The 461,373-nt window shown below is 33.3% G+C and carries 362 protein-coding genes, 13 tRNA genes, 3 rRNA genes and 4 pseudogenes (2 of these 382 only partly in view); 192 read left to right on the forward strand and 190 right to left on the reverse strand.

Translation table 11 applies throughout. The features are described 5' to 3' along the window. Window positions 1–483, reverse strand: partial view of an App1 family protein gene (locus tag CLU81_RS17495; protein ID WP_099710986.1) — the 5' portion only. The gene continues 477 nt to the left of window position 1, outside the view; the window shows 483 of its 960 coding nt (coding positions 1–483); its start codon is at window positions 481–483; its stop codon lies off the left edge, out of view. A 65-nt stretch (window positions 484–548) separates the two neighbouring features. Between CLU81_RS17495 and CLU81_RS17500 the strand changes: the two genes are divergently transcribed. Next, window positions 549–1,418, forward strand: coding sequence for a diacylglycerol kinase family protein (locus CLU81_RS17500; protein WP_099710987.1), 870 nt, complete (start codon window positions 549–551; stop codon window positions 1,416–1,418). Window positions 1,419–1,656: 238 nt separating this feature from the next. Here CLU81_RS17500 and CLU81_RS17505 read toward each other — a convergent pair whose 3' ends face one another. Together CLU81_RS17505 and CLU81_RS17510 are read right to left on the reverse strand one after the other, a co-directional pair. Continuing rightward, a complete protein-coding gene (locus CLU81_RS17505; RefSeq protein WP_099710988.1) occupies window positions 1,657–2,802 on the reverse strand; it encodes a GNAT family N-acetyltransferase in 1,146 nt (381 codons plus the stop codon). Window positions 2,803–2,919: 117 nt separating this feature from the next. Beyond that, window positions 2,920–3,408, reverse strand: a complete 489-nt coding sequence (locus CLU81_RS17510; protein WP_099710989.1) for a DUF1761 domain-containing protein — start codon at window positions 3,406–3,408, stop codon at window positions 2,920–2,922. A gap of 180 nt (window positions 3,409–3,588) precedes the next feature. Here CLU81_RS17510 and CLU81_RS17515 point away from each other — a divergent pair, with 180 nt between their 5' ends. The 4 genes from CLU81_RS17515 to CLU81_RS17530 all read left to right on the forward strand — a co-directional run bounded on the left by CLU81_RS17515 (window position 3,589) and on the right by CLU81_RS17530 (window position 6,329). Continuing rightward, window positions 3,589–4,446: a Two component regulator three Y domain protein gene (locus CLU81_RS17515; RefSeq protein ID WP_099710990.1), complete on the forward strand. Its 858-nt coding sequence runs from the start codon at window positions 3,589–3,591 to the stop codon at window positions 4,444–4,446. A gap of 238 nt (window positions 4,447–4,684) precedes the next feature. Further along, window positions 4,685–5,302, forward strand: coding sequence for an isochorismatase family cysteine hydrolase (locus CLU81_RS17520; protein ID WP_099710991.1), 618 nt, complete (start codon window positions 4,685–4,687; stop codon window positions 5,300–5,302). Between the two features lie 2 nt (window positions 5,303–5,304). Next, on the forward strand, window positions 5,305–5,835 hold the full coding sequence (locus CLU81_RS17525) for a hypothetical protein (protein WP_099710992.1): 531 nt from the start codon (window positions 5,305–5,307) through the stop codon (window positions 5,833–5,835). Between the two features lie 188 nt (window positions 5,836–6,023). Then, window positions 6,024–6,329, forward strand: a complete 306-nt coding sequence (locus tag CLU81_RS17530) for a hypothetical protein (RefSeq protein WP_099710993.1) — start codon at window positions 6,024–6,026, stop codon at window positions 6,327–6,329. Window positions 6,330–6,428: 99 nt separating this feature from the next. On the opposite strand, the gene CLU81_RS17535 is transcribed toward CLU81_RS17530, so the two are convergent. Further along, window positions 6,429–7,415 carry a GlxA family transcriptional regulator gene (locus CLU81_RS17535; RefSeq protein WP_099710994.1) on the reverse strand — a complete coding sequence of 329 codons (987 nt, stop codon included), beginning with the start codon at window positions 7,413–7,415 and terminating at the stop codon, window positions 6,429–6,431. Between the two features lie 160 nt (window positions 7,416–7,575). Here CLU81_RS17535 and CLU81_RS17540 point away from each other — a divergent pair, with 160 nt between their 5' ends. From CLU81_RS17540 to CLU81_RS17570, 7 genes are all read left to right on the forward strand, one after another. Beyond that, window positions 7,576–7,887, forward strand: coding sequence for an EthD family reductase (locus CLU81_RS17540; RefSeq protein ID WP_099710995.1), 312 nt, complete (start codon window positions 7,576–7,578; stop codon window positions 7,885–7,887). A 48-nt stretch (window positions 7,888–7,935) separates the two neighbouring features. Continuing rightward, the gene (locus CLU81_RS17545) at window positions 7,936–8,430 is read left to right on the forward strand and encodes a DinB family protein (RefSeq protein WP_099710996.1); all 495 of its coding nucleotides are present in this window, start codon (window positions 7,936–7,938) and stop codon (window positions 8,428–8,430) included. A 17-nt stretch (window positions 8,431–8,447) separates the two neighbouring features. Further along, window positions 8,448–8,891 carry an SRPBCC domain-containing protein gene (locus CLU81_RS17550; RefSeq protein WP_099710997.1) on the forward strand — a complete coding sequence of 148 codons (444 nt, stop codon included), beginning with the start codon at window positions 8,448–8,450 and terminating at the stop codon, window positions 8,889–8,891. A 165-nt stretch (window positions 8,892–9,056) separates the two neighbouring features. Continuing rightward, window positions 9,057–9,635, forward strand: a complete 579-nt coding sequence (locus tag CLU81_RS17555) for a Crp/Fnr family transcriptional regulator (protein ID WP_144444517.1) — start codon at window positions 9,057–9,059, stop codon at window positions 9,633–9,635. A gap of 88 nt (window positions 9,636–9,723) precedes the next feature. Then, window positions 9,724–10,194: a DUF4440 domain-containing protein gene (locus tag CLU81_RS17560; protein ID WP_099710999.1), complete on the forward strand. Its 471-nt coding sequence runs from the start codon at window positions 9,724–9,726 to the stop codon at window positions 10,192–10,194. Between the two features lie 38 nt (window positions 10,195–10,232). Continuing rightward, on the forward strand, window positions 10,233–11,258 hold the full coding sequence (locus tag CLU81_RS17565; RefSeq protein WP_099711000.1) for a trans-acting enoyl reductase family protein: 1,026 nt from the start codon (window positions 10,233–10,235) through the stop codon (window positions 11,256–11,258). 47 nt (window positions 11,259–11,305) lie between these two features. Next, complete coding sequence (locus CLU81_RS17570) at window positions 11,306–12,079, forward strand: isocitrate lyase/phosphoenolpyruvate mutase family protein (RefSeq protein WP_099711001.1); 774 nt, start codon at window positions 11,306–11,308, stop codon at window positions 12,077–12,079. Window positions 12,080–12,433: 354 nt separating this feature from the next. Here the strand turns inward: CLU81_RS17570 and CLU81_RS17575 are convergent, their stop codons facing one another. The 3 genes from CLU81_RS17575 to CLU81_RS17585 form a co-directional block, all read right to left on the reverse strand. Next, window positions 12,434–14,449: a hypothetical protein gene (locus tag CLU81_RS17575; protein ID WP_099711002.1), complete on the reverse strand. Its 2,016-nt coding sequence runs from the start codon at window positions 14,447–14,449 to the stop codon at window positions 12,434–12,436. Between the two features lie 364 nt (window positions 14,450–14,813). After that, the gene (locus tag CLU81_RS17580) at window positions 14,814–16,514 is read right to left on the reverse strand and encodes a RagB/SusD family nutrient uptake outer membrane protein (protein WP_158235346.1); all 1,701 of its coding nucleotides are present in this window, start codon (window positions 16,512–16,514) and stop codon (window positions 14,814–14,816) included. 26 nt (window positions 16,515–16,540) lie between these two features. Beyond that, complete coding sequence (locus CLU81_RS17585) at window positions 16,541–19,786, reverse strand: TonB-dependent receptor (protein ID WP_099711004.1); 3,246 nt, start codon at window positions 19,784–19,786, stop codon at window positions 16,541–16,543. 962 nt (window positions 19,787–20,748) lie between these two features. Between CLU81_RS17585 and CLU81_RS17590 the strand changes: the two genes are divergently transcribed. Beyond that, entirely contained in the window at window positions 20,749–22,947 is a 2,199-nt protein-coding gene (locus CLU81_RS17590; protein ID WP_099711005.1) for an alpha-galactosidase, read from the forward strand. A gap of 142 nt (window positions 22,948–23,089) precedes the next feature. On the opposite strand, the gene CLU81_RS17595 is transcribed toward CLU81_RS17590, so the two are convergent. Both CLU81_RS17595 and CLU81_RS17600 read right to left on the reverse strand, forming a co-directional pair. Continuing rightward, on the reverse strand, window positions 23,090–23,659 hold the full coding sequence (locus CLU81_RS17595) for a hypothetical protein (RefSeq protein ID WP_099711006.1): 570 nt from the start codon (window positions 23,657–23,659) through the stop codon (window positions 23,090–23,092). A 75-nt stretch (window positions 23,660–23,734) separates the two neighbouring features. Next, entirely contained in the window at window positions 23,735–24,151 is a 417-nt protein-coding gene (locus CLU81_RS17600; RefSeq protein WP_099711007.1) for a hypothetical protein, read from the reverse strand. Window positions 24,152–25,591: 1,440 nt separating this feature from the next. On the opposite strand from CLU81_RS17600, the gene CLU81_RS17615 reads away from it, so the two are divergent. From CLU81_RS17615 to CLU81_RS17640, 5 genes are all read left to right on the forward strand, one after another. Continuing rightward, window positions 25,592–27,262, forward strand: a complete 1,671-nt coding sequence (locus CLU81_RS17615; RefSeq protein ID WP_099712797.1) for a T9SS type A sorting domain-containing protein — start codon at window positions 25,592–25,594, stop codon at window positions 27,260–27,262. A 71-nt stretch (window positions 27,263–27,333) separates the two neighbouring features. After that, entirely contained in the window at window positions 27,334–35,286 is a 7,953-nt protein-coding gene (locus CLU81_RS17620; RefSeq protein WP_099711010.1) for an S-layer family protein, read from the forward strand. 34 nt (window positions 35,287–35,320) lie between these two features. After that, on the forward strand, window positions 35,321–38,839 hold the full coding sequence (locus CLU81_RS17625) for a DUF6443 domain-containing protein (protein ID WP_099712798.1): 3,519 nt from the start codon (window positions 35,321–35,323) through the stop codon (window positions 38,837–38,839). An 853-nt stretch (window positions 38,840–39,692) separates the two neighbouring features. After that, the gene (locus CLU81_RS17635; protein ID WP_144444518.1) at window positions 39,693–40,127 is read left to right on the forward strand and encodes a hypothetical protein; all 435 of its coding nucleotides are present in this window, start codon (window positions 39,693–39,695) and stop codon (window positions 40,125–40,127) included. A gap of 151 nt (window positions 40,128–40,278) precedes the next feature. Further along, window positions 40,279–40,611, forward strand: coding sequence for a hypothetical protein (locus CLU81_RS17640; RefSeq protein WP_099711013.1), 333 nt, complete (start codon window positions 40,279–40,281; stop codon window positions 40,609–40,611). Between the two features lie 126 nt (window positions 40,612–40,737). Here CLU81_RS17640 and CLU81_RS17645 read toward each other — a convergent pair whose 3' ends face one another. Next, window positions 40,738–41,292, reverse strand: coding sequence for a porin family protein (locus tag CLU81_RS17645; protein ID WP_099711014.1), 555 nt, complete (start codon window positions 41,290–41,292; stop codon window positions 40,738–40,740). 88 nt (window positions 41,293–41,380) lie between these two features. Beyond that, window positions 41,381–42,535 carry an AraC family transcriptional regulator gene (locus CLU81_RS17650; RefSeq protein ID WP_099711015.1) on the reverse strand — a complete coding sequence of 385 codons (1,155 nt, stop codon included), beginning with the start codon at window positions 42,533–42,535 and terminating at the stop codon, window positions 41,381–41,383. A gap of 333 nt (window positions 42,536–42,868) precedes the next feature. Between CLU81_RS17650 and CLU81_RS17655 the strand changes: the two genes are divergently transcribed. Further along, on the forward strand, window positions 42,869–43,258 hold the full coding sequence (locus tag CLU81_RS17655; RefSeq protein ID WP_099711016.1) for a hypothetical protein: 390 nt from the start codon (window positions 42,869–42,871) through the stop codon (window positions 43,256–43,258). Between the two features lie 185 nt (window positions 43,259–43,443). Here CLU81_RS17655 and CLU81_RS17660 read toward each other — a convergent pair whose 3' ends face one another. Genes CLU81_RS17660 through CLU81_RS17670 form a run of 3 tightly spaced genes read right to left on the reverse strand, consistent with a single transcriptional unit; the run spans window position 43,444 to window position 46,733 of the window. Next, window positions 43,444–44,436, reverse strand: a complete 993-nt coding sequence (locus CLU81_RS17660) for an energy transducer TonB (protein ID WP_099711017.1) — start codon at window positions 44,434–44,436, stop codon at window positions 43,444–43,446. A 53-nt stretch (window positions 44,437–44,489) separates the two neighbouring features. Further along, on the reverse strand, window positions 44,490–45,209 hold the full coding sequence (locus CLU81_RS17665; protein WP_099711018.1) for a hypothetical protein: 720 nt from the start codon (window positions 45,207–45,209) through the stop codon (window positions 44,490–44,492). A gap of 12 nt (window positions 45,210–45,221) precedes the next feature. Continuing rightward, a complete protein-coding gene (locus CLU81_RS17670) occupies window positions 45,222–46,733 on the reverse strand; it encodes a hypothetical protein (RefSeq protein WP_099711019.1) in 1,512 nt (503 codons plus the stop codon). 318 nt (window positions 46,734–47,051) lie between these two features. Between CLU81_RS17670 and CLU81_RS17675 the strand changes: the two genes are divergently transcribed. Then, window positions 47,052–47,510, forward strand: a complete 459-nt coding sequence (locus CLU81_RS17675) for a hypothetical protein (RefSeq protein WP_099711020.1) — start codon at window positions 47,052–47,054, stop codon at window positions 47,508–47,510. 43 nt (window positions 47,511–47,553) lie between these two features. Continuing rightward, the gene (locus CLU81_RS17680; protein WP_099711021.1) at window positions 47,554–48,048 is read left to right on the forward strand and encodes a hypothetical protein; all 495 of its coding nucleotides are present in this window, start codon (window positions 47,554–47,556) and stop codon (window positions 48,046–48,048) included. A 209-nt stretch (window positions 48,049–48,257) separates the two neighbouring features. Here the strand turns inward: CLU81_RS17680 and CLU81_RS17685 are convergent, their stop codons facing one another. The 6 genes from CLU81_RS17685 to CLU81_RS26665 all read right to left on the reverse strand — a co-directional run bounded on the left by CLU81_RS17685 (window position 48,258) and on the right by CLU81_RS26665 (window position 52,508). Next, complete coding sequence (locus CLU81_RS17685; protein ID WP_099711022.1) at window positions 48,258–48,662, reverse strand: helix-turn-helix domain-containing protein; 405 nt, start codon at window positions 48,660–48,662, stop codon at window positions 48,258–48,260. A 296-nt stretch (window positions 48,663–48,958) separates the two neighbouring features. After that, a tRNA-Met gene (locus tag CLU81_RS17690) sits at window positions 48,959–49,031 on the reverse strand. 127 nt (window positions 49,032–49,158) lie between these two features. Then, the gene (locus tag CLU81_RS17695) at window positions 49,159–49,683 is read right to left on the reverse strand and encodes a DUF4269 domain-containing protein (RefSeq protein ID WP_099711023.1); all 525 of its coding nucleotides are present in this window, start codon (window positions 49,681–49,683) and stop codon (window positions 49,159–49,161) included. A 2-nt stretch (window positions 49,684–49,685) separates the two neighbouring features. Continuing rightward, a complete protein-coding gene (locus tag CLU81_RS17700; RefSeq protein WP_099711024.1) occupies window positions 49,686–51,212 on the reverse strand; it encodes a glycosyltransferase family 39 protein in 1,527 nt (508 codons plus the stop codon). Between the two features lie 187 nt (window positions 51,213–51,399). Then, a complete protein-coding gene (locus CLU81_RS17705; RefSeq protein WP_099711025.1) occupies window positions 51,400–51,948 on the reverse strand; it encodes a DUF4494 domain-containing protein in 549 nt (182 codons plus the stop codon). Between the two features lie 158 nt (window positions 51,949–52,106). Beyond that, the gene (locus CLU81_RS26665) at window positions 52,107–52,508 is read right to left on the reverse strand and encodes a hypothetical protein (protein ID WP_144444519.1); all 402 of its coding nucleotides are present in this window, start codon (window positions 52,506–52,508) and stop codon (window positions 52,107–52,109) included. Window positions 52,509–52,750: 242 nt separating this feature from the next. On the opposite strand from CLU81_RS26665, the gene CLU81_RS17715 reads away from it, so the two are divergent. From CLU81_RS17715 to CLU81_RS17795, 16 genes are all read left to right on the forward strand, one after another. Next, window positions 52,751–54,850 (forward strand): glycoside hydrolase family 97 protein, encoded by a 2,100-nt coding sequence (locus tag CLU81_RS17715; RefSeq protein ID WP_099711027.1) that lies wholly within the window; start codon window positions 52,751–52,753, stop codon window positions 54,848–54,850. Between the two features lie 234 nt (window positions 54,851–55,084). Continuing rightward, a complete protein-coding gene (locus CLU81_RS17720; protein WP_099712799.1) occupies window positions 55,085–56,053 on the forward strand; it encodes a type I phosphomannose isomerase catalytic subunit in 969 nt (322 codons plus the stop codon). A 405-nt stretch (window positions 56,054–56,458) separates the two neighbouring features. Next, window positions 56,459–57,469 carry a LacI family DNA-binding transcriptional regulator gene (locus CLU81_RS17725; protein ID WP_099711028.1) on the forward strand — a complete coding sequence of 337 codons (1,011 nt, stop codon included), beginning with the start codon at window positions 56,459–56,461 and terminating at the stop codon, window positions 57,467–57,469. Window positions 57,470–57,772: 303 nt separating this feature from the next. Then, window positions 57,773–60,862 carry a SusC/RagA family TonB-linked outer membrane protein gene (locus CLU81_RS17730; RefSeq protein WP_233209730.1) on the forward strand — a complete coding sequence of 1,030 codons (3,090 nt, stop codon included), beginning with the start codon at window positions 57,773–57,775 and terminating at the stop codon, window positions 60,860–60,862. Between the two features lie 15 nt (window positions 60,863–60,877). Next, on the forward strand, window positions 60,878–62,395 hold the full coding sequence (locus tag CLU81_RS17735; protein WP_099711030.1) for a SusD/RagB family nutrient-binding outer membrane lipoprotein: 1,518 nt from the start codon (window positions 60,878–60,880) through the stop codon (window positions 62,393–62,395). A gap of 436 nt (window positions 62,396–62,831) precedes the next feature. Beyond that, window positions 62,832–64,820, forward strand: a complete 1,989-nt coding sequence (locus CLU81_RS17740) for a glycoside hydrolase family 2 protein (protein ID WP_199174575.1) — start codon at window positions 62,832–62,834, stop codon at window positions 64,818–64,820. A gap of 199 nt (window positions 64,821–65,019) precedes the next feature. Then, window positions 65,020–67,284 (forward strand): GH92 family glycosyl hydrolase, encoded by a 2,265-nt coding sequence (locus CLU81_RS17745; protein WP_099711031.1) that lies wholly within the window; start codon window positions 65,020–65,022, stop codon window positions 67,282–67,284. Between the two features lie 106 nt (window positions 67,285–67,390). Beyond that, window positions 67,391–69,676 (forward strand): GH92 family glycosyl hydrolase, encoded by a 2,286-nt coding sequence (locus tag CLU81_RS17750; RefSeq protein ID WP_099711032.1) that lies wholly within the window; start codon window positions 67,391–67,393, stop codon window positions 69,674–69,676. Window positions 69,677–69,680: 4 nt separating this feature from the next. Further along, window positions 69,681–71,141, forward strand: a complete 1,461-nt coding sequence (locus CLU81_RS17755; RefSeq protein WP_099711033.1) for a glycoside hydrolase family 125 protein — start codon at window positions 69,681–69,683, stop codon at window positions 71,139–71,141. Window positions 71,142–71,238: 97 nt separating this feature from the next. Further along, window positions 71,239–72,141: an ROK family protein gene (locus tag CLU81_RS17760; RefSeq protein WP_099711034.1), complete on the forward strand. Its 903-nt coding sequence runs from the start codon at window positions 71,239–71,241 to the stop codon at window positions 72,139–72,141. 147 nt (window positions 72,142–72,288) lie between these two features. Next, window positions 72,289–73,293, forward strand: coding sequence for an isoaspartyl peptidase/L-asparaginase family protein (locus tag CLU81_RS17765; protein WP_099711035.1), 1,005 nt, complete (start codon window positions 72,289–72,291; stop codon window positions 73,291–73,293). A 141-nt stretch (window positions 73,294–73,434) separates the two neighbouring features. Beyond that, window positions 73,435–73,983, forward strand: a complete 549-nt coding sequence (locus tag CLU81_RS17770; protein ID WP_099711036.1) for a zinc ribbon domain-containing protein — start codon at window positions 73,435–73,437, stop codon at window positions 73,981–73,983. Between the two features lie 966 nt (window positions 73,984–74,949). Continuing rightward, window positions 74,950–76,620: a T9SS type A sorting domain-containing protein gene (locus CLU81_RS17780; protein ID WP_099712801.1), complete on the forward strand. Its 1,671-nt coding sequence runs from the start codon at window positions 74,950–74,952 to the stop codon at window positions 76,618–76,620. Between the two features lie 68 nt (window positions 76,621–76,688). Continuing rightward, entirely contained in the window at window positions 76,689–84,905 is an 8,217-nt protein-coding gene (locus CLU81_RS17785) for a DUF5977 domain-containing protein (RefSeq protein WP_099711038.1), read from the forward strand. A 62-nt stretch (window positions 84,906–84,967) separates the two neighbouring features. Next, window positions 84,968–88,468, forward strand: a complete 3,501-nt coding sequence (locus CLU81_RS17790) for a DUF6443 domain-containing protein (RefSeq protein ID WP_099711039.1) — start codon at window positions 84,968–84,970, stop codon at window positions 88,466–88,468. A gap of 1 nt (window position 88,469) precedes the next feature. Further along, window positions 88,470–89,024 (forward strand): hypothetical protein, encoded by a 555-nt coding sequence (locus CLU81_RS17795; protein ID WP_099711040.1) that lies wholly within the window; start codon window positions 88,470–88,472, stop codon window positions 89,022–89,024. Between the two features lie 323 nt (window positions 89,025–89,347). On the opposite strand, the gene CLU81_RS17800 is transcribed toward CLU81_RS17795, so the two are convergent. Both CLU81_RS17800 and CLU81_RS17805 read right to left on the reverse strand, forming a co-directional pair. After that, on the reverse strand, window positions 89,348–89,854 hold the full coding sequence (locus tag CLU81_RS17800) for a GNAT family N-acetyltransferase (protein WP_099711041.1): 507 nt from the start codon (window positions 89,852–89,854) through the stop codon (window positions 89,348–89,350). Window positions 89,855–90,032: 178 nt separating this feature from the next. Then, window positions 90,033–91,127 (reverse strand): exopolyphosphatase, encoded by a 1,095-nt coding sequence (locus tag CLU81_RS17805; protein WP_099711042.1) that lies wholly within the window; start codon window positions 91,125–91,127, stop codon window positions 90,033–90,035. A gap of 658 nt (window positions 91,128–91,785) precedes the next feature. On the opposite strand from CLU81_RS17805, the gene CLU81_RS26855 reads away from it, so the two are divergent. From CLU81_RS26855 to CLU81_RS17885, 17 genes are all read left to right on the forward strand, one after another. After that, window positions 91,786–91,962, forward strand: a complete 177-nt coding sequence (locus tag CLU81_RS26855) for a hypothetical protein (RefSeq protein WP_158235347.1) — start codon at window positions 91,786–91,788, stop codon at window positions 91,960–91,962. A 168-nt stretch (window positions 91,963–92,130) separates the two neighbouring features. Continuing rightward, complete coding sequence (locus CLU81_RS17810) at window positions 92,131–92,832, forward strand: hypothetical protein (protein ID WP_099711043.1); 702 nt, start codon at window positions 92,131–92,133, stop codon at window positions 92,830–92,832. 172 nt (window positions 92,833–93,004) lie between these two features. Then, a complete protein-coding gene (locus CLU81_RS17815) occupies window positions 93,005–93,523 on the forward strand; it encodes a hypothetical protein (protein ID WP_144444520.1) in 519 nt (172 codons plus the stop codon). A gap of 103 nt (window positions 93,524–93,626) precedes the next feature. Beyond that, window positions 93,627–94,571 carry a homocysteine S-methyltransferase family protein gene (locus CLU81_RS17820; protein ID WP_099711045.1) on the forward strand — a complete coding sequence of 315 codons (945 nt, stop codon included), beginning with the start codon at window positions 93,627–93,629 and terminating at the stop codon, window positions 94,569–94,571. A 143-nt stretch (window positions 94,572–94,714) separates the two neighbouring features. Further along, the gene (locus tag CLU81_RS17825) at window positions 94,715–95,110 is read left to right on the forward strand and encodes a hypothetical protein (RefSeq protein WP_144444521.1); all 396 of its coding nucleotides are present in this window, start codon (window positions 94,715–94,717) and stop codon (window positions 95,108–95,110) included. Window positions 95,111–95,418: 308 nt separating this feature from the next. Further along, window positions 95,419–96,696, forward strand: a complete 1,278-nt coding sequence (locus CLU81_RS17830) for a RidA family protein (RefSeq protein ID WP_099711047.1) — start codon at window positions 95,419–95,421, stop codon at window positions 96,694–96,696. A gap of 241 nt (window positions 96,697–96,937) precedes the next feature. Further along, on the forward strand, window positions 96,938–97,333 hold the full coding sequence (locus CLU81_RS17835; protein ID WP_099711048.1) for a hypothetical protein: 396 nt from the start codon (window positions 96,938–96,940) through the stop codon (window positions 97,331–97,333). A 193-nt stretch (window positions 97,334–97,526) separates the two neighbouring features. Next, window positions 97,527–97,829, forward strand: coding sequence for an urease subunit gamma (gene ureA / locus CLU81_RS17840; RefSeq protein ID WP_099711049.1), 303 nt, complete (start codon window positions 97,527–97,529; stop codon window positions 97,827–97,829). Window positions 97,830–97,847: 18 nt separating this feature from the next. Continuing rightward, complete coding sequence (ureB, locus tag CLU81_RS17845) at window positions 97,848–98,216, forward strand: urease subunit beta (RefSeq protein WP_099711050.1); 369 nt, start codon at window positions 97,848–97,850, stop codon at window positions 98,214–98,216. A 2-nt stretch (window positions 98,217–98,218) separates the two neighbouring features. Further along, window positions 98,219–99,940 carry an urease subunit alpha gene (gene ureC, locus CLU81_RS17850; protein WP_099711051.1) on the forward strand — a complete coding sequence of 574 codons (1,722 nt, stop codon included), beginning with the start codon at window positions 98,219–98,221 and terminating at the stop codon, window positions 99,938–99,940. A gap of 138 nt (window positions 99,941–100,078) precedes the next feature. Beyond that, window positions 100,079–100,579, forward strand: coding sequence for an urease accessory protein UreE (gene ureE, locus CLU81_RS17855; RefSeq protein ID WP_099711052.1), 501 nt, complete (start codon window positions 100,079–100,081; stop codon window positions 100,577–100,579). 30 nt (window positions 100,580–100,609) lie between these two features. After that, on the forward strand, window positions 100,610–101,299 hold the full coding sequence (locus CLU81_RS17860) for an urease accessory protein UreF (protein ID WP_099711053.1): 690 nt from the start codon (window positions 100,610–100,612) through the stop codon (window positions 101,297–101,299). A 60-nt stretch (window positions 101,300–101,359) separates the two neighbouring features. Next, window positions 101,360–101,998, forward strand: coding sequence for an urease accessory protein UreG (gene ureG, locus CLU81_RS17865; RefSeq protein ID WP_099711054.1), 639 nt, complete (start codon window positions 101,360–101,362; stop codon window positions 101,996–101,998). A gap of 33 nt (window positions 101,999–102,031) precedes the next feature. Further along, the gene (locus CLU81_RS17870) at window positions 102,032–102,865 is read left to right on the forward strand and encodes an urease accessory protein UreD (protein WP_099711055.1); all 834 of its coding nucleotides are present in this window, start codon (window positions 102,032–102,034) and stop codon (window positions 102,863–102,865) included. Next, the gene (locus tag CLU81_RS17875; protein WP_099711056.1) at window positions 102,865–103,566 is read left to right on the forward strand and encodes a sulfite exporter TauE/SafE family protein; all 702 of its coding nucleotides are present in this window, start codon (window positions 102,865–102,867) and stop codon (window positions 103,564–103,566) included. The genes CLU81_RS17870 and CLU81_RS17875 overlap by 1 nt, the downstream gene beginning before the upstream one ends. Before the next feature lie 13 nt (window positions 103,567–103,579). Then, window positions 103,580–104,437, forward strand: coding sequence for an urea transporter (locus tag CLU81_RS17880; RefSeq protein ID WP_099711057.1), 858 nt, complete (start codon window positions 103,580–103,582; stop codon window positions 104,435–104,437). A gap of 38 nt (window positions 104,438–104,475) precedes the next feature. After that, a complete protein-coding gene (locus CLU81_RS17885; protein ID WP_099711058.1) occupies window positions 104,476–105,741 on the forward strand; it encodes a hypothetical protein in 1,266 nt (421 codons plus the stop codon). Between the two features lie 90 nt (window positions 105,742–105,831). Here the strand turns inward: CLU81_RS17885 and CLU81_RS17890 are convergent, their stop codons facing one another. Next, window positions 105,832–106,713 (reverse strand): AraC family transcriptional regulator, encoded by an 882-nt coding sequence (locus tag CLU81_RS17890; RefSeq protein ID WP_099711059.1) that lies wholly within the window; start codon window positions 106,711–106,713, stop codon window positions 105,832–105,834. Window positions 106,714–107,431: 718 nt separating this feature from the next. Next, a tRNA-Glu gene (locus CLU81_RS17895) sits at window positions 107,432–107,503 on the reverse strand. 545 nt (window positions 107,504–108,048) lie between these two features. Between CLU81_RS17895 and CLU81_RS17905 the strand changes: the two genes are divergently transcribed. The 7 genes from CLU81_RS17905 (at window position 108,049) to CLU81_RS26860 (ending at window position 113,822) form a co-directional block, all read left to right on the forward strand. Then, the gene (locus CLU81_RS17905) at window positions 108,049–108,783 is read left to right on the forward strand and encodes a bifunctional 2-polyprenyl-6-hydroxyphenol methylase/3-demethylubiquinol 3-O-methyltransferase UbiG (protein ID WP_099711061.1); all 735 of its coding nucleotides are present in this window, start codon (window positions 108,049–108,051) and stop codon (window positions 108,781–108,783) included. Between the two features lie 184 nt (window positions 108,784–108,967). Then, window positions 108,968–109,342, forward strand: coding sequence for a hypothetical protein (locus CLU81_RS17910; RefSeq protein ID WP_158235348.1), 375 nt, complete (start codon window positions 108,968–108,970; stop codon window positions 109,340–109,342). Between the two features lie 161 nt (window positions 109,343–109,503). Continuing rightward, a complete protein-coding gene (locus tag CLU81_RS17915; RefSeq protein WP_144444522.1) occupies window positions 109,504–110,799 on the forward strand; it encodes a hypothetical protein in 1,296 nt (431 codons plus the stop codon). Window positions 110,800–111,036: 237 nt separating this feature from the next. After that, window positions 111,037–111,684 carry a hypothetical protein gene (locus CLU81_RS17920; protein WP_099711064.1) on the forward strand — a complete coding sequence of 216 codons (648 nt, stop codon included), beginning with the start codon at window positions 111,037–111,039 and terminating at the stop codon, window positions 111,682–111,684. 386 nt (window positions 111,685–112,070) lie between these two features. After that, the gene (locus CLU81_RS17925) at window positions 112,071–112,886 is read left to right on the forward strand and encodes a DUF5694 domain-containing protein (RefSeq protein WP_099711065.1); all 816 of its coding nucleotides are present in this window, start codon (window positions 112,071–112,073) and stop codon (window positions 112,884–112,886) included. Window positions 112,887–112,926: 40 nt separating this feature from the next. Beyond that, window positions 112,927–113,634, forward strand: a complete 708-nt coding sequence (locus tag CLU81_RS17930; protein ID WP_099711066.1) for a DUF6090 family protein — start codon at window positions 112,927–112,929, stop codon at window positions 113,632–113,634. A gap of 29 nt (window positions 113,635–113,663) precedes the next feature. Further along, entirely contained in the window at window positions 113,664–113,822 is a 159-nt protein-coding gene (locus CLU81_RS26860; RefSeq protein WP_158235349.1) for a hypothetical protein, read from the forward strand. On the opposite strand, the gene CLU81_RS17935 is transcribed toward CLU81_RS26860, so the two are convergent. Further along, window positions 113,794–114,489: a pseudouridine synthase gene (locus CLU81_RS17935; protein WP_099711067.1), complete on the reverse strand. Its 696-nt coding sequence runs from the start codon at window positions 114,487–114,489 to the stop codon at window positions 113,794–113,796. The two genes, CLU81_RS26860 and CLU81_RS17935, sit on opposite strands and share 29 nt — an antisense overlap. Window positions 114,490–114,792: 303 nt before the next feature. On the opposite strand from CLU81_RS17935, the gene CLU81_RS17940 reads away from it, so the two are divergent. Beyond that, window positions 114,793–116,805, forward strand: coding sequence for a M13 family metallopeptidase (locus CLU81_RS17940; RefSeq protein ID WP_099711068.1), 2,013 nt, complete (start codon window positions 114,793–114,795; stop codon window positions 116,803–116,805). A 140-nt stretch (window positions 116,806–116,945) separates the two neighbouring features. Here CLU81_RS17940 and CLU81_RS17945 read toward each other — a convergent pair whose 3' ends face one another. Together CLU81_RS17945 and CLU81_RS17950 are read right to left on the reverse strand one after the other, a co-directional pair. Then, on the reverse strand, window positions 116,946–117,425 hold the full coding sequence (locus CLU81_RS17945) for a hypothetical protein (RefSeq protein ID WP_099711069.1): 480 nt from the start codon (window positions 117,423–117,425) through the stop codon (window positions 116,946–116,948). Between the two features lie 232 nt (window positions 117,426–117,657). Then, a complete protein-coding gene (locus CLU81_RS17950) occupies window positions 117,658–118,065 on the reverse strand; it encodes a helix-turn-helix domain-containing protein (RefSeq protein WP_099711070.1) in 408 nt (135 codons plus the stop codon). Between the two features lie 166 nt (window positions 118,066–118,231). Here CLU81_RS17950 and CLU81_RS17955 point away from each other — a divergent pair, with 166 nt between their 5' ends. The 4 genes from CLU81_RS17955 to CLU81_RS17970 all read left to right on the forward strand — a co-directional run bounded on the left by CLU81_RS17955 (window position 118,232) and on the right by CLU81_RS17970 (window position 119,993). Further along, on the forward strand, window positions 118,232–118,522 hold the full coding sequence (locus CLU81_RS17955; RefSeq protein WP_099711071.1) for a DUF4844 domain-containing protein: 291 nt from the start codon (window positions 118,232–118,234) through the stop codon (window positions 118,520–118,522). Continuing rightward, window positions 118,489–118,905 (forward strand): hypothetical protein, encoded by a 417-nt coding sequence (locus tag CLU81_RS17960; protein WP_099711072.1) that lies wholly within the window; start codon window positions 118,489–118,491, stop codon window positions 118,903–118,905. The genes CLU81_RS17955 and CLU81_RS17960 overlap by 34 nt, the downstream gene beginning before the upstream one ends. A gap of 156 nt (window positions 118,906–119,061) precedes the next feature. Beyond that, window positions 119,062–119,601, forward strand: a complete 540-nt coding sequence (locus CLU81_RS17965; protein ID WP_099711073.1) for a helix-turn-helix domain-containing protein — start codon at window positions 119,062–119,064, stop codon at window positions 119,599–119,601. Between the two features lie 89 nt (window positions 119,602–119,690). Beyond that, window positions 119,691–119,993 (forward strand): hypothetical protein, encoded by a 303-nt coding sequence (locus CLU81_RS17970; protein ID WP_199174616.1) that lies wholly within the window; start codon window positions 119,691–119,693, stop codon window positions 119,991–119,993. Here the strand turns inward: CLU81_RS17970 and cas2 are convergent. Continuing rightward, window positions 119,937–120,098: pseudogene (gene cas2 / locus CLU81_RS17975) on the reverse strand (CRISPR-associated endonuclease Cas2); the annotation flags it as partial. The gene CLU81_RS17970 and the pseudogene cas2 overlap by 57 nt on opposite strands. Then, on the reverse strand, window positions 120,074–120,988 hold the full coding sequence (gene cas1 / locus CLU81_RS17980; protein WP_099711074.1) for a type II CRISPR-associated endonuclease Cas1: 915 nt from the start codon (window positions 120,986–120,988) through the stop codon (window positions 120,074–120,076). The pseudogene cas2 and the gene cas1, both read right to left, overlap by 25 nt. A 212-nt stretch (window positions 120,989–121,200) precedes the next feature. On the opposite strand from cas1, the gene CLU81_RS17985 reads away from it, so the two are divergent. The 17 genes from CLU81_RS17985 to CLU81_RS18070 all read left to right on the forward strand — a co-directional run bounded on the left by CLU81_RS17985 (window position 121,201) and on the right by CLU81_RS18070 (window position 144,616). Further along, the gene (locus tag CLU81_RS17985) at window positions 121,201–121,821 is read left to right on the forward strand and encodes a zeta toxin family protein (RefSeq protein ID WP_199174577.1); all 621 of its coding nucleotides are present in this window, start codon (window positions 121,201–121,203) and stop codon (window positions 121,819–121,821) included. A gap of 278 nt (window positions 121,822–122,099) precedes the next feature. Beyond that, window positions 122,100–123,035 carry an RHS repeat-associated core domain-containing protein gene (locus CLU81_RS27140; RefSeq protein ID WP_255410541.1) on the forward strand — a complete coding sequence of 312 codons (936 nt, stop codon included), beginning with the start codon at window positions 122,100–122,102 and terminating at the stop codon, window positions 123,033–123,035. Window position 123,036: 1 nt separating this feature from the next. After that, window positions 123,037–123,543 carry a hypothetical protein gene (locus CLU81_RS17995; RefSeq protein WP_099711076.1) on the forward strand — a complete coding sequence of 169 codons (507 nt, stop codon included), beginning with the start codon at window positions 123,037–123,039 and terminating at the stop codon, window positions 123,541–123,543. A 40-nt stretch (window positions 123,544–123,583) separates the two neighbouring features. Continuing rightward, complete coding sequence (locus tag CLU81_RS18000) at window positions 123,584–123,886, forward strand: transposase (RefSeq protein WP_099707978.1); 303 nt, start codon at window positions 123,584–123,586, stop codon at window positions 123,884–123,886. Next, window positions 123,883–124,749, forward strand: a complete 867-nt coding sequence (locus tag CLU81_RS18005) for an IS3 family transposase (RefSeq protein ID WP_233209776.1) — start codon at window positions 123,883–123,885, stop codon at window positions 124,747–124,749. The genes CLU81_RS18000 and CLU81_RS18005 overlap by 4 nt, the downstream gene beginning before the upstream one ends. Window positions 124,750–124,829: 80 nt before the next feature. Next, on the forward strand, window positions 124,830–128,219 hold the full coding sequence (locus CLU81_RS18010; protein ID WP_099711077.1) for a T9SS type A sorting domain-containing protein: 3,390 nt from the start codon (window positions 124,830–124,832) through the stop codon (window positions 128,217–128,219). Between the two features lie 180 nt (window positions 128,220–128,399). After that, complete coding sequence (locus CLU81_RS18015) at window positions 128,400–129,098, forward strand: IS1 family transposase (protein WP_099711078.1); 699 nt, start codon at window positions 128,400–128,402, stop codon at window positions 129,096–129,098. Between the two features lie 421 nt (window positions 129,099–129,519). Then, a complete protein-coding gene (locus CLU81_RS18020) occupies window positions 129,520–130,521 on the forward strand; it encodes a hypothetical protein (protein ID WP_099711079.1) in 1,002 nt (333 codons plus the stop codon). Between the two features lie 672 nt (window positions 130,522–131,193). Further along, a complete protein-coding gene (locus CLU81_RS18025) occupies window positions 131,194–132,867 on the forward strand; it encodes a T9SS type A sorting domain-containing protein (protein ID WP_099711080.1) in 1,674 nt (557 codons plus the stop codon). Between the two features lie 20 nt (window positions 132,868–132,887). Continuing rightward, a complete protein-coding gene (locus CLU81_RS18030) occupies window positions 132,888–136,346 on the forward strand; it encodes a hypothetical protein (RefSeq protein WP_144444524.1) in 3,459 nt (1,152 codons plus the stop codon). Window positions 136,347–136,431: 85 nt separating this feature from the next. Continuing rightward, window positions 136,432–139,950 (forward strand): DUF6443 domain-containing protein, encoded by a 3,519-nt coding sequence (locus CLU81_RS18035; RefSeq protein ID WP_158235350.1) that lies wholly within the window; start codon window positions 136,432–136,434, stop codon window positions 139,948–139,950. Between the two features lie 8 nt (window positions 139,951–139,958). Then, window positions 139,959–140,441 (forward strand): hypothetical protein, encoded by a 483-nt coding sequence (locus CLU81_RS18040; RefSeq protein ID WP_099711082.1) that lies wholly within the window; start codon window positions 139,959–139,961, stop codon window positions 140,439–140,441. A gap of 206 nt (window positions 140,442–140,647) precedes the next feature. Next, the gene (locus CLU81_RS18045; RefSeq protein WP_099711083.1) at window positions 140,648–141,478 is read left to right on the forward strand and encodes a hypothetical protein; all 831 of its coding nucleotides are present in this window, start codon (window positions 140,648–140,650) and stop codon (window positions 141,476–141,478) included. Window positions 141,479–141,937: 459 nt separating this feature from the next. Continuing rightward, window positions 141,938–142,372, forward strand: a complete 435-nt coding sequence (locus CLU81_RS18055; protein WP_099711084.1) for a hypothetical protein — start codon at window positions 141,938–141,940, stop codon at window positions 142,370–142,372. Window positions 142,373–142,545: 173 nt separating this feature from the next. After that, window positions 142,546–143,199, forward strand: coding sequence for a protein kinase (locus tag CLU81_RS18060; RefSeq protein ID WP_099711085.1), 654 nt, complete (start codon window positions 142,546–142,548; stop codon window positions 143,197–143,199). A gap of 251 nt (window positions 143,200–143,450) precedes the next feature. Further along, window positions 143,451–143,753 (forward strand): transposase, encoded by a 303-nt coding sequence (locus CLU81_RS18065; protein WP_099707978.1) that lies wholly within the window; start codon window positions 143,451–143,453, stop codon window positions 143,751–143,753. Continuing rightward, the gene (locus CLU81_RS18070; protein ID WP_233209776.1) at window positions 143,750–144,616 is read left to right on the forward strand and encodes an IS3 family transposase; all 867 of its coding nucleotides are present in this window, start codon (window positions 143,750–143,752) and stop codon (window positions 144,614–144,616) included. Before CLU81_RS18065 ends, CLU81_RS18070 begins: the two co-directional genes overlap by 4 nt. Before the next feature lie 627 nt (window positions 144,617–145,243). On the opposite strand, the gene CLU81_RS18075 is transcribed toward CLU81_RS18070, so the two are convergent. Then, a tRNA-Met gene (locus tag CLU81_RS18075) sits at window positions 145,244–145,316 on the reverse strand. A 116-nt stretch (window positions 145,317–145,432) separates the two neighbouring features. Here CLU81_RS18075 and era point away from each other — a divergent pair. Beyond that, a complete protein-coding gene (gene era / locus CLU81_RS18080; RefSeq protein ID WP_099712802.1) occupies window positions 145,433–146,314 on the forward strand; it encodes a GTPase Era in 882 nt (293 codons plus the stop codon). A gap of 373 nt (window positions 146,315–146,687) precedes the next feature. After that, window positions 146,688–147,998: a ribosome biogenesis GTPase Der gene (der, locus tag CLU81_RS18085; protein WP_041517422.1), complete on the forward strand. Its 1,311-nt coding sequence runs from the start codon at window positions 146,688–146,690 to the stop codon at window positions 147,996–147,998. 83 nt (window positions 147,999–148,081) lie between these two features. On the opposite strand, the gene CLU81_RS18090 is transcribed toward der, so the two are convergent. Continuing rightward, window positions 148,082–149,944, reverse strand: a complete 1,863-nt coding sequence (locus tag CLU81_RS18090; RefSeq protein WP_099711086.1) for a hypothetical protein — start codon at window positions 149,942–149,944, stop codon at window positions 148,082–148,084. Window positions 149,945–150,324: 380 nt separating this feature from the next. Here CLU81_RS18090 and CLU81_RS18095 point away from each other — a divergent pair, with 380 nt between their 5' ends. Continuing rightward, entirely contained in the window at window positions 150,325–153,078 is a 2,754-nt protein-coding gene (locus CLU81_RS18095) for an outer membrane beta-barrel protein (RefSeq protein ID WP_099711087.1), read from the forward strand. Between the two features lie 579 nt (window positions 153,079–153,657). On the opposite strand, the gene CLU81_RS18100 is transcribed toward CLU81_RS18095, so the two are convergent. From CLU81_RS18100 to CLU81_RS18135, 8 genes are all read right to left on the reverse strand, one after another. After that, entirely contained in the window at window positions 153,658–156,219 is a 2,562-nt protein-coding gene (locus CLU81_RS18100; protein WP_099711088.1) for a TonB-dependent receptor, read from the reverse strand. Window positions 156,220–156,467: 248 nt separating this feature from the next. Continuing rightward, window positions 156,468–156,881 (reverse strand): Rrf2 family transcriptional regulator, encoded by a 414-nt coding sequence (locus CLU81_RS18105; RefSeq protein WP_099711089.1) that lies wholly within the window; start codon window positions 156,879–156,881, stop codon window positions 156,468–156,470. Window positions 156,882–156,890: 9 nt separating this feature from the next. Beyond that, the gene (locus CLU81_RS18110; protein ID WP_099711090.1) at window positions 156,891–157,670 is read right to left on the reverse strand and encodes a tetratricopeptide repeat protein; all 780 of its coding nucleotides are present in this window, start codon (window positions 157,668–157,670) and stop codon (window positions 156,891–156,893) included. A gap of 57 nt (window positions 157,671–157,727) precedes the next feature. Beyond that, window positions 157,728–158,564, reverse strand: coding sequence for a YgcG family protein (locus CLU81_RS18115; protein WP_099711091.1), 837 nt, complete (start codon window positions 158,562–158,564; stop codon window positions 157,728–157,730). 5 nt (window positions 158,565–158,569) lie between these two features. Then, window positions 158,570–159,007, reverse strand: a complete 438-nt coding sequence (locus CLU81_RS18120) for a TPM domain-containing protein (protein ID WP_099711092.1) — start codon at window positions 159,005–159,007, stop codon at window positions 158,570–158,572. Window positions 159,008–159,082: 75 nt separating this feature from the next. Continuing rightward, window positions 159,083–159,664 (reverse strand): LemA family protein, encoded by a 582-nt coding sequence (locus CLU81_RS18125; RefSeq protein WP_099711093.1) that lies wholly within the window; start codon window positions 159,662–159,664, stop codon window positions 159,083–159,085. Between the two features lie 44 nt (window positions 159,665–159,708). Further along, complete coding sequence (locus CLU81_RS18130; RefSeq protein ID WP_089352044.1) at window positions 159,709–160,041, reverse strand: MerR family transcriptional regulator; 333 nt, start codon at window positions 160,039–160,041, stop codon at window positions 159,709–159,711. 46 nt (window positions 160,042–160,087) lie between these two features. Next, entirely contained in the window at window positions 160,088–161,065 is a 978-nt protein-coding gene (locus tag CLU81_RS18135; protein ID WP_099711094.1) for a peptidoglycan DD-metalloendopeptidase family protein, read from the reverse strand. A 248-nt stretch (window positions 161,066–161,313) separates the two neighbouring features. On the opposite strand from CLU81_RS18135, the gene alaS reads away from it, so the two are divergent. Next, the gene (gene alaS / locus CLU81_RS18140; protein ID WP_099711095.1) at window positions 161,314–163,950 is read left to right on the forward strand and encodes an alanine--tRNA ligase; all 2,637 of its coding nucleotides are present in this window, start codon (window positions 161,314–161,316) and stop codon (window positions 163,948–163,950) included. A 439-nt stretch (window positions 163,951–164,389) separates the two neighbouring features. Here alaS and CLU81_RS18145 read toward each other — a convergent pair whose 3' ends face one another. Further along, a complete protein-coding gene (locus CLU81_RS18145; protein ID WP_099711096.1) occupies window positions 164,390–166,135 on the reverse strand; it encodes an ABC transporter ATP-binding protein in 1,746 nt (581 codons plus the stop codon). 376 nt (window positions 166,136–166,511) lie between these two features. Here CLU81_RS18145 and CLU81_RS18150 point away from each other — a divergent pair, with 376 nt between their 5' ends. From CLU81_RS18150 to CLU81_RS18180, 7 genes are all read left to right on the forward strand, one after another. Then, window positions 166,512–167,297: a hypothetical protein gene (locus tag CLU81_RS18150; protein ID WP_099711097.1), complete on the forward strand. Its 786-nt coding sequence runs from the start codon at window positions 166,512–166,514 to the stop codon at window positions 167,295–167,297. A 174-nt stretch (window positions 167,298–167,471) separates the two neighbouring features. Next, window positions 167,472–168,263 (forward strand): hypothetical protein, encoded by a 792-nt coding sequence (locus tag CLU81_RS18155; protein WP_099711098.1) that lies wholly within the window; start codon window positions 167,472–167,474, stop codon window positions 168,261–168,263. A 97-nt stretch (window positions 168,264–168,360) separates the two neighbouring features. After that, window positions 168,361–169,317, forward strand: a complete 957-nt coding sequence (locus CLU81_RS18160) for a GSCFA domain-containing protein (protein ID WP_099712803.1) — start codon at window positions 168,361–168,363, stop codon at window positions 169,315–169,317. A gap of 299 nt (window positions 169,318–169,616) precedes the next feature. Then, a complete protein-coding gene (locus tag CLU81_RS18165) occupies window positions 169,617–174,707 on the forward strand; it encodes a translocation/assembly module TamB (protein WP_099711099.1) in 5,091 nt (1,696 codons plus the stop codon). Then, complete coding sequence (locus CLU81_RS18170) at window positions 174,691–177,009, forward strand: BamA/TamA family outer membrane protein (RefSeq protein WP_099711100.1); 2,319 nt, start codon at window positions 174,691–174,693, stop codon at window positions 177,007–177,009. Before CLU81_RS18165 ends, CLU81_RS18170 begins: the two co-directional genes overlap by 17 nt. A 67-nt stretch (window positions 177,010–177,076) precedes the next feature. Continuing rightward, window positions 177,077–177,706, forward strand: coding sequence for a DUF4230 domain-containing protein (locus CLU81_RS18175; protein WP_099711101.1), 630 nt, complete (start codon window positions 177,077–177,079; stop codon window positions 177,704–177,706). A 158-nt stretch (window positions 177,707–177,864) separates the two neighbouring features. Further along, window positions 177,865–178,395, forward strand: a complete 531-nt coding sequence (locus CLU81_RS18180; RefSeq protein WP_099711102.1) for a hypothetical protein — start codon at window positions 177,865–177,867, stop codon at window positions 178,393–178,395. A gap of 210 nt (window positions 178,396–178,605) precedes the next feature. Here CLU81_RS18180 and CLU81_RS18185 read toward each other — a convergent pair whose 3' ends face one another. The 3 genes from CLU81_RS18185 to CLU81_RS18195 form a co-directional block, all read right to left on the reverse strand. Then, window positions 178,606–180,363 (reverse strand): aromatic amino acid hydroxylase, encoded by a 1,758-nt coding sequence (locus CLU81_RS18185; protein WP_099711103.1) that lies wholly within the window; start codon window positions 180,361–180,363, stop codon window positions 178,606–178,608. A gap of 280 nt (window positions 180,364–180,643) precedes the next feature. Further along, window positions 180,644–181,084: a hypothetical protein gene (locus CLU81_RS18190; protein WP_099711104.1), complete on the reverse strand. Its 441-nt coding sequence runs from the start codon at window positions 181,082–181,084 to the stop codon at window positions 180,644–180,646. 87 nt (window positions 181,085–181,171) lie between these two features. Beyond that, window positions 181,172–181,558 carry a group III truncated hemoglobin gene (locus CLU81_RS18195; protein WP_099711105.1) on the reverse strand — a complete coding sequence of 129 codons (387 nt, stop codon included), beginning with the start codon at window positions 181,556–181,558 and terminating at the stop codon, window positions 181,172–181,174. Between the two features lie 397 nt (window positions 181,559–181,955). On the opposite strand from CLU81_RS18195, the gene CLU81_RS18200 reads away from it, so the two are divergent. Next, the gene (locus CLU81_RS18200; RefSeq protein WP_099711106.1) at window positions 181,956–184,361 is read left to right on the forward strand and encodes an RICIN domain-containing protein; all 2,406 of its coding nucleotides are present in this window, start codon (window positions 181,956–181,958) and stop codon (window positions 184,359–184,361) included. An 82-nt stretch (window positions 184,362–184,443) separates the two neighbouring features. Here the strand turns inward: CLU81_RS18200 and ilvA are convergent, their stop codons facing one another. The 5 genes from ilvA to CLU81_RS18225 all read right to left on the reverse strand — a co-directional run bounded on the left by ilvA (window position 184,444) and on the right by CLU81_RS18225 (window position 189,803). Next, window positions 184,444–185,688, reverse strand: a complete 1,245-nt coding sequence (gene ilvA, locus CLU81_RS18205) for a threonine ammonia-lyase IlvA (RefSeq protein ID WP_099711107.1) — start codon at window positions 185,686–185,688, stop codon at window positions 184,444–184,446. Between the two features lie 253 nt (window positions 185,689–185,941). Further along, a complete protein-coding gene (locus CLU81_RS18210; protein ID WP_099711108.1) occupies window positions 185,942–186,484 on the reverse strand; it encodes a DUF4136 domain-containing protein in 543 nt (180 codons plus the stop codon). Window positions 186,485–186,535: 51 nt separating this feature from the next. Beyond that, a complete protein-coding gene (locus tag CLU81_RS18215) occupies window positions 186,536–188,512 on the reverse strand; it encodes a urocanate hydratase (protein WP_099711109.1) in 1,977 nt (658 codons plus the stop codon). Between the two features lie 445 nt (window positions 188,513–188,957). Next, window positions 188,958–189,581 (reverse strand): hypothetical protein, encoded by a 624-nt coding sequence (locus tag CLU81_RS18220; protein ID WP_099711110.1) that lies wholly within the window; start codon window positions 189,579–189,581, stop codon window positions 188,958–188,960. 36 nt (window positions 189,582–189,617) lie between these two features. Next, window positions 189,618–189,803: a DUF5522 domain-containing protein gene (locus tag CLU81_RS18225; RefSeq protein ID WP_071636586.1), complete on the reverse strand. Its 186-nt coding sequence runs from the start codon at window positions 189,801–189,803 to the stop codon at window positions 189,618–189,620. A gap of 112 nt (window positions 189,804–189,915) precedes the next feature. Between CLU81_RS18225 and CLU81_RS18230 the strand changes: the two genes are divergently transcribed. From CLU81_RS18230 to CLU81_RS18250, 5 genes are all read left to right on the forward strand, one after another. Beyond that, window positions 189,916–190,257, forward strand: coding sequence for a hypothetical protein (locus CLU81_RS18230; protein WP_099711111.1), 342 nt, complete (start codon window positions 189,916–189,918; stop codon window positions 190,255–190,257). A 3-nt stretch (window positions 190,258–190,260) separates the two neighbouring features. Continuing rightward, window positions 190,261–191,157, forward strand: a complete 897-nt coding sequence (locus tag CLU81_RS18235; RefSeq protein WP_099711112.1) for a 1-aminocyclopropane-1-carboxylate deaminase/D-cysteine desulfhydrase — start codon at window positions 190,261–190,263, stop codon at window positions 191,155–191,157. Further along, entirely contained in the window at window positions 191,150–192,040 is an 891-nt protein-coding gene (locus CLU81_RS18240) for a glucosaminidase domain-containing protein (RefSeq protein ID WP_099711113.1), read from the forward strand. The genes CLU81_RS18235 and CLU81_RS18240 overlap by 8 nt, the downstream gene beginning before the upstream one ends. 78 nt (window positions 192,041–192,118) lie before the next feature. Next, window positions 192,119–193,405, forward strand: coding sequence for a glutamate-1-semialdehyde 2,1-aminomutase (gene hemL, locus CLU81_RS18245; protein WP_089352068.1), 1,287 nt, complete (start codon window positions 192,119–192,121; stop codon window positions 193,403–193,405). A gap of 180 nt (window positions 193,406–193,585) precedes the next feature. Further along, window positions 193,586–196,060, forward strand: coding sequence for a zinc-dependent metalloprotease (locus CLU81_RS18250; RefSeq protein ID WP_099711114.1), 2,475 nt, complete (start codon window positions 193,586–193,588; stop codon window positions 196,058–196,060). A gap of 54 nt (window positions 196,061–196,114) precedes the next feature. On the opposite strand, the gene CLU81_RS27145 is transcribed toward CLU81_RS18250, so the two are convergent. Then, window positions 196,115–196,849 carry a hypothetical protein gene (locus CLU81_RS27145; protein ID WP_233209732.1) on the reverse strand — a complete coding sequence of 245 codons (735 nt, stop codon included), beginning with the start codon at window positions 196,847–196,849 and terminating at the stop codon, window positions 196,115–196,117. A 164-nt stretch (window positions 196,850–197,013) separates the two neighbouring features. Further along, complete coding sequence (locus CLU81_RS18260) at window positions 197,014–197,454, reverse strand: hypothetical protein (protein WP_099711115.1); 441 nt, start codon at window positions 197,452–197,454, stop codon at window positions 197,014–197,016. A 217-nt stretch (window positions 197,455–197,671) separates the two neighbouring features. Between CLU81_RS18260 and CLU81_RS18265 the strand changes: the two genes are divergently transcribed. From CLU81_RS18265 to CLU81_RS18280, 4 genes are all read left to right on the forward strand, one after another. Further along, entirely contained in the window at window positions 197,672–198,595 is a 924-nt protein-coding gene (locus CLU81_RS18265) for a DUF4274 domain-containing protein (protein ID WP_099711116.1), read from the forward strand. Window positions 198,596–198,601: 6 nt separating this feature from the next. Next, window positions 198,602–199,018, forward strand: a complete 417-nt coding sequence (locus CLU81_RS18270) for a hypothetical protein (RefSeq protein WP_099711117.1) — start codon at window positions 198,602–198,604, stop codon at window positions 199,016–199,018. Between the two features lie 86 nt (window positions 199,019–199,104). Further along, window positions 199,105–200,130, forward strand: a complete 1,026-nt coding sequence (locus CLU81_RS18275) for a 2-hydroxyacid dehydrogenase (RefSeq protein ID WP_099711118.1) — start codon at window positions 199,105–199,107, stop codon at window positions 200,128–200,130. A gap of 33 nt (window positions 200,131–200,163) precedes the next feature. Continuing rightward, window positions 200,164–200,766 (forward strand): hypothetical protein, encoded by a 603-nt coding sequence (locus tag CLU81_RS18280; RefSeq protein ID WP_099711119.1) that lies wholly within the window; start codon window positions 200,164–200,166, stop codon window positions 200,764–200,766. 34 nt (window positions 200,767–200,800) lie between these two features. Here the strand turns inward: CLU81_RS18280 and CLU81_RS18285 are convergent, their stop codons facing one another. The 7 genes from CLU81_RS18285 to lysS form a co-directional block, all read right to left on the reverse strand. After that, entirely contained in the window at window positions 200,801–201,226 is a 426-nt protein-coding gene (locus CLU81_RS18285) for an STM3941 family protein (RefSeq protein WP_144444525.1), read from the reverse strand. Window positions 201,227–201,316: 90 nt separating this feature from the next. Continuing rightward, window positions 201,317–204,112, reverse strand: coding sequence for a VIT domain-containing protein (locus tag CLU81_RS18290; RefSeq protein WP_099711121.1), 2,796 nt, complete (start codon window positions 204,110–204,112; stop codon window positions 201,317–201,319). Window positions 204,113–204,140: 28 nt separating this feature from the next. Next, entirely contained in the window at window positions 204,141–204,611 is a 471-nt protein-coding gene (locus CLU81_RS27150) for a transposase (protein ID WP_233209640.1), read from the reverse strand. A 517-nt stretch (window positions 204,612–205,128) separates the two neighbouring features. Then, complete coding sequence (locus CLU81_RS18300) at window positions 205,129–206,277, reverse strand: serine protease (protein WP_099711122.1); 1,149 nt, start codon at window positions 206,275–206,277, stop codon at window positions 205,129–205,131. A 345-nt stretch (window positions 206,278–206,622) separates the two neighbouring features. Then, entirely contained in the window at window positions 206,623–207,117 is a 495-nt protein-coding gene (locus CLU81_RS18305; RefSeq protein WP_099711123.1) for a hypothetical protein, read from the reverse strand. Continuing rightward, a complete protein-coding gene (locus CLU81_RS18310) occupies window positions 207,114–208,451 on the reverse strand; it encodes an AAA family ATPase (protein WP_099711124.1) in 1,338 nt (445 codons plus the stop codon). The genes CLU81_RS18305 and CLU81_RS18310 overlap by 4 nt, the downstream gene beginning before the upstream one ends. 87 nt (window positions 208,452–208,538) lie before the next feature. Next, entirely contained in the window at window positions 208,539–210,242 is a 1,704-nt protein-coding gene (gene lysS, locus CLU81_RS18315) for a lysine--tRNA ligase (protein WP_099711125.1), read from the reverse strand. Window positions 210,243–210,677: 435 nt separating this feature from the next. Between lysS and CLU81_RS18325 the strand changes: the two genes are divergently transcribed. The 9 genes from CLU81_RS18325 to CLU81_RS18365 all read left to right on the forward strand — a co-directional run bounded on the left by CLU81_RS18325 (window position 210,678) and on the right by CLU81_RS18365 (window position 218,746). Then, window positions 210,678–211,412: a hypothetical protein gene (locus CLU81_RS18325; RefSeq protein ID WP_099711127.1), complete on the forward strand. Its 735-nt coding sequence runs from the start codon at window positions 210,678–210,680 to the stop codon at window positions 211,410–211,412. A 224-nt stretch (window positions 211,413–211,636) separates the two neighbouring features. Continuing rightward, complete coding sequence (locus tag CLU81_RS18330; protein ID WP_099711128.1) at window positions 211,637–212,392, forward strand: hypothetical protein; 756 nt, start codon at window positions 211,637–211,639, stop codon at window positions 212,390–212,392. A gap of 5 nt (window positions 212,393–212,397) precedes the next feature. After that, window positions 212,398–213,099 carry a lipoyl(octanoyl) transferase LipB gene (gene lipB / locus CLU81_RS18335; RefSeq protein WP_099711129.1) on the forward strand — a complete coding sequence of 234 codons (702 nt, stop codon included), beginning with the start codon at window positions 212,398–212,400 and terminating at the stop codon, window positions 213,097–213,099. A 224-nt stretch (window positions 213,100–213,323) separates the two neighbouring features. Then, the gene (locus CLU81_RS18340) at window positions 213,324–214,145 is read left to right on the forward strand and encodes an AraC family transcriptional regulator (protein ID WP_099711130.1); all 822 of its coding nucleotides are present in this window, start codon (window positions 213,324–213,326) and stop codon (window positions 214,143–214,145) included. A gap of 27 nt (window positions 214,146–214,172) precedes the next feature. Further along, on the forward strand, window positions 214,173–215,072 hold the full coding sequence (locus CLU81_RS18345) for an AraC family transcriptional regulator (RefSeq protein ID WP_099711131.1): 900 nt from the start codon (window positions 214,173–214,175) through the stop codon (window positions 215,070–215,072). Between the two features lie 83 nt (window positions 215,073–215,155). Further along, a complete protein-coding gene (locus CLU81_RS18350) occupies window positions 215,156–215,995 on the forward strand; it encodes an oxidoreductase (RefSeq protein WP_099711132.1) in 840 nt (279 codons plus the stop codon). A 14-nt stretch (window positions 215,996–216,009) separates the two neighbouring features. Next, a complete protein-coding gene (locus tag CLU81_RS18355) occupies window positions 216,010–216,849 on the forward strand; it encodes an SDR family NAD(P)-dependent oxidoreductase (protein WP_099712804.1) in 840 nt (279 codons plus the stop codon). 361 nt (window positions 216,850–217,210) lie between these two features. Continuing rightward, window positions 217,211–217,804 carry an NAD(P)H-dependent oxidoreductase gene (locus CLU81_RS18360; RefSeq protein WP_099711133.1) on the forward strand — a complete coding sequence of 198 codons (594 nt, stop codon included), beginning with the start codon at window positions 217,211–217,213 and terminating at the stop codon, window positions 217,802–217,804. A 90-nt stretch (window positions 217,805–217,894) separates the two neighbouring features. Beyond that, a complete protein-coding gene (locus CLU81_RS18365; RefSeq protein WP_144444526.1) occupies window positions 217,895–218,746 on the forward strand; it encodes a nuclear transport factor 2 family protein in 852 nt (283 codons plus the stop codon). A gap of 82 nt (window positions 218,747–218,828) precedes the next feature. Here CLU81_RS18365 and CLU81_RS18370 read toward each other — a convergent pair whose 3' ends face one another. Further along, the gene (locus CLU81_RS18370; protein WP_099711135.1) at window positions 218,829–219,488 is read right to left on the reverse strand and encodes a ribonuclease HII; all 660 of its coding nucleotides are present in this window, start codon (window positions 219,486–219,488) and stop codon (window positions 218,829–218,831) included. A gap of 301 nt (window positions 219,489–219,789) precedes the next feature. Here CLU81_RS18370 and CLU81_RS18375 point away from each other — a divergent pair, with 301 nt between their 5' ends. The 8 genes from CLU81_RS18375 (at window position 219,790) to CLU81_RS18410 (ending at window position 230,219) form a co-directional block, all read left to right on the forward strand. After that, a complete protein-coding gene (locus CLU81_RS18375) occupies window positions 219,790–222,513 on the forward strand; it encodes a SusC/RagA family TonB-linked outer membrane protein (RefSeq protein ID WP_099711136.1) in 2,724 nt (907 codons plus the stop codon). After that, on the forward strand, window positions 222,491–222,958 hold the full coding sequence (locus CLU81_RS18380; RefSeq protein WP_099711137.1) for a hypothetical protein: 468 nt from the start codon (window positions 222,491–222,493) through the stop codon (window positions 222,956–222,958). The genes CLU81_RS18375 and CLU81_RS18380 overlap by 23 nt, the downstream gene beginning before the upstream one ends. Window positions 222,959–222,962: 4 nt before the next feature. Continuing rightward, window positions 222,963–224,435 (forward strand): RagB/SusD family nutrient uptake outer membrane protein, encoded by a 1,473-nt coding sequence (locus tag CLU81_RS18385; protein ID WP_099711138.1) that lies wholly within the window; start codon window positions 222,963–222,965, stop codon window positions 224,433–224,435. Between the two features lie 158 nt (window positions 224,436–224,593). Then, window positions 224,594–226,561: a putative porin gene (locus tag CLU81_RS18390; protein ID WP_099711139.1), complete on the forward strand. Its 1,968-nt coding sequence runs from the start codon at window positions 224,594–224,596 to the stop codon at window positions 226,559–226,561. Between the two features lie 48 nt (window positions 226,562–226,609). Then, on the forward strand, window positions 226,610–227,971 hold the full coding sequence (locus CLU81_RS18395; protein WP_099711140.1) for a pyridoxal-phosphate dependent enzyme: 1,362 nt from the start codon (window positions 226,610–226,612) through the stop codon (window positions 227,969–227,971). Between the two features lie 84 nt (window positions 227,972–228,055). After that, a complete protein-coding gene (locus CLU81_RS18400) occupies window positions 228,056–228,538 on the forward strand; it encodes a 3'-5' exonuclease (protein ID WP_099711141.1) in 483 nt (160 codons plus the stop codon). A 76-nt stretch (window positions 228,539–228,614) separates the two neighbouring features. Beyond that, on the forward strand, window positions 228,615–229,886 hold the full coding sequence (locus tag CLU81_RS18405) for a DUF2851 family protein (RefSeq protein ID WP_099711142.1): 1,272 nt from the start codon (window positions 228,615–228,617) through the stop codon (window positions 229,884–229,886). Window positions 229,887–229,991: 105 nt separating this feature from the next. Further along, window positions 229,992–230,219, forward strand: coding sequence for a PspC family transcriptional regulator (locus CLU81_RS18410; protein ID WP_099711143.1), 228 nt, complete (start codon window positions 229,992–229,994; stop codon window positions 230,217–230,219). Window positions 230,220–230,282: 63 nt separating this feature from the next. Here the strand turns inward: CLU81_RS18410 and CLU81_RS18415 are convergent, their stop codons facing one another. Continuing rightward, a complete protein-coding gene (locus CLU81_RS18415) occupies window positions 230,283–231,758 on the reverse strand; it encodes an APC family permease (protein WP_099711144.1) in 1,476 nt (491 codons plus the stop codon). A 272-nt stretch (window positions 231,759–232,030) separates the two neighbouring features. Between CLU81_RS18415 and CLU81_RS18420 the strand changes: the two genes are divergently transcribed. The 19 genes from CLU81_RS18420 (at window position 232,031) to CLU81_RS18510 (ending at window position 249,851) form a co-directional block, all read left to right on the forward strand. Beyond that, window positions 232,031–232,918, forward strand: coding sequence for a helix-hairpin-helix domain-containing protein (locus CLU81_RS18420; protein ID WP_099711145.1), 888 nt, complete (start codon window positions 232,031–232,033; stop codon window positions 232,916–232,918). 12 nt (window positions 232,919–232,930) lie between these two features. Further along, a complete protein-coding gene (locus tag CLU81_RS18425; RefSeq protein WP_099711146.1) occupies window positions 232,931–234,073 on the forward strand; it encodes an acyl-CoA dehydrogenase family protein in 1,143 nt (380 codons plus the stop codon). Window positions 234,074–234,484: 411 nt separating this feature from the next. Continuing rightward, complete coding sequence (rpsU, locus tag CLU81_RS18430; RefSeq protein WP_035684969.1) at window positions 234,485–234,679, forward strand: 30S ribosomal protein S21; 195 nt, start codon at window positions 234,485–234,487, stop codon at window positions 234,677–234,679. Window positions 234,680–234,819: 140 nt separating this feature from the next. Further along, complete coding sequence (locus tag CLU81_RS18435) at window positions 234,820–235,713, forward strand: tyrosine-type recombinase/integrase (RefSeq protein ID WP_099711147.1); 894 nt, start codon at window positions 234,820–234,822, stop codon at window positions 235,711–235,713. 34 nt (window positions 235,714–235,747) lie between these two features. Beyond that, complete coding sequence (gene hpf / locus CLU81_RS18440) at window positions 235,748–236,050, forward strand: ribosome hibernation-promoting factor, HPF/YfiA family (protein WP_017496722.1); 303 nt, start codon at window positions 235,748–235,750, stop codon at window positions 236,048–236,050. A gap of 91 nt (window positions 236,051–236,141) precedes the next feature. Next, window positions 236,142–236,215: transfer RNA gene (locus tag CLU81_RS18445), tRNA-Thr, on the forward strand. A 55-nt stretch (window positions 236,216–236,270) separates the two neighbouring features. Then, window positions 236,271–236,351: transfer RNA gene (locus CLU81_RS18450), tRNA-Tyr, on the forward strand. A 97-nt stretch (window positions 236,352–236,448) separates the two neighbouring features. Next, window positions 236,449–236,520, forward strand: a tRNA-Thr gene (locus tag CLU81_RS18455). A 55-nt stretch (window positions 236,521–236,575) separates the two neighbouring features. Beyond that, on the forward strand, window positions 236,576–237,763 hold the full coding sequence (gene tuf, locus CLU81_RS18460) for an elongation factor Tu (protein WP_031456758.1): 1,188 nt from the start codon (window positions 236,576–236,578) through the stop codon (window positions 237,761–237,763). A 58-nt stretch (window positions 237,764–237,821) separates the two neighbouring features. Beyond that, a tRNA-Trp gene (locus tag CLU81_RS18465) sits at window positions 237,822–237,892 on the forward strand. Between the two features lie 18 nt (window positions 237,893–237,910). Beyond that, on the forward strand, window positions 237,911–238,108 hold the full coding sequence (secE, locus tag CLU81_RS18470; protein ID WP_041517377.1) for a preprotein translocase subunit SecE: 198 nt from the start codon (window positions 237,911–237,913) through the stop codon (window positions 238,106–238,108). A gap of 10 nt (window positions 238,109–238,118) precedes the next feature. Next, window positions 238,119–238,670: a transcription termination/antitermination protein NusG gene (gene nusG / locus CLU81_RS18475; RefSeq protein WP_059116013.1), complete on the forward strand. Its 552-nt coding sequence runs from the start codon at window positions 238,119–238,121 to the stop codon at window positions 238,668–238,670. 67 nt (window positions 238,671–238,737) lie between these two features. Next, window positions 238,738–239,175, forward strand: a complete 438-nt coding sequence (gene rplK / locus CLU81_RS18480) for a 50S ribosomal protein L11 (RefSeq protein ID WP_007807442.1) — start codon at window positions 238,738–238,740, stop codon at window positions 239,173–239,175. Window positions 239,176–239,188: 13 nt separating this feature from the next. Then, window positions 239,189–239,878, forward strand: coding sequence for a 50S ribosomal protein L1 (gene rplA / locus CLU81_RS18485; protein WP_089053851.1), 690 nt, complete (start codon window positions 239,189–239,191; stop codon window positions 239,876–239,878). Window positions 239,879–239,900: 22 nt separating this feature from the next. Then, window positions 239,901–240,404 carry a 50S ribosomal protein L10 gene (gene rplJ / locus CLU81_RS18490; RefSeq protein ID WP_026985794.1) on the forward strand — a complete coding sequence of 168 codons (504 nt, stop codon included), beginning with the start codon at window positions 239,901–239,903 and terminating at the stop codon, window positions 240,402–240,404. Between the two features lie 91 nt (window positions 240,405–240,495). Beyond that, window positions 240,496–240,867 (forward strand): 50S ribosomal protein L7/L12, encoded by a 372-nt coding sequence (gene rplL / locus CLU81_RS18495; RefSeq protein WP_007807437.1) that lies wholly within the window; start codon window positions 240,496–240,498, stop codon window positions 240,865–240,867. Between the two features lie 264 nt (window positions 240,868–241,131). Continuing rightward, window positions 241,132–244,944: a DNA-directed RNA polymerase subunit beta gene (gene rpoB / locus CLU81_RS18500; RefSeq protein ID WP_099711148.1), complete on the forward strand. Its 3,813-nt coding sequence runs from the start codon at window positions 241,132–241,134 to the stop codon at window positions 244,942–244,944. Between the two features lie 274 nt (window positions 244,945–245,218). Further along, complete coding sequence (gene rpoC / locus CLU81_RS18505) at window positions 245,219–249,529, forward strand: DNA-directed RNA polymerase subunit beta' (protein WP_099711149.1); 4,311 nt, start codon at window positions 245,219–245,221, stop codon at window positions 249,527–249,529. A gap of 10 nt (window positions 249,530–249,539) precedes the next feature. Next, window positions 249,540–249,851, forward strand: a complete 312-nt coding sequence (locus CLU81_RS18510; RefSeq protein ID WP_099711150.1) for a DUF3467 domain-containing protein — start codon at window positions 249,540–249,542, stop codon at window positions 249,849–249,851. A gap of 251 nt (window positions 249,852–250,102) precedes the next feature. On the opposite strand, the gene CLU81_RS18515 is transcribed toward CLU81_RS18510, so the two are convergent. Both CLU81_RS18515 and CLU81_RS18520 read right to left on the reverse strand, forming a co-directional pair. Further along, window positions 250,103–251,695 (reverse strand): peptide chain release factor 3, encoded by a 1,593-nt coding sequence (locus CLU81_RS18515; RefSeq protein WP_099711151.1) that lies wholly within the window; start codon window positions 251,693–251,695, stop codon window positions 250,103–250,105. 157 nt (window positions 251,696–251,852) lie between these two features. After that, the gene (locus CLU81_RS18520; RefSeq protein ID WP_099711152.1) at window positions 251,853–253,295 is read right to left on the reverse strand and encodes an alpha-amylase; all 1,443 of its coding nucleotides are present in this window, start codon (window positions 253,293–253,295) and stop codon (window positions 251,853–251,855) included. Window positions 253,296–253,834: 539 nt separating this feature from the next. Here CLU81_RS18520 and CLU81_RS18525 point away from each other — a divergent pair. Then, a complete protein-coding gene (locus CLU81_RS18525; RefSeq protein WP_099711153.1) occupies window positions 253,835–255,265 on the forward strand; it encodes a peptidylprolyl isomerase in 1,431 nt (476 codons plus the stop codon). Between the two features lie 78 nt (window positions 255,266–255,343). Continuing rightward, a complete protein-coding gene (locus CLU81_RS18530) occupies window positions 255,344–256,297 on the forward strand; it encodes a MoxR family ATPase (protein ID WP_099711154.1) in 954 nt (317 codons plus the stop codon). A 58-nt stretch (window positions 256,298–256,355) separates the two neighbouring features. On the opposite strand, the gene xrtN is transcribed toward CLU81_RS18530, so the two are convergent. Both xrtN and CLU81_RS18540 read right to left on the reverse strand, forming a co-directional pair. Then, window positions 256,356–257,669, reverse strand: a complete 1,314-nt coding sequence (xrtN, locus tag CLU81_RS18535) for an exosortase N (protein WP_099711155.1) — start codon at window positions 257,667–257,669, stop codon at window positions 256,356–256,358. Then, a complete protein-coding gene (locus tag CLU81_RS18540; RefSeq protein WP_099711156.1) occupies window positions 257,597–260,092 on the reverse strand; it encodes an XrtN system VIT domain-containing protein in 2,496 nt (831 codons plus the stop codon). The genes xrtN and CLU81_RS18540 overlap by 73 nt, the downstream gene beginning before the upstream one ends. 434 nt (window positions 260,093–260,526) lie before the next feature. On the opposite strand from CLU81_RS18540, the gene CLU81_RS18545 reads away from it, so the two are divergent. The 3 genes from CLU81_RS18545 to CLU81_RS18555 all read left to right on the forward strand — a co-directional run bounded on the left by CLU81_RS18545 (window position 260,527) and on the right by CLU81_RS18555 (window position 267,628). Further along, window positions 260,527–263,298: a bifunctional aconitate hydratase 2/2-methylisocitrate dehydratase gene (locus tag CLU81_RS18545; RefSeq protein WP_099711157.1), complete on the forward strand. Its 2,772-nt coding sequence runs from the start codon at window positions 260,527–260,529 to the stop codon at window positions 263,296–263,298. A 130-nt stretch (window positions 263,299–263,428) separates the two neighbouring features. Continuing rightward, window positions 263,429–265,693 carry an aconitate hydratase gene (locus tag CLU81_RS18550; protein WP_099712805.1) on the forward strand — a complete coding sequence of 755 codons (2,265 nt, stop codon included), beginning with the start codon at window positions 263,429–263,431 and terminating at the stop codon, window positions 265,691–265,693. A 498-nt stretch (window positions 265,694–266,191) separates the two neighbouring features. Beyond that, a complete protein-coding gene (locus tag CLU81_RS18555) occupies window positions 266,192–267,628 on the forward strand; it encodes a LysM peptidoglycan-binding domain-containing protein (RefSeq protein WP_099711158.1) in 1,437 nt (478 codons plus the stop codon). Between the two features lie 3 nt (window positions 267,629–267,631). Here the strand turns inward: CLU81_RS18555 and CLU81_RS18560 are convergent, their stop codons facing one another. Then, complete coding sequence (locus CLU81_RS18560; RefSeq protein WP_099711159.1) at window positions 267,632–268,024, reverse strand: response regulator; 393 nt, start codon at window positions 268,022–268,024, stop codon at window positions 267,632–267,634. Then, window positions 268,014–269,438, reverse strand: a complete 1,425-nt coding sequence (locus CLU81_RS18565) for a HAMP domain-containing sensor histidine kinase (protein ID WP_099711160.1) — start codon at window positions 269,436–269,438, stop codon at window positions 268,014–268,016. The genes CLU81_RS18560 and CLU81_RS18565 overlap by 11 nt, the downstream gene beginning before the upstream one ends. A 725-nt stretch (window positions 269,439–270,163) precedes the next feature. Between CLU81_RS18565 and CLU81_RS18570 the strand changes: the two genes are divergently transcribed. Beyond that, window positions 270,164–271,576: an APC family permease gene (locus CLU81_RS18570; RefSeq protein ID WP_099711161.1), complete on the forward strand. Its 1,413-nt coding sequence runs from the start codon at window positions 270,164–270,166 to the stop codon at window positions 271,574–271,576. A 312-nt stretch (window positions 271,577–271,888) separates the two neighbouring features. Here the strand turns inward: CLU81_RS18570 and CLU81_RS18575 are convergent, their stop codons facing one another. From CLU81_RS18575 to dinB, 5 genes are all read right to left on the reverse strand, one after another. Next, window positions 271,889–272,350, reverse strand: a complete 462-nt coding sequence (locus CLU81_RS18575; protein ID WP_099711162.1) for a DUF1810 domain-containing protein — start codon at window positions 272,348–272,350, stop codon at window positions 271,889–271,891. 157 nt (window positions 272,351–272,507) lie between these two features. After that, window positions 272,508–273,137, reverse strand: coding sequence for an alpha-ketoglutarate-dependent dioxygenase AlkB (locus CLU81_RS18580; protein ID WP_099711163.1), 630 nt, complete (start codon window positions 273,135–273,137; stop codon window positions 272,508–272,510). Between the two features lie 48 nt (window positions 273,138–273,185). Beyond that, on the reverse strand, window positions 273,186–274,574 hold the full coding sequence (locus CLU81_RS18585; RefSeq protein ID WP_099711164.1) for an exonuclease domain-containing protein: 1,389 nt from the start codon (window positions 274,572–274,574) through the stop codon (window positions 273,186–273,188). A gap of 56 nt (window positions 274,575–274,630) precedes the next feature. After that, complete coding sequence (locus tag CLU81_RS18590) at window positions 274,631–277,693, reverse strand: DNA polymerase III subunit alpha (RefSeq protein WP_099711165.1); 3,063 nt, start codon at window positions 277,691–277,693, stop codon at window positions 274,631–274,633. After that, window positions 277,694–278,875 carry a DNA polymerase IV gene (dinB, locus tag CLU81_RS18595; RefSeq protein ID WP_099711166.1) on the reverse strand — a complete coding sequence of 394 codons (1,182 nt, stop codon included), beginning with the start codon at window positions 278,873–278,875 and terminating at the stop codon, window positions 277,694–277,696. A gap of 85 nt (window positions 278,876–278,960) precedes the next feature. On the opposite strand from dinB, the gene CLU81_RS18600 reads away from it, so the two are divergent. After that, the gene (locus CLU81_RS18600) at window positions 278,961–279,734 is read left to right on the forward strand and encodes a LexA family transcriptional regulator (protein ID WP_099711167.1); all 774 of its coding nucleotides are present in this window, start codon (window positions 278,961–278,963) and stop codon (window positions 279,732–279,734) included. Between the two features lie 122 nt (window positions 279,735–279,856). On the opposite strand, the gene CLU81_RS18605 is transcribed toward CLU81_RS18600, so the two are convergent. The 12 genes from CLU81_RS18605 to CLU81_RS18660 all read right to left on the reverse strand — a co-directional run bounded on the left by CLU81_RS18605 (window position 279,857) and on the right by CLU81_RS18660 (window position 294,987). Further along, window positions 279,857–280,618 (reverse strand): phosphatase PAP2 family protein, encoded by a 762-nt coding sequence (locus tag CLU81_RS18605; RefSeq protein WP_099711168.1) that lies wholly within the window; start codon window positions 280,616–280,618, stop codon window positions 279,857–279,859. A 112-nt stretch (window positions 280,619–280,730) separates the two neighbouring features. Then, complete coding sequence (locus CLU81_RS18610) at window positions 280,731–281,216, reverse strand: hypothetical protein (protein ID WP_099711169.1); 486 nt, start codon at window positions 281,214–281,216, stop codon at window positions 280,731–280,733. 51 nt (window positions 281,217–281,267) lie between these two features. Further along, window positions 281,268–282,989: an ATP-binding protein gene (locus tag CLU81_RS18615; RefSeq protein ID WP_099711170.1), complete on the reverse strand. Its 1,722-nt coding sequence runs from the start codon at window positions 282,987–282,989 to the stop codon at window positions 281,268–281,270. A gap of 200 nt (window positions 282,990–283,189) precedes the next feature. Next, complete coding sequence (locus CLU81_RS18620; protein ID WP_099711171.1) at window positions 283,190–284,317, reverse strand: sensor protein KdpD; 1,128 nt, start codon at window positions 284,315–284,317, stop codon at window positions 283,190–283,192. 82 nt (window positions 284,318–284,399) lie between these two features. Next, window positions 284,400–285,476 (reverse strand): porin, encoded by a 1,077-nt coding sequence (locus CLU81_RS18625; protein ID WP_099711172.1) that lies wholly within the window; start codon window positions 285,474–285,476, stop codon window positions 284,400–284,402. Window positions 285,477–285,830: 354 nt separating this feature from the next. Then, window positions 285,831–286,394, reverse strand: coding sequence for a K(+)-transporting ATPase subunit C (locus tag CLU81_RS18630; protein ID WP_099711173.1), 564 nt, complete (start codon window positions 286,392–286,394; stop codon window positions 285,831–285,833). Window positions 286,395–286,491: 97 nt separating this feature from the next. After that, a complete protein-coding gene (gene kdpB / locus CLU81_RS18635) occupies window positions 286,492–288,525 on the reverse strand; it encodes a potassium-transporting ATPase subunit KdpB (protein ID WP_099711174.1) in 2,034 nt (677 codons plus the stop codon). A gap of 13 nt (window positions 288,526–288,538) precedes the next feature. Beyond that, the gene (gene kdpA / locus CLU81_RS18640) at window positions 288,539–290,260 is read right to left on the reverse strand and encodes a potassium-transporting ATPase subunit KdpA (RefSeq protein ID WP_099711175.1); all 1,722 of its coding nucleotides are present in this window, start codon (window positions 290,258–290,260) and stop codon (window positions 288,539–288,541) included. Window positions 290,261–290,352: 92 nt separating this feature from the next. Further along, window positions 290,353–290,430, reverse strand: a complete 78-nt coding sequence (gene kdpF, locus CLU81_RS18645) for a K(+)-transporting ATPase subunit F (protein ID WP_073075461.1) — start codon at window positions 290,428–290,430, stop codon at window positions 290,353–290,355. Window positions 290,431–290,599: 169 nt separating this feature from the next. Then, the gene (locus CLU81_RS18650) at window positions 290,600–290,881 is read right to left on the reverse strand and encodes a hypothetical protein (RefSeq protein ID WP_099711176.1); all 282 of its coding nucleotides are present in this window, start codon (window positions 290,879–290,881) and stop codon (window positions 290,600–290,602) included. A 269-nt stretch (window positions 290,882–291,150) separates the two neighbouring features. Beyond that, window positions 291,151–292,494, reverse strand: coding sequence for a sigma-54 dependent transcriptional regulator (locus CLU81_RS18655; protein WP_099711177.1), 1,344 nt, complete (start codon window positions 292,492–292,494; stop codon window positions 291,151–291,153). 60 nt (window positions 292,495–292,554) lie between these two features. Beyond that, the gene (locus CLU81_RS18660; RefSeq protein WP_099711178.1) at window positions 292,555–294,987 is read right to left on the reverse strand and encodes a sensor histidine kinase; all 2,433 of its coding nucleotides are present in this window, start codon (window positions 294,985–294,987) and stop codon (window positions 292,555–292,557) included. Between the two features lie 206 nt (window positions 294,988–295,193). Between CLU81_RS18660 and CLU81_RS18665 the strand changes: the two genes are divergently transcribed. Next, window positions 295,194–297,176 carry a sigma 54-interacting response regulator gene (locus tag CLU81_RS18665; RefSeq protein WP_099711179.1) on the forward strand — a complete coding sequence of 661 codons (1,983 nt, stop codon included), beginning with the start codon at window positions 295,194–295,196 and terminating at the stop codon, window positions 297,174–297,176. Here the strand turns inward: CLU81_RS18665 and CLU81_RS18670 are convergent. Then, complete coding sequence (locus tag CLU81_RS18670) at window positions 297,168–297,962, reverse strand: alpha/beta hydrolase (protein ID WP_099711180.1); 795 nt, start codon at window positions 297,960–297,962, stop codon at window positions 297,168–297,170. The genes CLU81_RS18665 and CLU81_RS18670 overlap by 9 nt on opposite strands. 213 nt (window positions 297,963–298,175) lie before the next feature. On the opposite strand from CLU81_RS18670, the gene CLU81_RS18675 reads away from it, so the two are divergent. Continuing rightward, entirely contained in the window at window positions 298,176–299,411 is a 1,236-nt protein-coding gene (locus tag CLU81_RS18675) for a polysaccharide deacetylase family protein (RefSeq protein ID WP_099711181.1), read from the forward strand. 123 nt (window positions 299,412–299,534) lie between these two features. On the opposite strand, the gene CLU81_RS18680 is transcribed toward CLU81_RS18675, so the two are convergent. The 4 genes from CLU81_RS18680 to CLU81_RS18695 form a co-directional block, all read right to left on the reverse strand. After that, window positions 299,535–303,074, reverse strand: a complete 3,540-nt coding sequence (locus CLU81_RS18680) for a M1 family aminopeptidase (RefSeq protein WP_099711182.1) — start codon at window positions 303,072–303,074, stop codon at window positions 299,535–299,537. A gap of 4 nt (window positions 303,075–303,078) precedes the next feature. Then, the gene (locus CLU81_RS18685) at window positions 303,079–303,963 is read right to left on the reverse strand and encodes an ABC transporter ATP-binding protein (protein ID WP_099711183.1); all 885 of its coding nucleotides are present in this window, start codon (window positions 303,961–303,963) and stop codon (window positions 303,079–303,081) included. 110 nt (window positions 303,964–304,073) lie between these two features. After that, a complete protein-coding gene (locus CLU81_RS18690) occupies window positions 304,074–304,280 on the reverse strand; it encodes a helix-turn-helix transcriptional regulator (RefSeq protein WP_042564041.1) in 207 nt (68 codons plus the stop codon). 2 nt (window positions 304,281–304,282) lie between these two features. Continuing rightward, entirely contained in the window at window positions 304,283–304,798 is a 516-nt protein-coding gene (locus CLU81_RS18695) for a DUF2975 domain-containing protein (RefSeq protein ID WP_099711184.1), read from the reverse strand. A 184-nt stretch (window positions 304,799–304,982) separates the two neighbouring features. Between CLU81_RS18695 and CLU81_RS18700 the strand changes: the two genes are divergently transcribed. From CLU81_RS18700 to CLU81_RS18745, 8 genes are all read left to right on the forward strand, one after another. After that, on the forward strand, window positions 304,983–305,984 hold the full coding sequence (locus tag CLU81_RS18700) for an LLM class flavin-dependent oxidoreductase (protein WP_099711185.1): 1,002 nt from the start codon (window positions 304,983–304,985) through the stop codon (window positions 305,982–305,984). A gap of 1,018 nt (window positions 305,985–307,002) precedes the next feature. Then, a 16S ribosomal RNA gene (locus tag CLU81_RS18715) occupies window positions 307,003–308,516 on the forward strand. A gap of 124 nt (window positions 308,517–308,640) precedes the next feature. Continuing rightward, a tRNA-Ile gene (locus CLU81_RS18720) sits at window positions 308,641–308,714 on the forward strand. A gap of 159 nt (window positions 308,715–308,873) precedes the next feature. Continuing rightward, a tRNA-Ala gene (locus CLU81_RS18725) sits at window positions 308,874–308,947 on the forward strand. Between the two features lie 136 nt (window positions 308,948–309,083). Continuing rightward, a 23S ribosomal RNA gene (locus CLU81_RS18730) occupies window positions 309,084–311,965 on the forward strand. 153 nt (window positions 311,966–312,118) lie between these two features. After that, a 5S ribosomal RNA gene (gene rrf / locus CLU81_RS18735) occupies window positions 312,119–312,228 on the forward strand. The 16S, 23S and 5S rRNA genes sit together here with 4 tRNA genes alongside, the layout of an rRNA operon. Window positions 312,229–312,294: 66 nt before the next feature. Then, a tRNA-Phe gene (locus CLU81_RS18740) sits at window positions 312,295–312,367 on the forward strand. An 8-nt stretch (window positions 312,368–312,375) separates the two neighbouring features. After that, a tRNA-Leu gene (locus CLU81_RS18745) sits at window positions 312,376–312,461 on the forward strand. A 201-nt stretch (window positions 312,462–312,662) separates the two neighbouring features. Here CLU81_RS18745 and CLU81_RS27155 read toward each other — a convergent pair. Further along, window positions 312,663–313,022: an OmpA family protein gene (locus tag CLU81_RS27155; RefSeq protein ID WP_233209733.1), complete on the reverse strand. Its 360-nt coding sequence runs from the start codon at window positions 313,020–313,022 to the stop codon at window positions 312,663–312,665. Window positions 313,023–313,079: 57 nt separating this feature from the next. Continuing rightward, window positions 313,080–313,469 (reverse strand): annotated as a pseudogene (locus tag CLU81_RS27320) (carboxypeptidase-like regulatory domain-containing protein); the annotation flags it as partial. Between the two features lie 84 nt (window positions 313,470–313,553). On the opposite strand from CLU81_RS27320, the gene CLU81_RS18755 reads away from it, so the two are divergent. Both CLU81_RS18755 and CLU81_RS18760 read left to right on the forward strand, forming a co-directional pair. Then, entirely contained in the window at window positions 313,554–313,856 is a 303-nt protein-coding gene (locus CLU81_RS18755; protein WP_099707978.1) for a transposase, read from the forward strand. After that, the gene (locus CLU81_RS18760; protein WP_233209776.1) at window positions 313,853–314,719 is read left to right on the forward strand and encodes an IS3 family transposase; all 867 of its coding nucleotides are present in this window, start codon (window positions 313,853–313,855) and stop codon (window positions 314,717–314,719) included. The genes CLU81_RS18755 and CLU81_RS18760 overlap by 4 nt, the downstream gene beginning before the upstream one ends. Here the strand turns inward: CLU81_RS18760 and CLU81_RS18765 are convergent. The 3 genes from CLU81_RS18765 to CLU81_RS18775 form a co-directional block, all read right to left on the reverse strand. Next, the gene (locus CLU81_RS18765) at window positions 314,673–314,990 is read right to left on the reverse strand and encodes a hypothetical protein (protein ID WP_099711186.1); all 318 of its coding nucleotides are present in this window, start codon (window positions 314,988–314,990) and stop codon (window positions 314,673–314,675) included. The two genes, CLU81_RS18760 and CLU81_RS18765, sit on opposite strands and share 47 nt — an antisense overlap. A 465-nt stretch (window positions 314,991–315,455) precedes the next feature. After that, a complete protein-coding gene (locus CLU81_RS18770; RefSeq protein ID WP_099711187.1) occupies window positions 315,456–316,475 on the reverse strand; it encodes a proline-specific peptidase family protein in 1,020 nt (339 codons plus the stop codon). A 253-nt stretch (window positions 316,476–316,728) separates the two neighbouring features. Continuing rightward, window positions 316,729–319,443, reverse strand: coding sequence for a S8 family serine peptidase (locus tag CLU81_RS18775; RefSeq protein WP_099711188.1), 2,715 nt, complete (start codon window positions 319,441–319,443; stop codon window positions 316,729–316,731). 575 nt (window positions 319,444–320,018) lie between these two features. On the opposite strand from CLU81_RS18775, the gene CLU81_RS18780 reads away from it, so the two are divergent. Next, the gene (locus CLU81_RS18780; protein WP_099711189.1) at window positions 320,019–320,849 is read left to right on the forward strand and encodes a M57 family metalloprotease; all 831 of its coding nucleotides are present in this window, start codon (window positions 320,019–320,021) and stop codon (window positions 320,847–320,849) included. Between the two features lie 198 nt (window positions 320,850–321,047). On the opposite strand, the gene CLU81_RS18785 is transcribed toward CLU81_RS18780, so the two are convergent. The 23 genes from CLU81_RS18785 to CLU81_RS18895 all read right to left on the reverse strand — a co-directional run bounded on the left by CLU81_RS18785 (window position 321,048) and on the right by CLU81_RS18895 (window position 346,171). Beyond that, window positions 321,048–321,135, reverse strand: a tRNA-Ser gene (locus CLU81_RS18785). Between the two features lie 139 nt (window positions 321,136–321,274). Next, window positions 321,275–321,362: transfer RNA gene (locus CLU81_RS18790), tRNA-Ser, on the reverse strand. 149 nt (window positions 321,363–321,511) lie between these two features. Then, on the reverse strand, window positions 321,512–321,901 hold the full coding sequence (locus CLU81_RS18795; RefSeq protein WP_099711190.1) for an acyl-CoA thioesterase: 390 nt from the start codon (window positions 321,899–321,901) through the stop codon (window positions 321,512–321,514). Window position 321,902: 1 nt separating this feature from the next. Beyond that, window positions 321,903–323,036 (reverse strand): 3,4-dihydroxy-2-butanone-4-phosphate synthase, encoded by a 1,134-nt coding sequence (gene ribB, locus CLU81_RS18800; RefSeq protein ID WP_199174578.1) that lies wholly within the window; start codon window positions 323,034–323,036, stop codon window positions 321,903–321,905. A 2-nt stretch (window positions 323,037–323,038) separates the two neighbouring features. Further along, window positions 323,039–324,499, reverse strand: a complete 1,461-nt coding sequence (locus tag CLU81_RS18805; RefSeq protein ID WP_099711192.1) for an LptF/LptG family permease — start codon at window positions 324,497–324,499, stop codon at window positions 323,039–323,041. Window positions 324,500–324,506: 7 nt separating this feature from the next. Next, window positions 324,507–325,199: an outer membrane lipoprotein carrier protein LolA gene (locus tag CLU81_RS18810; RefSeq protein WP_099712806.1), complete on the reverse strand. Its 693-nt coding sequence runs from the start codon at window positions 325,197–325,199 to the stop codon at window positions 324,507–324,509. Window positions 325,200–325,206: 7 nt separating this feature from the next. After that, window positions 325,207–327,654, reverse strand: coding sequence for a DNA translocase FtsK (locus tag CLU81_RS18815; RefSeq protein WP_099711193.1), 2,448 nt, complete (start codon window positions 327,652–327,654; stop codon window positions 325,207–325,209). Window positions 327,655–327,672: 18 nt separating this feature from the next. Beyond that, entirely contained in the window at window positions 327,673–328,047 is a 375-nt protein-coding gene (locus CLU81_RS18820) for a diacylglycerol kinase (protein ID WP_099711194.1), read from the reverse strand. 9 nt (window positions 328,048–328,056) lie between these two features. Then, window positions 328,057–328,554, reverse strand: coding sequence for a thiol peroxidase (tpx, locus tag CLU81_RS18825; protein ID WP_099711195.1), 498 nt, complete (start codon window positions 328,552–328,554; stop codon window positions 328,057–328,059). A 341-nt stretch (window positions 328,555–328,895) separates the two neighbouring features. Beyond that, window positions 328,896–329,153: a hypothetical protein gene (locus CLU81_RS18830; RefSeq protein ID WP_017495510.1), complete on the reverse strand. Its 258-nt coding sequence runs from the start codon at window positions 329,151–329,153 to the stop codon at window positions 328,896–328,898. Window positions 329,154–329,256: 103 nt separating this feature from the next. Beyond that, window positions 329,257–329,565, reverse strand: coding sequence for a co-chaperone YbbN (locus CLU81_RS18835; protein ID WP_007805605.1), 309 nt, complete (start codon window positions 329,563–329,565; stop codon window positions 329,257–329,259). Between the two features lie 173 nt (window positions 329,566–329,738). Beyond that, a complete protein-coding gene (locus CLU81_RS18840; RefSeq protein ID WP_065450690.1) occupies window positions 329,739–330,377 on the reverse strand; it encodes a peroxiredoxin in 639 nt (212 codons plus the stop codon). Window positions 330,378–330,502: 125 nt separating this feature from the next. Then, window positions 330,503–332,110, reverse strand: coding sequence for a glycoside hydrolase family 3 protein (locus CLU81_RS18845; RefSeq protein ID WP_369804800.1), 1,608 nt, complete (start codon window positions 332,108–332,110; stop codon window positions 330,503–330,505). An 8-nt stretch (window positions 332,111–332,118) separates the two neighbouring features. Beyond that, window positions 332,119–332,568, reverse strand: a complete 450-nt coding sequence (locus CLU81_RS18850; RefSeq protein WP_099711197.1) for a GNAT family N-acetyltransferase — start codon at window positions 332,566–332,568, stop codon at window positions 332,119–332,121. 134 nt (window positions 332,569–332,702) lie between these two features. Further along, on the reverse strand, window positions 332,703–333,044 hold the full coding sequence (locus tag CLU81_RS18855; protein ID WP_099711198.1) for a hypothetical protein: 342 nt from the start codon (window positions 333,042–333,044) through the stop codon (window positions 332,703–332,705). 23 nt (window positions 333,045–333,067) lie between these two features. Next, window positions 333,068–334,390 (reverse strand): MFS transporter, encoded by a 1,323-nt coding sequence (locus tag CLU81_RS18860; RefSeq protein WP_099711199.1) that lies wholly within the window; start codon window positions 334,388–334,390, stop codon window positions 333,068–333,070. Beyond that, a complete protein-coding gene (locus CLU81_RS18865) occupies window positions 334,377–335,951 on the reverse strand; it encodes a glycoside hydrolase family 10 protein (RefSeq protein ID WP_099711200.1) in 1,575 nt (524 codons plus the stop codon). The genes CLU81_RS18860 and CLU81_RS18865 overlap by 14 nt, the downstream gene beginning before the upstream one ends. 94 nt (window positions 335,952–336,045) lie before the next feature. Then, on the reverse strand, window positions 336,046–337,314 hold the full coding sequence (locus CLU81_RS18870) for an acyltransferase family protein (RefSeq protein ID WP_099711201.1): 1,269 nt from the start codon (window positions 337,312–337,314) through the stop codon (window positions 336,046–336,048). 334 nt (window positions 337,315–337,648) lie between these two features. Next, window positions 337,649–338,857: an anhydro-N-acetylmuramic acid kinase gene (locus tag CLU81_RS18875; protein ID WP_099711202.1), complete on the reverse strand. Its 1,209-nt coding sequence runs from the start codon at window positions 338,855–338,857 to the stop codon at window positions 337,649–337,651. Window positions 338,858–338,925: 68 nt separating this feature from the next. Then, window positions 338,926–340,431, reverse strand: a complete 1,506-nt coding sequence (locus CLU81_RS18880; protein ID WP_099711203.1) for a sodium:solute symporter — start codon at window positions 340,429–340,431, stop codon at window positions 338,926–338,928. Window positions 340,432–340,757: 326 nt separating this feature from the next. Then, complete coding sequence (gene murQ / locus CLU81_RS18885) at window positions 340,758–341,579, reverse strand: N-acetylmuramic acid 6-phosphate etherase (RefSeq protein WP_099711204.1); 822 nt, start codon at window positions 341,577–341,579, stop codon at window positions 340,758–340,760. Between the two features lie 236 nt (window positions 341,580–341,815). Beyond that, entirely contained in the window at window positions 341,816–343,093 is a 1,278-nt protein-coding gene (locus CLU81_RS18890; RefSeq protein ID WP_099711205.1) for a RagB/SusD family nutrient uptake outer membrane protein, read from the reverse strand. Window positions 343,094–343,108: 15 nt separating this feature from the next. Beyond that, a complete protein-coding gene (locus CLU81_RS18895) occupies window positions 343,109–346,171 on the reverse strand; it encodes a SusC/RagA family TonB-linked outer membrane protein (RefSeq protein ID WP_099711206.1) in 3,063 nt (1,020 codons plus the stop codon). A 220-nt stretch (window positions 346,172–346,391) separates the two neighbouring features. Here CLU81_RS18895 and CLU81_RS18900 point away from each other — a divergent pair, with 220 nt between their 5' ends. Both CLU81_RS18900 and CLU81_RS18905 read left to right on the forward strand, forming a co-directional pair. Beyond that, a complete protein-coding gene (locus tag CLU81_RS18900; protein WP_099711207.1) occupies window positions 346,392–347,141 on the forward strand; it encodes a DeoR/GlpR family DNA-binding transcription regulator in 750 nt (249 codons plus the stop codon). A gap of 266 nt (window positions 347,142–347,407) precedes the next feature. Beyond that, window positions 347,408–347,938: a hypothetical protein gene (locus CLU81_RS18905; protein ID WP_099711208.1), complete on the forward strand. Its 531-nt coding sequence runs from the start codon at window positions 347,408–347,410 to the stop codon at window positions 347,936–347,938. Between the two features lie 309 nt (window positions 347,939–348,247). On the opposite strand, the gene CLU81_RS18910 is transcribed toward CLU81_RS18905, so the two are convergent. The 3 genes from CLU81_RS18910 to CLU81_RS18920 are packed head-to-tail and all read right to left on the reverse strand — an operon-like array spanning window position 348,248 to window position 350,974. Beyond that, window positions 348,248–348,808, reverse strand: a complete 561-nt coding sequence (locus CLU81_RS18910; RefSeq protein ID WP_099711209.1) for a hypothetical protein — start codon at window positions 348,806–348,808, stop codon at window positions 348,248–348,250. An 11-nt stretch (window positions 348,809–348,819) separates the two neighbouring features. Beyond that, window positions 348,820–349,416, reverse strand: a complete 597-nt coding sequence (locus CLU81_RS18915) for a hypothetical protein (RefSeq protein ID WP_099711210.1) — start codon at window positions 349,414–349,416, stop codon at window positions 348,820–348,822. After that, window positions 349,364–350,974: a hypothetical protein gene (locus CLU81_RS18920; RefSeq protein WP_099711211.1), complete on the reverse strand. Its 1,611-nt coding sequence runs from the start codon at window positions 350,972–350,974 to the stop codon at window positions 349,364–349,366. Before CLU81_RS18920 ends, CLU81_RS18915 begins: the two co-directional genes overlap by 53 nt. A 122-nt stretch (window positions 350,975–351,096) precedes the next feature. Here CLU81_RS18920 and CLU81_RS18925 point away from each other — a divergent pair, with 122 nt between their 5' ends. Then, entirely contained in the window at window positions 351,097–351,459 is a 363-nt protein-coding gene (locus tag CLU81_RS18925) for a helix-turn-helix domain-containing protein (protein WP_099711212.1), read from the forward strand. Between the two features lie 353 nt (window positions 351,460–351,812). Here CLU81_RS18925 and CLU81_RS18930 read toward each other — a convergent pair whose 3' ends face one another. After that, window positions 351,813–352,046 carry a hypothetical protein gene (locus tag CLU81_RS18930; RefSeq protein WP_099711213.1) on the reverse strand — a complete coding sequence of 78 codons (234 nt, stop codon included), beginning with the start codon at window positions 352,044–352,046 and terminating at the stop codon, window positions 351,813–351,815. A 368-nt stretch (window positions 352,047–352,414) separates the two neighbouring features. On the opposite strand from CLU81_RS18930, the gene CLU81_RS18935 reads away from it, so the two are divergent. From CLU81_RS18935 to CLU81_RS18950, 4 genes are all read left to right on the forward strand, one after another. Further along, window positions 352,415–352,741: a hypothetical protein gene (locus CLU81_RS18935; protein ID WP_144444527.1), complete on the forward strand. Its 327-nt coding sequence runs from the start codon at window positions 352,415–352,417 to the stop codon at window positions 352,739–352,741. Window positions 352,742–353,086: 345 nt separating this feature from the next. After that, window positions 353,087–355,993, forward strand: coding sequence for an FAD-binding and (Fe-S)-binding domain-containing protein (locus CLU81_RS18940; RefSeq protein ID WP_099711215.1), 2,907 nt, complete (start codon window positions 353,087–353,089; stop codon window positions 355,991–355,993). Between the two features lie 371 nt (window positions 355,994–356,364). Next, a complete protein-coding gene (locus CLU81_RS18945; protein WP_099711216.1) occupies window positions 356,365–358,299 on the forward strand; it encodes an amino acid permease in 1,935 nt (644 codons plus the stop codon). Window positions 358,300–358,964: 665 nt separating this feature from the next. Continuing rightward, a complete protein-coding gene (locus CLU81_RS18950; RefSeq protein WP_099711217.1) occupies window positions 358,965–360,059 on the forward strand; it encodes a DUF695 domain-containing protein in 1,095 nt (364 codons plus the stop codon). A 72-nt stretch (window positions 360,060–360,131) separates the two neighbouring features. On the opposite strand, the gene CLU81_RS18955 is transcribed toward CLU81_RS18950, so the two are convergent. Next, entirely contained in the window at window positions 360,132–364,055 is a 3,924-nt protein-coding gene (locus CLU81_RS18955) for a starch-binding protein (protein ID WP_099711218.1), read from the reverse strand. 721 nt (window positions 364,056–364,776) lie between these two features. After that, window positions 364,777–365,979, reverse strand: coding sequence for an aminotransferase class I/II-fold pyridoxal phosphate-dependent enzyme (locus CLU81_RS18960; protein ID WP_099711219.1), 1,203 nt, complete (start codon window positions 365,977–365,979; stop codon window positions 364,777–364,779). Between the two features lie 339 nt (window positions 365,980–366,318). On the opposite strand from CLU81_RS18960, the gene CLU81_RS18965 reads away from it, so the two are divergent. The 5 genes from CLU81_RS18965 to lpdA all read left to right on the forward strand — a co-directional run bounded on the left by CLU81_RS18965 (window position 366,319) and on the right by lpdA (window position 370,107). Beyond that, entirely contained in the window at window positions 366,319–366,774 is a 456-nt protein-coding gene (locus CLU81_RS18965; RefSeq protein ID WP_099711220.1) for an Lrp/AsnC family transcriptional regulator, read from the forward strand. 414 nt (window positions 366,775–367,188) lie between these two features. Continuing rightward, window positions 367,189–367,560 carry a hypothetical protein gene (locus CLU81_RS26990; protein ID WP_199174579.1) on the forward strand — a complete coding sequence of 124 codons (372 nt, stop codon included), beginning with the start codon at window positions 367,189–367,191 and terminating at the stop codon, window positions 367,558–367,560. A gap of 69 nt (window positions 367,561–367,629) precedes the next feature. Beyond that, on the forward strand, window positions 367,630–367,875 hold the full coding sequence (locus tag CLU81_RS18975) for a hypothetical protein (protein WP_099711221.1): 246 nt from the start codon (window positions 367,630–367,632) through the stop codon (window positions 367,873–367,875). Next, entirely contained in the window at window positions 367,856–368,155 is a 300-nt protein-coding gene (locus CLU81_RS18980; protein ID WP_233209734.1) for a type II toxin-antitoxin system RelE/ParE family toxin, read from the forward strand. The genes CLU81_RS18975 and CLU81_RS18980 overlap by 20 nt, the downstream gene beginning before the upstream one ends. A 548-nt stretch (window positions 368,156–368,703) precedes the next feature. Further along, window positions 368,704–370,107: a dihydrolipoyl dehydrogenase gene (gene lpdA, locus CLU81_RS18985; RefSeq protein WP_099711223.1), complete on the forward strand. Its 1,404-nt coding sequence runs from the start codon at window positions 368,704–368,706 to the stop codon at window positions 370,105–370,107. A 56-nt stretch (window positions 370,108–370,163) separates the two neighbouring features. Here the strand turns inward: lpdA and CLU81_RS18990 are convergent, their stop codons facing one another. Further along, window positions 370,164–370,817 (reverse strand): hypothetical protein, encoded by a 654-nt coding sequence (locus CLU81_RS18990; protein WP_099711224.1) that lies wholly within the window; start codon window positions 370,815–370,817, stop codon window positions 370,164–370,166. A 165-nt stretch (window positions 370,818–370,982) separates the two neighbouring features. On the opposite strand from CLU81_RS18990, the gene CLU81_RS18995 reads away from it, so the two are divergent. After that, entirely contained in the window at window positions 370,983–371,525 is a 543-nt protein-coding gene (locus CLU81_RS18995; protein ID WP_099711225.1) for a lipocalin family protein, read from the forward strand. 58 nt (window positions 371,526–371,583) lie between these two features. On the opposite strand, the gene CLU81_RS19000 is transcribed toward CLU81_RS18995, so the two are convergent. Further along, entirely contained in the window at window positions 371,584–371,958 is a 375-nt protein-coding gene (locus CLU81_RS19000; RefSeq protein WP_099711226.1) for a DoxX family membrane protein, read from the reverse strand. Between the two features lie 320 nt (window positions 371,959–372,278). Between CLU81_RS19000 and CLU81_RS19005 the strand changes: the two genes are divergently transcribed. The 3 genes from CLU81_RS19005 (at window position 372,279) to CLU81_RS19015 (ending at window position 377,128) form a co-directional block, all read left to right on the forward strand. Continuing rightward, a complete protein-coding gene (locus CLU81_RS19005; RefSeq protein ID WP_099711227.1) occupies window positions 372,279–373,565 on the forward strand; it encodes an anthranilate synthase component I family protein in 1,287 nt (428 codons plus the stop codon). Between the two features lie 153 nt (window positions 373,566–373,718). Further along, window positions 373,719–375,032, forward strand: coding sequence for a tRNA lysidine(34) synthetase TilS (gene tilS, locus CLU81_RS19010; RefSeq protein WP_099711228.1), 1,314 nt, complete (start codon window positions 373,719–373,721; stop codon window positions 375,030–375,032). Further along, window positions 375,029–377,128 (forward strand): cytochrome c biogenesis protein CcdA, encoded by a 2,100-nt coding sequence (locus CLU81_RS19015; RefSeq protein WP_099711229.1) that lies wholly within the window; start codon window positions 375,029–375,031, stop codon window positions 377,126–377,128. The genes tilS and CLU81_RS19015 overlap by 4 nt, the downstream gene beginning before the upstream one ends. 301 nt (window positions 377,129–377,429) lie before the next feature. Here the strand turns inward: CLU81_RS19015 and CLU81_RS19020 are convergent, their stop codons facing one another. The 3 genes from CLU81_RS19020 to CLU81_RS19030 form a co-directional block, all read right to left on the reverse strand. Beyond that, window positions 377,430–378,746, reverse strand: coding sequence for an ammonium transporter (locus CLU81_RS19020; RefSeq protein WP_099711230.1), 1,317 nt, complete (start codon window positions 378,744–378,746; stop codon window positions 377,430–377,432). A gap of 338 nt (window positions 378,747–379,084) precedes the next feature. Next, entirely contained in the window at window positions 379,085–380,392 is a 1,308-nt protein-coding gene (locus tag CLU81_RS19025; protein ID WP_099711231.1) for an amidohydrolase family protein, read from the reverse strand. A 41-nt stretch (window positions 380,393–380,433) separates the two neighbouring features. Then, entirely contained in the window at window positions 380,434–383,424 is a 2,991-nt protein-coding gene (locus CLU81_RS19030) for an amidohydrolase family protein (protein ID WP_099711232.1), read from the reverse strand. 129 nt (window positions 383,425–383,553) lie between these two features. On the opposite strand from CLU81_RS19030, the gene CLU81_RS19035 reads away from it, so the two are divergent. Together CLU81_RS19035 and CLU81_RS19040 are read left to right on the forward strand one after the other, a co-directional pair. Beyond that, window positions 383,554–384,528, forward strand: a complete 975-nt coding sequence (locus tag CLU81_RS19035) for a Gfo/Idh/MocA family protein (RefSeq protein ID WP_099712807.1) — start codon at window positions 383,554–383,556, stop codon at window positions 384,526–384,528. Window positions 384,529–384,580: 52 nt separating this feature from the next. Then, window positions 384,581–384,973 carry a hypothetical protein gene (locus CLU81_RS19040; RefSeq protein ID WP_099711233.1) on the forward strand — a complete coding sequence of 131 codons (393 nt, stop codon included), beginning with the start codon at window positions 384,581–384,583 and terminating at the stop codon, window positions 384,971–384,973. A gap of 99 nt (window positions 384,974–385,072) precedes the next feature. Here CLU81_RS19040 and CLU81_RS19045 read toward each other — a convergent pair whose 3' ends face one another. Further along, window positions 385,073–386,308 (reverse strand): ankyrin repeat domain-containing protein, encoded by a 1,236-nt coding sequence (locus CLU81_RS19045; RefSeq protein WP_099711234.1) that lies wholly within the window; start codon window positions 386,306–386,308, stop codon window positions 385,073–385,075. A 204-nt stretch (window positions 386,309–386,512) separates the two neighbouring features. Here CLU81_RS19045 and CLU81_RS19050 point away from each other — a divergent pair, with 204 nt between their 5' ends. Beyond that, window positions 386,513–388,048, forward strand: coding sequence for a YifB family Mg chelatase-like AAA ATPase (locus CLU81_RS19050; protein WP_099711235.1), 1,536 nt, complete (start codon window positions 386,513–386,515; stop codon window positions 388,046–388,048). 243 nt (window positions 388,049–388,291) lie between these two features. Here the strand turns inward: CLU81_RS19050 and CLU81_RS19055 are convergent, their stop codons facing one another. From CLU81_RS19055 to gltB, 36 genes and pseudogenes are all read right to left on the reverse strand, one after another. Further along, window positions 388,292–388,660: a nuclear transport factor 2 family protein gene (locus CLU81_RS19055; protein ID WP_099711236.1), complete on the reverse strand. Its 369-nt coding sequence runs from the start codon at window positions 388,658–388,660 to the stop codon at window positions 388,292–388,294. A 51-nt stretch (window positions 388,661–388,711) separates the two neighbouring features. Beyond that, window positions 388,712–389,080 (reverse strand): hypothetical protein, encoded by a 369-nt coding sequence (locus CLU81_RS19060; protein ID WP_144444528.1) that lies wholly within the window; start codon window positions 389,078–389,080, stop codon window positions 388,712–388,714. 50 nt (window positions 389,081–389,130) lie between these two features. Next, window positions 389,131–389,817, reverse strand: a complete 687-nt coding sequence (locus CLU81_RS19065; RefSeq protein WP_099711238.1) for a GNAT family N-acetyltransferase — start codon at window positions 389,815–389,817, stop codon at window positions 389,131–389,133. A gap of 36 nt (window positions 389,818–389,853) precedes the next feature. After that, window positions 389,854–390,720 (reverse strand): alpha/beta hydrolase, encoded by an 867-nt coding sequence (locus CLU81_RS19070; RefSeq protein ID WP_099711239.1) that lies wholly within the window; start codon window positions 390,718–390,720, stop codon window positions 389,854–389,856. 164 nt (window positions 390,721–390,884) lie between these two features. Next, window positions 390,885–391,387, reverse strand: a pseudogene (locus tag CLU81_RS19075) (SRPBCC domain-containing protein). After that, entirely contained in the window at window positions 391,377–391,703 is a 327-nt protein-coding gene (locus CLU81_RS19080; RefSeq protein ID WP_099711240.1) for a helix-turn-helix transcriptional regulator, read from the reverse strand. The pseudogene CLU81_RS19075 and the gene CLU81_RS19080 overlap by 11 nt, the downstream one beginning before the upstream one ends. Window positions 391,704–391,930: 227 nt before the next feature. Beyond that, window positions 391,931–392,398, reverse strand: coding sequence for a DUF1572 domain-containing protein (locus CLU81_RS19085; RefSeq protein ID WP_099711241.1), 468 nt, complete (start codon window positions 392,396–392,398; stop codon window positions 391,931–391,933). 201 nt (window positions 392,399–392,599) lie between these two features. After that, window positions 392,600–393,787 carry a hypothetical protein gene (locus CLU81_RS19090; RefSeq protein ID WP_099711242.1) on the reverse strand — a complete coding sequence of 396 codons (1,188 nt, stop codon included), beginning with the start codon at window positions 393,785–393,787 and terminating at the stop codon, window positions 392,600–392,602. 265 nt (window positions 393,788–394,052) lie between these two features. Then, window positions 394,053–394,448, reverse strand: coding sequence for a VOC family protein (locus CLU81_RS19095; protein ID WP_099711243.1), 396 nt, complete (start codon window positions 394,446–394,448; stop codon window positions 394,053–394,055). A gap of 73 nt (window positions 394,449–394,521) precedes the next feature. Continuing rightward, on the reverse strand, window positions 394,522–395,424 hold the full coding sequence (locus CLU81_RS19100; protein ID WP_099711244.1) for a PhzF family isomerase: 903 nt from the start codon (window positions 395,422–395,424) through the stop codon (window positions 394,522–394,524). 83 nt (window positions 395,425–395,507) lie between these two features. Next, entirely contained in the window at window positions 395,508–395,921 is a 414-nt protein-coding gene (locus CLU81_RS19105; protein WP_099711245.1) for a hypothetical protein, read from the reverse strand. A 21-nt stretch (window positions 395,922–395,942) separates the two neighbouring features. After that, window positions 395,943–396,302, reverse strand: coding sequence for a hypothetical protein (locus CLU81_RS19110; RefSeq protein ID WP_099711246.1), 360 nt, complete (start codon window positions 396,300–396,302; stop codon window positions 395,943–395,945). Window positions 396,303–396,396: 94 nt separating this feature from the next. Continuing rightward, window positions 396,397–397,326, reverse strand: coding sequence for a hypothetical protein (locus tag CLU81_RS19115; protein WP_099711247.1), 930 nt, complete (start codon window positions 397,324–397,326; stop codon window positions 396,397–396,399). Then, complete coding sequence (locus tag CLU81_RS19120) at window positions 397,323–397,682, reverse strand: hypothetical protein (protein ID WP_099711248.1); 360 nt, start codon at window positions 397,680–397,682, stop codon at window positions 397,323–397,325. The genes CLU81_RS19115 and CLU81_RS19120 overlap by 4 nt, the downstream gene beginning before the upstream one ends. A gap of 116 nt (window positions 397,683–397,798) precedes the next feature. Continuing rightward, complete coding sequence (locus CLU81_RS19125; RefSeq protein WP_099711249.1) at window positions 397,799–398,272, reverse strand: DinB family protein; 474 nt, start codon at window positions 398,270–398,272, stop codon at window positions 397,799–397,801. 97 nt (window positions 398,273–398,369) lie between these two features. Next, window positions 398,370–399,317, reverse strand: coding sequence for a tetratricopeptide repeat protein (locus CLU81_RS19130; protein ID WP_099711250.1), 948 nt, complete (start codon window positions 399,315–399,317; stop codon window positions 398,370–398,372). Between the two features lie 53 nt (window positions 399,318–399,370). After that, window positions 399,371–399,721 carry a hypothetical protein gene (locus tag CLU81_RS19135; protein WP_144444529.1) on the reverse strand — a complete coding sequence of 117 codons (351 nt, stop codon included), beginning with the start codon at window positions 399,719–399,721 and terminating at the stop codon, window positions 399,371–399,373. A gap of 81 nt (window positions 399,722–399,802) precedes the next feature. Next, a complete protein-coding gene (locus CLU81_RS19140) occupies window positions 399,803–400,252 on the reverse strand; it encodes a hypothetical protein (RefSeq protein ID WP_099711252.1) in 450 nt (149 codons plus the stop codon). Window positions 400,253–400,600: 348 nt separating this feature from the next. Next, window positions 400,601–401,503 (reverse strand): pentapeptide repeat-containing protein, encoded by a 903-nt coding sequence (locus tag CLU81_RS19145; RefSeq protein WP_233209735.1) that lies wholly within the window; start codon window positions 401,501–401,503, stop codon window positions 400,601–400,603. Between the two features lie 203 nt (window positions 401,504–401,706). After that, window positions 401,707–402,237, reverse strand: a complete 531-nt coding sequence (locus CLU81_RS19150) for a hypothetical protein (RefSeq protein WP_099711253.1) — start codon at window positions 402,235–402,237, stop codon at window positions 401,707–401,709. Window positions 402,238–402,719: 482 nt separating this feature from the next. Continuing rightward, a complete protein-coding gene (locus CLU81_RS19155; RefSeq protein WP_099711254.1) occupies window positions 402,720–403,511 on the reverse strand; it encodes a hypothetical protein in 792 nt (263 codons plus the stop codon). Window positions 403,512–403,824: 313 nt separating this feature from the next. After that, window positions 403,825–404,227, reverse strand: a pseudogene (locus CLU81_RS19160) (helix-turn-helix domain-containing protein). A gap of 175 nt (window positions 404,228–404,402) precedes the next feature. Continuing rightward, the gene (locus CLU81_RS19165; protein WP_099711255.1) at window positions 404,403–404,879 is read right to left on the reverse strand and encodes a hypothetical protein; all 477 of its coding nucleotides are present in this window, start codon (window positions 404,877–404,879) and stop codon (window positions 404,403–404,405) included. 32 nt (window positions 404,880–404,911) lie between these two features. Then, complete coding sequence (locus CLU81_RS19170; RefSeq protein WP_099711256.1) at window positions 404,912–405,343, reverse strand: hypothetical protein; 432 nt, start codon at window positions 405,341–405,343, stop codon at window positions 404,912–404,914. An 89-nt stretch (window positions 405,344–405,432) separates the two neighbouring features. After that, complete coding sequence (locus CLU81_RS19175; protein ID WP_158235352.1) at window positions 405,433–406,503, reverse strand: PQQ-binding-like beta-propeller repeat protein; 1,071 nt, start codon at window positions 406,501–406,503, stop codon at window positions 405,433–405,435. A 126-nt stretch (window positions 406,504–406,629) separates the two neighbouring features. Further along, window positions 406,630–407,550: a S9 family peptidase gene (locus CLU81_RS19180; protein ID WP_099711258.1), complete on the reverse strand. Its 921-nt coding sequence runs from the start codon at window positions 407,548–407,550 to the stop codon at window positions 406,630–406,632. 26 nt (window positions 407,551–407,576) lie between these two features. Continuing rightward, window positions 407,577–408,047, reverse strand: a complete 471-nt coding sequence (locus CLU81_RS19185) for a hypothetical protein (RefSeq protein ID WP_099711259.1) — start codon at window positions 408,045–408,047, stop codon at window positions 407,577–407,579. A gap of 349 nt (window positions 408,048–408,396) precedes the next feature. Then, a complete protein-coding gene (locus CLU81_RS19195; protein WP_099711261.1) occupies window positions 408,397–409,521 on the reverse strand; it encodes a T9SS type A sorting domain-containing protein in 1,125 nt (374 codons plus the stop codon). Between the two features lie 162 nt (window positions 409,522–409,683). Next, window positions 409,684–410,082: a lipocalin family protein gene (locus tag CLU81_RS19200; RefSeq protein WP_099711262.1), complete on the reverse strand. Its 399-nt coding sequence runs from the start codon at window positions 410,080–410,082 to the stop codon at window positions 409,684–409,686. Between the two features lie 96 nt (window positions 410,083–410,178). Beyond that, the gene (locus tag CLU81_RS19205; RefSeq protein ID WP_099711263.1) at window positions 410,179–410,973 is read right to left on the reverse strand and encodes an alpha-ketoglutarate-dependent dioxygenase AlkB; all 795 of its coding nucleotides are present in this window, start codon (window positions 410,971–410,973) and stop codon (window positions 410,179–410,181) included. A gap of 205 nt (window positions 410,974–411,178) precedes the next feature. After that, window positions 411,179–412,438: a hypothetical protein gene (locus tag CLU81_RS19210; protein ID WP_099711264.1), complete on the reverse strand. Its 1,260-nt coding sequence runs from the start codon at window positions 412,436–412,438 to the stop codon at window positions 411,179–411,181. A gap of 595 nt (window positions 412,439–413,033) precedes the next feature. Then, window positions 413,034–413,189, reverse strand: a complete 156-nt coding sequence (locus CLU81_RS26865) for a hypothetical protein (RefSeq protein WP_158235353.1) — start codon at window positions 413,187–413,189, stop codon at window positions 413,034–413,036. Further along, window positions 413,186–413,659, reverse strand: coding sequence for a hypothetical protein (locus tag CLU81_RS19215; RefSeq protein WP_099711265.1), 474 nt, complete (start codon window positions 413,657–413,659; stop codon window positions 413,186–413,188). Before CLU81_RS19215 ends, CLU81_RS26865 begins: the two co-directional genes overlap by 4 nt. Window positions 413,660–413,840: 181 nt before the next feature. Next, the gene (gene lysA, locus CLU81_RS19220) at window positions 413,841–415,064 is read right to left on the reverse strand and encodes a diaminopimelate decarboxylase (protein WP_099711266.1); all 1,224 of its coding nucleotides are present in this window, start codon (window positions 415,062–415,064) and stop codon (window positions 413,841–413,843) included. A 672-nt stretch (window positions 415,065–415,736) separates the two neighbouring features. Beyond that, window positions 415,737–417,191: a glutamate synthase subunit beta gene (locus CLU81_RS19225; protein ID WP_099711267.1), complete on the reverse strand. Its 1,455-nt coding sequence runs from the start codon at window positions 417,189–417,191 to the stop codon at window positions 415,737–415,739. A 96-nt stretch (window positions 417,192–417,287) separates the two neighbouring features. Further along, window positions 417,288–421,805 carry a glutamate synthase large subunit gene (gltB, locus tag CLU81_RS19230; RefSeq protein ID WP_099711268.1) on the reverse strand — a complete coding sequence of 1,506 codons (4,518 nt, stop codon included), beginning with the start codon at window positions 421,803–421,805 and terminating at the stop codon, window positions 417,288–417,290. Between the two features lie 415 nt (window positions 421,806–422,220). Here gltB and sucC point away from each other — a divergent pair, with 415 nt between their 5' ends. Next, complete coding sequence (gene sucC, locus CLU81_RS19235; protein WP_099712809.1) at window positions 422,221–423,414, forward strand: ADP-forming succinate--CoA ligase subunit beta; 1,194 nt, start codon at window positions 422,221–422,223, stop codon at window positions 423,412–423,414. 465 nt (window positions 423,415–423,879) lie between these two features. On the opposite strand, the gene CLU81_RS19240 is transcribed toward sucC, so the two are convergent. The 4 genes from CLU81_RS19240 to CLU81_RS19255 all read right to left on the reverse strand — a co-directional run bounded on the left by CLU81_RS19240 (window position 423,880) and on the right by CLU81_RS19255 (window position 427,591). Beyond that, on the reverse strand, window positions 423,880–424,344 hold the full coding sequence (locus tag CLU81_RS19240) for a DUF1456 family protein (protein ID WP_099711269.1): 465 nt from the start codon (window positions 424,342–424,344) through the stop codon (window positions 423,880–423,882). A gap of 378 nt (window positions 424,345–424,722) precedes the next feature. Further along, window positions 424,723–425,751 carry an aminotransferase class I/II-fold pyridoxal phosphate-dependent enzyme gene (locus tag CLU81_RS19245; protein ID WP_099711270.1) on the reverse strand — a complete coding sequence of 343 codons (1,029 nt, stop codon included), beginning with the start codon at window positions 425,749–425,751 and terminating at the stop codon, window positions 424,723–424,725. 5 nt (window positions 425,752–425,756) lie between these two features. Beyond that, window positions 425,757–426,767: a dipeptide epimerase gene (locus tag CLU81_RS19250; protein WP_099711271.1), complete on the reverse strand. Its 1,011-nt coding sequence runs from the start codon at window positions 426,765–426,767 to the stop codon at window positions 425,757–425,759. A gap of 20 nt (window positions 426,768–426,787) precedes the next feature. Next, window positions 426,788–427,591: an alpha/beta hydrolase gene (locus CLU81_RS19255; protein ID WP_099711272.1), complete on the reverse strand. Its 804-nt coding sequence runs from the start codon at window positions 427,589–427,591 to the stop codon at window positions 426,788–426,790. Between the two features lie 56 nt (window positions 427,592–427,647). Here CLU81_RS19255 and CLU81_RS19260 point away from each other — a divergent pair, with 56 nt between their 5' ends. Beyond that, window positions 427,648–428,049 carry an excinuclease ABC subunit B gene (locus tag CLU81_RS19260; RefSeq protein ID WP_099711273.1) on the forward strand — a complete coding sequence of 134 codons (402 nt, stop codon included), beginning with the start codon at window positions 427,648–427,650 and terminating at the stop codon, window positions 428,047–428,049. On the opposite strand, the gene uvrB is transcribed toward CLU81_RS19260, so the two are convergent. The 12 genes from uvrB to CLU81_RS19325 all read right to left on the reverse strand — a co-directional run bounded on the left by uvrB (window position 428,046) and on the right by CLU81_RS19325 (window position 441,730). Then, the gene (uvrB, locus tag CLU81_RS19265) at window positions 428,046–430,037 is read right to left on the reverse strand and encodes an excinuclease ABC subunit UvrB (RefSeq protein ID WP_099711274.1); all 1,992 of its coding nucleotides are present in this window, start codon (window positions 430,035–430,037) and stop codon (window positions 428,046–428,048) included. The genes CLU81_RS19260 and uvrB overlap by 4 nt on opposite strands. A gap of 264 nt (window positions 430,038–430,301) precedes the next feature. Next, window positions 430,302–431,246, reverse strand: a complete 945-nt coding sequence (locus CLU81_RS19270; protein ID WP_099711275.1) for an alpha/beta fold hydrolase — start codon at window positions 431,244–431,246, stop codon at window positions 430,302–430,304. A 95-nt stretch (window positions 431,247–431,341) separates the two neighbouring features. Then, window positions 431,342–432,004, reverse strand: coding sequence for a DUF3800 domain-containing protein (locus CLU81_RS19275; protein ID WP_099711276.1), 663 nt, complete (start codon window positions 432,002–432,004; stop codon window positions 431,342–431,344). 207 nt (window positions 432,005–432,211) lie between these two features. Continuing rightward, window positions 432,212–432,451, reverse strand: coding sequence for a uroporphyrinogen decarboxylase (locus CLU81_RS19280; protein WP_099711277.1), 240 nt, complete (start codon window positions 432,449–432,451; stop codon window positions 432,212–432,214). A gap of 77 nt (window positions 432,452–432,528) precedes the next feature. After that, window positions 432,529–433,479, reverse strand: a complete 951-nt coding sequence (gene rlmF / locus CLU81_RS19285) for a 23S rRNA (adenine(1618)-N(6))-methyltransferase RlmF (protein ID WP_099711278.1) — start codon at window positions 433,477–433,479, stop codon at window positions 432,529–432,531. 191 nt (window positions 433,480–433,670) lie between these two features. Continuing rightward, window positions 433,671–434,333: a thiamine diphosphokinase gene (locus tag CLU81_RS19295; RefSeq protein WP_099711280.1), complete on the reverse strand. Its 663-nt coding sequence runs from the start codon at window positions 434,331–434,333 to the stop codon at window positions 433,671–433,673. A gap of 146 nt (window positions 434,334–434,479) precedes the next feature. Continuing rightward, window positions 434,480–434,938 (reverse strand): RidA family protein, encoded by a 459-nt coding sequence (locus CLU81_RS19300; protein ID WP_099711281.1) that lies wholly within the window; start codon window positions 434,936–434,938, stop codon window positions 434,480–434,482. A gap of 126 nt (window positions 434,939–435,064) precedes the next feature. Further along, window positions 435,065–435,508: a DinB family protein gene (locus tag CLU81_RS19305; RefSeq protein ID WP_099711282.1), complete on the reverse strand. Its 444-nt coding sequence runs from the start codon at window positions 435,506–435,508 to the stop codon at window positions 435,065–435,067. A 7-nt stretch (window positions 435,509–435,515) separates the two neighbouring features. Next, window positions 435,516–435,998 (reverse strand): GyrI-like domain-containing protein, encoded by a 483-nt coding sequence (locus CLU81_RS19310; RefSeq protein WP_099711283.1) that lies wholly within the window; start codon window positions 435,996–435,998, stop codon window positions 435,516–435,518. Window positions 435,999–436,009: 11 nt separating this feature from the next. Continuing rightward, on the reverse strand, window positions 436,010–436,831 hold the full coding sequence (locus tag CLU81_RS19315) for a DUF4249 domain-containing protein (protein ID WP_099711284.1): 822 nt from the start codon (window positions 436,829–436,831) through the stop codon (window positions 436,010–436,012). Window positions 436,832–436,868: 37 nt separating this feature from the next. After that, window positions 436,869–439,250, reverse strand: a complete 2,382-nt coding sequence (locus CLU81_RS19320; protein WP_099711285.1) for a TonB-dependent receptor — start codon at window positions 439,248–439,250, stop codon at window positions 436,869–436,871. Window positions 439,251–439,507: 257 nt separating this feature from the next. Then, window positions 439,508–441,730 carry an NADP-dependent isocitrate dehydrogenase gene (locus tag CLU81_RS19325; RefSeq protein ID WP_099711286.1) on the reverse strand — a complete coding sequence of 741 codons (2,223 nt, stop codon included), beginning with the start codon at window positions 441,728–441,730 and terminating at the stop codon, window positions 439,508–439,510. A 400-nt stretch (window positions 441,731–442,130) separates the two neighbouring features. Here CLU81_RS19325 and CLU81_RS19330 point away from each other — a divergent pair, with 400 nt between their 5' ends. Continuing rightward, entirely contained in the window at window positions 442,131–442,544 is a 414-nt protein-coding gene (locus CLU81_RS19330; RefSeq protein ID WP_099711287.1) for a helix-turn-helix domain-containing protein, read from the forward strand. A 1,189-nt stretch (window positions 442,545–443,733) separates the two neighbouring features. On the opposite strand, the gene rplS is transcribed toward CLU81_RS19330, so the two are convergent. The 4 genes from rplS to trmD form a co-directional block, all read right to left on the reverse strand. Next, window positions 443,734–444,084, reverse strand: a complete 351-nt coding sequence (gene rplS, locus CLU81_RS19335) for a 50S ribosomal protein L19 (RefSeq protein WP_007804248.1) — start codon at window positions 444,082–444,084, stop codon at window positions 443,734–443,736. A gap of 245 nt (window positions 444,085–444,329) precedes the next feature. Further along, window positions 444,330–445,451, reverse strand: a complete 1,122-nt coding sequence (locus CLU81_RS19340) for an agmatine/peptidylarginine deiminase (RefSeq protein WP_099711288.1) — start codon at window positions 445,449–445,451, stop codon at window positions 444,330–444,332. Window positions 445,452–445,555: 104 nt separating this feature from the next. Then, window positions 445,556–446,380, reverse strand: a complete 825-nt coding sequence (locus CLU81_RS19345; RefSeq protein ID WP_099711289.1) for a GyrI-like domain-containing protein — start codon at window positions 446,378–446,380, stop codon at window positions 445,556–445,558. A gap of 93 nt (window positions 446,381–446,473) precedes the next feature. Continuing rightward, complete coding sequence (gene trmD / locus CLU81_RS19350; protein ID WP_099711290.1) at window positions 446,474–447,154, reverse strand: tRNA (guanosine(37)-N1)-methyltransferase TrmD; 681 nt, start codon at window positions 447,152–447,154, stop codon at window positions 446,474–446,476. Between the two features lie 223 nt (window positions 447,155–447,377). Between trmD and CLU81_RS19355 the strand changes: the two genes are divergently transcribed. From CLU81_RS19355 to CLU81_RS19390, 8 genes are all read left to right on the forward strand, one after another. Next, window positions 447,378–447,839 carry a nuclear transport factor 2 family protein gene (locus CLU81_RS19355; protein ID WP_099711291.1) on the forward strand — a complete coding sequence of 154 codons (462 nt, stop codon included), beginning with the start codon at window positions 447,378–447,380 and terminating at the stop codon, window positions 447,837–447,839. A gap of 92 nt (window positions 447,840–447,931) precedes the next feature. Beyond that, entirely contained in the window at window positions 447,932–448,837 is a 906-nt protein-coding gene (locus CLU81_RS19360; RefSeq protein WP_099711292.1) for a Zn-dependent protease, read from the forward strand. A gap of 6 nt (window positions 448,838–448,843) precedes the next feature. Continuing rightward, window positions 448,844–449,371 carry an NADPH-dependent FMN reductase gene (locus tag CLU81_RS19365; RefSeq protein WP_099711293.1) on the forward strand — a complete coding sequence of 176 codons (528 nt, stop codon included), beginning with the start codon at window positions 448,844–448,846 and terminating at the stop codon, window positions 449,369–449,371. A 44-nt stretch (window positions 449,372–449,415) separates the two neighbouring features. Next, window positions 449,416–450,288, forward strand: a complete 873-nt coding sequence (locus CLU81_RS19370; protein WP_099711294.1) for a sugar phosphate isomerase/epimerase — start codon at window positions 449,416–449,418, stop codon at window positions 450,286–450,288. 46 nt (window positions 450,289–450,334) lie between these two features. Further along, complete coding sequence (locus CLU81_RS19375; protein ID WP_099712810.1) at window positions 450,335–450,682, forward strand: cupin domain-containing protein; 348 nt, start codon at window positions 450,335–450,337, stop codon at window positions 450,680–450,682. A 237-nt stretch (window positions 450,683–450,919) separates the two neighbouring features. Beyond that, complete coding sequence (locus CLU81_RS19380) at window positions 450,920–452,068, forward strand: MFS transporter (protein WP_233209736.1); 1,149 nt, start codon at window positions 450,920–450,922, stop codon at window positions 452,066–452,068. Between the two features lie 60 nt (window positions 452,069–452,128). Further along, complete coding sequence (locus tag CLU81_RS19385) at window positions 452,129–453,061, forward strand: peptidylprolyl isomerase (protein WP_099711296.1); 933 nt, start codon at window positions 452,129–452,131, stop codon at window positions 453,059–453,061. 96 nt (window positions 453,062–453,157) lie between these two features. Then, on the forward strand, window positions 453,158–453,469 hold the full coding sequence (locus tag CLU81_RS19390; RefSeq protein WP_099711297.1) for a cytochrome C: 312 nt from the start codon (window positions 453,158–453,160) through the stop codon (window positions 453,467–453,469). 115 nt (window positions 453,470–453,584) lie between these two features. On the opposite strand, the gene CLU81_RS19395 is transcribed toward CLU81_RS19390, so the two are convergent. The 3 genes from CLU81_RS19395 to CLU81_RS19405 all read right to left on the reverse strand — a co-directional run bounded on the left by CLU81_RS19395 (window position 453,585) and on the right by CLU81_RS19405 (window position 456,039). Beyond that, window positions 453,585–453,980 (reverse strand): GreA/GreB family elongation factor, encoded by a 396-nt coding sequence (locus CLU81_RS19395; protein ID WP_099711298.1) that lies wholly within the window; start codon window positions 453,978–453,980, stop codon window positions 453,585–453,587. 429 nt (window positions 453,981–454,409) lie between these two features. Then, window positions 454,410–454,964, reverse strand: a complete 555-nt coding sequence (locus tag CLU81_RS19400) for a thioredoxin family protein (protein ID WP_099711299.1) — start codon at window positions 454,962–454,964, stop codon at window positions 454,410–454,412. 181 nt (window positions 454,965–455,145) lie between these two features. Then, window positions 455,146–456,039 carry an alpha/beta fold hydrolase gene (locus tag CLU81_RS19405; protein WP_099711300.1) on the reverse strand — a complete coding sequence of 298 codons (894 nt, stop codon included), beginning with the start codon at window positions 456,037–456,039 and terminating at the stop codon, window positions 455,146–455,148. Between the two features lie 134 nt (window positions 456,040–456,173). Here CLU81_RS19405 and CLU81_RS19410 point away from each other — a divergent pair, with 134 nt between their 5' ends. Beyond that, a complete protein-coding gene (locus CLU81_RS19410; protein WP_099711301.1) occupies window positions 456,174–456,509 on the forward strand; it encodes a tRNA-binding protein in 336 nt (111 codons plus the stop codon). A gap of 178 nt (window positions 456,510–456,687) precedes the next feature. Here CLU81_RS19410 and CLU81_RS19415 read toward each other — a convergent pair whose 3' ends face one another. The 4 genes from CLU81_RS19415 to CLU81_RS19430 form a co-directional block, all read right to left on the reverse strand. Further along, entirely contained in the window at window positions 456,688–457,233 is a 546-nt protein-coding gene (locus CLU81_RS19415) for an alpha/beta hydrolase (protein ID WP_099711302.1), read from the reverse strand. A gap of 22 nt (window positions 457,234–457,255) precedes the next feature. Then, the gene (locus tag CLU81_RS19420; RefSeq protein ID WP_099711303.1) at window positions 457,256–458,080 is read right to left on the reverse strand and encodes an alpha/beta hydrolase; all 825 of its coding nucleotides are present in this window, start codon (window positions 458,078–458,080) and stop codon (window positions 457,256–457,258) included. Between the two features lie 161 nt (window positions 458,081–458,241). Then, window positions 458,242–458,610, reverse strand: coding sequence for a PUR family DNA/RNA-binding protein (locus CLU81_RS19425; protein WP_055098480.1), 369 nt, complete (start codon window positions 458,608–458,610; stop codon window positions 458,242–458,244). Between the two features lie 69 nt (window positions 458,611–458,679). Then, window positions 458,680–460,458, reverse strand: coding sequence for an ABC transporter ATP-binding protein (locus CLU81_RS19430; protein ID WP_099711304.1), 1,779 nt, complete (start codon window positions 460,456–460,458; stop codon window positions 458,680–458,682). A 203-nt stretch (window positions 460,459–460,661) separates the two neighbouring features. Between CLU81_RS19430 and CLU81_RS19435 the strand changes: the two genes are divergently transcribed. Beyond that, window positions 460,662–461,373: the 5' portion of a Glu/Leu/Phe/Val dehydrogenase gene (locus CLU81_RS19435; protein ID WP_099711305.1), read on the forward strand. 395 nt of this gene lie beyond the right edge of the window; 712 of the gene's 1,107 nt are visible here — the first part of the coding sequence; its start codon is at window positions 460,662–460,664; its stop codon lies beyond the right edge, outside the window.

Here is a 461,373-nt window from a genome sequence, read left to right on the forward strand (position 1 = left end):
ATAATGTGGTACAACATCCGTAAAGACTTTGCGGTCATTTACATTTTTAAATAAAAGAATGTATATTTTTTTGAAGAAATTCTGAGTATGCGAAATCAAAAAAGTGTCGTCAATATCAGATATAATCCCTAGTTTGCCTTTGTGAGGTCTTATGAAACTTCCTTTTTCGGTTATCGTTTTATCACCATCTTTGATACTTACTTCATATTCCATCCATCCAAAATGAGTTTCTTTTTCCAGAGGAATACAAAACTTAAAATAACCGTCATCAAGTGTTTTAGTGTGAATTTCCTGACTGCCGTATTTTAAATAAATATCAAAATTTTCAAGTGTTTTTATCCTAAATTGATTGATAATCGAAGTAGCATTTTTAAAACTTTTCTTTTGAAAATCATAATCATACGTTCTTTTAAAAACGTGTCCCATTACAATTAATTCCTCTTCGTTGGCATAACCTCGATATAATTGTAAAATTGGTTTCATTAATTGCGTATATTTATAGATGACGATGTAAATTAATTATTTTAATTGGTTTTAAAAATAAAATTTTGAAAAAGAATATCATATTTGTTGTAAACCCTATTTCCGGAGATCTTGATAAATCAGATTTAATTGAAGCTGTTCAAGAGTTTGCAACTACAAATAATTTTGATCTGGAAGTTTATGAAACTACCGGAAAACAGGACCAAAAAAGAATACAAGCACTTTATAATCAGTATTCACCGGAACGCATTGTTGTGGCTGGAGGCGACGGAACTATAAAAATGGTTGCCGAAGCAATGGAGCAATACGATGTAATTATTGGTATTTTGCCCGCAGGTTCAGCCAATGGATTGTCTGTTGATTTGAATTTACCAGCAACAATCGAAGAGAACCTCAAAATAGCCTTTTTGCACCATTATATCGAAATGGATATGATTTGTATTAACGGCAAAAAAAGTATCCATTTAAGCGATATTGGAGTCAATGCAAACCTGGTTAAGAACTATGAAGAAAGTAATTTACGTGGTTTTTGGGGTTATGCATTACAAGCTTATTCTGCATTAAAAGAATCCGAAGAACCTTTTGTGGCTACAATTTCGGCAAATAATGAAACGGTCGAACATATGGCACGAATGATTGTAATTGCCAATTCTCAAAAATATGGAACAGGCGTAATCATTAATCCAAATGGTGCTATGAACGACGGGAAGTTCGAATTGGTAATTTTAAAAAGCCTTGATTTGTTGTTAATCGGAAAAATAATTACTGGAAACATGCCAATTGATTCTGATGATATAGTGATTATCTCAACAGATCAAGCGACAATAAAAACAGATTATCCGGTAAACTTTCAGATTGATGGCGAATATTGCGGGGCACAAACGGATTTGGAAATTCATATTCTGCACAAGCAAATGAAAATTGCAATTCCTTAATTATTCTCATTTTAATTATTTAATATTTCGCCCCGATGGGGCTGAAACCCTTAAAATTTTCTATTTCTATAAATATTACACTCTTACAGAGTTCTTTGCGCAACGAATTTCAAAAGGAAATATGCTTAAAGGAATATAAAATAAGCCCTAGAAGGGCTTAATATTTATAGAAAATGGATAAGAATATGCGCAATAGCTCCATAGGAGCGATATTGAATTTAATTATTTGTCAAAGCTTTTATTTAAACGGATTCCTTTCCTGCCAATCGGTTTTAGGCTCAAGATAATTAAATAATTTAGCAATGTTATGATTGATCAAAGTATTGCTGTGCGTAATAAGTCCGTACATTTTTAAAGGTTTTGCACCAACAGAACTTTTAATTTCAAGTGCAGTTCTGGCAAAAACAATTTCAGAGAACCCCTGATTTATAGAATACGCGATCATATCGTATAACATGTTTAAATACAGCATTTTTTCGCGCTGAATTGTTTCGTCATATCCTAAAAAGTAAGTGTCCATTACATTTCCGTTTTTGATCAATGTATTGAAACCTATTAATTTCTCATCTAGAAAATAGCCGTAGAATAAGAAATCATCTTTCATAATTTCTTTAAAGAAACTAAAGTGATTTCGCGCTAAGAAAAAAGTATTAAAAGGCGCATTTTTGGCAACATGAAAATACAAATCATAAATAACATCTTCGTATTTTTTAATCTCCGCCAGACTCATTTTTTGCTTAACTATTCCGTCTGCTTTTTTGCGGGCGCGTTTGTATTGATCCCTGTATTTCTTGGATAAAGCATCGATATAATCTTGCTCAGAAGTCCAGTTTTTATTGATTTCGAAAACCATATTTGGCTGAGTCGAAAACGTATAATTGTTTTTAAATTCGGCTTGTAAAGGTTCAATTTCTTTTGCAGTAAAATCTTTTATACTCGTAATATGAACTTTTTTTCCACTCGCTTTCAAGTCTTTCTTAAGCTGATTAATTGCTTTATGCAAGGTCTTTATCAGTTTGGACTCGCTTGCTTCTTTATTAAAAGCAAAAGCATTTTGGCCTGTAAGCATATTATTGCCAACGAATAAAACGTGTGAAGCAAAATTTTTGAAAGCAAAATTACGCACAGAAGTTTTTAAACACTGATCTCGTTCTCCAAACGATTCCAGTTTTTCGGCAAATAAAAATTGAGTTAAAGCAATTCCGACTAGTTTATCGTCGTTAAAAATTCCAATAAAATGACAAATCATATTTACAGGACAAGAATTTTCCAATACTTCAAGATATTCTCTGGTCAAAAAAATATTATCTACAGCCAGCGAATTCCATTCTAAAGGCAGTAATGACGTGCTGTTGTAAATCCGGAAAGAAAAAGTTGTAGTCAAAAGAGTGTGCTAATTTCTTCAAAATTAGGTAATATTTATAATAACTTGGTTGGTTTAAGTTATTATTAAGAAAAACCCGTTTGATTTTGATTTCAAACGGGTTTTTGTTTTTATTATTTAAGCAAATCCACAAATAATTCCTCCCATTAAAGTAAGAGAAACAATCCAGAATCCGGCGTGAATAAAGATGTATTTCCATGATTTTCTTTCGAATAAACCATTAATGCCAATTACAGGAAAAGCAAAAAACAAGCCCGCCATAAATCCGTGAAGCGATCCGTGTTTGAATGTGCGATAAGCCGATCCATAATCTGCCATAAACGCTGCAAATGAAGGTTTTGCACTATCCAGTAAAGGTGGTCCGCCTACCATTCCTACCGCACCAGTTTGATGGATGGTCACTGCCATCAGAATTACGGTAATCATTAAAGAAAAAACATACGTTAATCCGAAGATTTTAAGCATATTTCCTGTTCGAAGTTGTTCTTCGGTGAGATTATTTTCTCTCATCCAGATTGTTCCGAAGACTTTTGGGTTGTACCAAATAAAACCAACGACAAGTGTTACAACAGCTGCCAGAAGCAATGCAATAGGGTTAATTTCCATAATATGAGGTTTTTAGAATTAGTTGATCAAATTTAATCAAAAAAATAGAATATCATAATTTTTATAAAAAGTAAATAAATTCATATTAATTAATTACTTATTAACACTTTATCGACATTAGACGCTTTATATCTATGAAATGCATAATTTTATCACAGATAACAAAACCCTAAATCTGTTATGAAATGCCTAATAACTCTTTTGCTAATATTCGGCTTTAGCCTGAATATTTTTGCAGATACTGTATCTGATAAAGAAAAAGACGCTCTGATAAAATTATATTACGCAACAAATGGATCACAATGGAAAATTAAATGGGATTTATCATTGTCAGTATCAACGTGGTATGGTGTTCAGGTCAAAAATGGAAAGGTAACGGCGCTTAATTTAGGCGACAATAATCTGGAAGGACAATTGCCTTCTGAGTTTTTTGATTTAGTGAATTTGACTTCTGTTGATTTACATAAAAATAAATTGCAAGGTCAATTACCAAAAGCAATTAATAATTTCAAGGAGCTTGAAGTTTTAGATATTTCGCTTAATCAGCTTTCGGGAGCAATACCGGAAACTATTTGCGATTTGCAAAAGCTAAGAGATTTAGAACTTTCTAAGAATAAAATTTCGGGAGAGTTGCCTGTAGAAATTGGAAAATTAAACCAATTAGAAGTGCTGTCTTTATTTGATAATGAGATTGAAGGGCAACTGCCAAATTCGATTTATAAGATTCCTGCGTTAAAGGTTTTACTTTTAAACAGTAATAAATTCTCAGGAAGTTTGAGCGGAGAAATAGTAAATTTCAATGCTTTGCAAAATCTTAGTTTGTTTAATAATGGTTTTGAAGGTGAGATTCCTAAAGGACTTGAGAAGTTGCATAATTTATCTGAGATGAATCTTTCGTACAATAAATTTGCGGGAGGCGTATCAAAAAACTTAGCATTATTAGATGCTTTAAATATGACGATGTTCGACGAAAACGGAAATATGTTTTTGTTAGAACTAAATGCAGAAAAAGATAATACCGTAATAATAGAAAATTAATCGTGCTTATGAATGAATTTTACAATCGTTAAAAAAGTTGATTAAATATATTTAGTTAATTGTGAAAACCGTAATTCGTTACGGTTTTTTTATGTCGTGATATTTCGATGAAAATCAGAGTATTAGCGATATATCAAATGATTTTAATTTGTAATCTGCTGATAATTAAGTACTTGATTTAGGGTTTGGATTTTGAAGTGAAAAGTAAAAGCATTTTAATCACTAAATTGTTTAAATCATGAGTACTTATCAAAACAACAGAACTGCGTTAGTATTAATTGATCCTTTTAATGATTTTCTTTCGGATAAAGGGAAACTTTGGCCTTTTGTAAAAGAAACGGTCGAAGGAGGAAATGTCGTTCAAAACATGAAAAAGGTTTTGGAAGCAGCCAGAAAAAGTAATATCCAGATTGTATATGCGCCACACAGGCATACACAAAAAGGAGATTATTTGAATTGGAAGTTTTTTTCGCCTTCTCATAACGGAAGTAAAAATTTGACTCTTTTTGAGAAAGGAAGTTGGGGAGCAGAGTTTCATCCGGAACTTTTGCCTGTTGAAGGAGATTTGATCGCTCAAAACCATTGGACAGCGAGTGGTTTTGCTAATACTGATTTGGATTTTCTTCTAAAAATGCACGACATCGATCATATTATTATCGCCGGAATGCGTGCCAATACTTGTGTCGATTCGACTGCGAGATATGGTGTAGAACTGGGTTATCACGTCACGTTAATCAAGGACGGAATTGGCGCTTTTAATCAGGAAGAAATTAGAGCAACGGTAGAAACGAATTTTCCTAATTACGGGCATTCACTTTTGTCTGCCGATGAATTTGTAAAATCCCTGGAATCGTAAAAATGGAATTACTTGCCGAATGTACTGCAAAGGCAATGATTCATTGTGTTGCAGAAAAAATAGATCTCGCAGATTGGCTTTTTACACTAAAAGATCAGGAATATCAATCTTGTTCTGTAAATCATATTGCGGGTGGAATTTCTAGTTCAATAGACGGAAAAAGAATGTCTATAAATGTCGAAAAAGTAGCTGATAATCTATTGGTTCAACATTATATTGAAGAAATAGGAAATAAAGATCATTGCAGAGTAAATTCGATTTCAGATTCTTTTTCTGGTTTAGGTAATACTAAATTAGGAATTACGTGGGAACTTAGAATCAATGTTTTAACCGCAAATACCTGTGAACTGGAAAATAGCGTAAAAGTATCTTCAACTGATCATTTTTTGACTTTATTAAAATCTGTGAATATTACAGATTTAGCTCTTGTAAAAAGCCAAATGCTTCAAAACGTAGAAGAACATAGTGCCGAGGAAACGCCTTTGTTTGCTGCCGATATTTACAATAAAGTTTTGGCGGGAAGATGGGATTAAATCTAATTTTTAAGAAGAAAATAAATAGGTTTCGAAAGTAGAATTTGTACTAACTTTGTATTGATTTAATAATTTAAGGTAAGTTTATATATGAACTTACTTTTTTTTCATAACTTTAATTTTGAATTCAACTTATAAGCATGTTGAAGTTCTAAAAATAATAATTTAACCTTTTTAATAATAAGATTATGGTAGTACAGTATCAAGGTGAACAATACGGCAAAAAGACAACTTTTAAATTAAGAATAATAGGAAACAATTTATCAAAAAGCAGCTCAAATTATCAAATTGATTTGCTGGTAGGAGACAAGCAGTTGCCTACTTTTACGACATCAATTCATCAGAGTTTGTCAAATTGTTTGAAAGAAATCTACTTATTCAGAAAACACAATGGTATCAAATTCGAAGCTTCTTCAGAGAAAGTTGCTACGCCTTTAGTGCCTTATGATCAGGTTTTATACAACTACAATAAATATGCATTATTTATGGCGTAAGCTTTAATGTGCTTTAAGATAAAAAAGACTGTTCAGATTGTTGAACAGTCTTTTTTTTTATGAATATTTCGAAAAAGAAATTACCGTTGTAAATAAATTTTAGGCAACCAAAACGACATCTTTATGGTATTTTCTTTTGTATTCTAACGGAGACATTCCGGTAATTTTTCGGAATACTTCACGGAATGCTTTTACATCAGAATAACCGACTTCATACATCACTTCGTTTATTGTTTTTCGGTTGGTTTCAAAGGCTTTTTTTGCCGCTTCAATTTTCACTCTTTGCGAATATTCTACAGGAGTATTTCCAGTGGCTTTTATAAATCTTCGGTCAAAATTTCTTCTTCCAACATTTAGTTTTGAGGATAATTCGCCAATAGATATTTTTTCGTCTAAGTTCTTTTCGATGTAGGATTGTGCCAATTGAACCATTTCGTCATCGTGCTTTTTTTGACCTGTGAAAATGGCAAATTGCGATTGCGTATTTCGGTTCATTTCGATCTGAAAAACTTTCGAACAATAAATTGCAGTATTTCTATCGTAATATTTCTCAATCAGATAAATCATCAAATTAAGAAACGAATAAGCGCCGCCATTAGTGTAGATTCCTTTTTCATCGGTAATTAATTCGTCGACTTGTAAATTTACTTTAGGAAACATTGACCTGAAATTTTCGGTTACGGACCAATGTGTAGAACAGCTTTTTCCGTCTAATAATCCAGACGCTGCAAGTACAAATGCGCCGGTACAAATCGTGGCAATTTCGGCACCGTTTGCGTATTGTTTTTCTAACCACGGCAATAATTGCTCATTATCTTTTAGCGCAAGATTATAATTATGGTTTAAAGAAGGTATAATGATAAGATCAGTTTTTGTAATTGCTGAGATATTAAGATGCGGTTTTACGGTAAATAATCCCCCATTGAATTCTATTTTTTCAGAAATACCGGCCAATTGTATATTAAACAGTTCTTTTTTGCTGCTTATCTTATTATAGGCATTTGCTCGGGTAAAGATTTCATAAGCACCTGTAATACTGGGAAGATTATTATCTCCATTTGGAACTATAATGGTAAGATGTTTCATCGTTTTTGATTTTTTTTGACAAGTAAAGGTACTAAATGTTTTTGTCCAAAACTACCCATTACAATGTCTGAATTACACCTTAATGATTTGATTATTAGAGAGTAATTTTACAATTCGAAACTCAAAAAAACGACTTAGAACAATTTAAACAAAACCGATTATGGCAAAAATGACTGTGATTTACACCACTCCAAAGGATAAGGAATTTTTCGAAAAACATTATTTCGAAGTACACGTTCCGTTGGCAAAACAATTGCCGGGATTACTGAAATATGAAATCAATAATGGTCCAATTATTTCGCTTACAGGACATAATGATGTTTATCGTGTAGCCAATTTATATTTTAATTCACTTGATGAAATGATGGAATCTTTTAAGTCAGATATTGGGCAGCAATGTGCGGTTGACCGAATGATTTTTGCCAGCGATGACGAAGTTCAGATTTATGTGTATGATTCAATAAATACCTGATAAATAACGAAACGATTATAAATTTTACAACTATTAAAACCTAAAAAAATGACAACAACAGTAACACCAACAACGACATTATTCGTTAAAATGATCTTAGACAGATGGTACGCTTCTATACTAAATTGCGATACATTACTTAATGCTGTAAGCGACGAAACTTTGCAAAAAGAAATTGCTCCGGGAAAAAATCGAGGCATTTATTTGCTTGGACATCTTATTGCAGTTCACGACGATTTATTGGTTCTATTGGATATGGGACCAAAATTATATCCTGAACTGAATGAACCTTTTATTAAATCTCCGGATAAAACGGTAAAAGAACTTCCAACTGCACAAGAATTGAGAAGTTTCTGGACAAAGCAATCTGAAGCGATAAAACAAAAATTTGACAATTTGAAACCCGAAGAATGGTTCGAAAAACATACGGCTGTAAGCACAGAAGATTTCGAAAGAGAACCTCATCGCAATAAATTGAATATTGTGGTAACAAGAACATCACATTTGCAATACCATTTAGGTCAGTTGCAATTACTTAAATAACATTAAAAAACAACAAAATGGCAACATCAAATTATAGTACAACGATTTTAGTTGACAATTCAAAAGAAGAAGTTTTTAATGCCATCAACAATGTTCGCGGTTGGTGGCAAGGAGAAATTGACGGAAACACAGAAAACCTCAACGATGAATTTGGTTATAGCGTGCCGGGAATTCATTTTTCGAAACAAAAAATAGTTGAGATTATTCCGAATCAAAAAATTGTTTGGCTTATTACAGACAGTAAATTAAGTTTTGTAAAAGATCAAAGCGAATGGACGGGAACAAAAATTGTATTCGAAATCTCTGAAGTAAACCATAAAACACAAGTCCGTTTTAGTCATTTGGGATTAGTTCCTGAATTTGAATGTTATGGAGATTGCTCAAATGCCTGGAGTCAGCTTATCGAAAAGAGCTTATTCAGCTTAATAACTACGGGAAAAGGAGTGAACGTTTTTGGATAAAAAAAGGTGTATATTTTACACTAATATAATTGTATAAGTAATTGATTTATTTAAAGTTAAGGTTTGTATTTATAAGATTTGGCTAATCCGAAAAATGCACTTATTTTAGTGCTAAATTTCCTGTACAGAACAATCAGAATAGCTAAGAATATAAACTATACAAAGTTGAACGAGACGTCTGAATTTTACCTCTTTTATAAACATATTGCAAAGTTTTCTTCTATAACAGAAGGAGAATTTGATGATATAATGTCTTATTTTTCAAAAATTACCTTCAAAAAAGGAGATAATCTTGCAAAACTAGGCGAAAAAGTAAACCACACTTATTGGATTTCTAAAGGTCTTGCGGTGTCTAATTATATAGATAATTTGGGCAAAGAACACATTATGCAATTTGCCAATGAAGGTTGTTGGATTACAGATCAACAAGCTTTTTACAACCAGACAATTGCCATTTTTGATATTGTTTGTCTGGAACAAACTGAGGCGATTTCGATTTCATTCGAGAACAGAGAAAAATTATGTGCAGCCATTCCTAAGATGGAAAATTTTTTTCGGCGAAAAGCCAACGATAGTTTTGTAAAACAGCAAAAAAGACTTCTTACTTATATGACCAACGATGCTACTGAGCGTTTTAACCTCTTATTGAAAGAATACCCGGATTTGATACAAAGAATTTCAAAACGAAAATTAGCCGCTTATTTAGGTGTATCAAGGGAAACATTAAGCCGTTTGAAAAGATAAATTTTCCTCTTTTAAAAAAGTGACTTACATCACCATTTCTTTATCTGCATAATCTGAATTTTGTCCTGTAACATTAACAATAATTATCATGCACAACAAGTTATTTATCTCAGTAGTTGTTCTTGCAATGCTATTGTCTTGCAAGGATCAAAAAAAGGAAATTCAGAATACAGGTTTAGAAGAAGCTAAAAAAGCAATCGCAGAAAGTAATGCGATTTATTTTGAATCATTCGTAAAAAATGATTCTTCGATTTTCATCAATCGTTATGCAAAAGATGCCTGTATTATGGCGCCAAATTCAGTACAAATGTGTGGTCATGACGCTGCCGCAAAATTCTTTAGAGCGGCTTATGACAGCTACGGAATGAGAAATGGCAAATTTATTACAACGGCGGTATATGGCGACGGAATCGAATATGTAACCGAAGAAGGTTTGTGGCAATCTTTTAATGCCAAAGGCGAATTGTTTGACGATGGTAAATTTCTGGTACTTTGGAAAAAAACTCCTGAAGGCTGGAAAATGTTCCGCGATTCTTTTAGCAGTAACCGCAAATTATAAAATACAATAACTAAACCTAAAATACCAAAACCCCTTTTATGGAAAATAAAATAGTAATATACGGCGCTTACGGTCACACAGGAAAATTTTTAGTTGCTCAGCTTTATCAACAAGGTTTCAAACCTGTTCTTAGCGGACGCGATGCTGATAAGTTGAATGCTTTAAGCAAAGATTATCCGGATTTAATCACAAAAGTGGCTGACATCAATCAACCTGAATCTTTAGATAAGGCTTTTGCCGATGCCGAAATAATCGTAAACTGCGCAGGTCCATTTTTAGACACAGCAGAACCTATTATTCAATCTGCGCTACGATTAGGGAAACATTATCTTGATGTAAGTGCGGAGCAAAAAGCGGTTTTGGACATCTTTGAGCAATTCTCTGAACAGGCAAAAACTGCCAATGTAACTATAATTCCAGCCGCAGCATTTTATGGTGGTTTAGGAGATTTATTGAGCACAACACTTACTAAAGACTGGGATCAGGTCGATGAAATCTCAAGTTATATAGGCTTGGATTCCTGGCATCCTACAAAAGGAACTCGATTGACTGGAGAACGCAATCATTATCAAAGATTTATGTATGCAAACAATAGTCTACAACCAGTTTTGGAGGTGAAATCTAAAGTTTGGGATTTTCCAGAACCAATAGAAACACAAGAAGTAGTAACGGTTCCGCTTTCGGAAATAATTACGATTTCGAGACATATAAACGTCAATACAATTAATACTTATTTGAGTCAAAATTCGTTGACTGATATTAGAAATGATAAAACGCCGGAACCTAAAGCTGCGGATGAAAAAAACAGATCTAATCAAATTTTTTGTATGGAAGTTGTCGCTACAAAAGGCAATAAAAGCAGAAGTATTACAGCTCAGGGAATTGATATTTATGCTGTAACAGCGCCTTTGATTGTTGAAGCTTTGAAAAGAATTCTGACCGGAAAAATAGAAAAACAAGGTGTTACAACATTGGGAGAAGCATTTGATGCTACAGATTTTTTAAATGCTCTTGATGCTGATGATATCGTGATTTCGGAGATTAAAGAAACTGAAATTAATTAAATAAAAAACAGAAATTAGAATTGCCCTTTTTTATAAAATTATACAATATGACGAATCATTTTCAAAAGTTTAAAGAATTACACGATCAGCAAGAACCTTTGTTGATTGGTAATGTTTGGAATGTACAAAGTGCGAAAAAAATGGAAGATTTAGGTTTCAAAGCCTTAGGAACTTCAAGCTACGCAATTGCAGAAACACTTGGATATGCTGATGGCGAAGAAATAAGTTTTGAGGAATATCTGTTTATTACAAAACGTATTGCAGCGTCAGTATCTACGCCACTTTCTGTAGATTTGGAAGCCGGTTATGGAAAAACAGTTGCAGAAATTGTGTCAAATATTAAAGAACTGAATAAGATTGGCGTTTCGGGAATTAATATAGAAGATTCTGTAGTCGAACAAGGAGTAAGAACTATTGTTGATGCAGAATCATTTGCTCAAAAAATTAAGGCTGTCGCCGAAGAACTTTCGAAAGAAAATATCAAGATTTTTATCAATCTTAGATCTGATGTTTTTTTATTGGGATTACCGGATAGTCTAAACGAAGCTCTGAAAAGAATAAGGACTTATGAAACCATAGGAGTTCACGGATTGTTTTTTCCTTGTGTTACAAAAGGCGAAGATATAGAAGCGCTTACAAAAGCAACAAAATTGCCAATAAATGTAATGTGTATGCCTGATTTACCAGATTTTAATACGTTGCAAAATGCGGGTGTAAAACGAATTAGCATGGGGAATTTTTTAAACAATAAAATATATCAATACTTAGGTTCTGAAGTCGAAGCGGTTTTGAAAAACCAGAATTTTAACAGCGTGTTTTAAAACTAAACAAATAAGCTCATTGAGCTTTCAATTTAAGACAGATATTTGCAGAACCATTTTTGTTCCATCGGAACATTTCATCGGTAGAAAAAAGGGTTACGGTTCAATATCGTCCCGTAGGGATGTTTGGCAAAATTTCATGCGTTTATATTTTTATAACGTTAGTAGCCAAACGTTCCTCTGGAACGAAAAAAAACGTGTCTTTATTGGGGTTACCGATGAAATGTTCCGATGGAACAAATTGTTGATGGTGATATCTTAATTATTAATGATTTGATATTTGTTTGTAGGGACTACACCATTTTCATATTAAAATCGATTATTCATTTTCCAAATATTTAAAAAATACAAAACCTATTGAAGACTAATATTTACCGTATCTCCGTCTTTAATAACTTTATTTACAATTACTTTTTTGCCCTCGGATATTGTTATTTTTAGTTTCTTATCGGTTCTTTCTACGGTAATGTCGAAATCTCGTTCGAATGCATTTATATGACGCATTTTCATTGACGACCAGGATTTAGGAAGTCGTGGCGTGAAATCAAAACTGTGCAAGGCCGTTGGACGTATTCCGAATAATCCTTCTGTAAAAATTCGGCAATACAAACCGCTTTCTGCCGAAAGGTGACGTTGATCGCCTTCAGGATATGCTTCTACAGGATAAGGAACGTGATCGCCCAATAAACGACGGTTCGAGTAATAATGTAAAAAATCTAATGCTTTGTCAGTTTCTCCGGCTGCCAATACGCCTCTTAAAGCATACAGCGTAGAGCGATCCCAAAATATTTTGTCGCCTGCAACACTGGCAAGACCATCTTTTGTCCACAATCTTGGAGAGAATAAGGCGTCAATAGTTCCGTCTTTTCGATCGTAAATTCCCATAGTAAGCGGCGTACAAATCCAGGCTCTTAAAACGTCATTTCCTTTGTAGTATTTGTAGGTTTCAAAACCTTCTATTTTAGCACCAAAATACTTTTCAATGGCAATTTTCAATTTTTCTGCTTCAGCTTTATAGGCTTTAAGTTGTGTTTGGTTTTCGCCTAAAGCTTCACCTAAATAAACAGCCGAGTTGAGCGCATCATAATATAAAGACGAAGTATTAAGATTGGCTTTTCCTGCAGGAAGACGCCCTTCGAGTTCATCAGAATCTGAAGTTACAACGCCATCAGAATTTAATTTTCTATGACAATATTCCAGACACCATTCTATCAATGGCCATAATTGTTTGGCCTCATTTACGTTTCCTCTCGAAAGTGCGTAACGCGAAGCTCCATAAGCAATCATCGCTCCGTCACCGCGATCTCCGGCTCCGGCCCAAATATCAGTTCCTTCGGCAACGATCGAACTTGGAATAGGTTTGTATTCTTTGTTCATGAATTTTGCAAATTGCAAATACGCATTTAAAGATGCCTGATTGCCATATTCATATCCTAAATAAGGGAAGAAAGGACCAATATATTCGGCTTGATCATTTGCCCAGATTGCAGCATAATAAGATTCTCCGCCGGGACCATGCATTGGACCGCCTTTGGTTTCAAAAATACTTTCGGCAGCTCTGATTTTGGCGAAAGCAAATTCGGTATTCAAAACCTCATCAGGCGTTTCTAATATAAGTTTGTCCCAGATTTCATGGATTAATTTTAGACGATTGTTTTTTTCTTCCTCAACATTTACAACAGGAACTTGTTCGTTTGCTTTAACACCAGAGTAAAAAACCGAAAAACTAATAGTTTCATTTGGCTTCAGATTAAAGCTTCCCGAATTAAAAAGATCTACATGCAAAGCATAACTGCCTTCTGTTCCTTTTGCGGAATCTGTGTTATAAACAGCATTTGATTTTGGAATTTCAATTGCGCAGGTTTTTTCAGAAATATTCTTAAGCGTATAAATTTCGCAATAACCAGCCAATGTTGTCGACGGAAAAAATTGTCTTGTTAATTCAAGTGTATTTCCTGCTTTACTTTTTACAAGTAATGTTCCGTTTAGGTTAAGCGAAATCACTTTTTCTGCCGCAATAGGTTTATAATTTACGGCTACCAAATCAAATGCGTCTTGCGCAAATTGGCGTGTTAAACTTGCGTGAGTATTATTTGGGATTGTTCTGAGCATTGGCCAAACCAAACTTCGGGTAGCATGAAAAGAACCATCTGTTCCAACACCATATCTTAGAACGCAAGAGATTTTTTTGCCGCTCATTTCGATATGATCGTCATGCGCAATGTTGTTGTTTATTTGCCAGGAAATAGAACCATCTTTATCCATTTGCCAACGGCGATCTTCTTGCGAAAATGTTTTATTTGTCATGAAGCAAAAAGCAACAAAGACAAATAGAATGTGTTTTCGTTTTTTCTGAAATGATCTCTTCATTAAATTTATTTTTTAAATGTGTTAAATAATTACCGCCAACTCTTTCTTATCCATTGTTTGTAGTGTTTGAACGTGTTGTTTTTTTTGGATAAGTTTTTATTACTAATTTACTAATTCAGTTAATATTTGAAAAATGTACTTGTTTTTTGTCCTGAAATTATCTGGACATCAACAAATGTATTAGAATTCTCGTTGTCATCTTTCTTGTGGCTGGCGGTAATTTTTTTGATCTAAGATTATTTTACCGCTATAAATTTTAAAAGTAAACCCACACAATTGATAGAGTGGGTTTGCGGAATTATCAGTTTTGTTGATCGACTATTACCATGACACTGATAATTAATTTAAAGTATAAAAGAAAATTCTAATTATAACCCGGATTCTGAACTAAACTGGTTCTGTTGGTTTCATCCCTTGGAATTGGTAATAAATAATGTTGAGGTTTGAAAATTCTGTCCTGAACTTTTGTATAAGTATAGGTTTTTGAACCGTCGCCATTTTTGGTAATAATTACGCCCATCAAAGGTTTGTTTTCGGTTTCTTCGGCAATTTTCCAACGGCGAACATCATAATAACGGAATCCTTCCAGACACAATTCAACTTGTCTTTCGTTGCGAATTTTATTTTCTAAGGCTGTTCCCGTCAAACCTGCCAACGGACCTGTTATTCCTGCACGTTGTCTGATTGCGTTTAGATATTGAATTGCTGTACCTTCATTACCAAGTTTAAATTGCGCTTCGGCATAATTCAGATAAATTTCGCCTAAGCGAGAAATAATCCAGGCTTTGTTGGTTTGTGTTTCGTTATTGTAATTGTATGTTGTATCACAATATTTGCGGAAAGTGTAACGTGTTTTACTCGCATTCCAGGTATCCCATCCTTGCGGAGAATCTAAACCGCCTTCGTAAAACTCAGCTTTATTTGAACTGCCGGCATCGTAACGATCTTGACAAAATTCTGGTTTTCCATAAGCGCGTCCATCATATACAATATTTTTGTAAAAACGCGGATCTCTGTTTACATAAGGTTTCTGAGGATTATAACCAGATGTAGGATCTGTAATGTCTTTTCCGTCAGCAGTTCCATAAGCATCAATATGACTTTGGCTTGGAGCGAAATTTGCCCAACCGTGAAAACCACTCGGAGAATTAAACATTTCTACACCATTAAAAGCACTCCATTGTGGATCTTTACTAGACAAACGAGAACAAATAATTTCTGAATTATTGGTCGTAAAAAGATCTTCATACTTTTTATCATAAAGCTGATAAATATTCAAATCGATAACAGCTTTTGCAGCATCAGACGCTTTTTTCCATTTAGCAATATCATTTGTTGTATTCCATTGCGGACTTGCGGCATAAAGTAATGCTCTTGATTTGATGGCAAGTGCAGCGCCTTTAGTGATTCTGCCAAGACTAGAAGTCGTTAAAGGCAATAACTCAGCAGATTTGTCTAATTCTGTCACAATAAAATCAACACATTGGTCATAAGTACTGCGATCAACTTTAAAATTACTGTTTAGATCAAAAGGAACTGTAATAAGTGGAACTCCTCCGTAATCGCTCGTAAGTTTAAAATAAGCGTAAGCTCTTAAGAAAATTACTTCTCCTTTTAATCTCTTGCGAGTTTCTTCGTCACCTGGAACGTTATCAATTCTAGATAAAAAGATGTTACAATTTTGAATCGTAGCATATGTAGGTTTCCAGATATCAAAATCACTTGCGTTATCTGGTGTTAATGCTCCTGAATTTACGGTCCAAATGTCATAATCATTAAAATTATTAAAAGCTTCGTCACAAGCTGTAGATAAAATCCAGCTGCGATTTGTTTTATTGTTCCAATTGTGTTGCGTGCTTGGCAAAACATTATAGAGATTGTTTGCAAAAGCTTCGGCAAGTTTCAAATCACTCCAAACCGTTGCATCTGTATAAGAATCCAAAGGAATTTTGTCTAAAGGATCTTCGCTGCAGGATATAAAAGAGGTGATTGCGATAAAAAAAGAGGCAAGGATAAACACCTTCTTTTTTATATTGATTCGGTTATTATTTATATAATTTTTCATGTCTGGATATTTTTTTTGTGGCAACATTATAATTCAATAGTTACACCCAATCTGTAGATACGGGTTTGCGGATAATTAACTCCTGTTGTATTATTTGTTTCAGGATCTAAGTTGTATTGTTTCATATGGTCGATAGAAAACAAATTTGTTCCTCCGGCGTAAACTCTCATATTCAATACTCCAAATCTCGAAAGCGCTTTATTTGGTAATACATAAGATACTTCTAATGATTTTAATCGAAAGAAAGACGCATCTCTCAGCCAAAAATCAGCCGGAATATTATTTCTATTATCAGAATCGTTGAATGCTACAGGATATTTAGAATTAGGATTATCAGCTGTATATCTGTCGTTGTACAACCATGTTGGCGGCGCTACGATTGCTCCTTGCGCTTGCGGCAATATCATTTGTTTTGCTTTTGCTTGTCCGGTCCAAAGTAAGTCGATAGAAAAACCTTTATATTCTGCTCTCATCGGAATACCGTAAGCGATTTTTGGCGTTGCCGATTGCGGAATTCTAACTTTATCATTAGACGTTATGTTACCATCGCCATCTGTATCTTTTACCCAAAGATCTCCGGGTTTTGCACCTTCAAAATGAGCCGAATTATCAACATCAGCCTGCGTACGATAAATACCATTTGTTTGGAAAACTAACCAGGAATCGATCGCTTTTCCAGTTGATTTTTGCCATTCCGGAATGTTCGCAGCTTCGTCACGAAACAGGACTTCACTTTGTGCATAAGTAAGATTAAAACCTAAACTGTATTTAAAATTATGCGTGTTATCAGCATAATTTAAAGACCAGTCAACACCTCTGTTAACCGTTTCTCCAATATTTTCTTTAGGAAGCGCCAATCCTGTATATAAAGGAACAGATGCATTTCTAGCCGTTAAAATATCAGATCTTTTGTTATTGAAATAGTCAAAAGTTGCGGTTAATTTGTTATTTAAGAATCCAAAATCAAATCCAATATTTGTAGAATATTGTACTTCCCAAGTAATATTTGGGTTAGGCGTAGACGAAAGATAGATACTATTGTTTAAGATATAATCGGAGCCAAAATAGCTGTAATTCTGCTGATTTGTAGTTAACTGATATCTTGTTAAGAAAAGATATTGGTTTGGATAAAACACGCCATTGATCCATTCTCCCAAATCATCATTACCCATTTTTCCCCAGGAAGCTCTTATTTTAAGTTGATCAATTGCTTTAATATTGTTTTTGAAAAATGGTTCTTCAGATATTTTCCAACCTGCAGAAACTGATGGAAACAATCCCCAACGAGTCGAAGACGGGAAGTTGAATGATCCGTTATAGCGGGCAGTAACTTCGGCGAAATATTTATTGTCAAAGTTGTAAGCAAGACGACCTAAGAAACTTTCTCTTCCGTCCTGATAAGCGCCGCCGGTTGCATTTTGTCCTTTAGTTCCTCCTGTAAAAATCTGATCTAATTGATCACTCAATAAATCTCTTCTGTAAGCATATGTTTCGGTTTTGTCAGTTGTAGTTTGTTCATATCCCACAAAAGCATTAAAACCATGTTTGTTGAATTTACGATCGTAAGCTAATTTTGCGAAATAAGTATTCTGATTCGTAATTTGCTCATCTTGCATAACACTGGTTATTGCCGTACTATTTTTTACGTTATTGTAACTATCATTCGTTTTGTCGTAAGAATAAGCATCCCAAGGTTTAGTAAATTTTTTCTCGCTGCGAACATTGTAGTCAAATGCAGCATATCCGCTTAGCGAAAGTCCCTCCGTAATTTTTGGTAATTTTAAGTCAAAACCTATTTTTGGATTTACGATTAAGTTCAAAACTTTGTCATAACCAGCAGCCGAAGAAGACATTAAAATAGGATTTCTACCATTTGCAATTCCCGAAGATGGAAGGCCGTTTTTCCAATACGCCGGAATAAAAGGATACATACTAACGGTTTCATGCATAATACTTCCAATGCTTACCGCAGGATATGTTCTGTCTTCTCGACGAGTTGAAATATCAAGATTAACCTTTAAATTTTTAGAGATATTAACATCAATATTCGACCTTAAGTTAAACTGTCTGTATCTTTCGTCGCTATTTCTAAGATTACTTTCCTGATTCAAATATTGGCCTGAAAAGAAGTACTTAACCTGATCGTTACCGCCATTTACAGAAAGAGAAACATTAGACTGAGGCGCATCTTTTCTATACACTTCTTTAAGCCAGTTTGTACTGGTATAATTTGGGTCATTTCCTGCTTTGTACTTATCGATTTCCGCGGGAGTATAAGGAAGTGTAGTTCCTTTATGTGCATTCAGTTCGTTATAATACGTCATATATTGCCACGAATTAACCCTTTCGTCCATTCTCGTTAATTGCTGAATTCCATACGAGCCATCGATTTTGATTGTTGGAGCTCCAACTTTACCTCTTTTGGTTGTAACCAAAATAACTCCGTTTGCAGATCGAACTCCATAAATTGCAGCCGATGCATCTTTCAAAACCGTAACCGATTCGATATCATCAGGATTAATTCTGTTCAAATCCCGATCCGGAATACCATCTACAACTACAAGTGGACTTGTACCGCCTCCAAACGAGTTAAATCCTCTAATCAAAAGGCTTGAGCTGTCATCGCCAGGTCTTCCGGAACGGTTATTGGCAATTACTCCAGACATACGTCCGGCAATTGCGTTTGAAACGTTTGCAGAAGCATTTGTTGTTAATACAGTACCTTTTACAGATGCAATTGCACCCGTTGTAGAACCTTTTTTCTGAGTCCCGTATCCTACAACAACAACCTCATTTAAAGTTTGGTTTTGTTCTTCAAGTTGAATATTCGAAGCATTAGAAGCCAAAACTTCCTTCGTTACAAAACCCGTAAACGAAATAACAAGAATGGTATTGGAGTCTGGAACATCAATGACGAAATTACCATCAAAATCAGTAGAAACACCAATTTGAGTTCCTTTAATAACAATGTTCACTCCCGGAAGTGGCTCACCTTTAGGACCTGTTACTTTTCCTTTAATTGTTTTTTGCTCTTTGAATGAGATGATTGATTTTTTTGTCAATTCAGAAAGAGACGAATTTTTAGCTGTTACATTGCTCTTAGTGAGTTTGGAGTTATTAAACTTCAGGAAAAATTTAGTCTCTTTAGTTTCTGTCGCAGCAGAAACTTGTAATGTCATGGCTAATAAAAATCCGGAGGTTAGTTTGGTAACCTTCCAGATTTCTGCAGAAAGCCAATCGGTTGTTGGTTTGTCTTTGGTTAGTAATTTCATGATTTTCTAATAATGGTTTTTGGTTAGTAATGAATTCTCTAATTTGTCAGATTTGTTCCGTTTCTTTTTTTCAGAACCAAACAAGATGCGTGGAGTACTTGCAGATCGTTTGCGAAAAAGAGACAAATGTGAGATCCAAAAGTATATATGTTTCAATATCTGTCTATACCAGTACCTACCAGTTTTTTTGAGATATGTTTAAAAAACAAGTATTAAATAAAAGAATATGAAAAATAAAGTGGATAATATATGAATATAATCTACAAAATAGAGAAAAGGACATATTGGTAGAATTTTCTGATTTTTTATAATAGCAGAACATGATTCTATCGCTACTAAGAGAGAAGAAAGGATGAGATTTTTACTTCGGAAAAAAGCAAAAAGTGTTAAAATCACATTATTTGAAAAACTCCCGAAAATAATGCTCTTTTGTGAGTTTTATGATTTGGGAAATTTACTATTGTAAAACACTCTTTTTTTCTTCGCTGATTATAAAATCATGAGTCGTTGAATTTTTCCTTTAATACTTAAAATTCTCTTTTCAATTATCAAAAGTGGATAATATAGTATCAGAATAAAATTTCTTAAAAATTGAGTATTGTTTCAGAAAAAAAAGCTTTTTGCAATGCTCGAAAATAAACTGGTAGGTACAGGTATGAATGAAGGTTCTGTTGTTATATTTTTGAATTTCAATTTTTCTTAAATTAATAAAATAAAGAAAGAATAGAGCATGCTACATTATGAATTCAATAATATAATTGGTTAGATTTAAGTAAAATAATATTGAAGCTCATTTTTGTAAATTGATTTTTAATGCCGTTTAAGAGCTGTTTTAGGTATAAAATTTAGTGTTGTTTTAAAACAAATCAGCAATGTTTTTGATTTAGAAAAGAATGCCAATTCCAAAGAATTTTACCAACTATAAATAAGAAATAACCACAGAATATTATCAAATAAATTTTATGAAAAGAATACTATTTCTATTAGCATTTACAACTCTGTTTTGTAAAGTTAATGCACAAGAAAGCCAAATTCAGATCGAAACTCAAAATACAGCTCTGATTCTAAAAGCGGCAAAAAATGGCATACTTTATCAATCGTATTTAGGAACGAAACTCAAAGATAATTTGGCTTATAATACACTTTCGAAAGAAAATACAAAGTCATTTGTCATAAACGATGGAAATCCTTTGGTAAATCTTAGACATCAGACATATCCAACCTATGGAACAGAAAATTTGTTTGAATCGGCAATTCGAATGACTCATAATGATGGAAATCCTTCTTTGGAATTAAATTATGTAAGTCATCGTACCGATAAAATTGATGCAAATACTACCGAAACTATTATAAAACTAAAAGATCCGGTATATCCTGTAGAAGTTACGCTTCATTACAAAGCTTTTTATAATGAGAATATTATTGAGCAATGGACAGAAATTGTGCATCACGAAAAAAAGCCAGTTATGTTATACAATTATGCATCGTCGATGTTGCATTTTGATGCCGATCATTATTGGTTAACACAATTTCACGGAGATTGGGCAAAAGAAGTTCGCATGCAGGAAAGCGAATTAACCAGCGGTACAAAAGTAATCGACTCAAAATTGGGAGTTCGCACAGATATGTACCAAACGCCGGTTTTCTTTTTATCGCTTAACGAAAAAGCCAACGAAACTTCGGGAGAACTTATTGCAGGAACAATTGCCTGGTCCGGAAACTTTAAGTTTGCTTTTGAATTAGACAATAAAAATTCCCTTCGAATAAGTTCCGGAATCAATCCGTTTGCTTCAGAATACAGCCTGGAATCTGGAAAAGCATTTACAACGCCATCTTTTATTTATACTTTTTCGAATAAAGGAAAAGGGCAGGCGAGTAGAAACTTACATACTTGGGCAAGAAAATACGGAGTTAAAGATGGAGAAAAACCTCGCTTGACTTTACTAAACAATTGGGAAACTACATTTTTTAATTTTGACGAAAAGAAACTAACAGACATGTTTGCCGATTCAAAAACATTGGGCGTTGATATGTTCTTGTTAGACGATGGCTGGTTTGGGAATAAATATCCAAGAAGTGGCGATAAATCTGGTCTTGGAGATTGGCAGGCAACAAAAACAAAATTGCCAAACGGTTTAGGTTTCCTGATGCAGGAAGCAGAAAAAACAGGAGTAAAATTCGGAATCTGGATTGAGCCTGAAATGGTAAATCCTAAAAGTGAATTGTATGAAAAACATCCGGATTGGGTTTTGAAATTACCAAACAGACCAGAAAGTTATTATCGTACCCAATTGGTTTTGGATTTATGCAATCCGCAAGTGCAGGATTTTGTATTCAAAACAGTAGACGATATTATGCAAACCAATTCGGGTGTAGCCTTTTTTAAATGGGATTGCAACCGAATGATGACAAACGCATATTCGACATATTTAAAGAATCAGCAATCGCATTTATTTATCGAATATACCAAAGGTTTGTACAAAGTCTTAGACCGAATTAAGACCAAATATCCAAATTTGCCAATGATGCTTTGCGCCGGTGGAGGAGGCAGAACGGATTACGGATTCCTGAAATATTTTACCGAATTCTGGGCAAGTGATAATACAGATCCGTTCAACAGAGTATTTATTCAATGGGGATATTCGCAATTTTTTCCTGCCTTTGCGATTTGTAATCACGTAACTTCATGGGGAAATCAATCCATTAAATTCAAAACCGATGTCGCGATGATGGGCAAGTTAGGTTTTGATATTAATATAAAGGAACTTAAAGAAAAAGAACTAAAATATTGTCAGGATGCAGTTGCCAATTACAAGCGATTAAGTCCCGTAATCTGGCACGGAGACATGTATCGAATTGTCTCGCCTTATGACGAAAGCCGCGCCGTATTAATGTATGTAAATGAAGCAAAAAGCAAGGCAGTATTGTTCTCTTACACGCTTCATCCGCTTTATGATCCACAATATAATTTGGTTCGTTTTCAAGGTTTAGATCCAAATAAAACCTACAAAGTCGATGAAATAAACCTAATGCCCGAAGCAAAGAAAACTCTCGAAGAATCCGGCGAATCCTTTACAGGAGATTATCTAATGAATGTTGGTTTAAGAGTTTCTTCGTCTAAAGTCGAATCCAGCGTAGTCCTGGAAATTACAGAAGTTTAATTAATTAGTTTTATTGTTAAAAAAGCCTTTCTATGAAGAGATTCATTTGAAAGGCTTTTTTTGTTGGTTGAAATTTTAGAAAGTCAGAGAAGTTTGCGTAGTATTTTGTCAGAAAAACTTTGGAGAGGGAAGGATTTATAATTTAAAGATAGTTTTCCCAAATTTTATATAAATCATACAATCTTTTGCCATCATATTTTTTTCTAGCCAATCCCCAAGCGGTGCCCATTATTACCAATATAGGATTTAGTTCTAATTTTCCAAATTTTGGTACTACCATATGGCCATTATTCATGTCTTTTTTACTTTTAGAAAAATATTGTTTCCATATTAATTCTTTATGTGTATAAATAAAAACCTCTCCAAAATAAAGCCCTATATCTACAATTAGAGAACGAGTTTTAATTGATAGATCCCAATCTTCTATTTCTATATAATTTGGTATTTGGGACCTTTTATTAAAGTATTGTTCTTCTGTAAGTTTCACGGTTTCTAAATTTTGATAAAACCATCTTCCTAGCTCATTTAAGGAATTTGGTGTAAAATCTACATTCCAATCTTCAAAGCTTGGTGTTGTTTTTACTATTTCTATTAAATGATTTATTCTGTCATCTTTGTTTTCTTTAAACCAAATTCCATATAGTTTTAGTTCCTCTTTAGTTTTATTATCAAACTGATAGTCTATAGGTAAATTCTGTATTGTTTGATACATTTTTTTAATTTTTAGGTATAATAAATATGATTTGTGGCGTTAAGAAAAGGATCTAAGTCTAATTAAAAGTAAGGATTAGTTATAGGTTATTTTACCTAATAATGGAATTGAGTAAATCCAATAAAAAAATAGAATTAAAATAATTACTACCCAGACTATGATACCGCCAATTCTATTTTGTTTTTTTGACAATTTATCAAAGTTAATTACAATAGCTTTCCATTTATTTTGATAGACAAATAAAAACCAATTGAGAGCACTAATAGCAAAAGCAAATACTAAAGTTGAAATGTCTATAATTGAATTTGATGATTTAAGTGGAATATTGAAAAGATAATGATATGATATTTCTATTGCCGAATAACTCCAGATGCTTAATGCCAGCATTGTTACATAAGCTTTCCATTCGCTCCACCATTTTGAATATATTGATGCTTCATAGAATCGATACAATTTATAAAAGAAGTACTGATAGGCTTTTAATAAAATCATAATTTTAATTGCTTTTGTTCAATTTTACAAGTGGAAGTTAATACTTATATAAACACTGATATTAAGAAAACAAACAAACTGAAAATCATAAATCTAATCATGTATCGTCCATTATTTGCCCTATAAGTAGCGAGCAATTTTTCATATCTTTTGTTATAGAGTATTAAAAAATAATTTATGATTATAGAGGGAATAAAATAGAGTACAATAACTTCTAATTTGTGATCTAAGCTTTTCATGGTATAGTTTTCAGGATATATTGAAAAAGTAATATAGTCAGGTAAAATTTTTTTAATGAAGATACTTAAGGATATAAGTATCAAACCTAAAAATCCGGATAAGAACATTATAGTGTTAAACTTCCAGTCTTCTTTGTTTATGTTTTGAGATTTAAAAATAGTGTCAACACATATTTTATAATAAATTTTCAGCATTTCTTATTTTTTATAATGACAATATGATAAGCAAAAGGATTCTATTCCAGGCATTAGTATGGCTCAAGAATAAGTCTTCTGAAAAAAACAAAAGCCTATAAATTAAGGGTTTTGTTGTATTCTTGTAAATTGTAATTTTTATGAAAATTTGATAAGCAATTAATACCTTTTTTAAAAATAAGTCCCGTTAGCAAGATAGACGGCGGTCATATAAAAAATAAGAAATGTAGTCAAAGAATATAAAACCCCAATTAACGCCATTCTTTTGTTTTTTCCTTTATACAAGCTTTCATAAAAAGATAATATTCGTTTGTAGTTTTCTCTCTTTAAAAAATAATAGCTACATATAAAATACCAAATTAAAAAAACTGATCCAATCAGGTATTTTAATAAGAGATTATAAGGGAATAAACTAAAATAACCTTTTGGAGAAATATATCGTAGTAGAAACAAAATCATTAAAGAATGAGTTGATAATAAAACAGAAAAAAATATCGCTGCCAAATTCTCATCTTTTTCTCCCACTCTTTTTATTGATGCAAACATCCTGAATAAACAATAATATAAATAATCAAATATTCTCATAATTTTCTTTCAATGTTTTCCTGTAAAAATATACGAATTTAATTTTCCTCTCTCTGAAGTCTTCTTTTGAAAAGCTGCGCTAATGTTTCTGACTTTTCACAATTATTTTATTTGAACTTATAAATCTAATAAAGTCTCCTGACTTTTTTCTGCTTGATTAAATAATAATACAAAAAAAGTTTTACGAAATCTGAAGCTTTGTCATAATTAGTCTTAAATGAGACATTCTCGAGCCATTCTATAAGTTTAATTCAAAAAAAGTAACTAGGTTGATAACTTTTATCAGCCTTAAAGTGGCGTCTTTGCTCATGTTTTTTTGAGGGTTAAGGAAATTATTTTCAAAATGTGGAAACCCGTAAAATTTTAACATACTCATCGTCTAGATTTGCAGCCAAAAAACAGTTTGAAATCTAAAATGCGTATGAAAAAACTTTACCTACTCCTTCCTCTTTTATTGCCATTAATTACTTATTCTCAAGATATTCTTTGGGAAAAATCATATGGAGGACAACATGCTGATTATCTTTTTGACGCACAGCCAACAGCCGACTATGGTTTTATTTTGGCAGGAAGTTCATTATCTAATAAAACAGGAAATAAATCAGATGATAATCATGGAGATCTTGATTATTGGGTGTGGAAAATGACTGAAAAGGGAGAACTTGACTGGCAGAAAAGTTTTGGAGGAAGTGGATTTGATTTACTTCAAAGTATCAAAAACACAAAAGATGGTGGATTTATTCTGGCAGGAACTTCAAGTTCAGGAACAGGTTTTCAAAAAGCAGAAGATTGTAAAGGACTTACTGATTTTTGGGTTATAAAATTAGATGCTTCCGGAGCTGAGCAGTGGCAAAGAACAATTGGCGGCAATGGCTCAGATGAATTGTTATGCGCTTTTCAGACCAGAGACGGAGGTTATATTTTAGGAGGATCTTCAAGCTCCAGCCCTGTCTCTATTTCAGATATTAAACCTGATGCAAAGTCCCTGACAACTACCAAAGCAGATTTGTACAGTAAATCAGAAAAAAGTCGAGGCAACATGGATTACTGGGTTGTAAAATTGGACAAACAAGGTGTTATTGAGTGGCAAAAAACTTACGGAGGAGAATATGCAGACTTACTAAGAAGTATGGAGCAAACAACAGACAATGGTTTTATTCTGGCGGGATATTCCACTTCATCACGATCTGGTGATAAAACGGAAAGCAATAAAGGAGTTGGAGATGTCTGGGTTTTAAAAATAAATGATGTTGGAGAAATAGAATGGCAAAATTCTTATGGAGCAGAAGGTGATGACCAGCCTTATGTAATTCACCAGACAATTGATGGCGGATATATTATTGGAGCAAATTCAAACAGTACAAACCCACTTACTTCATTGGGAGGAATAGTTGGAAGCGGCACTGATTATTGGGTTTTGAAACTAGATGAAGAAGGAGGAGTTGTATGGAGTAAAACCTATGATTTTGGAAAAGTGGATATTTTGACCTCATTGGTAGAAAACAAAGATCATACGTATTTAATTGGCGGATATGCCCAAAGTGAAAGAAGAGTTCCAAGAGAGGGAATCGTTGGAAAATTAACCAATGTGGCTGTCAAAGAAAAAGACGGAATCAATGATTATATCGCCTTAAAGATTGATGAAAAAGGAGAGGAATTGTGGAATAAAACCGTTGGAAGTGCAGGCGAGGATATTCTTAGAAAATTGATAGAAACCCGCGATGGAGGATATTTGATGGCAGGAACGTCTAATTCAGGCGCTTCAAAAGATAAAAACTCCAATATTGGGGGTAGTGATTTTTGGGTTGTAAAGTTGAAAGACAAAACAAAAATCGAAAAAGTTAAATCAAGTATAGAAGCCATTCCAAATCCGGTATCGACATATACAAATGTTATTATAGGTTACGATTTTACTTCAGGAACAGCCAGTGTTGTGGATATGACAGGTAGAACGCTTCAAAATTTCAGTATTTCAAGCAGGACAGTACCGGTTGATTTAAGTGCCTATGCAGAGGGAATTTACATCATCAATATTAAAACAGATGTAAAAACAGAATCTGTAAAAGTGATAAAAAGAATAACAAGTAAATAAGATATAATAGAATTACAAAAATGTATATAACAACTATAAAAAGTCAAATTAAAATCTTTTATTTTTTAATAATGATTTTACTGACTTCTATAAAAATTGTAGCACAAACTACACCAGGTGACGGATTCAAAGCTCCAGATTTTACGCCAAAGTCTCCTGAAGCATCAGCTTTTTTAAAATATGGAGAATACCCTGTTGATCTTTCTACGGGAGTACCTGGTATATCTTTGCCCGTCTATAGTATTAAAGTTGATGATCTTGAAATTCCAATATCTTTAAGTTATCATGCTTCAGGAATTAAAGTCAGTCAGGAAGCGACTTGGGTAGGTTTGGGATGGAACTTAAATGCAGGCGCTCAAATTATTTTAAATTCCAGAGACAGCGTTGATGAAAGTGATGCAGAAATTGATAACACACAAAGAGATCCGGCATTTATAAAACAGTTTATGCTTGATCATCCTTATGGGTTTACGAACACTCTCTTAAAAGAATACGAAAAATCGAGAGTAAAGGATGTTTATTCTCTTTCATCACCTACCGTAAATGGGAGTTTTTATATAGATAAAGGTAGTCCAGTAATTTTTCCACCAGATGCTTTTAAGGTTGAAATAGGCGGTGATGGAATTCATATTGCAAATTTTACAATTACAGATAAATTAGGAAATAAATATCTTTTTACAGGTACTGTCGAGAAATCAGTAAGAGCTTTAACTCATCATGATGAGTATACAAGTGCGTGGTATGTTGATCAAATTATAACTTCAAAAAATAATAAAATAAAATTTACCTATCAGGATGATGGTGAAATAATTGACTACAGTGAATCTGAAAGTATCGGAGTAATCGAAGAAGGGAAAAATTGTGGATGCAGCCTGGGCGCAACTCAGACACAACTTATTGGACAAATTAGAAAAAGTAATGAAAATACAACTACAACTACAAAAAAGATAAAAGAAATTACATTTAACAATGATCAGACTAAAGTAGAATTTGAACTCAAGAAAGGAAGGTTGGATTTGGTAAATCAAAATGGATATCTTGATAATATAAAAATTAGCCAAAATACTACTGATGGGTTTAATCTAGTAAAAAAGGTATTTTTTGAGTATTCTTATTTTAATGCAGATCAAACAGGTACGGATGCTTACAAATATAAAAGATTAAAACTTGATAGAATGTATGAATTAGATCCTTTAGCCGGGCATGAGTTTATATATTCAGATATAAAGCTGCCCATAAAAGATTCGAAATCACAGGATTTTTTTGGATATTATAATGGAGTTTACAATTTTAGTCTAATTCCTGAACATATTATCACTGATCCGGAAAAAAAAACAGTTGGTTCTGCCAGAAGGGAAGTCAATCCGGCAACTATAGAGGCTGGGATTTTAAAAGAGATTCATTATCCTACCAAAGGGTTAACACGTTTTAATTATGAAACAAATATGTTTTATGGTATTGATCAATTAAATAAATACGTAATACAAAAAAGAGAATCATCACTTACCGGTGTAAGTGATGCAGACAATCCAGCTCCACCACAATTACCGGATGCAGATGGAGAACATGATTATGAAGGACAAAATTGTATTGCCGGCGATTGTTTGAAATATAAAGCTATTTTTTTCAGAATAATAAATCCAAAAAGTAATTTTTTAACCTATACGGTAACAAATAACGGGAGTACTGATACTAAAGATATAAAATATAAATACTGCAGGATTTATGTTTATTATGATGGTTTACTCTATGATTCAGGAAAAATAAATGAAAAAAGAACAACAACATTGTCTTTGGCGTTAAGAGGTGGAGATTATAGTATAGTCTTAGAATCTTATGGTGCTGATATGAGAATTGATGCATCCTTAAATTACACTGACGAAGATTTAACTCCTAAAAACATAATATCTTCAGGTTTAAGAATCCAAAGCATCGAAAGTTATGATTCAAACAATACGCTTCTTTTGAAAAAAGCATACGAATATAATGATAAAGATAATAATACAATAAGTAGTGGAAATCTTGTTAATAATTTAGGGGTTGATTTTATTTCTAATTCATTTGCAAATTTCACACAAGGAGTATGCGGAACAGAAGATAGTGATCCTAACTTTCCTAAAATTATTCCTAAGGTAGATTATACAAAAGGTTATTACATAAATTCCAGATCTAAGCAGGGATTTGAATCTAATTCTGTGGTTTACAGATATGTCAAAGAAATTTCTACAAATACTGCTACATCTGAAAAAATGTATACTGATTATGAATTTACTACTGATGCGGATTGGTTTCGATCTGATATTGGAATACAAGCAAATTTAGGATTCCGAAGAGGTAAAATTTTAGAAAAAAAGGATTTCAGAACAGTTGGAAGCAAAACCTATGTTGTTAGAAAAGAAAAAAACACTTATTTCGATGATAATTCAAAAATAGCTTATATAAAAGGTTATAAATTAACGCGAAGATCATTTATTGATGTGAATGAGAATGCAAACCCACAGCAGCAACCGGAAATTTTGTCAACATTATGGGATTGTCAAGTTCCTCAGTCATTATCAAGTTCTTATGTTTTAGCAGATTATAATATTCCAATTCCGTGGTTTTATCAAAAGACTTCAGAAGTGTCAAATTATTTTTATAATGATTCAAATAGTTTAACAGGAACACTAGTAAGTACAATAAATTATAATTACAGTAATCCGGCTCACTTGCAGTTAACATCGCAAACTACTGTAAATTCAAATGGACAGACATTAGAAACAAAATATAGTTATGCATCAGATTTAGAAATGGTAGGTAAACCATTTATAAATGAATTAAAAGCAGCAAATATGATTGGTATTCCTTTAGATGTACAAACTTCTAAGGGAGGAACCAAAGTATCTGAGCAATTAACCATCTATAATAAGGATGCTTCTACGAGTAATATACTACTTCCTAAAGAGGTTTATTCGGCTAAATTTCCTAATGTTTTGCCTTTAGTTCCCAATATAGGAAACCTTGAAAAAAAAATCACATATGATCAATATGATGATCGAGGTAATATTTTACAATATACTCTTGAAAGCGGAACGCCGGTTTCTATTATATGGGGTTATAATAAGACACAACCTATTGCTAAACTTGAAAATGTAATATATAGTACAATTCCCCCGGAAACAATAACAAGTTTACAGACACTCTCAAATGCTGACAATGATAATTGTTTGTCTGGAAATTGTACAGAACAATTATTACGTAATGGGTTAAAAACATTTAGAGCATCACTTCCGGATGTTTTTATGTCTACGTATACTTATAATCCACTTGTTGGAGTGACAAGCATTACAGATCCCAAAGAAATAACTTCTTACTATGAATATGATTATTTTGGTCGATTAAAGTTTGTTAAGGATAAAGATTTGAATGTTCTTGAAAAATATTGTTACAACTATAAAGGGCAGCAGATTGATTGTAGTGACAATAGTTCTACAAGTGTGATTTTATATAAAAGTATCGCCAAAAGCGGATCGTTTACTAAGAACAATTGTGGAGGTGGCGTGGGATCAAGTGTTGCCTTCAGTCAGGCTGTAGGTGCTCAGACTTCTACAATTTCTCAGGCCGATGCTGATAGTAAAGGACTTACTTTGTTTAATACCAACGGACAGGCTAATGCTAATAGTAATGGTACTTGTACTTTTAGCAGTATTGCCAGAAGTGGATCTTTTACCAAGAATAATTGCGTTGCGGGAGGTGTGGGATCAAGCGTAGCTTTTAGCCAGGTTGTTGGTGCTCAGACCTCGATAATTTCTCAGGCTGATGCTGATGCTAAAGGGCTTACTTTATTTAATACTAACGGACAGGCTAATGCCAATACTAATGGTACTTGTACTTTTAGCAGTATTGCTAGAAGCGGTTCATTTACCAAGAATAATTGTGCTGCAGGCGGAGTTGGTTCAAGTGTAGCTTTTAGTCAGGCTGTTGGTGCTCAGACTTCAATAATTTCTCAGGCTGATGCTGATGCCAAAGGACTTACTTTGTTTAATACTAATGGACAAACCAATGCGAATGCAAATGGAACTTGTACATTTAGTAGTATTGTCAAAAGCGGTTCGTTTACCAAGAATAATTGTCCTTCAGGCGGAGTTGGTTCTGCAGTGGTGTATACTGTTCCGGCAGGTCAATATACTTCAACAACTTCACAAGCTGCTGCAGATGCACTTGCTCAAACTGATGTTACCAATAATGGGCAAACCTATGCAAACACAAACGGAACGTGTACGTTTAGCAGTATTGTCAAAAGTGGTTCATTTACCAAGAATAATTGCGCTTCTGGCGGAGTAGGTTCGGCAGTTGTTTATACGGTTCCTGCAGGAAGATATACGTCAACAACGTCACAAGCTGCTGCAGATGCATTAGCTCAAACAGATGTCACTACTAACGGACAGACTAATGCTAACACGAATGGAACTTGTACATTTACAAGTATTGTAAAAAGCGGTTCATTTACTAAAAATAATTGCGCTTCTGGCGGAGTAGGTTCATTAGTTGTTTATACCGTTCCCGCGGGAAGATATACTTCAACAACTTCACAAGCTGCTGCAGATGCACTGGCCCAAACTGATGTTACCACTAACGGACAAACCAATGCTAATACAAATGGAACTTGTACATTTAGTAGTATTGTCAAAAGTGGTTCGTTTACCAAGAATAATTGTGCTTCAGGCGGAGTTGGTTCGACAGTTGTTTATACGGTTCCTGCAGGTCAATATACTTCAACAACTTCACAAGCTGCTGCAGATGCATTAGCTCAAACTGATGTTACCAATAACGGACAAACTTATGCTAACACAAATGGGACTTGTACGTTTACGAGTATTGCCAAAAGTGGTTCATTCACAAAGAATAATTGTGCTGTGGGCGGAGTTGGTTCAGTAGTGGTGTATACCGTTCCGGCAGGTCAATATACTTCAACAACTTCACAAGCCGCGGCAGATGCACTTGCGCAAACAGATGTTACGACTAACGGACAGACTAATGCTAACACAAATGGAACTTGTACATTTATAAGTATTGTCAAAAGTGGTTCATTTACTAAAAATAATTGCGCTTCTGGCGGAGTAGGTTCATTAGTTGTTTATACCGTTCCCGCCGGAAGATATACTTCAACAACGTCACAAGCTGCTGCAGATGCACTGGCCCAAACGGATGTTACCACTAACGGACAAACCAATGCTAATACAAATGGAACTTGTACCTTTAGTAGTATTGTCAAAAGTGGTTCGTTTACCAAGAATAATTGTGCCGTAGGCGGAGCAGGTTCAGTAGTGGTGTATACTGTTCTGGCAGGTCAATATACTTCAACAACTTCACAAGCCGCTGCAGATGCATTGGCTCAAACAGATGTTACCAATAACGGACAAACTTTTGCTAATACAAACGGAACTTGTACGTTTACGAGTATTGCCAAAAGTGGTTCATTCACAAAGAATAATTGTGCTGCTGGTGGAGTTGGTTCGGTAGTTGTTTATACGGTTCCTGCTGGAAGATACACTTCAACAACATCACAAGTTGCTGCAGATGCATTAGCTCAAACAGATGTAAACAATAATGGACAAACTAATGCTAACACAAATGGGACATGTACGTTTAGCAGTATTGTAAAAAGTGGTTCATTCACTAAAAATAATTGTGCTGCGGGCGGAGTTGGTTCGGCAGTTGTTTATACGGTTCCGGCAGGTACTTACACATCAACAACTTCACAAGCTGCTGCAGATGCATTAGCTCAAACAGATGTTAACAATAACGGACAAGCCAATGCGAATACAAATGGAACTTGTACTTTTAGCAGTATTGCCAGAAGCGGTTCATTTACCAAGAATAATTGCGCTTCAGGCGGAGTTGGTTCAAGTGTAGTCTTTAACCAAGCTGTTGGTGCTCAGACATCAATTGTTTCTCAGGCAGATGCAGATGCTAAAGGGCTTACTTTGTTTAATACAAACGGGCAAGCCAATGCTAATGCCAATGGAACCTGTACTTTTAGTAGTATTGCCAGAAGCGGATCGTTTACCAAGAATAATTGTGCATCAGGCGGAGTTGGTTCTACTGTAGCCTTTAGTCAGGTAGCAGGCGCTCAAACCTCATTGATTTCGCAAGCAGATGCAGATTCCAAAGGACTTACTTTATTCAATACTAACGGACAAACCAATGCTAATACAAATGGAACTTGTACTTTTAGTAGTGTTGTCAAAAGTGGTTCATATACAAAAAATAATTGTGCTGTGGGCGGAGTAGGTTCAGTAGTGGTGTATACCGTTCCGGCAGGCCAATATACTTCAGCAACTTCACAGGCTGCTGCAGATGCACTGGCTCAAACAGATGTTACTACTAACGGGCAAACTTATGCGAACACAAATGGTACTTGTACGTTTACAAGTATTGTTAAGAGCGGTTCATACACAAAGAATAATTGCGCTGCAGGCGGAGTTGGTTCAGTAGTTGTTTATACGGTTCCTGCGGGAAGATATACTTCAACAACTTCACAGGCTGCCGCAGATGCATTAGCTCAAACAGATGTTACTAATAATGGACAGGCGAATGCTAATACAAATGGTACCTGTACCTTTAGCAGTATTGCCAGAAGTGGTTCATTTGCCAAGAATAATTGTGCTGCTGGCGGAGTTGGTTCTAGTGTAGCCTTTAGTCAGGCTGTTGGCGCTCAGACATCAATAATTTCTCAGGCAGATGCAGATTCTAAAGGTCTTACTTTATTTAATACCAACGGACAAGCTAACGCGAATACAAATGGTACTTGTACTTTTAGCAGTATTGCCAGAAGCGGATCGTTTACAAAGAACAATTGTGCCGCAGGCGGAGTTGGTTCAAGTGTAGCTTTCAGCCAAATAGTAGGCGCTCAGACATCAATAATTTCGCAAGCTGATGCAGATTCCAAAGGGCTTACTCTATTTAATACCAATGGACAAGCTAATGCAAATACTAATGGTATTTGCACTTTTAGTAGTATTGCGAGAAGTGGATCTTTTACCAAAAATAATTGTGTTGCGCCAGCAATTGGTTCAAGTGTAACTTTTAGCCAGGCAGTAGGAGCTCAGATTTCAACAATTTCTCAAGCCGATGCGGATGCTAAAGGGCTTACTTTGTTTAATACCAATGGGCAGACGAATGCGAATACAAATGGTAGTTGTACTTATTATAATGTTGCTATTAGCAAGACCTTTACCAGAAACGATTGCTCGGTTAATGGTACTCCGGGCACATATGTTTACAACGTTCCTGCCGCTAAATATAGTTCTGGTGGTTCACAATCAATTGCAGATGGATTGGCTCAAAAAGAGATAGATGCAAATGGACAAAATTTTGCAAATAATATTGCAGAGTGTACTTTTTATAGTGCAGCTAAATCAGGAGTATTTGTTAAAAATAATTGTACAGGTGGTTTAACAGGAAGTTCTGTTACCTACTCAGTTCCAAGTAGAAAATATAGTGCGATTGGTTCTCAGGCTGATGCTGATGCTTTAGCACAATCAGATGTAGATAGTAATGGACAAGCATATGCTAATACAAACGGAATATGCCTTTTCAAAAGTATTGCCAGAAGCGGATCGTTTACCAAGGATAACTGCGGAGCAAGCGGAACTGGGACAACTGTAGTTTATAATCAAGTAGTTGGCGCTGCTACTTCAGCAGTTTCTCAGGCAGATGCTGATGCCCTGGGGCTTACCAAATTTAATACAGATGGGCAAGCCAATGCTAATGCCAACGGAACTTGTACAGTATCTTTTACATATGAAACTGAATTTGCAGTGCCAACCAAAGAGCTTTCTATCTTTGTTTTTGCCTCTTCTTCAAATCATCTTGGAGCAACATTTAATTTTAATGTTAATTATATACGTATAAACGGGCAGCCTGCAACTCAAGCAGTAAGTGTGGTATTGGCTGCTGGTCAAACTGAAAATACTGTTATACCTGCGTTAGCAGCTAAAAGTTTAGTAAGTGTTGATTTAGTATCATTAATTAAAAATTAAATTGACTTATAAAGAAAATACAAAAGAGAACTTAATGAAAAAATATATACCAATAATAATTTTGTTTTTGGCTGCAATTCCGGGTATAAATGCTCAGACTTTCAGTGATGATAATTTTGTTTACAAAGTAACACCTAAAAAGGCAGTTCAATCGGGTAACTTCAATACGCTGACCAAAGATTCGATTGTTCAAAGTATAACTTATTTTGATGGATTAGGCCGCCCTGTGCAGCCTATAGCAATAGGTCAGGGAGTTGGAGGTACAGATATTGTTACTCCAATTCAATATGATGGTTTTGGGAGGCAAGTAAAAGAATACTTGCCTTATCCAGTAACCAATAGCGGGACAAATTATCCGAGAATTGATACAAATACAGCAATAGCTGATTTAGCCGGAATCTACAGCTCAAAATTTAACGATGCTTCAAACCCATTTTCTGAAAAACAACTTGAAAGTTCCCCATTAAACAGAGTATTGAAGCAAGCTGCTCCAGGCGATGCGTGGGCTATGAATAGTGGTCACGAAATCAAATTGGATTATCAGACTAATACCGGTACTACTGAGGTTAAGTTATACAAAGCAACGGCTACTTGGGATGCGGGATTAGGATTGTATGATATTAGTTTTTCGGATGCTACGGGTTATTATAACACTAATGAATTGTACAAAACGATTACTTATGATGAGAATACAACTCCGGGAACCAAAGTAGGAACCGAAGAATTTAAAAACAAAGAAGGACAGGTAGTGCTAAAGCGCACTTATAATGGTGCAGATCAATTTGACACCTATTATGTATATGATGATAAGTATGGAAATCTGACTTATGTAATTCCGCCAAAAGCAGATGGAACCATAACTCTTGATATTTTAAATGATTTATGTTATCAATATAAATATGATTATAGAAACCGTTTGGTTGAGAAAAAATTACCAGGGAAAGCTTGGGAGTTTATTGTTTATGATAAGTTAGACAGACCGGTGGCAACAGGACCGGCAGCTTCGCCCTTTAAAGGCGATGCTACAATAGGCTGGATGATTACGAAATATGATGTTCTTGGACGACCAATTTATACCGGATGGAACGCTCAGACTGTAAGTCCATCTACTAGAAAAACATTGCAGGACGCACAAAATTCAGCAACCACTTTGTTTGAAACCAAGGCTTTACTGGATATTGATGAAATTGCTACGGGTTATAATAATAGTATAGAACCAACAAATTTCAAACTCTTAACGGTTAATTATTATGATGATTATTCCTTTCCGGATGCTCAGACAAGACCTACAAAAATTATAGGACAAAAAACACTAACCAATGTAAAAGGACTGCCAACAGGAAGCTGGACCAGAGTAGTAACAACCCTTACTTCTAAAGCTGGAGAAACGTCTACAATTTTTTATGATGAAAAAGGAAGAGCTATAAGTACTTATCTTAAAAATTATCTGGGAGGTAAAAACCATACAGATAGTGAACTTGATTTTTCAGGAAAAACCCTAAGCAGCGTTACGGTACATCAACGTCTGGACGGAGGTGATCAAATTGTTATAGATGAAAAATTCACATATTCGGCTCAGGATCGTTTATTAACGCATACGCATCAAATTAATGGAGGAACCATACAACTCATGGCTTCTAATGAATATGATAATCTGGGGCAATTAAAGAACAAAATTGTAGGGAATACTACCGGGAGTCCTCTACAGAAAGTTGATTTTGCTTATAACATTAGAGGCTGGCTTACTGATATTAATGATACAAAGGACTTAAAGCAAGGCACAGAACCTAGAGATTTATTTGCCTTTAGAATTAATTACAATAAAATTGAAGGAAGTACGAGCTATTCAAAAGAACTTTATAACGGAAATATTGCAGAAACCTTTTGGAGTTCAGGTCTTGATGGATCTGGAATTAAGCATGGTTATGGTTATCAATACGATCAATTAAATCGATTAAAAGACGCCTGGTATCAAGAGCCAAAATCAGCGGATTATAAAAATTATTTTGGAGAGAATAACATAGAGTACGATAAGAACGGAAATATTACAAAGTTACTGCGTGAGCGTAAATTAGGGACAAATAATCCTTATATGGATCCTATGGATAATCTGGATTATTTCTATAAAGCAAACACGAACTTATTAATGAAAGTTACGGATAAGTCTAATGTACCGGAAGGCTTTAAAGATGATAGTGATGGTTCTAATGACACCGTAGACGACTACGATTATGACGTAAACGGAAATTTGATAAAAGACGACAATAAAGGTATTACTGTGATTGATTACAATCATCTAAATTTACCTAAGAAAATAACATTTGGCACAAAAGGCAGCATTGAGTATATTTACAACGCAGCAGGGCAAAAAGTACAAAAAACTGTAACAGAAACAGGAAAAACAGCAATAGTTACAGATTATTTAGGAGGCTTTCAGTACAAAGACAATGTTTTGGAGTTTTTCCCAACCGCAGAAGGGTATGTTAAAAATACTGCCAATGTTTTTTCGTATGTATTTCAATACAAAGATCATTTAGGAAACGTACGAGTGAGTTATATTAAAAATAGTAGCAATGTTCTTGAAGTTATTGACGAAAACAACTATTATCCTTTTGGATTGATCCATGTTAGTAACAGCATTTTGCCAGGTACTAATAATAAGTATAAGTATAATGGAAAAGAGCTCCAAGATGATGATATTGGAGGTTCTAAGCTTAATTTGTATGATTATGGAGCGCGTAATTATGACCCTGCACTTGGTCGATGGATGAATATTGACCCTAAAGCTCATGAATATTTTGGAATTAGTCCATATGTTTATGTAGCTAATCGCCCCATAGTTGCAATTGACCCTGATGGTAAAAGAATATATTTTGTTGGTGGCGCAGGTAATGATTCCGATGGATGGGAGTATATAAAAAGATGGGGACAAGCTTTTGAAAAAGTTGGAGTTGATTTTTACAGGGTAAATGCTAGTCATGGGAAAGGCGGTGATGTTTTATTCACAAGTAGATATAGAAACAATGGATACCAACAAGTTACTAGACCTACTAATATGAATAATTATGTTTCAGGACTGTCCCCCTCTCCAGTAGAGTATACTAATGAAACCAGACCAGTCACTGAAAAAACACTTGATGCTACAGTTGCTTTATATAGAAAGCAATTAAAAGATAATCCTCTTGAAGAAGGTGAACAGTTTAATTTAGCTGGATATTCATACGGAAGTGTTTTACAAGCTCAGGCTGCCTTGAAATTGGCAAACGGTGGTCAAGTGATTGATAACTTAGTTTTAATAGGTAGTCCAATTTCGGACAAATCATCATTATGGAAACAACTGAAATCAAATAAAAATATTAAAAATGTAATTCGATATGATATTCAAGGAGATATGTTAAGTAATCCTCAAGATATGTATGATTACATTGAAGGAGGCTATCAAAATAGTGGTGATAAAGGTCATCATTTTGATGCTGCAAGACCAGGTGCAAAAGCAAATTCATTAATTCAAACAATAGTTCAATGGTTACAACAGCAAGGAGTAAAAAATTAGAAAAAAGTATTTTTTTTATAATTTATTTTGTGATAATTTATAGTACATTAGCTGTGATATTACCTTTTTTTATAATGTCATGGTCATGGGGTGAAAAGCTTAATATATTTCAAAATTCAATTATTTATTTTTTTTCAAAACCATTTAACCCGACAAAAAGTTTGTTTTTTATTCTGCTTAATGGTTTTTTTTGGGGAATTATTTTTAGTTTATGTTTATTTATTATTTATCTATTTAAAAATAAAAGCAAATTGACATAGCAATTGGTAATATAGGTAATGTACCAGATGTGCTGGTGGTTAATTATTATTACAGAAAATTAGATATTAATATCGAATAAAAATTAAAACAACCTTCGGGTTGACAAAATCAAAAAAAAGCCACTTCGCAACGGAGTGGCTTTTGCTTTTATAGCACTTTAAAATGTACCAAACTGTTAAAATAGAATTCAAATTAGCCTGTATCTTCTAGGGAATCTCACTAGAATAGAAAAATAGTATTCAGAGTATCTCCCTCCCTGTATCGGCTATTTTACTACCAAATACCCCGCTCTGCAAAGAATTCCTTATAAAAAGCTGCGCAAATGTCTCTGACTTTGCGCAATTTTTTTATGTTATTGTAAATGGTATATTTTTTAAAAGCTTCGATTATAAAACCTAAAACATTTAGCTTATATGATTTATACTAAATTTTAGATACAGTCAGAGACTTTATAATGTTTTCGTTTTTTAGATTAGATTTGTTTTAAGAAGTGGCGCAAAGTCAGAGACATTTGCGCAGCGTTCACGAGAACACATCGGAGAGCTGGGAGAATGGTTAAAAAAGTTAAGGAACAAAAAAAAAAAAAATCATTATGAAACGAATATTATACAGTATGTTGATTGTCTTCTTTTCGATGTGTAAAACTCCCATAATAGAATTTGATAATTCAAAAGATATAAATTTAGCTCCACAAGAAATACTTTTAAAAGATTTAAAGGCAACAGAAGCTAAATATTCTGTATTAATTTTTAGTACGGGATTTGAAAGTGAAAATTTAATTGTAAATAATTGTGATAGTCTAATTTATAAAGGATTAATGGAGACAAATAAAATACAACCCTTTGCTAAGTTGCTTAGAATTGAAAATACATGCAGTACTAAAGTAGAGGATTTAGATATTCACATTTCTTTTGAAATTAAAAAATCTCTTATAAATAAATATAAATTTGTATATGTTCGAAAAGATTATAATAAAAACAAAAGATATACTATAACTTACAGTAATAAATTAAAACGCATCTTATAGACTTATTTATCTCGCGCCCCAAAGTGATACTTATAAAAAGCTGTGAAAATTTCTCTAATCTTAAGTGAAATTGTTTATAAACGGTCATATACGTTCCTCTTTTATCGTAAAAATTTGCAGAACTATGCAATTAAAATAATTAGGATAGTATATGGAAGTTAATGAAACTAAAAAATTAGAGAATCTTAAAAATATAATTGAGAAGTATTTCAATAATTCAAAGTCAGAAAGTAAATCAGAATTTTACACCGCTCAAATCAAGGTTAATTATTATGAACTTGGTTGTGTGATTACAAATATGCTAAAAATGTGCATTTTGGCATTAGAAAATGAAGGACATATAATGTCAAGCACAAACAAAAATCCTGTAAATGTTTCCCTCATTTTAGAAATGGTACTTGAAATGTTTCCTGCAAATGAATTTGATATGTTAGCCGAAATTAATGAGATGGTTTTTGGCTATTCTCAGCTTGTGGAGAAATAAAGATAAAATAATTTATGAGGAAGAATCTCTTATAAAAAAACTGCGCAAAGTCAGAAACATTTGCGCAGGATTAATAATAATAATACCTCTAAAAGCAGGTTATAAAAATGTTGAAATTATTAAGTTTTAGAAAAAGAAATATCCAACAGATACTTGAAATACTCCGTTTTTATTTTTAATAGAAGAATTATCTACATTATTAATATCCGTTAATCCCAGATTATATCTTACACCAAAATTAAGTCCGTTGTCGAGTTTGTAACCTAAGCCAAAATTAACACCAAAATCAACAGTATTAAACGAATCTTTTACGTTTATCTTTTCATTTTTGGCAGCAAGTAAAAAACCTATTTGCGGTCCGGCTTCAACACTAAATCCTTTTGTTAAATAATATTTCCCCATTAAAGGAACGTTCAAATAACTTAAGGCAACTGTATTATCATTGAAACTATATCCCTGACCGGAATACATTAACTCAGGTTGAAAAGAAAATTTTTCTGAAATGGGAATTTCCGATAAAACACCAAAATTAAATGATGTTACGGCATCAATACCTTTAGTATTATCTCCGCTGATATTTGCAAAGTTTAAACCTCCTTTAGCACCAAATTTAATTTTTTGGGCATTAACATTTGTAAAACCTAAAACTGTAAGAACAGCTAGTAATAGCATTTTTTTCATAAAAATTGATTTGAATTATTTGAAGCCAAAATTCACATAAGAAAAACTATAAAAGGTTTCAAAACCTCAAAAATGGATAAATTGGCACCTATTTACAGGTGTTTTTATATTCATTTGGTGTTTGACCGGTAACTTTTTTAAAAGCTTTATAAAAAGTTGTCTTAGAAGTAAACCCGGATTCTAATCCCATTGTCAACAAATTATAATTTTCATATTCAGAATTTGAGATCATTTCCTTGACAGCTTCAACCCGATATTGATTAATGTAATTGGCAAAGTTGTCTCCTGTTATCGTGTTTACAATTAGTGAAACATATCCGGCACTTATGCCTAGTTTTTCGGCGACTTTTTCTCGGTTTAATGTACTGTCAGTATAAATGTGCTGCTCTTTGCAAAGAAGTTCCAGTTTTTGAAAATAAAGATTATCTGCCGTGATAGATTCCTTATATTCTTCCAGAGTACTATTTTCTTCTGTTAGGCTGTTTTCTATAATTTGAATACTGGCAGAGGAAAGAGCTAAATCATTATTTAGAAAATTATAGATGGCATCTTTATTCTTGGCAAGCTTGTATTTGTAAATACCTATATAAGCTGTCCAATGCATTATGAATGTTGCCGATAAAGCCACAACACTCATAATCGAGGAAATGTCCGAATGAAAAAACAGGCCAACCAAATAAGTCGTTAACCAGACAAATAATAGCAAATACATGCTGGTTAATAAGGTAATAACCCATTTTTTCTCTTGAGGATCTTTTAAATGTTTTATCATAAAATAAGAGTAAAGAGGTAGAAACAGGACGATAATAACAGCCATTAAAAGCTGAATCAGCTGAAGTATATTGATTAGGTACATGCAGGACTCAGGAATTTTATAAATTCCTGCTACACTATCAAGAGAGATTGCAAGATTAAGAATACTATTATAGACAAATGGAATATAACACAAATAAGTTTTTTGTCTGTTTTTTACCGCATCATCAATTCGGTTTATAATAAACAGAAATGTGAAAACAGGTAATAGAAATACCCAATCGATAGCGTCTAGAAAACGCACTAAGGGATAGGATGTAAACACATTTTCAATTTCAAAAACATAATTTAGTAAAACGATTGAAAGTGCAAATAATAAGCCTGCCAGATATCTATTTGATTTACTATTGAATAAGGAAGACTTTAAAATAATTAAGCCTAAGACTATTCCCTGAAAAATCGCAATATTTAAAAGTGTGGTATATATCAATTTCTTAAGATAAAAAGTTGTTTTTAAGATTTGTTTTTGGAATATCGTGGTAATTAGTCCTTCTTTAAAACATAGCCTATTTCATACGGATTGATAAGACGAATTTATATTAATACTAATGACTTTCTTAACGGATTAAGAAATGATTAACTAAAAAGCTATATTAGATTTGAGGTAAAATCTGAGACTTTATGAAGTTTTGGTTTTTTAGATTAGATTTGTTTTTAAGGAGTGACGCAAAGTCAGAGACATTTGTGCAGCGCTCGCGAGAACACCTTGAAGAGTTGTGGGAAGTTGTGTTTAATATAGATATTCTAGAAAATTTTGTGAACAATGAGAAAATATTTAATCTTTATAACTGTCATAACTATAGGTTGTGCCAATAATTTAGAAAAAGATCGTCTGTATTTGAAAGAAATAAAAGTAAATAATAAGATTATAGAGTGGTTTTATTATTCGAACGTTGCTTCAACGAGCGCTGATTATGTATTATTATATGATTCAATAAATGATAAAAACGATACTATTGTTAAATCTACGAATATAAAAGATGTTCGTTTCGTAAATGATACAATTGCTTTATATTTTTATGGTAAACCTGAAATTTATGATGATTCTATAATTATAAAAAAACAGATAAATCAATTCAAAATAATAGTTGATACTAATGCTATGCCTACAGGACCTATCCCAAGCAGGAAATCTTATTTAAAAGAAGACTGATAATTTTCTTAGTGGAATAATTATCACTAGTTACTCGAAGAGTTTATTATGAAAAGCTGTACAAATGTCTGTGAATTTGTATAATATCATTTAAACAAAAAAGCTCCAGATTTCTCTGAAGCTTTGTCTTATTAGCGCTTACACAACAATTCTCAAACCATTTTGCAGATGATTTGAAAAGAATATTAATGATCTAGTGATGAATTTATCCTATAAGGTATCGAATAAAGGCATCTTACCTTTTGTCCATTTTGAAGGCCGGGTTTCCATTTAGGCGATAATTTTAAAACTCTGATTAGTTCTTTTCCGCTTCCATAACCAAGATCCCTAAGGATTTTTATATCAGATAAGCTTCCGTCTTTTTCAACTATAAATGTTGAGTAAATTTTTCCGCTAAGATCTTTTTCGTCTATTTTGAATTTTTTATCTATAAAATCCTGAAACTTACTTATTCCGCCTGGAAATTCTGGTTTAACATCTATACCGGCAGCGTTATATACAGTCTCTTCTACTTCATTTTCTACTTTTTCTTTTTGATAAACGACATCCCATTTGTGGTTGTATGTTTTTCCTAAAAAATTATAAGATACCACATCAGAAAGTTTAACAATCCAATATCCTTTAATGTTTTTGAACAGATAATAATTTACGTATGTATAACTGCTATTGCTATTATTAGTGGTATTTTTTGCGGGAATAGCTTCTTTATAGCTTATATAATCTGATACAATTTTTAGGCCTTGTCTTTCAATTACTTTTGAAGTTCTAATGTATAAGTAATTTTTATCGGCTATAAAAGAACTAAAAGTTTCAGTTGAAGCCGCATCGATGCCTGGAATTCTTTGTAACCCGAGTTCTCTGGTGTAATAATATACATTGTCATTGTTTTTGTAATAATTAAACCAAAGCGAACGAAATTTATCACCATTAATATCTGTCAATTTCCCCTGGCAATAAACCTGATTTCCCTTTTTATAAAATCCATAAGCATAATTCTCTGCATCTGGAACATAGGTGTAATCATCTGTACCACAAATCAAATAGGGTTCTGACGATTTTTGCTTAGTGTAACCTTTCGGAATTTTTAAAGTACGATCTCTAATTGCCGTATTAGCTTTTTTGTTTTGACAATTTGCGATAGAACAAATACTTAAGAATATTAAAATTATTGCTTTCATGAATTACTGTTGAAGTTAAATTGGAATGTTTGAAACCTAAGTTTTATGTTCTTTTAGTCTATAGTTCGTACAATTATTTTAACTGTAATTGTATCATTATTATGCCATTTTATCCAGCCTATTATGTTTTTACAATTTTCATTTCCAACAATATTCCTGGCAGGTTCAATTTTTGCCCATTCATTTTTAACATCTGTTACTTTTAAATAACAATGATTATCGACTGTATTAATTTTTGATCCATCTGGCTCATCATATAGAGCTGTTTTATTATTAATATTTATCATTTGGACACTTTGCAGATAATCTTTCCAAGTCTTATAATTGTATTGCTTTTCAGTATTTTCTTCAACTTTAATATATCCAATTTCTTTTGTGGTTTCATTTAAGATTACTTTAAAATATTTAGGATTAGATTCAATCACAGTAAATTTTAAAGTCGTTCCGTAACCGCCTAAGCCTTGATTGACAAGTGCGTCACTTTCGGCTGTGCCTGAACTTGCAGAAAGTGCATAAGGTTTCAGTTTTGTTTTTAAAACATCGGAATTAATTTCAACGCTTCCGCTGTTATTTCCAAAATAAATCTGGTCAAATGTTATAGTGTCGAATACTTCATCAAGATTTTTAGATAAATATATATTTAAGGATTGATGGGAATTAATTTCTAATATTCCGATTCCAATTGGATTTTCTTTTTCAATTTCGAGAGGTTTATTTTGTGACGTACAAGAAATAAATAGCAACGAAAATAATAACGGAAATAGTTTTGTCATGGTTAATTGTGTTTAATTATCTAAGTATTCGTTTCCTTTTAAATCCAGCCATCCTTTTTGTCCGTTTGGCAATTCAAATCGGGCAAAATTCTCTTTGAAATCCTCAAGCTTTTTATATTTTATTTCTTTCCTTATCGGATAATAAGTAAATAATCCGTCTTTTTCAATTAAGTACTTTTGATCCCTAATAGTTTTAATCGAATCTAAGTTTTTAGGCAGTTTATTATTAAATGCTATAATTCTTTCGTCTGGATTTTCCGCAATTAAGTATTCAATTGTTGTTAGATTAAATTTTCCGTTTTTGAGTTTTACATAGATCATAATTGGATCTTTAATACTAAAAGCCCCTATTTCAGATTGTGTTGTTATTGATGCCATTTCGTCTAAAAATTCAACAGTTTCAAATTCATTAGAATTCAAAAGCTGCAATTCTTTTCGAAATTTCCGAACATCAGGAACAATTGAACTGATTGAAATAGAGTAAGGTTCTAAAAAGAACATTCCATTTTTCTGAATGATCTTAAAATCTGCCGTTTGATCGTCAAAATAATCAGAAAAACTAACACTAAAAGGCGTTCCTTCCATGTTATAATCACTCATTTTTGAATCTTTCCCGATTAGATTTATAGTTTTCAAAGAATTTCCTTCGATAATCTGCATTAAAGGAAAATGTTTGATCAGACTAACAGCTTTTAGATTTTGAATATTTAAATTTTGAAAAGCATAATTATAAAGATTTATTTTTCCCTTTTGATAACCAACGATGAAGAAATTATCAAAAGCAATTGAGTCAAATGATTTAGATATAACACTTTCATTATAAATATCCTTAATTTTTAATTTCTTATTCCATAAAGTGTCAGTTTTATAGAAACCATTATTAATTTGCAATTTGCTTTCATTCCCAAAATATACTTCTGCAGTAGTAAAGCTTTTAAGGTTTTCTGTTTCATAATTTTTAAAAGCATCATTTAAACCCTTGTCTTTAAACGAAAATTTGACTTTCTCTTTTGTCGAAACTATAAAGCCTTCATTGTGGAAAATAATTTTGTTATTATTTCCAAAATCCAGAATACAGTAATTCAGTAAAAACTTTTTGACCGGTTTATGAGATGAATCCTTAAGAAAATCTATAGCGAAGAAATTTCTATTGTATTTATAGAATTGATAATTATTCTGATGGCTGCTGTTTTTAGTTATAACCTTTTTTGTCTCTAAATTTTCAAAATCAAATTTTATAATGTCTAAAGCAGAAATAGTTGCAGAATCCTTTTTAAGGTTATTTATTTCTTCCGGAGTTACATTGTCCAGTTCATATTTAACTCCTTCAGATAAATCTTCATAATCATTTATGCGAGGTAATTTTAGATGATAATATGAATTTCCTTTTTTTATAAAAACACCTTCATTAGCATTTATAAATTTTAATTGACCTTCTTTGATTTTAAAAACTTTTTGTCCAAAACAAACCTGAGCCAGAAGAACAAAAACGAAAAGTAATTTTTTAGAGTATTTTATAATCATCAGACAATTCAATTTAAATTAGAGAAAGATAGTATTTTTATCGAAAAAGGAATCATTGTTTTGTTTCTGGTTTCTATCTCTATAGATGATTATTTGATGCAAAAGGTTGGGAGCAATAACGAAAATAAATTGTTCAATCAATATGCTTTTACATTAGTTTTTAAAGTTGAAGTTTTGGTTTTTTAGATTAGATTTGTTTTGAGAAGTGGCTCAAAGTCCGAGATATTTGCGTAGCACTTGCAGGAACAAGTTGAAGAGCAGGGGAAAAGCCATCTATGAATATTCATCAGAAAGCGCATTATTTATAAAACCAAAATTATGAAGTACTATTACTATATTTTATATAGAATTTTTAACTCTTTAAGCGATCAAAAAAAACATAATAATGCTGGAACGATAAGTATTTTATTAACAAATACCAGTACACTAATAGTCTGGTTTGGTATTTATACAATGCTATTATATATTGACTATTATTGTTTTAATATTTCAAATATTTTAATTCCAAATCAATTTTTTGTGCTTATTTATGTGATAATTTTAGCATTATTAAACTATTATTTTTTCATAAAAGATAAGAGGTTTTTAAATTATGGTTTTGAAGCAGATAAAAAAGGTGGTTATTTCATTGTTGGATTTATTATATTAATGGCTGTAAGCTTTGTTTTTATTGCTAATAAAAATCGTGAAAAGATTTCTAATGAGCGAGAAAAAGTCAGAATAGAGAATAGAGATGCTTTTAGCTATGATACTTTTATAAAAAATGGGTTCTTATAAGAAACTGATTTTTATATTAAAGAATTAAAGAAAAATTTAAATTATGAAATATTACTCAAATAATGAATTGGTAACTTGGTTTAAAAGATCTGAAAGACAAAATCTAAAAATTACCATACTTTTAATAATTTTCGCATGTTTAGCAGGAGCTGGCTTTTTCTTTGATGCACAAAAGGAAATCGATAACAAATTTATTTTTGGCGTTGGAGGATTGGTTTTAATAATTGTTTTCTTTTTATACGCTTATTTAAATTCTGGTTCTCTAACAAATAAAACAATCAGAGAGATATCATTTACAGATTCTGAGATTACTTTTTGTACTTTTTCTTATAAATTGTTTGCATTATATACAATTGAGGAAAAGGAAATTATTGTAGATTCGTTGGCTTTTAAGTTTATAAAGAGTGAATATCCCGTTAATAATAAAAAAATTAAACTTCAAAAAGAATGTTTTATAATAACAAATAATGGCATTGAGTTTTTTTTATTGTTTAAGTATTTTAATGATGATCTTTTAAATCAAATAAAAAATGAATAAAATGAAAATTTAACTCCAGTTCTCCGGAGTGTGTTTCTTAATAAAAAAAGCGCAAATGTCTCTGACTTTGCTTTTTTTTTCTTTGTTGTACATCGTAAAATGTATAAAAAAATATCAGCTTTTTGTAAATTATTCTAAAACGAAAAAAGCCCCAGATTTCTCCGAAGCTTTTATTTTGATATTTTTTATAAATAAAAATTATTCCGAAATTATTTATTGATTAATTTTTCAAGTCTTTCCATCATTTCGTCTTTTTCTTTAAGCATACGCTCAAACAAAGCAATTTTTTCTTCGTGAAGTTTTTTTAATTCTTCAACAGAATTGAAATTGAAGTTAGAATTAGGATTTCCAACACAAGCATTATCTCCAAAAGTATTCGAAATAACATTTATCGCCTGTTCCTCATCAAAATTCTGAAAAGCTTCAACTGGAATTTTTAATACTGCCGAAATTTGTTTCAACAGATTTTCTTCAATTACATCTTTTTGTTCGAGTACAGAAATTTTTTTCTGATTCCAGTCATTTCCCAGATCATAAGCTAATGCTTCCTGCTTTATGTTAAGCATTTCTCTAAAACGTTTTAAGTTTCTTCCCTGATGTATTTTCTGTTCCATAATGATTATCAATTTCTAAAGACTCAAAGATAAAGCCATTTCGATTAAAAGATGTGAGTTTCAAAGATAAAAAAAATATCCTCTAGTTTATTTGAAGAGTTCTTCTGGAAAAGCTGCGCAAATGTCTCTGACTTTGTGCAATCTTGTTTAAACGAAAAAAGCTCCGGATTTCTCTGAAACTTTGTTTTAGTAGCGGGAACAGGACTCGAACCTGTGTCCACCGCGGCGGATATGATTCCGACAGCTAGATTTTAAAATAAAAAAACACCAGCTTTTTCAAGTGGTGTTTTATTTAGTAGCGGGAACAGGACTCGAACCTGTGACCTTCGGGTTATGAGCCCGACGAGCTGCCTACTGCTCTATCCCGCGATGTTTCGGGTGCAAAGATACACAGGATATACGGTTATACAAAGGTTTTTTTGAATTATTTTTTAAATAACTTTTTTTAATTGTAATCAATTAATTAGTAGTTGTTTATGATGTTGTTATGTAAGCGTTAAATCTGATATTTCAATAATTCCGAATAGGGATCTCCATTTAAACCTAATAAATAAGCAAAAGCAGGTTCAGTTTTGTAGCCGTTTTGTTTGAGTTTGATGATTTCTAATCGAAAGTTTTCGTCTTTTGCTTTCAGAATTTCATATTCGATAATCATATGTTTATAGCCATTTTGACTTTTGGTTGGAATGTTTTGACCAAAAATTTCAATTTCAAAAGCGTTTATTTTAAAGTTGGCAATAGCAATTTCCTGATTATCAATACTTGTTTCTCTAATTTCGAAATCAGATTCATTCCCAAAAAGAATATTCAGTTTTGTTATAAAAGCGAGTTTGTTTTTCCAATAACAGATAATGTCAAGATCACTGTTTTCGATATCAATATTAATTGGAATTGTGCCAACGAGAATTGGATCGAATTCGGCTAAATTGATTAAAACCTTATTTTGAGACAAAACCTCAAAAGCATGAATCTGTTTTTGGTTTCCGGTTTTTAAATATTCGATAGAAGTAAAGTCGATCATTTTTATTTACTATAGTCTTTTGTCGATTTTATTTCGCTTTCAAGCCTTTTTTTGATATTGACTTTTGCATCAGTAAAAACAAAGATTGTGGTTCCGTATTCACGCGCATATTGGTTGGTGATTTCGCCGGAGATTTTTGCAGTATTAAAATAAGGACTTGTTTCTTTTAATTCGTCACTTTCTTCCTCGTAATCCTTAACTCTGATGAGATTTTTGTACGTAATATTGAGATTAAACCAATTCACATAATCGGCATTAAAAGAAACTGCTTTGATTCCTTTTTTGGTATAATAATTAATCGCTCCGGCTTGTCCGTAATTGTCGCACAAAACGAGTGTTTTGTCTTTATTAGGAAGCGTCGCATAAACAGAATCGGTTTTGCGGGCAAGTTCTTTCCATCCCAACATATCAGCAAAATCTTGTGGCAAAGCATGATCTTTTCCATCTTCCCAACGAAGCATATCTAGTTTTTTGTATTTCTCAGGATGTTTTACAATATATTCCGGGCTTTTATTTGGGAACGCCAAATTGTACATCGGAATAAAAAACAAAAGCGGAATGATGATAAATACAGGTTGCAGAAATCTTTTCCAGCCCGTTTTTAAAATATCGGATAGAAAAACCGCTCCAAAAGCAATATAAATAGGATAGAGTCCAATTGCATAATAAGCTTTGGCTTTGAAATAAATAAAGATTAGAAGCGTGAAAATGATACTCGTAAAAAAGAATTTAAATTTATCGAAAGCTTTATAAAATAATAAGGCATATAATCCGGCAAGAATAACAAAAAAGGCGCCAATAAAAAACAGTAATTGATCTTTTAAGAATCCAATGCGATCAACATTTACAAGTTGTGTTTCTGCCAATTCCTTCATATGATGTACAATTGGAAACTGATTGTTGTATTGCCACAGAAGATTCGGAAGAATCATTAATAATCCTAAAAGTAATGCCAGATAAACGTCTTTTTTGGCTAAAACTTGTCTTTGTTTAGAAAGTAAAAGCGCAGGCAAAAGTCCAAGTAAGAGAAAAAGAATATTGTATTTATTCAAAAAGCCAAAAGCAAAGACTATTGCTCCTATATAAAGCCATTTTGTTTTTTCGGTAATAAAATATTGAATGATAACATAATAAAATCCTGTCCAGCACAAAATATCCAATGAATTGGGCTGATAAAGTGTGTTAATTCGCAATAGCGACGAAAACAAAATGCAAGTTGCTCCCAAAATCAGCGCATAGAGATTTCCTTTAAGAACTTCAATAGTTTTCCAGACAATAAAAAGTGTCAATGCACCAAAAAGAGCAGGAAAGAATTTTACCCAAAAAACCGAATTTCCAAGTTGATATATAAGGTAAGAAAACCAGGATGTCACCGGAGGAACTGACAAATAACCCCAAGCCAAATGATGTGCCTGATCAAGATGAAGATATTCATCGCGCTGCAAATCATATTCAGGACTTATGAGAATGCATTGCAAGACGAATTTTAAAATAATAAACCCAATTAAAATTAAAGATTTCTTAGTCATCGAGATTTGGTTTGGTGAGTTTTGGTTGTATTTTTTTTAGTCTAAATGATTTTGTATCAGTGCTAAAAATGTATAGCTAATATATAATTTATTTTGGTTTTGTAAGAAATGAAAGTTTTAAGAAATGATGTAAAATAAAAAAGCTCCAGATTTCTCTGAAGCTCATTATTCTTTATGATAGAAATTATTATTCCTCCATAGCAGTTTCAAATTCCATGTGATCGATCGTTTCTACCGCAGGTTGTGCAGGTTTTGAAGCTTTCAACGCATTGAATCTTTCTAATTGTTCTGTTTCTCCTTCTTCACCACTGAAATAAGGGAAAACATCCATAATTGGAGATTCAGAAACAGCAGGAATTGAATATTCTCCCATTGTAGTTTGCATCACATGAAGCGTATTGTCATAAGCTTCTCTCACATCATTTGCCTGAACCAAAAGATACATATTCGATTTTCTTTCTTTACCGCTTTCTTCGTCGTAAGCCATCAAAGTTACTTTTGATTTAAACCAACGATCTGCATTTTCAAAAGGATGAATTTCGGCATAATTAGCCACTTTTATATTCGTGATTTTAAATTCTTCACTGATATAAGCCGCCATCTCTTCATTAATTCTTTTTTCGGCTTCGGTATAAGACAAAGCATCTACCAAATAAGGTTCTGTTAGAACTTTTTGTCCTCCGGTTTCGTCTGTCTTTCTATATTTTACTTTGCATTCGTACCAAGTTGCGCTCATCTTCTTTAATTTTTAAGGATGCCAAAGATAGATTTTACAGGAAAAAAAACTCTTAAATATTGAAATAGATATTCACAAATTTGGGTTGAATTTAATAATGTTCTGAATATCTGTTAGTTGAAAATAGTTAAAGAAATTTCCACAAGTTTGGATATAAACTACTTTTCTGATTCATTTTTATTGAATGTAAAAAACTCAAAAAATCCAAGAAGTATAACCCAGATTGAAAAACCATATATAATAATCTGCCAATAATCAAATTGATATTTTTCTAATCCCCAAGAAGCTTTTGGCTGTATGAATTTTAAATAGGCAAAATAAAAACCAATAATAATGGTGAGAGTTCCAATACTATATTTCAAGATTTTAGATGGCGTTGATTTGGTAATTTCTTTGTAGAAAATCACAAAAAATGAAATTACATATATAAAAAGGAAGACATGGAAAAGCGATATTTTATCAATAAAAACGACTCTTAAGAGTTCTACAAAGCCAAGAAGTATAAAAGCTATTCTTGATATGATCCAAAAATTGTAAGTGCTTGAGTAGAATTTCTTCATTATATATAAGGTTTAATTTTAAGGACTAATATAGAAATTTATAATTGTATTTGGATGGAGTTTTAATTAGGAAAATAGACTAAAATATATTGTGTATTTGAGTTTGTTTAAAATGATAATCACAATGGATATTAAGTGTTAATTTCAAAAAAGTATATTTTTTCTTCTGTTGGGAAATCTGTTTCATAAAATTTATTATGTTTGCTAAATCGATTTAGCAATTCTTGAAACCACCTTCATTTATGAAAAATATATTCCTTATCTGTTTTTTTGTTATTTCTAATGCTTTCCTAAATGCTCAGGAATTAAAATCTCCGGATGGAAATCTGGTTTTGACATTCAAATTAAATGAAGCCGGAACGCCAATTTATACTTTAAGTTTTAAGAATAAAGAAGTGATCAAAGAAAGTAAATTAGGTTTTATTCTAAAATCGGATATTATATTCAATAAAGATTTCCAGATTACAGATACAAAATTTCAATCCGAAAATAGTACCTGGAAACCGGTTTTAGGAGAACAAAAAAAAATTAGAAATCAATACAATGAATTGAAAGCTGATCTTGTTCAGAATAAAAGCAAGCGAAAGATTTCGATTTATTTCCGATTGTTTAATGATGGTTTAGGATTTAGATACGAGTTTCCAATACAGGATAATTTGCGTCATTTTATAATTCAGGAAGAAAAAACGGAATTTAATTTAACGGGAGATCATAAACTTTTCTGGATTCCGGGAGATTATGATACCAACGAATATAGTTATACGACGTCTAAAATATCTGAGATGCAATCTCTCGTTTATAACGCAACTCACGTTTCGCTTGCGGCACAAACTACGATCAAAAATTTGGCAACACAAACGCCTTTGATGATGAAGACAAACGAAGGACTTTATATCAATATTCATGAAGCGGCTTTGAAAAATTATCCGGCAATGTGTCTGAATGTTGATGATAAAACTTTTTCGTTGAGTTCACACCTTGTTCCTGATGCCGTTGGAAATAAAGGATATATTCAAACGGGAAGTTTTACGCCTTGGCGAACGATTGTTGTAAGCGATGATGCGAGAAATATTCTGGCTTCAAAAATGATTTTAAACCTGAATGAGCCTTGTAATTTTGAAGATACTTCATGGATTAAACCTGTTAAATATATTGGCGTTTGGTGGGAATATTTTACTGGCGGAGGTTCGACTTGGGCATATTCAGATAATCAGGACGTTGTTATTGGAGCAACAGATTTCTCTAAATTAAAGCCCAATAATACACACGGAGCAAATACCAAACATGTAAAAGAATATATAGATTTTGCAGCTACAAATGGTTTTAATGCTGTTTTGGTTGAAGGATGGAATGAAGGTTGGGAGGATAATACGGCTTTTAAGAAAGAACGTATTTATAGTTTTACCAAAGCATATCCGGATTTTGATGTAAAAGATTTAAGTGATTATGCTGCAAAAAAGAACGTAAAAATCATCATGCATCACGAAACGACATCTTCAACTTCGGAGTATGAACGACAATTAAATGATGCTTTAAATTTTATGGTTGAGAACAATTATAATGCTGTAAAAACAGGTTATGTTGGGCCAATTATTCCAAGAGGCGAACATCATGACGGACAGCAAATGGTGAATCATTATACATATGTAGCCAAAGAAGCGGCAAAACATAAAATCATGGTAGATTCGCATGAAGCCGTTCGTCCAACTGGTTTACATCGCACGTATCCAAACTGGTTTGCTCAGGAATCGGCGCGAGGAACTGAGTTTGAATCTATGGAAGGAATTCATCCAGATCATACTACAATTTTACCTTTTACCCGATTAATGGGCGGTCCGATGGATTATACGCCGGGAATTTTTCAAGGAGATTTATCGGTTTACGGATCAAAAAAGAATAAGCTGAGTACAACGCTTGTCAAACAATTGGCGCTTTATGTTACGATGTATAGTCCGCTGCAAATGGCTGCCGATTTACCGGAAAATTATATCCGTTTCAATGATGCATTTCAGTTTATAAAAGATGTTGCGCTGGATTGGGATGAAACCTATATTCTTGAAGCAGAACCAGGAGATTATATTACAATCGCCAGAAAAACAAAAGGGAAAGAAGAATGGTTTGTTGGCGGAATAACTGATGAAAACGCGCGTATTGCTACAATTGATTTTAGTTTTCTTCCAAAAGGAAAATCTTATACGGCAATAATTTATGAAGATGGAAAAACTGCCGATTATAAAACTAATCCGCAATCGTATACTATTCGAAAAATAAGCGTAAATAGCAAAACTAAGCTGAAACAAAAACTTGCGTCAAGCGGAGGAGTTGCTATTTCTGTAAAGTAAAATGTGAAATGGTACGCGGATGACACGGATTCGCTATCGCGAAAACACGGATTTGCACGGATCTTTTCTTTCTGATTATTAGAAAAAAAATCCGTTTTTATCAGCGTCTTTCCGAAAGGAAATCCGTGTCATCCGCGTGCCATCTTTTTGCGTAATTTTAACACTAGATTTACTAGAATGAATTATTGCAGTTCGCGACAAAACAATTTAGATATTAATTTTAAAAACATAAAAATGAGCATAAAGAATTATCCTTTACAATTTGAACCAATTTTGAAAGAAAGAATTTGGGGCGGAGAAAAATTAAATACAGTTCTTAATAAACCAATCGTTTCGAAAATTACGGGGGAAAGTTGGGAATTATCTACTGTAGAAGGAGATGTAAGCGTTGTTTCTAATGGTAAATTAAAAGGAAAATCATTAACAGAATTAATTGAAAAATCTCCAAAAGCAATTTTAGGAACGAAAGTTTACGAACGATTTGGTAATCAATTTCCGTTATTGTTTAAATATCTTGATGCTCGTGAAGATTTATCGATACAAGTTCATCCAAATGATAAATTGGCAAAAGAACGTCATAATTCTTTTGGTAAAACTGAAATGTGGTATGTAATGCAAGCCGATGATGATGCAAGAATTATTGTAGGTTTTAAAGAGGATTCAAGCAAAGAAGAATATCTGGAAAATCTAAATAATAATACATTGGTTTCTATTTTAGACGATGTAAAAGCCAAAGCCGGAGATTTGTTTTTTCTGGAAACAGGAACAGTTCATGCGATAGGAGCGGGATTGGTTGTTGCCGAGATTCAGCAGACATCGGATATTACGTATCGTTTGTATGATTTTGACAGAACAGATGCTCAGGGAAATAAAAGAGAATTGCATGTAGATTTAGCACTTGATGCAATTAACTATAATAAAGTAGATACACATAAAAAGTACGAAATGATTCAAAATCAATCAAATGTTGTGGTTGATTGTCCTTATTTTACAACGAATTTTATTCCGCTTGACGGAACAATTGATGTGAGTAGAAACGGAGAAACATTTACGGTTTATATGTGTATTGAAGGTTCTTTTGGGATTAGATACGAGAATGAAATTTATAAATATAAAAAAGGAGATACTGTTTTATTGCCTGCAGATATAAGTGATTATATGTTAGATGGTTATGCTTCTGTTTTAGAAGTGTACATTTCATAAAAGATAATGTAAGATAGAGAAAAATAGTTCTTTAAGGTTTTGGATGCTTTCTCGAAATCTTAACGTTATGAAAAAATAAATTGTAGAAATTTTACCGAAAATTCTGTATTTTAATGTGCTTTTCTGTTCCTTTTTCGAATTTTTATTGATTTTAAGCTTTTGTCTGTTCTCAGTTGAAAATACTTTATCAGAAGGCTGGTTATATCCTGTAAAAGTTCGAAATCATTAAAATGGGAATAAATGATTAATAAAGAAAAACTTATAATTACTGAGGATTCTACTTGTAATTAACTCTAAAAAAATGATTTATTTAAAAAAATAATTACAAAATCGTTTTAGTAACTATTTTTATATATATATTTGTGATTCAATTAACAACAACTTAATAAAAAATTAATTCGCTAAATGAAAAAGATTACTATTAAGGATATTGCCACAGAGGCGCAAGTGTCTATATCTACTGTATCTTTTGTCATTAATGATAAAGGCGAGAAAATGGGAATCAGTCCTGCAGTAATAAAAAAGGTGCAGGAAGTTGCTGAAAAGCTTAACTACAGACCCAGCATGATTGCAACCAGTCTAAGAACTGGAAAAACAAGATCGATTGGACTTATTGTTGAAGATATTTCGAATCAATTCTTTGCAGATCTTGCGAGAGTCATAGAAGATGAAGCGAAGAGCATTGATTACAGGGTTTTTTATTGTAGTACTGGTGGAGATGATGAACGTTCTGAAGAGTTGATACATAGTCTTTTGCAGGCAAATGTGGATGGTTTTATTATTACGCCGACACAAAATCTTGAAGAGAAAATAGATCTTCTTATAAAATTAAGAAAACCCGTAGTATTAGTCGACAGGTATTTTCCAGGTCAAAGAGTAAGTCATGTTGTAATGGATAATTATGAAGCCTCTAATACGGCTACAAAATTTTTGATCAATAAAGGCTGTAAAAAGATTGCTGTTGTAAATAATACATCTGAAATGGTTCAGATGAAATTACGAGAAGATGGTTATCGCGATGCTTTGAAAGAAGAAGGGAACTATGATGAAACACTTGTGCTTCACCTGGATTATAATAGTACTGAAGAAAATAAGGTAGCCGATATATTAAGTTTTTTTGAAAAAAACAAAGACATAGATGCTGTTTTATTTTTAACCAATTATATGGGACTTGCGGGACTTCAGGCTTTTAGAAAGATGGGAATTAGTATTCCTGACGATATCTCGGTGATTAGTTTTGATGATCATGATAGTTTTAAATTGCATACACCAACAATTACTGTAATTGCGCAGCCTATTGAGGATATCGCAGTTAAATCGATACAGTTGTTAATGAGTCAGATGACTGACATGGAGAAGTTTGAAGTAGAAAAAAGCCTTAAAAAAGGCAGGTTAATAATCCGGGAATCTGTTTGATTCTAAAGGATAATATTTAAAAAAATTAAAAAAAAACGGTTCGTTTTTTTTTAGTCATTTTACTAAATCGTTTTAGTAAGTTTTAGAAGACTAAACTGTGTTTATCAGTTGTTTTTTTTAACGTGTTCACTATATCGATTTCTTAAGATTAGGAAAGTATTTATGTTGCTGTTAAGTCATAGTATTTAGAGGTGAAGATCTTTAGATACCATATTAAACTGAGTTCAAATTTTATTACTAATTATTAAAAACAATCACGTTAAAATCAACAAAAATCAAAACAAATAACCAAAAAAAATGCTTATGAAACGAATATTGGCAGTGTTAGGAATGGTATTGTTAAGCAGCTTAGGAGCTGTTGCACAAAACCGATTAATAACAGGCATAGTGACTGATGCAGAGAACAAGGGAATTGTTGCTGCATCCATAGAGGTTCAAGGAAAACCGTTTAGCGCAGTTACAGACGCTGAAGGTAGATTCAAGATGAATGTTCCGGAAGGGAAGGTAACTTTAAATGTATCTTCTATAGGTTTTGCTTCAAAACAAGTAGTACTTCAGGAAAAAGAAAACCGTGTTGCGGTTGTATTAGGAGAAAATTTACAAGAATTAAAAGATGTTGTAGTAACTTCATTTGGAGTTAAGAAACAAAAGAAAGCTTTAGGTTACGCAGTTGGAGAAATTAAAGGCGACGACCTGACAAAAAATAAAGAGATTAACTTAGGAAATGCCCTTCAGGGAAAAATTGCCGGAGTTAACGTTTCTGCACCTGTTACAGGACCTTCAGGTTCAAGCCGTGTAGTAATTCGTGGAGCAACATCTGCTTCTGGATTAAACCAGCCTTTGTATGTGGTAGACGGAATTCCGATTGATAACAGTCAACAAGGAAATGCAAATATGTGGGGTGGAGCTGATAAAGGAGATGGTATGTCTTCTTTCAATCCAGATGATATTGCTTCTATGTCTGTATTAAAAGGTAGTGCTGCTTCTGCTCTTTACGGGTACAGAGGATCAAATGGTGTTATCTTGATTACAACTAAAAAAGGTAAAAACGGAACTGGAATTGGAGTAGATTTTAATACAAATTCTACTTTTAATACACCTGCAAGTCTTTTGCACTGGCAAGATCAATACGGAGCCGGAGCGCCTGTAAATGGTGTTGCAACAAGATTTTCAGACTTACAGGAACTTAGGGATTCTTACTATTTTGCATGGGGAGATAAATACGACGGAACACCTTCTCTTTCGCTTGACGGAAAAACAAGACCATACCAAGCTTACGGAAAAGACAATGTTGAGAATTTCTACAGAACAGGATATTCTTTCAGTAATACTTTAGCTATTTCTGGTGGAAATGAAACTACTAATTTCAGATTATCTTTTGGAAACACTAAAGATGAGTCTATTTTACCGGGAACAAATTTCGCAAGAAATAACGTGGCTTTGAGTTTGAATTCGGCACCAAACAAAAAAATTAGTGTAGAAACTAACGCACAATATATTACAGAGAAAAGTAATAATAGACCTTATTTGAATGATTCGCCTAGAAATCCTTCTTTCCCAACGACATTCCTAACTCCGGGAACAGACATTAGATGGATCAATAACGGATACGATGAAAACGGTGGTGAAGCAGATTATTTTGGTGCAAACACTTACCATACAAATCCTTATTTTGCTACACAAGAGCCTTTGAATGAAGACTTAAGAAAGCGTTTTATTGGTTCTGCAAAAGTAAATTATAACATTACTGAGAAAATTTATGCTAAAGGTGTTATTGGTATTGATGATATTAATTATGAATACACTGAAATCGAGCCTACAGGAATCAACTACAATCCTGGAGGATCTTATGAAAACAGAGTTGAAGGCCGTTCTGAATATAACGCTTCTGCTTTTTTAGGATATAAAGGTGATATCGCCAAGAATCTTTCTTTGGATGCTTTCATTGGAGCTAACCGTCAACACAACAGATACAGCGGTATTAAAATGAAAGGAAACAATTTTATCGTTCCGTTCAAATATTTCTACGGAAATACACAACCGGACAAAACAGAGAAATTGTTTTCAGAAAGCGAAGTAAATTCACTTTTCTATTCAGCTGATTTAGGTTACAAAGATTTCTTATACTTAAGTTTAACAGGTCGTGAAGATTGGTTCTCTACTTTAGATCCATCAAACAACAGTACTTTTTACCCATCTGTAAGTTCAAGTTTCATTTATTCTCAAATTATCGATTTACCAGAATGGATGTCTTACGGAAAATTAAGAGCAGGTTGGGGTAACGTAGGAGGAGCTTTGCCAGACGCTTATGCTTTGTCATTGACTTATACTTCGCCAGACGGACAAACAGATTCTCAAGGACAGCCAATTTTGGGTGTTAATGGAGAAACGGTTCCAAATAAATATTTGAAACCTTATAATGTAAGTACAATCGAATTTGGTTTCGAGAATACATTTTTCAATAACAGAGTAAGTACAGATTTGACTTTTTACCAAAAAAGAACAACAAACGATATTGCTGATGCTGATATTTCTCAAGCTTCTGGTTACAGAACTACAAAAATCAACGTGGGAGAAATCCTGAATAAAGGGATAGAATTTGCTGTGAATGTAAAAGCAGTTAAAACAAAAAATTTCTCTTGGAGCGTTGGATATAATTTTGCTTACAATGATAGTAAAGTAGTAAGTCTTTCAGACAAAATTACAACCAAATCATTAGAAGGAAACAGAGATTCAAGAGCTTCTGTAGTTTTAGAAAAAGGACAGCCTTTTGGAGTAATCAAAGCTTATGATTATTTAAGAGATTCACAAGGAAATATTGTACTTGATACAAACGGTAAATTCATGAGAGGAAATTTAATCATTGCAGGACAAGGTGTAGCGCCAACTTCAATGGGACTTTCGAATGATTTTCAATATAAAAATTTCACACTTTCAGTTTTTGTAGATGCTAAATTTGGAGGAGAAATCTACTCGGCTACAAATCAATTAGGAACTCGTTACGGATTATCAGAGCAAACACTTCCGGGACGTGAAGGCGGAGTTCAGGTATCAGGAAAAGATGTTAACGGAAATCCTGTAAACACAACAGTTTCTGCATACGATTACTGGAGAAGTTATAGTGATATAACATCAAACTTTGTTTACGATGCTGATTTCGTAAAATTAAGAGCAATCTCTTTTGCTTATAATTTCCCAAAATCGACTTTGTCTAAAACACCATTTCAAGCGGTTAGCTTAGCGTTTTCTGCTCATAATTTATGGACAATTTATGACAAAGTTCCAAACATCGATCCAGAATCAAACTATTCTAATAGTAATGCACAAGGACTTGAAAGAGCATCTATGCCTTTGACAAGAAACTATGGTGTAAGCCTTAATGTCAAATTTTAATAATAAAATTGAAAGATGAAAAATAAATTTATAAAAATATTCTGTATCGCAATTGTTGGTGCAATGACATTAACATCATGCGATAAAGGATTCGAGGAAATGAATACGAATCCAAATGCATTGACAGATCCAGCGATAAAATCTATGTTTACACTTGCTGAGATTTATGTAGACGGACAAGATTATTCTAACACAAGAGGAAACAATGCATATGCGGCTCAAATCGTTCAGCAATTTTCTTCTTTAGGCGGACCAGGTTCAAAATATACTTATTCTTCTGAATATTCAGGATCTCTTTTTGGAGAATCATACGGTAAAGGATTGAATCAAATTTTTCAATTATTATCTGTAGTACCAAACTCTCCTGAAAATAGTAATATGATTCAGGCTTGCAGAATCATGAAAGTATTCATGTTTCAAAAATTGACAGATACTTACGGTGAAATTCCTTACTTCGAAGCAGGAAAGGGATATAATGGAAATGTTTTTGCCCCAAAATATGACACACAGGAAGCTATCTACAATGACCTTTTAAAAGAATTAGATGAAGCTGGTACTGCATTGGATGCTAATAAAGCATTTGTAGGTAGCGCCGATTTGTATTACCAAAGTGATGTTGCCAAATGGAAAAAACTGGCAAACTCATTAATGTTGAGAGTTGCAATGCGTTTGTCTAAAGTGAACCCTGCAAAAGCACAACAATATGTTGAGAAAGCTGCAGCTAAAGGTGTTTTTACTTCAAATGATGACAGCCTTGTTTTAAAACATGATGCAGGACCACAAGGAGTTAAAACAAATCCTATTACTTCATCTTGGGTTAGAAATGACCTTAACGGAGGAGATGCTAATACAAAATACAGCAAAACGTTTATCGATATGTTGAAAAACAATAACGATCCACGTTTAAGAATTTACGCTAAATTGGAAGCTTCAGGAGACAACAATCCTGCAAACCAACAAGGACTTGCAAATGATGCAAAAGAATTTCCGGGAGGAAACAAAAAATTATTCTCAGATCCTAACACTTCTACCGTATTACGTTTAGATGCACCAACTTTGATTATGTCTTATGCTGAGGTACAATTTATATTGGCAGAAGCAGCAGTAAAAGGCTGGAACGTTGGAGGAACAGCACAAAAATATTACGAAGACGGAGTAAGAGCTGCGATGGAAGTTCTGGTTATTTTTGGAGATAAAGTACCAGCAGTTTCGCTTGCAGAATACAACACTTATATTGCTGCTCATCCTTTTAAAGCTACTGGAACAGAAGCTCAAAAAATTGAACAAATTATAACTCAAAAATGGATTGTATTGTTATTCAATGGTTTTGAAGCATTTTCAGAATACAGAAGAACAGGATATCCGGTTTTAGTTCCGGTTAATGATCCTACAGGAGAAACAAAAGGAACTGTACCAAGAAGATTAATTTATGATCAGTCAGAATTGATAACAAATGAGGCTAATTATAAAGCTGCAATAGCTCGCCAAGGGTTGGATTTAATGACAACCAGAATCTGGTGGGATAAACAATAGTTAATAATTTTGGTTAGTTAGTTGAATTAAGCCGGGTAGGAATACCTGTACCACCCGGCTTATTTTTAATTTCTATTTTGATTTTCATTAAATTAGAGGAGTTATATCAGAAACCCGTTCCTGTTTAAAACCTTTTTTTTCGCAAAGACAAGTTGCTTCTGCTGAAAAAGATGGAATTATCATCAAAAGAACATAAAGTGAATGATTGAGTTTTCGATTTTTTTAATTCAAAAGAATTAACAATTTAAAATCAATAATTAATAATTAAAATAAAGCTTGGCAGCCGTAAAAAAGGAAATGATTTCTGGATATTTTGTTAGTTACCTTTTATTCTGATTAAAAACCTAAAGAGAAGGAATAATTGAAAAATCAATTATCCTTCTCAAACTGCCAACGATTGAATTGCAATGTATATATAATATAGTACTCAGTAAGAATGGAATGTAAAAAAAGCTTTTATTGGTTTGTCGGAATTTGTCTTGCCAGTTTTTCATTGGCAGCAAATGCTCAAAACATAGATATAAAAACGGGTTGGCAATATCGGGAAACAAAAACTGAAAAATGGAATCCTGCAACAGTTCCGGGAGAAATCCATACTGATTTATTGAATAATAAAGCAATTCCGGATCCATTTTACAGAGACAATGAGAAAAAATTAGAATGGATCGAAAAGAAAGATTGGGAATATAAAACCACTTTTAAAGTAACTCCCGAAACTTTAAAAAAGAAAAATACAGAACTCGTTTTTGACGGATTAGATACTTATGCGACCGTTTACCTGAACAACCAATTGGTTTTGAAAGCTGATAATATGTTCCTGCAATGGCGTGTAGATGTAAAAAAGATATTGAAATCAGGAAATAACGATTTGGTAATTGTATTTAAATCGGCACAAAATGTAGTTGATTCACTTGCAAAAAAAGATTTACCATTTGTAATTCCGGATAATCCACGTGCTTATGTTCGTAAAGCGCAATATCATTTTGGATGGGATTGGGGACCAAAATTCACCACTTGCGGAATTTGGAAAACGCCAAGATTAGAAGCCTACGACAATAAAAATCCAGAGAAACCATATGTATTAGATCGCAAAATCGAATTGGTACAAGAACCTGATAATGTTGGTAAAACATTCTATTTTAAAATAGATGGAAAGCCAGTTTATATGAAAGGCGCCAATTATATTCCGTCAGATGCTTTTCTATCCAGAGTAACCAAAAAAGAATACGAAAAAGTTATTGGTATGGCCAAAGATGCCAATATGAATATGCTTCGTGTTTGGGGCGGCGGAATTTATGAAGATGATTATTTTTACGATTTATGTGATAAAAACGGAATCTATGTTTGGCAGGATTTTATGTTTGCCGGAACAATGATACCGGGAGATGATGCTTTTTTTGCCAATGTAAAAAAAGAAGTTCAGTATCAGGTTAAGCGTTTACGTCATCATAAAAGTATCGTTTTATGGTGCGGAAATAATGAAATCGACGAAGCCTTTAAAGATTGGGGATGGCAAAAAAGCATGAAAATGCCAAAACAAGATTCGATTCGTTTATGGAAAGATTACGTTCGTTTGTTTCAGGACAGTATTCCAAAATGGGTAAAAGAAGTCGATAATAAACGTCCATATATTAGTTCTTCGCCATCATTTCATTGGTCAAAAGCAAAAAGTTTAACTGAAGGTGATAGCCATTATTGGGGAACCTGGTGGGGATTAGAAGATGTTGAAGCGGTACAAAATAAAACAGGACGTTTTGTGAGCGAATACGGAATGCAGGCAATGCCAAATTATTCTTCTATCGAAAGATTTACGCAGGCTGAAGACCGATATTTATATTCGGATATTTTGCAGGCGCATCAAAAAGCCGGAAAAGGATTTATGAAATTAGATTCGTATTTGAGTCGTTATTTTATTGATTCTGCTAAAATAAGTAAAATGAATGTTGAGGATTATACGTATCTGACACAATGTTTACAGTATTATTCTCTTAAAAATATTATCGGAATCCACCGTTCAAAAGCGCCTTATAATATGGGAACTTTGGTTTGGCAGCTTAACGATTGCTGGCCAGTAGCAAGTTGGAGTGTAACTGATTATTATGACAGACAACCAAAAGCGGCTTGGTATGCAATGAAAGAAGCGTATCGAGATGATAAAACTCCGGAAATTGATTTAACTCGTCCGATAAGTTTAAAACTAGATGATCCAAAAATTACCTGGAAACTAAAAGGAAACAAGCTGACGCTGAAAGCCTTAAAAGATGCAAAATACGTCAATGTTTCGATAAAAGGATACACCGGAAAATGGAGCGATAATTATTTCAGCCTAAAAGCAGGAGAAGAAAAAACAATCACATTTGAAGGAAAAATAGCAAAGCCAGAAGTTAGAGTTTATTCTCTATATGATGTTCTTAAAAGGTACTAAGGTTCTGAGGTGCAAAGGGACAAAGGTTTTCCGTAGAGGCGCACAGCAGTGCGTCTACTTTGCGATCTTTGCGTAAATCATTGCGTACTTTGCGGTTAAATTTTTAGGTTCAAAAATTAAAAAAATATCTGTGTAAATCAGTTTAACCCGTATCATCCGTGGCCCATCATTTAAGCAAGTCAAAATAAAAAACAATAATATGATTACAAAATACAAACAAATTGTTTTCGCTATAATTATGTTAGTCAATTTATCTGCAATTTCGCAGGAAAAGAAAGCAAAACAAGCTAGTTTAGATTACACCCAATATGTAAATCCGTTTATAGGATCTGCAGGTCACGGACACGTATTTGTGGGCGCCAATGTTCCTTTTGGAGCCGTACAATTAGGTCCCGTAAATGTGTTTGAAGGTTGGGATTGGTGCAGCGGATACAACTATGCAAGTAACACAATTCTAGGATTCACGCACACGCATTTAAGCGGAACCGGAATTGGAGATTTAAACGATATTTTGCTACTTCCTGTTTCAGGAAAAGTGCCACTTACCAAAGGAACAAAAGAAGATATGGCAACTGGTTACGGTTCTTATTTCTCTCATAAAAACGAAGTAAGCAAAGCCGGATATTACAGCGTTTTATTAGATAAATACAAAATCAAAGCCGAGTTAACCGCCAGCGAAAGAGTCGGTTTTCATAAATATACTTTTAATTCTACTACAGATAATCACGTTTTACTTGATCTTGCAGACGGAATAGGTTGGGATAAACCAGTAAAAACGTTTATCAAAAAAATCAATGAAACTACTCTTGCAGGATACAGATATTCTGCGGGTTGGGCGGCTGATCAACGTATTTTCTTTACGATCGAATTTTCAGAACCAATTTCAAATATTACACTTTACGACAATACAACGGCTGTTTCCGGAAACGAAGGAGAAGGTTTAAAAATGAAAGCCGTTTTGGATTTCAAGACTTTAAAAAACAAACAAGTTTTAGTAAAAGTAGGGATTTCTCCGGTAAGTTATGAGAACGCTTCTGCGAATATTAAAGCGGAGATTCCGGGTTGGGATTTTAATGCTGTAGCAAAAGAAGCGACTTCAAAATGGAACAAAGAATTAAATAAAATTCAGATCAAAGGAGATGATAAAACCATGAAAGTTTTTTACACTGCTTTGTATCACACCATGTTTGCGCCGTCTATTTTCAACGATGTAAACGGAGATTATAGAGGAACAGACAAGAAAGTTTACGAAAAAGCAAATTTCACAAACTACACGACTTTCTCACTTTGGGATACATATCGTGGTTTACATCCTTTATACACGATTACACAACCGGATAAAATCAACGATATCGTTAAGTCATTTTTGGCAATCTACGAACAGCAAGGCAGATTACCGGTTTGGCATTTAATGGGCAATGAAACCAATACGATGAACGGAAATCACTCGATTGCTGTTATTGTTGATGCTTATATGAAAGGTTACAGAGATTACGATACCGCATTGGCATACGAAGCCATCAAAAAAACGGCGATGCAAACGCGTGACGGAATGGATTATGTTCAAAAATTAGAATATATTCCTGCTGATAAAATGTTAGAATCCGTTGGGAATGCTTTAGAATATGCAATTGATGATTATTGTGTGGCACAAATGGCAAAATCTTTAGGCAAAACAGATGATTATAATTATTTCACTAAAAGAGCTAATTTGTACAAACTTTATTTCGATAAAGAAACTACTTTCATGAGAGGGAAATTGACTGATGGAAATTGGAGAACACCATTTAACCCGCTTTCGTCAGCACATCGTAAAGACGATTATGTTGAGGGAAATGCGTGGCAATACACTTGGTTGGTTCCTCAGGATCCTTACGGTTTAATTGAATTATTTGGAAATGATGATAAGTTTTTAGCTAAATTAGATTCACTTTTCTTAATCACAGATAAAGTAGAAGGAGAAGAAATTTCACCGGATATTAGTGGATTAATTGGTCAATATGCACAAGGAAATGAGCCAAATCACCATATTCCATATTTATATGCTTATGCAGGACAACCTTGGAAAACAGCAAAATTAATTCGTGAAATTGATGATAAATTCTACTCGACAAAACCGGACGGATTATGCGGAAATGAAGATTTAGGACAAATGTCGGCTTGGTATGTTTTCTCTTCAATGGGATTTTATTCGGTTAATCCGGCAAACGGAATTTATGTTTTAGGAAGTCCGTTGGTAAATACAGCGACAATTCATCATAAAGAAGGAATTTCGTTTACTTTGAATGCAATCGATAATAGCAAAACAAATATCTATATTCAAAAAGCAGAATATAACGGAAAGCCTTATACAAAATCATACATTACACATGATATGATCGTAAAAGGAGGAGAATTAAAATTGTTTATGGGAAGTAAACCATCGACAACTTTTGGAGTAAAAAAGGAAGATAGACCTATTTAGAATTTAGAATATAGAATATAGAATATAGAATATAGATTTTAGAGGTGTTTTTTAGTCACAGTTTTTAGTTTTCAGATCACATTTTACAACACACAATTCACACAAAATGAAAATAAAGAGTTTAATTTTTTTAGGGGTAATGCAGTGCTTTTTTGCAGCAAACGCGCAAGTTAAAACTTTAGATCCTGTAGAATATGTAAATCCTTTAATGGGAACACAATCTTTGCATAGTCTTTCGAACGGAAATACTTATCCTGCAATTTGTCGACCTTGGGGAATGAATTTCTGGACGCCACAAACCGGAAAAATGGGCGACGGATGGGCGTATATTTATACCGCAGAAAAGATTAGAGGATTCAAGCAAACGCATCAGCCATCGCCTTGGATAAACGATTACGGACAGTTTTCGATCATGCCGGTAACCGGAAAATTGACTTTTGAAGAAAACGAAAGAGCGAGCTGGTTCAGCCATAAAGCTGAGGTTTCAAAGCCATATTATTACAGCGTATACCTTGCTGATTATGATGTAACGACCGAAATTACTGCAACAGAAAGAGCAGCACATTTTCAGATTACCTTTCCTGAAAATGAGCATTCTTCTATTGTAATCGATGCTTTTGATAAAGGATCTTATATCAAAATAATTCCGTCAGAAAATAAAATTATAGGATATACAACACGCAATAGTGGTGGCGTTCCGGAGAACTTTAAGAACTATTTTGTACTACAATTCGATAAACCATTTGCTACTAATTATACGTGGCATGATAAAATTTTAGAAAAAGACAAATTAGAATTAAAAGAAAATCATGTTGGTGCAATTGTCGGTTTCAAAACTAAAAAAGGAGAAATCGTAAACGTAAAAGTTTCCTCTTCATTTATCAGTCAGGAACAAGCTGAGTTGAATTTAAAGAATGAATTAGGAACTTCTTCATTTAATGAAACTGTAGCGCAATCAAAACAAGAATGGAATAAAGTTTTAGGAAAATTATCTGCTGAAGGTGGAAGCGAAGAACAACTAAAAACGTTTTACTCCAGTTTATACCGTACCGCTTGTTTTCCGCAAAAGCAATATGAAGTAAATGCAAAAGGAGAAATCGTGCATTACAGCCCGTATAATGGACAAGTTTTACCGGGTTATATGTTTGCAGGAACAGGATTTTGGGATACTTTCAGAGCTTTATACCCTTTGTTAAATTTAGTTTATCCTTCTATCAATACAGAAATGCAGCAAGGATTAATCAACGATTATAAAGAAGGTGGTTTCTTGCCGGAATGGTCAAGTCCGGGATTCAGAGATGTAATGGTTGGGAATAACTCCGCTTCTGTAGTTGCTGATGCTTATATCAAAGGATTACGAGGATACGATATCAATAAATTGTATGAAGCTTTATTACATGGCGCCAATAACGAAGGTCCATTAGAAGCTGTAGGAAGAAAAGGAGTGGAGTATTACAACACTTTAGGTTATGTTCCTTATGATGTGAAAATCAATGAAAATGCAGCCAGAACATTAGAATATGCTTACGATGATTTCTCGATTTGGAAATTGGCTAAAGCCTTAAATCGTCCTAAAAAAGAAATTAATTTATACGAAAAACGAATGATGAATTATAAGAATCTTTATAATCCGTCAATTGGTTTAATGAGCGGTAGAAATAAAGACGGAAGCTTCCCAAAAGATTTCAATCCGTTTAAATGGGGAGATGCTTTTACCGAAGGAAATGCGTGGCATTACAGCTGGAGTGTTTTTCATGACGTAAATGGTTTGATTAATTTAATGGGCGGTGAGAAAAAATTCACCGCAAAATTAGATGCAGTTTTCTCAACTCCGCCAATTTTTGATGATAGTTATTATGGTGCAGTTATTCATGAAATCCGTGAAATGCAAATCATGAATATGGGACAATATGCTCACGGAAATCAACCTATTCAGCACATGATTTATTTGTACAATTATGCGGGTGAACCTTGGAAAACTCAATATTGGTCTCGTGAAGTGATGAACCGTTTATACAAACCAACTCCTGACGGATATTGCGGAGATGAAGATAACGGACAAACTTCTGCCTGGTATGTTTTCTCTGCAATGGGATTCTATCCAGTTTGTCCGGGAACAGACGAATATGTTCTTGGAGCACCATTATTTAAGAAATTAACCTTGCAATTAGAAAACGGAAAACAATTAGTAATCAATGCACCAAACAATTCTGAAACCAATAAATATGTTCAGGATTTAAAATGGAACAATGCAACTCATACCAAAAATTTCATCAATCATTTTGATGTATTAAAAGGCGGAGAGTTAAATTTTGACATGAGCAGTAAACCTAATTTACAAAGAGGAACTTCGGCAAGTTCTTATCCATATTCTTATTCAACTTCAAAATAATACTATGCAATCACGTAGAAAATTTATAAAAAACACAGGGATTTTTTCAGCAGGATTATTGGCACTTCAAACCGATGTTTTCGGAATGAATTCAGATGCTTTCAATTTTGCTTTGAAAGATTTTATTACGAAAAGACCACCTTTAGGCGAAAGAAAATTTACGAGTAAAGCCGTTGAAGCCGCAATCGTAAGAATCAAAAAGCAAATCGCAAATCCGGAATTGGCTTGGTTGTTCGAAAACTGTTTTCCAAACACTTTAGATACAACTGTAGATTTTGAAATCATCGATGGAAAACCTGATACATATGTGATTACAGGAGATATCGATGCAATGTGGCTGCGTGATAGTACAGCGCAGATTTGGCCGTATATTCCGTTTGTAAAAGAAGATAAAAAACTGGCAGAATTGGTAAAAGGAGTAATCAATCGCCAGACTAAATGTATTTTATTAGATCCTTACGCGAATGCTTTTTACAAAGATTTTAATCAGGTAAGCGAATGGAAAAATGACATGACTAAAATGCAGCCTGGTATTCACGAACGCAAATGGGAAATTGACAGTTTGTGTTATCCAATAAGACTTGCGCATGGATATTGGAAAGAAACGGGAGACATCAGTTTGTTTGACAGCAAGTGGAAAGAAGCGATGCTTTTGGTTATTCAAACTTTCAAAGAACAACAACGCTGGACAGATAAAGGACCATACAATTTTCAGAGAGTTACAGCTTGGGCTACAGATGGCGTGCCGTTAAGCGGTTACGGATATCCGGTAAAACCTTGCGGATTAATTGTTTCGACTTTTAGACCAAGTGACGATAGTACTTTATTTGGGTATTTAATTCCGAGTAATATGTTTGCGATCGAAGTACTTGGATATCTTCAGGAAATTTTCTCTTTGCCAGCATTAAAAGATGATAATTTAGTAGCTAAAGCCAAAGAATTACAAGGTCAAGTTCAGAAAGGGTTAGAAGAAAACGGAATTATCGATCATCCAAAATTCGGAAAAATCATTGCTTTTGAAGTAAACGGTTACGGAAGTTTCCATATGATGGATGATGCCAATGTTCCGTCTTTATTATCATTACCTTATTTAGGCGCAATTGAACCGGACAATCAATTGTATTTGAACACAAGAAAAGTCGTGCTTTCAGAAAACAATCCGTTTTTCTATAAAGGAAAAGCAGGCGAAGGTGTTGGCGGGCCACATACCGGAACAGATACTATTTGGCCAATGAGTATTGTTTTAAGAGCGATTACAAGTGTTGATGAAAATGAAATAAAACATTGTATTAGCAACTTGATCAAAACAAACGCCGATACAGGATTTATGCACGAATCTTTCCATAAAGACGATGTAACAAAGTTTACCCGAAAATGGTTTGCTTGGGCGAATACATTATTTGGCGAAATGATTGTTCATACGAGTATTCATTATCCGCAAATTTTAAAAGACAAAAACATTTAAAAAACTAAAATATAGCATTAAGAGATTAAGTGTGAATTGAAAATTATATTTAGTTTTCTCTTGATTTCTTAGTGATTCAAATCCAAAATACAAAAGAATGAATAAAGAATATGCCGTTGGATTAGACATTGGAGGTACACATATTACCGCAGCGATTATAGATATTGTAGGTATGAAAGTCATTGATTTTTCGTTGCATAAAGAGTCGTTTGATTCTAATTTGCCAGTAGAAGAAGTAATGACAATTTGGGAAAAAGCGATCAGAACTTCTATCGAAAATTCTAAAGTAGAAACCACAACTGGATTGGCAGTTTGCATGCCTGGGCCATTTGATTATGAAAATGGAGTTTGCTGGATAAAAGGGCAATCAAAATACGAGCATTTTTATGGATTAAATGTTCGGGATTTGTTTCAGAATAAATTGAATCTGTCAAATGATTTTCCGATCCTTTTTGAAAATGATGCGGTTTGTTTTGGTAAAGGCGAAGTTTTTAAAGATGCTGATAATCTTTCTAAAAAAGTAATGGCAATCACACTTGGAACAGGACTTGGCGCTTGTTTTATTGACAAAGGAGAATCTATAAATACAGGTGATTTAGTACCAAAAGACGGAGAAATATATGATCAGCCTTACAGACACGGAATTGCCGAAGATTATGTTTCTGCGCGTGGACTTATTGCTGGTTATTTCGCTTTAAGCGGAAAAAAAATAAGCAACGGATTGGAGCTTTTTAATTTGGCTAAAGCCGAAGATAAAGTAGCAATAAAGGCGTTTGAAAAAATGGGAGAAGATTTAGCTGCGATTGTTATTCCGTGGTTAGAAAAATTCTCGGCAGATAGTTTTATTATTGGAGGAAAAATTGCAAATGCGAGTGAGTTTTTCTTACCGACTTTCAACAAGAAATTAGAAGAATCAGGAAGTAAAGTCAATGTTTCGGTTTCTACAGATAATGAAATTGCAGCATTATTAGGAGCGACAAGTTTGCTTTATACAGCTTAGATTAGTTAAACCATATAAGTTATGTAAGTTCATGTAAAAAACAATTTTACTGTGCTTATATAACTTATATGATTTAATTTTGAGTAGCTATAAACAGCCAGCTTAAATGATCTTACATAACTTATATGGTTTAAAATTTTATTTATTATGACAAATTCAAATCGTAGAAATTTTATAAAAACGGCAGCAATAGCTTCAGTTGCTGTGGCGTTGCAATCTTTTAATTCAAATTCTGAAGAAGAAGAAAAAATCATAGTTTCGAAGAAAGTAAAAAAGCCAATTGTACTTTCGACCTGGCGATTTGGAATTCCTGCAAACGAAGCTGCCTGGGAAGTTCTAAAAAAGAACGGAACGGCTTTGGACGCTGTTGAAGCCGGAGTGAAAATTCCTGAAGCCGATCCAAAAGAAAGAAGCGTAGGTTATGGCGGACGTCCGGATAGAGATGGCCGTGTAACGTTGGACGCTTGCATTATGGATGAAAACGCTAATATAGGATCTGTAGCTTGTTTAGAATATATAAAGCATCCAATATCAGTTGCGAGAGCAGTGATGGAAAAAACGCCTCACGTAATGTTAGTTGGTGACGGAGCATTGCAATTTGCATTATCTCAAGGTTTCAAAAAAGAAAACCTGCTAACAGAAGAATCCGAAAAAGAATGGAAAGAATGGCTAAAAGACAGTAAATACAAACCAATTGCGAATATCGAAAATCACGATACAATTGGAATGATTGCTTTGGATGCCAACGGAAATCTTTCGGGAGCATGCACCACAAGCGGAATGGCTTTTAAGATGCACGGTCGGGTAGGAGATTCTCCAATTATTGGCGCAGGTTTATATGTAGATAATGAAATTGGAGCAGCAACGGCAACAGGTCACGGCGAAGAAGTAATCAGAATTTCCGGCTGTCATTTAGTCGTTGAATTAATGCGACAAGGAAAATCGCCTCAAAAAGCTTGTGAAGAAGCTGTCGCAAGAATTATAAAACTCACCAAGAATAGAAACAAAGAATTAAAGGATATTCAGGTAGGTTTTATTGCCCTGAATAAAGAAGGAGAATATGGTTCGTATTGTGTTCAGAGTGGTTTTAACTATGCAGTTTATGATGATACAGGAAACAAATTAATCGATGCCGATTATTTCCTGAAGTAAGATTTTTTTAGTTGACTCTGTCGATAGAGTTAATTGTTTTTTAAATGCGTAATAGTCTTTGGCTTTACGCATTTTTTAGTTTTAAACGTTGAGATACATGTATAAAAAAACTATATTAGTATCCAAAAAAAGCCAAAGCTTATGAAGACTATTTGTTCAAAATGTGAAGCAGAAAATGATTCAAATTCAAAATATTGCTCCAATTGTGGTTATGAATTGTCGAGAAACGAAAGCGAGAATATAACTCCTGAAATCAAAAAAGAAACTGCTGGTAAGCCAGAAAAGAAATTTAACCTTAAAACATTTTTAGGATTTGTAGTGGGTTTTGTAATTGTATTTTTTGCAACACAAACCTTGTTTAACCCATCGATTGATAAGCAACTTACCGAGACAGCAAACGAAATGAATAAAAGCTGTCCGATGAGAGTTGATGAATATACAACTTTGAAAAACGTTGTTGCTTTACCGGATAAAACGATTCAGTATAATTATATTTTAGGATTAACGAAAGCTGAGGTTAAATTGGATACCGTAAAGAAATATATTTTCCCGGGAGTTTTAGAAAATATAAAAAGCAATCCTCAGATGAAATCGTTCAGAGATAATAAAGTTACTTTGAACTACCATTACACAGATAAGAACGGAGAATTCGTAACAGAATATATCGTAAAACCTGAAATGTATGAATAAGGTATTCTATAATAATTTCAAATGAAAAACTGTGCAAATGTCTCTGACTTTGTGCATTTTTTTATGCTGTAATAAATTGCAGATTCAAAAAACAAATTATAGAAATGATATTAAATAAAAAACGTTTTACATACTTAGAATTAATTCAGTTTTTACTGGTTCCTTTTTTTTCTTCTTTAAAGACTGCTGATTTGAAACTTTACTACATCAATTTTGTATTTGTCTTGATATTTATAGTTCTATTGCTCTACAATACTTATACAATTATTTCAAAACAGAAGATATCAAATTTTACATTTTACGATTTATCAGCTATTCTTTTATTAAATATATGTATTGTGTACAAATTTGTATCGGCTTCTTTAAATATGATTTTTCTTGTAATTCTATTACTTGTTATTGGCTTAAAGATATTTTTAATTTTAAAGAGCTATTTTTTGAAAACTAAAAATTAATTTAAGTAATGTATTAAGCGTTAATGATTAACGAACAAATATGTTGCTGATTCGGGATTGTTAGAAATCGAAAAAGGCGATAATTGAGTTGTAAATGTTTTGGATGCTAAATCTTTTAATCAATATGATTTACATTAAATTTTAGATAAAGTTAAATACTCCATCCCTGCTCTGCAAAGAGTTCCTTATAAAAAGCTGCGCAAATGTCTCTGACTTTGCGCTTTTTTTATTTAATAGAAATTATGGATTTGTGACTTGCAGAAAGCCATGTTTCAAATTTTAAGAATAACAATTTATTCATAGTCTCGATGAGGTAATTATAAGAATAATTTTAGGATAATTTTAAAAAATAAATGAAGTTGATAAGTTTTATTAACTCTAAAGTGGCGTCTTTGCTCATGTTTTTTTAATGGCTTATAAAAAGAATTTCAAAATGAGGAAACCCGTAAAGTTTTGACAGAATCACCATTTAGATTTGCAGGCAAAAAATAGTTTGAAATCTAAAATGCGTATGAAAAAACTTTACCTACTCCTTCCTTTTTTATTGCCATTAATTACTTATTCTCAAGATATTCTTTGGGAAAAATCATATGGAGGACAACATGCTGATTACCTTTTTGACGCACAGCCAACAGCCGACTATGGTTTTATTTTGGCAGGAAGTTCATTATCTAATAAAACAGGAAATAAATCAGACGATAATCATGGAGATCTTGATTATTGGGTGTGGAAAATGACTGAAAAGGGAGAACTTGACTGGCAGAAAAGTTTTGGAGGAAGTGGATTTGATTTACTTCAAAGTATCAAAAACACAAAAGATGGTGGATTTATTCTGGCAGGAACTTCAAGTTCAGGAACAGGTTTTCAAAAAGCAGAAGATTGTAAAGGACTTACTGATTTTTGGGTTATAAAATTAGATGCTTCCGGAGCTGAGCAGTGGCAACGAACAATTGGCGGCAATGGTTCAGATGAATTGTTATGCGCTTTTCAGACCAGAGACGGAGGTTATATTTTAGGAGGATCTTCAAGCCCCAGCCCTGTCTCTATTTTAGATATTAAACCTGATGCAAAGTCCCTGACAACTACCAAAGCAGATTTGTACAGTAAATCAGAAAAAAGTCGAGGCAACATGGATTACTGGGTTGTAAAATTGGACAAACAAGGTGTTATTGAGTGGCAAAAAACTTACGGAGGAGAATATGCAGACTTACTAAGAAGTATGGAGCAAACAACAGACAATGGTTTTATTCTGGCGGGATATTCCACTTCATCACGATCTGGTGATAAAACGGAAAGCAATAAAGGAATTGGAGATGTTTGGGTTTTAAAAATAAATGATGTTGGAGAAATAGAGTGGCAAAATTCTTATGGGGCAGAAGGTGATGACCAGCCTTATGTAATTCATCAGACAAATGATGGCGGATATATTATAGGAGCAAATTCAAACAGTACAAACCCACTTACTTTATTGGGAGGAATAGTTGGAAACGGAACCGATTATTGGGTTTTGAAACTAGATGAAGAAGGAGGAGTTGTATGGAGTAAAACCTATGATTTTGGAAAAGTGGATATTTTGACCTCATTGGTAGAAAACAAAGATCATACGTATTTAATTGGCGGATATGCCCAAAGTGAAAGAAGAGTTCCAAGAGAGGGAATCGTTGGAAAATTAACCAATGTGGCTGTCAAAGAAAAAGACGGAATCAATGATTATATCGCCTTAAAGATTGATGAAAAAGGAGAGGAATTGTGGAATAAAACCGTTGGAAGTGCAGGCGAGGATATTCTTAGAAAATTGATAGAAACCCGCGATGGAGGATATTTGATGGCAGGAACGTCTAATTCAGGCGCTTCAAAAGATAAAAACTCCAATATTGGGGGTAGTGATTTTTGGGTTGTAAAGTTGAAAGACAAAACAAAAATCGAAAAAGTTAAATCAAGTATAGAAGCCATTCCAAATCCGGTATCGACATATACAAATGTTATTATAGGTTACGATTTTACTTCAGGAACAGCCAGTGTTGTGGATATGACAGGTAGAACGCTGCAAAATTTCAGTATCTCGAGTAGAACTGTACCAGTTGATTTAAGTGCTTATGCAGAGGGAATTTACATCATCAATATTAAAACAGATGTAAAAACAGAATCTGTAAAAGTGATCAAAAGAATAACAAGTAAATAAGATATAATAGAATTACAAAAATGTATATAGTAACTATAAAAAATCACGTTAAAATCTTTTGTTGTTTGATGATCATTTTGATCACTTCAACAAAAGCAATAGCACAAAATGACTTTGTTCCTAAAATTGTTCCTCCTTCACCGGAGGCAGCTTCACTGGGAAAGTTTGTCGAAGTACCTGTTTCACATTATACAGGATTACCGAATATATCAGTACCGCTTTACACGATTGAATCGGGAGAAATAAAACTGCCAATTCAGGTTTCTTATCATGCCCGAGGAATTCAGGTAAGTGAAATGGCACCTCAGGTTGGTACTGGTTGGGCTTTAAATGCCGGAGGAGTTATTACCAGACAGCAAAGAGGAGCAGCCGATGAAAGTTATAACGGTTATTTAAAGGAAAATTTTTACGATACCTTTTATACATCGCAGGAAACAAGAGCGAGAGTTATGGCTGGAAGTACAGCCGGTATAGAGTCAGATCGTCTGATGGATATGGAGCCGGATGTGTATTTCTTTAATTTTTTAAATTTTTCTGGTAAATTTATTTTTGATCAAAAGACAAAAAAGCCTGTAATTCAAAAATATAGTGATTTTAAAATTGAACCTAAATTTGAAGATGGTTATTATATTACGGGTTGGGTTATAACGGATAAAGATGGTATAAAATATTATTTTGGTACGTCTAAAGATGGCTTGAGGAAAGCGATAGACAAACCAGAAGGTAGCTCTTCTTCTCAATTTATGGCTGTTGGAGGGCTTCAAAATTCGTCGGTCAATATCACATATAATAATGCGTGGCAGTTAATGGATATTGTTACTCCTAGCAATAAAGTGATTAAGTTTGACTATATAAAAGAGCGACCGGATTATTTTTCGAGAAGTTTTGATGATGGGCAGGGATTTTATCTTACGAGTCATTTTTCCAAAATTTTTATGAATCAATATCATATCAAGACTATTACGTTTGATAAAGGAAAAGTGGTGTTTACCAAATTTGCAACGCAAAGAGAAGATTTACGAAATAGTTATGCTTTACAAAAAGTAGAAGTTTTTGGCAGTGATGGTCTTCTAAAAGTCAAACATTCTTTTAATTATACTTATACTAACAGTGAAGACACTAATTCATTACTTTATTTAAGAAGTAGTGAGCCGCAGGCTAAAAAAAGACTGTTTCTGGAATCAATAGTTAGTGAGGGATCAAAAGCAACAAGCAAAGGCAAGAAATACTCTTTTGTATATGACCCTCAAGTTTTACCCAACAGATTTTCAACAGCACAAGATAACTGGGGATATTATAATGGTAAAAATAATGGGGAGTATTCTTCATTTTTCGAAGGCGATAATAGACAGGTAGATACTATTAAATCTGAGGCAGGAATGCTTAAGAAAATTATTTATCCTACCGGAGGAAGCGCCACTTTTGAGTATGAACATAACACAGTAATTCCGCCACCCTTTTACCAAGAATTGCTTATAAATCCTACTACTCCCACTGAACATAAAGTAGGTAATATATTTAAAGATCCTAGTCTATATGATAGTACTAGGGGCGTATTTGTCTCGAAACCTTTTACAGTCACTTTGGGACAAGAAACTAGTACTGTTAATGCAATATCATTTTCATCTTTTGCGGGTGATACTTCTACGTGTAGTTCTACAATGACCAATTATGGCTGCCCCTTTGAAGTATCGGTTTATAAATTGAACCCAAAAACCAGTGTGGGAAGCTTATTTATTGGTAGAGGATCTATTAATCTAGATTCAGGAGAGTATGTTATAGAGGTTAGACCTAAAACTCCTGAGGGACGCGATCTTACTGATTATGAAAAGGGAGCTTTTTCTGTTTCGTTAAGTTGGGAACAGCCTTCGAGCAATCCAAAAGAAATATTATTTGCAGCAGGTAAAAGAATTAAACGTATTATTTGGGATGATAATTTGGGCGGTGTAACTTCTAAAAGCTATAAATACTTAGATAGTTCAGGAAAATCTTCAGGGAAAACATTCTCAATACCCAATATGTATTATATCATGGGTATGTATAATAATACTCCAATTGTAAATCAGATTGGTGCAACAGCAGGAAGTCCTTTGACTAATTTTCAAGGAAATGCATTGGGCTATTCTGTCGTTACAGAAATTAATGGAGAAGCAGGGAATAATATAGGTAAAACTGAATATAATTTTACAATACCAGAAGATTCAGGTGATTTTTATAAGTTTCCTTATCATTCTCCTACAGATAATGAATGGCTAAGAGGAATGCCTTTAAGCATTAAATATTATTCGAATAATGCGGGGAGTTACTCATTGGTTAAGGAGGTTAAAAACAAATATATTTATGGAGATGAAGCTTTTGGGCCACTTTATTTTACAGAAATGATTGATCCTGATTTGCCTTATTTGTATTTAAATCATAGAAGAAAATTTAGTTTGCCGCTTGCGATTTTTATTAAAGATGAAACTTTAACAGGCAATGCGGCTTATGAAAATCCTAATTCATACAAAATTTTCTATACTACAGGAGGAACAGTTGATTTGTATAGCAGTGTAGAGACAGAGATTTTAAAAAACGCAAAAGAATATAAAAAGACTACGAATTATTTTTATAATTACGATTCGAATTATCAGTTAAAACGTTCACAAACTCAAACTTCGAGTCAGGAAACGTTAGAAACAAAATATTTTTACGCGCCTGATCCTGAAATGGCAAGTGAACCGTTTAGGAGTGACCTGATTGCGAACAATATGATAGGTATACCTCTGGATACACAGACTTTTAACAATAGCGTCAAGTTATCCGAGCAAAAAACGGTTTATGATAATAGTGCTGCCACAAGTAACTTATTATTACCAAGATATATTTATTCAAATAAAGGAACAGATAATATTATCACTACTAAAGATGAAAAAATCGCTTTTGATAAATATGATGATCAAGGAAATGTTTTACAATATACACCTAAAGGTGGAGTGCCAGTATCAATTATTTGGGGATATAACAAAACACAGCCTATTGCTAAAATTGAGAATATTACGTATGACAAGATTGTAAATTATGTTGACAATCTTCAAAATAAATCTAATGGGGATAATGACAATTGCATAGCAACAAGCTGTGCAGAACAGTTATTACGCAAGGACTTGAATGCTCTAAGAACAGCGTTTTCGGGCAATATGATTACTACCTATACTTATGATCCATCAATTGGAGTAACAAGTATTACAGATCCTAAAGAGAAGACTATTTATTATGAGTATGATTCTTTTGGCAGATTAAAATTTGTTAAGGATAATGAATTTAATGTACTTGAAAAATACTGTTACAATTATAAAGGAGAACAAACGGATTGTTCTGATGATAGTGATTCAGCTGGGGTTCTTTATAGAAGTGCAGCTTTAAACGGATCTTTTACCAGAAACGATTGTGGTGTAGGAGCTGTAGGATCTACCATGAGTTTTTCTTTGCCGGCAGAAGCAATTACTTCGTTAATTTCTCAAGCTGATGCCGATGCTCAGGCTCAAATGCAATTTAATAGTGAAGGACAAGCTTACGCTAATACAAATGGTACCTGTACGTTTACAAGTATCGCTAAAAGTGGTTCATTTACAAAAAATAATTGTAGTGGAGGAGCAGTTGGTTCGGCAGTTGTTTATAACGTTCCTGCGGGAAGATATACTTCAACAACTTCTCAAGCTGCTGCAGATGCATTGGCTCAGACAGATGTTAATAATAATGGTCAGGCTTATGCCAATACAAATGGTACTTGTACTTACAGCAGTATTGTAAAGAGTGGTTCATTCACTAAAAATAATTGTGCTTCAGGTGGAGTTGGTTCTGTAGTAGTATATACAGTTCCTGCTGGAAGATATACTTCAACAACCTCACAAGCTGCTGCAGATGCATTAGCTCAAACAGATGTTAACACTAATGGACAAACGAATGCTAATACCAATGGAATCTGTACTTTTAGCAGTATTGCCAGAAGTGGTTCATTTACCAAGAATAATTGTGCTGTAGGCGGAGTCGGTTCTAGTGTAGCCTTTAACCAGGCTGTTGGCGCTCAGACATCAACTGTTTCTCAGGCAGATGCTGACGCAAAAGGACTTACTTTGTTCAATACAAACGGACAAGCCAATGCGAATACAAATGGAGCTTGTACTTTTAGTAATATTGTCAAAAGTGGCTCATTCACTAAGAATAATTGTGCAGTAGGCGGAGCTGGTTCAGTAGTAATATATACAGTTCTTGCTGGTACTTATACTTCAACAACTTCACAAGCTGCTGCAGATGCATTAGCCCAAACAGATGTTAATAATAACGGACAGGCTAATGCTAATACAAACGGGATTTGTACTTTTAGTAATATTGTTAAGAGCGGTACGTTTACCAGAAACAATTGTACAATTTCAGGTACGGTTGGATCTGTTGAAACCTATACGGTTGCGGCGGGAAGTTATACTTCTACAGTTTCGCAAGCTGCAGCAGATGCATTAGCTCAAACCGCAGTAAATAATAATGGACAAAACTATGCCAATTCTAATGGAAAATGTTTGTTTAAAAGTGTTGCAAAAAGTAAAACCCTTACTAGAAATGATTGTACAGGAGGAAGCACAGGTTCAGTAGAAACTTATGCACTTCCAGCTGGAGCATATTCTTCAGAAATATCTCAGGCCGATGCTGATAAAAAAGCACAGGATGTTATAGATGCACTTGCGCAATCATATGTTAATGATATTGGAACTTGTTTATTTTACAGCGTAGTGAAAAGTGGTTCATTTACTAAAAATAATTGTGCTGCAGGCGGAGTTGGTTCAGTAGTTGTTTACACAGTTCCTGCAAAACAATACAGCTCAGCAGTATCTCAGGCAGCAGCAGATGCATTGGCTCAGACAGATGTTAATAATAATGGTCAGGCTTATGCAAATACAAATGGTACTTGTACTTTTAGCAGTATTGTCAAAAGTGGTTCATTTACCAAGAATAATTGTGCTTCAGGCGGAGTTGGTTCTGTAGTCGTATATACAGTTCCTGCTGGAAGATATACTTCAACAACCTCACAAGCTGCTGCAGATGCATTAGCTCAAACAGATTTTAATAATAACGGACAAACTAATGCCAATACAAACGGTACTTGTACCTTTAGCAGTATTGCCAGAAGTAGTTCATTTACCAAGAATAATTGTGCTGCTGGCGGAGTTGGCTCAAGTGTCGCTTTTAGTCAGGCTGTTGGTGCTCAGACATCAATAATTTCTCAGGCAGATGCTGACGCTAAAGGACTTACTTTGTTCAATACAAACGGACAAGCCAATGCGAATACAAATGGAACTTGTACTTTTAGCAATATTGCCAAAAGTGGTTCATTCACTAAGAATAATTGTGTTGTAGGCGGAGCTGGTTCAGTAGTAATATATACAGTTCCTGCTGGTACTTATACTTCAACAACTTCACAAGCTGCTGCAGATGCATTGGCCCAAACTGATGTTAATAATAACGGGCAGGCTAATGCTAATACAAACGGGATATGTACTTTTAGTAATATTGTTAAGAGCGGCAATTTTACCAGAAACAATTGTGCAATAGCAGGTACAGTTGGATCTGTTGAAACTTATATAGTTGCTGCTGGAAGTTATACTTCTACGGTTTCACAAGCAGCGGCAGATAATCTGGCACAAACTGCTGTAAATAATAATGGACAAAACTATGCCAATACTAATGGAAAATGTTTGTTTAAAAGTGTTGCAAAAAGTAAAACCCTTACTAAAAATGATTGTACAGGAGGAAGTACTGGTTCGGTAGAAACTTATGCACTTCCAGCTGGAGCATATTCTTCAGAAATATCTCAGGCCGATGCTGATAAAAAAGCACAGGATGTTATAGATGCACTTGCGCAATCATATGTTAATGATATTGGAACTTGTTTATTTTACAGCGTAGTGAAAAGTGGTTCATTTACTAAAAATAATTGTGCTGCAGGAGGGGTCGGTTCAGTAGTTGTTTATACAGTTCCTGTAAAACAGTACAGTTCAGCAGTATCTCAGGCAGCAGCAGATGCATTAGCTCAGACAGATGTTAATAATAATGGACAAGCTTATGCCAATACAAATGGTACCTGTACTTTTACGAGTGTTGTAAAAAGCGGTTCATTTACCAAGAATAATTGTGCTTCAGGTGGAGTTGGTTCTGTAGTAGTATATACAGTTCCTGCCGGAAGATATGCTTCAACAACCTCACAAGCTGCTGCAGATGCATTAGCTCAAACTGATGTTACCAATAATGGGCAAACCTATGCAAACACAAACGGTACTTGTACTTTTAGTAGTATTGCCAGAAGTAGTTCATTTACCAAGAATAATTGTGCTGCTGGCGGAGTTGGTTCTAGTGTCGCTTTTAGTCAGGCTGTTGGTGCTCAGACATCAATAATTTCTCAGGCAGATGCTGACGCTAAGGGACTTACTTTGTTCAATACAAACGGACAAGCCAATGCGAATACAAACGGTACTTGTACATTTACGAGTGTTGTCAAAAGTGGTTCATTCACTAAGAATAATTGTGCTGCAGGCGGAGCTGGTTCAGCGGTAGTATATACAGTTCCTGCTGGTACTTATACTTCAACAACATCACAAGCTGCTGCAGATGCATTAGCTCAAACTGATGTTAACAATAACGGACAAGCCAATGCGAATACAAATGGGACTTGTACTTTTAGCAGTATTGCCAGAAGCAGTTCATTTACCAAGAATAATTGTGCTGCTGGCGGAGTTCCTTCAAGTGTAGCCTTTAGTCAGATTGTTGGTGCTCAAACATCACTAATTTCTCAAGCAGATGCAGATTCAAAAGGACTTACTTTGTTTAATACAAACGGTCAAGCCAATGCTAATGCTAATGGAACCTGTACTTTTAGCAGTATTGCAAGAAGTGGCAATTTTACCAAAAACAATTGTGCTTCAGGCGGAGTTGGTTCAAGCGTCGCTTTTAGTCAGGTTGTTGGAGCGCAAACGTCAATAATTTCTCAGGCAGATGCGGATTCTAAAGGGCTTACTTTGTTTAATACAAATGGACAAGCCAATGCCAATACAAATGGAACATGTACTTTTAGTAGTGTTGTTAAAAGTGGGGCATTTACTAAGAATAATTGTGCTGCAGGCGGAGTTGGTTCGGCAGTTGTTTATACAGTTCCTGCTGGTACTTATACTTCAACAACTTCACAAGCTGCTGCAGATGCATTAGCCCAAACAGATGTTAGTAATAACGGACAGGCCAATGCTAATACAAACGGGATATGTACTTTTAGCAGTATTGCAAAAAGCGGTACGTTTACGAGAAACAATTGTACCGGAGGTACCGTTGGGTCAGTAGAAAATTATACAGTTGCGGCGGGAAGTTATACTTCTACAGTTTCGCAAGCTGCAGCAGATGCATTAGCCCAAACTGCAGTAAATAATAATGGACAAAGTTATGCTAATAGCGTTGGTAGATGTCTATTTAAAAGTGTTGCTAAAAGTAAAACACTTACTAAAAACGATTGTACAGGAGGAAGTACAGGTTCTATAGAAACTTTCTCTCTTCCGGCTGGAGCATATTCTTCAGAAATATCTCAGGCAGATGCCGACAAAAAAGCACAGGATGTTATTGATGCAACTGCTCAATCTTATGTTAATGATATTGGAACGTGTTTATTTTACAGCGTAGCAAAAAGTGGTTCTTTTACTAAAAATAATTGTTCAGGAGGAACAGCATCAACTGTAGTTTATACAGTTCCTGCCAGACAATACAAATCAGCAGTATCTCAGGCAGCAGCTGATGCTCTGGCGCAAACAGATGTTAATAATAATGGTCAGGCGTATGCTAATGCGAACGGGACATGTACATTTTATAATGTTCTGAAAAGTGGCACTTATACTAGAAATAATTGCGGTGCAACGGCTGTTTCTTCAGGTTCTGTTGTTTACACAGTTGCAGCCGGTAAATACAGTTCTGTTGTATCACAAGCTGCGGCAGACAATCTGGCTCAGGATGAACTAAATGCCAATGGTCAAAATACAGCCAACACTCAGGGAATTTGCACATTTAAAAATGTACTTATGAGCAAAGTCTTTACAAAAGCCGGTTGCCCTGTTGGTTATGATGGTACAATGGTATCTTATTCTGTTGCTGCGGGACTTTTTACATCCACCATTTCACAAGCAGATGCAGATGCTAAAGCACTTGCAGAGTTAAATAGTAAAGGACAAGCTAATGCTAATGCAAAAGGTTCTTGTTTGCTAAGACCAGATGAAAATTAAAAATGACTTTTAATTTTATAAAACAGCAATAAGACATAACCTTTTTAAAAGATAAAAAACGTATGAAAAAATATATAGCAATAATAATCTTGTTATTACTTGCAATTCCGAGTATAAATGCTCAGACTTTCAGTGATGATAATTTTGTTTACAAAATAACACCTAAAAAGAAAGTTCAGGCGAGTGATTTTAGTACACTGACCAAAGATTCGATTGTTCAAAGTATAACTTATTTTGATGGATTAGGCCGTCCTGTACAAACTATGGCAATAGGTCAGGGAGTTGGTGGGGCAGATATTGTTACTCCAATTCAATATGATGGTTTTGGGAGGCAAGTAAAAGAATATTTGCCTTATCCAGTAACCAATAGCGGGACAAATTATCCCAGAATTGATACAAATACAGCAATAGCTGCTTTAACCGGAATCTACAGTTCAAAATTTGTCGATGCTTCAAACCCATTTTCTGAAAAACAACTTGAGAATTCGCCATTAGGCAGAGTATTAAAGCAAGCTGCTCCAGGCGATGCGTGGGCTATGAATAGTGGTCACGAAATCAAATTTGATTATCAAACCAATACCGGTACAACTGAGGTAAAGTTATACAAAGCCACAGCCACTTGGGATTCGGGATTAGGATTATACGATATTGGTTTTTCGGATGCTACGGGTTATTATGGTACTAATGAATTGTACAAAACGATTACTTATGACGAGAATACAACTCCTGGAACCAAAGTAGGAACTGAAGAATTTAAAAACAAAGAAGGACAAGTAGTTCTAAAACGTAATTATAATGGTACAGATCAATTTGATACTTATTATGTATATGATATTTACGGAAATCTGACTTATGTAATTCCGCCAAAAGCAGACGGAGTTGTAGATCGCGAAGTTCTGGATGGTTTATGTTACCAATATAAATATGATTACAGAAACCGCTTGGTTGAGAAAAAATTACCGGGCAAACAATGGGAGTTTATTGTTTACGATAAATTAGACAGACCGGTGGCAACAGGACCAGCAGCTTCGCCCTTTAAAGACGATGCTACAATAGGCTGGATTATTACGAAATACGATGTTCTTGGACGACCTATTTATACCGGTTGGAGTAGTGATGCTTCAAATTCTACGATGAGAAAAACATTGCAAGATGCGCAAAATTTAGCTATTACTTTGTTCGAAACCAAGACTGCATTAAATATTGATAAAATCGCTACAGGTTATAATAATAGTATAGAACCAACAAATTTCAAACTCTTAACGGTTAATTATTATGATGATTATTCATTTCCGGATGCTCAAGCAGTGCCTACAACGATTATGGGGCAAAAAGTGCTAACTAATGTAAAAGGATTGCCAACAGGAGGCTGGACCAGAGTATTAACAACACTTTCTTCTATTGCAGGAGAGACAGCTACAATTTTTTACGATGATAGAGGAAGAATTATAAGTACTTATCTTAAGAATTATCTAGGAGGTAAAAAACATATAGATAAAGAACTTGATTTTTCAGGAAAAACCTTAAGTAGTGTAACAGAGCATCAGCGTTTGGACAGCGGAGCTACAATCCTTATAAATGAAAAATTCACTTATTCGGCTCAGGATCGTTTATTGACCCATACTCACCAAATAGGGAATGGAGGTACAGAAGAACTTATGGTTTCTAATGAATATGACGAGTTAGGGCAGTTGAAGAGTAAAAGTGTAGGTAATAGTGCTTTAAGTCCTCTTCAGAAAGTTGATTTTGCTTATAATATTAGAGGCTGGCTTACCGATATTAATGATACAAAGGACTTAAATCAAGGTTTAGATGCTAGAGATTTATTTGCTTTTAGAATTAATTACAATAAAGTTGAAGGAAGTACGAGCTATACAAAAGAGCTTTATAACGGAAATATTGCAGAGACTTTTTGGAGTTCAGGTCTTGATGCATCTGGAATTAAACATGGTTATGGTTATCAATACGATCAATTAAATCGTTTAAAAGATGCTTCGTATCAAGAGCCAAAATTGGCGAATAGTGATAATTACTTTGGAGAGAACAACATAGAGTACGATAAGAACGGGAATATTACAAAATTACTACGTGAACGTAAATTAAGTACAGCTAATCCATATGCTGATCCTATGGATAATCTGGATTATTTCTATAAAGCAAACACAAACCGACTTATGAAAGTAACGGATAAATCTAATGCACCGGAAGGCTTTAAAGATGATAGTAATGGTTCTAATGATAGCGTAGACGACTACGATTATGACTTAAACGGAAATTTGATAAAAGACGATAATAAAGGCATAACTAAAATTGAGTATAATCATCTTAATTTACCTAAGAAAATTACATTTGGCACAATAGGCAACATTGAGTATATTTACAACTCAACAGGGCAAAAAGTACAGAAAATTGTCACTGAAACAGGAAAACCTACAATAACAACAGATTATTTGGGAGGCTTTCAGTACAAAAACAATGATCTGGAGTTTTTCTCAACCGCAGAAGGATATGTTAAAAATACAAATGGCAATCTTTCGTATGTGTTTCAGTATAAAGATCACTTAGGAAATGTACGTGTTAGTTATACTAAAAATAGTAGTAATGTTCCTGAAGTTATTGACGAAAATAATTATTATCCTTTTGGACTAACCCATACTAGTGACAAAATTCTACCTGGAACTAATAACAAGTATAAGTTCAGCGGAAAAGAGCTCCAAGACGAGAATATTGGTGGAAATCAATTGAATTTGTATGACTATGGAGCTAGAAATTATGACCCTGCACTTGGACGTTGGATGAATGTCGATAATATGTCTGAGAAATTCCATTTCAGTAGTCCGTATGTTTATGTCAATAATAATCCTATCATTAATGTGGATTTGGATGGTAATGAATGGTTTTATCATTCAGTTAATGGAGGTGCACCTACATGGAATTGGCATGATGGTAGTAAGTATAAAACTGGCGTTAAAGATACTAAAGGAAAAGAAGTAGTTTTAGATGGTGTAGAAGCTGTTGTAGTTTTTACAGGTTCTAGAGATGAAAAATTAGGTTCAAAAAATGGAAAGAAAGGTTATATTAATGGTAAGAATGCTGAGACTGCAACGGTAACGGTATATGGACCAGGTGGAAAAGATGATGTTCATTCTTTTTCTGGCTTTACTATGGGGTCAAATTCTAAAAAATTTGGTGCGATTGATGAAGGAACTTACAATGCAAATTTTGATGAAAAGGGAAAAAGTGGAGCACTTAAATCAAACTGGGCAGTAGAAAACAGAGGAAGAGTTAGAATGTTAGATGGTATGATCAATCCTTATGCGCCGGATCAGAAAGATGAAAATGGAGATGGTTACAAAACAGGAATATTTATTCATACATCAAATCAAAGTGGTTTTGCGGGTGAAATACACGACGGGAAAAGTGGTATTTCTGTAGGTTGCTTATTAATTGTGCCTACTGATTGGAAAGAGTTTAATAACGTTATGAGTGGTGTTAAAAATTTTAAAGTTCAAGTACAAAGAACAGTGACTACAAGTGAGTCATCAACGTTAAAAAAGGATTAAAATGAAAAATAAAATGTTAATTATATTATTATTGATCACAGGATTTTGTGAAAGTCAATCAGTAATTAATTCTTCAAAATTGGAGTATCAAAAGGCAATTAAAAGTAATAATTTTGTAAAGGACAAAAATGTAAAAGTTTATAAAGATAGATTAGTCTTAGGAAAAAATTATGCTCTAAAAAATAATTATTCTGATGAAGATTTTTTTGAATATAAGTATTTGGGGAGTTTTGGAGATTCTTATAAGTATATTGTAATTGAAAAGGAAGATTATAATGGATCTGTTTTTTTTGTAATAAACAGAGATAAAAATTTTTTGAAATATGAAATTCCGGGGAAACCTTATTTATTTGAAGACTTTGTAGTAACTGTTAACATTGAATCGACAACTGATAATAAAAACATTTTATGTTTTTTTAAAACAAATGAAGCTCAGAAGGTTTTTAAAAAGATAAATTTACCAGAAGGCATTATTGTACAAGAAATTAGATTACTAGATTGTAATATTTATATTAATGATATAAATAATAAGTTTTGGAAAATTAAAATTAAATGATAATGTATAGATCCGCGCTCTGCAAAGATCTCCTTATAAAAAGCTGCGCAAATGTCTCTGACTTTGCGCATTTTTTTGCTTTTAATCAATTGTGAATCTTATTAAAGATTTAATAGTTTAAATATAAATCCCTAAGCAATAATCTAAAAACAAAAAAGCTCTAGATTTCTCTGAAGCTTTATTTATTAATGTTGTAAAGTTGATAGCTTAAAAATTAGTATTTACTTTTTTAGAACGATTTGCAATGTATGATAAGCCAGATTACTTGTCCGTCCTTAGCAAAGTATACTTTCTTTATTTCTAAATTTGGAATGCTTTCCTGTTTAAACTAATGGTCTTTCTATCTTAAAATAAGCTATTTCTTCTTCATTTCTTATTAAATTATTCAATCGTTCAAATCCGGCTTTTTGCAGCACGTTTTGTGATCCCGTGTTATCAAGATCGGTTATAGCGACAACTTCTTTCGTAGCTGTGTTTGCAAAACTATATTGAGTTATAGCCTTGCATACTTCCGTAGCAACGCCTTTTCCCCAATATGCTCTACTAAGTACATAACCTATTTCTATTTGGTTTGTATTGTGTACAAAAACACGGGCAACACACATTCCTATAAAATTATTATTTGTAGTATCGAATATAGCCCATCGACTAAGATTTTTCTTTTCATAATTTTCAAGCAATTCATTAAACATCTCCAAATATCTTTCTGGTGAAGCATAAGGAAGGTATTGTGTAACTTGATTATCTTCAAAAAGACCTAAAAATGTTTGTTGTTCCTGAGGTAAAAATTCACGAATAATTATTCGTGGGCTTTGATAAAGAGTAGACATTGATTACAGTAATATTAAGGTAAATAATTTAGAAGTTTTTGCTAAAATTAATAACCGAATTTACTGAAAATAAACGGAACAAACCTCCGACACTTCGCTCTGAATGAAAAAAAGTATAAACAAAAAAGCTCCAGATTTCTCTGAAGCTTTATTTAGTAATGTTGCAAAAGTTGATACCTTAAAAATTAGTATTTACTTTTTTAGAACGATCAGCAATGTATGACATAAGCCAAGTTACTTGTCCGTCTTTAACAAAGAATACTTTCTTTGTTTCTAAATTTGGAATGCTTTCCAAAAAGTTCTGTAGAATGTTGTTTGCCGAAATAAGGTATTTCTGGTCATATGTACTCAAAACTCTAGCCATCTCTTTATTAGTTTTAGCAAGGTTTGTAAACTTCACAAAGTTATTTTTCAGGATTGCATCATAATTGATAACATCTTCAAGCGTTAATGTAATGTAGTGATTTTTAACGTTTTCATCATAATATAACGTTGCAAATGCCCAAACAGCTCCACCAGATAAATAGATTTTTTCCTTTTTTAATAGAAGAGGATTTGCATCCAGCATTTCCTTAATCTTCTTGCGTAACACTGGGTTATAATCAAAAGATTTTTCCTGAAAAGTTGACATATCATTCGCCTGATTTGGATTTACAACCGTCTTTTTTACGGCATCTGTAAGTGTCATTGTACCAAAATCAAGCTCCAAAGGTACAAACTCCAATTTGTTATCTTCAAGTTCGTCAATGTATCCGCCTTTAGTAGTTTGAGCGCCAATATCAAGTAGTGAAGCGTTAGAATAATCAACCGGTGGTATAGCACCTTTAACTAACATTTTAGCCTCTTCGTTGACATTAATAATATCAAAACTTTTAGTGGTTAGCGAAGTAATTTTATTTTTTAAAACATCGATGTTACGAGCAGATGAGAAAACAGGTGCAGCTACAATAAAGATATTTTCTTCGCGAAGCTTAAATTCCTCTTTGATTTTCTTCAATTGATCAACAATTATCATAGTAACTTTATTGATGTCTTCTTGAGGAAGCTCTCCAAAAGAAGCAATATGATCAGCAAGACTAATTCTCTCATTTGCAAAATAAAGAATATCATAGTCAGCTTTTTTGATATTATTTACTTCCAGAACAGAAACTTTTATTGCTCTACGTCCGATTTCGATTCCGGCATAAACATTCTTTTGAGAAAATGCATTGATAGAAAAGAATAAATTTAAAAGAATAAAAAATAGAATTTGGGATTTGTGTTTTTTAAGCATTGGATTTAATTGTAGTTAGGGGTATTATTTATTTTTGAATAAAGACTTCAAAGTAGTTGGTTGAGGTATTTATGTGAAAGTCATAATTTTAAATTGAAAATAACGGGTTTCGGTATAAGATTGCAAATTTATAAAAACATTTACTAACATAAACGCAGATAATGAGAAAACATATATTAAATTATCATGATGTTTTTTCTAAGTAAATGATAAACGATTTTAGATTTATAACTAGCTAAAAATGAACAAGTAAAGAAATATAGTTGGGAAAAAATCAGTAATGAGTTACTTCTTTCAGGGACTTTTTTGCACAAAACTGAAAGAAAATTTTTGAACTTTTTCTAATTGTATTCAATAACAAGAACTACTGAAAAATCTAGATCAGAGCAATATAATCGTCTTATTATGAGTTTAAAAGGAATCGCTGTAATTTATATGTAGAAAATAAAAAGGTATTATTTGTAAGAAAAAATTCTATATCTTTGGGTGAGTTCCTACAGAATAATCCTTAAATGATTTTTTGAAAAAAAACAATAACATTAAAAAATAGTTTAATCTAATTATAAAAATATATAAAGAATTCTTGCGCAAGGATAGACAAAAGCCCCAAGTGTCTTTAATTGATTGAGGTATTAATTAATTTTTCAAACTTTATATTATGATCAAAAACATTTTAAACCTAAAAGGAGTTACAGAATTAACTAAAAACGAAAAAAGAAGCATCGCAGGCGGTTTAGCATGTGTTGACGGTGTTTGCCCAAAACCTGGAAATTACTGTTGTTATGCAGGAGGAGGCGATGGAATTTGTAGATTGCCAACTCAGGGTTGCTTTTAATTAATATTTTAAATTCTCTGTTCTTCGGATTTGGAGAGTTACAATAAAAAGTTGCGCAAATGTCTTTTGACTTTGCGCATTTTTTTTGCTTTTATGAATCGTAATTATAATTATTAGAGTGTTTCTATTTTATTAAAATCATTTAAAATCAATTTATTAAAAAAAAATATGAATAATTCAGCCCAACAAAATTCAGAAAACATACAAGTATTAGAAATCCGTAATTATCTTTTAAAACCAAATTTAACGGATAAGTTTGGCGATTATTTTCATTCGAAATTTGTTTCTCCAATGAATGAACTTGGCGGATATACATTAGGAGAATTTAAAATTAATAACGTAAACGATCGATTTGTTTGGTTTCGCGGTTTTGCTAATATGAAAACGAGATTCCAATTTTTGAATGATTTTTATCTAAACAGCACAACTTGGAAAGAGCATGGAAAAGGGGCAAATGAGATGATGATAAATTCGGATAATGTCTATTTATTGCGACCTTTAAAAGGAGAAATTAATAGCAAATTATTAAAGACAGATAAAACATTTACGGTCGTAGATTTTTATATCTGTAATAGTACACTCGAAAAGGTTATCGACTTATTTGATACTACATATATTCCTTTTCTTAAAAATTCAGAAATAGAAGATATCACGCTTTGGGTGAGTGAAATGACTGAAAATGATTTTCCAAGATTACCTGTTTTTCAGGATAAAAATCTTTTAGTGAGTATTACACATTACAAAGACGAAAATGAGTTTTATACCAAACAAAAAGAAATTGATAATATGCCAGACGATCTAAAAAAATCAATGCTAGAATTGGTAACTATTCACAATAAATTAGTGCTTTTAAATTTGAGAAAAGGTTAGAAGTCAATGTCATTAAGTTAAGCTTTTTAACTATATTTTTTTTTAAACGCAAAGATTAAACGTAATATTGTCATTTCGATTTCGTGACTTTGCGTGAAATTTATTCGATAGAATATTAAAGGTATTTTACAGAGCGGTTTCTGTAGTTTATTATGCAATTTTTAAATAACTTATGAAGAGAATTTTATTAATTATAATTGTCCTATTTTCAACTTCTTGCCGATTAACACAACACTACACAAAATATATTGATAAAAATCAATACGGCAGATTGCATTTGAAAAACATGAAGTTTGAAAAATCTTTCACAAAAGAAATGATGAACAAGATCGAAGCGGATGCTATTTATGTTAATTATTACGAAAATAATAGTATAAACTTAATAGGCTATTCTTATTTGAGATTTTTTAAGTTTGGTCAATTTGCAACTTTTCATAGTAAAACTGAAAATGCTAATATAAATGACATACAAAAGGCAAGTGTTGTTGGTTATTATAATATTAAAAACGGTATCCTTTTACTAGAGCTCCCAAATACTTCATTTAGTAAAGCAGGAAAAAGATCCATTAGGAAATTTGTTATCGCAGGAGATACTTTAAAATTAAAAGAGAAAATAAAGTCTAATGAAACAGAAACAATTTTCACTAAAGTTAAAATCAAAGAAATAGCACCGGTATTACCGGATTGGTAATATTGCTTTTAGAAGTTTTTTGATTGATATTTTTTGAATTTGAAATTTTGTAAATTTACAAGGTTATTTATTTGATTTTTAATTACTTGTAAATTTAAGGCAAATGGAAAAGACTAAAAATATTCTGCCAAATGAATCCGAAGAAATATTTTTAACTGATGGAGGACTTGAGACAACATTAGTTTTTCTGGAAGGATTTGATCTCCCTTATTTTGCAGCTTTTGATTTATTAAAGAATAAAGAAGGATACAAAGCGCTTAAAAATTATTACACCAGATACTTGAAAATTGCAAAAGAGTATAAAACCAATTTTATTTTAGAAAGCCCAACTTGGCGAATAAATCCGGATTGGATTGAAAAAATTGGTTACTCCAGAAATTCTTTAGCTGAATTAAATGAAAAAGCCGTTGCACTTCTGGCAGATTTAAAAGCAGAATTTTCAAATGATATAAATTCTATTCTCATAAGTGGTTGCGTAGGTCCGCGAGGCGATGGTTATGTACCCGGAGATTGTATGAATATTGATGAAGCACAACAATATCATTCGGAACAAATAAAAGCTTTAAGTCATACTTCTGTTGATTTTATTTCGGCTCTTACGATGAATTATCCCGAAGAAGTAATAGGTATTGTTCGCGCGGCAGAATCTTTTAGTTTGCCCGTGGTTATTTCGTTTACGGTAGAGACAAATGGAAAACTTCCCACAGGAATGAGTTTAAAAGAAGCAATCGAAAAAACAGATCAAAGTGTTGCCGTTCCGCCTTTGTATTTTATGATTAATTGTGCACATCCAACACATTTTTTCAATGAATTAAAAGAGAATAAAAACGAAAAATGGGTAAAACGTATCAAAGGTATTCGGGCAAATGCATCTTGTAAAAGCCACGCCGAATTAGACGAAGCTACAGAATTAGATCGGGGAACTCCGGAGGAACTGGCTAAAGAATATAAAGGATTGAAGGATTTTTTTCCTCATTTAAACGTATTTGGCGGTTGCTGTGGCACCGATGAAGAACATATTGTAGAAATTCTGAAGACTTTGTCTTAGTGTCATCCATTGACTTTTTGTTTAGCATTGCATGACTATTATAAAAAGCGGAAAAAGAATACAAAAGGCGTGATTTGTGAAACCTGCAAATCTACATTGTTTCTAATTTTGTCTAGTGTTCTAAAAATAAGAATACCCAGATAATGAAGCATTTTTTGTTTGTGTTGATTTGTTCTTTAACATTGATGTTTTCTACAAAAGTAGAAAGTAAGCAATTTGTTAATGATATAGATTGCAATCAAAATTCATTCGGGCAAAAAAATGTTGCAAAGGATTTATCTCAATTGCAAAATAATGTTTTAGCATCTTTTGCTACTGCTAATAAATTATATTCAGAAGATCTCGACAAAGCTGATTTTGATGAACGCTCTGATGATTATTTTGTTTTTCTGAGCATTGATAAGATAACAGCGTTTTATTCAAATTATAAATTCCCAAAAGCAGAACGATATAGGGAACATTCTAGTTGTTTGTATTCCAGGACAACTATTCCTTTTTATATTTTATTTTGTTCTATGCTGATTCCTTCTTTTAATTAAGTCGAAAGAAATTTACTCCTTAACAGATAACTTCCGGGACTTATAATAATTCCTTTCGGATTATTCTTTTTTACAATTTTAGATTTAGACTTAAATCACCATTTTTCTGCCTCTGCTAATGCAAATTAGTATTTGGTACGGACATTTTTTATCCTGATTTAAATTCTAAAGTTGCAGATCTAACATCATGAGAAAATGAGAAATTTCCTTGAAAATTAGAAGTAAAAAGAAAGATAGACGGTTTTAAACATACTTATTCAGATTAAAAAAATAATTCAAATTATTAACTCAGAAAATAATATACAACAATGACTTCAAAGAAATTAAATTCGGTATTAGCAAGAAATACTGAAAATGCGCCACAAAGTATTGGAAAGTATTCACAAACGGTAGCTTTTTCTCATTATAACAATCTTTCAGCTCAATTACCGATTGATCCAAAGTCTGGAAAATTAGTAACTGGCGGTGTAAAAGAACAGGCAGAACAGTGCTTTAAAAACATTAAAGTAATTCTGGAAAGTATCAATCATGTCATGAACGATGTTGTTAAAATCACTGTATTTGTTAAGGATATCAAAGATATTGATGCTGTAGACCAAGTTTATGCAGCATTTTTCTCAACTTATGTTCCTGCAAGAACAGTAGTTGCAGTTGCAGATTTACCTAAAGATGCTTTGGTACAAATTGAAGCACTTGTTTCAAACGGCGAAGGCACAATTCCAAATGCTCCACAAGCGGGTGATCTTATCAAGCTTGCAAATAATACAGCACGTGCGCCTTTAAGTACATTGTCTGCACAAACGGTGGCTTTTTCTCATTATAATAATCTTTCGGCTCAATTGCCAATCGATCCCAAAACGGGCAGATTGATAACTGGCGGTGTAAAAGAACAAGCTGGACAATGTTTAAAAAATATTAAGGCAATTTTAGAAAGTATTGATGTTCCTTTTGATGATATTGTCAAAGTTAATATCTTCCTTAAAAACCTTTCAGATAGTGAAGCGGTAAATGAAGTTTATGCAACTTTTTTCCCGGATTCTGCTATTGCCAGAGCTGTTGCTTATGTTCCTGCACGCACAACAGTTGCAGCTTCAGCACTACTTATGGATGCTTTGGTGCAAATTGAAGCAGTAGTTTCTCATGGAGATGGTACGCCTCCGCAAGCTATTGAAGACCGACATGGAATCGTAATAAAAGCAACTAACTCTGAAAATGCTCCAAAATGTTCTTTGTCTACACAAAGTGTTGCGTTTTCTCATTATAATCATATTTCGGCTCAATTACCTTTGGATCCAAAAACTGGTGAAAAGATCGTTGGTGGAGTAAAAGAGCAAACGGAACAATGTCTAAAAAATATCGAGGCGATTTTAGAAAATATAGATCATGGTATGGAAGATGTAATAAAAGTAAATATCTTCCTTAAAAACGTGTCAGATATTGATGCTGTAGACGAAGTTTACAAAACATTTTTCCCTAAAGGAATCCCTGCACGAAGAATAGTTGGTGTGACGAATATACTTAAAGATGCTTTAGTGCAAATTGATGTTGTAGTCGCAAATGCAGAGGGAACTCCTCCAAATAGATAACACATTTTTATCTAAATCACATATTCTAATTTTAAAAAAGAGCTGTCTCAATCTTTATTTGAGACAGCTCTTTTGTTTTGATTACTTCCTTAAAAATATAATGAATTCTTTATTTAAAAACGTATAATTAATATTAAAAAACAACAGAAAAAGAATACAAAAGTCGTGATTTGTGAAACCAAAGAAGTAGCGTTTGTAACTAACTTTGTTCTCAGTCCTAATGATATAGGACGCCTGAAAAATGAAACACTTATTGTATATATTAACTTGTTTTTTGACACTGGTGCTTTTTACGAAAGTAGAAAGTAAACCATTAGTTAAGGATATACATTATACTCAAAATTCATTTGAACAAAAACTTGTAAAAAAGGATTTGTCTAAACTTCAAAATGATATTTCGGCATCATTTGATATTGACGATAAATTATATGTAGAAAGTTTTGACGAGGCTGATCTTGGTGAACGTGCCGATGATAATTTTGCTTTCATCACTTTCGATGCTATAATTGCGTTTTATTCAAATTATAAGTTCCCAAGATCTGTTCTTTACACAGAATCTTCTCATCATGTGGGAACTAGCAAAACTATTCCCTTTTATATCTTATTTGGTTCCATAATGATTCCTTCTGCGAATTAAATTGTAATACTTGTCTCTTGCTTTTTAAGTTGTTTTTTTAATAAGCCAAGCAGCACATCTTTCTATCAGTTCTCTTTTTTGAGAACTCCAAATTACTTTTTAAACAGTCCTTTTTTTATCTGCCATTAATGCAAATTAATCGCGGTAGGGGCTTTTATTTTCTAAAATTCACTAACATTTTAAAATTACACTTATGCATCTTACACCAAGAGAAAGCGAAAAGTTGCTATTGCACCTTGCCGGAGAATTAGCCGCAAAAAGAAAGGCCAGAGGTCTTAAACTTAATTACCCTGAATCGATTGCTTACATCAGTGGTCATTTACTTGAAGCAGCCCGCGATGGAAAATCTGTTGCCGAATTAATGCAATACGGTGCCACATTACTTACCAGAGAAGATGTTATGGATGGTATTGCTGAGATGATACATGATGTACAAATCGAAGCAACTTTTCCTGACGGAACAAAATTAGTTACCGTTCATAGTCCAATTCGTTAATCCTAAAAAGTTTCAATTATGATTCCTGGAGAATATATTATCAGCAAAGGCGACATTGAGTGTAATGTTGGCCGAAAAACAGTTAAAGTAAAAGTTACAAATACAGCAGATCGTCCTGTACAGGTTGGATCGCACTGTCATTTTTTTGAAATCAACCGAATGATGAGTTTAGACAGAAGCAAGGCTTTTGGAATGCGTCTTAACATTGCGGCAGGTACAGCGGTGCGTTTTGAACCGGGAGAAGAAAAAGAAGTAGAATTAGTTGCATTAGGTGGCGCTAAACGTGCATTTGGTATTAATAATCTAGTAAACGGAGATACTACTCTTGAGGTTAATAAACAACATGGTTTAGAAAAGCTGAAAGCAGAAAACTTTAAAAACAAATAACAATGAGCTTGAAAATAAATAAACTGAAGTATGCCAGCATGTATGGCCCTACAACAGGCGACAAAGTTCGTTTAGGCGATACTGATATAATTATTGAAGTAGAAAAAGATTTTACCGTTTACGGAGACGAAAGCAAATTTGGAGGAGGAAAAACCATTCGTGATGGTATGTCTCAATCAAGTACGGCTACTCGTGATCAGGGAGTTTTGGATCTTGTAATTACTAATGCTACAATTATTGACCATTGGGGTATTGTAAAAGCAGATATTGGTATAAAAGACGGTAAAATTGTTGGAATTGGAAAAGCCGGAAATCCAGATACAATGGATGGTGTTGATTCAAATATGATTATTGGCGCAAGCACAGAAGCTCACGGAGGAGAAAACCTGATTGTAACTGCCGGAGGAATTGATACACATATTCACTTTATCAGTCCGCAACAAATTGAAACAGCGCTTTACAGCGGAATCACCACAATGATTGGCGGCGGAACAGGTCCGGCAGATGGTACAAATGCTACGACGATTACTCCGGGGAAATGGTATATGGAGAAAATGTTGCAGGCAGCAGAAGCATTTCCGATGAATCTTGGATTTTTTGGTAAAGGAAATTGTTCTACAGAAGCTCCTTTGGCAGAGCAGATTGAAGCTGGTGCTTTAGGTCTTAAAATCCACGAAGACTGGGGAGCATCACCTGCAGTAATTGATGCTGCATTGACAGTGGCAGATAAATACGATGTTCAGGTGGCAATCCATACCGATACATTGAATGAAGCAGGTTTCCTTGAAGATACTATGAATGCGATAAATGGTCGTGTAATTCATACTTTCCATACAGAAGGCGCCGGTGGAGGACATGCTCCTGATATTATAAAAGCAGCGATGTATCCAAATGTTTTACCAGCATCAACAAATCCTACACGTCCGTATACTGTTAATACAATTGACGAACATCTTGATATGTTGATGGTATGCCATCACTTGAGTAAAAATATTCCCGAAGATGTCGCTTTTGCAGATTCTCGTATTCGTCCGGAAACAATTGCTGCCGAAGATATTTTGCATGATATGGGAGTATTCAGCATCATGAGTTCAGATTCTCAGGCAATGGGTCGTGTTGGCGAAGTAGTTACCCGTACTTGGCAAACAGCCGATAAAATGAGAAAACAACGCGGAGATTTAGAAGAAGATAAAGGAAGTGGGAATGACAACTTCCGCGCTAAGCGTTATATCGCTAAATATACGATTAACCCTGCTATTGCTCACGGTATTTCTCAATATGTAGGATCAATAGAACCAGGTAAAATGGCTGATTTAGTATTATGGAAGCCAATGTTATTTGGTGTAAAACCAGAAATCATCATTAAAGGAGGTATGATTATCGCTGCTCGTATGGGAGATCCAAATGCTTCTATTCCAACGCCACAGCCGGTTATTTACCGCAATATGTTTGGTGCTTTTGGTAAAGCATTGTCAAAAACATGTGCAACATTTGTTTCTCAGGCATCTTTAAAAAATAATATTGTAGAAGAATACGGATTGCAAAAAATGATATTACCGGTGGTTGGTTGTAGAAATATTTCTAAAAAAGATTTAATCCATAATGACAAAACACCTGAAATCACTGTAAACTCAGAGAACTACGAAGTGCGTGTTGATGGTGAACTTATTACTTGTGAACCAGCGCATGATTTGCCATTAGCACAGCGTTATTTTTTATTCTAAAAGATTAAATGAAGAAAAGTTGCAGGTTCGCCCTGCAACATTTTCTACAGACTTTTTTAGTGTCTAAATCTGCAAGACAAACAGAGAAAAATATTCGATAAACAAAAGCATCTAAATAGTGCGATAAAAAAAGTAGATATGATTATAAATGAGGTAACAGGCAATCTTAAAGAATTTGATTTAGGAAATCGCATTATTGATCTTCTGGAAATAGAATGGTTTGAATCGACTAAGCGTATACAGCGAAAAAAAACAAAAAGGGGAGACGATATCGCTATTAAATTTTTAAAAGAAGGGCAACGCCTAAGACAAGATGATATTTTATATGCAGATGATCAAAAGGTAATTGTAGTTGCTATTCTTCCTTGTGATGCGATTGCTGTAAAACCAACAACATTACTGGAGATGGGAAGTGTGTGTTATGAAATAGGAAATAAACACCTTCCAATGTTTATTCAAAATGACGAAGTATTAGTTCCTTTTGAAGAGCCAATTTTTAAATGGTTATCAGCAAGTGGTTATAAAACCGAAAAAATTCATACACAGTTAACCAATCTGCTTAACTCAACAGTACAGCCACATGGCAGTCATAATGAAAGCAGCTCACTCTTCTTTAAAATTATGAATATTGGAAAGTAACAATGTTCAGTATTAATAAATACAACTAAAATAATGAAAAATTTTCTAGGCAGTTTGTTGCATTTAAGTGATCCTACATTGCCAATTGGCGGTTATAGCCACTCTAATGGTTTAGAAACTTACATACAGCTGAGGTTAGTAAATGATACACCATCAACAGCATTGTTTGTTCGTAATATGCTTTTAAATAATCTTCAATACAACGATGCCGCTTTTGTAAAACTGGCTTACGAAGTAACAAAAAACAATGATATTAAGGCATTGCTGCAATTGGATGATGAATGTGGAGCATTAAAAACAGCGCGTGAAATACGAGAAGCCAGCCAAAAATTAAGTTTAAGGCTTATAAAAATATTTAAAAGGCAAACGGTAGAAGGTATCATTAATGAATATGAAAAAGCAATTGTCGAAAAAAGAGCAGAAGGGCATTATTGTATTGTATTTGGAGTGTATGCTGCTTTGTTGAATATTCCGCTTCATGAAGCACTTTATGCATTCTTTTATAACGCCACTGTAGGTATGGTAACCAATGCTGTAAAGCTTGTTCCTCTGGGGCAACTTGACGGACAGGATATTTTGCACGATATGCAGGAACTAATAGAAACACTTACTGATAATGTAATTTCTCTTGATCGAAATCACGTCGGATTGTGCAATATAGGTTTAGATGTAAGATGCATGCAGCACGAACGCTTGTATTCACGATTGTACATGTCCTAAAAAAAATAATTAAAAGTAGTCACTATAGAGGACTAAAACATTCTAAAAAAATCAAATAAAATGAAAGAAAGAAAATATATCAAAATTGGAGTTGCTGGTCCTGTAGGTTCAGGTAAAACGGCATTAATAGAACGTTTATCACGTACATTAATGAACGAGTACAGCATTGGTGTTATCACGAATGATATTTATACTAAAGAAGATGCCGAGTTTTTGACTAAAAACAGCATGCTTCCTAAAGAGCGTATTATTGGTGTTGAAACTGGTGGATGTCCTCATACTGCAATTCGTGAAGATGCGAGTATGAATCTTGAAGCTGTTGAAGAAATGGCGTCTCGCTTTCCGGATATTGAACTTATTTTAATCGAAAGTGGTGGCGATAATTTATCGGCGACTTTTAGTCCTGATTTGGCAGATGTGAGCATTTTTGTTATTGATGTTGCTGAGGGAGATAAAATACCTCGCAAAGGCGGACCTGGTATTACGAGATCTGATTTGCTTATAATTAATAAAATTGACCTTGCTCCTTATGTAAATGCAGATTTGGGTGTTATGGAACATGATGCAAGAAAAATGCGCAATGGTCAACCATTTGTATTTACAAATCTTATGAGTCTTCAAGGACTTGATTCAGTTATTGGCTGGATTAAAAAATACGCTTTACTTGAAAATGCCGAAGAGCCGGAATTGGTTAGATAGTCTAATCGATTACACAACATTCAATTATTATAAATGATCAATAGATTAAATATTGTCAGCGGATATAAAGATGGACGTTCTTATCTAAAAGACGCATTCTTTACCAGACCCTTTCGTCTAGCCAATATTGGGCAAGACAGATCTGATCCTTCTTTGTACCTGATGCTTATGAGTTCTTCTCCGGGCATACTCGACAAAGACCATTATGATATAAACATTCAAATAGAGTCGGGAAGTCGTTTGCTTCTTGAATCTCAATCGTATCAGCGTTTGTTTAATATGGAAAATGGAGCGCAGCAGGAAATGAAAGTTTCCCTTGTCTCTGGTAGTACTTTTAGTTATGTACAGCATCCGATAGTACCACATGAACATTCTATTTTCAAGGCACATAACGTAATAAATCTGGAAGATAATTGCAGTCTGACATTAGGAGAAATAATTACTTGTGGACGAAAGCATTCGGGAGAAATATTTCGCTATTCAAAATTTCAGAATCTAACAGAAGTATTCCATAATGGGAAACTTGTTTTAAAAGACAATGTATTATTACAGCCTCTTTTAGCAGACATTCAAACCATAGGACAAATGGAAGGTTACACGCATCAGGGGACATTAATTTATATTAACACTGGTGCACAGAACTTAGAAGCGATTTTTGAAGATACTTTTAGTTATTTGGAATCACAAGAAGAAATAGCATTTGGACTTTCACAGCCATTTGATAACGCTATAATTGTACGTGTTTTGGGCAATGGCGGAGAACAATTGTATAATGTATTTCGCGATATACAACAAAAACTTTGGAAGAGCGAAGAACAAACAAATGTAACCAGTCAGGTAATCGAGCCTGCCGTATATAGTGAATAATGGATACAACATTAACAACACTTGTATTATCAGCTATAACTATTAGCTGTTTGCATACTGCTTCAGGACCAGATCATTACTTGCCTTTTATTGTTTTGTCACGATCCAGAAAGTGGTCTCTCGCCAAAACAATTTGGTGGACAACAATTTGTGGGCTCGGTCATATTTTAAGTTCGGTATTACTAGGATTGATAGGAGTTTTGGTAGGATGGCAATTGTCAAAACTATCTATGTTTCAGGATATCAGAGGGAATGTTTCGGGTTGGTGCCTGCTTTTGTTTGGAGCCGTATATCTTGTTTGGGGATTGCGCAGTGCTTACTTAAACAAACCACATAAGCATTTCGAAGTATATAATGACGAAGATATTTATGTCTACGAACATAAACACGGAGAAGTTGTGGCACCTCAAAGCCGTGTCAAAATTACGCCTTGGATCTTGTTTGTCATTTTTGTAATGGGTCCGAGTGAACCTCTTGTGCCATTATTATTTTATTCAGGAGTACGAAGATCTCCATTAGAAATCATTGTGCTAATTGCCGTTTTTGCCATTTTCACAGTTCTTACCATGCTTGTTATGGTATTGCTGGGGCGTTATGGTTATTCATTTTTCAAAACAGACAAACTAGAACGTTATGTCCATGCCATTGGCGGTGCAGTTGTCACCATATGTGGTATTGGAATGGTGTTTTTAGGTTGGTAAAACTTTAAAATTTATGGAAAAAATTAATCTTTATATAAAAACGGTTTTGACCAGTATTGGTCAAATCATGCTTCAGGAAAATCCTTGGACAGGGCTGTTGTTTCTTATCGGAATATTTTATGGTTCACCTGTAATGGGTATTGCAGCTATTTTATCAGCTTCAGTTGGGTTGATTACGGCTCAATTATTAAAATATGACAAAACAGAAATAGAACATGGACTTTATGGATTTAGCGCAACACTTGTTGGAGTAGCATTAACTTTCTTTTTTAAACGAGAACTAATTATTTGGATAACCATTATTCTAGGATCTGCGTTGGCTGCAATAGTCCAAAATGTTTTTATTCGACGCAAAATACCCGCATTTACACTTCCGTTTATTCTTATTACCTGGGTTTGTCTTTATGTTTTTCATAATCTGGATATTATTGGAGCTCCAGTAATGCCTGCTGAGTCTCTTGTAGACGAAAATGGATTGGCGACAGTTGCACGTGGTTTTGGAGAAGTGATTTTTCAGGGAAGTATGATAGCCGGAATTTTATTTATTCTTGCAGTGTTTATTAATAGTCCAATTGCTGCTTTGTATGCAATTGCCGCAGGACTTATTAGCGCATATCTATCTTATCAGTTTGCTGAGCCTAATGCGGATATTCATATGGGTTTATTTAGTTTTAACGCCGTACTTTGCGCCATTACTTTCTCTGGTATTCGCGTAAGAGACGGAATCTATGTCCTTTTTTCAATCATTCTATCGACCTTGATAGATGTATATATGCTAAAAATGGGTTGCAGTGTACTTACTTTCCCATTTGTTGCAGCGAGCTGGATTACACTTCTTGTTAAAAAGTTTTTACCGGCTGAATATAGATAAACAGCAATTCCTTCTAATCATAAAAAATTAAAATTGTAATGAAAACAAAATCATTATTAGGCTTGCTATTGCTTATTGCGAGCTACACATCACAGGCACAAATCTCTTTTGATTCAAAATCGCAAACTTCAGACGGCAAACCAATGTACGAAATGGAGTTTTCGCCACGTCTGAAATTGAATGGCTATATAAATTTGGGTGGAAATGATATTAATACCTCGCAATCACTCAACTTAAATTCAGCAGATCCTTATAATCGGTTGAAAGATAAAAATGCAGATGCAAATATGTATCAAACTCAAATGGCTTGGAAAACTACTTATAATGGGTTTGAAAAAGGACCATTAACTACTTATATAGAAGCACAATGGTGGGGAGGACCTGGCGCAGGAGGAAATCTTCAGCTAAGAGTTGCTTATGTCGATTATAACCACTGGCATGTGGGACAAGACTGGAGTTTTTTTGGGGGCGGTACTTCTACGTGGTATAATACATTAGAATGGGAAGGTCCAAATTCAGGAACTTGGGCAAGACATTTACAAGTAAAGTATTACGACAACTTTGGGAAAGATAAATTATGGAAGTTTGAAGTAGGTGCAGAAACTAGTGCACAATACCTTAAGATAGCCGGAGGAAGTACACCGGGGCAATTTTCTGTAGATCCAATAGCGGCATTTACAAAATATTCGCAAGACGGAAGTTTTGTTCGTTTAGCCTTTCTGGGGCGAAGCATTCGTTACACAAAAGAAGATGCTTCTAATGCTCTTGAAATGGGCTGGGGAATTAATGCAAACTTCAAAAGCAAACTAAATGAAAAAAGCTATTTTATGGCGCAAGGACTTGTAGGATCTGGTATTGCGGGTTCTTATACATTGTCAGGCGCTTTGTTTGGTAATGGAGGAGCCACTAATATGTATGATGGAATTTATGATCAAAATGGTAATTTCAAAACCGTTCCTGTTTATGGAGGTTCGGCTGGAATTGAGTATTTCTTTGGATCAAAAAAGAATTTACACTCCAACCTTGTGTTAGGATATACAAATATGGCCTATCATGCAGCACCTTTTTCATTAGTAGAAAGCAAAGTAATTAATGATAATGCCTCAGGTGATTTTGTAACTAATAATGATGATAAAACTACTCATGTAGCCTTGACTTTTGCTACTGTAAATATGTTGTATGATATCACTAAAAATTTTACAATGGGCATTGAATATAGTGGAGGTTCAAAACAAATTATTAATTCAACAACCCAAAATTCTGCAGTAAACAGAGTAGCTTTTGGGGTAACAGTAGGATTCTAATAAAAATTAAAATTTATGAAAATTACCTAACCCAGTAATTAAAAAAGAGGTTAGGTTTTTTTATAAATCTAAAAAAAAAAATACAATCAATTATTTATTTACTTCCAAACGAAATGCAGAAGGTGATTGATGCGTTACCTTTTTAAAAACTCTGGAAAAATGAGAAAGAGATTGAAAATTTAGCTCATAAGCTACATCAGCAATTTCGCGTCCTAAATCACGAAGCAATATTTGACTGTGTTGTACACAAATTTCATTAATCCATTGTTTGGGCGGTTTTCCGGTTGCTTTCTTTATGCATTTATTCAGATATGTTTCAGAAATATTTAATTCCTGTGCATAAAAGCAAACATTTTTATGCTCAACATGTTCTTGCTGAAGTTTTTCCCTGAATTTATAAGTAATGTCAAGTTCCCGAGCCATTCCCAATGGTTTAGAAATCGCATGTTTAATGATTTTTAGCATAATAGCGCGAAAAAAAGTAATGCAGATATCTTGATGTATACATTCTGATTGCAGTTCTTTTTCTAGTAATTCTAGTGCTGTAGCCATGAATTCATAAGCATTTTCATGAATTTTTATGACAGGATCCGAAGTAAGAAATATAGTGTCTTGTCTGCTTAAAGCGATAGAAGTTATAATGTCATTTTCATACATTACATAAAATCCTTTGACATTTTCAGATAATTCAATTGTTCTGGTAATACTTCCCTGTTTAATGTTTAATATTTGTCCAGGACCTATTAGATAGTTTTCTGTTTCTATCTGCTGACTCATAAAACCTTCTGTTACAAACAAAAGAAAATTAAAAGTTGTTCTGTATGGAGGTACCGGTATTACTATTTCTTTTAAATAATTTTCTATTCGATATATTTGAAGCAGTGATTGGTCAAATAATACATGGGGATTTACTTTTGGCAAAAACTGAAGTTTGTACTCATAAGTGTTAAGAATTCGAATAGATTCTTTCATTTATTTTTTATTTTTTTTGATATTCAATAATTTGAATGATAGTGCTCATGAGAATCTATCGCTTTGCATAAAGCTAAAACTTAGATAGTTCACTATATATTGTTACTCTCCAGTTTTTTCAATTCAGGACTTATAATGATTTTGGAAATATTAAATGAAGTGTTTCAATTTTAAGTATGCATGTAGCTTAATTTTTGAAGAGATAATTATCAATTAGCGATTAAAAGAAACAATCCTAAAAGCTGAGAAAATTCAAAATCTGACGGATTAATTTACAATGTAAAAATCATAAAAGATGCGCTGGATTTGGTTGCTCACAGGTCTTTTTAATATTAAATTAGGACAATTGTAGATTTAAGAAATGATGTATCGTAGGTTTGATATATCTTAATTTTTCGGATCCGGAAAAACCTGTGGAGAAACATAAAATGTTTTGTATTGACTAATTATTTTAACCGCAAAGGGCGCAAAGGTTTTTTATTCGTAAGGTTTTATATAAACGCAAAGTTCGCAAAGCTTTATCAATATAGCTTTGCGAACTTTGCGTTTAATGAGCGTAATCTATAACAAAAAAACTTTGCGAATTTTGCGGTTAAATTCATCCCTAATTTTTATAGCTCCACAAGTTTTTGCATTGATCCGAAAACAAATATCTAATCCAAGAGAAAATGTTATAAAAACAAAAAAGCTCCAGATTTCTCTGAAGCTTTGTAGTAAGTAGCCCGTAGCGGAATCGAACCGCTCTTACATGGATGAAAACCATGCGTCCTAACCGATAGACGAACGGGCCTGCTTTTGTATTGCGGGTGCAAAATTATAACTAATTTCAAGATACACAAAAAAAACTTTGAAAAATTTCGCCTAAATTATTCTGAAAATATCACATTTAGAAATAATCAATCGCAAGGGAATTTGGTTAATGAAGATGTATTTGTTTGATTAATAAATGGTTGTTTTTACGTTAATAAATGGATAAAGATGATTTTTCTCTTCTTTTGTAAAAATGATAATTTTGAATAAAAATTGAAAATAATTTATTTTGAAAGAATATTCTTTATATTTTTGAAAGGTATTTTGAGAGCTTTTCGAACTATTCTCATGAAAAGTTGCATAAATGTCTCTGAATTGGGGCATTTTTTTCGGCTAGTTCTTAGTATTCTAATTGATTTTTTTATTTCCGAAGAAAGGATTTCAGAAATTTAGTTTTAAGATCATCGACTTTATGAAGTTTCCGTTTTTCAATTATATTTGTCTAAATTGGGTGCAAAGTAAGAGATATTTGCCAGCGTTACCGAGGAACATTTTACGGAACGAGGTTTAATAAATAAGCAAGAGATGAAACAAAATATTTACGACGATATAGATTTTTTTGAAAACTACGGTAAAATGCCACGTTCTGTAGACGGATTAAATTCAGCAGGAGAATGGCATGTTTTGAAAAATATGTTGCCAGATTTTCAAGATAAAAATGTTCTTGATCTTGGTTGCGGTTATGGCTGGCATTGTATTTATGCCAAAGAACAAGGTGCAAAAAATGTGATTGGAGTTGACTTGTCAAAGAAAATGATTGATAAAGCAAAGGAAAATTCAAAAGAACTATCAATAGAATATTATCAAATGCCTGTTGAAGATATTGAATTTGAAAATGAGCAGTTTGATATTATTTTTAGTTCGCTTACTTTTCATTACATCCAAAATTTGGACGTTGTTTTTCGTAAAATTAATAAGTTCCTGAAAAAAGGAGGAAGCTTTGTTTTCTCTATGGAACATCCTGTTTTTACTTCAAAACCAGAACAAGATTGGTTTAAGGACGAAAAAGGAAATTTGTTACATTGGCCAGTAGACAATTATCAAGACGAAGGAGTAAGACAAACGAATTTTTTAGGTCACAAAGTAATTAAATACCATCGAACTGTGGCAAGTATTCTAAATACTGTAATTGAGTCAGGTTTTGCTGTTAAACAAATATCGGAACCTAAACCATCAGAAGAAATTATTGAAAAATATTCGGCGATGAAAGACGAATTAAGAAGACCGATTTTTATTATGGTTTCTGCTGGAAAATTATAAGCAAATTAATTTTAGAATGAAAAATATAAAAGTAAGTTAGCTTTCGAATATGTTTAAAATTTATTTATTGATCTAAAATTACTAAAGATTATTAACCGAGAATAAGTATCAAATGACTATAAGATTTATTTTATTTTTTGTTTTATTGTTGCCAAGTTGTTATGCGCAGAATATTACTGATCCGTTGCCAACACTTGAAAAAGAAGTTAATCAATGTATTAAAGAAAATAGTGCGGAAGAATTGAATTGTAGAAAAGAATACTATCATGAACTTCAATTCTGGGAAACAGAGGTTTTTAATACTGTTTTGGAAATTGCGTTTGAAAATAAAACTGAAGATGAAAAAAATGTTTTTATCAAAAAACAGACGGAGTGGAAAGATTCAACATATTGGTATGTTGCAAAGACAATGAAGGAGTTTAAAGATAAACATCCTGGTAAATTTGTATGGGATAAAGGGGCTGAATTACTACCGGATGCAAGGATTTTTTACCAGAAAAATGCCAAATTTTACACGGACAGGATTTCTTATTTGTTAAGTTTGGTAAAAAAGAAATAAAAGTGATCGATGCTAAAATAGTATCATATATTTTCAGGATTCTTTTAATAGTTATTTCGAATATTCGTAATCTAAAAATAGTATTGCTGTCAGCTAATAATAACTAAATTAAACTTCAAAAGCGTATAAAAATCAGTATGATAAATTTTAAATTTCTTTTCGTGACAGTTAGCTTACTGTGTTTTTGTAATACATTAGTCGCTCAAAACACAAAAAAATATACAGCAATTCCTGATGTTAATTTCGAAATCGCTTTGCAGGATACAGGTTGTGATCCAGGTGAACCCGATGGAAAAGTACTGACTTCAGAAATTGCCAAAATAAAGGAATTACATATTAAAAATAGAGATATAGTTGATTTAACAGGAATAGAGGACTTTACTGCATTAACTAAACTTATTTGCTTTAAAAATAAACTTACCACACTTGATTTATCCCATAACACCGCACTCACTTATCTATCTTGTGAAGAAAATCAATTGACGAATTTGAATGTAAGCAAAAACACGGCTTTGACCTTTTTAAATTGTAGCAAAAACAGATTAAACTCTTTAGATGTAAATAATAATATCGATTTGGTTACTTTATTTTGCGAAGAAAATAAATTGTTATCTTTAGATGTAAGGCAAAATAAACATTTAACAGCTTTGAAATGCAGTCGAAATCAATTAGATGATCTCGATGTTTCTAAAAATGTGGCTTTGAATTATTTGGATTGTTTTATCAATAAAATAACTGCTTTAGATTTATGTGAAAATGATGTTTTGATTGGTTTTGATTGCTCCAAAAATAAACTTTCAACATTAGATTTATCACAAAATACTAAGTTAGAATATGTGTTTTGTGGTGAAGATCAAGTAACAACTTTAGATCTATCTCAAAATACCAGTCTTAGGAATTTTGATTGTAGGAATAGTCCATTGACGAGTTTAAATTTAACTAAAAATCTTTCTTTAATGTATTTGAACTGTTCAGGTACTGCATTAACCAATTTAGACATTAGTAAAAATATAGCCTTAACCAAAGTGTCTTTAGATGAAAATAAGCTGACCTCTTTGGATGTTACACAAAATATCAATTTAACTTATTTGAGTTGTTCTAGAAACCAATTGACTTCATTGAATGTTTCTAACGCTCCTTTGACGGAGTTAAGTTGTTATAAAAATCGTTTGGCTACTCTCGATGTAAGTCAAAATCCATTATTGCTTAGTTTGTCGTGTTCTGATAATCAATTGGTAAGCTTGGATATTTCTAAAAATCCTAAAATTTATTCTCTTTCTTGTAAATCTAATTCACTTGTAAGTTTGAACCTTAAGAACGGGAATAATCAAAGTTTGGTAAATTTATATGCATTCTTTAATCCTAATCTAAAATGTATTCAAACAGATAAAGATATGATTCCATTTTCTAATTGGAGAAAGGATGGCATTACGACATATAATTCCAATTGCAATTAGTCTTTGCTTTGACAATAGTTTCTTATAAAAAGCTGCGCAAATGTCTCTGACTTTGCGCAATTTTTTTTCTCTAAACTTTATTCTGGATCTCTTTGTGCTGCATTCAAAAACAACATAGATATAAAATTATTTAGCACAAAAAAGCTTATAAAATACAAGTAGTTCATATGGATATTTTTCATGAAAAATTATATATTTGGAAATAAATATTGCTCTATACTTACCAAACCAATCTCCATGAAATATTTAAGCTTAACCGTTTTGATTTTAATAATGTCTTGTGCAAAGAAAAATGAATCAGAAAATTTAAAAACAGAAGTTAAGACTTTAAAAGTCGAAACTCCAATAAAATTAACGGATAAATCTGTAAAATTTTTATGGAGAGAAGATGCATATGACAAAGAATTAAAGGACACGGTTAATACAATTTTTATAAATAAAGAATATTCCAAAAACATTTCTGAACCCGAAAAAGCAGCTCTTGGATTTGTAGCAAGTTTTATTGGAAGTGAGTGCGATTGGGATGGAGAACCAAATGCAAAATATGATAATTTAAGTTGTAAAATTAATACAGCGCTTAATATTGGTTATCAATGTTCAGAAGAGCATTTAAATTTTTTAAGAAAGTGGTTTAAAAATGATAAAAAACAGTTAGAGCGTTTGAAAGACTGTTCTGCAGTTCCTTTTACTGCAAGCGTTCAGAACACATTTGATTACATAAATGTTGTAACTAAAGGTGATACAATCAAAATTACCTTTAAAGCAAATGGTATAAATATGCGTTCTGAGAAATCCTGGAGCTATAAAGAAGAAGATACATTTGTTTTAAAGAAAGATAATTTAGTGTTAGTAAAATCTAAAGAATCAGAAAGTGAAAGTCATTAATTTAAAAGTGATGATTAACCAGAACAAGAAAGATAAAAGTTATCGTGAAAACACGTCTATAGCCATTTGCAAATTCAGTGAAATGAATTACTTCTCGGGCTTGGTTTATTGTTAAAGCAAAGATGAAAATCAATATTAGTAAGTTTCTCATTTTATAGTTTCGTTTCAAAAATTATAAAGCCATATTTAATTCATTATTACGGTTTTCCGTAATGTATCCTAACATTTTATTTACCAAAAACATCCAGTAAAATAAAAGTTCTTACGATGATTTACAGTGGAAAAATTATATATTTGAAAATAAATAATGTGTAATACTTATCACATATATAAATGAGGTGATCGCAATTAAGAGGAACGACAATAATAAAAAATTAAACTAAAAAATGACTTTCATTAAAACAATTTCTACATTTTTAATTGCGCTTTTAACTGTAACAACAACTTCCGGACAAGAATCTAAACATAAAACTAAAATTTTATTAATTGGGACAATTCACTTCGAGACGCCTCACACAGATAGTTTTGAACTAAAAGTAGATGATTTTTTAAGTACTAAACGACAAAATGAATTAGAAGATTTAACTAATGCTTTATCTCAAACAAAAGCGACTAAAGTGATGATCGAAAAGCCATTCGATAGTCAACGTTCTACCGATAGTTTGTATAATTTATATTTAACAGGCCATTATAAGCTTACAGTTTCAGAAAGAGAACAAATTGGCTTTAGGTTAGGTAAAAAATTAAAATTAAATCAAATAAACTGTGTAGACAAATTCTATGCAATGCACGATAGTTTAATGGCTGCAACCGCAAAAGAAAACAATCAGCTTTATTTACTAAAAGATTTAGGGACTCAGGCAAATGCAATGATAAGTGATTTTGATAATCAATTGAAAAAAGGTACAATAACCGAAGTTTTAAAGTACATAAATAGACCTGATCAATTAGAAAGAAATTTATCAATTTATTTAAAATTTATAGCAAAGATTGGAGCAGGTAAAAATTTTGCAGGAGCAGAATCGGTTTCTGTTTGGTATTTAAGAAATCTTGCTATTTACGCTAATATAATGACTCAAATAAATGCAAACGACAAATATGTTATACTAATATTTGGACAAGGACATATTCCTATATTAAAACACCTGCTACAAAACAATGACGATTTCGAAGTCGTTGAAGTAAATAGCGTACTAAAATAAACTGCCAACAATAACCAGAGTTAAATTAGAAAACCAAATCATGCAAGAAGAAATAACGAAACATTCAGAAAGAATTTATAAAACTGTGAAAAATACAGAACATACATTGGGAGAGAAAGTGAAAGAAATCATTATCGAAATTTTTATAATCGTTTTTGCAGTAACGCTTTCAATAGGATTACATAGTTGGAGTGAACACAAACACCAGCAAGAAGAAGTTTCTATTTTTCTTAATAACTTAAAGAATGATTTAAAAGATGATGTAAAAAGCCTGAACGTTGAAAAGGGCGGATACCAAGAGTCAAACATAGGTTATGAAAAAATTTTAGCACTAACGACTCTTCAACTTGATAGTATTTATAAGTCAAAAGGTAAAGTTAATTTCCCAATTTATTCACATGGACAAGTAATAAATATTGGCAATTACGAAGGATTTAAATCTAGTGGTAAAATTGGCTATATTGAAGATGAAAAATTAAAACAGAAAATTTTAAATTACTACCAAATACTTGCACCATCAATTAACGAAGTCGATAAAATTTATAATGATTTTCTCTTTAAGTGTTTTGACAAAATGATAGAAAATGCAGATAAATCTGAAGAACAATTATATGCAGATCCAAAATTTAAAAAGACAATCGAATTTCTTGTCAGACTAGGTAAGAATAATATAAGGGTTTATGATGAAAATGTAAAACCGGAAGCAGTTGAACTTATTAAAGAAATTGAAAAAGAGTTAAATAAATAAATAAAACAGCTTATAAACACCACTTGTGAATGCAACGAGACGTTGACAAGGAAGGTTCTAAAGATAGTAAAATGACAAAAGCTTCAGAGAAAGCTGAAGCTTTTGTCATTTTAGTGGGAAGCATTAAAATATCTAATCCGTTTTTTGAGGATTACTATTCTATTGATATTTACTTAAATCCAGATTAAGAATAGTACCAACTCTGCTAAATTCTTCATTAATTTTAGCATTCAGAATTAGTTGTTCATTTTTTATTGGATGATCAAAAATTAACTGATGTGCATGAAGCATCATTCCTTTTAGATCATAATTCTCAAGCCATAATTTATTTTGTTTATTACAGCCATGTGGACGACTTCCTAAAATGGGATGAAAAATATGTTTGAAATGTTTTCGTAATTGATGCATACGTCCAGTTTCTGGAATCGCTTCTACCAAGCAATATCGTGATGTTGGTTTATTGTTAAATTCTAACTCAACTTCGGCATTTTGCAAACGATGAAAGTATGTTATTGCATTTTGTTTAATGTCATCATCATTGATTAAATCATAATCAATTGTTAGTTCTTCGGGCGACCAACCACGTAAAATTGCTAAATATTTTTTTTCGACTTCGCGTGTGGCGAAACGATCATTCATAATTTTTAGAACCTCTTTATCCAATGCAAATAACAAGACGCCAGATGTTTTTCGGTCTAGCCGATGAATAGGATAAACGTGTTGACCTATTTGATTTCTCAATTCCTGAATAGCATAAACTTTTGCATCGCGCGCATAAAATGATTTATGAACCAACAATCCGCTTGGTTTATTAATTGCGATAATATATTCGTCTTGGTAAAGAATTTCTAACATTCGGCAAAAGTAGAAGAGATTTCGATTAAAATCGTTTTTAGGACTTATTTGTTTCTATATTTTTCTTCGCAGCTGGAACGAGCGTCTCACTTGTGAACATAACAAGATGTTGAAAAAGAAAAAGAGTTCTGTATTTCTCCGAAGTTTTTTACTTAGTAGCGGGAAGCATTCTAACAAAAATTTTAGTATTAAAAACTGAATTTGTATATTGTTCTGCTAAAATTAACTATACCAAGTATATACATTTTAAAATATTTGCCTTCAAATATTTTTCAGTTCATTTTAATAGAAATAGACCAGATTATGAAAAATTCATTAATGCTCTTCGTTGCATTCTTAACTCTTACAGCGTGCTCAAAACATCAGGAAAAGAAAAATATCGCGATCACTGGAATAGATTCCACATTGCGACCTGGTGATGATTTTTTTAAATATGTAAATGGCAAATGGTACGATTCTGTACAAATACCTGCATCTCAAGCTGGAGTTGGTGTTTATATGTTTATGAATTACCCACAACGAATGCGCCTGCAAGGAATATTAGACAGTATTTCGAAAAGTAAGAATGAGGCAGGAAGTATAGCGCAAAAGGTAGGAGATTTTTATGCATCAGGTATGGATACGGTAACCATTGACAAACGCGGTTATACGCCTATCAAACCATTACTTGCCAAAATTGACGCAATTAACGATTTACCTTCCTTAATGAACTTTGTGGCTAATGAAGTAAAAGTGAACAATTCTTCTATTATAGGTTTTGGAGTCTCGCCCGATGAAAAAAATAGTAGTATGAACATTGCACAAATTTATCAAACGGGTATTGGTTTGCCTGACAGAGATTACTATTTCAAATTAGATTCATCAACTGTTGCCATACAGAAATCGTACAAAAAATATCTTGCTACATTATTTCAGCAAATAGGCAGCGACGCCACAGAGGCTGAAAAGAATGCTAATTTGGTTTACGATATTGATAAACAACTCGCTGTTTCGCATAAAACAAAAGTTGAACTTAGAGATGTACAGGCAAATTATAATAAAATTGCTGTGGCAGCTCTTGCAAAAAGAAATCCGAATATAAACTGGACTGCTTTTTTAAATAATTTAGGTGCTAAAACCGATTCTATTAATGTAGGTCAACCTGCTTATTATGATGCGCTTAATAAACTTTTAAAAACCATTCCTATTAATAATTGGAAAATTTATTTGAAAGCAAATTCTCTGGAAAGATATGCAGATGATTTAAGTAAGCCTTTTGCAGATGCTTCATTTGAGTATACCAAAGTGCTTTCTGGTCAGGCTGTTCAAAAAACACGTGGCGAAAAAATGGCTAATGTCCTTGATACTTATTTAGGTGATGCGTTGGGGGAATTGTATGTAAAAAAATACTTTTCGGAAGATGCTAAAAAACGTATGTTAACTCTCGTGAATAATCTGCAAAAAGCATATGCCAAAAGAATTGACAAATTGGAATGGATGAGTCCTATTACAAAACAAAAAGCGAAAGAAAAATTGGCAGCCATGACTAAGAAAATAGGATATCCGGATAAATGGAGAGACTATAGTAATGTACATGTAGCCAGAAATACCTATTTTGAGAATATGGTTTCGGCTTCAAAAGATGCATATCAATTTGAATTGGCAAAATTGGACAAACCAGTCGATAAATCAGAATGGTTTACTACAGTTCCAACAGTTACGGCATATAATAATCCTACGGCAAATGAAATTGTTTTTCCTGCAGGTATTTTGCAACCACCATATTTTGATAATAATGCAGATGATGCGCTTAATTACGGAGGTATCGGAATGGTTATAGGTCACGAAATAACCCATACTTTTGACGATCAAGGTGCTCAATATGACAAAGATGGTAACTTGAAAAACTGGTGGACAAAAGAAGATTATGCACAGTTTAAATCAAGAATACAACAGGTTATCAATTTGTACAGTACATATACCGTTTTAGGCGATTTGCACATTAATGGCGCAATGACAGTTGGCGAAAACACGGCAGATATTGCTGGATTAGCAGTTGCATATGATGCTTTTAAAATGACCGAACAAGGAAAAGGGAATACAAAAATTGACGGTTTTACTCCAGATCAACGCTTCTTTATTTCTTTAGCCAAAATATGGCGAGTAAAAATGAAAGACGAATTCCTGCGTTTGTGGATTAACAATAATCCGCATTCTCCACCAAACTGGCGTGTTAATGGTCCTCTAATGAATACGACACCTTTTTACGATGCATTTAATGTAAAAGCTGGAGATAAAATGTTTTTACCGAAGAAAGACAGAATAACAATTTGGTAATTTTACTCTTCGAAGTGTGACCAAAAAAACTGCGCAAATGTCTCTGACTTTGCGCAGTTTTTTTTGGTTTCGTATATCGTAAAAAAGTATGCAAGTTTTTACATTTTAGCTTGAACTAAACAAATCCTTGTTAAACAGAATCAGTCTTCAGGTTTGATTTTTCCATTTGAAAAATCCTCAAGAAACTTCATAGGATCTGTAACAAATTTTAAAGCATTGCTATTTTCGATACTCTCTCTGAAATTATTTATTTGAGGCTCAAATAAATTGTCATTTTGATCTAAAATTAAAAAATCCAATTCTCTGCAAATAGCTAGAAATGGTATCAGAAAAGAATGAATATCTCCTCTTAAATCGAGTCGGAACCTAATATGTACAATTACATTTTTGTCTAAGTTGTAAGTAACACCAATATCCGATTTATCGCTCGGACCCCAACTTTGAAATTGATTCATACCCCATGATCTTTCAATAAAAGTGTCAAGTTTATCAAAGAAGAAGTCTTTATCAATACAAAAAATGTTCGACCAGTCATGCGGATAAAGGTCTACTTGATTGCTTTTTGAGTATTCGTAAAAACTCCTTGGAATTGCATTATAATCTGCTTGCCAAATTGCCATATAATTTATTTGAAATTTCGTGATTTAGAACGCTAGCGGAAATTTAATGAAAAAATTAAAAGAAAAAACAAACTATCAACCAAACTGATTTGCCTTATTATTTTAATTGCAATATTAAAGTGATCTAAAACAAAAAAGCTTCAGATTTCTCCGAAGCTTTATTTTGATATTTTTTATAAATGATTATTTCTTAATTTAATATTTCCACATATAAATAAGAATTATGCCGAAATTATTTGGTGATTAGTTTTTCAAGCCTTGTCATCATTTCATCTTTCTCTTTTAACATTCTTTCATACAAGGCAATTTTCTCTTCATGAAGTTTTAAAACCTCTTGGATAGGGTTAAATACTGGATGTAAATTAATAGCTGAAGCTCCATCTTTAAAATCTGAAAATGTATTCGAAATAATATTTATTGCCTGCTCTTCATCAAAACTCTGAAAAGCTTCAACAGGAATTTTTAGAACAGCTGAGATTTGTTTAAGCAGACTCTCTTCAATTACATCTTTTTGCTCCAGCACTGAAATTTTCTTCTGATTCCAGTCTTCTCCCAGATCACAAGCCAATGCCTCTTGCTTTATATTAAGCATTTCTCTGAAGCGTTTTACGTTTCTTCCCTGATGTATTTTCTGTTCCATAATGAATATCAATTTTCTGTATGATCAAAGATAAAGCCATTTGGCTTAAAAACTTTGACTTTCAAAGATAAAAAAATATAATGCTTTATCATATAAAGCTGCCCAAATTTGGATAGATTTGTCTAGTTTGTTACACATATAAACAAGTTGCCTTAAAGAAAAAATCGTGAAGAATAAGATTTTAGCATTGGAAAAAATAAAAAACAAGAAAAAATTCTCAAGAGAGGAATGGGAAAATCGTGGATTGAATCCATCAGAAAAAAGTCTATGTATTAACCTTGAAAATTCTTTAAATGACTTACTTACGAATCTAATTTCTGCAAATAATACAAAAAAATCGGATAAAGAAATTGAGAAAATATTTGAACGCTATTTCAAGGAAATTAAATCTGACGAATTAGATACAGAAGAAGAGAATTTGTTGTGGATTATTTTGCTGAGATTGCGACAATTTTAAACATTAGGAGTATTAATGAAAAATTAAACTTCTGGACATACGGAATTGAAGCTTATGATCATGAAGAAGCCGAAAGAAAAGCTTCGGAAAAAACATTAGCAGAAGAAAAGGAAAGACATGAAATCTTTTCTATAGTATGTCAAAAATGTAAAGTTCAATTGGAAACTTTTATATTGGAACGAGATAATGAAATTCCTAGTTTTGAGTTTGACATAATTAAATGTGTAAAATGTTCTGAACTCAATATTCTCGATAAAGGCTGTGGAATAAAAAGATATAGATTCCTAAATTATGAACTAATAGAAGAGTTGTCAAAAGAGGAATATGATTTACCGAAAGCTTTACAAAGATTAGAACAATTAAAAAACGAGAATATAAGGTAACTGATTAAAAGCTACTACAATGGATTTAGATAATTGGCTTAATAGAAAATTAGATTGTATTTGGGATGATTTGGTAAATCCGAATAATGGACTTAATTTAGTTTCAGACTTGTTGTAGTACCAGAACGTTATGCGACATGTAATAAAAAAAACAAAATGAAATCAATAGTTCAACATTTAAGAGAGGGAAAAAACTTAACCCAGACTGAACTTGCCGAAAAAAGTGGACTTTCGCTAAGAACAATTCAAAGGATTGAAGCTGGAAATATCCCAAAAGGATTTACATTGAAAGCACTTGCAAATGTGTTTGAAACTGAGCCTGAAAAACTAATACCTTTCAAAGAAATTACAAAACTTGACAGAGCAAAATTGATTAATTTTTCTAGTTTATTTGGACTTATAATACCTTTTGGAGGAGTTATATTGCCATTAATCCTGACCTACAAAACAAACGATCCAAAAAATAAAGAACTTGGAAAAAGTATTGTAAGTGTTCAAATTCTAATTGCAGTTGCACTTGCTGTTTCTCAAATCATAAGCCCATTCATTCAAAAAGGGTTATCACTACATTTTCCGCTTTTTATAGTTCCATTATTATTAATTATGTGTCTTAAATTATCAGTAGTTATTGTAAACGGTATAAGTTTAAATAATACAAACGATTTGCATAAAAATTTAAAAATCAATTATTTATAACTGCTGTCGGTTAATTTACGTAAAAATGGCGTATTGTTTTTGCAAAGAAATTGTTTTCTAAAACAGAAATTTGCAGAAAAAATAATCTAATGAAAGTTTTAAAGAAAATTGTTTTTGCTTTTTTGGTCGTTTTGGTTTTAGCTGTACTTGGTGGCTATATTTATTTTGACCAAAAATTTACTCCCGAAAAAAATTATTTGACAGTAGACAATGAAAGTGGTTTTATATCATTTAAGTGGTTGGGTTCTGAAAAAAATGTGTTGTTACTTCCTATACATTTTTCGAATGACACAATAGCTTATTATTTGCAATTTGACACCGGTTCGCCTTATACCGCTTGCGCAATGTCTTACATATACAGAATATTGCATCATCGAAAAGCCATCTTTTAATAGATTGTTTCTAAATCCAGATGCATTTCGTCTATCTTTTTTTGTTTCCGTGGGCAGATCAAAAAAAACAAATAGCCACATTATTCTATATCCGTTAAGCTCCATAAGGCAGGATATTTAATTTTTTTTCGATTTCCTGTGAAGCATTGTTGGAGTGAACTTGCAGTTTTTTGCAAACCTATCATTAAAGGGCTTTTCTCATCTTTAAAATAAACTGTCCTAGTTAGTATTTGTAATAATTCCGCCTTAATAGCAGTGTTTAGTTCTTGCTCTTTAAAATTTTGCATAATTTCAAAGACTTTTTCATCCACAATGGGACGAAATGGTTCCATGATGTCATCAGCAAGTGCAAAAGCATTGTATTTACTTTTATGATGAATTCCCAATGTATTAAGTAAGCCACTTCCGGAAAGAGCTCTTGCAGTTGCAGCTCTTAAAATTGCATATCCATAATTCAGGAAATTATTAGGATAGTTTCCATAACGTTCTCTTTTAATTCCATCAAATTCTAAATTAGGTTGTGGAAAATATTTCCAATATTGCTGTGCAGCTACTCCTTCCATATTAGATGAATCTCCGCTTAACACTTTGCTGGCTAGAAATGTAAAACTATTTTTAGAGTCTGTTATTTTTTCAAGCAATTGTCCTTGGTTTTTAATTTTTTCAATGATTGTTTGTTGCCATAGTTGTTTTTTTAATGGTATAGAGGCTTCGATTTGATTTTTGAATATTTCCTGCTGGATATGATGACTATTAAGGTTTAACAGCATTCCGTTGGGTAGATGATTCTTTCCACAGATAATAATTGAGATGTTGTTTTCAACGAGTAAATTCATAGCAGGGATGCTTAGGTAGATTTCATTATGATCGAGAACAAGAAAACCGATATCTTCAATTGGGACACTACTATCTTTCATTTCTGATTTTAGTACTAGCTGATTATTTTTTGTCGTTATTGAAATTTTGTTTTCAATTAAAATAGTTCGTTTTAGCATAAGATTAATTTAAAATTACTAATAGCTGTAGACTGTACATAAGGATGGTAAATTTCGGCTTTAAAGTAATGTTGCTTTTACGGTTTTCCATAATTTAGGAATAAAGCAAGATGAAAGTTTATTAATATTATACCTTACTTGTTTGCCAACATTTAATAAACTAAAAGTGTAAATAATGTACACTAAAACTGTAATTTATTATCTTTGTAGTGATGAATAAAAATCTTTACATAATTGCAGGCTGTAATGGTGCTGGCAAGACTACAGCCTCATTTACAATACTTCCCGAAATACTAAACTGTAAGGAGTTTGTAAATGCGGACGAAATTGCCAAAGGACTTTCTCCTTTCCAGCCTGAAAAAGCTGCCTTTGAATCGGGAAGGATAATGCTTCACCGAATCAATGAATTATTAGCCAACAATGAAGTCTTTGCTTTCGAAACGACTTTGGCCACAAAAAGCTATAAGCAGAAAGTGATTTCGGCTCAGGAAAAAGGCTATAAAGTGGTTCTTTTATTTTTTTGGCTCGACAGTGTTGATCTGGCAATCGAGAGGGTCAAGACGAGGGTTCAGGAAGGCGGACACAATATTGAAACCGATGTTATTAAACGCAGATATAAAAACGGAATAGCTAACTTATTTGATATATATTTGCCTATAGTTAATGAGGCATTGATTTTTGACAATACAGCTGTAAAAGCTGAATTATTAGCTCAAAAAACTTTGGGCAATGACATTGAAATTATAAATGAAATCAAGTTCGATAAACTCAAAAATGACCAATCATGGGAGAACACAAAACAACAACGACACCGACTCAGAAGAAGATTATAGAGGCAATGGATAAAGTTTCTGAAAAATTAATTGAGTTTAAAAAGAAAAATAACAGCGATCTCGTTGTTATGCAGGACGGTAAAATCGTAAGAATAAAAGCCAGCTCTTTGTAAAATATTATTTCAATAAAAGCGCAAAGCTCTCAGAAATGAGAGCTTTTTTTATTTGCAGACTAAAAAATTATTAGGAAAATAATTAAACTAAATCTACTTTCGCATAAGCTGGGAAATGTTTGAAGGACGTTCTTTTATATAGAGATTTTTTGCAAGTGGTCATTCATTGTAAGGAAAAATTTTACAGACCCTTATAAGTATAAGTACAATGGTAAGGAGTTTCAAGACGAGCTAGGACTTAACATGTATGACTATGGAGGGCGAAATTATATGCCAGATATAGGAAGAACAACCACTATCGACCCACACGCTTATAATTATACTTGGGCATCACCATATAATTATGCTTTCAATAATCCTACATTAGTAATTGATCCTGATGGTAAAGATGGAATTGTTACAGGTTCGGGTACTAAGGATGATCCTTTTAGAGTGAAAGCAAATTACTATTACTATGGTTTAAGTGGTAAACAAACAAAAGGGTTAAATGATGCAATTAGTTCATATAACAACAATGGAGAAGCACGTTCTTTTAAAGATGCAGATGGAAATAGCACTTATGTTGTAATGGAATTAACGGCAACCGAAGTTGCAGATAAAGATGCCGCTTACGATAAAGCTTATTCAGATGTTGTTGAAGTAGGAGAAACAACAGCTCGATTTGGAAATGTTATAACAACTGGTGGAGCAAGCAAGGATAATCATTTTGGGCAAGCATCTGCATCTAGCATAACCCTAAATCAAGATAAAATAACATCAACTCTAGCAAGTTTACCAGGAGGTAATGAAGATAGTTTGATTAAAGGAACATTTATTCACGAGATCGGACATAATCTTGGAGCTAGCCACGGAGATCCGGGTAATATTATGGACAATATATCAATGAATGAACAAGGAAATAGTAGCCAAATTGGAGGCGGTGGAACTGGTATTTATAATTATAGTTATCCATCCATAAATAATAGTGGAGTTAGGGCATTTATGGGTAGAGTTAATTCTCCAGGATCTATAACTTCATACTACTTGACACCAAAAGAAAACAAAAAAGTAGAGGCTCATCCAGATAGTGGTGCTCCAGGTGTAATTAGAAAAGGAAATTAATATGAAGACATACTTATTCAGCATACTTTTTGTTTTTAATTTTTCTGTTTATTCACAGGAAACAAAAGCAAGTGAGTTAGATACCATAAGACAGCAAGGGTATTTGATAATGGAGACAAATGGCACAAACAAATTAAATGATATACCTTTAAAGTTTCTATTTATTCCTACAGTAAATATTGAAAAAAATTTAGGCACATCATACATGGAAAACAGTCAATCTAATTATAAAGATTTATACATTCCAACTCCATATGTTTTTAATTCTAACAATTTATTAGAACTTAATATTTTTAGAAATAAATTTACAAAAGAGAAAAAAGAAATTAAACTTAATCAACAAATTGTTCCTACAATAGATTTACTTAATAAATGTAATAGTTATTATAGATTTAAAGAAAATTTAGGACAATCTATAAAAACTTTTAAAGTAATATATTTAGATGGTCTTTGGGTTAAACTAAAAGTGCCTAAAAAAAGTGGAGTTGCTACATTTACTGGGACATAAATTTTAAGACTGTTTAAATAAAAATAAATATCTTAGAATTATGAAAAAACGAGTTTACAGTGCTGAGTTTAAATCATCAGCAGTACGATTAAGTTACGAGCGAGAAAACATCAAAGAATTAGCAGATGAACTAGGCGTCCAGGTAGAGCGTATTTATAAATGGAGGTCTTCTCAAAAAACATTTACTAATCTACAACCAATTATTTCTAAAAAGACAGAGATAGATTCTTTAGAAGTAAAACAATTACGAAAAGCCCTTAAAGAAAAAGAATTAGAGCTTGAGATATTAAAAAAGGCCGTTCACATCTTTTCCAAGAGCGATGGGAAATCTACCAATTTATAGTCAGCTATAAACATTTATATCCTATTGAAAAGATGTGCAGCGTTTTAAAAGTAAGCCGAAGTAGTTATTATAGATGGTTCAGTGGCGGTCCTTCTAATAGATTTATAGAAAATAGTCTATTTACAGATTTAATAAAAGAAGTTTTTGATCTAAGCAGTCAAACTTACGGAAGTCCCAGAATAGCGGAACAGCTAAAAAGAAAAGGATATAAAATATCCAAAAGGAAAGTTGCTAAATTGATGCTTCTTAATGGCTGGAGAAGTAAACTTAAAAGACGCTTTAAAGTAACCACAGATTCTAATCATCGATATCCAGTGTGCAGTAATCATCTCAATAGAAATTTTACACCAAAATCACTTAATGAGGTTTGGGTGTCTGATATAACCTATATAAGAACAGCTGCCGGCTGGTTATATCTTACTACTATTATTGATTTATATGACAGGCAGGTTATAGGATGGTCATTAAGCACACGAATGTATACCGATCAAACGATTATTCCAGCTTGGAAAATGGCAGTATCAAAAAGAGAAATAACAGAATCTTTACTTTTTCATTCAGATAGAGGAATACAATATGCTTCGATAGAATTCAGAAAATTGATTAATAAAAATACTTTAATCACTCAAAGTATGAGTAGAAAAGCTAATTGTTGGGATAATGCTGTAGCTGAAAGTTTTTTCAAGACCCTTAAAGCAGAACTTATCTATCAGCATAAATTCACAACCATTGAAGAAGCTAAATTAGCAGTCTTTGAATATATAGAAGTATGGTATAATAGAAAACGTCTGCATTCTTCTTTGGGATATAAAACACCTAAAGAAATGGAACTAGAATTTTATAAAATAGAAAGTGTAGCATAGGTCTTAGAAAATTTGTCCGACTTTTTGTTGCAAGTCCAATCCGTCAGGGAATTGATTCCGGCACACCGGATGGTAAAGTTTTGACTTCAAAAATAAACACCCTGACTACTTTAAATGTTAGAGGAGTAGGTTTGATTGAAGATTTAACAGGGATTCAGGATTTTACTGCTTTGAAATCTTTGCTTTGTGATACGAATCGATTAACGGCTTTAGATGTTTCCCAGAATACTTCGTTAACATATTTAAGTTTTGGAGATAATTATTTAATGGCGATAGATGTGTCCAAAAATACTGCTTTAATAGAGTTACGTTGTTATCATAATCAATTAATAGCTTTAGATGTTTCCAAAAATACTGCTTTAACAATTTTACATTGTTATGACAATCAATTAAAGTTTTTAGATTTTTCCAAGAATACTGCTTTAACATACTTAGATTGTTCTTCCAATCAATTAGCGGAACTGAATTTGAAGAATGGGAACAATTCTAAGTTATCGACGAATAGTTCCTTTAATGGCAATAACTTAAGCTGTATTCAGGTAGATAATGTGGCTTATGCTAATACAAATTGGAAAACCAAAGATGCAACGGCAAATTATAGTTTAGATTGCTCAGCTGTTGTTCAATATACACTTATTCCTGATGTGAATTTTGAGAAGAAGTTGATCTATTTAGGAATTGATTCTGGAACAGTTGATGGAAAAGTGCCGACAGCTAAGGTTGCTGTGGTAACTACTATGGATATTTCCAGTAGTTCTATTGCTAATTTAACAGGAATTCAAGATTTTTCGGCTTTACAGGTATTAAATTGTAGTGGTAATCAATTAACGACTTTAGATTTTTCCAAGAATACTGCTTTAAAGAATTTAGTTTGTTATTCTAATAAACTAACGGCTTTAGATGTTTCTAAGAATACTGTTTTAGAACAATTAACGTGTTATTCTAATCAATTAACAAGTTTAGATGTTTCCAAGAATGCTGCTCTGACCTATTTAAGTTGTTATGAGAATCAATTAACAAGTTTAGATGCTTCTAAGAATACTGCTTTAACGTATTTAGATTGTTATAATAATCAATTAGTGAGTTTAGATGTTTCTAACAATCCTGCTTTGACAGAATTAAAATGCTATTCTAATAAATTAATAAGTTTTGATGTTTCTAAGAGTACTGTTTTAAAAAAAATAAATTGTTATTCTAATCAGCTGACAGCTTTAGATGTTTCTAAGAATAAAGCCTTAATCGAACTATATTGTTATTCTAATCAATTAACGGCTTTAGATGTTTCTAAGAATACTGTTTTAAGATATATAGACTGTCATTCAAATCAATTAACGAGTTTAAATCTGCAAAATGGAAATAATGAGTATTTCATCAGCTTCGACTTTAAAGGCAACCCTAATTTAAGTTGTATTCAGGTAGATAATGATTATTCTTCTAATAAGAGTTGGAAGTCGTATAAAGACGATACGGCAAGTTATAATAAAGACTGCCTATCTTTCACCCTTATTCCTGATGTGAATTTTGAAAATAAGTTAATCGCTTTAGGAATTGACTCTGGAACAGCTGATGGGAAAGTGCCAACTTATAAAATCAACACCGTAACCGATTTGGACGTATCCAATAGTTCTATTGCCGATTTGACCGGTATTGAAGGCTTTTTGGGTTTGTATACATTAAATTGCAGCGGTAATCAATTAACGGCTTTAGATGTTTCTAACAACAAGTCTATATATTCTTTAAACTGCAGTTCAAATCAATTAACGAGTTTAAATTTGAAGACTGGAACTAATAATTATTTAAGCAACAGAAACTTTAAAAATAACCCTAATTTAAGTTGTATTCAGGTAGATGACTTTTCTTATTCTAATAAAAACTGGGCTAAAGACAGAGATGCTACGGCAAGTTATAGTACAGATTGTTCAGTTGCTGTTCAATTCACCCTTATTCCTGATGTGAATTTTGAAAGAGAACTAATCCGTCAGGGGATTGATTTCGATGGTGAAAACGGAAAAGTGTTAACAGCTAGTATTTCTTCATTGACTTTTTTTGATACTCATAGTAATGACATTGCTGATTTAACCGGAATTCAAGATTTTGTGGCTTTACAGACATTATATTGTTCCGGTAATAAATTGACGACTATAGATCTTTCTAAAAATACTGCTTTAAGAGCTTTGCTTTGTGATTCTAACAAATTAACAAGTTTAGATCTTTCTAAAAATATTGCTTTAAAATTCTTATTATGTAATCCTAATGAATTAACAACTTTAGATGTTTCTAAAAATATTGCTTTAGAAACCTTAAATTGTTCTGCAAATAAATTAACAAGTTTAGATGTTTCTAAAAATACTGCTTTGACATATTTAGGTTGTTTTAATAATCAATTAACTAGTTTAAATTTGAAGAATGGAAAGAATGTTAAATTAAGTGGCAGTGATTTTAAAAACAACCCTAATTTAAGTTGTATTCAGGTAGATGATGTTGCTTATTCTAATGCAAATTGGGCTACAGCCAAAGATGCTGCGGCAAGTTATAGTACAGATTGTCCTCCTTCCGTTGTTGTCGTTAGCAGTACGTTTGAAGATCAATTAATTGATTTAGGAGTCGATACTGATGGCAAAAACAGTTCTGTTTTGTTTGCAAGTATAATAAATGTAACCAGTTTAGATGTGTCCAATTCGGGTATCACCAGCTTAACAGGAATTGAATATTTTTCAAACCTGGAAACCTTAAACTGTAAAGGAAATTTATTGACTTCAATAGATGTGTCTTCTAATCTGGCACTGAAATATTTAGATTGTTCAAAGAATCCATTATCGGCTTTGGATGTTTCTAAAAATACCCAACTTACAGAACTCTATTGTGATGGAATTGTTACAGTAACTAATAAAATTAATGCCAAAAACAGTGCTTCCAATCAGCTGACCGCTTTAGATGTTTCTAAGAATTTATCTTTGATTAAATTGAGTTGCTCTAACAATCAGATAGTAAGTTTAGATCTTTCTAAGAATGCTCTTCTTACTGATGTAAACTGTTCCAACAATAAATTGACTTCTTTGAATTTAAGCAATGGAAACAATAGCAAACTGGCGAATGTCAATTTCAAAACGAATGCTTCACTATCCTGTATTGTGGTAGATAATGTTGCTTATGCTAATGCCAATTGGTCAACAGCCAAAGATGCAGCAGCAATTTATTCGAAAACAACTTGTACTTTAGGAATCGAAGATGTGGTTTTTCACAAAATTGCCGTTTACCCTAATCCTACTAAAGGCGAATTACACATTGAGAACATTGTGCTAGAAAAAGCAAGTGTATACGATACATTAGGAAAGTTGGTAAAAGCCACAAAATTTACTAATGGTTCAAACATTAATAGCATCAATTTATCAGGATTCCCAAAAGGGATTTATTATGTGTATTTAGAAAGTGAAGGATCGACTATTAGTAGAAAAATAATAGTCGAATAAATAAAAAAGCATATATAAGTTAAAAACCACATTCTCATTCGTTTGAAAATGTGGTTTTTTATTTTTGGTAGTGTTTCAAAGTTAGTGATATGAGATTTAACATTTGTAACGTATTGAAATAGAATAAATATCAGCAAAAAATAATCTTTTTTGTTTTAATATTGCCTTAAATGAGCTAAAATGAGTAAAAATTCGACATGGTGTTCCAAAGTTAGTGATGATGTAAATTGTCCAAAATGTAACGAGAAAAAGGCTATTAAAAACGGGAGGACTAAAAATTATAAACAGCAGTACTACTGTAAAATGTGCTGTCACCGTTTTATAGAAAGTTATACAAATCAAGCTTACAAATTAAATATCAATCAAAATATCATTCAATTAACCAAAGAGGGTTTGGGAATAAGAAGCACAGCAAGGATATTAAATATTTCTACTACAACATTATTGAAAAGGATTGTTTCTATTGCAAGAAGTATTTCCAAGCCAATTATCAGCAGAGGCAAAACTTATGAAGTTGATGAGCTGTGCACGTATATCAGACACAAGAAAAATTATATATGGTTGGTTTATGCTCTGGAAAAGAACTCTAAAAATGTGGTGAGTTTTAATGTTGGGAAACGAACTAATAAAACGCTGAATAGTGTTTTGGAAACTCTCAAATTATCTGACGCTAAGAAGATATTTACGGACAGATTAAAAAACTACAGGTATCTGATTGATGAGAAAATGCATTCGGTAAAGCGGTTCGGTACAAACCATATTGAAAGAAAGAATTTGACACTCAGAACTCATCTTAAAAGATTAAACAGACGGACAATCTGTTTCAGTAAAAGTTTAGTTGTTTTTTCTGCTGTTTTAAAGATTTATTTTTGGACTTGATTTTTTGCATAGTTAAATATTTTGTTGAATAATTTATCCTAACGAGACTCGAACCATTTTTCCTTGAAAATACAGGGCGTTTAGATTTTTTAAGAAATTCAAATAAAATTTATCAAACGACAAAAAAGCCTGAAAAATCTTGATTTTTCAGGCTTTTGCTTTAACCTTGTAGCCCTAATGGGACAATTCTCGAACCATTTTCAGGATGACTTAAATAAAATAAATATGCTACATCTATGAGAATCAATATAGGTTTTAAGTAATTTTTTAAATTAGAGGACGAATTCAACAATCATTTAAACATAAAATACCTTAAGACGTTTGTTTTTAATTATAAAATATAAATTTGTTGAAAAGGTATTTTCATAAAACAACAGAAATTTAATCCGTCTTAGTGTAAATTAATAAACCTTAAATGAGGATGAAATACAATTTATTAAAAAAAATAATTGGTCTTGACAATTTTGAAACTCAAAATGACAATTTGTTATATATATGTACGAGTAAGAATTTGATTTTAAATAATGAAATAATTTACGACCAAAATAATCTTGTAAGTTTTGTTAAGGATTTTAATGGGAATATTGTTTTTTCAACCTCAGATAATAACATTTATTTTTATGATTCTAGTACAACATTATTGGTAGAAGATTATAGTTTAAGTGAGAAAAAGTATAATAATGAAAAAATATACATTAGTAAAAGAATCTCAAGAGGAGTATTTGAAACATTTTTATTTTCGATTAAGGAAAATAAAAAAACATTAATAACTGAAATCCCATGGTTTGTAGAAAATGAATATAATATATTTTGCAATGGTTCAGTTCTAAAAAAGGAAAACATCTTAAATAATATAATTGATTGGGAAATTAATTTAGGAGATTGCGGAGTACTAAGGAAGATATTAGGAGTAATCAATAAGAAATTATGGGTCTCAATGTATCGCGGAGGGATTGATAAAAATAAAAACACGCTGATTGCTTTAGACATTGATTCTGGACAAATTAATTATCAAATTCCAAATAACTACGACATATCAGATTGGTTCGTAGAATTAATTCCGGAGCAAAGTAGCATTTTAAGCATTCACGGAAAAATAAGCACACATCCTGCAGACAGTCCATTGATAGAAATTAATGCAAACACGGGAGAAATAATCCGGAATCAAAGAATTGAGAGCTTGTACAGTGAAAACCTAAAAATAGGTTTTTGGAAAGTTCTAAACGATAAGATTTACTTCACAGCAAATAAAGATGTTCTAAATGGCACACATATCGGTGTTTTGGATTATCATACTTTAGAAATCCTTTGGGCATCAAAGGTTGATGAAATGAGAGGGGGCTTTATAGATTTGCAAGTTACTGAAAATAAAATCTATGCCTTAGATACAGGCAATCAATTGCATGTTTTTGAAAGGGTATAATCGAAACATCAAATTTGGCTTTATAATTTATTAGGTCATATAAAATCGAAAACGATCGGAAAGAAGTTTTTTTTGTTTTATTCCTATCAAGACACACATATTTTAATAACGTATGTTTAAAGGACGCTAATAAAAACTTCGATATCCAGTTTGACTTAACAGGACTCGAACCAATTTTCATAGCAATTACAGGCTTTAATATTTCAATACAAAATAGTGATGTATTTGTCGAACCTAAAAAAAGCCTGAGAAATATATAATTCTCAGGCTTTGCATTTTTTTCGTAGCCTAACGGGACAATTCTCGAACCGTTTTACAGATGATCTGAAAAGATTAAATTGTATTCAAGATTGATTTTTTTCGATTCACAATAAAATAGAAACAGACATTTACCATTACTTTTCAAAATTAGAGTAGTTACAACTTCCTAAAAAAAAATCAACAACTTACATGAATGATGCCATTAAATCCAAATTCATGGATGATAGCTTGAGTTTACTTTAATTCTTGATTGCTTTGACTAGTTTATTTTTTTTCAGCGGTTTGCAGTTGAGTTTTTTTATCCATAAATTAAACAGCTGAAACTACAGAAAGAATGTGGAAAACCGTAAAAATATAACTCATGAATAATTTAGATTTGCAGCCAAAAACAGTTTAAAATCTAAAAAGCGTATGAAAAAACTTTACCTACTCCTTCCTCTTTTATTGCCATTAATTACTTATTCTCAGGACATTCTTTGGGAAAAATCATACGGAGGACAACATGCCGATTATCTTTTTGACGCCCAGCCAACAGCCGACTATGGTTTTATTTTGGCAGGAAGCTCTGCATCTAATAAAACAGGAAATAAATCAGACGATAATCATGGAGATCTTGATTATTGGGTTTGGAAAATGACTGAAAAAGGAGAACTTGACTGGCAGAAAAGTTTTGGAGGAAGTGGTTTTGACTTACTTCAAAGCATTAAAAACACAAAAGATGGCGGATTTATTCTGGCAGGAACTTCAAGTTCGGGAAGTGGTTTTCAAAAAGGTGAAGACTGTAAAGGGCTAACTGATTTTTGGGTTATAAAACTAGACGCTTCAGGAGCTGAGCAATGGCAAAGAACAATTGGTGGCAATAGTTCAGATGAATTGTTATGCGCTTTTGAGACCAGAGACGGAGGTTATATATTGGGAGGTTCTTCAAGCTCCAGTCCCGTTTCTATGTCAGATATTAAACCGGATGCAAAGTCAGTAACAACTACAAAAGCGGATTTGTACAGTAAATCAGAAAAAAGCCGTGGAAACATGGATTATTGGATTGTGAAACTGGATAAACAAGGTGTTATTGTATGGCAAAAAACATACGGAGGTCAATATGCAGACTTACTCAGAAGTATGGAACAAACTACAGACAACGGTTATATTCTGGCAGGATATTCAAACTCTTCTATGTCTGGAGAAAAAACAGATAATAATAAAGGAATTGGAGATGTTTGGGTTTTAAAAATAAATGATGCTGGAGAAATAGAGTGGCAAAATTCCTATGGAGCAGAAGGCGATGACCAACCTTATGTAATTCATCAGACAAGTGATGGAGGATATATTGTAGGGGCCAACTCAAACAGTACAAACCCACTTACTTCATTGGGCGGTATCGTTGGTAATGGAACAGATTATTGGGTTTTAAAATTAGATGAAGAAGGAGGAGTTATCTGGAGTAAAACCTATGATTTTGGAAAAACAGACGTTTTGACTTCTTTGGTAGAAAACAAGGATGATCATACTTACCTCATTGGCGGATATGCTCAAAGTGAAAACAGAATTCCAAGAGAAGGTATTATTGGAAAAGTAACCAACATGGTAGCTAAAGAAAAAGACGGAATCAACGATTATATCGCCTTAAAGATTGATGAAAAAGGAGAGGAATTGTGGAAGAAAACAGTTGGAAGTGCAGGCGAAGATATTCTTAGAAAATTGATAGAAACCCGAGATGGCGGATATTTAATGGCAGGAACCTCTAATTCAGGCGCTTCAAAAGATAGAAACTCCAATATTGGGGGTAATGATTTTTGGGTTGTAAAACTAAAAGACAAAACAAAGATCGAAAAAGTTAAATCTAGTATAGAAGCCGTACCCAATCCGGTATCGACTTATACCAACATCATTATAGGTTACGATTTTAGCTCAGGCACAGCCAGTGTTGTGGATATGACAGGAAGAACACTGCAAAATTTCAGTATTTCCAGCAGAACTGTTCCGGTTGATTTAAGTCCATATGCAGAAGGAATTTACATCATCAATGTTAAAACAGATATAAAAACTGAGTCTGTAAAAGTGATAAAAAGAATAACAAGTAAATAAGTATCTAATAGAATTATAAAATGTATATAAAAACTATAAAAAATCACATTAAAATCTTTTGTTTTTTAATAGTGATTTTACTGACTTCGATAAAAATTGTCGCACAAACCACACCAGTCGACGGATTTAAAGCTCCTGATTTTACGCCAAAGTCTCCTGAAGCGTCAGCTTTTTTGAGATATGGAGAATACCCTGTTGATCTTTCTACAGGGGTACCTGGTATATCTTTGCCCATATATACTATTAAAGTTGATGATTTTGAAATTCCAATATCTTTAAGTTATCATGCTTCAGGAATTAAAGTCGGTCAGGAAGCAACTTGGGTAGGTTTGGGATGGAATTTGAATGCAGGTGCTCAAATAATTTTAAATTCCAGAGATGATGTTGATGAAAATGATGCTGAGATTGATAATCCTCAAAGAGATGCTGCATTTGTAAAACAGTATATGATTGATCATCCGTACGCATTCAATAATAATTTAATAAAAGAATATGAAAAATCAAAAGTAAAGGATGTTTACTCCTTTTCGTCACCAACAGTAAATGGAAATTTTTATATAAATAACGGTACTCCGGTAATTTTCCCACCAGATGCTTTTGTAGTTCAATTGGGTGGAAAATTAGATGATGGTACAAATGTTACCTATTTTATAATTACAGACAAATTTGGTAATAAATATTTGTTTAAAAATACTATTGAGAAATCAGTAAGAGCTTTAACTCATAATGATGATTATATTAGTGCATGGTTTGTTGATGAAATAAGAACAGCAAAAAACAATAAAATAAAATTTACCTATCAGGATGATGGTAATGTAATTGAGTACAGCGAATCTGAAAGTATTGGAGTGACTGAACAAGGAAAAAATTGTGCATGCCCCCAAGGTGCGACTCAGACACAAGTTATTGGACAAATTAGAAATAGTAATGAAAATACGACTACAAGTACAAAAAAGATAAAAGAAATTACATTTAACGATGATCAGACTAAGGTCGAATTTGAACTCAGAAAAGGAAGGCTGGATCTGGTAAATCAAAATGGATATCTTGATAATATAAAAATTAGTCAAAATACTACTTCTGGAGTTAATCTGGTAAAAAAGGTGTTTTTTGAGTATTCTTATTTTAATGCAGATCAAACAGGTACAGATGCTTATAAATATAAGAGATTAAAACTTAATCGCATCTTTGACTTAAATGATGCAAACGAACATAGCTTCATTTATTCAGACATAAACTTGCCTATTAAAAATTCGAAATCACAGGATTTTTTTGGATATTATAATGGAGCTTCAAATTTTAGTCTGATTCCTGAGCATATTATTATTGTTCCTCAAATAAAAACAGTTGGTTCTGCTAAAAGGGAAATCAATTCGACAACAATAGAGGCCGGGATTTTAAAAGAGATTCATTATCCTACCAAAGGACTAACACGGTTTAATTATGAAGCAAATAAATTTTATGGTATCGACAAATTAAATAAATATCTAATACAAAAAAAAGAGACTTCACTAACAGGTGTAAGTTCTGCGAGTAATCCTGCTCCGCCACAATTAGAGGATCCAGGTGGGGAGGGAGGGCAAAACTGTGTTTCAGGTAATTGTTTGAAATATAAAACCATTAATTTCAGTATGACCAATCCTCAAGATAATTTTTTAACTTACACAGTAACAAATAATGGAAGTACTGCTGCTAATGTTATAAAATATAAATATTGCAGAATTTTCGTCTATTTAAATGACTTATTGCATGACTCAGGAAAAATAAATGTAAATAGGACAGTAACATTACCTTTACCATTAGTTGGCGGAAATTGTACTATTGTCTTAGAATCGTATGGTGCTGATATGAGAATTGATGCATCTTTAAATTATATTGACGAAAATTTAACTCCTAAAAACGTAATATCTTCGGGTTTAAGAGTTCAAAGCGTCGAAAGTTATGATTCAAATAATACGCTTCTTTTGAAGAAAGCCTACGAATACAATGATAAGGACAACAATGAAATAAGCAGCGGAAAGCTGATTAATGATCTGGGAGTTGATTTTATTTCTGGTTCATTTGCAAATTTTATACAAGGGGTATGTCCACTTTCAGGTATTCCTTCAGATCCTACTATTCCTATTCCTAAGGTTGATTATACAAAAGGTTATTATATAAATTCAAGATCCAAGCAAGGAATTGAATCTAATTCTGTGATTTACAGATATGTCAAAGAGATTTCTACAAATGTTACTACAGCTGAAAAAATGTATACTGATTATGAATTTACTACTGATCAGGATTGGTTTAGATCTGATATTGGAATACAGGCAAACTTAGGGTTTAGAAGAGGCAAAGTTTTAGAAAAAAAGGATTTTAAAACTGTTGGAAGTAGCACTTTTATTGTTAGAAAAGAAAAAAACACCTATTTTGATGACAATTCAAAAATTGCATATGTTAAAGGCTACAAATTGATAAGAAAAAGCTCTATTGATGTAAATGAAGGTTCAAATCCACAGCAACAACCGGCTATTTTATCTATATTATCAGATTGTCAAGTTCCTCAGTCATTGGCAGATTGTTATGTCTTAGGAGATTATAATATTCCAATTCCTTGGTTTTATCAAAAGACATCAGAGATATCAAATTATTTTTATAATGCTTCAAATAGTCTGACAGGAACGTTATTAACTACAACAAACTATAATTACAGTAATCCGGCTCATTTACAATTAACATCGCAGACTACAACCAATTCAAATGGAGAAATACTAGAAACAAAATTTTTCTATGCGTCTGATCCTGCAATGGTAGGAAAGCCTTTTGTAAATGAATTAAAAGCGGCAAATATGATTGGTATTCCGTTGGATACTCAGACACTGAAAGCTGGAACTAAAACGTCTGAGCGATTAACTATTTATGATAAGAGTGCTTCAACAGGAAATTTGCTGCTGCCAAAAACGATTTATGCAGCTCAATTTCCAAACAGCTTAACGACAATTACAAATATTGGAACCCTTGAAAAAAAGCTAACCTATGATCTATATGATGATAAAGGAAATGTTTTGCAATATACACCTGATGGAGGAATGCCGGTATCTATTATATGGGGGTATAACAAAACACAGCCTATCGCTAAAATAGAAAACGCTGCTTATGCGCAGGTTACAAGTTATGTTGCAGATCTTCAAACGAAATCAGATGCAGATAATGACAATTGCATCACAAGCACCTGTAAAGAGCAGATTTTGCGAGAGGCATTAAAAACTTTTAGTACATCATTTACTCAGGGTATGGTGAGTACTTATACCTATAATCCGCTTGTTGGAGTAACGAGTATTACAGACCCAAAAGGAATCTCGACTTATTATGAATATGATATTTTTGGCAGATTAAAATTTGTTAAGGATAAAGATCAAAATGTACTTCAGAAGTATTGTTATAATTACAAAGGACAGCAAACGGATTGTACAGATAATACTGCTCAGACATTTTAATTGCAAATCAAAGCAGCGAAAGTGCAGATCTTGATAGATCAGTTTGAGTAACTGACATAAATTAAAAAATATAAAAGAGAACTTGATGAAAAAATATATAGCAATAATAATTTTGTTTTTGGCGGCAGTTCCGGGTATAAAAGCCCAGACTTTCAGCGATGACAATTATATTTACACCGCTGCACCTAAGAAGAAAGTACAGGTGTCTAATTACAATACGTTGACAAAAGACGATATTACTCAAAGTGTGACTTATTTTGACGGATTAGGGCGTCCAGTCCAAACTACGGCAATAAATCAGGGAGATACCAATGGAGTGGCTATTGATATGGATATTATAACTCCAGTTGAATATGATGGTTTTGGCAGACAAATAAAAGAATATTTACCTTATCCTTTAACCAATAGCACGACAAGTTATTCAAAAATTGCTGCAGCTTCATCAATAACGACTTTAAATGGAGTTTACAATACCGCAAAATACGAAAATACCACAAATCCATTTTCTGAAAAGAGGCTCGAATTGTCTCCTCTTAACCGTGTATTGGAACAAGCTGCTCCTGGAAATGATTGGGCGCTGAGCAACACTAAAAAAAACACTATAAAATTGGATTACCAGACCAATATTTCTAGCGATGCAGTAAGATTATACAAAGCCACTGTAACCTGGCAGGCTGCTCAGGGTTTGTATGATATTGCTTTTTCAGACGCAGGAACTTATGCCCAATATGAATTATACAAAACTATAACTTACGACGAGAACTCCGGTGTAAATCCAGATGAAACAGCAGGTTCGACAGTAGAATTCAAAAATAAAGAAGGACAGGTAATCCTTAAGCGAACCTATGATGCAGCAGTTAAACATGATACCTATTATGTTTATGATATGCGCGGAAATCTAACTTATGTCCTTCCTCCAAAAGCTGACGCAAGCATAACTCAGGCAGTTTTAGATGGTTTATGTTACCAATATAAATATGACTACCGCAATCGTTTAGTTGAGAAGAAGTTACCGGGGAAACAATGGGAGTTTATTGTTTATGACAGATTAGACAGACCTGTGGCAACAGGCCCGGCATTTTCGCCTTTTAGTAATGATGCTTCAGTAGGTTGGATTATTACAAAATATGATGTTTTTGGCAGACCTATTTATACTGGTTGGTACACTCAGGCAGCGGTAAGTCCATCTACTAGAAAAACATTGCAGGATGCACAAAATCTAGCCACTACTTTGTTCGAAACTAAAACGGCACTTCCTATTGATGGTATTGCTACTAATTATAACAATAGTATAGCGCCAAAGAGTTTTAAACTTTTAACGGTTAATTATTATGATGATTATTCATTTCCAGGTGCTCAAGCAGTACCAGCAACAATTATATCACAAACAGTTTTAACAAATGCAAAAGGATTGCCAACCGGAAGCTGGACCAGAACACTAACAACTCCTTCTTCTGTGGCAGGAGAAACATCCACAATTTTTTACGATGAATATGGAAGGGCTATAAGTACTTATACCAAAAATCATTTAACAGGTATCAGCCATACGGATAACGAACTTGATTTTTCAGGAAAAACCCTAAGCAGTATAACAGAACATCAGCGTCTGTTGGGAGATCCTAAAACCATTATAAATGAAAAATTTACCTATTCGGCTCAGGATCGTTTAGTGACACATACACATCAAATAGGCAATGCAGGTATAGTACAGCTTATGGCTTATAATACCTATGACAATTTAGGGCAATTGATGAGTAAGAAAGTAGGTAATACCACAGGAAGTCCTTTGCAAGTTGTTGATTATAATTACAATATCAGAGGCTGGCTCACAGAGATTAATAAAACAGCTAATCTGCAACAAGGGGGTGATCCAAGAGATTTATTTGCTTTTAAAATCAACTATAATAAAGTAGAAGGAAATTCGGGTTTTGCGAAGGCGCTGTATAACGGAAATATTGCTGAAACTTTTTGGAGTTCAGGTCTTGACGGACCAAATATCAGCCGAGGTTATGGATATCAATATGATCAATTGAACCGCCTGAAAAATGCTTCTTACCAAGCTCCGTTATTAGCAGATAATAAAAATTATTTTGGTGAGAGTATGGAGTATGATAAGAACGGAAATATTATCAAGTTGCAACGTAAATATATGGCAGGGACATCGCTTAATCCTTATGCCGACGATTTGGATAATTTGGGGTATTTTTATAAGATAAATTCTAATCAGCTTATGAAAGTAACTGATGCTTCCAATATAGCCGGAGGGTTTAAGGATGATAGCAATGGGGCTAATGATACTGCTGATGATTACGATTATGATTTTAATGGAAATTTGATAAAAGATGATAATAAAGGTATTACAATAATTGACTATAACCATCTTAATTTACCCAAGAAAATAACATTTGGTACAAAAGGCAGCATTGAGTATATTTACAACGCAGCAGGGCAAAAAGTACAAAAAATTGTAAGCGAAACAAGCAAACCTACACTATCTACAGATTATTTAGGAGGATTTCAGTATAAAGGCAATGTTTTGGAGTTTTTTCCAACAGCAGAGGGGTATGTTAAAAATACGGGTGGACTTTCGTATGTATTTCAGTACAAAGATCATTTAGGAAACGTAAGGGCTAATTATACTAAGAATCCTGCAACACAAGTTCTTGAAATTATTGATGAAAATAATTATTATCCTTTTGGTTTAACGCATGTTAGTTTCATGAATGTACCACAAAGCAATAATAAATATAAGTACAACGGAAAAGAGTTGCAAGACGAGAGTATTGGCGGGAATCAGCTGAATTTGTACGACTATGGAGCACGTAATTATGACCCTGCACTTGGTCGCTGGATGAACATTGACCCGTTGGCGGAGAAATATTTCCACGCTTCTACTTATGCTTATGTTTGCAATGATCCTGTAAATTTTATCGACCCTGATGGTATGGATAGATACTATATGAATGGTGAAGGAAAAACTGTTTTAGCATTAAAAGAAGATAAAGAAGATATGTTATTCATTGGAGATAAGAACAATGAAAATATAGTTGATGTAAATAAAGATGGGAAACAGGACAGTAACGATGGTCTTAAGGTAAAATCTAAAGGTTTGTTAAGTCAATTAACTAATTATCGTTCAGGTTCAGAAAAAAGTGGAACAAAATACGTCTCATCGATAGGAGAACAGAGTAAGCAACATGAGGAAGATTATTTGAATATTTTTAAATTTGCATCGGACAATACTAGTGGTGCAGAGTTCTCTCTTACATTCTATCAGGATAGAGGGAAAGAATGGATTGAATTTGCAACATACAATAACGAGAAGCGTTCTCCTTCTCCAGATGGTTTAGGTACGGGTATTGATTATTCAAAAGTAAGATGGCATGCACATAATCATCCTTCTGGATATGCTAGTGAAATGAGTTCAATGGGATATATTAATGAAAATGAAATGTACAATCCATCTGATGCGCGTAACGCTGTAGAACATAAAAGGAATTATCCAAATTATGTTTATTTTCCAGAATCAAAAAAACTTTATAATGTTTCTATGTATGGCATCCAATTTATCAAAAAAATTAACAAATCCAAGGATTTAAAATAATCTAGAATATGAAAAAAAATATTATTGCAGTTATATTCTTACTGCTTTTAACTTGCTGTAAAAATTACAATAATAATTTAGATAAAAATTTATATGACGCTATTTTAAAGTATCAAAAAGATTATCCAATTCCTAAACTAAATCATAGTGAAATGGGGCAAACGATTTATCTTTATAAAGTGTATTTCTTTAAAGAAAAAAAAGACACAATAATATTATTACAGAGGTCTCCTGCGGGGTTATCCAAATTAGATAAAGGGTATGGGATTTATAAAGATGATATTTTATATCCGACATTTATTTATGATGACAATAATTTAGGCGCTAAATTCATTAAAAATAAAATCAATGATACGGAAAATAATAAAAAATTTTATTGGTTAATTGGCGCAACACCTTCCGAACGTTTTCCACCAGTATATAAATATAAAGTTGAAAACAAAGAATTGAAACTAGTTAAAATAGATACTGTTTGGAGAACATGGGACTAAAATAGTTACGCATTAGAATAAATAGCCATTCCGCAGAGGAATGGCTTTTTTTCGGTAGTGTATCAAATTCTTTTAAACTAAAACATATTGATAAGTAGATAATTATGTCTAAAAATAAAGCTAAATTAAAGGTGTATTTTTATACCTTTAATTTTTTTGATTATTACAGAAATATGATTTTAACTTTAGCAAAATTTTAGATTCTAATGACAGCAATTTTATCTTGGTTCAATAAAGAAAGGGGAACAGAACCATATTTTATGACAATTGGCGATACAAAGATTTCTAATAGTGAAACCACTTTATTATTGCAAGGTGCTAAAATTTTGGAACTGCCAATTAAGGTAAGAGATATGTCATCGCCTTCATCACAACTATATTTCATATCAACAATAAGTTACTCTTATGCAGGAAGTACTCTAGTAGGATTAAATATTTATTGTATACTTCAAACTATTTTTTCGAATATTGGCGGTTTACAATCAAACCAAACTTTACCAGATTATATTAGTCTATCGGAAAAAGCAAAGTCAATTCTTAAATATTTTACAGTAGATAGCACTAAAGTAGTCGAAATAATATTATCTGGATTTTGTCCAAAATCAAAAGTTCCTTTTATTACCATTATTTCACCAACTTTAGTAGATGGACTCTTTGACTACGAAATTAAATATAAAACTAATTTCTTAGATGAAGTTGATGTAGTGATAATTGGTGACAAAAAAGAAGACATTCATAAAATGTTAGAGTTAGATTTATCGGAACAGACTCCAGATGATTCTTCTGAGTATTGGCGTACGCCTGTAAGAGTTCTCAATAAAATTATTGAAGAAAAGATGTTTAATACAATTGGTGGTGGAATACAGATGACTGCTGTCACAAAGTATCATTTCAAAACATATTCTATCGTATACGGTAATACAGGTGAAGTCGCTACTTTAAGATATCGTAATATGGACATTTTTGAGGACATAGGTCTTCAAATAGGTGAATGTTATGTTACAATTCCAGGTATGCAAATTGATCTAGCTAACTAAAGAAGGTTTGGGAATAAGAAGTACGGCAAGAATATTGAAAATATCAACGATAAAATTATTAAAAAGAATCGTTTTTATTTCCCTAAATATTACTAAACGAATTATCCGCAAAGGCAAAACTTAAGAAATCGAAGAGCTGTGCACTTATATCAGACACAAGAAAAATTATATTTGGCTGGTTTATGCATTGGAAAAGAATTCTAAAACAGTTTTGAGTTTTAATGTTGGGAATTGAACCAAAAACGCTTAACCATGTTCTGGAAACTTTAAAATTATCTGACGCTAAAATGATATTTACGGACAGATTAAAAAACTACAAATATTTGATGTTAATTCGAAAACAAGTATAAATACGTATTGCTTATGGTATTTTAAATCTTTTATTTGTTATGGTTTTCCGTAATCAACTATTAAAATTTTAATGTTTATTTGTTTTCAGGAAATATTATAAATAAAAAAATGATAACAATCGACATAACACTTTTACAAACTTTATTAATCACCTTAATTTCTGCTTTTGTTGGAGGTTATATTTCTTTCTATTTTACTTCTAAATCAAAAAAGGACGATGCAATTCTAAAATTTAGGGAAGAAAAATATTCAAATTTGCTAATACTATTAAAAGGTTTTGTTGGCAACACTGCAAATACCGAAATTAAACGACAATTTTTTGACGAACAATATAAATCATGGATATATTCTTCCGACGAAGTAGTTTTAGCAATTAATAATTTAGTTGAATTGATAAAAGCGAATGAGCATAAAGATCCAGATGCACTGGAAGGAAGAAGAGCAATAGGAAATGTTGTATTAGCAATGCGTAAGGATTTATTAAGAAATACAAAGTTAGAATATAAGCATTTTAATTATACAAACGTGCGAGATAATGATTAATATTAATGGTTGATGACTAATTAGGGAACTGTTTTTTATCTTATTTGTACTTTGGATTTATTAATTATAAAATACTTATTAATATGATGAAATAGGACAATCTAAGCTAAAAGCCCATTTGTAATTTAACCTTACTTTTGTATACTTTAATTCATTTTATAATTGATTATCGCATGGATAAATTAAAACACATAGCTTTAAAAGGAAAAGGATATTTTTGTATAGTGAAACAATATGCTGATGATTCGGGAAATGAGTTTGCTCTAAAAGAATTAAAGAAAGAGCATTTTCCCAATGACAATTATAGATATAGACTAAACCGTGAGATAAGTCTCTTACGTGATTTGCAAGGATGTGACAATATTATAGAACTTCTTGACTCAGGACAAGATATTCCAAATGAAAAATTATGGTATCTCATGCCATTTGCAAAGCAAAATCTCTATGACTATATAAAGAGACATAATACAGCTATATGTAAAGAGCTGAGATATGAATTAGTCCAACAGATTATCAATGCAATTAAATTTGCACATCAAAAGGGTGTTCTACACAGGGACATTTCTCCTAACAATGTTTTGGTCTTTGAAAAAGACGGAATTATAACTTTAAAGGTTTCTGATTTTGGATTAGGGAAAGACACAGAATCGCTGTCGTTCTATTCCGGTTCAAGTGCATCAGGATATGGGCAAATTTTATATGTCTCACCTGAACAGCGTGTAAGATTAAAAGATTCTACTGTCCAAAGCGACATTTATTCATTAGGTAAATTAGTATACTTTATTTTTACTGGAAAAGATCCTGATAATTTAAAACAATTTGGGTAATGTTACAGATTAGGTGTTTTTACATATTAGCAATTTAACTGCCTGAAAGAGAATATAAATTTGTAATTTTTGAATAGTAAAAGAGACGACCTGATGGTCGTCTCTTCTGGTTTTAATATTTTAAAAAGCCTTAAAATGCTTTTGTTGTACCTTAGTGTATCAAATTAGGTCATGAAAATAAAATGGAGTTGCTACATTTACTGGGACATAAATTTTAAGACTGTTTAAATAAAAATAAATATCTTAGAATTATGAAAAAACGAGTTTACAGTGCTGAGTTTAAATCATCAGCAGTACGATTAAGTTACGAGCGAGAAAACATCAAAGAATTAGCAGATGAACTAGGCGTCCAGGTAGAGCGTATTTATAAATGGAGGTCTTCTCAAAAAACATTTACTAATCTACAACCAATTATTTCTAAAAAGACAGAGATAGATTCTTTAGAAGTAAAACAATTACGAAAAGCCCTTAAAGAAAAAGAATTAGAGCTTGAGATATTAAAAAAGGCCGTTCACATCTTTTCCAAGAGCGATGGGAAATCTACCAATTTATAGTCAGCTATAAACATTTATATCCTATTGAAAAGATGTGCAGCGTTTTAAAAGTAAGCCGAAGTAGTTATTATAGATGGTTCAGTGGCGGTCCTTCTAATAGATTTATAGAAAATAGTCTATTTACAGATTTAATAAAAGAAGTTTTTGATCTAAGCAGTCAAACTTACGGAAGTCCCAGAATAGCGGAACAGCTAAAAAGAAAAGGATATAAAATATCCAAAAGGAAAGTTGCTAAATTGATGCTTCTTAATGGCTGGAGAAGTAAACTTAAAAGACGCTTTAAAGTAACCACAGATTCTAATCATCGATATCCAGTGTGCAGTAATCATCTCAATAGAAATTTTACACCAAAATCACTTAATGAGGTTTGGGTGTCTGATATAACCTATATAAGAACAGCTGCCGGCTGGTTATATCTTACTACTATTATTGATTTATATGACAGGCAGGTTATAGGATGGTCATTAAGCACACGAATGTATACCGATCAAACGATTATTCCAGCTTGGAAAATGGCAGTATCAAAAAGAGAAATAACAGAATCTTTACTTTTTCATTCAGATAGAGGAATACAATATGCTTCGATAGAATTCAGAAAATTGATTAATAAAAATACTTTAATCACTCAAAGTATGAGTAGAAAAGCTAATTGTTGGGATAATGCTGTAGCTGAAAGTTTTTTCAAGACCCTTAAAGCAGAACTTATCTATCAGCATAAATTCACAACCATTGAAGAAGCTAAATTAGCAGTCTTTGAATATATAGAAGTATGGTATAATAGAAAACGTCTGCATTCTTCTTTGGGATATAAAACACCTAAAGAAATGGAACTAGAATTTTATAAAATAGAAAGTGTAGCATAGGTCTTAGAAAATTTGTCCGACTTTTTGTTGCAAGTCCATACCACTGCAGTGCAGGATGCAGATACAGGATAAATTCGGAAACAGCCAATGAGATATTTATACAGAACCTGAAAAAGTATATACCGATTCCTGAAATCAAAAATATCTATGCCAATGTCATAGGCGATTGTTATAAAGAACAGATTAAGGATGTCTTGGAAGAAAAAACTAAAATCATAAGCCAGATCAAAGATTATGAAACCAGAATCTCAAATGCAAGAGATCTTCTTGCAACAAAACAGATAGATGCTTCGGATTACCGAGATATGAAATCAGATTATGGAGAGATGGTACGAAGACTTGAGCTTAAATTATCTGGTATCGATGATGAAAATAAAGATATTCAAGAGCTTTTAAAAGCGGGAGTAGACAACCTGATGAAGCTTAACGAATATTATGAAAATGGCAACTGGATTGAATCGAGAGATTTATTAGGTTCGATTTTTCCTGAGAATTTTACGATCTCAGAAAACGGGTTTCGAACCACTAGAGTAAACGAAGTAGTGCATCTCATCTACAGTATTAACAGGCTTATAGGGATAAATAAAAAAGGGACAAAGAAGAAATTTTCTTCTTTGTCCCAATTAGTAGCGGGAACAGGACTCGAACCTGTGACCTTCGGGTTATGAGCCCGACGAGCTGCCTACTGCTCTATCCCGCGATGTTTCGGGTGCAAAGATACGCCGTTTTTTGAGAAATCCAACGAAAAGATTAAAAAATGTTTTATTTTCTGTATTGAGTTGATATGACTACCTTTGCAAAATAAATAATATGCAAATGTCACATAAAGCAGGTTTTGTAAACATCATCGGGAATCCAAACGTTGGAAAATCAACATTGATGAACGCCTTTGTTGGAGAAAGATTATCGATTATTACATCAAAAGCACAAACAACTCGTCACCGTATTCTTGGAATCGTGAATGGCGAGGATTTTCAACTTATATTATCGGATACTCCAGGAATCATCAAACCGGCTTATGAAATGCAGGAATCGATGATGAACTTTGTAAAATCGGCTTTTGAAGATGCTGATATTCTGGTTTATATGGTCGAAATAGGAGAGCAGGACTTAAAAGACGAAGCTTTCTTTAATAAAATTATCCACGCTAAAATTCCGGTTTTGTTATTGTTGAATAAAATCGACAATTCAAATCAGGAACAATTAGAGGAACAAGTTGCATTCTGGACTGCAAAAGTACCAAATGCTGAAATTTTCCCAATCTCGGCTTTACAGAATTTTAATGTACCGGAAGTTTTTGGCAGAATCATAGAATTACTTCCAGAATCTCCTGCATATTATCCAAAAGATCAATTAACAGACAAACCGGAACGTTTTTTCGTAAACGAAACTATTCGTGAGAAAATCTTGTTGAATTATAGCAAAGAGATTCCGTATGCAGTTGAAATCGTTACTGAAGAGTTTTTTGAAGACGAAGCTATTATCAGAATCCGTTCGATTATTATGGTGGAACGCGAAACTCAAAAAGGAATTATCATTGGACATAAAGGTGCAGCTTTGAAAAAAGTAGGTACTGAAGCGCGTGCTGATCTGGAGAAATTTTTCGGAAAACAAATACATATTGAACTTGTTGTTAAGGTGAATAAAAACTGGAGAAGCAATGCTAATATGTTGAAACGTTTTGGTTATAATCAGTAGGTTTTATTTGTTTCAGGTTTCAGGTTTGAAATGCGAAATAGGAACGGCTAATCTGTTTTTGTTGTGAGATTTGAAAGATTTAATATAAAACTTAAAGCTGATACTGAAAACTGAAGCCCTAGCCCTGATAGAAGTGGAAATCCTTTTTCTGGCTTCTTTAGCCAGGAAAAGATTGAAACGTCCCGAGGCTTCGGGAGCAGGAAATAGCTCCAAAAAAATATAAAAACTTAGGTACTTAGAAACTTAGCGACTTAGTCACTTTTTTAACTACCTTTGCAAAAAATTAAAATAAAGCATTTTGGATTACAAGTGGTTAGGTTTTTAGGGAACTAAAAATTTGAAATTTGGAATTTGAAATCTAAAATTCAAAAAAATGAATAACATTGTTGCGATAGTAGGAAGACCTAATGTGGGGAAATCAACCCTTTTTAATAGGCTGATACAAAGAAGAGAAGCTATTGTAGATTCGGTTTCTGGAGTTACCAGAGATAGAAACTACGGTAAAAGCGAGTGGAACGGAAAAGAGTTTTCTGTGATTGATACCGGCGGATATGTTCGTGGATCTGATGACGTATTTGAAGGTGAAATCCGTAAACAAGTGGAGCTTGCTATCGATGAAGCAGATGTTATTATTTTTGTTGTTGATGTAGAAGAAGGTATTACACCAATGGATGATGTTGTTGCGCGTTTATTGCGTAAGGTAACAAAACCAGTTTTATTGGCTGTTAATAAAGTAGATAACGCAATGCGTGAAAAAGATGCTTTGGAGTTTTATAATCTTGGTTTAGGAGATTATTTTACGTTTGCAAGTATCTCAGGAAGTGGAACTGGAGATTTATTGGATGCTTTGATCGAATCTTTTCCAGAGAAACCAGAACCAGTTCAGGAAGAAGTGGTTTTACCTCGTTTTGCTGTTGTAGGACGTCCAAATGCTGGTAAATCTAGTTTTATCAATGCATTAATTGGTAAAGAACGTTTTATGGTTACGGATATTGCAGGAACTACACGTGATGCAATTGATACAAAATTTGACCGTTTTGGTTTTGAATTTAATTTGGTTGATACTGCAGGAATCCGTCGTAAGGCTAAAGTTAAGGAAGATTTAGAGTTTTACTCAGTAATGCGTTCTGTTCGTGCGATTGAGCATGCAGATATTTGTATCTTGGTTATCGATGCAACTCGTGGATTTGAAGGTCAGGATCAAAGTATTTTTTGGTTGGCTGAGAAAAACCGTAAAGGTGTTGTAATCTTGGTAAACAAATGGGATTTGGTTGAAAAAGATACCATGTCGACTCGTGATTACGAAGAGAAAATCAAGAAAGAATTAATGCCTTTTACTGATGTGCCAATTTTGTTCGTTTCGGCTTTAACGAAACAACGTTTATTGAAAGCACTTGAAGCTACGGTTCAGGTTTTCGAAAACAGAAAACAAAGAATTGCTACTTCAAAATTCAACGAATATATGTTGAAAGTTATTGAAGCTTATCCGCCGCCAGCAACAAAAGGTAAATATGTAAAAATTAAATATTGTATGCAATTGCCAACATTAACACCTCAGTTTGTGTTTTTTGCAAATATGCCACAATACGTTAAGGAGCCATATAAGAGATATTTGGAGAATAAAATTAGAGAAAATTGGGATTTCGCAGGAGTGCCAATCGATATTTATATCAGAGAGAAATAAAATTCTCTTTTGTAGTATTAAAAAAGCAACATTTCGAATTTTGAAATGTTGCTTTTTTTTTGTGGTTTATTTAGAAATGGTTGTTAAACATCATAAAAGAAAAGTTGTTCTAGTGGCGTACCTCCATCAGAATCGTCAGTGTCGCCATTGTGTTTTCGGGTAGACGAATATAGTTTTAATATATAAGTGCAACGTGTCATATCTGATGGCGGGTTATTTAGTTTCGAATTGTCGTTTATTCTCTTAATCAACGTTGTATCGATTATAGTATCTGAAATGTCTCTGTTTACACTGAGACTATTATTGTTTAGGTGTAAACTTCCGGAAGCTAAATATGGATGATACAAACTGTATTTAGCATGTATTGTTCCGTTTATTGGAGTACATAGTGTGCTTTCTTCCAGTTCTTTAATAACCAATCTTCGATGTATCGGATTATTATTCATAACCGCAGAATTCAGTGTTTTTCCATTTCCTGGCACAACTGCAAAATTATTAGAAGGCTTGTCTATAACTTCTCTAATTTCAAAACGAATTGCAAATTTTTCAAGTGGAATTTCATTTGCCGGCGGAATTGGCTGTCCAGCGCTCAAGCCAGCTGGAACATCCGGTGCAGATGTTAATGCTGCTGTATTTAGAGAAATTAGTGTATCTTCTTCGATAATATTATATAGCGGTAAATCTGCAAGAGTAAAACCATTGGTTACCAAAGCTCTCTCAATGGCATGGTTTACATCAAACCAGCCTTCAGCATCAAAATCACTTTGAGCGCTGTCTACATAAATAATATCATGGTCAAGAATGGGAATTTTTCGGGATAATTTAGAAACAGTACTTGTAGCAAATAAGCCGCTGTCAACGCCAATAATTTTGGTGAAATTTGCTTCAGCTAAAGGAGCTGAATTATTGGGTGCAGTTGTATCGCTGATTCTAAAACGATATTCAATTGGGTTTCCGCCAGCTGATTTTAAAGCTGCTTGCCCTGTTAAACGAACAGTACTGTATAATACATGTTTGCCTAAGCCTGCAAAACCATCGGCATCAAAATCGTGAATGCCTAATCCGAAAGAAGAACTAAAAGCGGTTCCAATTCCTGTCCATGCACTTGGAAAACCCGGTCCGTCGGGGTCAAAAACATTTATTTCAGAACATAGATTAACGCACAAACAATAGCCTACATTTTTGCGTGCATCTGCTTTGGTTTCATTGATTAAATTTGTTCCGCTCAATTCGGCTTTGAAATAAACATCCGGACCACTTTGAAAGGAAAGGAAATTAGGATCTGTTTCTACATTTATCCATGGCGATAGAAATGTTTTTTTGAAATCTGCTGAGCTATAATCGATTCTAAAATGCCCCGAAGCATCCGTTGTATCAGATCCTAAATTGTCATCTGTTAGAAAATCGGCATCCATTGCTGTGACTTTTGCATTGGCAATAGGTTTTCCGGTTTTGCAATTTCTTAAATGTCCGCAAATAACCCACGCATCAAAATAATGGCCTCTGATGTAGCACCACCATTTATAAGCAATATTACATTGCCATACGGAGTTTATGTCTTTTGTCTGTTGTTCAAGTTCAGAATGTATTGATAATGTCGTAATATGAAATTGTACAATTTCGTCTCTTTTTGGTTTTGGAAATTTTGGAGGAACAGTTCCGCAGATAAAATCGATATCTAAATCAGAACCCACATGTCTGTCGTCAATTTCAAATTCAAAATTCCCTTTGGGATCTGTTTTGGCTTTGCCAATATATAGCTCTTGTCTTAGTTTTGCTTCCTCTTTCGATACATAATGAAATGTTTCTTTAGCATTCGTAACCTGATCAGTTGGGCGGGTTTCTTTTCTGTATGGAAGATAAAATAAAACTTCAACTCCCGATATCGCCTCAATACAATCCTCACACACATATCCTCGTAAGGTGCCTTTAAAAATATTTTTCATGATTAATTGGTTTAAATTGTCTGTACTAGTTTTTTTTGATGTTTCTGAAGCACTATTTCAGAATCTTTAAAATGGTCTTGTCTTTTAAATTCTACATCACAAAGGTTTTGTATTTTTAGAAGATAGAAGCAAGGTGAATTACTGTTTTTATAAGGGTTAATTCCCCCTTTTTGCAAGCCTTTTTTGAAGGTGGAAATCAAAATAAAAGAGAAGTTTGAGAATTGAGAATTAGTAGTTTTCTTTCGAAAAATAAAATTAAAAATCCTTTGTAAATAGAAGTGATTTGAGATATTTGCGATAAAAAACCTAATAAAACTTTCAATACGCCGTTAAACCTTTGATTTCTTTGTTAGTCTTACTAACATAACTAACACTTTCTTATGACCAAATCTCTCGCTTATTTATTGTTTTTCTTTCTTATTTGTTCTGTCTCGAATGCGCAAAGCAATGATATTGTGATCAAAGGAACCATTGTTGATATCAATACACAATTGCCGCTGGAAATGGCGACGGTTTATTTTTCGACCGTTAAAGATTCTACGGTTATCGAATATGCAACTACGGATAAAAATGGAGTTTTTAGAATCAATACTAAAAAAATAGATAAACCTGTTTTCCTGAAAGTAAATTATATGGGATATCAGCCTTTGGTCGAAGAACAGAAAGGAATTTTGGAAAGCAAAGATTTTGGTAAATTATATTTATTAGAAAGTGTAAATGCGCTGAATAATGTAGTAATCAAAACCGAAGCGCCGCCAATTACAATCAAAAAAGATACTCTGGAGTTTAATGCGTCTTCGTATAAAGTTCGTCCGGATGCCAATGTCGAAGCTTTATTGAAACAATTACCCGGCGTTGATGTTGATAATACCGGAAAAGTTACTGTAAACGGGCGAGAAGTAACGCAGTTTTTAGTCAACGGAAAGACCTTTTTTGATAAAGACGGAGCTTTGATTCTTAAAAATTTACCTGCCGATATTATCAAGAAAGTTCAGGTTTCGGATTTTAAAACCAAGAAAGAAGAATTCGCAAAACAAGAATCTACTTCAGATTATTCGAGTATAAATTTGACGATTGACGAAAAGAAAAATAAAGGTTTCTTTGGGAAAATGCTTGGTGGTTATGGTTCTGATGATCGTTATGAAAGTAGTTTAATGTTGAATTTTTTCAAAGATCAACAAAAAATAAGTGTTTTGGCTTCTTCCAATAATATTAATTCGACAGGTTTTTCTATGGATGATGTTTTTGATAGTATGGGCGGAGGACGAAATAGTAAAAATATGAACCAAAGTTCCGGTGGCGGAAAAGGAATTACACAATCTAATCTGGCAGGAATTAATTATTCTGACGCATGGTCTAAAAAGTTAGATGTTACAAATAGCTATAATTTTTCGAATTCGATTAATAATAATGATAGTAAATCAAATCAAATTAATTTTTTGCCAACGGGAAATATTCTTACGGCATCTGATTCGAAAGCAAGAAATGAAAATACCGGAAATAAGGTTAATTTGGAGTTAGATTACAGAATTAATCCAACGACTCATATTTATATTTCGCCATCTTTTAATCAAACCAGAGCAAATAGTGATTCAAAATCAAGTATAGCATCTGAAGATGAAAACGGGGCTGCATTGAACGAAAGTAAATCAGAATCTAAAAGCGAAAGCACGAATAATAATTTCATAAATACGATTAATTTCAATAAAACTTTTGAAAAAGAATCGCGCAATCTAAGTTTCGTTTTTAATAATAATAACACAAGAAATGATTCAAATACAATGAATCTTTCTGAAACTATTTTTTATCAGGACGGAAAACCAAATGATGAACGAAATCAAAACAGTAAAAACAATACAAGTTCTGATTCTTATTCTTTGGATTTGGAATATACAGAACCTATTACAGATTCGTTGAAAATTAGATTTGGGTCTGATTTTGACTGGCAAAAAACAGTAAACGATCAAAAGACTTTTGATTTTGACGCTGCGACAGAATCGTATTCTGATTTAAATTTATCGTTGACAAATTACATTACTTCAAGACAAAGTTCAGTTAGTCCTAAATTTGGAATTACTTTGAAAAAAAGTAAATTCATCGTTAATCTAAGCACCAAAACTTCTATTATCGATTATGACAATCATTCTCTTTACTTAGGAAATTCAACTGATTTGAATAAAACATATGCTTTACCATTTGCAAATGCGTTGATAAGATATAAGTTTAGCCGTTCTAAAAATCTGACTTTAAAATATGATTATTCGAATTCATTGCCGAGTGCGACACAATTATTGCCAGTTTTAAATTTGATGAATCCATTGAATACCGTAATCGGAAATCCAAATTTGAATCCGATAGAAAAGAGCAGCGCAGGAATTGATTTTAAGAATTTTGATTTTAGAACACGTTCAGGTTATAGCATGTTTATCAAAGCAGATTATTATAATAATGATGTAGTTTCGATTTCAATTTATGACGATAGCGGAAAAAGAACAACTACTTATGCCAATATATCAGGAACTTATATTGCGTCTATTGGCGGAAATTGGAATCAATCGGTTAAAAGAGATGCGCATGTTTTGAGATATGGTTTAGGAATCAACGGAAGTTATTCTTTTGATAAAGGTTTTACAAATGCTGTTTTATACAACGCAAAAGCAACGGCAATTACACCAAGAGTTTATCTGACGTATGAATATGGAGAATTATTGTCTATTTCGCCATCGTACAGTTTGACGTATAATGAAACTAATTATGAGAATTATACACGTGATGCAACTTCAAATGTGGTACACAGAATCAATTTGCAAACGACGAATTACTGGCCGCTAAATTTCATTTTCGGAAATGATTTTGGATATACTTATAATTCTAATATTTCAAGCGACTTCAAGAAAGATTTCTTCCTTTGGAATACAAGTTTGTCTTATGGATTTTTTGATAAAAAACTATATGCAAAAATTAAAGTTTATGATGTGTTAAATCAAAATCAAAGCGCGACAAGAACTATTTCGGCAACCTCAATTCGCGATGAAGAAAATACGGTTCTAAAACGTTATGTAATGTTTTCTCTGGCTTATAAAATAGGGAATTTTGCAGGTGCAGAAAAAGGAGGGAAGAGAAGAAGGGATTAAAGGTTCTAAGATACTAAGGTTTTTTTAGAGACAAAGGATCAAAAAGACAAAGGTTTTATCGTAGAGGCGCACAGCAGTGCGTCTGAAGAAAGTTTCTAAGTTACTGAGGTTCTGAGTTGCTAAGGTTTTTTTAGAGACAAAGGATCAAAAAGACAAAGGTTTTATTGTAGAGGCGCACAGCAGTGCATCTGACGAAAGGTTCTAAGTTGCTATCCCGAAGTCTCGGGACTGAGCCGCTAAGTTTTTTTGAAAGGGAAAGTTTTATTGTAGAGGCGCACAGCAGTGCGTCTTTTTTATGCCCACAGATTTTACGGATTGAACAGATTTTACACAGATTTTTATTTGTTTTAATCTGTTGCTAAAATATTAGAATATTTTTATTTGAATTGCAAAAATTGGATAGACTCCAGCTTTAGCTGGGGAATAAAATAAATTGATGCAGAAAGGCTTTAGCCAAATTTTCAGAATCAATAATTAACAATCAACAATTAATAATTATTTTAAATATTCTAAAATAAAAAAGCGAGGTAAGTTTAAAAACCTACCTCGCTTTGTGTATATAAAAAATTAACTAACTGACTACAATTTGTATTTCAAAGTGATTCCGTATGTTCTTTGATCTCCAATTACACCCGCATATTGTCCTGTGTTTCCACCAGCTGGCAATAATTGTTCGTAGTAATCTTTGTTCAAAAGGTTGCGTCCCCAAAAGTGAATAGATAAACCTTCGGAAGCACGGAAACCTAAACGAGCATTAAAGATCGCATAACCCGGAACTACTAAGTATTTTGAAGCCGAAGGGCTTGAAGAAAATTCAGAACGTGCATAAGAATCAAGTGCAAGGAATATTTTTCCTGCGTTTCCAAAGAATTTAGCATCATCAGAAAGTTCACCTCCTAGAGATCCTGCCCATCTTGATACACCAGGTAAATCTGTTCCTGAAACATCTTTATAAGCTACCTGAACTCCTCCAACAGTAGTTCCGGTTTCTTCTAATGGAAGCGGTGCATTTGTGAATTTCACATAAGTTCCTTCCGTATAAGTTGCAGCTCCATTTATCGTTAGATTTCTGTTAACTACAAAACTAGCGTCTAATTCTGCACCTCTTACACGTACTTTATCTGCATTGGCAAGATATCCACGGTTTACACCCAATTCAGCTGCCTGAACGTTTGTTTGAAAATCTTTAATCTCAGTATTAAAGAATGCTAAGTTGAATACTGAATTTCTGAAAGGAGAAGTTTTTACTCCAACTTCATAGTGACTTACTTTCTCTGGTTTAATTACCGCAAGATCTAATAAAGGCTGACCTTTTGAATCTGTAGGAAGTCCGGCTACGTTTACACCAACTGGTTTGTAACTTTTTGCATAAGTCGCATAAGCATTGATTTTGTCAGACGCTTTATAAGTCAAAGTTAAATTTCCTGAGAAGTCAGTTTTATCAGTATCTGATGTAAATGACTGATCTGAGTAAACTGATTTTTGCAAAGCAATTAATGCTGGATCAGTTGTTTGAAGACCACCGTATGTTTTACGAGCATAATCGGCTTCTTTTTTATCAAAGTTATATCTTAGACCTGGTAAAATATGAAAACGTTCTGTAATTGCCCAGTCCAATTGTCCAAATACTGCAGCACTTGATGATCTGATACTAGCGTCAGTTTTGATTCCGTATCCTTCAAAAAGACCTGGAGTTTTCCATAACGGACTAGTTGAGCTTTGTGCAAATCTCCATTGTGCATTACCAGATTCTTCTGTACCATTTGTTTTTGATGTTTGGTCGATGAAAAATACACCTACAACACCACTTATTTTAGAAGTAAGTTGACCAGCATAACGAACTTCCTGAGTAAATTGAGTTTGTCTTGTTGGGTTTTGAGATTTAGCTAAAACTTGTAATCCTGTAAAATCCCTGTCATTTGATGGATCCCAGTTCCAGAATCTCCAAGCTGTAGTCGAAGTAAGAGTTCCGCCTCCAATTTTTGTATCAATATTCAAAGATATACCTCCCATATCCTGATTTGAACGCCATGGAGTATCGTGGTCAATTTTACGATCAAAAGCATTCAAACTTGGTAATTGATAATTCAAGTCTTTAATAATAGCATCAAACTGACGGTAAGCAGCTCTTTTTGTTGGAGCAACTCCGGCAACTACTTGCGCATATCCATCAGGACGTTGCGTTGTAATATCTGCCGCTAATATAATGTTTGTGTTTTCTGAAGGAGTATAAAGTAATTGACCTCTAATACCTTGATTGTTTAATGTGTTTGTAGGTCTTCCTGTAGCAACATTATCGATTAAACCATCACGTTGTGTACCTGAAAAAGATATACGACCAGCCAATTTTGAAGTCAAACCTCCTGTAATCGAAGCTTTGGCTTGCAAAAAGTTATAATTTCCGTAGCTCACTTCAAAGTCAGCACCAGAAGTAAAACTTGGTTTGCGAGTAGTAATGTTAAACGCTCCAGAAGTCGTGTTTTTACCAAACAAAGATCCTTGTGGTCCACGTAAAACCTCGATTTGTTCTACATCAATAAAGTCTAAAGTTGTAGCAGCAGGACGAGCATAATAAACACCGTCTACATAGAAACCAACTCCAGGATCGATTCCGTCATTTGTAAGTCCAAATGGAGAACCAAGACTACGGATATTGATACCAGTATTTCTAGGGTTAGAAGAATAAAGTTGTACAGAAGGCACAAGTTCTTTGATACGGTTTACGTTAAAAGCTCCGGTTTGTTCTGCTTGTTTACCTGTAATAACCGAAATTGCGATTGGCACATCCTGAACTTTTTCGATACGACGTCTTGAAGAAACGACAACTTCAACAAGCGCATTCTCTTCTGTAAGAGTTGTTATAATTGGAGCCGTTGGCAAAGCAGTAAACTCTAATTCAGTAGTTTTATATCCTACGTATTGAATCAGAATTGTAAAAGGAAGTTTTCCTCTTGTATCAATTGTAAATTTTCCGTTTTGATCTGAAGTAGTATTTGAAGTTGTTCCTTTAATAACAATGTTTGCTGCTTCAAGAGGAATATTTTCACTTGTAGAAACTACACCTTCAACAGTTTGTGCAAACGAAACAGAGAAGGTTAAAAATAATAATATTGCTAAAGTGTTTTTTATAGAATTTTTCATTTTTATATTAAGTATATGTGATTAGTAGAATTTAAAATAAATTTTTTTTACCAACACATACATATCATAAATGAATTGTTTTTCACAGTTGTGAATTGACTTAGTTTTCTTTGCAAAAGATTTTTGGTTACACCTGATGGACTGAAATGTACTTTCATAGGTTAAAATTTTGTAAATGGTTTGTTAATTATTTTCTGCAAATATAAATATTAATTCTATCGATTTACTAGGAATTAGAAAATATTTTTTTATTTTTTTATCAGAGAGGCTATAGTAATGCCTTGCATCGCTTTAAGAGTTTCGTCTCGAATAAGCATTAAACCATGTCTCAGACTGCATTCTTCCTCGGTTTTACAGTCAGAACAAGGCTCGTAAAAGTTTAAAGAAGCACAAGGTAAAAGCGCAATTGCACCGTCAAATAATCGGTGAATTTCTGCAAGAGTAATTTCATTTTTGGACTTTATCAGATAATATCCACCAAATTTTCCTTGTTTACTGCTCACAAAACGTCCACGTTTTAGATCTAATAAAATTTGTTCTAAAAACTTTTTAGGAATGTTGGCTCCATCAGCAATTTCTATAGTTTTAGAAATGTGATTTTCGTCTTGTTCTGCTAAATAAAGTAAGGCCTTAAGGGCGTATTTTGCTTTATGTGATAACATCTTTAGGTATTAAATTTTACAAAGTTCTATTATTATTTCTTGTGCCGGTAAATAGCCAAAATTAAAAGCTTTTTTTAAATCTGAGCAATAATCTCCTTTTATTTTGAAATTAATAAAATAAAGTGCTCTATTAAAGTATACTTCTGCATTTTCCGGTGCCAATTTTACCGCTGCATTAAAATCAAGTAAGGCATCTTTTGAATTAAGCATTGCTTTTGAAATCGCTCTATTCTGAAATGCATCAACTGATTTTGGGTCAATTGCGATAACTTTATCAAAGTCTGCTATTGCTTCCTTATGTAAATTTAGTTCTTTTTTTAATAATCCCCTATTTTGATAGGCTGATATATTATCTGGCTTTAATGCAATACTTTTCGAATAATCGTCTATTGCACCTGTTCGATTGTATATTTTTCTCTCGGCAAATGCTCTGTTAAAATAAGACTTTTGAGAGTTTTTATCTAATGAAATACATTTTGAAAAATCAGCAATGGCACCTTCATAATCCTTTAGTTTTATGTTTAGATTCCCTCTGCTAAAATAAATATTAAAATCATTTGGCGTCAACGAAAGCGCTTTATTATAATCAGATAATGCTTCCGGATAATTTTCACTTATATAATTATTATAACCTCTGTAATAATAATTCTCAGCACTTGGATCCTGAAGGATTATAGTATTTAGTTCTTCAATTTGTTTCCCGCTTTCTATTTTGTCAGTGTCAAAAAACTCTTGTGAATAAGAGGTGAAATAAGAACAAAAAATAAAGAAATAAAAACTAATTCTCATAAATGGATTTTAAACTTGAAATTAAATAAACCTGAAACCTGAAACAAAAAACCTGTTTTACCAGCCTCCGCTAGAACCTCCACCAGAGAATCCGCCGCCGCCAAAACCTCCTCCGAAGCCTCCGCCACCGCCAAAACCTCCACCGGATGATCCGCCTCCAAAACCTCCGCCAAATCCGCTTCCGCTACTTCTTCCAAGACTGCTTAAAAGAATAACATCGAGAAGGCTAGGACCTCCACCGCCATTATTGCCTGAATTTCCTCCACCACCTTTATTTCGGGAAAGTAGAATTAATACAATTACAACAATTACAATAAAAGGGAATATCGGAAAATCTTTTCCTTTGGTTTGTTTGCGTTCGCCTTTAAATTTTCCTTTAAAGACATCAATTATAGCGTCTGTACCTTTGTCAAGGCCATTATAGAAACTTCCTGCTTTGAATTCCGGGATAATAATATTTCGGATAATTGTTCCGCCAATTCCTGCTGTTAAGCGATCTTCAACTCCATATCCGGGATTAATGGCAATTTTCTTTTCGTTTTTGGCTAATAGAATAATTACACCATTATCATCTTGTTTTGTTCCTCCAATTCCCCAGGTTTGTCCCCATTTTGTTGCTAGTTGACTAACATCTTCGCCTTTTAAACTTTCGATGGTAATAACTACAATTTGAGTCGTAGTAGAATCTGAATAACGTATTAGTTTTTCTTCAAGCTGAGCTTTTTCAGAAGCACTTAAAATATTAGCGTAATCGTAAACAGAAGTTTGTTTTTCGGGTATTTTTGGAATCTCAAACTGTGCAAAAATACAATTAGAGGTAAAAAACGCTACTAATAAAAAGGTAAACTGAAAAATTCTTTTAGAACCTGAGATTTTATTTTTAAAAATTTTCATTTTTTTTATCCTTTTGATATTTCGTTTGATAATTCGTTAGTGTCACCTTCAGACCACGGAAAGTATTTCTTTAATTGCTCACCGGCGTTCAAAATTCCGTCAACAATACCTTGTTTAAAGTTTCCTGATTTAAATTGTGTTACCATTGCGTCTTTGGTACAATCCCAAAAATCTGATGCTACAACATCATTTATTCCTTTGTCTCCGCAAATAGCAAAAGTTTTATCTGCTACAGCAAAGTAAAATAAAACACCATTTTGAAGTTGGGTTTCATTCATTTTTAAATCATAAAAAACTTCTAAAGCCCTATCAAAAGGAACTTTAGAAGTTGTTTGTTCTATATGTACTCTAATTTCGCCAGAAGTATTTTGTTCTGCTACGCGAATAGCTTCAACAATTGCTTGTTCATCTTCTTTGGATAAAAAATCTTCTACTTTTGACATCGAAATAATTTTAGAGTTTAGTCCCGAAGCCTCGGGATTGATTTTAGAATATTGTCTAAAAAATTAAAATCTTTTTTAGAATTTTACTTCAACTGGTTTTTCAGCACCTGCAACAGCTTCAAAGTATGGTTTTTCTTTATAATCCAGGAACCATTTGTTCGGGATAGAAAGGATGTAACCGTTGTAATCTTGTACAGCTTCGTTAAAACGAGTTCTTGCCGTTAAAATTTGGTTTTCAGTACTAGCCAATTCATCTTGCAATTTCAAGAAATTTTCATTTGCTTTTAATGTTGGATATTGTTCAACAGAAACTAATAATCTTGACAAAGAAGAAGATACTCCACTTTGAGCCTGGTTAAATTGAGACAATTGTTCCGGAGTTACATTGCTTGGATCAATTGTTACAGAAGTTGCTTTTGCACGAGCTTCAATTACAGCTGTCAATGTTGATTTTTCGAAATCTGCAGCACCTTTTACTGTGTTTACTAAATTTCCAATAAGGTCATTTCTTCTTTGATAAGTGGTACTCACATTTCCCCATTCTTTGTTAACTGCCTGACTTTTTTGCAAACCAGTATTTTTAATTCCAATTGACCAAAAAGCAATAATAGCAATTAGTACAACAATAATTCCTACGGGGATTAACCATTTTTTCATATCAGTTTTGATTTAAGTTTATTTCTAGTTTTTGATTATTAATGCTATAATTCGTTTTTAATTTCGTTTAATTGTGTTTTTATGGTCTCTAATTTACGTATTATTTCGAATTTATCTAATGTTTTCTTTTGTCCCTCTTTCAAATGTGTTTTGGCGCCTTCGAGTGTAAAACCTCTTTCTTTGACCAAATGATAGATCAATTGCAGGTTTGTAATATCGTCCGGCGTAAACATTCTGTTGCCTTTGGCGTTCTTTTTAGGTTTCAAAATGTCGAATTCGCTATCCCAAAAACGAATCAATGATGCATTGACATTAAAAGCTTTGGCAACTTCGCCAATGCTATAATATCTTTTATCTTTTGAAAGCTCAATATGCATGTTGTTTAATTTTCTATTTTATCCAAAAATACTACTTTTTGCAGTATTAATCTAATGACTGATTTTCCTGATTTGCCATTTGCGAAATTGCGACATATTCGACAGCTGACATATTTCCGTAATAAAAGTTCAACGGATTTACGACTTTTCCGTCCTTGTGAACCTCATAATGGCAGTGCGGACCTTCAGATCTTCCGGTACTTCCCACGTATCCAATCACATCGCCACGTTTGACATGTTGTCCGGCGTGACAGTTGTATTTGCTCAAATGGGCGTATAAACTTTCGTATCCAAAACCATGCCTGATCACCACATGATTTCCAAATCCTGACGCTGCGGCATCAGCTCTTTCTACAACGCCATCGCCTGTGGCATATACAGGAGAACCTGTGTTGGCGGTAAAATCCATTCCGTTATGCATTTTTCGCACTTTCGTGAAAGGGTCAGTTCTGTATCCAAAACCCGAAGCCATTCGCTTTAAGTTTTCATTTCGAACAGGCTGAATCGCCGGAATTGCCAATAATAAATTACCTTTTGTACTCGCCAATTTCAAAATTTCATCCAGTGATTTCGACTGAATCGCCAATTCTTTGGACAATCTGTCAATTCGTTTTGTTGTATTCAAAACCAATTGAGAGTTGTTGTAACCTTCTAAAATTTTATAACGTTCAGGATCTCTAAAGCCTGCCTTTCGAATAGAATCCGGAATTTCAGTTTTATTAAAATAAACCCTGTATATATTGTTGTCTCTATTTTCTAATGCCTCGGTTACATCATCAATTTCATCCATTTTTTTGTTTAAAATGGCGTATTGCAATTTCAAATTTTCAATTTCACGTGCCTGCAAACGATCTTTTGGCGTTTCGAAGTAAGGCGTGTTAATTAAAAGTACAAAAACTAAAAAGCCAAAGAGTGCAGAGGCCAGCAAAAACAGCAAACCATAACCAATTTTGATCCTTTTTCTGGTTTTTATTTTCGTATAAGCCAGATTTTCTGAGTCGTAATAATATTTTACTTTCGCCATATTTTAAAATACCCTATTTTTGCAGCTTGTAAAATAAGTTAGTCGAACAAATTTAATAAATGTTTCAGTTGTTCGAAGCTTTTTTTCAAGAATAAAATAATTAGATAATTGAGTCAATTAGATAATTAGATAATGTATAAGAAGATGATTTATTGCTTAGAACTGTAAGTTTTTTAGTTTGAAATCATCTAATTATCACAGTATCAAATTGGCACATTAATAAACAGATACATTTTCTTAATTTAAATATGAAATCACAAGACGTACGTAAACAATTTCTAGACTTTTTTAAAAGCAACGGGCACTTAATCGTTCCGTCGGCTCCTATTGTTCTTAAGGATGATCCAACTTTAATGTTCAACAACTCGGGAATGGCCCAGTTTAAAGAATATTTTTTAGGAAATTCAACTCCCAAAAGTAAGAGAATAGCCGATACGCAAAAATGTCTTCGTGTGGCCGGTAAGCAAAATGATCTTGAGGAGGTAGGAATTGATACGTATCACCATACCATGTTTGAAATGTTGGGGAACTGGTCATTTGGTGATTATTTTAAAAGAGAAGCGATTAATTTTTCATGGAAATTATTGACTGAGGTTTATAAAATTCCAAAAGAGAATATTTATGTTTCTGTTTTTGAAGGAAACAATGAGGAAAATGTTCCTTTTGATCAGGAAGCTTGGGATATCTGGAAAGAATTAGTTGATGAAGACAGAATTATCCTTGGAAACAAAAAAGATAATTTCTGGGAAATGGGAGATCAGGGACCATGCGGACCTTGTTCTGAAATTCACGTTGATTTACGTTCAGAAGAAGAAAAAGCATTAGTTTCTGGTAAAAGTTTAGTGAACAATGATCATCCGCAAGTAGTTGAAATTTGGAATAATGTATTCATGGAATTCAACCGTAAAGCAGATGGATCTCTAGAAAAACTTCCTGCACAACACGTAGATACCGGAATGGGATTTGAGCGTTTGTGTATGGCTTTGCAAGGAAAAACATCAAATTATGATACTGATGTTTTTACTCCGCTTATCGAAAAACTAGAGCAAATTACAGGTTTTACGTATACGTCTAATGAAATTAAAAATATTAGCGAAGAACAAAATAAAACAAACATTGCGATTCGTGTAGTAGTAGATCACGTGCGTGCGGTTGCGTTTGCAATTGCTGACGGGCAATTACCATCAAACACGGGAGCTGGTTATGTAATTCGTAGAATTTTGCGTCGTGCAATTCGTTACGGATTTACTTTCTTAGGTACTAAAGAGCCTTTTATCAATAAATTGGTAGAAGTTCTAGCGAATCAAATGGGAGAATTTTTCCCGGAAATCAAATCGCAACAACAATTGGTTACGAATGTAATTCGCGAAGAAGAAGCTTCTTTCTTAAGAACTCTTGATCAAGGATTACAATTGTTAGACAATGTAATTGCACAAACTAAAGGAGAAGAAGTTTCTGGTGCAAAAGCATTCGAATTATACGATACTTTCGGTTTCCCGAAAGATTTAACAGCTTTGATTTTAAAAGAAAAAGGAATGTCTTTTAACGAAGCTGAATTTGATGCATCAATGCAGGAACAAAAAAATCGTTCACGTGCAGCATCAGAAGTTTCAACAGAAGACTGGACAGTTTTGATTCCTGGAAATGTAGAAACTTTCGTTGGTTATGATCAGGTAGAAAACGAAGTAAAAATTACAAGAATCCGTAAAGTTGATTCTAAGAAAGACGGAATTTTATACCAAATCGTTTTAGATAATACACCATTTTATCCAGAAGGAGGAGGACAAGTTGGAGATAAAGGGACTTTAGTTTCAGCAAACGAAACAATCGAAATCATTGATACGAAGAAAGAGAACAATTTGATTTTGCATTTCGCAAAACAATTGCCGGAAAATATTGAAGCTGGTTTTGTAGCAAAAGTAAATGCTGATTTAAGAGGTTCAACTTCAAAAAATCACTCTGCTACGCACTTAATGCATTTGGCTTTGAGAAACCTTCTTGGAACTCACGTAGAACAAAAAGGTTCATTGGTAAATCCGAACTATTTGCGTTTTGACTTTTCGCATTTTTCTAAAGTTTCAGATGATGAATTACGTCAGGTTGAAGCAAGTGTAAATGCACAAATTGAAGCACAATTACAATTAGTAGAACACAGAAATATTCCAATTAAAGAAGCATTAGATAAAGGTGCAATGGCTTTATTTGGAGAGAAGTACGGAGATAATGTCCGTATGATTGAATTTGGTGACAGTAAAGAACTTTGCGGTGGAATTCACGTAAAAAACACGGCAGAAATCTGGCATTTCAAAATCATTTCTGAAGGTGCAGTAGCGGCTGGTATTCGTCGTATTGAAGCGATTACAGGCGATGCTGTAAAAGATTTCTATAAAAATCAAGAGAATACTTTATCTGAAATAAAAGAAACATTAAAAAATCCGCAAGATATTTTAAAATCTGTAGCTTCTTTACAAGATGATAATGCTAAATTGAAAAAACAAATCGAGCAATTGCTAAAAGAAAAAGTAGGCGCTTTAAAATCTGAATTAGAGAAAGATTTCCAAGAAGTAAATGGAGTAAATTTCCTTGCAAAACAAGTAGATTTAAGCATGGCTTCGACGAAAGAATTAGCTTCGGCTTTAGGAAGTTCAAAACCAGACTCGTTTGTGTTTTTAGCTTCTATAGAAGATGGTTTGCCAAATATTCACTGTTATATCTCTAAAGAATTGGTAGCAAGCAAAAGCTTAAACGCAAATGCAGTTATTAAAGAATTAGGAAAATATATTGATGGAAATGGAGGAGGACAACCTTTCTTCGCATCCGGAAAAGGAAAAAACACAGCTGGAATTGCTGAGGCTTTGGCTCACGCAATTGATTTTTTGAAGTAGGTTTTTTTAAGGTTCTGAGAATCTGAGTTACTAAGGTTCTAAGGTTTTAAAATTATAGATAAAGTAAACCCGACAGGTTCTAAAACCTGTCGGGTTTTTATTTTTTTTGCCACAGATTATAAGGATTAAAATGATTTTTTGCACATTTTATGTCATTTCGACAAAGGAGAAATCACATTATCCCGAAGCTTCGGGACGCAATCAAAATCGCCAATCTTTGTCGAATCCCGAGTGTGATTTCTCCTTCGTCGAAATGACAAATAGTGCGTTAAACGAGATTATTTAAAAAAAAAACTAACATTTTAGAAGGGATTAAAAAAAGGCTTTAGCCAAACGTAACAGTTTGGCTAAAGCCTTTTAAAATTATTTCTTTCATCCAGCTAAAGCTGGACGCTATTGAAAAAACTTAGTAACTCAGTACCTTAGAATCTTAGTACCTTTATTTACGTTCCCCAATTTGCTGACGCCACATTGCGTAATACAAACCTTTCTCAGCAATTAAATCTTCGTGTTTACCTTGCTCGATAATTTTACCTTGTTCAAGTACAAATATTTTATCGGCGTGCATTACTGTTGATAATCTATGGGCAATTAAAACTGTGATTCTGTTTTTGTCAGATATGTTTCTAATTGTAGTATTGATTTCTTCTTCAGTAATAGAATCTAATGCGGAAGTAGCTTCATCAAAAATCAATAAATTTGGATTTCTTAGAATCGCACGAGCGATTGATAAACGTTGTTTTTCACCACCCGAAACTTTAATTCCGCCTTCACCAATTGTAGTGTTTAAGCCATCTTCGGCACGTTGTAATAATTTTTCACAACTCGCTCTTTTTAAAGCATCATATAAATCTTCGTCGGTTGCATTTGGTTTTACGAACAATAAATTCTCGCGGATTGTTCCGGAGAATAATTGTGCATCCTGAGTTACAAAACCTAATTGTTTTCTTAAATCCAGCAAATCAATTTCGGTGGAATCAATTTTATTATAAAGTACTTTTCCTTCGGCAGGCGTGTATAAACCAACTAATAATTTTACCAAAGTTGTTTTTCCGGAACCGGACGGACCAACAAAAGCAACGGTTTCACCTTGTTTGATGTCGAAATTAATATTTTCTACAGCTTTGAATTTTGCCGTTTTATGCTGAAAACTTACATCATTAAAAAGCAAAGACTGAATCGCTCCAACATGTTTTGGATTCTTAGGACGGAATTCTTTTGGAGCACTTAATAGAGTTTTAAAGTTTTCCATTGAAACTTTGGTTTCATTCAAAGCAATAATGAAATTCCCTAATTCCTGCAGAGGTCCAAAAATGAAGAAAGTAAAGAATACCATTGTCAATAAATCACCAACAATAATTTTATTTCCAAACAAGAAATAATACAACGTAAAAACAACACAAGTTCTTAAAAAGTGAACGGTAGTTCCTTGAATAAAACTCAAACTTCTGATAAAACGGATTTTCTCCAGTTCAAGATGTAGAATTTTAAAGGTGTTTAAATTAAGACGTTTTTCTTCCTGATACGTTAATCCAAGGCTTTTTACAAGTTCGATATTTCTTAAACTTTCGGTTGTAGAACCCGCCAAAGCATTCGTTTGATTGACAATTTTTCGAGAGACAATTTTGATCTTTTTTCCCAAATACGAACTAATCAAAGCAATAATTGGAGCAGTAATCAAAAAGATAATCGAAATACGATAATCAATACGAGCCACATAAACGATCACGAATATGAACCCGATAATGGTTTGAAAAATTAAAGAAATTGAAAGTGTAATTAGTTTTTCAGAATCAGAACGTACTTTAGTCAGTTTGCTTAAAGTTTCACCGCTTCGCTGATCTTCAAATTCTGCAAAGGGTAAATCAAGTGATTTTTTAATTCCGTCAGTATACATTTGTGCACCAGTTCGCTGAATAACGACATTGGTAAAATAATCCTGAAAATTTTTGGTAATTCTGGAAATCATCGCAGCACCAAGCGAAAGACCCAACCAGAATGATAAAGATTTGATAAAACCCATTTCGTTTCCAGCATATTTATGCAAACCAACACCGCAATCCTGCATTAATTTACCGGTAATTACAGAGTCTGATAAGCTGAAACAAATGTTGATAGAGGCCATAATCAACGCAAAAAACAAAAGCATTTTGTGTTTGATTATATAAGAATATAGTAATTTCATAAGTAGATTTAAATTTATAGCAGATGCAAAAGTAGTGAATAGTTTGACGCTATAAAGTGGCTTTTAGTTATTAAAAATGTAAATTTTTCTACAGCTGAAATTATGAGTGTTTTTTTTCTAAGACTTGAATGTTTTAATTTTTTGGAAACATATTTTCTAATATTGGACGAATAAAAAACAGGAAAAAGCTAATTGGTTACATGATAATTTCCTTTTGATTATTTTTTTTTTCTAAAATTTTTACTTGTCTATGTCGTTTGTAATTAGTGTATTAAAAATGATTGTGATTATAATATATGTCTTGCTGAGGAATCCCGTAAGGTTTTGATTTTGGGTTGTACTACGTTTGCACCAATAACAAATTTAACAAAACAAAATGAAAAAAATTTTATGCCTTTTTAGTGCTTTAGCATTAGTGTTAACTTCTTGTTCAAGTGATGATTCTTCTTCAGATACTGGATCTGCTGCATTGTTACCTACAAAAATTGTTGAAACAAGTGTTGAAAACGGAAAATCTGGAAGTGTTACTTATACTGCTACTTATGATGGAAATAAGTTAAAAGAAATTAAAGTTTCTGATGCTTCAAGATCTGTGTTTACTTATACAGGAGATCTTATCACAAAAGTTGAATTGTACTATTCAAGTGAATTACAATCTACAGATGTTTATGCTTATGAAAACGGAAAACTAATATCAAAAATTACAACTAAAGCTTTTGGTAGCGGTCCTAAACAAAAATTGACTTTTGTTTATAATGCAAACGGAACAGTTAATGCAAATCAATCTCAAATAGACGACAACGGAGAAACTAAGTTTGACACTACTACGCTTTATACTTTTGCAAATGGAAATATGATTTCTTCTGAAATTATCGATGGAGTTTTAAGAGAAAAAATAACAAGTACATTTGATGATAAGAAAAGTCCATTTGTTAATGTAACAGGATTGAAGCTTTTATTAGACTTGGATAATAATTTAGAATTTGATTTTTATTCAGCGAATAATAACGTAAAAAGCGTTACTCAAACTTATGATAACGACGGAGTTCTTGAACAAACAGCAACAGTAGCAACTACAAATAAATACAACAAAAGCAATTTCTTAACAGAAGCATTTGTTGGAGACGCTACAGATTCTTATAAAATAGAGGTTACTTATTAATTCTCTTTATAGTAATGATACAATCCCCAATTATCAATTAATATTGATGTTGGGGATTTTTTTAATTAATAAAGACTAGTTTGATTTTAGAACTTTTTTCTGGTGTTAATTTCTGATTTTCTTATTCGAAATAATTTCAATTATATTTGTCCAACCAAAAACAAATACCAAAAAATGAAAAACCTTTTATTACTTTTCTGTGCTTTTACTTTAGTGCTTACATCATGTTCAAATGATGATAATAATTCTTCAGAAGATACATCTATCTTGCCTAAAACAATTACTTACAGCTATCCTTCGCCAGATTTGGGTACAAATACTAAAAACACTATAACTTATGATGGAAATAAAATTGTAAGCAGTATATCATCAGGGGGAAAAATACTTTTTACATATACAGGAAATGTTATTACCAAGCAACAGCTATTTGATGTTGATTCTAAAGGTGTAGAAACTAAAGATATGGAAGCTCAATATACTTATGAAAATGGAAAATTAAAAACCAGAATTACAAGAGAATATTTCACGACTCAATATCCTAACGGAACATATATTGGCAAAACAATTTATACTCATGTTTCTAATAATTTGATTTCATACATAGATTACACAGTTGACGCAGATACTCAAATTGAAACAAAAATTAGCGAAGGAACCTTTACTTATAAAGACGGTAATCTTGTTGAAGACAAAAATGTTAGAGGAACTTCTACATCGACAAGAACTTATGAATATGACACTAAAAATAATCCTCTAAAAAATATTTTAGGCTTAGATCTGTTATTAAAAGAAACAGAAATCTCACGTAACAACATAGTGAAAATTAAAAGAGTAGATAGTGATTTGCCTAATCCATCTGTTTATTTAACAAACTATATTTACAACGATAAAGATTTCCCAACGAAACAAACATCATTTGCAGGTGACGGAAAAACAGTAGAATACGAAATGGAATATACTTATTAAATAATCGAAATTCGAAATTATATCAAAAACCAAATACTTCTGTATTTGGTTTTTTTATTGGTGAAAATTGGTGAAATTCGTGTCTAAAATAAACGATATGCAATTCAGGACCCAAATACCAATTTCAAAAGCCAATAATCCTATTGATTATAACTCAAAAGTGTTGTCATTTGGTTCTTGCTTTGCCGAAAATATGGCGGAGAAATTTGACTATTTTAAATTTCAAAATACCACAAATCCGTTTGGGATTATTTTTAATCCGGTTTCGATCGAGAAAATTATTAGCCGGATAATTAAAGAGGAATTCTATACAGAGAAAGATGTTTTCTTTTATAACGAACGTTGGCACAGTTATGAAGTTCATTCAGATTTAAGTAATTCTGATCGAGAAGAATTACTCGAAACTTTAAATAAAGCCATTACAGAAACCAGCAAACAACTAAAAGAAGCTTCACATATTATTATAACCTATGGAACTTCCTGGATTTATAGAAATATCGAAAGCGATCAAATTGTAGCTAATTGCCATAAAGTTCCACAAAAGCAATTTATAAAAGAGTTATTACCAGTTGAAGTAATTCAGAAAAGCATTCAGAATACAATTGATTTAATTCAGGTTTTAAACCCGAATGTCAATTTCGTTTTTACCGTTTCTCCAGTCCGACATATAAAAGATGGTTTTGCAGAAAATCAATTGAGCAAATCACATCTATTTGCAGGACTTCATCATAATCTGCAATCTAAAATCAACAATCTAAAATTAGAATATTTCCCGTCTTACGAAATTATGATGGACGAACTTCGTGATTATCGTTTTTATGCCGAAGATATGCTGCATCCAAACCAAGTAGCAATAGATTATATCTGGCATAAATTCAGCGAAAACTATATTTCTGAAAATAGTATTTTGACAATGCAGGAAGTCGAAGAAATTCAAAAAAGTCTGCGTCATCGAAGCTTCAATCCGGAATCAGAACAGCATCAGAAATTCTTAGCTAAACTTCAGCAAAAGATTAAGATTATAGAAGATAAATGGTCTCATATTAAATTTTAAATAATATTCTCTGCGACTTCGCGCCTTTGCGAGATTATTTTTAAGCTTTTTTATGTAACGGCGAAAATTGCGCGCAAAGTCGCGAAGTCGCAAAGTCTTATAGATTTGCATCCTTTTTCTTCGAGTCTTAGCGACTTCATCGCAAAATAAAAGTAAGAAAATAATTATTTGTACCTGAAATTTTAGAATAATTGCGTGTAATTGTGTAAATTGTTAAAGTTTAATTTTTTCAATTTTGTAAACTGTAGAAATACAGCTTTATAATAACGCAACTTTAATCTAATGTGTTTTATTGACGTATGAATAAGAAACCAATTCATTTTCTTAAAAAAACACTACGTGTACTTCTTTGGTGCGTGGCTTCTGTTATTGCACTTTTATTGCTTCTGATTATTTTAATTCAGGTTCCATCCATTCAAAATTATGTAAAGGATAAAGCGATTACTTATTTACAAGGTAAGATTAAAACCAAAGTTTCCTTAGATCATATTTCGATAGAATTTCCTAAAGATGTAGTTCTCGAAGGTTTCTATTTCGAAGATCAAAAAAAAGATACTTTACTGGCAGGGAAACGTTTACAACTCGATGTCGACTTGTTTAAATTGGTAAGCAGTGAATTAGAAATTAATTCGGTTTCGTTGGAAAATGTCAAAGCCAATATTTCCAGAAATAAAAATGGTGTTTTCAACTTCGATTATATCATAAAAGCTTTCGAATCAAAAGAACCAAAAGTTGAAGATCCAGATAGTAAGCCATTCAAAATATCAGTTGTTAAGGTTAATCTTGATAATGTAAAGTTCAATTTCAAAGACGATTTTTCAAAGAATGATATCAAAGTAAATCTTACTCATTTTGATACAAAATTCAAAGAATTCGATTTGGATAAAATGAATTTTGATATTCCGAATATTGACCTAAACGGACTAAAAGTAGTTTTGAATCAAGATGTTGTAGAGAAAATTGCTGAAGTTTCGGTGAAAACTGTTGATACAATTTCGAAAAGAACCGACTTCAATTTAAAATTAGGCAAAATCAGTTTGTCAAAAATTGATATTGCTTACGATAATAAAGATTCCAAATTAGATTCCGGAATAAAGCTGGACAATCTGGATTTGTCAGTAAACAAAATAGACTTAAACAATCAGCTTTTGGATTTTGATTCTTTCGAATTAAAAAATCTAACAGGAAATTTACGTTTAGGAGCAAAAGACAAACTAATTCAAGCGCCAAATTTAGATACAACTGCCATAAAACAAACAGGCTGGAAAGTGAAATTGGCCGATGTTAATTTAGAAAATATCGCTTTCAAATTTGATGATATGCAATCGAAACCAGTTTCAAAAGGAATTGATTACAGTCATATGGATTTGGATAAATTCAACTTTAAAGCAGAGAAATTGTATTACGGAAACGATACTATTTCAGGAAATATAAAAACATTAACGGTAAATGATAAAAGTGGATTACAAATTCAGTCTTTAAAAACAGATTTCTTTTACGGACCTAAAAATGCGTACCTGAATGATTTATATTTAAAAACGCCGCAAACATTACTTCAGGATAAAGCCAAAGTTTCTTATTCTTCGATTGCATCGATTTCTAAAGATTTAGGAAACCTTACTTTAGATGCAAATCTAAAACAATCAAAAATTGGGTTTAAAGATATTTTACTTTTTGTTCCTGATTTACAAAAAACAAATCCGTTTAAGAGTAATCCAAATGCAATTCTATATTTAAATACACGCTTGAGCGGAAAAATAAAAGATTTGACTATTCCGCAATTCGAAATGAGCGGAATTGGAACTACAAAAGTTGCCCTTTCGGGGAAAATAAAAGGCTTGCCGGATGCACAAAAAGCGTATTACGATTTAGATATTAAAAAGCTTTCAAGTACTTCAAAAGACATTTATTCGTTTGTACCAACCGGAACAATTCCGAAGAATATTCAATTGCCTTCTCAACTTAATTTAAAAGGAAAATTTAAAGGTTCAGTTCAGAATTTCAAAACTAATTTGGCTTTAAACAGCAGTTTTGGAAATGCAAAAATAGATGCTTTATTTGATCAGCGTATCAAGAAAAAAGAGAAATACGACGCGACAGTTTATTTATTGGATTTTGATTTAGGACGATTAATCAAAAATGATTCGATTGGAAAAATTACGCTTAAAGCGAAAGTAAAAGGCAAAGGTTTAGATCCAAAAACGGCTCAGGCACAATTTGACGGTTTGGTTCAGAAAGCGGTTTTCAATAAATATACTTATAAAGATTTGGCTTTAAAAGGGAATATCGCAAATGGATCTTTTGCTGTAAAATCAGGAATGCAAGATCCAAACTTAAATTTTGACTTAGTTGCGAGCGGAAATACACAAGAAAAATACCCTTCAATAAAATTAAAATTAAACCTTGATATTGCCGATTTAGAAAAGCTGAATCTTCACGCCGGACCAATGAAATTGCGCGGAAATGTTGATGCAGATATTGCCAATAGTAATCCGGATTTTCTGAACGGAAAAGTATTTCTTTCGAATATTCAGATTTTGCAGGAAGCAGAACCAATTGTTTTGGATTCTATGCGAATAATTGCTTTCGCAGATAATAATCGAAATAATATTAAAATATCGTCGCAGTTTTTAAAGGCAGAAGTTGACGGAAAATACAAATTGACCACATTAACGGCGGCAATAAAAAAGTCACTTTCGAAATATATTGATTTAAAAAATCCGAAGGTAAATGGAGAATCAGACGAACAACGTTTGGCTTTTACATTAAAGATAGATAATGATCCGATACTTTTTAAATTGGTTCCGAAATTGACAGGTTTAGAACCAATTAATATTACAGGAAAGTACAATAATGTAGCAGATTCTTTAGAAATAAAAGGAACGATTCCGAGAATTGTATATGCTGATAATACTATTTCTGATGGGAAAATAAATATTGAAGCCAAGGAAAATGCTTTAGAATACGGAATTTCTGTGGCAACAATTGAAAGCGGTTCTTTGAAGATTCCGTTTACTAGTTTATCCGGAAAAGTTGAGAATAATCTTTTGACTTATGCACTTGAAGTGAAAGATGCAAAAGACAAACAACTATATTTTATTGCGGGAAATTTTAAAGCAGAAGATTCTAAAAACATATTCAAAATTGATGCAGAAAACTTTGTTCTGAATTATGATAAATGGAATGTTGATCCTGAAAACGCAATTGAATTTGGAGGGAAACGACTTTATATCAATAAATTTTTCCTAGAAAATTCAGGAAACGAACTTAGAATTCAATCGCAGGGAAATCAGGATAATGCACCTCTTAGAGTTGATTTTGTAAACTTCAAAATTGAGACGATTATGAACATCGTCAAAAAAGATCAGCTATTAATGCAAGGTTTGATTAATGGAAATGCTGTGGTTGAAAACGTAATGACGAAACCAACTTTTACATCGGATATTAAAATCGATCAATTTGCTTTTAAAGGTGAACCTGTTGGAGATATTGTGGTAAAAGTTGATAATAAAACCGATAATTTATTGGCTGCAAATGTTACGTTAAGCGGAGAAGGAAATGATGTAAATCTGACAGGAAACTATAAAATAGATGACGGAAATCTTGATTTTAATTTAGATTTAAACAAATTGAATATCAAAAGTATTCAGGGTTTCAGCATGGGAAATCTTACGGAAGGAACAGGATTTTTGACAGGAAATTTTAAAATCACCGGAAACGCTTCTGCACCAAAAGTAAATGGTGAATTAGATTTTAAAAATACAGGTTTCAGAGTCACTAAATTCAATTCGTATTTTAAAACGGAAGATGAAAAAATTACACTTCAAAACGATGTAATTACATTTGACAGTTTTACTTTCAAGGATGAAAATGATAATGAATTAACGATAAACGGAACTATAAAATCAGCGGATTATAGCAATTTTGATTTTGGTTTAACCGTTGTTGCAGACGATTTTAGAGCAATACATTCTAAAGAAAAAGACAATGATTTGTTTTATGGAGATTTGATTCTGGATAGTAAATTAAATATCAAAGGAACGCTGGAAAATCCGATTATTGGAGGAAATATCAAAATAAATAAAGACACGAAATTCACCGTTGTTTTACCACAATCAGATCCTTCAATTGCTGATCGTGAAGGAATTGTAGAATTTGTAGATGAAGATAATCAGTATTTGAAACAAACTGCCGCGATGGAACAAAAACTAAATCAATCGCAGTTAATTGGTATGGATGTGAGCGTTGCTATTTCGATTGATAAAGAGGCAGAATTGACATTGGTTATAGACAAAGGAAATGGTGATTATTTGAATCTAAAAGGGGAAGCAGAACTTATTGGCGGAATCGATCCTTCGGGAAAAACAACTTTGACTGGTAAATATGAGTTTTCTGATGGTGCATATGAAATGAATTTCAACATGATCCGACGAAAATTTAATATTCAAAAAGGAAGTTCGATTACCTGGAATGGCGAACCAACAATGGCAACTTTGAATATTACTGCGATTTATAAAGTCGATGCAGCGCCAATCGATTTACTTGGAAATCAATTGCCAACGGATAATCCGACAGTTAGAAATACGTACAAACAGAAAATTCCATTTCAGACTTTATTGAAAATGAATGGAGAACTTTTGAAACCTGAAATTACTTTTGATATTGTACTTCCGGATGGAAATTATGATGTTTCTACAGATGTTGTGTCTCTTACACAAACGAAATTACAACAGTTAAGACAAGAACCAGCTGAGTTAAATAAACAGGTTTTTGCACTTTTATTATTGAACAGATTTATTGGAGAAAATCCGTTTGCGAGTGAAAGCGGCGGAACAAGTGCAGAATCTTTGGCAAGACAAAGTGTGAGCAAAATACTTTCGCAGCAATTAAATGATTTGGCGGGAGAATTAATTACCGGAGTTCAGTTAGAATTTGACCTTGAATCGACAGATGATTATACATCAGGAAGCAGAGAAAACAGAACAGATTTGAATGTTGGTGTTTCTAAAAAACTCCTTGATGATCGATTAAAAGTTACCGTAGGAAGCAGTTTTGCCGTTGAAGGACAAGAACGTGCGAACGAACAAAGTACGAATATTGCGGGAGACGTAGCGCTGGATTATCAACTGACAAAAGACGGACGATATATGGTTCGTGCTTATCGAAAAAATGAATATCAGGTTGCGGTAGAAGGGCAGGTTATTGAGACTGGAGTTGCATTTATTATCACGATGAGTTACAACAAATTCAGAGAGCTTTTTCATCGTACAGCGGCAGAAAAAGAAATGATAAAAGAAGAGAGAATTCGCAAGGAAAAAGCCAAAAAGAAAGAGAAGGAAGATAAGGAAAAAGAAGAAAATCAAATTGAAGGAAATGAGCAAAAAACATAGCAATATAAAAACAGCATACATCAGATATTTTATTGCGCTATCCTTATTTTTTGTTTTTGGATGCAGCAATACAAAGTATTTGCCTGATGGAGAATTGTTGTATACAGGAGGTTCTGTGACCGTAAAAGATACTATTACAAAAAAGAAAGAACGTAAAGAACTGGAGACGGAACTTGAAAATTTATTACGTCCAAAACCCAATAAACAATTCTTGGGATTACGTCCTAAATTATGGATTTATAATATTGCAGGACAGCCTAAAAAAGATAAGGGAATTCGATATTGGCTGCGAAATAAAGTTGGTGAACCGCCAGTACTTTTTAGTAAAGTTGACTTGGATTATAACGCTGCTGTTCTTCGAAATTTTACTGAAAATCGTGGTTATTTTAAAACTCGCGTAAGTGCAGATTCTACTGTAAGCAACAAAAGAGTAACCGCAGAATATACTGTTGAACCCAAAAAACGATATATAATAAAAAGTGTGACTTTTCCGGATGATTCATTGGCAATGTCAAGATTAATAGCGAGATCAAGCCGAAGAAGTTTATTAAAAGTAGGTAAACCTTATGATTTGGATGTTATAAAAGCCGAGCGTGAACGTATAGATGCAAGGCTTAAAGAAAAGGGATATTATTATTTTAATCCGGATTATATTTTAGCGCAAGTTGATAGTAGTAAAGGTGATCATGAAGTGAAAATTAGGCTGGTAATAAAAGCAGATACGCCGCCAAAAGCGCTTACATCGTATAAGATTAATAAAATTATTGTTTACCCGAATTTCGCCATTTCAAAAGATAGCGTTAAATACAAACCGGAAGATGTTGTTCAGTACAAATATTTTACGATTATAGACACGGCAAATACTTTTAAACCAAGAGTTTTTGACAGAGCAATCTATTTCAAAAAAGGAGATTTATACAATAGAAAAGATCATAATTTGACGCTGAATCGTTTTGTGAATCTGGGAACTTTTAGCTTTGTAAAAAACGAATTTAAACCTTCGGATAGTTTACCAAATACGCTGGATTCTTATTATTATCTAACGCTTTTACCAAAGAAATTTATTAGAGTTGAGGTTTTAGGAAAAACAAATTCGGCGAGTTATACCGGAACAGAAATCAATGTAAACTGGAACAACAGAAACTTATTTCGAGGAGCGGAATTGCTTACGGTTTCTGTTTTTGGTGGTGCCGATTTTCAGCTTTCGGGAGATAATAACGGGAAGAATATTTATAAACTTGGAACAGAAACCAGTTTGACGTGGCCAAGATTTATCGTTCCGTTTTTTCATGTTGAAGGTAATAGCGAATATGTGCCGCGAACCAAAGCGACGGTGCGATATGAATACCAAAACAGAACACAATTGTATGCTTTAAATTCGTTTAAAACATCTTTTGGATATCAATGGAAAGAGAATATTCGAAAAGAACATCAGTTGAATGTTATTGATGTTACATATGTGAGTCCAAATCATGTAACGGCAGAATATTTAGAAGATATAAAAGAAGATGAATCACTGGGAAAGGTAATTGAAAAGCAGTTAATTTTTGGTCCAACTTATACCTATACATATACCAACACAATGCAGAAACGTAGAAAGAATACGTTCTATTTTAGTGGAGATTTGGATTTGGCAGGAAACATTACAGGATTAGTAAGTGGAGCAAATGTTAAAAATGGGAATCAGAAAAGTATTTTTGATGTTCCGTTTAGCCAATATGTAAAAATGAGAGCCGATTTCAGACATTATTTAAAACTCGGAAAAGAAAGCGAATTGGCTAGCCGAATTATTGTTGGAGCAGGACTTCCGTATGGAAATTCAAGCGCTTTGCCAACATCCAAACAATTTGTGGTGGGAGGAACCAATAGTATTCGTGCTTTTAGAGCAAGATCTTTGGGACCGGGAAGTTACTTGAATATTAAAACGACTAATGATTATTTACCGGATCAATCAGGAGATTTAAAATTGGAATTTAGTACAGAATACAGGGCAAAACTTTTTAGTATTGTTCGCGGAGCTTTGTTTATTGATGCAGGAAATGTTTGGCTTTTAAATGCTGATCCGGATAAACCCGGCGGAGAAATCACCAAAGATTTCATGAAAGATATTGCTGTTGGAGCCGGAGCAGGTCTACGTTTTGATTTGTCTTTCCTGGTTTTACGAACCGATTTGGCATTTCCGCTTAGAAAACCATATTTGCCTGAAGGCGAAAGATGGGTAATTAAAGATATTGATTTCGGAAGCGGTCCATGGCGAAAAGACAATCTGATATTGAATATCGCAATTGGATATCCATTTTAAAAACTTCATGACGAAAAACTTTTAACCTCTTGAAAAAAGAAGTAAATTGGTCTAATAAAATAATGGAATGCAAAATTTAATAAAAAGAATAATAGTTTTAGGTTCGGCGATACTTTTGATCGTTTTGGCTTTCAAATATTGTCAGTTCAAAAAAGAAGATGATTCTACCATCGATTATAACACCAATTTAATTCAGCAGCAAATCCTTAATGTTGGTAAATTGGTTGTCACCGAAGGACATTTTTCAGAAGTAATCACGTATAAAAATCAGCAGAAATACTTGATGGACATGGTTTCTTTTGAGAAGAAAGCACTTGTTGTAGTCAATGCAAATGTTACGGTAGCTTACGATTTGCATAAAATGAAATACGATATCGACGAAAAGAATAAAACAATTACAATTCTTAATATTCCAAAAGAAGAAATCACGATCAATCCTGATATTCAGTTTTATGATGTTGAACAAAGCAAACTGAATCCGTTTACGGGAGACGATTACAATAAAATCAACAAATCTGTAAAAGCAAATCTGGCTAAGAAAATCGAAGCTTCGACTTTAAAAACAAACGCTCAAAATCGTTTAATCAGTGAATTGTCTAAAATTCTAATCTTGACAAATTCAATGGGTTGGAAACTTCAATACAACGGAAAAACCATCGAATCAGAGAAAGAGTTGAATCAGGATTTGAAGTTGTAGGTTGAGGAAGGTTCAATCCCGAAGCTTCGGGACAGAGTAGCAAAGGTTCAAAGGTTTCGCAATCTTGTCATTTCTCCTCCGTCGAAATGGCATAAAAACTTTTCGAGATTAAAAAATCTGCAAAAAAAAAGAATTTCAATATAATTACAACAAAATTAATGGCAATAACTTTACAGAAACGAATAGGATATTTTTGGCTTTTATTAGCAATTGTTAATCTTATTAATTCAGTTTATCAAACAATCCGAGGTTGGGGCACTTGGGGAATTTTAGGTAATGGTAATGTTTTTGTCAGACCTTATTTTGATCTTATTTTTCCGCAGTTATTATTCAAAAAGATTATCTTAGAATCAAATGAAGCTTATGCCGAATTTAGAACACTTCAATTGGGCTATTTTATTGTTTTTAGTCTTCTTTCAGTATTAATTCCGATATGTTTGATTCTTAATGTGAAGTATTCCAGAGTAATAGCAAAAGTCTTTTTGATTTTATTTATAATATTAAATGCGTTTGCAATATTTGTAAAAATAACTCAATTTTTACCGGTTAGAGATAAATTTTCTGAATATGAAATCTTTAATAATAAATATGTAATGAACCATATTTATTATTTTTCGATAATATCATTGATTGCAATTTTAATATATGTTGGATTATTTTATTGTAAAATAAAAAAAGAAGAAGTTTAAAATTTAGATATTTCTACAATCTTGTCATTTCGAAGAACGAGAAATCTTCGCAAGTAACTCCGCGACAAGAATTAAATCTTTGTAGAGTTTCTCGCGAAGATTTCTCCTTCGTCGAAATGACATAAAATGACATAAAAACTTAGCGTCTTTGCGAGATCAAAAAAAATCCGCTCATATCCGCTTAAATCCGTAAAATCTGCGTGCAATTTATTAAACCGCTTCTTTATCAAAAATCAAATCCAATCCGCCAGCAATTAAATGTGCAACTTCTGGACGTTTAACTTTCAATTGATCAAGATGAACCAATACTTCTTGCAAAAGCTGATCTTCATTTGAATTCTTCAAAAGCTCAGCAATTTCAACAGAAAGCAACCAATCATTAGCATGATTTTCTTTCAGTTTAGTGAAGACAGATTTTAGTTCAGATTTCGAATCTTTATTTTCTCTCGTCAAGCGAACAGTTTGATAAAGAACTTCAAGATCATCGCGTTCGTCTGTATGTTTTGCTTTGATAGTAGTCGTTTTTGGAACAGTATTTATAAGATCAAAACTATTCACATCGGCTGGACCGGAAAAAGCAGAAACCACTTTTTTACCAATTGCCATATCATAATTTCCCCAATCAGGCTGAAACAAAATCGTCTCGCCGTGAGTAACGGTACAATTTCTAAAACTAATCAGAATAATTTCTCCGTGTAAGTTTCTTGAACCCGTAATAATTTCACCTTCAACAATAATATTGCCTTCAAACTCAAGTTTTACTGTTTCATTTTCAACAATAGAATACGCTTGTAAATCCTTTGGACTCATGTCTTCAATCGCTAAATTAAAGCCTTTTAGTTTCCCAATCGGACTTCCAAATCCATGAGGATGCGTTAAAGTTCCATGTCCAACCAATTCTTTTTCGCGATACGATAAAGCGGTTTTTCCAGTAGTCTGAATGTAAACTGGTTTTCCTTCATCTTCCAAAACATTAGTAAAAACACCCGAAACTTGCAAACCTGTACTCAATTCAATAGTTCCTAAAGCATTCGAATGAATTAGTTTTTGAATTCCCGAAAGTCCTCCGGTTCTTAAAGCCATTTTATTCGCAAACTCTTCAAGAATCAAACTCAAATAAGAAAAATTTGGTGTAACATAAAGCTGAGGTTGCAACTGCGTAATATCAAAATTTTGATTCGCAGCCGAGATGTCATAAGGGATTTTCTTTACATTATCCGTCATACACCAAGCACTTTCGCCTATCGAAGAAAGTAATCCGGCGCCATATATTTTTGGATTTTCAACAGTTCCTATTAAACCATATTCAACGGTCCACCAATGCAGATTTCGAATCTGAGCCATTTCAGACAATTCGCCCATATTATTCTGTAAATCGGCAACTGCTTTTTCAGCTTCGTCTATTTTTTCTTGCGGAGTATCTTCGGCTTCTTTCAAAATCGAAAGCAATCGGATCGCCTCATACATCTGATAATCTTTGTGTGATGAAATTGCTTTACAGCCAATTTCGCCAAAACGACGCAAATATTCAGCATATTCAGGATTCGCAATAATAGGAGCGTGACCGGCACCTTCGTGAATAATATCCGGTGCAGGCGTATATTCAATATGTTCTAATTGACGAATATCCGAAGCAATAACAAGCACATTATAAGCCTGAAATTCCATAAAAGCATTGGGCGGAATAAACCCGTCAACGGCAACAGCAGCCCAGCCAATTTCGGTCAGAATTCTGTTCATTCCGTACATACTTGGAATAGAATCAACTTCGATTCCTGTTTTGCGCAAACCTTCTAAATACGAACTATGAGCAACTTTTGATAAATAATCTACATTTTTACGCATTACGTAGCGCCAAACGGCCTGATTTATTGGCGTATAATCGCTATAATCCTGCGGTTTAATAAATTGCTTTAAATGTTTAGGCAATCGCTCTAATAATGGGTTTGTTTCAATACTTGCATTCATTTCGAAAACGTTGTAGATTAGAATGTAAAATTACGAATTTACGACGCTATTTTTTGCTATTCATCACAATTTTTTTGTTCGAAATGATTTTTTATTGCAGTTTCGTTAGGTATTTGCTTGTTGTTATTTTGGTTTTCAGGAGCTGTTTCCTGCTCCCGAAGCCTCGGGACACTTGTATCTTTTTCTGTCTAAAGAAGCCAGAAAAAGGATACCGCTTCTATCAGGGCTAGGGCTTTAGTTTTCAAAAGAACTTTTTAATTATAATAATAGAAGTAGAGTTTTAGCAATCATTATTTTCATAATTTACTTTCTCCATTTTATCTTCATAGAATTGAATGTCTTTTGCTGTCATGGGGACTTTCTTCAACTCCGTTTTCAGTTGTTTTTTGCTATCCGGACTTATCCACAATCCGTTAAGAGTAGTGTCATCTTTCTTTAAAATCATAACACCGGAAAATCCTTGTTCCACAAATATAAATTCGTGCTCATTCTTTTTATTTTGAGTAGCATCTAACTGAATCCAATTTCCGGATTTGTCGTAACGATACATTGAAGTATACATAAGATCGCCATTGCAAGGATGATTTTCTGCTTTTATATAAAAAGTTACCGCCGTTTTTCCGTCAATAGTTCCTTTGTATAAAATAGATTTAACTGTTTGTGCCTGAGCACCATTAAAAATAAAAAGAGAAAAAAGAAAAGATAGTAGAGCTTTTAGCATATTTCGAATATTGGTTTGGTCAAATTTAACTATTTAAAAATTTGTAATCCAAAACTATATAGAGAAATATCCGACAATTTTTTCTGATTAATGATTGTCTGCGTTTCTAAAATATTCAATTTTATGATTGAACATAAAAGCCATATTTGTGGCGCGCATTTTTGCCTCTTCTGTAATTGGTCCTGAAAATTGAGTGTCAATTGTAGTATTAAAAATTTCAATCCAACGATCAAAATGAGTTTTGTCTACCGGCAATTGTTTGTGCGGAGGAAAAGGACTTCCTGAATAAGCACGGACATCAAATAAAATAGTTTGCCAAAAGCCGTACATTTTTTCTAAATGCACAGGCCAGCGATCTTGTAATTTATCATTGAAAATTGGACCAAGAAGATCATCCTTTCTAATATTATCATAAAAAGTATTGACCATTATTTTTATATCCTCGAGGTTCGAAATATCTTTAAGAGTTGCCATGTTTTATGCTATAATGTGAAGTGCAAAAATACGATATAAGATCGCTTCCGTTTTCTGATATTTATCATTTTAAGATTATTTTATCTAAAGTAAATTAATCTCCAAATACTCCCATTTTCAGGCTAGATCTTGCATTTATGAGGCTAAAATATAAGATGTCTTGTATTTGTATAGTTTTAAAGTAAGATTTTAATTATTTATTAATTATAAACAATTGAAAGACAATAGTTTAAAAAATGGTTAGATAAGTTTTTGTAGAGGAAAATTCTTAGTTTGATGTGTATTTGTAAAGTTGAATAAATGTCATTTTAATTAAAATTAACATAATATTGTTGTGAATTATTAAAATTAGTCTTAAAAAATGAGAAAAATTAAATTATCAAAAAACTGAAAAACTATGCACAAAACTACCCAAAAACCTAAAAACCGAATAAAAGCTACGATAATGATAAAGGTCATTATGATGCTTTTGTTTATTACTAGTGTAAATGCTCAAACAGTTACTCCTTGGATAACTTCAGGAGATCAAACGAAATTATTACAACAACAAGCTACCGTTAGCTTCGGGACAAATTCAGGATCTAATCCTTCGACGGTAACCGTTAATGCCGGAACAACTTACCAGACAATGGACGGATTTGGTTATACACTAACCGAAGGAAGTTGCGAAGTAATTAGCGGAATGGCCGCAACTCAGCAAAATCAATTATTGAATGATTTGTATAATCCAACTACAGGTTTAAACGCAAATGTAATTCGTATTAGTATTGGAGCTTCAGATTTAAGCAGTTCTTCTTATAGTTATAATGAAATTTCGGGAGATGTTAACATGAATAATTTTAGCCTAAACGGACCAGATTTAACCTATTTGATTCCGATTATAAAAAAGATTCAGTTAATTAATCCAAACATAAAAATATTAGCAACGCCATGGTCAGCTCCACGTTGGATGAAAACCAATAATTCATGGGTTGGCGGAAGTTTGCAAACGCAATATTATGCGGCTTACGCTAAGTATTTTGTAAAATATTTTGCAGCAATGCAGGCACAGGGAATTTCTATTTGGGGAATCACACCTCAAAATGAACCTGAAAATCCAAATAATGAGCCAAGTATGCTGATGAATTCTACAGAACAAAAGAATTTTATCAATCAACAACTTGGACCACAAATGGCTGCAGCCGGGTATGGCGGAGTAAAAATCATTGCTTTTGATCACAATTGCGATAATACAGCTTATCCTATTGATGTTTTGAATAATAGCAGTTATGTTGACGGAGCAGCATTTCACTTGTATTTAGGAAATATTTCGGCGATGTCAACTGTACGAAATGCAACCAACAAAAATGTTTATTTTACAGAACAATATACTGGTTCGGGCGGAAGCTTTAGCGGTGATTTTGGCTGGCACATGCAAAACGTCGTTATCGGAAGTACCAATAACTGGGCAAAAACGGTATTAGAATGGAATGCAGCAAATAATTCCAGCCTTGGACCACGTACTCCGGGAGGATGCAACACTTGTTTAGGAGCTATTACGGTTAACAATAGTACAAGTTATACTAAAAATGTAGCGTATTATATTATTGGGCAAATCTCAAAATTTGTAAAACCGGGTGCTTTAAGAATCAGTTCTTCGAGTACAAGCGGTACAATATTTTCTGCCGGATTTAAAAACCCTGATGGATCTATTGCGCTTGTAGTTTATAATTCAGGATCTGCAAATACAATCAAAGTAGTATCAGGATCTTCGGCATTTAATTATGCTGTTCCTGCATCTTCTGCTGTGACGTTTAATTGGGGAGCTTCAAATCCGGTTGCAGTTACAGGAGTGAGTGTTAGTCCAGGTTCTGCAACAATTACAGCAGGGCAAACACAGCAATTAACAGCAACAATTTCGCCAAGTAATGCAACAAATACAGCTGTAAATTGGAGTTCAAGTAATACTTCTGTAGCAACTGTAAATTCAAACGGATTGGTTTCTGGAGTTTCTGCTGGAAATGCTACAATCACAGTTACTACGGTAGACGGTTCTAAAACCGCAACGAGCGCCATAACAGTAAATGCCGGAACAACAGGATTTCCGGGATATTATAATATTATTTCAAGAAACAGTAATAAAGGTTTAGATGTTGCAGATAATTCAACTACAAGCGGAGGAAGAATTCAGCAATATGATGTAACTGGCGGTGGAGGAAACAATCAACGCTGGAAATTTGTTTCTACAGGAAGTGGCAGCTATTACATTATCGTAAAATCTACAGGAATGTATTTGGCAGTTGAAAATAATGGTACGGCAAATGGATTGAAAGTGCAGCAAAAAACGTTCTCTAGTTCTAATGAATTTAAATGGACTGTTAATAGTCTTGGAGGTGGATATTACAGTATTATCAACGTAAACAGTAATAAATCGCTGGATGTTGAAAATGTTTCTACAGCAAATGGAGCAAATATCCAGGTTTGGGATTATACAAGCGGATTAAACCAACAATGGCAATTTGTTCAGGTAGAATCAACAGCAAAAAGAGCTTTAGCAGAAATTGCGACAACTGGAGAAACTTCAGCTGATATGACAATTTTTATTAATCCGACAAATGATTATTTAAAAATTGATACTAATCATGAAGGAAGTGCAACTGTAGAGGTATTCAATATTGGAGGACAAAACATAATCAAGAAAAATGTAGATTTTGTAAAAGGAAATCCATCTGAAATTGAGGTTTCAAGACTTCCAAAAGGAGTTTATATCGTGAGAGTAAATGATAAGACCGGTTCTTACTCTAAAAAAGTCCTGAAACAATAATTACAAATTTAGAATTCAATTAGTAATTTTATATTTGAATTTAAAGGCTGTCTGATTCTGATATCAGACAGCCTTTTGCTTTTTATCCTATTAATTGTGTAAACAAATCCTGATTGTCATTTAAGTATTGAAATTCAAAACCATTTTTTGTCATATTCATTTTAATGGCCATAATATCGTTTTTGTTTTTCAATTCTAATCCCACAACTACAGAACCTACTTCACGACTATTTTTCTTAGCAAATTGAAAGTAAGTAATATCATCATCAGGACCTAAAATATTGTTTACAAACTCCTTTAAAGCTCCGGGACGTTGTGGAAACTGAATCATAAAATAATGCATTAAGCCTTCATATAATAAGGAGCGTTCTTTTATTTCGGCCGTTCTTTCGATATCATTATTACTTCCGCTTACGACGCAAACGACAGTTTTACCTTTTATTTTATCCTTATAAAAGTCTAAAGCTGCAATAGTCAATGCGCCCGCAGGTTCTACAACCATTGCTTCTTCATTGTATAAACGTAAAATTGTGGTACAGACTTTTCCTTCGGGAACCAAGACGATATCTTCTAAATTGTAGCGACAGATTTCAAAAGTTTTATCGCCAACTTGTTTTACTGCTGCGCCATCTACAAATTTATCGATTGTGGTTAAAGCCGTATTTTTATTTTCTTCAATCGAAGTTTTCATCGAAGGAGCGCCTTTTGGCTCCACGCCAATAATTTTAGTATTTGGGCTTAGATGTTTAAAAACTTCAGATAGTCCGGAAGCTAATCCGCCGCCGCCAATCGGGACAAAAACGTAATCAATAGGCTCTTTGTAATTTTCGAGAATTTCTAATCCAACAGTTCCCTGACCTGCAATGACTTTTTCGTCATCAAAAGGATGAATAAAGATTTTATGATTTTTGATAGCATCGGCTGTAGCCGAAGCATAAGCATCATCAAAAGTATCTCCGGTAAGAACAATTTCTACAAATGATTTTCCAAACAATTGCACTTGTTTTACTTTTTGTTTTGGAGTTGTTTTAGGCATATAAATTTTGCCTTGTATTTGCAAAAGATGACAAGAATAAGCAACACCTTGAGCATGGTTTCCAGCACTTGCGCAAACAATTCCGGTTGCTTTTTCGACATCATTTAACGAAGAAATTTTGTTGTAAGCGCCTCTAATTTTGTACGACCGCACAATTTGTAAATCTTCTCTTTTTAATAAAATAGTAGATTCAAATTCTTCTGAAAGATTCAGATTTTGCGTGAGTGGAGTAGCGGCGACTACATTTTCAAGCTGTTTTTTGGCAGCAAGTACTTCGTTAAATAAATTCATGTTGTTTGTTGTTTTTTTGCCACAGATTAAATGATTTAAAAAGATTTTTAATCTGTGAAATCTGTGGCAAAATGTTTTTGTAATATTTTTTAAAATAAAAAAACCTCCCGATTTGGGAGGTTTTTATAAATTGTATTTTGTTTACTTATTTATATAATACCTCGCCATTATTGCTGAATTGCAATAATAGTAATAGAGATAATAATGTTATTTAAGTTTTTCATTTCAAATAATTGAATGGCAAATGTATTAATTATTTTTTAACCGGAGGATATTGAGCTAAAATTTTAGTCACAAATTCAGCAACTTTTTCATCTTTTTTATCCACATTTTTGGTTAAAGTTCCAATACCTTCACCTTGCCAGATCATTTCTTTCTTTTTTGCATCAATTAAATCAATGTATAAAGTTCCTTGTGTAGAAGTTGAAACAGTGGTTTGTCCTCCGTATCCATACATCATGTAAGGATTCCACCCGTATCCCCAACCGTAACCCCATCCGGCATTAAATTGGTTAACATCAACTTGTTCTCTTGATTTAGTAAAAATGTTTACTAATAAATCTGGGTTTTCACTTTTGGTAAAACCTTTGGCTTGCATTTGATCATCAATGGCACGTAGAATACGTCTTTTATCCAAATCAGATATTTCGACCTTATCAATTCCCGGCTTAAAAAAAGCATAAGTTTTATAAGGCGCAAAATCTACGTTTTTATCATAATCAGAATAAACACTAACCGTACTGCATGAAGCTAGTATTAAGAGCAAAAAAACGGGTACTAATTTGAATGTTTTCATATGTTTGGAAATTTTAAATGTTCTCATTTTAAATCAAATACGAAACTTTGTCTAAAATAGATTTTCATCTACGATATTAGGCAGCGTTACTTTTAACAATGGCTGAACTTCCATCGCTCTTTTTATAGCAAAAATTGCTTCGTCATTTCTAGCCCAGCTTCTTCTTGAAATTCCGTTGTTAACATCCCAAAAAAGCATTGATGCTAAACGTTTTGAAGCCTCTTTAGAACCATCAAGAACCATACCAAATCCACCATTTATAACCTCTCCCCAGCCAACTCCGCCGCCGTTATGAATCGATACCCAGGTTGCACCTCTAAAGCTGTCTCCAATCACGTTTTGAATCGCCATATCTGCCGTAAAACGGGAACCGTCATAGATGTTAGAAGTCTCTCTGTAAGGAGAATCCGTTCCGGAAACGTCATGATGATCGCGACCTAAAACAACAGTTCCAATTTCGCCTTTTGCAATCGCCTGGTTAAAAGCTTCAGCAATTTTAATTCTACCTTCGGCATCAGCGTATAAAATACGTGCTTGAGAACCTACAACTAATTTATTTTCCTGTGCGCCTTTGATCCATTTAATGTTATCCTGCATTTGTTGCTGAATTTCATTTGGAGAAGTTTTCGCTAATTCTTCTAAAACCTGACTTGCAATAGTATCGGTTTTTTGTAAATCTTCTGGTTTTCCTGAAGTACAAACCCATCTAAAAGGACCAAAACCGTAATCAAAACACATTGGTCCCATAATATCCTGAACGTAACTTGGATATTTGAAATCGATATTATTTTCTGCCATTACATCAGCGCCAGCACGTGAAGCTTCTAGTAAAAAGGCATTTCCGTAATCAAAAAAGTAAGTTCCTTTTGCAGTATGTTTGTTTATTGCTTTCGCTTGACGACGCAAAGATTCCTGCACTTTCTCTTTGAATAATTCAGGATTGTTTGCCATCATTTCGTTTGCTTCTTCAAAAGAAATTCCAACTGGATAATAACCTCCCGCCCAAGGATTATGAAGCGAAGTTTGGTCAGAACCCAAATCAATTTTGATGTTTTCTTTGTCGAAACATTCCCAAACATCAACTACATTTCCTAAATAAGCAATTGAAACCACTTCTTTATTGGCTTTCGCCAAAGCGACTCTTTTTACCAATTCTTCTGTCGAAGTTACGATTTCATTAATCCATCCTTGTTCGTGACGAATCTTTGTAATTTTAGGATTTACTTCGGCGCAGACCGTAATACAACCTGCAATATTTCCGGCTTTTGGTTGAGCACCGGACATTCCGCCAAGTCCTGATGTTACAAATAGATTTCCTTCAGGATTTAGTTTTATTTTTCTAAAACCATTCAAAACCGTAATCGTAGTTCCGTGTACAATTCCTTGTGGACCAATATACATATAACTTCCAGCTGTCATTTGTCCGTATTGTGAAACTCCCAAAGCATTCATTTTTTCCCAATCGTCCGGTTTAGAATAGTTTGGAATCACCATTCCGTTTGTAACCACAACTCTCGGCGCTTCTGAATGTGAAGGAAATAATCCCATCGGATGTCCTGAATACATCGTTAAAGTTTGCTCATCTGTCATTTCAGACAAATATTGCATCGTTAATAAATATTGTGCCCAGTTTTGGAAAACTGCTCCATTACCACCATAAGTAATTAATTCGTGGGGATGTTGCGCCACAGCATAATCCAGATTGTTTTGGATCATATGCATAATTGCTTTTGCCTGCAATGATTTTCCAGGATATTCGTCAATTGGTCTAGCGTACATTCTGTAATCAGGACGCAGACGATACATATATATACGTCCGTATTTTTCTAATTCTTCAGAGAATTCGACAATTAATTCAGCGTGATGTTTAGCTTCAAAATAACGTAATGCATTTTTAAGAGCCAGCTTTTTTTCTTCTACCGAAAGGATTTCTTTTCTTTTTGGCGCGTGATTAATTGCTAAATCGTACTCTTTTTTTGGAGGTAATATACTTGGTATTCCTTGTTTTATTTCTTCTTGAAAAGTCATTTTTTCTTTAAGGTACTGAGTTGCTAAGATTCTAAGACGCTAAGGTATTTTAGTTAGATTAACAACAGATTAATTTTTTGTTTTTTAAATTATTTCGCCCTGCTGGGGCTGAAATTCTGATCGCTAAATTCTTTTTCTATAAATATTGCAATCCTAACGGATTTATTCTCAGCCTTGGAAAGGCGCCATATTTATAGAAAACAATACGATCAGCTGGTAAAAGCTCCAGAGGAGCGAAATAACGATGAATGTAAATTCAATTTGAAATAATTATCTCATTATCAAATTGGCACATTTTCTAATTAAAAAAAGCTAGGGATAACGAATATCCGACCTGTGATAGGATTTGTGGATCGTAATCCTAAATTTTCGCAAGAGAATATCCATATAAATATTTTAGATTGGTGATTTTTTTATAAGTCTTTGTTTGTGATAACCTTTTTTATTAATAGCTCAAACTTAACCAACTTTTGTTAGGTTCGTATTTGTCAACAAAGTTTTCTTTAAACATTTTTATTCTTTGTTCTACGTCATCCTGAGTGTCTGAATCCCAGTAGAAATCTACACATTTGAAAGCATGTTCAAAATCTTCTTTTTTTGTAAAATTGTGTATATCATCAGAACTAAATCTTGTCCAAAAAAGATTATTCATGCCTTTTCGCTGTTCTCCAATTTCCTCAAAATAGAAGCCAGTTTGTTTTTTCATTCTAAAAATATAAAAACCTGTCCATTCAGATGTTTCCCAGCTATGAAGTAAATTACCGCTTAATTGATTCTTAGAAATAAAATTTTGTAGACTTTTTTCAATGTTTTCTTTATCTTTTTCAAATAGAAAATGTTTGACGTGACTTAAAAATTTCTTTATTTCTTCTATTTCGTTTTCTTTTTTTGGAAAAATAATAGTTTCCAAAATTTCTGGTGCATCAATATTCTGAATGCAATTATGAAAATAGTCAAGACCGACATCAAATCCTTCAAATTCACTTTCTAATATATAATTTGTATGAGAAGGCGTTAATTTTTCAGGTTTTTTTAAAGTCGATTTGCGGTGTGTTATGTCTAGCCCCATGTTTTAAATTATCTCATTTTCAAATTGACACATTTTCTAATTCGTTTTCTTCCTTATTTCGCCAGTTCGTTTATCAAATCCGTACGGACAATGACGGCAACCACTTTTGCAGCAATAACCGCGTTTGAGATGGTGTTTTTCAGTAAAGCATTTATAACCTTCGGGCGTATAGTAAAAATCTTCGCCTTCGATTAGTTTATTTTCATTACTTTGCTCTTTCATAAATCTGCTTTGGATGCTTGTTCTTATTTATTAAAATCAAAATTAGTAAGATGATTATGATTTTAGTGAAATCGAACAATTTTTATCTACAAATTTATAAATTTTACAGCTAATGTTTCTGATTGTTGCTAAATATTTAATTCCGAAAGGATATCGAGGAATGGCTGTGTTACCGTTTGTGTTTTTAAAATACAATCAGGACAAAGAAAATTTTGTTTTCGTCAATCACGAAAAAATCCATCTCAGACAACAATTAGAATTGCTAATTCTTCCTTTTTATATCTTTTATGTTTTAGAATATATAATAAGGTTGATTCAATATAAAAACAAAGATCTGGCGTACCGAAATATAAGTTTTGAAAGAGAAGCTTATACTAATGAAAATGATTTTGATTATTTGAAAAACCGATCCTTTTTCGGGTTTTTGAATTACATAACTTTAAAAGAAAAATAAATTTTGAACCAGGAAATTCAAACTACTTTCCAGAACGATATTTCTCTGACCATTAAACGGGAAGATTTGATTCATCCTTTTGTTTCAGGGAATAAATTCAGAAAACTCAAATATAATTTACTTCAGGCTAAAGCCGAAAATAAAACTACTTTATTGACTTTTGGCGGAGCTTTTTCGAATCATATTGCAGCGGTTGCATATGCAGGAAAAGAGCAGGGTTTTAAAACAATAGGAATTATTCGCGGAGAAGAAATTCTTGATAAAATAGAAGATAATCCAACCTTGAAATTTGCTCAGGAAAACGGAATGCAATTTGAGTTTGTAACTCGCGAAGATTACAGACATAAAAGTGAAGCTTCGTTTATAGAAAAATTAAAAGAGAAGTTTGGAGATTTTTATTTAGTGCCTGAAGGCGGAACAAATGAGTTGGCGGTAAAAGGCTGCGAGGAAATTTTAACTGAGGAAGATGCTGTTTTTGATTACGTTTGCTGCGCTGTTGGAACTGGCGGAACCATATCAGGATTGATCAATAGCGCGTTGTCACATCAGAAAGTTTTAGGGTTTCCGGCGTTAAAAGGTGACTTTTTAACAGATGAAATTCGTATTTTTGCAAAAAAAGATAACTGGAATTTAATTTCTGACTATCATTTTGGAGGTTATGGGAAGATAAATTTAGAATTAATTGAATTTATCAATGCTTTTTTTGAAGAAAATAAAGTGCCTTTAGATCCAATTTATACAGGAAAGATGGTTTTTGGCGTTATAGATTTAATACATAAAAACTATTTTCCTGCAGGTTCAAAAATTTTACTCATTCATACCGGTGGATTACAAGGAATTGATGGAATGAATATGAAATTGAAGCAGAAAAAATTACCAATACTTATAAGCAATGGTTAAAAAAATAATAACATTCTTAATTCTGGCTACTTTAGTAAGTTGTTCGTCGAGTAAACCTACTATTGCAACGACTAAAAAAGCGGCTGCGGTTCAGAGGCCAAGAGTGGCAACTACCAAAAAACAAGCTCCAGTAAAGCCAATAGGCAAAAATTATCCTTCTACAAATAATACAACTGAGGTTATTCAATCTACTTCTAAAACAGTTGTTACCAGCGATTTAATCAATAATTATATTTTGCAATTTAAAGATATTGCAATGGGAAATATGCAGAAATACGGTATTCCTGCAAGTATTATTTTGGCGCAGGGAATTCTGGAATCTGGTGCAGGAAAAGGAGATTTAGCTTTAGATGCAAACAATCACTTCGGAATAAAATGTCATAATGATTGGTTGGGCGAGAGCGTTCGTCACGATGATGATTCGGCTCAGGAATGTTTTAGAAAATATACTGAAGCGTCAGAATCCTATAGAGATCACGCCTTATTTTTGGTTGGAAAAAAAAGATACGCAAGCTTATTTACCTATGAAAAAGACGATTATAAAGCTTGGGCAAAAGGATTAAGAGCTTGTGGTTATGCTACAGATCCTAATTATCCGGACAAATTAATTAGTTATATTGAAAGGTATAATCTGCATCAATATGATTGTCAGGTAACGGGAAGAAATTATAAGCCATTTGAGAAATCAACTCCGCCGGCAAAAAGTCCTTCAAATTCAAATTCGAATGTAAATCCTAACGATCCTAATTTATATGAAGTTCAAAAAGGAGATACTTTATATTCGATTTCCAAGAAATTCAACGTCTTGGTTGATGACTTAAAACAGAAAAATAATCTTTCGGATAATGCGCTTTCTATTGGACAGAAACTTAAAGTGAAGTAATTTTTTTTCTCCGTTTTCAGTGAAAGTTATCAGTCTTGAAATCAATCTAAAATCAGAATTCAAAAATCTAAAATCATAATGATATATAAAAGAAGTAGTCAGCTTTTTGCTGAAGCAGAAAAAGTAATTCCGGGAGGAGTAAATTCACCAGTAAGAGCCTTTAAAGCGGTTGGAGGAACTCCTATTTTTGTAAAAAGTGCCAAAGGTGCTTATTTGTATGACGAAGACGGAAATAAATTAATTGATTATATTAATTCTTGGGGACCAATGGTTTTGGGTCATGCGTATCAGCCAGTTGTTGATGCCGTGATTGAAAAAGCAAAATTGGGAACTTCATTTGGAATGCCAACAGAATTAGAAACTGAAATTGCTGCTTTGGCGGTTTCTATGGTTCCAAATATTGATAAAATACGTTTTGTAAATTCAGGTACAGAAGCTTGTATGAGTGCGATTCGTTTAGCTCGCGGATTTACAAAAAGAGATAAAATTATAAAATTCGCAGGTTGTTACCACGGACATTCTGATTCGTTTTTGATTCAGGCTGGAAGTGGAGCTGTAACTTTTGGATCTCCAAATAGTCCGGGAGTTACAGAAGGAACTGCAAAAGATACTTTGTTGGCAAAATACAATGATTTAGAGAATGTAAAAACTTTAATTGAAGCTAACAAAAACGAAATCGCTGCTATAATTATCGAGCCAGTTGCAGGAAATATGGGATGTATTCCGCCTCAAAAAGGTTTCTTGCAAGGTTTAAGAGATTTGTGTACTGCAAACGGAATTTTACTAATTTTTGATGAGGTAATGACAGGTTTCCGTTTGGCTCGCGGTGGAGTTCAGGAATTGTTTAATATCAACGCTGATATTGTTACTTTCGGAAAAGTGATTGGTGGAGGTTTGCCGGTTGGAGCTTTTGCTGCACGTGCCGAAATCATGAATTATTTAGCACCACTGGGACCAGTTTATCAAGCAGGAACATTATCTGGAAATCCTCTTGCAATGGCGGCAGGATTAGCAATGTTGCAATCTCTTGATAATGATCGTGCAATTTTTGATCGTTTAGACGAAAAAACAGCTTATCTGGAAGCAGGAATTGATAGAGTTTTAAAAGCAAATAATGTTGTTTTTACAATCAATAGAGTAGGTTCGATGATTTCTGTTCATTTTGATGCAAATCCGGTTGTTGATTTTCAAACAGCGGCAAAAGGAGATAATGAAACGTTCAAGAAATTCTTTCACGGTTTGTTAAACGAAGGAGTTTATATTGCGCCATCGGCATATGAAACATGGTTTATTACGGATGCATTAACATATGAAGATTTAGATTTTACAATTAATGCAATTGATAAGGTTTCAAAGACATTTTAAATCTTAAAACATATACTATTTTTCAATTTAAGGTTCAGTTTTTTCATAAAAGCTGAACCTTTTTTTATGATTTTACTTTCGATTATACTTGTTAATAATATGTTAAGAAGAAGGTTTACTTTCTTATAAGTAGAATAAAAATTATTTTTGCCATCAAATAACCACTAAACCTACCAATGAATGAATAAATTTTTCATTTTTATTACAATGGCATTTTTTATGCTGTTTTCTAATAATCAATTTGCCCAATCAAACAAAAAGACATCCAAAAAAGACGAACCTGTAGTTGCACCGCCAGAAAAAAAATCAGAATCAACAATTAAAGAATACAGTAAAGTAATTACTAAAGACGCTGTTTCTGATGACGGACTTTTTAAAGTGCACAAGGTGGATAAAAAATACTACTTTGAAATCCCGAATAAGTATTTAAATAAAGATATGCTTTTGGTAAGCAGACTTTCAAAATTGCCTGCTAATTTAGGCGGAGGATATGTAAATGCTGGTTCTGAAACTAATGAACAATTGATTGTTTGGCAGCGTTTTCAAGATAAAATCCTTATCAAATCAAAATCATATAATGCGGTTGCAAATGATACTTTGCCCATTAGTATTTCGGTAAAATCAAATAATTATGAGCCTACATTATTTGCATTTGATATTGTAGCTTTCAGCAAAGATTCAGCAAATACGGTTATCGATGTAACGAAATTTTACAGCACAGATGTTAAGGCAATCAGCGGAATATCAGCAGAAATGCGAGATACGTACAAAGTAAAAGGACTTGACGATTCACGTAGCTTTATCAATAAGATTAAAAGTTTTCCGATGAATATCGAAGTAATTCAGGATATGACTTATAATGCTTCGAAACCGTCAACGCTGGAAGAAACAGAATCGATAAGTGTTCAAATGAATCAATCTATGATTTTGTTGCCGGAAGTACCAATGAAACCAAGATTGGCAGATTCGCGCGTGGGTTGGTTTACGGTAAGTCAATACGATTACGGAAGCAACGAATTAAAATCGGACCTTAAAACATATATCAGACGTTGGAGATTGGAACCAAAAGATCCTGAAGCTTATAATAGAGGAGAATTGGTTGAGCCAATAAAACCAATCGTATATTATTTAGATCCTGCAACGCCTGAAAAGTTGAAAAAATACATAAAACAAGGAATAGAAGAGTGGCAAAAACCGTTTGAAACTGCCGGTTTTAAAAATGCGATTATTGCTAAAGATGCTCCAACAAAAGAAGAAGATCCTGATTTTAGCCCTGAAGATATACGTTATTCAGTTATTCGTTATGTAGCAAGTACGACCCGAAATGCAGTTGGACCAAGTGTTTCAGATCCAAGAACAGGAGAAATTATCGAAAGCGATGTGATTTGGTATCACAATCATTTGCGTTCTTACAGAAACAGATATTTGTTAGAAACCGGTGCAGCAAATCCGTCGGCGAGAACATTACAAACTAGTGACGAAGAAATGGGCGAAATGATGCGAATGGTTATTGCGCACGAAGTTGGTCATGCTTTAGGTTTTCCGCATAATATGGGCGCAAGTTGTGCGTATGATGTTGAGAGTTACAGAAATGGCGATTTTACACAACAAAACGGAATCTCAGCAAGTATAATGGATTATGCCCGTTTTAATTATATTGCACAACCCGGAGATAAAAATATTCGTTTTATTCGTAAAATGGGAGCTTATGATCATTATGCCTTAAATTGGGGATACAGAGTGATTCCAAATGCAAAATCTCCTGAAGCTGAAGCGGTAACTTTAGACAAATGGATTTTGGAGAAAGCAGGAAATCCAATCTATAAATTTGGGGATCAGGGCAGTTCTTTTGATCCAACTTCTCAAACAGAAGATATTGGGAATAATTCGATGAAAGCAAGTTCATATGGACTTAAAAATCTGGAATATGTTGCAGGACATTTAAGCGAATGGACTAGTAATGTGACCAATGATTATGAAGATTTAGATGAATTGTATAAAGAAATGTTAGACGTGTGGAGCAGATATGTAGGTCATGTTGTAACCAATGTTGGTGGTGTTTATGAAAATACTAAAAAGCCAAATCAAGCCGGAAATGTTTATGAAGTGGTACCAAAAGCAAAGCAAATCGAAGCGATGAATTGGCTTCAGGCAAATGCTTTTGCTTCGCCAACCTGGATTGTAAATGTAAATACTTTAAAAAACACAAATTCTGCAGGTTATTCAGAAAAGTTTAGAAGTTTGCAAGTACGTCACTTAAATAATTTATTGAGTATCTCAAGAATTGGCAGATTGATGGATAATGAAATTCTGGGTGCTGATACTTACAAAGCTTTAGATTTATTGAAAGATACCAGAAAAGGAATCTGGAAAGAAGCAGCTACGCCAGCGAATGTAACAATATATCGAAGAAATTTACAACGCGGATATATTGACAGAATGGGAGCTTTGATGATTGAGGAAATTAAGCCAACAGATAAATCAACAACCTATTATAATGTGGCACAATCTGATCTTAGAGCTTTAGTTCGTGGTGAATTAACGGTATTGCGAAGCACACTTTTAGCCGCAAAAGCAAGACCGACAAACACAGAAACAAAATACCATTATGAAGATTGTATTAAAAGAATTGACTTAATTCTTAATCCGAAATAGGGAAATGTATAAAAACAAAAAAGAGGCTTACGGGCCTCTTTTTTTTGAACTCAATTACATTTTTTCTTTTCTGTGATCTTTCATTTTATCTTTATGCTCTTTTTGAATTGCTGTCCATTTTTTATATTGATCGGCATTCAAAATAGATTTCATTTTAGCATCTGTTGCTTTGTGATCTTCTTCCATTTGTTTTTTCATGGCTTTTTTCTCTGCAGCAGTTGGTGGTGTAGGGTTGTCTCTTCGGCTTTTTTTAAGCATCGCCATTTTGGTACTTCTGTCTGACAAAAGCTCGCTAACTTGTTTTTGCTGATCTGCATTTAAATTTAGATCTGTAGTCAATTTTTGCAAATGTGCCTGATCGCGTTCTTGTGGAGATTTCATATCTCTTCTATGATCGCCTTTGCCTTCGTGTTCTTTTTTAAGAGCAGTCCATTTTGTGTACTGATCGGCGTTTAAAATTGATTTCATTTTAGCATCGTTTGCTGCTCTTTCAGTTTCCATTTGTTTTTTAAAAGCTTCTCTTTCTGCGTCAGTAGGTTTTGTTTTGCTGTCTTTTTTAGCATCTCTAAACTTTTCGGCTTTAGCACTTCTTTCTGCCAGTAACTGTTTTACTTGCTCTTGTTGCTTTTTATCTAAATTCAATTCAGAAGTTAACTTTTGTAAATGTTTTTCATTACGTTGTTCAGGAGTTAATTTTTCTCGTTGATCACGTGTAGCTTTCTGATTGATGTCTTGTGCAAAACTTACTATTCCAACGAATAATAAAGCTGCAATAAATAATTTTTTCATAATTCGTTTTTTTAAAAGGTTTATAGCAATTAGACTGCCATGATTTTATTAAGTTTAATCGAATTATCGGATTTATCTTTTAATTAACAGAAAGTAATAAGGAAACCATAATACTTTTCAAAAATAAAAAAGAGGCTATCAAAGCCTCTTTTTGTAAACTATAATTAGTTATTCTCTTTTTTGTATTCTTTCATTTTTTCTCTTGCTTTGTCTTTATTCTCTTCCTGAATTGCTTTCCATTTTGTGTATTGATCAGCATTTAAGATAGATTTCATTTTAGCATCATTTGCATCTCTTTCGGCCATTACTTCTTTTTTGAAAGCTTCTCTTTCAGCAGCAGTAGGTTTTACATCGCTGTCTTTTTTTGCTTTACGTGCTTCTTTAAATTTTTCAGCTTTAGCATTTCTGTCTGCTAGAAGTTGTTTTACTTGTGCTTGTTGATTTGCATCTAAGTTTAATTCAGAAGTAAGTTTTTTTAATTGTTTGTCACTACGTTGTTCCGGAGTCAATCTTTCTTTTTGTTCGCGAGTTGGCTTTTGATCCGCTTCTTGTGCAAAACTTGCTACTCCAATGAATAACAAAGCTGCGATGAATAATTTTTTCATGATGTAAGTTTTTTAATTGTTATAACATTTAGACTTTATCAAATTCAATAGGTTTAATCTGATAATCAGAATTGTAGATTATTTAACAAATTTAAAATATTAAAAAGAACGATTTGCCTGACATTGAGATTCTTAGAAAGTGTTTTTATTTAATGATGTATTTATGCAAATAGGTTTTTAAATTTGTAGGAAGATATAGGATTTGTAAAATATAGAAATGGAAGAATTATTTAATAAGAAAAGTAAAAACCGAGTTCTTAAAGCAGTAAATAACGAGATGTCTTATCAAAAATTAACGGCTCCGGAATTGCATCAATTTGTGCAAAATTGGAATTATGATGATGGAATAGAACCTTTTGAATGGATCATCAAACAAAAACATCTTGATAAAGGAACCGCTCTTTGTTTGTATTGGATGTTACAACCAGATTATTTTTGCAGGTTTGAAAGCGAAGACGAAATAAAAGAAGATATAAATTATGAAACCTATCAATTAGTTAAGGAAATTGAAGAAAGATATGTTTCCGGTTTTTATACTGAGGAAAATTTCTCTTTTGATCCCAAAGAAGAGTTTCTTAACGAATATTCTAATGCAAAATGTATTCCTGAAGAAATGTTGGTGAAATCACCAGGAATTGTTTTTGAACGACAAGACATTGAATTTGCTTTTTTAAGAAACCCCAACGAAAAGGAATTAAAAACAATTAATACCAAAATCGCCGATGCAATAAAAATCATTAAGATTTCGAATCCGGATTTTCTTTATAATCAGCCGGATGCTGCAATAAAAGCTATAATCGAAAGTGTTGAATATTGGAAAGAAAAAGAATTAGGAAAAGTAAAAATCAACAATCTTTCTTATTTATGGCTGGATGCTGTTCATAAAAAACACAAATGGGATTGGATTATTTGGGATTGGGAAACAGGAAATAATATTGGAATTACAAATATCACAAAAGAACTAACTTGTTTGGCAGATACTATTATAAAACACACAATCGATGGATTTCAGGAATCTTCTATTATGGATGATCTGTATCAGGATTTGGCGGGAGTAAATGATTTTTATGATTTAAAAAGAGATCCTTACAGTGGTATTGGTCTACTTTTTAGTACAGATCATTTAAAATTTAGGGAATAATAACTCATGAAATTAAGAAAAATTACTGTTTTAGATAAGATCTATTTATATAAAATCGTTACCGGATTTGGAATTAACACCGAGATAGCGACACTTGAGATTACAATATATTTAGAGAATTATAAACAAACTCCATTGAAAATTAATTTCATTACATGGGAAGATTTGTATGCCGGAAATCCTCTAAATACTGGAATAAGTTTGACAAAATTATCTACTAAAACAGAAGAGTTTGTCAATTTAAACGGACCTAAATATATTAGAGAATTTATTTTATATGGTTTAAAAGTTGGTTGGAATGGTCAAAATGCAGTAGAATGTATCGATGGTTTTAAAGTACTTATTAGCTTAGATTTTGATGTTTCCGGGTTGTATCCAAAAGATGGATTTATTATAGCAAATGCTAAAGAATATCTAAAATGAGCTGATTTTTTATAATCAGAAATTTACTTCAGATTTAATTACTTAACTTAGTAAAACCATAATTTAAGAATCAAAAAATAGAGATCATGAGTTTAACGACTACATCAAATAGTAATAAAATCGCCTTTTTTTCGACCCAGCCTTATGACAAAGCTTTTTTTAATAAATACAATACTGACTTTGGTTTTGAGTTAGCTTTTTTTGAAACTCAATTAAATCCTCAAACCGTTATTTTGATCGAAAACGCATCGATTGTATGTGTTTTTGTAAATGATATCGTTAATGAAGCTGTTATAAAACAATTGGCAGAAAAAGGAGTGAAAATTATCGCATTACGTTGTGCAGGTTTTAACAATGTTGATTTAGAAGCTGCAAAAAAGTACAATTTAAAAGTTTGTCGCGTTCCCGCATATTCTCCTCAGGCAGTTGCAGAACACGCAATTGCAATGATTTTAACTTTAAATAGAAAAACACATAAAGCTTACAATAGAGTTAGAGAACAAAATTTCTCTTTGAACGGATTATTAGGCTTTGATTTATTCGGGAAAACAATTGGAATAATTGGAACGGGAAATATTGGAAAAGCTTTTGCGAAAATCGCTTTAGGTTTTGGATGCAAAGTCTTGGCGTATGATATTGTTACAAATGCGGAAATGGAAAAGGACGGAGTGAAATTTGTTTCTCTTGAAGAGATATTCAAATTGAGTGATATTATTTCGCTTCATTGCCCTTTAAACGAACAAACCAAACATATCATAAATAGTAAATCTATCGATGAAATGAAAGACAGCGTTATGATTATCAATACAAGTCGCGGCGGATTAATAGAGACAGCTTCGGTTATTGAAGGTCTTAAAGAAGGTAAAATTGGTTATCTGGGAATTGATGTTTACGAACAGGAAGAGAAACTGTTTTTCAGAGATCTTTCGGCAGATATTATTCAGGACGATGCGATTCAGCGTTTAATGAGTTTTCCAAATGTTTTGGTTACAGCACATCAGGCGTTTTTTACTAATGAAGCTTTGACGCAAATTGCTTTAGTAACTTTTAATAATATAAAGTCTTTATTGGCTCAAAATGATATTGAGAATAAAGCCGCTTTGCTGGTTTAGAAACGTAATCGTAAGAATTAAAAAAGAGAAATTATGAAAAGAAAAATTTTATTGGCATTTTTAATTTTAGGAATGATTTCATGTCAGAATAAAGAAAAAACAGAAAAAGAAAGTGTTGTTGAAGCAATTGCAACCGACACAATAACAAAAACAGCAGCCGGAACTGCAGATGTAAGCGACGCTCCTGTAAAAGATGATAAAGTTGTAGAATTAATTAGAAAGCAGCTTTTGGTTTTGCTAAAAGCGGATTTACCAGCTTTGACTAAAGACGATCGTTTCTTTTATTACAGTGCTTTCGATTTAAACAATGACAAAAAAGACGAGTATTTTGTAGGTTTCTCGAATGCTTATTTTTGCGGAAGCGGTGGTTGCTCAGGATTTATTCTGAATAATGACGGAAGTTTAATCAATAAATTTTCGGTAACTGATTTTCCTATTTATGTAACCACTTCAGTAACTGAAAAATTTTATGATCTAATAGCGGTAAGTGGAGGGAAATTTCATCTTCTAAAACTTAAAAACGGAAAATATCCGTCAAATCCATCTGTTCAGGAAGTAGTCAAAGAAGAAACTTCAAGAGATAGCGCAAAGGTTTTAGATATTGATGGGAAAAAGTTGGAAAAGTATTCGTTTTAAAAACACAAAACCCAACAGATTTTGACAAATTTTATTAATTTGTCTTAGAGAAATTTTTTATTAATCTATAAATTGACATAAGTAAGCCAGCTCCGAAAAATAATATTCCACTATAGCCAATAATCATTTTGATTAATTTAGGGCCTTTTTTAAATTCTTCAGGATGTAGAACCAGAAACACAGAATTTAAGACAAATATTAAACATCCAAAAAGCATAGCAATATTCGTTTTAAACGTACTCTGATTTGTGTCAATTTTCCTTTCTTTTATGAGATAATAGATATAGCCTAATCCACCAAAGAAAAGAATGGCATTGATATATTTAATTCTGTTTTTGACTACAACATCCTCAGAAAACTCTAACTGTGGATTTATAAATGAATCGATTAGTAGATAAATACCAAATACTGTAAATAAAATAAATATGGTATAAAGAAAGTAATTTTTAGTTTTTGACATAAATTGTTTTTCAGTCATTAAATTTAAATAAAAACCCGACAAGTTTTAAAAACCTGTCGGGTTTGCTATATAAATTAATTTTAGAATTTTCTAAAATTCAAATTCTCCAATGAGAATTTTACTGTCACTTTCACGTTTGTTTTCTTTCTGACTTTGGAAAACTGCAATTTTTCGCTCTTGTCTTCCATCAGAATAATACAAGTATACTTCTGCCATTACTGTTGTTGGGCCGGAAAGAATATTCTGTCTCTCGCCAAAGAAATTAGTTTTAATTTTATATTTCCCTTTGATTGCTTTTTTCAGTAAAAACTGTTCAGGACCAAAACCCTGAGTGAAATCGTTGCTTAATCTTCCTCCAATTTCTGTAGATCGGTGTGAGTAGGAGCAGTCTTCTCCTCTTGGATCAGTAACCCAAAGATCAATATCTGTATTGTCTTTATTCCAATTAATAACAATGCGGATGTCTACTGGCAGATTTGCTTTTAGACGATCATCTACTTTGCTTGCATCAACATTTTTGTTTTGGCTCAAAATATTATTGATTTCCATAATCAAAATCTCTTCAATACCGTTATCTCTAACCGAAATTTCATCGGTATATTCCTGATAAAGCATAGATTTATAGACATTAAGAGCTTCTTGAGGTTTTTTATTGTCAACCAAAGCAAGTGCATAATCTCTATGGCTTTGAGCATCGAATGGTCTCCATTCTAGAATCTTTTGAGTAATCCACAATTCTTTTTCATAATTACCTCTCTGTTTCAATAGATAAGATATCGTTTTGTATAATTCTTCATTTTCCAAATCAAGCTCAGCTAATGTGCTTAAAACCTTTAGAGAAAGTACTTTATCACCTTTTTTGAAAAGTAATTTAGAAACATCAAAATAATAGGTTACTTGTTTTTCATATTTAGGACGATTTTCAAGATATTTTTGGTAAATCAATTCCGGTGACTGTAAAGTCTGAAAATCTTTCATATACTCTTGATTACTCTCTACATCTACCAACGTTATTTTACCTGTTGATTTTGCTTTATCAGCTGTAGAGTAGCTTTCTTCTGCATTTGAAGCACTTGAAACTGGTGATGATTCACTTTTCAATTGCTTGGATATTGTTGGATACTGTTTTTTTTCTGAAGGCTTGAATTCGCTATTCCACCATGTTGTCAGTTCACGTGTTTTATCAAAAGCTTTAGATAGAAGAGTTTTTCTTTGCTCTAAAATTTGTCTTTTATTTTGCGAAACAATTTTGTTGTATTCTGGTAATAATTCCTGCGGAGGAGTAATCCCAAAACGTACATAATCATTAACATCATCCAATACTATAAGGCTGGTGTTTTTACTTACCACTCCAAACTGTTCACTCAGATTTCTGATTTCATCGCTATTTTGGGTTGAATTAAGTTCAAGATCATTAATTTTTCGTTGTGCCCAAAATTGTGCAATTGGCCAATTGTCTACTTTTACTGCGTTAGTAAAATCTACTGGAACTTCAAATTTCTTATTCCCTACAGAAAAAACAGCAGTAAGTTTGCCCAAATTTGGAGATGAAATTCCAAATATATTTACAGGTTCATTTACGGCAGTTCCAATATTAGGAAACAACTCCTGAATCGTATTACTTTCTTTAAAACCTAAAAACATAATAGGAAGTCTATTCAAAGTTTTTAGAGCAGATTGAGTGTCTAATTCGTTAAGATTGATGAAATTTCCTCCTGATTGTAAAGCCAAAAGCTTAAGCATATTAAAATCTGAAGTTGGCGTGCTTGTTATACTATTGAGCGGTTTTTTGAATTTTAAAGTTAAATCACCAAAATTTGAAATTCCGTCAGAAAATAAAAGATATTCGTCTATTTGCGGAATTTCTTTTAAAGCACTAAAATCAGTTCCTCCATCATATTTCAGATTAAGAATTCTGTCTTTTAATGCACTCCAGTTTCCTCCGGATATAGTAAATTCTTCTGTTTTTTCGAGAGTATTATTTAAAAGAACAAAAGACACTCCGATATTCTTATTCTCTAAAAAATAAGCATTAAGAAAGTCAAGCTCTTTTTGATGATCTCTTTTTGATCCGCTGAATGAGTTGTCCCAAATAATAGCAATTTTTTGAGATTTTGCTTTTTCTTTTACGGGAAAATTCATCGAAACACTTGCAGCAAAATAAGACTTATCGTCAGAAGCTTTTTGAATAAGTACGCTTGAAGATTCGCTTACTTTTGGAATACTTATTTTAAGACTTTCATTAGGCCTAAAATTCGCTTTATTTATTTCAGCAATCCATTGATTTCCTTGTTTCTGAAAAGCAAAACTTCCGTCTGGATTTTCCGTTATTTTAGGAGTTGTCAGACTTTCATTAACCAAAACTTTAAGATTAAATTTTGGAATATTAACTGCATTAGCAAAACTTAAAAAATACAGATAATCCGTTGCCGAATTTTTTAATTCCTGATTGTATGTAATCCTAATAGACCTGATGCCTCTGGCCGTAATTGGATAAATCCTGGTTTTAAAATTATTTCCGGCTACTTTTTCAATAATACCCGGATCTATATTTCTTTTTTCAATGCTTTCAAATACTTCTTTAGCTCGTTCTTTTGGAACTGGAACGGCCTCTCTTAAGCTTCCGTTGATATCTAAAGCATAACCGCTTATAGTTACTCCTTCCGGTAAAGGAAGTGTAAAATTTCCTTCTAAAATTCTGTCACCAGGATTGTCAAATATATAAGTTGCTGTAGTTGATGCAAGATTTCCTAAAATTTTGGTTTCAATTTTTACTTCCTGCAGTATTACTGAATTTTTTTTCTGATTTTCGACATCCAGAGTTGGAATCTGTGAAAAAACGGCACTAAAGAATAATAGTGCACAGATATTAAAAATTTTATTCATAATTAATTCAAGTTGCTAGTTGATTGCTTTATTTAATTGGAGTCCAAATACAAACAATGTCAGTTTTATCAAAAAAACCTTCTAATGTTACTGCATGTATAGTTCTTGGAAACATTTTTTTTATATCGCTTATTGTTGTTTCTACTCTTTTTCTCATTTTTAACTTTTCATTTTTTTGCTCTATTGTATCTGTTCGTTTAGCATTTGACTTTCCTTGAATTTTTAATAAAACACATTTTTTCATTAGGGCAAAATCTTCTAAACCGTAATCAGTATAAGCACTATCTCCATAAATCGATGCTTCAGCAGGCAGCTTATCCATCATTTTTCCTAAAGCTTTTATGTCAGCTGTTTTACCTGGCGTGAAATGAAACGCTATCGGTATTCCATTTTTAGTTGTCAATAACTGAACTTTTACCCCATAAAAATAGTTTCTCATACTTGCTGTATAACCTCTGTACTTTTTGCCTTTAAGAATCTTAGAGTTTGTAATCCTCATGTTTTTACAAACTGCTACGGGAAATGAATCTATAATGTATTACATCTCACAACAGAAATCTTTAAAATAGGAACTTATGATCTCAAATAATTCATATAGAAGTCTGCCAACTTTATGTAAACGCCTGTTGAATCTGCTCTTATCAAGCATCTTTGGAATAAATCCATATTCTTTCATAAACTTAATGGCTGAGCAGTGATTGCCATAAAAGCTTGTTGAAGAAACAATTGCCGTCAGGATAATTTCGCTGTCACTTACATGTCTTCTTACATCTTCGGGATGATTAATTCCTTGTAAAATATCATCTATTAAACAAAAAATTGATATAATTTTGTCTTTACAAAGCATGGGTAAGGTTTATTGGTTCGCAAAACAAATTTACTGAACCTGTGCTTTGTTTTTTTATTACCTCTAAACTAGCAACTTGAATTAATTAATAAGTGTGATTTTTTATTTGATTTGAAATGTGAAAAACCGATTAGTTTTAAAAGTTTTTATTTTTTTGGACCTTTTCAAATTAAAGAGCGTGAACATGCTTCGCTACTATTCCAAAATTTATACCCTGAACCTGATCGACTCCACTGAAATTAATTGCAATCAATTGACCACATTCATTAAAAACCGGTGCGCCACTGGCGCCATGTGTAGAAGTTATGCTGTATTGAATTTTATTACCGTCTGATTCTTTACTTATTTGACCATTATAAAGCTGCACTTTTATCCCTGAATTTGTCTGTGCCAAATCCATTCCTAACGGATATCCTACCATTATTGCTTTTTGGCCTGGAACTAATGATTTATCATCGTCGATTGCATTATCAAGATCGATTACAGTTACAACGCTTGATGGAGTTTTATGATCGGCTAGCTGTAAAATACCTAAATCAATATCAGCTTCTTCTGAAACTTTTTTAATCTCACAATTAAGCCATTCATTATCAGAATCATGAAGAGCTACTTGAACGTCTATGGTTTTTACGTATACCTCAATTTCATCTATAGAAACATATTCTTTTACCGGAATAGATGCTGCAATATCAGTTGATACCGTTGATGTATCTGCTGTTGTTTCATTAGAACTAACAAATTCTTCACCCGCTGGTTCGCTGGTTTCTTCGCTTGATTCTTCATAATCTCCTTCTTCTCCTTCACCTTCGTCATACGACACTGATGCATGTGTCCAGTTGTTGTCGATAAAACTTTCATATTGATCTTCAGTAACATCTTTAGTAAGAATAGAACCAATCTTCATTCTTAGATTTCGTATCGTAGTATTTGTTTTATCGCTCTCTTCCTCTGATGAATTCCAAGGCTGTAAAACATGTTTGTTGGTTACCATGTCTCCGTTTGTATCTACGAAAAAGCCAGTTCCGAAAATTGTTACTTCTTTAGCGTCCTCAACAGAAAGTTGAAATTCTTTTCCATTAATTTTAGCAAAATAACCATATCTATGTTTTACAAGCACAACTGCGTCTTTGTAGGCATCATAGATTTTGGTGTCTGTGCCTAAACAAATAGTCTTACTTTCAGTTTTGAAATATTTAAATCCCAAAAATGATGCAGCCGAGAGAACAATAATAGCAATGAAAGCAAATTTGTAGCGATTTCTTTTGTTGTCGTTTGTTGAAGTTAGGTCTCCGTTAGGTTCTATTTTTCTAATTTTCATTTAAAGTATTGGTTGAAAAATGTTAGTTAAATGGGTTTTGGATAAAAAAAAAATAGACTTTATATAAAGTCTATTTTTTTTCAAATGTAGTAATTTGTTTGCTAAAAAAAATGCGAAAATTGAACCAATTCTATATTCAATATTAACCCAATATTATTTTATTTGTTTGCACTATATCAGTAATTGTCAATATATTTTACTGTAAAATAACTTTTATGAATTAAGTCGTTGTATTTGAGTTATTTAGTTAAAGAGTCTGATTCTGGTCTTAATTTTTTCAATCAAGATAAGTATTTTTTAAAAATAAGAAACCCGACAGATTTTTAAAACCTGTCGGGTTTGAAATTATTCGAAAGAAATATAGTTTCCTTCAATAAGATTTAATTTATATGAATCTTTGAATTCTTTTCTTTTTGTTGAAGCACTTGCTTTTACGATTCTTCTTCTACTCGGAAAGCAAACTACAGCATTCAAGCTGTAAGGTTTAAAATTTATTAATTTTGAATAATGTTTAAATGTATTTTCCAACTGCAAATATGCATCTTTTCTATGATTTGCTTGATTTCCTTTGGCAACTTTGACTTCAGTGAAGAACACTTCCTGATTATTACAAATAACATAATCACATTGACCACCTTTTACTGTTTTCATAACGCAATTGTCATTCTGTATGAAATAGAAATCAGTATTTAATTTGTTTTCAATGTGTAAATGCCAAGATTCTTTTGATGATACAAGTAAAACGTTTTCAGCTTCAAAAACAAATGTATGTTTGTCAGAAATTGTTTTCAAACAGTTTGATTCGATTCCAGGAAATGCTTCTTTAAGATGTAAAATCATAAATCAAGCAATTTATCAAATTCATTTGCAAAAGCATCAGAAACACCATCAATCATATTTTCCGAAATTTGTCCTAATTTATCATTCATTATTTTCTTTGCTTTCCCGTTTTTCAATTCGTATGCAATGAAGTTTTTAGGATTTAGCCAAGACTCTTTCTTTATGATTTTGTTTACTTCTTTTGGATTTTTTTTGCCTTTATCATAAGCTAATAGTAAATTATTTAAAGAAGCTAAAATAAAAGGACTATGAGTAGTGAGAATTAAATTTTTCCTATCAAACAAACAATTTTTAACCAAATATTTAATTAATTCATGTTGAGCTTTTGGATATAAGTTTAATTCAGGTTCTTCAACTACAAAATTGAAATTATATTTTTCTTTCAATGATTTTGAATATTCTACTAAAAGTAAAATTGGAATTATCGATTGTAGTCCTGATGCAGATTCTAATAAATCCACTTTTTCTGTTTCGTTATGATATATGTAAGAAGATTTTCCTTCTCTTTTGTATTTTATTTTTTTGTCAATTATATTTAATGGTAATTCTTTTATTGTTTGAATAGCTTTTTCATATTCTTGACCACTATTTAATAAATACTTTGGAATTTGAATATTATTATTGATTAATCCTAAGACATTTGTAGAGATAATGTCTAAGATATTTCTTTCTGTGGGAATATATATCGAATCATATATGAATATATTTGAAAAAGAATTCACTAAAGCTTCGTAAAGTTGTAAATAATTCTCGAACTTTTTTTCTTTACATAATATATCTAAAATTTCATCTGTTAAATGTTCTTCAAAGAATTGTTCATTTTCGGGATTAAAATAATAGTTTATAAATTTAGTTTTCTGTTTTTTTTCTGGAAAAAGATTAAGAATTTTTGTTTCAAAATTAACATCATAAAATTGAGAGTGTTTAATACTTCCTTCTATTAAAAATTTGAAGTTTTCAATTGTCTTATCTTTAATTATATCATGATCTTCATTTTTAATACCTTTAAAAAGCTCTATTATATTTGTGATAGTTTGTTTTTCAAATTTATTAGATGAAAACCTTAATGTAAAAGGGTAAACACTTTCACTATTCTTATATTGAATAAATGTGTTTTCATTTAAGTACGAATAAATATTGTATTTGCGTAATTCTGCTTCAAAAGTTGCTTCTGAAATCCTTCTAAAATCATCATCTTCAAATATAGAAATCAATTTTGCCAAAGTACTTTTTCCTGAAGCCTGAGCTCCAATAAAAGTAACCATTTCTCTAATTTCGATATCAATATCTTTTAGAGGCCCGAAATTTTTAACAATAAGTTTTGCTCTTTCCATGTTTTCAAAATTAAGGAAAATATTTATATAAGAAAAAGGAGCTTCAATAAAAGCTCCTTTTTAAGTTTAGTATTATTTCTAAGGAATTTACTCTACTAATTCCACAAATTTAAACTCACCTTCAACGGCAACTTTAGTCAAACCGTGTTTAGATAGATTTTTCATAGACGCATCCCATTTTTTACCGCTTAAATTTGCAGTAATTTTCAATTGCTGAAGATCCATTTTATTTTCATTTCCTTTCAATAAATCCAGGATAAATTTCTCTTCGTCAGACAATTCAATTTGAGCTTGTTTTTTCTCCGGACGCATTTGTGGGAACAATAAAACTTCCTGAATCGATGCATTGTTTGTTAAGTACATAATCAAACGGTCCATACCAATTCCCATTCCAGAAGTTGGAGGCATACCATATTCAAGTGCTCTTAAGAAATCTTCATCGATGATTCCGTTAGCTTCATCATCACCTTTTTCAGAAAGACGCATTTGATCTTCAAAACGCTCACGTTGATCAATTGGATCGTTTAATTCAGAATAAGCATTTGCGATTTCTTTACCACAAACCATTAATTCAAAACGCTCTGTAAGATCTGGATTATCGCGGTGTTCTTTACATAAAGGAGACATTTCTTTTGGATAATCAGTAATGAAAGTTGGCTGAATATAGTTTCCTTCGCATTTAGCGCCAAAAATCTCATCAATCAATTTTCCTTTCCCCATTGTTTTATCAACGTCGATTCCCATTCCTCTTGCTGCTTCAAACAATTCTTCTTCAGTTTTACCTGAGATATCAAAACCAGTAAAATGTTTGATAGAATCCGTCATTGTAACACGAGCATAAGGCGCTTTAAAATTAATTTGGTGTTCACCAAAAGTAACTTTACTAGTTCCGTTTACAGCAATTGCACAATGCTCAAGCAAACCTTCAGCAAATTCCATCATCCAGTTGTAGTCTTTGTAGGCTACATATATTTCCATTGCGGTAAATTCAGGATTATGTGTTCTGTCCATACCTTCATTTCTAAAGTTTTTCGAGAATTCATAAACACCTTCAAAACCACCAACAATTAATCTTTTCAAATACAATTCGTTTGCAATACGCATGTAAAGCGGAATGTCAAGTGAATTATGGTGCGTGATAAAAGGTCTTGCCGAAGCTCCACCAGCAATTGATTGTAAAACCGGAGTTTCAACTTCAAGATAACCAGCATCATTAAAATAGTTACGCATAGCCGTAAACAATTTTGTACGCTTAATGAAGTTTTCTTTCACATGCGGATTAACCGTTAAATCTACATAACGCATTCTGTAACGCAATTCAGCATCTGTAAAAGCGTCGTGAACGTTTCCGTCTGTATCAACTCTTGGTAAAGGAAGCGGACGAAGTGTTTTACTCAAGAAAGTAAAACCGCTAACACGAATACATTTCGCGCCAACTTGCGTCGTGAATAATTCACCTTCAATACCAACAAAGTCACCTAAATCAGTTAATTTTTTAAAAACCGTGTTGTACAAAGTTTTATCATCACCTTCACACAAAACATCGCGATTCACGTACAATTGTATACGCCCTTCGCTATCCTGCAATTCAGCAAAACAAGCTTTTCCTTGATCTCTGATACTCATCAAACGTCCGGCAACAATAACCTTCTTACCTTCTTCAAAAGATTCCTTAATCTGCTTCGAAGTGTGATTTACAGGAAAAAGATTAGCTGGGTAAGGATTGATTCCTAAGTTGCGTAAGTTTTGAAGTTTCTCTCTTCTAATGATTTCTTGTTCTGATAATGCCATTTTGTGCTCTTTTTTAAGTGTGCAAAGATAAAGAAAAGAATGTAGATTTCAGAATGCAGTTTTTAGATTTTTTGAAGCACAAATTTCAGGCTTTCAATACCCTTTTGTCCCGCTATCCACTTGTATCTTTTTTGCCGAAAAAAGCAAAAAAGGATACCGCTTCTATCGGGGCTATTCGTGAAGTTTTAGTTTTTAAAAGACCTTTTAGTTGGTGTGTTTAGATCGTTTTGTAAAGCATTGTCAGGCTGAGCGAAGTCGAAGCCACACGAGTAGCTCGACAAAGATTGGCGATTTTTATTGCGGAATTTCAGGTGTGGCTTCGACTTCGCTCAGCCTGACAATAATGCGTTAAAAATGCACGAAACTAAATAAAAACCTCAGTATCTTAGCTTCTCAGAACCTTAGAACCTTATAAAAAGAACCTTCTCAAAAAAAATGAAATCCATATCAGCCTTAATAATTCTTCTTATCCTGACAAGTTGCCAAATTACCGAAACCATCCAAATCAATCCAGACGGAACCGGAATTGTTGAAGTTGTTCAGCTTCGAAATGAAAATAGTTATATGCAATTGGCAGGAGATCAATACGCGCACGAAGATGTTTTTAAAGATACAACCTATGTTTTTCAGGATTATATCAAGAAGTACAACGAGACATTTGTGAAATATACGCCTGTTGAACAGCAATTATTTCAAAAATATTCGAATGTAAAAGTGCATATAAAAAATAGCTCTTTCGAAAAAGAATTCAGAACCGTAATGTCCTTTAACTTTAATAAAGTTTCGGAAATTCCGGATTTGTATAAGACCGAAGATTATGTAAATGACATTAAAAACAATTATGCATTAACTGCCGAAAATCATTATTATAAAATAGAATATCATTTTGACGGAACAGTTTTTAAGCGATCGGTTTCTGTCACAAATGAAGAGGAACTTCAAAAAACAAAAAATCAATTTGCAAATGCAGATCCTAAATATGCTTCTTTAAAACTGACGCAATCTTATGTTTTACGATATCATTTCCCCAAGAAAATAAAATCAGTTTCAAACCAAAAGGCAATTATTAGTCCCGATAAAAAATCATTAACCTTAGAATTTCAACTTTCAGACTGTTTACAAAATCCGGAAATGACAAGTTTAGAAGTGGTTTTGGAGGAAATTTATTAGCCACGGATCTGACGGATTTAAACGGATTGAACGCAGATTATTTCATGATAATCTTTGTCAAAGTTTTAAACTTTGACAAAGATCAGTCAATTCAAAAATAAAAAATCAGTGCAAATCTGTTTAAATCCGTCAAATCCGTGGTTAATTTTCACATAAACAATTAAACAAATCCACGACTAAATAAATAAAAATAGTCTTCGTATCTTTGATGAAAAATTAACCATATGAAATTATATAAATTACTTAGTTTTTGTTTTTTATTAGCAACATTAACAAGTTGCACCTTAACCGAAAATATTTATGTAAACGATAACGGAACCGGAAAGTTTTCTATAGACATGGACGGTTCGTCACTAATGGCAATGGCTGGTGATCAGTTAGGCGATCAAATGGGAGCCGACGCTAAAAAAAATATAGATTCTACTTTTACCTTCAAACAATTATTTGAACAGAAAAAAGATAGTATTGCAAAATTATCTCCCGAAGCTCAAAAGGAACTTAAAAAACTGGAGAATTTTGTAGTAAATACCAAAATGAACGCTGAGAAAAAAGAGTTTTTAATGACGCTTTCGACTGATTTTAAAAATGTAAATGAGTTACAAGATGCATTGCAAGCTATGAGCGCGCTTCAAAAATTAGAAGGCGGAGCAAATAGTGCAACACCTCTGGCAAAAGGATTAGGAGATAATAACAGTAAATTAAGCTATACATACGACGGAAAGAAATTTACGCGTAAAGCAGTAATCGATAAAGAAAAATTGGCTGCAAAAGCAAAAGATTCTGCGGCAGATATGTCCAAGATGATTTTTGCTTCGTCAAACTACATTATAAAATATCATTTTCCTAAGCGAATCAAAAAGGTATCAAACCCAAATGCTTTGTTTAGCGATGATCGAAAATCAATTACAATTCAATACCCTTTCACGGATTATATGGAGAATCCTGACAAGCTCAACTTCGAAGTTGAGTTTGAAAAATAATTAAAATGAACAAAAAAATTCAACTTCAGGATTTAGGAAGTAAAGATTATAAATCGACCTGGGAATATCAGGAAGAACTTTTTAAAGATATAGTCGACTTAAAAATCAAAAACAGAAGAGAAGAACTTGATTTGCCAACGCCAAATTATTTACTATTTGTAGAACACCCACATGTTTATACTTTGGGTAAAAGTGGCGATTTTGAGAACTTATTATTAAACGAAAAGCAGCTTGAAGCAAAAGGTGCTACTTTCTATAAAATCAATCGTGGCGGAGATATTACGTATCACGGACCCGGACAAATTGTAGGCTATCCGATTTTAGATTTAGAAAATTTCTTTACAGATATTCATAAGTATTTGCGTTTTCTTGAAGAAGCTATTATTCTGACTTTAGAAGAATATGGCTTAAAATGCGGACGTAGTGATGGCGAAACTGGCGTTTGGCTGGATGTTGGAACTCCGTTTGCACGTAAAATTTGTGCGCTTGGCGTACGTGCTTCAAGATGGGTAACCATGCACGGATTTGCATTGAATGTAAACGTAGATTTAGGATACTTTGATAATATTATTCCGTGTGGAATTCGCGGAAAAGGTGTTACATCTTTGCAAGTAGAACTTGGTGTAGAAAAAGTTGACGAAGAAGAGGTAAAGGCCAAAATCGTAAAACATTTGACTCAATTGTTTGAAGCAGAATTTATTTCATAAAGCTTCTAAAATATAAAAAGTATACCAATTCGTGTGGTCACGAAAAAAACATTTAACACATAGAAACATAGATTTTTCTTTATCTAAAAGAAGATGAAAAGAAACAGGTTTCTAACACATAGCGCACTATGTGAATTTTAAAAAAGTGAAACGCCTACTTTTTAAGTTCTCAAAAGCTATGTTTCTATGTGTTAATATAAATTATACTCAACGAATTTAATAGTATGAAAAATGCTGAAGAAAATAACAATTTTAGAATTGCTGTTCCTTCAGCATTTGAAACTGTTTTTTCTCATTTTTATTTTGCCGAAAATAAAACGGCATTTCCGGTAACGAAAACTTTATTACCCAGTTTTCAAACGATTCTTGTTTTTAATTTCGGAACAAAATCATCTTTAAGATCAGAGAAAAATAGGACTCTCGAAGTTGAAAAATGCATTGTTTTAGGACCTATAAAACAAGCGTTCGATTATACTTTAGAACCTAATTCAGAGATATTAGTTGCCAATTTTAAAGAAGATGCTTTTTATAGATTCTTCGGGAATGCGCTTCTAACGCATGCATTGCCAATTCATCCGGATGCTCTACTTGCAGAGAATTGCTTTTCGGTTTTATGGGAAGAACTTAATCTTTTATCAGATACAAAAGAACGTGTCGATTATATCCTGGAATTTTGCAAACCTTACTTGAAAGAGCAAAATGCTTTGACAACGCTTTTGGCGGATTTTAGAGAAGAGAATTTAAATCCGATAAAAGCAATTGCTTCGCAAACTAATCAATCAGAACGGAATATTCAATTGAATCAAAAGAAGTTTTTTGGATATACGATTAAAGAAATCAATCGCTACGAAAGGTTTTTAAAAGCTGTAGAAGTTATTCAGAAAGATATTATGAATGATTCTAAAACAGATTGGCTTTCCGTTGTAGAGCAATGTGGTTATTATGATCAAAGCCAATTGATTCATGATTTTAAATATTACATGAATATTTCTCCAACCAAATTCCTAAAATTCCAAAACGATATTTGCAGTTCTAAATCAGAATAGATTGTTTGAATTTTGTAACTTTGCAAAATGGACAAACTAGAAACTATAGAAGATTTTTATCGTAAAAAACTCCTTTTTATGCCCGATAATCTCAAAAAAGAAATCGGACATTTTAATGTTTTTGTATTGGATGATTTTGTGGGTTGCAGCGCAAAACCTATTCCATATAGCCGAAGAGATTATTTTAAGATAAGTTTGATCGTCGGGAAGAACAAAGTGCATTATGCTGACAAAGTTGTAGAGATTGAAAAACAGGCGCTTTTCTTCGCCAATCCGCAAATACCTTATAATTGGGAACAATTAGACGAACAGCAATCGGGATTTTTTTGTGTGTTTACCGAAGCTTTTTTTCATCAATTTGGAAATTTAAAGGAATATCCGGTTTTTAAACCAAACGGATCTCCTGTTTTTGCTATTGATGATGAACAAGTAGAAAGAATCAAAGGTATTTTTAAGCAAATGATGACAGAAATTAATTCTGATTATACTTATAAATATGATGTATTGCGCAATTTAGTTTTTGACTTGATTCATAGTGCAATGAAAATGCAGCCGGCTAATATTTCTGTTACTCAGCATTCTAATGCTTCAAGTAGAATATCTTCTTTGTTTCTGGAATTACTGGAAAGACAATTTCCTATTGAAAATTCAAGACAACGTTTCGGATTACGTTCTGCGGCAGATTTTGCAGATCAATTGACTATTCATGTCAATCATCTTAATAGAGCTCTGAAAGAAACGACTCAAAAAACAACTTCGGAGATTATTGCTGAACGCATTTTGCAGGAAGCAAAAATTCTTTTAAAACACACCGATTGGAATATCTCTGAAATCGCATATAGTTTGGGATTTGAAGAGCCAACACATTTCAATAACTTCTTTAAGAAAAACATTCAAATTACGCCACGACAATTTAGAACTGTTTGATTTTTGTAATTTATGGTTTGAATCTCGTTAGCGCAAGCAGCCGTTAGCGTCATACTTTTGTATCCTAATTAAAACACTATAATATGGATACTAAAAAAGTATGGTTTATAACCGGAGCTTCAAAAGGTTTGGGCTTGAGTTTAGTAAATCAATTATTAAAAGCGGGTCAATATGTGGTTGCAACATCAAGAAATATTGATGATCTTATTAAAGTAACCAATTCTGATTCGGAAAACTTCCTTCCGTTGGCTGTTGATCTTAAAGATGATAAAGACGTTGAAAAAGCGATCTCTCAGGCCGTGAAAAAATTCAACAGAATTGATGTTGTCATAAATAACGCAGGATATGGCATTGGCGGAAGCATCGAAGAATTAAATGACGACGAAACACGTGCAAGTTTTGATGTAAATATTTTTGGAACCTTAAATGTTATTAGAAATGTGATGCCTTATTTGCGATTGCAAAAATCAGGTCATATCATCAATATTTCTTCGATTGCAGGATTTACCGGAGCAACAGGATGGGCAGTTTATTCAGCATCAAAAGCTGCGGTGATTGGCTTATCTGAAGTATTGGCAGAAGATGTAAAATCTTTTGGAATCAAAGTTACGGTTGTTGCACCGGGCGCATTCCGAACTAATTTTCTTAAGCCTGATTCACTTACATTACCTCAAAACACAATCTCAGAATATGAAGAGGTTAGAAATTCTCATGCCAGATATTTAAAAATGGATGGAGAACAAATTGGCGATCCTGAAAAAGCCGCTTCTGCAATGATTGCAATTGTCGCATTGCCGGAACCTCCATTACATCTTTTACTGGGAAATGACGCTTATCAACGTGCCAATGCTAAAATTCAATATTTAGAAAAAGAATTTAAGCAATGGGAAACGATTACAAATTCAACAAGTTTTACAAACTAATTAAAAGCAAAAAAATGGATACAAATAAAGTATGGTTCGTGACTGGAGCCTCAAAAGGGTTGGGATTAACTTTGGTTAAAAAATTATTGGCAAACGGATATAAAGTTGCTGCAACTTCAAGAGATGTAAACGCATTAATTACTGAAATTGGCACAACATCAGATCAGTTTTTGCCTATTACAATGGATATTGTGACTGAAAGCAGTGTTCAGGAAGCAGTTCAAAATACGATCAATCATTTTAAAACGATTGATGTGGTGGTAAATAATGCCGGTTACGGACAAATTGGAACTTTGGAAGAACTTTCAGACGAAGAATCAAGACGTAATTTTGATGTAAATGTATTTGGTTTATTGAATGTGATTCGAAATACAATGCCTCATTTCAGAACAAACAGATCAGGACATTTCTTTAATATTTCGTCAATTGGCGGATATCACGGTGGTTTTCCGGGTTGGGGAATTTATTGTTCGACAAAATTTGCCGTTTCTGGTTTGACTGAAGGTTTGCAGGCAGAAGCTAAGGCTTTTGGCGTAAATGTGACTTTGGTTTATCCTGGATATTTCAGAACGAGCTTTTTATCTGAAGGTTCTATGGGATTGCCTAAAAATCCAATTGCGGATTATGAAGAAGCTCGTCAGTCTGTATTGGCACATCAAAATGAAATTAACGGAAATCAACCCGGAGATCCTGAAAAAGCGGTCGATGCTTTGATTCAGATTAGCAATGAAAAAAATCCGCCGCTTCATTTATTTTTAGGACAAGATGCCTACGATATGGCAAATAGTAAAATAGAAATTGTGAAAACAGATTTGGCAAACTGGAAAGATTTGACAACCTCTACTTCTTATTAATCACTATTAAACCTGACAGGTTTTTAATTCCGAGGCTTCGGGCAATGTCATTAAAGTTAAAAGGAATCTATAAAATCACTGAATTTTAATCAAGAAAATAATTAGAAAATCCGTTTTTATCAGCGTTTTCGCTTTAGCGAATCAGTAAAATCAGCGTCTAATTTTGACGCGGATAAAACAGATTTACTTCGTAAAAACGCGGATAAAAACGGATTTGATTTGTAATAATTTTATTTTTAAAAGCTTAATTTAATGACATTGGGCTTCGGGACTGCTGTTTACTACAGATTTCGTTTTCTTACAATTCTTCTCGAAGCTTGCATTCTACATTTGTCATGTTCAATCTTTAAAAATAGAAAACATGAAAAATTTAATTATTTATGCGCATCCAAATTCAGCAAGTTTAAATCATTTCTTCAAACAAACTGTTGTTGAAAGTTTAGAAAAAAAAGGAGAAGAAGTTATCGTTCGTGATTTGAATGAAATCAATTTTAATCCGGTTTTATCTCTGGAAGATATGCAGGGACAAAGAATGGGAAAAGTCGCAGACGAGATAAAAACAGAACAGGATTTTATTACTTGGGCAGATCAGGTTATTTTTATTTATCCGATTTGGTGGACGGGAATGCCGGCGATTATGAAAGGTTTTATTGATCGTGTTTTTAGTTATGGATTTGCTTATCGATACGATCAGGGCGTTCAAAAAGGATTGTTAACAGGAAAGAAAGCAATCATCATCAATTCGCATGGAAAAGCGAATGCAGAATATGAAGCAATGGGAATGGATAAAGCACTGGCATTAACGTCTGATACCGGAATCTTTACTTACTGCGGATTGGAAATTCAAAAGCATTTTTATTTTGATAAAGCAGACAGAGCTTCTGCAGAAAGTATTGAAGTTTGGGAAAACCAGATTAAAATGACTTTTAAATTCACAGGCGAAATTTTGAATTGATAGTAATTACGGTAGTTTTTCTGATGTTTTTGTGCTAAATTTGGTTTTATACTTTAATAAAAGCTTTAACCAATTCTAATTTCAATACTTATGAGAAAAATCTACTTTCTATGCTTCCTTTTTATGCTTAATAGTCTTTTTGCTCAAAAGAAAGATAAATTAAATCCAATTGCAGTTTATGAAAAAGTATGGCAGGAGCGCAATAGCGATGCCCGATTAAAATTAATAAAAACAATTTGGCTGGACGACAGTACTTTTGAGGATCCATCGGCATCTATCAAAGGTTCGGTTGCACTAAATAATGTTATAAATGAGTTTTACAAAAAATATCCGGATGCAGTATTAACTTCAGATAAAAAAGTTGTAAAAGACAATTATGTAAGTTGGGGCTGGAAGATTCTGGACTCAAAAAACAAACTTATAATGGGCGGTCGTGATTTTGCGAGATTAAACGGGAAAGGCCAAGTGAGTAAAATTATAAGTTTTTGGGATTCAGAAGTTACATTGACTGAGGCGGAAATTTTAAAAAATCTGGAAACAGATAATTTTAAAGTTGTAGCACAATATTTTGAAGGTCTTTTTAAAACCAGAAATCTAACTGCAATTTCTGCTTTAGTCGAAGAAGGTGCAGTTTACAGTCAAGCCGAAGGATTGCCTTATGGCGGAACTTATACAGGTTTTACTGAATGGACTAAAATGTATGCAAAATCAAGTGAGTTTTTTGATTTGGAAATAGAAAAAGAACCCGTTTATTTTAGTGATGCTACTAAAAATGAAGTAATTATTTATTTCACCATAAAATGCAAAGCAAAGAAATCCGGTAAATTCCTTTCAATGCCAATTTCGGAACATTTCGATTTAAAAAACGGAAAAATTACGGCAATCAGACCGTTTTATTTTGACACAAAACAATTTGCTGAATTCTTAAAAAGTAAAAAATAAAGTTTTAATCCAACCGATTTTGGATAATAGAATATAAAAAGAGAAAGGCTTATCAGATTTGATAAGCCTTTCTCTTTTTTGTTTAAAACTCAAACTCTAATTGATCTGGCAAAAGCCTGAAACTCATTCGGTGGTATTTTGTTGGACCATATTTTTTAATAGCTTCACGATGTTCTTTAGTGGGATAACCTTTGTTTTTTTTCCAGTTATACATCGGGAATTCTTCGTGGATTTGATCCATATATTCGTCACGATATGTCTTTGCGAGAACAGATGCAGCCGCAATACTCAAAAACTTGGCGTCACCTTTTATAATGCTTTGGTTAGGAATAGATTTCAATAGTTCTATTTCGGCTTTCGAAAATTGTTTACCTGTCGTATTCTTTAAACCCAATTTTGCGTTTAAAGAACGATTTCCATCGACAATAATATATTCAGGAACCTGATTTAATTTTAAAATGCATTCCTGCATTCCTTTCATCGAAGCATTTAGAATGTTTATTTCGTCAATTTCGGCAGGAAATAAATGTGTTACAGCAAAGGAAACGGCGTGTTCTTCAAGAATTGGTTTTAAAGATGCTCTTGTTTTCTCGGACAATTGCTTACTGTCATTTAAAATTTCATGCTCAAAATCTGCCGGTAGAATTATTGCGGCAGCAGTTACCGGTCCGGCCAAACAACCACGACCAGCTTCATCAGTTCCAGTTTCTAAAACAAATCCAGAGAAATTTTTTGCAAGCATTTTTCAAATTTTAAAAGGCAAATATTAGATTTTTTTTTCTAAAAAACAGAAATAGAAGTCAATCAAATAATGATAATGGGATGTATTTCTACTCTTTTAAAAAAAAATCATACTATTTTTTTAAACGTAAGTAAATTCTATAAACTTCAGACTTACTGTGTTTTAGAATTTGTTTTTGTAGACTATTGCCTATTTTTAATTCAAAAAGTAAGAAAAATTATAATATTTAACACCTGTATAATTGTTATTGTAAGAAATTAATTTCATTTTTGTTAACTAATTAACCAAAAAATAACTTAAGATGAGATTGAAATTTACATGTCTTTTAACATTCTTGGCCTTGATTATGATGCAATTTTCTTTTGCACAGGAAAGAATGATTTCTGGAATTGTTTCAGATAATAGTGGACCAATTCCAGGCGCGAACGTTACTGTAAAAGGCACAAAAAGTAGTGCTCAAACAGATTTAGATGGTAAATATGCCGTGAAAGCAAAAACGGGCGATATCTTAGTATTCTCTTATATGGGAATGCAGGATGCTGTTGTCACAATTGGCGCTTCATCTACAGTAAATACTAAGCTAAAAGAGGATGGAAAAGAATTGGATGAAGTTGTTGTTGTGGCTTATGGTAAAGCTAAAAAATCTTCATACACAGGTTCTGCTACTCAAATTAAATCTGAGCAACTTGAAAATAGACCTTTAACAAATGCGCTTTCAGTTTTAGAAGGAAGTACTTCAGGAGTTCAGGTTCAAAGTTCTGCAGGTCAGCCAGGATCAGCGCCAGAAGTAAGAATACGTGGATTTAGTTCTGTGAATGGTTCAAATACGCCATTATATGTTGTGGATGGAGTACCATTTGCAGGAGATATCAGTAATATAAATTCAAATGATATTGAGAGTTTGACAGTTTTAAAAGACGCTTCTTCGACATCACTTTATGGTTCAAAAGCGGCAAATGGCGTAATTATTATTACTACAAAAACAGGAAAATCGAACAAGGATAAATTTTCGTTGAATGTAAGTACGGGCATGACTTCAAGATCGATAAAAGATTATAAAAGGGTCGATGCGTATCAATACTATCCTTTAGAATGGGAAGCCATAAGAAATAGCCGACCTATGGCTACACAAGCACAAATTGATGCAGCTAATATTTATGCATCTGGCAGAGTGGGAACAGTATTGGTTACAAATCCGTTTAATGTTCCAATTGGTAGTGTTGTAGGTACTGACGGAAAATTAAATCCTAATGCACAATTATTGTATCCCCAAGATTTAGACTGGGAAAAACAATTAGAACGTGCCGGTGTTCGTCAGAATGTAGATTTTTCTTATCAGGGTAAATCAGAGAAATCTAATTATTTTGCTTCTTTAGGACATCTGAATGAAGAGGGATATATTCGAAATACTGGTTTTGAAAGAACAACAGGACGTTTGAATTTGAATACAAGTCTAAATAACTGGTTTAAAACCGGAGTAAACATTTCGGGGACTTTAACGAATTCTAAATTAGGAACAGATGGAGTAGCTAATACAAATTCTTTCAATAATCCCTTTAGAACGATAAGATATATGGGGCCAATTTACCCTGTTTTTGATCATACAGAAAATGGAGATTATGTGCTGGATGATAATGGTGAAAGGGTATATTCAACTCTTCGAGGTTCGGGAGCGTCTAATGGTCGAAATATAGTATATGAAACATTAAATAATACAGATGTTAAAAAGGGATTAGCTCTTTCAGGAAGAACTTTTTTTGAAATAAGTTTTTTAAAGGATTTCAAATTCACAACTAATGCTTCTATTGATAAGACTTATTCTAATAGAACTTATTCATACAATACTCTTATAGGCGATGGATCTCCTACAGGATTAATGAGTAAAGAGGATAGGATATTTACGGGGGTTACCTATAACCAATTATTAAATTATTCAAAAAAAATAGGGAATCATTCTGTTACTGCATTGCTAGGTCACGAAAGTTTTGATTATGAAAGAAATTGGACTGCAGGTGTAAAGACAGGACAGGTTGCGCCGGATAATATAGAATTTATCAATTATGCAACGGTTACTACTTTAGAATCTATCACAAGAAATTATTCAACTGAGTCTTATTTTTCAAGAGTTGGATATGATTATATGGATAAATATATTTTTTCGGCATCGTTACGCAGAGATTCATCGTCAAAATTTGCGAAAGATAACCAGTGGGGTAATTTTTGGTCTTTTAGTGGCGCTTGGATCGTTTCTAAAGAAAATTTTCTTAGTGATGTTTCATGGGTAAATGATTTGAAACTTAGGGCATCAATGGGGCAGGTTGGGAATGATTCGCATATAGCTTCAGATAGAGACGAGGATGGTACAATAACGAATGGTTTAAATTATTATATAGGTCAATCTACTTATAAATTAGGTAACGATAACGGTGGTGAAGGCGGTGTCATAATATATGGTTCAGCAGCGACAGATTTAAAATGGGAGGTTAACACTCAAAAAGATGTTGCAGTTGAGTTTGGCTTGTTTAAGAATAGACTTAAGGGAAGTATTGAGTATTATAATCGAAATACTGATGGACTTATTTTTGATGTGCCCAATGCATTATCCTCAGGTTTAGATTATAGAGTTGAAAATATTGGATCAATGGTAAATAAAGGTTTTGAGATTACTTTAGATGGTGTAATCCTTAAAACAAATGATTTTTCATGGAGTTTAAATGTAAATGCCTCAACGATTAGTAATAAAATTACAAAGTTGCCACAGAAAGAAATTATCGATGGGACTAAGAAATTAACAGTGGGCAGTTCGATTTACGATTATTGGTTAAGAGATTGGTATGGTGTAGATCCAGCTGATGGATATGCACTTTATGTCGCAGATCCAAATTTAATTGTTGCAGGAGATAGTACTCAAAGAGTTGTAAATGGAGTAAATGTAACAACAGATCAAAACAAAGCACTTTATCATTATGCAGGTTCTGCAATACCGGATTTATTTGGGTCTTTTGGAAATACATTTAAATATTAAAGGGCTTCAGTTAGATATTATGTTTTCTTATCAACTAGGTGGTAAAACGTATGACTCAAATTATGCTTCTTTAATGCATACGGGTAATAATTATGGATCTGCTTTAAGTACAGATATTCTTGACAGGTGGCAGAAACCTGGAGATATTACTGATGTACCTCGCTTAGATGTGACTAGAAATACGCAATCTTCTGCCGCTTCGGACAGATGGTTAATGAACTCTGATTATTTATCACTAAGACAAATTAATCTGTCTTATAAATTGCCTTCCGATTTAATATCCAAATTAGCTATTGACAATGCAACGTTGTATATGAACGGCGAAAATTTATTACTGTTTACTAAGCGTCAGGGAATGGATCCAACTCAAACTTTTAACGGAACAACTCAAAACAGGTATATTCCATCAAGAGTAATTACGTTAGGTTTTAATTTAAATTTTTAACAATATGAAATCAAATTATATAAAACAAGTATTACTTCTAATAGTAATTGTATTTCTGGGAGCTTGTTCAGAGGATTTTTCAGAAAAAAAGCCAACTGAGTTTGTAGATTACGATGGTGCAACAAGAACGACGGAAAATTTAATGACTCTTTTAAATGGTATTCATAGGTCTTTGTATATTACTTATGAAGATCAAAGTCAAGGAGGTCTTGGAGGTTTAATGCAGCAGACGGATATTGCTGGTGATGATGTGGTTTTTCCAATTACTAACGGTTGGTTCTTGCAAGTTTATAATTGGAGTGCATTAAGCAATGAAAATTCTCAGGATATTCGTTTTCCTTATCGAACTTATTACAGAATAATAAGAAATGCGAATACTATAATAAATGCAACAGATACTGCTATTGGATCTGGTAAGGATAAAAATATTGTAAAAGGACAAGCTTTATTATATCGCGCATTTTGCCATTTTCAATTGGTGCAATTGTATGGTAAAAGATATGTAAACGGCGAAACAAATTCGCAATTAGGGGTTCCGATTATTTTAACTGTTGGGAACGGTAATTTTCCACGTTCTACTGTTGAAGAAGTATATGCCCAAATTAATAAAGATTTAGATGAAGCTAATATTTTATTAGTAGGATATGTAAAATTAAATAACTCTCATTTAAACTTAAAAGTTGCTCAGGGATTAAAAGCACGTGTAGCTTTAACTCAGGGAGATTGGCAAATTGCTGCAGATTATGCTAATAAAGCAAGATCAGGAATGAGTTTAATGTCTATTGCAGATTATGGAACAGGTTTTAATGATTATAATAATAAAGAATGGATGTGGGGAAGTCATATTAACGAAGTGCAAACACAATATTTTGGGAATTTTGGAGCTTATATGTCCAGAAATTTTAATTCAACTGTCATACGTTCTTGCCCTAAAGCGATTAATAGTAAGTTGTATGCTATGATTCCGTCCACAGATGTACGCTCTACTATTTTTAGTGTAGACGGCCAACATCCTAATCTTTCGTTAGCAAGTAATTTTGCCAAGTTCCCATATACAAGTCAAAAGTTTTTATCTATAAGTACCGGTGATAGTAGATGTGATGTTCCATATATGCGTGCAGCAGAAATGTATTTGATAGAAGCCGAAGCAAAGGCAAGATTAGGACAAGCTGATGCAGCAACAATCCTTTTTGATTTTGAGAAAGCAAGAAATCCGGAATATGTTTTATCTACGAATACAGGACAAGCTTTAGTTGATGAAATTTTATTGCAAAGAAGGATAGAATTATGGGGAGAAGGATTTAGATTTTTTGACTTAAAGAGAACAAATTCTTCTTTAGACAGAACAGATTCGAATCATGATTCAGGAATTACAAATGGAGTTCTGATTGTTCCTTCGGGAGATAAAAGATGGCAATGGTTGATTCCTAAAGTAGAAATAAATGCAAATCCGCTAGTGGAACAAAACGAACTATAATTTTTTTCATTATTATTTAAAACTGCCCAAAATATTGGGCAGTTTTTTTATATTCTAATTTGAAATTTTCACAATACTAAAAGTATTTTTTTATACGTTTTTATCTTTTACCTTTGCTTGATAAATTTTGTCGAAATAATTACATATAAAGCCATCAAATGAGAATATTCATTTTTCTATATCTATTAGTTGTACCAACATTATTGTTTTCTCAAGAAAAAACCGTTCCTAAAAATGGTTTAGACATGAACACAAAATATTCAAGTATAACAGATACTGTAAAGAAGAAAAAATCATTAGTTGCAACTATTGATCAATACAAAATTATTACACTGGAACATGATACAACGTACGTAGACACCTCATTAACATTGAAAAGTGCCTATAGACAAAATCATCTTCGAAAAGATACTTTTGGACTATTACCTTTTTCGAATATCGGACAAACGTATAATACATTACAATATAATTTAACTAGTTTTTCGCCATATCCTGAAATTGGTTTCAAAGGGAAACACTTTAATTATATGGAAGCCAGCGATATCAAATATTATTCGGCTGCAACTCCATTAACTGAATTATTTTTTAATACAACAATAAATAAAGGACAAAACGTAGATTCATTTATTACATTAAATACGTCCAAAAATCTTAACTTTTCTATTGCCTATAAGGGTTTACGTTCAGAGGGAGATTATATAAACCAATTGGTAAGTGCCGGAAATTTTAGATTTACGACTAGTTATGCAACAACGAGCAGAAGATATGCTTTAAACGCTCACTTTGTTTCTCAGGATATTTCTAATGAAGAAAATGGCGGAATAACAACACCTACAGATTTTGAAAGTGATAATAAAGATTATAAAAATCGTCAGCGTTTACAGGTTTATCTAACAGATGCAAAGTCATTTCTAAAAGGAAGACGATTGTTTTTTGATCATGCTTTTAGAATAAATCCAACAAATGGGAGTAATAATTTATACGTAACACATCAATTTAATTACGAATATAAATTCTTCGAATACAATCAGCCAACGGTAATTTCGACAGTAGATAATGGACCGGTTGAACGTTTTGGAGAATCTTACACAACAAGTAATATTAACGATCAGACGCGTTTTGAAAAATTGTATAATAAAGTGGGAGTTGCATATGAAAACTCTCTTTTAGGGAAATTCAACTTTTTTGTAGACGATTACAGATCAAATTTTAAGTATGACAGGATTATAGTTTTTAATGACGGAAGAATTATTCCGGATAATTTATACCAACAGATAAATAATTTTGGAGGACAATATGAATATCAGAAAAACAAATGGAATGGCCGTTTTTTATATTCTAGATCAATCACAAATGTGTCGCTTTCTGATTTAGACGCTAAGTTGAGGTATAATCTTAATGAGAAAATACAATTTGATTTTAGATATAGAAATGTCAATAAATTACCAAATAACAATTATAATTTGTATCAAAGTAGTTACGTAAAGTACAATTGGTCAAATAATTTTAAGAACGAAAAAATCAATTCGCTTAGTGCAAATGTTTATACACCGTGGTTAAATGCTGAGGTTGAATATTCTGTTTTAAATGATCACTTGTATTTTAAAGATGATTCATCACCAACGGAAATTGCAGCTCAAACACAAATTATAAAACCGGCTCAATACGGAAATGCTATTAATTATTTGACTATAAAAGCTAGCAGAGAGTTCAAATTTGGACCTTTTGGTTTTGATAATACACTTTTATACCAAAAAGTAGATCAATCTAATTTGATTTTAAATGTACCTGATTTTGTAACCAGAAATACATTTTATTACTCAGGGTATTTCTTTAAGAAAGCCTTGTTCATGCAAACCGGAGTTGTATTTAATTATTTTACCAAATATTATGGTAATGATTATAATCCGGTGGTTGGAGAATTTTTTATTCAGGAAAATAAAAAGATTGGTGGTTATCCATTATTTGATTTATTCGTAAATGCAAGAATTCGTCAGACTCGTTTTTATTTAAAAGCAGAACATATAAATTCTATTTTTTCTAAAAGCGATTATTATTCAGCACCTAATAACCCTTATCGTGATTTTGTTATCCGATTTGGTTTAGTTTGGAATTTCTTCCAATAAAATTAAGTTCTGATTACATTAGAAACCAAATATTAAATTAAAATAGAAATGGACTTTTCAAAAAACATTTTAGAAACAATTGGTAATACGCCATTGGTTAAACTCAACAAGATTGTTGCTGAAATTGATGCCTTGGTATTGGCAAAAGTCGAAACTTTTAATCCGGGGAATTCTGTAAAAGACAGAATGGCCGTAAAAATGATTGAAGACGCAGAGGCAGATGGCAGATTAAAACCTGGAGGAACTATTATTGAGGGAACTTCTGGTAATACAGGAATGGGATTAGCACTTGTGGCAATCATAAAAGGATACAAGCTGATTTGTGTAATATCAGATAAGCAGTCTAAAGAAAAAATGGATATTTTACGTGCCGTTGGTGCAAAAGTAGTGGTTTGTCCTACTGATGTTGAACCAACAGATCCACGTTCTTATTATTCGGTTTCTAAACGTTTAGCTTCAGAAACGCCTAATTCATGGTATGTGAATCAATACGATAACATGTCTAATTCATTGGCACATTACGAGCAAACTGGACCAGAAATCTGGAAACAAACAGATGGTAAAATCACACATTTTGTGGTTGGAGTAGGAACCGGAGGAACAATTTCAGGAGTTGGAAGATACTTGAAAGAGAAAAATCCAAATATTAAAATTTGGGGAATTGATACTTATGGATCTGTTTTTAAAAAATACCACGAAACTGGAATTTTTGATGAAAATGAGATTTACTCTTATATAACCGAAGGGATTGGAGAAGACATTTTACCTAAAAATGTTGACTTTTCATTAATCGATGGTTTTACAAAAGTAACCGATAAAGATGCTGCGGTTTATACAAGAAAAATTGCTCTTGAAGAAGCTATTTTTGTTGGAAATTCAGCTGGAGCTTGTATTAAAGGTTTGTTACAATTAAAAGAACATTTTAAACCTGATGATGTTGTTGTGGTTCTTTTTCACGATTCAGGAAGTCGTTATGTTGGTAAAATGTTTAATGACGATTGGATGCGTGAGCGTGGTTTCTTAGAAGAAAACGTAACAAAAGCCGAAGATGTAATTAAAGATCATATCGATAAACAATTGATCGTTGTTCGTACAGAAGAGTTAGTTTCGCACGCAATTGAGCGTATGCGTAAGTATAAAATTTCTCAAATTCCGGTTGTAGATATTAACGGATTTGTTGGTTCTGTAGACGAAACAGATTTGTTTAGAAGTTATGTTGCTGATAAAAACGTAGCTGAAAAACCAATTAAAGAAGTAATGGGAAAACCTTTTCCTATTGTGAAATTAGGAACACCAATAGAAGAAGTTTCTAAATTATTTACAAAAGAAAATGATGCTGTTTTAGTAGATCTTGAAAATGGAAATCATCATATTATTACAAAATATGATATCATTGGATCGATAAAATAATACAATTTTTATAATTTTATAAAACCATAAATCTAATTATTGAGATTAGATTTATGGTTTTTTTTAGCTTAAATAAATTTTAAAATGAACTTTACCGCGATAGATTTTGAAACAGCGACAGGACATCATCCATGCTCTGTTGGAATTGTTACCGTACAAAACGGAATAATTGTAGACGAGTTTGTTACTTTGATTAAACCGCCTAATAACGAGTATAATCCCTATACAATTCGGGTTCATGGTATTTATCCAAGAGATACTGTGAATGCTAAATCATTTTTGCAAGTTTATCCAGAAATCGAAAAAAGATTAAAAAGTAGAGTAGTAGTAGCACATAACGAAAGTTTTGATCGTAATGTTCTGGCTAAATCAATGGCATTTTATGGTTTGAATTACGAAGATTTGAATATTGCTCCTAAATGGGAATGCACTGTCAAGATCTATAAAGCAAAAGGCTTAAAACCAACTAAATTAAGTGATTGTTGCAGGGAAATGAAGATTCAGTTAAGTCATCACGAAGCATTGTCTGATGCGAGAGCATGCGCTAAATTATATATGTTGAGATAAATATAATATTTTGTAAGATTAGTATTATTTTTTTAATTAAATTTAGGCTTTTATAAATCATCATAAAAGCCAAAAAATGAAAGAAGATTTTCTTCATTATCTCTGGAAATTCAAGAAGTTTGAAACCTTGAATTTAAGAACTACACAAAATGAATCCGTTACTATTATTAAAACCGGAGATTACTTAGAACTTTCCGGACCTGATTTCTTTAATGCCCAGATTGTGATTGGCGATCAAAAATGGGCTGGAAATATTGAGATTCATATTAAATCTTCTGATTGGTACGTGCATCATCACGAAAAAGATATTGCATATGAAAATGTAGTTTTGCACGTAGTTTGGGAACATGATGCAGAAATATTCAGAGAAAACAACATTGAGATTCCGGTTTTAGTTTTAAAAGATTATGTTTCATCTGATATAGTATCTTCCTATAAATCACTTCTTGTTCCAAAATCATGGATATTCTGCGAAAGAGAAATTTCGGAAATAGATGATTTTGTATTTAAAAACTGGAAAGAAAGATTGTTTTTTGAACGATTAGAACGCAAGTCAAAATTTATCTACGATTTGCTCGAAGAAACAAATCAGGATTGGGAAGCAGTTTTGTTTTGCTTACTAGCAAAGAATTTTGGATTAAATACTAATGGGAATTCTTTTTTGCAAATCGCTAAAGCCATTCCGTTTTCGGTTATTCGAAAAGAAAGTTTTGAAGTAGAAAACCTCGAAGCATTACTTTTAGGAACCGCCGGTTTATTAGATAAAGATGGCGAAGATGTTTATTTTACAGATTTAAAACTGAGATATTTTTATCTTCTGCATAAATATCAGTTTAAAAAATGCCATATCGATTTTATTCAGTTTTTTAAGCATCGTCCGGATAATTTTCCGACGATTCGACTTTCGCAATTGGCAAATTTGTATACAAAACATCAAAATTTATTTTCGAAACTAATAAATCTAAAAGCGGTTAAAGACGTCTATGATTTGCTTGGTGTTTCTGCAAGTTTGTATTGGCAAAGCCATTATCAGTTTGATAAGGAAAGTCCAAAGAAGGCAAAACATTTATCGAAAGCATTCCTGGATTTAGTAATTATAAATACCATAATTCCGCTTCAATTTGCTTATTTCACAACAATGGGTGAAACAATTTCCGAGGATTTAATTGAGTTTATGAATGAAGTTGCGCCAGAGAATAATGCTATTATAAGTAAGTTTAATTCTTTTGGAATCGTTTCTAAAAATGCTTTTGAAACTCAAACCTTATTAGAACTTAAGAATGAATATTGTAATAAAAAAGCGTGCTTAAAATGTGCATTAGGAATGGAGTTATTGAAAAACAATTAGCTAATTGGAGGAATTAGATAATTAGAAAATGTGATAATTAGATAATTTTGTACTTTTGCTATTCTGAGCGAAGTCGAAGGATAAATTTAAAATATATAATTAACTATGTCAGCTATTTTAAGACTAAAATTTTTTTTCGAGAAATATGGATTTCATGTTTCTTCCAGATTGGCAGACAAACTAGGAATGCGTGTAACAAGCGTTAGATTATTCTTTATTTATATTTCGTTTGTAACGGCCGGTTTAGGTTTTGGAGTCTATTTGACACTTGCATTTTGGATTCGGCTAAAAGATTTAGTTCGTGCAAAAAGAACATCAGTTTTTGATTTATAGATAAAAAAAACTCCATCAGCCGCGGCTGATGGAGTTTTTTTTATGAAGTAATACTGGTTTTGCTTATTCGGCAGTATCAGTATTTGTTTGATTAAGTTTTGCTCTCTTTTTACTGTATCCAAAGTAAACAAGAATACCAATCGCTAACCATCCAAGTGAAAGCAATTGCGCGTCTAAACTTAAATTGATCATTAGATAAGTATTGATTGCAATTCCGCAAACCGCAATTACTGGCAAAGCAGGAACTTTAAAAGTTCTGGTTAAATGAGGTTGTTTTACTCTTAAAATCCAAACAGCAATACAAACCATTGTAAAGGCAAACAAAGTACCAAAACTTGTCATATCTGCTAATCTGTTAATTGGAGTAAAAGCAGCAACTACAGCAATAATACCACCTAAAATCATTAAGTTAGTTCTTGGAGTTCCTGAAATTGGATTTACTTTAGAAAATACAGAAGGAATTAGACCATCTTTAGACATACCAAGGAAAATTCTTGATTGTCCCATGATCATTACCATTAATACAGAAATCAAACCAATAGTTGCAGCAACTGTAATAATGAATCCTGCCCAAGGTTGTCCTGCAATATCAAATGCATAAGCAACTGGTGCTTTTATCGCTTCAGGATATTTTCCTAGTGGATTGAAATCTTGATAATTCATCATTCCTGTTAATACTAATGAAACAAGAATATATAAGGTAGTACAAATTAATAAAGAAGCAATAATTGCAAACGGAACATCTTTTTTAGGATTAATAGCTTCTCCAGCTTGTGTAGAAACAGCATCAAAACCTACATAAGCAAAGAAAATTGCAGCAGCTCCAGAAACGATACCACCAATTCCATAAGCATTATGAGTTGTTTCTTTTTCTACGATTTGAGTAGCAGCTGGAATAAACGGATGCCAGTTAGCAGTATTGATGAAGAAAAGTCCAGCTATGATAACGAAGATTACAGCAGAAACTTTTAGAATTACAATCATATTGTTTGCTTTCGCAGCGCTTTTTGTACCTTTAATTAGCAACGAAATAACTAAGATAACGATTAAAAAAGCAGGAAGATTCATAGAAAAACCCTCTCCAGTATAACTGGCCGGGTCTGTTGTGAGCCATTCAGGAAGTTTAATATGAAACATTTTAAGTAATTTATTGAAGTACCCTGACCAGGAAACCGCGACGGTCATTGATCCCATTGCGTACTCGAGGATAAGACCCCAACCGATAATCCAGGCAAAAATTTCTCCAATTGTACCGTAGGCATAAGCATAAGCTGAACCTTCAACGGGTAGAATTGACGCAAACTCAGAATAACAAAGAGCAGCAAAAACGCAGGCAATACCCGCAATAATGAAAGAAAGGGCTAATGCCGGACCTGCGTGATAATATGCACCAGTACCTGTAAGAACAAAAATTCCTCCACCAATAATGGCACCAACTCCAATCGCAGTAAGGCTCCACTTTCCTAGAACTCTTTTTAAATCACTTTTTTTCATATCGGCCTCAAAGGCAGATATTGGTTTAACTCTCCAAATTGACATATATAATATTGGTTTATTGTTATTAAGCTCCAAATGTATTGTTTTTTGTAAAAAATAAAAACAATAATCATCTTTTAAGTTATAAAATATTTAATTATGTGATAATACCCACAAGAAACATCGTTTAAATTCTTATATTCATTAAAATTATTAGTGTTTTACAGCAGATTAATCAATTCGCAAATTAATCAAAAAATAACTATTTTTCTTGTTAAAATGATTTATTTTCGCGCAAATCTTATTTCAATTTGGAATAGAAAATTTTTAAAATAATGAATTTTAAAGCATTGTTAAGGCATTTTAAATTTACAAGTCAGGAGCGTACGGGGATTTTTTTGCTTTTTATAATTATAATAGTATTACAAGCAGTTTATTTTTTGGCTGACTTTAGTGTTCCTGAAAAATCTTTCCCTGAAAAACAAGAGTGGATTTCTTTGCAAACAGAAATAGATTCTCTAAAATCGATAAGATATAATGAGAAACCAAAAGTGTATACTTTTAATCCCAATTTTATCTCAGATTATAAAGGCTATAAACTCGGAATGTCGATTGAGGAGATTGATCGTTTATTGGCTTTTCGGAAAGAAAATAAATATGTCAATTCGGTAGAAGAGTTTCAGCAAGTCACAAAAGTTTCGGATTCTTTATTAAACGTTATTTCTCCATTGTTTAAATTTCCGGATTGGACTCAGAATAAATCTACTTTTAAAACAGAAAAGAAAGAGTACGTTCGGAAATCTTATTTGAAAAAGGAAAAAGCAGAAGTTTTAGATATAAATGTAGCAACCCAGGAAGACTTAATCAAAGTATACGGAATAGGCGAGGCTTTATCTTTAAGAATATTAAAGCAAAAGGAAATTTTGGGATGTTTTGTTTCTATGGAACAAATGAAAGATATTTGGGGACTTTCGCCAGAAGTTGTAATGGAATTAAATTCACATTTTAAAGTTGTGATACCTTCAAATCTGAAAAAAATCGCGGTAAATGATGCCTCTTTAAAAGAATTATCGCAGTTTCCTTATTTCAGATATGCATTGGCAAAACAGATAGTGACAACTCGAAGTATGAATGGAAATTTTAATAATATTGAGGATTTATCAAAAATTAAAGATTTTCCTGTTGATAAAGCAAAAATAATTAGTTTATATTTGGAGTTCTAAAAAAAGCGCACAATGAATTTTGATTACAATGAAACGCAATCGATGATTGCTCAGTCTATAAAAGAGTTTGCCGATAAAAACATTAAACCTTATATAATGGAATGGGACGAGGCTCAGATTTTTCCAATTCCTTTATTCAAAAAATTAGGTGAAATGGGATTTATGGGTGTTTTGGTTCCTGAAGAATATGGAGGTTCAGGTTTAGGATATCACGAATATATTACAGTTGTCGAAGAGATTTCAAAAGTAGATCCGTCAATTGGTTTGTCAGTTGCGGCGCATAATTCATTATGTACAAATCATATTTTGACTTTTGGAAATGAAGAACAAAAGAAAAAATGGTTGCCAAAACTAGCAACAGCTGAGTATATTGGAGCTTGGGGATTAACCGAGCACAATACAGGTTCTGATGCTGGTGGAATGAATACAACCGCAGTTAGAGATGGTGATCACTGGATTGTAAACGGAGCTAAAAACTTTATTACACATGCTATTTCTGGAGATGTTGCAGTAGTAATTGTTCGTACAGGCGAAAAAGGAGATTCAAAAGGAATGACAGCTTTTGTTTTCGAAAAAGGAATGAAAGGATTTAGTTCAGGAAAAAAAGAAAATAAATTAGGAATGCGTGCCAGTGAAACTGCCGAATTGGTTTTTGACAGCTGTCGCGTTCCCGATGCAAATAGATTAGGAGAAGTTGGTCAGGGTTTTATTCAGGCCATGAAAATATTAGATGGAGGCAGAATTTCGATTGGAGCCTTATCATTAGGAATCTCAAAAGGAGCTTATGAAGCTGCATTAAAGTATTCTAAAGAAAGACATCAGTTTGGTCAGCCAATTAGCAGCTTTCAGGGAATCTCCTTTAAGTTGGCGGATATGGCAACTGAGATCGAGGCTTCGGAATTGTTATTGCATAAAGCTGCTTTCTTAAAGCAACAACATAAACCCGTTACGACACTTGGCGCGATGGCAAAAATGTATGCTTCAGAGGCTTGTGTGAAAATTGCCAACGATGCTGTCCAGATTCATGGTGGATATGGTTATACAAAAGATTTTCCGGTAGAGAAGTTTTATAGAGACTCTAAGTTATGTACAATTGGAGAAGGAACTACAGAAATTCAAAAAGTAGTTATTGCAAGAAATCTTCTAAAAGAGTAAAATAATAAGTTGGGCGTGCCCATAAAAACAAAAGCCATTTAGCAAACGTTAAGTGGCTTTTGTTCTTATGGTCGGGCTTTCCACTCCAAACGAAGTTCACTGAACTCCAATTAAAATGAATATTAAGTGAGGTAATCTTTTTTGTTTTTAAAGAAAAAACAAAAAAGGATTTCCGTTGCAATCCCTCACGCACTCTAGTTAAGATAGAAGTTCAAGCGTGAATTAGTTCTTTTATAGTAAAGAATTGCTACAAAAGATGAATATTATGTAGAACCTTCGTAGTAAAAATGGGCTCTAAAGTCTATTCTCTATTTTCTGTTATCTTTTTTCAGAAATAATTTAGAATTTATAACTCATAATTCATAATTAATATATACTTTTGCACCCTTAACGAGAGGAGGTGTCAATATTATGTTAATTATACCAATTAAAGACGGAGAAAATATCGATAGAGCATTAAAGCGCTATAAAAGAAAATTTGATAAAACAGGAACTGTTCGTCAACTAAGAGCACGTACTGCTTTTATTAAGCCTTCTGTAATCAAAAGAGCTCAAATTCAAAAAGCTGCTTACATCCAAAACTTGAGAGATAGTTTAGAAAGTTAGTATTAAGCTTTTTTAAAAATAATTACCGTTAGTATCAAGATTTTGATACTAACGGTTTTTTTATGCTTAATTTTGAAGTAACTATATAAGGTGTGATAAGTAGTGCTGTTTATTCTGTAATTAAATAAGTATTTGTTTTTATGAAATCAAATAAAGAAGCGTTTCGTGATTATCTTGAGTTGGAGAAGAAATATTCTGTACATACGGTAAATGCTTATTTGAATGATATTTTGTTTTTTGAAACGTTTAATAAAACTCATTTTGAACAGGAGAATATCGAACAGGTAAATTATAGTCAGATAAGAAGCTGGATTGTTTCTTTGGTGGATGAGGATATTTCAAATGTTTCTGTAAATCGGAAAATGGCTTCTTTGAAAGCTTTTTATAAATTTCTTTTAAAAACAAAGCAAATAGAGGTTAGTCCTATGTTAAAGCATAAAGCTTTGAAAACGCCGAAAATTATTCAGATTCCTTTTTCTGAAAAAGAATTAACTGATTTAATGCAGGAAATTGAAAATCCTTCTGGTTTTGAAGAAGTGAGAGATAAGCTTATAATTGATTTGTTTTATACTACCGGAATGCGAAGAGCTGAGTTGATACATTTAATGAAGAATAATGTTGATTTATCTTCGAATGTGGTTAAGGTTTTGGGGAAACGAAATAAAGAGCGTATTATTCCGATTTTACCGATTATTATAGAGCAATTTGGTTTGTATTTGAAAGAAAGATCTCAGCTTGAAAAGATAGTAGATGATGATTATTTTTTTATTTCTAGAAAAGGGTTAAAATTGAGCGAATCTTTTGTGTATCGATTAATAAATTCATACTTTAGTAGAGTCTCTGAAAAGGTAAAAAAAAGTCCGCATGTGCTTCGGCATACTTTTGCGACTCACTTATTAAATAACGGAGCGGATTTAAATTCAGTTAAGGAATTATTAGGGCATTCGAGTTTGGCGTCTACGCAGGTTTATACTCATAATAGTTTAGCAGAGCTTAAAAAGGTGTATACTGATGCGCATCCTCGGAACAAATAATAGTTCTGAAATGTTTAACCCTAAAATTAGTATTATGAAGGTAGATGTTCATGCAGTTAACTTTACTGTTGACAGAAAATTGGTGGATTTTATTCAAGAGAGAATGGATAAATTAGAAAAATATTACGATCGAGTGGTTTCGGCCGATGTTTTTTTGAAAGTTGAAAGAACAAGTGATAAGGAGAATAAGGCAGTAGAGATTAAGATTAATGTCCCGGGAGATGATTTTTTGGTTAAAAAGCAATGCAAGACATTTGAAGAAGCAGTCGAACTTTCGGCAGAATCTTTAGAACGTTTACTAGTAAAAAGGAAAGAAAAAATAAGAGCACACATATAATTGAAAAATTTTTTCAAAAAATGTTTTGATACAAAGATAAAATAGCTACATTTGCAGTCCGTTAGAAATAGCGGACTTTTTTATTGATATTGCCAGCGTAGCTCAGTTGGCTAGAGCAGCTGATTTGTAATCAGCAGGTCGTGGGTTCGAGTCCCTCCGCCGGCTCTAAAATATTTCAAATGCGATTTGAAATTGTTCATGCAATTATTGATAAAATAAAGGGGAGATACTCAAGCGGCCAACGAGGGCAGACTGTAAATCTGCTGTGTGAACTTCGCAGGTTCGAATCCTGCTCTCCCCACAAATTTTGATTTCAGATTAATGATTTCAAAATTTAGATTTGTCTAAAAAAAGATTTGATTTTGATTAAAAATCAGAGAATCTAAAATTAGAACTCTGCCGACTTAGCTCAGGGGTAGAGTGCTTCCTTGGTAAGGAAGAGGTCACGGGTTCAATTCCCGTAGTTGGCTCAAGTAAGTAGGAAATTGAAAATTAATATATAACTAAGATTAAAAATTAAGTAAAATGGCAAAGGAGAATTTTAATCGTTCCAAACCGCACTTAAACATAGGTACAATTGGACACGTGGATCACGGAAAAACTACATTAACTGCAGCAATTACAAAAGTATTGTCTGATGCTGGTTACTGTCAAGCAAAATCGTTTGATCAAATCGATAACGCTCCAGAGGAGAAAGAAAGAGGTATTACTATTAATACATCACACGTAGAGTATGAAACAGCTAACCGTCACTACGCTCACGTTGACTGTCCAGGTCACGCGGATTACGTAAAGAACATGGTTACTGGTGCTGCTCAAATGGACGGAGCTATCTTAGTAGTTGCTGCTACAGATGGTCCAATGCCACAAACTCGTGAGCACATCCTTTTAGGTCGTCAGGTAGGTATTCCAAGAATCGTTGTTTTCATGAACAAAGTGGATATGGTTGATGATGCTGAATTGTTAGAGCTTGTTGAAATGGAAATTAGAGATTTATTATCTTTCTACGAATATGATGGAGATAATGGTCCTGTAGTTCAAGGTTCTGCTTTAGGAGGATTGAATAATGATCCTGCTTGGGTACCAAAAATCATTGAATTAATGGAAGCTGTTGATGCTTGGATCGAAGAGCCAGTGCGTGACGTAGCTAAACCATTCTTGATGCCGGTTGAAGATGTATTTACAATTACTGGTCGTGGAACTGTTGCTACAGGTCGTATCGAAACAGGTATTGCTAATACAGGAGATCCAGTTGAAATCATTGGTATGGGAGCTGATAAATTAACTTCTACTATTACAGGAGTTGAGATGTTCCGTAAAATCCTTGATAGAGGAGAAGCTGGAGATAACGTAGGTTTATTGTTAAGAGGTATTGATAAAGAATCTATCAAAAGAGGAATGGTTATCATTAAGCCAGGATCAGTAAAACCACACGCTACTTTCAAAGCTGAGGTTTATATCTTGAAAAAAGAAGAAGGTGGACGTCATACTCCATTCCATAATAACTACCGTCCACAGTTCTACGTACGTACAACTGACGTAACAGGAGTTATTACTTTACCAGAAGGAGTAGAGATGGTAATGCCAGGAGACAACTTGACTATTAATGTTGCTTTGTTAAGCCCAATCGCGATGAGCGTAGGTTTACGTTTCGCTATCCGTGAAGGTGGTAGAACAGTAGGAGCAGGTCAGGTGACTGAAATCGTAGGATAATCCTATAAAAATTATAAAAAGCCAGTTGATTCTTAACTGATATCACTGGCTTTTAATTACGGGCGTAGTTCAAGGGTAGAATAGCGGTCTCCAAAACCGTTGATGGGGGTTCGAATCCCTCCGCCCGTGCAATATAAAATATATCAAATGACAAAAGTTACTAATTATTTATCAGAGGCTTTCGAAGAGTTAAAGTCAAATGTTACTTGGCCTGCTTGGGCTGAGGTTCAAAAATTGACAATTGTTGTGGCTGTATTTTCGGTTTTATTCGCCTTGGCAACATGGGGAGTAGACGAATTTTTTGCAAAAGCTTTGGCTGGATTTTTTAACTGGTTAAAAGGATAATTTTTTTGTGATGGCAGATAATAATGTGAAAAAATGGTACGTGGTTAGAGCTGTAAGCGGACAAGAAAATAAAGTCAAAGCTTACATCGAAACCGAGATTGCCAGATTAGGTATGGGTGATTATGTTTCCCAAGTTTTAGTACCTACAGAAAAAGTAGTTACTGTAAAAGAAGGAAAGAAAATGTCTAAGGATAAAGTTTATTTTCCTGGATATGTTATGATCGAAGCCAATTTAGTTGGTGAGATACCTCATATTATTAAGTCTATTACTAGTGTAATTGGATTTTTAGGGGAGATTAAAGGTGGAGAACCTGTTCCTTTGAGACTTTCTGAAGTAAATAGAATGTTAGGTAAAGTAGATGAGCTTGCTGTTAATACAGATACTCGTTCTATTCCTTTCAACTTAGGAGAAACTGTTAAAGTGATCGATGGTCCTTTCAATGGCTTTAACGGAACGGTTGAAAAAATCAATGAAGAAAAGCGTAAACTTGAAGTAATGGTTAAGATTTTCGGAAGAAAAACTCCATTAGAATTAAGTTTTATGCAAGTTGAAAAAGTATAATTTTTGTTACATCTATAATAACCACCGTAATCGCTTCCAATGATTAGGGTGTTAAATTTTTTAAAAAATGGCTAAAGAAATTAGTAAGGTAGTTAAACTACAAGTTAAGGGAGGTGCTGCGAATCCGTCGCCACCGGTTGGACCTGCTTTAGGAGCTGCTGGGGTTAATATCATGGAGTTCTGTAAGCAGTTCAATGCTAGAACACAAGATAAACCTGGCAAAATATGCCCAGTACAAATTACTGTGTATAAAGACAAATCATTTGATTTTGTTGTAAAAACTCCTCCAGCTGCTGTCCAATTATTGGAAGCTGCAAAGCTAAAGTCTGGATCAGGTGAACCAAATCGTAAAAAAGTAGCTAGTGTTACTTGGGACGTTATCAAAGCTATTGCTGAAGATAAAATGGTAGATTTAAATGCATTCACAATCGAATCTGCAATGAGCATGATCGCTGGAACTGCTAGATCTATGGGTATAACTGTATCAGGAGATGCTCCTTTTTAATTAAGAGAAAGAAATGGCAAAATTAACAAAAAAGCAAAAAGAGGCTGCTTCAAAAATTGAAAAGAACAAACTATATACTTTGAAAGATGCTGCTGCATTAATTAAAGTTATAGCTTCTGCAAAATTTGATGAGTCTGTTGATATCGCAGTTCGTTTGGGTGTAGATCCAAGAAAAGCGAATCAAATGGTTAGAGGTGTAGTTACATTACCTCACGGAACTGGTAAAGACGTTAAAGTATTAGCATTAGTTACTCCAGATAAAGAAGCGGAAGCTAAAGAAGCTGGGGCTGATTATGTAGGTCTTGACGATTATTTACAAAAAATTAAAGATGGTTGGACAGATGTTGATGTTATCATCACTATGCCAGCTGTTATGGGTAAATTAGGTCCATTAGGTCGTATTTTAGGACCTAGAGGTTTAATGCCAAACCCTAAAACAGGTACTGTAACTATGGATGTTGCAAAAGCTGTTCAAGAGGTTAAAGCTGGTAAAATTGACTTTAAAGTTGATAAAACTGGTATCGTACATGCAGGAATTGGTAAAGTTTCTTTTGGAGCTGAGCAAATTTATGACAATGCACACGAAATTATTCAAACATTAATCAAACTTAAACCAACTGCTGCTAAAGGTACCTACATTAAAGGTATTCACCTTACAAGCACTATGAGTCCTGCAATTGCATTGGACCCTAAAGCAGTATAATTGGTAGTTAATAATTTTTAGTATGACTAGAGAAGAAAAATCAATCGCGATTGAAGATTTAACTGCACAGTTAGCTGGTACAAATATTATTTATGTATCTGATATTTCTGGATTAAACGCAGAAACAACTTCAAACTTGAGAAGAGCTTGTTTTAAAGCAGGTATTAAATTAGAGGTTGTAAAAAACACTTTGCTTGCAAAAGCAATGGAAGCTTCTGCTAATGACTATGGAGATTTACCTTCAGTATTGACAGGTAACAGTGCTATATTTATTTCAGATGTGGCAAATGCACCTGGAAAAATTATTAAAGATTTCAGAAAAAAATCAGCTAAACCTGTATTAAAAGGAGCTTATATTAACTCTGAAATTTATATTGGAGATGATCAATTAGATGCATTAGCAACTATCAAATCTAAAGAAGAACTTCTTGGAGAACTTATTGGATTATTGCAATCACCAGCACAAAGAATTATTTCAGCTTTACAAAACAAATTCGCTGGTAGCGAAGAAGAAGCTGAAGCATAATAATTCGTACGAGGAATTAAATTTCCTTGTAGCTTAATTAGCGCACAATAAATAAATTATATTTTACAAATCATTTTAAACGATAGAAAAAATGGCAGATTTGAAACAATTCGCAGAACAATTAGTTAACTTAACAGTTAAAGAAGTTAACGAATTAGCAACAATATTAAAAGACGAGTATGGTATCGAGCCTGCTGCTGCAGCTGTAGTAGTTGCTGCTGGTGGTGGAGAAGGTGCTGCTGAAGAAGCACAAACTGAATTTACAGTTGTATTGAAAGAAGCTGGAGCTTCTAAATTAGCAGTTGTGAAATTAGTAAAAGAACTTACAGGTTTAGGTTTGAAAGAAGCTAAAGATGTAGTTGACGGTGCTCCAAGCAACGTTAAAGAAGGTGTTTCTAAAGAAGAGGCTGAAGGTCTTAAAAAATCATTAGAAGAAGCTGGAGCTGTAGTTGAGCTTAAATAATTCAACTCAGTTTTAAGAACTAGGTTTAGGTCTTGAGTGAACGCTCAATGGCCTAAACCATTTTTCGTATAATAAAATATATCAAGTTTTATTATCAAATAGTTTAAAATACGAAAAAGTTTTTGATCAATACGAAGAAAAAAAATTGAACTGAATACTGTAGTTTATTTTTAAAGATGTATTGATTATAATAAGAAAGTATAGATTAAACAGTGTGTTTTTACACAAAAAATTACTTTTTTTTAATCAAAATTTTGTCCATTGATGATAACAAATCAGACTGAAAGATTGAATTTTGCCTCTACAAAAAATATTCCTGACTATCCGGATTTCTTAGATGTTCAGGTTAAATCTTTTAAAGATTTTTTTCAATTAGAAACTAAATCTGACGAAAGAGGCAACGAAGGGTTGTACAACACCTTCATGGAAAACTTTCCAATCACAGATACAAGAAACAACTTTGTATTGGAGTTCCTAGATTATTTTGTTGATCCACCACGTTATACAATTCAAGAATGTATAGAGAGAGGTCTTACTTATAGTGTACCTTTAAAAGCTAGGTTAAAACTATACTGTACAGATCCAGAACACGAAGATTTTGAAACTATTGTACAAGATGTTTATCTTGGAACAATACCTTATATGACTCCAAGCGGTACTTTTGTTATCAATGGTGCTGAGCGTGTAGTAGTATCTCAATTACACCGTTCTCCTGGGGTTTTCTTTGGTCAATCATTCCACGCAAATGGAACAAAACTTTATTCTGCCAGAGTAATTCCTTTTAAAGGATCTTGGATAGAATTTTCTACAGATATCAACAGCGTAATGTATGCTTATATCGATAGAAAGAAAAAATTACCTGTTACAACTTTATTCCGTGCAATTGGATTCGAAAGAGATAAGGATATCCTTGAAATTTTCGACCTTGCTGAAGAAATTAAAGTTTCTAAAACTGGTATTAAGAAATATATTGGAAGAAGACTTGCTGCACGTGTATTGAATACATGGCATGAGGATTTCGTTGATGAGGATACTGGAGAAGTAGTTTCTATCGAACGTAACGAAATCATCCTTGATCGTGATACTATTATCGACAAAGATAATGTTGAAGAGATCATCGATTCTAACGTTAAATCTATTTTGTTACACAAAGAGGATAATAACCAAGCAGATTATGCTATTATTCACAATACATTACAAAAAGATCCAACAAACTCTGAAAAAGAAGCTGTAGAGCACATTTACCGTCAGTTGCGTAACGCTGAACCGCCTGATGAGGAAACTGCTCGTGGTATTATCGATAAATTGTTCTTCTCTGATCAACGTTATAACTTAGGTGAAGTTGGTCGTTATAGAATGAACAAAAAACTTGGTTTAGATATCCCAATGGAAAAGCAAGTGCTTACCAAAGAAGATATCATTACCATTGTAAAATATTTGATCGAATTGATCAACTCTAAAGCAGAGATTGATGATATTGATCACTTATCAAACCGTCGTGTTAGAACAGTTGGAGAACAATTGTCTCAACAATTCGGTGTTGGTTTAGCACGTATGGCTAGAACTATTCGTGAGAGAATGAACGTTAGAGATAACGAGGTGTTTACACCAATTGATTTGATTAATGCTAAAACATTATCATCAGTTATCAACTCTTTCTTTGGTACTAACCAGTTATCTCAATTTATGGATCAAACGAATCCATTAGCTGAGATTACACACAAAAGAAGACTTTCTGCCCTTGGACCTGGTGGACTTTCGAGAGAGAGAGCTGGATTTGAGGTTCGTGACGTTCACTATACACACTATGGTCGTTTATGTCCGATTGAAACTCCAGAGGGACCAAACATTGGTTTGATTTCATCTCTTGGTGTTTATGCAAAAGTTAACGGAATGGGTTTCATCGAAACTCCTTACCGTAAAGTTACAGATGGTGTAGTTGATTTAGAAAGTACTCCTATCTATTTAAGTGCTGAAGAAGAAGAAGGAAAAATGATTGCTCAGGCAAACATTGAAATGGATGCTTCAGGTAAAATTACAGCAAGCAATGTTATTGCTCGTGAGGAAGGTGACTTCCCGGTTGTTGAGCCATCTGCAGTACATTATACAGACGTTGCTCCTAACCAGATTGCTTCGATTTCGGCTTCATTGATTCCTTTCTTGGAACATGATGATGCGAACCGTGCGTTGATGGGATCTAACATGATGCGTCAGGCGGTTCCTTTGATCCGTCCGGAAGCACCAATCGTTGGTACAGGTTTAGAACGTCAAGTGGCTTCAGATTCTAGAGTATTGATTAATGCTGAAGGAGATGGAACTGTAGAATATGTTGATGCTAATATCATTACTATCAAATACGACCGTACTGAAGATGAGAGAATGGTTAGTTTTGATGCTGATGAAAAAACATACAACTTAATTAAATTTAGAAAAACCAATCAAGGTACAAGTATCAACTTGAAACCAATCGTAAGAAAAGGTGACAGAGTTGTTCTTGGTCAGGTATTATCAGAAGGATATGCTACTCAAAATGGTGAATTAGCTTTAGGTAGAAACTTAAAAGTTGCGTTCATGCCATGGAAAGGGTATAACTTTGAGGATGCGATTGTAATTTCTGAAAAAGTAGTTCGTGATGATATTTTTACTTCTATCCACGTTGATGATTATTCATTAGAGGTTAGAGATACTAAGTTAGGAAATGAAGAGTTAACAAACGATATTCCTAACGTTTCTGAAGAAGCTACTAAAGATTTAGATGAAAACGGTATGATCAGAATTGGAGCAGAGGTTAAACCTGGCGACATTCTAATCGGAAAAATTACACCAAAAGGAGAATCAGATCCTACTCCGGAAGAGAAATTGCTTCGTGCAATCTTCGGGGATAAAGCAGGTGATGTAAAAGATGCTTCATTAAAAGCTTCTCCATCTTTACATGGTGTAGTTCTTGACAAAAAATTATTTGCAAGAGCCGTAAAAGATAAACGTAAACGTACTCAGGATAAAGATGCTTTAGGCGCTTTAGAAATGGAATTTGAAACTAAATTTGTTGAATTAAAAGACAGATTGGTTGAGAAATTATTCTTGATCGTTAACGGAAAAACATCTCAAGGTGTAATGAATGATTTGGGTGAAGAAGTTTTACCAAAAGGTAAAAAATATACTCAAAAAATGCTTTACGCAGTAGAAGATTTTGCTCACTTAAGCAAAGGTCAATGGGTTGCTGATGACGCTACAAATAAAATGGTTAATGATTTAATTCATAACTATAAAATTAAGCTGAACGACTTACAAGGATCTTTAAGAAGAGAAAAATTCACTATTACAGTTGGAGATGAATTACCATCTGGAATCTTGAAATTAGCGAAAATTTATATCGCTAAAAAACGTAAACTGAAAGTAGGGGATAAAATGGCAGGACGTCACGGTAACAAAGGTATTGTTGCAAGAATCGTTCGTCATGAAGATATGCCTTTCCTTGAAGACGGAACACCAGTAGATATCGTATTGAATCCACTTGGGGTACCTTCACGTATGAACATTGGTCAGATTTATGAAACTGTTCTTGGATGGGCTGGTATGAACTTGGGTAGAAAATTTGCTACTCCAATTTTTGACGGTGCATCTTTAGATCAAATCAATGCTTTGACTGATGAAGCTGGAGTACCACGTTTCGGACATACACATCTTTATGATGGTGGTACTGGAGAGCGTTTCCATCAAGCTGCAACTGTGGGTGTAATTTACATGCTTAAATTAGGACACATGGTTGATGATAAGATGCACGCACGTTCTATCGGACCATACTCGTTGATCACTCAACAACCACTTGGAGGTAAAGCTCAATTTGGAGGTCAGCGTTTTGGAGAGATGGAGGTTTGGGCACTTGAAGCTTATGGGGCATCAAGTACTCTTCGTGAAATCTTAACAGTTAAGTCGGATGACGTTATTGGTAGAGCTAAAACTTACGAGGCTATCGTTAAGGGTGAGTCTATGCCAGAACCAGGATTACCAGAATCATTCAATGTATTAATGCATGAATTGAAAGGTCTTGGACTTGACATTCGTTTAGAAGAATAAATAAAGTTTTCAGTTACAGTCTCAGTATTCAGTTCAACACTGAAGTCTGAGACTGAAGCTGTTTATTAAAATAAAGTTTTTAGGATTTATACCCGTAAACCGTTCCGATTTTTTACTTACAACCTTAAGGTTTTGTAATTAGCACTTCAAAATTGACGTTTGAAGTTTAGAGAAGTAATCCGTGGTAGTGACTTGATGGTTTTACTCTTTTTTAAAGAGAAGGTTATAAGTTAAAATCAATTTTTTAATTGCAGATAAATCAATAGTAAAAACTATGATGAATAATAGAAATAATAATAAAGATAAGAATCCTATAAAAAGATTTAACAAAATCTCGATAGGATTAGCTTCACCAGAATCTATCTTGAAAGAATCAAGAGGAGAGGTGTTGAAACCTGAAACAATTAACTACAGAACTCACAAACCAGAGCGTGACGGATTATTCTGCGAAAGAATCTTCGGACCTGTTAAGGATTTTGAGTGTGCTTGTGGTAAATATAAAAGAATTCGTTACAAAGGTATTATCTGTGACCGTTGTGGTGTTGAAGTTACAGAGAAAAAAGTACGTCGTGACAGAGTAGGACACATCAACCTTGTTGTGCCAATTGCTCATATCTGGTACTTCCGTTCTCTTCCAAACAAAATTGGTTATATCCTTGGTCTTCCATCTAAGAAATTAGATATGATCATTTACTACGAAAGATATGTAGTAATTCAAGCTGGTATTGCTAAAAATGCAGATGGAGAATCTTTACAAAGATTAGACTTCTTAACTGAAGAAGAATATTTGAATATTTTAGATACTCTTCCACAAGAAAATCAATATTTAGATGATTTAGATCCTAATAAATTTGTTGCCAAAATGGGAGCAGAATGTATTATGGACTTATTAGCTCGTATCGACTTAGATGCTTTATCTTATGAATTAAGACACAGCGCTAACAACGAAACATCTAAACAACGTAAAACTGAAGCTTTAAAAAGATTACAAGTTGTTGAGTCTTTCCGTGAGTCTAACTTAAACCGTGAAAATCGTCCTGAGTGGATGATTATGAAAGTGGTACCAGTTATTCCACCAGAATTACGTCCGCTTGTGCCACTTGATGGAGGTCGTTTTGCAACTTCAGATTTAAATGATTTATACCGTCGTGTAATCATCCGTAATAACCGTTTGAAAAGATTAATGGAGATTAAAGCTCCAGAAGTTATCTTAAGAAACGAAAAACGTATGTTGCAAGAATCAGTAGATTCATTATTTGATAACACTCGTAAAGCTTCTGCTGTTAAAACAGAATCTAACAGACCATTAAAATCATTATCTGATTCCTTAAAAGGTAAGCAAGGACGTTTCCGTCAAAACTTACTTGGAAAACGTGTGGATTATTCTGCTCGTTCGGTAATTGTTGTTGGTCCTGAATTAAAATTATTCGAATGTGGATTGCCAAAAGATATGGCATCTGAGTTATACAAACCTTTCGTTATCCGTAAATTGATTGAAAGAGGTATTGTTAAAACAGTAAAATCTGCTAAGAAAATCATAGACAAAAAAGAGCCTGTAGTTTGGGATATCCTTGAAAACGTAATTAAAGGTCACCCGGTATTACTTAACCGTGCTCCTACGTTACACAGACTTGGTATTCAAGCTTTCCAACCAAAATTAATTGAAGGAAAAGCGATCCAATTGCACCCATTAGTATGTACGGCTTTCAACGCCGATTTTGATGGGGATCAGATGGCAGTTCACTTGCCATTAGGACCAGAGGCTATTTTAGAGGCACAATTATTAATGTTGGCTTCTCACAATATTCTTAACCCTGCAAATGGAGCACCAATTACTGTACCTTCTCAGGATATGGTCTTGGGTCTATATTATATGACCAAAGAACGTATCTCTACGCCAGAACACATAATTTTAGGTCAAGACTTAACTTTCTATTCTGCTGAAGAAGTAAATATTGCACTAAACGAAGGAAGATTAGAATTGAATGCTCGTGTAAGAATTAGAGCAAAAGATTTTAATGATGCTGGAGAATTAGTGTTTAAAATCATTCAAACAACTGCAGGACGTGTATTATTTAATGAAGTAGTACCTGAAGCAGCTGGATATATCAATGATGTATTGACTAAGAAAAACCTTAGAGATATTATCGGACACATTTTAAGTGTGACTGATGTACCTACTACTGCAGCTTTCTTGGACAATATGAAAGATATGGGTTATAAATTCGCATTTAGAGGAGGTTTATCATTCTCTTTAGGTGATATTAGAATTCCAGAACAAAAAACAAAATTAATTGCAGACGCCAGAGAGCAAGTTGAAGGTATTTCTGTGAATTATAACATGGGTCTTATTACCAATAACGAGCGTTACAACCAGGTTATTGACGTATGGACTTCAGCAAATGCTCAGTTAACAGAATTAGCAATGAAAAATATTAGAGAAGACCAACAAGGTTTCAACTCTGTATATATGATGCTTGACTCTGGGGCGAGGGGTTCTAAGGAACAGATTCGTCAGTTAACTGGTATGCGTGGTTTGATGGCTAAGCCTAAAAAATCTACTGCTGGTGGTGGTGAGATTATTGAAAACCCGATTCTTTCTAACTTTAAGGAAGGTCTTTCGATCCTTGAGTACTTCATTTCTACTCACGGTGCTCGTAAAGGACTTGCGGATACGGCCCTTAAAACGGCGGATGCTGGATACTTAACAAGAAGGCTTCATGACGTTTCACAAGATGTTATTGTAAACATCGAAGATTGTGGTACTTTAAGAGGTGTTGAAGTTTCTGCTTTGAAGAAAAATGAGGAAATTGTTGAATCATTAGGAGAAAGAATTTTAGGACGTGTTGCATTGCAAGATGTTATAAATCCGCTTACTAATGAAGTAATGGTTCAATCAGGTCAACAAATTACTGAGGCAATCATGAGAACTATCGAAGCTTCTCCGATTGAAAGAGTAGAAGTTAGATCTCCATTAACTTGTGAGGCTTTAAAAGGTATTTGTGCGAAATGTTACGGTAGAAACTTAGCTACTGGTAAGATGACACAAAGAGGTGAAGCAGTAGGAGTTATTGCAGCTCAGTCTATTGGAGAGCCAGGTACACAGTTGACACTTCGTACGTTCCACGTTGGAGGGGTTGCTGGAGGTATTTCTGAAGAGTCTAGTATTATAACAAGATTCAACGGTAGACTTGAGATTGAAGATTTAAAAACTGTAAAAGGTGAGGACAGCGAAGGTAATGCGGTTGATATCGTAGTATCACGTTCAACTGAATTAAAATTAGTTGATGAGAAAACTGGAATCGTTTTAAATACACATAACATTCCTTACGGATCTAGTATTTTTGTTAAGGATGGTGAAGTAGTTACTAAAGGATCTGTGATCTGTAAGTGGGATCCATATAATGGTGTAATTGTTTCTGAATTTACTGGTAAGATTGCTTACGAAGATTTAGAGCAAGGACAATCGTTCATGGTTGAAATCGATGAGCAAACAGGATTCCAGGAAAAAGTAATTTCTGAAGCAAGAAATAAAAAATTAATTCCAACTTTATTAGTTTATGGTAAAGAAGGTGAATTGATTCGTTCGTATAACTTACCAGTAGGGGCACACCTTATGGTTGAGAACGGTGAGAAAATTAAAGCAGGTAAAGTATTAGTAAAAATTCCACGTCGTTCTTCTAAAGCAGGCGATATCACGGGAGGTTTACCAAGAATTACTGAGTTGCTTGAGGCTCGTAACCCTTCAAACCCAGCGGTTGTTTCTGAAATTGATGGTGTTGTTTCTTTTGGAAAAATCAAAAGAGGTAACCGTGAAATTGTTATCGAATCTAAATTTGGTGAGATTAAAAAGTATTTAGTTAAACTTTCTAGCCAAATCTTAGTACAAGAAAATGACTTCGTAAGAGCAGGAGTACCATTGTCTGACGGTGCAATTACGCCAGACGACATCTTAAGAATTCAAGGACCAGCTGCTGTTCAACAGTACTTGGTAAATGAAATTCAAGAGGTATACCGTTTACAAGGGGTAAAAATTAATGACAAGCACTTTGAGGTAGTTATTCGTCAAATGATGCGTAAAGTAAGAGTTCAAGATCCAGGAGATACATTATTCCTAGAAGATCAATTAATTCACACTAAAGATTTTATCGTTCAAAATGATAAATTATACGGTATGAAAGTAGTTGAAGACGCTGGAGATTCTGCGGTATTGAAACCAGGTCAGATTATTTCGCCTCGTGATTTACGTGATGAGAATTCATTGCTTAAACGAAATGATAAAAATCTAGTTGTAGCTAGAGACGTAATTACTGCAACTGCAACGCCAGTTTTACAAGGTATTACAAGAGCTTCGCTACAAACTAAATCATTCATCTCTGCTGCTTCTTTCCAAGAAACAACAAAAGTACTTAACGAAGCTGCTGTAGCTGGTAAAGTAGATGATTTAGAAGGATTGAAAGAAAATGTAATTGTTGGACACAGAATTCCTGCAGGAACTGGTATGAGAGAATACGATAATACTATCGTAGGATCTAAAGACGATTACAATGAAATGATGGCTAATAAAGAAGAATATATTTATTAATTAGGAAACTATGAGTAATCCGAAACAACAACCAGAGCAGATTAACATTGAGTTGGACGAAACTATTGCAGAAGGAATTTATTCTAATCTGGCGATTATCAACCACTCATCATCAGAATTTGTTTTAGATTTTGTGAGCATTATGCCCGGTATTCCTAAAGCCAAGGTAAAGTCAAGAATTGTCTTGACACCACAACATGCTAAAAGATTATTGAAAGCAATTGGTGAAAACATTCATCGTTTTGAAGCCGCTCATGGCGAAATCAAAGAGACAGAACAAGCACCAATCCCGCTTAATTTTGGTCCGGCAGGACAAGCATAAATTAATAAAAGCCCCAGTAATGGGGCTTTTTTTTGGATGATACTTAAAATTAAGTGTAGTTTATCCGATTTAGTTTTACTTTCGTCGACTAAATTTTCTTATTTGATAGTATTGTTTTAATTTGCTTGCTCTTACAAAAAATAGATTAATTTTTGAAATATAATGACTTAGTATCAAGGTTGGTTTAATTCAAATTAAAAAAAAGCGCTAATTTTCATTAGCGCTTTTTTTATGGTTTTTATAAATGAAATTTAATCAAATTCCGAAGTGAAAAATAATTTTACACTTGGATATTTATTTTGTGTCATTTGAATTGTGAAATCAGAATCGGCTAAAAATACCAATTGACCATATTTATCATGAGCTAAGAATTTCTGTTTGATACGTTTGAATTCTTTAAACTCGTCATTTTTTGCATCATCAGGTTTTACCCAACAAGCTTTGTGAACCGGGAAATTCTCATAAGTACATTTAGCGCCATATTCATGTTCTAAACGATATTGAATAACCTCATATTGTAGCGCTCCAACAGTTCCAATTACTTTACGATTGTTCATTTCTAATGTAAACAACTGTGCAACACCTTCATCCATTAACTGATCAACACCTTTGTCCAATTGCTTGGCTTTCATAGGATCAGCGTTGTTAATGTATCTAAAGTGCTCTGGAGAGAAACTTGGAATTCCTTTGAAACTCATTATTTCACCTTCTGTCAAAGTATCACCAATTTTAAAGTTTCCAGTATCATGTAAACCTACAATATCACCAGGATATGAAATGTCTACAATTTCCTTTTTCTCAGCAAAAAAGGCGTTCGGACTAGAGAATTTTAGATTTTTCTTTTGACGAACATGGTAATAAGGCTTGTTTCTTTCGAAAGTTCCGGAAACAATTTTTATAAATGCCAAACGATCACGGTGTTTTGGATCCATATTAGCATGGATTTTAAAAACAAAACCGGTCATTTTTTCTTCTTTAGGATCAACTAAACGAGTTTCAGAATCTTTTGGTCTTGGTGAAGGAGCAATAGCCACGAAACAATCCAATAATTCGCGAACTCCAAAATTATTTAATGCCGAACCAAAAAATACAGGCTGAATTTTTCCGTCTAAATAATCCTGACGTTCAAATTTTGGATAAACTTCATCAATCAATTCTAATTCCTCACGAAGTTTTTCAGCTGCTTTTTGACCAACAATTTTATCTAATTCCGGATTGTTTTGAATATCAGAAAAAGCAATAGTTTCTTCAATATTTTTACGGCTGTCTCCACTAAAAAGGTTGATGTTTTCTTCCCATAAATTATAAATTCCCTGGAAATCATAACCCATACCAATAGGGAAACTTAAAGGTGTAACTTTTAATCCAAGTTTTTGTTCCACTTCATCCATCAAATCAAAAGCATCTTTACCTTCACGATCTAATTTATTGATGAAAACAATCATCGGAATGTTACGCATTCTACAAACTGCAACCAATTTTTCAGTTTGTTCCTCAACCCCTTTTGCAACGTCAATTACAACAATAACACTATCAACAGCAGTTAAAGTTCTAAAAGTATCTTCGGCAAAATCCTTGTGTCCCGGAGTATCAAGAATGTTGATTTTTTTGTCTTTATAATTAAAAGCAAGTACAGAGGTTGAAACCGAAATACCTCTTTGGCGTTCGATTTCCATGAAATCACTCGTTGCTCCTTTTTTAATTTTATTGTTTTTTACAGCACCAGCTTCCTGAATAGCCCCTCCAAACAACAATAATTTTTCAGTTAAAGTAGTTTTACCGGCATCGGGATGCGATATAATTCCAAATGTTCTTCTGCGTTGTATTTCTTTTAAAAAGCTCATATTTCGTATAAATAGGTTGCAAAAGTACTATTAATTACGGCTTAATAAAAATATTCACTTCTTAAATTAGGAACTCTTTCAATTTATTAGAGATAATTTATAAGCAAAAAAATAAGGCTGTTTTTTAGGACAGCCTTATAAAAGTCTAAATTTAAAATTACTGATTAATAGACCAAACTGAATATCCTTTTGGAGGACATTGTATTTTTACCCATTTATCTGCCTGAGTTGTTGGATACCAAGTTGAGTTTCCTGTAAAATCTTTAATTTGAGTATTAGCCCAATTGGTTTGAATCCATCTTTCTTGCCATGAATCTGAGTTATTGATATAAACTACTAATCCCGGATTTCCGTTGTAACCATTTCTTCTTGCAACATATTCGTCATTATCCGAATATAATATTGAAGTTGTTCCGGTCGCTTTATTATTGTGAATCCAAATAAGGTTGTTTAATTTGTTTTTGTCCAGCCATTCTTCATAATCTCTGTAGAAAATTGTTGGATATCCTTCATGTGTTAATATGTAGGAATACGCCAATAATTTATTCGAAATTTCATCTGTATCATGATTTGTCACAAACGTAACGGCTTTGTATGGATTTCTCTTCCACATCATGTCGTCGTTTAATAGAGCAAGATTATTTCCGTCGAAAGCATCGTTCATTTTGTAGTAGCAAGCAAAATCAAACACAGAACTGTTAGCGTTATTTGCCCACCATTCAAGAGTATTTACGTTTGCATCCCAATATTCACCAACTGAAAATCCGCCCACATTTGCATTCCAATCGTGTACAACCCATGGAGCAAAACCTTTTACATAATCAAATCTCCAACCATCAAATTTCATGGTGTTTTTGTAGTATTTACCAACTCCGTCAGTTCTAAGCCACAACCAATTTTGAACATTTGGAGCCGCGTGGCATAAATCAGGGAAACCACCAAAAGCTCCTTCATCATTATTACCATAGCTGTTTTTGTAAAAATCATTGTAATTACGCGGGAATTTTCCAGAAGCTATTCCTGTAAAATTAGTCCACGTATTGGTTCCTGTAAACGGATTAGCTTCAGATTGACCTCCACTATTGTGATTAATTACAATATCAGCGTATACTTTAAGGTTTTCAGTATGCGCATTTGTAATCAAGTTTACAAGCTCAGTTTTAGATCCGAATCTTGTTTCAGTAGAACCATTTTGATTGTAATCTCCAAAATCAAAATAATCAGTAGGATCATATCCCATAGAGAACGCACCATTTTGTGCTTTTGAAGCAGGCGGCAACCATATTGAGCCAATTCCTGCGTTGCCCCAGGCAGCTACTTTACCGCTTACGGTATTCCACCAGTTTCCACCAGCGGGAACATCCCAATAAAAGGCCTGCATCATAACTCCTCCACCAGGATTGTCTACATATTTTCCTGTTGAAGATGTTTTAGAAAGTCCTGTACTAAAGGGTTTTCCATCATGATGAGTTACATTAATGATTTCAAATTTCTGACTTTCAGCTTTTGAATCGACTTCGTTTGTTTCATTTTGCGAACAAGAACAAAAGAATGCTGTAATTGCTGCAATTAAATAAATCTTTGCATTAGGTTTTTTCATAATCGAGATTTGGTTAAGGTTAGATTAATAAAGTTATAATTACATATTTATAGAGGGTTAAAAACGAACAATTCGTAATTTTGACAGCTATAAATTGTAAATTATTCATCTAAAGTATATATTTTTTGTATCGATCAGTTTTTATAAGAAAATAGTTATACAACGAAAACGTTGTAGTGTTAAAAACTTTTTTTATTCAATTGTAATTTAACAGTTTGGAAATTGTATTTGTTTTGATAATTGCAGGATTTTTAGAGAAATAAAAGCAATGATTTTGCTGTTTTGAAAAGATTAATCTCCCCCAATTGGTGTTTCTGTTATGGAATTTAGGTGTACTCCATATAATTTTTTGTTAATAGTATAGCTGATAGTTGTATTATGTAATTGAATTGTTATTTTTGTTCGGCATAAGTTAAAAGAACTAGATCTTAAATATTTAGTGTTTTTAGAGTCATTTCTGAAAATATAGGTTAAGTTGATTTTAGTTTAAAACGGAATTCTAAAAACAAGATCTTTACATTCAAATTAAATTTAAAATAATGTTATTAAAAAAATTACAGCTAAAAACAATTGATTACAAGCTAGTGTTGACAATGTGTTTTTTACTTTTTTTCACTTCAATTATTTCGGCTCAGGAAATTATAAAAGATACTGTAGTTAAGAAACCAATTCAAGTTGCCCCTGGCCAAAAGCTGAAAGTTGATGGTATTATTGCTAATGTTGGAGATTATATTGTTTTAGATTCTGATATTGATAAAGGATATTTGGAGATTACAGCACAAGGAGGTTCTATAAAAGATATTACAAGATGCCAAATGCTTGGAAAACTTTTAGAAGATAAATTATATGCTCATCAGGCTATTCAGGATAGTATCATTGTTAGTGATGCGGAAGTTAGAGGAATGATGGATGATCGTTTGAACTATATGGTTCAACAAGTTGGAGATATCAATAAAGTTGTAGCGTATTATAAGAAGAATTCTGTAGAGGAATTTAAAACTTATTTTGCTGATATCTTAAAAGAGCAAAAATTAGCTCAGGAAATGACTAAGAAAATTGTAGATGCTGTAGAGATAACTCCTGAAGAAGTTCGTAATTTCTTTAGAAAAATACCAAAAGAAGAATTGCCAACTTTTGGAGCAGAAATGGAAGTAGCACAAATTGTGGTTGAGCCTAAAGTCTCTAAAGAAGATAAGCAAAAAGTAATCGATAGATTGAATGCAATTCGTAAAGATGTTTTGGAAGGTTCTAGTTTTGCGACAAAGGCAGTTTTATATTCTCAGGACCCTGGATCTGCACCAAATGGTGGATATTATAAAATGACCAGAAAAACTCCATTTGTAAAAGAATTTAAAGATGTTGCTTTTAGTTTAGCCGAAGGAGAAGTTTCAGAGCCTTTTGAAACTACTTTTGGATTCCATATTATTATGGTAGAAAAAATTAAAGGACAAGAAGTTGAATTACGTCATATTTTAATTGCTCCAACAGTTTCTGAAGATGCTTTGAAAGATGCTAAGGAAAGAATTGCTAACATTAGAGCTAAGATTGTAAGCAAAGAGATTTCTTTTGCAGATGCTGCAAGAACAGAATCTGATGAAAAAGAAACAAGAGCAAACGGAGGAACTTTGGTAAATCCTAATACACAGGATACTCGTTTTGAGTTGACTAAAATGGATCCTACTTTATACAGTCAGGTTTCTAATTTAAAAGATGATGAAGTTTCACAACCACTTTTAAATGTTGATGATAAAGGTAAAAAAACATATAAGTTAATTACTGTTACTAATAGAATTGACGAACACGTTGCTGACTATGCTAAGGATTATACAAAAATTAAAGAATTAGCATTGAAAGAAAAGCAAATCACAACAATTTCTAAATGGTTTGATACAAAAATAAAAGATACTTATATCAAAATTATTGGAGAGTACAGAGATTGTAATTTTGTATACAATTGGTTGAAAAAATAATTTTTATTAAATAAAGAAAAAGAGTTAGTTTTATGAATTCATAGCACTAACTCTTTTTAATTTAAAATATATTCATAGATGTCTGACGTAACAGCAATTCACAATCTGGTTCAAAAACGAAACGAATTAAAAGCCGAAATAGCAAAAATAATTGTAGGTCAAGATGACGTTGTAGATCAAATTTTACTTTGTATATTTTCTGGAGGACACGCACTTTTAATTGGTGTTCCGGGATTGGCAAAAACTTTAATGATTAATACTTTGTCTCAGGCTTTGGGATTAGATTTTAAAAGAATTCAGTTTACGCCTGATTTAATGCCTTCGGATATTTTAGGAAGTGAGATTCTGGACGAAAACAGGCACTTTAAATTTATTAAAGGACCAATTTTCTCGAATATCATTCTTGCTGACGAGATTAACAGAACCCCGCCTAAAACGCAAGCTGCTTTACTTGAAGCAATGCAGGAACGTTCCGTTACAATCGCGGGTCAGAATTATAAATTAGATTTACCTTATTTTGTATTAGCAACTCAAAACCCAATTGAGCAAGAGGGAACTTATCCTTTGCCGGAAGCGCAATTAGACCGTTTTATGTTTGCAATCAAATTAGAATATCCAAGTTTTGAAGAAGAAGTATTAGTTGTAAAACGTACAACATCTGATGTTAAAACAACGATTAATCCTTTATTTACAGCTCAGGAAATTATAGATTTTCAGCATTTGATTCGTAGAATTCCTGTAGCCGATAATGTTATTGAATATGCAGTAACTCTGGTTAGTAAAACACGTCCGGATAATGCTTTGTCAAATGATTTTGTAAAGAATTATTTAGATTGGGGAGCAGGACCAAGAGCTTCTCAAAATTTAATTTTGGCAGCAAAAGCACATGCAGCTTTCAATGGTAAATTTTCGCCGGATATTGAAGATGTAAAAGCGGTTGCAACCGGAATATTGCGTCACAGAATTATTAAGAATTACAAAGCAGATGCTGAAGGAATAACAGAAGAAATTATTATTCAGAAGTTGATGTAAGAGAATATAAAAGCATAAAAAAAAGCCTAACCGATTTAAGAATCAGTTAGGCTTTTTTTTATAAAGGAGTTTTGCTGGTTTCGTTTACAAGTCGGATTGATTTATTATAAAAGAGTTTGACAAACAATACTTCAATTAGAGAAGTATATTTTTTAGTATCACATTCATACCACCAATAAGAGAAGTATTGAGTGTTGTTTTTCTCCATTCGAACAAAACATATTTCTTCATTGTTTTTCTTTATCACTTTTGATTCTATTACTTTATAACCATTTCCTGTCCAGCAAATCAACGGATTGTGTGCCGGCGTTTTAATGTAAATGAGTTTTTCGGGAGTTACAATCTTAAAAACTTCTGTGTTTACCCAGACACCTTTACTAATATTATAGTCAGAGCTTATATTAGTCAATAGTTTGTAATCTTGTTGTTTTTTTATTTCTAAACTGGTTACAAATACAATTAGTATTGCTATTGTAATAGGGAATAAACTAAACTTCTTGGTTTTGTCATTTTTGATTGCTTCTTTTTTAGGTTTGAAAAAACGAACTAAAAATAACATTGGAACAATTTGATAAAACACGAAACAGAGTAAGCCAATGGTGTGGTGAAGAATGTTTTCTTCGGTACAATTAAATAGAATTAGAGTTATTATTCTGAAGTAATTTGAAACAATATTTAATAAGATCAACAGAAAGCAGAAAAGAAGAATTTGTTTGATAGTAAAATATTTCTCCTGTTTTCGTTCTTCTATAGTCAATAAAAAAGCTCCAGCGAGTAAGCCTGTTTTAAACATAGATAATCCCATGCAAGCGGTGTCTATTGTGATTTTTGCATTATTGATGTAAAAATTGACGCCTTCTATTTTAGTAATCGTAATAAAGTCTTTTAAAGTTAGATATACGCCGTAACAAAGTGTTTGTTTGATTTCGACCGTTAAATAATCAAAGAAAGTATTAAAGAGCGAGGAAAATAATATAATGCAGATAAAAGCAATGAATGAAAATTTTTGAGTAAAGCAATAATAGATAAAACAAACAAATAGTGATAAACTTAAAAAATGTAAAGATTTGATATGTAAGCGATAACTAACGAATTCTAATAGAAAAATTAATCCTAAAAGAGGGTAGTTCATGTTAAATGAAGTTTTTCTACCCCCGATAAGAAATAATAATATAGAAAAAACAATTCCAAAAAGATTATTGTCAAGACCATTTAATACAATAGTGTAGTTTATCCCAAAGAGGCAAACTAAAATAAACAGGAAAATTGTTTTTTTATGCTGAATTAAAAAATCATTCATTATACAGCTTGCTTTTTTGTTTTTCTGTAATAAATAAAAAGTATTGTCGATCCAAGAATAATCAATAACCATTCGTGTGGTTCAGGAACAGCGCCATCGTTATTGATAGAAGCATTTCCTAAAGTGTTGACGTTTTTTTCAATTCCATTATTTTTGTAATCTTTGTCCGTTTCAAGAACAATCAAAGAAGATATTGGAGTTACAATATTAGCATCTTTGGCTAAATCTACATATTGGTTTTGAACCAAAGAATCATTCTGAATCTTAACTTGTTCTTCTAAAACCTTTCCAAAAGCATACATTCTATAAATATGATTTGGGCCACTACTTTTAGAAATACTGTCTTTTGGTTTTTCGTAAATCGAAATGTTTGAAGGCTCAATATTAACTATATTATCTGCAGTTTTATACTTGATGAAATAATTTTCCTGCAGCATTTTTAAACTATTTCTCAAGCTTGTCTGGTAAAAGTCTACATAGTTTTGCTCTTTTACGGTCTGCCAAAATGGATTAATGTTTCCGGAAATATTAATAACTTTCAGATTTTGAGATTTAGTACGACTTCGAATCTTTTTTAAATATTCAGATTCATTAAGTTCTTCAAAATTTGCAGAAAAATTTCCAGATTTGGTTATGATCAAACTATTTTTTTTGATTTCAAATAGAGGTAATAAAGAGTAATGTAAATATTTGAAATTAAAGAAAATAGTTTCGAAATTCTCTTTGTTTATTGCTTTTTTCTCTTTGTTGTCATACACGTAAAATTCTTTTCCTTTTACGTTTACAAATGATTCAATTTCCTGAGTTGTCCAGTTGCTGTTTAAATCTAAAATGACTTCTGATGTATTAAAAGGAACGTTCACTTCTTGACTTTCTTTTACTTCGTATATTTTATCCTTCCAGGCAAAAGAATTCAGCTTCGATATTTTGCGCAAAGGTATTATTGCCTGCCAATCGTCAAGACCTTTTGATTCATTGACATAGAAATTATTTTGCAGTTTAAAATCCTTACTTGTCTCTACATCACTTTTTCCTGTCATCTGGATTCTGGAAATTGTAGAAGCATTTGAAATATTTGGACCTTTAATAGAAAGGCTTTCGTATTTCAATTTATCATCTTCCACTTTTAAAGGAGTAGTGAAACCGCATTTAAAAGTTCTTGGAGTTTTATAGTTTACAGGAAAAACTCTCACGACAACTTTGTTTCCTTCTCTCCATTGCATTAACGACGGATCGCGGCTTTCTACACCAACAATTTGATTGTATGCTGCTTTAGCTTTCTCTTTAGTCGTTAAAACTCCTTTTCTTTCAATGCCGTTTACCCATAATGAAAGTGAAGTTGCAACAGAACCTTCAGGAAGCTGAAAAGAATAAATAGCTTCCTGATCACTCCATGTGTCTTCATTACAGGCAATATCCATGGTAATTTCTGTATAAGCAAGCCTGCTGTCCGGGTATAATTTTACATCTTCTTTGATGTTTTTGGTAATCAGATCTTCACCACTCCACAATTGTTCTTCTGTTTCTAATCTTTTGTCAAAATTAGATTTAAGAATATTAATTCGGTCGTCTTGACTCAGGTCAAGATCTTCACAAAAAATGTAAGCTATTGTAATAAAAGGATTGTGGACTTTTCTTTCGTTAAATTGTTTCATTCCAAAAGAACCAAGATCATAATTAAAGAACTTTTCAGGACCAGTATAAACGATGTCTTTTTTTAATAAAATTTCATTTAAAAAGTTAGGTTCAAGACTTTGTGATATTTTTATATAATTGGGTAAATCGTCATTTGTAGTAAAAGAATTGATAGGACGTCTAACATTAATAAGTCGACTCTCTCTGTCAAGCATTACAACAAAAGAAAATAAGACGACTAAAATAAATCCAAAACCTGCAATGAATGAAATAAAATGTTTTCTGTTTTCTTGAAAATAACGAGCGATAGTTACTATATGAATAATAGAAACAAGTAAAGGGACTAATGCATAAAAACCAATTCCTAATAATAGAATTCCAATAAAAGCAAAAGGAGTAAGAGGTAATAGATAGAATGTGAAATACAATATTATACTATAAGATAATCCATTTATAAAAAAGAGAGAAAGAATAAAACTATTTTCTTTTGTTTTTTGGTAAATGAAAAAATTACTAATAAAAAATAGCAAAGTGGTGAGGTAAACCCAAAATGGAAGATCTTCGAATATTGGAACGAAAGTATTTAGGCAGAAACATCCAATAAACCAGTTAAGTATAAGGAAAGGAGTTAGATGAAGATATTTTTCTCTTTTTCTAAGAATAAGGAATGTGACGGTAACTCCGTAAATAAACTCGATTATCAATGTAAAAGTACCCAATGCTCCAGCACCGTAAAATTTAGTGTTTTCATTTAATAATAAAATCAATAAAAAAAGACTACTGAATAAACTGGTGAATAAACTTACCCCGACGCCAATTTGATTTGAGTAATCATTCGCATTTTCTAATTTGTATTTCATAGTTTTATGTTTTTGAAAGAACTTTGAAATACAAAGTTAAAAGAAAAATTGAATTACAAATATTTTATGTGTTTTTTTTTAATGCAAAATTTGATAAAATTTTAACTCAGGAAAAAGACTAAAAACAGACGTCAAAAATCGTAACTATAACGTTGTAAATTTTAATTTAGAAAGATTCTTAGCTAAAAACGGGGTAAAATCTGACTTCCTTTTTAACAATGAATTCCGACTTTGTTAAAGAAAAGATATTAAAATATTAATAATTCATTTTTTTAATACAAAACTGCTATTTTGGCAAAAACAAGCAGTCAAAATCGTTTTTTAACAATAATAATTTTTGAAAAGGCGAGTTCTATTATATTTTTTTTAATTCTCGGCTTTAATACCTAAATTTGCGTACAAAAAAATAAAAATACCTAGAAAAGACTTTTATTATGAATATTTATCAGGATTACATCCAAGAAATTGAAGAACGAAAAGGTCAAGGGCTTAACCCGAAACCAATTGATGGTGCTGAATTATTAAGCGAAATCATTGAACAAATTAAAGATTTGAATAACGAGTATAGAGCAGATTCTCTTAACTTTTTTATTTATAATGTTGTACCGGGGACTACGAGCGCTGCAGGTACAAAAGCGAAGTTTTTAAAAGAAATTATTCTAGGCGAAGCTGTAGTAAAAGAAATTACTCCTGCTTTTGCTTTTGAGTTGTTATCACACATGAAAGGTGGACCTTCTATTGAAGTTTTACTGGATTTGGCACTTGGAAATGATGCTGCTATTGCAAAAGAAGCTGCAAAAGTTCTTAAGACACAAGTTTACCTTTATGAAGCAGATACAGATCGTTTAAAAGAAGCATTCAAAAATGGTAATGCAGCTGCGATCGAAATTATTAAAAGTTATGCTCAGGCAGAGTTTTTTACAACTCTTCCAGAGGTAGTTGAAGAAATTAAAGTAGTTACATATATTGCTGGTGAAGGAGATATTTCGACAGATTTACTTTCTCCGGGTAATCAGGCACACTCACGTTCTGACCGTGAACTTCATGGTAAATGTATGATTACGCCTCAGGCACAAGAGGAAATTAAAGCATTACAAGCAAAACATCCTGACGCAAGCGTTATGTTGATTGCTGAAAAAGGCACAATGGGTGTAGGTTCATCTAGAATGTCAGGAGTTAATAACGTGGCACTTTGGACAGGTAAACAAGCAAGTCCATATGTTCCATTTATTAATATTGCTCCAATCGTTGCAGGAACAAACGGAATTTCTCCAATTTTCCTGACAACTGTTGACGTAACTGGTGGTATTGGTTTAGACCTTAAAAACTGGGTTAAAAAGCTTGATGCAGATGGTAATATTATTCGTAATGAGAATAACGAACCAATCTTAGAAGAAGCTTACTCTGTTGCTACTGGAACTATACTTACAATAAATACAAAAACTAAGAAACTTTATAACGGCGATAAAGAATTAATTGACATTTCTAAGGCATTCACGCCTCAGAAAATGGAATTCATTAAAGCTGGAGGATCATATGCGATTGTATTTGGTAAAAAACTTCAAACATTAGCGGCGAAAATTTTAGATATTGAAGCTCCACTTGTATTTGCTCCATCAAAAGAGATTTCTATTGAAGGACAAGGACTTACAGCAGTAGAGAAAATCTTCAACAGAAACGCTGTTGGAATCACTCCGGGTAAAGTATTACACGCAGGTTCAGATGTTCGTGTAGAAGTAAATATCGTAGGTTCTCAGGATACGACAGGTCTTATGACTGCTCAGGAATTAGAATCTATGGCTGCTACAGTAATCTCTCCAATCGTTGATGGTGCTTACCAATCAGGATGTCACACAGCTTCAGTATGGGATAAAAAAGCTCAGGCAAATATTCCAAAGTTGATGAAATTCATGAACGATTTCGGTTTAATTACTGCTCGTGATCCTAAAGGAGTTTACCATTCAATGACAGACGTAATTCATAAAGTTCTTAATGATATTACTATCGATGAGTGGGCTATCATTATTGGTGGTGACTCTCATACAAGAATGTCAAAAGGTGTTGCTTTTGGTGCTGACTCAGGAACAGTTGCTCTTGCACTTGCTACAGGAGAGGCTTCTATGCCAATTCCGGAATCTGTGAAAGTTACTTTCAAAGGAGAAATGAAAGATTACATGGACTTCCGTGATGTAGTTCACTCAACACAAGCTCAAATGCTTAAAAAGTTTGGTGGTGAAAATGTTTTCCAGGGTAGAATTATTGAGGTTCATCTAGGAACTCTTACTGCTGATCAGGCATTTACATTTACAGACTGGACTGCAGAGATGAAAGCAAAAGCTTCTATCTGTATTTCTGAAGATGATACTTTAATTGAATCTCTTGAGATTGCAAAAAGTAGAATCCAGATCATGATCGGTAAAGGAATGGACAATGAAAAACAAGTTCTTCAAGGATTGATCAATAAAGCAGATAAGAGAATCGCAGAGATTAAATCAGCTGAAAAACCAGCATTAACTCCAGATGCAAATGCGAAGTATTATGCAGAAGTTGTTGTAGATCTTGATCAAATTATCGAGCCTATGATTGCTGATCCAGACGTAAACAATGCAGATGTTTCTAAAAGATATACACACGATACAATCAGACCTCTTTCTTTTTACGGAGGAGAGAAAAAAGTAGATCTTGGATTTATTGGTTCTTGTATGGTTCACAAAGGAGATATGAAGATTTTAGCTCAAATGCTTAAAAACATCGAAGATCTTCACGGTAAAGTTGAGTTCAAAGCGCCGCTTGTAGTAGCGCCACCTACATATAATATTGTAGACGAACTTAAAGCTGAAGGTGATTGGGAAGTTTTACAAAAATACTCAGGTTTCGAATTTAACGATAATGCACCAAAAGGAGCAGCGCGTACAGAATACGAAAACATGTTGTACTTAGAGCGTCCAGGATGTAACCTTTGTATGGGTAACCAGGAAAAAGCAGCAAAAGGAGATACTGTAATGGCAACTTCTACGCGTCTTTTCCAAGGAAGAGTTGTAGAAGATACAGAAGGTAAAAAAGGAGAGTCATTACTTTCTTCTACACCAGTTGTAGTTTTGTCTACAATTTTGGGTAGAACTCCTACACTTGCTGAATATACAGCTGCAGTAGATGGTATTAGTCTAACTAGATTTGCACCTTCTCATAAACTGTTAGTGATGTAATCACGCGATTAGTTATAATCATTATAGATAAAAAGCCTGAGTCAATAAACTCAGGCTTTTTCTTTTCTGGGTACTCTATTTTTCGTAACTTGTCATGTTCAAAATAACAAAAACAAAAACAATTATACTTATGGCTTTTGATATTGAAATGATTAAAAAAGTGTATGAGAACATGCCAGGTCGTGTTGATAAAGCACGCGAGATTGTTGGGCGTCCACTTACCTTAACAGAGAAAATTTTATACAATCACCTTTGGGATGGAAATCCAACTCAGGCGTTTGGAAGAGGAGTAGATTATGTTGATTTTGCACCGGATCGTGTAGCATGTCAGGATGCAACTGCTCAAATGGCATTATTGCAATTTATGCATGCCGGAAAGCCTAAAGTAGCAGTACCTACAACGGTCCACTGTGATCACTTGATTCAGGCAAAAGTTGATGCCGCAACCGATTTGGCCCGAGCAAAAACGCAAAGCAATGAAGTTTTCGACTTCTTGTCATCAGTTTCTAATAAATACGGAATTGGTTTCTGGAAACCAGGAGCTGGAATTATTCACCAGGTAGTACTTGAAAATTATGCTTTCCCTGGCGGAATGATGATTGGTACCGATTCTCACACTGTAAATGCAGGTGGTTTAGGAATGGTTGCTATTGGTGTTGGTGGAGCAGATGCTGTAGACGTTATGTCTGGTATGGCTTGGGAACTTAAATTTCCTAAATTAATTGGAGTAAAACTAACTGGTAAATTATCAGGTTGGACAGCTCCTAAAGATGTTATTCTTAAAGTTGCCGGTATTCTTACTGTAAAAGGAGGAACTGGTGCAATCGTTGAATATTTTGGAGAAGGAGCAACTTCTATGTCTTGTACAGGAAAAGGTACTATTTGTAATATGGGTGCAGAAATTGGAGCTACAACTTCAACTTTTGGTTATGATGATTCTATGAGTCGTTATTTACGTTCTACAAATAGAGCCGATGTTGCTGATGCTGCAGACAAAGTAGCTTCTTACTTAACTGGAGATCCAGAAGTATATGCTAATCCAGAACAATATTTTGATCAGGTTATCGAAATCAACTTAACAGAATTAGAGCCACACTTAAACGGACCTTTCACTCCGGATTTAGCGACTCCAATTTCTAAAATGAAAGAAACAGCAATCAAAAACAACTGGCCTTTGCAAATTCAGGTTGGTTTAATTGGTTCATGTACAAACTCATCTTATGAAGATATTTCGCGTGCAGCCTCTTTGGCAAGACAAGTAAGTGCTAAAAACTTAAAAACTAAATCTCAATTTACAATTACTCCAGGTTCAGAGGTTGTTCGTTATACAATTGAAAGAGATGGATTTATCGATACTTTTGAAAAAATTGGAGCTACCGTTTTTGCAAATGCCTGCGGACCATGTATTGGTATGTGGGACAGAGATGGAGCAGAAAAAGAAGAAAGAAACACAATCGTTCACTCTTTCAACCGTAACTTCTCAAAACGTGCAGATGGTAATCCAAATACTTTAGCTTTCGTAGGTTCGCCAGAATTGGTTACCGCTATGGCTATTGCGGGAGATCTTGGTTTTAACCCTTTAACAGATACGTTAATCAACGAAGATGGAGAAGAAGTAAGACTTGAAGCGCCAACAGGAGACGAATTGCCTCCAAGAGGATTTGATGTTAAAGATCCGGGATTCCAGGTTCCTGCTGAAGACGGTTCAGGAGTTCAGGTTGTTGTGAGTCCAACATCAGAGCGTTTACAATTATTAGCTCCGTTTGATGCTTGGGATGGTAAAAACATTACAGGTGCAAAATTATTAATCAAAGCATTCGGAAAATGTACGACGGATCATATTTCTATGGCTGGACCATGGTTACGTTTCCGCGGACATTTAGATAATATTTCAAACAATATGTTGATTGGTGCCGTAAATGCATTCAACCAAAAAACAAACTCCGTTAAAAATCAATTAACAGGTACTTATGATGCAGTTCCTGCTGTAGCACGTGCATACAAAGCGGCTGGAGTTCCGTCTATCGTTGTGGGAGATCACAATTATGGCGAAGGTTCATCACGTGAGCATGCTGCAATGGAGCCACGTTTCTTGGGTGTTAAAGCCGTATTGGTAAAATCTTTTGCCCGTATTCACGAAACAAACCTTAAAAAACAAGGACTTTTAGGATTAACATTCGCTAACGAAGCAGATTACGATAAAATTCAGGAAGACGATACCATTAACTTTACTGATTTAACAGAGTTCGCTCCCGGAAAACCTTTAACGTTGGAATTCGTTCATGCAAATGGAACAAAAGATATAATCTTGGCAAACCACACCTACAACGCAGGTCAAATTGGCTGGTTCGTTGCAGGTTCAGCATTAAACCTAATTGCTGCCGGAAAAGCTTAATCTTTAAGATTCAATTATACTAAAAAACGCTCTGTGAAAACAGGGTGTTTTTTTTATTTAGGAGCTATTTCCATCCCGAAGCCTCGGGACGCTATATCTTTTTTATAGCAGAAAAAACCATAAAAAAGGATGCCACTTCTATCTGGGCTAGGGTATTAGTTTATATAAGAAAAGGTATTTTTTTTAAGATTTTAATATTTGGTAGAGGTTTTTGTTTTTATCTCTGGTTTGTAAATTTTACGAGAAGTTTTTAATGAAAACTTGGCTTTTGAGTTTGTTTTTAATTAAAAAAAATACTGATTTATATAAAGTGTACATTTTCAAAATGTTGACTCGATTTTGGTGCTGATTCTGTTAATTTCAATAAAATTAGTTGTTAAAAAACGTGTATCTTTTACATTAAAAAGTTAAATTCGCCTTTTTAGGTAATATAATTTCTCTTTTTGAGTTTAAAATATTGTCTTAACTTAAAAAAGTATTCATTAAACTTTAATAGGTATGGTTTTTAGATTAATTATAGTATTGTTTTTTTTCAGTGTTGGTGTTTTTTCTCAGGAAAAGTTTATCAAGCACAAAATATCAAAAGGAGAAAATCTATCTGTAATTGCTAAAAAATATGGTGTAAAAACTAAAGACATTGAAGAAGCCAATCCTAATGCGCCTAAAATTCTAAAACTAAATTCAGTTCTGTTAATCCCGAATAATAATAAAAAAGGAACTACGAAAAAAACTGAAATTGCTGCCAATACTACTCCTGCAATAATTTCAAATTCAGGTCAGCACGAAGTCCGGGAAAAAGAAAATCTTTGGGTAATTTCAAAAAAATATAATATCTCTGTTGATGATTTAAAGAAAGCAAATCCTTCGTTGGAAAATGAAGATTTGAAAATTGGACAGAAACTGAATATTCCTTCTAGTGCTGTTGTGTCGAATGAAAAGACAACGAAAAATCAGAATACAGAGAAGCCGGAAATAATTTCTTCGACAGATGTTGAAGTTGTTGTTGAGGTAAAACCGAAAGAAACGAAATATCTGATTGCTAAAAAATACGGAATAACAGTTGCAGAATTGGAACGTCAAAATCCATCGATCAAAAAGAAATTGCCTGTTGGATCTGTTTTAAAAATTAGAACTTCAAAAGAAAAAGCAGATCAGCAAATAAAAGATAATTCTGTTGCGTCTCAAACTCAGGTTGCAGAAAATACTGGAACAACTTCAGAAACTACCGAAGCTGTAAAACCGGAAATTATTCCAGCGACAACAGATGTTGAAGTAGTTGTTGAGGTACAATCTAAAGAAACAAAGTACTCAATTGCTAAAAAATACGGAATCACAGTTAAAGAACTGGAAAAACAAAATCCGTTTATCAAAAGAAAGTTATCGGTAGGTTACGTTTTAAAAATTCGTACTTCAAAAGAAAAGGCTGATGCTGCAGCAGGTTTGTCAACAACTCCGCAAAGCAATGAAAATTTATCAACTCCAAGCCAGGTTGCAGATAATTCGGAAATTAAAAAAGATACAACTACAGTATTTAGAGTAGGTAATCATTCTGATTTAGTGAATCAATTGATTGTAAATGCAACTGAAAATATTGGAATACGATATCGATCGGGTGGAACCACAAAAGCAGGATTTGACTGTTCGGGATTAATGATTTGTACTTTTAATAATTTTGATATTAAACTCCCAAGAAGTTCTATCGAGCAATCTAGAATTGGAATGAAAGTCAATTCAGAAGAAGCGCAAAAAGGCGATTTGATTTTCTTTAGAACCAATGGAAGAAGGCATATTAACCATGTTGGAATGGTAGTTGAAGTATTAGATGGAGAAATTAAATTTGTTCACTCTTCAACACACGGCGGCGTAATGATTTCTTCGACTAAAGAACCTTATTACGGAAGAACCTTTACACAGGTAAATCGCGTTTTACAATAATAGTTACCATAAAAATTTAGTTTTCAATTCTTCAATTGGAAATGGTTTATTTAAAAAATCAGTTACATATTCATTTTCTTCTATCAGTTTAATTTCGTCAGCATCTAAGGTTGACGAAAGCACATAAATCTGAACTCCTTTTTTTGTGTCTTTACTGAGCTTGTGAAATTCATCCAGAAACTCAAAACCATTCATAATAGGCATTTGAATGTCTAGTAAGATGATAAGCGGTTGGTGATTAATTCTTTTGTTATTGTTAAGCCATTGAATTCCTTCTTTTCCATTATTTGCAATAGATACTTGTTCAATACTAAAAACTTTTTTTAGTAATTGCTTCGTAACAAGCTGGTCAATCAGGTTGTCTTCAATCAACAAAAACAAAGAATTAAGTTCCATAGGCATTAGGAATTGTTACAATAAACTTACTGCCGATATTGCTTTCTGAAAACACAGAAATGTTTCCTTTAATATTCTCCACAGCCTCTTTTACAATATAAAGACCTAAACCAGATCCTTTGTTTTTATTTGTACCATAATACATTTCAAAAATATAATCCTTGAACTCATCGTTGATGCCAATTCCGTTATCAGCAACTTCAATTTTATTAAAACCTTCCTGAATATAAGTTTTTATAGAGATGAACATTTCTTGTTTACTATTATCGGCATATTTTATAGCATTAGAAAGCAGATTGCTGATAATAATTTTTAGACGCAAGCCATCACTCTGAATTTGATCAACCAATAATTCTTGTCTAAAAGTTATTCTGTTTGCATTCTCAATATGCATCAATTGTGAGATAGCCTCATTGAATAAATCCTGCAAACTCACGGGTTCTACTATAATTAATTTTCGTTTATTTTTTGAATAATCAATAATGTCGCTAATAAATTGATCTTGTTTTGTGAGGCTTTGATACATTAAACTCAGGTAATCTTTAATTTGATCAACATCATCTTCCAATTGTGTAATTTCGATTAAACCTTTTAAAGAAGTTATAGGAGATCTTAAATCATGAGAAGCGCTGTAAACAAAACGATCAAGTTCATGATTGACAAGAATCAGATTTTCGTTTTTAGCTTCGGTTTCTTTCTTTGAAAATAATAACCGTTTTACCATTATCGAATAATATAGGCAAACACTACATACTATAATCAAGATGAAAATAACGTTGAATATGGTTAGTAAAAACTTTATTTTTCGAGTTCCTTCACCAAGTGTGTTTGAGAAGTTTCGTTCGTTAATGGTTAATTTGTCACTTATAGTACTAATTTGCTGAAGAAATTTTTTCTGATCTTCAATACTTAGAATATTGTGATTTATTTTGGCATTGATTTGTTCACCAATAACAAATAATTTAAAGATTAGTTGATCTCCCTGACCCCATTCATTTATAGCTTTTGATAAATAAGAAACTTGTTTGAAATTCACAAATAGCCAAATCAAATCATCAAGATCTTCCTTATGATTTCTACCTATAAGTAGTGCTTTTCGGGCAACTTCATTGTCACCGGCTTTCATAAGCGTTTCACGGGCAATACCATCTCCTTGAGGGACTTTTAATTCTTCCTGATATAATTTCCATTGATTTTTGTCTTTGGTAAAAAGATAAGTTATAAGATGGCGTGAAGCATCTTTTTGACCTTTTGAGTAATGCGATTCACCGTTAACATATGCCCTGTTAGCAGATAAGATTTTGATCGTAAAAATGTTAATACAAATTAATAAAGCACAAGAAATAAATACAATTAATAAAAGAATAAAAACATTTGGAAAACGCAGTTTTCTGAAAAAATTGACCTTAAACATAATTTTTGAATTTGTAGGTTAATAATTAGTTTTCTGTCTTGCAAAGGTTGCTTTGTAAGCGGTCTTCTTTGTTTTTATAATCTTTTTTGGGGTGATTATGTTTTAATTAAAAAAAGTAAACAATTGTTAATGAAATATTTGAAATTTTAAGGCCGATTAACTCCTGTATCAAATTTAGCAAAAAAAGAATAGAGTTTAACGGATGGTTTGTTTTTTCTCGTTAAATTATTTAGTTATTGTATTTAATCTGTTTAATTAATTAATAATCAATTAATTGTGTTGTTTTTGATAATCTAAAAAAATCAATTTTAACTTTTGATTCCTCTAAAAGAGTTTATATTAATGACTTTTAATATTTTAGAATAGAAAACAGTAAAGTACACAATCTGTCTTTTTTTGTTTAACGTGGTAACTGCGCTAAATAAGTCTTTTGTAGAACAATACAGCTCTCATTGATTGAAATTTTTCGAATGATTTAAAAAGAACTAAAAAATCATTTTTTTTAATTTTTAGACTTTATATTTAAATCTTTATTGATGTGGCAGAATTTCATTTTACATTAATTTTATTAGAAAATCAGCGAATATTATTTTAAAATTACATCGATTTCGTTAATTCGCATTTTAAGAACAAAACAGAACATTAAAAATTAGATATAAACTAATAATCAGAGTTATACAATCTCAGAAAAAAGTATATCTTTAACCAACCCAAAAACCAAAATAATGCAAGAAAACGACCAGGAAAATTTTAAAAGAGAACTCGGATTATTAGACGGAACCATGCTTGTTGTAGGTTCGATGATTGGATCCGGGATATTTATTGTAAGTGCCGATATCGCCAGACAAGTAGGATCTGCCGGATGGCTAACGCTAATTTGGTTAATCTCAGGATTGATAACCGTTATAGCCGCAGTAAGTTACGGAGAGTTGAGCGCAATGTTCCCAAAAGCTGGAGGACAATATGTATATCTTAAAGAAGCTTATAACAAACTAATCGCATTTTTATACGGTTGGAGTTTTTTCGCCGTAATTCAAACGGGAACTATTGCCGCTGTTGGAGTGGCATTCTCAAAGTTTGCAGCTTATCTATATGAGCCGCTAAGTGATGAAAACATACTTTATGAGCTTGGTTCTTTTAAACTCAATGCAGCACAATTAGTGTCAATTGTTACGATTATTTTGTTGACTTTCATTAATAGCCGTGGTGTTAAAAACGGAAAAATTCTTCAAACTGTCCTTACGATTATCAAAATACTATCATTATTAGGTTTAATAGTTTTCGGATTAACATTAGGAGCAAAAGCTTCTATTTGGGATGCTAACTGGACAGATGCCTGGACACCACGTTCGTATAATACCGAAAGTGGTTCATGGTTGCCAATTGGCGGAACGGCTTTGATTACTGGAATTTCTGCTGCAATGGTAGGATCGTTATTTTCAAGTGATGCTTGGAATGGTGTGACTTTTATCGCTGGAGAAATTAAAAATCCAAAACGAAATGTAGGTTTCAGTTTATTCTTAGGAACCTTTATTGTGACAATTATTTATGTATTGACAAATTTGATGTATTTGGCGGTAGTTCCGTTAAATGAAATTGCAACCGCAAAATCAGATAGAGTAGCAGTTGTAGCTTCACATTATATTTTTGGAAACATCGGAACGCTGATTATTGCAATTATGATCATGATTTCGACTTTTGCCTGCAACAACGGATTAATTATGGCTGGTGCAAGAGTATATTATACAATGGCAAAAGATGGTTTGTTCTTTAAAAAAGCTGCTGTTTTAAACAAATCAAGTGTTCCGGCTTGGGCACTTTGGGCGCAATGTATTTGGGCTTCGGCTTTATGTTTGACAGGTAAATATGGAGATTTATTAGATTTCGTAATTATTATTGTATTGATTTTTTATATACTAACAATCTACGGAATCTTCATTTTACGTAAAAAAATGCCAGATCTTGAAAGACCTTATAAAGCATTTGGATATCCGTTTTTACCAATGCTGTATATCATAATTGCAGCGGCAATTTGTGTTTCGTTATTAATTACAAAATTTTCAACTTGTGGTTGGGGAGTATTAATTATGCTAACAGGAATTCCGGTATATTACCTAACAAAACCGAAAGAATCTTAAAAGAAAGGTGCTAAGTTGCTGAGATACTAAGTTTCTAAGTTTAATATGATGTAAGTTTGCCCACGGGTTTTACGGGTTAAACGGATTAACGCTGATCTTTTATTACTCAATAATATAAAAAATGCCTTGTTTTTAGCAAGGCATTTTTTTATATCTAATAAGAAACAGAAATATAAAGTTTGACAAAGAAATCTGTGTAAATCCGTTTAATCCGTAAAATCTGTGGGCCAAAAAAAAACACTACCAATTTGCAAAAGCAAAAAAACGTAGTGTCTTTTTAATTTAAATAATCTGGAAAAGGGTTAGTGTAAATTACACCATTTCAGTTTCGACAGATGATTTTATAGTTGAATTAATAATAGATAAGGTAAGAGGATCAGATTCTCCAGAGAAGAAAGCTTCTAAAACTTCTTGAAATACAGGATTTGTATTTTCAACCAAAGAGAAAAGCGTCATAGAAGAACGCAATTTGCGCGCATCTAAATCACCTAAAATTCCATCGGCTGATTTTCTTTTAAAAGTCAAAAACAACTCTGAAATTTCTATAAGATGTTTTCCTAAAATAGGATGTTCTAAATAGTCGGTTGCTTCTTTGAGATCGTTAATGGCATAATAATTTGCAGTATCACTCGTGCCTAATCCTTTAATCTGAGGAAAAATGAACCACATCCAGTGTGTCTCTTTTTTTCCTTTTTTGATTTCAGAAAAAGCAGTAAGATAAAGTTTATTTTGTGCATCTAAAAAGCGCAATAAATCATTGTTTGAATAAGCCATTATGGTAATGTATATATAAAAAAAGGTTGCAAAAGTAGTAAAAAAGAAAGGTTCTGCCTAATAAAAGGTTCATGTACTGAGTATTTTAACTTTTAGAGGAGGAATTTTCCTCGTCGTTTCAGCATTAAAATAAAACTCATTTTGAGTGATTTACAAATCATTCGCTTCGGTTAGTTCGTCTAAAGGTTAAATTGATTCTGGGCAATACATTTTTTGCCGTTTTAGGAACCTGATGCTGCCAGAAACTATTTGTTGTTCCCGCCATTAATAGAAAAGAACCGTGATGAAGGGGAATTTCTACTTGCGGAATTTCTTTGCGAAATTTATGTCGAAGCCTGAACATTCTGGTTTCTCCAAAAGTTACCGAAGCTATAATTGGGTTTGGTCCCGAGTTGTGTTCTTTGTCGCTATGCCACGAAACCCCATCATTACCATTTCGATATAAATTAAGCAATAAACTATTAAATTCAATCTGAGTTTCTCTCTCGACACGGCCTCTAATCGTTAATAAATCATAAGTCCAGTCAGGACCATTTTGATCTGCACCAACATTATCTTTGTCTTCATACCAGGAAATCATTCGCGGAGCCGTAACAATTTTATCATACATTTCCATTTCATATTCTCTCCATTTGGTTTGACGAAGTATTTTTTCATAAAAGCGATCAGATTCCTCTTTGGTAAAAAAGTTATCGATTAAAATAAGTTCTGCATCCGGGAGGTCAAATATTTTTTTTCCTTTTAATAAACCTGTGGCAAATAATTCGGTATCGCTAAATAGTGTCATAAGTCAATACTTTAAGTTTATAGCTCTATTTTTTAAATTAGATTAGTTTCATATTCTTGATTTCAGCAAATCCTTATTGAAATAAACTTTTCGGGGATTTTTCTCTGCATAAGCAAAAATCAATTGCTCAATGTATTGATTGCTTTTATAAGGCGTAGCATAATTTTTTACTTCTGAAGGATCAGTAATTGCAACATCTAACGGAATATATCCCATACCATAAAAATGGCCATTTTCTATCCAGATACAACTACGTTCGTGGGCTGTTCTTCCTTTCTCTATAATGGCAAAAGTGGGTCTGTTGTTTAATAAAAAATCAATAGCATTGTCGACTTGTTCGTTGTGAAGCGACGCATCCGGCAAATCTGTTATATCTTTATTTTGAAACATTTCTCCTTCTTGAGGTTTTGAATATTTACAGAACCTATAATCAATTTCAAATCGTTCTGCTAAACCTCGCAGCATGTTTGTTGCTTCGTGTAAACTACTGAAATGCTCAATACAAGACTGAAATTTATTGAGTTTACCAATTGCGAGATATTTGTATCCGTTGCGGGCTTCATATTCATACAATCCAAATTTTGGTTCAAATCGTTTTAAAGCCCTGTTGTAAGTTGGCCAAAGATGCTTGATTTCGGTACATTCTAATAAAAGCGCCATTAATTCGTTGCCACAAACTTCAAAAGAAATCGAGTAAATATCCCGCAAGAAATGCTGTCTTTGCGGATTAATTTTATGTCCGCTAAAATGAGAGGCAACACGTTTTTTTATATTAACCGCTTTTCCCACATAGATTACTTTTTTTACTTCATTATAAAAATAATATACACCTGGTTTTTCGGGTAAATTATTAAAATCTTCTGGCGGAAGATTAGGCGGTAAACGTTGATCTTGTGCCGTGTTTTTGATCATTTGTTCAATATGACCTTCATCGTCCCATTCGAGTAATCGTGAAAATAATATTGCCGTAGCAGCTGCATCTCCACCGGCACGATGCTGATTTTCTAAAGGTATATCGAGCGAATTGCAAAGTTTTCCTAAACTGTAAGAAGGGAAGCCGGGTCTTATTTTTCGTGCTGCGCGAACGGTACATAATTTTCTTGCTGTCCATTTAAAACCTGCTTGTTCGAGTTGATGACGAACGAAGGAATAATCGAAATTGACATTATGAGCGACGAAAATCCGATCCGTAAGCATTTCTAATACTTTATCTGAAATGTCATCGAAGATTGGCGCATTAGCTACCATTTCGTTATTAATTCCTGTTAAGGCAAAAATCGAAATCGGAATTTCCTTTTCGGGATTAACGAGCGTTTCATATCGTTCAATCACGTTTTCTCCGTCATGAATGATAATGGCAATTTCGGTAATGCGGCTGCCACTGGCGTTTCCACCGGTGGTTTCGATATCTACTATGGCGTATTCTTGCTTTTTCATCTCCTTTATATAACGTAATTTCTTCTTCTATTATTTAAAAAACTATGCTCAATTGTTTATGTCTTTTGAAATTTCATTCGGTGTCGAGGCAAATTAATTTCATGTCCTTGCGGATAAGGTTCTCTATGCGTAGGACTAACATCTTCCTTGATTAACTGCTGGGTTTTATATTGATCTTTAGCATCCATATATCGCGGATCTGGAATAAAAGGCATCTTGGCCATTTTGATTATTGTTATGGTTGGGAAATGATAATCAACCTCTACATTTCCTAAAAGCAGATAACAACCTCCGCCTTGAAAAGGATATTCCGCCAGACTATCCGGAAAATGAGCCGTATCAAAATAAGAACCTTCGTGGTCAATCCAGGTTCCGAAATACATATTCCCTTTTTTGGTAGGAACTTGTTTTCGGGCAATTAGATAAGCCAACATTCGAACCTGTTTTTTGTGATGCAAAACAAGATCTTTCGCCATAATATCACCGCGATATTTGGTTTGTAATAAATCAAAAACCGTACACGATACAGGAAAACTTAAAAGTTCGATTTCGTCAAAAGCATCTTCATATAAAGAACGTTCCAGAGTAGGAAGTTTATATTCTTTTACGGGTTCCTGCATCAACATCAGACTTCTGTTTTCAGGTTTGAAATTGTTTAAAAGCAAACTGGCAATGACCAAAAGCTGATTTTTGGTTTTTCCTGTAAAGCGAAAAGCATCTATAAAAATCAGGATTTTCATGCTTTCAATTCCAATGGGTATTCGGTTGATGAAGTCTTCTAGAGAAAGAAAATCACCATTTTTCTCCCGATCCGATTCGATTAAATGAGCCGTTTTAGATTCAAGACTTTGCAAATGCATAAAACCAAGATAAATATCAGTTCCGTAAACGGTAGTTTGATATTCACTTTTATTCACACACGGATTCATGATCGTTCCGCCAGACATACGTGCTTCGTGAACATAAACTTCGGTTCTGTAAAATCCGCCCTGATTGTTGATTACCGCTGTCATAAACTCTACAGGATAATTAATCTTTAGATATAAACTTTGGTAACTCTCTACGGCATATGAAGCCGAGTGCGCTTTACAAAACGAAAACCCTGCAAAAGATTCAATCTGACGGTAAATTTCCTGACTAAGTTCTTCGGGATGTCCTTTCTGAGCGCAACAAGCAAAGAAATTATCTTTTACTTTTTGTAAAGCCTTCATAGAACGTCCTTTTCCGGACATAGCACGACGCAGAATATCGCCATCAGGAGCCGGAAGTCCACCATAATGTTGGGCAATTTTTATCACATCTTCCTGATACACCATAATCCCGTAAGTTTCGCCAAGATGTTCCTTAAAAACTTCATGAAAATATTGAAACTGATCTGGATTATTATGACGAAAAATATACTCTTTCATCATTCCGGATTGCGCTACGCCGGGACGAATAATAGACGAAGCTGCTACAAGAATTTTATAATTATCACAATTAAGTCGGCGTAATAATCCGCGCATGGCTGGACTTTCGATATAAAAACAGCCAATAGTTTGGCCTTGAGCCAAATGAATATTGCATACAGCTTCATCTTTAGAAATCGAAGTATTACGAATATCAACTTTTATGCCTCTGTTTTTCTCAATTAATTTTACGCTATCATCAATATGACCAATACCACGTTGACTTAAAATATCGAATTTTTCGAAACCAATTTCTTCTGCAATATGCATGTCAAAAAGCACGATAGGAAATCCTTTTGGAGGCATTTCCAGAGGCGTATAATTAGTAATTGGTTCTTCAGAAATGATAATACCACAAGCGTGCATACTACGCTGATTTGGATATTTATTCATCATAATACTGTATTCCTGAACCAATTTTACAATAGAATTGGTTTCATGTAATGCCATCGGATTTTTGGCTAACATGTCTAATTCTTCTTTCGGAAGACCAAATACTTTTCCGACTTCTCTAAAAATAGAGCGATGTTTGAATTCTACATTGGTTCCGCAAAAAGCAACATGATCGCGACCGTATTTATCGAATATATATTCTAAAATTGTATTGCGTTCTTTCCAGCTCCAATCGATATCAAAATCAGGAGGACTTTTTCGATTTAAATTCAAAAAACGCTCAAAATATAGGTCTAATTCTATCGGACAGATATCGGTAATTCCCAGACAATAGGCAATAATACTATTGGCGCCGCTACCACGACCAATGTGCATAAAACCCAGACTATTACTATAACGAACAATATCCCAAGTGATTAAAAAATAACCACTGAACTCTAATTCATCAACTACTTTTAATTCTTTTTCTATACGTGCTTTTGCAAGCGTATTTTCTTTTCCATAACGCCATAATAAACCGTCATAAGCCAATTCTCTAAGTTTTGCTATATCACTTTCACGATTTTCAGTAAAGAACTTTTTATTTTTAGGAGTCGTAAAATCATATTCAAAATTGCAAGAATCGGTTATTTGCTGAGTGTTGGCTATAATTTCAGGATAATTCTCATAATAAGGTAAAAGCGATTCTAAAGGCAACATTTTCTCAGAAGTTCTGCAATAATCAGCTTCTGTAAGTTTTGATAAAATAATATTAGTATCTATCGCACGAAGAATTTTATGCAGATTAAATTCTCTTTTGTTACTGAAGGTTACGGATTGAAGAATCACCATTTTCGGAATTCTGCGTTTAAATTCAGAAGTAAAAAGTTTAGAAACTTCATCCGGACGAATTCCGATAAATTCATTTTCACGCAATTCCTTTGGAGCATTTTCTAAAGTATAAATCACAAAAACCGACTCGAATTCCGGAGCAATCAAAGGGAGAGATTCTCCACTGAAATTATGATCCGTTAAAAACCGATTCATTTCGCCAAGTCCGCTTGCATTTTTGGCTAAGCCAACATAACGCAATTGATGATTAGAACGAAATTCTATTCCCACAAGAGGTTTAATATCAGCTTTATAACAAGCTCTTATAAAATCATAAATTCCCGTTACAGTATTAATATCTGTAAGCGCCATAGCTTTTACACCGCAAGAAACGCCCTGCTCGATAAGTGTATCGAGCGAAATCGTGCCGTAGCGAAGTGAGTGAAAAGAATGACAGTTGAGATACATTTATTTGTTACGTTTTAAAATTTCGTCTTTATTATTAGGTTTGAAATGAGCTCCGGCGCAACGCATTACGGCATCAAAACCATAACGACTTTTCATTTTATCCATCGCAGCATAAAGCGAAAGCATTTCCTCAGTATCTTCAAAAAGATCAATTTGATACGTGCCACGAACTAATCCGCTAAAGCGAATACCAATTAAACGCAATCGCATACGACGCTGATACACTTTATCAAAAAGTTCCATTACATTTTTGGTCAGAATATGATCTGCTGACGTATACGCTATTTTGCATTGTTTGGTTTCAGTATCAAAATTGACATAGCGTATTTTAACTGTAATTGTTGAAGTTAACCATTGTTCTGATCGCAATTGAAAAGCCAGTTTTTCGATCATTCCGATAAGTATTCTTTTGAGTTTTTCGATATCAATTGTGTCTTGAGAAAAAGTATGTTCGGTTGAAATTGATTTTCTTTCTGTATAAGGTTCTACGGGCGTATTATCGATTCCGTTGGCCTTTTTCCAGATATCCAGACCGTTTTTGCCAATCATTTGTTGTAAAACTTCGGCAGGCATTTCAGATAAAGTCTGAATTGTACGAACACCAATTCTTGATAAAAGCTGAAAAGTAACATTACCCACCATTGGTATTTTCTGAATCGATAACGGATTTAAAAACGCTTGTACACCATTTTCCGGAATTTCTAAATTTCCTTTTGGTTTTCCTTCGCCCGTTGCAATTTTAGAAACCGTTTTATTGATAGATAGTGAAAAACTAATAGGTAATCCGGTTTCTCTAATTACAGATTTTGCCAGTTCATCCGTCCATTTATAACTTCCGTGAAATTTGTCCATTCCGGTAATATCAAGATAGAATTCATCGATACTGGCTTTCTCCATTATCGGTGCTTTTTCCTGAATAACCTGCGTAACATTATGCGACAATTGAGAGTATAATTCCATATCACCTTTAATAATTTTCGCCTGCGGACAAAGTTTCATCGCCATATGAATGGGCATCGCTGAGCGTACTCCAAAACGTCTGGCTTCATACGAACAAGAGGCTACAACACCACGATCACCGCCTCCAATAATTAACGGAATTCCGTCTAATTCTGAGTTAGTTAACCTTTCGCAGGATACAAAAAAAGTATCCAAATCCATGTGTACAATTGCCCGTGCCATCTCCTTGTTTTTGTATAAAACAAAATTAGTACAGATGATAACATTTTTTTGTATATTTGTTGTTCCAAATTATAACAAATTAATTATGTCTTTATTTTCAGATAACATCAGAGCATTGAGGGTTAAGCATAAAATATCGCAAGAGAAATTAGCTGAAAACCTTAGAATTACCCGAGGAAGATACGTTAAATACGAGGACGGAACCTCTGAGGCACCGTACGATATCTTAAAGCAAATTGCCTTATATTTTCATATGAGTATTGACTTATTATTGTCTGTCGATATACGAAAGATAAACATTGAAAACTTGATAAAATTGGAAGGTAACCGACTTATTTTACCAATACAAGTAGATAGTTTTGGAGAGAATTATATCGAAATTGTATCTCAAAAAGCAAAAGCAGGTTATCTAAACGGTTATGCCGATCCGGAATATATTGAAAGTCTACAGCAAGTTTCACTTCCGTTTTTAGGACCTGGAAAACACCGCGGATTTCCTGTTGAAGGCGATTCAATGCCACCACACGAAGACGGTTCTATTATTATTGGTCGTTATGTAGAAAGGCTGGGAGAGGTGATGGATGGCAGAACCTATATTCTGATTACCAAAAATGAAGGAATGGTCTACAAACGTCTGAACAAGAACAAAAAGAATGCTTTGGTTTTGGAATCAGACAATCGTTTTTATCCAAATTATGAAGTGAAAGCCTCAGATATTTTAGAGATCTGGGAATACGAATGCAGCATTGGCCGAAGCGATAAACGACACGAAGCTACAGAATCTCAAAGTATGAAAGATTTGCTTCTAGAAGTAAAACGAGAAGTTATGGAGATTAAGAATAATACTTCGAATGCGTAAAAAAATCTAGAAATAAAAGTTTGTATTCTCAGATTCGAATGTCAGTCTGAGCGGAGTCGAAGACCTTTTGTGTTATAAAGTCCTTCGACTTCGCTCAGGATGACAATAGTAATGGAAAAAATCTAAAAAACCTTCACAAATCCCAACCCATATTGTTGCCCATTATAAAAAGGCATTATCATAGAAGTTGATTTACTTTCGGAAGATGATTTAAAAAGTTTTCTGGTAATATACGGATTCATCCAATACGCCAGTTTCGTACTCAAAATCCCGATTCCGGCTCCGGCAGCAACATCGGTTAGCCAATGACGATTGTTGTAAATTCTAAATAATCCCGTTCCGGTTGCAACGGCATAACCTGCAATTCCGTACCAAATTGATTTGTCTTTGTATTCCTGCCATAAAAACTCGGCTCCGGCAAAAGCAGTTGCCGTATGTCCGGAAGGGAACGAATTATTACTGCTTCCGTCTGGGCGTTCTTCATGTACGATTGACTTTAATCCCAAGACCGTTGAAGCCATAATAACATACGAAGTCACAAATATCACAGAACGATCCCGCATATTATTCTTGCCTTTTACGCCAAAAGCGTTCAAAGCATAAACAGATGCTGCAGGCGCATATTGCGAGAAATCATCAATAGTGATTTTGTTGTCAATGTCCTCAGTAACTTCACTCTGGATTTGATGATTGAAACTTAAAAGTTGATCATTTCCAATTCCAATTACGCCATAACCAATTAATACTCCCGGAATAATTAATTGTTTGTAATTGAATTTCAAGTTGTGCGAAGTACTGTCAATTTTAGTTATCGAATCATTTTGTTGCGCATTTGCACTCAAAAAACCGAATAAAAACATCAGAGAAATCGTTTTGTAAAACATCTTTCGTTATTGTTATAAGTTGCAATAATAACGAATGTTCGATTCAAGTATTTTTGGCTTAATCTAACCTTAAGTCAATATTAATCTGTTGGTTTTAAATGGGATAGTTGTATTAAGATTGGCTAAATTTATTTGATTTATATTTCATTCCGGTTTTTATTCCTAAAAGGCTTTGAAGTATTATAAGTATAACTTGAAGAAATAAAAGTAAATAAAAGAAATTCTGATAATTATTTCCTTTTACTTCAACAACTCCTCCAGAAAGAGGAGGATATTCGATTGATCCTGCAAGCTCAATTTGGGAGTTTACATAAATTAGTAAGTAAGTAAAAAGAATTATTGTTAATAAATTAAAAGTAAGAAAAATAAAGTTAGCTATTAGATTGTTGAATTTTCCAATAAAAACTCTAACTAAGTAAATAAAGAAAAAAATGCTGATAAAAAAAGGAATCAATATTGTAAATGGCTTTATGGCATAATAAGTGTCTTTTATATTGATTACGACATTTTCACTTATTCCAAATAAGAAATAAAAAGAGACTAAAATAACAATTGAAGTTCCTAAAAAACAAAATGTTTCTTTGTAAAGTTTTTGCATAAATGTTTTAGTTAGTAAACTCAAAAATAAAACAATTTACATTCTAAATAGCTAAACCTTCAACGAAAACCAAAAAGTACTTCCTAAACCTAAATTACTTTCAACACCAATATTACCATTTTGAGCTTCGATAAATTCTTTGCTAATCGCTAATCCCAATCCCGTTCCTGATTTTTGACTTCCCGGAATCTGGAAATATTTATCGAAAACTTTGTCTTTATATCTCGCGTCAATTCCTTTTCCGGTGTCTATTACCTGAAAAACAATCTGATCTTTTTCTTCTTTTAATTTAATGATGATCGTACTTTTTTCGGAAGAATATGTAATCGCATTCGATAGATAATTAATCAAAACCCAACCCGTTTTTTCGCTGTCGGCTTTTACATTTTGGAGATTTTCATCAGCATCAATAATTAGTTTGATTTGTTTTTGATCTGCTTGAACTTTTACAGCTTCAGTCGCATAATTTACAATAGCATATGGATTACTTTTTTCGATATTCAACTGAATATTTCCAGTTTCTAATTGCGATAAATTAAGTAATTCGCCAGTAATTTTCAATAACCTTTGGCTATCATCTTTAATGCTTTCGACCAATTGTTTTTGATCGTCATTCATGTCGCCTGTTTTGGTATTTTGAAGCAATTGTAGACTTAGTTTTATAGATGCAATTGGCGTTTTTAATTCGTGAGAAACTGTGGCAATAAAATTAGTTTTCGCAAAATCAAGTTCTTTAAATAAGGTAATATTTCGAAGAATAATGACATCACCAATATTAATTTCTTTCTCTTCTCCCGTTGGTGTTATGGTAATGTTGATTTTTTCTTTATCGAAATAACTTTCTTTTCCGTTAGCAAAAATTTTCAAAGGTTGTTTTTTCTGAGAATCAGTTGCTAATTCTTTCAAAATCAAAGACCGAATCAAATCATTTGATAAAGCCAGAGTCGAAGCTGATTTCCCGATAACATCCTCAGATTTCATTCCGATAATTTTCAGCGCTTCATCATTCACAAACAAAATAACACCTTCCTGATCCAATCCAATAATAGGATCGTGCATGTTATTGATAAGCGTTTCCAGTCGTTTCTTTTCGAAGAACAATTTGTATAAATTACTACTATTGTATTCCTCTAGCTTTTGCGCCATTGTATTAAACGATTTTGCCAAATCTCCATATTCATTATGATTGGTAAAATGCACTCGTTCCGAATAATTTTTATTGGCGATTTCCTTAATACTCAAAGTCAATTCCTTAATAGGATTGGCAATATTATTTGGTAAATTAATCAATAAATTAAAAGCAATTAGAAAGCATAAAGTTCCCACAATAGCAATCCATAAATTAGCGGTTTCGGCAGTATGTTTAGCGATATCACTTTTTTTCTTTATGGCATTCATATTGAGTTTCATAATCTCAAAAATGTCCTGTCTGATTTGCATTTTTAAAGATTCATCAGAACTATTTTTTTCTAAAAGAGCAAAGTTTTTCATAAGATTATCTGTTCCTTTTTTTTCTCCTTCTTCAGTAACATTTTGTGTTTGCTTCTGAAGATTTTCTTTAAAAGTAACAATCGCATTTTCTTTATTAGAATTAATTTCGTCCAACGACAAAAGCATATTTCTGGAATATTCAAGCGTATTATAATTTGCTTTCAGAATATTCTCTGTGTCTTTTTTTATCGAGAAAATATAAAAGGCACTCACCAATGTGAGTATTATTATTAGTAAAAATAATAACCCAACTCCCAGATTCAATTTAGTTTTAATTCTCATGACGTCATTGCGAGGAACGAAGCAATCTCATCCTCTAAATTTAATTATTGTTTTTTTTAAACCATGTAAGTGATATAAGGAAATATAAGAAGATGCATAATTAGGAAAGGCAGTAAAAACGTTGTGTCTGCGGCTTTGCGGTTAAATTTTTCACGCATCCAATTTAAATGAACTTATATAACTTATATGGTTAGACTTTTTTACGACAGAATAACAAGGTCAACATTCGATAAAGAAAGACGATTCAATAAACGTCTGAAAATCGTTGTAGCCAAAATTACTTTAAATAAATTAAAATGCGGTTTTCCGATGCAAACAGTTGTAATTTGTTTTTCTTCGGTGGCAATCAAAATCGCATCCGCAATATTTTTATGTTCAATTTTAATAACTTCTGCGCCCAGTTGTACAGCCAATTTAAAGTTATTTATCAAATGACGTTGTTTGTCCAACGCAATTTTAGTGCTGCTTTCCTGCGGAGTTTCTACATACAAAACATACCATGATCCGTTGTAATAACTCGCGAGACGAGCTGCTTTTCTAATCACAATTTTAGCCGTTTTATCATTACTGCTAATGCAGGCCAAAAGTTTTTCGTGTCTTAAAGCATGTAGTTGAGGCACTTCATTTTCAACTTTTCGAACCACCTGACTCGCTACTTCTTTCAGAGCCAATTCACGCAATTGTAAAATCTGATCCGACTTAAAGAAGTTTGCCAAAGCCGTCTGAATTTTATCAGCCGTATAAATTTTTCCTTCTTTCAAACGCGCAATTAAATCTTCAGAAGTCAAATCGATATTTACGACTTCATCTGCCAATCGCAAAACATTATCCGGAATCCGTTCCTGAACATCAATTCCCGTAATGCGTTTTACATCTTCATTTAAACTCTCAATATGCTGAATATTAACTGCCGAAATCACGTTGATTCCCGCTTCCAGAATCTCCAGAACATCTTGCCAGCGTTTTTCGTTTTTGCTTCCCTCAACGTTTGTGTGCGCCAATTCATCAACAATCACCACCTCGGGTCTAAGGTTGATAATTGCCTGAACATCGAGTTCTTCCAGCTCTTTCCCTTTATAGAAAATGGTTCGCCGCGGAATTACGGGCAAACCAGATAAAAGTTCATGCGTTTCCTTTCGCAAATGCGTTTCGATGTAGCCAATTTTTACATCAATTCCGTTTTTCAACAACGAATGTGCTTCTTGCAGCATCCGGTACGTTTTCCCCACACCGGCGCTCATCCCAATATAGACCTTGAACTTTCCTTTTCGTGATTTCTGAATTAAATCGAGAAAGTGCTGTGCATTATTTTCTTTTTCTTCTTTCATTTTTTTGCTTTATGCCGTAAGCTTTAAGCTTTAAGCAAATCAGCTTTTTGAGAGCCTATTGCTTAAAGCCTATAGCCTAAAGCTAGAATGAGATCGCCAACGAAGTCGTTACAAAAGTATTTGTATCCGTTGGAACGTTATCTTTTGTGAAAATCTGATCTTTACTAGAAAGATTTCTTGCTTCTAATCTAAACATTACATTATCAGTAACTAAGTAATCAAAGTTAGCCGAAAATCCGTAAGTTTTAAAACCATTTGGTGTTTCAGTTGCGATGATAACACCTTTTTCATCACTATAATATTCGCCACGAGCTGCAAGCTGAATTTTATCAGTTGGTTTGTATTGCAGAATCAAAACTGGCGAAAACCACGTGTCATATTTGTTACTGTTTTTAGCCGCTTGTTGCGATCCAACATCAAAACCGGCAGTAACATTTGTTTTATCCGTTACTTTAAATTGCCCGTAAAAGTTATTAAAATAACGCCATTTTTTGTCAATATCCGGTTGCTCATTTCCAACATACGTACTCCAGTTCAAAACAACTTTGTCTGATGGTTTGTAAGTAATCTGCGTTCCAAAAGCTGGCGTTTGATTCCCTTTTACCTTCTCGATTCGTTGCCATCCGTTTAAATACATTCCGGCCAAATACCATTTTCCAGATTCAGAAGTGTAACCAATTTTAACTCCCGTTTCATAATAAGGCGAGTTTTCAGCCAAAATGCTTCTCGTCAAAGTCTGGCAATCTTTTCCAATTGCACTTTCAAAACCTATGTGAGCCGGCATAATTCCCGCATCGATCCATAAATTATGGCTTTGCGAAATCTTCACACCCACATTTGCTTCATAGATATTTTTCAACAAACCTTGTTCCGCCGCCATGTTATATTCGGCGTAAGTTCCGGCCATCAAAGCAAAATTTCCGCGAATATTATCTTTTGAATAATTCACTTTTGCCATACCTAAATTAATATTCACTTCATTACTTTTATTAAAATTGTAAAAAAAGCTCGGGCGCGTATGATCTTCCGGTTTCCCAAAATCATAACTATAATAAGTCTCTACATATCCTGAAAACGTAAACGGACTTTTTGTTTCTTCCTGAGCGTGTAAATTGCTAAAACCAAAAGCGATTAAAGCGGTAAGTATTATTTTTTTCATTTTTGTGGTATTCAATTATTTATTTAGTAGATTTTTTAGGAGCTATTTCCCGCTATCCGTTTCAATCTTTTGTGCCGAACCCCGGCACAAAAGGATTTCCACTACTATCGGGGCTAGGATATTTGGGGTAAAAAAGGGCATTCATTATCCTAACAGGTTTCCAAAACCTGTTAGGTATTTATTTTTAAAAGTTTAGTTTTCGATTCCAATTCTCGCCACAGTTTGTCATTGCGAGGAACGAAGCAACCACATTTGCAAAGTCAACTTTATGTATAATTGTTAGTGAGGTTGCTTCGTTCCTCGCAATGACAAAAATGCGCAGAGAAAAAACTTAGAACCTTAGCGACTTAGAAACTAAGAACCTTTTTTAGAAAGCTCATCCAAAGCCACATTCAACTCCAAAACATTCACTGTTTCAGGTCCCATAACAGCCGTATTAATGTTTGCTTCAACCAAAGCTTTTACTTTAGCTTCATCCAATTTTCTTTCTTTGGCAACACGTTTCACTTGAATCAAAGCACCTTGAGGAGAAATGTTAGGATCCAATCCACTTCCGGAAGCAGTTACCATATCTGATGGAATTTCAGATTTTTTCAAATACGGGTGAACAACTAAAAACGTATCAATTCTTTTTTGAACCAAAGCCAAATATTCAGCATTACTTGGTCCTTTGTTACTTCCGGCACTTCCGGTAGCATTATAATCAACAGCCGAAGGTCTTCCCCAGAAATAATTCGACTTATCAAATTTCTGACCTATTTTTTGGTAACCAACCACTTTTCCGTTAACCGAAATAGTTTCTCCTTTTCCGTGATTTGGAGCAAATTGTGCAATTCCGTAAATCGCAAGAGGATAAATAACTGCAAATAAGATTACGGTAAGCAGTGTAAGTTTTACTAGTGAAAATATATTTTTCATTTTTTCTTTATTTTTTGAGGTCCTAAGGAACTAAGTTTCTAAGATGCTAAGAGAAAAGCTTAGAACCTTAGCAACTTAGTATCTCAGAAGCTTAGATTTACATAAATAAGGCAACAACCAAATCAATTAATTTAATTCCGATAAATGGGACAATCAATCCGCCCAAACCATAAATCAACAAGTTTCTTTTTAGGATTGCGCTTGCACCAATTGGTTTATAATCAACACCTCTCAACGCTAACGGAATCAATATCGGAATGATGATCGCATTGAAAATTACTGCTGATAAAATTGCACTTTCCGGGCTATGCAAACGCATGATATTCAAGCCTTCAAGCGCAGGAATCGCAGTAATAAAAAGAGCAGGAACAATAGCAAAATATTTCGCAACGTCATTTGCAATAGAAAAAGTAGTTAAAGTTCCTCGAGTCATTAAAAGCTGTTTTCCAATTTCAATGATCTCGATTAATTTAGTTGGATCATTGTCAAGATCGACCATATTTCCGGCTTCTTTCGCAGCTTGCGTTCCGCTGTTCATGGCAACACCTACATTCGCTTGCGCAAGGGCAGGAGCATCGTTCGTTCCGTCACCCATCATGGCAACAAGTTTACCCAGGTTTTGTTCGTTTTTGATATAGTTCATTTTATCCTCAGGTTTCGCTTCGGCAATAAAATCATCAACACCGGCAGCTTCAGCAATAAACTTCGCCGTAAGCGGATTATCTCCAGTAACCATCACCGTTTTTACTCCCATTTTTCTCAATCGGTCAAAACGTTCTTTCATTCCCGTTTTAATGATATCCTGCAATTCGATAACACCTTGAACCTGATCGTTTTTAATTACAACCAATGGCGTTCCTCCTTTAGACGAAATATCGATTACTTTTTGAGCGGTGTCTTCAGGGAAAGTATTTCCGGCTTGTTTTGCAATATTTTTTGCAGCATCCTGAGCACCTTTTCTAATGTTGGTTCCATCTTTTAAGATAACTCCGGAAGTTCTGGTTTCAGCAGTAAATTTGATTAAAGTAGCACCTTCAATTGATAATTTATTGGCAGTTTCGGCTCCTGCCAGTTCCACGATACTTTTCCCTTCCGGAGTGTCATCTGCTAGTGAACTTAACACAGCAGATTTTATAAAATCTTCTTCAGTAACACCTTTTGCAGGGTAGAAGTTTGTTGCTTTTCTGTTTCCTATTGTGATTGTTCCGGTTTTGTCTAGAAGCAATACATCAATATCTCCGGCAGTTTCAACCGCTTTTCCAGATTTTGTAATTACGTTAGCACGCAACGCTCTGTCCATTCCCGCAATACCAATTGCTGATAATAAACCTCCAATTGTCGTTGGAATTAAACAAACGAATAATGCAATAAAGGCTGCAATCGTGATGGGTGCATTTGCATAGTCGGCAAACGGTTTTAGCGTAACGCACACAATCACGAAGATTAAAGTAAATGCAGCTAATAGAATCGTTAAGGCAATTTCGTTTGGTGTTTTCTGACGGCTTGCACCTTCAACCAAAGCAATCATTTTGTCCAAAAAGCTTTCGCCAGGTTCAGAGGTTACGATTACTTTAATTTTATCAGAAAGCACTTTTGTTCCTCCGGTTACAGATGATTTATCACCACCAGCTTCCCGAATTACCGGAGCACTTTCTCCCGTAATAGCACTTTCGTCAATCGTTGCTAAACCTTCGATGATTTCACCATCAGTTGCAATTAAATCACCTGATTCGCAAACGAAAATATCTCCTTTTTTCAATTCAGATGAACTGATATTTTTAATTTCTCCGTTAAGCAAAATTTGTCTTGCCGGAGTTTCTTCACGTGTTTTTCTTAAACTATCCGCTTGAGCTTTTCCTCTGGCTTCGGCAATAGCCTCAGCAAAATTGGCAAACAAAAGTGTTGCAAGTAAAATTAAAAACACAATTAAATTATAAGTAAAACTACCTTGGTCAGTTGCTCCCATTAATATAGAAACACAAACAGCAAACATAATGGCAGTTCCTATTTCTACGGTAAACATTACCGGATTTTTGATCATCATTTTTGGATTCAGCTTCACAAAAGATTGCACTAAAGCTTCTTTTACCTGTTTGCTTTCAAACAATGAATTGGATTTATTAGTTGTCATTTTTCTTTTTATATTATTTTAAAGTAAAATATTCTGCCAATGGACCTAAAGCCAACGCTGGGAAGAATGATAAAGCGGCAATAATCGCGATTACGGCAAAAACCATTATTCCAAAAATAGAAGTGTCGGTTTTTAAAGTTCCTGCACTTTCCGGAATGTATTTTTTATTAGCCAATAATCCTGCAATTGCCAATGGTCCAACGATAGGAATGAAACGACTCAACAATAAGACAATTCCTGTAGTGATATTCCAAAATGGATTATTATCGCCTAAACCTTCAAAACCAGAACCGTTATTGGCAGCGCTAGAAGTATATTCGTATAACATTTCTGAGAATCCGTGATGTCCGGGATTGTTTAACCAGCCTGTTGCGTTTCCGCTAAACCAGTAACCCATTGCAGTGTCGTTTGCAGCAAAATAAGAAGCCAAAGCTGTTCCTGCTAATATTAATAAAGGATGAAGAATTGCGATAAAAGCAGCAATTTTAACTTCCCGCGCTTCAATTTTCTTTCCTAAAAATTCAGGAGTTCGACCAACCATTAATCCGGAAATAAATACAGCCAGAATAATGAAAATGTAGAAGTTAAGAATACCAACACCACAACCGCCATAAAATGCATTGACCATCATAGCAAGCAATTCCATAGCACCGGAAACTGGCATTGAACTATCGTGCATACTATTTACAGAACCTGTAGAAATTACGGTTGTAGCAATACTCCAGAAACCAGAAACCGCTGGTCCAAACCGAACTTCTTTTCCTTCCATCGCTCCGGTTGTTTGAGCAATTCCCATTTTTTCGATAGCAGGATTTCCGTTCATTTCCGTCATCATTGTTGGAATAACCAGTAGTAAGAATCCAACTGTCATAACTCCAAAAATCACATATGATAATTTCTTTTTCTTTAGATAAAAACCTAAAGCAAAGATCATTGCAAACGGGACAATTAATTGTGACCAAAGCTCAACAGCATTTGTAAAATAAGTTGGATTCTCTAATGGATGCGCTGAGTTGGCTCCAAAGAAACCACCACCATTTGTACCTAAATGTTTAATGGCAATAAAAGCAGCTGCAGGTCCGCGGGAAACATCAACGTGATCACCTTGTAAAGTTGTGATAGAATCTTTGCTGTCAAAATCCATTGGAGTACCGCTGAACGCTAATATAGTAGCTACAATTACTGAAAGTGGTAATAATATACGTGTACAACTTTTGATGAAATAGTTGTAGAAATTCCCCAATTTATCTGTGGTTCTCTCTTTCATTGCAGTAAAAATCATTGCTGCAGCAGCCATACCGACACCAGCAGAAACAAATTGCAAGAACATTAAGAACATTTGTGACAGGTAAGAAACTCCGCTTTCACCTGAATAATGTTGTAAGTTACAGTTTACTACAAACGAAATGGCGGTGTTAAAAGCCAAATCCGGTGACATTGATGGATTGTTGTCGGGATTTAAAAATAACGATCCCTGAAATAATAAGACAAAAAAGCAAAGAAAGAACCAAATCATGTTGATACTTAAAAGTGCTTTTAAGTGTTGTTTCCAGTTCATTTCTTCAGTGGAATTAATACCGCTGATTTTAAAAATAAATTTTTCAATTGGATTGAAAATCGGATCAAAAAGTGTTTTATCTCCTAAATAAACTTTAGCAATATATTTTCCTAACGGAATAGCTAAAACTATCGAAACGATAAAAATACTGATGACGCCTAATAATTCTGTGTTCATAATTTTTTAAATTTTATTGAAATGTCAGATGCGATTTGTAAAAGGAGATTGACGTTTAATATCTAACATCTCACTTATAACTTTTAACATCATTAAAATTTTTCGGGTTTGATTAATACATAAACCAAATAGCCGAAAACGGCGATGGAAACAATAAATAGTGCAGTCATGATTTAGATTTTTTCAAAGAATTCAACTGATTTAAAACAAATCGCAAACAACACAACGGCTAATGCGAGTAAAAGAAAAGTGATTAACATATAGAGATGATTTTAGAGTTCAGATTTTAGATTATGGCTTTTTCGATTAAACAATTAAATAGTTAACCGATTAAACTTTTTATACGCCCGAAGTATTAATTTGCTTGATATATTCCGCTTTAAGCGTTTGAGGAAAAAGATGTGAAATGTTGCAGTGGCGTACTTCCATAAAAGAAGAAACAGAGAAAACATACACATTAGAAATGGCGTTTTTAGTTTCGTTGCTTCCGCTTATAAAAAGGCGTTCAGCAAGAGCCAGACATTTTTTTGCGCGAACGATGTTACCAGAAATAATAGATTTTTTGGTTATTTCAGCAAAGCGTTCAGCTTGTTTGTAGATTGTGCAGACTTGGTTTTTCATGAGAATGAATTTTTATGTTCTTCCCACTTATGCCAAAATACGTTCCGAAAAACTCAAGTTATAGCTAAAGTCTTGTCAATGAAAGAAATGTAGTTTCGTGCCAAAAATCAGGCATAAAAAAAGCCTATCAAAATGATAAGCTTTTATTGAAATGATAGGATGGTTTTAATTATTAATTGTGAATTGTGAATTGTGAATTGTGAATTGTAAAATGTAATGTCCTTTGAGTTTGATATTGAAATTTGATATTGTAATTGATATTGCAATTGTTATTGAATACTATATTCTTCTAATTTTCGATACAAAGTCGCAATTCCAATTTCTAGTAAACGGGCAGTTTCGGCTTTATTACCTTTTGTATAATTTAAAACCTTCTGAATATGAAGTTTCTCGACACTTTGCATAGAAAAAGCAGACATTGATTTTGTAGCTTTTTCAGGTTGATGCTGCATTTCATACGGTAAAACATCAGCGGTTAAAATATCGCCATTACTTAGAATTACAGATCTTTCGATAACATTTTTAAGTTCACGAATATTTCCCGGCCACGAATAATTTTCTAATTTCTGAAGAAAATCATCTGAAACAGTCAAGTTTTTTTTATTCGTTTTTTCAGAAAATTGCTTTACAAAATAGTTTGTTATGGGCTGAATATCTTTTATTCTTTCACGCAAAGGCGGAAGTGTAATCTCAAAAATATTCAAACGGAAATATAGGTCAGAACGAAAACGGTGTTCTTCACTTTCTATTTTTAAATCTCTGTTTGTCGCGGCAATTAATCTGAAATTTGATTTTTTGGGAGTTGTGTCTCCAATCGGAATATATTCGCTGGTTTCTAAAACACGTAATAATTTGGCTTGCAGTTCAATTGGCATTTCTCCAATTTCATCAAGGAATAAAGTTCCGCCGTTTGCTTCTTCGATAAAACCTTTTTTATCTTTTAGAGCTCCGGTAAAAGCACCTTGTTTATGACCAAATAATTCGCTTTCCAGAATTTCTTTACTAAAAGTACTGCAGTTTAAAGCGACAAAAGATTTGCCAACGCGATTACTGTTTTCATGAATCGCTTGTGCAAAAACTTCTTTTCCGGTTCCGGTTTCGCCAGTAAGTAAAACAGTAGAATCAGTTTTTGCCACTTTTTTTGCTAAATCAATAACCTGTTCGATTCCTTTTGATTTTCCTATAATGGTGTTAAAAGAATATTTATCGTTAATGCGTTTCTCGAGTTGTTTTACCTTTTTTTGTAATTGCGCTTTCTCGACAGCTTTGTATAAAAGCGGAATAATTTTGTCATTATCATCACCTTTTACAATATAATCAAAAGCGCCATTTTTCATGGCCTGAACTCCGTCAGGAATATTTCCGAAAGCAGTCAGTAAAATAACTTCAATCAAAGGAAAGCTACCTTTTATGTTTTGCAGAAAATCGACACCATTTCCGTCAGGTAATTTTACATCACATAAAACGACATCAATATCCGTTTGTTCGAGCTTTTTAAAACCTGATTTCAAATCTTTAGCTTCAATCACTTCAAAGCCTTCTGATTTTATAATGCGTGTCAACAGACTTCTGAGTTTTTCTTCGTCGTCTATGATTAAAATTTTATGTGTCATTTGAGGAAAAGTCTTGAATGGAAATTCATTTTTGAAGTACAAATTTAGGTTTTAAATTATTCATCTTTTTTGATTGATTGGAAATTCTTGCGAAAATTCAATTTTCAAAATAGTTCCATTATCATTTTCCATAGAGAATTTTGCTTCCAAATCATCACTCAAACCTTTTATTAAACTCATACCGAATGAATTGATTTTCTTGCCACTAAAATCAGAATCAACACCAATTCCGTTATCAGATATTGTGAGTAAATATCGATTTTCTGTTATTGCTTCAAGTGTGATATAAATCATTCCGGTTCGATCATCCGGAAAAGCATATTTTATAGAATTTGTTATCGCTTCATTCAAAATAAGTCCTAACGGAACTGCCTGAGCAACATCTAATTCTAACGGATCTATTTTTATTTCGAATCTAATTCTTTGTCCCAGATTAAAGGAATCTTTCAAATATTCGATCAATTCTCTAATATAATTTGGCATATTTATCGTCGAAATATTCTCAGAATTATAAAGTTTCTGATGAATCAAAGACATCGAATGAATTCTGTGCTGACTATTTTTTATAGCTGATAATGCCATATCATTATCCAAATATGCCGATTGAGAATTCAATAGACTTATTACTGTTTGAAGATTGTTTTTTACACGATGATGAATTTCTTTCAACAACCATTCTTTTTCATCCAGTAAATGTCTCAGATTAATATTTTTCTGGTTGATTTCTTTTTCTTTTAATTCGAGTTTAGCGTGATTTCGTTGTTTTAAACGGTATCGGTTGTACAATAAAGCGATTGTAATCAAAAGCAAAATTAAACTCCAAATCGATAAATTATTTAAGATTTTCGATTTATGTAACTCACTTTCCTGCAATTTCGACTGATCGTTTAAGAGCTTGATTTTTTGCTCTTTATTTTTAGTTTCATATTCAATTTTCAGTTCTTCAATTTGCTTGTTTTTAGAAATCCCAAGAGTTGAATCACTTATTTGTTTATAATTTTCAAAATGTTTTATTGCGCTTTTATAATTACCATTAACAGAATCTGTCTTGAATAATAAATACTGAAATCCCTGCGAATTATAATTTTTATTGTAGGTTTGGCAAAGAGCAAAAACTTTATCACTGTAAAATTTTGCTTTTTCGGGTCTGTTTGTTTCGATATAAAACAAAGCCATTTGAGTATATTGATGAACAACCTCGATAAAGGTTTCAGGAGTATTTAGTTGTGCTGCATAATAATCCATTTCTTTAAAATACTTTTCAGCTTGCACATAATCCTTTAAACTATAATAGCAATTAGCCTTAATATAATTAACTGACATTTTATCAAAAGTACTTTTTGGAGGATATTTTTCAGTTGTTGAATTGATATAATCCAGGGCTTCTTTAGTTTTTCCTTTTAAAGATAAAGCGGCAACAGCACCAAAAAAACTTTTATACCAAGTACCGCTATCAATGTTTTGATGTCCAAGATCAATACCTTTTTTGTACATTTCTAAGGCAGCTTCATTATGACCATAAATATTATATACGTCGCCCAAACGTAGATAAAAGACTTCTCCGAAAGTGTAATCTTTTTCAGTTTCCATTCTTTTTACACTTTTTAGAGCATAATATAAAGCAGTTTTGATACTTCGGTGAGTCAATTCTATGTAAGCAATTGTAGTTTCGGCAAATTGCTGATGTGTGAAACCAATTTTTCGGAGATCAATTAAATTTTGATACAACCTTTTTCTTGCTTCATCGATTCTGGCGGTCCAAAAATAAATAGTCGTAATCTTCATATAAGATTCTATTCTTTTTTCTTCCAATCTTAAGGAAGCATAAAGAGAAACCGCCTCCTGCAGAATTTTTTCTTTTTCAGGATCAAGATTTGATAAAAGCGTTCCTTGTGCGTCTAAAGCATCTGCAAGACCTAATTTATCGTTTTGCTTTTTGCAATCGTTTATTACCTGAACAAAACAATTTTTACTTTCTATAGGATTATTGGCTTGAGTATAATATTTGCCCAAAAGTATCAAACTTTGATTCTGCCATTTTCTTGCTTTAAGCTGATTACTTACAGAAACAGCTTTCTCAATATATAAGAATGCATTTTTAAGATCTTCAGGTTTTGTTCCGGGTTTGAAAAGGTAGAAATTACCCAATTGAAGCGATAATTTAATTGCGTCTTCGCCTTTTGATTTCGCAAGAAGACGTTTTACGGAATTAACATCACTTTTTTCGATTAAATCCTTTCCTATTAAATAAGAACCATCATTAAATCCTTCATCATATGCTAAAGAAACAGGTAATTTGTAAGCTTTGCAGGCCAGAACTACAGAACTATCTACATCAATTGCACCTTGATTTGAATTGTACAAATACATGGAAGAAGACTGAATCAAAAGCCTTTTTTTCTTTAAATCATATTTAGTTACAGAAGGAGAGGTTTGAGCCCAGGATTGAAATATAAAGAAGAATAAAAAACAGAAAGTATACGTTTGTTTCATATGCTGATTACGATTTAATTCTATGTTGTTTTATATCAAACAAATATAAAATAAACAGGGTTTGTTTTTTAGAATAATATCAGGAAAATTCACATAAAAGCAGTTTTTTATGTTTTATATTTTGATAAATTAGAGTTTTACTTCGAATAATTAACTAATTTTATACCAATATAATACGTTGATATAATACTAAAAGTACCACAATTATGAAAACGAATTCCGGTGGAATAAATAATACATCTGAAAAGGCATTTAAAAAACGAATTTTAATTGTTGAAGATCAATTTATTGAAGCGCATGATTTGCAATTAATACTCGAAAAAGCAAATTATGAAGTTACCGGAATTGCACGTTCTGTTGATCAGGCTTTGGAACAAATTCAAAATGAAAAGCCAGATTTAGTTTTTGTGGATATTATGTTAAAAGGAGCTCGAAACGGAATAGATCTTGCTCAAATTCTAAAAGAAAACCGCATTGGATTTATATACATTTCGGCAAATTCCAGTAAGAGTATTTTAGATCAGGCAAAAACGACACAACCTTACGGATTTATCGTAAAACCTTTTAGAGAACAAGATGTTTTAACCACGCTTGAGATTGCTTTTTATCGTCAGGAATATAGTTTAGAATCACAATTAGTGCAGCAATTAGAGCTTCAAAATGGAATTAATGAAATTGTAAATTCTGATTTAAAAAAGGAAGAAGCGCTTTTGGCATTTGCAAAAACGATACAATCTTTTATTTCGTTTGATTATTTAGAAGTTGGTTTTCTTAATACAACCAATTATGATAATTTGGGTATTATGCGAAAAAGCATAGACGATTACCAAATTATTAGTTCAGAAAAACTATCTAAAATTGCAGATGTTTCGGTAAAAGAATTAAACGAAACTTACAAAAAATCAAAACCAGATGCCAAACCTATAATATATAGTGAGGAAGCTTTGATTAATAATTTTCAGGGAGCACCAATAAAAAGTTTAATAGCTCATAATTTCGGAATCAAATCTTATTTGGTTTTTCCAATTACAATTGCATCAGTTCAAAGGTTTTATTTTACTTTTTACAGTAGAAACTTCAGCGTATATTCAGATGAAAATTTAAAATTACTATCAAATTTAGAAAGTAATTTGCTTCAGTTTGTCAATAAAGCTTATTCTGGAGGAGCTTTGAATGTGGATGAAAAAGTCAAAAAAGAAACCGTAAATAAGAATTTAAATACAGATAAAAGAGCAGTTGGTTTCGAAGGAATTATAGGAAACAGCAACCACATGATAACTGTTTTTGATTATATCCGAAAAGTAGCTCCATCAGATACTTCCGTTTTAGTTTTAGGCGAAAGCGGAACAGGAAAAGAAAAAATTGCTCAAAGTATTCATGCGCTTTCTCCTCGAAAAGACAAACCTTTGGTGATTATAAATTGTGGCGCTATTCCGGAAAATCTGGCAGAATCGTTGCTTTTTGGACATGAAAGAGGTGCTTTTACCGGAGCTTTAGACAAGCGCATTGGTAAATTTGAATTAGCAGACGGAGGAACTATTTTTCTGGATGAAATAGGAGAGATGCCATTAGAACTTCAGGTTAAATTACTGCGTGTTTTGCAGGAAAGAGAAATCGAACGTATTGGCGGTAAAGCTCCTCTGAAAATTGATGTGAGAATTATTGCAGCAACTAATAAAAACTTAGAAGAAGAAGTTGCTGCCGGACGATTTAGAATGGATTTGTATTATCGTTTGCATGTTTTTCCAATTATGGTTCCGCCATTAAAAAAGCGAAAAGAAGATATTCCGGAATTGGCACGTTATTTTACGCAAGTCTACAGCGAGAAAATGGGAAGAAAAACACCTTCACTTTCAGAAGATGCCTTACAGCAGATTATGAATTATAATTGGCCTGGAAATATTAGAGAATTAGAACACGTGATACAACGCGCCATTTTATTGACTGACGGAAATACAATTAAGGAAATCGAGTTTTCGCCATCTTCAAAAATGCATCCTGATCAGGCAAACGAGTCATTTTCGATTAAAACTATTCTGGAAAACGAACGAGATTATATTTTATATATTCTGAAAAAATGCAACGGAAAAATCTCAGGAACCGGTGGTGCAGCAGAGATTCTTGACATTCATCCTTCGACATTAAATTCGAAAATAAAAAAACTGGAAATCAAAAGAGAATTAAATTAAACTGATTTTCTCCAGCCAATTGACAATAAAATCAGCCGTTTCTTGCCAGTTCAATTGTCCAAGAACGAAATGATTTTTATTTTCAAATTCCTTATAACAGGTTATAGAATGTACATTTTTGTACTTTTTAAAATTTGAATAATTAAGCGACGACGGTATAATATTATCATTAGAACCTGATAAAAAAAGTATGGGAACGTGTGGCTTTTTAAAATTAATTTTAGCCGAATTTGAAATTATTATATCACGTATTACTTGTTTAGATTCCGGAATCGCCAATTTTTCATATGATTCTTTCTGTTCTTCAAAGTCCATTACGTTTGCAAAGGCAAATTGCCATTCTTTAAACGACATTAAATAGGTCTTTTTTGCAGAGGAGAAAAAGCCCAAAGATTTCCATGTGGCTTTATAAAATGAAAATTTTGTGGTAATAACACCTCTTGGAGGAAAAGAATGTATACAAACTCCTGCGGCAGCAAGTTCTTTTTGAATCAATAATTGCGTCAAAAGACCACCGTAAGAATGTCCGATTAAAATGGGTTTTTCAGGAAGTTTTTCGATAATTTCAGTATAATAATCAATTAAGATATTTAATCGCAGTTGAGCAATTTTAGAATCCGGATGTTCACTTCTTAAAGTTTCGGCCAATTCATTTTTGTAAGGCCACGGCGGCGCAACGGTTTTGTATCCTTTATTTTCAAAAAAAACAATCCATTCCTGCCAGCAAGAATGACTCACAAACGCTCCCGTAATAAACACAATGGTTTTTGTATTAGATAGGTACATAATAAGATAGTTTGAGATTTTTTGAATATTTAAGAAATAACAAACTACATGCCTTATTTGTAAAGTATTGATTATAAAAGAACTACTTCCGTTTTGTCTGATAATTATTATTATATATCGTTAAATGCAATTTTATACTATTGAAATATCAATTTTTTGAACCAGTTTTTTCAAAGAAATGTATCTTTAGGGACTCTAAATCAGATATTTCAAATGAAAATACCACAACTCCAAATCAAAACATTTTTATCTATCGTTTTTCTTATTATTAGTGGAATATTTGTTTGCTCAGCAAATACGCCAATCCTGAAAATGGATTCCTTACAACCAAAATTGATTTCATTTAAAATAAAATCAAAGTCAGCTGACAAAGTAAAAATTCAAGCTTCGGCTTTAAAATTCAATAAACATTTAGCGTATAGTTTTACTGTTGATGACGGTTATCGATCCACTTATCTAACAGCTTTTCCATTATTGAACGGAGGAAAAATCAGTGGTAAAGAAATCAGCGAATGGAAAAATGACCAAGGCGGAGACGGAACAACTTCAAAAGGACTTTTTTATACCAATAATCTAGGAACTAAAATTCCGTTTAAATTAGGTTTAGCAATTAACGGCGCGGCAATTGAAGATTTCTCAGCTTCACGAGGACATCTTTCGTGGGCAGAAGTAAAGGAAATGTATAATGCGGGTTGGGATGTTTTGAATCATGGTTTTCATCATGCAACCAAACACGGAACTAATTTTTTGACTGAAGTAACTGAAAATACAGCTTCTATAAAACAAAATTTAGGTTTTACAATGTCTCAGTTCGTAGTTCCTGGAGGCGAAAGCGATCCTGGATATCAATTAGAATATGAAAGAGATGCATTGGCAAATGGTTCTTTTTCTGTCGCTTCTTATGTAGGTTCAGGGCCAATAATTGATGTAAAGGAAAAAGTAAATCTTGATAAAATGATTTATGCCAGAGTATTTGTTCAAAGTTCAAAAGATACAATTGGATTTAAAACTATGGATCGTTATTTGAAAACATTAGATTCAGTAGCAAAATTGCCGAATCCGGTTTGGTACAACGCATTTACACACGGAGTGGGAAATCAAAATCTTTGGAATTTAAGCATGCGTTTTCCCGATTTTAAATATTTTATGACCACAATTGCTAATAAATATGGAGCAAAAGGAGATGATAGTATTTGGATGGCGCCTTGGCAGGAAGTTTACGAATATATTTGGCTTCGTGATAGAATCAAAATTAATTACGAGCAAAATAATAAAGAAGGAATAGTTACAATTGAACTTCCTGAAATTCCCGAAACATTCAGATATAGAGCTATTTCGTTGGAAATTGATACACCGGATAAATTTGAAATAGAAGCCAATTCACCAGATTTCAAGATTTCCAGCGACGGAAAAACAAAGCATAAATTAATTACGATTGAGTTGAAATAATAGTTTTGCCACAGATTAAAATGATTATAATGATTTTTGCTTGCGTAAAATTTTATTACAATAAATTATGATCAGAATTAATCTTTCTAATCATTTTAATCTGTGGCAAAAAAAAATAAAACCTTAATTAATTTCCTTTTCGTTATCCTTATAAAAAGTATCTATATTCTTTAAATACGGATCAACAATAATACGTTGAGGTTTGGTTTTGAGTTTGATTTTCCCTTCAACCGAATTATTTTTAATCGAAAAAGGATATGAAGATAATTTTCCGTTTTCATCATAAACACCAATATCTATTCTAGAATCGTTCGGAATCAGTTTTCGTTTTCCAGTTGCATTCTCAGAATATTTTTCAGAATTCACTTTAAAAGAAACTTCATAAGAGCCATTTTTCTTTTGACTTTCAACCGAAACTACATTTGATGAATACGTAATAATTTGTTTAAACATTTCATCTAATTTGTAATGCAGTTTAGGATCTGTTACGGAATAAATTTCTTTTAATAAATCTTCAGAATCCGGCGTTTGATTTGGAAATTTATAATGATTTAAGAAATTCTTCAAAGCAAGATTCACTTTTTCTTCTCCAATTAACATTTTCAATTGATGCATTACAAGCATTCCTTTATCATAAGGTAAATGCGGCGTGTCGTAATTTGTTTTATAAAGAGGCATTTCAGGATCATAACTTCGGCTGCTTAAATACAAATCGAGATGAATTTTTAAAGTTTCTAATGCTTTTTCCAATCCATGTTCTTTTTCATAAAGCATCAGTTCCATATATTGTGCTAAAGTTTCGGTCAAAATCCAGCTTCCTTCTTTTTGTTCCGGACTAATTTGTGAATTTCCCCACCATTCGTGCGATAATTCATGTGCCGTTAATTGATTGATAATATCTTCTTTATCACGATGATTTAAATCACTGTAAAAACCAAAGTTCTCTTTCATGAAAACCGTTGAAGGATATGAAGTTGCTGCAAAACCATTAACAAAAGCAGAGATTTCGGCATATCGAATTGTTTTATATGGATATTTTCCAAAGTTGTTTTGGCAATAATCTACAGTGTTTTCTATATCTTTTATAAGCTTCGAAACATTTCTAGAATGTCTCGCGTCATAATAAACTTCAATTGAAATACATTTATAAACTGTTTTTTGAATTTTATATTCAGCAGAAGAAAAAGCAAATCTAAACGGAATTTTTCCATTTGATTTATAATGAAAATAATTGCGATCGTCTTTGTTCCATTTTTCAATTAAATCTCCAATTCCTATTGCAGTTTGATTTTGAGACGTTGAAACAATAGTTTCGTAATCAATGAAATTGTATGGAACTATCGATTTATCTTCCAGTTTTTTAAGCGGGCTTTGTGCGGGTAAATGTCTTTTTATTCGTTCTTTTTTACTTTCAATTTCGTTCGAATCCTGATAACCAAAATAAGGATAATAACGACTTATTCGCATAAAAGAACCATTTTCGATAATCGAATTAAAAGAAGTATGACCTTTAAACGGAGACCAAGTTGATTCAAATGAAAACGAAATCTTCATTTTTTGTTGAGGCTGAAGCGGCTTTTCTAGTTTATACCAATAATGCTTGAATTCTGAAACATCACCTAATTTTTTAGCGTTCGGAATTTCAATTGAAGTTAACTTCGAATTTCGATCTATATATAGGAGTAAACTATCAATTGGTTTTTCGGCATTATTGATTAATTCGTAAGTTCCTTTTACTTCATATCGGTTTTCCGACGGAAATAAATCTACATTACTTTTTACAGAAATTATAGTTGGTTGCCGTAAATCAGTATATTTTTTGAATTGCAACTCATATTGTTCACTCCAATTATTCTGATCTTCTTCAGTAATATATGGATATTCAATATTGGTTTTATAAAAAAGGTAACTTCCAAAGCCAATAAAAAGAAGAATTCCTAAAGCAAAAACTCCCTTTTGAATTGTAGTAAAGGAATGTCTTCGGAATGATTTTAGGACAGAAGTATTTCGTTTCCATAAAATTCCTGTCAGGATTAGTAGAGTCAAAGCCAATCCGAAATTGTACAACATCGAAACATCAAACGCAAAAGTATATTTTCCAAAACCATTCAAATCAAAATATTCTCTTTTAAAAGAATCACCAAATCTCAATAAAGGATGAGAAATTCCTAATTGTTCACCAATTCCGGTACTTATTAAGACCGTAATAATTGTTGCGATAGAAAGTCCCAGATATTTATTAGAAACAACCGTTTGAATAAAAACAACTAAAATCGAAATCAATAAAATGGGGAAACCTAAATAATAAAATAGCGAAAGATAAAGCTCAAATTCTATTGGAGCATTGTTATGAACGATTTGAAAGCCACAACCAATCAAAATACTCAGAGCAATTATAAGAAGCGGAATTGTAAAAAGCGAAATGATTTTGGAGAGTAAAACCACCGTTTGTTGATAAGACGTTGTGTTTTCCAACATTTCAAATCTAGAAGTTTCGCTTCGGTTTATTAATTCGTTGCTATAAAAAAGCAGAATGATAATCAGAATAAAAGGCAAACGATCCATAAGCGTGCTAATCATCAGAGCAGTATTGGCGATGTTTTGCGGCAATCTGATTCCGCCATCAATCTCGTCTGAAATTTCAATTGCTAATAATCCTGAGAATAAAAGCGCTATTAATAGAAACGGAATTCCTTTCAAGATTAGGGAAACATCCATTTTGATGTAACTTTTAAAAACTAAGAAATTGTGTTTGAATGTTCTGAATTCGATATTTTTGGGTGCTTCTGTAGAAAAAGAAATGTTTTCTGCTTTTAAAACTTTAATTGGTTTTACTTTTTTAGTTTTCGTTTTTCTAAAAGAAAAGAAACGATAAGACACCAAAATCAATAGAACAGAAATACTTAACCAAAGAATTCTATTAAACAGAAAATTACCGGATAAATCCAGAAGATTGGTATTTTTCTCAATAGCTGTAAAATATCTCGTTTGTTCCAGAAAAGCCGCTAACCCAAACGGATCAATTTTCGCAGCAAACGACATTGCAGCCGCTGATGAAGGCGAAGCATTGGCAAAAATAGGAGAGTTGGAGAACAACGAACCGGCGATATATAAAATGTAAACCATAAAACCGCCTACATATATAAAGAGTTTGCTTCTGGTTAACCAAGCTAAAGTCGTCAAAACAGAAAGACATAATAAGATATTCGGGATAACCAAAATCAAATACGGCCAAAAATAATTCAAGAACGAAAACGGACCAATTTCATCTTTGGATAACCAAGGCATCAAATGACCAATTATCATCCCGATTATAAACAGGCCAAAAGAAACAACTGCAATTCCAAAAGCAACAATAAACTTACTTCCTAAATAATGGAACTTAGAAATAGGTGTCGTAAAAATGATCGAATCGAATTTAGTTTCATATTCTTTTAGAAAATTCTGCGCAACCTGAAGTGTAGTTGAGAAAATCGTCGTTAAGGAAATCAAACCAATAGCATAAGTCAGTACATAAGGACTGTTTTTGTAAGCGCCCGAAAAAGAGAAATTTGCAAAAGCGCTAACGAAAAATCCCAGGATTAAGTAAACTAAAAATGTGGCATAAAAGCTCCAGTTTCTGGTATTGTTATGCCATTCAAATTGTAATAATTTTGAAAACATAACGTTATTTTTTAAATTGATTTTGAGCTAAAACACTAAAATAAACATCACTTAAATCGGGAGAAATTAAGTCGAAACCAGAATCCGGTTGTTGATCTGCAAAAACGTGAATATTCAGTTTACCCGAATTCAAATGCGAGGATATAATGTTGAAATTCGTTTGATAATCCTGCAATTCAGATTTATGAATCGCTTTCATCCAGATTTTATCCTTTAATAAATCAATTGTTTCATTTGGATTTCCTTCCAAAATCAATTTTCCGTTTGAGATAATCGCCATTTTGGTACACAAATCCCGAACATCTTCGACAATATGAGTTGATAAAAGCACAATAATGCTTTCGCCAATTTCGCTTAAAAGATTGTTGAAACGATTTCTTTCTTCAGGATCAAGCCCCGCTGTAGGTTCATCGACAATAATAATCTTCGGATTTCCCAATAAAGCCTGCGCAATTCCAAACCTTTGGCGCATTCCGCCAGAAAAGGAGTGAACGGCTTTATCCTTGTGTTGCAGTAAATTGGTTTGTTGTAATAAAGTCAGAATCTGATCGTGTCTTTCTTGTTTATTGATGATTCCCTTCAAAATTGCCAAATGATCCAACAAACGATAAGCCGAAATTTTAGGATAAACACCAAATTCCTGTGGTAGATATCCCAGATTTTCTCTAATAAACATTGGGTTTTCAAGAATATTGATTCCGTTAAAGACAATACTTCCGGAAGTTGGTTCCTGCAAAGCAGCAACAGTTCGCATTAAAGTAGATTTTCCGGCTCCGTTTGGACCCAACAAACCAAACATTCCGTTCGTAATTTCCAAAGACACATCATTGATTGCTTGTGTGCCGTTCTCATACGTTTTGCTGAGATTTTTGATTGATAAACTGTTCATTTTTTGATTGATTTAATGATTGATTGTAATAATTATTTTGAAAAAAATAGGCAATAGAATTCCTGTCGACCTCAAAAAGCCGATTTTTTTAGTTAAGATTTAAAAAAGATTTACTCGCTTACGTACTCTAAAATATCACCAGGCTGGCAATCTAATATTTTACAGATTGCCTCAAGAGTATCAAATCGGATACCTTTTGCCTTTCCGGTTTTAAGTATCGATAAATTGGCAGGCGTAATTCCTAGTTTTTCAGCCAACTCTTTACTTTGCATCTTACGTTTCGCAAGCATGACATCAACGTTTACAATTATTGGCATGATTATATAAATAAGTCTTGTTCGTTCTGAAGGTTTAATCCTTGTTTAAAAATAGCTGCCAGAAAATAAGCAAATACACCCAGCATAAAATGTAATACAATAAATATAGAGACCTCATTATCCAGCGAAACAAAAATAGAAGCCAGAAATATAATAATCCCTGGCAAAAATAAATTAGCCAAATAAAATCGTCTTAAATGTTTAATACCATTTTCAGTAAATAATTTAGGCTGAAAAAACACTTTAAACACATTGCTGATCAACAAAAAGAAAAGCCCATAAAGACTCAAAGGCGACAGAAATTCAAAAATGATATAAGGAAGATTATAATCGCCCAACATTATAGGTTGTTCTGTAAAAGGATAACAAATCTGAAAATACTTGCCATTGTCTTTAAAATTCAAAAACCATCCCGTACTTAAAGTAAGTAAAGAGTAAGATGATAATGTAAAATAAAGAATAGCCAGAAATCGGGTAACGTAGAATAATATTCTCGAAACAATATGAGTGGTTTTCATTTGTGCTTAAATTTAGTTTTGTTGTTGCAAATGTATAATTAATTATTGTAAAACAATAATTAATTATCAAATTTATCTAATTGGGATCTTTTTTATTTGCAACAAAACATTATAATTCTATTAACACTAGAAAAGAAAAGACATCTCTATAAATGAATTAATTTTGTACAAATCAAAAAAATTCATGAAAAACCCAATTTCAGTCTCTATACTAGAACTCGCTATCATCACACAAAATAGCAATGCAGCCGAAACATTTCAAAAAACAAAAGACATAGCGCAACTCGCAGATCAATTAGGATATAAGCGTTTTTGGCTGGCCGAACATCATAATATGGCGCACGTTGCCAGTTCAGCAACAGTAGTCTTAATAGGTTTTATTGCAAGTAATACAAAAAACATCCGTGTAGGTTCTGGCGGAATCATGTTACCGAATCATTCTCCTTTAATAGTAGCAGAACAATTCGGAACATTAGAAACGCTTTACCCAAACCGAATTGACTTAGGTTTAGGAAGAGCGCCAGGAACAGATCAACCAACAGCCGAAGCTATTCGAAAAGACTTTTTTGAACAAGCACAGCGTTTTCCGGCAAATGTATCCAAGCTTCAGGATTATTTCTCGGTAGAAAATGCCACAGCAAAAGTTCGCGCATTTCCAGCCGAAGGCACAAACATTCCAATTTGGATTTTAGGATCAAGTATGGAAAGTGCTGCTCTTGCCGCGGCATATGGTTTGCCTTATGCATTCGCCGGACATTTTGCACCACGCCAAATGATTCAGGCATTTGAGTTTTATCGCGAGAATTTCCAGGCGTCAGATGTTTTAGATAAACCTAAAACAATGGCTTGTGTTAATATAGTTGCCGCAGATACAAACGAAGAAGCCGAATTTCTATCAACAAGTTTGTATCAAATGTTTCTTAATCTGATTCGTAATGATCGCAAAGGTTTGCAGCCGCCAGTTCCGTCTCTGGATGATATCATGGGCGAAGAAGAACGTTTTCATGTCAATCAAATGACCGCATGTACTTTTACAGGAAACAAAGAACAGTTAATAATAGATCTTAAAAAGTTTATAGACTATTCCAGAATCGACGAACTGATGGTAACCAGTCCAATCTTCGATCATCAAGCTAAACTCAAAAGTATTCAAATCACCAAAGAAGTAATCGACAGTTTAAATTAAGCATACATACATAAGTATAAAATCATACTCCTATATATAAGGAAGAATATTATCCAACAACTCGACAAGTTTTTGAAACCTGTCTGGTTTATTTTTGGTACCTATATATAAGGAGAAAGATGAACTCTATATATAAGAGTAAGTTTCATTCCTCTGAATGAACCGAAGGTTTACAAGAAGCATTATTGGAATTTGAAGCTATTTCCCGCTCCCGAAGTCTCGGGACGTTCCAATCTTTTGCTTTTTAAAGGAAAAAGCAAAAGGATTTTCTCCCGACACTTCGGGACTATCGGGGCTAGGGCAGAGGTTTTCAAAGGAAAGACGAGGCGTAAAACAGAAAAATACGAGATAAAAGAGAAAACTTTGCGCCTTTGCGTCTTTGCGCGATTAATAAAACCAAGGAAAAATCCAGCTTTGCGATCTTTGGCAAACAAAACCAGAGAAGAAAAACTTAGCCTCTTTGCGGTAAAATGGCCCCAATTGCTCAAAAACGGTAAAATCGAAAAAAAAGATTGCCTTGTAAAAAACGCCAAACCAGTCACTTAGAAAATATATCAAAAATAAGTAAAATAAAAGCTTGCAGAAGCGAATAAAGAGTGTACTTTTGCACCCGCAACAGCGATAGACGTTCACAGAAATACTGACAAGCGATTAAGATTAAAACGAAAATTTATTTTCAAAAAAAGATTAAAAAAAGCTTGTGGGATTCGAAAAGGGATATTACATTTGCACCCCGCAAAACACGGAAAGTTCATTGAAAGATTGGTAAATAAAGAAGTTAAAAGAGACGAAAATTTTCTTAAAAAAAACTTCAAAAAACATTTGCCAGTTAGAAATAAGTTTTCTACTTTTGCACCCGCTTTGAGAGACAAGCGAAAAGAAAAAGAAATACACGTTCGTAGACATATTGAATTGACAGCCGTTTTAACAGAGATGTTAAAACAAAAGAATAAGAGTAATAGAATCGAGAGATTTGAAAAGAACCGATAGATATCATCGCAATATAATATTAAAATATACGATGAAGAGTTTGATCCTGGCTCAGGATGAACGCTAGCGGCAGGCTTAACACATGCAAGTCGAGGGGTATATTTCTTCGGAATTAGAGACCGGCGCACGGGTGCGTAACGCGTATGCAATCTACCTTTTACAGAGGGATAGCCCAGAGAAATTTGGATTAATACCTCATAGTATTATGAAATGGCATCATTTTATAATTAAAGTCACAACGGTAAAAGATGAGCATGCGTCCCATTAGCTAGTTGGTAAGGTAACGGCTTACCAAGGCTACGATGGGTAGGGGTCCTGAGAGGGAGATCCCCCACACTGGTACTGAGACACGGACCAGACTCCTACGGGAGGCAGCAGTGAGGAATATTGGACAATGGGCGCAAGCCTGATCCAGCCATGCCGCGTGCAGGATGACGGTCCTATGGATTGTAAACTGCTTTTATACGAGAAGAAACACTGCTTCGTGAAGCAGCTTGACGGTATCGTAAGAATAAGGATCGGCTAACTCCGTGCCAGCAGCCGCGGTAATACGGAGGATCCAAGCGTTATCCGGAATCATTGGGTTTAAAGGGTCCGTAGGCGGTTTAATAAGTCAGTGGTGAAAGCCCATCGCTCAACGGTGGAACGGCCATTGATACTGTTAAACTTGAATTATTAGGAAGTAACTAGAATATGTAGTGTAGCGGTGAAATGCTTAGAGATTACATGGAATACCAATTGCGAAGGCAGGTTACTACTAATGGATTGACGCTGATGGACGAAAGCGTGGGTAGCGAACAGGATTAGATACCCTGGTAGTCCACGCCGTAAACGATGGATACTAGCTGTTGGAAGCAATTTCAGTGGCTAAGCGAAAGTGATAAGTATCCCACCTGGGGAGTACGTTCGCAAGAATGAAACTCAAAGGAATTGACGGGGGCCCGCACAAGCGGTGGAGCATGTGGTTTAATTCGATGATACGCGAGGAACCTTACCAAGGCTTAAATGTAGTTTGACCGGTTTGGAAACAGATCTTTCGCAAGACAAATTACAAGGTGCTGCATGGTTGTCGTCAGCTCGTGCCGTGAGGTGTCAGGTTAAGTCCTATAACGAGCGCAACCCCTGTTGTTAGTTGCCAGCGAGTCATGTCGGGAACTCTAACAAGACTGCCAGTGCAAACTGTGAGGAAGGTGGGGATGACGTCAAATCATCACGGCCCTTACGCCTTGGGCTACACACGTGCTACAATGGCCGGTACAGAGAGCAGCCACTGGGCGACCAGGAGCGAATCTATAAAACCGGTCACAGTTCGGATCGGAGTCTGCAACTCGACTCCGTGAAGCTGGAATCGCTAGTAATCGGATATCAGCCATGATCCGGTGAATACGTTCCCGGGCCTTGTACACACCGCCCGTCAAGCCATGGAAGCTGGGGGTGCCTGAAGTCGGTGACCGCAAGGAGCTGCCTAGGGTAAAACTGGTAACTAGGGCTAAGTCGTAACAAGGTAGCCGTACCGGAAGGTGCGGCTGGAACACCTCCTTTCTAGAGCCTCAAATGTTAGTGGAAACACACGTTGAGGAAAAAAGATGTTTATTTAGAAGGTTCTGAATCACCAGATTCAATTACTCTTGCTGTTAGTTCAAATAATAAATTTTAAGTAAAACAGAGTCTCGTAGCTCAGCTGGTTAGAGTACTACACTGATAATGTAGGGGTCGGCAGTTCGAGTCTGCCCGGGACTACTTTTTAAATTGTTAATTATAAATTATGAATTGTAAATTATAAGAAGCAAATAAATTAAAAAGACTGTATGCTTAGAAAAAGGAAATTTTAGAAGTTGAAAGATTTAGGATCAAAAGTTCATAATTTTTAATTCACGATTTTTAATTTTTAATTAAAAAGGGGGATTAGCTCAGCTGGCTAGAGCGCCTGCCTTGCACGCAGGAGGTCAACGGTTCGACTCCGTTATTCTCCACTGATTTACTGTGAAGATAGTAAATAAAAGTTCATTGACATATTGAGATAAGAAAATAATAAAAAGTAGAAAGCGTTTTTTACAATTTATTGTAAAAAGCAAAAAAAAACGGTCATAATTAATTTTATGATTGGTACAATAAGCAAAATAAGGGCGTATGGGGGATGCCTAGGCTCTCAGAGGCGATGAAAGGCGTGATAAGCTGCGAAAAGCTACGGGGACGGGCACACACCGATTGATCCGTAGATACCTGAATGGGGCAACCCACTATGTTGAAGACATAGTACACCGATAGGTGGGCAAACCCGCTGAACTGAAACATCTAAGTAGGCGGAGGAGAAGAAAACAAAAGTGATTCCGTAAGTAGTGGCGAGCGAACGCGGATTAGCCCAAACCAATGATGTTACGGCATTGTTGGGGTTGTAGGACCACGACATTTTATGTACAAGGAACCGGAAGTTACTGGAAAGTGACACCATAGAGGGTGATAGTCCCGTATGGGTAACAAGTATAATAGATAGTGGTATCCTGAGTAGGGCGGGGCACGTGAAACCCTGTCTGAATTTGGCGGGACCATCCGCTAAGGCTAAATACTCCTGAGAGACCGATAGTGAACCAGTACCGTGAGGGAAAGGTGAAAAGAACCGTGAATAACGGAGTGAAATAGATCCTGAAACCATACGCTTACAAGCGGTCGGAGCCCTTTCGTGGGGTGACGGCGTGCCTTTTGCATAATGAGCCTACGAGTTAACGTTGCTGGCAAGGTTAAGTGGTTAAGCCACGGATCCGTAGCGAAAGCGAGTCTGAATAGGGCGCTTTAGTCAGTAGTGTTAGACGCGAAACCGTGTGATCTACCCATGGGCAGGTTGAAGCTGTGGTAACACACAGTGGAGGACCGAACCGGTTGACGTTGAAAAGTCTTCGGATGACCTGTGGGTAGGGGTGAAAGGCCAATCAAACTCGGAAATAGCTCGTACTCCCCGAAATGCATTTAGGTGCAGCGTTATGCATAAAGTTATATAGAGGTAGAGCTACTGATTGGATGCGGGGGCTTCACCGCCTACCAATTCCTGACAAACTCCGAATGCTATATAATGTTTCATAACAGTGAGGGCTTGGGTGCTAAGGTCCAAGTCCGAGAGGGAAAGAACCCAGACCATCAGCTAAGGTCCCCAAATATACGCTAAGTTGAAAGAACGAGGTTTGTCTGCCCAGACAGCTAGGATGTTGGCTTGGAAGCAGCCATTCATTTAAAGAGTGCGTAACAGCTCACTAGTCGAGCGGACGAGCATGGATAATAATCGGGCATAAGCGTATTACCGAAGCTATGGATTTACAGTTTACTGTAAGTGGTAGGGGAGCATTCTAACAGGGTTGAAGGTGTATCGTAAGGTATGCTGGACTGGTTAGAAAAGAAAATGTAGGCATAAGTAACGATAATGCGGGCGAGAAACCCGCACACCGAAAAACTAAGGTTTCCACAGCTATGCTAATCAGCTGTGGGTTAGTCTGGTCCTAAGGCGAACCCGAAAGGGACAGTCGATGGCTAACGGGTTAATATTCCCGTACTACTAATTACTGTGATGGGGTGACGGAGTGATGAAAGCGCCGCGAACTGACGGAATAGTTCGTTGAAGTACCTACCTATAAGATCTGCAGGCAAATCCACAGATCTTGGGGAAATACGATAGTACTCGGAGTCTTCGGACAAAGAGATAGTGCGCCTAAGGGCTTCCAAGAAAAACCTCTAAACTTCAGGTAATTAGTACCAGTACCGTAAACCGACACAGGTAGTTGAGGAGAGAATCCTAAGGTGCTCGAGAGATTCATGGCTAAGGAATTAGGCAAAATAGACCTGTAACTTCGGGAGAAAGGTCGCCAGCGCAAGCTGGCCGCAGTGAAGAGGTCCAGGCGACTGTTTATCAAAAACACAGGGCTCTGCAAAATCGTAAGATGAAGTATAGGGCCTGACACCTGCCCGGTGCTGGAAGGTTAAGAGGAGATGTTATCTTCGGAGAAGCATTGAATTGAAGCCCCAGTAAACGGCGGCCGTAACTATAACGGTCCTAAGGTAGCGAAATTCCTTGTCGGGTAAGTTCCGACCTGCACGAATGGTGTAACGATCTGGACACTGTCTCAGCCATGAGCTCGGTGAAATTGTAGTAACGGTGAAGATGCCGTTTACCCGCAGTGGGACGAAAAGACCCTGTGCACCTTTACTATAGCTTAGTATTGACCTTGGATAAATGATGTGTAGGATAGGTTGGAGACTGTGAAGTGGCGTCGCCAGGCGTTGTGGAGTCATTGTTGAAATACAACCCTTTGTTTATCTGAGGCCTAACCCCATATTGTGGGGGACATTGCTTGGTGGGTAGTTTGACTGGGGTGGTCGCCTCCAAAAGAGTAACGGAGGCTTCTAAAGGTTCCCTCAGTACGCTTGGTAACCGTGCGTAGAGTGCAATGGCATAAGGGAGCTTGACTGAGAGACATACAGGTCGATCAGGTACGAAAGTAGAGCATAGTGATCCGGTGGTTCCGCATGGAAGGGCCATCGCTCAAAGGATAAAAGGTACGCCGGGGATAACAGGCTGATCTCCCCCAAGAGCTCATATCGACGGGGGGGTTTGGCACCTCGATGTCGGCTCGTCACATCCTGGGGCTGGAGAAGGTCCCAAGGGTTGGGCTGTTCGCCCATTAAAGTGGCACGCGAGCTGGGTTCAGAACGTCGTGAGACAGTTCGGTCTCTATCTACTGTGGGCGTTAGAAATTTGAGTGGATCTGATTCTAGTACGAGAGGACCGAATTGGACAAACCTCTAGTGTATCTGTTGTCCCGCCAGGGGCACCGCAGAGTAGCTACGTTTGGAAGGGATAAGCGCTGAAAGCATATAAGCGCGAAACCCACCACAAGATGAGATTTCTTTTAAGGATCGTGGAAGATGACCACGTTGATAGGCTATAGATGTAAAGGCAGTAATGTCATAGTCGAGTAGTACTAATAATCCGTAAGCTTATGTACACCCTTTTCCCGCACTGCAAGGTGCGGGGAGAAACTTTCTAAATACTTTTATGTTTCTTTATCTCAGTATGTTAAGATATTCTTTAATTGATAATTAACAATTTATAATTGACAATTAACAATTAAAAAGTTGCCTAAAGCAACTAACGACCTTAAGGTGGTTATTGCGGCGGGGCTCACCTCTTCCCATCCCGAACAGAGTAGTTAAGCCCGCCTGCGCAGATGGTACTGCAGTTATGTGGGAGAGTATGTCGTCGCCTTTCTTTAGAAAACCCTATCCAATAGATAGGGTTTTTTATTCTTAATTCGCGTATTTATGTGAATTATATGGTACCTTAGCTCAGATGGTAGAGCAATGGACTGAAAATCCATGTGTCCCTGGTTCGATCCCTGGAGGTACCACTACTAATGCTCGGATGGTGAAATTGGTAGACACGCTGGACTTAAAATCCAGTGAACAGCAATGTTCGTGCGGGTTCAAGTCCCGCTCTGAGTACTAAAACTTCAATTGGCAAATGCTAGTTGGAGTTTTTTTTTATGAAATAAAGTCTGGTTTTAAGCTTTTTTGAGTTGCTCTTACTCTTAAATTAGCTCCTTTTATAAGGAAATAGCTTTATAGATCTTATTTTTCTGTAATAAAACACTAATTACAGATAAAAAAAAGATTATTTCATTAGAGAACGGCATTAAACCTTGGTTACATCTTAGTAATAATAAATTCGCTTCGTCTGTTCATTTGATGCTGTGCTTCGGTGCAAGGAACTCCGTTTGAACAGTTATTTATAAGTTGCGTTTCTCCATAACCAATAGCACTTTCGATTCTTTCCGGAGCAATTCCTTGTGAGATAATATAATCTCTTGTTGCTTTGGCTCTTCGGTCAGAAAGTTCAAGATTGTATTGATCCTTGGCTCTTGAATCCGTGTGAGATTCAATTTTAATAACTACACTTGGATATTGACTCATTAATAAAACAACTTTATTTAATTCTATTGCAGCGTCATACCGAATTACTGATTTATCCAGATCAAAGAAAATGATTCCAATTTTTATTTTCAACAAACCATCTTTTCTTTCTATAAGAGAAGGATCAAGACCAATAGGAACTTGGGTTATTCCAGAATTTTCTGGAGTAATAATAGCTTTGGTGCTTGTTGTAAAATTATCTTTTGCTGCTTCAATTGTATAAGGTGTATTACAATTAATATTTTCCCCGAATTCAAATTTTCCATCTATTTTAGAAACAATTTCGTCGACTTTTTGATTTTCATTATTTTTGAGGGTTACAATTGCACCGGCAATTTTATTGTTAGATATAGCATCAAAAACATAACCTTCGATAGCTTGTGTACAACTTCTTTCGAAAGAATAAATATCGTCGTCACCCTTTCCTGTCTTTCTGTTCGAGCAAACAAAACCTTTGTTGGTATCTTCGTTTACTATATAACCAAAATCATCTCTGTTGCTATTTAATGGTGCACCAAGATTATTTGGTGAATCGAAAATGCCGTCGTTTAATCGGTGGAGTTGCTACATTTACTGGGACATAAATTTTAAGACTGTTTAAATAAAAATAAATATCTTAGAATTATGAAAAAACGAGTTTACAGTGCTGAGTTTAAATCATCAGCAGTACGATTAAGTTACGAGCGAGAAAACATCAAAGAATTAGCAGATGAACTAGGCGTCCAGGTAGAGCGTATTTATAAATGGAGGTCTTCTCAAAAAACATTTACTAATCTACAACCAATTATTTCTAAAAAGACAGAGATAGATTCTTTAGAAGTAAAACAATTACGAAAAGCCCTTAAAGAAAAAGAATTAGAGCTTGAGATATTAAAAAAGGCCGTTCACATCTTTTCCAAGAGCGATGGGAAATCTACCAATTTATAGTCAGCTATAAACATTTATATCCTATTGAAAAGATGTGCAGCGTTTTAAAAGTAAGCCGAAGTAGTTATTATAGATGGTTCAGTGGCGGTCCTTCTAATAGATTTATAGAAAATAGTCTATTTACAGATTTAATAAAAGAAGTTTTTGATCTAAGCAGTCAAACTTACGGAAGTCCCAGAATAGCGGAACAGCTAAAAAGAAAAGGATATAAAATATCCAAAAGGAAAGTTGCTAAATTGATGCTTCTTAATGGCTGGAGAAGTAAACTTAAAAGACGCTTTAAAGTAACCACAGATTCTAATCATCGATATCCAGTGTGCAGTAATCATCTCAATAGAAATTTTACACCAAAATCACTTAATGAGGTTTGGGTGTCTGATATAACCTATATAAGAACAGCTGCCGGCTGGTTATATCTTACTACTATTATTGATTTATATGACAGGCAGGTTATAGGATGGTCATTAAGCACACGAATGTATACCGATCAAACGATTATTCCAGCTTGGAAAATGGCAGTATCAAAAAGAGAAATAACAGAATCTTTACTTTTTCATTCAGATAGAGGAATACAATATGCTTCGATAGAATTCAGAAAATTGATTAATAAAAATACTTTAATCACTCAAAGTATGAGTAGAAAAGCTAATTGTTGGGATAATGCTGTAGCTGAAAGTTTTTTCAAGACCCTTAAAGCAGAACTTATCTATCAGCATAAATTCACAACCATTGAAGAAGCTAAATTAGCAGTCTTTGAATATATAGAAGTATGGTATAATAGAAAACGTCTGCATTCTTCTTTGGGATATAAAACACCTAAAGAAATGGAACTAGAATTTTATAAAATAGAAAGTGTAGCATAGGTCTTAGAAAATTTGTCCGACTTTTTGTTGCAAGTCCAAATACGTTGGGAGCTCCTTCTGGTGCGCTAATTTCTTTAGGCCATTCTATAGGATCAGAATCTTTTATAGTAGGAGCAACTTTACCAACTTTTTGATAAGGTTCTATAGGAAGAACAGTTCTATCTGGCCAATTTTGATCAGATGATTTTTCCTGAGCCTGAATTGAGTTAGTAAAAAGCACATTAATAAATAGCAAAAACACTATTCTCAAGAGTAAAGAATTAATTTTCATGATTATATTTTTATAGTTGAAAAAGAACTGAATAATATATATGATGAATACTAATGTTAACCGATAAATGAAATTTACTCAGTGAACACTTGAAGAGATTGTGATTATTTGCTTAAGGGAGTTTTAAAATTAGGAAAAAAAAGAACTGACCTTTAAAATTGTAAGTAGTAAATGGTTGCAAATTATAACTTGCAACATTGTTTTAATAATCCTTTAATAGATTTCATGACTTTATTCTTCACAACTTATATTGAATTTTAATTTAATTATGAGGAAGTAATTCTGTATTTCTACGACATTGTGAAGTTGATCTTTCAAATTGAAATAAGACGAGTCAGATTATAATAGAGCAGAAACGAGAGGAATGAAAAAAATGAAAACTAAAAAAAACACCTGCAAAAAACTTTTTACAGGTGTTTTATTAAATACTATTCCGGACTAGCCAAAATGATTTTAAACTTGATTTTAAAACTTTTCGGAATCTACATCATTTACAAATTGAATTACACCATTCATAAAAACCTTTTGATCGTCCCACATTGCTAAATGGCTTCCATTTGGACAAAATAAATATCTTCCTTTTTGAACCAATTTGCTTTGTTCTTCCATCGCTTTTGGATCCATCGTATCGTATTTGGCTCCAATCATTAAGGTTGGAATTTTAAGTTCGTGTAAACGGTTTTTAATATCCCATTTAGCTAAACGACCGCTAATTCCAAATTCACTTGGTCCTTGCATTAAAGTATAGATTTCTCCATTGATATGTTTGCTGGCACGGTTTAATCCATCTGGCCATTCATTTAATCGGCACAAATGTTTTTTGTAGAAATTAGGAATCAATAACTCCATATAACGAGGATTACTAAAATCTTTTTTAGCTTCTAATGCTCTGATTTCGGCTAGAATTTCCGGTTTCATTTGTTTTGCTAGTACTTCATCTGCGTATTTTCCATATTCCGGCGCACTGGCAACCATATTTGCAACCAATAAACCTTTTAAATTTTGCTGATATTTTAAGGCATATTCCATTGCAAGTATTCCGCCCCAGGAATTTCCTAAAACATAAAAATTGTCTTTATCTGCTCCAATAGCTTTACGAACTTGTTCAACTTCTTCAACAAAACGTTCCGTTGTCCATAATGTACTGTCTTTTGGCTGATCGCTGTAATAAGATCCCAGTTGGTCATATTCGTAAAATTCGTAACCTTCACGTTGAAAAAAGGTTTCAAAACATTCCATATATTCATGCGTCATTGCTGGTCCGCCATGCAGCAATAGTATTTTTATTTTTGGATTACTTCCAAATCGTTTTGTCCACACTTTAAATTCCCCGACAGGTGTTTTAATAGGAATCATTTTTACACCAGCCGATTCTACTTCGTTATTTTGATTATAAGAAAAATAATCCTGAAGAGATTTTGATTTCGTTTCATTTTTACAAGAAACAGCAAGTAGAATTACACTTAAGAAGAGAATAGCACGCATATTTTTAGAGTTTGATAATTGGTTTGGAATTTCTTTTCAGATTAAAAATACGAATTTCTTTTATAAGTAAGTATTTGTAACGAACGAAGCTTTTTTTCTTAGCTCGGTTGAGGTTATTGTGTGGAGGATTTTTCTATTTAGATTTTGAGAATTTTAGCTAAATAGGAGGAATGCTTATTTGTTTTCTTGCAGAGGGTTTAATAAATCACAAAAACCTTAATCTGTTATTTATGTGGCTTTTCGTGATAATAGTTTAAAAAACTACAATTTTCCCTGTTTGTGTTTCTCCTAATTTTGTAATTATTTTATAGATATAAATTCCCGAGGCAGTGTTTTTTAGATTGATGTTATTGGTTTTAGAAAGTAGGGGGGAAGTAATAGTATTTTGTCCATTAATATTGTACAAATAGAAAATAGCATTTTCCTCTTTTTTGGCTTCAATGTTTAATTCTCCATTTTTACTCAATATTGTGGGGTGGACAAAAAACAAATCATTGGCTAAATAATTAGCGTCAAGAATTAGAGAACTTACTATATTATTGTTTTCTAAAATTAGATTTATTTTATATTTATTGCTGCCCTTTATCGGAGTAGGATCTAGAAAAGAAAATGTTTTTGAATTGATAGTATTGATTGTGCTAATAATACTTTCGATGTTATTAATTATTTTCACTAACTCAATTTTTTTGATATTGTACAAGCTGAAAAGACTGGCATCAATCTTTACTTTGTTTTCCTCAAAAATTTCTGCCAAAGTTAACTCAAAATAGCAATTTGAGTTTAGAGCATATTGTAATGTTGATTCACTTTTTATGCCTTCGCTATTGTCAAATACAGGAATAACAGTGTAGATTTTTCCATCATTATAGGTATAAGTCGCGTTTGTTGTTTGTTCTTTAAATTCTAAACGATCTCCCGTAAGTTGATAAATATTAAAGGAAGAAACATCAGAAGGTTTGTCCCAATTAATTTCGGTTGTGCCATCACAAACTAAACTGGTATTGATATTCAAATCATAAGAAACAGTGAAGCTGTCAGAGATATAATCAATACTATTAATAGTCATTTTTAATTTTGCTTTCGAAAATTTTTGTTCTGTTGGCGTATAAGTAAATTGTTCGCTATCCAGATTTATATTATTTGTGATAATTTCCCAAGTCTGTCCATTATTATAACTGATAGATAATTGTCCGGAGATACCAGAAAATGAAGAATCCCATTTGAAAGGAGAAATAGTTTTACCATCATAAGGGAAATTATCATTAATAACAGGGTAATTCCATTCAAATTGATTTTTCAATTCATATTCATAAGCTATACTGTATTCCTGTGACGCATTCGAGATATATGAACCACTAACATTGATAGTATAAGATCCAGATGAGGGATTTTCGATAGTGACTTGCTCTACAGTATTAATTTTATCTTTTCCTCTTACGGCTTGTTGATCAGGTACATCGGGATTAAGAATCCATGGTAAGAAAGTGGTGTTGTCAGCCGAAATAACTTCGATGTCTAAATCGTTTACCAAACTTATGTTACTGTTGATTGCAGCGGGTAAATCGTTCCAGACTAATGTAATTTTTAAGTTTTTTGCATTTTCCGGAACGGTAATAGTATGTGAGTTTATTTGATCAGATGTCAAATTACCCGATATAATTCTATTTTCGTTGATCGTTTTCAAACATTTATCAGCATTGATATTACCATAACCATAAGTAAAATCAGGACCTGGATTACCTAAATCTTTGGCACTATTAATTAAAATTGCTTTTGTGAGTGCATTAGTTAGAGAGATATTATTTGTAGACTTATAATGTTGTTTCATAAGCGTAATAATTCCTGTAGCTACTGCTGTAGAATTTGAAGTTCCTTGTGTGCTAAAGGCCACTAATTCGGGTTTTATCCGGCCGTCATAAGCCGGACCTTTCGAAGAAAACGGCATAATTACTTCGTTTTGGTCAATACAACCTAATACGATACTATTTTTGGATTGCTTAAAATTACCGGTAATAGATTTATAACCCTGAAGTCCTGTATTGCCAGAGGAAAAGCAATGTGTCAAATCAGTATTTGAGAATAATTGAGAATCATAAGCATTAGCAAGCGAGCCATAAAAATTCTCAATCTCTGTTCCGTAGGAATGATTTTGAGTGGTGGCGCCTTGTAAAGTCGTTACTTCATCAGGATAAATATTCAAAAAGTCAGACGATAGTATCTTAGCTTTTTGAGCGACTCCTTTTCCTAATGCAGAACTATTTCCTAATCCCGAAACTATAGTTGCCATTGCAGTTGCATGGCTCGATACAATTGTAGATTGTGTCGAAGAAGGAATGTTTTTATTTAAGAGATCAATATCATTTACATCAAAAAAATCATCCTTGATAGCTACAATTTGATTTTCACCTGTTAAAAGAGGAAAATTAGTATTGGCTTTATTTATAGAATTGATAGTAAAATTTTGGTCTATTATTTTAGATTCACTTTTGGGGAGCAGTGCTTCCTGCGAAACAGAAGATACGCTGCTTAAAGATATAATCTCCTCCATAATTTTTTTAGAATCACTTTTTATCATTACAAGATGGTTATCCAGTATTTTAATATCAGAAATGTTCCTTGATTTCAAGTCAATAATTAACGCTGTGACACTATCAGTTGCAATTATATACTGCTTATTTTCCTTATGATTTGAAAAATTGGAAGGTAATTTCCATAAGCTATTAACAGGGAGAGTTTTTTTTAGAAACTGATTAGATTTCAAACTTTCATTTTCAACAATACAGAAAATACCATCTAATTTTTTTACAATCTTGAATTTGTTTTGATGTGCATTTTCTAAAGAGGTAAGATAGTATTTCTCCAATTTTCTTCCGTTTTCTTTCTTGACGTATTGTTTCCATTGATCAGAACTCTGTGAGAAACAGATTGTCGTTATGATAAAAAAGAGAAAAGTAATTTGTTTCTTCATTTACTGTAGATGTTAGGGCAATTGTAAACATTCTTATTAATCGTACTTGAATTGACTATTGCAGCTCTTTTTTACGTCGCAATTGAGATAAAACAAAGATGAAATTGTATTTAATGATTTCAATTTAAATATTTATGCGTTGTAGGTAAATCAAATTTATTAAAATATTTGTAAAAATTTTATGATTTTTTATTTTCTACGCAATCTGCAAAATCTGTATCGTAATATTCTTTTTTTATAGCCCTTTTTGTGTTTTAAATAGTCTCTAAAATCGCAAAATCATTTTTTAACACATCCTGCATTAGATAAAATTTATAAACGATATTATTTAATGTAACAAATTGATTTGTATTGAGTTATTGGTTTTGCTGGGCTTTCCGTAATAATCAAACAATTATTACCAAAAAAGTTACATAAAATTATTTAACAAAAATTGTTAAAATTGTTAAATAGTTAATTTATAAGTATTTTAAGATTAAAAATTATATAAATTTGATGACAAATATTACAATATTTTGTGAAGACCCCCTATTTACCAACTTATTTTAAAAACCCAAATAACCTATTTATTATTTATGAAAAAAATTAAATCAATTTTAGCTCTATCATTTATAGCGCTAACGATTTTGTCCTGTAACAAAGAAGATCAGGCAGATCAATCAAACCAAGCATCTCTTAAAGTAACTCCAGAAGTGTTAAATAAGCTTAGAGCACTTTCATTAAATGCTACAGATGTTCAAGTGATTAAAAACACTAAGTTAGACGGTACCATTGAGGACGCATTCCTTGTAGAAGGAGATATTATCGTTACTCAGGATCAATTAAGTAAAATGGATCTTCATGGAGGTATTACTACAGAGCAATACCGTACTACTAATTTAGTATCTGCTCCAAGAACTATTAAAGTTGTTGGATTAACAGGAACTGGAACAACAGCGTTAAGTACAAATATGCGTGCTGGATTACAAGCGGCTATAAATAGATACAATAATCTAGGATTGTCTATTAACTTCACGCTAACCTTTAGTTCAAGTACTTCAGGTGCAAATATTGTTGTCCGGAGACAAACGGGATCTGCTGGTGGAGTAGCAGGTTTCCCTTCAGGAGGAGCACCTTATAATTCAGTTACTTTATATTCTGGATTAGATACTTATTCAACAGGTGTAAATGCACACGTTTCTGCACACGAAATTGGTCACTGTATTGGTTTACGTCATACAGATTGGTTCAGCCGTCAAAGTTGTGGACAGAATTCAAATGAAGGAACAGCTGGTGTTGGAGCAATTCAAATCCCGGGAACACCTTCTGGATATGATGCGACTTCGTATATGAGAGCATGTTTCGGTTCAAATGAAACTGGAGCATTCAATTCTAACGATATTACAGCTCTTAATTATTTATACTAAAAATTAAATTAAGGGGTCTTTACAAAATATAAGAGGCTGCTTCATAATTATGAAGCAGCCTCTCTTTTTGTTGGATATAAGTGCAATCATTCTATAATCAGGTAAATGCTTTTGAAAAGTAGATCAAAAACAAAAAAGCCTTTAAACATTAAGTTTAAAGGCTTTTGATTTTTAAAGTTTCTTTTGAGAAACTTCTACTGGCGGAGAAAGAGGGATTCGAACCCCCGGACCTGTTACAGTCAACAGTTTTCAAGACTGCCGCATTCGACCGCTCTGCCATTTCTCCAGTATGTTGCAATCGTTTTGTGATTGCGAGTGCAAATATAAGGGGATTTTTCGATTCTGAAAATTTTTTTCGAACTATTTACAAAGAAAATTATATAATAAAAACAAAAAACCCTCAACAATGTTGAGGGTTTAAATACTGGCGGAGAAAGAGGGATTCGAACCCCCGGACCTGTTACAGTCAACAGTTTTCAAGACTGCCGCATTCGACCGCTCTGCCATTTCTCCAGTATGTCGCGATCATTTCGTGATTGCGAGTGCAAATATAGTGCGCTTTTCCGATTATAAAAACTTTTTCAGCGATTTTTTTAAGATAATTTTTAAGTGTCTAATTATCAGTATTTACTAAAACAATATTTTATTGTTAAATAATGTAATTAGTCTAAAATCGGGGTTGGTTTCTTGTTTTCGTCTACTGCAACAAACGAAAAAGTTCCTGAAACTACAGTCTCACGAAGCTCCGAATACATTTGTTCCATGAAAATATCAACATGAATTTTGCAACTTGTTCTTCCTACCGTGACAACTTTTGCTACTAATTCGATTAAAGTTCCTGCTGGAATTGCTTTTTTAAAATCAATTTGACCGGTCGAAATCGTCACTACTTTTTTTCTGCTGAATCTGGTCGCACAAATAAAAGCGACTTCATCCATCAAATGAAGTGCAGTTCCTCCAAATAAAGTGTCATAATGGTTCGTTGTACTCGGAAAAACAGCTTTGAATATATGTGTTTCAGATTTTGTAATTCTTTCTTCTAATGTCGTCATATTAATAGCTTACGTATTCGGTAATTTCAAGTCCGTATCCAATCATTCCGACACGTTTTGTTTGCTCTGTATTTGATACCAATCTAATTTTTGAAATATCAATATCATGCAAAATTTGGGCTCCAATTCCATAATCTTTACTATCAATAATTACTTTTGGAGCTTTCATTGTTCCTTCAGCTTGTAAAGCTTTAAGTTCAGAAATACGGCTTAATAAGTTTACCGCTTGCATATCCTGATTAATGAAAATTACAGCACCTTTTCCGTTTTCATTAATAACTTTAAACATGCCGTCTAATTGTTGTTCAGCATTATTGGTTAAAGTTCCTAATAAATCATTATTTACCTGAGAAGAGTGGATTCTGGTTAAGATTGGTTCTCCAAGATTCCATGTTCCTTTAGTTAGAGCAATATGAATTTGTTTGTTTGTCGTTTGTTCGTAAGCTCTTAATCTAAAAGTTCCAAAACGAGTCTCAATATCAAAATCTTCTTTTTTTACAATCAAACTATCGTGTTGCATTCTGTAAGCAACCAAATCTTCAATAGAGACCAATTTAAGATTGAATTTCTTAGCCACTTTTACCAATTCAGGTAAACGAGACATAGTTCCGTCTTCGTTTAAAATTTCACAGATTACACCAGCAGATTTAAATCCTGCCAATCTTGCAAAATCAATTGCAGCTTCTGTGTGTCCGGTTCTTCTTAAAACTCCACCTTGTTTGGCAACCAAAGGGAAAATATGTCCAGGTCTTGCTAATTCATGTGGCTTCACATTTGAATCTGTCAAAGCCAATACAGTTTTAGCTCTGTCAGCTGCGGAAATTCCGGTAGTTACACCATGTCCTTTTAAATCTACTGAAACCGTAAAAGCAGTTTCCATATGATCCGTATTATTGCTAACCATTGGTCTTAAGTCCAATTCTTTACAACGACTTTCTGTTAGTGGAGCGCAAATTAAACCACGTCCATGAGTAGCCATAAAATTGATCATTTCCGGAGTTACTTTTTCGGCAGCAGCCAAAAAATCACCTTCATTTTCGCGATCTTCATCATCGACTACAATGATAACCCTACCTTGACGAATATCTTCTATAGCTTCTTCAATGGTATTCAATTGTATTTTTGTTGTTGACATAATTATTGTGGATTTTGAGCTGGAAAAAACCGCTCGGAAATTTTTTGAATTAGTTGTGAAATTGGAGTAATAATAGCATCAAAGTTTATTAATCCGTTGTCGTTTGTCGCACGATACGTTAATAATATTGCCAATGGTGATAATACAAACGATGACATCCATGAACCCATAAATGGAGTCATACCGCCTTCTTGCGAAAGTCTTTTTCCAAAAGTGTTGATGAAATGGAAGGTGATAAAGATCAAAACGGCAAAGACAATTGGTAAACCAAGTCCTCCTTTGCGAATAATAGCACCTAATGGAGCGCCAATAAAAAACATTAAGAAACAAGCAAAAGCAATTACAAACTTCTCGTATAAAGCTGTTAAATGTTTGTTGATATCTCGTTGTTTGTCTTTTAAATCTTTTTGAGTCGATTCAATAGAGTAGATGTTGCTGGTTAAATTGCTGCTGGCCATTCTTAAAATTTCTGCCTTTTGTTTGTTTTTATATAACGACAAAAGATCATTTGGCAACGGTTTCTTCTTTTTAGTAGAATCTACTTTTATTGGTATTGCAGATTTTCGAATTCCAACACGTTGATTTATATTTTCTGAAAAAGAAAGAATTTCATTGTTCAGGTTTTTATTTAGAGAGTCAAGAGTGTAGCGCAATTCGCTAACGTTTAACATTGCGTTTGTACCACTTATGCTTTCTTTATCTTCATCGACTTTATTTAATTCAGATAAGTCGATATTGATAATTTGTTTCTTAAACTTGCCTTTTATAAAAGGAAGTTTAGCACGGTCTTCGTATTTTTTCGGAGTAACATCTTGATAGTAGTAACCATCATTTAAAACCAACTTTAAGATACTTGATTTCTCGTTACTGATTAATTTTCCGTCTTTGGCTTTGATAACGGTTTTGTTTTCTCCCATATTATTGGGTTTCTCGTGGATTGTAATTCCAGTCAGAATGTTTCCGTTTTCACCGGATTTTTTGTTCACCTTAATGTTGTAGAAACCAACATCATTAAACTGACCTTCGGCAATTGCCATTGCGGGTTTTGCCTGAGCGATATTTTTACGGAAGTTCGTAAATTTATATTCTGCATATGGAATCACGTTATTGGCGAACCAAAACGCAACAATGCTTAAAAAGAATATGAATATAATCAAAACCCGCATCGCTCTTTGCAATGAAATCCCGGAAGATTTCATTGCGGCGAATTCATAATTCTCGGCTAAATTTCCAAACGTCATAATCGAAGCCAATAAAACCGATAGCGGTAAAACCAGCGGAATAATCCTCGGCATCGAAAATAGCAGGAATTTTAAAACCAATATCAAATCGAGGTCTTTACCCGCAAGTTCTGCGATAAAAAGCCATACGGTTTGAAGTATGAATATGAAAAAAAGGATTACAAATACCGTGGTAAATGTAAGTAAGAATGTTTTTAGTAAGTATTTGTCTAAAATTTTCAACCTTGAATTAATCTAATTTATTGATGTAGTACTTTGGATATTTGCTCGCTACAAAGGTAAATTGATTTTTTGATAAAGGTTGATTGGTTTTAAAAGAATTAACGGTCAAAGTTGTTTTTGTTCCATTTTTTCCAGTTTCAATCAAATTATAGATGTGTTTTGTCTGAACATCAATACCTAAAAGAATCTCTTTTCTTTGATCTTTTGTATTTGTAGGAGCCAATTTGATATATTGAATTTTTCTTCCCTTTACATTTTGAACAATATCCATGTTGTATTTGTATCCGGAATTAAAGAAAGTAAGCATCTTTGATGGCGTAATAGCAGTATCGTCTTTTTCGTTTACTTTAGATATAGTAACTTCTTCATCTTCAGGATTTATGGTGTATGTTTTTTGTCCGTCAAACATCTTAGTAACGCCCATAAAATTCAATACATATTGATTGCCTTTCATTGTTACATTTCCTTTGCTGTCCTGATTGATATTTTCTTTTGCATTATTCAAAGAATATTTAAAGTCGATAACAATGTTGTCATAGCTTTTTATTTTAGAAGTTACTTCGTTCAATAAATCTTTCGCTTTTTTATCCTGAGCTTGAATAGAAGTGAAGCTCAAAAGCAAAATAATTGCCATTTGAAGACACTTTTTAGTCATGTTTGCGATAGAATTGTGGTTGATTTCTTGAATTTTTGTTTTCATGATTGGATTAATTTTGTTCATTATTAAAAAATTGATCAAGAGCACTCAAATCAGATATGTTCACACTTCGTGCTTTACTGCCTTCAAACGGACCAACAATTCCAGCTGATTCCAGCTGATCGATCAAACGACCGGCTCTGTTGTATCCTAATTTTAATTTTCTTTGCAATAATGAAGCTGAACCTTGCTGCGCGTTAACAATAATCTCAGCAGCTTCTCTAAATAAAGTATCTCTTTCGGAAATATCCATATCAAGATTAATGCCAGTTTCTTCTCCAACAAACTCCGGAAGCAAATATGCTGTGGCATAAGCTTTTTGGGAACCAATAAAATCCGTAATTTTTTCGACCTCAGGAGTGTCAATAAATGCACATTGTACACGAACAACATCATTTCCGTTGGTATATAATAAATCTCCACGACCAATTAATTGATCGGCTCCTTGCGTGTCCAGAATAGTTCTCGAGTCAATTTTTGAAGTTACTCTAAAAGCAATTCTGGCAGGGAAATTCGCCTTAATCAAACCTGTAATAACGTTAACAGATGGTCTTTGTGTTGCAATAATCAAGTGAATACCAATTGCACGCGCTAACTGAGCCAAACGAGCAATAGGAATTTCTACCTCTTTTCCGGCAGTCATAATCAAATCGGCAAACTCATCGACAACTAATATAATATAAGGCAGAAAACGATGTCCGGCTTCGGGATTTAGTTTTCTCGCTTTAAATTTTTCGTTGTATTCTTTAATATTACGAACCATTGCGTCTTTCAATAATGAATAACGATTGTCCATTTCAACGCAAAGTGAGTTTAAAGTGTTCACGACTTTTGCATTGTCTGTAATAATAGCGTCTCCAGCATCAGGAAGTTTGGCTAAATAATGTCTTTCTATTTTATTGAACAGCGTAAGTTCTACTTTTTTCGGATCGACCAAAACGAATTTTACTTCGGCTGGATGTTTTTTGTATAAAAGAGAAGTCAGAACCGCATTTAAACCAACAGATTTTCCTTGTCCTGTAGCACCCGCCATCAATAAGTGAGGCATTTTTGCTAAATCGACCACAAAAGTTTCGTTCGAAATTGTTTTTCCTAAAGCAATTGGCAACTCCATTTCGGCTTCCTGAAATTTAGCTGATCCAATAACGCTTTTCATAGAAACCATAGTAGGATTCTTGTTCGGTACCTCAATACCAATTGTTCCTTTTCCTGGAATTGGCGCGATAATACGAATTCCTAATGCAGAAAGTGACAAAGCAATATCATCTTCTAAACTTTTAATTTTAGAGATTCTGATTCCTGCTTCCGGTACAATTTCGTATAAAGTTACAGATGGACCAACGGTCGCTTTAATCTGTGCAATTTCAATTTTATAGTTACGAAGAGTATCTACAATTTTGTTTTTATTTTCTTCTAATTCTTCCTGATTAATCGTGATTCCTCCAGTCGAATATTCTTTTAATAAATCGATCGTTGGAAATTTATAATTCGATAAATCTAAAGTAGGATCAAACAATCCAAAATCTGCAACAAGGCGAGAAGCCAGGTTTTCTTCGATAATATCTTCTTCTTCAGCTTTTTCGATAACAAATTCTTCAGTGTGTACCGGAGCTGTTGTTACAGGATTAATATCCATTTGAAGAGGTTTTAAAACCGGATTTAAATCAATTTCCGAAGAATGATTTATTGTTGGTTTTAAAGCTTCTTTGTTTAATTCGAATTGAGAAACTTCAGTTTTTAAGTGAATATTGTCTAATTCCGGATCTTCTTCAATCGCAAATTCTTCCAGATTGTATGCGCTTTCTGGTTGTTGAGGCGTTTTTATCGAATTTAATTCGGAGTTGAATTCTTTTTTAGTAGAATCAAAATACGACTGAATTTTTTCAGGAGAAAGTTTGATTTTAAAAATCAGATAAACGATTAACCCGAAAAGCAAGGTCAATAAAGTTCCTGTTTTTCCGATGTAATCCTGTAGAAATAAATTTAATTCATAACCAATTGTTCCGCCTAATTCAGGTGCTGAAGTGGCGAAAAATCCAAATAGAACAGAAACAATGATAATAGCAAATAAGTCCCAAAACCATATGTTTTTTAGTTTTTTTAGAGATAATTCTAATGCTAAAAACATTCCGGTAAGGAAAAATAGTCGAACTAATACAAAAGAAGCAATTCCAAATCCTCTATATACGATCAGGTCGGCGAGATAAGCTCCAAATTTTCCGAGCCAGTTCTCTACGATTTCAGTACGGTCGCTAAGCTGGCTAACTGCACTTTGGTCAGCTTGCCATTGTCCGTTGACGTAAAAAGAAATGAATGCAACTAATAATGCAACTGAAAAGAGTATCAAAAGGCATCCCAAAACAAACTTTTGTTGTTTGGTTAATTTCCAGGACTTTATCGTCTCAGCTTTTGGTTCGTTTTTTTTGTCTAAAGTTTCTTTTTTTGTTGTTTTTGCCATTATGGGGTTTCCTATTGCCTATATAAATTTTGGTATATAAATAATCAAGCCTATTGCGATCGCTGTCATTGCGGCAAAAAATACTGCACCAGCGGCAATATCTTTTATAAATCCGATTCGTCTGCTGTAATCAGGATGAATAAAATCAGCTATTTTTTCAACAGCCGTATTCAATCCTTCAACGCTTAAAACTAAGCCGATTGCTAATGTTTGGCAAAGCCATTCGGTTTGCGAAATATGAAAATAAAAACCAGCAATGGTCATGAAAATTCCCAATGAGAATTGAACCATGATACTGTGCTCTGTTTTTATAAGTTTTACAGCACCGTTAAAAGCATAAGTCATGCTTTTAAGACGGCCTGTAACAAAAGTATTGTCTTTTTGAAATTCCATTTATTGGTATTATAGTGCTGCTAAAGCTGCTTCGTAATTTGGTTCGTTTGCGATTTCAGCAACTTGTTCTGTATGAGTAATTTTTCCATCAGCATCAACAACAATGATCGCTCTTGAATGTAAACCAGCCAATGGCCCGTCAACGATTTCTAAACCGTTTGTTTTACCAAACGTACCTTCTTGAAAGTCAGATAAGTTTACAACATTTGCTAATCCTTCAGCACCACAAAAACGTTTTTGAGCAAAAGGTAAATCTCTTGAAATACATAAAACTGTAGTGTTCTCTAAGTTGCTTGCACTTTCGTTGAATTTTCTAACTGAAGTCGCACAAGTTCCTGTATCGATACTTGGGAAAATGTTTAAAACTAATTTTTTTCCTGCGAAATCGCTTAGTGAAGCAACTGATAAATCGTTTTGTACTAATTTGAAATCAGCAAGTTGCGATCCAACTGTTGGTAATTCGCCTGAAGTATGAATTGGATTTCCTCCTAATGTTATTGAAGCCATGATTTTTGTTTAAATTAATGAGGTTCAAAAGTAAGGATTAATATTTGAATCTAAAAGTATTTGTTGTGGGTTGTCGCTACAATTAAGCTAGTAATAAGATAACGAATAATTTGAGGATTTATGTTATCAACGTGATGTTTTGTCTTTGCGAGGAACGAAGCAATATCACTATAGTTTGCGTTTTTATTTTGTAAAGTTTGATTATTGTTAGTGTGGTTGCTTCGTTCCTCGCAATGACTTTGTTTGTGCAGAAAATTGAAAACCAAAAAAAAACGCCTCCTTGGAATGAAAGCGTTTTTTAAGTCATGTTTTTTTTATTTCTTCTTAAGAAAAAGCGTCGATTATTTATCGATAGAACCTAAAACACGTTTCATAAACGCATTCAAAGCTTCTTTTTTATCTGTGCCCTGAACTACCATTTTGTGTACTTCAAGCGCACCGTACATATTTGAAATTAATTCGCCAATTACATCTAATTCTTCATCTTTTAGTGACGGAATTTCAGTCATCGCTTCCAGAACTTCAATCGTTTCAATGATGTAATCCTGATCGTTTTCTTCGATAAATTGGGTCAATTGCTTTATTACGGGTAATTTCATTTTCTAGATTTTAGATTGTTAGACTACTTAGACATTTTAGACTTTTTCAAATTTTTAGAAATATCTAAGTAGTCTAAAAATCTAAGCAAGTCTCATAATCTAATTACGCAATTGCGTTTACCAAGTCGATTAAAACTTCTTGTTTGTTGGTTTGAGTTTCTCCAACTAATTGTCCGTTTACGAAAGTTGCGAATGTTGGCAAGTTGCTTACATTGGCTAATTTTCTTGATTCCGGAGAATTTTCTGCATCAACCAAAACAAAAGTGATAGCTTCATTTTCTGTTGCTAATTTTTTGAATTTTGGTTTCATAATACGGCAATTTCCACACCATGAAGCTGAATATTGTACTACTACTTTTTCGTTTTTAGCAACTAAATCTGCTAACGTATCTTCGTTTAAGTCGATTAACATGTTTTTGTTTTTTGAGGTTCTGAGTTACTTAGATTCTGAGTTGCTAAGTTTTTTAGCTTCTTTGTTTCAGCTTCTTTTGAATAATTTTTGGCAGTAAGATTTTAAGTTACTAAGGCTTTAAGAGAAAATCTTAGAGCCTTAGCATCTTAGTATCTTAGAACCTTTAAAAGGAATTAATTAGCGCTTAAGTACTCAGCAGTACTAATTCTGTCAGCAGACATAGCTTCTTTTCCAGCTTCCCAGTTTGCAGGACAAACTTCACCTTTTTCCTGGATATGAGTATAAGCATCAACCATACGTAAGTATTCGTTTACGTTACGACCTAATGGCATATCGTTAACACTTTCGTGGAAGATTTTTCCAGTTTCGTCAATAAGGTAAGTAGCTCTGTAAGTTACGTTTGAACCTTCGATGATAACTGAGTCAGTTTCTTCGCTGTATTCTGTAGAATCGATATCTAAAATTCCTAAAATGTTAGATAAGTTACGGTTTGTATCCGCTAAGATTGGGTAAGTTACACCTTCAATTCCACCGTTGTTTTTTGGAGTGTTTAACCAAGCAAAGTGTACTTCGTTTGTATCACATGAAGCTCCGATTACGATAGTATTTCTTTTTTCAAATTCTGGTAATGCAGCTTGAAAGGCGTGTAATTCAGTTGGACATACAAAAGTGAAATCTTTTGGGTACCAAAACAATAATACTTTTTTGTTGTTGTTTACTGCTTCTTCAAAGATGTTGATTTTTAAGTTGTCACCCATTTCTGAGATAGCATCTACTGCAATACTTGGGAATTTTTTTCCTACTAAAGACATATTTTTCGTTTTACGTTAAAAATTTATTTCTGGTGCAAAAGTAGGGCATAAGTAGACTTACTTACAATAAGATGTAATTATAAAAATTTATTAAGTGATAGTATTTAGTTATGGTTAGCTGTAACTTATTGAAGTTCAATATTTACGGGTAAGCTTCCGTTGCAAGTAGCATTTTCAAGAAATTGAATTCCTGCAATTTTTTGAAATTCTTCAAAATCCTGATACGCCTGAATTAATCCTGAAGCCTTAGAAAGATTCGGGATTATTGGCAAAACATACGGATTTCCGAAAACATAAACGATACATTTTTTGGTTTGAAGTAATCTTGAAAGTAAATCTAAAACTTCAGTATTAATTTCGAAATTGTTCATTGGTTTTGCCTTTGGAACAAATAATGAAATAATTATGGTTTCGAAATTTTGAAGTTCTTTTTCGATCGAAGAAATGTTTGAAACTTCTAAATTTTCAAAAGCAAATTCCGGAGATTTTAATTCTGAATTTATCGTTTTGAAGAACGTGTTTTCTACATTTTTATACAAACTCAATTTTACTAATTGATTGTTCTTTTGAGATTCAAAAGCTAATTCACTATTAGAATTATCGATAATTTTTGTAATTGAATTTTGAGCAATTTCAAGATTCAGTTTTGATGTTTTTTCGAAATTTAATTCTCCCGAAGTAAAATTAGAATCAGCAATAATTCCAACTTTTTCTTTGGCTTTCATTATTCTGTTGAAACTTTCTTCGATACGTTCCGGCGATGCATTTTTAAGAATTGCTTCAATTCCTTCCGGAACATTTTCGGCAAAGCATAAAACATCATTTCCGGCATTGAAAGCTTCCCATTCCAGTTCACCTTTTGTTTCATACAATTTAGAAACGCTGTGCATGTTTAGCGCATCCGAAATTACCAAACCATCATAACCCAATTGTTTGCGTAAAAGTATTTCAATAATAGGTTTTGATAAAGTTGCCGATGTATCTTTTCCGTCATTTAAACTCGGAACCGCCAAATGTCCAATCATAATCGAATCAACATTATTTTCGATTCCTTTAATGAACGGATATAATTCGTTTTCTAATAATTCTTCTAAAGTTTCCTTTAAAACCGGTAATCCCAAATGCGAATCTACATTCGTGTTTCCGTGTCCGGGAAAGTGTTTCAGACAGCCTAAAACCCCAACTTCAGACATTCCGTTAAGATATTCAACAGCAAAATCAGCAACTTTTTCTTTGTTTTCGCCAAAAGAACGATATCCAATAACGGGATTATTCGGATTGTTATTAATATCTGCCAAAGGCGATAAATTATAATGAATTCCGGCAGCTTTTAAGTCTAAACCAATTTGTTTTCCAACTTCATAAACCAAAGCTGATTTACTTTCCGGCAAAGCGCCAAGCGTAATTGCATACGGATATTGTGGCGTTTTTTCGATACGCATTGCCAAACCCCATTCGGCATCAATACTGATTAAAAGTGGAGTAGAAGCAGCTTTTTGATAACGAACAATTAAGTCTTTGATTTTTTGATAACTATCGTCATTAAAAACAACTTTTTTCTTGCTTTCATAGTTGGTTGCAGCACTGGCACGACTATGAAAAAAAGTCAATCCGCCAATGTTATGTTCTTTTATCAAACGTTCGGTTTCCTGAATGTTTTCTTCGGTATCGTTTATGAAAACTGCAGGAAAAAAGAATTGTCCCACTTTTTGTCTTAATGCTTGTGCTGTCATTTTCATTATTATAAAGTCTTTTTCATACAAACGCTATTATCCATTTTTTCGTAAGGAGGATAATTCGGAATTATAGAATAACCCAGTTTTTGATATAAATTGATTGCTTCCGGTTGGTTTTTTCCGGTTTCGAGAATAGTATAAGTATAACCAACTTCTTTTGCCCAAATTTCTAATTCGGCCAAAACCTGAGATGCAATTCCTCTTTTTCGGAAATCATGATGAACAAACATTCGTTTAATTTCGGTCGTACCACTTTCTTTTTCTCTAAAAGCACCACAACCAACAGGAATGTCGTTTTCATAATAAACGAGAACATGTTTAATCTTATCGGTTTTATTAAACTGATTGTAAAAGTCGTGATCTTCACCGTCTCTAATCGCTAAATCTTTGTCCAACAAAGCAACAAGATTTATAAAGTCGATATCGTCTGAATTGGTTCGTTTTAAAGTACTCATAATTCAAAAAAGTTTAGTAAAAATAAAAGCAAGTTGCCTTATTTTTTTACCATATAAAATATTAAGCTATAAAGATTGGCTTAAATTACTTAATCTCCTGATATAAAAGAAAACTAAGCTTAATTTAAATCCAGTTATTTCAATTTTGCTTTCTTTTGTTTAGCCAATTGTTTTTTGGTTTCAATAGCTTTTTCTAGTCGGTTTTTGAAACGGAAAAGTTTAGGCAAACCTTCAAGTCTGTCTACCAGAGTAATTTCTTCGTAAACGATAATGGCTTTTTCTAAAACTCTAATTTCATTTTCAATATCATTTTCATTTTTATAGATCGTTGCTAATCGATCATAAGGATGATTTCCTTTAAAGCTTTCCTTGACATTTTCCTCATATAACTCAATTGCTTTTTCTAAATTTCCTGTTTTCTCGAACTCAGCTCCTTTCAAGTTGCGTTCGGCCTGCAAATTTTCATTGATTTCCATATGTAAGATGTTTGATTTGGGGTTTAAACTTCTTCAGATTTCTTCCCAAAATCTTTTGGGAAAATTAAAAAACGTGATAAAATAAGACCTGGAATCGTAGCGATTATTACCCAAATAAAGAAGTGTTCATAACCTAAATATTTTTGAATAAAACCACTTAACATTCCCGGAAGCATCATTCCTAATGCCATAAAACCTGTTGCAAGTGCATAATGTGCTGTTTTTGATTCTCCTTCGGCAACATATATTAAATACATCATAAAACCTGTGAAACCAAAACCGTATCCAAATTGTTCAAGAATTACAGTAATGCAGGTATATAGATTTAAAGGAGAGTTAATTTCGAAAAAATAAAAATTTAAATGAAGATGAAAAAGCTCTTGCGGCTGAAAATGAGCTAATCCAATAAAACCAAGAATAGGCAAATGCATGGCAAGAAACATTGGAAACATCCATTTAGTCAGACCGTGTTTTGAGAGTGCGATTCCGCCTAAAATTCCTCCAACGGTTAAAGCAAAAATCCCTAAAGTTCCATAGATTATTCCAACGGCTTCAGTATCTAGTCCCATTCCGCCAATTTCTTTTTTATCAAGTAAAAACGGAGTTAACATTTTTAGTAACTGAGATTCACCAAGTCTGAAAACAAGTATAAAAGCCAGAATTATTCCAATTTGTTTTTTTTGGAAGAAACTTATAAATATAGTTGCAAAGTTTTGATGATGTGCTTTATCGGTACTTTCTGATGCATTTATTTCGTCTTTTGGAGTAAAAATGAAATTGTAAATCGTAATAAATGTCATTAATAAACCAACAAAAATCATGGTATAAGACCAGGCTTTTGTATTGTCACCATATTTATGTTCTAAATAGCCGGCAAGCAAAACAATTAATCCGTTTCCGGCAAGCATCGAAAGTCTGTAAAATGTGCTTCTGATTCCAAGGAAAAAAGATTGCTGTTCTTTTGGTAAAACCAATAAATAAAAGCCATCAGTCGCAATATCATTCGAAGCCGAAGCAAAAGCTGCGACCCAGAAAATTGCTAAAGTCATTATAAAAAAGCCACTCGCAGGAATCGTAAATCCGACCAGTAAAAAGGCAATCGAAATTAATAATTGCATCGATAAAAACCATTTTCTTTTAGTTCCCGTCAACTCAATAAACGGACTCCAAAGCGGTTTTATAACCCAAGGTAAGTATAATAAACTGGTATAAACGCCAATGTCTTCGTTTGAAATACCCAGATTCTTGTACATAATTACAGAAACTGAGATAATTACGGCATATGGCAAACCGGATGCAAAATTTAGAAACGGAATCCAGAACCAGGGTTTATTATCTATTTTCATCAGGTTGTGCAGGGGTATAGATTTTATAATTCTTTTTTAAGTCGATTGCAGTCGGTGTACTTTCGTTCGCAAAATAATCAATAAATGTTACAGCGCAAGCTTTGTACTGTTTCATTTTTTCGGCAGGAATAGAAAATACAATTGTTCCGTCATATTGATTAACCGCGATTTTGTCAACTATTTTCGAAGGATCATTAATATCTACATTAGAGACATTTTCTCCGCCGTAAATTACCATATAACGAACCTGAGTGTTCAATGGAGATTTAATATTTAATACATATTTATTAGTGCTGTCTTTTTGAAATTCATTTAAAACCGGAATATCAATTACAATATGTTTCAAATTAGGAACCGCAGCCGGAAGTGCCGGATATTTATATTGGTTTTCTGCTAATAAACGAACAACATCAAAGTTTTTATCTATGAACCATTTAGAACTGAAATAGGCGCTTCCGCCAACATTTTTAAAACTTCTGGCAAAATCAACCTGATTTGGAATTTCAGTTGCAAAGTTCCAGCTTTTGTCACCGTCGCCTCTGATTTTATAAGAAGCGTGTCCAATATAAATGGCAGTATTATTAGAATTTTCAGACCACCATTTTACTAATTTCGAATAAGAAGCTCTCGGATTATTCATGCTCCAATACAATTGAGGCGCGATATAATCAATCCATTTTTGGTCCATCCATAAAACAGGATCTGCATACAAATCATCGTAATTTGCTGTCGATTGAGTTTCAGAACCTTTTGGATCTACTGATTTATTACGCCAAACCCCAAACGGACTTATCCCGAATTGTACCCAAGGTTTGCTTGTTTTAATCATTGTCGAAATAGTGTGAACAAAGTTGCTCACATTGGCACGACGCCAATCGCCAAGGCTTAAACCTGCGCCATATTTTTTGTAAGATACAGTATCATTAAATGTTTTTCCGGGAACAGTATAAGGATAAAAATAATCATCAAAATGAATTGCATCGATATCGTATTTATCGACAACTTCTTTTACAACTTTAGTCAAATGTTCCTGAACTTCAGGCAAAGCAGGATCATAATAGATTTTTCCGCCATATTCAATCATCCATTCCGGATGTTTAAAAATGTCGTGATTTGGGCTTAATTGTTGTTTGTTTAGATCGAAAGTAGCACGATAAGGATTCAGCCACGCGTGAAATTCGAAACCTCTTTTGTGTGCTTCCTCAATCATCCAAGCCAATACATCATAATACGGATTTGGTGCCTGACCTTCTTTCCCTGTTAAAAATCGAGACCACGGAGCAAGTTCTGAAGGATAAAGAGCATCTCCAACACTTCTAACCTGAACAATTACGGCATTATAGTTTAGTTTTTTATAAGCGTCTAAAATCTCAATATAATCTGCTTTTTCTTTTTCTACACCATCGGTGGCAGTTTTTGGCCAGTCGATATTTACAACGGTTGCAATCCAGACACCTCTAAATTCGTTTTTAGGATGTGCAGTTCTTTCCTGTGCATTGGATTTCCATCCAAAGAAAAATAAAAATATAATAGAGAATAATAGTTGCTGATTTTTATGCATTTCAATCTTTTTTAACAGAAACCAAAAATAGTTTTTTTAGATGAGTATAAGAAATTATAATTTTAGAATAGTTCCTCTTGTTTTTTCGTCGAATTTATACTTTAAAAATCATGCCCTTTTTGTAAAAATACCATAAAACACAACTCCATAGAAGAATATATAGTACTGAATAAGTAAGGGACGATATCATTTGATTTTCAAAAAGTGGACTAATCCAGTATTGGTAGGCATAATCTCTAACGTTTATTTGTTCCGAAATATTTTCCGGGTTCTGAACTTTAATTAATGCAAGTGCGCGAGGCAATATTCCGGAAACGAAAAATACAATCATTGGATTTACGCCCCAACTCAATAAAAATTTCGTCCATTTTTTGTTTTCCAATACATCTACAATATAGTAAATCAACGTAAGAAGTAAAAGTGCAATTCCAGCAGTAAATAAAACGTAAGAACTCGTCCAAAGCGCTTTGTTTATTGGGAAAAATACAGACCATAATAATCCTGAAAGAATTAATATAATACTGATGATTCCCATTTTTTTGGCGATTTCCAGTTTTGGCAAAGGCTTCAGAAGTAATTGCCCAATTAGTAAGCCAATTATTCCGTTTGCGATAGTTGGTATAGTGCTTAGAATTCCTTCTGGATCCCAGGTTTTAGTAGCAATATACATATGATCTTTTAGTAAAATACTGTCTAACCATGAAGCCAAATTAGTGATAGGTTCAAGGTTTGAGTAACCAATTCCCGGAACAGGAATCAACGTCATTATTGCCCAATATCCCAATAAAATTGAAGAACTCAGAATGATTTGAGTTTTTATAGTTGTTTTTAAATAGATAATCGAAACAAAGAAATACACAATTCCAATGCGTTGTAGAACGCCGGGAAGTCTCACGTCTTTAAAGTTTTCGTGTCCGCCATAAGCCAGAGTCAGAAAAATTATAAATAAACTAATAGCTAAAATTGTTTTGGTTTTTAACTTAAAATCGCCAATTAAAGCATATCCAACTATAAATGTAATCGCTAAACGAACAAGCAAAAGCGGAAATCCATCCAATCCTAAAAAGTAAATACTATTAAAAAAGTACAAAAAGAATCCGAGGCAAATAATGCGCAACGAACGTGTTATTATTTTGAGAATATTTTCGGGTTTGTCTTGTTTAACAGGCATTGCCAAAGGAACTGCAATTCCTACAACAAAAATAAAAAACGGAAATACGAGATCAGCCAGCGTGCAGCCATTCCATTTTGCGTGATCGAGAATTGGATAAACATAATCCCAGCTTCCCGGATTATTCACAACCGTCATCAATAAAACGGTAAGTCCTCTTAAAACATCAACTGAAATAATGCGATCTTTCATTTTTCTATTTTATTTAATTCGTTTGGGGCAATTATTTTTAACACATTGTCTCGAAGCTTAATATAATTAAGTTAAGCTTTTAGAAAATAAAATTAATCTCGCAAAGGCGCGAAGTCGCAAAGTTTTGTCATTTCGACCGAAGGGAGAAATCACACGCGTAGCTCGACAAAGATTGGCGACATTACTTTACGGAGTTTCTTGTGTGATTTCTCCCTTCGGTCGAAATGACAATATTGTATTTAGACTTTGCGACTTCGCGACTTTGCGAGAGATTTATTCGCCATCGTCCCGACGCTTCGGGATAGATTTTTTCTTAACTTCATGACATTCTATATTAATTGGGTAATGAAATTTTCCCCATAGTTACAGATGGGATTCCTTGATGAGAACCAAAATTAAAATCTTCTCCCGCTACAGTTTGATTGGCAAGAATGGCAAATAAAACCGCTTCTTTGGCATCGCCTGAAATTCCTAAATCATCACTTTTGTGAAATGTACAAGGCAATAATTCTTTTAACCATTTTACTAATAATGGATTATGCGTTCCTCCGCCAGACATATAGATTTTGAAATCTTCAAGTTTAGAAGCGCTTTTTTTAACAGCATAATGAATGGCTTCGGCAATTGTTTCGGCACTAAAACGCGTTAAAGTCGCCAATAAATCTGATGCTGAAATTGTATCAATATTGCTTTTTGCCAAAGCAGCTTTTACATAAGCTTCGCCAAAAAGTTCCGGACCAATAGTTTTTGGAAATTCCTGACTGAAAAATGTATCGTCTTTCAAGTTGTCTAATAACGATTGATTTACAGTTCCTTGTTGCGCGATTTCGGCATCTTTGTCGTAACTTTTTTCAGGAAAATATTGTTTTGTAAAAAGATCAATTAAGGTATTTCCGGTTCCGGTATCGGTTACAAAAGTTTCTTCGGCATTTAGGGAAGCGGGTAGAAAAGTAAAATTGGCAATTCCGCCCATGTTAAGCATAATGCGGTTTTCGCCCTTTTTTCCAAATAAAAAATAATCGCCATAAACCGCCAATGGAGCGCCTTCGCCACCTGCTGCAATATGTTTTTGTCTAAAATCAGACAAAGTAATAATGCCTGTTTTTACTGCAATATGATCGCCATCTCCAATTTGTAAAGTAGCATTTGGAAATTTTTCTTGTTGATGCAAAAACTTTGGCGCATGCAAAACCGTTTGACCGTGCGAAGCAATTAAATCAATTTCATCAGCAGAAATATTTCGTTTTCTAAGAAAAGCGTTGATCATTTCGGCATGCAAAATACCAATCCATTCGTTAAGCATTACCAAATGCTGAAAATCAATTTCTTTCTTCGCAAAAACTTTACGGATCTCAATTTTAATTTCTTCCGAGTAATCGATAGTTTCAAATTGAGTTACTTTGACAGCGGTATTTTGGCCTGAGCCCGAAATTTCGCATAACGCAATATCGAGTCCGTCAAGCGAAGTTCCGGACATTAATCCGATTATTTTTCGGGTTTCTTTTTGTGCGATTTGGTAAAGTGCGCTTATATTTTTGTTCATGAAAATTGAATTTTATGAAATCTGTTGAATTGAAATGCTAAAATCAGATTATTTTACATAGAAATGACTTAAAAAGAGATTTTTTCTTCAGAAGTTTTGCTTGTAAAATAAAGTCCGATATAAGTGAATAATCCGTTTAAGATTATAAGTTCATTATCAAAAGTATAACCTATAATTGAAGCCGAATGTTCACTCACAAAATACGTCAAAATTGGAGCGATAATACAAATTACAGGCACAATTTTGTCGTTTACGCGTCTTGATTTTTGTAATAATCCAAAAGCATATAATCCTAATAATGGTCCGTAAGTATAAGATGCCGCTCTGAAAATTAAAGCCACTACAGAACTATCATTAAAAGAATTTAAGACAATAATCACGAGAAATAATAGTATCGAAAATCCAAAATGAACTAAATGTCTTCTTCTGATATTGTTGTTGTTTGAGAGATTTTCTGTTTTGTCCATTCCCATAAAATCCACACAAAATGAAGTGGTTAAAGCCGTCAATGCCGAATCTGTCGTAGCAAAAGTAGCGGCGATAATTCCTAATAGAAAAACAAATGCCGGAACAATTGACAAATGATTCAATGCAATTTCCGGGAAAAGTAAATCTGTTCTTGGTTTTCCGGTTACTAAATCTAGCGGAGTTGAAATGCCGTTTTTGTTTGCGTAGATGTATAATAAAGCGCCTAAACTTAGAAAAATAATGTTGATAAGCACAAATACGCCCGTAAACGTAAACATGTTTTTTTGTGCTTCGCCGATATTTTTGCAACTCAGGTTTTTTTGCATTAAATCCTGATCAAGTCCAACCATTGCAATGGTTACAAAGATTCCGCCAAGGATTTGTTTTACAAAATGATATTTGCTGGTTAAGAAATTATCAAAGAAAAATACTTGCGAATAGTTGCTTTTTCGAATGGTTGAAACAGATTCAATTACGCTTAAATTCAAACTGTCGCACACAAAATAAATGGTGATAAAAACAGAAGTAACTAAGAAAAAAGTCTGTAAAGTATCCGTAATAATAATGGTTTTTAAACCGCTTTTGTAAGTATATAAAAATATTAGAGTCAAGGCTAAAAACACCGTCATAGGAAATGGAATTCCATAAAAATCAAAGACATAACGCTGTAAAACAATAACCACTAAATACAATCGAAATGCCGAACTTACGGTTCTGCTTACCAAAAAAATCGACGCAGCAGTTTTATAACTGTTTGTTCCCATTCTTTGTTCGATATAACCGTAAATAGATGTAAGGTTCATTCGATAATATAACGGAAGTAATACTTTGGCGATAATAATAAACCCAATCGCGTTTCCTAAAATGAACTGAAAATACTTGAATTGTTCTCCGTTTGGCGATCCGACTTCGCCAGGAACCGAAATAAAAGTCACGCCGGATAATGCGGTTCCAATCATTCCAAAAGCAACTAAATACCATTTAGAATTTTTATTGGCTTTAAAAAACGAATCATTGTCTTGTCCTTTTTTACTTATGACTTGAGAAATGAGTAATAATAGTCCAAAATATACGATGATAAAAATTAAGATGGTGCTTGAAGACATTTTGGTTTTGGATTAGTTATGAAATTATTTTTTAATTTGGTTGGTGTAATTTAAAAGTTCAATTAAACACAAATTTCACGAATTGTCACTAATTTATTTGTGAAATTAATTTGTAATATTTGTTGCCACATGAAAGTCCAATTAGACACAATAGTCCCGAAGCTAAAACACAATATTGTCATTTCGACGGAGGAGAAATCTTCGTAAGTCGCTCGACAAAGATTAAAGATTTTGCATGCGGAGTTTCTTGTGGAGATTCCTCGTTCCTCGGAATGACAAAACTTCGCGACTTTGCGAGAGATTCACTTTTTAAACTATTCTCTACTTTATTTCTTAGCGCTATTCTCCTGTAAAACAGCTCTGACGCTTTTGTGTTTTTGCAGTAATTCGGCAGCAAGATCGTGTTCGATATTAAGTTCTTCCATGATCATTTTAATGGCTCTTTTTACTAATTTTTCGTTAGACAATTGCATGTCAACCATTTTGTTGCCTTTGATTTTTCCCAGTTTAATCATAACCGAAGTTGAGATCATATTTAAGGTTAGTTTTTGAGCGGTTCCGGCTTTCATACGAGTACTTCCCGTTAAAAATTCAGGACCTACGACGACTTCTATTGGATAATCGGCGACTTCAGCAATTAAACCTTTGCTAATGCAGGAAATACTACCGGTTTTAATGTTGTTTTCTTTTGCTTTTTTGAGTCCGCCTAAAACGTACGGCGTGTTTCCCGAAGCAGCGATTCCGATAATAAAATCCAGACTCGAGATTTGATGTTTGGATAAATCCTTCCAGGCTTGTTCGGTATCGTCTTCAGCATTTTCGACTGCTTTTCTTATTGCAGTATCTCCACCGGCAATAATTCCGATAATCATATCGTGTGGAACGCCAAAAGTTGGAGGACATTCAGAAGCATCCAGAATCCCGATACGTCCGGAAGTTCCGGCTCCAATATAAAATAACCGTCCGCCAAGCTGCATTTTTTTTACGATTGCTTTTACCAGTTTTTCAATCTTCGGAATTTGTTTTTCAACAATAAGTGGTACTTTTTTATCTTCGGTATTTATGTTTATGAGCAATTCTTTGGTGCTCATTTGGTCTAAATTTTTATACAGAGATTCTTGTTCAGTTTCAGGGTTTTTGTTTGGCATAACAAATAAATTGTGGTTATTTTATAAAAAATCGGGGTATAGTGTTATCGTTTGGGCATAAATATTATGAATCAATTTTGAACACGAATTTCACAAATTAACACTAATTAGGTTTGTGAAATTAATTTCGCAAACTAAGCTAGCCTATTAAAATTTGTGCAAATCTGTGAAATTCGTGTTTACAATATTTATGTTGGACTATAAATGAATTATATCATACCCCAATTTTACAATTTTTAGATAGCAGGATCTGGAGGCGTGTTTGTATTATTATTTCTCTCAGAATCCGGATAAGGATACCAGTTACGGTTTCTTTCGGCTCCGGCTGTTCCTGCGCCCGGACGATCAAATCTTCTGCTGTCTTCCAGTTTCAGGCTTGACATATACATTTCGATACAGCGATTTCTGTAAATCTCGGTTAAAATTGCAGATTTTGTAATCGCTCCGGTATATGGCGCAAGATTAGCTCCAATTCCGTAAGTATCAGCCGCAGCAGTTTTGGTTAAAACTTTATTTAATTCTATAATTGCTTGTGGTAAATTGTCTTTACGCGCATATCCTTCAGCTTTGATTAACATCATTTCGCCAGGTAAATAAAGCGGAATTGGTTTAATATTAGAATCAAAGAAACCAGTTGCAACCGTAGGATTTGAACCTGGTTTAATGTAGAAATTCAATCTTCCGTCTGCGCTATCAGGCGCTAAACTTGCTGGTAATCCTAAGGTTAAATCAACAGGTTGAAAAACATTATTTGTCGTAATCGAAATATAAGCAATTGGGTTTGCACTAATCTGATCGAAAGCAAAAATTGATTTAACCGAAAGATCAACCATTCCTGCATAAGTAATGGCATTGTCATAATCTCCAGCCATTAAATAGGTTCTTGCCAAAAGCGCATAAACGGAATTTTTATAATTAACTCCGGCTACCAAACCAGAAAATCCTGTTGCTTTGTCCAATAAAGGTTCCGTTGCTTTTAGAATTTTAATTGCTTCTGTTAACACATCTGCTCTGGAATCAAAAGTGGCATTTTTTCCTGTTTTTAAAGGTACACTTTGAAAATATTGTACAAGAGTTGTAATCGCCATTGCTTTAAAAATTGTAGCATGAACAAGAACACTTGCTTTTTCGTTTTCCGAAGTTAATACATCAATATGATCGATAACTTTTTGAGATTCAGATTTAATCACAAGACATTGTGACCATAGATTGTTTACGACTTGATTTTTGGTCGAAAGAACGCCGCCACCAACAGAAAGTTCACCTTCGTCAACATTTCCGGCATTTAGCAATCGCAATTCTTTTGTTGTAAATCCGTTTCCTGTAATCGTGTTGTAAACAGGACTTATACGTTCGATAGTCCAAAGTTGCTGTAATCCATTGGCAGCACCAATGACTCCTTCTCTGGTTCCAAAAACCAACTCCAAAGATGGTTTTGTTGGGTCAACATAATCTTCATTACAACTTGCAAAAAGCAATGTAAGAGCTACTATAGGGATGAATATTTTTTTCATGATGTTTTTGTTTGATTAAAATTGAACTTTTACGGCCAATGAGTATGAACTTGGAATTGGCACTGTTCCAAAATTGTATTTCGCAACCGATGATTGTCCGCCAGAATTGGTTTCCGGATCAAAACTGGTGAAATTATCCCATGAAATCAGGTTTCTTCCACTAGCTGTAATCGTTAAATCATCAAAGAAGTTGTTTAATTTTCCGAAAGAATAATTCAAAGAAACTTCTCTTAATTTCAGGTAACTTCCGTCAACAACTCTAAACTCTTCAATATTATAAATCGACCAGATATAACCACGAGGTAATTCTCCGTTAAGCTCTTTGGTTACAATTGTTCCTGATCCTACACCTTGTCTGGTTCTGTAATCGGCATCAAAAACATCTACGCCCTGAACGCCATCAAATAATACTGAAAGTCCCCATTTTTTGTAATTCACATTGGCTCCAAAGGCAATCACATAATCCGGATTTGGATTACCAATTTGTTTGTTCAAAATAGTTCCTGTTGGTTGTCCGTTCGCATCTCTTTGTGGCGCTCCGGTAGCCACATCACCTTTTTCAGTTTGAGGATATCCGTCTGGAGTTAGTAATAAACTTCCGTCTGAATTTCGGGCAAAATAAGTACCGTAGAAAATCCCGATTGGTTTGTTCATTTCTACAAAAACAGGCGCTCCGGCTAAATTACTGTCTAATTTAAAACGTTGTTGTGGTAATCCTGTTACTTTATTTCTGTTGCTGCTATAGTTTACAAAAACGTCAACATGTAAATTCTCTTTTTTGATAAGGTCATATTTCAAATTGATTTCATACCCTTTATTGTTCATTTGTCCAATGTTTTTAATGGTATTTGTAGCTCCTTCAGAAGCCGCCAATTGAACTGGTAACAACAAATCATCAATATCTGCATTGTAATAACTGAAAGATAAATTCAGACGATCTTTCAAGAAACCAAAATCACCACCAACTTCATATGTAACACTTTGCTCCGGTTTTAAGTCTAAGTTTCCTTGTTTGAATCCTTCAATAGTAAAAGTACTATTTCCTAAAAGAGTTCCTGTAGAATAGTTGGTAAAACGGGCATAAGGTTTAATAGCCGTTAAACTTCCTGATTTTCCCCAAGAAGCTCTAAAACGTACCGAACTTACAGCGTCATGAATTCCTTCCATAAATTTTTCGTCAGAAAGTACATAACTCGCACTTGCTTTTGGATAAAATTGAGATCGGTTATCGCTTGAGAAAATAGTAGATGCATCTTGTCTTCCGGCAATTGTCAGATAAAGTTTGTCTTTGTATCCAACAGTTTCCTGAAGATAATATCCCCATAAATTGTATTTGGACTGACTGGAACTTGGCGAACCCGGAATCAGTGTATTAAAAGCATTTATAGTTTCAATAAATGGTTTTAGATTACGACCTTCGATAGCAGCAAAATCGTCACGATAGGTTTGTACGTTGTAACCTCCATAAGTTGTAGCTTTCCATTTATCATTGATATTCCAAAGATATCTTAAGTTCAAATCGTTGTTAAATTGTACAACTCTGTTGCTGGCTTCAGAAACATAACCGTCGTTGTAATACGCAGGATTCACCACATAAGGATATCTTGGAATAAATACATTTCCTCTTTGGTTGTAATTGTCGATACCAAAAATCAAATCGGCATTGAAATTTTTAAAAGGAGTATAATTCAACTGTAAATCCGAAATAATACGATCTGTATTTTGTGTGATTTTGAAATCCTCAATTATCGAAAGCGGATTAACTCTGTTTGGATCAACAGCCATTAAATTGCCATTAATATCTCTTCGATGAATGTCGTATGTGTTATTGGTAATATTGATCGCATTAATTGGACTCCAGAAAACGTTCCCATCCGGTTTTTCATTCGAACTTGAATTCACGTAATTTAATCCTACCGTAGCAGACAATTTTGAATTGAAATCATGTTTTAATCTCACTTTGGCACCGGCTCTTTTGAAATCGGTATTTTTTACAATTCCTTCGTTTACCAAATAGCCAAGAGAAGCAAAATATTTAGTTTTTTCATCTCCGCCTTGAAGAGAGAAGTAAGTGTCAGTTCCAACGCCTGTACCAAAAATATCATCTTGATAATCGTATCTTTTTACATCAGTAGTTCTGGTTTCAAGATTTCGACCAAGAACAGTTACTGTAGTTGGACTTGCAGGATTTCCCTGAATTGGGAATAATGCAGGAGAAGTGCTCACAAACTGTTTGTCAGACATATTCATATCCAGTTTTTTTCGGATTTGGTTTGAAGTCACGCTCGTCGAAAAAGTATATCTCGTTTCGCCTGCTACACCTTTTTTAGTCGTAATTAAAACCACACCGTTTGCAGCTCTTGATCCGTAGATTGCTGCGGCAGCACCTCCGTTCAAAACTTCTACGCTTTGTATGTCATTCGGATTAATATCTGCAGATCTGTTTTGACCAATTTGCATATTTGAGTTTCCGGTCGTAACATTCAGGTTGGTTACATTGGTTGTGGCATTGTTCAAAACCACACCGTCAATAACATATAATGGATCAGAAGAACCTAAAATAGATGAAGTTCCTCTAAGTTTGATGCTGAAACCTCCGGCAGGATCTCCTGAGTTTTGAGAAACCTGTGCTCCGGCAATTTTTCCCTGCAAAGCTGTCGAAAGACCTCCGGGTTGCGCTTTAACCAAATCTTCACCTTTTATACTTGTTACAGCATTTCCAAGTTCTTTACGTGTTGCACGAACTGTAGAACCCAAAACAACAACTTCAGAAAGTGTGTTGAGCTCTTCGGTCATTTTAAGATTAACGGAGTTGGTGCCGGCTGTAATTTTGACTTTTTTAGACGCAAATCCAACAAAAGTAAAAACGAGAGTTTCGCCTTCGTTTACAGCGATGCTGAATTTTCCGTCTAAATCAGTTACGGTACTTTTAGAGGTTCCTTCAATCAAAACGGATACTCCTGGTAGAGAAAGTCCGTCAGTACTACTCGTAATTGTACCGGTTACGGTTTTTGTTTGCGCAAGAACGGGTTGAGCAAACAAAATAATTCCAAATAAAATAAATAATAGTTTTTTCATTTTAAAATATTTGTTTGGTTAGAAAACCTAAATATAGGGATTAATTCTAATAAATGAATTTTTTTGCAATATTTTTATTTAGAATATAATAAAATGCATAAAAACGCAATAATAATTGTTTTATAATGCTATTTTGAACTTTGTAGAAGTGATTTGAAAATATTAATGTTCAAATCGTGCACGATAATGCATTATATTTTATATTTGTTAAAAAATTAAAATGCTTAAAAAAGAAAGACATCAATTTATCATGGATAAATTTAAGAATGTCGAAAAAATAAATACGATTGATCTTGCCTTAGAATTGAACATTTCTGAGGATACAATACGTAGGGATTTTAATGAATTACACAACAAAGGACTCATCAATAAAGTATATGGTGCCGCTTTTCCTGTAAAAGAAAAATCAAATAATGTATTTGATATTACCATTATTAATGAAGACAAAAAGATAATAGTAGGACAAAAAGCGTTGTCGTTTTTAAGCGAAGGACAAGTGATTATAATGACCGGAGGAACGACCAATTTATCTTTTTGCAAACTTATTCCAATAGATTTCTCCGCTACTATATATACGTATAGTTTGCCTATTGCTATGCAGTTATCACAACATCCTAATATCGAGTTGATTTTTATTGGAGGCAAATTACAGAAAAAAGCCATGGTAACCGTTGGCATCGACGTAGTTCAGGTTTTGTCTAAAATCAGAGCCGATGTTTGTTTTCTGGGCGTAAGCAGTTTAGACGTCAATCAAGGACTTACCGAAATGGGATATGAAGTCTCAATCATCAAAAAAGAAATGATCAACGCCTCAGACAAAGTTATTGTTCTGGCAACCTCAGATAAAATAAACGGCAAAATGCCACATCAGGTTTGTGGTCTCGACAAAATAGATGCAATCGTAACGGAGCTAAACCCAAAAAGTTCCAGAATTAGAAGTTTTGTAGAAGCTGGAGCTAGAGTGTATTGATTGTATTGCGTTATTTTGCAGTTTTTTTGTTTAAAATAACATGTAAAGTATATGATTTATCAGAAACTTCTTAAGTAATTAGGAAGTTTTTTTATGTTCATGTTAATTAAAAAAGATTACGACAATTTATTGAACTACATCCCGAAAAAATAATAATATTCGTAATAAAAATAGTTTTATATTCGTAGTAATTAATCCTAATTTGATGCTGTAAATCTATAGAGTTTAGCATAGCCAAAAAATAAACTAATTAATAAAACGATAATATGAAATTAATCAAGAAAAATGAACTTGAAAAAACAATAGGTAAAAAAGGCTTTTGGTCGCCTAAAAAAATAGTTGGGCTATGTGAATACGGGGCAGGTATCGAAGAAATTGATGATGCTTTAGGGGCACAAAACTTTTTTAAAGTAAAACCATTGGTAAATTTTACTAAACATTCTGATGGAATTGAAGTTTCAATCATGCATAATTTCAAACTTTATTATCTTGCTATTAATAATTCTGATATAAAAAGTATAACTCTGGAATCAGGTGGAATAATTGATATTGAAGAACGTTCTGTACTTAAAAGAGCAATTGTTGGAGGGTTAATATTAGGGCCAATTGGTGCCGTTTTAGGTGGAGTAAGTGGAGTGAAGGATAAAATAATTAAAGATAACGATAGTCTTATAATTATTGCTCAGTCTGATGGAAAAGAACAAGCTTTGATATGTACTATAAAAAAAGGTAAGACACAGGAACTTGCAAAGTTTTTTATAGAGAACTTTAGAAATTCATTCAGCGTCAATAAATAGGTTCGAAATCATTGCAGTTCTTTAGGTCTTTGAAGTCTTCAGGAAAACAATATTATTATAAATTGTGCGCTGTAAGATTCCAATTGCTATCGGAATCTGATTTAATATCTGTTCAAATAAATCAATTAAGAAAATAAAAAACCCTCGATTTTTGAAAATCGAGGGTTTTCTGTTTGTTGTAAACTTTATAATTAGAAAACCTATTCCAAACTCAAATAAGGATTTAAAACTTCGGTTAATTCATTGAGTCAATAAAAGTTATTTTCAAGTTTGAGAATTTGGTTATAATAAATTCCATAGTTTTTGTTTTTAAAAATTATATCCAATTCTTAAGTGTAAATCAACAGCTACTTCTCCTTTTTCGGTATTTATTTTTTCTAAAAAATATCTGTAACCAAGACCAAACCCAGTTTCATAATGAAAATGATTTCCTAAGTTTCTGCGGATACTCCATTTAGGAATAATAGAAATGTTAGTTATTGCATCAACATCACTATTTGAAATGACAAATAAATCAGGTTGATATTTTAAATTCAATGCAATGAAATTAGCACTGTTGTTCGCTGTTGTTTTATTGTTACGAGCTCTTTTTTCAATATTGTAATAATATCTTGGTTCCAATGTAATTACAGGAACAAGTACGGTACCAATCTTGGTGTCAGATGCTCCTCCAAAAAAACCTGCATCAAGGCCTAATTCACTTTTTAATGATAAGTTAGAAATCAATCTGGTTTCGTTATTGACCCAAAAGCCTAAAAAACCGGTTTCTATTCCAAAAATAGATTTTTCTAATGTTGCTTTATTTTGCGATATACTCTTTGTTCCAAATGTTAATACGAGTAAAAGAGTTATTATTTTTGATAGTTTCATACTCTAAATTATTAATATATTTCTATTCCTATTTTAAATCCGGCGCTTTCAATATTGTTATAGTCATTTTTTCGATTATCCTGCTTGATAAATGTTTTATATAAGTTCTGGTGAGAGTAGCACAATTCAAAATTGCCAAGTATTTTTTTTGCAATCACAAATCGATAGTCGACACCTATTCGTAATAAAACACCAAATTTTTCTACTTGCCCCAAATGTCCGCCTAAATCAAACGAAGTTAACAGGCTTTCTTTTGTGTCATTCAAAACCCATTTAATTCCGCCAGTAATTGGGATGTAATCAATGTTTGGCTGGTTGATAGATTCATAACCACTACTTGCTGTAAAAGCAAAACATTTAGAGATGTAATAGTTTAAGTGTATGCTTGTGCCTAATATTTTAGATTTTGTACTAGTTTCGGATATTTCATCATGTTCTGATGGTATACTGAAATCATAAGGGAATAGGATTAGCGCTGATAAATCAACGCTAAATCCTTTCTTTTTAAATTCGTTTTCCTGACAATAAACCATTATCGGAATTAAGAATATAATACTAAAATACCATTTTAAACCCATACCATTTTCCGTGTTTGTTTGCCATTCCATATATGTTTATTCCCGTGACTTTAGGATTTTTGAAATCAAATTTTAAGTCATTAAAACCAGTTTTAACATTAAAATCACCACCATTCCCAGCTCCAAAAGTGTAGATGATTTTTGGAGTAACGAATCCCCAGTCAAATGTCTTTTGCCTATCAGAACAATTAGTACATTTTGCGCCTAGATTATAATACTGCACAATAGTCTGACCTCTTTGATTTAGTATCACTCCAATTTCATTTATTGGTTTGTTATTTGATTTCATGATGTTTTCAGCTTGCGGGTAAATTTGTCCATAGAATAACTTTCGAATTTCATATTCAGTAAGATCTTTACCTATAAAGTCGGCAGCAACTTCAATTATCATGTCAAGTTTTTTAATTGGTAAATTAGGGATAGGTTTGTCTGTTCCAGCATATATTGCATTATTATAACTGTTTAAACTTGTGTAAAGTTTTCCAGAGTCCGCTACATAATAATTCACGATCATACTGTTGTAAGGATTGCTAAAAACTTTTGAATTGTCAAAAAACCATGTTACACTATTTACTCCAAGAGCAACTGAATCTGTATTTTCTTCTCTCCAAATTCCAGTCCAACCCCTAAATTGATGTTTTACATTAACTCCAATTGAGAATGCTAAAAATAAGTTTACATTATAATATTTTAGTTTTACCCGACGTTTACTCTCGTAATTGGTTGTACATATTTTTGTTTGTCCAAAAAGATTTGCTAGCCAGGGACTACTTGGATTACATATTTGAAGATTATCTACAACATTGTTAAAGACAGGGTCAGTAGAAGCCATGACGGCTTGCGTTGACATTGATTTTGCAGAGATATTGGTTAAAGAATTAGAAATGTTTTCAGTTCCTTTATCATCTACAAATGAGCTTATATGAGCTGTAACCTGTTTTAAACCACCATTAGGATTAAATTTTGGATATTTTTGATGCACATTTACTTCTCCAATATCGCTCAGTGATTTAATTTGATAAATACTCATGAAAGTATACAGTTCATTTATATTTTCTTTATTGCAAAATAAAATTCCCTGATCCGTATATTTATATATTATGTTGTCAACTTGTATCTCTGCATTTTCATTTAGAAGACTTAGGAATAATTCGTCACCTATTATATCTTCTACTATATCGTAGTGATCAATTATTTGTTCGTCTAGTATTGTTTCATTTACTATTTGTGAGGTGCTTTTAGCATTTATTGATTTATTAGTCAATTGCTTTTCTTTAATTTTTCCAAAGTGCTTTTGAATTTCTTTAATTTCCGTTTCATCATTGACAATAGGTTTTAAAGAATAAAAATCTTTTCTATAAAATTTCTCTTCTAACATGGAAGCAATCTCATCATTGCCTTCGTTTTTAGATGTATTGTAAAATTCAGAGAAAGTAGTTTTATTTGGAAAAGAAAGTCTTCCATCTTCAATGTTAATTTTATCCATCGAAGCTATTTTTTCATTTGATTCACTATTTTGATCTTTTTCGCAAGATAAACAGCAAGTTAGTATTGAAAATAATACTAAAAATAATTTTCCATTCTGCATAATTACTGGTTTTAGATTGTTAATATTTTCAAAACTAAACCAATATTTACCTATAATTTATAGGTTATGCTTTATAATTATCGCTTAAAATAATAAGTTATTTCTTATTTTTGCAAGAAAAAATGATTGGGGAAAAAATCAGAAAAATCAGAATTATTAAGGGATATTCTCAGGAGTATATTGCTGATTTATTAGAAATATCGCAATCTGCGTACTCTGATATTGAAAGAGGTAAGACAAAAATTAATTTAGAAAGATTAAGGGAAGTAGCTTTAATTTTTGAACTTGATGTTAATTATATAATGAATTTTCATGAAAATCAATTCTCAACAAAGACAATTCAAACTAATTCAAAAGAAATTGATAATGAAGAAAGAATAGTAGAAGTATTTGATATAGAGCGTGAATTATATAAAGAACAGATTGCTAATTTAAAAAATGAAATTGCTTATTTGAGAAGTAAATTGGATAAAAATAAGTCATAATTTATTTCAACGAATTAGAAATCTACATATCGGCGCAAGCCTGTCGCTCGTGAATGAAGCGAATTCTAAGTAATAAGAAATTTTGTAAATAGTTGAGTTTACTATTAATTAGTTCACTTTTTTATTTTTTTGTCTTTTGAAGATTTAAGCAATCCTATGTAAGTTAATATTTCAATTATTAATTCTATCATGAAATTTAAATTTTAATGTAATTGATTAAATGTATTACAATAATTTGATTTTAAAAAGTAATTCCACAAAGTAGATTAACAATTATAGACTTAATAAATAAATAGAAAACCTCGATCTTCAAAAATCGAGGTTTTCTATTTATTATAAATTTCAATAAAAACTTATTCCACACTCAAATAAGGATTTAAAACTTCGGCTAATTCATTGAGCCAATAAAAGCTGTTTTCGAGGTTGACGATTTCGTTATGAAATGTTTTGTCTTCTCTCATAAGTCCTAAAGCTAGTATATAATTTACTTGCCTTATTGCTTTTGCCATTTCTTCTGGCTCTATTGTATTGTTGAAAAAATCTGTCAGCCTTTTTTCGGCTTCTTTTGAAAGGGTGTTTGTACTCATAATTTACATTGTGTGAATATAAAACCCGTGTAGTAATGAGATTACTTGATTAAAAGCAATCAAATGACCATACCACAAGAGTAAAGTTTTTAATATCAACATTCTGTAAATTAGGAATTGTAAATATAATGAAATTTTGACTAATAAATAGGTTTTTTCCTTCAAATAAAAAAAATGTTTTTAAGATAGAAAATACAGTTCACAAGGCGTAAAAAGAGTTTTGGTCTAAAATTAAAATAGTTATTTTTACAAAATTATGATCGAAAAAATTTTAGCCGACTATATCAGTTTTATTAGAGGTTTTGAAACTTTATTAAAAAAGAAATATAAACAAGATAAAAATCCATGTTCGTTTTTACATACCTTTTTTGAAAGAAAAGGAACTATTGAAGGAATTGATTATTGGTTTCATGGGAAGTGGCTGTACGGCTGAAAAAGACGGTATTATATATGAGTATGACATTACTATAAACGAAATTAAGTTTTCGCAATGGAAATTTTCAGAGTTTATTAGAACACATTCTGAGTATCAAAAATTAAATTTTAGTCCTGATTATATTGAATATGAATTATATCAACTTATAAATAAAGGAATATTAGGTTGGTTAATTATTGAAGGAATAGAAGGAACTCCTTTTGGATGTGTTTTTATGAGTTACAGAGTTCTTCAGGAACCGCCTTTTCTTATAAATTAATTTTTTCGAAAAGTTTCTTATAAAACCAAAAGCCCTAGCCCTGATGGGAGGGAAAATCCTTTTATGCCGGGGTTCGGCATAAAAGATTGGAAGGACAGCAGGAAATAGCTTCAAATCGAAATTCTGATAAAACTAATTCCATTCTGGTTGTTGATTAATGTACGAGTTTAAGTTTCAAAAGCCTTCAACTACGCTCAGGGTGACACTTGGGGTAAATTCCAATAGAAAAAAATCCAAATTTCAATTCAAGAAAACACGATCAAAGAAAAAAACTTAGAACCTTAGCGTCTCAGTATCTTAGAACCTTAAAAATTACCTATTTTTGTGAAATCATATTCAGCAAAAATGTCAATAGTTAAAGAGTTAGAACAATTATCAGAATCCTTAGAAGGAACACTTTTATACGACGATCTTCATAAAACGCTTTATTCGACCGATGCTTCGGTGTATCGAATCAGACCAAAAGCGGTTGCCGTGCCTAAAACGATAGAAGATATTAGTAAACTAATCAAGTTTGCGGGGAAACATCATATTTCGATTACGCCAAGAACTGCCGGAACTTCACTGGCGGGACAAACGGTTGGTGACGGAATTGTGGTTGATGTTTCGAAGAATTTTACCAAGATTCTGAATTTTGACCCGATTAAAAAAACGGTTACGGTTCAGCCTGGCGTGATTCGCGATGAACTGAATTTATTTCTGAAACCTCACGGCGTATTTTTTGGTCCGAATACTTCGACTTCAAATCGTTGTATGATTGGCGGAATGGTGGGAAATAATTCTTCGGGAACTACTTCGATTCGATATGGCGTAACGCGCGATAAAATTGTCGAAATCAAAGGAATTTTGAGTGATGGTTCTGAAGTGGTTTTTAAAGAACTGACTTCGGCTGAATTTATCGAGAAAACCAAAGGTGACACTTTAGAAAATAAAATATATAAAAGCCTTTACGACGAACTTTCGATAAAAGCGACACAAGACGAAATTATAAAAGAGTTTCCGAAACCTGAAATTCACAGAAGAAATACAGGTTATGCGGTTGATATTTTATTAAAATCGGATTTGTTTGGAGGAACGGAACCAACAATTAACGTTGGAAAACTGCTTTGCGGAAGTGAAGGAACGCTGGCTTTTACTTATGAAATTACGTTGAAAGTTGATGATTTGCCGCCTGCCAATAATATTATGGTTGTGGCGCATTATCATAGCATTCAGGAATCGCTGGAATCTGTTGTTGTGGCAATGAAACACCATTTGTATACAGCAGAAATGATCGACGACACGATTTTGGATTGTACTAAAACGAATCGGGAACAATCTAAAAACAGGTTCTTTTTGGTTGGTGAACCTAAAGCGATTATGATGTTTGAGGTCGCTTCGCATGATGCTGAAGATGCCGAGAATCAGGCGAATGCTTTAATGGCGGATTTAGAGAAAAACAATTTTGGATATGCGCTTGTAAAAATTTACGGTGCTGATATTGAAAAAGTAAATGAACTTAGAAAAGCCGGTCTTGGACTTTTAGGAAGTATTGTTGGAGATAATAAAGCAGCCGATTCTATTGAAGATACGGCGGTTGAGTTGAGAGATTTACCAGCTTATATTGAAGAGTTTTCGGCAATGATGTTGCGTCACGGACAGGAAGCGATTTATTATGCGCATGCTGGTGCGGGAGAACTGCATTTGCGTCCGGTTTTGAATTTGAAGAAAACATCTGACTTAAAATTATTCAGAACTATTGCGACTGATGTTGCGATTTTGGTTAAAAAATATAGAGGATCTTTAAGTGGTGAACACGGCGACGGAATTGTGCGTGGAGAATTTATTCCGTTTATGATTGGCGAAACGAATTATGAATTGCTGAAAAGAATCAAATTGGCGTTTGACCCGAATTCGGTTTTGAATATTGGGAAGATTGTAAACGCCTTGAAAATGGACGAAAATCATCGTGTAGTTTCGGGCAGAGTTGAACCGGATATTAAGACATTTCAGGATTTCTCAGATAGTTTAGGAATTTTGCGTGCTGCCGAGAAATGCAATGGTTCTGGAGATTGTAGAAAATTGCCATCGGCAGGAGGAGCAATGTGTCCGAGTTATCGTGCGACCAAAAATGAAAAAGAAACGACGCGTGCAAGAGCGAATGCGTTACGTGAATATTTGACTTATTCTGAGAAAGAAAACAAATTTGATCAGAAAGAATTATACGAAGTTTTTGAGTTGTGTGTAAGCTGTAAAGCCTGCGCAAGTGAATGTCCGAGTAATGTTGACGTTGCAACTCTTAAAGCAGAATTTTTATATCAATATCAAAAAGCAAACGGATTTTCGACTCGAAATAAGATTTTTGCGCACAATGCAAAACTGAATAAAATGGGAAGTTTGTTTCCGTCGATTACAAATTTTATTTCGAATCAATCTCTCGTTAAAAAAAGTATGGGAATTGCGCCGGAGAGACAAGTTCCGCTTTTGGCGAAAAAGACTTTCAAGAAATGGTACGAAAATCATAAACCACAAAGTAATAATTTCCCAAACGGACAAGTGTATTTGTTTAATGACGAATTCACGAATTATTATGATGTGAATATCGGAATCGACGCTTTCGAATTATTAACCAAATTAGGTTACGAAGTTTTAATCGTGGATCATGAAGAAAGCGGAAGAACGTATTTATCGAAAGGTTTTTTGGAAGAAGCCAAGAAAATTGCAAATATCAATGTCAATATTTTCAAGGATTTAATTTCCGCGAAAGCGCCTTTAATAGGAATAGAACCTTCGGCAATTTTGACTTTTAGAGACGAATATTTACGTTTGGCAGATGATAAAGAAAGTGCTGAAAAAGTATCGCAAAGCGCTTTCACGATTGAAGAATTCTTTAAAAAAGAAATTTTAGACGGAAAAATAAAAGCGGATTCATTCTCGGATGAAAAGAAAGAAATCAAAATTCACGGACATTGTCATCAGAAATCTTTGAGTTCTGTAGAAGCAACTTTCGCAATGCTGAATTTGCCAACCAATAATACGGTTACAATTTACAATTCGGGTTGTTGCGGAATGGCGGGATCTTTTGGTTACGAAAAAGAACATTATCAGGTGAGTATGCAAATGGGTGAAGATACGTTATTCCCAAAAGTACGTGCAACCGCTCAAAATGTAAAAATTGCAGCAGCAGGGACAAGTTGTCGCCATCAAATTTATGACGGAACAAGTAGAGAAGCGCAACATCCGGTGAGTATTTTGAAAAGCTGTTTGCGTTGAGATATGGCACGCGGATTTGACGGATTCACTTCGTGAAAGCGCGGATTATGACGGATTTTTTTTGTTTATCTTGAGTTTAGTCACGTATCAAAAGATTTTTGTTTCACGCAGATTTTACAGATCTAAGCAGAATTAAGTAGATTTTTATTTAAAATAATTTGCACATATCTGCTTAAATTATTTTAAATCTGCGTGAAATTTATATTAAAAGAATCCGCGCTAATCAGTTTAATCCGCACAATCAGCGGGCAAAAAATATTCTAATAAAAACAAAATCGCTTTATATGTTTGAAATCAAGATAATTTTTACATTATTTGCAAAATAAAACCATAAAGACTGAAAGATATTAATTTTAAAAGCAAAATCACATATGGCATTATCAGGTTTATTCCGTAAAAAGACGGTACAAGATATTCTGAAACAAGTTGCAAAAAATGAAGCAGATGGGCATAATGCATTAGGAAAGCATTTGACCACTAGGGATTTAACTGCATTTGGAATCGCAGCAATTGTTGGTGCAGGGATTTTTAGTACTATCGGAAAAGCCAGTGCAGATGGTGGTCCAGCCGTTATCTTCTTGTTTTTGTTTACAGCACTTGCTTGTAGTTTTGCCGCTTTTGCTTACGCCGAATTTGCTTCGATGGTTCCGGTTTCCGGAAGTGCTTATACGTACTCGTATGTTGCTTTTGGAGAAATTATCGCCTGGATTATTGGTTGGGCTTTAATCATGGAATATGCTGTTGGGAATATTACGGTCGCGATTTCGTGGAGTGATTATTTTACGGGACTGCTCCAGAGTGGCGGGATTCATTTGCCACAGTGGATTCAAATGGATTATTTAACTGCTTCAAACGGATTTAAAGACGCTACTGCTTTAATGCAAGGCGGAAAATCATACGAAAATTTAAGTACTGCTTTACAAGCTTCTTATACGGCGTGGACTACAGCGCCAACAATTGGTTCTTTTCACTTTGTGGCTGATTTACCGGCTTTATTTATCATTATTTTAATTACAGCATTGGTTTACAGAGGAATGAAAGAATCTCGTAACGCCAGTAATGCAATGGTAGTTGTAAAACTTTGTATTGTACTTTTGGTTATTGCGGTTGGTATATTTTATGTTGATACGGCTAATTGGGATCCGTTTGCACCAAATGGAGTTAGCGGAGTTCTAAAAGGAGTTTCGGCAGTTTTCTTTGCTTATATTGGTTTTGATGCAATCTCTACAACTGCAGAAGAATGTAAAAATCCGCAACGTGATTTACCGCGCGGAATGATGTGGGCGATTATCATTTGTACTATTTTATATATCGCCATTGCCTTGGTTTTAACCGGAATGGTGCGTTATAACGAATTGAATGTTGGAGATCCTCTGGCGTTTGTTTTCGATAAATTAAACCTAAAATGGATGTCGGGAATTATTGCCGTAAGTGCGGTGGTTGCTATGGCGAGCGTTTTATTGGTTTTCCAAATGGGACAACCTCGTATCTGGATGAGTATGAGCCGTGACGGTTTATTGCCAAAGAAATTTTCTACTGTACATCCAAAATTCAAAACACCATCTTTTGCTACAATTGTAACAGGTTTTGTGGTTGCGGTTCCAGCTTTGTTTTTGAATTTAACAATGGTGACAGATTTATGTAGTATTGGTACTTTGTTTGCCTTTGTATTGGTTTGTGCAGGAGTTTTGGTATTGCAGAATAAAACGGATATTCCAAGAGGAAAATTTAAAACACCTTATATTAATTCTAAATTTATTTTGCCTGTTTTATTGATTGCGGGATTGTATTATGCTTTTGCTTTTAATAATAAAGCGACAATGGCTTTTATAAATAATGAAGCGCAAACAAATGATGCGACGACAATTATTACCTCTTTGAATAAAGAAGAATCAACTAAAGTTTTCAATTATTTAGAAAGTATTGATGTTCACAATAAAACTGCCGAAACATCAGATTTAGAGCATTTATTAAGCCAATATCAAGACGACGACGCTAAATATGCTGAGGTTGTAAAAGGTTTGCCAATCAATGATTCTTTAAAATACGAATCAGGTTTCAGTTTATTCAAACATAAAATTCCAATGTGGATTTTCATATTTGTTTTGATTGGATTGACTGTTTGGGCTTTCAGACAAAATCTTTCTCTAATTCCGTTATTAGGACTTATTTGTTGTCTTTATATGATGGCAGAATTAAGTGTTTGGAACTGGATTTACTTCACAGTTTGGTTATTACTTGGATTGGTTATTTACTTTACTTATAGTCGAAAAAATAGTAAACTGAATACTATTACTGAAGCTTAGATAATTATAAATTATTAGTTATTAATTATAAATGAAAACCGTTCTGAGATTATTTTCATGACGGTTTTTTTTTGTCATTTCGACGGAGGAGAAATCACACTAGAAGATCGACAACGATTGGTTACTGTGCTTTTATGGCACGCGGATGACACTGATTCGCTATTGCGAAAACGCAGATTTACACTGATTTTGCCGGCTTTTTTGTCATTTCGATTTCGATGATAATACCGATTTTTTTTAGGAGCTAATCCCGCTATCCGTTTCAATCTTTTGTGGCGAACCCCGCCACAAAAGGATTTTCACTTCTATCGGGGCTAGTTCAATCATTTTCGTCTAATTTGTCATTTCGAGGAACGAGAAATCTTCACAAGTAACTCCGCAAAGTTTAGAATTAATAATTATGTATTTCATCATTATCAAGCTTTAAAATCTTAATAGTGATTTTTGATTTTGGTTGTCGAGTTTCTTGTGAAGATTTCTCGTTCCTCGAAATGACAAGATTGTGTTATTAATTGTGAAGGATTAATCCATTGAAAATGATACAAAGCAAAAAACCGTTCTGAAAACAATCTCAGAACGGGTTTTTTGTAAATGTTTTTTTATTCTTTTAAAAGCTTTTTCTTAGGTTTGTCTCCAGTAAATTTTTAATTTAATTTTTTTGATACATGGGTTTTTTCGATAAGATATTGGGTAAAAAAGAATCTCCAATAGTAACATACAGTGATTTTTGGAATTGGTTCTTAAAACATGAAAAAGAGTTTTTTAAAGTTGTTAAAAGCAGGCAGAATATTAACAAAGATTTCTTTAATAGACTAGCTCCAAAGCTTGATGAACTTCATGAAGGAATTTATTTCTTGACTGGAATGTTTAATGATCAAACTGCTGAATTAATTCTCACTCCCGATGGAATAATTAAAAATATTTACATGGTTGAAGATTTAGTAAATAATGCTCCACAAATTAATGGTTGGAAATTTACAGCTCTTAAATCAGGATCTAATAGGAAAGATTTTAGTATTAATTATGATGGAATTAAATTTAGCACTGAAAATTTAAAATTTTACCCTAATGTAGATGAAGATTATCCTGATGAAATAGATTTAATCATTTCGTACGATAGTTACAATGAAGAGAAAAAATCACTAATAACTAATGCTGTTTACATTTTTTTGGATAATTATTTAGGTGAATTGTATACAGTTACTTTAATCGATAAATTGAAAGTCGTTGGAGTAAATGATATTTCCCAAGAATTAATTCCAATGGAAAAATTAAAAGATTATCTAATCTGGAGAGAAAAAGAATTTATAGAAAAATACGAAGGCACCAGACATAACACTGAAAATGATGGTTATGCAAATTTTGAATGGGAAAGAGAAGATAACAAAGTTGTATTAGCTCTTATTAATACAACATTATTAGAATGGGATAAAAAAGCATCACATCCATGGATTATTACTGTTGGAATTCCATTTAAAAAAACAGATGAAAGTGGCTTGCCTGATGATGAAACCTACAAATTATTAGATGAAATTGAAGAAGAAATAATGTTTAGTCTTCCAGATTCAGATGGATATTTAAATATTGGTCGAGAAACGTCAGATGGTAAAAGAGAAATCTTTTTTGCTTGTAAAGAATTCAGAAAACCTCCAAAAGTTTTAGATCAGATAATTAAAAAATACAGTCAAAAATTTGAGATGGATTATGAAATCTACAAAGACAAATATTGGCAATCTTTTAAGCATTTTGAACAAAATTAAATAACAAAAACCCGTTCTGAAAATAATCTCAGAGCGGGTTTTTTTATTTGAATTAATAAAGTTTAAAAGAATTTACTTCTTGATAATCTTTTGCATGGTTTCTTTTCCATTTTCCAATCGGATTGTGATGAAATAAAGTCCGGTACTCAAACGACTTACATCGATGGTATTTGTATTGGATTTTCCTTCCTGAACAATACTTCCTTGTGCCGAAATTATGCTATAATCAGTTATTGGAATAGTAGAGTTTACCTGCAAAGTGTTATTTACAGGATTTGGGAATAAACGAACAGCATAACTTTCTTCTTCAGTTGTTGGAGCTGCAATCAATTTAGAAGTTGTTGAACCCCAAGTATACGAGTAACCATCTGTTTTATTCAATAAATCGGCGGTTTGATTTGCAGAACCGCTCGAACCATTATTAAAAATCACATTTACAGATGTTGGCCCTGTTATGGTATATTTATAAAAACCATTTGTATCGGCTACCATTGCAACTCCCGGCCAGGTTGTGTTGGCAATACTTCCTGATGGAACAGCATTCCAATAATGTACTTTTGGAATTCCAGTCCAGTTTGTTGGAGGTTTGAAATAAACCGTAAGAGTTGGAACCGCATTAAAAGTATAAACTTCGGTTTTTACTGCTGAAGAAACTCCGCTGGTATTAACTACAAAAGCTTTTAAAGTTGTATTTGCAGTAAAGGCAAATGATTTAGAACCAATTGCAGATGCTGAACTTGTAGTTGGCGTTGTTCCGTCTAAAGTGAAATAAATAGTCGAAGATGTTTGGTTTGCCGTCAAAACAACATTTACAGTAGTTCCTGTTGTAAATGTTCCGCCTGGTTTTGAATTTGTAAAATCAGGAGCAATTACAGGACATCTATTGGAAGGTTCTGCACCCAACCAAGCCGAATCGTAGAATTTAATTCCCGCAGTAGTGCTCAAATCGGCAGTTTTAAGACTTCCGTCATTAAACAATAAATTCGTTGCACTTACTGTCGACGGAAAAGTATATTTGTACCAATCTCCACAATCCTGAGTCATTGCAACTCCAGGGTACGTTACTGCAGGAGCAGTTCCGGTTGGTGACCAATAATATATTTTTATAGCAGAATTCCAGTTTGTTGGTTTTTTAAAGTAAACCGTAAAAGTAGTTGGCGTACTAAAAGTATAAGTTTCTGTTTTAACGGCAGAACTTGTTCCCGCTACATTTTTAGCAAAAGCTTTAAGTGTAGTTGTGCTGTTTATCACCAATGTTTTGGAACCTACCGAAGAAGCCGAAGCCGTTGTTGGCGTTGTTCCGTCTAAGGTGTAATAAATTGTCGAAGTGTTTACGTTTGCTGTCAAAGTCAGGTTTACAGTTGTTCCGGTTGTGAAAGATCCGCCTGCTTGCGAAATTGTAAAATCAGGAGCTATTACAGTTGAACATCTGTTTGCAGGTTCAGAAGCTAACCAAGCGCCATCATAAAACTTAATTCCGCCAGTAGCACTTAAGTCGCCAGTTTTTAATGTGCCGTCGTTAAATAATAAATTTGAAGCCGTTACAGTCGACGGGAAAGTATATTTATACCAATCTCCACAATCCTGTGTCATCGCTACTCCAGAATATGTTACTGCGGGAGCAGTTCCGGTTGGCAACCAATAATATACTTTTACAGCAGCGTTCCAATTTGCAGGTTTTTTAAAATAAACCGTGAATTCCGGAATTGCTCCAATCGTATAAGTTTTAGTAACAATCTCAGATTGATTTCCGTCTTTATCTACCGCAAATGCTTTAACAGTTGTAGTTTGCGCAATATTCAGCGTTTTTGTAGATTCGACAAAAGCAGACGAAAGAGTAGGAGTAGAACCGTCAGTTGTGTAATATAATTTTGGTTTAGGATCTGTGCTGTCAGTTGCTGTAATTGTCACATCTATTGCTGTTGTAGAATTACTTGTATCTGGAGTAAAAGCAATTTTTGGAGCAACATCCAGATTTTTTCCAACCCAAACGTGCTGAATTTTAGACTTGGTCACATTCCCTTTTTTATCTGTAACTTCAACATAATAATCTAATAATTTCTCAGATATTCCTGCAATTTCTGCCGAATATTGATTGGCAATTACATCAGGAAGCATGTATAAATCAGCTTGAGGATTATTGGTGAAATTCCCTTTAGGGAAAACTCTTTCCGTCATAGGTAATGTTACCCAGCTTCCCACTTCGGCACCACCGGCATAAGTTTCATTTTGATTTGAGGAAAGACTGTTTTTTCCATCGACATCTACACGATATTTTAATTCAGATCTTTCGATTCCGCTTACATCATAAGCAAAAGTGTATACCGTAAAATCTGCCGAATTCAGAAAATCTTTATAGGCATAAGGCGCTCCATATCCTTTTTCGCCAGGATTATAAGGCCAACGTTGCGGAATAAATACAGACGGTTTTGTAGCATCTACACCAGGATGAGCATCCAGAGTAGGTTTTGCAAATTGCACACATCGGTTAACGGCCAAAGTTGTTTTTATTTCTAAATCTTCGGCCAGACCGTAATAAGCATTTCCGCTATCGTAACCCGCCATTAAAAAATGCCAAGCTTTTTCGGCAGGACTTACAGCAGCTGTTGGATTTACAATTTCGCTCATTCTAAGATTATTTCCTTCCAGTTGCTCCGCCATGATTGCATGGTTTTCTCCGGCAGTTGTAATCGCTTGATTCATCATATCTTCAGTCCAGCCATTTGGATTGAATTTTTTCGTAACCGGATCAAAAAATGGCCACAACCAATTTGTAAATTGCGGATGTCCAAAATCGCCATCAGCATTTACCCAAGCTCCGTCTTCAACATGCACAACTGCAGATTCAGGAACAGGATTATCTTGTAAATATTGCGGAATAGTAGTCGGAATATTTCCGTTGGCTGCCGATGCATGCGAAAATCCCGTAACCGATTCGTTGTAATACGAAGAACCTCCGCCCCAAGCGTTATCGCCATCATGCGCAAATAATACCAAAGGAGGTCTTGGCGAAGTCGAAGCTTTTGCAACAATTGGAGCAATCAGCGAAGTACCAATTGTAGCATATCCATCTTCATAACTCTCATAATCAGCCATAGGAACCACAGTAATTTTGTATTCCTGTGCTGTTTCCGGATCAACATATTTTGCCTTGTACGGAAGATAAGAATACGGCACGGCAAACTGACCGCCACGAGCATCTTTTTGAGCCGAAAACCAAGTGTTTCCAGTAGTTTCTACCTGATCTGCTTTATTAGGAACATCGCACATTGTACCGCCAGAACCGTATTTTATTGGATAATCAGCAAGTGTTCTCGATAAATGGCTGTTGGCAATAACAGACCATTCGATACCACATTCCGTCAAGGTTTTTATAATCCTTTCAGAAAAAGCACATTCTGCAGGCCAATATCCTTTAGAATCATGAGAGCCAAATAATTGTGCGCTGTAATATTGATGCGCTTTAATTTCTTTTTTCAAAGCCTCGTCGCTCAAAAGTGGCGAAAGCGCATGATGCATCGTAAACGAAACAACTTCCATACGAGGAAATCCGCCCGAGGTTTTCCAACCTTTAGCATCTTTAATATTCTGCGTCCAGGAATTAGAATATCCCCATTGATTGGCTTGAGCAAGTTCATTAACGTTTTCCATCAAAGAACCTCCGTAAGTAATTTGCGCTCCGGCTTTGGCCAAATCCCTAATCGAATTAATAGCATTTTTTGGTGCAAATTGATAAGCTGCAACACGATCACCGGTGCCAAAAATTTCTTCAAGATTGTTTGTAGGATGCGCAAGTCCATTTTTGTCATTATTAGCCCCAGAAACTTTTAAATCCTGAGACTCTTTTACGATCTGATATCGGTTCGGATTCTTTTTACTTATATCTCCCCAATATGTGGGCTGATGCAAGTGCCATAAGTAAGATGTATTCACCTGTGCCTGCAAAAAAGCAAAGGGAATTAGTAGCGCATAAAGCAAAAGTAAGGTTTTTTTCATAATTCAATTTTAGTTAGTTAAGTGGTTATTTTTTTGTTAAAAGTATATTTTATTAACATTAAAATTATTTAATAATCTGAAATTGATTAACTACAACGTTTTAGTGTTTACAACTTTTTATAATTAGTGAAGAAAAAAAACTTTATTCGCATAATTTGTTGGTTTATTTTGAAGAATTGATGTATTGTGTTTTTAATTATTTGAAAATGAGTAAGTAATGTTTTTTGAAACAAAAAATCCGCTTAGAGAAGACTCTAGCGGATTTTAAACAACCTAATAAAAAATCGTGCAAATTTATTTATAAAGAAGTGTTTTGTTTTTGTAAGAAATGATAAAGCTTTTTCACGCAGATTTAAAAGAATTAAAGCAGATGCATGCAGATTAATTTAATAAAAATTGATTTAAATCTGCCTGAATCTGTGAAATCTGCTTGAAACAATTTAAACGATTACTAAACTTTTTTTCACGCAGATTTAAAAGATTTAAGCAGATGCGCGCAGATTAGTTTAATAAAAATCGATTTAAATCTGCCTGACTCAGTGAAATCTGCGTGAAACAATTAAACTATTACTAAACTTTTTTTCGCGCAGATCCTGCAGTTTTAGCCGTTTCTTTTTATAGGTTTCTATAAAAGATCGGGATAATTCCCCAAATCTGCGCGAAGAAAATCTTTAGTAAATCTGCATTAATCAGTAGAATCAGCAAAATCCGTGGGCTAAATCTATAGGATTCCAAGTTCTACCATACATTCCTTCATCATTTCGTAAGTGCGCTGAATATCGTTATCCAAACCAATCGAGAAACGAATCAGACCATCAGTCAATCCCATTTCTTGTTGCTCTTCAAGCGGAATTTCACTAGAAGTCGAAGTTCCAGGCGCGCTAAATAATGTTTTGTAAAATCCTAAACTTACCGCCAAATATCCAAGGTTTCTTGCTTGCATTAACTCCATTAATTCATTGGCTTTAGCCAAAGTTCCAACGTCAATTGTCAACATTCCGCCAAAACCATATTCCGGATTAATCATCGTTTTGTACAATTCATGACTCGGGTGACTTTTTAATCCCGGATAAACCGTTTTTAAACCGTCATTTTCAAATTGATCTGCCAGATAATGAGCATTATGACTGTGTTGTTTAATTCTAATATGAAGCGTTCGAAGATTTTTCATCACCGAAGCAGATCTCAAACTATCCATAGTTGGTCCCAAAAGCATACTCGCTCCAGAGTTCACATTTTTAAGCGAATTGATAAATTCTTTCGATGCACAAGTTACGCCACCAACCGTATCGCTGCTTCCGTTAATGTATTTTGTCAAACTATGAATCACAATATCAGCGCCTAATTTTGCAGGAGAAACCGACAAAGGCGAAAAGGTATTATCAACAACCAATTTCAAATTATGCTTTTTAGCAATTTGAGCCAAACCAGCAATATCGGCAACTTCTAATAACGGATTACTAACCGTTTCGCAATACAAAACTTTCGTATTTGGCGTAATTGCCGCTTCAACAATATCCAGTTTTGTAATGTCAACAAAGCTTGTTTCAATCCCAAAACGAGGCGTAAAATTCTTTAAAAAAGCATAAGTTCCACCATAAATTGTTCTGCTTGAAACGATATGATCGCCAGCACCGCATAACTGCAATAAAGTAGGCGTAATTGCGCCCATTCCTGAAGCCGAAACATTTGCAGTTTCTGTTCCTTCCATCGCTGCCAAAGCCTGATCTAAATACAAATTACTTGGCGAAGAATGGCGCGAATACAAATAACAGCCTTCCATATTGCCTTCAAAAGTATCGAACATTGTTTTTGCCGATAAAAACGTATAAGTCGAAGAATCAGAAATCGAAGGATTCACTCCTCCAAATTCCCCAAAATATTGCAAGTCCTGAATTTTATCAGCTGGATTAAAGTTTTTCATAATAGTTTTTTTGTTTTGTTTGTTTCAAGTTTCAGGTTTCAAGTTCCAACAACCTGAAACTTGAAACCTGAAACATTTTTTGAAGCTATTTCCTGCTATCCGTTTCAATCTTTTGTGCCGAACCCCGGCACAAAAGGATTTTCACTTCTATCAGGGCTAGGCACTCAGTTTCAAAATAAATTCTATTCAAAATAACATCTTATTAGAAAAATAATCAATAATGTGTTTAATAATTAGATTTTAAAACTATTATATTGTATTTATAAAGATTATTATTCTAAATTTGATTCAGAAAACTCAAATCGCTAGATTTTCTTTCATTTCCTAAAACCATAAAAAATGACTTTAGACGCCACCGACAAAAAACTCTTGGTTCTATTACAAACCGACAGTAAAAAAACAACCAAAGAATTGTCTTTAAAACTTAACCTTTCGGTAACTGCTGTTTACGAAAGAATCAAAAAGTTAGAACGCGAAGGAATAATCAAAAACTACGTAGCTTTAGTCGACAAATCAAAAATGGAAAAGGGATTTGTAGTTTTCTGTCATTTAAAACTCATTCAGCATACTAAAGAATTCCTAACCAAATTCGAAAGCGAAGTCATCAAACTCAACGAAGTTTTAGAATGCCATCACGTCAGTGGCGATTACGATTATATCCTAAAAGTTCTCGTAAAAGACATGGAAGCTTACCGCGAATTTTTAGTAACCAAACTCACAACCTTACAGCATATTGGCAGCACACAAAGTATGTTTATGATTAGTGAAGTCAAGAATTCGACGGTTATTTTTTAGAGGTACTGAGGTTCTGAGTTGCTAAGGTTCTGAGGTTTTAGAGTTTTAGGGGCAAAGGTTCAGAGGTTCAAAGCGACAAAAGTTTATTTTAGAGACACACAGCAGTGCGTCTAAAACAGGATGAGTTTTTAAATTTTTATTTTTGAATTGCCTCCAGCTTTAGCTGGAGTTTATATAAATTCCAATTGAATGGCTTTAGCCAAACTTTACTATTTTGGCTAAAGCCTTCTTTTTGTTCTCCTATTAATATCTCCAGTTAAAACTGGAGGCAATTCAAAAGCTGAATTTTTACATCTTTACGATTTTATAAGAAGTAAAAAAATCTGCATTATCTGCTAAATCTGCGAGAAAAACTTTTTATAATTCCAGAAATGATTTTTTTAAATTTGAAACTAATAATAAATACCTATAGTAATGGAACAATGGAAACCAATATCATTAGATGACCTCTATGATGGAATTCAGAAAACAGAAAAAGATCTGGATGAAGAATTGAAAAACTTTTGGGATTTGATTAAAATTGATCCAATAAAATGGGAGGAGAAAGAATATGGAGTAATGGGAGGTGGTTTCTGGGTTGTCGCTATTTTTGGTCATCAAGTAATTTGGTATAATGATATTGAAGAAGGATTTAATATTTCTGACTATAAAACATTTGGAAAAATTGAAGATTATTGGTGCGATCAAGACGAGCTTGTTCATGTAATTTACAGATTGGTTGAATTTGTGAAAGGTGAAAGAGGAGCTATAGGAGGAAGACGTGGTTCGGCAGAAAGTATGCTCTAATTAAAAAGAAAATAGCCTTAACAAAAATCAAAGCTAAAAAGACTTAAATTTGAATAAAATATACGTACAATGGAAACAAAAGAACTCAGACGTAAGCTGATAAAAGATTTTGGAAAATTCATTGAGGATGATTCTAAATTAGAAATTTTAGAAAGCATTTTTGATGCCATAAATCATGACGAAAAAAAATCGATTGTTTCCGATTCTCATTATGATATAGTTGCTGAGGAAAGAGAAAAGTATCTCTCAAATGAAAAAGAAGTAAGTTCTTGGGAAGAAGCTGAACAGCGATTGAATGCGAAATATGGGTTTTAAGATTAAAATTTTACCCCTGGCAGAAAATGAAATTGATGAGTCTATTGAATTCTACGAAAGTAGACGAAAAGGCTTGGGAAAACAATTTCTAACGTATTTAAAATCGCATCTACAAGTTTTAAAAACTCATCCGGAATTATTTGAAATAAAGAAGAAGCCAGGTTATCGTGAATTAACTTTAGTCAAATTTCCATTTGTAATTATATATGAAATTATAGAAAGTGAAGTAATCATCTATTCTGTTTTTCATACGTCAAGAAGTCCTCAAAGAAAACCTTAAGAAAGAGGTGCAAAGATGTAAAGGTTCAAAGCGACAAAGACTTTTAAAGGTACTGAGATTCTGAGTTACTAAGGTTCTGAGGTTTTAGGAACAAAGGTTCAAAGTGACAAAGGTTTTCCGTAGAGACGCACAGCAGTGAGTCTAAAATTGGATGTTTTTTTAAGATTTTAAAAATAATCTCGCGAAGACGCAGAGTCGCAAAGTTTTTTTTAATTTTTGTTATTCTGGGGAACGAAGGGTCTTCGCAACGACAATCCAATCTTTGTCGAGTTTCTTGTGAAGATTTCTCCTTCGTCGAAATGACAAATAGCACCATACAATAATTGTTTAAAAAAGAAAACTTTGCGACTTTGCGTCTTCGCGAGACTAAAAAAAAACAAAAACTTAGCAAACCTTACTTAAATTCATAATCCAAAAAAAGCCATGTGCCTTTGTGTCTTCTTGCAAAAAAACTTCCCTTAAATTTCACACAAAAAACATTGAGATTTAAACTTTAAACAAAACTTTATTCCTTAATTTTGTATCGCTAAAAATAAAATAGACAAACTATGAGTTCATTTGACGTAGTCATTATAGGTTCAGGTCCTGGCGGATATGTATCAGCAATTCGTTGCGCACAATTAGGTTTCAAAACTGCAATTGTAGAAAAATATAATTCATTAGGCGGAACTTGCCTTAACGTTGGTTGTATTCCTTCAAAAGCACTATTATCTTCTTCTCATCATTATGCTGAAATTGCACATTTTGCAGATCACGGAATCGAAGTTTCTGGAGATGTAAAAATCAATTTAGAGAAAATGATTGCTCGTAAACAAGCAGTTGTAGATCAAACCGTAGGTGGAATCAACTACTTAATGGATAAAAATAAAATTACTGTTTTCAATGGTTTAGGTTCTTTCGTAGACGCAACACACATTGCAGTTGCAAAAGCTGACGGAACATCAGAAACTATCGAAACTAAATATGCTGTAATCGCAACAGGTTCAAAACCATCTTCTTTGCCATTCATTAAAATTGACAAAGAAAGAATCATCACTTCTACAGAAGCTTTAGCTTTAAAAGAAGTTCCAAAACACTTAGTAATTATTGGTGGTGGAGTTATTGGAATCGAGCTTGGACAAGTTTACCTACGTTTAGGAGCGCAAGTTTCTGTAGTAGAATTCATGGACAGAATCATTCCTGGAATGGATAGTTCTTTATCTAAAGAATTAACTAAAGTATTGAAAAAACAAGGAATGAAATTCTACGTTTCTCATAAAGTAAAATCAGTAGAAAGAAACGGCGATGCTGTAGTTGTTCAGGCTGAAAATGCAAAGGGAGAAACTATTACTCTTGAAGGAGATTATTCATTAGTTTCTGTTGGTCGTCGTCCTTACACAGACGGATTAAACGCTGACAAAGCCGGAGTTAAAATTTCAGAAAGAGGACAAGTTGAAGTAAATGATCATTTACAAACTAATGTTCCTAATATCTATGCAATTGGTGACGTTGTTCGTGGAGCAATGTTGGCACACAAAGCAGAAGAAGAAGGAACTATGGTTGCTGAAATCTTAGCTGGTCAAAAACCACATATTGATTATAACTTAATTCCTGGTGTAGTTTACACTTGGCCGGAAGTTGCTGCAGTTGGACAAACTGAAGAGCAAGTAAAAGCTTCAGGAACAGAATATAAAGTTGGAAGTTTCCCATTCAAAGCTTTAGGTCGTGCAAGAGCAAGTGGAGATCTTGACGGATTCGTAAAAATCATTGCTGATGCTAAAACTGATGAGGTTTTAGGAGTTCACATGATTGGAGCTCGTACAGCTGATTTAATTGCAGAAGCAGTTACAGCAATGGAATTCAGAGCGTCTGCTGAAGATATTTCAAGAATGAGCCACGCGCATCCAACTTTCGCAGAAGCGGTAAAAGAAGCTGCTTTGGCTGCGACTGATAATAGAGCATTACACGTATAATTTACGTAAAATTATAATTTTAAAAAACCGCCGAGATTTATATTTCGGCGGTTTTTTTATTGTTTTAATATTTTAAAAGTATAATAAGTTTCTTTGTTTTGAGTGTATACACTGTAGGTTTCATTTTCTTCATTGTATAATTTATAAAGATATTTATCGCCTTTAATGCTTAAGTTCTTTCTCGATATATTATTACTTTCAATGAATTCCAATTCAAATTCGCAGCTTCCTTTTTTTCTGAAATTTAATTTTGAAAAAGTTCCGTCAAAAAACTTTTCGATCCATAAATTATCACTTAAAGTAACTTCAACTTTGTTGCCGTCGTTTTCAAAATAATAATATTTCGAAATCGTATTAAAATGATTGCATTGCTCTTTGGTTATTTTTTGAACAGGTTTTTCATTTTGCATTGACCAACTACTTTCCTGAGCTTTGTTTGGAAAAAGTGCGACAAATTCATTACAGTTTTTCTGTAACCTGAAAAAGATTTGTTCAAAAACTGTTTTTTGAGTTATACTGTCTTTAAATCTTGCCAAATAAGGCGTTATATGAGCATTATTAATAGTATTAATTCTAATTTCGTTATTCAAATCGATATTCTGAACCAGAGATTTGCAGATTTCAACATTTAGAGAATCAACTGATTTTATAGATTGTGATCTCGAAAAATTAACGCAAAGTAACAGAACTACAAAAAGATATTTTTTCATCGAAAGCTAAAGTTTTAGTCAAATATAGTTGTTTAGTAAAAATATTTAGAATTTTTAATTTTATTCTTTTAATCTTAATGTCAGAAAATGTAAAATTCAATAAAAATTTTGTAAATTAGATGTGGAATTCAGATGTTATCTTTACTTCTTTAAAAAGATAACATTATGAAAAATAGATATATAACTCCGATTCTACTCGGAGCAGGAATTGCATTTATACTTTATTCCTGTCGTTCAAATATTCCGCAAAAAGCTGTTGCAATTTCTAATTTTGACAAAGCTAAATATCTGGGAAAATGGTTTGAAATTGCAAGATTAGATTATAAATGGGAAAAAGGTTTAGACAACGTAACTGCCGAATATTCATTAAACGATAACGGCACGATTAAAGTTGATAACAGGGGCTATAATGTCAAAAAAGACAAATGGGAGGAAAGCATCGGGAAAGCCAAGTTCGTCAAAAAGGACAATGTAGGTATGCTTAAGGTTTCATTTTTTGGTCCTTTTTATTCTGGTTATAATATTATTGCGGTCGACGCAGATTACAAATATGCTCTTGTTGCCGGCGAGAGCTTAAAATATATGTGGATACTTTCGAGAGAAACGACTATTCCAGAAAGCATCAAAGCTGATTTTCTAATTAAAGCCCAGGAAATAGGTTATAATGTTTTGGACCTTGTCTGGGTAAAACATGACAAAAGAGGTTGAAAAAGAAACCCGACAGTTATAGGCTGTCGGGTTTCTTTTATTTTAGTTCGAAAATGATTTATGCAGTGAAAACACTTTTGTAATTATCCCAATATCTGTAAATCAAAAATAAGTTAGCCAGGAATAATAAAGCCGCAATTGGCAGACCATCCGGAGTAAGAAAATAGTTGATAAACAAAATATTTACCGTTATAGGTAAAATCAAAATATTGGCTAATGTTACATAACGTCCCGTTACAAACGCAATTCCGCAAAGTAATTCTATTGATTTTGCTAAAGGCATTAAATAAGTAGAAGCCATCAAACCAACATTAAAGGCTTTGAAATCTCCCGTTGTTTCAGGCTCAGGCATTAAATGAAAGAAGAAACTAATAGAGGCAAACAATAACAACAGACCAATCAAAACACGGACAATAATGGTAGCAATTTTCATAATACTAGGATTTTTAATGGGTTAAAAATGTATAATTTATTTTTGGAAAACGTTACAATCTAAATTCTCTAATAAAGTGAAAGTCAAATTTTAAAGCCGTTCTATTGAGAATTTTACCATCTTTATAATCTTATTTTAAGATTTCAATAATGCTATATCAAATATAACGAATTTTTCCTTACGAAATTGTTGTTTTATTAACAGTTTTGGTGTTTTATTTTTGGTTTTTGCCGTAATTGCGGAAAGCCAATAATTTTTAAGGATTATTTTATTGAAGGATTTTTTTTGTCGTAATTTTGAAGTCTAAAATTTACCCATTTTTGAGAGTTTCAATTCATAAACATATTTCAAATCCAGAGCAGTTTAAACAACAACTTCTAGCTTGGTCACAACAATTTCGTGAGGTCGTTTTTTTGGACAGTAATTCTTATCCACAAGAATATTCAAGCTTCAATTGTTTGCTGGCTGTAGACGCTTTTACATCTTTAAAAACCGATTTTCATAATGCTTTTGAAGATTTAAAACAATATCAGCAAACTACAAAAGACTGGCTTTTTGGATATTTGACTTACGATCTGAAAAATGACATTGAAGATTTAAAATCAGCTAATTTTGATGGTTTAGATTTTCCGGATATGTTTTTCTTTCAACCAAAAAAAATATTCTTATTGAAAGAAAATCAACTCGAAATTCAATATTTATTTCTTTGTGATGATGAGGTTGAAGATGATTTTAATGAGATAGTCGAAAGTCAAAAGTCGAAAGTCGAAAGTCAGATGTCTTTAGAGATCGAACAAAGAATTTCAAAAGATTTATATATAGAAAAAGTAACAAAAATGCTTGAGCATATTCATAAAGGCGATATGTATGAAGCTAATTTTTGTATGGAATTTTTTGCTGAAAATGCGACTATAAATCCTTTAGAAAAGTTTGAGAAACTGAACGCTATTTCGCAAGCGCCATTTTCAGTTTTCTTTAAAAATCACAAACAATATTTACTTTCGGCTTCACCGGAAAGATATCTGAAGAAATCAGGAGAGAATTTGATTTCGCAACCTATAAAAGGAACATCAAAACGATCTTCAGATCCAATCGAAGACGAAAAATCAAAGCAATATTTAGAATCTGACGCTAAAGAACGTGCCGAAAATATCATGATTACTGATCTTGTTCGGAATGATTTGTCGCATACCGCACAAAAAGGTTCTGTTGAAGTTGCAGAACTTTGTAAAATCTATTCGTTTCTGCAAGTGCACCAAATGATTTCGACGATAACGTCTAAAATAGATCCACAATATTCGCCAATAGAAGTTTTGAAAACGACTTTTCCAATGGGAAGTATGACTGGAGCGCCAAAAATTTCGGTTATGAAAATCATCGAAAATCTGGAAGAAACAAAACGTGGTTTGTACAGCGGATCAGTTGGATATTTTACTCCCGAAGGTGATTTCGATTTTAATGTTGTGATAAGAAGTATTTTGTACAATCAGGAAAATAAATACGTTTCGTTTTCTGTTGGAAGCGCCATTACATCGTTATCAATTCCTGAAAAAGAATACGAAGAATGTTTGTTGAAAGCTAAGGCGATGCATGAGGTTTTGCAGTAAAAGTTAGCTGCGAATTGGTGTGATTTTTTTGCCCGCGGATTTTACGGGTTAAACCGATAAACGCGATTTTTTCTTTTTAATCTTTGGCAAAAAAATATCACGCTTAACAATTCATTTAAAAATAGATCGAATTTAATTTTCTACTTTTATCAAATGTTTTCAAAATTTCAAAATCACATCTCGTCCAGATTTCCATTTTTGGAAGATAAAAAACTATTTCTAGCAGTTAGCGGCGGATTAGACAGCATGGTTTTATTGCATTTATTACAGCAATTACCGTATGAAATTGCCGTTTTGCATTGTAATTTTCAATTGCGCGGATTAGAAAGTTTTGGCGATCAGAGTTTTATTCAGAATTATTGTGACCAAAATGAAATTCCGGTTTTTATCACGCAATTTGACACCGAAGCTTTTGCAAAAGATTATAAATTATCGACTCAGGTTGCGGCACGCGAGTTGCGCTACAGTTGGTTTTATGAACTTCTCGAAACAGAGAATTTCGATTATATTCTAACAGCGCATCATGCCGATGATAATCTGGAAACTTTTATAATTAATCTAACGCGAGGAACGGGATTAGATGGATTAATTGGAATTCCGGAAGAAAATGACCGAATTATTCGTCCGCTTTTGCCATTTTCCAGAGATGAAATTCTGAAATATGCGCAGGAAAATAATATCGACTGGAGAGAAGACAGCAGCAATGCATCCAATAAATATCTTCGGAATAAAATTCGCCATGATTTAGTTCCGATGTTAAAAGAAATCAATCCTAACTTTTTGAATGCTTTTCAAAAAACACAATCCTATTTGCAGGAATCTCAAGTAATGGTCGAAGATGCGTCGATTATGATTTATCAGCAAGTAGCAAGTGAAGTTGGTGATGATATACATTTTGATCTAAATCAACTCAAAAAACTACCTAATTATAAATCATATTTGTATCAATGGCTGAATGAATTTGGCTTTTTGGCTTGGAATGATATTTATGATTTGGTAGATAGTCAATCTGGGAAACAAGTAATTTCGGCTGAATTTAGATTGCTGAAAAACAGAGATACGTTGATTTTGAGTCCAATTTCTGAAATTTCAGAGAAAGAAGAATTTGAAATTCAGGAAAGCGATCAAGACGTTAATTTTCCCTTAAAATTGAGGCTTTGTCAAGTAGACGACATTAGTATAGATTCAAATAAAGCTATCTTTGTGGACGCTGAAAAAATCCAATTCCCTTTGATTTTGCGTAAATGGAATGAAGGGGATGTTTTTCATCCTTTTGGAATGCAGGGGAAGTCTAAAAAAGTAAGTAAGCTTTTTAAAGATGAGAAATTATCGTTGATTGAAAAGGAAAAAATATGGATTTTGTGTTCTGATAATCAAATTGTTTGGGTTATTGGAATCAGACAAGACGAACGCTTTAAAATTGAAAACACCACAAATAGAATACTTAAAATTGAATTACAATCATGAAATTTAATCAATATCATCAAACTATAATGCCGAAAAATACTTGGACTAAACACATTTTATTTTTACTGCTTTTCTTGTTTGCTTTTGCAAAAGGGAATGCTCAAATTCTGGAGCCGGTAAAATGGACTTCTAAAATTGAAAAAAAATCAGGAAACAATGCTGTTTTGGTTTTTGATGGAACAATCGAAAAAGATTGGCATATGTATTCGCAGTTTACTCCAGACGGTGGTCCGCTTGCGTTGGAAATTACATTTAAAAATCAAAAAGGAAATTACGAACTTATTGGCAAAGCCAAAGAAGGAAAAACAGGAACTGCTTTTAATGACGTTTTTGGAGTAAACGAAACTTTCTTTGAAGGTAAAGCTCATATCGAACAGGAAATAAAAATCATTAACCCAAATTTAAAAACGGTTGATGTTGACTTTGATTTTCAGGTTTGTAAAGAAGTTTGTATCAATTCGAATAAAAAATTCTCAATAGCAATTCCGTCTACTTTCAAAATGGACGCAGTTGCCACTGTAACGGAATCAAAATTAGATGAAACTAAAGTAGTAGGTTTGGCTGTTGATACGGTAAAACCAGTTGTAGAAACTGCTAAAAAAGAGACTTCAAAAACAGAAGTTGCTGAAGCTTCAGCAAAAGAAGAAATTCCTGCACCGGCTCCAACAAGAAGTTTATGGTCAATCTTTTTTGTAGCCTTTATTTCAGGATTTGCTGCATTGTTGACACCTTGCGTTTTCCCAATGATTCCTATGACAGTAAGTTTCTTTACAAAACAAAGCAAAAGCAGAGCAAAAGGAATTAGAAACGCTATTATTTATGGTTTTTCAATTATTGCTATTTATGTTGTTTTAGGTTTAATCGTTACTAAAGTATTTGGCGCAGATGCATTAAATGCGTTGTCTACAGATGTTTGGTTTAACTTAATTTTCTTCGTGATTTTGATCATTTTTGCTACTTCGTTTTTGGGAGCTTTCGAAATTATGCTACCAAATTCATGGGCAAACAAAGCAGATCAACAAGCAGACAGAGGCGGATTAGTTGGGATATTGTTTATGGCTTTGGCTTTGGCAATTGTATCTTTTTCTTGTACAGGACCAATTGTTGGAACTTTATTAGTTGAAGCAGCTTCAAACGGTGGAATCGCTCCAATTGTTGGAATGTTAGGATTCTCATTGGCATTAGCTTTACCATTTATGTTATTTGCAATGTTCCCGGGATGGTTAAATTCATTACCAAAATCTGGTGGATGGTTGAATACTGTGAAAGTAGTTTTAGGGTTTTTAGAATTAGCTTTAGCGTTTAAATTTTTATCAAATGCTGATTTAGTACTTCAGTTACACTTTTTAGAAAGAGAAGTATTTATCGCAATTTGGATCGCCATTTTTGCAGCTCTGACTTTATATTTATTCGGAAAAATTACATTGCCACACGATAGTCCATTGCATCATATTTCAGTAGGAAGATTGTATTTAGGATTGCTTACGCTTGTATTTACAGTATATTTAATTCCTGGACTTTGGGGAGCGCCTTTGAAATTAATCAGTGCTTTTCCACCACCACCACAATATAGTGAAAGTCCGTTTGGAGTTGGCGGATCTTCAAATTCAAACGTTAATGCAGAATCGGCAAAAGGTTTGCCTGACGGAGCAGAATTAGGTCCGCATGGAATTATGGTTTTTCATGATTATGAAGATGGATTAGCTTATGCAAAATCAATCAACAAACCGATTATGCTTGATTTTACAGGTTATGCTTGTGTAAACTGTAGAAAAATGGAAAACAACGTTTGGTCTGAACCAACAATTTTACCAATATTGAAAAACGATGTGGTTTTGATTTCTCTTTATGTAGATGATAAACGTGAGTTGCCAAAAGAAGAGCAATTTGTAACTAAATCCGGTGATAAAATTATTACTGTTGGTGATAAATGGACAGATTTTATGATCTCAAAATATAAAACAAATACGCAGCCATTATATGTTATAACAGACTTGGAAGGAAAGAATCTAAACAGTTCAAAACCTACAATTAGTTATGTTAGCGCTGATGAATATTTGCATTGGCTAAAAGAAGGAATTGGAAATTTTAAATAGTTTTTTTTAAGAATATAGAAAATAGAATATAGAGGAAAGATGTTGGGACTTGAATATTGTGTGTGAAGATTTTGCAATATTTACTAATCAAAAGTCTACAATCTGAAATCTAAAATATAATAAGGGGTTGAATTAATTCAAAATAAAAAGCACTCTAAGTGATAAACTGAGAGTGCTTTTTTTATTTGGTTTCTAAAATCTATACTCTATTCTCTATATTCTATCTTCTTTCAAGTAAAAATCCCTCTAAGCTAAAACTTAGAGGGATTTTTTAATTAGGCAAAAGGGGGGAATTAATTTCTTATAAGAATTCTCCGTGTTGAGAGATGTCTAATCCTAATTCTTCTTTTTCTTCAGTAACTCTTAGTGGAGTAATTTTATTTACAACAAAGAATAAAACATATGAACCTACAAAAGCAAAGATTGAAACAACTACTAAAGCAATTAATTGGTTGATGAATAAAGTTGGAGTTCCAAAAATTAAACCTTGATTGTCTCCAACAGCCGGGTTAATTGCTTTTGAAGCAAAAACTCCTGTCAACAACATACCAACCATTCCACCAACACCGTGACAAGCAAATACATCTAATGCATCATCAATTTTACCTTTAGGGAATTTGCTTACTACAAGGTTACTAACGATTGCAGCAAAAGCTCCGATGAAAATTGCATGAGGAATGCTTACGAAACCGGCAGCAGGCGTAATGGCAACAAGACCAACAACAGCTCCAATACAAGCTCCAAGTGCAGATAATTTGTGTCCTATAATTTTGTCAAGGAAAACCCAAGCCATAGCAGCAGCGGCAGCAGCAACAGTTGTAGTTCCTAAAGCTTGTACAGCTAAACCGTTAGATCCTAATGCAGAACCTGCGTTGAAACCGAACCATCCAAACCATAATAAACCTGTTCCTAATAATACATAAGTGATTCTTGCAGGGTTAACTTTTTGAATTTTTCTTTTTCCTAAGAAGATCGCTCCGGCTAATGCAGCCCAACCAGCACTCATGTGTACTACAGTTCCTCCAGCGAAGTCAAGAACTCCCATTTTAAAGAAAATCCCTTCTGGATGCCAAGTCATGTGACATAAAGGTGCGTATATAAATAGAATGAATAAAACCATGAATAATAAATAAGCCCAGAAACGAACACGTTCTGCAAAAGCACCTGTAATTAAAGCAGGAGTAATGATGGCAAATTTTGCTTGAAATAATGCGAATAACATGAAAGGAATTGTTGGTGCAAGACTCCAGGCAGTACTAGTGCCAACGCCTTGAAAGAATAAATTTGGAAGTGGATTTCCAATGATTCCGCCAATAGTTGGTCCGAACGCCAAGCCAAAAGCAACAATAACCCATAAAATAGTAACAATTACCATTGCCATAAAACTTTGTAGCATGGTGCTGATAACGTTTTTCTTACCTACCATTCCTCCGTAGAAAAATCCTAGTCCTGGAGTCATAAGCAATACAAATGCAGTTGCTACGATCATCCAAGCTGTATCTCCTGTATCAAACTTTACAGCTTCAGCCGGAATTGGGTTATCAGTCAGGATAAAGTTTGAAATAAAGGTTAGTACCAAAATAGTGATAAGAATCACACTTAAAATAATTTTTCGCATAGTTATTTAGTTTTAAATTTTTTATAAAAGTATAAAATCAATCGACACCCCTATAAAAAATGCAGTCAGATAGTTAATTTTTGTTAATTTTTAAATTTGACCCCCTAAATTTTGCGTGTATTTGTTAAAATGAACTTAAAATTTGCAATTTGTTAATCAAAAAATTAGATTTTAAGATGTTTGCGCGATCTGTTAACAAAAAAGCGTGAGAATATTTGTATTTTTAAGAGTAATTCTGTCTAAATATTTAATGTATTGATTGAAATGATTAGAATTATAAATAAAAAAGGCATCAGATGAATTTCTCAAATGATGCCTTTTTTATAAAAAGAGTTTGTTTATTTCTGGTTGTACTTTGCTTTGAATTTATCATTCAGTTTGGTTTGGAAAGTTTCCAGATTAATGGTTCTTCCCTGAATAAAAGCACTTGTCAATTTATTAGTTCTCATATCCAGCGCATCGCCATCAGAGATAAAAAGAGTAGCATCTTTTCCTGTTTCTAATGTACCGCAAATATCGTCGATACCTAATAATTTTGCTGTATTTGAAGTAATAAGCTGTAAAGCTTTTTCTTTGTCGAGACCAAAAGCAGCGCAAGTTCCTGCTAAAAACGGAAGATTTCTAACACTCATACGTTCATGATCACCGCTGTTTTCAAGACCAACGATAATACCTTTATCGGTAAGTATTTTAGCCATTTTGTATGGTAAATTTACATCCTGATCATCACTTGTAGGCAATTCGTGAACACGTCTTAGGAGAACACCAACATTATATTTCTGTAAAACATCAGCAGATTTATAAGCTTCGAATCCGCCAACAATAACAATCTTTTTGACTTGATTGTCAACTGCCAATTGTATCGCATCTACGATTTGTTTTTCTTCATCTGCGTGGATATAAAGTGTTTGAGTTCCGTCAAAAAGCCCTTTTGTAGCTTCAAGAACCAGGTTTCTTTCTTTTGGAGCATCTTGATTGTATGCTTTTGCATTTTTTAGAAAAGCAGCAACTTCTTCAGTCTGTTTAGGATAATCTTTATTGGCTTCTATAATTCCCGGTTCGTACCAAGTTCCCGATCTTCTGAAACCAGAAGGGAAATTAAGATGAATTCCGTCATTTTCTTTGATAATAGCGTCACTCCAGCTCCAGGCATCCAATTGTACTACAGAAGAAGTTCCTGAAATTCGGCCACCGCGAGGCGTAACCTGAGTGATCAAAACACCATTTGGGCGAACAGTTTCTACCACTTTCGATTCAGAATTATAAGCGATGATACTTCTCACATTCGGATTAAAACTTCCAATTTCTTCCTGATCGTCTGATGATTTTACAGCATCAATTTCGACTAAACCTAATGTTGCGTTCGGAACAATAAATCCTGGATAAACGTGTTTTCCACTCGCATCAATTGTAGTGTCGTAGGCATTTGCAGCAAGTCTGATGGTTGTCGCATCTGCAACCAAAGTAATTTTTCCGTCTTTAAATCCAATCGCACTATTTTGAATAACAGTTCCGTTGCCTAAATGTGCTGTAGCATTTAGAATCAAAACCGATTTGCTTTGTTTGGGTGCAGGTATTTGCTGTGCTTTTATGTGTAGCGAAGCACAAAATACGAGCAATATTATATATATGTTTTTATTGATCATGATATCTGTTTTTTATCTTTTCTGATTTTTTAACGCTTAAATTATTGCTCTAAAGTATCACAGTGATATTCTATTTTCTCTTTTTTGGTAGGTGCTTGTGTTGCCATTCCTTTGTTTTTTTCCTGTAACATTTGTCCAATCAACAAGCCTCTTTCTTTAGTAATTGCCAATTGTTTTTCGGCATCTTTTTGAATGTCAAAATATACCACACCATCAACAATTGTTTTTTCAACTACAGCATAAATAGACAAAGGATTATCGCTCCATAAAACAACATCGGCATCTTTACCCACTTTTAGACTTCCTACTTTATCATCGATATGTAATAATTTAGCAGGATTCAGAGTTACAAATTTCCAGGCATCTTCTTCAGATATATTTCCGTATTTAACTGCTTTTGCAGCTTCCTGATTTAGTCTTCTTGACATTTCGGCATCATCAGAATTATAAGCAACAACAAGACCTGCATTATGCATAATTGGTCCGTTAAACGGAATTGCATCATTTACTTCAAATTTATAAGCCCACCAATCAGAGAAAGTTGAAGCACCAACTCCGTGTTCTTTCATTTTATCAGCAACCTTATAACCTTCAAGAATATGAGTGAAAGTGTTTACTCTAAAATTGAATTTTTCCGTAACATTCATCAACATCAAAATCTCAGATTCTACATAAGAGTGACACGTGATGAAACGCTCTTTATTGATAATTTCGGCTAAAGTTTTCATTTCTAAATCTACTCTTGGAGCCTTTCCTTTTTTAGAACCTGCGTTGAATTTTTTCCAGCTTTCGTCGTATTCTTTGGCACGTTGAAAATAATCGGTAAAAACCTGTTCAACACCCATTCTGGTTTGCGGAAAACGAGTAGGATTATCAATTCCCCAATTCGCTTGTTTTACATTTTCTCCCAATGCAAACTTGATAAACTTAGGTTGATTTTTGTATAACATTTCATCAGGAGCAGCACCCCATTTCCATTTTACGATTGCGGAGCGACCACCAATCGGGTTCGCTGATCCGTGTAGTAATTGAGAAGTTGTTACACCACCCGCAAGATCTCTGTATATATTAATGTCTTCTGAATTGACAACATCCTCAATCGTAACTTCGGCTGTAGAGTTGTGTCCGCTTTCGTTAACACCTCTTGAAATTGCAATATGAGAGTGTTCGTCAATGATTCCGCTTGTAATATGTTTGCCTTTTGCATCAATAACAGTAGCAGATGCATCTGAAAGATTTTTACCAACAGCAGCAATTTTTCCGTTTTTGATTAAAACATCAGTTTCAGTTAAAATACCGTCTTTTTCGTTTGTCCAAACCGTAGCATTTTTGAATAATAAAGTCTGAGCCGTTAACTTTTTTGAATCACCAAAAGCAATATTTGGGAAAGTTGTTGGAACAATTGGATTTGGTTTCTCCACTTTAGAAGAATCTTTTACAGCAACAAAAGCACTTGTTTTTAAAGCCGTCCAAACCAATTCGTCTCCGTTTGCTAAAATCGCTTTTCCGGATAATTTTTCCGGTTTTTCGATAAATCCGGTTAAACGAGTGAAATTGCCTTTTATAGTATCAGAAGGTTTAATCAATATCGAAACCCAGTTTTTAGAAACAGAAAAAGTACTGTTTACCTTTTTAGCATCAGCTGTAGTAATCTCAGATTTTGGAGCTTCAGCAGTTCCGTCAATTTTCCATTTATAATTGTCTTTTCCGACAGTTAAGTCATAATTACCGCGAATATCTTTGGCATTAATATCATTAACAACATATTTGGTTCCTTGAACCCAGTTTTCGAATAGAATAGTTTTTTCATCAAAGATTTCACCAGATGTAATCACAAAATTGGCATAACTACCCGTTTTTAAACTTCCTACTTCATTACTTTTTCCAAGAATTGCTGCCGGAATTGTAGTCAAAGCCTCTAAAGCTTTTGTTTTATCAAAACCATATTTAATGGCTTTCAATAAATTAGTCTTAAAATCCTCAGTCTTTTTTAATTTATCGGTTGTTAAGGCAAACACGACTCCGTTGTCTGAAAGTACTTTAAGATTTGTTGGCGCCTGATTCCAGAAACGCATATCAGCCAATTCGATTTGGTTTGATAAATACGGATTTGAAACATCATAAGCTTCAGGAAAACTTATCGGAATAATATATTTAACGTTCGTACTTTTAATTTCTTCGATTCTTTCAAATTCATTTCCACTTCCTTTTATGATATAGGTTAAACCAAATTCTTTAGCAATTTTAGCGGCTCTTAAACTGTTTAATTTATCTTCTGCTGTAAAAATTTGAACTAATTTTTCATTGTTTGCCAAAGCTTCAAGAGACAAATCTTTAGTATCAGAATTGCCTTTTTTATACCAATCAAGATCTAAATACATCTGACGCAACAAAGCCATCATGCCCATTAATGAACTTGGATAAGCCTGATTTGTCAAGACACTTCTCGAAAAAGCTAAGTGATTGGTGATTTTATTAGCAATAATTCGTTTATTGTTTTCGGCATTATTCAGGGCAACCAAAATTCCCGTTCCTTGTGCAACTCCATCAGGAATATGAGTTCCAACAACTCCAAAACCAGCTTTTAATAATTCTTCGGCCTTTGTTTGATCGTATTTAAAAGTTTCATAAGTATTTACTTCTGGGCGAATACTTTCGTTCCAATAATAACCAACTCTTTTAGTATCGTACAAAGGATCTTGATCATATCGATTATTACTTTTTGGTTTTTCGACCCCAAAACTAGTGTAGATATCTATAAATGAAGGATAAATCGTTTTTCCTGCAAGATCAATTGTAATGCTGTTTTTAGGAATTGCAATATTATTTCCAACGGAAATTACTTTGCCGTCCTGAATTAGTAAAGTTCCTTTTTCGATTTTTTGTGTTGGAGTTACATAAATCGTAGCATTGGTAAAGACCGTGTAGTTTTTGTTTGTATTATGAACAGTTTCATTAACTGGAAAGTAATCCTGCGCGTATGTTTTTGTTAAAAATACACTCAGAAAGAGTAGGAATAGGGCTTTTTTCATAGTTTATTTGCAAATTTGTTGCTAAAAATATGAAATATATGTTATCTAAAATTCATTTTTTTGAATGATTTTTCTTTATTTCTATAAAATTTTAATTAAACCGTTGATAGGTAGTACTTAATGAAAATTATGAAAAATATTAATACAATTAAATGGGGAATTATTGGCTTGGGAAATATTGCAAATCAATTTGCCAGCGATTTATTACTCTTAGAAGATGCTGAAATATTTGCAGTTGCTTCGAGAAATAAGGATAAAGCGATTGAGTTTGCTAATAAATACAATTGCCCAAAAGCGTATGATTCGTACGACGCACTTTTTAAGGACGATCAGGTTGATATCATATACATTGCAACTCCGCACGATTCGCACGCCGAATTATCTATAAAAGCATTAGAAAACGGAAAACATGTTTTATGCGAAAAACCAATGTCGCTTTCTTATAAAGATGCTATTCGAATGATTGAAGCGTCTAAAAAGCATAATAAGTTTTTTATGGAAGCATTTTGGACGCGTTTTATTCCATCGGTTCAAGAGGTTTTAGAAAAAATTAATCTGGGAATAATTGGCGATATAAAGTCTGTAAAAGCTGATTTTTCTTTTTATGCAGATGAAAAGGAGGGAGGAAGACTTTTTGATAAAAATAATGGAGGCGGGGCTTTATTCGATATTGGTGTTTATCCATTATTTCTTTCCTATATAATACTCGGTAATCCGGAGGAAATTATGGCGAAATCTATTAATCATATAAACGGAATAGATCTTCAGACTTCTATGATTTTGCAATATGAAAATGCACAATCGACTTTGCAAGCTTCGATAATTTCAGAATCTGATATGAAAGCAACAATCAGCGGAACTGAAGGATATATTCAGCTAAATTCGCCGTGGTTTGTTGCTGATGGATATTCTATTTTTAAAGGAGAAAAAGAATCCAAATATAGTTTACCAAATTTTGGAAAAGGATACACTTATGAGGCTATTGAATGTCATAAATGCATTCGAAACAATCAAATCGAAAGTTCGCTTTGGTCACATCAGAATAGTTTGGAATTAAGTCGAATTGTGGAGGAAATTAAGAATCAGATTGGGTTAGAGTTTTAGAAAATTATATATTTGAAGATAAATAATAGTAGATTTTATTACAGATAAATATATGATTGAGAAAACAGAATATCTTGCAAATAAAATAAATCAGTTTATTGAGAAATACGGAGAAGTACCTCCACATTGGATTTTTAAACCAGACTCACATCCTTATAGTATTTTTTGGAGAATAGGAAGCGGTGATGAATTTTGTGACTGTTTTTATATTTGGTTTGAAGAAAATTGTAAAACAACTGAAGAAAAAATCGATTATTTTAAGAAATATAATCCACCGCCAAGATGGTTAGCATCAGTAATCGACAATATCTGGGATCTGGAAGGTTGGAATGAACCATTTTTTGATTATACGCCCTATTTAAAAAAACTCGAGGAACTTGGGTTTACAGGAACATCTGAATATGAACAAGATTTAGATGATGAAAAATGGTTGGATAAAGAATAAAATATCAAATATTTATTTTTGTGAAAGACGAAAGAATTGCTAAAAACAAAAATCGGGTTAAGTTTTACTTAACCCGATTTAAAATTTAATTACTGTGTTTTAATTCAGTAACTCTATTATTTCATGTTGTTCTGTTATAGTTGCAAGAGAAATTGCAGTATGTCCTTGCGCCGAAATTGTCTTATCTGCTCCGTTTGCTAATAAAAATTTCACAATATCAATATGTCCTCTTTCTGCAGCTCTGTGCAATGCCGTAAATCCTCTGTCGTCCTGAATATTAATAAGGGCACCATAATCCAGAAGAAGTTTTACTTTATCCATTTTATTTGATTGTACAGCATTCATTATAGGCGTCGCACCTTCATGCGTTAATCCGTTTGGATCAGCGCCTAAGTCTAATAATTTTGCCATAGAGTCTATATTTTCCGGAGCAATTGACCAATGCAATGGCGCTAATCCGTCTCCCGCTAAGGCATTTAAATTTGTTCCTCTATTAAATTCATCTTCTATTTCTTGTATTTCTCCACGTGCAACAGCTATATGCAGTAAAGAATGTGTACGCAAAGGGGAATCAGAAACAGGTAAAAAATCAGAAGTAAAAATTCCTAATTGTCCCATATTTCCATAAGTCGAAAATGCCCATTTACTTGCAAGATCTGTGTCGTTTTCATATTCAGCAGGGATTGGAGCAGGAATAATCTCTCCGATCGAATGGCTAATTAAAATAAAATTAAGAATAGCTTTTGTAAGTTCCGGACTTTCATCTTCTGTAAATTCACCTGTAATAGATTCTACAATAAGTTGGTTGTCTTTTTGAATGGTTTTGGCAACGACCAAAACTTCTCTTAACCAACTGCGAATGAAAATTAGATATTCACCATCAAAATAAACTGCCCATTTATTTTCCATTGTATCAGGTGTAAACAAAACTCCCGGATAAAGTGCCTGATCAATTTTAAGCGAAATATTTGCAGCTATAGTTTTTGTGTTTTCAGGTCTTAGACCAAAAAAAGAAGTACCACTTTCGCCACCATAAGAAATCGCATTCATCGCCATTTGTTGATTTCCTGAAGTGGAAATCATAGTTTGACTAAAAGGACGTAAATCTAAAAGGTCATGTCCCCAAGGATTTTCTGCAGCTGCGATCCAGGATAATTTTGTTTCATCAGATGATTCTTTGTCCTCTTGTATTATGTGTTCTTCTAGTTGTGGTATTTTTATTTCAGCTTTTTGTTCTTCTGGTTGCTGTGTTTTTGGTGCTGCTTTTTGCTCTTCTCTCAGTTCTACTTTTTGTTCTTCTTTATTTTTTCCGAAAAGTTTTTTAAAAAATGACATGGTTTTTAGGTTTTGATTGATATAAGATTTAGGTTTTGAAAAACGAATATAACAATTAAAAACTATAATCAACTTTAGGATAAAATTTATTAAAATTAATTTAAAGGTTAAATCGTAAAGTAAATTAAAGAAAGAAAATAGTTACAAAAAATGACGTTTTGTTTTCATAATTAGATACATTTACATTCTTGATAAAGATTGATTATGTTAGTAAAAGTTTACGGAAGTGCCGTTTTTGGAGTCGAAGCGACAACAATTACAGTAGAAGTTCATATGGATAAAGGTATTGGTTATCATTTAGTTGGTTTGCCGGATAGTGCGATAAAAGAAAGCAGTTTTAGAATTGCTGCGGCTTTAAAAAACAACGGATTAAGTTTGCCGGGAAAGCGAATTACAATCAATATGGCGCCTGCCGATTTGCGAAAAGAAGGTTCCGCCTATGATTTACCTCTCGCAATGGGAATTTTAGTAGGTTCAGATCAGATTAAAGCTCCTGAAATCGAAAAGTACATTATTATGGGCGAACTTTCTTTAGACGGAAGTTTACAGCCTATTCGCGGCGCTTTGCCAATTGCTATAAAAGCGAAAGAAGAAGGATATCTTGGTTTTTTTCTTCCTATTCAAAATGTAAAAGAAGCTGCAATTGTAACGGGATTAAATGTTTACGGAGTTGAAAAACTACAAGAAGTAATTGATTTTTTTGCAGGAAAAGGAACGCTGGAACCAACAATTATTGATACACGTGCAGAATTTTATAAAACATTAGATTTTCCTGAGTTCGATTTTTCAGATGTTCGCGGTCAGGAAAGTATAAAACGCTGTATGGAAATTGCTGCTGCCGGAGGACATAATATTATTCTGATTGGTCCGCCCGGAGCCGGAAAAACGATGCTTGCGAAAAGAGTACCAAGTATTTTACCGCCAATGACTTTGCGTGAAGCGCTCGAAACTACTAAAATTCATAGTGTTGCCGGAAAATTAAAAGAAGTAGGATTAATGAATCAAAGGCCATTTCGGAGTCCGCATCATACTATTTCGAATGTTGCACTTGTTGGCGGAGGAAGTTATCCGCAACCGGGTGAGATTTCGATGGCGCATAATGGCGTTTTATTTTTGGATGAACTGCCCGAATTCAAACGTGATGTTTTAGAAGTAATGCGTCAGCCGCTTGAAGATCGTGAAGTAACTATTTCGCGTGCAAAATTTACGGTTACTTATCCATCTTCGTTTATGTTAGTGGCGAGTATGAATCCAAGTCCAAGTGGATTTTTTAATGATCCAAGTCAGCCCAATACTTCATCGCCACACGAAATGCAGCGTTATTTGAGTAAAATTTCCGGACCATTATTAGATCGGATTGATATCCATATCGAAGTAACTCCGGTTCCTTTCGAAAAACTTGCCGATGATCAAAAAGCAGAAAGTAGTGTCGAAATCCGAAAGCGCGTTACAGCAGCACGAGAAATTCAAACCAAACGTTTCGAAGAAATAGAAAACATACATTACAATGCTCAAATGAGCAGTAAACTGATTCGCGAATATTGTGCGCTAGATGAGCAATCGAAACAATTACTAAAAACCGCAATGGAACGGCTGAATCTTTCTGCAAGAGCTTACGACAGAATTCTGAAAGTTTCCAGAACGATTGCAGATCTGGATGCTTCGCCAACCGTAATTTCGCAACATATCGCCGAAGCTATTCAATACAGAAGTTTAGATCGTGATGGATGGCTGGGATAATGATTTTAGATTGCTTGGATTTGAGATTTGAGAATCTTGTCATTCCGAGGAACGAGGAATCTCCGTGAGAAACTCCGCAAAGGAAAGTAACAATCTTTGTAGCTTAAGATGATTATTAACCGCAAAGAACGCAAAGTTGTTTTGTTTAGAATTGTGGTTAGTAAACGCAAAGTTCGCAAAGCTTTATTTAGATATAGCTTTGCGAACTTTGCGAAAAACCTTGGCGTGATTTGCGGTAAAATTTTATTCAAATTTTAAACTTGCATTTCGTGACATCAAATAAGAAGTTAGTTTTTTTATTTTACCGTTTTGCATTTCGAAAACATCACAAAAAACGGCGTCTAATATATTGCCGTTCTTCATGTTTCCTTGTACAGCGCCTTCGGCAATGACAATATCATTTTCTTCGATAAGTTTTATAATTTGAATAGTTGGACTTCCAACAAAATTATCATTCTCGATTTCTTTGTCAAATGCTTCTTTACCAATATGTTGATAAATTCCAGGCATTTCCCATATAACATCATCAGTAAGACAAGCCAAAACCCGGTCATGATCACTTACTCTAAATGCTGCCATATATTCATTTACAGTTTTTTTATTCGGTGTCATATTCAAGTAATAAATTAGTTTTCACTATTTTAGTTATAAGACAGTTACCTCTTATTCAGCATCAGGAATCTTCTTATATTCAAATGTTCCGGTTTCTGATGTGATTATACGTTTTTTAGCATCAAAATAATCAATAGAAGATGTAATTGAAACAGTAGGGTCAACAATTACAAGTTGCGAATTGTTTTGAGTTAATTTCCATTTAGAATATTGGCTATCACTACCAATACGACTTTCAAAATCTCCATTTCCTTCGAAAATTTGTAAAACCTGAGTCGTTTTATAGTAAGCTTTAATGTCTTGCGTTCGTCCGTTTTTCGTCCATTTTACCAACATCCATTTTCCAACGAGCTCTTTTTCTGTTTGTGCACTTACTGACAAACCAATTAAACAAATGAAGATTAAAATTAATTTTTTCATTACCATAGTAGATTAGTGGGATTAATAGTAGGTTTAGGTTAGGGGTAAAGTTACTGTTTTTTAGAAATATTCCAAAAACTAATTTTTCTTCTCGTAATAAAACCTAGTTTTTCGTATAATTTGATTGCACCAATATTATTTTCGACAACATGCAAATAAGGAATTTTATTCTGATCAAAAATTCTATTCACAACATGAGCGATTAATTGTTTTGCGTAACCTTTTCCCGTATGATTCGGATGCGTTATTATGGCGCTGACTTCGGTAAAATCATTCATTTTCATGCGTTCACCAGTAATCGCAATTAATTGATTGTCTTTGAAAATTCCAAAATAATCTCCCAATAAAGGAGTTTTGTTTTTGAAATATCCCGGCTGAACCAAATTTACCAAATTGCATAATTCCTCATTATGATTTTCGGTAAGTTTTACGATTTCAGATGTTATCGATAATTCTATTTTGTTGTAAATAACCATTTGAAGGCAAATCAATTCTTTTGAGATATTTAGAGAATCAGCTATTTCAGGTTTTTCTCCAACAACGAAGAAATTTTCTGCTAAAGCCGAATATTGATTTGTTGCTTCTATCGTAGTTCCGAGTTCTGTAAAACCTCCAAACGGACAATAATCAGGATTGTAAAATTTAGTTCCTTTATAGTCAATAGCAAATTCCTGATGCGTTTCAGATAATGAATTCCAAACGGGATTGTCTATTTTATTTTCGTCTAAGTTTTTCATTACTATAAAATTTGTATTCTGTCATTTTCAGGATTCTTATTCTTGTATCGGATAAAAAAAGCGGAAAGAATTTGAAACGGCAGGATGTAAAATAGTAGCATGATTTTCTTTAGGAAAATAGTCGAAATATACTTTTATGTTTTTGCTTTTTGATGCTTTAATTTTCTCGGCTAATAAGTTTGCATCAACTTCCATAACTCTCGGAATTTCGGTTGGAGTTAAACCTTCTTTGCCAACTGCGATATAAATATCTGTTTGTTGAGTGAAATTTTCCTGAAAAAGTGGGCTGTCCAGATTTAATATAGAACCATTATTCCACCAAATACTTGGGCTCACGATCACGTATTTATTAAAAAGCGTTGGTTTCTTTAATAGAATTTCAGTTTCTAAAAGTCCGCCTAGCGATTGACCAATAATGGTCTTTGAATCTGTGGTTTTATATTTTTTATTAATAAATGGTTGTAATTCTTTTTCGATAAAAGCAATAAATTTATCAGAATGTCCAGTGGTTGGAAACTTTTTTTGATCTTTCTCAATAGTTGTTGGAAAAGTAAAATCCCTTCTTCTGTCGACTGTTGCAATTCCCACAACAATAGATTTTGGAACTTGATTGATCCATTCAAAACTATTAAATTGAACCAATCCCGCAATATGAATAAAATCTTCATCTGCCGAACCATCCAATAAATAAATTACAGGATATTTTGTTGCATCTTCTGGTTTGTAACCTTCTGGAAGATAGATGTTCAGAATTCTTTTTTCGCCTAATTCTTGCGATTGAATTTCATCGATAACTCCCAATACAAAAGGTTTGGCAGTTTCTGTTGTTTTTGATTTTTTGGCTTGACTAAAAATTAAAGTTGAAGATAGAAGTAAAAGGGAAAGGATAATAGTTTTGTTCATTTTGTGATATTTAATAACCTCTTCAGGTCATTGTGGTATTGATTTTTGAAATTTTTAGAATGACTTTCTAATGAAGCTAAAATACAACTTTTGTAGATATTATATTTCAAAAAAAATCCCGTTTGTCAATAAACAAACGGGATTTAGTGAATAAATTATAAAACTTATTTCGCTCTTGAAGCAAAGATTTCGTCCAAACCTTCCAAAGCAATAGTAAAACCTTCTTTGAATCCCATTTCGATAATTTTTTCCAAATCAGATAAATTATCATGTTTAATCGCAATGTCAACAATAGTCGAATCGCCTTGTTCAGAGAAACCTACATTCCATTTAGATCTTGGGAAATCTACGTTTAGATTACCTTCGCTATCGCAAAAAGCATCCAGATATTTAAAATTTGATTTAGGAGTTATAGAAGTAAAATCGGCAATTGCCCAATGTTCTTCGCCCTGAGGACCAACCATTGCATAAAGTCTGCGTCCGCCTTCTTTAAAATCCATACTTTTAGTTCTGGCTTTCAAGGCGATGGCGCCCACCATTGATCCAGTATTTCAGCTTCAGTCCACGCAGACCAAACATTTGCAAGAGATGCATTAAATTCACGTTTTACGTTTACCGTGCTGTTTTCTTTGTCCACGGTAAAATTCATCAATAGATTAGATTTCATTTTCTTTAGATTTTAGATTCATTAATACTTGATCAAGTTGAGTAAAACGGTTTTCCCAAATCTCCTTGAATTGTTCCAGCCATTTGTCAACTTCTTTCATTTTGTCAATTCTAAGTTGATAATAAATTTCGCGACCCATTTTTTTCTCATCGAGTAATTCACATTCATTGAGAATCTTGATGTGTTTAGAAACGGCTTGTCGTGTTGTATTAAATTTTTCTGCAATAGCATTTGGAGTCAAAGCATTTGTTGCCACCAATACTAAAATTGCTCTGCGGGTCGGGTCAGCAATAGCCTGAAAAATATCTCGTTTCATTTTTGATTTATTTAAATTAGCAACCAATCAGTTGCAAATATAAGCAACTTTTTGGTTGCGCAATGTATTTTTTGATTTTTTTTGGAAAATGCGTTTTTGAACGCTGGAAATTAATAACCGAGACGCACTGCTGTGCGCCTCTACGAATTCAGATTATAAATACAATGTTTTTAAATACCAATTGATTATAGAGGCGCACAGCAGTGCGTCTCCAATTAGTAATTACATTAATCTTTTATCATTTTATGGAGCAAAACAATTTGGCCCAAATGATAATAACTATGTTCGATCATGGCTTCGATATTTCTTTTGTAGGTTCCATATTTTTCATCGACAAAACCTTGTTCTAGTTTTTCATCAGGCATTTGTTCAATCAAAGCGGCAAATTCTTCGCTGTCTTTCCAGAATTTAGACAAAAAGAAATCCCATTCTTCCTGCGAATTAATAGGAGGGAAGTCAAAACTAAATTTGTCTTTTATATCCAGATTTCCGCCTTTAAAAACAATATTGATTCCGTTGATATAATAGTGAATGTGTTGCGCTAAAATCGCGATTGTGTTAAGATTCTTTATTGGAGTTGTTGCAATTTTCCAATCTAAATTGGTCAATTGATCTTTGTAATTGGTATTTGCAACCCAAGTTCCATTCAAAATAATTTCTCTGAATCTATTGGCTATTTCAAGAGTGTTTTTCATAAGTGAGATAAATTATGATTTTGCAATTATTTGATATTTAGAATTTTGTATTGCTAAAATACTATATTCTGCAGAAAATAGCCAAACGTAATTTTGTGTTTTTATATAAAAAAAGACGCACAAGGCGTCTTTAATATCTTTATCTGAAGTAGAATAATTAATTCTCGAAAATTTCAGCTACTGATTTAAGTAGTTCTAAAATTATCCTCTAAATCTATTCTTGACAATAATATCTTTGAGTCGGGCTTTTAAATCTTCGCCGGTATCAAAAACCATTTGTTCATTATTAGGAAATGGCACAGAACGTTTATTAAAATAATTCATGTAATTATCCTCACAAGCATTTCTGTCTCCTTTGTAAGTCGAGTAAATATTCTCAAAAATAAACTCGCTCGTAAGCGGGAATGATTGCATTAATTGATTCGTTTTCAAGTCAACATAATCTACTTTTGCTGTTACCTGACAAGATTTAAATTGTCTGAATTCATATATATTCGCACGAAGCATTCTATAATTATCGACTTTTATTTCTTTGCCCAAACTATCTTTCACGGGTCTTCCGCGACTGTCCAAAAGTGTTTTTACACCATCTTTTACTTCTCTTTCCTTGATGAATTGCTTTTCTTTTATTTGCTCAGGCGAAATATTTATCTGTACAAAGTTTACAATTAAACTATAATCATAAGTAATATTTTTTTGTCTTACGTTATGGTAAACCGTCCATTTATCGTTTAATCCATAAGTTTTGATGTCCAATAAATCATCCTGAAGCTGTCTTGGAATCACCATATTAGTGACATTTGTAGCATAAATATCTACAAAATCAGTTCCTTTAAACTGCGCATCGTCCATCAGTTTTTTGGCATTCTTATAACCAGGATTTATACTTTCTAAATAGAAAAAATCATCGTACGCTTTTCTAAAATCCAGTTTGTTTTTTGATTTTAAAAGTGCCGAAGCATTCTCATACAAGTATTTAGACAAAGCATTTTTGCTGCTTACAATTTCATTTGAGTAATTATCAAACGGAAAAGAAGCATTTCGTCCCTGTTTCATTAATTGCAAAGGCAATAAAGGTCTTATTTTTTCCTGGCGATTATTCAATTGCATATACGTGTTATAAATACGTTCAGCATTTGCCGCATTTGCTTCTTTTGTCAACAAATCAAGATCGCGCAAATCCCTGTCTTTGGCTTTTGCAAAAGCTTCTTCCAGCAAATACACATAATCTTGTTTTCCTTTAGAATCTTTTTTGGTTCTTAAAGCTTCGACAGCGCGATCAATTGCAGCGTCATAATTTCCGTCGCTTATTAAAGATTGGGTGGTTTTTACGCCACATGACGAGAGCGTTAAAAATAATATAGAAAACAGTAAAGTAATTTTTTTCATCCTAAAGACCATTGATTTTTGAAGGTGTAAATATATCGGTTTTTAGATGAAATCAAATAATGTAATTTTTAAATTTAAGGAGCAGAAGTTTTTGTTTTCATAATCACCTTTAGTCCCGCTTTCGCCTTTATCTCTCCATTTCATTACGAGGATATCGGCTCTATCGGGGCTAGATTAGAAATATTGTTTTTCATAATTAATGTAGAGACGCACAGCAGTGCGTCTATTCGTATTTGACAAGCAGTGCGTCTTTCAGTATTTAATTCTATTTTGGCCAATACAGAAAATTAAACTTATGACCATCCGGATCAGAAAAGCCAAAGAAATATCCTTTTCCATATTCTTGAGGTTCGGCAAAAATCTTTCCTCCGGCATTTTTAACAGCTGTAACCCATTGGTCAACTTCCTCTTTGCTTTCCGCAGAAAGCGAAAATATAATTTCATTTCCAATATTTAAATCTGCCATTTCGCCATTAACAGCCCATTTAAATTGCTCTTTTACAAAAAAATGAATGATGAAGTCGTCGTCACCAAAAAGAAAACTTCGTAACTCATTGTTTGTATTATGTCCGTTTGGTTTAAATCCTAAATCAGTATAGAACTTGGTTGTTCTGTCTAAGTTTTCTACACCAAAATTTGCCCATATTCTTTTCGTTTCCATAAGATTCACTTTTAAAAAATTAGAATTCAATTCCGATTATTAATAAATAAGCATCTTATAAAAGTATGAAATTTTAAATTTCTATTACGGTTTTAAATACAACAACGGCGTCACCTTTTATTTGAATTAATACAGGTTTATCATTTTCAACCAAAACTTTAACTGATATTGTACCAAGTCGGTTTATTTTTTCGCCTTGTCTTCCGTTGAATTCAAGTTTGTTATCTTTAATAGGAACGATATTGTTTTCGACTAAATAACCGCCCAAAGGTCCGTTTGCATTTCCGGTAACAGGATCTTCATTTATGCCAATTGCTGGAGCAAACATTCTGCCGTAAGTCAGGATATCTCTATTATCAGAATCGAATGTAAAAACAAAATAACCATTGCAATTAATGTGTTTGCTTAATTCGGCTAAATCGCTGTATTTTGGAGACAAAGCATTAAGTTTTTCTCGGCTTTTAATTCCAATCATGACTTTTGAATGTCCTGTCGAAGCAATTTGGATTGGACATTTTGTATCAATATCATCAGCATCAAGTCCTAATGCGTTGATCATTTTTTTAGTAGTATCGTCGTCAAATGTTGGACTAAGCTCAAAACTTCCTTGCGTCATTACAACCTGATAATCGTCATTTTCTTTGATGATCTCAAAAGGCAGAATACCAATTTTAGTTTTCATTCTCAATACGCAAGAATCCAAATTATCTTCGAGAGCTTTGGCATACATTGCGGCAATTGTAGCGTGACCACAAATAGGAACTTCTATACTTGGAGTAAAATATCGTATTACGCCATCGCAATCATTACTATCTGGCGAGAAAAGAAAGGCAGTTTCGGAGTTGTTTAATTCTCTTGCGATTTGCTGCATTTCAGAATCCTGCAATCCATCTGCGTTGACAACTACTCCGGCAGGATTTCCTTTAAATTTTTCTTTTGTAAAAGAATCTATTTGATATATGATAAGTTGTTTCATGATATTAGAATTTTAGCTGAGATTAAAGTAAAATAATTGAGCATTTTACTAAATGTAATCTCAAATTAAAACGATTAAGATTGTTATTCTTCGGTTAATCTAATTTTGCCTAATTTCTCGCAAAGTTCAATGTTTTTTTGAGTTCCGCTTTTTCGATTAGAATCAGAATTAAAATCGATCGCAATAAAATGTGTACAATTTTTTACAACCTCAGAATCTCTTTGTTCATCATTTTCAAAACCTCCAATTACTTTCCAGCTGCTAACTTTTGTTCTGAATTTATCAGCTATATATCTTGGATTTTCGCCAATATGATAAACCGAAACATTTGCAGCATTACATTTTAGGACTTCCATGGCCAGGACATCAACGCCTCTAAAGTCACAAAGTAAAAAGTTTACGTTTTTGTCGTCAATATATTTATTAATGACACTTTCGTAATGTTTTTTAAAATCGGTGAAACTGATGTTTCCGTTTCCAAATATGTAGATGTTCATTTTATTGTTTTGTGAAGATATTTAGATTTTTTTGGTTTGATAAGCAACTTCCCAAAACACAACCGAAAAAATAGCATTTGCTATTATGCATGTTTCGATATCGTAAGGATCGTATTGGGAAAATAGATGTAAATCTCCAAATTTTAAGGCTAATACCAAACTAACTGCGGCAATAATAATAGAATATCCGATATTGAATAATGGTGTCCATTTTAAGATGAAAAAGGAGTAAACAAGATTTATTATCGTGAATCCAAAACCTAAAGTGATAAATAAATGATTGATTTTTAATTCACTATCTACTGACATTAAAAGTATAGTTGAAAAATAATATACTACAAGAAGTATTATGTAAGCAAAAAATCGGTTTTGTAATTTCATTTTTTTCTAGTTTTCACGGGATAAATTATGCCCGAAAAGATAATCAAAAAAAGCCGTATTTATTGGGTAATTTGCTTCTTTTAACCATTAAATTTTATTTATTGATACTTGAATACAGATTATTCTTTTTATCAAAATACGGTGTAAGTTCCTTGTACGGAATTGTTATTTTAGAAACATATTCACCAATTGGTTCGTTTTCTTCGTTCTTATTTTTATCCAAAACATTGACTTCGAAAACTATGCCTTTGGTACTAAAATGAGAAAAATTAGAAGAATTAATTTTGCAATTTATTTTATGATAATCATAATTAGGTTTTTCAAAAGCAAGCTGATAAGTATATAACAAATCACCAAATCCGTTAGATAATATTTCTTTATAATTATTTACGATTTCTTTTTTATGATTGTTGGTATAAGTTAAAACAGCTTTATTGAAAGCATCTTGTTGATTGGCTGTTATTAAGGAATTGAAATCGACTAATTCCGTTTTGTTTAAATCGATATTTAAAAATTCATCATAAGGAGAACCTTTATCTCTGCCGTCATTTAGTTGAATATGATAAACCAGAATTTTATCTAAGCAGAAAACTGTTGTCGAAAGTTGTCCCCATTCATTACTAAGTTGCTTTTCCTCAGACAATTTTTGACGCAATTTTGATTCGGAATTCAAAGTGAAAATTTTCGAAAGATCAAGATGATCAACCCAGTTTTGGAATGTTTTATTTTCTTCAGAATTGTCAAAAAGAGAATCTGGTTTATGAAAGCTTATGCTGTTGTTCTTAAGATTTAGCTCTAAAATGTATTCACTATTTTTTAAAATGAGTTTATTTATTGCATCAAAACGTTTTCCATTTTTATCTGAAAACAACTTAATAGCTCCATTTTTAAAAGTGTTTTTTTCATTAAAATAATAGTCTTTATATTTAAGATCAGCACATAGATTTTGTGAGTAAATGAATGAAGTGGCTAAAAGAAATATAATAACAAATAGTTTTTGTAATTTTTCTAAACCATTCTTCATCGTCTTGCTTTGATTTGATAAACAATCTCCCAAAAGATAATCGGAAAAATAGCATTTGCCATCAATGCTGTTTTAATGCCATATTCGTCATATTTTGTAAATAGATGTAAATCCCCAAATCTCAAAGCCAGAAATAGGGACAAAACGGTAATTACAATAGAACAAATTATGCTTAATAAAGGTTTCCATTTTAATACAAAAAGCGAGAAAATAATATTTATGACTAAAAAACCGCAGCCTAAAGTTATAAATCTATGGTCTTTTAGTTTTTCGCCTAATGCAAGTAAAGGGGAAGTTGAAAAACTATAGGTAAAAAATAATAGAGAGTAAAGTAGAATTCGTATTTGTAGTTTCATTTTGAAATTTATTTTGGTTTAACGAAATTACAAATTAAAAATGAAGCTAGGATTAGGATAGATTTTAAAAATGTTTTTTGGTTGTTCTAATCCCAGCGTCAAGCGAAGAAATTTTACTACAATTTATCGCGTTTCATTCTTTCTATTTGTCGCTTGTGTCGAAGGATATGAACAATGGCGTGTTCTGTAATTTGCTCAATATCGTAGCATTGTCCCCAACTAGTTTGCATTTTTAGTGAATTGACTGGTTGTTCTAATTCATCGTCTTTAATTTCTTTGAAAACATTTTCGGTAAAGGCAAAAACATCCGTTAAGTCATTTAAATATTCGGCAATAGTCAAACGAAGAATCTTTTCAGGTCGTTCAACATTATTTTCTTTATAGTTATGAATGCTTATAGCATAACTATAACCGGAACTAACAACGTGAGTTAGAATTGTTTGTATGGATCTACAATCTTCGTTTGTTGTTTTTTTGTCTAAGATCTTTGTTAAATCATTATCAGATATATCTTTAATGACATTTTTAAGATCTGAAATTGTCTGCTCATATATGTCAAGCAATGCTCCAACTGCGCCTTGTCTGTTCATTTTTTCGGTTAGTTTTTTATTGTAAAATTGTGTCTAGTTTGGCTTCAGATTTTTCTTTGATCACATTATGCGGATGAAAAACGTCAGCTAAATATAATTAATTTTTACAATTCTCAGATTGAATTAAATCCAAATCAGAACCATATTTTTCACGATATCCTAGTTTAAAAGCGGTTTCAATATCAAGACAGGCTTTTTTAGCATCTTTTAAATTTAAGTAAATCAAAGCTCTGTTTCTGTAAGCGTATGAATTTTCAGGAAAAAGTTTTAACGATTTATTTACGTCTTCCATAGCTTGTTTTGTAAAGCCCAGCTTTAGGTTCGAATAACCTCGATTGTTGTACGGTAAAGGATCTTCAGGCTCATCTTTTATAATTTTGCTGAATATTTTTTGAGCTTCTTTATGATTCTCTTTTTGTTGATATATAAAACCCAAATTATTCCAAACATTATTTAAATTGGGATTTATTTTAAGGGCTTTTTCGCAATAGAATATGGCTGTGTCAAAATCTTTTTTTGCAAAATTTAATTGTTCTAAAGCGATAATTGTAGAAAGATTTCTATTGTCTAATTCTAATGATTTTTCGAAATTATGAGAAGCGCTAATTTGTAAATGTCTTTTAATATCAATCATTCCTAATGAATAATAAACCGAACTTCTAATGGAATCGTTTTTTGCCAGTGGAATGTATTTCGAAAAAGAATTATAGGAATTTGATAATTCGTCTAATTTCATTTCAAGTATAGCTTTTACTACTAATAACTGGTTTGTTTCTAAATCTTTTTCATCAATTGAGTTAACTAAATTTAAGGCTTCCTTATCTTGTTCTTTTTCGACTAAAGGGAAGATTTCTTTTATAATTGAATACGTTTCTTTAGAGATAATAGTGGTATCAATAGTAGCATTAATTTCAAAGTCCATAATGTTTTTGCCTTCTATAGGACCTGAGCTTTTTACAAACTCTTGTTTTTGTTTTATTTTCTGAGCATTTAAAAAATGACAGCTAAGAAAAAGTAGTATTAAAATAGAAGCTAGTTGTTTCATTTGTTTGATTCTGTTATAAGTAGAAGGTCTTTATAAATTAATTATAGCGAATTTTATATTTTGTTTTTTATTAACCCAATTAAAAGTGTTGCGCTCAATGAAATTAATACTAAAAGAATAGCAACAGGAATATTATCTTCAAAATCAAAATTATGGTTGAGATATTGTATTGTAAAATCATACAATCCATAAAACAGAAAAATAATACTTACGAAAACCAAACTGATAATTGTAATACGCAAAGTATTTACAAGTTTTGATTTTGATTGATAATTTTTGTTTAAAATGGTTAATAAAATTGCGGTAAGAATTGCAAATCCTATAAATGCATAATCGCTAATTTTACTTTCAGGATTATGTCCAGCCGCACCAACCATAAGTTTAGCAAATAAAAATAGTGGCAAAATTAAGATTAATATTGCTCTGTAAATGTAGAGGCTTATTTTGTAGATGTTTACCATTTAGTTATGATGATACTTTGGTTCTTATTGCAAAAGTGCCTCTATTTTGGCTTCAGATTTTTCTCTGATCACGCTATCGGGATGAAAACTCCAAATGATCAGAAATTTTCCTTTTGCAAGATATTCTTCCGGATGCTCATCAGTTGGCTGACCGTCTTTTCCCCAAAGTAATCCTTGTAGAAATCTGTCGCCTTTGAATCTGTTTTCGAATTCAAAATACATGATAGAACCACTATCTTTTTTGCTTTTGAAACTTTGAATTTCTTTGCTTTTTACAACTCCAACAATGTTGCTGTAAGTTGCAATGTCATTATAAAATGTGCAAGCCTGAGGAGTAATACAATTGTGACCGTCGCTATTGGTATAGGTTTTTGGAATTTCTTTGGCTTTTAGTTTTAAATCAGCAATTGTCTGGCTGAATAAATTGGTAGAAAGTAACAGGAATAATACCGACAGGGGAATCGTAATTTTCATTGTTTTTGGTTTTAGTTTACCAAGCTAAAATAGTTTTTTTATTTGAGTTTGTTGCGTTTGTTTTTTTATTGAAGAATAAAAAAAATATTAATAAACTTGCTGGAACGAAATGTCATTAAGTTAAGGGGAAATCTACAAAATTACTTAACAGTTTAATCAAGAAAGTAATTAGAAAAATCCGTTTTTATCTGCGTTTTTACAAAGTAAATCTGTTTTATCCGCGTCAAAATTAGACGCTGATTTTACTGATTCGCTAAAGCGAAAACGCTGATAAAAAACGGATTTTATCTTCTAAAAGCTTAATTTAATGATATTATTCGCGAGCGGTATAATTGCTCGGGATTGAAACTATGCTAATAAAGTTAGTCCCGTTAAATCAGCTTTTCCGTTTTTAAGAAATTCATAGGTTATTCGGTCAGCTTGACAGTCAATAAATTGAATACCTTTTAGCTTTTTGCCTTTAAAAAAAGTATTTGTAATTGTTGCGTTCTTAAAAGTGACTTTTGTGAATGAGCAGTTTTCAAAAGAACATTCGTCTATTGTACCATTAAAAACCACATCAGAAATATGTGATAATTTAAATGCTGATAGATTCCAAACTGCATTTTCTATAATACATTTTTTAAGTTCTGATGTTCTTAATTCAACTCCTGAAAAATTCGCCTTTGAAAAATCACAGTTTTTAATTTCACTGGATGAAAATTCAGTATCTATCAGTAAACATTCAATAAACTGATTGTTGTCTAAGTTAGAAGTCTGAATCTTACTGTTTCTTAAATCTGAATTAGAAAAATCGCAACCTAAAATATTGTTGGATTTAAGTGTTAAGTTCGACAAATCAGAACCAATTAATTTACAGTTCTTCATATTTGAAGTACTGAATTTGTCTTTAAGATTACTTAGTCCTGAAAAATCTGCGTCAACCCAGTTTCCTGATGACATATTCCAACTTAAACCTAAAGTAGTCTCAGGTTTTGTTGCCGGAGTTTCTGGAGATTCCTTTTTGTTCGTTTCAAATTGACTTTCTGAAACATTAGATTTAAATGTTTCTGAAAAATAGTTTAAGTCCACACCAAGAATTTCTGCAATTCGGTTTAATGTAGAAATGTCCGGCATTGATTCGCCTCTTTCCCATTTTCCAACTGCTTGAGAACTAATTGACACTTGTTGTGCAAGATCTGCTTGTGAAAGGTTATTTTTCTTTCTGGCTGCAGCAATTTTATCGCCTACTGATTTTGAATTTAGCATCATAATTATTTTTATTTGTTTGATACTGCAAAGCTATATTCCCGCATTGCCTGTTTGCAAATAAAGTCCGCTACCAATAGTTGTTATTACGCTACTTATAGTTGTTATTGACAACCTGTGGTTGTTTTTGACCTTTTTGTAAACCTTGAATTCATTTTATGTTTTAAGATTCTGGATTTTTCAATAGTATTTGAAGTTGGAGATAATTATTTCCAAAAATTATTTATAGTATTAAAATGTTCTTCGTTGTCGTCTTGATTTTCATATTTATATAAATTATCCCAATAGATTACTCCTCCAATTTTCACGAATATTTTATAATATCCTTTTGGAAGTGTACTTATATTCATGTTGAAATTGCTTGAAGATTTTTCGTTAAGAGAAAGTTTTGAATACGAAATAATGGATTGTTCGCTGTATAAATTTTTATTCAAAATAGTGCTGAAGTTTACTTCCTGATGAATTTTTTCCGGATTTGCGGCTACAAACCAAACATCTGTAACAGTTTCTTTTGCTAAAATGTTGACTGATTCGTTTGCAGGATTGGGATAAATTAAAAACTTGTTATTTACTAAAACATTTGGGTTTCCAAGTTGTAATCCCGGATCGTCTGAGGTTTGTCTTAAATTTAATCCGGTCACTAAACTCATCGAAGTCTTATCAGTTTGTGTATTAGTTTCGTCTTTGCTGCAACTTATTGCCAAAATAGAGATAAGAATAAGAAGTGTTTTTTTCATATTAATTTATTTTATAGTCTTGCTAAGATTGTAATTTTATTTTCACTAACGCAAGGAAATTATTTTTTAATGTTCATTTGATTAAGATCTATTATACAAATATTTTAAAATATAAATACAAGTCGAGAATACAAGAATTATAAAAGCTACATTACAAATTCGGTATTTAATTCTATTTATTCTTGTTTCATTTTTCCATTCTGCAGTAAAAACATTGCAATGCCTTTTATGTATTTTGCGATTGAAATACTCAATTGTTAAACCAAGTATCATAAAAAACGGAACGTAAACAAGAGGGTTAATGTGTAAAGTAGGAAATAAGATTTTCTTTAAAATTGCACAAATTGCTAATACAAAAAATGCTTGATGACTAGAAAGTACAATTGTAGGTTTATGCCCTTTGCGTGTGCCAGTATTAAGATAAAAGAATCTGCGGTATATTTTTTTAATGTCCAATAATTTTTTAGTATTTATGATACAAATCAATTTGCGATATAGTAAAAATAATTTTTGTTAATCTTCTCAAAACGTAGAATCTGAAAAAGAAAATTATCTGTTTCCATTTCTTCTTTTGAATTGAAATAGAAGCCATATGAATTATCTGTAAGTCCATCGAAAAGATAGAAAATTCCTTTTTTTGTTTTTACAGCAGAATAAATATTTAACTCTTGAAGTGAAGTAAGAATCTTGATTTGTTCTTTTGAAAAACTATCTTTTACGTTATTTTCAATTTTATTTGACATAGGAAAAGGGGAATCTTCGGGTATTGTATATTTCCAATACAGTTCTTTTTCTTTATATAAATTATCGATTCTTTGAATTCTTCCGTAAGATGTGAAAATATCACTTTTATTTCCGGAAATAAGTTGTGTAAGTTTCTCGAATTTTTTCAAGTTTTCATTTAAATAATTCTCTAAAAAGTCTTTCTTGTCGCGCCCTTTTTCTAAAAATTGATTAGGCATATTCATTGCCGTTTTTTGAGGTATTTGATATTGATTACAGAATGCCCCAAAGATAAAGTTGGGTACTTCGCTTGCATTATGAAAAGTATCTAAAGCCCAAACGTTTTCTCTTTTTAATGGTCTGATATCCCATTTTGAAAATGGTTTGCTGTTAATCAAAAATGTTTCTAATGAAACAGAATCTTTTTCGACAGATTTCATTAAAAATTCAAATATATCAACATCGTATTTTTTATCTTTTTCAGGGAATTCTTGTCCAATACATATTCCTGTAAAACATAGAAGAAGAATTATAATAGTTTTTTTAAACATTATTATCGAAATGTGTTTTCTTAACTTTATTATGTGTGAAAGGCAGATTTTAGTTTAGCTAAAATATAAAAATAATACTCTAATAAATTTTTAAAATAGGTTTTCTTTTTACCAAAACGGTCTCGCATCAGGGATAGAGGCGTTATCCTTTTGTGAAGTGGAACGGAACAAAAGATATAGCCGAAAGCCCGACCCGCTTTTTTCGGCGGGAGATGCCCAAAATATTCTAAGTCAAGAAAGGAATATTATCGAAACAAAAAAAGCACAAAATCATAAGATAGTTGTGCTTTGTTGAATTTATATTTTGGAGTAATTATTTGCCTTTTAGTAAGTTTTCTAAATACTCGTTTTTCTCTTTTTCAACCTGAACCAAACGTTCGTAAAGTTCAACAACTTTATCAAGAGGATTGAATGTGCAATTATTAGCAGAACATTGATTACCAGCATTAATTACGCTATCTTTTGTGTCGTAATAAGTATTGAAATAATTAAAAACAGATTCTTCCGAAAAATTTTCAAGTGCTTCAACCGTAACACCAAGTGCTTTTGCAATTTCTACAAGTTTTTTAGGATCAACTTCTGCTTCCTTCAATTCCCGAAATTGCTTGTTGGTTTGAACCAATCGCTTGTGCAAGTGCTTCTTGTTTCATTCCTCGAAGTTCTCTGATTCGGCTTATGTTTCTGCCAATATGTTTTGGTTTTGCTGCTGTGCTCATAATTCAAAGGTATTTAAAAATCTTTAGAAAAATTGCTGTTGGTAAAAAACATGTTTTTTTGGATAGAATACAGTTTTTTGGGGTTGTGTTTTGAATTTAGTAAAAATACGTTTTTTCCTACAGAAATAAATATATGTTCTATTTTTTTAGCCGTCATAGCGCAAAATAATTTGAATTATCGTGAACATTCCTGATAAATTTTTTCTCGCCATTTTTCGAAAAGTTCTATTAAAGTGAAAAACAATTTTTCGGATGGGTTTTCAGGTTGTGGGCTTTTTAGCAAAGTTCCAATTCCAATATTGTGTGATTTGCCAGAATGATTAATAACATAATGCTGGCTACTCATATCTTCCATAAAGATATCTGCATAATGATATTTTAAAGTTAAAAGATCCAGATTTACTATTTCTGAAATTATATTTTTAATCTCAGAAGGTATTTCGCATTCAAATTGTTTTTCAAATTGATCTCGATTTCTTGTGTAAAAACGTATGTTAATTTTACACTCAAAAATCAAATCAATATAGATTCCTAAACTTAACAATCGTTCGCTCCAACCATCAGAATGATCATAAGATAGAATATAATCTTCGTTTAATTTGAAATTTCCCGTAGTGTCTACTCTTCTTATATCAAGTACTTCGAAGTTCATTTTAATTTTTTAATCGATTTGTATTTACTCTTTTAAATAGTATTTAATTCCATTTTCCAACTTCCATTTCCGGGACGATAAATAATAGGGATAATACCAAATAAGAAAGCAAATTTTCGTTTAAATTTCCAGGTTCCAATAATTTCAGTTTTATTGTCAGATAAAGTTCCGGAATAATATAATGTAGGATGTTTTCCTTCGAGACTTATTCTTTCTCCATTCGAATATATCTGAATACGTTTTGGCATTAGCTTTTTGAACGAAACTTTGTTTTTTACAATTTTCCCTATAACTCTTCCAGTTTCTTCCATTCCACCGGTTTTTACATCATCATTTACAATTCCGTTAAAATTAATGCCATCAAATTTTTCAATTACAATGTCAAAATTAGTTTTTTCGAAACCCATTGCTTTTTGTATTTTTTCATTTTCAAACTTATAGTAACCGTTCCAATTTCCTAACATATTTATCTTTGCTTTCTATTATTTATAATTGTCATGCAAAATCCCTTGACTCTGTACTTGTTTTAGTGTTCTTTTTGAAATTAGACTTTTTATTTAAGCAGCCATATCTCACTTCCGCCTGTTGGAAAATAGATTGTATTATCTTCAATAATTGGGTTTAATATTCCATAATTAAAGGGTTGCATGAAATTTGTTTTTCCAGTTTTAAAATTTACCGAATATAGATTTCGGTTTATAGTTCCAAAATATATATTTTCTTTAAAGTTTGCAATAGTAGTTTCTGCTGCATCTTTTTTTAAATCTAATGTCCAATTTGTTTTTCCATTTTCAATATTTAAAGAAATTACTTTGTTGTTATAAGTACTTAAAATGATGTTTCCGTTTATGATGCAAGGTTCATAATACAAATCACAATTTAAAGATTTTGACCAAATTTCATTTCCACTTTTATAATTTAGCATCGAAATTTGTCCGTTTTTAAAATCCTTGTTGAGACAAACTAAAAGCCCTTTTTCTGTTTTAACTTGTATTATTTTTGAGAAATTTTTGTATTCATTTTTCCAAATAATTTTCCCGTTTTCGTTATTGATGGCTAATAGGTTAGAGGTATGTTCTGATAAACCTAAATAAATATTATTTTTAAAAAATGCAGGTTTATTTGTTTCTGTAATAATTGAATTTTTAGGTAAAAACCAAATTACTTTTGCGTCTGATTTGTTTAGTTTGCTAAATCCATTTCCCAGAACTGAACCATAAATATAACTTTCATCTTCAGCTAAATCATTTCTTAAATTTGTTTCACCATTTATTTTCCATTTTAACTTGCCGGTTTTATCAAGATGGATTAAATCATTGCTGTATTCTGTTAAAAGTAAATTTTGGTCATATATCAATGGTTTTTTTAAAGGATTGTAATCGGTCTTTATTTTTAAATTTACTTTTGCATTTTCTAAATTTACAGCATAAAAATCGCGATTTAAATTTCCGAAATACAATATTTTGTTTTTAACAACTAATGAAGTTGATATCCATTCAAACTGTTTATTTCTCCAAAGTAATTTTACATATTTCTGATTGTCACCAATTGCATTTTTATTGTCGTTTTTACAACTTAAAAGAGAAAATAAAAAAGTAAAGATTATAATTTTTGTTATTTTCATTTTCAGATTTTTATTCACTAGAAATTTTGATTTGATTTTAAGAACAAAATGCTCTATAATTGATTTTATGAGATGCTTACCGAGCGATTCCGAACAGGCGAAGCAAATCATAGGAAATACAAAATTTTACTTTTTATTCTTTAGTTTGGCTATATTTTTTATCCAATTGATTGCATCATTCATTGGTTCTTGGGAGTCTGAAAATGCTGTATTATGCCCCAAGTTTGGAAACAATTTATGTTCATAATTTTTTCCTTTAGACTTTAATATATCAAGGTTTTCTATGGATAGATTCACAGGAACCTGAATGTCTTTGCCTCCAAAAATCCAGAATCCTGGAATTGATAATTTAGAAAGAATATCATTGGGATTTGTATCAATAAACTCATATTTATCCGGGTCATTGAATATATGTTTTCTTGCCTCTTCTTCTGAGTGCGTCTCCCAAAACTTTTTATCACCATTTGTATAAAATTGGAATCTTAATTGTTCTTTAACCGTTATAAGTGCTCCACTAAATATAGTCATAAATTTGACTTTCTTATTTTTCTCTGCAGTCAACGGAATTATCCATCCGGCTTGACTACCGCCTATTAAACCTATTGGTGTTTTGTTTGACAAAGATTTAGATAAAGTATTTACGGCAGCGCTAGCATCCAGAGACAAAAGATTTAGGTTTGCGAAATCAACATTGTTAGTTCCTACTTCAGGTCCGGCATATATACCACCAGATTCTCCAACTCCGCGTTTATCATACGTTAAAACTGCAATTCCATTATTGGCTAGGTTTGTAGCAAATTCTGTCATTCTTTTTTCTTGCCCAGATCCATGAACAATCACAACGGCTCCTTGTATGTTGTTTGGTGTAAAAATAGTTCCGGAAAGTAAAACTCCTTCACTAACAAATTTTGTTTCTTTAGCAGTAAAGTTTGGTGGAATTGCTGATGCATAACTAGAAATAAAAAAAAGCATTAAGAGAGAATACTTGCCTATTTTTTTTGTTTTTAGAATGTTTTTAAAAATTGTCAATTTATTTTTAGTTTTCATTTTTTTTAAATTCGTTGTAATTAGTTTTATAGGCTTATTCTATCTGATTCTGGCAAAGATTTATAGGCTTTATCTTCTTGAACTATCTTTTTTATTTCGGAGAAAAAGAGTCTTAATTCCTTTTCTTTTTCCATTTCTATTTTATAATCACAATGTGTGTTTGTACCCGAAGATTTAATTATTCCGTTTGCAGTAATTTCAACTTCAAACCAAAAACTAGGAATTGGTCCACCAGGTTTTGATTCATCACATTCAAATTCGGTTGGAAAAGACAGAAAATTAATTTCGGTGTAAATATTATAGAGTTTCAACTTTTGTTTTGGCGACAAAAGTATTTTTACACTTTTTTCTTTAAAATTATATTTTCTAGTATAAACACCTGTTTTAGAATTATAATGTTCTCCTGGATAGTCAATTTTTACTGAAAAATCTTTTGGGATTTCTTTAGAACCACAGCTTATGAATAAAATGGAGATTAGTAAGTACAAATATTTCATGCGTTTTATTTTTAGTAAGGTTTTCTTAGAGATTCCCTAAACTATTATATATGCGTTATAAATTAAACTTTTTACGTCAAGCTAAAAATATTCATTTTTTTCTGATAAATTATTAAATGGACTGTCTTTTATATTATGAAAATGATTTCGCATCAGGGATAGAGGCGGTATCCTTTTGTGAAGTGGAACGGAGCAAAAGATATAGCCGAAAGCCCGACCCGCTTTTTTCGGCGGGAGATGCCCAAAATATTCTAAGTCAAGAAAGGAATATTGTCGAATTAAAAAAAGCACAAAATCATAAGATAATTGTGCTTTGTAGAATTTATATTTTGGAGTAATTATTTGCCTTTTAATTTTTAATAAACTTTTTTACCTGAGTTTTTTCACCATTCTCTAACTTTATAAAATAGACGTTTTTGTTTAAATTCATTACGTTTACTGAAAAGTCATTTCCAACAAAATTTTCTTTAAAAATAACGCTTCCAAGAGCATCAATTATCGAAACTTTGGTATCGTTTGATTCTTCAAGATGTACATTTATAAAGTCAGTTGTTGGATTAGGATAGATTTTGATTTGAGATTTAGTTAAATCAGCGATTCCTAAATTTTTGTCATACACATACGTTGTACGGGATAAGTTTTCCCATGAATTGGATGATTTATTCCATATTTCTGCAATCTCTTGATGTATTGTTCCATTTTGATTATTATCATATTTACTTTGATACTGATTTATCCATATTGAAAGGTCATCATCCCAATCCTGGCGTAAACGATTCACTAAAAAAACATTTGCGTCGTATGAATTTGTAAATATTATTTTCTCAATCCACTTATTATTTTCCCAAATATTCATTGTTTCTACTGAAACCTTTTTTGAGCTATTATAAGTATAAGTTGATTGCGAAAAATTTTCCCATTTAGAACTGGAATCATTCCATCTTTGTCGGGTTATTTGAGTAAATAATCCATCAGAATTATTTGAATAATCGACCTTTATGTCATTTTTCCAATTATTATCATTCCATCGCTCTATTAAACCAGATATGAGATATCCATTTGAATCATAAGATGAAGTGTTTTTTAATGAATTTTGCCAAGCGTTGTTCTTCCATTCTTCATAAAATCCTACATCTATTTTATTGTCATTGTTATAAGTGAAAGAAGCCCTTTGAGAGAAGGTTAATAAATTTGAAGTCTTATCCAATGATTTGTAAATAATTTTATTTAGTAGATTGTTGGTATTATATTCGTAATTTGTTGAGTTAGAATCTTTCCAGTTACTAGAACTCTCATCCCAGCGTTGACTTAAATCATCTGTGATCTTGTCACTTTTATCATAATTGTTTACAACATAACTGGAGTTTATCCAATTATTATTGCTCCAACTTTCGTAAGTAATACTTTTAATATTCTGACTGTAAACGGAGGAAGTTAAGATAATAGTAAATAGAAAGTAAAGTGTTTTTTTCATTTTTTAGAATATAATTGAATAGCTTTTTAGTGGATTTTATGTGATAAAAATAGTATTAAAAAATTAAAAAGAGAGATTAATTTTTATCAAATATTTTACAATTTGCTTTTGATATTTAATTATTGCTTTTCTTCCAACTAACAGAGGTTAATAAAGAGTTTCTTATTCTTTTTTTGAAATGTAGAAAAAACTCATATCGTATTCTTTTGATGATTTTAATATTGGATAAAGTTTATCATCTTTAATCAACCATTTTTTATTGGCCGGAAAATCATCATCGTTTTTTAAGATCAATATATCTTTTTTAATAGTCCAGGTTCCCGAAGTTTCATGTTTACCACTTACTGTATAGCTCATTTCAAAAGTGCCATCGGGTTTAAAATTTGCAGTTGATTGAAGCCAGCTTGTTTGAAACTCGTATATCCCTGAAACAGTTGAATTATTTTGTTTTTTTTCTTTTGAGATTATTGGGTTCTTAGTTATTTCGACGGTATAAGCAGATAAAAATAAAACTACAATAAGGTAGAAAAATGAACGGGCAATAATTTTGGATTTGATCATTTGTTGGTTTTGTTTTGGGAAGAATAATATTTTTTTTTAACTTTTTATGAGGGAGATTTAAGACAGACGTATATTAGTTTATCAGTTTTTTATAATTTACCAACGAGATAAGTTATCATATAATTGCTCAATTTTTTTGATTTCAATTTCATATTGAGCAGATGTTTTTGGTAATTTGTGTTTCCCTATATGTTTGTCCCCATCTAGATTTGACCAATATGTGGGATCGTTTTCTAATTTTTTAGTTCCTCCCAATTCATTAACTATTAAATTGTGAATTTTTATTCCTAATCCATGTATCTCATCATTAGGAAGTTCGGTTGCTTTATTATTTTTGCGCAACCATAAAATCAATTCATCGGCTCCAATTTTAATTGTTTTTGACATTTTTCTAAGTGTTATACTAATTCTTCCTTCTTCTGTATTTGATTGTGGAATTGAGTGTTGCCAAATTTTTTGAACCTCTTGCGTCATATAAATTAAACTTCCTGCTGTTAATTCAAAGCTTTCAAATAACTCTGGATTTAATATATTTCTAAATTTGAGAGTTCTAACGGCTCCAACCGAAATAATCGCAACTCCGGTTTGTGGTTCTAAAATATCGATTTGGTCGGAATGATAACCCATTTTTGATTTTCCGTCTAGATAATAGTTTATGAGGCAATTGTTGGGTTCAAAACCAATTACTGTGGAAACTTTTTGATTAATTTCTTGTAGTTCCGGCAAGAATTCCTGGTATGGATATTCGATTTGAGAGTAGTTATATGCTTCTCCAAAACTTGCCGTTTTTCTGGCAGTCATTCTTTCGTCCCATTTGATATTTACTTTTAAATTTTCAAATAGTTCGTTTGGATTTTCGATAAAATTTTGGACAAATGTAATTCCTTCCATTTTTTTTCTTTATTTCAAATATGTTTACTTATTCTTATAAATTGTTAAAATTGTCTCGTGAAGATGTTTTGCGTCAGGGATTGAGGCGTTATCCTTTTGTGAAGTGAAACGGAGCAAAAGATATAGCCGAAAGCCCGACCCGCTTTTTTCGGCGGGAGACGCCCAGATTTTAGAATTAATAGTTTTTACCAATCCGATTTTCTTTTTAAGGCATTTTCTTGTAAACTATTTCGGAAGGATTAAAGCGCCATACATATGTTGGAAAATCTGATGATTCGTCTCTGTAAATTATGTAACCATTGTTTTGTGAACTTACACCACTAATACCCCATGCATCACTAAATTTATATGGAAAAGATGCTAGTTGTTTCCAGTTTTTAGTATCCAAATCTAGCTCATAAATATCATAATTTGTTACTTTATTTGGACTATAATAACGATGACTAAGACCAATATATGCTTTGTTCATATAAACAAAACTCACGATATCCTCACTTTTATTTCCAGGATAGGTTGATAGATACTCCCAATTACCATTTGAGGAATTAAACTGAAGAATTTCAAGATCTTTATTAATTACATATAAATTGGAGTTAGTCTGAAAGGTATTGATAAATTCTTGCTGTTGGTAATTGGCAAGTTTGGTAAAAGTATTGTTCTGGATATCATATTGATAACAGTTTCTATTATCGAAAAAATAACCAATTCCATTCATACTACCACCATAATATTTTGCGTATGCGGCTATATTCGTGCTTCCTAGATTTTCCCAATTATCAGTGTCAGAATCATAACGATAAAGATTTGCTGAATCGTCTGATTTAAAATAGCCATATTTTCCTATTGCAAAAATAGCATAATCCGTTCCTGAATTACCATGTAGGGGGAAAGGTAGTTTTGAGGACAATACAGATTGATTTTCTATGCCATAAAAAGAGTTGTTTCCAAATATAATAAATGGCTTATTATTAATTGTAATACCTGCGGATCTGTCATATCCGGTACTTGCTTTAAAAATACCAGCACACCAAGGAGAGGCAGGATAAGATTTTTGAGAAGTAAAGTATTCAGTCGTTGATAAACAAGTTGAATTACTCGTAGAAAAGCTGGCCGTAATTTCATATTCCAATCCACAAACAAGTGAATCCGCAATTATTGTATTTAGATTATTAGAAAAAGGTTTTAAACTTTGAATGGTTCTTTTTTTGTCGTTTCCTATCACGCCATAGGTAATTTCATAACTCTTTACATTATCAATTTGCATATCAGCGTCAATTTTTATGCCTATATTTAATCCATTTGCATTGTAATCCAGAATAGAAGGCTTAAGATTACCAAAGTATTCACATGTTATTTGCGGCCCTTTGGGAACAGGATTTTCATCTTTGCTATTTTCACAAGACGCAAATGTTGTTAATAATAGAATCATACTAATTACATGATATACGAATACTTTTTTCTTCATAATGAATAATGGTTATTAGAGGCTTTTTAAATTAAGTGCCAGATTTAAGTCAGCTATATTTCGTTAACGGAGCAATAGTCGCTAAGTAGTATATGTGTTACAAAATTGCTAAATAGGTCTTATTTAGGCTGATCTTGTGGCATAAATTGGCTTTTTTATGTCAAGCTAAAATATTCTTTTTTTTCTTATAAATTATTAAAGACACTGTCTTTTATCTTATGAAAACTATTTTGGATCAGGGATTGAGCTTTTTGTGAAGAGAAACGAAATAAAATATATAACCGAATCCAGATAGCTATCGGGACGACACGCTTTTTTTGGCGGGAGATGCCCAAAATATTAAGTTATAACTATTAGAGTTTGTTGCATCAAGGAAATTTTAGTGAAGTTTGTTGTTTAAGAAATGACAAGATTATAGAGAAAAATCCGTTTTAATCCGCGTTTTCGCAAAGCGAATCCGTGTCATCCGCGTTCTATATTGGCTATTTACTTTGCATGGCTACAACTTCAAACAACCTGAAAGGCTTATAAAATATAAAACAAAAAAAATCCCATTCAAAGAAAATGAATGGGATTACAGCATATTATTAAAGAATTAAAAACTTAGTTTAAAATCCATCTTATTTATTTCATCTGGTTTTCCTGACTTAAACTTAATATTTTTAAATTCATTAAGAGATGGATCGACAACGATTTTTGAGTCTTTACTTATAGTTCTTGTAGCTTTAACTATCTTTTTTACACTTTTCATATTTTTTTCCTTTTAATTAAAAATCCATCAAAGTCTTTTTTATAATCAAATGGTTCATTTACGATTTCATCGTTAGTAATTATTCTTGCACCAAATATATCAAAAGTTTCTGATAATTCCTCGAGGTTTAACATTATGGCTCTTTTGTAAGTGTTTGTTCTTCTTGCGTCACTGCCTCTAAAAAATACAGTTATATGCGGATTTACATTGGTAAAATGATAAACAGTTTTGGCTACAGTTGCTAAGACAATTCTAATATCTCCGTTATCATTTGTAACCTGATCATCAATAATATACTTCTTTGTTAATAGATCATATTTTAAATCGCCAAAACCAAGATTATGAATGGAAAGATTTTTAGTAGGTGAATATGCAACTACTTTTCTGAAATTACCTTTATCTCCAACACTTATAAAATTAAATATTGTAGATGATTCATCTTTGGAAATGTCATATTTATCGTAATTCATTTAAATAAATAATTTCTTACAAATATAGTGTTTTTTAATGAAAAACTTATTTTTTATTTATTATGAAAATGTGCTAAAACTTCGATTTCATTCTGCTTGACAAGCGATGGCAATCTAAAACAAAAAAAATCCCGCCTCAATTAAGAAACGGGATTAAGTAGATATTCTCTTTTTTTTTATTTTAAACTGTTGCAGCAACTTCTTGTGGCAACGGAATTTGATTTTTAAGCAAATCTTCAAAAGTTTCGTGTTGACGGATTAAAATTCCTTTTCCATCTTTCCATAAAACTTCTGCTGGTTTGTATCTTGAATTGTAGTTCGAAGACATTGAGAAACAATATGCTCCGGCGTTTCTGAAAGCTAGAATATCACCTTCAGTAATTTCCGAAATTCTACGGTTATTTGCAAAAGTATCGGTTTCGCAAATGTATCCTACAACCGAGTAAAAACGCTCTTTTCCTTTTGGATTAGAAATGTTTTCGATATGGTGTGAAGATCCGTACAACATTGGACGAATTAAGTGGTTGAAACCACTGTCAACTCCAGCAAAAACTGTTGATGTTGTTTGTTTTACTACATTTACTTTTACTAAGAAATGACCTGCTTCGCTCACCAGAAATTTTCCTGGTTCGAAAATCAACGTTAAATCTCTGCCGTATTCTGTACAGAAAGCATTGAATCTTTTAGATAGTTTTTTACCTAATTCTTCGATGTCTGTTTCGATATCGTCTTTTTTGTAAGGAACTTTGAATCCGCTTCCGAAATCTAAAAACTCTAAGTCTTTGAAATGTTTTGCGGTATCAAATAAGATTTCAGCAGCATACAAGAATACTTCGATATCAAGAATATCAGATCCTGTGTGCATGTGAATTCCCACGATGCTCATTTTTGTGTTCTCAACAATTCTCAAGATATGCGGAATTTGGTGAACAGAAATACCGAATTTACTATCGATATGTCCCACCGAAATATTAGCATTTCCTCCCGCCATTACGTGCGGATTGATACGAATACATACCGGAATTTGTGGATATTTTGTTCCGAATTGCTCCAGAATAGATAAGTTGTCAATATTGATTTGTACACCCATTGCAGCAACTTCCTCGATTTCTTCAAGAGAAACTCCGTTTGGTGTAAAAAAGATTTTTTCAGGTTCATAGCCAGCATGAAGTCCCAATAAAACTTCTTGAATTGATACAGTATCTAATCCAGATCCCATGTTCTTTAATAACTGAAGAATCGCAACATTAGACAATGCCTTCATGGCGTAATTAACTCTTAAGTTTTCTACCTTAGAGAAAGCTTTAGTTAACCTGTTGTACTGAGATTGGATTTTTTCGGCATCATAAACATATAATGGACTTCCAAATTGTTCTGCTAACTGCAGTAAATCTTTTGCTTGCATTTTTTAAACTATTTTGAGCAAATTTATTACTCTTTTGACTAACTGCAAATTAATTGTAGAAAAATAACAAATTATAACAAATTGTTTGTTTTTAAACAAAAAGTGACTTGTTTCGAATTTTTATAAATCTTTTTGTAGCTTCTAAGATACTAAGACTCTAAGTTAGTAAGTTTTTTCGTCTTAGCGCCTTAGTATCTAAGAAACTTAGAACCTTTTTTTGAAGCATCAAAATTGGCGTTTTGTTAAACAAAAGTTTTTTAGGAATAAAACGATAAAGGGGGCAAAGGTGCAGAGAGGCAAAGGTAAAAGGTTTTTCTTAGCGTCTTGTTACTAGAACATAGCCCGAGGTTTCAACCTTGGGACACATAGCGTATCGACGAAAATCATAATATTGCATTCCCAAGGTTGAAACCTTGGGCTATGGTTGAAATAGAAAATCCTTTTTAATCTTTAATCAGGAGCAAAAAAATAACTGCTAAGACTCTAAGTTGCTAAGCGACTAAGCTAAAAAACTTAGAATCTTAGAAACTTAGCGCCTTAGCAGCTTAGTTAGTGTTGTTTATCGGAATAAAAATTTAATGTTTTTAATCTTTTATGTTCGTAAGATTTAAAATACTAAAAGAAAAAAACTTAGAATCTTAGCATCTCAGTATCTTAGAGTCTCAAAAAAAATTAAAGACTTGGTAAATCTCCGTTTCCTTTGGTTGGCAAGTTGGTATATCCCATTAAGAATAAATCTACCTCTCTTGCTGCTTCGCGACCTTCTGAAATAGCCCATACAATTAATGATTGTCCTCTTCGCATATCTCCTGCAGTGAAAATATGAGGAACATTCGTTTGATAATTTTTAGCTTTATAGTTGCTTCTCATATCAATTTCAAGACCCAATTGCTCGCTTAAAGTTTTTTCAGGACCTGTAAATCCTAAAGCCAATAAAGCTAAATCGCAAGGCCAGATTTTCTCAGAACCTTCTTTTTCGATTAATTCAGGACGTTGACCCGGAGTCATTTTCCATTGTACTTCAACGGTTTTTAAACCTACTAATTCTCCTTTTTCATTAGATAAGAATTCTTTAGTATTGATTAACCAGTTTCTGTCGCAACCTTCTTCGTGAGAAGATGACGTTTTTAACTGCAACGGCCAGAAAGGCCAAGGAGTTGTCTCGCTTCTTCCAACTGGAGGTTTTGGTAAAATCTCGAAATTTGTTACTGATTTTGCTCCGTGTCTGTTTGATGTTCCAACGCAGTCAGAACCTGTATCTCCACCACCAATTACGATTACGTCTTTTCCTGTTGCTTTAACCTGATCCGGAATTGATTCTCCGTATAAAACTTTAGTTTGTTGTGTCAAGAAATCCATTGCCTGAACAATGCCTTTGCTTTCGATTCCTTTAGTTGGCAAACTTCTTCTTTCAGTTGCTCCACCGCACAATACTATAGAATCAAAAGAATTAAGTTCGTCTACGCTAAAGTTTACTCCAACGTTTACATTCACTTTAAAAGTGATTCCTTCGGCTTCAAGGATTGCTACACGTCTGTCGATGATTCCTTTCTCCAATTTGAAATTTGGAATTCCGTAACGTAATAAACCTCCAATTGCGTTGTCTCTTTCAAAAACAGTTACTGTGTGACCAGCTCTGTTTAATTGTTGAGCCGCCGCCAAACCTGCAGGACCTGAACCAATAACAGCAACAGTTTTTCCTGTTCTTGTTTTTGGTGCTTGTGGTTTAATCCAACCTTCAGCAAAACCTCTTTCGATGATGTTTTTTTCGATGTTTTCGATTGCAACAGGTTCTTTGATGATTCCTAATACACATGATTTCTCACATGGAGCAGGGCATAAGCGACCAGTAAATTCCGGAAAGTTATTAGTAGATTGTAAAATCTCTAAGGCACTTTGCCATTCTTCCTGATGCACCATGTCGTTGAAATCAGGAATTAAATTTCCTAATGGACAAGAACTGTGGCAAAAAGGAATACCACAATCCATACATCTTGAACCTTGTTCTTTTATTTTATCTTTTGCTAACGGAATTGTAAATTCGTTGTAGTTCGAAACACGTTCTGCTACTGCTAAATTACTTTCATCAGCTCTGCTATATTCTTTAAATCCGCCTATTTTACCCATGACATTTTAATTAAATTTAGTTTTGAGATTGAGATGTGAGAAGTGAGTTGAAAAACATCAACTTAGTACCTCTGCACCTTTGTAACTCAGAACCTCTTAATCAGCTATTAATTCTTCTATTTTCTTTTCTTCTGCAATTCGTTGTAATGCTTTTTTGTAATCAGTTGGCATTACTTTTACGAAATTGTTTTGTTCATTTTCCCAGTCTGCTAAAATTCTTTTTGCTAATGGACTGCTTGTGTACAATGAATGGTTTTTGATCAATCGTCTTAGTTTTGTAATGTCTTCCTCTTCCATTGGATCAAATGCAACCATTTCCATGTTACATAAAGTTGAATCGAATTTTTGATTTGGATCATAAACATAAGCCACACCACCGCTCATACCAGCTGCGAAGTTTCTTCCTGTTTTTCCTAAAACAACGACTGTACCACCTGTCATGTACTCGCATCCGTGATCTCCAATTCCTTCAACAACCGCAGTTGCTCCAGAATTTCTCACACAAAAACGCTCTCCGGCCATTCCATTAATGTAAGCCTCTCCGGTGATAGCTCCGTAAAGGGCAACGTTCCCGATAATGATGTTTTCTTCAGGCTTGAAGGTTGCAGTAGGAGGGACTTTGATAATCAATTTTCCTCCGGATAATCCTTTTCCTAAATAATCATTACAGTTTCCGTGAATTTTAAACGACAATCCATTTGTTGCAAATGCACCAAAACTTTGTCCGGCAGAACCTTCAAAATCAACTAAAATAGTGTCATCAGGTAAACCTTGTGCGCCATATATTTTTGAGATTTCATTACTCAAAATGGCACCTACAGAACGGTCTGTATTTTTAATTTTAAATGTAACTCTTGTTTTTTCTTTTCTATAAATAGACGGAATCGCTTCTTTGATAATGGCAAAATCCAATACGTTATCTAAATCGTGATCTTGTTCAGTTGTATTGTGAATTGGCTGTGTTTTAGCTTTTTCCGGTTTGTATAGAATTGATGATAAGTCTAAACCATTTGCTTTATAATGTTTGATAGCTTTGTTCACATTTAATTTTTGTGATTGACCAACCATTTCTTTTAAGGTTCTGAAACCTAATTGCGCCATGATTTCTCTTAATTCTTCAGCAATAAAATACATGAAGTTGATTACGTGCTCCGGAGTTCCTTTGAAATTTTTTCTCAATTCAGGATCCTGAGTTGCAATACCAACCGGACAAGTATTTAAGTGACAAGCTCTCATCATAATACATCCAGAAGCAACAAGTGGAGCAGTAGCAAAACCAAATTCTTCGGCTCCTAATAATGCAGCGATTGCTACGTCACGACCAGTTTTTAATTGTCCGTCACATTCAAGAACTACACGGCTTCTTAAATCATTTAAGATCAACGTTTGTTGTGCTTCAGCCAATCCAAGTTCCCATGGAATACCTGTGTGTTGTAATGAAGTCAATGGTGCAGCACCAGTTCCTCCGTCATAACCAGAAATAAGGATAACGTCAGCTTTTGCTTTGGCAACACCGGCAGCAATTGTTCCAACTCCAACTTCAGAAACTAATTTTACATTGATACGAGCTTCACGATTCGCGTTTTTCAAATCATAAATCAATTGAGATAAATCCTCAATAGAGTAAATATCGTGGTGAGGAGGAGGTGAAATCAAACCTACATAAGGTGTAGAGTTTCTGGTTTCGGCAATCCAAGGCACCACTTTTTCTCCAGGTAATTGTCCACCTTCACCAGGTTTTGCACCTTGAGCCATTTTAATCTGAATCTCTTTAGCATTTGTCAAATAGTTGATCGAAACACCAAAACGTCCCGAAGCAACTTGTTTGATTGCACTATTTCTAGAATCTCCGTTAATTTCTTTCTGGAAACGTTTTGGATCTTCTCCACCTTCTCCAGAGTTACTTTTTCCGCCAATTCTGTTCATGGCAATTGCCAAATTCTCGTGCGCTTCTCTACTGATAGATCCGTAAGACATTGCACCAGTTTTGAATTTCTTTACAATTTCTGTCCAAGGTTCTACTTCATCAATAGAAATTGGATCTAAATTATTGAATTCAAACATTCCTCTAATCGTCATTAAGTTTGAGCTTTGCTCGTTAACCATATTAGAGTATTCTTTATAACTTTCAGGACTGTTTAAACGAACAGCTTGTTGTAATTTAGAAATAGTTGTTGGATTAAACATATGTTTTTCTCCACCACGTCTCCATCTATAAATTCCTCCAATTTCTAACGGAAGCAAACTTGCAACTTTTGAATTTGGAAATGCTTTTTGGAAACGTTTCTTCACTTCTTTTTCTACTTCGATCAAACCAATTCCTTCGATTCTTGAAGGTGTGTAAGGGAAATATTTAGAAGTAAATGTTTTGTTTAAACCTAAAATCTCGAAAATCTGAGCAGCTCTATATGAATGTAAAGTAGAGATACCAATTTTGTTCATGATCTTAACGATTCCTTTTGCAATCGCTTTGTTATAGTTTACAACTGCATAATCAGCTTTTACACCAGTAATGAATCCTTGTGCAACCTGATCATAAATGATTTCGTTTACCATATATGGATTAATCGCACTTGCGCCATATCCAAATAATAAAGCAAAATGATGCGGTTCACGAGGTTCTGCAGATTCGATTATGATTCCGAATTTAGAACGAACCTGTAAAATATTCAAAGAGTGGTGAATGTAAGAACAAGCCAATAACATAGGAATTGGAGCTAATTCTTCGCTAACACCTCTATCTGATAAGATGATAATATTGCATCCTTCAGAAACAGCTTTAAAAGTTGCCTGAACACATTTTTCAAGCGCGCGTTCTAAACCGTTAACTCCTTTTTCTATTTTATATAAAGTAGAAATTGTAGCCGATTTAAAATCTGCGTGATCAATGTTTCTTATTTTATCTAAATCCTCATTAGAAATAACAGGATTTTGGATTTTTAGTTTTTTACATTGTTTAGATTCAATTTCGAAAATATTGAAATCTCCACCAATTGCTAAACTGATATCAGTAATAATTTCTTCACGAATACCATCCAAAGGCGGGTTGGTAACCTGAGCAAATAATTGTTTGAAATAGTTGTACAATAATTGCGGTTGGTCTGATAAAACTGCCAAAGGCGTGTCGTTACCCATAGAACTGATTGCTTCAGCTCCCTGACCTCCCATTGGGTTGATGATGGTTTTTAAATCTTCAATTGTATAACCAAATAAACGTTGTCTTGTTAAGAAATCAAGTTTCTCAACCGGAGTAGGATTATTGGTATAAGGAATTTTCGATAAAGGCAATAAGTTAGCATCGATCCATTCTTTGTACGGACGTTTTGTAACAATTGCTTTTTTAACCTCTTCATCTTCAATAATACGACCTTCGTTCATGTCAACCAAGAACATTTTTCCTGGCTCTAAACGTCCGTGCTGAATAACATCTTCAGGATCGATATCCAGTACACCAATTTCTGATGACATGATTACGAAACCACTATGTGTTAAAGTATAACGAGAAGGACGCAATCCGTTTCTGTCTAATAATGCACCAATTACATTACCATCCGTAAACGGAATAGAAGCTGGACCATCCCAAGGCTCCATAATACAAGCGTTGAATTCGTAGAAAGCTTTTTTCTCCTCAGACATAGTCTGGTGTTTTTCCCAAGCTTCAGGAACAACCATCATCATCGCTTCCGGCAATGAACGGCCTGTCATTAATAAAAGTTCTACAACCATATCCATAGAAGCAGAATCTGATTTTCCTTCTAAGATAATTGGGAATAGTTTTTTGATATCATCGCCAAAAACTTTGCTTTGCATAAGCTCTTCACGAGCACGCATACGGCTTACGTTTCCACGAAGTGTATTGATCTCACCATTATGACACATGTATCTAAACGGTTGAGCAAGTTCCCATGAAGGGAAAGTATTTGTAGAGAAACGTTGGTGAACTAACGCCAAACGAGTCACTAAATCTGGATCTTTTAAGTCAACATAATATCGGCTGATGTCTTCCGGCATCAATAGACCTTTATATATTATGGTAGTTGTCGATAAACTAGAGAAATAAAACATATGACTTTCAGAGGTTTTTGATCCTCTTACGGCATGTTCAGCAATTTTTCTAGCTGCAAAAAGTTTTGCATTAAATTCATTTTCAGTTAAATCCTGACCGTTTTTAGAAACGAAAACTTGTTTAACTGTTGGTTCTTTTTCTGCGGCAATCTGCCCTAAATTTTCTACTTCAACAGGCACGTCTCTCCAACCAAGAATCTTTAAATTCTGATCCTTGATAGTCGATTCGAAAGCGTTGATACAAAAAGAAACCTGGTTTTTGCTTTTTGGTAAAAAAACCATTCCTACTGCATACTCACGCGTTTCAGGGATTTCAAAATCACATACTTTTTTAAAAAAATCATGTGGGATATCGAATAAAATTCCAGCCCCGTCTCCAGTTCTTCCATCAGAACTAACGGCACCACGATGTTCCAATTTTATTAAGATGTCCAATGCTTTGTGAATAATATCGTTTGACTTAATACCATTCAAATTACAAATAAATCCTGCACCACAATTGTCGTGTTCAAATTCAGGCAAATAAAGCCCTTGTTCTTTAACTTTCATTCTTGATATTTTTTCTACAAAAATAAAGATTTCGTTAAACATAATGTATTGAAATTGTAATTTGACTTACATTTTTATCGTAATACTAGAAAAACGCTTCTTAATTGATAATAATATTATATTAAGCATTGCGAATTGCCAAAATGACAACACGCATTAAAATATATTAAGAAAAATCGCCGTAAGGCTAATGAATGCGGTGATGTTTTTGTTAAATATCAAACGTTTTAGTAGTTTTGAGTTAATATTAACAAATCATTTTGTTAACTATTTCTTCGCATTCAAAATGAATAAACGCTTAACAGATATAACACTCGTTTTTTAATTGAAAAAGATTTTACTATTAAGTTGAATTTTGCTACTTTTGTCGCACTTTTATTCTGAAATAAATTCAGAACCAGACAAATTCTATATTATGAACATACACGAATATCAAGGAAAAGAAATTTTAGCAAGTTACGGAGTACGCATTCAACGCGGAATTGTGGCTAACAATGCGGTTGAAGCTGTGGCTGCTGCAAAACAATTAACTGCCGAAACTGGTACAGGATGGCATGTGATAAAAGCACAAATTCACGCAGGTGGACGTGGAAAAGGTGGTGGAGTGAAGTTGGCTAAAAACTTGCAACAAGTTGAAGAAATTGCTGAACAAATCATCGGAATGCAATTGATTACACCTCAAACTTCTGCTGAGGGTAAAAAAGTAAACAAAATTTTAGTTGCTGAAGATGTTTACTATCCTGGTGAAAGCGAAACGTCTGAATTTTATGTTTCTGTTTTATTGAATAGAGGTACAGGACGTAACATGATCATGTATTCTACTGAAGGTGGAATGGATATCGAAGAAGTTGCTGAGCATACTCCACACTTAATCTTTACTGAAGAAGTTGATCCTAATGTTGGATTACAAGGTTTTCAAGCAAGAAGAATTGCCTTTAACTTAGGTCTTTCTGGAAATGCTTTTAAAGAAATGGTTAAATTCATCGATTCATTATACAATGCTTATATTGGTTCTGATGCTTCTATGTTTGAAATCAACCCGGTTTTGAAAACTTCAGATAACAAAATTTTAGCTGTTGATGCTAAAGTTAATATCGATGATAACGCTTTATACAGACAACCAAAATATGCTGAGATGAGAGATATCCGTGAGGAGAATCCTATCGAAGTTGAAGCTAAAGAAGTAGGTTTGAACTATGTAGATCTTGACGGTACTGTAGGATGTATGGTAAACGGAGCAGGTCTTGCAATGGCAACTATGGATTTAATTAAATACGCTGGTTTTGAGCCTGCTAACTTCTTAGACGTTGGTGGAACTGCTGATGCAAAACGTGTTGAAACTGCTTTCCGTATTATCTTAAAAGATCCAAACGTAAAAGCAATTTTAATTAACATCTTCGGAGGAATCGTTCGTTGTGACCGTGTTGCTCAAGGAGTTGTTGATGCTTACAAAAATATGGGCGATGCTATCAATGTGCCAATTATCGTTCGTTTGCAAGGAACAAATGCTGAAATTGCAAAAGAATTAATTGACAATTCAGGTATGCCAATTTTATCAGCTACTCAATTTCAAGAAGCTGCTGATCAAGTTAAAGCTGCATTATCTTAATAAATAATATTGTAGAGATGCACTGCTGTGCATCTTCTCTTTAATATATAGAAAATCCCTTCGATCATTCGGAGGGATTTTTTTTTTGAAGTTAATTTTATCGTAGGGAGATTTAACCGCAAAGCACGCAAAGATTTTTTATTCATAAGATTTTATATAAACGCAAAATTCGCAAAGCTTTGTCAAAAAAAACTTTGCGAACTTTGTCTTTGCATCTTCAACATAGCCCAAGGTTTCAACCTTGGGATTCGATGTAATTATAAAATATTGCGCTCCAACGGTTGAAACCGTTGGCAATGTTGATACAGCGTTTGTATAAAGTCATTTATATTTGAAAGATCTTATATAAACGCAAAGTTCGCAAAGCTTTATCATTATAGCTTTGCGAACTTTGCGTTTAATAAATGTAATCTAAGGAAAAAACCTTAGCGTTCTTTGCGGTAAAATTTTTGCAGTACGGTAAAATTATTTTTTATTTTTTCCGTTTTTGTAAACTACTTTTTCTACAACAGATGTTTTTCCATTTCCTTTAGGGAATTCTTTCTTTTTAGGTTTTTTAGCTGCCGGGCCAGATTTAGAAGGGGCTTTATCGCCTCTTCCTCTTTCAGAATCTTTAGCGCTTGCTTTGAATTCAGGTCTTTCTTTGGTGCTATCTTTTTTAGGAATTTCAGCTTTATGTTTAGCCAAAACATCATTCGGGTTTTTAGGATTTTCTTTCGTTCCTCTTAAATGAATTACTAATCCGTTTAAGAAATTACGCAAAACCTGATCGCCACATTCCATGTAATTTTCATGATCTTCGGCTCTAAAAAAAGCGCCCAATTCTGATTTTGTAATTCTAAAATCTACTAATTCTAAAATTTCAACTATTTGGTCGTCACGGAGCATCAAAGCCACGCGCAGTTTTTTTAGGATATCGTTGTTTGTCATCGTTTAATTTTTTACAAAGGTACGTTTTAAAACTAATTTGAATACAATTTTAGATTTAGAATTGCAGACAAAGTGGAGTGTCTTAATTTTAAATATATATGCTGCCAAAATTTTCGCGCAAAGTCGCAAAGACGCCAAGTTCAAGAATTTTTTAAAATTTAACCTAAGCAAAGTTTTTATTTTGAATTGCCTCCAGCTTTAGCTGGAGATAATAAAATAATACTAAAAAATTGGCTTTAGCCAAAATATCTGTTTGGCTAAAGCCAATTACACACTTTTTGTAAACTCCAGCTAAAGCTGGAGGCAAGTCAAAAATCATAATTTATAAAACTTTGCGACTCTGCGACTTTGCGAGAGATAAATCGATATTACTTTTTTTTAATTAGAATAACCATTTAAAATAGCAATCAACTTATCCAAATCTTCATATAAATGATTTGCAGTTATAACAATTCGATTAAGATTATTAGAGTTTTCCTGATATTTAAAACTGGCGATAATAATTTTTTTTGCTTTTAAAATTTCAATCATATTATCATCTTTCAGATAAATTAAAGGATATGTTTTATCAAATTTAATCGCATCATTTTTGATTAATTTCTGATCAATATAATCCAGATTTTCTAGTAATTTCTGATGTTGAATTATATAAAGATCAGAAGCATCAGCCAAAGTTTGTACAAAAGCAGGATTCATTCCCGCAGCAGAAACAAAAGTGCTTAAATTGTGCATCTGATTGATAAAAGAAGCGTCACTTGCAATAACTCCGCCAGTTAATCCGAAAGCTTTTCCTATAGAAGAAACCATGATTTTTCTTTTTATCGGAAGATTGATTTTCGAATAAATTCCGCAACCGTTTTTGCCTAAAATTCCAAGAGAATGCGATTCATCAATAACTAAAGTAACTTCTTTATGATTCGGAATTGTTGCCAATATAGATAAATCAATTGCCTCAGTTTGAAAACCTGAAACAACATCAGTTAAAATTGTAATTCTCTCCGATTTTGAATCTAATAAGCGCGGGTTTATTTTATCATTTATGAAAACTGGCAAACTATCATTTGCCTGAATTGCAGGATGCGTATCCGGAAAATGAAAGAAAGAATCCGTTTGTTTTTTCAATTCATCAATTACTAATTTTCCCGCGAGCATTCCTGACGAAACTGTAACAGCACTTTCTGCTTTAATGTGTTTGGCCAAAAAAGTTTCGCCATTTTCAAAAGCCGTAAGTTTAATATTTGCGCTTCTGGAACTTCCGTAAGTAGTTCCCCATTTTTGAATATTTTTGACAACCAATTCCTGAAAAGCCTTATTTGTTGGTAATCCCAAATAAGCCGTTCCGCCAAAATACAAATATTGTTCCTGGTCGATTTCGATAATTCTATCCGGAAATTGATTGACATTCATAAGTTTTAGATTAAAGTAACTCCCGTTCCGTTCAAGTCAGAATAATGAATAACGCCATTTTTTATCGTTACGCCAGTTGCAATATCTTGTGACAAAAGTAAAGCTCCATCCATATCAACATAATCTAATTGTGGTAATAAATGTGCAATTGCCGATATTCCAACGGTCGATTCTGTCATGCAACCCACCATTGTTTTTAAGCCGAGTTTTTTAGCTTCTTCAATCATGCGTTTTCCGGGAGTTAATCCGCCGCATTTTACCAGTTTTACATTTACGCCATGAAAATGATTGTGACATTTTGCAACATCTTCTTCAATAATGCAGCTTTCGTCAGCAATTATGGGTAAAACCGAATGTTTAAAAACTTCTTTATGTGCTTCCCAATTATCAGCCTTCATAGGTTGTTCGAGAAATTCAACGCCAAGTTTCTTTAATTCAACGGCATTATTTATCGTTTCTTCAACGCCCCAACCGCAATTGGCATCAATTCTAAAAATGGCATTGGTATGTTTTCTAAGTTCTTTTACGATTGCAATGTCTTCTTTAGTTCCGAGTTTAATTTTATAAATAGGCCACGGAAGTTCCTGCATTTTTGAAACCATTTTGTCTATCGAAGCAATCCCGATTGTATAATCTGTAAGCGGATTTTTGTCAATAGAATAACCCCATAATTCGTATAACTTTTTACCTTTTTTACGGGCATATAAATCATTGTACGCTAAATCTAATGCGCACAAAGCAAACATATCGTCTTTTAAATACGGATGCATTTTTGCCCAGAATTCATCAGGAGTTTCATTTTCTGTCGTTTCAATAATATGCCTGATTTCTTCTAAATCCTGTATCATCATTGGAACTGTAGTTTTGTAATACGGATTTGAAGTTGCTTCTCCAAAACCTGAAAAACCATCACTTTTAAGCTCAATAATTAAGGAAGGCTGAAAATCAATCGATTCTCTGGAAATAGTAAAAGTATGTTTTAATTTGAGGTTGTATTCTCTTAAGATTAGTTCCATAATGTTTCGATTTTTTTAATTTAATAACCCAGCCAAAGCACTGCATTTACAAAACCATCACGCCAAAGCTTTTCGTTATGTTCTCCACCTTTTACAATTTTAGTTTTGGTTAAATGAAGACAATAACAGCGATTTTTTTCTAATAAACGTTCCATTTTATTTACATCTTTTACCATGTCATCATCTTCTTTATCACCACACAAAAAGTAAATTTTTGTTTTGATTTTCGGCGCTTGTTCCGTTAAGGTGTAAATGTCATTTGAAAACCAAAAAGAAGGTGAAAAAACACCAGCTTTTCCAAAGACTTCGGGATATTTCAAAGCAGCATAATACGAAACTAATCCGCCAAGGGAACTTCCCATTATAATGGTATTTTTAGCTTTTGGTTTAGTCCTGTAGTTTTTATCGATATATGGTTTTAAAGTTTTTACGATAAAATCAACATAATTATTGGCATTTCCGCCGCCGTATTTTTCGTTTTTATAAGGCGTTAATTCGTCAATACGTTTGTCGTTTCCATGTTCGATACCAACTACAATTACTTGTGCTTTAAGACTATCCAGTTTTTCGTCGACATTCCATTCGCCAACATAAGAAGTTTTAGCATCAAATAAATTCTGAGCATCTTGCATATAAATTACACTATATTTCTTTTGGGCTGCAGCCGAATAATTTTCGGGAAGATAGATCCAGATTTTTTTAGTGGTTTTTAATTGAGGCGCTTCAATTGTAAAAGTAGAGACGTTTTTTGAAGCCGTACTTTGTTGTGCATTTCCAACAAAAGTCATCCAAAGAAAAATAGAAAAGAAGAATACTCGAATCATGAGTTCTTTTGCGTTTTAGATTTAAAAACAATAATTTAGCTAAAAATAATAAATTGATGAATACCGAGACCGAAAAGAGAAGTTTACTTTTAGAAATGATTGCTTTTTCTACCGTTGACGGCAAATTACATAAAAGAGAATATGATTTTTTATGGATTGTTGCTCAGGAATTAAATATACAATTCTCAGATTTTAAAGATTTATTTCATCAGGAAGAAACCATTGTAGTCATAAGATCAGAATTTCAGCGTATTCAACAATTCTACAGATTGGCTTTGATTATGTATTGCGATGGTGTTTTGCACGAAAAAGAATCTACTGCAATTAGACAAATTGCGCTTGAAATGGGATTAAATCCAAGTGCTGTAAAACGTGTTTTAGATCTAATGAAAAATGCACCAAATGCGATGATTGATCCTAAGATTTTATTGAAAGTTTTTCAGGAACAACACAATTAAGGCAATTGTTCCTGAAGTTTTTTAATATCGTCACGCAATTTTGCAGCTTGCAAGAAGTCTAATTCTTTAGCTGCTTTTTCCATCGATTTGCGTTTCTCACGAATCATTTTTTCTAAATCAGCTTTCGATAAATATGCCGTTTCTGGTTCTGCGGCAATAGATAATGTATGTCCTAATTCGTATTCTACTAATGGATTTTTGGTAAAAGCACTGTCGATTTTTTTGTTTAAAGCTTGTGGCGTAATACCATTTTCGACGTTGTAATTTATTTGTTTTGTTCTTCGATAATCTGTTTCATCGATTGTTCGTTGCATACTCGCCGTTATTTTATCGGCATACATAATTGCTTTTCCGTTCAGGTTTCTTGCCGCACGACCAATAGTTTGTGTTAGAGATCTGTAGTTACGAAGAAATCCTTCTTTATCAGCATCTAAAATTGCAACTAGAGAAACTTCCGGTAAATCAAGACCTTCACGAAGTAAGTTGACACCAATTAAAACATCAAAAATACCTTTTCGTAAATCCTGCATAATTTCGATACGTTCCAGAGTATCAACTTCAGAGTGTATGTAACGACAACGAATGTTTACTTTAGTTAAATATTTGGCTAATTCTTCGGCCATTCTTTTAGTCAAAGTAGTCACTAAAACTCTTTCGTCTAATTCGCAGCGTACCTGAATTTCTTCGATTAAATCGTCGATTTGATTCAAACTCGGTCTTACTTCGATAATTGGATCTAACAATCCTGTTGGGCGAATAATTTGCTCGATATAAATACCATCTGTTTTTTGTAATTCGTAATCTGCCGGTGTTGCAGATACATAGATCACTTGATTTTGTATGGCTTCAAACTCTTCAAATTTTAAAGGTCTGTTGTCCATTGCCGCAGGTAATCGGAAACCGTATTCAACCAGATTTTCTTTACGGCTTCTATCGCCTCCATACATGGCGTGAACCTGAGAAACGGTTACGTGACTTTCATCTACAACCATTAAATAATCACTCGGGAAATAATCTAATAAACAGAACGGTCTTGTTCCGGCTTGTCTTCCGTCAAGGTATCTGGAATAATTCTCGATTCCGGAGCAATATCCTAATTCTCGTATCATTTCTAAGTCAAAATTGGTACGTTCTTCGAGACGTTTTGCTTCGAGATGTTTTCCTATTTCTTTAAAATAATCAACTTGTTTAACCAAATCCTGCTGAATTTCCCAAATCGCCCCTTGCAGGACTTCCGGAGAAGTCACGAACATATTAGCGGGATAAATCGTTAGTCTTTTGAATTTTTCAATTACTTGTGATGTCTTTGCATCAAACGATTCTATTTCTTCGATTTCATCTCCAAAAAAGTGAATTCTAAAAGCATCATCGGCATAACTTGGATATACTTCTACCGTGTCACCTTTTATTCTAAAAGTTCCCGGATTAAAATCGGCCTCGGTTCTGGCGTATAAACTTTGTACTAAACTGTGTAATAATTTTGTTCTGGAAATTACCTGATCTCTGAAAATTTCGATTACGTTTTTCTTAAATTCAACCGGATTCCCAATACCATATAAACACGAAACAGAAGCGACAACCAAGACGTCCCGACGTCCTGAAAGTAGTGAAGAAGTGGTGCTCAAACGCATTTTTTCAAGTTCTTCATTGATAGATAAATCTTTCTCAATAAAAACTCCCGTTACAGGCATAAAAGCTTCAGGCTGATAATAATCGTAGTAAGAAACGAAATATTCAACCGCATTATTTGGGAAAAATTGCTTGAATTCTGAATATAATTGTGCCGCTAAAGTCTTGTTATGTGCCAAAACTAAAGTCGGTTTCTGAACTTCTTGTATAACATTTGCAACCGTAAATGTTTTTCCGGATCCCGTAACTCCTAATAAAGTCTGATATTTTTCGCCGTCTACAATACCTTGCGAAAGTTTTTCAATTGCTTGTGGCTGATCACCTTTTGGACTATACTCTGAGGATACTTGGAAATTCATTTTTGAAGGATGAAAAGATTAGTTTTGTAAAGATACAAAGTTTGAATTCTATAAAAAAGATAAAAAAGGTTTGCCACGAATTTCACGAATTTTAAAATTAATCCTGCAAAGTCCGAATGCTTAAGCATAATCTTGTCATTTCGACGGAGGAGAAATCTTCGCAAGTAACTCCGCAATGAAAATCTAATCTTTGTCGAGCTTCTCACGGAGATTTCTCCTCCGTCGAAATGACAAAATCTCTGCGACTTTGCTAGTCATTGCCAATTATTCTAAAAAATTAACCATTGCATCATTTACAATTTTCGATTGATCTATAGATAGAAAATGCCCGGCATCTTTGATTATTTTAGTTTTGCAATTGGGTAAATATTTTTGTGCGCGTTCCAGACTTTCTTCGGAATTTATAACGTCGTGATCGCCTATTAATACTAAAACAGGGTTTTTTACAGATTCTAATTCTTTATCTGAAAAAGGTGTCATTTTAAGCATGCTTGAATTTGATTTCGCGTATTTATTGGCGAGATAAAATTGCTTTTTATAAATGGGACTAATTTTTTCTGGATGTGTAGAAAAGGTTTTTAATGTCTTTCCGAATTTCTTTTCGCTTGGGAAAAGTTTCAACATTAAAGCAGAACTTGTTTTTCTTACTTTGTCTATAAATTTAAAGGTTTGTGCCGGACTTAGTAAAACTAGTTTGTCTATCGAATTGTCTTTTTGAACGGCTAATAAAGTTGCAATCCAACCGCCACGAGAAGCTGCTACAATGTCAAATTTCTTTAATTTATAATGTGTAAAGATTTCGTTGTATAAAAGGACTATTTCGTCAGACGAAAGTGATTTTGCTGTTAATGTGGACTTGTTGGGTTCCATCAAAAAATCAATGGCATAAATGTGATGATTTTTGGCTAAAGCTTTAATATTTGGATACCACATCGTTGAACTGGCGTCCATTCCGTGGAGTAAAACCAGATCTTTTCCGTTTTTTGGTCCGGCGATTACAATATGTGCTGTTCCAAAACTGGTTTTTATATTTTCTTCTGAATATGGAATATCCCAAAGTTTTAGGGCTTTGTCGTAGGAACTTAAATAGGTTTGCTTTTCAGATTTCGTTTTAAAAACGTAATCTTCAAATTTTGCTTTTTTAGACGAAGCGCAACTTGCAAGTAAAAGAAATAGGATAGTTCTAATAAATATTTTTGGCGTACTCATGTAATTCAATTTACTTTAAAGGTACTGAGAATTACAGAGACAAAGTATCAGAATTTTAGTTTAAAGTATCAGAATTACAATGCTTTAAATTTTATCTAGAAGAAAAGTTTTTTTTCTACAAATCTATTTTTAGGGAGTTCCATTAAAATAATATGGGAGCTAGATTCGTTGTCTTCATGATTTCTCCAAATAAAATTCGCATACCAGTCTGCAAACCAAATCATTTTATTATTAGTGCTTTCTAAAAATTCGCAAGAAATATCTATATCAATTCCTTGTCCCCAAATTTCTGTTTTTATATAATCAGGAAAACTTTCGCCATGGCTAACTTTGATCGTTCTTTTGTCTAATACAATTTCGGCGTTATCAAGTTGAATAATTTCAGGCTTTAATAATAAGCCAAGAACATAATTATAAAATATGTTTTTGTCTTTTCTTAATGACTTATAGACTTTTGATTTATTTACTGTAATTGAAATAATTTTAAATGAAGTGCTCTTAGTAATTATTTTATTTGCTAGTTGAGAAGTTATAAACGATGAATGCTCAGATATGAAATTGGCACCTTTTTTTTCAATATTTGGCGTTAAATTATATTTTTTATAAATATCAGAAATAAAACGAGAGATATACTTTTCTTCATCTTTAGAGATAATAATTCCCGTAATTGTGATAAATCTACTTGAACCACCATCTCTGTTTGGTTTGTCAAATTTCCATCCTAAATCTCCGCTTTCGTCAATATATATTTTCATCATCTAAAATAAAGGCACAAAAAAAAGGGCTTAATAAAGCCCTTTGGTATTTTTTAAAAATAGCCCCTGAAAACGATGCATTAACAATACATTTATGGTAGATGTTTCACCGCCACGTTGACTCAGGAATTACCTATTTATATAATGCAAATATACAATAAAAAATTGACTACGATAAATTTGTAGGAATTATTTTGGTTTTATATCTGGTTACAATCTCTTAGGATCTTTTACGGTTAGATGATAGATTTGCACGATTGCCAAAATAGCATTTGGAATAATAACGGGTAAAAGCCATTGACTAACATCTTTATAATCTTTTAGAAAGATGCCGTAAAGAACAAAACAGATGCATCCAAAGAGATTTATAAAGCGTATTGTTCTGAGATCTTTCAACAGAAAACCTCCGACAATAAAAAACGATGCGAGGTAACCAATATAATCAGCCATAATTTATTAATTGCTTTTATAGTAAATTTACCAAAAGCAAATTATAAAATCAAGTTTTAGTGCTGAAAATCAGAGTTTTAAAGTTTGAATGCTTTTTGTTGACTTTCGCTCATAAAAGTCCACGCTACAACACGGCTTGTTTTTTGGCCTTGAGCCATATCGATTGTTTTGATTGAAGCGGCATTTACTTTATTCAATGTTTTGTAAATGCTGGACAAATTTTCTCTTTTTGAAACTAATGTCGTAAACCACAAACATTGCATAGCAAATTTTGCGCTTTCGTAAATCATTTGGGTAACAAAACCAATTTCGCCGCCATCACACCATAATTCGGCATTATGACCGCCGAAGTTTAAAACAGGATTTGTTTTCTTCTTTTCTTTTGGATTTAAATTCGAAACTTTACGAACGGTGCTTTGATTCGCATCTTCGGCAGAAGAATGAAAAGGAGGATTACACATCGTGAAGGTAAAACGATCTTCTGGAGTGATAATATTTTTGAATATAAAACGAGATTCTGTTTGTTGTTGTAAACTTATCGCGTCAATTAATTGCGGATTTGCTTCGATGATTTTACTGCAATTTTCAATTGCTTTTTCGTCGATATCTGTTCCTACAAAACTCCAATCGTAAATTGCATTTCCCAGAATTGGATAAATACAATTGGCGCCGGTTCCTACATCTAATCCTAAGACTGATGAACCTTGAGGAATCATTCCGTTATTGGTTTCTGCTAATAAATCGGCTAGGTAATGTATGTAATCTGCTCTTCCGGGAATTGGAGGGCAAAGGTAATTTTTAGGAATATCCCAATTTCGAATGTCGTAATACGTTTGTAATAATGCTTTGTTGAGCAATTTTACTGAAATTGGATTGCTGAAATCTATAGTTTCAATTCCGTGAACGTTTACGGCGACTTGAGGTTTTAATTCAGGACAATTCGCGATAAGAAGTTTGAAATCATAACGGGAACGATGAAGATTTCTGGAATGTAATATGTTTTTTTCGGAATTGTCTGTTTCTTTCATTTTTGTGAATTTCCGTGCAAAGATAGTCATTCCTTTTGGAGAAAGAGGTAATTATGGAAACCATCGTTCTAGCCTTGATGAGAACGGCATCCTTTTTCTGGCTCCTTTAGCCAGGAAAAGATATAGTGGACAGCAGGAAATAGCTCCTGAAAATTCCAATAATCTTTGACTTCACTAAAGTTGATAATTCGTTAATCCATGCATTCCATTAGCAATAAATCGCCGTCAGTATGAGTAATAGTAACTAATCCGTCTTGAGTAACAGAATTGCTGCTGCCAGTTCTGTAGCCAATTGTTAAGGTGTCGTTTTGTAATGGATATTCTAAATTGATGGAATTAATGCCGTTTACTACGCCAATTGGAATCAGGGAAATTGGTGTTTTTGCAGTGTACCATTTCTCGAATTTGTTGGGTAATAAAAAGATTTTGGAGTGATCGTCGAGAATTACAATTTTGATTAAATTACGGTAACGAACGATATTTGTAAGGTTTGTAATGGTATGATCTGCGCGTTTTCCGGTTGCCCAAACTACGTTTACGGCAGGAATTTTTCTTTCGATTAAATAATCGAAGGCTTTCTCTAAATCGGTTTTGTTTTGATCTGGTGTATGTACAATTTCGATTGGATATTGTGATGTTTTGTAAATTTCGGGATCAAAACCGTGGTCGAAATCTCCTAAAAGTACATCGACTTTAATGTCTAATTCGATTACTCTTTCGATGGCTGAATCGAGCACAACTACCAATGGCGACCATTCTAATAATTGGCCTAATAACTCTGGATTACATGCTGCTCCGTTGGCAATAATTAAGGCTGGTTCCTGGTCGTCGCGTACGATATGGTGTGAAGACATTATGATTCTTGATTTGAAATGTGGTGCAAATGTACGAAAGGTTGAGATTGTAGTCCCGAAGTTTCGGGATAGATTTTAGATTTTTTTGAATTAAGATATTAAGATTAAAACTTAATTTTTCTTAATATCTTAATGGTTCAGAAAACTTATTTTGTTGTTTTAAATGCTGTTGCGTCGACTTCGATTAACATTCCGTCGATGGCTAGTTTTGAAACTGGAATTAATGTGCTTGCCGGAAATGGTTTGTTTTTCCAGACTTTGCTTATTTCTTCTTCCCATATTTTGAGTTTTTCCGGGGAATGATCGACTATTAGAATCGTTATTTTCATAACATTCTCAGGTTTTAGATTATAGCTGTCAAGAACTGTTACGATGTTTTTTAAGGCAACTTGTGTTTGTTCTCTAAAGTTATTGCTTAAGGAATGTTCTTTGCCTAATCCGCCACTTTGACCGGAAATGTAGACGAATTCGCCAGGAGTAGAAACTGATGAAGCGTGACTAAAACCGTAAGGAGTTGGATCGAATAAAGATGCTGGATTTTTGAAAGTTTGTGCTTTTACACCAAATGCAGAAAATAAAAGTAAGGCAAGAAGTAAATGTTTCATGTTTTAAAATTTAGAATTAAGTATTGACAAAGGTTGTCTAATTCTAATTTTTATGCCTTTACATATGTTGAAGCTTTTTGAATAGTTTTCAGTCTCAGTTTACTGAAAACTGAGACTGAAAATTTACTAATCTAACAATCTTCTATGGTAATTGATTTGCCCTAAATGATAGGCTAAATGTGTAGAAAGATGTACCAGAAAAAAGCCTGTTGTCATTTCTTTTTCGAAAACTATCATGGGATAAATTTCTTCTAAATCATTAATAGATAATGTATCTAGCGCTTTATCTACAACCAGCATTGTATCGTCTATTTTGGCAATTAATTCGGCTCTTGGGACGTTTTTAAGAGAAAATTCTAAAGGACGATCGCGAACATAATCTGTTTTGCCAATTTGGTTTCCTATAAAAAGGTTGATGTTTCCGATAAGGTGTAAACAAAGATTTCCGGCTGAATTGGAAACTTGTTTGTCAATTGCCCAAATCTGACTTTCGTTTTGATACGATTCTATTTCGAGTTTTAATTTGTTAAGATCTCTTTCAAAAAGCGATTTTAAGGTTTCGATTAGCATGATATTTTTAGTTTTTATTTTTTATCGGAATCCAAATTTCTTCTTCAGAATCTGGATCGTCTTTTTTATATCTTTCATCCATTACGGCAAAATGTGGTCTTTCGTCGATTGTATAATCGGAATTTGGAAGCCATTCGACAAAAATAGAATGATAGGTTTTATGACCTTCACTTTGTGGACCTTTATGAATAAAAACGGCATATAATCCTGTTGGAATTATTAAGGTTTCCATTTCTTTTGGAATATGATCAAAGTCGGAAACTTCTACTGCTGCCCATTTTTGAAATATATTACTGGGGTCAAAATTGTCAAAATGTCCAACTGGAAAAACTTCAAGTGAGTATAAATTTGAATCTACCGAATTTTTGATATCTTTTTTTCTTGGCATAAAACTACTCCATAATTGAAAAGTTTTGTTTTCTATAAAAGACATATCGATGTGCTTACCTACAAGTTTTTTTTCGGTAAAAATTTTGATTTGGGCTTCCATTTTTTACTTAATTATTCGATTTTGTATTTTTTTGTAACGGTTTCGCAAAGTGAAAAATATCCTAATGGATAATTGGCTTTATCAGTTGTATTGATAATGTTTCCTTTTACGGTTGCAGGTGGCGACTGAAATGGTCCGCCAACATTACTTCCTGCAATACTGACCAAAATAGTCATGTAATTATAGTATTGTTTTGAAATTCCGAAATGGGTAATTTCAATTGTGTTTCCAACTTCTAAATCATCGTCATTTGATTTGCTGAAAAATTCATTCCCCTGAAAGAATTTATCTTCATCAGCATAATAAGTAGACGTTACTTTGTTGGAATATAAATATTTGTAAAGATAGTAATTGTCTGCGTCACCTGGATCATTATAATAGGCTCTAATTTCAATATCTGTTCCTGAAAATCCGCCTTCATTATTTTGTTCTATTCTTGTCATGGGAGCGACAGATTTTAAGGTTTCGCTGGCGGTATAAGTATTTCCTTTGCTAATTATGGTCAGTGTATATTGTTCTTCTAATTTAGGTTTGAAGTTTGTACATACGTATCGACCGGTTTTAGGAACTTCGTTAAAAGTAAACAGTTGGTTTGTGCTGTTTCGGATATAAACTGTTGCTCCTGTAACGATTGGAATTTTGCTTTCAAAATAACCTGTTGTCGTTGTTAGTTTTATAACTTGTTGAGCTCCGGTTGTTCCTTTTTCCCAATTTATAGCGGCTTCAATTACTAATTTTGGTGGCGCTGTATCTAAATTTACATCAACAACTTCTTCACAACTTGCGAAGAAAAGTGACATAAAAAACACGATTATTAAGGTTGCTTTTTTCATAGTATATCTTTTATTTCTTTTGAAAGAAAATGGTTTTTTAGAATTTAAAATTATAACTAACAGCCGGCACAATTCCGAAAATTGATGTTTGTACGGCTTCATTAGCGCCTGTATCTACATTCTGACGGAAGTTTATAGAGGCAGCATTCTGGCGATTGTACAAGTTATAAATGCTAAAAACCCATTCGCCTTTCCAGTTTCTGTCTTTGTTTGTTCGAGGCGTCAAAGTTGCCGAAACGTCTAAGTGATGATATGCGGGCAAACGATTTTCATTTCGTAAACCATAACTTGGAACCGTGATTCCTAAATATTCATATTGTGCGTTTGGATACGTAACTGGCTGACCGGATTGCAAAGCAAAGTTAGCACCAAAAGACCATTTTTCATTTAGATTATAAGCAGATGTTACTGCCAGATTATGTGTTTTATCATAAGGCGAACTGTACCATTGACCGTTGTTAATCCCAGTTTCTTCGGGAGTTCTTCCCGGAGTTTGTTGTTGTGATTTTGATAATGTGTAGGAGATCCATCCGTTGAATTTGCCTTCGTTTTTCTTTAGCATAATTTCCAGACCATAAGCGCGCATTCGTCCGTTTAGAATTACTTGTTCGATAGCGTCGTTTGCAATTAAATCTGCACCATCTATATAGTCAAGTCTGTTTTGAATCTTTTTATAATAAGTTTCTACTTCAAGTGAATAAGCGCCGTTTTGAATATTTCTAAAATAACCTAAAGCAACCTGATCTGCAATTTGTGGTTTGATATAATTATCACTTGGCATCCAGACATCGAGCGGAGTAGGAGATGAGGTATTCGATATTAACTGAAGATATTGTGCCATGCGATTATAGCTTGCTTTGATAGATTGATCATCATTGAGCTGATAGGAAACTGCGAATCGTGGTTCTAAATTATTATAGTTTTGAATGACTTTATTTTTTCCAAAATATTTAGTCGAAGTTGGAATTCCTTTTTCATAAATCTGCATATCTGTATCGAAAACTACAGGTTCATTATTATCGTAATAATTAATGGTTGATTCTCCTAAACGATAAAACAAACTATAACGTAATCCGTAAGAAACCGTGATTTTTTTCGAAAGCTGATTTTCGGCTTCAATATAAACAGAAGGTTCAAAAGCGTATTTTTTATCTAGTTGATCGGGATTAATTCCGGATTTAATATTAGTTGGTTTAATTGTTCCAGGATTGAATTCGTAATAAATTCCGCTTAAGCCATAATTCAATTTGAACTTATCTGAAATGTAGTTTTTGAAATCGTACTTGATGTTGTAATTTTTAATTCCTGAATCCCAATTAAAACCTACAAAGTTCAGATCAAGTCCATAATAGTAATCACTGTAAATTAATGATAAGTTGGCAAATAATTTATCGTTATATAAATGATTCCAGCGCAGATTTAAGGTTGAATTTCCGTAAGTATTGGTGAAACTTTTATTCAGACTAAAAACATCGCGACCAAAATACCCTGATAAATACAAACTGTTATTGTCGTTTAGTTTATAGCTTAGTTTGGTATTTAAATCGTAAAAATAAGCGGCATTATCTTTATTCTTTTCGGAAAGTTTCAAGAACAAATGTGCATAAGAAGCTCTTCCGCCAATTAAAAAGGAACCTTTATCTTTTACCAAAGGTCCTTCGGCAAGAAGACGGCTGGAAACCAAACCAATTCCTCCGTTTAGATGAAATTCTTTACTGTTTCCGTCTTTCTGATAAATATCTAAAACCGAAGAAGCTCTTCCGCCATAGCGAGCAGGAATTCCGCCTTTGTATAATTTTAAATCCTTAATAGCATCGGGATTAAAGACGGAGAAAAAACCAAAAACGTGTGAAGAATTAAAAATAGTTGCTTCGTCTAATAAAATCAAATTCTGATCTGCGCCGCCGCCACGAACATTAAACCCCGAAGCGCCTTCGCCAGCATTTGTAACTCCTGGAAGCAGTAGAATCGATTTCAAAACATCGACTTCACCCATAACAACCGGCATTCTTTTTATTGTAGCAATAGAAAGCTTATTGGTGCTCATTTCCGGCGATTTGATGTTGATCTTTCTTTTGTTGTCTGTAATTACAACTTCTTGGAGTTCTTCGCCACTTTCGTTAATTGCAAAATTGTTTTTAGTATTTTGATTTAGAGTAATGGTTTTTTGAATGGTTTGATAACCTACATAACTTATCTCGATTTCATGTTCTCCTTTGGGAATAGTAAGCGAATAAAAACCGTATTCATTGGTTGTAGTTCCAATTTTTAGTGCGGGAATATAAATATTTACTCCAATTAAGGTTTCGTTATTTTTATAATCTGTAATGGTACCGCTTAAGGTAAATTTTTCCTGAGAGAATGATATAAAAGTCGTTAAGAGCAGTATAAAAAGAAACCCAATTTTTTTACTAATCATTGTCTTGGTTTTGAAACACATAGTTAATAATTCTTACTAAATATAACTACGGAACGTTTGTTAAAGATAAGTTAAGAATATTTTTTTTTTGTTACAGATTATCAGTGTTTTATTTGCTGTTTTAATGCATAATTTCCTTATTTGCGTTTTATGTCTTACAAAAGTATTAGACAAAAAAAAAGACAACCTTTTAGAGTTGTCTTTTTAAATTTATAACATATCGTAGAGGCGCACAGCAGTGCGTCTTTTCGGATTGATTATTTTATTTCAGCGATAATTGCATTGAAAGTTGCACTTGGACGCATTGCTTTGCTCACTAACTCAGGAGTTGGTTGGTAGTAACCACCAAGAGTTTGAGGTTTTCCTTGTGCACCAATTAATTCCGCATCGATTTTAGCTTCATTAGCTTCAAGTTCAGCAGCAATTGGAGTAAAGATAGCTTTCAATTCAGCATCTTTATTTTGAGCTGCAAGAGCTTGTGCCCAATAGAAAGCAAGGTAAAAGTGAGAACCACGGTTGTCAATTTGACCAACTTTACGAGCTGGAGATTTATCGTTTGCAAGGAATTTATCGTTTGCTTCGTCAAGAGTTTCAGATAAAACAATTGCTTTAGAATTATCTAAAGATTGTCCTAGATGCTCTAAAGATGCACCAAGAGCTAAAAATTCTCCTAATGAATCCCAACGTAAATATCCTTCTTCTGTAAATTGCTCAACGTGTTTTGGAGCAGATCCTCCAGCACCAGTTTCGAACAATCCACCACCGTTCATTAACGGAACGATAGATAACATTTTAGCCGAAGTTCCTAATTCTAAAATTGGGAATAAGTCAGTTAAATAATCACGTAAAACGTTTCCTGTTACAGAGATAGTATCTAAACCTTTAATGATTCTGTCTAAAGTAAATTCTGTAGCAGCAATTGGGTTAAGGATACGAATATCTAAGTTTACAGTGTTGTAATCTTTAAGGTATTTTTGAACTTTTGCAATCAATTCTCTATCATGCGCTCTGTTTTCGTCTAACCAGAAAACAGCAGGAGTATCAGACAAACGAGCTCTGTTTACAGCAAGTTTAACCCAGTCCTGAATTGGAGCGTCTTTAGCCTGACACATTCTGAAAATGTCATTTGCCTCAACGTTTTGCTCCATTAAAACAGTTCCTTTATTGTCAACCACACGAACAACTCCGTCAGCTTTCATTTGGAAAGTTTTATCGTGAGATCCGTATTCTTCTGCTTTTTGAGCCATTAAACCTACGTTAGGAACACTTCCCATTGTTTTTGGATCAAAAGCACCGTGTTTTTTACAGAAATCGATTGTTGCAGTATAAACTCCAGCATAAGAACGATCCGGAATTACAGCAAGTGTATCTTGTTGTTTTCCTTCTTTATTATACATCTGTCCAGAAGTACGAATCATTGCCGGCATAGAAGCATCAACAATAACGTCAGACGGAACGTGTAAGTTTGTAATTCCTTTATCAGAATTTACCATTGCAAGAGCTGGTCCGTTTTCGATAGCTTTTGTAATATCAGCTTCAACTTCAGCTTGTTCAGGTCTTCCTGCAATTTTTGCGTAGATATCACCTAAACCGTTTCTTGTATCAATGTTTAATTCAGCAAATAAAGTTTCATATTTTTTGAAAAGATCAGCAAAATATACTTCAACGATAGCGCCAAAGATAATTGGATCTGAAACTTTCATCATTGTAGCTTTTAAGTGCACAGAAAGTAAAACACCTTCTTTTTTTGCTTCAGCAATTGCGCCTGCAACAAAAGTTTTTAAAGCGTGTAAGTTCAAAACAGAACTATCAATTATTTCACCAGCTTTAAGCGGAGTACTTGCTTTAAGAACAGTAGTTGTACCGTCTTTTGCAACAAATTCGATTTTTACATCATTAGCTTCAGCAACAGTAAGCGATTTTTCACTTCCGTAGAAATCACCGTTTGGCATAGAAGCAACTTTAGTTTTTGAGTCAGCAGACCAAGCACCCATTGAGTGCGGATTTGCTTTTGCAAAATTCTTAACCGCTCTTGGCGCTCTACGATCAGAATTTCCTTCACGTAAAACAGGATTTACTGCAGAACCTAAAACTTTAGCATATTTTGCTTTAGCATCTTTTTCGGCATCATTTTGAGGATCTTCCGGATAATTAGGAATTTTGTACCCGTGAGATTGTAATTCAGCAATAGCTGCTTTTAATTGCGGTACAGATGCTGAAATGTTTGGTAATTTGATGATATTAGCTTCAGGTTGTGTTGCTAATTGACCAAGTTCAGCCAAAGCATCTCCGGTTTTTTGATCATCAGTTAAAAACTCAGGAAAATTCGATAAAATTCTACCTGCTAAAGAGATGTCTCTAGTTTCAATAGCAATACCAGCCGTAGCAGTAAATGCTTGAACAATAGGTAAAAAAGAATAAGTCGCTAACAATGGCGCCTCATCAGTTAAGGTGTAATAGATTTTTGAATTCTGTTTCATTTCTTTTTTTTTTTATAATCGTATCGCCGAGATTAAGCGATGTAAAGGTATAGTCGGCTCAAAATGAGCGGAGCAAATATAATAAAAACAGTCCGAAAACGGTGTAGTTTTGATGAGAAATGCTGAAATTATCAGATTGTTATTTCGGACTCATTTAATTGCTAAATTGGTGATTTTGGTATTAAAAAATTACAGTTTTGATGAATCTTAAGTAAAAGCAGAACATTTCGGAAAACGGAAATACTACAGTTGCTTAAAATCATTTTGGTTTTGCTTGTTTTTGTATGAAAAATTGTATTTTTGACTAAAATGCAAAAGACATATAACAAATGTGAGATACATTGTTTAATATGTTTTTTACTTGTTGTTTATTATTACGCTTAATCATTATCTTTGAATTATGAGCACACTTACAAAACCAAATCATATAGGGCGAAAAATTAGCCGTATTCGTGAACTTCGTGATATGAAGCAAGAAGCTTTGGCGCAGGCTTTAGGAACAAACCAACAAGCTATATCGGCTATTGAAAACAGTGAAACGATAGAGGAAGAAAAATTGGTAGAAATTGCAAAAGCTTTGGGAGTAAGTGTAGAAGCAATTAAAAATTTTTCAGAAGAAAATATGATTAGCTATTTTAATACTTTCCACGATAATAGTATCAATAACGGTCATTTGGGACATAATAATAATTGTACTTTCAATCCATTAGATAAATTAATTGAAACTTATCAGGAAAAAGAAAAGCTTTACGAACGTTTACTACAAGCTGAAAAAGACAAAATCGAATATTTGGAAAAACTATTAAAAAAATAGAAAACCAATCTTTCATTAAAATACAAACCGATGCTTTAAGAGTGTCGGTTTTTTTATTTTGGGCGTGCCCCGCCGAAAAAGGCGGGTCGGGCTATCCGCTGCAAGTCCTCGCACTTCCTTCGTCAGGCTGTGGGCTTTCCACTTCTATCCCTCACGCAAACCGTAAAATGAGAAATTTTTGTTTATTAAGCGCGATTATCTCCACAATCTTGTCATTTCGACGGAGGAGAAATCACACGCGGGATTCGGCAAAGATTGGCGATTTTGATTGCGTCCCGCGTGTGATTTACTTCGTCTGTTCGCTATCTTTTTTGTTCCATCGGAACATCTCATCGGTAATCAAATAAACACGGCATTTTTGACGTTCCGTAGGAACGTTTGATTTTATAAATAATGACATCAAAAACACATACATATTAGACGCACAATTTGTCAAACGTCCTTACAGGACGATATTTTTCACAATCTATTTTTTTTCTACCGATGAGATGTTCCGATGGAACAAATTGTTGCTGATTACTCAATCTTGTCATTTCGACCGAAGGGAGAAATCACACTCGGGATTCGGTAAAGATTGGCGATTTTGATTGCGTCCCGAAGCTCGACAGTAATCCGTAGAGTTTGTCATTTCGAGGAACGAGAAATCTTCGTAAGAAACTCGGCAAAGATTGACGACTTTAGGAACGGAGTTACTCACGAAGATTTCTCCTCCGTCGAAATGACAAGATTAAGCTGATAAAATCCGTTTTAATCCGTGTTTTCGCAAAGCGAATCCGCGTCATCCGCGTTCAATATTGTCGCCAATCTTTGCCGAATCCCGCGTATGATTTCTCCCTTCAGTCGAAATGACAAGATTGCGAATATTTAGATAACGTAAACCTTTGTCAAAGTTTAAAACTTTGACAAAGGTATTCACGGTTCTATTTGACAGAGCAAGAAAGCCAAAACTAAACGAAAATATTGTTATGAAAACAATTGCCCTAGCCCCGATAGTCCCGAAGTGTCGGGAGAAAATCCTTTTGTGCCGGTCCCGAGGCTTCGGGAGGCACAAAAGATTGAAACGTCCCGAGACTTCGGGAGCGGGATTAGCTCCTGAAAAAGATCACGCAAAATATTTTAAAAATCAGGCACAAAAAAAACTCGTTTCAAATAAATGAAACGAGCTTTTTTATAACAAAGAGATAAATGATTATCTTCTTTTATCTTTAATCTTAGCTTTTTTACCAGTAAGTTCTCTGAAGTAGAAAATTCTAGCTCTACGTACAGCTCCTTTTTTGTTGATTTCAATTTTCTGTAAAGCTGGTAAGTTTACTGGGAAGATACGCTCAACTCCAATTGCACCTGACATTTTACGGATAGTAAAAGTTTCTGTGTTACCAGAACCTCTTCTTTGAATAACAACTCCTTTGAAAAACTGAGTTCTTGTTTTTTCACCCTCTTTAATTTCGTAGAAAACTGTGATAGTATCTCCAGCTCCAAAAACAGGGAAATCTTTTTTAGCAACTAATTCGGTTTGAACGAATTTCATTAAATCTGCCATGATATCTTATAATTATGGTTTTTATATAGAGCAACATTCACGGATCTCGCCAGAGGTTAGTCTAATTCGGGTGCAAATGTAGAAAATAATTATGAATTATAAATTGTTAATTGTAAATTATTTTAAGTTGTTGATAAAATGGCTGTTAAGGTGTTTTTTTGTTTCAGGTTTCAAGTTTCAAGTTTCCTGCATTACGCAATCCAAACTTGAAACCTGAAACAAAAGAAACCTGAAACAAAAAATTTTTATCTTGGTTGCTGTTGTGTAACGCAATGAATCATTCCTCCATTTGCATATAAATTGCGAACATCAATACCAATTACTTTTCTGGAAGGATACAAATTCTGAATCAATTGATTTGCAACGGCGTCATTTGGATCATTGTAATTAGGAACTAAAACAACGGTATTTCCAATATAATAGTTTACATAAGAGCCTTTGTAGCCTAATTTTTTGCCATAAGTTGTTACAACATCATTCTTAGACAATGGCAGTTTTACAAAAGTATAATTTTTGCCATTTATGTCTTTTGAATTGTACAGAGTTGTAACGTCATTTTCTGGAACTTCCCAATACAACAAATCGTTTTCATTCATGGTTACGATTGTGTTTGTGTTGCCAAAACGTGCAAAACCATCAATGTGCATGTCTGTAATTTCTCTTCCTGCTTTTCCGTCAAGCCAAATAAAATGTGTTATTCCTAAATACTTTCTAAAATTTGCTTCGGCTTGTTGCTGCGTCATTCCGGGATTACGATTCGAATTTAATATCGCGCTTTTGGTGGCTAATAAAGTTCCGTTTCCGTCTATTTCTACAGCGCCGCCTTCATTAATCATTATGCTATTTAAATCTACAATTGTCGTTTTTTGATCTTTTGCAATTTGCGAAGGGATAGTATTGCAATTTTTGAAAGCTGCTTTTTTGCCCCAACCATTAAATCCCCAATCCTGAATTACCAATTGATTGTTTTTGTCTTTTACATAAATAGGGCCATTATCTCTGATCCAAACATCGTCGGTTTTAAAAATTTTAAATTCTATAGTTGCTAAAGAAACCTTTGCATTTTTCAATAACTCAGTAATTCTGTTTTTTTCAGTTGTATCGTAGGCAATTATATGAACTTTTTCGCTTGTTGCTAATGATTTCGTCATGGCAATCCACGTTGTATCTAAATCATTTCGATAATCAATTCCATATTGATATTGATGTGGCCATTGAAGCCAAGTTCCTTCATGTGGTGCCGATTCTTCGGGCATTGTATACATAATTTCGGTATTTTTTGATTCATCCGGTTTTGCTATTGCTTCGTCTTGCTGACAAGAAGAGAATAGAGGCAATAATAATAGGGTTAGAAATAATTTATTCATCTTAGTTGTTGTTAATTAAGTGTTTAGTGTCATTTTATACCGGTATTTTGACAGTACAAATGTATTTCTAAAGTATAATTGCACAGTTGTCCAAAATGGACAAGTTAAAGAAGAGGAATAAAAATCGCCGTAAGATAATTTGATGGAGTATCGCAATTTCCGTTGTTTGTAATATAATGTTCAATTACAGGCAAATGAGAGAACTCGAAATTGTTGTTTAAAAACCATTTTCCGAAGATTTGCTGATATGTATCTTCTAAGGTTTCGTAACATCCATGATGAAAAAAACGAGCATATCGACCTCCAAAAATCTTTTTTATCGGAAGGTTTTTAGTGATAGTTTCCGTAACAATGCAAGCTTCGTAAGTACATTTAGTTTTTTCGGTAATCACAATATCATCTGTTATAATGCCGAAGAAATCTGTAATAGGTTCAGAAAATTCATTTTGTAATAGCGTATCCCAAAGATTTTCTATTTCCGGATTGATATAAGAAGTTTTACAACTGGAATAATAAACTGTTTTTTCGGGAATAAAAAGAATCTCAGGTTCTAAAACAGGAGAAATAGTTTGTTGCGGATGAACGTCGTTTAATAAAAGTTCCTTTTGATTTCGCGCAACAGAAGGCGAACAATTGAAATGTTTTTTGAAAGTTTTCGAAAAAGACTGCACATCGGCAAATCCTACTTCAAGCGCAATATCTGAAATTGGCGCATTCGAATACAAAAGTTTTTTATAGCCGTTTTCTATTTTCAATCGGGTTTGATAAGCGCCAATTGTTTCCTTAAATAAAGAATAAAAAACGCGTTGCAAATTTCGATAAGAGTAACTGGAAATATCTTCAAGAGAACTTATTGAGATGACTTGATTGTAATTCATCTCAATAAAATTCCGTGTATTGTAAATACGTTTTAGATTAAAATCACTCATTATTTTCTAGTATTCAGTGTTCAGTATTTTAGTGTTCAGTATTCGACATGATAAGACTGAATACTAAAAAAAACTGAATACTGACCACTTTTTCTAATGTCCTTCAAGCAAATCAGGTCTTCTGTTCTTTGTATGTTCAAAAGCCATATCCTCACGCCATTTGTCAATTTTAGCAAAGTGACCGCTTGTTAAAACCTCAGGAACTTTCCATCCTTTATAATCTGCAGGTCTTGTATATATAGGTCCTGAAAGTAAATTATCCTGAAAACTATCTGTTAATGCTGAAGTTTCATCGCTTAAAACACCAGGAATTAATCTAATTAAAGCGTCTGATAAAACCAAAGCGCCTAATTCTCCACCAGATAAAACATAATCACCAATCGAAATTTCTTTCGTAATAAAATGATCACGAACGCGCTGATCTACACCTTTATAATGTCCGCATAAAATGATAATGTTTTCATACATCGACATTGTATTGGCCATTTTTTGGTTCAAAGTTTCCCCGTCTGGCGACATATAAATGATCTCGTCGTATTCACGTTCGCTTTTCAAATGTGTGATACAAGCGTCAATTGGCTGAACAGTCATAACCATTCCGGCGCCTCCTCCAAAAGGATAATCGTCGACACTTTTTTGTTTGTTCGTAGTATAATCACGTAAATTATGAAAATGAACTTCAACCAGACCTTTGTCTATGGCGCGTTTCATGATCGAAGCCTCAAACGGACTTTTTAATAATTCCGGCAAAATCGTTATAATATCAATTCGCATTTTTTTTCTTCAAATAGTTCTAAGCGGCAAAGATACAAAGTTAATATTTGAGAATTTTAAGATTTTAAAATTCAAATAATTGCTGTCTAAAAATTTGTAAAAGATAATCGATTGTTTTTTAATTTGTTTATAATCAGATTGATGTGATTGTTGTTATTGTGAGTTTTGGAGTAATTTTAGTATATTTAAAATGTTTTTTAGAATAATTTAAAACTAAAATAAGATGAGAAAAATAATAATCGTTGTTGCAGTTTTTATTTTTATTTCCTGTAATAACCAAAATCAGTCAAAAATGATAGATACTAGTCGGAATGAAAAATTGATAAAACAATACTTTGATTATTTTAATAATCATGATTGGAAAAAGATGTCGGAAATGTATATAGAAACGGCAGAATTCAAAGATCCATCTTTTGGAAAAGGAATTGTAAAACAATCGCGTAAACAAACGGAAGATAAATATGCTGAACTGAATAAAATTTTCCCTGATTTACATGATAAAGTAATTCAGATTTATGCTTCCGGAGAAAATCATATTATTGTAGAGTTTATTTCGACTGGAACCGCGCCTGATAATTCAAAATTAGAATTGCCTATTTGTACTATTTTCACAATTGACAACGGATTAATTACCAAAGATTTTACGTATTTCGATAATTTTGAAGCAGATACAACCAAGAAATAGATATTGGAAAAAGATTAAAAAATATTTGACAGAAAAAATCAAAGTAGAAAATTAGAATAGTTGTTTTTTCAATATATTTAACAAAAAAGTAGATGAAGAAAATAGCTATTCTTATTTTTATAATATTCTGTTCCTGTAATAAAGAAAAAGCAAAAGAAACTCCAAGAAAGATTCCAAAAGAAACTCCTGCGGAAGCTTCATATTTTAAGAAAATCAAAAGTAATGACGTTAAATTGCCTACACCAGTTTATGGAGATTGGTTGCATTCTCGTAAAGAAAAAGGACAAACTTTTGAGCAATATTTTAGATCCAATCATATCGTTCCAACAAAAGAGGCGAACATTATTTACATTCGACCGATTGGGAATTTTACTTCTTTGCAAAAGAAACAAATTCAGCTTACAAATGAATATTTAGAAATTTACTTTCAATTAAAAACAAAAACTTTAGAGCCTATTTCGAATGATGTAGTTCCAAATTCTTCTAGAAGGATGATGTCTGATCATGAACAGTTATTGGCAGGTTATCTTTTAAATGATGTTTTAAAAGAAGAAGAACCGGTAAACAGAATTGCTTTAATGGGACTTTCAGAACTGGATTTGTATCCTAAACCGGAATGGAATTATGTTTTTGGATTGGCTTCTTATCGTGATAAAGTTGGCGTGAGTTCAATTTACAGATTACAGGATGGGAAATTAACAGCTGAAAATTTTAATCTGTGTTTGTCACGATTGCTAAAAATAAGCTCTCACGAAATTGGACATATGTTTGGTTTGCATCATTGTACGAATGCAAATTGTGTTATGAATGGTACGAATAGTATGGATGAAACGGACAGACATTCGATAAGATTATGTTCTGTTTGTCAAAGAAAATTGAATTCTTGCATTCCATATGATAATAAAAAAAGATTAACGGATTTAGAAAAATATTTTAAAAAGAATGGCTTAAGTGATGAATCTGAATTGATGAAAAAAGACATTACAGTGATTCAATAAACGGAAATGAAAAAAATAAAAATTCTTGCTATAACTGGCAGTACGAGAAAAAATTCAAGCAATTATAAAATTCTAAAATATATTTCAGAACATTTAAAAACGGATTTTGAAGTTGAAATTTTCGAAGACTTAGCTGAGATTCCTCATTTTAATCCGGATTTAGATACAGAGAATCCGCCAAAACAAGTTGAGGTTTTCAGAAATAAAATTATCGAGGCTGACGGAGTTATTATCTGTACGCCGGAATATGTTTTCAGTTTACCCGGAAGTTTAAAAAATGTTTTAGAATGGTGCGTTTCAACTACAATTTTCTCGAATAAAAAGACAGGATTAATAACCGCTTCTGCTTCGGGAGAAATGGCGCATGAACAGTTAATTTTAATAATGAAAACACTCGAAGCTAAATTTGAAGAAAATACACAACTTTTAATACAAGGCGTTCGCGGAAAAATTAATGAAGAAGGAAAAATTATAAATGACGAAACTAATATTGCGCTTCAAAAGTTTATATCTAATTTCGAAAATCAATTTTAGTATTCCAATTTACAGCAATTAATTCTCTCGTTTTAAAATAAAATATGATCACAAGAAGAAACTTTTTAATCAATACCAGTTTGGCTGCAACGGCAGTTTTAGCCTTGCCATCATTAGCATTTACTATGGATAAAAAAGAAATAGGTTTGCAATTGTACACTTTAAGAGACGAACTTCCGAAAGATGTGAAATCGACTTTGGCAAAAGTTGCAGCTGCAGGATTCACAACTGTTGAAACGTATGGTTTTTCTATTAAAGATCAATTCTGGGGATTATCTCCAATTGAATTAAAGAAAATATTAGACCAAAACGGACTTAAAGCTGTAAGCGGACATTATAACTTGGGAAGCTTTTTAGCGGATGGAAATACAACAGAATTGAAAGCTGCAATTGAAGCCGCTACAATTTTGAAAAGTGAATATTTGACAATTCCGTGGGTTGATGAACCTTTGAGAAGGAATATTAAAGATTATAAAGTTATCGCAGCGCGATTAAATGAAGCTGCTAAAATGTGTCAGAAAGTAGATTTAAAATTGGCGTATCACAATCATGATTTCGAATTTCAAAAACACGACGGAATTACCGGATATGAAATTTTATTAAAAGAAACAGATAAAGATTTGGTTCATTTTGAGTTAGATTTATATTGGGTTGTTCGCTCAGGAAATAATCCGGTTCAATTGTTTAATGAAAATCCGGGACGTTTTAAAATGTGGCATGTAAAAGATATGGACAAACTAAATCCAACTTTGAACACAGAAATTGGTTCAGGTTCAATTGATTTTAAAACCATTTTTAAGGAATTAAAACAATCCGGAATGAAACATTTTTTTGTAGAACAAGAGAATAATTACAATCCAAACCCTTTTGATTCGATTAGAACAAGTTGTGATTTTATTTCTAAAAAATTGGTTTAGAATTAAATCAGCTAAAAAAAATATACAAATTCAATTAAAAACAGATATGCAAAGTTTCGGGACAAGCAAAGAATTTATAAAAGGAGATGAAATAGAGTGGGAAGTAGTTGGTGAAGGAATCAAACGCAAAATTCTGGCTTTTGATGACAAGGTAATGCTGGTGAATGTTCATTTTGAAAAAGGCGGAATTGGTGTTTTGCATGAACATTATCATTCTCAGGTAACTTATATTTCCAGCGGAAAATTTGACGTTACGATTTCGGACGTTACGCAAACATTAAAAGAAGGCGATAGTTTTTATATTCCGCCTCACGCGATTCATGGCGTTGTTTGTTTAGAAAGCGGAATGCTTACAGATGTTTTTAGTCCTGCAAGAGAAGATTTTTTAAAATAGAATTAAATAAAGAAAATCATTAAGTATTCTTTTAATCGGTATCAATTTTTAGAATATAGATGACGAAGATTTATACTGATTTTATGCAGTCGTAAGGTTTTAGAAATCAAGATAATCTTTAAGAAAAAGATCTAATTGGATTCCGGATTTGAAAAATTTATAGATTTTTTAAAGTTTTGGTAAAAATTAGATTGGTATTTTTGCAAAATGAATTTATCCAAAACGAATGTCTTATTTATGGCAGCTTGCACTGGACTTATAGTTGCAAATCTGTATTACTGCCAACCTTTAATTGTTTTAATTGCCAACGAATTTAAAATTCCAGAAGCCAGCGCGGGTACAATCACGTATCTAACGCAAGCTGGTTATGCGATTGGTTTGTTTTTTATGGTTCCGCTAGGCGATAAAATAGAACGTAAAAAGCAAATTTTAATTACCACTTTTGCTTCTGTAATTGCGCTAATTCTTGCAGCTACGGCAAAAAGTTTTTTCCTGTTGCAAATGGCTTCTTTATTAATCGGAATTACGTCAATTGTTCCGCAGCTTATTTTGCCTTTGGCAGCTTCTTTGAGTGCGCCGGAACAACGAGGAAAAGTAGTTGGAACCATTATGAGCGGATTGCTTGTTGGTATTTTACTTTCAAGAACTTTAAGCGGATTCATTGGACAAGTTTTAGGATGGAGATCGATGTTTTATATCGCCGCCGGAATTTGTTTGTTGATCTTTTTTGTAATTCAAAACAAATTTCCAGTAAATAAACCTCAGTTTCAAGGAACTTACGGTCAATTGATTCAATCTCTTTTTACACTTATAAAAACGCAACCTGTATTACGTGAAGCTACAATTATTAATGTGTTTAGTTTTGCACAATTTGGAGCTTTTTGGACCACAATGGTTTTATTGCTTTCCGGAGCGCCTTTTCATTTTAATAGTGCTACAATTGGTTTATTCGGGATTGTAGGTGCTTCTGGAGCTTTAGCAGCGCCATTAGTGGGAAGATTAGGAGATAAAGGAGGTTCGAGAGTCGCTGTAGGCTATGGATGTCTGTTGATATTACTTAGTTTTATAATTTTTTATTTCTCAATAGAAAGTGTCATCGGAATCGCGATCGGAATTGTATTTATTGATATAGGAATTCAAGGTGTTCATATTTCAAACCAAACCCGAGTTTATTCATTGCTTCCAGAAGCGAGAAACAGACTAAATACTGTATTTATGTCGTTTAGCTTTTTAGGAACTGCTGCCGGATCTGCTTACGGATTATTGCTATGGAAACTTGGCGGATGGCACGCTGTAGCTATTGGCTGTGTGGGATTGTCATTACTCTCATTTGTAGTTTACGGTCTTACTTATAAATCAATCCCGAAGCCTCGGGATAAAAAATAGAAAGCACAAATTGATATAAAATTAATTTGTAAATTTGCAATCAAATTAAAAATAACAACAATGGAAAACGGAATATACGCTAAATTCAACACTGGTAAAGGTTCGATTTTAGTAAAACTTACACATGATTTAACACCAGGAACCGTAGGGAATTTTGTAGCTCTTGCAGAAGGAAATATGGAAAATAAAGTAAAACCTCAAGGACAAAAATTCTATGATGGATTAACATTCCACAGAGTAATTCCTGATTTTATGATCCAAGGTGGTTGTCCAAAAGGAACTGGAACTGGAGATCCTGGATATAAATTTGATGATGAATTTCACCCAAGTTTAAAACACGATCGTCCGGGAGTTTTAGCAATGGCAAATTCAGGACCTGCAAGTAATGGTTCTCAATTTTACATTACTCACGTTCCAACTTCTTGGTTAGACGGAAAACATACTGTTTTTGGTCACGTAATCGAAGGTCAGGATGTTGTTGATGCTGTAGCTCAAGGTGATTCTCTTGATAATGTAGAAATTATCAGAGTTGGAGAAGAAGCTGAAAAATTCAATGCTATTGAAGCTTTCATCGCTTTAAAAGGTGCTCGTCTAAAAAGAGATGCAGCTTTAAAAGCAGAATCTGAAGCAAAAATGGAGCAATTAGCTGCTGGTTTTGATAAAACTGATAGCGGTTTACGTTACAAAATGATCCAAAAAGGAGACGGTAAAAAAGCTGAAGCTGGTAAAACAGTTGCAGTTCACTACGAAGGATCTTTAGAAAACGGAAAAGTTTTTGATTCTTCTTACCCACGCAAAAAACCAATCGAATTTAGATTAGGTCAAGGTCAGGTTATCGAAGGATGGGACGAAGGTATTGCTTTGTTACAAGTTGGAGATAAAGCTCGTTTTGTAATTCCATCTGATTTAGCTTATGGAGCTTCAGGTGCAGGAGGAGTTATTCCACCAAACGCAACTTTGATTTTTGACGTTGAATTAATGGACGTAAAATAAGAAATTTAGATACAATTTAGTATTGTTTTAAATAGTAATCCCATATGTTTCTGCATATGGGATTTTTTTATATTTACTTCAAAAATAAGTAAAACGATGAAATCAAAAATCTTAATCCTAGCAGCTGTATTGTTGTTTGTAGTTTCGTGTGGTACTAAAAAAGCAGCTCCAGCTACACCAGCAACTCCAGCGGTGACTGAGGCAGCAAAACCTACAACATTAACGCCTGAATTGGCAGAAGGAAAAAACTTGTACGAGAACAGTTGTGCAAGATGTCATAAATTGTATGACCCAAAGAAATTTAGTCAGGAAGATTGGAAACCAATTTTAGTAAGAATGCAAAAGAAAGCGAAGTTAGATGATACGCAAATGACTTCAATATCAAATTATATAACTTCTCAATTATAAGAAGTTGTTTCAGTAGATTCAATAAAACTATTCAGTAAATTTAATTTTATTGGATAGTTTTTTGTTTAAAATAGAACATAAAAAAACACCTTCACAAAATGAGGTGTTTAAAAAATTAAGAAATATTTTCAGAAGTATTGCTGACAGCAACTATTTTTAAAGTTTTTATTCCAGCCGGCAATTCCCAGTCAACTTCGTCATTTTCTTTAAAGCCAATAATAGCAACGCTTAAAGGTGCTAAAATTGAAATTTTACTTTGTTTTACATCTGCAAATGAAGGTAAAACGATCTGAATTTTCATTTGTTTCTTAGCTTTTACATCTTCAATAGTAACATAAGAATTGATTCTCACGATGGAATTGTCTAATTCGCTTTCTTTACTAATTATTGCGCGATCTAATTCTTGCGAAAGCTGATTTGCTTCTTTTGTATTTGTAGAATTTTTACTTTTTAAAATCAATTCCCTTAAGAAATGATAATCTGTTTTACAGAAAGTGGGTGTTGGTTTCATAACTATATGTATTTATTATTATTATTATTATTATTATTACTTATTGTTTAAACGTGTTGAATTTTAATGTTTGACAGGTAACAAGTACAATTGTTTTTCAAATCGCATTATGCAATTGAAATGAAATAAAAGACTATGTTTTGGAAATTTTAATTGAAAAAACCACGAAATTATTCGAGAGAGTATTTACTCTTTCAAATAAAATAAATGATTAAAATTTGGTAAAAATCCTCCGCCTGAAAGAAGAAATTGAAATAGACGGAGGCCTAATTAATAAAGGCCTTACTATGTGAAATAAATGTAGCAGTAAGTGGTTTTCTTTTTAAAGAAAACAACAGGATTATTGCTGTAAATATATTTATAGTGCTCACAATGAGAATATTTATTGATTTGCAAATATAGGAAAAGTTTTCGGAAAAACCAGAATTTTTACTTCCATTTGATATTACAGCCAATACTTGGTTTTTGAGGCTCCTTCAGATTTCGGTTATAAATAAGAGAATCAATTGCATTTCGCAAATCACTTCCGCTTAACGGAATTCCGTTTCCAGGTCTTGAATCGTCCAGTTGGCCACGGTAAAATAAGCGATCCTGATTGTCAAATAAATAAAAATCAGGAGTACACGCAGCTTCATAAGATTTGGCAACTTCTTGGCTTTCATCATACAAATAAGGAAAATCTATTTTATTCTGAAAAGCAAATTCTGTCATTAATTCAGGAGAATCCTGAGGAAATTTCTCTACATCATTACTGGAAATTGCAATTACGCCAAGTCCTTGTACACGATAATCATTGGCAATCATAACGATTTCCTTAATTACATGAAGTACAAATGGACAATGATTGCACATGAAAATTACAAGCGTACCTTTTGATCCCTTCAAATCTTCATATGAGTATTCATTATTAGAATTGGTATCTTTTAATTTAAAGCTCGGAGCAATCGTTCCAAGCGGAATCATATTTGAAGGTGTACGTGCCATTTTTACAGAAATAAGTTCTTCAAAAATAACTTTAATATTCTGTAAAAGAAAGTGTACAGGAGTAATTATTATTTACTTTCTGTTTTATTGGATGGTTTTAACTTTTGCCACAGATTTTCATAAGATTGTAAGTTGGTCAGTAGGAACTTAGAAAATATAGTAATCTGTGGCATTTGTTTATTTAGGAATTTAGAAACTCTAATAAATCTTTGTTTAGTTTGTCTTTATGCGTATAAAATAGTCCATGTGGAGCGCCTTCATAAACAATAAAAGTATTGTTTTTTATTGCTTTGGATGTTTTTTCAGAGCTGACTTCAATAGGGACATTTTTATCATCGGTTCCGTGAATTATTAATGTTGGAACTTTGATTGTGTGAAGCTCGTCTCTAAAATCGGTATAGTTTAAAGATTCTGCACATTGCAATGTTGCTCTAGGCGAGGCTGTTGCACATAAATTTCGGTAATGTTCTAACAAAGGCGTACTTAAAGGTTTATTGATAATGTTGACGCCAAAGAATATTTTTCCAAAATTATCCAAAAAGCCAATTCGGTCTTCATTTATAGACGCGGCTGTTGCTTCACTTTTCTCTTTTGGACGACCTTCCGGGTTATCATCAGTTTTTAATAAAAATGGAACTATTGAAGAAATTAACGCTGCTTTTGTAACGCCTTTTCCGCCATAACGGCTAAAGTAACGTACAACTTCGCCACCGCCCATTGAGAAACCAACCAGAGTTACATTTTCTAACTGAAGCTGCTCGATAATTTCTTTTAAATCATCTGTCAAAGTATCATAATCATATCCTTCATAAGGTTGTGATGATTTGCCAAATCCACGGCGATCATAAGCGATTACGCGATAATTATTCTGAACCAGAAAATCAATTTGATACTCCCACATTTCGTTTGAAAGCGGCCAGCCATGAATCAAAATTACAGGATTTCCTTTTCCGTAATCTTTAACGTATAGCTTTACGTTTTTATCAGTTTCAATATATTTATCGGTATTTAATTGCTGAAGATCAAAGTCAGAATCTCTAAGAGAAAGGCTGGTGTTTAGAAGACTATTTTCCATTTTATATATTTTTTTAATATTGCTTCATGAGTTGATATGTAAAATTAGAAGACGAACAAAAAAAACGGTTATAGAATTAGTGGGAATAATTACAAAATTTATAGGTTTGTAAAAGAACAAATATTGAAACAAAAATGGATTTAACCTGGAGCGAATTTGAAAGAACCGATATGCGTGTCGGAACCATTATTGAAGTAAATGATTTTCCCGAAGCAAGAAAACCGGCTTATCAGCTTACAATTGATTTTGGTGCCGAAATTGGAATCAGAAAATCATCAGCACAAATAACAACACATTACAAAAAAGAAGATTTATTAAACCGACAAATTATATCAGTCGTAAATTTTCCCAAAAAACAAATTGGAAAATTCATGAGCGAATGTCTGGTTCTTGGCGCAATAGGCAAGGAGGGAGACGTTATTTTATTAGCTCCCGATTTTAAAATAGAAAATGGACTTAGGATTGGGTAGTTTTTAGTATTCAGTCGCAGTTTTCAGTTTTCAGTTTTTTGCCGTGAATTTGTTTACTTGTGCTATTAAATTTTACCGCAAAGTTCGCAAAGATTTTACGCAAGGTTCGCAAAGTTTTATACAAAGCTTTGTGAACTTTGCGGTAAAATTTCCGCCATAAATTAGTCTCGATTTTAAACTAAGAAATCTTCTCAATTAATTGCTGTAATATTAATTGTCCTTCTTCCCAATATTTTAAATCAGAATCTGAATTAATATGCCCTTGCTGTCCGACGTTTACAAAATCACTTCCCCATTTTTCGGCAAAATATTGTTTTCTTTCGAAAGAAGCATAAGGATCATTTTCGCTTGCGACAACTATTGAAGGAAATGGTAATTTTGAAATTGGCATTGGCGCAAAATTCCGAACAGATTCCGGAGTGTGTTGAGGTGAATCTACATCAGCGGGAGCGACCAATAATGCGCCTACAATATTCTTGTTTGTATTTGCTGCTGCCCAATGTTGTACTAATGAAACTGCCAAACTATGCGCGACCAAAATAGTTGGGCGATCAAGTTTTGCAACTTCTTCGTTTAAGCGTTCGATCCATTCTTCGCGAATAGGTTCGTCCCAATTGTCCTGAACTAAACGAATAGAATTTTTAAATTTTTTATGCCAAAAGGTTTGCCAGTGTTTTACGCCAGAATTTCCTAATCCGGGTAATATTAATAAGTTTGTTTCCATTGCCGTGGATTTTATTTAGAGATTATTTTTTGTGTTCCTTTATAATTCGGTTTACTTCGTTTACAAGAAGTGGAAAACCAGGTTCTGTCATTCCGTGACCATAACCGTCCAGTTCATAGAGTTTGGTTTGTTTATGTCCAACTAACTTCATCATGCGCGCCATATATGCGTTTTCTTCATATCGGCCCAGCATTTCCATTTCGCGATCTCCGGTAATTAATAAAAGTGGCGGCGCATCAGCGCGAACATAAAACAATGGAGCAAAAGCATCAATAGTTGGCGTAGTATCAGGAATTCCGTTTTCTTTTCTAATTTGAAAATGCGTAATACATTGTCCGCTAAACGGAATTAATCCAGCGATTTTATTCGCATCGATTCCTTCTTTTTGAAGCCATTTTTTATCTAATCCAATCATCGAAGTCAGATATCCTCCAGCAGAATGCCCTGACACGAAGATTAAAGAAGTATCTCCGCCATAAGACGCGATATTGTTAAAAGCCCAAGCAACGGCAGCAGCGGCATCTTCAATAGCTTTTGCGGCTTTTACTTTTGGTGCTAGTCTATAATTCACGCCAATAATCGCAAAACCTTTATTTTTTAAAGCTTCCGGAATTTCTTTATTGCCACCGGTTAATCCTCCGCCATGAAACCAAACAATGGTAGCGAAATCTTTTTTATTTTTCGGATAATAAATATCAAGAACACAGCGTTCGTTAATATAACTGTCAGACTTATTGGTTGCTGCGTTATAATATTGAATATTTGATTTTGTTTCGTATTCTAAGTTTTGAGAAAATGAAGCAATCCCAATAAAGAATAAAACAAGTAAGAGGATTATTTTTTTCATTTTAAAATTTTGAATTATATCAACTAGTTTTAGATCGTTTAAATAATCTAAAATCTATCCCGAGGCTTCGGGACTGCAATCTAAAATAATAAATTTATATATAAAAAAAGTCCAAAATGCGGGACATATTGGACTTGTACTTTTAAAAAAGTTATATTCGACTAAATATCGTCAAAATCAATATCAGTAAAACTAGTTCTTTGCGTTTCCGGCTTATCAGAACCGTATTCTTTTTTGAAATCTTTTTGGTGTCTTTCAGAAATTACTTCTTCGCCTTTGTGGTTCAAGACATATGAAGTCATTTCTTCTAGTATTTCGGCAAAAGCACTAAAATCTTCTTTATACAAGTAAATTTTGTGTTTTTTAAAATGAAAAGAACCATCTTCTTCAGTAAATTTTTTACTTTCGGTAATCGTGATATAATAATCGTCAGCTTTAGTAGCTCTCACATCAAAGAAATAAGTTCTTCTTCCTGCTCGTAATACTTTAGAAAAAATCTCTTCTTTTTCTAACATGTCATTTTCTCTCATAATACGTTCTATCATTTTTTGGAATTAATAGTACTCAAAAATCATAAAAATTTATCTATTACGCAACATTTAAAGTAATTCTTTTTCCGAAAGTTGTTTTAAATATAACGATGAATAATAGCCTTCCTGATTTATTAATTGATTATGAGAGCCTTGTTGTATGATTCTTCCGTCTTCTAAAATGATTATTTTATCGGCATTCTTAGCCGATGAAACTCGATGACTGACTATTATTGTAGTTTTATCTTTACAAATTTCGAATAAATTACTTAAAATCGTTTCTTCGGTTTCAGTATCTACTGCAGACAAACAATCGTCGAAAAGTAAAATAGCCGGGTTTTTAATAATCGCACGCGCAATAGATACACGTTGCTTTTGTCCGCCCGAAAGTGTGATTCCTCTTTCTCCTAAAATGGTATCATATTGTTTGTTAAAAGCAATGATATTGTCGTGAACCATAGCGCTTTTGGCTGCTTCTTCAACTTCTTCGTCAGTTGCATTTTGATTCCCAAATTTGATATTATTTTTAATCGTATCCGAGAATAAAAAAGCATCCTGAGGCACAATTCCAATGTTGTTTCTTAAGTCATTTAAATTTAAAGTACTTATTTCATTTTGGTCAATTGTGATTCTTCCTTCTGTAACATCATATAAACGAGAAATCAATGATAATATTGTGGACTTTCCAGAACCTGTTTTTCCAAGAATTGCCAATGTTTCTCCTTTTTTTACTGTAAAAGTGACATTTTTCAGCGCTTGGATATTAGTATCTTCATAAGTATAACTCACATTTTCAAAAGCAATAGAACCTTGAATATCGGAGTGATTTTCGTTGTTGTTTTTGATTTCCGGTTCAATTTTCAAAAATTCATTCAAACGTTTTTGAGAAGCTTCTGCTTCCTGAACCATTGACGAAACCCATCCTAAAGAAGCTACAGGCCAGGTTAGCATATTTACATATAAAATAAACTCAGCAATTGTACCAATATTTGCAATCGTTCCGTTGATGTACATTACACCTCCAAAATAAATTACCACAAGATTACTAATTCCGATTAAAGCAATCATCAAAGGTCCAAATAACGATTGTACTTTGGCTAAATCTAAGCTCTTCTTTTTGCTTTCATCGGCAAGAGCCACCATATTATTCTGATGTTGATTTTCTAAAGAATAGGCTTTTATAACACGAATTCCTGAGAATATTTCTTGTGAAAAACTCGAAACTTTTGACAGATATTGCTGAAAAGTAGTGCTTCGTTTGTTGATTTCTGAACTCAGTTTAAAAATGCAATACGATAGAATTGGCAATGGCAAAATTGTATATAAAGTCAACAATGGCGAAACATTATACATATATATAATAACGATCGCAAAACGGATAAAGGTATTTATCGTGTACATAACCGCCGGACCAACATACATACGAACCTTAGAAACATCTTCGCTGATACGATTCATTAAATCTCCTGTTCGGTTTTGCTTGTAAAAGTTTTGCGAAAGATTCTCGTATTGTTTGAAAACCTCATTTTTTAAATCAAACTCGATATGACGCGACATTACGATTAAAGTCTGACGCATTAAAAAAGTTAGGAAACCCGCGACAATTGTAGTAGCTATGATTAGCAGTACGTTATGAATTAATCCTTCGCGATAAGTATCAATAATTGCCTGCGAGGTTTGATCTGCTTTTGGCAGTTTATCAAACTTCTCGATCGCGTTTAAAGACTTGCTAATTAGCTTTGGAGTAAATAAAGAGAATATTTGTGCGATTATGGTGATTAAAATTCCTAAAGAGAAACTATATTTATATTTAATGAAATATTTGTTTAAATAGCTTAATTCTTTCATTTTTTTAAGAGATTCAATGTTGAAATGTTTGGATTTTATAAATTAATATGAATTAAAGTTAGTGTAATTTATAATTTAATCAGAACAAATCGATTGTTTAATTGTTATTTTAAAGATAAAAAATTAGCACATATGCATTTTTTAATTATGTTTGAGATGTCTTTTTGACAAATTCATAATTTTAACTAATAAATACTATAGCTATGGATGCAACTTTCGCAACTGGAAAGGAACTTCAAAAAATGGATCCGGTTTTTGGTCAATTATCTTTTGACGATCACGAACAAATTGTTTTTTGCAATGACAAAGATACAGGTTTAAAAGCAATTATTGGTATTCATAATTCAGTTATGGGGCCAGCTTTGGGAGGTACTAGAATGTGGAATTATAATACTGAATGGGAAGCATTAAACGATGTTTTGCGTCTTTCAAGAGGTATGACATATAAATCTGCGATTACCGGACTTAATATTGGTGGTGGTAAAGCAGTAATTATTGGTGACGCTAAAACGCAAAAAACTCCTGAGTTAATGCGTAAGTTTGGTGAGTTTGTTCACTCTCTTGGTGGAAGATATATCACTGCAGAAGATGTTGGAATGGAAACTAAAGATATGGACACTGTTAGAGATGTAACGCCTTATGTTACTGGAATCTCTGAAGAAAGAGGTGGTTCTGGAAATCCTTCTCCTGTAACGGCTTATGGTGTTTATTTAGGAATGAAAGCTGCTGCTAAAAGTCAGTTTGGTACTGATGTTTTAGACGGTAAAAAAGTTTTGGTTCAGGGAATTGGTCACGTTGGTGAAGCTTTGGTTGAGTATTTAACTAAAGAAGGAGCGATCGTTACAATTACAGATATCAACGAAGAAAAATTATATCAGGTCGCTCAAAAGTATAACGCTACAATTTATACAGGTG

The organism is Flavobacterium sp. 9, assembly GCF_002754195.1.
GTDB lineage: Bacteria > Bacteroidota > Bacteroidia > Flavobacteriales > Flavobacteriaceae > Flavobacterium.

Bases quoted from the DNA above. Each gene is read 5' to 3' on its own strand.
- CLU81_RS17510 (WP_099710989.1), bottom strand. From the start codon at position 3,408: ATGGAAATTAACCCTATTGCATTGCTTCTGGCAGCTGTTGTAACACTT.
- CLU81_RS17515 (WP_099710990.1), top strand. From the start codon at position 3,589: ATGAAATGCCTAATAACTCTTTTGCTAATATTCGGCTTTAGCCTGAAT.
- CLU81_RS17520 (WP_099710991.1), top strand. From the start codon at position 4,685: ATGAGTACTTATCAAAACAACAGAACTGCGTTAGTATTAATTGATCCT.
- CLU81_RS17525 (WP_099710992.1), top strand. From the start codon at position 5,305: ATGGAATTACTTGCCGAATGTACTGCAAAGGCAATGATTCATTGTGTT.
- CLU81_RS17530 (WP_099710993.1), top strand. From the start codon at position 6,024: ATGGTAGTACAGTATCAAGGTGAACAATACGGCAAAAAGACAACTTTT.
- CLU81_RS17535 (WP_099710994.1), bottom strand. From the start codon at position 7,415: ATGAAACATCTTACCATTATAGTTCCAAATGGAGATAATAATCTTCCC.
- CLU81_RS17540 (WP_099710995.1), top strand. From the start codon at position 7,576: ATGGCAAAAATGACTGTGATTTACACCACTCCAAAGGATAAGGAATTT.
- CLU81_RS17545 (WP_099710996.1), top strand. From the start codon at position 7,936: ATGACAACAACAGTAACACCAACAACGACATTATTCGTTAAAATGATC.
- CLU81_RS17550 (WP_099710997.1), top strand. From the start codon at position 8,448: ATGGCAACATCAAATTATAGTACAACGATTTTAGTTGACAATTCAAAA.
- CLU81_RS17560 (WP_099710999.1), top strand. From the start codon at position 9,724: ATGCACAACAAGTTATTTATCTCAGTAGTTGTTCTTGCAATGCTATTG.
- CLU81_RS17565 (WP_099711000.1), top strand. From the start codon at position 10,233: ATGGAAAATAAAATAGTAATATACGGCGCTTACGGTCACACAGGAAAA.
- CLU81_RS17570 (WP_099711001.1), top strand. From the start codon at position 11,306: ATGACGAATCATTTTCAAAAGTTTAAAGAATTACACGATCAGCAAGAA.
- CLU81_RS17575 (WP_099711002.1), bottom strand. From the start codon at position 14,449: ATGAAGAGATCATTTCAGAAAAAACGAAAACACATTCTATTTGTCTTT.
- CLU81_RS17580 (WP_158235346.1), bottom strand. From the start codon at position 16,514: ATGAAAAATTATATAAATAATAACCGAATCAATATAAAAAAGAAGGTG.
- CLU81_RS17585 (WP_099711004.1), bottom strand. From the start codon at position 19,786: ATGAAATTACTAACCAAAGACAAACCAACAACCGATTGGCTTTCTGCA.
- CLU81_RS17590 (WP_099711005.1), top strand. From the start codon at position 20,749: ATGAAAAGAATACTATTTCTATTAGCATTTACAACTCTGTTTTGTAAA.
- CLU81_RS17595 (WP_099711006.1), bottom strand. From the start codon at position 23,659: ATGTATCAAACAATACAGAATTTACCTATAGACTATCAGTTTGATAAT.
- CLU81_RS17600 (WP_099711007.1), bottom strand. From the start codon at position 24,151: ATGATTTTATTAAAAGCCTATCAGTACTTCTTTTATAAATTGTATCGA.
- CLU81_RS17615 (WP_099712797.1), top strand. From the start codon at position 25,592: ATGAAAAAACTTTACCTACTCCTTCCTCTTTTATTGCCATTAATTACT.
- CLU81_RS17620 (WP_099711010.1), top strand. From the start codon at position 27,334: ATGATTTTACTGACTTCTATAAAAATTGTAGCACAAACTACACCAGGT.
- CLU81_RS17625 (WP_099712798.1), top strand. From the start codon at position 35,321: ATGAAAAAATATATACCAATAATAATTTTGTTTTTGGCTGCAATTCCG.
- CLU81_RS17635 (WP_144444518.1), top strand. From the start codon at position 39,693: ATGAAACGAATATTATACAGTATGTTGATTGTCTTCTTTTCGATGTGT.
- CLU81_RS17640 (WP_099711013.1), top strand. From the start codon at position 40,279: ATGGAAGTTAATGAAACTAAAAAATTAGAGAATCTTAAAAATATAATT.
- CLU81_RS17645 (WP_099711014.1), bottom strand. From the start codon at position 41,292: ATGAAAAAAATGCTATTACTAGCTGTTCTTACAGTTTTAGGTTTTACA.
- CLU81_RS17655 (WP_099711016.1), top strand. From the start codon at position 42,869: ATGAGAAAATATTTAATCTTTATAACTGTCATAACTATAGGTTGTGCC.
- CLU81_RS17660 (WP_099711017.1), bottom strand. From the start codon at position 44,436: ATGAAAGCAATAATTTTAATATTCTTAAGTATTTGTTCTATCGCAAAT.
- CLU81_RS17665 (WP_099711018.1), bottom strand. From the start codon at position 45,209: ATGACAAAACTATTTCCGTTATTATTTTCGTTGCTATTTATTTCTTGT.
- CLU81_RS17670 (WP_099711019.1), bottom strand. From the start codon at position 46,733: ATGATTATAAAATACTCTAAAAAATTACTTTTCGTTTTTGTTCTTCTG.
- CLU81_RS17675 (WP_099711020.1), top strand. From the start codon at position 47,052: ATGAAGTACTATTACTATATTTTATATAGAATTTTTAACTCTTTAAGC.
- CLU81_RS17680 (WP_099711021.1), top strand. From the start codon at position 47,554: ATGAAATATTACTCAAATAATGAATTGGTAACTTGGTTTAAAAGATCT.
- CLU81_RS17685 (WP_099711022.1), bottom strand. From the start codon at position 48,662: ATGGAACAGAAAATACATCAGGGAAGAAACTTAAAACGTTTTAGAGAA.
- CLU81_RS17695 (WP_099711023.1), bottom strand. From the start codon at position 49,683: ATGATCGACTTTACTTCTATCGAATATTTAAAAACCGGAAACCAAAAA.
- CLU81_RS17700 (WP_099711024.1), bottom strand. From the start codon at position 51,212: ATGACTAAGAAATCTTTAATTTTAATTGGGTTTATTATTTTAAAATTC.
- CLU81_RS17705 (WP_099711025.1), bottom strand. From the start codon at position 51,948: ATGAGCGCAACTTGGTACGAATGCAAAGTAAAATATAGAAAGACAGAC.
- CLU81_RS26665 (WP_144444519.1), bottom strand. From the start codon at position 52,508: ATGAAGAAATTCTACTCAAGCACTTACAATTTTTGGATCATATCAAGA.
- CLU81_RS17715 (WP_099711027.1), top strand. From the start codon at position 52,751: ATGAAAAATATATTCCTTATCTGTTTTTTTGTTATTTCTAATGCTTTC.
- CLU81_RS17720 (WP_099712799.1), top strand. From the start codon at position 55,085: ATGAGCATAAAGAATTATCCTTTACAATTTGAACCAATTTTGAAAGAA.
- CLU81_RS17725 (WP_099711028.1), top strand. From the start codon at position 56,459: ATGAAAAAGATTACTATTAAGGATATTGCCACAGAGGCGCAAGTGTCT.
- CLU81_RS17730 (WP_233209730.1), top strand. From the start codon at position 57,773: ATGAAACGAATATTGGCAGTGTTAGGAATGGTATTGTTAAGCAGCTTA.
- CLU81_RS17735 (WP_099711030.1), top strand. From the start codon at position 60,878: ATGAAAAATAAATTTATAAAAATATTCTGTATCGCAATTGTTGGTGCA.
- CLU81_RS17740 (WP_199174575.1), top strand. From the start codon at position 62,832: ATGGAATGTAAAAAAAGCTTTTATTGGTTTGTCGGAATTTGTCTTGCC.
- CLU81_RS17745 (WP_099711031.1), top strand. From the start codon at position 65,020: ATGATTACAAAATACAAACAAATTGTTTTCGCTATAATTATGTTAGTC.
- CLU81_RS17750 (WP_099711032.1), top strand. From the start codon at position 67,391: ATGAAAATAAAGAGTTTAATTTTTTTAGGGGTAATGCAGTGCTTTTTT.
- CLU81_RS17755 (WP_099711033.1), top strand. From the start codon at position 69,681: ATGCAATCACGTAGAAAATTTATAAAAAACACAGGGATTTTTTCAGCA.
- CLU81_RS17760 (WP_099711034.1), top strand. From the start codon at position 71,239: ATGAATAAAGAATATGCCGTTGGATTAGACATTGGAGGTACACATATT.
- CLU81_RS17765 (WP_099711035.1), top strand. From the start codon at position 72,289: ATGACAAATTCAAATCGTAGAAATTTTATAAAAACGGCAGCAATAGCT.
- CLU81_RS17770 (WP_099711036.1), top strand. From the start codon at position 73,435: ATGAAGACTATTTGTTCAAAATGTGAAGCAGAAAATGATTCAAATTCA.
- CLU81_RS17780 (WP_099712801.1), top strand. From the start codon at position 74,950: ATGAAAAAACTTTACCTACTCCTTCCTTTTTTATTGCCATTAATTACT.
- CLU81_RS17785 (WP_099711038.1), top strand. From the start codon at position 76,689: ATGATCATTTTGATCACTTCAACAAAAGCAATAGCACAAAATGACTTT.
- CLU81_RS17790 (WP_099711039.1), top strand. From the start codon at position 84,968: ATGAAAAAATATATAGCAATAATAATCTTGTTATTACTTGCAATTCCG.
- CLU81_RS17795 (WP_099711040.1), top strand. From the start codon at position 88,470: ATGAAAAATAAAATGTTAATTATATTATTATTGATCACAGGATTTTGT.
- CLU81_RS17800 (WP_099711041.1), bottom strand. From the start codon at position 89,854: ATGTCTACTCTTTATCAAAGCCCACGAATAATTATTCGTGAATTTTTA.
- CLU81_RS17805 (WP_099711042.1), bottom strand. From the start codon at position 91,127: ATGCTTAAAAAACACAAATCCCAAATTCTATTTTTTATTCTTTTAAAT.
- CLU81_RS26855 (WP_158235347.1), top strand. From the start codon at position 91,786: ATGATCAAAAACATTTTAAACCTAAAAGGAGTTACAGAATTAACTAAA.
- CLU81_RS17810 (WP_099711043.1), top strand. From the start codon at position 92,131: ATGAATAATTCAGCCCAACAAAATTCAGAAAACATACAAGTATTAGAA.
- CLU81_RS17815 (WP_144444520.1), top strand. From the start codon at position 93,005: ATGAAGAGAATTTTATTAATTATAATTGTCCTATTTTCAACTTCTTGC.
- CLU81_RS17820 (WP_099711045.1), top strand. From the start codon at position 93,627: ATGGAAAAGACTAAAAATATTCTGCCAAATGAATCCGAAGAAATATTT.
- CLU81_RS17825 (WP_144444521.1), top strand. From the start codon at position 94,715: ATGAAGCATTTTTTGTTTGTGTTGATTTGTTCTTTAACATTGATGTTT.
- CLU81_RS17830 (WP_099711047.1), top strand. From the start codon at position 95,419: ATGACTTCAAAGAAATTAAATTCGGTATTAGCAAGAAATACTGAAAAT.
- CLU81_RS17835 (WP_099711048.1), top strand. From the start codon at position 96,938: ATGAAACACTTATTGTATATATTAACTTGTTTTTTGACACTGGTGCTT.
- ureA (WP_099711049.1), top strand. From the start codon at position 97,527: ATGCATCTTACACCAAGAGAAAGCGAAAAGTTGCTATTGCACCTTGCC.
- ureB (WP_099711050.1), top strand. From the start codon at position 97,848: ATGATTCCTGGAGAATATATTATCAGCAAAGGCGACATTGAGTGTAAT.
- ureC (WP_099711051.1), top strand. From the start codon at position 98,219: ATGAGCTTGAAAATAAATAAACTGAAGTATGCCAGCATGTATGGCCCT.
- ureE (WP_099711052.1), top strand. From the start codon at position 100,079: ATGATTATAAATGAGGTAACAGGCAATCTTAAAGAATTTGATTTAGGA.
- ureG (WP_099711054.1), top strand. From the start codon at position 101,360: ATGAAAGAAAGAAAATATATCAAAATTGGAGTTGCTGGTCCTGTAGGT.
- CLU81_RS17870 (WP_099711055.1), top strand. From the start codon at position 102,032: ATGATCAATAGATTAAATATTGTCAGCGGATATAAAGATGGACGTTCT.
- CLU81_RS17875 (WP_099711056.1), top strand. From the start codon at position 102,865: ATGGATACAACATTAACAACACTTGTATTATCAGCTATAACTATTAGC.
- CLU81_RS17880 (WP_099711057.1), top strand. From the start codon at position 103,580: ATGGAAAAAATTAATCTTTATATAAAAACGGTTTTGACCAGTATTGGT.
- CLU81_RS17885 (WP_099711058.1), top strand. From the start codon at position 104,476: ATGAAAACAAAATCATTATTAGGCTTGCTATTGCTTATTGCGAGCTAC.
- CLU81_RS17890 (WP_099711059.1), bottom strand. From the start codon at position 106,713: ATGAAAGAATCTATTCGAATTCTTAACACTTATGAGTACAAACTTCAG.
- CLU81_RS17905 (WP_099711061.1), top strand. From the start codon at position 108,049: ATGAAACAAAATATTTACGACGATATAGATTTTTTTGAAAACTACGGT.
- CLU81_RS17920 (WP_099711064.1), top strand. From the start codon at position 111,037: ATGAAATATTTAAGCTTAACCGTTTTGATTTTAATAATGTCTTGTGCA.
- CLU81_RS17925 (WP_099711065.1), top strand. From the start codon at position 112,071: ATGACTTTCATTAAAACAATTTCTACATTTTTAATTGCGCTTTTAACT.
- CLU81_RS17930 (WP_099711066.1), top strand. From the start codon at position 112,927: ATGCAAGAAGAAATAACGAAACATTCAGAAAGAATTTATAAAACTGTG.
- CLU81_RS26860 (WP_158235349.1), top strand. From the start codon at position 113,664: ATGCAACGAGACGTTGACAAGGAAGGTTCTAAAGATAGTAAAATGACA.
- CLU81_RS17935 (WP_099711067.1), bottom strand. From the start codon at position 114,489: ATGTTAGAAATTCTTTACCAAGACGAATATATTATCGCAATTAATAAA.
- CLU81_RS17940 (WP_099711068.1), top strand. From the start codon at position 114,793: ATGAAAAATTCATTAATGCTCTTCGTTGCATTCTTAACTCTTACAGCG.
- CLU81_RS17945 (WP_099711069.1), bottom strand. From the start codon at position 117,425: ATGGCAATTTGGCAAGCAGATTATAATGCAATTCCAAGGAGTTTTTAC.
- CLU81_RS17950 (WP_099711070.1), bottom strand. From the start codon at position 118,065: ATGGAACAGAAAATACATCAGGGAAGAAACGTAAAACGCTTCAGAGAA.
- CLU81_RS17965 (WP_099711073.1), top strand. From the start codon at position 119,062: ATGAAATCAATAGTTCAACATTTAAGAGAGGGAAAAAACTTAACCCAG.
- CLU81_RS17970 (WP_199174616.1), top strand. From the start codon at position 119,691: ATGAAAGTTTTAAAGAAAATTGTTTTTGCTTTTTTGGTCGTTTTGGTT.
- cas1 (WP_099711074.1), bottom strand. From the start codon at position 120,988: ATGCTAAAACGAACTATTTTAATTGAAAACAAAATTTCAATAACGACA.
- CLU81_RS17985 (WP_199174577.1), top strand. From the start codon at position 121,201: ATGAATAAAAATCTTTACATAATTGCAGGCTGTAATGGTGCTGGCAAG.
- CLU81_RS17995 (WP_099711076.1), top strand. From the start codon at position 123,037: ATGAAGACATACTTATTCAGCATACTTTTTGTTTTTAATTTTTCTGTT.
- CLU81_RS18000 (WP_099707978.1), top strand. From the start codon at position 123,584: ATGAAAAAACGAGTTTACAGTGCTGAGTTTAAATCATCAGCAGTACGA.
- CLU81_RS18015 (WP_099711078.1), top strand. From the start codon at position 128,400: ATGAGTAAAAATTCGACATGGTGTTCCAAAGTTAGTGATGATGTAAAT.
- CLU81_RS18020 (WP_099711079.1), top strand. From the start codon at position 129,520: ATGAAATACAATTTATTAAAAAAAATAATTGGTCTTGACAATTTTGAA.
- CLU81_RS18025 (WP_099711080.1), top strand. From the start codon at position 131,194: ATGAAAAAACTTTACCTACTCCTTCCTCTTTTATTGCCATTAATTACT.
- CLU81_RS18030 (WP_144444524.1), top strand. From the start codon at position 132,888: ATGTATATAAAAACTATAAAAAATCACATTAAAATCTTTTGTTTTTTA.
- CLU81_RS18035 (WP_158235350.1), top strand. From the start codon at position 136,432: ATGAAAAAATATATAGCAATAATAATTTTGTTTTTGGCGGCAGTTCCG.
- CLU81_RS18040 (WP_099711082.1), top strand. From the start codon at position 139,959: ATGAAAAAAAATATTATTGCAGTTATATTCTTACTGCTTTTAACTTGC.
- CLU81_RS18045 (WP_099711083.1), top strand. From the start codon at position 140,648: ATGACAGCAATTTTATCTTGGTTCAATAAAGAAAGGGGAACAGAACCA.
- CLU81_RS18055 (WP_099711084.1), top strand. From the start codon at position 141,938: ATGATAACAATCGACATAACACTTTTACAAACTTTATTAATCACCTTA.
- CLU81_RS18060 (WP_099711085.1), top strand. From the start codon at position 142,546: ATGGATAAATTAAAACACATAGCTTTAAAAGGAAAAGGATATTTTTGT.
- CLU81_RS18065 (WP_099707978.1), top strand. From the start codon at position 143,451: ATGAAAAAACGAGTTTACAGTGCTGAGTTTAAATCATCAGCAGTACGA.
- era (WP_099712802.1), top strand. From the start codon at position 145,433: ATGTCACATAAAGCAGGTTTTGTAAACATCATCGGGAATCCAAACGTT.
- der (WP_041517422.1), top strand. From the start codon at position 146,688: ATGAATAACATTGTTGCGATAGTAGGAAGACCTAATGTGGGGAAATCA.
- CLU81_RS18090 (WP_099711086.1), bottom strand. From the start codon at position 149,944: ATGAAAAATATTTTTAAAGGCACCTTACGAGGATATGTGTGTGAGGAT.
- CLU81_RS18095 (WP_099711087.1), top strand. From the start codon at position 150,325: ATGACCAAATCTCTCGCTTATTTATTGTTTTTCTTTCTTATTTGTTCT.
- CLU81_RS18100 (WP_099711088.1), bottom strand. From the start codon at position 156,219: ATGAAAAATTCTATAAAAAACACTTTAGCAATATTATTATTTTTAACC.
- CLU81_RS18105 (WP_099711089.1), bottom strand. From the start codon at position 156,881: ATGTTATCACATAAAGCAAAATACGCCCTTAAGGCCTTACTTTATTTA.
- CLU81_RS18110 (WP_099711090.1), bottom strand. From the start codon at position 157,670: ATGAGAATTAGTTTTTATTTCTTTATTTTTTGTTCTTATTTCACCTCT.
- CLU81_RS18115 (WP_099711091.1), bottom strand. From the start codon at position 158,564: ATGAAAATTTTTAAAAATAAAATCTCAGGTTCTAAAAGAATTTTTCAG.
- CLU81_RS18120 (WP_099711092.1), bottom strand. From the start codon at position 159,007: ATGTCAAAAGTAGAAGATTTTTTATCCAAAGAAGATGAACAAGCAATT.
- CLU81_RS18125 (WP_099711093.1), bottom strand. From the start codon at position 159,664: ATGAAAAAATGGTTAATCCCCGTAGGAATTATTGTTGTACTAATTGCT.
- CLU81_RS18130 (WP_089352044.1), bottom strand. From the start codon at position 160,041: ATGCATATTGAGCTTTCAAAAGATAAAAGATATTATAGCATTGGCGAA.
- CLU81_RS18135 (WP_099711094.1), bottom strand. From the start codon at position 161,065: ATGGCGAAAGTAAAATATTATTACGACTCAGAAAATCTGGCTTATACG.
- alaS (WP_099711095.1), top strand. From the start codon at position 161,314: ATGAAATCACAAGACGTACGTAAACAATTTCTAGACTTTTTTAAAAGC.
- CLU81_RS18145 (WP_099711096.1), bottom strand. From the start codon at position 166,135: ATGAAATTACTATATTCTTATATAATCAAACACAAAATGCTTTTGTTT.
- CLU81_RS18150 (WP_099711097.1), top strand. From the start codon at position 166,512: ATGAAAAAAATTTTATGCCTTTTTAGTGCTTTAGCATTAGTGTTAACT.
- CLU81_RS18155 (WP_099711098.1), top strand. From the start codon at position 167,472: ATGAAAAACCTTTTATTACTTTTCTGTGCTTTTACTTTAGTGCTTACA.
- CLU81_RS18160 (WP_099712803.1), top strand. From the start codon at position 168,361: ATGCAATTCAGGACCCAAATACCAATTTCAAAAGCCAATAATCCTATT.
- CLU81_RS18165 (WP_099711099.1), top strand. From the start codon at position 169,617: ATGAATAAGAAACCAATTCATTTTCTTAAAAAAACACTACGTGTACTT.
- CLU81_RS18170 (WP_099711100.1), top strand. From the start codon at position 174,691: ATGAGCAAAAAACATAGCAATATAAAAACAGCATACATCAGATATTTT.
- CLU81_RS18175 (WP_099711101.1), top strand. From the start codon at position 177,077: ATGCAAAATTTAATAAAAAGAATAATAGTTTTAGGTTCGGCGATACTT.
- CLU81_RS18180 (WP_099711102.1), top strand. From the start codon at position 177,865: ATGGCAATAACTTTACAGAAACGAATAGGATATTTTTGGCTTTTATTA.
- CLU81_RS18185 (WP_099711103.1), bottom strand. From the start codon at position 180,363: ATGAATGCAAGTATTGAAACAAACCCATTATTAGAGCGATTGCCTAAA.
- CLU81_RS18190 (WP_099711104.1), bottom strand. From the start codon at position 181,084: ATGCTAAAAGCTCTACTATCTTTTCTTTTTTCTCTTTTTATTTTTAAT.
- CLU81_RS18195 (WP_099711105.1), bottom strand. From the start codon at position 181,558: ATGGCAACTCTTAAAGATATTTCGAACCTCGAGGATATAAAAATAATG.
- CLU81_RS18200 (WP_099711106.1), top strand. From the start codon at position 181,956: ATGCACAAAACTACCCAAAAACCTAAAAACCGAATAAAAGCTACGATA.
- ilvA (WP_099711107.1), bottom strand. From the start codon at position 185,688: ATGAATTTATTTAACGAAGTACTTGCTGCCAAAAAACAGCTTGAAAAT.
- CLU81_RS18210 (WP_099711108.1), bottom strand. From the start codon at position 186,484: ATGAAAACATTCAAATTAGTACCCGTTTTTTTGCTCTTAATACTAGCT.
- CLU81_RS18215 (WP_099711109.1), bottom strand. From the start codon at position 188,512: ATGACTTTTCAAGAAGAAATAAAACAAGGAATACCAAGTATATTACCT.
- CLU81_RS18220 (WP_099711110.1), bottom strand. From the start codon at position 189,581: ATGGGGCTAGACATAACACACCGCAAATCGACTTTAAAAAAACCTGAA.
- CLU81_RS18225 (WP_071636586.1), bottom strand. From the start codon at position 189,803: ATGAAAGAGCAAAGTAATGAAAATAAACTAATCGAAGGCGAAGATTTT.
- CLU81_RS18230 (WP_099711111.1), top strand. From the start codon at position 189,916: ATGTTTCTGATTGTTGCTAAATATTTAATTCCGAAAGGATATCGAGGA.
- CLU81_RS18240 (WP_099711113.1), top strand. From the start codon at position 191,150: ATGGTTAAAAAAATAATAACATTCTTAATTCTGGCTACTTTAGTAAGT.
- hemL (WP_089352068.1), top strand. From the start codon at position 192,119: ATGATATATAAAAGAAGTAGTCAGCTTTTTGCTGAAGCAGAAAAAGTA.
- CLU81_RS18250 (WP_099711114.1), top strand. From the start codon at position 193,586: ATGAATAAATTTTTCATTTTTATTACAATGGCATTTTTTATGCTGTTT.
- CLU81_RS27145 (WP_233209732.1), bottom strand. From the start codon at position 196,849: ATGAAAAAATTATTTATTGCAGCTTTATTATTCGTTGGAATAGTAAGT.
- CLU81_RS18260 (WP_099711115.1), bottom strand. From the start codon at position 197,454: ATGAAAAAATTATTCATCGCAGCTTTGTTATTCATTGGAGTAGCAAGT.
- CLU81_RS18265 (WP_099711116.1), top strand. From the start codon at position 197,672: ATGGAAGAATTATTTAATAAGAAAAGTAAAAACCGAGTTCTTAAAGCA.
- CLU81_RS18270 (WP_099711117.1), top strand. From the start codon at position 198,602: ATGAAATTAAGAAAAATTACTGTTTTAGATAAGATCTATTTATATAAA.
- CLU81_RS18275 (WP_099711118.1), top strand. From the start codon at position 199,105: ATGAGTTTAACGACTACATCAAATAGTAATAAAATCGCCTTTTTTTCG.
- CLU81_RS18280 (WP_099711119.1), top strand. From the start codon at position 200,164: ATGAAAAGAAAAATTTTATTGGCATTTTTAATTTTAGGAATGATTTCA.
- CLU81_RS18285 (WP_144444525.1), bottom strand. From the start codon at position 201,226: ATGTCAAAAACTAAAAATTACTTTCTTTATACCATATTTATTTTATTT.
- CLU81_RS18290 (WP_099711121.1), bottom strand. From the start codon at position 204,112: ATGAATAAAATTTTTAATATCTGTGCACTATTATTCTTTAGTGCCGTT.
- CLU81_RS27150 (WP_233209640.1), bottom strand. From the start codon at position 204,611: ATGAGGATTACAAACTCTAAGATTCTTAAAGGCAAAAAGTACAGAGGT.
- CLU81_RS18300 (WP_099711122.1), bottom strand. From the start codon at position 206,277: ATGAAAATTAGAAAAATAGAACCTAACGGAGACCTAACTTCAACAAAC.
- CLU81_RS18305 (WP_099711123.1), bottom strand. From the start codon at position 207,117: ATGATTTTACATCTTAAAGAAGCATTTCCTGGAATCGAATCAAACTGT.
- CLU81_RS18310 (WP_099711124.1), bottom strand. From the start codon at position 208,451: ATGGAAAGAGCAAAACTTATTGTTAAAAATTTCGGGCCTCTAAAAGAT.
- lysS (WP_099711125.1), bottom strand. From the start codon at position 210,242: ATGGCATTATCAGAACAAGAAATCATTAGAAGAGAGAAACTTCAAAAC.
- CLU81_RS18325 (WP_099711127.1), top strand. From the start codon at position 210,678: ATGAAATCCATATCAGCCTTAATAATTCTTCTTATCCTGACAAGTTGC.
- CLU81_RS18330 (WP_099711128.1), top strand. From the start codon at position 211,637: ATGAAATTATATAAATTACTTAGTTTTTGTTTTTTATTAGCAACATTA.
- lipB (WP_099711129.1), top strand. From the start codon at position 212,398: ATGAACAAAAAAATTCAACTTCAGGATTTAGGAAGTAAAGATTATAAA.
- CLU81_RS18340 (WP_099711130.1), top strand. From the start codon at position 213,324: ATGAAAAATGCTGAAGAAAATAACAATTTTAGAATTGCTGTTCCTTCA.
- CLU81_RS18345 (WP_099711131.1), top strand. From the start codon at position 214,173: ATGGACAAACTAGAAACTATAGAAGATTTTTATCGTAAAAAACTCCTT.
- CLU81_RS18350 (WP_099711132.1), top strand. From the start codon at position 215,156: ATGGATACTAAAAAAGTATGGTTTATAACCGGAGCTTCAAAAGGTTTG.
- CLU81_RS18355 (WP_099712804.1), top strand. From the start codon at position 216,010: ATGGATACAAATAAAGTATGGTTCGTGACTGGAGCCTCAAAAGGGTTG.
- CLU81_RS18360 (WP_099711133.1), top strand. From the start codon at position 217,211: ATGAAAAATTTAATTATTTATGCGCATCCAAATTCAGCAAGTTTAAAT.
- CLU81_RS18365 (WP_144444526.1), top strand. From the start codon at position 217,895: ATGAGAAAAATCTACTTTCTATGCTTCCTTTTTATGCTTAATAGTCTT.
- CLU81_RS18370 (WP_099711135.1), bottom strand. From the start codon at position 219,488: ATGCTTGCAAAAAATTTCTCTGGATTTGTTTTAGAAACTGGAACTGAT.
- CLU81_RS18375 (WP_099711136.1), top strand. From the start codon at position 219,790: ATGAGATTGAAATTTACATGTCTTTTAACATTCTTGGCCTTGATTATG.
- CLU81_RS18385 (WP_099711138.1), top strand. From the start codon at position 222,963: ATGAAATCAAATTATATAAAACAAGTATTACTTCTAATAGTAATTGTA.
- CLU81_RS18390 (WP_099711139.1), top strand. From the start codon at position 224,594: ATGAGAATATTCATTTTTCTATATCTATTAGTTGTACCAACATTATTG.
- CLU81_RS18395 (WP_099711140.1), top strand. From the start codon at position 226,610: ATGGACTTTTCAAAAAACATTTTAGAAACAATTGGTAATACGCCATTG.
- CLU81_RS18400 (WP_099711141.1), top strand. From the start codon at position 228,056: ATGAACTTTACCGCGATAGATTTTGAAACAGCGACAGGACATCATCCA.
- CLU81_RS18405 (WP_099711142.1), top strand. From the start codon at position 228,615: ATGAAAGAAGATTTTCTTCATTATCTCTGGAAATTCAAGAAGTTTGAA.
- CLU81_RS18410 (WP_099711143.1), top strand. From the start codon at position 229,992: ATGTCAGCTATTTTAAGACTAAAATTTTTTTTCGAGAAATATGGATTT.
- CLU81_RS18415 (WP_099711144.1), bottom strand. From the start codon at position 231,758: ATGTCAATTTGGAGAGTTAAACCAATATCTGCCTTTGAGGCCGATATG.
- CLU81_RS18420 (WP_099711145.1), top strand. From the start codon at position 232,031: ATGAATTTTAAAGCATTGTTAAGGCATTTTAAATTTACAAGTCAGGAG.
- CLU81_RS18425 (WP_099711146.1), top strand. From the start codon at position 232,931: ATGAATTTTGATTACAATGAAACGCAATCGATGATTGCTCAGTCTATA.
- rpsU (WP_035684969.1), top strand. From the start codon at position 234,485: ATGTTAATTATACCAATTAAAGACGGAGAAAATATCGATAGAGCATTA.
- CLU81_RS18435 (WP_099711147.1), top strand. From the start codon at position 234,820: ATGAAATCAAATAAAGAAGCGTTTCGTGATTATCTTGAGTTGGAGAAG.
- hpf (WP_017496722.1), top strand. From the start codon at position 235,748: ATGAAGGTAGATGTTCATGCAGTTAACTTTACTGTTGACAGAAAATTG.
- tuf (WP_031456758.1), top strand. From the start codon at position 236,576: ATGGCAAAGGAGAATTTTAATCGTTCCAAACCGCACTTAAACATAGGT.
- secE (WP_041517377.1), top strand. From the start codon at position 237,911: ATGACAAAAGTTACTAATTATTTATCAGAGGCTTTCGAAGAGTTAAAG.
- nusG (WP_059116013.1), top strand. From the start codon at position 238,119: ATGGCAGATAATAATGTGAAAAAATGGTACGTGGTTAGAGCTGTAAGC.
- rplK (WP_007807442.1), top strand. From the start codon at position 238,738: ATGGCTAAAGAAATTAGTAAGGTAGTTAAACTACAAGTTAAGGGAGGT.
- rplA (WP_089053851.1), top strand. From the start codon at position 239,189: ATGGCAAAATTAACAAAAAAGCAAAAAGAGGCTGCTTCAAAAATTGAA.
- rplJ (WP_026985794.1), top strand. From the start codon at position 239,901: ATGACTAGAGAAGAAAAATCAATCGCGATTGAAGATTTAACTGCACAG.
- rplL (WP_007807437.1), top strand. From the start codon at position 240,496: ATGGCAGATTTGAAACAATTCGCAGAACAATTAGTTAACTTAACAGTT.
- rpoB (WP_099711148.1), top strand. From the start codon at position 241,132: ATGATAACAAATCAGACTGAAAGATTGAATTTTGCCTCTACAAAAAAT.
- rpoC (WP_099711149.1), top strand. From the start codon at position 245,219: ATGATGAATAATAGAAATAATAATAAAGATAAGAATCCTATAAAAAGA.
- CLU81_RS18510 (WP_099711150.1), top strand. From the start codon at position 249,540: ATGAGTAATCCGAAACAACAACCAGAGCAGATTAACATTGAGTTGGAC.
- CLU81_RS18515 (WP_099711151.1), bottom strand. From the start codon at position 251,695: ATGAGCTTTTTAAAAGAAATACAACGCAGAAGAACATTTGGAATTATA.
- CLU81_RS18520 (WP_099711152.1), bottom strand. From the start codon at position 253,295: ATGAAAAAACCTAATGCAAAGATTTATTTAATTGCAGCAATTACAGCA.
- CLU81_RS18525 (WP_099711153.1), top strand. From the start codon at position 253,835: ATGTTATTAAAAAAATTACAGCTAAAAACAATTGATTACAAGCTAGTG.
- CLU81_RS18530 (WP_099711154.1), top strand. From the start codon at position 255,344: ATGTCTGACGTAACAGCAATTCACAATCTGGTTCAAAAACGAAACGAA.
- xrtN (WP_099711155.1), bottom strand. From the start codon at position 257,669: ATGGTTATTGATTATTCTTGGATCGACAATACTTTTTATTTATTACAG.
- CLU81_RS18540 (WP_099711156.1), bottom strand. From the start codon at position 260,092: ATGAAATACAAATTAGAAAATGCGAATGATTACTCAAATCAAATTGGC.
- CLU81_RS18545 (WP_099711157.1), top strand. From the start codon at position 260,527: ATGAATATTTATCAGGATTACATCCAAGAAATTGAAGAACGAAAAGGT.
- CLU81_RS18550 (WP_099712805.1), top strand. From the start codon at position 263,429: ATGGCTTTTGATATTGAAATGATTAAAAAAGTGTATGAGAACATGCCA.
- CLU81_RS18555 (WP_099711158.1), top strand. From the start codon at position 266,192: ATGGTTTTTAGATTAATTATAGTATTGTTTTTTTTCAGTGTTGGTGTT.
- CLU81_RS18560 (WP_099711159.1), bottom strand. From the start codon at position 268,024: ATGGAACTTAATTCTTTGTTTTTGTTGATTGAAGACAACCTGATTGAC.
- CLU81_RS18565 (WP_099711160.1), bottom strand. From the start codon at position 269,438: ATGTTTAAGGTCAATTTTTTCAGAAAACTGCGTTTTCCAAATGTTTTT.
- CLU81_RS18570 (WP_099711161.1), top strand. From the start codon at position 270,164: ATGCAAGAAAACGACCAGGAAAATTTTAAAAGAGAACTCGGATTATTA.
- CLU81_RS18575 (WP_099711162.1), bottom strand. From the start codon at position 272,350: ATGGCTTATTCAAACAATGATTTATTGCGCTTTTTAGATGCACAAAAT.
- CLU81_RS18580 (WP_099711163.1), bottom strand. From the start codon at position 273,137: ATGACACTATTTAGCGATACCGAATTATTTGCCACAGGTTTATTAAAA.
- CLU81_RS18585 (WP_099711164.1), bottom strand. From the start codon at position 274,574: ATGAAAAAGCAAGAATACGCCATAGTAGATATCGAAACCACCGGTGGA.
- CLU81_RS18590 (WP_099711165.1), bottom strand. From the start codon at position 277,693: ATGTATCTCAACTGTCATTCTTTTCACTCACTTCGCTACGGCACGATT.
- dinB (WP_099711166.1), bottom strand. From the start codon at position 278,875: ATGGCACGGGCAATTGTACACATGGATTTGGATACTTTTTTTGTATCC.
- CLU81_RS18600 (WP_099711167.1), top strand. From the start codon at position 278,961: ATGTCTTTATTTTCAGATAACATCAGAGCATTGAGGGTTAAGCATAAA.
- CLU81_RS18605 (WP_099711168.1), bottom strand. From the start codon at position 280,618: ATGTTTTACAAAACGATTTCTCTGATGTTTTTATTCGGTTTTTTGAGT.
- CLU81_RS18610 (WP_099711169.1), bottom strand. From the start codon at position 281,216: ATGCAAAAACTTTACAAAGAAACATTTTGTTTTTTAGGAACTTCAATT.
- CLU81_RS18615 (WP_099711170.1), bottom strand. From the start codon at position 282,989: ATGAGAATTAAAACTAAATTGAATCTGGGAGTTGGGTTATTATTTTTA.
- CLU81_RS18620 (WP_099711171.1), bottom strand. From the start codon at position 284,317: ATGAAAGAAGAAAAAGAAAATAATGCACAGCACTTTCTCGATTTAATT.
- CLU81_RS18625 (WP_099711172.1), bottom strand. From the start codon at position 285,476: ATGAAAAAAATAATACTTACCGCTTTAATCGCTTTTGGTTTTAGCAAT.
- CLU81_RS18630 (WP_099711173.1), bottom strand. From the start codon at position 286,394: ATGAAAAATATATTTTCACTAGTAAAACTTACACTGCTTACCGTAATC.
- kdpB (WP_099711174.1), bottom strand. From the start codon at position 288,525: ATGACAACTAATAAATCCAATTCATTGTTTGAAAGCAAACAGGTAAAA.
- kdpA (WP_099711175.1), bottom strand. From the start codon at position 290,260: ATGAACACAGAATTATTAGGCGTCATCAGTATTTTTATCGTTTCGATA.
- kdpF (WP_073075461.1), bottom strand. From the start codon at position 290,430: ATGACTGCACTATTTATTGTTTCCATCGCCGTTTTCGGCTATTTGGTT.
- CLU81_RS18650 (WP_099711176.1), bottom strand. From the start codon at position 290,881: ATGAAAAACCAAGTCTGCACAATCTACAAACAAGCTGAACGCTTTGCT.
- CLU81_RS18655 (WP_099711177.1), bottom strand. From the start codon at position 292,494: ATGACACATAAAATTTTAATCATAGACGACGAAGAAAAACTCAGAAGT.
- CLU81_RS18660 (WP_099711178.1), bottom strand. From the start codon at position 294,987: ATGAAACAAACGTATACTTTCTGTTTTTTATTCTTCTTTATATTTCAA.
- CLU81_RS18665 (WP_099711179.1), top strand. From the start codon at position 295,194: ATGAAAACGAATTCCGGTGGAATAAATAATACATCTGAAAAGGCATTT.
- CLU81_RS18670 (WP_099711180.1), bottom strand. From the start codon at position 297,962: ATGTACCTATCTAATACAAAAACCATTGTGTTTATTACGGGAGCGTTT.
- CLU81_RS18675 (WP_099711181.1), top strand. From the start codon at position 298,176: ATGAAAATACCACAACTCCAAATCAAAACATTTTTATCTATCGTTTTT.
- CLU81_RS18680 (WP_099711182.1), bottom strand. From the start codon at position 303,074: ATGTTTTCAAAATTATTACAATTTGAATGGCATAACAATACCAGAAAC.
- CLU81_RS18685 (WP_099711183.1), bottom strand. From the start codon at position 303,963: ATGAACAGTTTATCAATCAAAAATCTCAGCAAAACGTATGAGAACGGC.
- CLU81_RS18690 (WP_042564041.1), bottom strand. From the start codon at position 304,280: ATGCCAATAATTGTAAACGTTGATGTCATGCTTGCGAAACGTAAGATG.
- CLU81_RS18695 (WP_099711184.1), bottom strand. From the start codon at position 304,798: ATGAAAACCACTCATATTGTTTCGAGAATATTATTCTACGTTACCCGA.
- CLU81_RS18700 (WP_099711185.1), top strand. From the start codon at position 304,983: ATGAAAAACCCAATTTCAGTCTCTATACTAGAACTCGCTATCATCACA.
- CLU81_RS18755 (WP_099707978.1), top strand. From the start codon at position 313,554: ATGAAAAAACGAGTTTACAGTGCTGAGTTTAAATCATCAGCAGTACGA.
- CLU81_RS18765 (WP_099711186.1), bottom strand. From the start codon at position 314,990: ATGAAAATTAATTCTTTACTCTTGAGAATAGTGTTTTTGCTATTTATT.
- CLU81_RS18770 (WP_099711187.1), bottom strand. From the start codon at position 316,475: ATGCGTGCTATTCTCTTCTTAAGTGTAATTCTACTTGCTGTTTCTTGT.
- CLU81_RS18775 (WP_099711188.1), bottom strand. From the start codon at position 319,443: ATGAAGAAACAAATTACTTTTCTCTTTTTTATCATAACGACAATCTGT.
- CLU81_RS18780 (WP_099711189.1), top strand. From the start codon at position 320,019: ATGAAAAAAATTAAATCAATTTTAGCTCTATCATTTATAGCGCTAACG.
- CLU81_RS18795 (WP_099711190.1), bottom strand. From the start codon at position 321,901: ATGACGACATTAGAAGAAAGAATTACAAAATCTGAAACACATATATTC.
- ribB (WP_199174578.1), bottom strand. From the start codon at position 323,036: ATGTCAACAACAAAAATACAATTGAATACCATTGAAGAAGCTATAGAA.
- CLU81_RS18810 (WP_099712806.1), bottom strand. From the start codon at position 325,199: ATGAAAACAAAAATTCAAGAAATCAACCACAATTCTATCGCAAACATG.
- CLU81_RS18815 (WP_099711193.1), bottom strand. From the start codon at position 327,654: ATGGCAAAAACAACAAAAAAAGAAACTTTAGACAAAAAAAACGAACCA.
- CLU81_RS18820 (WP_099711194.1), bottom strand. From the start codon at position 328,047: ATGGAATTTCAAAAAGACAATACTTTTGTTACAGGCCGTCTTAAAAGC.
- tpx (WP_099711195.1), bottom strand. From the start codon at position 328,554: ATGGCTTCAATAACATTAGGAGGAAATCCAATTCATACTTCAGGCGAA.
- CLU81_RS18830 (WP_017495510.1), bottom strand. From the start codon at position 329,153: ATGAAATTACCCGTAATAAAGCAATTGACCCAATTTATCGAAGAAAAC.
- CLU81_RS18835 (WP_007805605.1), bottom strand. From the start codon at position 329,565: ATGTTAATCGACTTAAACGAAGATACGTTAGCAGATTTAGTTGCTAAA.
- CLU81_RS18840 (WP_065450690.1), bottom strand. From the start codon at position 330,377: ATGTCTTTAGTAGGAAAAAAATTCCCAAGTATTGCAGTAGATGCTATC.
- CLU81_RS18845 (WP_369804800.1), bottom strand. From the start codon at position 332,110: ATGACAGCACAAGCATTAAGACAAAAAGTGGGACAATTCTTTTTTCCT.
- CLU81_RS18850 (WP_099711197.1), bottom strand. From the start codon at position 332,568: ATGAGTACTTTAAAACGAACCAATTCAGACGATATCGACTTTATAAAT.
- CLU81_RS18855 (WP_099711198.1), bottom strand. From the start codon at position 333,044: ATGGAAATCAATGAAAATTTGCAGGCCGAACGCAACTTGAAAGGAGCT.
- CLU81_RS18860 (WP_099711199.1), bottom strand. From the start codon at position 334,390: ATGAAAATAGATAATAAACCCTGGTTCTGGATTCCGTTTCTAAATTTT.
- CLU81_RS18865 (WP_099711200.1), bottom strand. From the start codon at position 335,951: ATGCATAAAAATCAGCAACTATTATTCTCTATTATATTTTTATTTTTC.
- CLU81_RS18870 (WP_099711201.1), bottom strand. From the start codon at position 337,314: ATGAAAGATCGCATTATTTCAGTTGATGTTTTAAGAGGACTTACCGTT.
- CLU81_RS18875 (WP_099711202.1), bottom strand. From the start codon at position 338,857: ATGAACAAAAATATAAGCGCACTTTACCAAATCGCACAAAAAGAAACC.
- CLU81_RS18880 (WP_099711203.1), bottom strand. From the start codon at position 340,431: ATGTCTTCAAGCACCATCTTAATTTTTATCATCGTATATTTTGGACTA.
- murQ (WP_099711204.1), bottom strand. From the start codon at position 341,579: ATGCCAAACAAAAACCCTGAAACTGAACAAGAATCTCTGTATAAAAAT.
- CLU81_RS18890 (WP_099711205.1), bottom strand. From the start codon at position 343,093: ATGAAAAAAATATTCATCCCTATAGTAGCTCTTACATTGCTTTTTGCA.
- CLU81_RS18895 (WP_099711206.1), bottom strand. From the start codon at position 346,171: ATGAAAAAACTATTATTTATTTTATTTGGAATTATTTTGTTTGCTCAA.
- CLU81_RS18900 (WP_099711207.1), top strand. From the start codon at position 346,392: ATGCTTAAAAAAGAAAGACATCAATTTATCATGGATAAATTTAAGAAT.
- CLU81_RS18905 (WP_099711208.1), top strand. From the start codon at position 347,408: ATGAAATTAATCAAGAAAAATGAACTTGAAAAAACAATAGGTAAAAAA.
- CLU81_RS18910 (WP_099711209.1), bottom strand. From the start codon at position 348,808: ATGAAACTATCAAAAATAATAACTCTTTTACTCGTATTAACATTTGGA.
- CLU81_RS18915 (WP_099711210.1), bottom strand. From the start codon at position 349,416: ATGGAATGGCAAACAAACACGGAAAATGGTATGGGTTTAAAATGGTAT.
- CLU81_RS18920 (WP_099711211.1), bottom strand. From the start codon at position 350,974: ATGCAGAATGGAAAATTATTTTTAGTATTATTTTCAATACTAACTTGC.
- CLU81_RS18925 (WP_099711212.1), top strand. From the start codon at position 351,097: ATGATTGGGGAAAAAATCAGAAAAATCAGAATTATTAAGGGATATTCT.
- CLU81_RS18930 (WP_099711213.1), bottom strand. From the start codon at position 352,046: ATGAGTACAAACACCCTTTCAAAAGAAGCCGAAAAAAGGCTGACAGAT.
- CLU81_RS18940 (WP_099711215.1), top strand. From the start codon at position 353,087: ATGTCAATAGTTAAAGAGTTAGAACAATTATCAGAATCCTTAGAAGGA.
- CLU81_RS18945 (WP_099711216.1), top strand. From the start codon at position 356,365: ATGGCATTATCAGGTTTATTCCGTAAAAAGACGGTACAAGATATTCTG.
- CLU81_RS18950 (WP_099711217.1), top strand. From the start codon at position 358,965: ATGGGTTTTTTCGATAAGATATTGGGTAAAAAAGAATCTCCAATAGTA.
- CLU81_RS18955 (WP_099711218.1), bottom strand. From the start codon at position 364,055: ATGAAAAAAACCTTACTTTTGCTTTATGCGCTACTAATTCCCTTTGCT.
- CLU81_RS18960 (WP_099711219.1), bottom strand. From the start codon at position 365,979: ATGAAAAACTTTAATCCAGCTGATAAAATTCAGGACTTGCAATATTTT.
- CLU81_RS18965 (WP_099711220.1), top strand. From the start codon at position 366,319: ATGACTTTAGACGCCACCGACAAAAAACTCTTGGTTCTATTACAAACC.
- CLU81_RS26990 (WP_199174579.1), top strand. From the start codon at position 367,189: ATGGAACAATGGAAACCAATATCATTAGATGACCTCTATGATGGAATT.
- CLU81_RS18975 (WP_099711221.1), top strand. From the start codon at position 367,630: ATGGAAACAAAAGAACTCAGACGTAAGCTGATAAAAGATTTTGGAAAA.
- CLU81_RS18980 (WP_233209734.1), top strand. From the start codon at position 367,856: ATGCGAAATATGGGTTTTAAGATTAAAATTTTACCCCTGGCAGAAAAT.
- lpdA (WP_099711223.1), top strand. From the start codon at position 368,704: ATGAGTTCATTTGACGTAGTCATTATAGGTTCAGGTCCTGGCGGATAT.
- CLU81_RS18990 (WP_099711224.1), bottom strand. From the start codon at position 370,817: ATGAAAAAATATCTTTTTGTAGTTCTGTTACTTTGCGTTAATTTTTCG.
- CLU81_RS18995 (WP_099711225.1), top strand. From the start codon at position 370,983: ATGAAAAATAGATATATAACTCCGATTCTACTCGGAGCAGGAATTGCA.
- CLU81_RS19000 (WP_099711226.1), bottom strand. From the start codon at position 371,958: ATGAAAATTGCTACCATTATTGTCCGTGTTTTGATTGGTCTGTTGTTA.
- tilS (WP_099711228.1), top strand. From the start codon at position 373,719: ATGTTTTCAAAATTTCAAAATCACATCTCGTCCAGATTTCCATTTTTG.
- CLU81_RS19015 (WP_099711229.1), top strand. From the start codon at position 375,029: ATGAAATTTAATCAATATCATCAAACTATAATGCCGAAAAATACTTGG.
- CLU81_RS19020 (WP_099711230.1), bottom strand. From the start codon at position 378,746: ATGCGAAAAATTATTTTAAGTGTGATTCTTATCACTATTTTGGTACTA.
- CLU81_RS19025 (WP_099711231.1), bottom strand. From the start codon at position 380,392: ATGATCAATAAAAACATATATATAATATTGCTCGTATTTTGTGCTTCG.
- CLU81_RS19030 (WP_099711232.1), bottom strand. From the start codon at position 383,424: ATGAAAAAAGCCCTATTCCTACTCTTTCTGAGTGTATTTTTAACAAAA.
- CLU81_RS19035 (WP_099712807.1), top strand. From the start codon at position 383,554: ATGAAAAATATTAATACAATTAAATGGGGAATTATTGGCTTGGGAAAT.
- CLU81_RS19040 (WP_099711233.1), top strand. From the start codon at position 384,581: ATGATTGAGAAAACAGAATATCTTGCAAATAAAATAAATCAGTTTATT.
- CLU81_RS19045 (WP_099711234.1), bottom strand. From the start codon at position 386,308: ATGTCATTTTTTAAAAAACTTTTCGGAAAAAATAAAGAAGAACAAAAA.
- CLU81_RS19050 (WP_099711235.1), top strand. From the start codon at position 386,513: ATGTTAGTAAAAGTTTACGGAAGTGCCGTTTTTGGAGTCGAAGCGACA.
- CLU81_RS19055 (WP_099711236.1), bottom strand. From the start codon at position 388,660: ATGACACCGAATAAAAAAACTGTAAATGAATATATGGCAGCATTTAGA.
- CLU81_RS19060 (WP_144444528.1), bottom strand. From the start codon at position 389,080: ATGAAAAAATTAATTTTAATCTTCATTTGTTTAATTGGTTTGTCAGTA.
- CLU81_RS19065 (WP_099711238.1), bottom strand. From the start codon at position 389,817: ATGAAAAACTTAGACGAAAATAAAATAGACAATCCCGTTTGGAATTCA.
- CLU81_RS19070 (WP_099711239.1), bottom strand. From the start codon at position 390,720: ATGAACAAAACTATTATCCTTTCCCTTTTACTTCTATCTTCAACTTTA.
- CLU81_RS19080 (WP_099711240.1), bottom strand. From the start codon at position 391,703: ATGAAACGAGATATTTTTCAGGCTATTGCTGACCCGACCCGCAGAGCA.
- CLU81_RS19085 (WP_099711241.1), bottom strand. From the start codon at position 392,398: ATGAAAAACACTCTTGAAATAGCCAATAGATTCAGAGAAATTATTTTG.
- CLU81_RS19090 (WP_099711242.1), bottom strand. From the start codon at position 393,787: ATGAAAAAAATTACTTTACTGTTTTCTATATTATTTTTAACGCTCTCG.
- CLU81_RS19095 (WP_099711243.1), bottom strand. From the start codon at position 394,448: ATGGAAACGAAAAGAATATGGGCAAATTTTGGTGTAGAAAACTTAGAC.
- CLU81_RS19100 (WP_099711244.1), bottom strand. From the start codon at position 395,424: ATGAAACAACTTATCATATATCAAATAGATTCTTTTACAAAAGAAAAA.
- CLU81_RS19105 (WP_099711245.1), bottom strand. From the start codon at position 395,921: ATGAACATCTACATATTTGGAAACGGAAACATCAGTTTCACCGATTTT.
- CLU81_RS19110 (WP_099711246.1), bottom strand. From the start codon at position 396,302: ATGAAATTACAAAACCGATTTTTTGCTTACATAATACTTCTTGTAGTA.
- CLU81_RS19115 (WP_099711247.1), bottom strand. From the start codon at position 397,326: ATGAAGAATGGTTTAGAAAAATTACAAAAACTATTTGTTATTATATTT.
- CLU81_RS19120 (WP_099711248.1), bottom strand. From the start codon at position 397,682: ATGAAACTACAAATACGAATTCTACTTTACTCTCTATTATTTTTTACC.
- CLU81_RS19125 (WP_099711249.1), bottom strand. From the start codon at position 398,272: ATGAACAGACAAGGCGCAGTTGGAGCATTGCTTGACATATATGAGCAG.
- CLU81_RS19130 (WP_099711250.1), bottom strand. From the start codon at position 399,317: ATGAAACAACTAGCTTCTATTTTAATACTACTTTTTCTTAGCTGTCAT.
- CLU81_RS19140 (WP_099711252.1), bottom strand. From the start codon at position 400,252: ATGAAAATTACGATTCCCCTGTCGGTATTATTCCTGTTACTTTCTACC.
- CLU81_RS19145 (WP_233209735.1), bottom strand. From the start codon at position 401,503: ATGATGCTAAATTCAAAATCAGTAGGCGATAAAATTGCTGCAGCCAGA.
- CLU81_RS19150 (WP_099711253.1), bottom strand. From the start codon at position 402,237: ATGAAAAAAACACTTCTTATTCTTATCTCTATTTTGGCAATAAGTTGC.
- CLU81_RS19155 (WP_099711254.1), bottom strand. From the start codon at position 403,511: ATGTTTAAAAAAACTATTATAATTCTTCTTCTATGTTTTACAGGAATA.
- CLU81_RS19165 (WP_099711255.1), bottom strand. From the start codon at position 404,879: ATGAACTTCGAAGTACTTGATATAAGAAGAGTAGACACTACGGGAAAT.
- CLU81_RS19170 (WP_099711256.1), bottom strand. From the start codon at position 405,343: ATGTTAGGAAATTGGAACGGTTACTATAAGTTTGAAAATGAAAAAATA.
- CLU81_RS19175 (WP_158235352.1), bottom strand. From the start codon at position 406,503: ATGAAAATAACAAAAATTATAATCTTTACTTTTTTATTTTCTCTTTTA.
- CLU81_RS19180 (WP_099711258.1), bottom strand. From the start codon at position 407,550: ATGAAAACTAAAAATAAATTGACAATTTTTAAAAACATTCTAAAAACA.
- CLU81_RS19185 (WP_099711259.1), bottom strand. From the start codon at position 408,047: ATGAAATATTTGTACTTACTAATCTCCATTTTATTCATAAGCTGTGGT.
- CLU81_RS19195 (WP_099711261.1), bottom strand. From the start codon at position 409,521: ATGAAAAAAACACTTTACTTTCTATTTACTATTATCTTAACTTCCTCC.
- CLU81_RS19200 (WP_099711262.1), bottom strand. From the start codon at position 410,082: ATGATCAAATCCAAAATTATTGCCCGTTCATTTTTCTACCTTATTGTA.
- CLU81_RS19205 (WP_099711263.1), bottom strand. From the start codon at position 410,973: ATGGAAGGAATTACATTTGTCCAAAATTTTATCGAAAATCCAAACGAA.
- CLU81_RS19210 (WP_099711264.1), bottom strand. From the start codon at position 412,438: ATGAAGAAAAAAGTATTCGTATATCATGTAATTAGTATGATTCTATTA.
- CLU81_RS26865 (WP_158235353.1), bottom strand. From the start codon at position 413,189: ATGAAAAGTGTAAAAAAGATAGTTAAAGCTACAAGAACTATAAGTAAA.
- CLU81_RS19215 (WP_099711265.1), bottom strand. From the start codon at position 413,659: ATGAATTACGATAAATATGACATTTCCAAAGATGAATCATCTACAATA.
- lysA (WP_099711266.1), bottom strand. From the start codon at position 415,064: ATGCAAGCAAAAGATTTACTGCAGTTAGCAGAACAATTTGGAAGTCCA.
- CLU81_RS19225 (WP_099711267.1), bottom strand. From the start codon at position 417,191: ATGGGTAAAATAGGCGGATTTAAAGAATATAGCAGAGCTGATGAAAGT.
- gltB (WP_099711268.1), bottom strand. From the start codon at position 421,805: ATGAAAGTTAAAGAACAAGGGCTTTATTTGCCTGAATTTGAACACGAC.
- sucC (WP_099712809.1), top strand. From the start codon at position 422,221: ATGAACATACACGAATATCAAGGAAAAGAAATTTTAGCAAGTTACGGA.
- CLU81_RS19240 (WP_099711269.1), bottom strand. From the start codon at position 424,344: ATGACAAACAACGATATCCTAAAAAAACTGCGCGTGGCTTTGATGCTC.
- CLU81_RS19245 (WP_099711270.1), bottom strand. From the start codon at position 425,751: ATGAATGTCAATCAATTTCCGGATAGAATTATCGAAATCGACCAGGAA.
- CLU81_RS19250 (WP_099711271.1), bottom strand. From the start codon at position 426,767: ATGGAACTAATCTTAAGAGAATACAACCTCAAATTAAAACATACTTTT.
- CLU81_RS19255 (WP_099711272.1), bottom strand. From the start codon at position 427,591: ATGATTCGAGTATTCTTCTTTTCTATTTTTCTTTGGATGACTTTTGTT.
- CLU81_RS19260 (WP_099711273.1), top strand. From the start codon at position 427,648: ATGAATACCGAGACCGAAAAGAGAAGTTTACTTTTAGAAATGATTGCT.
- uvrB (WP_099711274.1), bottom strand. From the start codon at position 430,037: ATGAATTTCCAAGTATCCTCAGAGTATAGTCCAAAAGGTGATCAGCCA.
- CLU81_RS19270 (WP_099711275.1), bottom strand. From the start codon at position 431,246: ATGAGTACGCCAAAAATATTTATTAGAACTATCCTATTTCTTTTACTT.
- CLU81_RS19275 (WP_099711276.1), bottom strand. From the start codon at position 432,004: ATGATGAAAATATATATTGACGAAAGCGGAGATTTAGGATGGAAATTT.
- CLU81_RS19280 (WP_099711277.1), bottom strand. From the start codon at position 432,451: ATGGCTGATTATATTGGTTACCTCGCATCGTTTTTTATTGTCGGAGGT.
- rlmF (WP_099711278.1), bottom strand. From the start codon at position 433,479: ATGAAAGAAACAGACAATTCCGAAAAAAACATATTACATTCCAGAAAT.
- CLU81_RS19295 (WP_099711280.1), bottom strand. From the start codon at position 434,333: ATGTCTTCACACCATATCGTACGCGACGACCAGGAACCAGCCTTAATT.
- CLU81_RS19300 (WP_099711281.1), bottom strand. From the start codon at position 434,938: ATGAAACATTTACTTCTTGCCTTACTTTTATTTTCTGCATTTGGTGTA.
- CLU81_RS19305 (WP_099711282.1), bottom strand. From the start codon at position 435,508: ATGCTAATCGAAACCTTAAAATCGCTTTTTGAAAGAGATCTTAACAAA.
- CLU81_RS19310 (WP_099711283.1), bottom strand. From the start codon at position 435,998: ATGGAAGCCCAAATCAAAATTTTTACCGAAAAAAAACTTGTAGGTAAG.
- CLU81_RS19315 (WP_099711284.1), bottom strand. From the start codon at position 436,831: ATGAAAAAAGCAACCTTAATAATCGTGTTTTTTATGTCACTTTTCTTC.
- CLU81_RS19320 (WP_099711285.1), bottom strand. From the start codon at position 439,250: ATGATTAGTAAAAAAATTGGGTTTCTTTTTATACTGCTCTTAACGACT.
- CLU81_RS19325 (WP_099711286.1), bottom strand. From the start codon at position 441,730: ATGAAACAGAATTCAAAAATCTATTACACCTTAACTGATGAGGCGCCA.
- CLU81_RS19330 (WP_099711287.1), top strand. From the start codon at position 442,131: ATGAGCACACTTACAAAACCAAATCATATAGGGCGAAAAATTAGCCGT.
- rplS (WP_007804248.1), bottom strand. From the start codon at position 444,084: ATGGCAGATTTAATGAAATTCGTTCAAACCGAATTAGTTGCTAAAAAA.
- CLU81_RS19340 (WP_099711288.1), bottom strand. From the start codon at position 445,451: ATGAATAAATTATTTCTAACCCTATTATTATTGCCTCTATTCTCTTCT.
- CLU81_RS19345 (WP_099711289.1), bottom strand. From the start codon at position 446,380: ATGAGTGATTTTAATCTAAAACGTATTTACAATACACGGAATTTTATT.
- trmD (WP_099711290.1), bottom strand. From the start codon at position 447,154: ATGCGAATTGATATTATAACGATTTTGCCGGAATTATTAAAAAGTCCG.
- CLU81_RS19355 (WP_099711291.1), top strand. From the start codon at position 447,378: ATGAGAAAAATAATAATCGTTGTTGCAGTTTTTATTTTTATTTCCTGT.
- CLU81_RS19360 (WP_099711292.1), top strand. From the start codon at position 447,932: ATGAAGAAAATAGCTATTCTTATTTTTATAATATTCTGTTCCTGTAAT.
- CLU81_RS19365 (WP_099711293.1), top strand. From the start codon at position 448,844: ATGAAAAAAATAAAAATTCTTGCTATAACTGGCAGTACGAGAAAAAAT.
- CLU81_RS19370 (WP_099711294.1), top strand. From the start codon at position 449,416: ATGATCACAAGAAGAAACTTTTTAATCAATACCAGTTTGGCTGCAACG.
- CLU81_RS19375 (WP_099712810.1), top strand. From the start codon at position 450,335: ATGCAAAGTTTCGGGACAAGCAAAGAATTTATAAAAGGAGATGAAATA.
- CLU81_RS19380 (WP_233209736.1), top strand. From the start codon at position 450,920: ATGGCAGCTTGCACTGGACTTATAGTTGCAAATCTGTATTACTGCCAA.
- CLU81_RS19385 (WP_099711296.1), top strand. From the start codon at position 452,129: ATGGAAAACGGAATATACGCTAAATTCAACACTGGTAAAGGTTCGATT.
- CLU81_RS19390 (WP_099711297.1), top strand. From the start codon at position 453,158: ATGAAATCAAAAATCTTAATCCTAGCAGCTGTATTGTTGTTTGTAGTT.
- CLU81_RS19395 (WP_099711298.1), bottom strand. From the start codon at position 453,980: ATGAAACCAACACCCACTTTCTGTAAAACAGATTATCATTTCTTAAGG.
- CLU81_RS19400 (WP_099711299.1), bottom strand. From the start codon at position 454,964: ATGGCACGTACACCTTCAAATATGATTCCGCTTGGAACGATTGCTCCG.
- CLU81_RS19405 (WP_099711300.1), bottom strand. From the start codon at position 456,039: ATGGAAAATAGTCTTCTAAACACCAGCCTTTCTCTTAGAGATTCTGAC.
- CLU81_RS19410 (WP_099711301.1), top strand. From the start codon at position 456,174: ATGGATTTAACCTGGAGCGAATTTGAAAGAACCGATATGCGTGTCGGA.
- CLU81_RS19415 (WP_099711302.1), bottom strand. From the start codon at position 457,233: ATGGAAACAAACTTATTAATATTACCCGGATTAGGAAATTCTGGCGTA.
- CLU81_RS19420 (WP_099711303.1), bottom strand. From the start codon at position 458,080: ATGAAAAAAATAATCCTCTTACTTGTTTTATTCTTTATTGGGATTGCT.
- CLU81_RS19425 (WP_055098480.1), bottom strand. From the start codon at position 458,610: ATGAGAGAAAATGACATGTTAGAAAAAGAAGAGATTTTTTCTAAAGTA.
- CLU81_RS19430 (WP_099711304.1), bottom strand. From the start codon at position 460,458: ATGAAAGAATTAAGCTATTTAAACAAATATTTCATTAAATATAAATAT.